Source organism: Mycoplasma sp. 125, assembly GCF_051549845.1.
Classification (GTDB): domain Bacteria; phylum Bacillota_I; class Bacilli_A; order Mycoplasmatales; family Metamycoplasmataceae; genus Metamycoplasma.
This window is the reverse complement of the sequence record NZ_CP196079.1, coordinates 115,343-576,715: the sequence shown is the minus strand read 5'-3', so window position 1 is coordinate 576,715 and position 461,373 is coordinate 115,343. Positions and strand designations below refer to the sequence as shown.

Annotated in this window: 361 protein-coding genes, 28 tRNA genes, 2 rRNA genes, 2 other RNA genes, 2 pseudogenes and 1 riboswitch (2 of these 396 only partly in view); of the genes and pseudogenes, 246 read left to right on the top strand and 149 right to left on the bottom strand. The window is 28.0% G+C overall.

Annotated elements, in window-relative coordinates:
* The 27 genes from ACSH4Z_RS02455 to ACSH4Z_RS02325 form a co-directional block, all read left to right on the top strand.
* On the top strand, nt 1-221 hold the end of the coding sequence (locus ACSH4Z_RS02455) for a DNA-processing protein DprA (RefSeq protein WP_438340402.1). The gene continues 529 nt to the left of window position 1, outside the view; only the last 221 of its 750 coding nucleotides appear in the window; its start codon lies off the left edge, out of view; its stop codon occupies nt 219-221.
* 109 nt (nt 222-330) lie between these two features.
* On the top strand, nt 331-1,047 hold the full coding sequence (gene deoD, locus ACSH4Z_RS02450; RefSeq protein WP_438340401.1) for a purine-nucleoside phosphorylase: 717 nt from the start codon (nt 331-333) through the stop codon (nt 1,045-1,047).
* Nucleotides 1,047-2,342 (top strand): thymidine phosphorylase, encoded by a 1,296-nt coding sequence (locus ACSH4Z_RS02445; protein WP_438340400.1) that lies wholly within the window; start codon nt 1,047-1,049, stop codon nt 2,340-2,342. Before deoD ends, ACSH4Z_RS02445 begins: the two co-directional genes overlap by 1 nt.
* Nucleotides 2,343-2,370: 28 nt before the next feature.
* Nucleotides 2,371-3,033, top strand: a complete 663-nt coding sequence (gene deoC / locus ACSH4Z_RS02440; protein WP_438340399.1) for a deoxyribose-phosphate aldolase — start codon at nt 2,371-2,373, stop codon at nt 3,031-3,033.
* Nucleotides 3,034-3,065: 32 nt separating this feature from the next.
* Complete coding sequence (gene upp, locus ACSH4Z_RS02435; RefSeq protein ID WP_438340398.1) at nt 3,066-3,692, top strand: uracil phosphoribosyltransferase; 627 nt, start codon at nt 3,066-3,068, stop codon at nt 3,690-3,692.
* A gap of 84 nt (nt 3,693-3,776) precedes the next feature.
* Complete coding sequence (locus ACSH4Z_RS02430; RefSeq protein ID WP_438340397.1) at nt 3,777-4,733, top strand: Cof-type HAD-IIB family hydrolase; 957 nt, start codon at nt 3,777-3,779, stop codon at nt 4,731-4,733.
* A gap of 1 nt (nt 4,734) precedes the next feature.
* Nucleotides 4,735-5,433 (top strand): ribonuclease HIII, encoded by a 699-nt coding sequence (locus ACSH4Z_RS02425; RefSeq protein WP_438340396.1) that lies wholly within the window; start codon nt 4,735-4,737, stop codon nt 5,431-5,433.
* 164 nt (nt 5,434-5,597) lie between these two features.
* Complete coding sequence (gene rpsF, locus ACSH4Z_RS02420) at nt 5,598-6,026, top strand: 30S ribosomal protein S6 (protein WP_438340395.1); 429 nt, start codon at nt 5,598-5,600, stop codon at nt 6,024-6,026.
* A 29-nt stretch (nt 6,027-6,055) separates the two neighbouring features.
* Entirely contained in the window at nt 6,056-6,520 is a 465-nt protein-coding gene (locus tag ACSH4Z_RS02415) for a single-stranded DNA-binding protein (protein ID WP_438340394.1), read from the top strand.
* 15 nt (nt 6,521-6,535) lie between these two features.
* Complete coding sequence (gene rpsR, locus ACSH4Z_RS02410) at nt 6,536-6,850, top strand: 30S ribosomal protein S18 (protein WP_438340393.1); 315 nt, start codon at nt 6,536-6,538, stop codon at nt 6,848-6,850.
* 128 nt (nt 6,851-6,978) lie between these two features.
* Entirely contained in the window at nt 6,979-8,193 is a 1,215-nt protein-coding gene (locus ACSH4Z_RS02405) for an AAA family ATPase (protein WP_438340392.1), read from the top strand.
* Nucleotides 8,186-9,124, top strand: a complete 939-nt coding sequence (gene pheS / locus ACSH4Z_RS02400) for a phenylalanine--tRNA ligase subunit alpha (RefSeq protein WP_438340391.1) — start codon at nt 8,186-8,188, stop codon at nt 9,122-9,124. Before ACSH4Z_RS02405 ends, pheS begins: the two co-directional genes overlap by 8 nt.
* Before the next feature lie 20 nt (nt 9,125-9,144).
* Nucleotides 9,145-11,322: a phenylalanine--tRNA ligase subunit beta gene (locus tag ACSH4Z_RS02395; protein WP_438340390.1), complete on the top strand. Its 2,178-nt coding sequence runs from the start codon at nt 9,145-9,147 to the stop codon at nt 11,320-11,322.
* A 96-nt stretch (nt 11,323-11,418) separates the two neighbouring features.
* Nucleotides 11,419-12,417, top strand: a complete 999-nt coding sequence (gene recA, locus ACSH4Z_RS02390; protein WP_438340389.1) for a recombinase RecA — start codon at nt 11,419-11,421, stop codon at nt 12,415-12,417.
* Nucleotides 12,418-12,492: 75 nt separating this feature from the next.
* Nucleotides 12,493-13,299, top strand: coding sequence for a TIGR00282 family metallophosphoesterase (locus ACSH4Z_RS02385; protein WP_438340388.1), 807 nt, complete (start codon nt 12,493-12,495; stop codon nt 13,297-13,299).
* Nucleotides 13,299-13,730 (top strand): transcription antitermination factor NusB, encoded by a 432-nt coding sequence (locus ACSH4Z_RS02380; RefSeq protein WP_438340387.1) that lies wholly within the window; start codon nt 13,299-13,301, stop codon nt 13,728-13,730. Before ACSH4Z_RS02385 ends, ACSH4Z_RS02380 begins: the two co-directional genes overlap by 1 nt.
* A 1-nt stretch (nt 13,731) precedes the next feature.
* Complete coding sequence (locus ACSH4Z_RS02375) at nt 13,732-14,478, top strand: TlyA family RNA methyltransferase (protein ID WP_438340386.1); 747 nt, start codon at nt 13,732-13,734, stop codon at nt 14,476-14,478.
* Entirely contained in the window at nt 14,471-15,646 is a 1,176-nt protein-coding gene (locus tag ACSH4Z_RS02370; protein ID WP_438340385.1) for an aminotransferase class V-fold PLP-dependent enzyme, read from the top strand. Before ACSH4Z_RS02375 ends, ACSH4Z_RS02370 begins: the two co-directional genes overlap by 8 nt.
* The gene (locus ACSH4Z_RS02365; protein WP_438340384.1) at nt 15,618-16,058 is read left to right on the top strand and encodes an iron-sulfur cluster assembly scaffold protein; all 441 of its coding nucleotides are present in this window, start codon (nt 15,618-15,620) and stop codon (nt 16,056-16,058) included. Before ACSH4Z_RS02370 ends, ACSH4Z_RS02365 begins: the two co-directional genes overlap by 29 nt.
* On the top strand, nt 16,051-17,298 hold the full coding sequence (locus ACSH4Z_RS02360) for a Y-family DNA polymerase (protein ID WP_438340383.1): 1,248 nt from the start codon (nt 16,051-16,053) through the stop codon (nt 17,296-17,298). The genes ACSH4Z_RS02365 and ACSH4Z_RS02360 overlap by 8 nt, the downstream gene beginning before the upstream one ends.
* Nucleotides 17,299-18,402 carry a nicotinate-nucleotide adenylyltransferase gene (locus ACSH4Z_RS02355; protein ID WP_438340382.1) on the top strand — a complete coding sequence of 368 codons (1,104 nt, stop codon included), beginning with the start codon at nt 17,299-17,301 and terminating at the stop codon, nt 18,400-18,402.
* Nucleotides 18,403-18,615: 213 nt separating this feature from the next.
* Nucleotides 18,616-20,415 carry a molecular chaperone DnaK gene (gene dnaK, locus ACSH4Z_RS02350; protein ID WP_438340381.1) on the top strand — a complete coding sequence of 600 codons (1,800 nt, stop codon included), beginning with the start codon at nt 18,616-18,618 and terminating at the stop codon, nt 20,413-20,415.
* A 152-nt stretch (nt 20,416-20,567) separates the two neighbouring features.
* The gene (locus tag ACSH4Z_RS02345; protein WP_438340380.1) at nt 20,568-22,367 is read left to right on the top strand and encodes an ABC transporter permease; all 1,800 of its coding nucleotides are present in this window, start codon (nt 20,568-20,570) and stop codon (nt 22,365-22,367) included.
* Between the two features lie 2 nt (nt 22,368-22,369).
* Nucleotides 22,370-23,074, top strand: coding sequence for an ABC transporter ATP-binding protein (locus ACSH4Z_RS02340; RefSeq protein WP_438340379.1), 705 nt, complete (start codon nt 22,370-22,372; stop codon nt 23,072-23,074).
* Nucleotides 23,052-24,029 (top strand): aromatic motif membrane protein, encoded by a 978-nt coding sequence (locus ACSH4Z_RS02335; RefSeq protein ID WP_438340378.1) that lies wholly within the window; start codon nt 23,052-23,054, stop codon nt 24,027-24,029. The genes ACSH4Z_RS02340 and ACSH4Z_RS02335 overlap by 23 nt, the downstream gene beginning before the upstream one ends.
* The gene (locus ACSH4Z_RS02330) at nt 24,016-24,846 is read left to right on the top strand and encodes an aromatic motif membrane protein (protein ID WP_438340377.1); all 831 of its coding nucleotides are present in this window, start codon (nt 24,016-24,018) and stop codon (nt 24,844-24,846) included. Before ACSH4Z_RS02335 ends, ACSH4Z_RS02330 begins: the two co-directional genes overlap by 14 nt.
* A gap of 4 nt (nt 24,847-24,850) precedes the next feature.
* Nucleotides 24,851-25,735 (top strand): aromatic motif membrane protein, encoded by an 885-nt coding sequence (locus ACSH4Z_RS02325; RefSeq protein WP_438340376.1) that lies wholly within the window; start codon nt 24,851-24,853, stop codon nt 25,733-25,735.
* Between the two features lie 56 nt (nt 25,736-25,791).
* Here the strand turns inward: ACSH4Z_RS02325 and pepF are convergent, their stop codons facing one another.
* Both pepF and ACSH4Z_RS02315 read right to left on the bottom strand, forming a co-directional pair.
* Nucleotides 25,792-27,624, bottom strand: a complete 1,833-nt coding sequence (pepF, locus tag ACSH4Z_RS02320; RefSeq protein ID WP_438340375.1) for an oligoendopeptidase F — start codon at nt 27,622-27,624, stop codon at nt 25,792-25,794.
* Between the two features lie 52 nt (nt 27,625-27,676).
* On the bottom strand, nt 27,677-28,198 hold the full coding sequence (locus tag ACSH4Z_RS02315) for an adenine phosphoribosyltransferase (RefSeq protein ID WP_438340374.1): 522 nt from the start codon (nt 28,196-28,198) through the stop codon (nt 27,677-27,679).
* 179 nt (nt 28,199-28,377) lie between these two features.
* Here ACSH4Z_RS02315 and ACSH4Z_RS02310 point away from each other — a divergent pair, with 179 nt between their 5' ends.
* The 3 genes from ACSH4Z_RS02310 to ACSH4Z_RS02300 all read left to right on the top strand — a co-directional run bounded on the left by ACSH4Z_RS02310 (nt 28,378) and on the right by ACSH4Z_RS02300 (nt 31,254).
* Entirely contained in the window at nt 28,378-29,148 is a 771-nt protein-coding gene (locus ACSH4Z_RS02310; protein ID WP_438340373.1) for a hypothetical protein, read from the top strand.
* 33 nt (nt 29,149-29,181) lie between these two features.
* Nucleotides 29,182-30,924, top strand: a complete 1,743-nt coding sequence (locus tag ACSH4Z_RS02305; protein ID WP_438340372.1) for an MATE family efflux transporter — start codon at nt 29,182-29,184, stop codon at nt 30,922-30,924.
* Between the two features lie 240 nt (nt 30,925-31,164).
* Nucleotides 31,165-31,254 (top strand) — tRNA-Ser (locus tag ACSH4Z_RS02300).
* 52 nt (nt 31,255-31,306) lie between these two features.
* Here ACSH4Z_RS02300 and ACSH4Z_RS02295 read toward each other — a convergent pair.
* On the bottom strand, nt 31,307-31,846 hold the full coding sequence (locus tag ACSH4Z_RS02295; RefSeq protein WP_438340371.1) for an isochorismatase family cysteine hydrolase: 540 nt from the start codon (nt 31,844-31,846) through the stop codon (nt 31,307-31,309).
* 207 nt (nt 31,847-32,053) lie between these two features.
* Between ACSH4Z_RS02295 and ACSH4Z_RS02290 the strand changes: the two genes are divergently transcribed.
* Together ACSH4Z_RS02290 and ACSH4Z_RS02285 are read left to right on the top strand one after the other, a co-directional pair.
* Nucleotides 32,054-33,769 carry an APC family permease gene (locus ACSH4Z_RS02290; protein WP_438340370.1) on the top strand — a complete coding sequence of 572 codons (1,716 nt, stop codon included), beginning with the start codon at nt 32,054-32,056 and terminating at the stop codon, nt 33,767-33,769.
* A 179-nt stretch (nt 33,770-33,948) separates the two neighbouring features.
* Nucleotides 33,949-36,807, top strand: coding sequence for a cation-translocating P-type ATPase (locus ACSH4Z_RS02285; RefSeq protein ID WP_438340369.1), 2,859 nt, complete (start codon nt 33,949-33,951; stop codon nt 36,805-36,807).
* Between the two features lie 55 nt (nt 36,808-36,862).
* Here ACSH4Z_RS02285 and ACSH4Z_RS02280 read toward each other — a convergent pair whose 3' ends face one another.
* Both ACSH4Z_RS02280 and ACSH4Z_RS02275 read right to left on the bottom strand, forming a co-directional pair.
* Nucleotides 36,863-37,807 carry an IS3 family transposase gene (locus ACSH4Z_RS02280; protein ID WP_438340913.1) on the bottom strand — a complete coding sequence of 315 codons (945 nt, stop codon included), beginning with the start codon at nt 37,805-37,807 and terminating at the stop codon, nt 36,863-36,865.
* 116 nt (nt 37,808-37,923) lie between these two features.
* Nucleotides 37,924-38,211 (bottom strand): annotated as a pseudogene (locus tag ACSH4Z_RS02275) (helix-turn-helix domain-containing protein); the annotation flags it as partial.
* A 246-nt stretch (nt 38,212-38,457) separates the two neighbouring features.
* Between ACSH4Z_RS02275 and ACSH4Z_RS02270 the strand changes: the two are divergent.
* On the top strand, nt 38,458-40,113 hold the full coding sequence (locus ACSH4Z_RS02270; RefSeq protein WP_438340368.1) for a hypothetical protein: 1,656 nt from the start codon (nt 38,458-38,460) through the stop codon (nt 40,111-40,113).
* A gap of 307 nt (nt 40,114-40,420) precedes the next feature.
* Nucleotides 40,421-40,765, top strand: a complete 345-nt coding sequence (locus tag ACSH4Z_RS02265; RefSeq protein WP_438340367.1) for a hypothetical protein — start codon at nt 40,421-40,423, stop codon at nt 40,763-40,765.
* Between the two features lie 113 nt (nt 40,766-40,878).
* Here ACSH4Z_RS02265 and ACSH4Z_RS02260 read toward each other — a convergent pair whose 3' ends face one another.
* Nucleotides 40,879-41,742 (bottom strand): diacylglycerol kinase family protein, encoded by an 864-nt coding sequence (locus tag ACSH4Z_RS02260; protein ID WP_438340366.1) that lies wholly within the window; start codon nt 41,740-41,742, stop codon nt 40,879-40,881.
* A 71-nt stretch (nt 41,743-41,813) separates the two neighbouring features.
* Between ACSH4Z_RS02260 and lepA the strand changes: the two genes are divergently transcribed.
* The 6 genes from lepA (at nt 41,814) to ACSH4Z_RS02230 (ending at nt 47,609) form a co-directional block, all read left to right on the top strand.
* Complete coding sequence (gene lepA, locus ACSH4Z_RS02255) at nt 41,814-43,610, top strand: translation elongation factor 4 (RefSeq protein ID WP_438340365.1); 1,797 nt, start codon at nt 41,814-41,816, stop codon at nt 43,608-43,610.
* A 23-nt stretch (nt 43,611-43,633) separates the two neighbouring features.
* Complete coding sequence (locus ACSH4Z_RS02250; protein WP_438340364.1) at nt 43,634-44,539, top strand: MSC_0882 family membrane protein; 906 nt, start codon at nt 43,634-43,636, stop codon at nt 44,537-44,539.
* Nucleotides 44,540-44,545: 6 nt separating this feature from the next.
* On the top strand, nt 44,546-44,770 hold the full coding sequence (locus ACSH4Z_RS02245; RefSeq protein WP_438340363.1) for a YneF family protein: 225 nt from the start codon (nt 44,546-44,548) through the stop codon (nt 44,768-44,770).
* 230 nt (nt 44,771-45,000) lie between these two features.
* Nucleotides 45,001-46,053: an alcohol dehydrogenase AdhP gene (gene adhP, locus ACSH4Z_RS02240; protein WP_438340362.1), complete on the top strand. Its 1,053-nt coding sequence runs from the start codon at nt 45,001-45,003 to the stop codon at nt 46,051-46,053.
* Between the two features lie 785 nt (nt 46,054-46,838).
* Complete coding sequence (locus ACSH4Z_RS02235) at nt 46,839-47,222, top strand: hypothetical protein (protein WP_438340361.1); 384 nt, start codon at nt 46,839-46,841, stop codon at nt 47,220-47,222.
* Between the two features lie 186 nt (nt 47,223-47,408).
* Nucleotides 47,409-47,609: a hypothetical protein gene (locus tag ACSH4Z_RS02230; RefSeq protein WP_438340360.1), complete on the top strand. Its 201-nt coding sequence runs from the start codon at nt 47,409-47,411 to the stop codon at nt 47,607-47,609.
* Between the two features lie 286 nt (nt 47,610-47,895).
* On the opposite strand, the gene ACSH4Z_RS02225 is transcribed toward ACSH4Z_RS02230, so the two are convergent.
* From ACSH4Z_RS02225 to ACSH4Z_RS02215, 3 genes are all read right to left on the bottom strand, one after another.
* A complete protein-coding gene (locus ACSH4Z_RS02225) occupies nt 47,896-52,605 on the bottom strand; it encodes a DUF4011 domain-containing protein (RefSeq protein WP_438340359.1) in 4,710 nt (1,569 codons plus the stop codon).
* Nucleotides 52,606-53,734: 1,129 nt separating this feature from the next.
* Nucleotides 53,735-53,920: a hypothetical protein gene (locus tag ACSH4Z_RS02220; protein ID WP_438340358.1), complete on the bottom strand. Its 186-nt coding sequence runs from the start codon at nt 53,918-53,920 to the stop codon at nt 53,735-53,737.
* Between the two features lie 32 nt (nt 53,921-53,952).
* On the bottom strand, nt 53,953-54,414 hold the full coding sequence (locus tag ACSH4Z_RS02215; RefSeq protein ID WP_438340357.1) for a hypothetical protein: 462 nt from the start codon (nt 54,412-54,414) through the stop codon (nt 53,953-53,955).
* Nucleotides 54,415-54,627: 213 nt separating this feature from the next.
* Here ACSH4Z_RS02215 and ACSH4Z_RS02210 point away from each other — a divergent pair.
* Nucleotides 54,628-54,714 (top strand) — tRNA-Leu (locus ACSH4Z_RS02210).
* 3 nt (nt 54,715-54,717) lie between these two features.
* A tRNA-Lys gene (locus ACSH4Z_RS02205) sits at nt 54,718-54,793 on the top strand.
* Between the two features lie 51 nt (nt 54,794-54,844).
* Here ACSH4Z_RS02205 and ACSH4Z_RS02200 read toward each other — a convergent pair.
* Together ACSH4Z_RS02200 and cypl are read right to left on the bottom strand one after the other, a co-directional pair.
* Nucleotides 54,845-56,185, bottom strand: a complete 1,341-nt coding sequence (locus ACSH4Z_RS02200; protein ID WP_438340356.1) for an ABC transporter permease subunit — start codon at nt 56,183-56,185, stop codon at nt 54,845-54,847.
* Between the two features lie 310 nt (nt 56,186-56,495).
* Entirely contained in the window at nt 56,496-57,629 is a 1,134-nt protein-coding gene (gene cypl, locus ACSH4Z_RS02195; RefSeq protein WP_438340355.1) for an ABC transporter thiamine pyrophosphate-binding lipoprotein p37/Cypl, read from the bottom strand.
* A 39-nt stretch (nt 57,630-57,668) separates the two neighbouring features.
* A riboswitch (TPP riboswitch) is annotated at nt 57,669-57,759 on the bottom strand.
* A 207-nt stretch (nt 57,760-57,966) separates the two neighbouring features.
* Here cypl and ACSH4Z_RS02190 point away from each other — a divergent pair.
* The 9 genes from ACSH4Z_RS02190 (at nt 57,967) to ACSH4Z_RS02150 (ending at nt 75,723) form a co-directional block, all read left to right on the top strand.
* Complete coding sequence (locus tag ACSH4Z_RS02190) at nt 57,967-58,302, top strand: hypothetical protein (protein ID WP_438340354.1); 336 nt, start codon at nt 57,967-57,969, stop codon at nt 58,300-58,302.
* Nucleotides 58,292-59,635, top strand: a complete 1,344-nt coding sequence (locus ACSH4Z_RS02185) for a hypothetical protein (RefSeq protein WP_438340353.1) — start codon at nt 58,292-58,294, stop codon at nt 59,633-59,635. The genes ACSH4Z_RS02190 and ACSH4Z_RS02185 overlap by 11 nt, the downstream gene beginning before the upstream one ends.
* Nucleotides 59,628-60,596 carry a lactate/malate family dehydrogenase gene (locus tag ACSH4Z_RS02180; RefSeq protein ID WP_438340352.1) on the top strand — a complete coding sequence of 323 codons (969 nt, stop codon included), beginning with the start codon at nt 59,628-59,630 and terminating at the stop codon, nt 60,594-60,596. The genes ACSH4Z_RS02185 and ACSH4Z_RS02180 overlap by 8 nt, the downstream gene beginning before the upstream one ends.
* Before the next feature lie 190 nt (nt 60,597-60,786).
* Entirely contained in the window at nt 60,787-61,530 is a 744-nt protein-coding gene (locus ACSH4Z_RS02175) for a phosphonate ABC transporter ATP-binding protein (RefSeq protein WP_438340351.1), read from the top strand.
* 208 nt (nt 61,531-61,738) lie between these two features.
* Nucleotides 61,739-64,531 (top strand): magnesium-translocating P-type ATPase, encoded by a 2,793-nt coding sequence (gene mgtA, locus ACSH4Z_RS02170; protein WP_438340350.1) that lies wholly within the window; start codon nt 61,739-61,741, stop codon nt 64,529-64,531.
* 124 nt (nt 64,532-64,655) lie between these two features.
* A complete protein-coding gene (locus ACSH4Z_RS02165) occupies nt 64,656-65,627 on the top strand; it encodes a ribose-phosphate pyrophosphokinase (protein WP_438340349.1) in 972 nt (323 codons plus the stop codon).
* Nucleotides 65,614-66,318, top strand: a complete 705-nt coding sequence (gene rsmG, locus ACSH4Z_RS02160) for a 16S rRNA (guanine(527)-N(7))-methyltransferase RsmG (protein ID WP_438340348.1) — start codon at nt 65,614-65,616, stop codon at nt 66,316-66,318. The genes ACSH4Z_RS02165 and rsmG overlap by 14 nt, the downstream gene beginning before the upstream one ends.
* A 124-nt stretch (nt 66,319-66,442) precedes the next feature.
* Nucleotides 66,443-74,809, top strand: a complete 8,367-nt coding sequence (locus tag ACSH4Z_RS02155; protein WP_438340347.1) for an ABC transporter permease — start codon at nt 66,443-66,445, stop codon at nt 74,807-74,809.
* On the top strand, nt 74,809-75,723 hold the full coding sequence (locus tag ACSH4Z_RS02150) for an ABC transporter ATP-binding protein (protein ID WP_438340346.1): 915 nt from the start codon (nt 74,809-74,811) through the stop codon (nt 75,721-75,723). Before ACSH4Z_RS02155 ends, ACSH4Z_RS02150 begins: the two co-directional genes overlap by 1 nt.
* A gap of 375 nt (nt 75,724-76,098) precedes the next feature.
* On the opposite strand, the gene ACSH4Z_RS02145 is transcribed toward ACSH4Z_RS02150, so the two are convergent.
* Nucleotides 76,099-76,860 carry a hypothetical protein gene (locus ACSH4Z_RS02145; RefSeq protein ID WP_438340345.1) on the bottom strand — a complete coding sequence of 254 codons (762 nt, stop codon included), beginning with the start codon at nt 76,858-76,860 and terminating at the stop codon, nt 76,099-76,101.
* Between the two features lie 209 nt (nt 76,861-77,069).
* Here ACSH4Z_RS02145 and ACSH4Z_RS02140 point away from each other — a divergent pair, with 209 nt between their 5' ends.
* The 27 genes from ACSH4Z_RS02140 to ACSH4Z_RS02010 all read left to right on the top strand — a co-directional run bounded on the left by ACSH4Z_RS02140 (nt 77,070) and on the right by ACSH4Z_RS02010 (nt 102,346).
* Nucleotides 77,070-79,223, top strand: a complete 2,154-nt coding sequence (locus ACSH4Z_RS02140) for a HinT-interacting membrane complex protein P80 (protein ID WP_438340344.1) — start codon at nt 77,070-77,072, stop codon at nt 79,221-79,223.
* Between the two features lie 26 nt (nt 79,224-79,249).
* Nucleotides 79,250-80,980 carry a HinT-interacting membrane complex lipoprotein P60 gene (locus ACSH4Z_RS02135; RefSeq protein ID WP_438340343.1) on the top strand — a complete coding sequence of 577 codons (1,731 nt, stop codon included), beginning with the start codon at nt 79,250-79,252 and terminating at the stop codon, nt 80,978-80,980.
* 13 nt (nt 80,981-80,993) lie between these two features.
* On the top strand, nt 80,994-81,317 hold the full coding sequence (gene hinT / locus ACSH4Z_RS02130) for a histidine triad protein HinT (protein ID WP_438340342.1): 324 nt from the start codon (nt 80,994-80,996) through the stop codon (nt 81,315-81,317).
* 29 nt (nt 81,318-81,346) lie between these two features.
* Nucleotides 81,347-82,813: a lysine--tRNA ligase gene (gene lysS, locus ACSH4Z_RS02125; RefSeq protein ID WP_438340341.1), complete on the top strand. Its 1,467-nt coding sequence runs from the start codon at nt 81,347-81,349 to the stop codon at nt 82,811-82,813.
* A gap of 83 nt (nt 82,814-82,896) precedes the next feature.
* Nucleotides 82,897-83,751 carry a DNA-binding protein WhiA gene (gene whiA / locus ACSH4Z_RS02120; protein WP_438340340.1) on the top strand — a complete coding sequence of 285 codons (855 nt, stop codon included), beginning with the start codon at nt 82,897-82,899 and terminating at the stop codon, nt 83,749-83,751.
* A gap of 249 nt (nt 83,752-84,000) precedes the next feature.
* Nucleotides 84,001-86,124, top strand: a complete 2,124-nt coding sequence (locus tag ACSH4Z_RS02115; protein WP_438340339.1) for a P68 family surface lipoprotein — start codon at nt 84,001-84,003, stop codon at nt 86,122-86,124.
* Between the two features lie 52 nt (nt 86,125-86,176).
* Nucleotides 86,177-87,145 (top strand): thermonuclease family protein, encoded by a 969-nt coding sequence (locus tag ACSH4Z_RS02110; RefSeq protein WP_438340338.1) that lies wholly within the window; start codon nt 86,177-86,179, stop codon nt 87,143-87,145.
* Nucleotides 87,146-89,101 carry an ATP-binding cassette domain-containing protein gene (locus ACSH4Z_RS02105; RefSeq protein WP_438340337.1) on the top strand — a complete coding sequence of 652 codons (1,956 nt, stop codon included), beginning with the start codon at nt 87,146-87,148 and terminating at the stop codon, nt 89,099-89,101.
* On the top strand, nt 89,101-90,111 hold the full coding sequence (locus tag ACSH4Z_RS02100; protein WP_438340336.1) for a carbohydrate ABC transporter permease: 1,011 nt from the start codon (nt 89,101-89,103) through the stop codon (nt 90,109-90,111). The genes ACSH4Z_RS02105 and ACSH4Z_RS02100 overlap by 1 nt, the downstream gene beginning before the upstream one ends.
* The gene (locus tag ACSH4Z_RS02095) at nt 90,053-91,087 is read left to right on the top strand and encodes a carbohydrate ABC transporter permease (protein WP_438340335.1); all 1,035 of its coding nucleotides are present in this window, start codon (nt 90,053-90,055) and stop codon (nt 91,085-91,087) included. Before ACSH4Z_RS02100 ends, ACSH4Z_RS02095 begins: the two co-directional genes overlap by 59 nt.
* A gap of 3 nt (nt 91,088-91,090) precedes the next feature.
* The gene (locus ACSH4Z_RS02090) at nt 91,091-91,282 is read left to right on the top strand and encodes a hypothetical protein (RefSeq protein ID WP_438340334.1); all 192 of its coding nucleotides are present in this window, start codon (nt 91,091-91,093) and stop codon (nt 91,280-91,282) included.
* A gap of 95 nt (nt 91,283-91,377) precedes the next feature.
* A complete protein-coding gene (secA, locus tag ACSH4Z_RS02085; protein ID WP_438340333.1) occupies nt 91,378-93,966 on the top strand; it encodes a preprotein translocase subunit SecA in 2,589 nt (862 codons plus the stop codon).
* Nucleotides 93,967-94,270: 304 nt separating this feature from the next.
* Nucleotides 94,271-95,050: a hypothetical protein gene (locus tag ACSH4Z_RS02080; protein WP_438340332.1), complete on the top strand. Its 780-nt coding sequence runs from the start codon at nt 94,271-94,273 to the stop codon at nt 95,048-95,050.
* A gap of 203 nt (nt 95,051-95,253) precedes the next feature.
* Nucleotides 95,254-96,051, top strand: a complete 798-nt coding sequence (locus tag ACSH4Z_RS02075; protein ID WP_438340331.1) for a tRNA1(Val) (adenine(37)-N6)-methyltransferase — start codon at nt 95,254-95,256, stop codon at nt 96,049-96,051.
* Nucleotides 96,044-97,609 (top strand): methionine--tRNA ligase, encoded by a 1,566-nt coding sequence (gene metG / locus ACSH4Z_RS02070; RefSeq protein WP_438340330.1) that lies wholly within the window; start codon nt 96,044-96,046, stop codon nt 97,607-97,609. The genes ACSH4Z_RS02075 and metG overlap by 8 nt, the downstream gene beginning before the upstream one ends.
* A 102-nt stretch (nt 97,610-97,711) precedes the next feature.
* Nucleotides 97,712-98,746 carry a hypothetical protein gene (locus ACSH4Z_RS02065; protein WP_438340329.1) on the top strand — a complete coding sequence of 345 codons (1,035 nt, stop codon included), beginning with the start codon at nt 97,712-97,714 and terminating at the stop codon, nt 98,744-98,746.
* Between the two features lie 111 nt (nt 98,747-98,857).
* Complete coding sequence (gene obgE / locus ACSH4Z_RS02060; RefSeq protein WP_438340328.1) at nt 98,858-100,129, top strand: GTPase ObgE; 1,272 nt, start codon at nt 98,858-98,860, stop codon at nt 100,127-100,129.
* Nucleotides 100,130-100,194: 65 nt separating this feature from the next.
* A tRNA-Pro gene (locus ACSH4Z_RS02055) sits at nt 100,195-100,271 on the top strand.
* Between the two features lie 5 nt (nt 100,272-100,276).
* Nucleotides 100,277-100,353 (top strand) — tRNA-Ala (locus ACSH4Z_RS02050).
* A 4-nt stretch (nt 100,354-100,357) separates the two neighbouring features.
* Nucleotides 100,358-100,434: transfer RNA gene (locus ACSH4Z_RS02045), tRNA-Met, on the top strand.
* A gap of 27 nt (nt 100,435-100,461) precedes the next feature.
* Nucleotides 100,462-100,537, top strand: a tRNA-Ile gene (locus ACSH4Z_RS02040).
* Nucleotide 100,538: 1 nt separating this feature from the next.
* A tRNA-Ser gene (locus ACSH4Z_RS02035) sits at nt 100,539-100,629 on the top strand.
* A gap of 6 nt (nt 100,630-100,635) precedes the next feature.
* A tRNA-Met gene (locus tag ACSH4Z_RS02030) sits at nt 100,636-100,711 on the top strand.
* 1 nt (nt 100,712) lies between these two features.
* Nucleotides 100,713-100,789, top strand: a tRNA-Asp gene (locus ACSH4Z_RS02025).
* A gap of 1 nt (nt 100,790) precedes the next feature.
* Nucleotides 100,791-100,866: transfer RNA gene (locus ACSH4Z_RS02020), tRNA-Phe, on the top strand.
* 181 nt (nt 100,867-101,047) lie between these two features.
* Nucleotides 101,048-101,851: a SemiSWEET family transporter gene (locus ACSH4Z_RS02015; protein WP_438340327.1), complete on the top strand. Its 804-nt coding sequence runs from the start codon at nt 101,048-101,050 to the stop codon at nt 101,849-101,851.
* A gap of 234 nt (nt 101,852-102,085) precedes the next feature.
* Nucleotides 102,086-102,346, top strand: a complete 261-nt coding sequence (locus ACSH4Z_RS02010) for a hypothetical protein (protein WP_438340326.1) — start codon at nt 102,086-102,088, stop codon at nt 102,344-102,346.
* Nucleotides 102,347-102,754: 408 nt separating this feature from the next.
* Here the strand turns inward: ACSH4Z_RS02010 and ACSH4Z_RS02005 are convergent, their stop codons facing one another.
* A complete protein-coding gene (locus ACSH4Z_RS02005; RefSeq protein ID WP_438340325.1) occupies nt 102,755-105,349 on the bottom strand; it encodes a hypothetical protein in 2,595 nt (864 codons plus the stop codon).
* Between the two features lie 875 nt (nt 105,350-106,224).
* Complete coding sequence (locus tag ACSH4Z_RS02000; RefSeq protein WP_438340324.1) at nt 106,225-106,572, bottom strand: YigZ family protein; 348 nt, start codon at nt 106,570-106,572, stop codon at nt 106,225-106,227.
* 35 nt (nt 106,573-106,607) lie between these two features.
* Here ACSH4Z_RS02000 and ACSH4Z_RS01995 point away from each other — a divergent pair, with 35 nt between their 5' ends.
* The 12 genes from ACSH4Z_RS01995 to ACSH4Z_RS01940 all read left to right on the top strand — a co-directional run bounded on the left by ACSH4Z_RS01995 (nt 106,608) and on the right by ACSH4Z_RS01940 (nt 121,456).
* Nucleotides 106,608-107,504, top strand: coding sequence for an RluA family pseudouridine synthase (locus ACSH4Z_RS01995; protein WP_438340323.1), 897 nt, complete (start codon nt 106,608-106,610; stop codon nt 107,502-107,504).
* A 67-nt stretch (nt 107,505-107,571) separates the two neighbouring features.
* Nucleotides 107,572-108,528, top strand: a complete 957-nt coding sequence (locus ACSH4Z_RS01990; RefSeq protein WP_438340322.1) for a hypothetical protein — start codon at nt 107,572-107,574, stop codon at nt 108,526-108,528.
* A 14-nt stretch (nt 108,529-108,542) separates the two neighbouring features.
* Complete coding sequence (locus ACSH4Z_RS01985; RefSeq protein ID WP_438340321.1) at nt 108,543-109,718, top strand: hypothetical protein; 1,176 nt, start codon at nt 108,543-108,545, stop codon at nt 109,716-109,718.
* A gap of 12 nt (nt 109,719-109,730) precedes the next feature.
* On the top strand, nt 109,731-110,309 hold the full coding sequence (locus ACSH4Z_RS01980) for a hypothetical protein (protein ID WP_438340320.1): 579 nt from the start codon (nt 109,731-109,733) through the stop codon (nt 110,307-110,309).
* 151 nt (nt 110,310-110,460) lie between these two features.
* Nucleotides 110,461-110,877: a 30S ribosomal protein S12 gene (rpsL, locus tag ACSH4Z_RS01975; protein WP_438340319.1), complete on the top strand. Its 417-nt coding sequence runs from the start codon at nt 110,461-110,463 to the stop codon at nt 110,875-110,877.
* Between the two features lie 28 nt (nt 110,878-110,905).
* The gene (gene rpsG, locus ACSH4Z_RS01970; RefSeq protein ID WP_438340318.1) at nt 110,906-111,376 is read left to right on the top strand and encodes a 30S ribosomal protein S7; all 471 of its coding nucleotides are present in this window, start codon (nt 110,906-110,908) and stop codon (nt 111,374-111,376) included.
* Between the two features lie 44 nt (nt 111,377-111,420).
* Nucleotides 111,421-113,514 (top strand): elongation factor G, encoded by a 2,094-nt coding sequence (gene fusA, locus ACSH4Z_RS01965; RefSeq protein WP_438340317.1) that lies wholly within the window; start codon nt 111,421-111,423, stop codon nt 113,512-113,514.
* 334 nt (nt 113,515-113,848) lie between these two features.
* Complete coding sequence (locus ACSH4Z_RS01960; RefSeq protein ID WP_438340316.1) at nt 113,849-116,203, top strand: putative immunoglobulin-blocking virulence protein; 2,355 nt, start codon at nt 113,849-113,851, stop codon at nt 116,201-116,203.
* A gap of 32 nt (nt 116,204-116,235) precedes the next feature.
* Nucleotides 116,236-119,031: an Ig-specific serine endopeptidase MIP gene (mip, locus tag ACSH4Z_RS01955; protein ID WP_438340315.1), complete on the top strand. Its 2,796-nt coding sequence runs from the start codon at nt 116,236-116,238 to the stop codon at nt 119,029-119,031.
* A 578-nt stretch (nt 119,032-119,609) separates the two neighbouring features.
* Complete coding sequence (locus ACSH4Z_RS01950; protein ID WP_438340314.1) at nt 119,610-120,419, top strand: putative cysteine peptidase; 810 nt, start codon at nt 119,610-119,612, stop codon at nt 120,417-120,419.
* Between the two features lie 45 nt (nt 120,420-120,464).
* Nucleotides 120,465-120,620, top strand: a complete 156-nt coding sequence (locus tag ACSH4Z_RS01945; RefSeq protein ID WP_438340313.1) for a hypothetical protein — start codon at nt 120,465-120,467, stop codon at nt 120,618-120,620.
* Nucleotides 120,620-121,456, top strand: coding sequence for a hypothetical protein (locus ACSH4Z_RS01940; RefSeq protein WP_438340312.1), 837 nt, complete (start codon nt 120,620-120,622; stop codon nt 121,454-121,456). Before ACSH4Z_RS01945 ends, ACSH4Z_RS01940 begins: the two co-directional genes overlap by 1 nt.
* Before the next feature lie 172 nt (nt 121,457-121,628).
* Here the strand turns inward: ACSH4Z_RS01940 and ACSH4Z_RS01935 are convergent, their stop codons facing one another.
* Together ACSH4Z_RS01935 and ACSH4Z_RS01930 are read right to left on the bottom strand one after the other, a co-directional pair.
* The gene (locus tag ACSH4Z_RS01935) at nt 121,629-122,999 is read right to left on the bottom strand and encodes an APC family permease (protein ID WP_438340311.1); all 1,371 of its coding nucleotides are present in this window, start codon (nt 122,997-122,999) and stop codon (nt 121,629-121,631) included.
* A 438-nt stretch (nt 123,000-123,437) separates the two neighbouring features.
* Nucleotides 123,438-123,755: a hypothetical protein gene (locus tag ACSH4Z_RS01930; RefSeq protein ID WP_438340310.1), complete on the bottom strand. Its 318-nt coding sequence runs from the start codon at nt 123,753-123,755 to the stop codon at nt 123,438-123,440.
* A 158-nt stretch (nt 123,756-123,913) separates the two neighbouring features.
* Here ACSH4Z_RS01930 and ACSH4Z_RS01925 point away from each other — a divergent pair, with 158 nt between their 5' ends.
* Entirely contained in the window at nt 123,914-124,105 is a 192-nt protein-coding gene (locus ACSH4Z_RS01925) for a hypothetical protein (RefSeq protein ID WP_438340309.1), read from the top strand.
* Between the two features lie 535 nt (nt 124,106-124,640).
* Here ACSH4Z_RS01925 and ACSH4Z_RS01920 read toward each other — a convergent pair.
* A complete protein-coding gene (locus tag ACSH4Z_RS01920) occupies nt 124,641-125,069 on the bottom strand; it encodes a hypothetical protein (RefSeq protein ID WP_438340308.1) in 429 nt (142 codons plus the stop codon).
* A 342-nt stretch (nt 125,070-125,411) separates the two neighbouring features.
* Here ACSH4Z_RS01920 and rplJ point away from each other — a divergent pair, with 342 nt between their 5' ends.
* The 11 genes from rplJ to rpmE all read left to right on the top strand — a co-directional run bounded on the left by rplJ (nt 125,412) and on the right by rpmE (nt 142,001).
* Nucleotides 125,412-125,903, top strand: coding sequence for a 50S ribosomal protein L10 (gene rplJ / locus ACSH4Z_RS01915; RefSeq protein WP_438340307.1), 492 nt, complete (start codon nt 125,412-125,414; stop codon nt 125,901-125,903).
* A gap of 44 nt (nt 125,904-125,947) precedes the next feature.
* The gene (rplL, locus tag ACSH4Z_RS01910) at nt 125,948-126,319 is read left to right on the top strand and encodes a 50S ribosomal protein L7/L12 (protein WP_438340306.1); all 372 of its coding nucleotides are present in this window, start codon (nt 125,948-125,950) and stop codon (nt 126,317-126,319) included.
* Between the two features lie 144 nt (nt 126,320-126,463).
* Nucleotides 126,464-130,057 (top strand): DNA-directed RNA polymerase subunit beta, encoded by a 3,594-nt coding sequence (gene rpoB / locus ACSH4Z_RS01905; protein WP_438340305.1) that lies wholly within the window; start codon nt 126,464-126,466, stop codon nt 130,055-130,057.
* Nucleotides 130,057-134,517 (top strand): DNA-directed RNA polymerase subunit beta', encoded by a 4,461-nt coding sequence (locus tag ACSH4Z_RS01900; RefSeq protein WP_438340304.1) that lies wholly within the window; start codon nt 130,057-130,059, stop codon nt 134,515-134,517. The genes rpoB and ACSH4Z_RS01900 overlap by 1 nt, the downstream gene beginning before the upstream one ends.
* 168 nt (nt 134,518-134,685) lie before the next feature.
* Nucleotides 134,686-134,988 carry a 50S ribosomal protein L21 gene (rplU, locus tag ACSH4Z_RS01895; protein WP_438340303.1) on the top strand — a complete coding sequence of 101 codons (303 nt, stop codon included), beginning with the start codon at nt 134,686-134,688 and terminating at the stop codon, nt 134,986-134,988.
* A gap of 3 nt (nt 134,989-134,991) precedes the next feature.
* Nucleotides 134,992-135,252 (top strand): 50S ribosomal protein L27, encoded by a 261-nt coding sequence (gene rpmA, locus ACSH4Z_RS01890; RefSeq protein WP_438340302.1) that lies wholly within the window; start codon nt 134,992-134,994, stop codon nt 135,250-135,252.
* A gap of 99 nt (nt 135,253-135,351) precedes the next feature.
* Nucleotides 135,352-135,840: an MSC_0623 family F1-like ATPase-associated protein gene (locus tag ACSH4Z_RS01885; protein ID WP_438340301.1), complete on the top strand. Its 489-nt coding sequence runs from the start codon at nt 135,352-135,354 to the stop codon at nt 135,838-135,840.
* On the top strand, nt 135,830-137,374 hold the full coding sequence (locus ACSH4Z_RS01880; RefSeq protein ID WP_438340300.1) for an MSC_0619 family F1-like ATPase alpha subunit: 1,545 nt from the start codon (nt 135,830-135,832) through the stop codon (nt 137,372-137,374). The genes ACSH4Z_RS01885 and ACSH4Z_RS01880 overlap by 11 nt, the downstream gene beginning before the upstream one ends.
* Entirely contained in the window at nt 137,374-138,750 is a 1,377-nt protein-coding gene (locus ACSH4Z_RS01875; protein WP_438340299.1) for an MSC_0618 family F1-like ATPase beta subunit, read from the top strand. Before ACSH4Z_RS01880 ends, ACSH4Z_RS01875 begins: the two co-directional genes overlap by 1 nt.
* A 586-nt stretch (nt 138,751-139,336) precedes the next feature.
* A complete protein-coding gene (locus ACSH4Z_RS01870; RefSeq protein ID WP_438340298.1) occupies nt 139,337-141,718 on the top strand; it encodes a phosphoketolase family protein in 2,382 nt (793 codons plus the stop codon).
* A gap of 73 nt (nt 141,719-141,791) precedes the next feature.
* Complete coding sequence (gene rpmE, locus ACSH4Z_RS01865; RefSeq protein WP_438340297.1) at nt 141,792-142,001, top strand: 50S ribosomal protein L31; 210 nt, start codon at nt 141,792-141,794, stop codon at nt 141,999-142,001.
* Nucleotides 142,002-142,063: 62 nt separating this feature from the next.
* On the opposite strand, the gene ACSH4Z_RS01860 is transcribed toward rpmE, so the two are convergent.
* The 3 genes from ACSH4Z_RS01860 to ileS all read right to left on the bottom strand — a co-directional run bounded on the left by ACSH4Z_RS01860 (nt 142,064) and on the right by ileS (nt 145,632).
* On the bottom strand, nt 142,064-142,303 hold the full coding sequence (locus ACSH4Z_RS01860) for a hypothetical protein (protein ID WP_438340296.1): 240 nt from the start codon (nt 142,301-142,303) through the stop codon (nt 142,064-142,066).
* Between the two features lie 82 nt (nt 142,304-142,385).
* The gene (locus ACSH4Z_RS01855) at nt 142,386-142,970 is read right to left on the bottom strand and encodes a signal peptidase II (protein WP_438340295.1); all 585 of its coding nucleotides are present in this window, start codon (nt 142,968-142,970) and stop codon (nt 142,386-142,388) included.
* Nucleotides 142,957-145,632 (bottom strand): isoleucine--tRNA ligase, encoded by a 2,676-nt coding sequence (gene ileS, locus ACSH4Z_RS01850; protein WP_438340294.1) that lies wholly within the window; start codon nt 145,630-145,632, stop codon nt 142,957-142,959. The genes ACSH4Z_RS01855 and ileS overlap by 14 nt, the downstream gene beginning before the upstream one ends.
* Before the next feature lie 149 nt (nt 145,633-145,781).
* On the opposite strand from ileS, the gene leuS reads away from it, so the two are divergent.
* From leuS to ACSH4Z_RS01830, 4 genes are all read left to right on the top strand, one after another.
* Nucleotides 145,782-148,187: a leucine--tRNA ligase gene (gene leuS, locus ACSH4Z_RS01845; RefSeq protein ID WP_438340293.1), complete on the top strand. Its 2,406-nt coding sequence runs from the start codon at nt 145,782-145,784 to the stop codon at nt 148,185-148,187.
* Between the two features lie 540 nt (nt 148,188-148,727).
* Nucleotides 148,728-149,984, top strand: coding sequence for a hypothetical protein (locus tag ACSH4Z_RS01840; RefSeq protein ID WP_438340292.1), 1,257 nt, complete (start codon nt 148,728-148,730; stop codon nt 149,982-149,984).
* A 942-nt stretch (nt 149,985-150,926) separates the two neighbouring features.
* Entirely contained in the window at nt 150,927-152,015 is a 1,089-nt protein-coding gene (locus tag ACSH4Z_RS01835) for a hypothetical protein (RefSeq protein WP_438340291.1), read from the top strand.
* A gap of 315 nt (nt 152,016-152,330) precedes the next feature.
* Complete coding sequence (locus ACSH4Z_RS01830; RefSeq protein ID WP_438340908.1) at nt 152,331-156,623, top strand: hypothetical protein; 4,293 nt, start codon at nt 152,331-152,333, stop codon at nt 156,621-156,623.
* 152 nt (nt 156,624-156,775) lie between these two features.
* Here ACSH4Z_RS01830 and ACSH4Z_RS01825 read toward each other — a convergent pair.
* Both ACSH4Z_RS01825 and ACSH4Z_RS01820 read right to left on the bottom strand, forming a co-directional pair.
* Nucleotides 156,776-156,850, bottom strand: a tRNA-Gln gene (locus ACSH4Z_RS01825).
* A 3-nt stretch (nt 156,851-156,853) separates the two neighbouring features.
* Nucleotides 156,854-156,937, bottom strand: a tRNA-Tyr gene (locus tag ACSH4Z_RS01820).
* A 261-nt stretch (nt 156,938-157,198) separates the two neighbouring features.
* Here ACSH4Z_RS01820 and rpsJ point away from each other — a divergent pair.
* From rpsJ to ACSH4Z_RS01660, 32 genes are all read left to right on the top strand, one after another.
* Entirely contained in the window at nt 157,199-157,507 is a 309-nt protein-coding gene (gene rpsJ / locus ACSH4Z_RS01815; protein WP_438340907.1) for a 30S ribosomal protein S10, read from the top strand.
* A gap of 72 nt (nt 157,508-157,579) precedes the next feature.
* On the top strand, nt 157,580-158,368 hold the full coding sequence (gene rplC, locus ACSH4Z_RS01810; RefSeq protein ID WP_438340906.1) for a 50S ribosomal protein L3: 789 nt from the start codon (nt 157,580-157,582) through the stop codon (nt 158,366-158,368).
* A 2-nt stretch (nt 158,369-158,370) separates the two neighbouring features.
* Nucleotides 158,371-159,297, top strand: a complete 927-nt coding sequence (gene rplD, locus ACSH4Z_RS01805; protein WP_438340905.1) for a 50S ribosomal protein L4 — start codon at nt 158,371-158,373, stop codon at nt 159,295-159,297.
* Nucleotides 159,297-159,761 carry a 50S ribosomal protein L23 gene (rplW, locus tag ACSH4Z_RS01800; RefSeq protein WP_438340904.1) on the top strand — a complete coding sequence of 155 codons (465 nt, stop codon included), beginning with the start codon at nt 159,297-159,299 and terminating at the stop codon, nt 159,759-159,761. The genes rplD and rplW overlap by 1 nt, the downstream gene beginning before the upstream one ends.
* Before the next feature lie 114 nt (nt 159,762-159,875).
* A complete protein-coding gene (gene rplB, locus ACSH4Z_RS01795; protein ID WP_438340903.1) occupies nt 159,876-160,724 on the top strand; it encodes a 50S ribosomal protein L2 in 849 nt (282 codons plus the stop codon).
* Nucleotides 160,724-161,005: a 30S ribosomal protein S19 gene (gene rpsS / locus ACSH4Z_RS01790; RefSeq protein WP_438340902.1), complete on the top strand. Its 282-nt coding sequence runs from the start codon at nt 160,724-160,726 to the stop codon at nt 161,003-161,005. The genes rplB and rpsS overlap by 1 nt, the downstream gene beginning before the upstream one ends.
* A 1-nt stretch (nt 161,006) precedes the next feature.
* Nucleotides 161,007-161,375, top strand: coding sequence for a 50S ribosomal protein L22 (rplV, locus tag ACSH4Z_RS01785; protein ID WP_438340901.1), 369 nt, complete (start codon nt 161,007-161,009; stop codon nt 161,373-161,375).
* A gap of 1 nt (nt 161,376) precedes the next feature.
* Nucleotides 161,377-162,120, top strand: a complete 744-nt coding sequence (rpsC, locus tag ACSH4Z_RS01780) for a 30S ribosomal protein S3 (RefSeq protein WP_438340900.1) — start codon at nt 161,377-161,379, stop codon at nt 162,118-162,120.
* Complete coding sequence (gene rplP / locus ACSH4Z_RS01775) at nt 162,098-162,535, top strand: 50S ribosomal protein L16 (protein ID WP_438340899.1); 438 nt, start codon at nt 162,098-162,100, stop codon at nt 162,533-162,535. Before rpsC ends, rplP begins: the two co-directional genes overlap by 23 nt.
* Before the next feature lie 2 nt (nt 162,536-162,537).
* Nucleotides 162,538-162,738, top strand: coding sequence for a 50S ribosomal protein L29 (gene rpmC / locus ACSH4Z_RS01770; RefSeq protein WP_438340898.1), 201 nt, complete (start codon nt 162,538-162,540; stop codon nt 162,736-162,738).
* Nucleotides 162,738-163,019 carry a 30S ribosomal protein S17 gene (gene rpsQ / locus ACSH4Z_RS01765; RefSeq protein ID WP_438340897.1) on the top strand — a complete coding sequence of 94 codons (282 nt, stop codon included), beginning with the start codon at nt 162,738-162,740 and terminating at the stop codon, nt 163,017-163,019. Before rpmC ends, rpsQ begins: the two co-directional genes overlap by 1 nt.
* Complete coding sequence (gene rplN, locus ACSH4Z_RS01760) at nt 163,012-163,380, top strand: 50S ribosomal protein L14 (protein WP_438340896.1); 369 nt, start codon at nt 163,012-163,014, stop codon at nt 163,378-163,380. Before rpsQ ends, rplN begins: the two co-directional genes overlap by 8 nt.
* Nucleotides 163,380-163,715: a 50S ribosomal protein L24 gene (gene rplX / locus ACSH4Z_RS01755; RefSeq protein ID WP_438340895.1), complete on the top strand. Its 336-nt coding sequence runs from the start codon at nt 163,380-163,382 to the stop codon at nt 163,713-163,715. The genes rplN and rplX overlap by 1 nt, the downstream gene beginning before the upstream one ends.
* 21 nt (nt 163,716-163,736) lie before the next feature.
* Nucleotides 163,737-164,291, top strand: a complete 555-nt coding sequence (gene rplE, locus ACSH4Z_RS01750; RefSeq protein WP_438340894.1) for a 50S ribosomal protein L5 — start codon at nt 163,737-163,739, stop codon at nt 164,289-164,291.
* Between the two features lie 11 nt (nt 164,292-164,302).
* Nucleotides 164,303-164,488 carry a type Z 30S ribosomal protein S14 gene (locus tag ACSH4Z_RS01745; RefSeq protein WP_004417000.1) on the top strand — a complete coding sequence of 62 codons (186 nt, stop codon included), beginning with the start codon at nt 164,303-164,305 and terminating at the stop codon, nt 164,486-164,488.
* Between the two features lie 2 nt (nt 164,489-164,490).
* On the top strand, nt 164,491-164,901 hold the full coding sequence (gene rpsH, locus ACSH4Z_RS01740; protein ID WP_438340893.1) for a 30S ribosomal protein S8: 411 nt from the start codon (nt 164,491-164,493) through the stop codon (nt 164,899-164,901).
* Nucleotides 164,902-164,929: 28 nt separating this feature from the next.
* The gene (gene rplF, locus ACSH4Z_RS01735; RefSeq protein WP_438340892.1) at nt 164,930-165,469 is read left to right on the top strand and encodes a 50S ribosomal protein L6; all 540 of its coding nucleotides are present in this window, start codon (nt 164,930-164,932) and stop codon (nt 165,467-165,469) included.
* A 21-nt stretch (nt 165,470-165,490) separates the two neighbouring features.
* Nucleotides 165,491-165,838, top strand: a complete 348-nt coding sequence (rplR, locus tag ACSH4Z_RS01730; RefSeq protein ID WP_438340891.1) for a 50S ribosomal protein L18 — start codon at nt 165,491-165,493, stop codon at nt 165,836-165,838.
* On the top strand, nt 165,838-166,473 hold the full coding sequence (gene rpsE, locus ACSH4Z_RS01725; RefSeq protein WP_438340890.1) for a 30S ribosomal protein S5: 636 nt from the start codon (nt 165,838-165,840) through the stop codon (nt 166,471-166,473). Before rplR ends, rpsE begins: the two co-directional genes overlap by 1 nt.
* Nucleotides 166,474-166,496: 23 nt before the next feature.
* Entirely contained in the window at nt 166,497-166,931 is a 435-nt protein-coding gene (rplO, locus tag ACSH4Z_RS01720; protein WP_438340889.1) for a 50S ribosomal protein L15, read from the top strand.
* Nucleotides 166,931-168,403 carry a preprotein translocase subunit SecY gene (secY, locus tag ACSH4Z_RS01715; protein WP_438340888.1) on the top strand — a complete coding sequence of 491 codons (1,473 nt, stop codon included), beginning with the start codon at nt 166,931-166,933 and terminating at the stop codon, nt 168,401-168,403. The genes rplO and secY overlap by 1 nt, the downstream gene beginning before the upstream one ends.
* Nucleotides 168,397-169,068, top strand: a complete 672-nt coding sequence (locus ACSH4Z_RS01710) for an adenylate kinase (RefSeq protein ID WP_438340887.1) — start codon at nt 168,397-168,399, stop codon at nt 169,066-169,068. The genes secY and ACSH4Z_RS01710 overlap by 7 nt, the downstream gene beginning before the upstream one ends.
* The gene (map, locus tag ACSH4Z_RS01705) at nt 169,062-169,814 is read left to right on the top strand and encodes a type I methionyl aminopeptidase (protein WP_438340886.1); all 753 of its coding nucleotides are present in this window, start codon (nt 169,062-169,064) and stop codon (nt 169,812-169,814) included. The genes ACSH4Z_RS01710 and map overlap by 7 nt, the downstream gene beginning before the upstream one ends.
* Nucleotides 169,814-170,050, top strand: a complete 237-nt coding sequence (infA, locus tag ACSH4Z_RS01700; protein WP_438340885.1) for a translation initiation factor IF-1 — start codon at nt 169,814-169,816, stop codon at nt 170,048-170,050. Before map ends, infA begins: the two co-directional genes overlap by 1 nt.
* 14 nt (nt 170,051-170,064) lie before the next feature.
* Complete coding sequence (rpmJ, locus tag ACSH4Z_RS01695) at nt 170,065-170,178, top strand: 50S ribosomal protein L36 (protein ID WP_438340884.1); 114 nt, start codon at nt 170,065-170,067, stop codon at nt 170,176-170,178.
* Between the two features lie 4 nt (nt 170,179-170,182).
* Complete coding sequence (gene rpsM, locus ACSH4Z_RS01690; RefSeq protein ID WP_438340883.1) at nt 170,183-170,551, top strand: 30S ribosomal protein S13; 369 nt, start codon at nt 170,183-170,185, stop codon at nt 170,549-170,551.
* Between the two features lie 2 nt (nt 170,552-170,553).
* A complete protein-coding gene (rpsK, locus tag ACSH4Z_RS01685; RefSeq protein WP_438340882.1) occupies nt 170,554-170,931 on the top strand; it encodes a 30S ribosomal protein S11 in 378 nt (125 codons plus the stop codon).
* A 33-nt stretch (nt 170,932-170,964) separates the two neighbouring features.
* Nucleotides 170,965-172,026, top strand: a complete 1,062-nt coding sequence (locus ACSH4Z_RS01680; protein WP_438340881.1) for a DNA-directed RNA polymerase subunit alpha — start codon at nt 170,965-170,967, stop codon at nt 172,024-172,026.
* Nucleotides 172,026-172,391 (top strand): 50S ribosomal protein L17, encoded by a 366-nt coding sequence (gene rplQ / locus ACSH4Z_RS01675; protein WP_438340880.1) that lies wholly within the window; start codon nt 172,026-172,028, stop codon nt 172,389-172,391. The genes ACSH4Z_RS01680 and rplQ overlap by 1 nt, the downstream gene beginning before the upstream one ends.
* A gap of 15 nt (nt 172,392-172,406) precedes the next feature.
* Complete coding sequence (gene rpmF, locus ACSH4Z_RS01670) at nt 172,407-172,604, top strand: 50S ribosomal protein L32 (RefSeq protein ID WP_438340879.1); 198 nt, start codon at nt 172,407-172,409, stop codon at nt 172,602-172,604.
* A gap of 362 nt (nt 172,605-172,966) precedes the next feature.
* Nucleotides 172,967-174,486 (top strand): 16S ribosomal RNA (locus ACSH4Z_RS01665).
* Between the two features lie 179 nt (nt 174,487-174,665).
* Nucleotides 174,666-177,569, top strand: a 23S ribosomal RNA gene (locus ACSH4Z_RS01660).
* The 16S and 23S rRNA genes sit together here, the layout of an rRNA operon.
* Nucleotides 177,570-178,129: 560 nt before the next feature.
* Here the strand turns inward: ACSH4Z_RS01660 and ACSH4Z_RS01655 are convergent.
* Nucleotides 178,130-178,678, bottom strand: a complete 549-nt coding sequence (locus tag ACSH4Z_RS01655; protein ID WP_438340878.1) for a deoxycytidylate deaminase — start codon at nt 178,676-178,678, stop codon at nt 178,130-178,132.
* A 364-nt stretch (nt 178,679-179,042) separates the two neighbouring features.
* Here ACSH4Z_RS01655 and ACSH4Z_RS01650 point away from each other — a divergent pair, with 364 nt between their 5' ends.
* From ACSH4Z_RS01650 to ACSH4Z_RS01585, 14 genes are all read left to right on the top strand, one after another.
* The gene (locus ACSH4Z_RS01650; RefSeq protein ID WP_438340877.1) at nt 179,043-179,195 is read left to right on the top strand and encodes a hypothetical protein; all 153 of its coding nucleotides are present in this window, start codon (nt 179,043-179,045) and stop codon (nt 179,193-179,195) included.
* Between the two features lie 392 nt (nt 179,196-179,587).
* On the top strand, nt 179,588-182,389 hold the full coding sequence (locus tag ACSH4Z_RS01645) for an OppA family ABC transporter substrate-binding lipoprotein (RefSeq protein ID WP_438340876.1): 2,802 nt from the start codon (nt 179,588-179,590) through the stop codon (nt 182,387-182,389).
* A gap of 8 nt (nt 182,390-182,397) precedes the next feature.
* Entirely contained in the window at nt 182,398-183,531 is a 1,134-nt protein-coding gene (locus ACSH4Z_RS01640; protein WP_438340875.1) for an ABC transporter permease, read from the top strand.
* Between the two features lie 25 nt (nt 183,532-183,556).
* Entirely contained in the window at nt 183,557-184,858 is a 1,302-nt protein-coding gene (locus ACSH4Z_RS01635; RefSeq protein ID WP_438340874.1) for an ABC transporter permease, read from the top strand.
* Between the two features lie 2 nt (nt 184,859-184,860).
* Nucleotides 184,861-185,991, top strand: coding sequence for an ABC transporter ATP-binding protein (locus ACSH4Z_RS01630; protein WP_438340873.1), 1,131 nt, complete (start codon nt 184,861-184,863; stop codon nt 185,989-185,991).
* Nucleotides 185,981-188,488 (top strand): ATP-binding cassette domain-containing protein, encoded by a 2,508-nt coding sequence (locus ACSH4Z_RS01625; RefSeq protein WP_438340872.1) that lies wholly within the window; start codon nt 185,981-185,983, stop codon nt 188,486-188,488. Before ACSH4Z_RS01630 ends, ACSH4Z_RS01625 begins: the two co-directional genes overlap by 11 nt.
* A 96-nt stretch (nt 188,489-188,584) precedes the next feature.
* Nucleotides 188,585-189,091, top strand: coding sequence for a hypothetical protein (locus ACSH4Z_RS01620; RefSeq protein ID WP_438340871.1), 507 nt, complete (start codon nt 188,585-188,587; stop codon nt 189,089-189,091).
* A 46-nt stretch (nt 189,092-189,137) separates the two neighbouring features.
* Complete coding sequence (gene tpiA / locus ACSH4Z_RS01615) at nt 189,138-189,866, top strand: triose-phosphate isomerase (RefSeq protein WP_438340870.1); 729 nt, start codon at nt 189,138-189,140, stop codon at nt 189,864-189,866.
* Between the two features lie 383 nt (nt 189,867-190,249).
* Nucleotides 190,250-194,005, top strand: a complete 3,756-nt coding sequence (locus ACSH4Z_RS01610) for a hypothetical protein (protein WP_438340869.1) — start codon at nt 190,250-190,252, stop codon at nt 194,003-194,005.
* A gap of 369 nt (nt 194,006-194,374) precedes the next feature.
* Nucleotides 194,375-197,989: a hypothetical protein gene (locus ACSH4Z_RS01605; protein WP_438340868.1), complete on the top strand. Its 3,615-nt coding sequence runs from the start codon at nt 194,375-194,377 to the stop codon at nt 197,987-197,989.
* A 180-nt stretch (nt 197,990-198,169) separates the two neighbouring features.
* Nucleotides 198,170-201,844, top strand: coding sequence for a hypothetical protein (locus tag ACSH4Z_RS01600; protein ID WP_438340867.1), 3,675 nt, complete (start codon nt 198,170-198,172; stop codon nt 201,842-201,844).
* A 495-nt stretch (nt 201,845-202,339) separates the two neighbouring features.
* Nucleotides 202,340-203,998 (top strand): DNA methyltransferase, encoded by a 1,659-nt coding sequence (locus ACSH4Z_RS01595; RefSeq protein ID WP_438340866.1) that lies wholly within the window; start codon nt 202,340-202,342, stop codon nt 203,996-203,998.
* A gap of 1 nt (nt 203,999) precedes the next feature.
* Nucleotides 204,000-205,895, top strand: coding sequence for a DNA methyltransferase (locus ACSH4Z_RS01590; RefSeq protein WP_438340865.1), 1,896 nt, complete (start codon nt 204,000-204,002; stop codon nt 205,893-205,895).
* Nucleotides 205,888-208,524, top strand: coding sequence for a DEAD/DEAH box helicase family protein (locus tag ACSH4Z_RS01585; RefSeq protein WP_438340864.1), 2,637 nt, complete (start codon nt 205,888-205,890; stop codon nt 208,522-208,524). The genes ACSH4Z_RS01590 and ACSH4Z_RS01585 overlap by 8 nt, the downstream gene beginning before the upstream one ends.
* A gap of 313 nt (nt 208,525-208,837) precedes the next feature.
* Here ACSH4Z_RS01585 and ACSH4Z_RS01580 read toward each other — a convergent pair whose 3' ends face one another.
* From ACSH4Z_RS01580 to truB, 3 genes are read right to left on the bottom strand one after another with little or no spacing between them, the layout of a single operon-like run.
* Nucleotides 208,838-209,686, bottom strand: coding sequence for an FAD synthase (locus ACSH4Z_RS01580; protein ID WP_438340863.1), 849 nt, complete (start codon nt 209,684-209,686; stop codon nt 208,838-208,840).
* Nucleotides 209,687-209,739: 53 nt separating this feature from the next.
* Complete coding sequence (locus ACSH4Z_RS01575; protein ID WP_438340862.1) at nt 209,740-210,546, bottom strand: YcsE-related riboflavin metabolism phosphatase; 807 nt, start codon at nt 210,544-210,546, stop codon at nt 209,740-209,742.
* A 9-nt stretch (nt 210,547-210,555) separates the two neighbouring features.
* Complete coding sequence (gene truB, locus ACSH4Z_RS01570; RefSeq protein ID WP_438340861.1) at nt 210,556-211,407, bottom strand: tRNA pseudouridine(55) synthase TruB; 852 nt, start codon at nt 211,405-211,407, stop codon at nt 210,556-210,558.
* Between the two features lie 348 nt (nt 211,408-211,755).
* Here truB and ACSH4Z_RS01565 point away from each other — a divergent pair.
* A tRNA-Thr gene (locus ACSH4Z_RS01565) sits at nt 211,756-211,831 on the top strand.
* Between the two features lie 5 nt (nt 211,832-211,836).
* Nucleotides 211,837-211,920: transfer RNA gene (locus ACSH4Z_RS01560), tRNA-Leu, on the top strand.
* 403 nt (nt 211,921-212,323) lie between these two features.
* On the opposite strand, the gene ACSH4Z_RS01555 is transcribed toward ACSH4Z_RS01560, so the two are convergent.
* The 4 genes from ACSH4Z_RS01555 to ACSH4Z_RS01540 form a co-directional block, all read right to left on the bottom strand.
* A tRNA-Val gene (locus tag ACSH4Z_RS01555) sits at nt 212,324-212,399 on the bottom strand.
* A 3-nt stretch (nt 212,400-212,402) separates the two neighbouring features.
* Nucleotides 212,403-212,478, bottom strand: a tRNA-Glu gene (locus tag ACSH4Z_RS01550).
* A 4-nt stretch (nt 212,479-212,482) separates the two neighbouring features.
* Nucleotides 212,483-212,557 (bottom strand) — tRNA-Asn (locus ACSH4Z_RS01545).
* A 108-nt stretch (nt 212,558-212,665) separates the two neighbouring features.
* Nucleotides 212,666-212,741 (bottom strand) — tRNA-Thr (locus ACSH4Z_RS01540).
* 171 nt (nt 212,742-212,912) lie between these two features.
* Between ACSH4Z_RS01540 and ACSH4Z_RS01535 the strand changes: the two genes are divergently transcribed.
* The 8 genes from ACSH4Z_RS01535 (at nt 212,913) to ACSH4Z_RS01500 (ending at nt 224,333) form a co-directional block, all read left to right on the top strand.
* Complete coding sequence (locus ACSH4Z_RS01535; protein WP_438340860.1) at nt 212,913-213,353, top strand: division/cell wall cluster transcriptional repressor MraZ; 441 nt, start codon at nt 212,913-212,915, stop codon at nt 213,351-213,353.
* Nucleotides 213,347-214,261, top strand: a complete 915-nt coding sequence (rsmH, locus tag ACSH4Z_RS01530) for a 16S rRNA (cytosine(1402)-N(4))-methyltransferase RsmH (protein ID WP_438340912.1) — start codon at nt 213,347-213,349, stop codon at nt 214,259-214,261. Before ACSH4Z_RS01535 ends, rsmH begins: the two co-directional genes overlap by 7 nt.
* A 3-nt stretch (nt 214,262-214,264) precedes the next feature.
* Nucleotides 214,265-215,326, top strand: a complete 1,062-nt coding sequence (locus ACSH4Z_RS01525; RefSeq protein ID WP_438340859.1) for a hypothetical protein — start codon at nt 214,265-214,267, stop codon at nt 215,324-215,326.
* 67 nt (nt 215,327-215,393) lie between these two features.
* Nucleotides 215,394-216,527: a cell division protein FtsZ gene (ftsZ, locus tag ACSH4Z_RS01520; protein ID WP_438340858.1), complete on the top strand. Its 1,134-nt coding sequence runs from the start codon at nt 215,394-215,396 to the stop codon at nt 216,525-216,527.
* Between the two features lie 267 nt (nt 216,528-216,794).
* Nucleotides 216,795-219,941 (top strand): hypothetical protein, encoded by a 3,147-nt coding sequence (locus ACSH4Z_RS01515; RefSeq protein ID WP_438340857.1) that lies wholly within the window; start codon nt 216,795-216,797, stop codon nt 219,939-219,941.
* A 711-nt stretch (nt 219,942-220,652) separates the two neighbouring features.
* Entirely contained in the window at nt 220,653-221,336 is a 684-nt protein-coding gene (locus ACSH4Z_RS01510) for a hypothetical protein (protein ID WP_438340856.1), read from the top strand.
* Between the two features lie 1,110 nt (nt 221,337-222,446).
* A complete protein-coding gene (ffh, locus tag ACSH4Z_RS01505) occupies nt 222,447-223,772 on the top strand; it encodes a signal recognition particle protein (RefSeq protein WP_438340855.1) in 1,326 nt (441 codons plus the stop codon).
* 348 nt (nt 223,773-224,120) lie between these two features.
* On the top strand, nt 224,121-224,333 hold the full coding sequence (locus ACSH4Z_RS01500; protein WP_438340854.1) for a type I restriction-modification system subunit M N-terminal domain-containing protein: 213 nt from the start codon (nt 224,121-224,123) through the stop codon (nt 224,331-224,333).
* 151 nt (nt 224,334-224,484) lie between these two features.
* Here ACSH4Z_RS01500 and ACSH4Z_RS01495 read toward each other — a convergent pair whose 3' ends face one another.
* The 9 genes from ACSH4Z_RS01495 to ACSH4Z_RS01455 form a co-directional block, all read right to left on the bottom strand.
* The gene (locus ACSH4Z_RS01495) at nt 224,485-226,629 is read right to left on the bottom strand and encodes an SGNH/GDSL hydrolase family protein (RefSeq protein ID WP_438340853.1); all 2,145 of its coding nucleotides are present in this window, start codon (nt 226,627-226,629) and stop codon (nt 224,485-224,487) included.
* A gap of 1 nt (nt 226,630) precedes the next feature.
* Entirely contained in the window at nt 226,631-227,473 is an 843-nt protein-coding gene (gene ylqF, locus ACSH4Z_RS01490) for a ribosome biogenesis GTPase YlqF (protein ID WP_438340852.1), read from the bottom strand.
* A 12-nt stretch (nt 227,474-227,485) separates the two neighbouring features.
* Entirely contained in the window at nt 227,486-228,013 is a 528-nt protein-coding gene (locus tag ACSH4Z_RS01485) for a tRNA (cytidine(34)-2'-O)-methyltransferase (protein WP_438340851.1), read from the bottom strand.
* A 161-nt stretch (nt 228,014-228,174) separates the two neighbouring features.
* Nucleotides 228,175-228,612, bottom strand: coding sequence for a peptide-methionine (R)-S-oxide reductase MsrB (gene msrB / locus ACSH4Z_RS01480; protein WP_438340850.1), 438 nt, complete (start codon nt 228,610-228,612; stop codon nt 228,175-228,177).
* Nucleotides 228,613-228,850: 238 nt separating this feature from the next.
* Complete coding sequence (gene rpsO / locus ACSH4Z_RS01475) at nt 228,851-229,117, bottom strand: 30S ribosomal protein S15 (protein ID WP_438340849.1); 267 nt, start codon at nt 229,115-229,117, stop codon at nt 228,851-228,853.
* A 140-nt stretch (nt 229,118-229,257) separates the two neighbouring features.
* Nucleotides 229,258-229,334, bottom strand: a tRNA-Ile gene (locus ACSH4Z_RS01470).
* A gap of 43 nt (nt 229,335-229,377) precedes the next feature.
* Nucleotides 229,378-229,776: a 30S ribosomal protein S9 gene (rpsI, locus tag ACSH4Z_RS01465; RefSeq protein ID WP_438340848.1), complete on the bottom strand. Its 399-nt coding sequence runs from the start codon at nt 229,774-229,776 to the stop codon at nt 229,378-229,380.
* Nucleotides 229,776-230,210, bottom strand: a complete 435-nt coding sequence (gene rplM / locus ACSH4Z_RS01460; RefSeq protein ID WP_438340847.1) for a 50S ribosomal protein L13 — start codon at nt 230,208-230,210, stop codon at nt 229,776-229,778. The genes rpsI and rplM overlap by 1 nt, the downstream gene beginning before the upstream one ends.
* A gap of 108 nt (nt 230,211-230,318) precedes the next feature.
* Entirely contained in the window at nt 230,319-230,981 is a 663-nt protein-coding gene (locus ACSH4Z_RS01455) for a 16S rRNA (uracil(1498)-N(3))-methyltransferase (RefSeq protein WP_438340846.1), read from the bottom strand.
* Nucleotides 230,982-231,347: 366 nt separating this feature from the next.
* Between ACSH4Z_RS01455 and ACSH4Z_RS01450 the strand changes: the two genes are divergently transcribed.
* The 6 genes from ACSH4Z_RS01450 (at nt 231,348) to ACSH4Z_RS01425 (ending at nt 240,196) form a co-directional block, all read left to right on the top strand.
* On the top strand, nt 231,348-231,926 hold the full coding sequence (locus ACSH4Z_RS01450) for a hypothetical protein (protein ID WP_438340845.1): 579 nt from the start codon (nt 231,348-231,350) through the stop codon (nt 231,924-231,926).
* A gap of 668 nt (nt 231,927-232,594) precedes the next feature.
* Complete coding sequence (locus ACSH4Z_RS01445) at nt 232,595-233,968, top strand: glycine--tRNA ligase (protein WP_438340844.1); 1,374 nt, start codon at nt 232,595-232,597, stop codon at nt 233,966-233,968.
* Between the two features lie 15 nt (nt 233,969-233,983).
* Nucleotides 233,984-235,918 carry a DNA primase gene (dnaG, locus tag ACSH4Z_RS01440; protein WP_438340843.1) on the top strand — a complete coding sequence of 645 codons (1,935 nt, stop codon included), beginning with the start codon at nt 233,984-233,986 and terminating at the stop codon, nt 235,916-235,918.
* Complete coding sequence (locus tag ACSH4Z_RS01435; protein ID WP_438340842.1) at nt 235,908-237,449, top strand: RNA polymerase sigma factor; 1,542 nt, start codon at nt 235,908-235,910, stop codon at nt 237,447-237,449. The genes dnaG and ACSH4Z_RS01435 overlap by 11 nt, the downstream gene beginning before the upstream one ends.
* A 14-nt stretch (nt 237,450-237,463) precedes the next feature.
* The gene (locus ACSH4Z_RS01430) at nt 237,464-238,309 is read left to right on the top strand and encodes a deoxyribonuclease IV (protein WP_438340841.1); all 846 of its coding nucleotides are present in this window, start codon (nt 237,464-237,466) and stop codon (nt 238,307-238,309) included.
* Nucleotides 238,310-239,623: 1,314 nt separating this feature from the next.
* Nucleotides 239,624-240,196: a hypothetical protein gene (locus ACSH4Z_RS01425; protein WP_438340840.1), complete on the top strand. Its 573-nt coding sequence runs from the start codon at nt 239,624-239,626 to the stop codon at nt 240,194-240,196.
* A gap of 286 nt (nt 240,197-240,482) precedes the next feature.
* On the opposite strand, the gene ACSH4Z_RS01420 is transcribed toward ACSH4Z_RS01425, so the two are convergent.
* The 6 genes from ACSH4Z_RS01420 to holA all read right to left on the bottom strand — a co-directional run bounded on the left by ACSH4Z_RS01420 (nt 240,483) and on the right by holA (nt 245,848).
* Complete coding sequence (locus ACSH4Z_RS01420) at nt 240,483-241,535, bottom strand: aminopeptidase P family protein (RefSeq protein WP_438340839.1); 1,053 nt, start codon at nt 241,533-241,535, stop codon at nt 240,483-240,485.
* A 19-nt stretch (nt 241,536-241,554) separates the two neighbouring features.
* Nucleotides 241,555-241,707 (bottom strand): 50S ribosomal protein L33, encoded by a 153-nt coding sequence (gene rpmG / locus ACSH4Z_RS01415; RefSeq protein WP_438340838.1) that lies wholly within the window; start codon nt 241,705-241,707, stop codon nt 241,555-241,557.
* A 214-nt stretch (nt 241,708-241,921) separates the two neighbouring features.
* On the bottom strand, nt 241,922-242,785 hold the full coding sequence (gene pgsA / locus ACSH4Z_RS01410; RefSeq protein WP_438340837.1) for a CDP-diacylglycerol--glycerol-3-phosphate 3-phosphatidyltransferase: 864 nt from the start codon (nt 242,783-242,785) through the stop codon (nt 241,922-241,924).
* A complete protein-coding gene (locus ACSH4Z_RS01405; protein ID WP_438340836.1) occupies nt 242,772-243,293 on the bottom strand; it encodes an MHJ_0274 family protein in 522 nt (173 codons plus the stop codon). Before ACSH4Z_RS01405 ends, pgsA begins: the two co-directional genes overlap by 14 nt.
* 63 nt (nt 243,294-243,356) lie before the next feature.
* On the bottom strand, nt 243,357-244,865 hold the full coding sequence (locus ACSH4Z_RS01400) for an alpha-amylase family glycosyl hydrolase (RefSeq protein WP_438340835.1): 1,509 nt from the start codon (nt 244,863-244,865) through the stop codon (nt 243,357-243,359).
* Complete coding sequence (gene holA / locus ACSH4Z_RS01395; protein ID WP_438340834.1) at nt 244,865-245,848, bottom strand: DNA polymerase III subunit delta; 984 nt, start codon at nt 245,846-245,848, stop codon at nt 244,865-244,867. The genes ACSH4Z_RS01400 and holA overlap by 1 nt, the downstream gene beginning before the upstream one ends.
* Before the next feature lie 92 nt (nt 245,849-245,940).
* Between holA and ACSH4Z_RS01390 the strand changes: the two genes are divergently transcribed.
* The 3 genes from ACSH4Z_RS01390 (at nt 245,941) to ACSH4Z_RS01380 (ending at nt 249,044) form a co-directional block, all read left to right on the top strand.
* Nucleotides 245,941-246,675 (top strand): YebC/PmpR family DNA-binding transcriptional regulator, encoded by a 735-nt coding sequence (locus tag ACSH4Z_RS01390; RefSeq protein ID WP_438340833.1) that lies wholly within the window; start codon nt 245,941-245,943, stop codon nt 246,673-246,675.
* A gap of 573 nt (nt 246,676-247,248) precedes the next feature.
* On the top strand, nt 247,249-247,764 hold the full coding sequence (locus tag ACSH4Z_RS01385) for an MAG0490 family ComEA-like DNA-binding protein (RefSeq protein WP_438340832.1): 516 nt from the start codon (nt 247,249-247,251) through the stop codon (nt 247,762-247,764).
* The gene (locus ACSH4Z_RS01380; protein ID WP_438340831.1) at nt 247,689-249,044 is read left to right on the top strand and encodes an MAG0480 family ComEC-like protein; all 1,356 of its coding nucleotides are present in this window, start codon (nt 247,689-247,691) and stop codon (nt 249,042-249,044) included. The genes ACSH4Z_RS01385 and ACSH4Z_RS01380 overlap by 76 nt, the downstream gene beginning before the upstream one ends.
* Here the strand turns inward: ACSH4Z_RS01380 and ligA are convergent.
* From ligA to ACSH4Z_RS01360, 4 genes are read right to left on the bottom strand one after another with little or no spacing between them, the layout of a single operon-like run.
* Nucleotides 249,030-251,036: an NAD-dependent DNA ligase LigA gene (ligA, locus tag ACSH4Z_RS01375; protein WP_438340830.1), complete on the bottom strand. Its 2,007-nt coding sequence runs from the start codon at nt 251,034-251,036 to the stop codon at nt 249,030-249,032. The two genes, ACSH4Z_RS01380 and ligA, sit on opposite strands and share 15 nt — an antisense overlap.
* Before the next feature lies 1 nt (nt 251,037).
* On the bottom strand, nt 251,038-251,988 hold the full coding sequence (locus tag ACSH4Z_RS01370; RefSeq protein WP_438340829.1) for an energy-coupling factor transporter transmembrane component T family protein: 951 nt from the start codon (nt 251,986-251,988) through the stop codon (nt 251,038-251,040).
* 15 nt (nt 251,989-252,003) lie between these two features.
* Complete coding sequence (locus ACSH4Z_RS01365) at nt 252,004-253,020, bottom strand: ATP-binding cassette domain-containing protein (protein WP_438340828.1); 1,017 nt, start codon at nt 253,018-253,020, stop codon at nt 252,004-252,006.
* Nucleotides 253,005-253,808 (bottom strand): energy-coupling factor transporter ATPase, encoded by an 804-nt coding sequence (locus ACSH4Z_RS01360; protein ID WP_438340827.1) that lies wholly within the window; start codon nt 253,806-253,808, stop codon nt 253,005-253,007. Before ACSH4Z_RS01360 ends, ACSH4Z_RS01365 begins: the two co-directional genes overlap by 16 nt.
* A gap of 283 nt (nt 253,809-254,091) precedes the next feature.
* Here ACSH4Z_RS01360 and ACSH4Z_RS01355 point away from each other — a divergent pair.
* From ACSH4Z_RS01355 to ACSH4Z_RS01345, 3 genes are all read left to right on the top strand, one after another.
* Nucleotides 254,092-254,165 (top strand) — tRNA-Gly (locus ACSH4Z_RS01355).
* 3 nt (nt 254,166-254,168) lie between these two features.
* A tRNA-Gly gene (locus ACSH4Z_RS01350) sits at nt 254,169-254,242 on the top strand.
* Between the two features lie 107 nt (nt 254,243-254,349).
* Nucleotides 254,350-254,949: an FMN-dependent NADH-azoreductase gene (locus ACSH4Z_RS01345; RefSeq protein WP_438340826.1), complete on the top strand. Its 600-nt coding sequence runs from the start codon at nt 254,350-254,352 to the stop codon at nt 254,947-254,949.
* A 267-nt stretch (nt 254,950-255,216) separates the two neighbouring features.
* Here ACSH4Z_RS01345 and ACSH4Z_RS01340 read toward each other — a convergent pair whose 3' ends face one another.
* From ACSH4Z_RS01340 to ACSH4Z_RS01330, 3 genes are read right to left on the bottom strand one after another with little or no spacing between them, the layout of a single operon-like run.
* Complete coding sequence (locus tag ACSH4Z_RS01340; protein WP_438340825.1) at nt 255,217-257,538, bottom strand: DEAD/DEAH box helicase family protein; 2,322 nt, start codon at nt 257,536-257,538, stop codon at nt 255,217-255,219.
* Nucleotides 257,525-258,820: a site-specific DNA-methyltransferase gene (locus tag ACSH4Z_RS01335; RefSeq protein WP_438340824.1), complete on the bottom strand. Its 1,296-nt coding sequence runs from the start codon at nt 258,818-258,820 to the stop codon at nt 257,525-257,527. The genes ACSH4Z_RS01340 and ACSH4Z_RS01335 overlap by 14 nt, the downstream gene beginning before the upstream one ends.
* Entirely contained in the window at nt 258,771-259,139 is a 369-nt protein-coding gene (locus ACSH4Z_RS01330) for a hypothetical protein (protein ID WP_438340823.1), read from the bottom strand. The genes ACSH4Z_RS01335 and ACSH4Z_RS01330 overlap by 50 nt, the downstream gene beginning before the upstream one ends.
* A 573-nt stretch (nt 259,140-259,712) precedes the next feature.
* Here ACSH4Z_RS01330 and ACSH4Z_RS01325 point away from each other — a divergent pair.
* The 4 genes from ACSH4Z_RS01325 to rplA all read left to right on the top strand — a co-directional run bounded on the left by ACSH4Z_RS01325 (nt 259,713) and on the right by rplA (nt 266,121).
* Nucleotides 259,713-262,682 (top strand): DEAD/DEAH box helicase, encoded by a 2,970-nt coding sequence (locus ACSH4Z_RS01325; protein WP_438340822.1) that lies wholly within the window; start codon nt 259,713-259,715, stop codon nt 262,680-262,682.
* A gap of 767 nt (nt 262,683-263,449) precedes the next feature.
* Nucleotides 263,450-264,691 (top strand): hypothetical protein, encoded by a 1,242-nt coding sequence (locus ACSH4Z_RS01320; protein ID WP_438340821.1) that lies wholly within the window; start codon nt 263,450-263,452, stop codon nt 264,689-264,691.
* A gap of 294 nt (nt 264,692-264,985) precedes the next feature.
* A complete protein-coding gene (rplK, locus tag ACSH4Z_RS01315) occupies nt 264,986-265,429 on the top strand; it encodes a 50S ribosomal protein L11 (protein WP_438340820.1) in 444 nt (147 codons plus the stop codon).
* Nucleotides 265,429-266,121 (top strand): 50S ribosomal protein L1, encoded by a 693-nt coding sequence (gene rplA / locus ACSH4Z_RS01310; protein ID WP_438340819.1) that lies wholly within the window; start codon nt 265,429-265,431, stop codon nt 266,119-266,121. Before rplK ends, rplA begins: the two co-directional genes overlap by 1 nt.
* Nucleotides 266,122-266,229: 108 nt before the next feature.
* Here the strand turns inward: rplA and eno are convergent, their stop codons facing one another.
* Nucleotides 266,230-267,606, bottom strand: coding sequence for a phosphopyruvate hydratase (gene eno / locus ACSH4Z_RS01305; protein ID WP_438340818.1), 1,377 nt, complete (start codon nt 267,604-267,606; stop codon nt 266,230-266,232).
* 150 nt (nt 267,607-267,756) lie between these two features.
* On the opposite strand from eno, the gene ACSH4Z_RS01300 reads away from it, so the two are divergent.
* Nucleotides 267,757-268,458 (top strand): hypothetical protein, encoded by a 702-nt coding sequence (locus tag ACSH4Z_RS01300; RefSeq protein ID WP_438340817.1) that lies wholly within the window; start codon nt 267,757-267,759, stop codon nt 268,456-268,458.
* 48 nt (nt 268,459-268,506) lie between these two features.
* The gene (gene tig, locus ACSH4Z_RS01295) at nt 268,507-269,940 is read left to right on the top strand and encodes a trigger factor (protein WP_438340816.1); all 1,434 of its coding nucleotides are present in this window, start codon (nt 268,507-268,509) and stop codon (nt 269,938-269,940) included.
* A gap of 415 nt (nt 269,941-270,355) precedes the next feature.
* Here the strand turns inward: tig and hpt are convergent, their stop codons facing one another.
* The 13 genes from hpt to ruvA all read right to left on the bottom strand — a co-directional run bounded on the left by hpt (nt 270,356) and on the right by ruvA (nt 283,880).
* A complete protein-coding gene (gene hpt, locus ACSH4Z_RS01290; RefSeq protein ID WP_438340815.1) occupies nt 270,356-270,910 on the bottom strand; it encodes a hypoxanthine phosphoribosyltransferase in 555 nt (184 codons plus the stop codon).
* The gene (locus tag ACSH4Z_RS01285) at nt 270,880-271,551 is read right to left on the bottom strand and encodes a deoxynucleoside kinase (protein ID WP_438340814.1); all 672 of its coding nucleotides are present in this window, start codon (nt 271,549-271,551) and stop codon (nt 270,880-270,882) included. The genes hpt and ACSH4Z_RS01285 overlap by 31 nt, the downstream gene beginning before the upstream one ends.
* A 158-nt stretch (nt 271,552-271,709) precedes the next feature.
* Nucleotides 271,710-272,582 (bottom strand): tetrahydrofolate dehydrogenase/cyclohydrolase catalytic domain-containing protein, encoded by an 873-nt coding sequence (locus ACSH4Z_RS01280; protein ID WP_438340813.1) that lies wholly within the window; start codon nt 272,580-272,582, stop codon nt 271,710-271,712.
* Between the two features lie 2 nt (nt 272,583-272,584).
* Nucleotides 272,585-272,761 (bottom strand): DUF2188 domain-containing protein, encoded by a 177-nt coding sequence (locus tag ACSH4Z_RS01275; RefSeq protein WP_438340812.1) that lies wholly within the window; start codon nt 272,759-272,761, stop codon nt 272,585-272,587.
* 624 nt (nt 272,762-273,385) lie between these two features.
* Nucleotides 273,386-273,779: a transfer-messenger RNA gene (gene ssrA, locus ACSH4Z_RS01270) on the bottom strand.
* Between the two features lies 1 nt (nt 273,780).
* On the bottom strand, nt 273,781-274,212 hold the full coding sequence (gene smpB / locus ACSH4Z_RS01265; protein WP_438340811.1) for an SsrA-binding protein SmpB: 432 nt from the start codon (nt 274,210-274,212) through the stop codon (nt 273,781-273,783).
* 31 nt (nt 274,213-274,243) lie between these two features.
* Nucleotides 274,244-276,388, bottom strand: coding sequence for a ribonuclease R family protein (locus ACSH4Z_RS01260; protein ID WP_438340810.1), 2,145 nt, complete (start codon nt 276,386-276,388; stop codon nt 274,244-274,246).
* Between the two features lie 12 nt (nt 276,389-276,400).
* Entirely contained in the window at nt 276,401-276,643 is a 243-nt protein-coding gene (gene secG / locus ACSH4Z_RS01255) for a preprotein translocase subunit SecG (protein WP_438340809.1), read from the bottom strand.
* 14 nt (nt 276,644-276,657) lie between these two features.
* A complete protein-coding gene (aspS, locus tag ACSH4Z_RS01250) occupies nt 276,658-278,331 on the bottom strand; it encodes an aspartate--tRNA ligase (protein WP_438340808.1) in 1,674 nt (557 codons plus the stop codon).
* 1 nt (nt 278,332) lies between these two features.
* Nucleotides 278,333-279,592, bottom strand: coding sequence for a histidine--tRNA ligase (gene hisS, locus ACSH4Z_RS01245; RefSeq protein ID WP_438340807.1), 1,260 nt, complete (start codon nt 279,590-279,592; stop codon nt 278,333-278,335).
* Between the two features lie 15 nt (nt 279,593-279,607).
* Nucleotides 279,608-282,250 carry a protein translocase subunit SecDF gene (gene secDF, locus ACSH4Z_RS01240; RefSeq protein ID WP_438340806.1) on the bottom strand — a complete coding sequence of 881 codons (2,643 nt, stop codon included), beginning with the start codon at nt 282,248-282,250 and terminating at the stop codon, nt 279,608-279,610.
* An 87-nt stretch (nt 282,251-282,337) separates the two neighbouring features.
* The gene (ruvB, locus tag ACSH4Z_RS01235; RefSeq protein ID WP_438340805.1) at nt 282,338-283,285 is read right to left on the bottom strand and encodes a Holliday junction branch migration DNA helicase RuvB; all 948 of its coding nucleotides are present in this window, start codon (nt 283,283-283,285) and stop codon (nt 282,338-282,340) included.
* The gene (gene ruvA / locus ACSH4Z_RS01230; RefSeq protein ID WP_438340804.1) at nt 283,269-283,880 is read right to left on the bottom strand and encodes a Holliday junction branch migration protein RuvA; all 612 of its coding nucleotides are present in this window, start codon (nt 283,878-283,880) and stop codon (nt 283,269-283,271) included. Before ruvA ends, ruvB begins: the two co-directional genes overlap by 17 nt.
* A 111-nt stretch (nt 283,881-283,991) precedes the next feature.
* Between ruvA and ACSH4Z_RS01225 the strand changes: the two genes are divergently transcribed.
* From ACSH4Z_RS01225 to ACSH4Z_RS01215, 3 genes are all read left to right on the top strand, one after another.
* Nucleotides 283,992-284,540, top strand: coding sequence for an inorganic diphosphatase (locus ACSH4Z_RS01225; RefSeq protein ID WP_438340803.1), 549 nt, complete (start codon nt 283,992-283,994; stop codon nt 284,538-284,540).
* A 140-nt stretch (nt 284,541-284,680) separates the two neighbouring features.
* Nucleotides 284,681-285,061: a hypothetical protein gene (locus ACSH4Z_RS01220; RefSeq protein ID WP_438340802.1), complete on the top strand. Its 381-nt coding sequence runs from the start codon at nt 284,681-284,683 to the stop codon at nt 285,059-285,061.
* A 183-nt stretch (nt 285,062-285,244) separates the two neighbouring features.
* Nucleotides 285,245-286,354, top strand: coding sequence for an MHO_1580 family protein (locus ACSH4Z_RS01215; RefSeq protein ID WP_438340801.1), 1,110 nt, complete (start codon nt 285,245-285,247; stop codon nt 286,352-286,354).
* Nucleotides 286,355-286,501: 147 nt separating this feature from the next.
* Here ACSH4Z_RS01215 and nadE read toward each other — a convergent pair whose 3' ends face one another.
* On the bottom strand, nt 286,502-287,269 hold the full coding sequence (nadE, locus tag ACSH4Z_RS01210; RefSeq protein ID WP_438340800.1) for an NAD(+) synthase: 768 nt from the start codon (nt 287,267-287,269) through the stop codon (nt 286,502-286,504).
* 141 nt (nt 287,270-287,410) lie between these two features.
* Here nadE and efp point away from each other — a divergent pair, with 141 nt between their 5' ends.
* Genes efp through ACSH4Z_RS01195 form a run of 3 tightly spaced genes read left to right on the top strand, consistent with a single transcriptional unit; the run spans nt 287,411 to nt 290,113 of the window.
* Nucleotides 287,411-287,968 (top strand): elongation factor P, encoded by a 558-nt coding sequence (gene efp, locus ACSH4Z_RS01205; protein WP_438340799.1) that lies wholly within the window; start codon nt 287,411-287,413, stop codon nt 287,966-287,968.
* The gene (locus ACSH4Z_RS01200; RefSeq protein ID WP_438340798.1) at nt 287,968-288,279 is read left to right on the top strand and encodes an MMB_0454 family protein; all 312 of its coding nucleotides are present in this window, start codon (nt 287,968-287,970) and stop codon (nt 288,277-288,279) included. Before efp ends, ACSH4Z_RS01200 begins: the two co-directional genes overlap by 1 nt.
* Nucleotides 288,272-290,113, top strand: a complete 1,842-nt coding sequence (locus tag ACSH4Z_RS01195; RefSeq protein ID WP_438340797.1) for a hypothetical protein — start codon at nt 288,272-288,274, stop codon at nt 290,111-290,113. The genes ACSH4Z_RS01200 and ACSH4Z_RS01195 overlap by 8 nt, the downstream gene beginning before the upstream one ends.
* A 16-nt stretch (nt 290,114-290,129) precedes the next feature.
* On the opposite strand, the gene ACSH4Z_RS01190 is transcribed toward ACSH4Z_RS01195, so the two are convergent.
* A complete protein-coding gene (locus ACSH4Z_RS01190) occupies nt 290,130-290,837 on the bottom strand; it encodes a pseudouridine synthase (RefSeq protein ID WP_438340796.1) in 708 nt (235 codons plus the stop codon).
* A 124-nt stretch (nt 290,838-290,961) separates the two neighbouring features.
* Here ACSH4Z_RS01190 and ACSH4Z_RS01185 point away from each other — a divergent pair, with 124 nt between their 5' ends.
* From ACSH4Z_RS01185 to ACSH4Z_RS01165, 5 genes are all read left to right on the top strand, one after another.
* Nucleotides 290,962-291,270: an MG284/MPN403 family protein gene (locus tag ACSH4Z_RS01185; protein WP_438340795.1), complete on the top strand. Its 309-nt coding sequence runs from the start codon at nt 290,962-290,964 to the stop codon at nt 291,268-291,270.
* Entirely contained in the window at nt 291,254-292,387 is a 1,134-nt protein-coding gene (locus ACSH4Z_RS01180; RefSeq protein WP_438340794.1) for an MHO_1580 family protein, read from the top strand. Before ACSH4Z_RS01185 ends, ACSH4Z_RS01180 begins: the two co-directional genes overlap by 17 nt.
* A complete protein-coding gene (locus ACSH4Z_RS01175) occupies nt 292,387-292,932 on the top strand; it encodes an MHO_1590 family protein (protein ID WP_438340793.1) in 546 nt (181 codons plus the stop codon). Before ACSH4Z_RS01180 ends, ACSH4Z_RS01175 begins: the two co-directional genes overlap by 1 nt.
* A gap of 8 nt (nt 292,933-292,940) precedes the next feature.
* Nucleotides 292,941-293,165, top strand: a complete 225-nt coding sequence (locus ACSH4Z_RS01170) for a phosphopantetheine-binding protein (protein ID WP_438340792.1) — start codon at nt 292,941-292,943, stop codon at nt 293,163-293,165.
* 36 nt (nt 293,166-293,201) lie between these two features.
* A tRNA-Trp gene (locus ACSH4Z_RS01165) sits at nt 293,202-293,276 on the top strand.
* Nucleotides 293,277-293,377: 101 nt separating this feature from the next.
* Here the strand turns inward: ACSH4Z_RS01165 and ACSH4Z_RS01160 are convergent.
* Nucleotides 293,378-293,452, bottom strand: a tRNA-Thr gene (locus ACSH4Z_RS01160).
* A 95-nt stretch (nt 293,453-293,547) separates the two neighbouring features.
* Between ACSH4Z_RS01160 and prfA the strand changes: the two genes are divergently transcribed.
* The 10 genes from prfA to ACSH4Z_RS01110 all read left to right on the top strand — a co-directional run bounded on the left by prfA (nt 293,548) and on the right by ACSH4Z_RS01110 (nt 303,183).
* Nucleotides 293,548-294,627: a peptide chain release factor 1 gene (prfA, locus tag ACSH4Z_RS01155; RefSeq protein ID WP_438340791.1), complete on the top strand. Its 1,080-nt coding sequence runs from the start codon at nt 293,548-293,550 to the stop codon at nt 294,625-294,627.
* Nucleotides 294,627-295,337, top strand: coding sequence for a peptide chain release factor N(5)-glutamine methyltransferase (locus ACSH4Z_RS01150; RefSeq protein ID WP_438340790.1), 711 nt, complete (start codon nt 294,627-294,629; stop codon nt 295,335-295,337). Before prfA ends, ACSH4Z_RS01150 begins: the two co-directional genes overlap by 1 nt.
* A 35-nt stretch (nt 295,338-295,372) precedes the next feature.
* A complete protein-coding gene (gene dnaJ, locus ACSH4Z_RS01145) occupies nt 295,373-296,479 on the top strand; it encodes a molecular chaperone DnaJ (RefSeq protein ID WP_438340789.1) in 1,107 nt (368 codons plus the stop codon).
* 90 nt (nt 296,480-296,569) lie between these two features.
* Complete coding sequence (gene topA / locus ACSH4Z_RS01140; protein WP_438340788.1) at nt 296,570-298,411, top strand: type I DNA topoisomerase; 1,842 nt, start codon at nt 296,570-296,572, stop codon at nt 298,409-298,411.
* Nucleotides 298,412-298,492: 81 nt separating this feature from the next.
* Entirely contained in the window at nt 298,493-299,602 is a 1,110-nt protein-coding gene (locus ACSH4Z_RS01135) for a hypothetical protein (RefSeq protein WP_438340787.1), read from the top strand.
* A gap of 3 nt (nt 299,603-299,605) precedes the next feature.
* Nucleotides 299,606-299,896: a hypothetical protein gene (locus ACSH4Z_RS01130; protein WP_438340786.1), complete on the top strand. Its 291-nt coding sequence runs from the start codon at nt 299,606-299,608 to the stop codon at nt 299,894-299,896.
* Entirely contained in the window at nt 299,896-300,564 is a 669-nt protein-coding gene (gene cmk / locus ACSH4Z_RS01125) for a (d)CMP kinase (RefSeq protein ID WP_438340785.1), read from the top strand. Before ACSH4Z_RS01130 ends, cmk begins: the two co-directional genes overlap by 1 nt.
* Nucleotides 300,564-301,880, top strand: coding sequence for a ribosome biogenesis GTPase Der (der, locus tag ACSH4Z_RS01120; protein WP_438340784.1), 1,317 nt, complete (start codon nt 300,564-300,566; stop codon nt 301,878-301,880). Before cmk ends, der begins: the two co-directional genes overlap by 1 nt.
* Nucleotides 301,881-301,882: 2 nt before the next feature.
* Nucleotides 301,883-302,857 (top strand): NAD(P)H-dependent glycerol-3-phosphate dehydrogenase, encoded by a 975-nt coding sequence (locus ACSH4Z_RS01115; RefSeq protein ID WP_438340783.1) that lies wholly within the window; start codon nt 301,883-301,885, stop codon nt 302,855-302,857.
* A 29-nt stretch (nt 302,858-302,886) separates the two neighbouring features.
* Nucleotides 302,887-303,183, top strand: coding sequence for an HU family DNA-binding protein (locus tag ACSH4Z_RS01110; protein ID WP_438340782.1), 297 nt, complete (start codon nt 302,887-302,889; stop codon nt 303,181-303,183).
* Here ACSH4Z_RS01110 and recU read toward each other — a convergent pair.
* The 5 genes from recU to ACSH4Z_RS01085 form a co-directional block, all read right to left on the bottom strand.
* Nucleotides 303,173-303,676 (bottom strand): Holliday junction resolvase RecU, encoded by a 504-nt coding sequence (gene recU / locus ACSH4Z_RS01105; protein WP_438340781.1) that lies wholly within the window; start codon nt 303,674-303,676, stop codon nt 303,173-303,175. The genes ACSH4Z_RS01110 and recU overlap by 11 nt on opposite strands.
* Nucleotides 303,677-303,727: 51 nt before the next feature.
* Nucleotides 303,728-305,854: a UU173 family protein gene (locus ACSH4Z_RS01100; protein ID WP_438340780.1), complete on the bottom strand. Its 2,127-nt coding sequence runs from the start codon at nt 305,852-305,854 to the stop codon at nt 303,728-303,730.
* Nucleotides 305,844-306,695: an MAGa7180 family putative nuclease gene (locus ACSH4Z_RS01095; protein ID WP_438340779.1), complete on the bottom strand. Its 852-nt coding sequence runs from the start codon at nt 306,693-306,695 to the stop codon at nt 305,844-305,846. The genes ACSH4Z_RS01100 and ACSH4Z_RS01095 overlap by 11 nt, the downstream gene beginning before the upstream one ends.
* A 192-nt stretch (nt 306,696-306,887) precedes the next feature.
* Nucleotides 306,888-307,406 (bottom strand): peptide-methionine (S)-S-oxide reductase MsrA, encoded by a 519-nt coding sequence (gene msrA, locus ACSH4Z_RS01090; RefSeq protein ID WP_438340778.1) that lies wholly within the window; start codon nt 307,404-307,406, stop codon nt 306,888-306,890.
* A 218-nt stretch (nt 307,407-307,624) separates the two neighbouring features.
* Nucleotides 307,625-308,692 (bottom strand): hypothetical protein, encoded by a 1,068-nt coding sequence (locus ACSH4Z_RS01085; protein WP_438340777.1) that lies wholly within the window; start codon nt 308,690-308,692, stop codon nt 307,625-307,627.
* A gap of 223 nt (nt 308,693-308,915) precedes the next feature.
* Here ACSH4Z_RS01085 and ACSH4Z_RS01080 point away from each other — a divergent pair, with 223 nt between their 5' ends.
* The 3 genes from ACSH4Z_RS01080 to ACSH4Z_RS01070 all read left to right on the top strand — a co-directional run bounded on the left by ACSH4Z_RS01080 (nt 308,916) and on the right by ACSH4Z_RS01070 (nt 312,026).
* Complete coding sequence (locus tag ACSH4Z_RS01080) at nt 308,916-309,761, top strand: Vmc-like lipoprotein signal peptide domain-containing protein (RefSeq protein ID WP_438340776.1); 846 nt, start codon at nt 308,916-308,918, stop codon at nt 309,759-309,761.
* Between the two features lie 140 nt (nt 309,762-309,901).
* A complete protein-coding gene (locus tag ACSH4Z_RS01075; protein ID WP_438340775.1) occupies nt 309,902-310,861 on the top strand; it encodes an ABC transporter permease subunit in 960 nt (319 codons plus the stop codon).
* Entirely contained in the window at nt 310,851-312,026 is a 1,176-nt protein-coding gene (locus ACSH4Z_RS01070; RefSeq protein ID WP_438340774.1) for an ABC transporter permease subunit, read from the top strand. The genes ACSH4Z_RS01075 and ACSH4Z_RS01070 overlap by 11 nt, the downstream gene beginning before the upstream one ends.
* A gap of 61 nt (nt 312,027-312,087) precedes the next feature.
* Here ACSH4Z_RS01070 and ACSH4Z_RS01065 read toward each other — a convergent pair whose 3' ends face one another.
* Both ACSH4Z_RS01065 and ACSH4Z_RS01060 read right to left on the bottom strand, forming a co-directional pair.
* A complete protein-coding gene (locus ACSH4Z_RS01065) occupies nt 312,088-313,098 on the bottom strand; it encodes an HxHSH motif-containing lipoprotein (RefSeq protein ID WP_438340773.1) in 1,011 nt (336 codons plus the stop codon).
* A gap of 3 nt (nt 313,099-313,101) precedes the next feature.
* A complete protein-coding gene (locus ACSH4Z_RS01060) occupies nt 313,102-314,967 on the bottom strand; it encodes an MAG3240 family lipoprotein (RefSeq protein ID WP_438340772.1) in 1,866 nt (621 codons plus the stop codon).
* A gap of 100 nt (nt 314,968-315,067) precedes the next feature.
* Here ACSH4Z_RS01060 and ACSH4Z_RS01055 point away from each other — a divergent pair, with 100 nt between their 5' ends.
* From ACSH4Z_RS01055 to ACSH4Z_RS01040, 4 genes are read left to right on the top strand one after another with little or no spacing between them, the layout of a single operon-like run.
* Entirely contained in the window at nt 315,068-316,018 is a 951-nt protein-coding gene (locus ACSH4Z_RS01055) for a hypothetical protein (protein ID WP_438340771.1), read from the top strand.
* A gap of 22 nt (nt 316,019-316,040) precedes the next feature.
* Nucleotides 316,041-318,389 (top strand): OppA family ABC transporter substrate-binding lipoprotein, encoded by a 2,349-nt coding sequence (locus ACSH4Z_RS01050; protein WP_438340770.1) that lies wholly within the window; start codon nt 316,041-316,043, stop codon nt 318,387-318,389.
* Between the two features lie 10 nt (nt 318,390-318,399).
* Nucleotides 318,400-318,873 carry a hypothetical protein gene (locus ACSH4Z_RS01045; RefSeq protein WP_438340769.1) on the top strand — a complete coding sequence of 158 codons (474 nt, stop codon included), beginning with the start codon at nt 318,400-318,402 and terminating at the stop codon, nt 318,871-318,873.
* A gap of 37 nt (nt 318,874-318,910) precedes the next feature.
* Nucleotides 318,911-319,492 carry a hypothetical protein gene (locus ACSH4Z_RS01040; RefSeq protein ID WP_438340768.1) on the top strand — a complete coding sequence of 194 codons (582 nt, stop codon included), beginning with the start codon at nt 318,911-318,913 and terminating at the stop codon, nt 319,490-319,492.
* Nucleotides 319,493-319,570: 78 nt separating this feature from the next.
* Here ACSH4Z_RS01040 and ACSH4Z_RS01035 read toward each other — a convergent pair whose 3' ends face one another.
* Together ACSH4Z_RS01035 and ACSH4Z_RS01030 are read right to left on the bottom strand one after the other, a co-directional pair.
* Nucleotides 319,571-320,623, bottom strand: a complete 1,053-nt coding sequence (locus tag ACSH4Z_RS01035) for a helix-turn-helix transcriptional regulator (RefSeq protein ID WP_438340767.1) — start codon at nt 320,621-320,623, stop codon at nt 319,571-319,573.
* 12 nt (nt 320,624-320,635) lie between these two features.
* The gene (locus ACSH4Z_RS01030) at nt 320,636-321,040 is read right to left on the bottom strand and encodes a cytidine deaminase (protein WP_438340766.1); all 405 of its coding nucleotides are present in this window, start codon (nt 321,038-321,040) and stop codon (nt 320,636-320,638) included.
* A 194-nt stretch (nt 321,041-321,234) separates the two neighbouring features.
* Between ACSH4Z_RS01030 and rpsP the strand changes: the two genes are divergently transcribed.
* From rpsP to rplS, 3 genes are read left to right on the top strand one after another with little or no spacing between them, the layout of a single operon-like run.
* Nucleotides 321,235-321,495, top strand: coding sequence for a 30S ribosomal protein S16 (rpsP, locus tag ACSH4Z_RS01025; protein ID WP_438340765.1), 261 nt, complete (start codon nt 321,235-321,237; stop codon nt 321,493-321,495).
* 2 nt (nt 321,496-321,497) lie between these two features.
* On the top strand, nt 321,498-322,175 hold the full coding sequence (trmD, locus tag ACSH4Z_RS01020; RefSeq protein ID WP_438340764.1) for a tRNA (guanosine(37)-N1)-methyltransferase TrmD: 678 nt from the start codon (nt 321,498-321,500) through the stop codon (nt 322,173-322,175).
* Nucleotides 322,165-322,515, top strand: coding sequence for a 50S ribosomal protein L19 (gene rplS, locus ACSH4Z_RS01015; protein ID WP_438340763.1), 351 nt, complete (start codon nt 322,165-322,167; stop codon nt 322,513-322,515). Before trmD ends, rplS begins: the two co-directional genes overlap by 11 nt.
* 696 nt (nt 322,516-323,211) lie before the next feature.
* Here rplS and tyrS read toward each other — a convergent pair.
* Nucleotides 323,212-324,444, bottom strand: coding sequence for a tyrosine--tRNA ligase (gene tyrS / locus ACSH4Z_RS01010; RefSeq protein WP_438340762.1), 1,233 nt, complete (start codon nt 324,442-324,444; stop codon nt 323,212-323,214).
* A 271-nt stretch (nt 324,445-324,715) separates the two neighbouring features.
* On the opposite strand from tyrS, the gene ACSH4Z_RS01005 reads away from it, so the two are divergent.
* The 8 genes from ACSH4Z_RS01005 to ACSH4Z_RS00970 all read left to right on the top strand — a co-directional run bounded on the left by ACSH4Z_RS01005 (nt 324,716) and on the right by ACSH4Z_RS00970 (nt 337,537).
* Nucleotides 324,716-325,594, top strand: coding sequence for a DegV family protein (locus tag ACSH4Z_RS01005; RefSeq protein WP_438340761.1), 879 nt, complete (start codon nt 324,716-324,718; stop codon nt 325,592-325,594).
* Nucleotides 325,595-325,734: 140 nt separating this feature from the next.
* Complete coding sequence (gene mip / locus ACSH4Z_RS01000) at nt 325,735-328,533, top strand: Ig-specific serine endopeptidase MIP (RefSeq protein WP_438340760.1); 2,799 nt, start codon at nt 325,735-325,737, stop codon at nt 328,531-328,533.
* Nucleotides 328,533-330,014: an MSC_0624 family F1-like ATPase-associated membrane protein gene (locus tag ACSH4Z_RS00995; RefSeq protein WP_438340759.1), complete on the top strand. Its 1,482-nt coding sequence runs from the start codon at nt 328,533-328,535 to the stop codon at nt 330,012-330,014. The genes mip (ACSH4Z_RS01000) and ACSH4Z_RS00995 overlap by 1 nt, the downstream gene beginning before the upstream one ends.
* On the top strand, nt 330,001-330,510 hold the full coding sequence (locus ACSH4Z_RS00990) for an MSC_0623 family F1-like ATPase-associated protein (RefSeq protein WP_438340758.1): 510 nt from the start codon (nt 330,001-330,003) through the stop codon (nt 330,508-330,510). Before ACSH4Z_RS00995 ends, ACSH4Z_RS00990 begins: the two co-directional genes overlap by 14 nt.
* Before the next feature lies 1 nt (nt 330,511).
* A complete protein-coding gene (locus tag ACSH4Z_RS00985; protein ID WP_438340757.1) occupies nt 330,512-331,420 on the top strand; it encodes an MSC_0622 family F1-like ATPase gamma subunit in 909 nt (302 codons plus the stop codon).
* On the top strand, nt 331,420-331,893 hold the full coding sequence (locus ACSH4Z_RS00980) for an MSC_0621 family F1-like ATPase epsilon subunit (protein ID WP_438340756.1): 474 nt from the start codon (nt 331,420-331,422) through the stop codon (nt 331,891-331,893). Before ACSH4Z_RS00985 ends, ACSH4Z_RS00980 begins: the two co-directional genes overlap by 1 nt.
* A complete protein-coding gene (locus ACSH4Z_RS00975; RefSeq protein ID WP_438340755.1) occupies nt 331,877-334,006 on the top strand; it encodes an MSC_0620 family F1-like ATPase-associated subunit in 2,130 nt (709 codons plus the stop codon). The genes ACSH4Z_RS00980 and ACSH4Z_RS00975 overlap by 17 nt, the downstream gene beginning before the upstream one ends.
* Before the next feature lie 270 nt (nt 334,007-334,276).
* A complete protein-coding gene (locus tag ACSH4Z_RS00970) occupies nt 334,277-337,537 on the top strand; it encodes a hypothetical protein (RefSeq protein WP_438340754.1) in 3,261 nt (1,086 codons plus the stop codon).
* Between the two features lie 129 nt (nt 337,538-337,666).
* Here the strand turns inward: ACSH4Z_RS00970 and ACSH4Z_RS00965 are convergent.
* Nucleotides 337,667-337,742 (bottom strand) — tRNA-Arg (locus ACSH4Z_RS00965).
* Nucleotides 337,743-338,200: 458 nt separating this feature from the next.
* On the opposite strand from ACSH4Z_RS00965, the gene ACSH4Z_RS00960 reads away from it, so the two are divergent.
* Nucleotides 338,201-339,895, top strand: a complete 1,695-nt coding sequence (locus ACSH4Z_RS00960) for a S41 family peptidase (protein ID WP_438340753.1) — start codon at nt 338,201-338,203, stop codon at nt 339,893-339,895.
* A gap of 62 nt (nt 339,896-339,957) precedes the next feature.
* Here ACSH4Z_RS00960 and uvrC read toward each other — a convergent pair whose 3' ends face one another.
* Nucleotides 339,958-341,652 carry an excinuclease ABC subunit UvrC gene (gene uvrC / locus ACSH4Z_RS00955; RefSeq protein ID WP_438340752.1) on the bottom strand — a complete coding sequence of 565 codons (1,695 nt, stop codon included), beginning with the start codon at nt 341,650-341,652 and terminating at the stop codon, nt 339,958-339,960.
* A 3-nt stretch (nt 341,653-341,655) separates the two neighbouring features.
* Nucleotides 341,656-342,570: a gamma-glutamylcyclotransferase family protein gene (locus ACSH4Z_RS00950; protein WP_438340751.1), complete on the bottom strand. Its 915-nt coding sequence runs from the start codon at nt 342,568-342,570 to the stop codon at nt 341,656-341,658.
* A 193-nt stretch (nt 342,571-342,763) separates the two neighbouring features.
* On the opposite strand from ACSH4Z_RS00950, the gene ACSH4Z_RS00945 reads away from it, so the two are divergent.
* The 6 genes from ACSH4Z_RS00945 to ACSH4Z_RS00920 all read left to right on the top strand — a co-directional run bounded on the left by ACSH4Z_RS00945 (nt 342,764) and on the right by ACSH4Z_RS00920 (nt 364,663).
* Nucleotides 342,764-353,635 carry a hypothetical protein gene (locus ACSH4Z_RS00945; RefSeq protein WP_438340750.1) on the top strand — a complete coding sequence of 3,624 codons (10,872 nt, stop codon included), beginning with the start codon at nt 342,764-342,766 and terminating at the stop codon, nt 353,633-353,635.
* Between the two features lie 230 nt (nt 353,636-353,865).
* Entirely contained in the window at nt 353,866-353,988 is a 123-nt protein-coding gene (locus ACSH4Z_RS00940) for a hypothetical protein (protein WP_438340749.1), read from the top strand.
* A gap of 162 nt (nt 353,989-354,150) precedes the next feature.
* A complete protein-coding gene (locus tag ACSH4Z_RS00935) occupies nt 354,151-354,390 on the top strand; it encodes a hypothetical protein (protein WP_438340748.1) in 240 nt (79 codons plus the stop codon).
* Between the two features lie 16 nt (nt 354,391-354,406).
* The gene (locus tag ACSH4Z_RS00930; RefSeq protein WP_438340911.1) at nt 354,407-354,799 is read left to right on the top strand and encodes a transposase; all 393 of its coding nucleotides are present in this window, start codon (nt 354,407-354,409) and stop codon (nt 354,797-354,799) included.
* A 75-nt stretch (nt 354,800-354,874) separates the two neighbouring features.
* The gene (locus tag ACSH4Z_RS00925) at nt 354,875-355,198 is read left to right on the top strand and encodes a hypothetical protein (protein WP_438340747.1); all 324 of its coding nucleotides are present in this window, start codon (nt 354,875-354,877) and stop codon (nt 355,196-355,198) included.
* A 201-nt stretch (nt 355,199-355,399) separates the two neighbouring features.
* Nucleotides 355,400-364,663 carry a hypothetical protein gene (locus ACSH4Z_RS00920; RefSeq protein ID WP_438340746.1) on the top strand — a complete coding sequence of 3,088 codons (9,264 nt, stop codon included), beginning with the start codon at nt 355,400-355,402 and terminating at the stop codon, nt 364,661-364,663.
* A 707-nt stretch (nt 364,664-365,370) separates the two neighbouring features.
* Here ACSH4Z_RS00920 and ACSH4Z_RS00915 read toward each other — a convergent pair.
* The 11 genes from ACSH4Z_RS00915 to ACSH4Z_RS00865 all read right to left on the bottom strand — a co-directional run bounded on the left by ACSH4Z_RS00915 (nt 365,371) and on the right by ACSH4Z_RS00865 (nt 378,118).
* Complete coding sequence (locus ACSH4Z_RS00915; protein WP_438340745.1) at nt 365,371-365,988, bottom strand: hypothetical protein; 618 nt, start codon at nt 365,986-365,988, stop codon at nt 365,371-365,373.
* A gap of 10 nt (nt 365,989-365,998) precedes the next feature.
* Nucleotides 365,999-366,094: signal recognition particle sRNA small type (gene ffs, locus ACSH4Z_RS00910), an RNA gene on the bottom strand.
* 127 nt (nt 366,095-366,221) lie between these two features.
* Nucleotides 366,222-366,824 carry a 30S ribosomal protein S4 gene (gene rpsD, locus ACSH4Z_RS00905; RefSeq protein WP_438340744.1) on the bottom strand — a complete coding sequence of 201 codons (603 nt, stop codon included), beginning with the start codon at nt 366,822-366,824 and terminating at the stop codon, nt 366,222-366,224.
* 207 nt (nt 366,825-367,031) lie between these two features.
* Entirely contained in the window at nt 367,032-368,585 is a 1,554-nt protein-coding gene (locus ACSH4Z_RS00900) for a hypothetical protein (protein ID WP_438340743.1), read from the bottom strand.
* Between the two features lie 12 nt (nt 368,586-368,597).
* Nucleotides 368,598-370,145, bottom strand: a complete 1,548-nt coding sequence (locus ACSH4Z_RS00895) for a hypothetical protein (RefSeq protein WP_438340742.1) — start codon at nt 370,143-370,145, stop codon at nt 368,598-368,600.
* A gap of 5 nt (nt 370,146-370,150) precedes the next feature.
* Nucleotides 370,151-371,065: an NAD(P)/FAD-dependent oxidoreductase gene (locus ACSH4Z_RS00890; RefSeq protein ID WP_438340741.1), complete on the bottom strand. Its 915-nt coding sequence runs from the start codon at nt 371,063-371,065 to the stop codon at nt 370,151-370,153.
* 35 nt (nt 371,066-371,100) lie between these two features.
* Nucleotides 371,101-372,057, bottom strand: coding sequence for a prolipoprotein diacylglyceryl transferase (gene lgt, locus ACSH4Z_RS00885; protein WP_438340740.1), 957 nt, complete (start codon nt 372,055-372,057; stop codon nt 371,101-371,103).
* A 67-nt stretch (nt 372,058-372,124) separates the two neighbouring features.
* The gene (gene uvrA, locus ACSH4Z_RS00880; protein ID WP_438340739.1) at nt 372,125-374,962 is read right to left on the bottom strand and encodes an excinuclease ABC subunit UvrA; all 2,838 of its coding nucleotides are present in this window, start codon (nt 374,960-374,962) and stop codon (nt 372,125-372,127) included.
* A 258-nt stretch (nt 374,963-375,220) separates the two neighbouring features.
* Nucleotides 375,221-376,474, bottom strand: coding sequence for a hypothetical protein (locus ACSH4Z_RS00875; RefSeq protein ID WP_438340738.1), 1,254 nt, complete (start codon nt 376,472-376,474; stop codon nt 375,221-375,223).
* 1 nt (nt 376,475) lies between these two features.
* Nucleotides 376,476-377,372, bottom strand: a complete 897-nt coding sequence (locus tag ACSH4Z_RS00870) for a Cof-type HAD-IIB family hydrolase (protein WP_438340737.1) — start codon at nt 377,370-377,372, stop codon at nt 376,476-376,478.
* Nucleotides 377,372-378,118 (bottom strand): hypothetical protein, encoded by a 747-nt coding sequence (locus ACSH4Z_RS00865; protein WP_438340736.1) that lies wholly within the window; start codon nt 378,116-378,118, stop codon nt 377,372-377,374. The genes ACSH4Z_RS00870 and ACSH4Z_RS00865 overlap by 1 nt, the downstream gene beginning before the upstream one ends.
* 123 nt (nt 378,119-378,241) lie before the next feature.
* Between ACSH4Z_RS00865 and ACSH4Z_RS00860 the strand changes: the two genes are divergently transcribed.
* Nucleotides 378,242-379,636, top strand: coding sequence for a DNA recombination protein RmuC (locus tag ACSH4Z_RS00860; protein WP_438340735.1), 1,395 nt, complete (start codon nt 378,242-378,244; stop codon nt 379,634-379,636).
* A gap of 53 nt (nt 379,637-379,689) precedes the next feature.
* Here ACSH4Z_RS00860 and tuf read toward each other — a convergent pair whose 3' ends face one another.
* The 3 genes from tuf to ACSH4Z_RS00845 all read right to left on the bottom strand — a co-directional run bounded on the left by tuf (nt 379,690) and on the right by ACSH4Z_RS00845 (nt 382,191).
* Nucleotides 379,690-380,883, bottom strand: coding sequence for an elongation factor Tu (gene tuf / locus ACSH4Z_RS00855; RefSeq protein ID WP_438340734.1), 1,194 nt, complete (start codon nt 380,881-380,883; stop codon nt 379,690-379,692).
* A gap of 318 nt (nt 380,884-381,201) precedes the next feature.
* Complete coding sequence (locus ACSH4Z_RS00850; RefSeq protein WP_438340733.1) at nt 381,202-381,774, bottom strand: diadenylate cyclase; 573 nt, start codon at nt 381,772-381,774, stop codon at nt 381,202-381,204.
* A gap of 18 nt (nt 381,775-381,792) precedes the next feature.
* Complete coding sequence (locus ACSH4Z_RS00845; protein ID WP_438340732.1) at nt 381,793-382,191, bottom strand: hypothetical protein; 399 nt, start codon at nt 382,189-382,191, stop codon at nt 381,793-381,795.
* 127 nt (nt 382,192-382,318) lie between these two features.
* Here ACSH4Z_RS00845 and ACSH4Z_RS00840 point away from each other — a divergent pair, with 127 nt between their 5' ends.
* The 8 genes and pseudogenes from ACSH4Z_RS00840 (at nt 382,319) to ACSH4Z_RS00805 (ending at nt 388,819) form a co-directional block, all read left to right on the top strand.
* Nucleotides 382,319-383,515: a phosphoglycerate kinase gene (locus tag ACSH4Z_RS00840; protein WP_438340731.1), complete on the top strand. Its 1,197-nt coding sequence runs from the start codon at nt 382,319-382,321 to the stop codon at nt 383,513-383,515.
* A 71-nt stretch (nt 383,516-383,586) separates the two neighbouring features.
* Entirely contained in the window at nt 383,587-384,567 is a 981-nt protein-coding gene (gene asnA / locus ACSH4Z_RS00835; RefSeq protein WP_438340730.1) for an aspartate--ammonia ligase, read from the top strand.
* A 224-nt stretch (nt 384,568-384,791) separates the two neighbouring features.
* Nucleotides 384,792-385,937, top strand: a complete 1,146-nt coding sequence (gene metK / locus ACSH4Z_RS00830; protein WP_438340729.1) for a methionine adenosyltransferase — start codon at nt 384,792-384,794, stop codon at nt 385,935-385,937.
* A 21-nt stretch (nt 385,938-385,958) separates the two neighbouring features.
* Nucleotides 385,959-386,032 (top strand) — tRNA-Trp (locus tag ACSH4Z_RS00825).
* 388 nt (nt 386,033-386,420) lie between these two features.
* Entirely contained in the window at nt 386,421-387,488 is a 1,068-nt protein-coding gene (locus ACSH4Z_RS00820) for an alanine/ornithine racemase family PLP-dependent enzyme (RefSeq protein WP_438340728.1), read from the top strand.
* Nucleotides 387,489-387,617: 129 nt separating this feature from the next.
* Complete coding sequence (locus ACSH4Z_RS00815) at nt 387,618-387,806, top strand: hypothetical protein (protein ID WP_438340727.1); 189 nt, start codon at nt 387,618-387,620, stop codon at nt 387,804-387,806.
* A pseudogene (locus tag ACSH4Z_RS00810) lies at nt 387,778-388,599 on the top strand (IS256 family transposase). The gene ACSH4Z_RS00815 and the pseudogene ACSH4Z_RS00810 overlap by 29 nt, the downstream one beginning before the upstream one ends.
* On the top strand, nt 388,586-388,819 hold the full coding sequence (locus ACSH4Z_RS00805) for a transposase (RefSeq protein WP_438340910.1): 234 nt from the start codon (nt 388,586-388,588) through the stop codon (nt 388,817-388,819). The pseudogene ACSH4Z_RS00810 and the gene ACSH4Z_RS00805 overlap by 14 nt, the downstream one beginning before the upstream one ends.
* Before the next feature lie 193 nt (nt 388,820-389,012).
* Here the strand turns inward: ACSH4Z_RS00805 and ACSH4Z_RS00800 are convergent, their stop codons facing one another.
* The 3 genes from ACSH4Z_RS00800 to ychF all read right to left on the bottom strand — a co-directional run bounded on the left by ACSH4Z_RS00800 (nt 389,013) and on the right by ychF (nt 392,702).
* Entirely contained in the window at nt 389,013-389,837 is an 825-nt protein-coding gene (locus ACSH4Z_RS00800) for a hypothetical protein (protein WP_438340726.1), read from the bottom strand.
* A complete protein-coding gene (locus ACSH4Z_RS00795; protein WP_438340725.1) occupies nt 389,837-391,315 on the bottom strand; it encodes a putative cysteine peptidase in 1,479 nt (492 codons plus the stop codon). The genes ACSH4Z_RS00800 and ACSH4Z_RS00795 overlap by 1 nt, the downstream gene beginning before the upstream one ends.
* Before the next feature lie 283 nt (nt 391,316-391,598).
* A complete protein-coding gene (gene ychF / locus ACSH4Z_RS00790) occupies nt 391,599-392,702 on the bottom strand; it encodes a redox-regulated ATPase YchF (protein WP_438340724.1) in 1,104 nt (367 codons plus the stop codon).
* Between the two features lie 110 nt (nt 392,703-392,812).
* Between ychF and ACSH4Z_RS00785 the strand changes: the two genes are divergently transcribed.
* Nucleotides 392,813-393,391: a thymidine kinase gene (locus ACSH4Z_RS00785; RefSeq protein ID WP_438340723.1), complete on the top strand. Its 579-nt coding sequence runs from the start codon at nt 392,813-392,815 to the stop codon at nt 393,389-393,391.
* Nucleotides 393,392-393,396: 5 nt separating this feature from the next.
* Here ACSH4Z_RS00785 and ACSH4Z_RS00780 read toward each other — a convergent pair.
* The 3 genes from ACSH4Z_RS00780 to ACSH4Z_RS00770 form a co-directional block, all read right to left on the bottom strand.
* Nucleotides 393,397-393,472: transfer RNA gene (locus ACSH4Z_RS00780), tRNA-His, on the bottom strand.
* 156 nt (nt 393,473-393,628) lie between these two features.
* The gene (locus ACSH4Z_RS00775) at nt 393,629-394,864 is read right to left on the bottom strand and encodes a hypothetical protein (RefSeq protein WP_438340722.1); all 1,236 of its coding nucleotides are present in this window, start codon (nt 394,862-394,864) and stop codon (nt 393,629-393,631) included.
* Nucleotides 394,865-395,314: 450 nt separating this feature from the next.
* A complete protein-coding gene (locus ACSH4Z_RS00770; RefSeq protein ID WP_438340721.1) occupies nt 395,315-396,490 on the bottom strand; it encodes an Mbov_0401 family ICE element transposase-like protein in 1,176 nt (391 codons plus the stop codon).
* A gap of 334 nt (nt 396,491-396,824) precedes the next feature.
* Here ACSH4Z_RS00770 and ACSH4Z_RS00765 point away from each other — a divergent pair, with 334 nt between their 5' ends.
* The gene (locus tag ACSH4Z_RS00765) at nt 396,825-397,262 is read left to right on the top strand and encodes a hypothetical protein (RefSeq protein WP_438340720.1); all 438 of its coding nucleotides are present in this window, start codon (nt 396,825-396,827) and stop codon (nt 397,260-397,262) included.
* A gap of 41 nt (nt 397,263-397,303) precedes the next feature.
* On the opposite strand, the gene ACSH4Z_RS00760 is transcribed toward ACSH4Z_RS00765, so the two are convergent.
* From ACSH4Z_RS00760 to ACSH4Z_RS00625, 28 genes are all read right to left on the bottom strand, one after another.
* On the bottom strand, nt 397,304-402,442 hold the full coding sequence (locus tag ACSH4Z_RS00760; protein WP_438340719.1) for an Mbov_0399 family ICE element protein: 5,139 nt from the start codon (nt 402,440-402,442) through the stop codon (nt 397,304-397,306).
* Nucleotides 402,443-402,457: 15 nt separating this feature from the next.
* A complete protein-coding gene (locus ACSH4Z_RS00755; protein ID WP_438340718.1) occupies nt 402,458-403,126 on the bottom strand; it encodes an Mbov_0398 family ICE element protein in 669 nt (222 codons plus the stop codon).
* On the bottom strand, nt 403,127-405,946 hold the full coding sequence (locus ACSH4Z_RS00750) for an Mbov_0397 family ICE element conjugal transfer ATPase (RefSeq protein ID WP_438340717.1): 2,820 nt from the start codon (nt 405,944-405,946) through the stop codon (nt 403,127-403,129).
* A 21-nt stretch (nt 405,947-405,967) separates the two neighbouring features.
* Nucleotides 405,968-407,605: an Mbov_0396 family ICE element transmembrane protein gene (locus tag ACSH4Z_RS00745; protein WP_438340716.1), complete on the bottom strand. Its 1,638-nt coding sequence runs from the start codon at nt 407,603-407,605 to the stop codon at nt 405,968-405,970.
* 42 nt (nt 407,606-407,647) lie between these two features.
* On the bottom strand, nt 407,648-407,986 hold the full coding sequence (locus tag ACSH4Z_RS00740) for an Mbov_0395 family pilin-like conjugal transfer protein (protein ID WP_438340456.1): 339 nt from the start codon (nt 407,984-407,986) through the stop codon (nt 407,648-407,650).
* Nucleotides 407,987-408,086: 100 nt separating this feature from the next.
* On the bottom strand, nt 408,087-408,770 hold the full coding sequence (locus ACSH4Z_RS00735; protein ID WP_438340715.1) for an Mbov_0392 family ICE element protein: 684 nt from the start codon (nt 408,768-408,770) through the stop codon (nt 408,087-408,089).
* 115 nt (nt 408,771-408,885) lie between these two features.
* Entirely contained in the window at nt 408,886-410,325 is a 1,440-nt protein-coding gene (locus ACSH4Z_RS00730) for a hypothetical protein (RefSeq protein ID WP_438340714.1), read from the bottom strand.
* Nucleotides 410,326-410,398: 73 nt separating this feature from the next.
* Complete coding sequence (locus ACSH4Z_RS00725; protein WP_438340453.1) at nt 410,399-410,608, bottom strand: hypothetical protein; 210 nt, start codon at nt 410,606-410,608, stop codon at nt 410,399-410,401.
* A 15-nt stretch (nt 410,609-410,623) separates the two neighbouring features.
* On the bottom strand, nt 410,624-410,899 hold the full coding sequence (locus tag ACSH4Z_RS00720) for a hypothetical protein (RefSeq protein WP_438340452.1): 276 nt from the start codon (nt 410,897-410,899) through the stop codon (nt 410,624-410,626).
* 30 nt (nt 410,900-410,929) lie between these two features.
* Nucleotides 410,930-411,406, bottom strand: coding sequence for a single-stranded DNA-binding protein (locus ACSH4Z_RS00715; protein ID WP_438340451.1), 477 nt, complete (start codon nt 411,404-411,406; stop codon nt 410,930-410,932).
* A 34-nt stretch (nt 411,407-411,440) separates the two neighbouring features.
* Nucleotides 411,441-412,094: a hypothetical protein gene (locus ACSH4Z_RS00710; RefSeq protein ID WP_438340450.1), complete on the bottom strand. Its 654-nt coding sequence runs from the start codon at nt 412,092-412,094 to the stop codon at nt 411,441-411,443.
* A 23-nt stretch (nt 412,095-412,117) separates the two neighbouring features.
* Entirely contained in the window at nt 412,118-414,304 is a 2,187-nt protein-coding gene (locus ACSH4Z_RS00705; RefSeq protein ID WP_438340449.1) for a type IV secretory system conjugative DNA transfer family protein, read from the bottom strand.
* A 4-nt stretch (nt 414,305-414,308) separates the two neighbouring features.
* Nucleotides 414,309-415,607, bottom strand: coding sequence for a relaxase MobL (gene mobL, locus ACSH4Z_RS00700; protein WP_438340713.1), 1,299 nt, complete (start codon nt 415,605-415,607; stop codon nt 414,309-414,311).
* Between the two features lie 11 nt (nt 415,608-415,618).
* A complete protein-coding gene (locus ACSH4Z_RS00695; protein ID WP_438340447.1) occupies nt 415,619-416,137 on the bottom strand; it encodes a hypothetical protein in 519 nt (172 codons plus the stop codon).
* Between the two features lie 269 nt (nt 416,138-416,406).
* Nucleotides 416,407-417,129, bottom strand: coding sequence for a hypothetical protein (locus tag ACSH4Z_RS00690; protein ID WP_438340446.1), 723 nt, complete (start codon nt 417,127-417,129; stop codon nt 416,407-416,409).
* Nucleotides 417,130-417,309: 180 nt separating this feature from the next.
* The gene (locus ACSH4Z_RS00685) at nt 417,310-417,852 is read right to left on the bottom strand and encodes a hypothetical protein (RefSeq protein WP_438340712.1); all 543 of its coding nucleotides are present in this window, start codon (nt 417,850-417,852) and stop codon (nt 417,310-417,312) included.
* A gap of 91 nt (nt 417,853-417,943) precedes the next feature.
* Nucleotides 417,944-419,482, bottom strand: a complete 1,539-nt coding sequence (locus ACSH4Z_RS00680) for a hypothetical protein (RefSeq protein ID WP_438340711.1) — start codon at nt 419,480-419,482, stop codon at nt 417,944-417,946.
* 70 nt (nt 419,483-419,552) lie between these two features.
* Nucleotides 419,553-421,829 (bottom strand): hypothetical protein, encoded by a 2,277-nt coding sequence (locus ACSH4Z_RS00675; RefSeq protein ID WP_438340710.1) that lies wholly within the window; start codon nt 421,827-421,829, stop codon nt 419,553-419,555.
* A 57-nt stretch (nt 421,830-421,886) separates the two neighbouring features.
* Nucleotides 421,887-424,826, bottom strand: a complete 2,940-nt coding sequence (locus ACSH4Z_RS00670; protein ID WP_438340709.1) for a hypothetical protein — start codon at nt 424,824-424,826, stop codon at nt 421,887-421,889.
* 280 nt (nt 424,827-425,106) lie between these two features.
* Nucleotides 425,107-425,478 (bottom strand): hypothetical protein, encoded by a 372-nt coding sequence (locus tag ACSH4Z_RS00665; RefSeq protein WP_438340708.1) that lies wholly within the window; start codon nt 425,476-425,478, stop codon nt 425,107-425,109.
* Between the two features lie 2 nt (nt 425,479-425,480).
* On the bottom strand, nt 425,481-426,947 hold the full coding sequence (gene atpD, locus ACSH4Z_RS00660) for a F0F1 ATP synthase subunit beta (RefSeq protein ID WP_438340707.1): 1,467 nt from the start codon (nt 426,945-426,947) through the stop codon (nt 425,481-425,483).
* Nucleotides 426,931-427,806, bottom strand: a complete 876-nt coding sequence (atpG, locus tag ACSH4Z_RS00655) for an ATP synthase F1 subunit gamma (protein ID WP_438340706.1) — start codon at nt 427,804-427,806, stop codon at nt 426,931-426,933. Before atpG ends, atpD begins: the two co-directional genes overlap by 17 nt.
* Complete coding sequence (gene atpA, locus ACSH4Z_RS00650) at nt 427,794-429,377, bottom strand: F0F1 ATP synthase subunit alpha (protein ID WP_438340705.1); 1,584 nt, start codon at nt 429,375-429,377, stop codon at nt 427,794-427,796. Before atpA ends, atpG begins: the two co-directional genes overlap by 13 nt.
* A 13-nt stretch (nt 429,378-429,390) precedes the next feature.
* On the bottom strand, nt 429,391-429,921 hold the full coding sequence (locus ACSH4Z_RS00645; protein WP_438340704.1) for a F0F1 ATP synthase subunit delta: 531 nt from the start codon (nt 429,919-429,921) through the stop codon (nt 429,391-429,393).
* A 2-nt stretch (nt 429,922-429,923) separates the two neighbouring features.
* Complete coding sequence (locus ACSH4Z_RS00640) at nt 429,924-430,454, bottom strand: F0F1 ATP synthase subunit B family protein (RefSeq protein ID WP_438340703.1); 531 nt, start codon at nt 430,452-430,454, stop codon at nt 429,924-429,926.
* 42 nt (nt 430,455-430,496) lie between these two features.
* Entirely contained in the window at nt 430,497-430,805 is a 309-nt protein-coding gene (gene atpE / locus ACSH4Z_RS00635) for an ATP synthase F0 subunit C (RefSeq protein ID WP_438340702.1), read from the bottom strand.
* Between the two features lie 28 nt (nt 430,806-430,833).
* Nucleotides 430,834-431,628 carry a F0F1 ATP synthase subunit A gene (locus ACSH4Z_RS00630; RefSeq protein WP_438340701.1) on the bottom strand — a complete coding sequence of 265 codons (795 nt, stop codon included), beginning with the start codon at nt 431,626-431,628 and terminating at the stop codon, nt 430,834-430,836.
* Nucleotides 431,621-432,073, bottom strand: coding sequence for a hypothetical protein (locus ACSH4Z_RS00625; RefSeq protein ID WP_438340700.1), 453 nt, complete (start codon nt 432,071-432,073; stop codon nt 431,621-431,623). The genes ACSH4Z_RS00630 and ACSH4Z_RS00625 overlap by 8 nt, the downstream gene beginning before the upstream one ends.
* A gap of 216 nt (nt 432,074-432,289) precedes the next feature.
* Between ACSH4Z_RS00625 and ACSH4Z_RS00620 the strand changes: the two genes are divergently transcribed.
* The gene (locus ACSH4Z_RS00620; protein ID WP_438340699.1) at nt 432,290-434,452 is read left to right on the top strand and encodes an ATP-dependent Clp protease ATP-binding subunit; all 2,163 of its coding nucleotides are present in this window, start codon (nt 432,290-432,292) and stop codon (nt 434,450-434,452) included.
* A 34-nt stretch (nt 434,453-434,486) separates the two neighbouring features.
* Here the strand turns inward: ACSH4Z_RS00620 and ACSH4Z_RS00615 are convergent.
* A tRNA-Lys gene (locus ACSH4Z_RS00615) sits at nt 434,487-434,562 on the bottom strand.
* A 304-nt stretch (nt 434,563-434,866) separates the two neighbouring features.
* On the opposite strand from ACSH4Z_RS00615, the gene ACSH4Z_RS00610 reads away from it, so the two are divergent.
* Complete coding sequence (locus tag ACSH4Z_RS00610; RefSeq protein ID WP_438340698.1) at nt 434,867-436,480, top strand: ABC-F family ATP-binding cassette domain-containing protein; 1,614 nt, start codon at nt 434,867-434,869, stop codon at nt 436,478-436,480.
* Nucleotides 436,481-436,522: 42 nt separating this feature from the next.
* On the opposite strand, the gene ACSH4Z_RS00605 is transcribed toward ACSH4Z_RS00610, so the two are convergent.
* A complete protein-coding gene (locus ACSH4Z_RS00605) occupies nt 436,523-437,776 on the bottom strand; it encodes a hemolysin family protein (protein ID WP_438340697.1) in 1,254 nt (417 codons plus the stop codon).
* 102 nt (nt 437,777-437,878) lie between these two features.
* On the opposite strand from ACSH4Z_RS00605, the gene def reads away from it, so the two are divergent.
* On the top strand, nt 437,879-438,436 hold the full coding sequence (gene def, locus ACSH4Z_RS00600; protein WP_438340696.1) for a peptide deformylase: 558 nt from the start codon (nt 437,879-437,881) through the stop codon (nt 438,434-438,436).
* 36 nt (nt 438,437-438,472) lie between these two features.
* On the opposite strand, the gene ACSH4Z_RS00595 is transcribed toward def, so the two are convergent.
* Genes ACSH4Z_RS00595 through ACSH4Z_RS00585 form a run of 3 tightly spaced genes read right to left on the bottom strand, consistent with a single transcriptional unit; the run spans nt 438,473 to nt 443,902 of the window.
* The gene (locus ACSH4Z_RS00595) at nt 438,473-439,615 is read right to left on the bottom strand and encodes a hypothetical protein (RefSeq protein WP_438340695.1); all 1,143 of its coding nucleotides are present in this window, start codon (nt 439,613-439,615) and stop codon (nt 438,473-438,475) included.
* Complete coding sequence (locus ACSH4Z_RS00590; RefSeq protein ID WP_438340694.1) at nt 439,615-443,538, bottom strand: AAA domain-containing protein; 3,924 nt, start codon at nt 443,536-443,538, stop codon at nt 439,615-439,617. The genes ACSH4Z_RS00595 and ACSH4Z_RS00590 overlap by 1 nt, the downstream gene beginning before the upstream one ends.
* A 1-nt stretch (nt 443,539) precedes the next feature.
* Nucleotides 443,540-443,902, bottom strand: coding sequence for a hypothetical protein (locus ACSH4Z_RS00585; protein ID WP_438340693.1), 363 nt, complete (start codon nt 443,900-443,902; stop codon nt 443,540-443,542).
* Nucleotides 443,903-444,154: 252 nt separating this feature from the next.
* Between ACSH4Z_RS00585 and trpS the strand changes: the two genes are divergently transcribed.
* Nucleotides 444,155-445,159 (top strand): tryptophan--tRNA ligase, encoded by a 1,005-nt coding sequence (trpS, locus tag ACSH4Z_RS00580; RefSeq protein WP_438340692.1) that lies wholly within the window; start codon nt 444,155-444,157, stop codon nt 445,157-445,159.
* On the top strand, nt 445,146-446,885 hold the full coding sequence (gene thrS / locus ACSH4Z_RS00575; RefSeq protein WP_438340691.1) for a threonine--tRNA ligase: 1,740 nt from the start codon (nt 445,146-445,148) through the stop codon (nt 446,883-446,885). The genes trpS and thrS overlap by 14 nt, the downstream gene beginning before the upstream one ends.
* A gap of 58 nt (nt 446,886-446,943) precedes the next feature.
* On the opposite strand, the gene ACSH4Z_RS00570 is transcribed toward thrS, so the two are convergent.
* The 3 genes from ACSH4Z_RS00570 to ACSH4Z_RS00560 all read right to left on the bottom strand — a co-directional run bounded on the left by ACSH4Z_RS00570 (nt 446,944) and on the right by ACSH4Z_RS00560 (nt 449,221).
* The gene (locus ACSH4Z_RS00570) at nt 446,944-447,681 is read right to left on the bottom strand and encodes a hypothetical protein (protein ID WP_438340690.1); all 738 of its coding nucleotides are present in this window, start codon (nt 447,679-447,681) and stop codon (nt 446,944-446,946) included.
* A gap of 179 nt (nt 447,682-447,860) precedes the next feature.
* Nucleotides 447,861-448,502, bottom strand: a complete 642-nt coding sequence (locus ACSH4Z_RS00565) for a hypothetical protein (RefSeq protein WP_438340689.1) — start codon at nt 448,500-448,502, stop codon at nt 447,861-447,863.
* A gap of 14 nt (nt 448,503-448,516) precedes the next feature.
* Nucleotides 448,517-449,221 carry a YgjP-like metallopeptidase domain-containing protein gene (locus tag ACSH4Z_RS00560; protein ID WP_438340688.1) on the bottom strand — a complete coding sequence of 235 codons (705 nt, stop codon included), beginning with the start codon at nt 449,219-449,221 and terminating at the stop codon, nt 448,517-448,519.
* A gap of 150 nt (nt 449,222-449,371) precedes the next feature.
* Between ACSH4Z_RS00560 and rpsT the strand changes: the two genes are divergently transcribed.
* The gene (rpsT, locus tag ACSH4Z_RS00555; protein WP_438340687.1) at nt 449,372-449,635 is read left to right on the top strand and encodes a 30S ribosomal protein S20; all 264 of its coding nucleotides are present in this window, start codon (nt 449,372-449,374) and stop codon (nt 449,633-449,635) included.
* Between the two features lie 42 nt (nt 449,636-449,677).
* On the opposite strand, the gene rsmI is transcribed toward rpsT, so the two are convergent.
* The 6 genes from rsmI to dnaX are packed head-to-tail and all read right to left on the bottom strand — an operon-like array spanning nt 449,678 to nt 454,786.
* Entirely contained in the window at nt 449,678-450,385 is a 708-nt protein-coding gene (gene rsmI, locus ACSH4Z_RS00550; RefSeq protein ID WP_438340686.1) for a 16S rRNA (cytidine(1402)-2'-O)-methyltransferase, read from the bottom strand.
* Nucleotides 450,375-451,253 carry a hypothetical protein gene (locus ACSH4Z_RS00545; protein ID WP_438340685.1) on the bottom strand — a complete coding sequence of 293 codons (879 nt, stop codon included), beginning with the start codon at nt 451,251-451,253 and terminating at the stop codon, nt 450,375-450,377. Before ACSH4Z_RS00545 ends, rsmI begins: the two co-directional genes overlap by 11 nt.
* A complete protein-coding gene (gene tmk, locus ACSH4Z_RS00540) occupies nt 451,253-451,894 on the bottom strand; it encodes a dTMP kinase (RefSeq protein WP_438340684.1) in 642 nt (213 codons plus the stop codon). The genes ACSH4Z_RS00545 and tmk overlap by 1 nt, the downstream gene beginning before the upstream one ends.
* A gap of 8 nt (nt 451,895-451,902) precedes the next feature.
* On the bottom strand, nt 451,903-452,493 hold the full coding sequence (locus ACSH4Z_RS00535; protein ID WP_438340683.1) for a toprim domain-containing protein: 591 nt from the start codon (nt 452,491-452,493) through the stop codon (nt 451,903-451,905).
* Nucleotides 452,493-452,786 (bottom strand): YbaB/EbfC family nucleoid-associated protein, encoded by a 294-nt coding sequence (locus ACSH4Z_RS00530; RefSeq protein WP_438340682.1) that lies wholly within the window; start codon nt 452,784-452,786, stop codon nt 452,493-452,495. Before ACSH4Z_RS00530 ends, ACSH4Z_RS00535 begins: the two co-directional genes overlap by 1 nt.
* Nucleotides 452,787-452,815: 29 nt before the next feature.
* Entirely contained in the window at nt 452,816-454,786 is a 1,971-nt protein-coding gene (gene dnaX / locus ACSH4Z_RS00525; protein WP_438340681.1) for a DNA polymerase III subunit gamma/tau, read from the bottom strand.
* A gap of 268 nt (nt 454,787-455,054) precedes the next feature.
* On the opposite strand from dnaX, the gene ACSH4Z_RS00520 reads away from it, so the two are divergent.
* Nucleotides 455,055-455,582: a hypothetical protein gene (locus ACSH4Z_RS00520; RefSeq protein ID WP_438340680.1), complete on the top strand. Its 528-nt coding sequence runs from the start codon at nt 455,055-455,057 to the stop codon at nt 455,580-455,582.
* Complete coding sequence (locus ACSH4Z_RS00515) at nt 455,569-455,997, top strand: bis(5'-nucleosyl)-tetraphosphatase (RefSeq protein WP_438340679.1); 429 nt, start codon at nt 455,569-455,571, stop codon at nt 455,995-455,997. Before ACSH4Z_RS00520 ends, ACSH4Z_RS00515 begins: the two co-directional genes overlap by 14 nt.
* Before the next feature lie 26 nt (nt 455,998-456,023).
* Here the strand turns inward: ACSH4Z_RS00515 and ACSH4Z_RS00510 are convergent, their stop codons facing one another.
* From ACSH4Z_RS00510 to ACSH4Z_RS00490, 5 genes are all read right to left on the bottom strand, one after another.
* Nucleotides 456,024-456,836 carry a hypothetical protein gene (locus ACSH4Z_RS00510; protein WP_438340678.1) on the bottom strand — a complete coding sequence of 271 codons (813 nt, stop codon included), beginning with the start codon at nt 456,834-456,836 and terminating at the stop codon, nt 456,024-456,026.
* 303 nt (nt 456,837-457,139) lie between these two features.
* Nucleotides 457,140-457,433: a hypothetical protein gene (locus ACSH4Z_RS00505; protein WP_438340677.1), complete on the bottom strand. Its 294-nt coding sequence runs from the start codon at nt 457,431-457,433 to the stop codon at nt 457,140-457,142.
* A 279-nt stretch (nt 457,434-457,712) separates the two neighbouring features.
* Nucleotides 457,713-457,895: a hypothetical protein gene (locus ACSH4Z_RS00500; RefSeq protein ID WP_438340676.1), complete on the bottom strand. Its 183-nt coding sequence runs from the start codon at nt 457,893-457,895 to the stop codon at nt 457,713-457,715.
* 377 nt (nt 457,896-458,272) lie between these two features.
* A complete protein-coding gene (locus ACSH4Z_RS00495) occupies nt 458,273-459,025 on the bottom strand; it encodes a hypothetical protein (protein ID WP_438340675.1) in 753 nt (250 codons plus the stop codon).
* A 200-nt stretch (nt 459,026-459,225) separates the two neighbouring features.
* Nucleotides 459,226-460,221 carry a hypothetical protein gene (locus ACSH4Z_RS00490; RefSeq protein ID WP_438340674.1) on the bottom strand — a complete coding sequence of 332 codons (996 nt, stop codon included), beginning with the start codon at nt 460,219-460,221 and terminating at the stop codon, nt 459,226-459,228.
* A gap of 974 nt (nt 460,222-461,195) precedes the next feature.
* Between ACSH4Z_RS00490 and ACSH4Z_RS00485 the strand changes: the two genes are divergently transcribed.
* Nucleotides 461,196-461,373, top strand: partial view of a hypothetical protein gene (locus ACSH4Z_RS00485; RefSeq protein ID WP_438340673.1) — the start only. The gene runs 662 nt beyond the window's last position; the window shows 178 of its 840 coding nt (coding positions 1-178); the start codon lies at nt 461,196-461,198; its stop codon lies off the right edge, out of view.

Sequence of the window (461,373 nt, the reverse complement as noted above, 5' to 3'; positions counted from 1 at the left end):
ATGCATTTTATAGTAGACAAAGAATTAACGCTTGTTTATGTCAAAAGATAATTTTGCTTTCTTCATTGGAAAAAAAATATAACGGAACAATTAATGAGTTTCTTGACCAAGGTAAAGATGTGCAATGCTTACTCTTTAGAGATCATTTAAGTGAAGATCAAAATATTGATTTAATTAATGAGGGGGCCACACTTATAAATGATAATAATCAAATTTGTTAGGACTTTTATATATCATAAAGATAATTAAAAACTAATTTTGTAATAAAATTTTTAATGTAATTAAAAATATGGAAATATATAAGAAAAAAATAAGAAAAAAGGAGATTTTATGACACCTCATATAAATGCTAAAGAAAATGCGTTTGCAAAGTTAGTTTTAATGCCTGGTGATCCCTTGAGAGCTAAGTATATAGCTGATAATTACTTAGAAAATGTTGAATTAGTTTCTAATGTAAGAAATGTCTTAATGTATACTGGTTTTTATCAAGGAAACAAAGTTTCTGTGTGCGCTTCCGGGATGGGTGTTCCATCAATCGGAATTTATGCATATGAACTATTTAAAGAATATGGTGTTGAAGCAATCGTTAGAATTGGTTCAGCAGGATCGTTTAAAGCAGAATTAAAAAATTATGAAATCGTTCTTGCATCATCTGCATATAGCGAAAGTACAGCTTTTAGAAGTTCAATTATTAAAGGAGATAAAAATAATATCGCAATACCAAGCCACGACTTGAATGAATTGATCTTAGATTATGCTAAAAAGTTGGGAATGGATGTTCATTTTGAAAGAATTTTAAGTGAAGATGCATTTTATACAGAAAAAACTATTAGCGAAAGAATTGAAACATCTGGTGGTGCGGTTTGTGCAGAAATGGAAGCATATGGTTTATTTACTGTTGCTGAAAGATTAAACAAAAAAGCTGCAACATTATTAACAATTTCTGATAATCTAGTTACAAATGAATTTACAACTAGTGAAGAAAGACAAAATTCATTTAATGGAATGATGAAAATTGCTCTTGCACTTGCTAAGGATTTTCAATAATGAGAATAATTGATATCATAAATAAGAAGGCTAATAGAGAAGAATTAACAAAGGAAGAATTAGAATTCTTTGTTGAAAACTATGTTAATGGAAATATTCCTGACTACCAAGCTTCAGCCCTTCTTATGGCAATTCGTTTAAATTCATTAAATGAAACAGAAACATCGTATCTAACTAATGCAATGATAAATTCGGGTGACACAATTGATTGGTCATATTTAAATACAACTATTGTTGACAAACACTCAACGGGCGGAGTTGGAGATAAGGTAAGTATTGTGTTATGTCCAATACTAGCGGCGCTTGGTCTTACAGTTGCTAAAATGTCTGGCCGTGGCCTAGGACACACTGGCGGAACATTGGATAAACTTGAATCAATTTCCGGATATACGATATCTCTAACGGACAATCAATTTAAGACTGTTGTTGAAAAACATCACATTGCAGTAGTAGGACAAAACGAGAGACTAGTTCCAGCAGATAAAAAGATTTATGCACTACGTGATGTTACAGGCACTGTGGAATCCATACCCTTAATTGCTTCATCAATTATGTCTAAAAAGCTAGCAACAGGTTCAAATTGTATACTTTTAGATGTTAAATGCGGTAATGGGGCATTTATGAAAAATATTGATCAAGCTGAAAAACTTGGTAAATTAATGATTGAAATAGGTAAAAAATTAAACAAGAAGATTGCAGTTGAAATTACAAATATGGAGAAACCTCTTGGCCGTGCTATTGGTAATAAAATTGAAATTCTCGAAGCAGTGGATACTTTAAAAGGTATGGGTCCTAAAGATTTTACCGAAATTATATATTCATCGGGTGCTACATTGCTTACTATTTCAAATAATGCTAAAGATGAGCAACATGCCAGAGCAATGATTAAAGAAGTTATCGCTAATGGTAAAGCATTGCAAAAATTCAATGAATGAATTAAAGCGCAAAACGGAAATGTTGATGAAGTTTATGAATCTAATTGATTTAATCCAACATATAAGTTTGAAATCATTTCACAAAATGAAGGATATCTAAAAATTAATTCAGCTATTGAATTTGGATTAGTGGCCATGAAACTTGGCGCTGGAAGAAGCAAAAAAGAGGATAATATTGATTTTGATGCTGGTGTTTATTTAAATAAAACAACAAATGATTTTGTTAAAAAAGGTGATGTTTTATTTACTTTATATTCATCTAAACCAATCGATGAAAAGCTATCTAATGATTTAATAGATAAAATTGAGTTTGGTTCAAAACCTTTTGAAACCAAAGAAGTTCTAACTAAATTAATGTAATTAAAAAACAAAAAATAGGAGAAAAAAAATGCTAAATAAGTTAATTGATCATACCTTCCTTGGTCAAGCAGGAACAACAAAAGATATAGATAAATTAATAGAAGAGGCTAAAAAATATGACTTTAAATCTGTTTGTATAGCGCCTTCTTATGTTAAATACGCAAAAGAACAATTAAAAAATACTGATGTCTTAATTTGCACAGTTATTGGTTTCCCATTAGGATATAACGTTGCAAGTGTTAAAGTTTTTGAAACAAAAATCGCTCTTGAACACGGTGCAGATGAAATTGATATGGTTATGAATGTTGGGCGTTTTAAAGACAAACAATATGAATATGTTCTTAATGAAATTAAAGCAATTAAAGAAGTTTGTGGTAATAAAGTTTTAAAAGTAATTATTGAAACAGCACTACTAACAAATGAAGAAATTGCTAAAGCAACTGAAATAGTATTACAATCAGGTGCTGATTTTATTAAAACGTCAACTGGTTTTTCATATAGAGGAGCAAGTTTTGAAGATATTAAAATTATGAAGGAAGTCGCTAAGGATAATTTATTAATTAAAGCATCTGGTGGAATCAAATCACAGGATGATGCATTAAAAATGGTTGAATTAGGCGCTAATAGACTAGGTACCTCAAAATCAGTTACAATTATCGAAGGTAAAGTAGATAATAGTTCAAATTACTAGTTAAAAATTTAACAAATAAGTAAGGACAAAATATGGTAAAAATTTTTCAACACCCTCTTATCAATGCTAAGTTGACAAAGATGAGAGACGAAAACACCACTCATAATGAGTTTAGGCAAAATCTTAATGAAATAGCATCTTTAATGGTTTATGAAATGTTAAGAGATTATCAAACTAAGCCGTTAGAGGTCAAAACACCAACAGGTTCAATTTTTCATGGCGAGCAATTGGATAAGGAGATTGTCATTATTCCTATATTGCGTGCTGGTCTTGGTATGGTTAATGGTATATTGGATTTAGTACCACAAGCTCGAGTTGGTCATATTGGAATGTATCGTATCGAGGAAACCACACAAGTAGTTGAGTATTTTTTTAAAATTCCTAATGTTGAGAAGGATAGCTATGTAATTATTGTTGACCCAATGTTGGCAACAGGTTCATCGGCTTGCGATGCTATTAGTAGATTAAAAAAACAAGGTTTTATAAACATTAAACTTATATGTTTGGTTGGTGTTGAACAAGGGATTAACAAGGTTAATATTGAGCATCCTGATGTAGATATTTATTTAGCTTCAAAAGACGAAGAATTAAATGAAAATAACTATATTCTTCCTGGTTTAGGAGATGCTGGTGACCGTATTTTTGGAACAAAGAAATAGAAAGAGAGACTATGTGTCTCATTTTCTATTTTCTACCTTATTTTTAAAGAAAATAAATATTTAAATTTTGAAGAAAGGAAAAAAATGGCTTTTAATAAAGAATCAAATAATAGAAGATTTTTATTTGCTCTTGATCTTGATGGTACATTGTTAGCAGATTCTGGTGCTGGAACTATTCACCCTAAAACAGAAGAAGCAATCAAGAGAGCTATTAAGGAAGGACATATTGTATCTATCATAACTGGTAGACCATGAAGAAGCACAATGCCGGTTTATCAAAAACTTGGATTAAACGCTATTGTGGGTAATTATAATGGAGCTCATATACATAATCCTGCAGATCCATTCTTTATACCAACAATAACATATCTTGATTTGAATGAGGTTTTATACATTTTAGGTGATCAAAAAGTTAAAAAAGAAATTTCAAATTATGCTATTGAAGGGCCGGACTGAGTTCAATTAATGCATAGAGATCCGAACCTAGAGAAGGTCTTTGGTTTTAATCAAGCTACAAAATTCCGCGAATCAATAAATTTGGAAAAATTACCCTTAAAACCAACAGGAATAGTTTTTGATTGTCAACCTACAACTGATGTTCTTGATTTGTTAACATATTTAAAAAGAAGATATGGAGATCTTGGCGAATTTTCATCTTGATCAAAAGGTGAAGGATTAAGCCCTGTTTTTGATATTACATCTATTGGAGTTGATAAAGGTAAGGTTATTTCTTTAATGATGAGATATTACAACATTGATATTGACGATACCATTGTAATGGGAGATTCATATAACGATCTGAGCATGTATGAAATCGGCAATGTGGGGGTTTGCCCTGCGAACGCTGAGCAAGCAATTAAGAAGGTTTCGACAGTTGTGATGCCTCAAACAAATAAAGAAGGAGCTGTTGGATACTTTATTGATGAATTCTTAGATAATCCAGATAAATATATTGAAATGGCTAAGAACCTAAAAAATGAATCAAAGAAGAATTTAAAAACTGTAAAAGCCGATAATTTTTATAATAAAGACGAAAAATAATATGATGACAAAAGATTCTGATTATATTGGCGTTGATGAAACGGGAGTAGGCGATTATTTTGCTCCTATTGTTTCAGTTGCTTGTTTTATTCCGGAAGAAAATATTCAATTAATTAAAAATCTTGGCGTTAAGGATAGTAAAAAACTTAGTGATTCTAAGATAATGGGGATTGCTGAATACATTATTAAAAATAATGTTGTTTTGTTTAAGGATACAACAATGAGCCAGAAGGGTTATAATAACTTGATTAAGTTTGGAATTAATAATAATGCAGTTAAAACTCTTATTCATATGAATTCAATTGATAGATTGCAGAATATTGTAAAAAATAATAAAAAAGTTGTTATTGACCAATATACAACATTGAATAAGTTCAATGAGCATATAGCAAACCTTTATAATAAGAATCTTATCAAGAAGAATATTTTTGAGAGAATTAGTTTGGTACAAGAAACAAAAGCTGAGGATAAATTTTTATCCGTGGCTTGCGCTTCCATTTTAGCAAGATATATTCTTCTTAAAAAGATGGAAGCTCAAAAAGCTAATTATGATGGCTTTGATTTTATACTTGGAGCAAGCGATTTGGTTATTAAACAAGGAGTTAGTTTTGTGAAGAAATTTGGGATTTCTGAGTTATATAACGTCGCAAAGTTTCAATTTAAAACAACAAAGAAAATTCTTGAAGAACTAGAAAAATAGCTGTGTTTTGTGTAACTTAACCATAAAATTTATATATTGAAAAAATCCCTATATTTTCTAGTAAAATAATTAGGTTAAAATATTTTAATTTTAAAAAATTATTAACAAAAGGGTGAGACTCCTTGGCCAATATAAAGGCCCAAAAGTCCAAAAGGAGAACTATAATGTCAAAATATGAAATTATGATTCTAGTTAACCCTACATCAACAGAAGAAAGTGTTAAAGATTTAGTATTCTCAGTATTAGATGAAAAAAACACAAAATTCGAAAGATTAGAGAGAACTGAATTAGCGTATCCAATTAACAAATTAACACGTGCAACATATTTCTTGATTTTAACAAGTGCACAACCTGAATTAATAAAAGAATTAACAAGAAAATTTAATATTGATAAGTCAATTATTAGATCATTAATTATTAATTTAAATTCAGAAAAAGGTTTGAAGCCAAGAAAACAAAGAAGATTTACAAAAAGAAATTTTGAAAATAGAAGATCATTTGATAAAAATGAAAACAAAGAAGCAACATCAAATGATAGAAGAAATGAACAAAGAAGACCATACATTAAAAAACAACAACCAGTGGCTAAATAGTTAATTTTATTTTATTGGAGGCAAAAGTTATGAACAAAGTTATTTTAGTCGGAAGACTAGCTTCAAAGCCATATAAGGGGATTACTGCTTCAAGCGTTGAATATTCAAGGTTTACAATCGTTGTAACTAGAACATATTCGACGCCTAACTCTGAACCTGTTGCGGATTTTATTCCATGCGTAGCGTGAAGAAGCAATGCATCATTTATTAACAAATTTTTAGATAAAGGGTCGTTGATGCTAGTTGAGGGAACTTTCCAATCAACAAGAACAACTGATCAAAATGGGCAATTAATTAATAATTATGTTGTTAGTGCTGATAAAATACAATCTCTTGAATCGCGAGAAGTTACTGAGGCTAGAAGAAAAAATAATTTTAAAGAGTTTAGCATTTCCAATGAAGAAAATAACAAGGTTCCAACTAGTGAACAAGCATCTACGGAACATACAAGTGATGTTGATGATGCCATAGATGGTTTGAGTTGAGACTTTTAAATAAAGGAGAAAAAAATGGCGAGAATTGTTCGTAAGAAATTATTCGTTCGTAAACGTCCATGTCAATTTTGTTCAAATAAATTACCTGTTGCTTATGTTGATTATAAAAATGAAGAACTATTATCAAAATTAGTAAATCTACAAGGAAGAATTATATCTTCAAGAATAACTGGAACATGTGCTAAACACCAAAGAGCGGTAGCGTTGGCAATCAAAAGAGCAAGATTAGTTGCTATTTTGCCTTATATTGGTCCAGTTAAAAAAGAATTTGTTAAGAAGGAAGCAACCCCAAAACCAGTGGTTGATACTACAACACAGGAAACAAAATAAATTTATTTTATAAATAAGTGCACACGAAAGTGTGCGCTTTTTTATTGGTAAAATTGAATGAGAGTTGCTTTTAAAACACCATCATAGAATATTCTTATAGTTTTTTAATTTCAATTATAATTAGTAATATGAAATTAAACCTATCTAATCAGTTGCGCCCTAATAATTTAGATGATTTTGTTTGTTCAAAAATTAAAAGAAACCTTTTCAATTCTATAATCAAAAATAAAGATCTTTCTTCATTTATTTTTTATGGTAAACCAGGTTGTGGTAAAACTACAATAGCTTCAATTCTTGCTAATCAAATGAATGTTAATTATGATTTTTTTAATGCTGCTATTGATAAGAAGGATGATTTACTTACAAAAATCAAAAATAATGACATTTTAATAATTGATGAGCTACATAGATTAAATAAAGATAAACAAGATATTTTGTTGCCTTACTTAGAAGACGGTTTTATTACCATTTATGCCACAACTACTGAAAATCCTTATTTTAAAATACAACCAGCATTGCGTTCAAGAACTCATATTATTGAAATGGATTTTCCAACGCAACAAGATATTAAAAAAAGACTACAACAGATATCTATACAAATGCAATTCGACTGATTAAAAAATGTTGAAATACAAGATTTTATTGCCACACAGGCTAACGGCGATTTTCGAGGAGCCATAAATATTGTTGATCTTATAAGTAAACTTAGCACAAGTGATAATATTACATTGGGAAAAATTAAAGAGTTGGTCCCCTCAATAAATTTTGCAAGTGATAATAATGCCGATAATCATTATGATTTGCTAAGTGCTTTTCATAAGTCATTGCGAGGTTCCGATCCTGATGCTGCTTTGTATTGAGGGCTATTAATTTTAAAAACTGGGGACACTAGCGATTTATTTCGTCGAATGTTATGCGCCGCTTATGAAGATGTTGGGTTAGCAAATCCAATGGTCGGCCCACAAACGCTAGCAGCAATTGAAAGTTTCGAGCGATTAGGATTACCAGAAGGTTATTTGCCGATTGGTTTTGCAATTCTTAATATTTCTTTGAGCCCCAAATCAAACTCAGGATATCTTGCTATACAACAAACTAAAAAAATATTGGAACGTAATTTAATTTATCAGCCTCCTTACTATCTTAAGGAATTTAATTTGTCTGCAAGTTTTAAAAAAGAGAAATATAAGTATCCTCATGATTATCCTTATCATTGAGTCCAGCAACAATATCTGCCCAATGAATTGATAAATTTAAAGACATATGAATATCAAGGCCAAGGTTGAGAAAAGAAAGTTAAACAATACTGAGAAATAGTTAAAAAAAAGGAGAACAATAATGTTTAATTTGGATAAAATCAATAATTTAGAAGACTTAAAAAATATTAAAAATCAATTTAATAATTCTCCTGAATTAAAACAATTAATGGAGCAATTAAAAACAGCCTCTAAGGAATTAAAACCAGAAATAGGTAAAAAAATTCAAGAATTAAAAAAACAAGCAGAAGACTTTTTTGATATAGCAAAGGATAAACTTAATAATTTAGAAATCCAAAAACAACTAGAAAAAGATTTTGTGGATTATGCCACTCCTGTTGAAAATGAAGGTTCAATTCATCCCGTTAATCTTGTTTCTCAAAAATTTAGAGAGTGGCTTTTATTTAATGGTTATATTGAGCTAAGTTATTCTGAAATTGAAAATGATAGATATAATTTCGAGAATTTAAACATTCCTGCATCACACCCAGCGCGAGAAATGCAGGATTCCTTATATTTAAATAATAATGAGCTTTTAAGAACACATAATACAGGAATAAGCGCTCGTGCACTTGAGAAATTTGCTAATAAGGAATTTTCACAGTTTGCCATTGGTAAGGTTTATAGAAATGATGAAGAAGATAAAACACATACTCACCAATTTACACAACTTGATTTAGTGAGCGTGGGTAATGTTTCCTTTGCGTCATTAATGTATACATTGAAAGAAATGCTTTCTTATGTACTTGAGGAAGACATAAAAATTAGGCTTCGTCCATCATATTTTCCATTTACAGAACCTAGTGTTGAGGTTGATATTTTTTTTAAAAATAGATGAATTGAGGTTTTGGGAGCAGGCATGTTAAATGATAAAGTTTTAAAATCTGCTGGTTATACTAATATGATGAACGGGTTTGCAGCTGGCATTGGAATTGAAAGAATTACAATGATTAAATATGGTATTGAAGACATTCGAGAGTTATATACCAATGATAAAAGATTTTTAAATCAATTTAAATAGAGGTTTAAGGAGTTAAGAATATGATTTTTTCATTTAAAACATTATGTAGATTAGCTAATTTACAAACTCATACTATCGAGGATGTTGTTGAAGCAATAAATTCAATTGGTTTTGAAGTGGAACAATATTATAAATTCAGTGATGTTGAAGGTATAAAAATATGTCATGTTACAAATACATACGAGAATCCTCAAGCCGATCGTTTAACAGTGTGCGAGGTTGAATATAGTGACGGACATAAAGCTATTATTCAAACAACTGCAACCAATATGAAAAAAGGTCAGTATGTTCTTTCCTTTGTTCCTGGTTCGAGAAGTAAAGAAATTATCTTTGCTCCAAGAAAAATGAAAGGCATTACTTCGGAAGGTATGTTTGTGAGTTTGGATGAATTAGGTTTTAATTCGAATGTAATTCCAGAGGAATTTGGCAATCAAATATTTCAATTAGATAAAATAGATTTAAATATCGACCCAATAACCTATTTTGATTTAGATGATTATATGATTGAAGTTTCAATTCTTTCTAACCGTGCTGATGCGCAATGTTATCTTGTTATGGCTAGAGAATTAGCGGCATTTTTTGATACCGAGATAAAATGACCAAAAAAGGCAAACCCTAACTTGATTTCTTCATTTGAGGTCAAAAAGTTAAATGATACTCATTCTTTTTCATTGGTTGAAGCGTCTAATAGTAATTTAAGATGTTCATTACAAGAACAAATGCTATTATGAAGACATAACATTAAAACATTTAATAATGCTGTAGACCTTACCAACTTAGTGCTTTTATTTGCCGGCGTCCCATGTCATATTTATAATAAAGAAGACCTACAATCAAATGTGTTTAATGTTGATTATTATAGCGGTAAGCTAAATATTTTAGGTAATAAAGAAGTTGAATTAAAAAATGCACTTTGTGTATTTAATAATGAAACGCCTATATCTATTGCTGCTACTATAGGTTTAGAACAATATCAATTTAAGAAAGAATCTCAAAAAGTTATATTTGAACTTGCTTCGTTTAATATTATGGGTGTTAGAAAAAATGCTAAGCAAATCAAATTAAATACAAATTCATCAATGCGTGCAAGTCGTGAGATATCGGATGGCTCTTTGATTTTGGCTTATAATTTTTTAGCTCAATATTTAACTGATTACTCGCATCAAATCAATGTTCCCAAAACCCACAAGAAGAGCATCTTAATAGATAAATCATATTTGAATAAATGCGCAGGGTTTTCAATTAATAAAACTAAAAAGTTTAATGAGGTAATGAAAAAAATATCTAAACTTGATTTTAAATTTAAAAATGATGAATCAGTTGTTGTTTTTCCAACTTATCGCTATGATTTAAATACTTTGCAAGATTTCGTTGAGGAGGTCTTTAGATTTTATGGTTATGATAATTTTCCACTAAAACAACCTAAAATAACAAGATTAAATTATGATATTAACAACGTTTATGAATACTATAGAACATTAGCAAATAAAAATTATTCAAATGTTAGAACATATACACTAATAAAACCTGAGGAAAATATTTTCGATCCTTTTAATATCAGAGAAATTTTGAATGCAGTGGATGCAAAAAATTATGATCACTCGCAGGTTCGTCTATCATTTATTCATAGTTTGAATGAGGTGGCTATTCATAATGAGAAACAAGGTTTTAAAAAAGGGTCTTATTTTGATATCGGAATGATCGGGCGCAAAATGAATATTTTGGGTCTTTGTTCAAATATTAAATCATTTGCTGAAATTAAACAAGATGTTATGTCATTGACTAATAAACAATTAGAGTTTAAAAAAACACATAGCACAATTTTTCATCCCAACGCATCATGTGTTATTTATCTAGGGTCAGAAATGATTGGATATATAGCTAAAATTCATCCCCAAATTATTAACTCAGATTATATTTTTGCAGAAATAATGCTTGATAAATTATTAAATGATTCTAATACTTTTATTAATTATCGACATGAACCTATAAAAACAAGGGATATTACTTTTGAACTAAATAAACACGAAACTGTTGAAAAAATCATTGAAAAAATTAAGTCAATAAAGGGCATTTATTCATACAAAATTATTGATACTTTTTATAAAAATAATGATACTAAAAATGTTACATTTTCCTTTTTAATTGAGGATTGAGCAATTAAAAAACTTGAGCAAGTTTTTGCTGTTTCTAAATAATTCAAATTTATATTTTTTTCATCTGTTTTCGCTATTTTTTCCTAAAATACCCTACTTTAAAAGCGAGTATTGCAAAATATTAGTGGAGGCAAAAATATGAACGAAACAAACATAAAAAAGGTTGTTAATATTGATCAAATTTTGAAGGAAATTGAAAAAGAATTCGGTAAGGAATCAATTATGTTATTGGGAGAAGAACCTAACATAATTCCAGAAACATTTAGTTCTGGTTCTTTAAACATTGATAATATTCTCGGAATTGGTGGATGGCCAAGAGGCAGAATTGTTGAGATATTTGGTCCTGAAAGCAGTGGAAAAACTACATTAGCATTACATGCAATTGCCGAAATTCATAAGAATGGCGGTATTGCTGCTTTTATTGATGCTGAACATTCTATTGACCCAATATATGCTAAAAACCTTGGCGTCGATATTAAAAATTTAATTCTAGCTCAACCAAATTCCGGTGAAGAGGCATTAGAAATAGCTGACAGATTAGCCAAAACCGGTGCAGTCGATTTGATTGTTATTGATTCAGTGGCCGCATTAGTTCCAGAAGTTGAACTAAATGGCGAAATGCGAGACCAAACAATTGGTGCTCAAGCTCGATTAATGTCGAAAGCATTAAGAAAAATTACCGGTACATTATCTAAAAATAAAACAACGATTATATTTCTTAATCAAATAAGGGAAAAAATTGGAGTATTGTTTGGCAATCCAGAAACTACAACTGGCGGTAAGGCGCTTAAGTTCTATTCCTCGATTAGGCTTGAGGTAAGAAAGTCACAAAATATAACTAGCAACGGTGATATAACGGGGAATCAAATTAAATGTAAGGTTGTTAAGAATAAATTAGCCCCACCATACAAAAGTGCACAAATTGAAATTGTATTTTCAAAAGGTGTATCAAGGGTTAATGAGATTATTCAATTAGCAGAGGAATTTATGATTATTTCTCGTAAAGGTTCATGATATAACTATAATGGCCAAAATATTGCCCAAGGTCAAATTAATTTATCGCTATTGTTACAAACAAATAATGAACTCTATAGTGAAATTTATAATCAGGTCATTGAAAAATTAAACAATGTCTAATGTTTATTAAAAATGTGTTTACTTATAAAGACTTGTTTAACCTAAAAAACGTTAAATTATATATAATTTAAAACTATGAAAAAAGAGAATATAAACATTTTATTTCTTGGTGATATATTTGGAAACCCAGGTATTGATTTTGTTATAAAGAATTTAGACAAAATTATTAAAGACGAGAATATAGACTTTGTAATAGCACAATCTGAAAATGTTTCTGGTAGAAAAGGCTTTATTCCTGAACATTACTTTCAATTAAAAAATGCGGGGGTGAATGCCTTTACATTGGGTAACCACGTTTGAGCTAAACATGAAATAATGGATATAATTGATAATAATGATTTAATTAGACCTGTTAACATAGATCAAGGCTATCCAGGGTCAGGTATTAGACTATTTGATGTTAAAGGGAATAAAATTGCTGTTATATCATTTATGGGGATAACTTTTAATCCCCTATTGCAACCTTGGAAACAAGAGGTTGCAAATAACTTTTTTGATAAGTTTGATGAGGTATACAGCTTATATAAAGCTGATTATTATATAGTTGATTTTCATGCTGAAACGACATCAGAGAAATCAGTTTTTGGTTTGTATGTTGATGGAAAAGCTGACGCACTTATCGGTACCCACACACATATTCAAACAAATGATGCTAAAATTCTCCCACATGGAACATATTATTTAACTGACGCCGGAATGTGCGGCCCAAGGGATTGCGCTATTGGTTCTAATTTTGAAGAAGTTTATCAAAAAATGAGATATGATGCAAGATTGCCATTTAAAGTATCAAACAATAAGTGTCAGTTTAATGGTGTAGTTTTTACGCTAACTAAAAATAAAGATAAAAAAATGATTAAATTAATAAATTTCTTGGAGAAGTAATGAAAGAAAAAAAACAAATAAGCATGAAAGGCAATTTTCTAGTTAAAAAGTATAATTATCGAAAAAACATCATTTTTTATCTTTATCAATCAGAACTATTTAGTGTGCATTTAGATACGAGCGTTATTGTTAATAATCCTCTAAATGAAATAAATCCTTGTGAAATACAAGCGTTGCAAATAATAGAGTCAAAATATGAAACCTTAAAAAAAATTATTGAGAAGTTTATACTAGAAACATGGGAGTGAGAGCGAATTAGCCCATTAATTAGAGCAATATTAATATTTGGTGTTTATGAACTAACTTACAATGATAGTAGCGTAGTGATATATGAATTGGTTAATATTACTAAGCTTTTTTCACCTGGCAATGATTATAAATTTGTTAATAAAATTCTCGATAAAATTTCTAAACAAATAATTAATAAATAGTATGAAAAAAACCTTGAAACAGTTAATAAAGGAAAAATTTTTATTGGATGAAAAAACCATCGATTCTTTAGCAATGCAAGGAAGGATAATTGTAAATAATGAAAAAGTTTTTTACCCAACATTAAGATTTAGTGATGATTGTGTTATTACCATTAAACAAAAAAAAGATAATTATGTTTCACGTGGCGCATACAAATTGAAAGAAGCAATTAAGGAATATGGTATTAACGTGGAGGATAAAGTTTGTTTAGATATTGGCTCTTCAACAGGTGGATTTGTTCAGGTATTATTAGAAAACAAAGCAAGAAAGGTTTATGCCCTTGATTCGGGCACAAACCAATTAGCTTTTTCTTTAAGAATAAATGATAAGGTCGTTGTATATGAAAAGACAAACCTTAAGGTAATAAATAATAATTTATTCGGTGAGGATATAAACTTAGTGACTTGCGATGTTTCTTTCATAAGTTTAAAATATGTTTTTGAGGTTTGCAATAGGACCTTTGGTAATGGTGTTTTATTAGTTGCTTTAATTAAACCTCAATTTGAAGCAAGCAGCAAATATGTTGAACCTGGTGGATATGTTCCTAAACAACATCATGAATATATAATTAATAAAGTGATTAATATAGCTAGGGAAAATAATTTTATATTACTAAAGCCCATTATTGAGAGCCCAATCCGTGGGGAGAAGTCAAAAAATATTGAATATCTTTCTTTTTTTGTTAAACAGGAGAAAAAAAATGACTAATGAACAAAGAGAAAAAATTTTTCCTATGTTTAAAAATAATCCTAATATTATTTATTTAGATAACGCTGCCTTAACATTTAAGCCTGATGTGGTGATAAAAAAAGGGATGGAATTTTATGAAAAGTATTCAATTTCAACTCGTACTGCTGATTCGAAACTAGGAATAAAATTAAACAGTGATCTACAAAGAATTAGACGTGATGTTGCTATGTTTATTAATGCTGATCCTGAAGAGATAATTTTTACTTCGGGTACAACTGAAAGTTTAAATTTGGTGGCGCAGATGCTTTCAAAGGTTGTAGAGAGTGGTGAAATATTATTTACTTATTTTAACCATTCTTCTGCAATTGTTCCCTTTCTTGAAAATTTTAGTATTAAAAATATAAGATTTAGATATTGTTTTGACGGTGAGGACATTATAAAATCTATTAATAAAAATACACGAATTATTGTTTTACCTCAATTAACAAATAATTTTCAAATAAATCTTGATATTAAGAAAATATACTCACTTTGTAGAGAAAATAACATTATTTTAATAAACGATGCAGCCCAAGCTATTGTACATAGTAATGTTGATTTTCGCTATTGCGATGTTATTGCATTTTCTGGCAATAAATTATATGGTCCAACTGGGACTGGAATATTAGCTATAAAAAATAATATTTTAAAAAATCTTCGGCCTTCAAAATGGGGTGGTGGCCAGGTGCAAAATATTTTAGAATCAAATAATTGAGTAATGAGAAATTCATCTTCTAAGTGAGAACCCGGCACACCAAATTTTGCTGGCATTATCCAATTAGGAAGGGCAATTGAGTTTTTTAAAAGTTTTAATGTTACAGAATTATTTAAATATGAGAAAGAAATTGCGATATATGCCTATGAGAAATTGCAAACTTTGCCTAATGTTTTAATTGATTCTAAAAAAGGCGATACGATAATTTTGTTTAATATTAGAGGCGTTCCGGCCCAGGATGTCGCATCATATCTAGGGAACAGAAATATTTATGTGAGATCTGGTGCTTTTTGCGCTTATAAATTTAAAGATACAAACAAATATTGTAGTTCATATGTAAGAATATCGTTAGCAATGTATAACAATAAAGGGGATATTGATAAATTAATTAAGGAATTAAAAAATGGGGGTAATTTTATTGAAATCATTTAGTACCCAAGAAAAACAACAAATAATATTTAATTCTTATTCTGAACCAAAGCACAGTTTATCTATTCCAAGAGGAAATGGTATAAAAGAACATTCAAGAGTTTGCGTTGATGATATAGAGCTAAATTTACTATTTGAAAATGATAAATTAATTGATGCAAAGTATTATGCAACCGGATGTGCTATCTTTATTTCAAGTGTGGAATTGATGATTGATCAAGTTTTAAATAAAGATAAGAGCGAAATTTTATGTATTCTGGAAGAGTACTTTAAATTAATTAACAGAGAAGAACAAATAGATATAAATATTGATTTAGGTAAATTGTTGGTATTTGAAAATGTTAAGGTTCATCTTAATCGTTTAGAATGTGCCTCAATAGTTTATCGCGCTTTTAAAAAAGGATTAAATGGCTAAGGTTATATTTCATATTGATATGGATGCATTCTTTGTAAGTTGCGAGAGATCAAAGAATGAAAATTTAAAAAACAAACCAGTGGTAATTGCTTTGAATTCAAGAAGAGCAATCATTTCTGCTATGTCTTATGAAGTAAAAAAACAAGGCTTTAAAAGTGGAGATCCCCTTTTTAAAGTAAGAGATAAGATTAAGGATTTAATTGTTATTTCACCTCATTATCAACTTTATTCTTTAATGTCTAAAAAAATTTTTAATTTTATAAAAACAAACTATTCTAATATGTTGGAAGTTTATTCAATTGATGAATGTTACTTAGATGTTACTAATAATATTAAAAAGAATGGCAATGCGATAGATTTTGCTAGAAAAATACAAAATGATATCCTTAATGTATTTGACATTCCCTGCTCAATAGGTATTTCTTATACAAAATTTTTAGCAAAAATGTCTACAAACAAGGCAAAACCATTTGGTATTTTGGAAACAAAAAAGGAAGATATTAAAAAACATTTTTATGATTTAGGTGTTGAAAAAATTTTTGGTATTGGTAAAGCTAATTCGAAAAAAATAATTAGCTATAACATTAAGACTTGAGCAGATTTAGTAAATTGTGATAATGATATTTTTTTAAGAAGCGTTTTTGGCAAAAATTATTTTAAACTTGTTGAAAATTTAAAGGGAATTAATACAGGGATTGATCATATATTTTATAGCGATGCTAAAAGTATAAGTAATAGCAAAACATTTATTACTGACGACTCTAGTGATAGACTTTTTTTGCTTAATGAATTAAAGAAAATTACTCAAAATGTATGTCTTAGAGCGAGTGACGCAAATTTAGAGGCTAAACAAGTTTCTGTTATGCTAAGACACCAAAATAAGATATGGATTTCAAAAAACAAAAGCATTTCAACTTGAACTAGCAACTTTGATTTGATATGAAAAAATGTTGAATTGATTTTTGATTCTTTGTGAGATGAAGAGCCACTTCGTGGTTTGGGGGTAAGTATTGGTAATTTAAGGACAATTTTTAATTCTGATTCTTCATTTGATATACTTTCTAGCGATTCAAAAAATATGGTTGAAAAAATAATTAATGAACAAAATTTTATAAATGGTAATAATTTATTAAAAACTTTATATCAATATAGCATGGAAAAAAATATCAATACAGACAATATAAAATTTCTAAGAAAGAATTCAAAGACAAAAAACAAGAGAATTAGTTTGGAGGATTAAATGAAAATAGGAATATATGGTGGTAGTTTTAATCCAATTCATAAAGGCCATATTAGCTTAGCAAAATTCGCAATAAATGAGCTTTCATTAGATAGGTTATATTTTGTACCCACTAATAAAAACCCCTTTAAGAATAGTAGTGAGTATGTTGCTAATAACCATCGCATTAATATGATCAATATGGTCTTGGAAGATAAAATGTTTTTGTCTGAGTTTGAAACCAATAGAAAAGGTAATTCATACACAATTGATACAATAAATTATTTTAGAAGCAAATTCCCTAATGATGAACTTTATTTATTTATTGGCACCGATAATGTACCCATGTTAAATAAATGAAAAAAAATTGATGAGATTGCTAATAAAGTAAAAATTTGTGCATTTAACCGCGGTAATAAGTTTTCAAAAGTTAATGTGAAGAAATTTAATGTAAGAATTTTGAACAATACTATTTATAATTTTTCTTCAACAAAATATAGAAAAGGTGATTTTTCGCAAGTAGAAGATAGAGTACAAAAATACATCGGTGAAAATTTTTTATATTTTGAGGAAATTGCTAAAAATCTAATCTTTGATATTAAAGATAAAGAAAAGCAATTTAGATATTTTCACTTAAAATGGACGGCAGAATTTGCTATAAAGCTTGCAAAATTAAATAATTATAAAATAAAAAATGCTTACCAAGCGGGTTATGCTCATGATATAACCAAGAATTGGAATGAACAAGATGCATATGATTTTTTGGAAAAATACGGATTTAGTCGAACAAATTTGGAGCCATATAAATTGCATCAAACCACAGCTTTTTTTTGGTTAAGAGATGTTTATAAATATAATAATCCGGAAGTCCTCTCAGCAATTAAAAAGCATACTTCATTAGATATAGAATTATCGTTGCTTGATAAGATTCTTTATGTTGCTGATAAGATAAGTCAGGGTCGTAGATGAGAAGGAATAGAAAAAATAAGACAACTAAGCTTTCAAAATTTTGATAAAGCATTTTCATATATTGTTTCAAGGTGTGCAAAATATGAATCTGATGTTAGAGGCCATTGCTTCAGCGAGGAGCAAAAAGAAATATATAAAAAATGAGGCGAAAATTAAAACCTCATTTTTTTATATATCCAAGGTTTTTAGAGATAACAAATCAATTAGCAATAATTCGCAAATCAATGAAATTTAATAATAAAAATAAAAATTAGCACTCATTTTATTAAAGTGCTAAAAAATATGGTACAATTATTTTATAAATTATTGAAAGATGATTTAAATATGTAAAAATCTTAATCTTAAATTTAAAAAAAGGAGATAAAGAATATGACAAAAGAAGTTATTTTAGGAATTGACCTTGGTACAACTAACTCTGTGGTTTCGATTGTTGAAAACGGAACTCCTAAGGTTTTAGAAAATCCAAATGGTAAGAGAACTACCCCATCTGTTGTTGCCTTTAAAAACGGCGAAACAATAATTGGTGAGAGTGCAAAAAGACAATTAGAGACAAATCCAGATAGTATTGCCTCAATTAAAAGATTAATGGGTGGTTCAAAAACTGTTAAAGCAAATCAAAAAGATTATAAACCTGAGGAAATTAGTGCCTTAATTCTTTCATATATGAAAGAGTATGCGCAAAAGAAAATTGGGAGTGCAGTTAAAAAAGCAGTTATTACAGTTCCAGCGTATTTTGATAATGCGCAACGTGAAGCAACTAAAAATGCCGGTATTATTGCAGGTCTAGATGTTGTTAGAATTATCAATGAACCAACTGCAGCAGCATTAGCATTTGGGTTAGATAAGTCAAAAGATGAAAATCACAAAATATTAGTATTTGACCTTGGGGGCGGTACTTTTGACGTTTCTATTCTTGAAATGGAAAATGGAACATTTGAAGTGTTATCAACCTCTGGCGATAATCATTTAGGTGGTGACGATTGAGACCACAAAATTGTTGATTGACTAATTAAAGAAATAAGCAATAAGTATAAATACGATGCTAGAAATGATAAGATGGCAATGGCTAGATTGAAAGAAGAAGCAGAAAGAGCAAAAATTTCACTTTCAGAATCATTGGTTGCAAACATTTCACTTCCATTTTTAGCTATGAATGAAAATGGTCCAATTAATGTTGAATTAGAGCTAAAAAGATCAGAATTTGAGGCAATGACTTCGGACTTATTAGAAAAAACTAAAAAGCCATTGCTTGATGCATTAAATGAAGCAAAATTAAATTGAAATGACATTACCGAAGTTTTATTGGTCGGTGGTTCAACAAGAATGCCAGCTGTTCAAAAAATAGTTTCTGATATTACTGGCAAAAAACCAAATAATTCAATTAATCCTGATGAGGTAGTTAGTGTTGGTGCTGCTATTCAGGGTGCAGTTCTTGCTGGCGATATTCAAGATGTTCTATTGCTTGATGTTACTCCGTTGACCCTAGGTATTGTTGTTGAGGGAGATATTGTCGCACCCTTAATCCCAAGAAATACTACTATTCCTGTAACAAGAAGTCAAATCTTTTCAACTGCCGCAGATAATCAAACCTCTGTATCGATTGTTGTTACACAAGGTGAAAGACAAATGGCACAAGATAATAAATTTTTAGGAAGATTTGATCTTAGCGGAATAAGCCCTGCACCAAGAGGAGTACCACAAATTGAAGTAAGTTTTTCAATTGATGTTAATGGTATTACCAAGGTTACAGCCAAAGATAAAAAGACAAATCAAGAACAAAGCATTACTATTCAAAATACATCTTCATTATCGAAGGAAGATGTTGAAAAAATGGTGCAAGAAGCCGAACTTAATAGAGAAGCTGATCAGAAAAAACGTCGCGAAATTGAATTGACTGTTAGAGCAGAACAATTAATTCATCAAATTGACAAAACTCTTGAATCAGAAGAAGCTAAAAAAATAGAGGAATCACAACTTTCTGAAATTAAAAAGGTTAAGGAAGATATCCAAAAAGAATTGAATGATAAAAATTATGATGAATTAGAAAAGAAAATAAATGATTTTGAACAAAAAATGTCTCAAGCTATGGAGTTCATAAAGAAGCAACAACAGCAACAACAACAAAATACGACCCCACAAACAGATGAGAATAATACTGAAATGAACTAATTTATAATATATTAAAAACCACTTATCAGTGGTTTTTATTTCACATTTTTGTTTAAAAAATTGCATTAAAAATATAATTATAATTATAAAAAATATGTATTATTGCTAATTTAATATATAATTATATATTATAAATTTGAAAGGTCTAAAAAATGAAAACTTCAGCATTTAAATATTCGAAATTTGCATTTAATACTGTTTTTAAGAAGAAAAGTTCGATTATCATTCCTGCTATAACTTTAATTTTTTCATTTATAGTTGGTTTTGTATTTAAATTTGTGATTAGCGAAAAATATTTGACGCTTGCTTCATATCTTTATATTTTTTCTGTTCTTATAGTAACTGTATTATTTGCATCTATTAAGGCGCTAAATATTTTTAAGGATTTCGAACAGGAAGGATTAGAGCTTGTTAGCATTGCTAAACCGGTCTCAAGAAAAGGGTTGGTTTTAGGTAAATTATTATCATTAATATACTTCGGTTTATTATGATCAACAGTTCTTTTTATTTCTTCATTATTGTCAACATACGCATTATATTCAGGAGCAAATCTGTTTTTATATTCGCTATTATTTTTTGTTATCTCCTTAGCATCTTACTTAATGATTGCTTTAATTACAGCGCTAATAGGATATAAGCTAAGCCAAAAAATTGCTATTACATTGCCTTTGGTGTTTTTTATTCCATTAGCTCTTGGTGGTTCTTTATTGTCAGCTAACGCAACAACAAATGTTAATAACGCCGCTTACTTTATTAATAAGAAATATCCATATCACTTTTCTGGCAATGAAGCAAATGTTGAACCATATTTTATAAACAATAATAAGGATGAGTTGTTAATTATTCCCAACGGATCTCAAAATAAGCAATTTTCAAACGAGCAAGTTTCATATCTTAGAGAGGTAATGAAACTTGCTAATAATTCATCGAGTGAGTGGCAATTTTATTCATGATTATCTATTCCATATCAATTACTAGATATTTTTAATACTAAAAACCAAAATGTTTTTGAGTCAATTAGCAAAACTAAATACTCAAATCAAGATAATTATATTTATTATAACAATCTAGATAGCATTTTATATAAATATAAGTTAGACGAAAATCCTAAATTGCCTAAATTTACGGTTACATCCAAAGAAGGTAATATTGAAAAGTATATTGTTCCAGGGTTGTTAAAATCTAATTCAGTTATACCTAATACTATTAATACTGATATTATTTATGCGAGAGAGGGAGCATCTAGCGTTAATATTTCATTCCCTGAAGATAACTCACAATTTTCTGCTGAAAACAATATTGTAGGGAGATTAAAATGACAATATGTTTATGAAGCATTAAATGATAAAATTTTTAACAATATAGCTAAAAGATTTGTTGATGATTTTATAAAGAATAAAACATCTGAAAATGTTATTGATTTGCATAATGAATTAACAAAAGGTATTTCTACTTTTATAAATAATTTAGAAAGTCCAATTAATCAATATTTGAATTCAAATGTTACAATATTCAACGAAAATGCTGTTAAAGAAAAGAAATTGCAATCAGAAATAGAGAGAAAAATATATTTAGGCGTTGCATTACTAAACTATATATATTTTAATTACCAAAATAATAAAATTTTTGAGGCAGTTATAAAAAATCCAAAAAGTTCAAGCGCATATGGCGATAATCAAATTGAATTAAAAATAGCTGGTTTCAATTATTACATCGGAGGATATGCAGGGTTTGAAAAGAGACTTTTTGTTAAGAATGAAAAAGTTTTAATTAGATACGAGTTAACAGCAAGCCCTACAAACTATCTTTTCCAATCTGCAGACAAAGTGTTTGCTATAAATCGTGAAAAACAAATTGTTAATAAAAATGTTTACTTTATTTTATGAGCAATTTTGATTGGTGTATTATTTGCTTCAGTTTTTGCTTTATACAAGAGAAAGGATTACAAGTAATTATGGAAAATATTCTAGAAATCATTAATCTAAAAAAAATCTTTCCAAAAACTGATCGCGGAATTAAATCAATTAATTTTGCTATAAAGCATGGTGCATTTCATGCCTTTATCGGAGAAAACGGTGCCGGTAAAACAACAACAATAAAAACAATTATTGGTGCATATGCAAATTATGAGGGTGATATTTTAATAAATAATATTAATATTAAAAAAGCAGAAGCACGTTCAATTATTGGATATGTTCCGGAAGTTGCTGAATTTCCGAAAGAATTAACCGTTTTTGATTATCTTTACAATCTTTCAATACTATCGAATATCAAAAAAACTGATGCTATTAATGAAATTAAAAACTACCTTAAATTTTTTAATATAGAACAGTTATTGTATGAAAGGCCTTATACATTTTCTTCTGGACAAAAAAAGAAGATTTTATTAATTCAAGCACTATTGCATAAGCCCAAACTATTAATTCTCGATGAACCAGCAGCTAATTTGGATCCGACAGCTAGATTTGAACTTTTTTCATTGTTAAAAGATATTAATGAAAATGAAAAAATTACAATTTTAATTAGTTCCCATGTTTTGGCTGAGATCGATAAATATGTTAACTCTGTAACCCTAATACATAATGGCAATATCTTATATACCGGAATTAAAAAAGAACCATTAGAAAAACTATTTTATGAAAAAGTTATATCTAACTAGCTTGGTTTTGCCGATATTACCGCTTTGTGCTATTAGCTGTGCTAACATAAATAATATTAAAGATACTTCTATCGATTTTCCTAAAAAACAAAGAAAAGAATATTATAGAAATGAGTCAATTAGTTTATTGCTTGATTTCTTTGCTAAAAATAATCTTAATGAAAAAAATATTTACATTTTTCAACAAGAAAATAAATCGGATTCTAAATTTAACGAATTAAAATATGCTTTTGTTTATGATCCTGTATTTATTCAAAATAGCGTTCATAAAAACCAAGATTATCGCCCTTTGGCGTTAACTTCAATGCAGGTTATTAAAAATACATTATCAAATGATTGATATTGAACTTTGAATAATTTATCTAAATTTAAGTACATTTTTAATCCTTATGGCGATAGATATAAAACTTTTGCCAAAGAGCAAGAATACTTTAATGAGGTTAGAAAAAAAATTAATTCTCTTTCTATTAGCGTGCAAGATAATACACCTAAAAAATTGATTAAAATGCCTTTTAAGGATATACCTGAACTTAAAAAATATAATGTCTTCACAGACAAGGAAATTGTTTATCTTTTATTTGATAATAACAAGGTAATTAAGATTTGGAAATTTATAGATAAGGGAATCCCTAAACTTTTGATAGTTCCAGATATTCTTATTTTTAAAAATGAAATGAATATTGAAGATCAACTAAAACAACTAGAAGAAAAAATTTTTGAGAAGCGTGTTAAAACTTTCAAATCGAATTTAGAATCAGCAAAAGAAGATGCCGAACTAGAAAATGAGCCATTTGATGAAAAAACTTTTATTAAGCCATACATTGATGAAAAATATATTGAATTTCACGCTATATATCAATATAATGATGATCTAGCTGATGTTTTAAATGAAATAAATAAAGAAGAACTTAAAATATTTAAATTTACTATGAGGTTTATCGATGAAAAAAATTAATAAGATTATTTTATCTACTTCATTTATTTCAGTCTTACCTTTATCATATGGGCTAGTTTCATGTATTAATAATGAGCCAAGCACTCAATTAAGAAATAATATCCCTAAAGGTTTTGAATATATTCCTAATATTGAAAATCCTGATGAAGAGAGAACCAACTTATTGATAAAGCAGTTAATAGACCTAAGATTTAAAGGCGATGAAGTAGCAAAAACAAATTTTCTTGAGTCTCAAAAAGATGAGAAGAAGCTTTTTGATGAGGCAAAAAAAATAACCAAAAAGTTTACCGATGAAAATAATGAGGAAAACATTAAAAAATTAAGGGATTTTTATTCTAAAAATTGACTATTTGTTATAAAAAACATTAAAAGATTTACATGAACTTTTTTGGATTGATGAAAATTTCCGGATTTTGGTCAAGTTAAGCATAGCGATGAATTTATAGCAGCTCTAAAAAACCACGCAGAAAAATTTGAACCAAATGATGCAAATTTTATTGATAACAACTGGGATCAATTGAGGGAAGGAGATGAATCTCCTGAATCCAAAGATGATATTTTTTATCTTAAGAAAAACAAGTTCTTATTAAGAATTTTGATTTCTAAAAATAAAAGTGATAAAAGTTTTTTGACTTTTGATAGAATGATTTATTTTCCTAAATCAATATCTTCGAAGATATCAATTAAGTTAGTTTCAGATGCTGTTCACAATGCGATTATTCATCATAACAAACGTGGATTTGATGCTTTTGAGAATGTTGTTGTTAAGAACTATAATTTTCCAGCACTTGGTTTATTAATATTGAAGGACATATAATATTATGAAGCGAAAAAAAATAATTCTTTCTGGCTTAGCTCTTGCTACATTATTTGCACCAATTGCTGTTATATCATGCCAAAATACGAGTCAGCAAAATAACAAATCTAAATTATCCTCAATAGCTGTTAATGATGAAAAAGAGAAAAAATGAGATGTTTTTTTGAAATATGAATATGTTAATTCACTTCTTGATTTAGCCTTTAAAAACAACGCTGATAAAAATGCCTATATACAAAAACAAAAAAGGATAAATGATAACTATTTAACTGAGATTAAAGATTATTTGCTTTATGCCAATAATGTTATTGCATTTTTTAAATCAAATGATAATTTTAATTCAAAGAATAAGGTCATTGCTTTGGAAAAATATCGCCCTGAATTAGCTAAACTTTTTAAAGATAATTGATTATGGTTTTTGTTTAATCTTGATCGATTTACGTTTGCTCTTTATGAAGCTTTTAATCAATTTAAAGGTATTACTGACATTTTAAGTAAAGAGCTTCAAAAAAACAGTTTGGATCTAGGATCATTTAATCGCCCTAAAACAAATGAAATGCTTCAATATGTTATTGAAGAAAGTTCACAAAATAATAAAGATTCCTATGATGTTTATTTATTAACTAAGCAAGGTATTATTCTTGAATTATCGATTACTAAAAAATCTGACGGAAATTCAGAAGTCTCAATTTTTACATATTCTCATATTTATCCGGCTTTGTTTCAAAATGAAGCTATTTTAAAGAAATTTGATCTTGCAAAATATGTAAGAGCCTTGAGATTATACAAAACAAGCGCCGATAAGGCTTATATAAAAACTTTATTCGATGAAGAATTTGGCGGCGAACCGCTTAGATTCACAATTGTCTATGTTGATGATTCAAAATAAAAATAAATATTTATTTTAAAAACTAAAACTCACAAAATTAATTGTGAGTTTTTTATCTATTTGTTTTTTGTAAAAATTTTGTTTCCTAATTTTATATACTCATTAACCTTGTCATCAAGAATTTCAAAAGCCATATTATAAATTTCTTTTGAATATACATCGACACCAGCGTCCCTTAAGACATTAACCGGTCAATCTTTATCCCCTGCTGATAGAAAGTTGTTAACATAATTTTCCAATGCGCTTTTTCCTTCGACTTTATATTTTTGAAAGAAGAAGTTTGCCACAATGTAACCGAGTGCATATTTATAAACATAAAAATATGAAAAGAAATGCGGCACCATAACGCTATGAATATTTATTGGATTGCCAATTTTTACTTCATTTTCACTTATTTGATATTTTTTTGATACATCAACATAAATTTTTTCAATAGCTTCATATGAATTAAGAGGTTCATTATTATCAATGCGATTATATAACTCATATTCAAAATTAGACCAATGTGTTTGTCTTAATACTGTGACGACAAAGTCATTAATGCTTTCATTAAGTAAAAAGAATTTTTCTTCATCTGTTTTTGCTTTTGAAATTAAATAATCATTTAGTAATAACTCATTAAATATTGAAGCTATTTCGGCTATGAATATAGTGTATTGGCTTCGATATACACTTTGGTTTTTATTTGAAAAATATGAATGCATTGAGTGTCCCATTTCATGGCATAAGGTGTTCACAGAGTTGAATGTATTATCTCAGTTCATTAAAATATAAAGCTTATTAATTCCATGCGTTGAACCAATTGAATATGCTCCCGATCTTTTTGAGGGAACATTTATATAATCTATTCATCTTTCTTTGATAGCTCTATCAACTATTTTTGGGTATTCATATGGCATTACTGAGGTTATGTCTTTTAATATTTTTTGGCCATCCTTAATTGAATATGAATTCTTGATTTTTATCAAATCAAGTGAAGTATCTCATAATTCCATTTTTTTATTGAATTTAGCTTCAAAGAATTTAGCATGCGCATTATGATATTTTTTAAATATATCTATATTTGAAATTACGCTTTCATAAATAATTTCAAGCAATTTTTTGTCAACATGGTCATTCATTAAAATTGAATCAAGCGTTGAAGGATATTTTCGATGTAGGGCATTAACCGATAACTCCTTGATATATTGATATAACATTTTGGCTAAAATTTGTTTATGTTTTAAATAACCATTCAAATAATTAAAATAGCTTTCTTTTCTTACTCGTTCATCAGCGTGTTTTCTAAATGATTGCATGCTTGCTCTTGTAATTTCATGTTTTTTGCCATGTCTATCGTGTGCATAGCCAAATGTAATTTCACTATCGGTTAAAACACCAAACAATTCAGTTACATCTGGATGACCCGAGATTGTATCGTTTAAATATGTTTCAATCTTATCATCCAATTTATGATCTAGTTCAAGCAATATTGCCTCAAGATCTTTTTTTACTTCCTTTAATTCTGGTTTATTTAGCCATTCCTTAATTTTTTGTTTATGTCGATCAATACGATTAATTTCTGAGCCCAATCTTTTTGCGTATTTGGCATTTGTTGCTTCAAAAGTTGCTATCATCTCATTGATTTTAGGATCAATAATGTTTATATTTAATTTATTCGATAGATAATTTTCAATTTTATTACTCAACAAAATGAATTCCTCATTTAGTTTTATTGAAGCAACAAAATTATCAAAATTATCATATTTTGAATCTTTTATTTCTATTTGTTTCTCAAACAAGGCAAAATATTCATCAAAAAGTTGCTGATATGTTTTATTGCCTAAAATATCTTCCAGGTCAAAGCGATATTCTGACTCAATTTCTTCATATTTACTATATTTTTTCATTAATACCTCCTCGATAAAATTAAATTATACAAAAAATAAGTTCTAGCAGAACTTACTTATTATTATCTTTATCTATAAAAATTAAGCTATCAATTTCACAGTTTAATCTTTTTCTTGCATTAAAACCGTCAAGTTCCATTAGCACAATAATTTTTAGGATTTCAACTCCTTGATCCTTTAACAATTTTGTTATTGCTTCTAAAGTTCCTCCGGTAGCTAGAACATCGTCAATAATAACTGCTTTTTGTCCCGGTTTTACTAATCCCTTTTGAATTTCAAGGATTGAGCGCCCATACTCTAAACCATAAGCACAACTAATAACTTCGCCAGGCAGTTTCCCCTTTTTTCTTACCATAATAAAAGGTTTAGATAATTTAGCGGCTACAGGAGTGCCAAAAAGGAATCCTCTAGCGTCTGGTCCGACGATAATGTCTGCATCTTTAGCTAATTCTGACATAGTATTAATTGTGTAATTTAGGGCATTACCGTTAGCCAAAAGAAGAGATATATCCTTAAATTTAACACCTGGTTCAGGAAAGTTTTCAACTGTTCTAATATATTTTTTTAATTCCATAGCCATAATATTATATTACAAATTTACTTATAAAATAAGTAGTTACAAAAATTAAAATTTGGAAGTAATTGTATTTTTTATAAAAACATTTTTAAAAAATATACTTAATTTTAAATCAAAAATATTGTCAAATGTTTCTTAGAACCTTCGATTCTGATAAAAGTGCTATAATTCTAATTATGAATAGTAAATATGTATATATTGATTTTGAAGCGATATCAAATCCTTTTGCAAGATTATTAGCAATTCCAGTTAATACTCCCTTTGCTTATACAGTGGGTGCTTTAAATCAAAATGGAAAATTCGAAACAAGAACATTTATTATTGATTTTTTAAAAATTAAATCAATAAAAGGCATTTGATCAACATTGAAGCAAAATATAATAAAACATATATACGATATTAATTCAAAAATTGATATTAATGAAATTACATTTATAGGACATAATCCAACATTAGAAAAGCAAATATTAATAAAATTGTTTCCAAAAAATTTGGTTAATCCATTATTAGATCCCTCGTGTCCTGTTTTATCTTTATCTAAACTCACAGGGCCAAAATTTAGTAAGGAATATTTCCCTAATATAAAGAAGGCCATTAATCAGTCTGACGTTATATCATTAAAAAAACGAACCGCAGGTCGAAACGGTGCAATTGCTGCTTTTGTAGGCTTTTGGTTGTATGTTAATTCAGTTTCACATTTAAGAGCCAATGATAAAAGAAAGAAATATATGCTCAATCTTAATAAAAATTTAGTTATTAAGGAACTTAGACATTATTCAGGTGATGATGTTAATAAAATGATATTTTTAGCTTCTGACCCAGAAAGAACAGATTTGTTAATAAAAAGATATTTATATAAAAAAGATTTTTTAAAGTTAATAAAAAATATTGATTTTGATGATAATTTGACACTAAAAGAAATTAAGGAGAAGATTTGAATTCTTTAATTTAAATTTTAAATATTTTAGAAAGGAGTAATTATGTCATCTAATGTTTTAAAGAAAGAAAAAAAGCATTATTTGAGAAGATTGCTGCCTCAATCTAAGCATGATTTAAAGCTCTATTTTTCAAAAACATGGCCAATAATTATTGGTGAAATTTTGTTTTGCTTAAATGGTTTTTTAGATAACTTTATGGTAAGTCACATCCCTTCGGGAATTGATGCCTTAACTTACGCCAATACTTACACTGGAATTATATATACAATATTTTTTGCTATACAAGGTATTGCAGGTATGTTTGTTGGCCAATATTATGGTAGAAAAGACTTTGATAAGGTTAAACAAATTATGAACCTTAGAATATGGATGTATTTATTTATAAGTATTTTGCTTGCTGTGGCTTCTTGAAGTCAGCCGACTGCATTGATACATCTTATTGGCGGTGCCAAGATTAAGGGTGCAGCTCTAAATGAAGCAAGAATGTATTTAATGCTTATTGCAATTTCGTGAGTTTTGACATCCTTTAACTTTAACACGAATATGCAACTCAATGAAACTGGTCATTCAAATCTAGCTTTTATTTCAGCATGTCTAACTCTTGCTACAAATGCTACAATAAATTCTATTTTATTGTATGCATTTAAGGGTCATGCTTATTATGCAGCTTTTGGTTCTATTGTTAGTGGCTTGGTATGTTTGTTGTCAGATTCCTTATTAACTTACTATAAGGATAGACCAATATTTATTAACATTTTCAAAATTCACTATATAACTAGGCCGATTGCAAAGCAAATATTAAAACGCATACCTGCTATGTTAATAACAATTGTTGCAATGGTTATTCTACCTATTAGAATGATCATTTGGGCTAGAGCCTTTCCGGATGATTTGGCAAACGGTTCCGGAATCGGGGAAAAGTGAATGGGAATTAACGCAGTTACAATTTTAGGTTTAGTTGAGAGTCTCTCATCAATAACATCGGCCATTACCTCTGCCTGTTCATCTAATGTTTCATATTTTGTCGCTGGTAACCTAGGTAAAAATAATTTTGAAGAAGCAAAAAAACACGGTTATGCTCTAAGGGGTTTTCATACTATTTCAGGTTTTTGTATGTCATTGATTATGTTAGGCGTTATTTTTGGTATTGCCTATTCACCCGCTACATCAAAAGGGACACAGGAATCCATTTCTCATAATATTGAGTTTTATTTAAGATCAAGTGACCCAAAGCTAATACAATCAGTGTTTGATGTTCAACTAAAATCTGGAGTAATTGATCCGCAAATAATTAATAAGGTAACTCAAATGCTTAAAGATGTTAGAAATGGACAATCAGATTTCGGCAATAGAGAGATTATTGAATTTCTTAGATTGCCCGTTGTTTTGGAATGAATAAGTCTAATGAAGGCTCAGGTTGCATCAACATTTACTAGAATATTTTTGCTTACATCATTAACATTTTTATTTATTAATCCTATTTGGTGTTGGTTCTATACAGCCGCTGCATTGCCAGGGGCTGGCGGAAGGAATATTGTAGGTTCATTAACTATGTTATCTGCGCATTGATTATCATTTATGTGATTAATAATCCTAACATTTGTAATCATTATACCGCTACGAAATAATCATACAAGTTCTTTGAGCCTAGAATTGTCATATTTTCTATATTTTTCAATTGATTTCGTTAGATGAGGGATATTTGAAATTGTAGCAGCTAAGGTTAACTGATTAAGAAATGTGACTGAAGAGAACCAACATAAGAAACCAAAAACAATTTCGTAAATTAGCATAATTAATATAATTATTCATTGCTATAAAAAAAATATTTGGCGGTTAGTATCAATACTAATCTAATTTAAATTATTTGCGCAGCTAAGAATTCGAGCACTTTTGACAATAATATTAGAATTTTTTTAGGTAAGCAAGTTACGAGAGTAATATGTTTGGTAAGAAGTATATAAAGATAAAATTAAAATAAAATGCTTAAATAGTTTTTTGTTTATAATTTATATTGTTAAAAAAGGGCAATTACCCAAGCGGCCGAAGGGGACAGTCTCGAAAATTGTTAGGAGTTAATAGCTCGCAAGGGTTCAAATCCCTTATTGCCCGCCATATTATTTTAAAAATGAAATATCCAAAAAAGTAGGCATCTCAAAGGCCTACTTTATTTAATTTTTATACCACTGTTTTTCATTAATTCAAGTGCAAAATCATGATATGTTTTTCTACTATGATTTTCATTTTCAAATGTATCAACAAGTTCTTTATAAATGATAATTTCCTTACCTAAACCCTTAAAATTAAGATATGTTTTCAAGGCAAGGGCAAATTGCAATATGCAAATATCAGTGCAACATCCTAGGATTTCAAATACATCATATTTATAAATTAAGTCAATTAAACCTGATTTAACAAAGGCAAAAAAAGCGTTGGTTGAGTTTTTTTTAATAACATCGGTTACATATGGTTTTAGTTCGTTTACTATTTCAGCTTCTCATGTTTCTTCTAAACAATGTAAAGGGTATGATTGCATTTCTACGTCATTTTCCTTGTGCGAGTCGCAAACAAATAATATTTTTTCATTTTTATTCTTAAATAAATACTTTTCAATCTTTGGGATTAGATTATTGATATGAATGCTTGCCATTTTTCCTTTGTTACAAAAACCGTTTAGCATATCAATTACAAAAATTATTTTATTCATTATACCCCTTAATATTAATTTTATAGAATCAGTGTATTAAGCACTTCTATTAAAAAGACCTTGCTATCGTGAATTATTTTAACATTTTTTAAAAAACAATATAATATTAATTTGGATACATCTTTTGTGGGACATAGAGACATATAAATGTTGGTGTATCTAAAGTTCGAATTTTATTTATTTTTTAATTTATATGAAAGGAAATATATGATGGCCGAAGAACAAATGGTTGTTACTTCTGACACAAAGAAAAAAATAAGTTTCTTTGCAGCAATCATGGTCGTACTTGGTGGTTCGATTGGTGTTGGTATCTTCTTAAGATCTAAAGCAGTTCTAGAATACTCTGCCGGAAATATCGCTCTATCATTAGCGACATGATTAATTGCCGGTTTTGCTGTTGTTACTTTAGCTCTTGCTCTAGTTGAAGTAGCGTCAGGTCGTAATGACAACTTAGGTATGATTGGTTGATCTAAGGCGTTTAACACGCTAGCCATATATAAGGCTAATAAGTTCTTTATGACTTACTTATATCTACCATTTACATACTTCTTTATGCCTTATTATGTAATACTTCAATTCCAAGACGCAGCTTCTGGATTTGGATTAACTCCAAACTTTGGTGGATCACATGCTGCTCCATGAATTTACTTCGTTATTGGACTAGTATTAACAATATGAATGCTATTTTCAGCTGGTTTAAGTGGTCGTGCTGGAAACATTCAAAACTTAATAATAACATCAGTTAAGTTTATCCCATTAGTAGCTATCGTAATTGTTGGATTTATCTTCCTAGGATTACGTGTAAAAGAAGGAAATGCAGATATCTGAACTCCTATTACTAAGGAAACATTATTTAACAAAGATTCTACAAACTTCTTAAAATTAACTCCAGTTTTAGGTATATTTGGATCAATTGCAGGTATCTTCTTTGCATTTGATGGTTTCTATGTTTCTGCTGGTATTCAATCAGAAATGAAGAATCCTGAAAAAACTCCTGCAGCTTTAGTTATTGGTCTATTATCAATGACTGGTATTTACATTGTTATTGCTGCAGCTATGTCACTTGGTGCTAAGTCAGGTGGTTTCTATGACTTTGGTGATTTATTAGCAGGAAAAGGTCATGGTTGAGCATTTGGTCTAATTAATGTATTTATCGCTATTGGTGTTATAGGTATTCTAAATGGATTCTCATTATGAGCAACTCGTTTCGTAGAAGACTTAATTAAAGAAGGGGAAATCTATGTTCCTGCTTCAGTATACAGATATATGAAAAACAGTAAAATGCCAATCGTTGGAACTCTATTCTGTTTATTATTATCTCTACCATTTATGGTTGTATTTACAGCAATTGGATCGTATGCATATATCGACATCACTGGTTATGGAACAGGATACGGATACGATATTGGTACATTATTGTCATTCTCAGACTTAATGGCTAACTGAATGGCTGTATTTGCATTTATGTTTATTGCATTAGCAGTTGTTGGTGCTCTTGAAAACAGAAAGAAAAACTTTATTGCTGTTCAAAAGAATAAACACACAGTATGAGCAGGTATTATTGCTGTTGTTATGGTTATAACAACATTAGTATTCTACATGTTAGATCCATTTGTTTCACTTGGATTGACACTTGCTAAATACTTCACAGCTCAAGGAACTGATAAGGCAAACTTTGTTTCTGACTTAGTTGGATATGGTGCAACATCAGCATTATTTGTTCTATATATGGTAATTTTCTTTGCTTCAACACCTATTGAAAAACAATTAGCTCTATGAAGAAGAGAAAAATTATCAAAAATTCTTGCTGGTCAATACTGTGAATGTGAAGCAGAATATTACTGCCCATGCAGATTAGAATTAGCTAAAGAAGCAAATGAATTAAATAATTTAGTTATTAATACATTTGAAACAGCTCGTTAATTCCGAAAAAAATAAAAACTAGCACTTATTTTAAAGTGCTGGTTTTTATATTTTTGTATTTTATTAAAACGGATTCATTATTTTTTTTACTCCCCTTAAAAACTATAAAAATAATGTAAAATTTTAAAAATATATCAATAAAATTATTTCCACTGTTTTGTAAAATAAAAAGGTAACTTATGAAAAAAGAAAAGATCGAAAAATACCCAGAAATTAATGATGATATGTTAGATACTAGGATAAAAGAAGGGTTAACTTCAGCTGAAGCTGCTCATCGCCAGGAAACATTTGGTTTAAATGAATTAAAGAAAACAAAGAAAATAAATCCCTTTTTTACATATTTAACTCAATTTAAAGATATCCTTGTAATTATTTTGTTGTTTGCCGCATTGTTATCATACATTTTTGCAATTATTAGCGCATCTAATAGGCAATGAAACTTTAATACAGAATTAGTTGTTGAATTTATTGAACCATCAATTATATTATTTGTAGTCCTAACAAATTCTCTTGTTGGCGCAATTCAGGAAATAAAAAGTGCAAAGGCTGTTGATGCATTAAGTAAATTAAATCCCTTGCAGGCCAAAGTTATCCGTGATGGTATATTAATTTCAATAGATTCAAAAGATGTTACGATTGGAGATGTTATATTGCTAGAAGCTGGCGATGTGGTGCCTGCTGATGGTTATTTATTATTTTCTTCGAATTTATCGTCAATTGAATCCTCACTGACGGGTGAAAGTGAACCGGCAATAAAAGATTATAATTTCAAGAGGAATTTAGATTTACCTTTAGCTGATCGTAAATTTATGTTATATTCATCTTCAATTATTGCTAGCGGAACTGGTTATTATGTCGTTAGTGCTATTGGACAACAAACCGAGCTTGGTAAAATTTCATCACTTGTAAGTAATCAAAAAGAGGCTATGAGTCCACTACAAATTAAAATTAACAAATTAGGAAAAATATTTGGATATGTAGGACTTGGATTATTTTTATGTAGCATGCTAGCACAAATTTTGTTTGCTGTCTCAAGCCCTTCTTTGTATAAGGAAATGACCTTTTGAAGTACAGTTATTGTTAATGGAGTTTCACTAGCCGTCGCCGCCATTCCTGAAGGTTTAATTGCATTTACTTCAATTATTTTGGCAATAGGAGTTCAAAGAATGGCTAAGAAACAAGCAATTGTCAAGGATTTGATGGCAGTTGAATCTCTTGGTAGCTGTGCAGTTATTTGTTCTGATAAAACAGGTACTTTAACTCAAAATAAAATGACAATTGTTGACATTTTTAGTTCAGATAATAAAAAACTCAGTGATACATCGATGAATGAAAAATATCTAAAAATTATTGAGTACGGTTCACTTTGTTCGGAGGCAAATTTATCACTAGATAATGGAGAATTTAAGGCTGTTGGCGATCCTACAGAGTCATCGTTTTTATATGAATTATATAAGCATTCAAAATTTATGACCAAGGCTAAACTTGAATCACAATACAAGCGTATTCATGTTTGACCATTTGATTCTGATCGTAAATTGATGACTACTATCAATAAGATTGGCGATAAATATATAGTTATCGTTAAAGGTGCACCTGATGTTTTAGTTAATAGAACATTAACAACTATTTATGAAAAAAATAGCATTTTTCATATTAATAATCAATGGTCAAATGAGTCATACCGAGTATTGGCGGTTGCATCTAAAGAAATAACTAAATCAACTTTAGAGGAATTGCTAGCTAAGAAGAATAGTGATCAACTTGATTTTCTAGAGAATAATTTACATTTTGAAGGTTTAGTTGCTATGATTGATCCTCCTAGAGAAGAAGCAAGAGACGCAATTTCAATTTGTCGTCAAGCCGGTATCAAACCAGTAATGATTACTGGTGATAATATAAATACAGCTATTTCAATTGCTAAAAAATTAAATATTTTTAATGAAGGCGATCTAGCGATAACTGGCATAGAGTTAGATAAAATTAGCGATCAAGAATTAAGCCAAAATATTGAGAAATACTCAGTTTATGCTCGCGTTAAGCCAGAAGATAAACTTAGAATTGTAAATGCTTGACAAAAAAGAAATCAAGTTGTAGCAATGACCGGCGATGGAGTCAATGATGCTCCTGCCTTAAAGGCATCTGATATTGGCTGCGCGATGGGTATTACTGGTACAGAAGCCTCAAAGCAAGCAGCCAATATGATACTAGCTGATGATAATTTTACAACAATTGTTTCAGCCGTAAAAAACGGTCGTTCAATATATCAAAAAATAAAAAATGTAATTCAGAATTTGCTAATTACTTCTGTTGCTGAAATTATATTAGTTTTTCTTGGATTGTTGATATTTAAGGCTGTATTTCATAATTGAGATGTTTTGAAGAATAAAGAAATATATATTTTATCAGCAACACAACTTTTATGAATTAACTTATTTACCCACGGTTTTCCGGCCATCGCTTTAGGACTACAAGATACAAAAGAAGATTATATGAATCGACGTCCTCTTTCAAAATATGAGTCAATATTTGCTAATAAAATGGGTATAAATATTTTATGGCAGGGCATCTTAATAGGTATTATATCAATGATTGGCTATTATTTGGGTGCTTTATGGGCTTATAATCAAGGTCTTGGGCCTGATCAAATAATTAGTGCCGCTTCAACTATTGCCTTTTTAATTCTCGGTATTACGTCAGCTTTTAACTCCGTTAATTTAATGTCTAAAAAACCAATAATTCTTTCAAATCCATTATATTATTGAAAGGTTTATGCATCTGTTATCTTCTCATTGTCATTTTTATTGCTTGTTGCCCTTGTTCAAAAAATAACAATAGCATTTAAGGGATATGAGGATATTTCATCATCACCGACATTGCTTGCTTATGGGCTTGGCCTTCCATTAATTATTATTCCTATTTATTTTGTTCATAAGGTCATATTATTGTTAATTGAAAAAAGAAGAAGTAAAAATAACTCTATTGTGAATTTCGAAATGATATTAACTCCAAAAGAAAGAAAACAAGCTAAAAAATAAGCTTAAATTATCAAAAAATGATATGTACCCAGAATCCTGGACACATATTTATTAACTAGGCAACACAAATGGATGTTTTCCTGTATTTTACAGGAGGCATCCATTTTGTTTTTGCCTGAATTCTTTTATTGTTATAATAATCCATATATTCATCTACAGCTTTTGAAAAAGATTGGAAAGATTCAAAGTCTTTTTCAAAACCATAATACATCTCATTTTTCATTCTGCCAAAGAAAGTCTCCATAATACAATTGTCATAACAGTTTCCCTTTCTAGACATTGATTGAATAATCCCTTTTTCTTTTAATCTGTTTCTATAATAAGCATGTTGATACTGTCACCCTTGATCAGAGTGAAATATTAAGCCTTCTACATTTGAGAACTTATCAAATGCATTGTCCAACATTCTCTTCACCTGTTCTAAGTTTGGATGTAATGCTAAGTTATATGACACAACTTCATTTGTATGCATATCTAATATAGGGGACAAGTAACATTTACCCCATGAGAAGTTAAATTGTGATACATCTGTAGTCCATTTCTGCAAAGGCGCAGTTGTACGAAAGTCTCTGTCTATTGCATTATCAACAATCTTTCCAACTTCTCCCATGTAAGAATGATACTTCTCTTTTGGTCGCTTTCCTAATAGAGATGCTTTATGCATAAGACGTTGAACTCTTTTATGATTAACCTGATAACCTCTTTTTAAAAGTTCCTGGTGAATACGCCTTACCCCATATCTTCCTTTATGTTCATTAAAGATATCTTTGATTTCATTTAATAATTCTTCGTTTCTTAATTCTACAACATCTACCTTATTTATCTCAAAGTAATAAGTTGATTTTGCCATTCGGGTAGCTTTAAGAAGATGTTTTAATTGATATCCTTTTTCACGGAGTTCTTTGATGAGTGCTGATTTTTCGCCTTGAGTAGTGCAGCTTTCATTTCTTCTCTCAAGGCGATCTCTTTTTTTATTACTTCGTTTTCTGCCTTGATATATTCATTTTCTGCTCTTAAACGAATTAATTCTTCGTATTCGGATTCTTCAAGTTTTATGCGATTGTTATAATTAATCTTTTTCATATCTGGATTCCTTGATTTATGCCCTTTCTTTTTATCGATAAGACCATTATATCCATAAATTTCATATTTGCGAACCCATTGATATAGAATTCCTTCACTTATTCCTGCATTAATCGCAATAGAACTAATCGAATTTCCTGCAAGCACTCGAGATACTAACTCATGCTTTTCTTTTGAAGACCAAGCTTTATTTTGTAATTTGTGCTTTAACGCCTCAGGTCCACGTGCATCTTCGATTCTGACCCATTTTCGAACTGTGTTTCTAAATAATTTTTTTGAAACACCATCAGGCGTGTCTGGGGATATACCTTGTCGATACATTTCAACACACTTTCTTTTAAATTCATAATCATAGCGCATAAAAATAACCCTCCTTACTGGTTTTTATTTGTCCAGTAAAGAGGGTACATATCAAAAGTCATTTTTTTGCGTACTATATATATAATTATCATATAAGATCCACCCGTAAATAAACTTATGGTTTAAAATCTTGACTAAAATTTATCTAGTTTAATTTAATATGTGGTGAAATATAATCCATTTTTTATTCATTGAGGAGTTATTTTTATGAGAAGAACTAAAAAAAATAAATTAGGAATATACCTTGCGATTGCATCAGGGCTGGTAGTTACTGCCGGAGCAACATTAACTTATGTTTCACTAGTTAATAAAAATCAAAATTTATTAAATAATAGGATTTCGATTATTAAACAAAAGGAACAAGAGATTGAAGTTGCAAAGAAAATACTAATAAAAGCACAGCATACATTAAATAACACTAAAATTAAACAAAAAGATTTAATTAAAAATCTTGATTTAACTAATCAAGAAATAGGTGAATTATCTAGCAGAGATTTTAGTCTTAATCAAACTATAAAACAATTTAAGAATGAAATTAGTAATTTAGATATAAAACTTGCAAATACCTCACTACAACTTGAAAGATCTAAGAAGTTATTAGATCAAACTACTCAAAATAGATTAAATGTAGCATCTGAATTAGAACAAATAAAGAAAAGAATTAAGCAAAAAGAAAACGATATATTCTTAAAACAGGAAGCCATAACAAAAAATGAACTAGCAAAGCAAGAATCTGATAAACAATTAGTTATAGCTAGCGAAAAATTAAAAAACATGAATGAACAACTTATAGAGGCAGTTAATGAGCACATTGCTGCTAGGGAAACGGCAGCAGAGTTTAGTCGTTATATAAGATTTGTTCTCAGACCTAAACATGAAAAAGTACACGAGCAATTTGCTGAAAAAGAAAAGGAATTGGAAAAAGTTCGAAAAGAATATGAATCATTAATGCATGATTTAGATCATATAAATGAAAGTAAACCCGAATTAGAGGAACGATTAACTTTATATAGTAAGGATGCTAACAGATACAAATCTGAGTATGATAAAATTAATAATCAATTAAACGAAGCGCTAAAAGGTGAAAATAAAGATGTTGAAGCAATAAAGGGTTTAGTTTCTGATGCACAAGATTATTACCATTATTTTATGAGTGAAAAGGAAAATAAGGATAATGTTGAACAGCAATTATCGAATCAAATTCCTGAACAAATTAGTGATTTAAATGAAAAAATTTCTTCTGTAGCTAAAAAATTAGAAGACACTGAAAAGCAAGTTCGTATTGCTTATGAAGCCTTTCGAGCTTCGTTTGATGAATATAATAATAAGATTGGTACTAAAAACATAAATAATCAAAAAAAGGTTAGTGAAACTTATAAAGAGCTAACAAAGGCTAGAGAAAATTACAATTATGCTTTAAATAACTTTCAAGCCGCAAACATTTTAGTAGAGCACAGAACCCAAAAATTTAATCAAGTAAAACAAGAATATATAGACCTATTTAAAGAAAAAGAAATATTAGAATCTAACAAAGCGAAACTTGAAGAAGTTCTAGAAATTGCAAATAAAAAAGAACAAATTATGAACTCAGAAAAACTTAATAAGATTGACAGTGAATATAAAGATTTAAATAAACAAAAAGAAATGTTAATACAAAAATATCAAAATGCTAAAAATGAATTAGCTTCGTTGTTTAAGCAAAAAGAGTCGTTTAAACAGCAAATTATAGATATTCAAGCAAGTGTTGAAAATACGGATAAGGCAATTTCATTTTTGGCGACGGACGTATTATCAAAAGCAAAAATATTAGAGCACAAAATTAAGGAATTAGAACAAATAAAAAATAAGCTATCAGTTATTTAAAAATCTATAATAATTAATGAAGTTTATCAAAATGAAAACAAAAAATGTTTTAACAAAAAATATCTTGTTATATTTCAGGATGTTTTTTTGTTTTCTAAAACATAAAAATTTTATGATAAACATAGGAAATAAATCAATAGAATACTTTCAATAAACAACTGCCTTCTTGATAGTAAAATCACTAGAAAAAGCTAAAAAGCGCCCTATTTTAGACGATATTCGTATATATATATATATATATAGTATTATTTATATGGAACATTTAATAATGTTATATTTATTTATATATTGAAAGGATATTAAAAATATGAAATTCTGTGGAAAATGTAATAAGCATTTTGATGAATATGTTAAGTTTTGTCCAATTTGCAGCGCAAATCTTTCTAACAATTCTAATAAGCAAGTAAAGAATAATACACAAAACAATATTTTTGCGATTCTTGGATTGGTTTTTGCGTTTTTTATGCCTTTATTAGGTTTGGCTTTTAGTATTGTTGGTCTTGTACAATCTAAGAATCTTGGAGGATCTGGTAAAGGATTGGCGATAGGTGGTATTGTTGTTTCATTAATATTACCAATTTTAATTTTTTCATTAATTTTTGGTCTCGCCTTGCACGCAGCTGCTGCTAGCCTGCCTTCTTATAATATTTAATGAAAATTTTAAAATATTTGGATATTTGTCCAAATATTTTTAATTATTGTTTTGCACCTTAAATTTGTTTCAGTTATAAAAAACTACTAAAAGTTTAAGCTGTAGCAAAAAAATTATTTTTTAAATTCTATAATAGATCCAGTTTCAAATATTTCGCCATCAATTTGCGAAAAATCATTGGTTATATTTTCGATTTTGATCTCATTGCCAAATATTTGTTCAACGTTTTTTATTGCAGTATGCATTCCTGAGTAGACTAGCATAAAAGCACCGAGAAGTTTTGTAATTGCTAAATCATGCACGACAATAACACATAATTTATCAGATAGTATATCAGCATTTGGAGCAATTTTCATTCCTCCGCCATAATAAGGCCCATTCATTACTGAAACAAGATTTATGTTATTAAAAAAATACTCTTTTTTATCAACAGTAATCTTTATGTTGTTTAATCTCTTATATTTTTTTAAACATTCAATTGTTGTTCAAAAAAAAGAACCCCTTGCACCTGACTTCTTTTTTTCATTAACAGTTTTAGCAATTAGAGCATCAATTCCAAAACCAGTTCCATTCAAGAAATATCTATATGTATTTCCTGACTTAATTATTGGCAATTTTTCAATAAACTCATTAATTTTGTAAAGATGTCGCGATTTTTTTTCTGGTTTATGGTGGATCTTAACATTTCGCACAAAATCATTTCCCGTACCCGCCTTATATGCATATATTTCTGGTTTAGCGCATGATTGTTTTAAAGTGTTAATAATATGTGTTAGGGTACCATCACCACCAATGATTATAATTTTATCCTCGTTAGTAAGGCGGTCTAGCAGGGAATTGTTATTATTGCTACTTGCTACATTGATAATTTTTAAGGAATCCTCGTTCATTATTTTGACGATTTTGGAAACAATATTGAATATTTTTGATTGATTTCTACCTGTTTTTGATAATGAGTTATATAAAACGTATAGCATGGAAGTATTATATAATAATATCATTAGAAAAAAGTATTAAAAATCCATTTTAAACTTATAATTATAAAAATATGACGAATCCTAAAATTAGAAACTTTGCAATAATTGCACATATTGACCATGGAAAAAGTACATTAGCAGATCGTATTTTGGAACAAACTAATACAATTACAATGCGTGAATCAAAACCTCAAATTCTAGATTCGATGGATCTGGAGCAGGAAAGAGGAATTACTATTAAATTAAATGCTGTTCAGATTAAATATAAGGATTATATTTTTCATTTGATCGATACGCCTGGTCATGTTGATTTTACCTATGAAGTAAGTAGGAGTCTAGCAGCCTGTGAGGGGGCTATTTTATTAGTTGATGCAACACAAGGTATTCAAGCACAAACATTAGCTAACGTTTATTTAGCCATTGAAAATAATCTTGAGATAATACCGGTTATAAACAAGATTGACTTAATTAGTTCAGAACCGGAAAGAGTTAAGAAAGAAATTGAAAGTATAATTGGCATTGATGCAAGTGATGCAATTTTAATTTCAGCTAAAACAGGAAAGAATATCGATAATGTTATTGAAGCAATTATTGAAAGAATACCTGCCCCCAAAGAAGCTGATCCCAACAAGCCTCTTAAAGGTTTGATATTTGATAGTTATTTTGATAATTATCGAGGGGTTGTTATCTATACGCGTATTTTTAATGGCGAAGTAAAACCAGGTGATACCATTTACTTTATGCAAACCAAAAAATCATATATGGTTACAGAATTAGGCGTTAAGAATCCTTATGAAGAAAAAAGAGATAAACTTTCTGCCGGTGAAGTTGGTTGGATCACTGCATCAATTAGGGATGTTAAGGATGTCGCTGTTGGTGACACTATAACTTTGTTAGATAATCCTGTCGATTATCCTCTTGCTGGATATAAAAAAATGAAGCCTGTTGTTTATACTGGATTCTTTCCCGTTGATAACAGGGATTATAACGCCTTAAAGGACGCTTTAGAAAAAATTAGTCTTTCTGATTCTTCAATAATATGAGAACCCGAAACCTCAAAGGCCCTTGGATTTGGCTTTAGAATTGGTTTTCTTGGTCTATTGCATATGGACGTTTTACAAGAAAGACTTGAAAGAGAATTTAATATTGATATATTAGCAACTGCCCCTTCTGTGGAATTTGTTGTTACTCTAACAAATGGTGAGGTTGAATATATTACCAATCCTTCATTATTTCCTGATCGTAGTTATATTAAAACTATTGAGGAACCATATATCCGAGCATCAATTATGTTAACTGAGGAATATATTGGGTCTATTATGGAACTTTGTCAATCAAAAAGAGGGAAGTATATTAATATTGAGTATTTAGATGAAAAAAGAAGACGTTTAATATATGAACTTCCACTAAATGAAACTATATTCGATTTTTTTGATCTAATGAAAAGCTACTCAAAAGGTTATGCTTCTTTTGATTATGAACATATTGGCTTAAGAGAAAGCGATCTTGTTAAGGTAGATATAATGTTGAATGGGGAAAAAATTGACGCTTTAGCGCTAATTGCTCATCGTGATTTCGCATACAATAAGAGTCGTGAATTAGCCGAAAAACTTAAGGAGGTAGTACCAAGAAAAAATTTTGAAATTCCGATTCAGGCGGCGATTGGTGGTAAAATTATCGCAAGAGAAACAATTAAGGCTTATCGTAAGGACGTAACTGCTAAACTTTATGGTGGAGATGTTACAAGACGCCAAAAATTGCTAAAGAAGCAAAAAGAGGGCAAAAAAAGAATGAAACAGATCGGTAGTGTTGAGGTGCCACAAGAAGCTTTTTTAGCAATCTTAAAAACAGATAACAATAAAAAATAGGTCATGAGAAAGGACTGCGCTTTATGGAATTAAAACCAATTATAACCAATAGTTCTCAAAGTAGCGATGTAGTTGCAAAATATTCTGAAATGTTAACTGTTAATAATATGTCAGGTGCAGAAATCAAGACAAAATCATTAAGTTCCAACATTAAAAAAACTCTCGACCCAGAAGGATTAATACCAAATGGAATATATAAGGTTTTCAGAGCTGAAAAATCATTAAAAAAGTTTAGCATATCAGCTTATTTATTTGTATTTTTTTTGGCATTAATATCTTGCTTATTATTTGCATTTGCGCCCTCATTATTTTCTAGTTATCTAAGCAAAGATATTAAATTAGTCCCATGAGGGTGATATGTTTCTCCAATCCTATTTGGATTAATATCGTTAGTCTTACTTATTTTGGATGTAATAGATTTGAATGCACTATCTAAGTCTGTTGATGATTATCGTGAAAAAATAAAACAAGGAATTAGTTTTGCTCCACCTTTTATTGCCTCATTGTATGAAAAACTTATGAGAAGACAAGTTAGAATTACATGATTTGTTGTTGCGATTTTATTTTATGTGGGTTTATTTACTCTTGCCTTTTGAGGCCTTAAGGATGCTCAGTGATGAATTCTGAACTTTAAGGATTGAATACACAAGGCTTTTTCTGACCCAAATTTAGTTATTTATATTCTTTGTGGAATAATGCTTGGGGTTTTACTTTTATTTATTATTGGAACAATCCAAAGAAAAAAAAGAATGGTTGATATTCAAGTTTTTTTTGGTAGTGACGTGATGAGCAATACAGAACTATCAAAAATAAGAGCAGAAGCACATAAGTTTTGAGCTAAAATTTTTTTTATAAGTGTGTTAGTGCTTTTAGTTATACCTATTATAATTTTATTAATTGTTAAAAGAATTATGAAGAGAGGAAGATAAAATATTATGCCTGTATGAGGAATCGTTTTATTAGTAATTTTACCTATCATATTTGGAATTGCTGGTGCTATTTTAGCTATTTTTATAACAAAGAAAAAATTTGAAAAGCAATTAAAAGAAAACCCACCAATCAATGAAAAGATGATTAGAGTTATGTTTCAACAAATGGGTCGCAAGGCTTCTGAAGCGCAAATTAGAAGCGTAATGCGTTCGATGAAACAAGCAAAATAGAGTGTGCCAAATAATGAGCACATTCTATTTTTATTATTTATTCATGCGTTATGAAATTTTTGTGTTTAATATGCATTATCGATATTTATTATTAAATATTTTTTTGAATGCTATGAGTATAGTTACTAACAACAAGCACAATATCAAACCGACATTTTTAAAATATGATAAGTTAGAATATTATTGATATAATTTAAGTTAAATGTAAATAACTTTGGAGGTATATTAGAATGACAAAAATGAAAGCATTTGTTGTGAGGGGGCCAAAGGATTGATCGATAACAGAAGTGGCTATTCCTAAACCCAAATATAAGGAAGTATTAATAAAAATGGAAACAAGTGGAATATGCCATACTGATTTGCATGCAGCTAATGCTGATTGATTAGTAGATCCAAAATATCCACTCATTCCTGGACATGAAGGGATCGGAATTGTTAGTGAACTTGGAGAAGGATGTACAAGACTTAAAGTTGGTGATCGTGTTGGTTTGGCTTGGCTTCATGACACATGCGGCCATTGTGAGTTTTGTTTAACCGGAAGAGAAACTCTATGTCCTAACCAAAATATGACTGCTTATACAAAAGATGGCACATTTGCTGAATATGCTATTGGTCATGAGGATTATGTAGCAATTATTCCTGAAAAATTTGATATTGTTTCTGGCGCGCCAATTATTTGTGCTGGTGTTACAACATATAAGGCTTTAAAGAGAACTAACATTAAACCTAATAATTATGTAGCGGTTATTGGTGTTGGAGGATTAGGTCAACTTGCGATTCAATATGCAAATGCAATGGGATATAAGGCTATTGGAATAGATATTAGCGATGATAAGGTTGACTTAGCATTGAAGAGTAAGGCGGTTGCTGCCTTTAATTCACGAAAAGATCCTGATTTTATAAGTAAAATTATGCAGTTAACAAACGGTGGAGTCCATGCTGTTATCAACACTTCAGTACATCCGACAGCAGCCGAACAAGGAATGGCAATATTACGGCGTGGTGGGCGCCAAGTTTTGGTGGGATTGCCGGCCAAGGATGCTATGGGAAAGGTTGATATTAATGTTTCTATTTTTTGAACTGTTCTGTTAGAAAAAGAATTGGTTGGTTCAATTGTAGGAACTAGACAAGATCTTAAAGAAGCAATTGAATATGCAGCTGAGGGAAAGGTAAAATCAGAAGTTACAAAAATTGTTAAACTTGAAGATGTTGAAGAAATTTTTGAAAAACTTGAAAAAGGCGAATTTCTCGGAAGAGCAGTTATTGATTTTAGAACAAAATAATTTTTTAAAAATATACCAAGTAGAATAATATAAGTCTCTAATACTACTCAATTAATATGAGTAGTATTTTTAAAAAATGAATATAAATGTTAAATTGTAACAAAAATGATCCATCTATTATATATAGTAAAATGTTATCGGTGATTTTATTATGTGCGAAATAGAATTAAACTATTTTCACTTAAATCCTTACATAAAAAAATTCGGACCCTGAATATTTTTACCTCATTAAACTATATAAATTTTATTCATTTTTTCTTCTATTATTTTCTTGATGTATTCGCTGGAAATTTAATATTCTGTATTTATGAATACAAAATGTTTTTTAGAGAAGTAATTAAGATTTTTAGCCAATATTTTTCCTAGTACTCCGTTATCTTATAAATATTCTTTATTTACATTTTTTAAAAATAAATCATTTTTTAGCTCGACCGATCTTCTTCATCTTTTGAACTCTACTTTGTGACTTAAGCTGGCGTTTTTTCTATTATTCTGTATGAATTCGTAATCTCTTAGAATTGCAAAGCATATATCAATTTTTAGTTGTATTAATAAAAGGAATTTGTATTTGGTTTTATAAAATAAATTTCATTTAATTTTTTGTGATTTTGTAAAAAAATTCATATTGATCAAAACCTTAGGAATAAAAAGTCATCAATCATATGTCTATCAATTAAACACTTGTCAAATTGTTGCATATTTTTAATTTGTTCTAGTCTATACTTGAAAAATATTTTTTGGTTTTATACCCATTATTTTTCAAATCATTCATATAGTTTAGAAAAATGCTTGTATCAGTCAGCCTTTTGTCAATAATTTTAATACCGTGCTCATTTAGAAAAGGAGCAATATTTTTTATAACAGTAGATTTTTTGCTTGCTCCCATTCCTGAAAATGTAATTCTTAATGTTGTTCTCCTTGAAGTTGCAAAATATAGATATAATGAAATTGAAAAATGGATAATGTTTATGATCAAAGTATCGAAATTTGGAAAGGCAACACCAGAGAAAAACGCAAAGCATATTATGTTTTTTAAACATCATACAATTTACGAATCTTTAAAATCTGACGCCATTATTGTTGAAGCGGCTACTGATATTGAATTTAATGTTGCTAACAGTATAGCAGACACTAATTTATATTTAAAATTTGAGCCAAATTCTAAATAATTTATATTGAATATTTTTCCTAATATATTGTTGGTAAATGGGTTTGAAAAGTAAAATATTACAAAGAAAATTAAAAAATATAACGCAAATAATAGTGACGAATATAATGAACTTCTTGGCTCACTTATTTTGAAATTTTTCTTGATTTTTTTATTAATTAATATCGATATCAATATTGCTATATAAATGAATTATAGAATTCCATCAATGACTAAGCCATTTGCAAATGAAAAGAATGCGTATAAAATTGCATTGAGTATTTCGGTTAAATATACCGTTGTTTTTTTCTTTGCAAATCAATATATTGAAATAACTCCTAAAAACCCCGATAAGGCAACAAAAATATTTGTTATCTTTTTTATAATGAGATCAGAGAGCTCCATATAAATGTTTTGGTGTCAATATTAAATATTGAAAAAATAAAAAGAACCAGTACGATTATGATAAAAAAAGAAATTTTAATTTTTCTTCTATTTTTAATAATTTGTTTCATTTATTTTAAAGGAGTAGGTGCTTAGATTGTTTAATATCTGTATATTGCGGTTAATAATTGTAGTTAAAAAATAATAATAAAAATACAAATACGCCTTAATTTAAGATGTATTTGTATTTTTTTTATACTTAAACTGGGAAATAATTTTGAATATTTATATTGAATTTATTTGATTAGTTATTAGTCGAGTTTATCATTGGCTTTGAATAATTCATCATCTAATTTTTGAATTTTTCTTTCTTTTGCCATTTTGTTTAAAATATCAAGAACGTAATTTTTTTGTTGTAGGTTTGAAACTTGTGTTTTAATTCTATTTGATAATTCTCTACAGAAATCATCTAAGCTAATTGTAATATAAGAATTTTCTAATATTGTTATAAATAGATCACGCAATTCATATGGATGGATATCAAAAATTGATCTTTTTGTTTCTTTTGAAAAGCTTTCCCTAAATTTAAAATTGAAATCAGGGAAAGAAGGAACTATGAATAGGTATTCATCTTTGCTACCCAGTCCATATGCTAATTTGCTTGCTAACATTTTAACACCATTTGTTAAACGATCTTCGCGTAGTAATTTTTTAACGATACCTTCATAAGTTTTATAAGGCAATGCACCTGCAACTGAAAATAGTTGAGCAATAATAAGACTTCTTTCTCCTTGATATGATTTTAAAAATTTTAAACTATTCATTTCAATAAATTTATCTAGATCAGGAAATGCTGGGAAAGTTGCTTGTTCATTTTCATGTTCATTTAGTTCTATTGTGAATGATTTTATCATTTCTTCGTTGTCTTCTGATTCGTCAGTCGAATTAGCGTTGTTATATAATTCTTGCAATTTATTTAAAATAATGTTAACTTGTGCATCGGGGTTTTTGAATCAGTCGGTTGATCAAATTCTGTGAATATTTCAACCTCTTGCTTCTAACACTTCCTGTCTTAATCTATCACGATCACGTGTTGTTTTTGAAGAGTGATAGGTTGATCCATCGCATTCTATTCCTAGAATATATTTGTTTGGATTATTTTTATGAACCACTGCTAAATCAATTCTAAATCCTGATGATCCGACTTGTGTTTTTAAAGTCAAACCTTGTTCAGTAAGTTTATCATAAACTTGTTGTTCGAAAAGTGATTCAACACCTCCGCTCGTTTCTTTTAAATCTTCTAAGGTGTTTATTCCGAATTCAGCGTTTTTAATGAATTTTTCAAGAAGTTTAACACCTCTTTGTTCACTTCTGAACCAATTAACTTCATGACTTTTGAATGATGATATAAGAATTAAACCTTTTTTGGCACGAGATATTGCAACATTAAGTCTTTTATATCCGGATTCGCTGTTATTTATTGCTCCAAAGTTTACACTAACTTCACCGTTTGCGTTCCTTTTATTATCTAGCAAGAATAATATGATATCTCTTTCATCACCTTGAACTGTTTCAATGTTTTTAACAAAAAATGCATCTTCTCTATCTTCATCAAAATAAAATTTTAAATGTGGATTATCATGAATAAATTTATCCATTTCTCTTTCAAATTGATTTAAGATTTCGGCGTTAAATACAACAACACCGATTGAATATTTGTTTTGATACTTTTCAATAATGTCTTTTATTGTTTTCCTTGCTTCTTCAAATAATGTGTTTGTTTCGTCAATATATTTATTTGGTTTTGCGTAAAGGAATCTTAATCCTTCGATATCATTAGGTTGTTTAGAGTTAGGGAATGTTATTAAGTCTTTATAAATTTCTTTATTTGATGTATAAATTAATTCTTCAAATTTTGAACGATAGTGTCATTTTAGTCTAATTGAGTTAAGGCTAGCTTCAGCTAAATTTAAAAGTGAATCATAGCCATCTGAAAAGTTATCTGTTGAATCCTCGACTTCAAGAAAACCTTCTTCATTTTCTGCTGATGAAAAGAAGTTTGATGGAGGCATTTGTTCTTTATCTCCAACGACTATAACTTGTTTAGCTCTAAATAATGAACTTATAGCACTTTCGGGTCTAATTTGAGATGCCTCGTCAAATATAACTGTATCGAATGTATATTCAACATCTTTAAAGAAGTTACTTACTGTTAGAGGAGAAAGCATTAAACAAGGTTTTGTATTTAAAATAAGTTCAAGCGCTTTTTCAAAAAACTTCTTAAAAGGCATAATGGCACGAGTTTTACTACTTTCTTTTTTAAGCAACATATACTGACTATTAGCAGCGGCGAAGAATAAACTAGATTTAATTCTTTTATCATTTTCTAAAATAATTTTATCTCTTGCCAAAGTATTAGCTTCTTTGTCTTTTTCTTTAAATACATTTACACATTGATTTAGTAAAACTGTATCTGCATTTGAAATTTCAGTTTGAATAATAGTTTCTGTTAGTTTTTCATAGAATTTTCTAAGATAAATGTTTTCAAAATTGCTATCTATATTGTTTGAAATAATGGCTTCAATAAAAGAACTTTGGCCTAAATCGGCAAGCCTATTTTTTGCGCTAATGAAACTTATGTAGCTAGTTATTGAATCCATATTTGTCAATAATGTTATTGTTTTAGATAGAAAATCATCTAGTGATACTGTTTTAAAATTTACAATATTATTGTCGAATAAGGAACCAAAAAATTCAATATTTTCACATAGTGTGTTTAAATTATTTATATTTGTCTTTATTGATTCTTTGTTTTGATTATAAGTTTTTACATACGCATTGAATATTGTTAGGATATCATTATTATTTTGTTTAATAAACTCAAGACTGGTTAAAACTTCATTAACTTTATCAATATTGAAGTTGTCTAAATTTAGATTTATTTTGTTTATTAGTTCATTAAATTTTGTGTCCAATTCTTTTATTTCAGCGAATTTTTTAGCTTCATCAAGGGTTCTTAATTTTCACAGATTTTCAGGTTCATATACATTTTGTTTTTTGAAATAACTTCTGTATTGTCTTCACGTTTTTGAAAAAACCCTAAAAGGGTTAAATTTGTTTTTGTTAAGTGTTGAATAAACTTCCATAGCATCATTAGTTTCAAAAAATTCTAAATTCTTTCAAATTTTAGATTGGGTTTCGTATTTAGCGGTTTTGTCATTGAACACACTAATAATTTCTTTTAAATTTATTATTTCTAAATCAATACCGCCATTTAAATAGTTTGAAATATCCTTGAAGTTATTATTTTCAATGAAGTTTGCAACAAATTTTATATTTAAAGTATGTTTAGAAAATTCATTATAAAAGTCGTTTGGTTGTGCAAAAATATTCAAGTTTTTGATTCAAGTAGCAATATTTTTTGAATGATCTTTTAAGAAAAATAGTTTTTCCTCAATCTCATCTTTTTCTTTAAATTTAATTGTATCCTTTAATAAACCGTACCATGGATGTTGTTTAAAATTAAAATCTATGTTCTTCAGTGAATGTTCAAATGACTGAATTGTATTCTTAATATTTTCAAAATCTTCACCATTAATAGACATTATATTATTAATACTGAATCTTATGTTTGGGAAGTCATTTAATGAAAAATATTTACCAATATATTCGTAAAGATTTTTGTATTGAGGTTCTCTTTTTCTTAATAAGATTTCTCCATATTTTTCTAAAAATTCTTTGCTTCTCTGATAGTTAGAAATCAATGTTTGAATATTGTTGTCATCGATTTCATATAATCTTGCCTCTTCAATTGATTTATTAATATCTCTTAATATTTCTTTTTTATCGACTTTTGTGTCGTGAATAGGCATCGCATACTTTTCCAATTTAATTTTTTTAAGGTTGTTGAAAACGACTTGAAGAGCAGCATTTTTTTCAGCAACAAAAAGAATCTTTTTACCTCTTGTTATAAGTTCGGTAATAATATTTGTAATTGTTTGGGATTTACCTGTTCCAGGAGGTCCTTGTAAGATGAAACTTTTTCCTTCAATGGCATTTTGAATGGCGATTTCTTGTGAAGAATCTGAGTTAAGAATTTTATATTGATTTTGAATATCAATCTTTTGGTTTATATTTGTTTCATTAATATTAGATATATCTGTTGCATCGTCAATTTCAGCGCTGATCATTCTTTTGAAAAATTCACTTTCAGATATTTTCTCAATATTTTGTTCAATATCTTTGTAGATGTATATATTACTAAAATCAAATGTAGATAAATAAATATCTTTTGTAATTTCTCATCTTTTATCGCTAATTTGGCCTAGAATTTTTTCAGCGTATTCATCAAACATTTCATTGGCATTATTATTTGAAGGTTCAAATGTAAAGTCGGCATTAAAACTATTTTTCATTTTACGTACTAATGTTTCATTTTGAATAAAATCATTTTCCGCTTTTCTTGTAATTCTTCAACCTGATGTATTGCTATCTTTTTTAATTTCTACTGGATAGAATAATAAAGGAGCGTAATTTGGCTCATATGAAGTTGTTGACTCGTATCACTTCACTAAACCAAATGTTATATAAGCAATATCAATTGAATATTCTTCTCTAAAAGTTCTTGCCTTTTTCTCAATTTTCTTAATTGTTTCTAAAAATACAGACTCACCAAATTCTGGATAAAGTTGATTTTTCTTGATAGTTGTTTGTTGCTCAATATCTTCTAAATTATGTGAATATAAAGCTTCATATCCGTATTGGCTTTCTGTATATTTTCTAACTTGGTCATAAATCGCCAATGGGAACACTTCTTTTTCAGTGTTATTGAACAATTCTAGTAATGAATAAAAGTCAGGATAAACTATTTTTAATTTATTGGGAATGGTCTTTTTTAAAGAGATACCAATATTTAAGGATTTGTTTCTTAAAGTTAAGTCAAGTAATTTCGTTTTTCAATGATTAATATTTTTTATTAGTTTTTCTTTTTTGATATTATCGATCATGTCTTTTAATCCCATTTCTATGTACATTTAATACTGTATTAAATTTAGATTGTTATTGCTGGTTTTATGTTTAAAATACTTTCAATAATGATTTTTTTATACAGCTTAAACTTTTAATGATTTTTATAATTTTATAACTAATTATAAAAATATACAAAAAGTGCTGATTTGCTTAAAAAAAACGGCACTTTTTTTACTTTTATGCGTTAAATTGCATGTTAATTCTTAATCAAATCGCAACATTTTTATAGTTTAAAAATGTTTATTAAACTTATGATATTAAATTTATTTTTTAAGCTTTATTCATATTTTGATTGGATGGTAAACAAAATTTTTTAAACCCACTTTTGCGGACAATAGAATAGAATTAAAAATCTACTTAAAGTATTCAGATAGGTTATTATCCACTTCTTTAATTACGTTTTTAAACATTGATTTTAAGTGGTTAATTTCTTGTTTTAAACAATGTATTTAATTCAAATTTTTCTAAATTTCTAATCAAGTAATTAAACTTATCCGTAAATATCGAAACTACTGACTTATGCGCTACGACTATCAAACTCAATTTATAATCCAAATCGTCTCAAATGTCAAGATTTTTACCTAATTAAAAATCTTTTGTGAGTTAAAGTTAGTATAAATCACTGCTTGCTTTGTAACGATTTTCTGGAGTTTTGAAAAAAATATTTACCGCTTGAGTTCATACAAAATAAAACTTTTATTTTCTTTGAAAAATTAACTCTATTGCCGTTAGTATCAACTGGAGCATAATATTCGTTTAGGTACTTAAATGCACCAAAATGACTTTTGTTTTTAAAATGATAATCAACATACCAACCAGGATCGCCTTCAGTTATTTTTCTAAAACAGTTTTTATCGCTATTTCTTTTTTAATTTTGGAGATATAAAATTAAAGTAATCTATTAATTGGTCTTCAATTTTAATAATTTCTGTTCAATGTTTTATATTGTTTATTTTAAAGCATATTAGGATAATTTGATTGAGCAGTTTTAAAAGACCTTTCAACAAAAGACTTAAATTGCAAAACACTAGAAGTTTGAACTTTAAAGCCTAAAGATCGCAAATACTCAGTAATAGGTGTGTATGAAGACTCTTTTTCAAAAAGTTGTTCTCTTATCGGTCTTTATAATCCGTGGAATTCCTTGTGTTCTAAAAAGTTTTCAATCAGATTCATATAACCAATATTGGTTTTCTCTTTAGACATATGGACTGCTAAAAGCCTACCAGTGGCAGGATCAATGGCGTGGTAAGTATGAAAAGTTTCACCCAATCCCATTGTGTCTGGCGTAGCATCGATCTCAACGATCATACCTGTAGAAAGATTTTTCCAGGTCTTTTTTATTACTGCATTTTTTCTATTGTTTTAAGATTCTCTAATCTGCTATTTATTGCATAATAAAATATTGTTTCTGGAATTGTGTTATTTAAAATATTTTTTGCGTTTCTTTTAGCTTCTTTTCTAGTCGCCTTGTGCAAGTGCTCTGTTTCATAACCCCTTTTTAAGGTGCGTCTGTAAAGCGTTTTAAAAGACATTATTGGACCCTTTGTTCTATAATAAATTGTTATAGTAACATTTCTAGTTCTATCTGTAGGTTGTTCAAAAACAAAAGAACTAAAATATCTGATTTTTTCAATTTTATAATCTACAAGATCATCACTAAACTTTTGTTTATATTTATTTCCCTTATTTTTGTGCGAGACATTAAATGTCCCGCTAAAATTTATAGATTTTTTAATTTTAGAAACTGTAAAACGGCTAACTTCGTGTTTTATGGCGATTTGGTTTATTTTTAATTTTTCCAAAAGTTATATCGGTATAAATATCTTTTCTTTTTTTCTCAAAATCTGTTAAATTTTGGATTTCTATTTTTTTATATTTCACATTACCTCTTATAATTATTTTAAACTATAGGATGTTGCAAAATAATTGAGAATCCACATAATTAATGGTAATAAAATTAATTTTTTTTATTTTTTAAAAAATATATTATAATATTTAAGCATTAATCAATTAATGCCCAGGTGGCGGAATGGTAGACGCTACGGACTTAAAATCCGTTGGCTGTAATGGCCGTGCTGGTTCAAGTCCAGTTCTGGGCACCAGAAGCGCCCTTAGCTCAGAAGGTAGAGCAAATGGCTTTTAACCATTGGGTCAGAGGTTCGAATCCTCTAGGGCGTACCATTTCAGGTGGCTGACATAAACAAATAAAAGACAGATTATCTGTCTTTTATTTTAATTTCTTTGTTTAATACTGAATCTTATGAAATATGAAGTGAAACTGATTAGCGCAATGATAATAAAACCTATTCACAAATAAGGTGAAACATCGGCTATATCTTTCGCTCTTGTTAGATTTGTTTTTTGGCCTAATAATGAAGAAGACAAAGAACCATAAATTATAAAATTTCTAGCTATTTTTTCTAGTTCTAGGCTTGCAAAGCTAATGAAATCTAGTCTAATTTTTGGGCGAATAAAATTTCTATATATCAAAAAATTAGAGAAGCCTAGTTTTTTTAATTCTTTTATTTTTTCTATACTAATGTTATTAATTGTCTGATATAAGTTTCTTGATATTGAAGATGCACTATGGATACCAAAAGCAAAAACAAATGATGCTGACAATTCTTCAAAAAGATTAGAAAGCATTAGAAATATAATAACAGCAGGTATTGCTCTTATTAATATATTTAAATACTTATAGAAGATACTCAAATGTTTTCCTACTATTGATTTAGACATTAATAGCATTCTAAAATATGAAATAAAATATGTTAAAATGAAGGTTAAGAATACAAGTGATGCAAATTGAATGATAATCCAAAAAATCCCATCTTCGCTAAAGCTAAAAATTATATCTTTTCAACTCCCCTTAAACATATTATTTAAAAAGCTAGTAGCTTCGGTCTCATAAAATTTTTCATGAGCTAAATCTTTTATAGCTATGCAAATTAGCACAAAGGTAAGTAAAATAAATAGTGAAATAAAAGTTTTTTTGATTATATTATTAGTTTGATATTTCTTAAAATTGATATTATCTTGTTTTCGAGATTCAAATAGGAATTTGTTAATATTTTCACTAATAATTTCCACTAAAAACAAGAAGGAAACTAGTATTAACAAAGGTATTATTAGTTCTGTATAATTTATTGGCTGAATTTGAGGATTTATTAAAATTCCTATTCCTAAAAAACCAATATTAGCTAGTATTGCTGACCAACGTAAATTTGTTTCAAATGCATAGATGAAGTAACTTATGAATTTTTTTCTAAGTTGAGGTCATATTTCTGTTCAAAAAGCCTTTTGTCTTGAGTGCTGTGATTTTACCAAATGATAAAAAATACTAAAATTAGCATTCTCAATTATTTGTGAAAAATACTCATGCAATCAAAGTCATGTAAATCAACAAAAAATTAATGCTATCGCTAGTTTTTTATCAAAAGAAATTTTAAATAAATATACAAAAAACAATTCTGGAAAAATTCTTAAAGCAATTACTATAACTTTAGATGGAATAGCTACATATTTGCTATTGGTTTTAATATTAGAAAAATATGAAGTGAGAAATGCGAGCATGAATCCAATAATTGTACTTAGGAAAATTATTTTTATACTATTTCATAAAAACAAAAAAGAAATATAAAAGAGATTTTGTTTATATATATTGCTAAAACTACTTGGAGAAAAAAAATCCCTTAAATTTTTAATAAAGAGATTAATACCTGATGGTGCAAAACTAAAATTAACAACATAGATTGAAGCTATAATTAATAAAATAATAAAAACAAAAAATGCTATTTTTCAAACTAGCCGATATGGTCCGTTTTTTAAAATAGTATTGCTTAATTTTAACTGTTCTTTAAAAAAGTTTCTTTTTAATCACATATTAACTAAATATTTTATTATAAGGTTGTATTACTTCCTTATCAACATCATTAATTATTTTGTAGCCATTAAATCCTACGGTAGGACCATAATCATCTTCGTTATTTCTTCATAAGTCTATTATTATATTTTTTAAATAGTTTATTTGTTCCGTATTGAAATCATCTTTATTAACCACTACAACATTATACTTTAGTGGATCAGTGGCCGTTAAAAATTCAATTTTAACATTCTCATCATCAGGGGTGTAGAACTTGCCCCTTTTATTATTGCGATAGGCAAACGAGGCCATTTCATCGAAAACAATATGATATTTTTTAAGTGAACCATTCCCTATATTTTTTGCTTCTCCTTGTGTATATTTTTCGATATTTTTTATTTTATCTTCAGCAAAAGAATTAAATTTATTGTTTTCTAGATTAAAATGCTTTTTGAATAATGCTTCTTGTAGAATATATTTTGAACCGCTGCTTTCCTTACCGGTCACAATACCAAAATTTCTAAAAGTATTTCAATCTTTATTGTCTCATGCTTTTTTAATTTGTTCTCTTTCTTCATTTGTGCCTTGAATCATTATAATGCCACGATAGTATTCAACTAATTCATTATTTTTTGCATAGAAATATTCGTATATATTTCCATTCCAACTATATTCTTCATCGGTTCATGCGGTATATGATTTTTTATTAAACAATTTTTGTAATTTAGCAGCAATAATTCTTAATTTGTCAGTGTTTGATCCATCTGAGTAGCTATCATTAAAATTTTTATCAAATTTAAATGCCCTAGTCATAGTTTGCAAGATAGGAATAATATTTTGATCATTGTTTCTGATAAATAAAGGAGTCGTAATGATAGCAATGTTGCTTGTTTTTTTTCTAACAATACCAGCTATATCATTATTTGCTGAAACGTATCTTACTTTAATTGTTGCATCCTTATTTATTTTCTTTTTAAATTCAGATAAAATTTTGCTAAAAAATAGATGTTTTTTATTACCAAAAAAAGGCTCATTTATAACAAATTTTAATGTTAACTTAGCATCCTGCTTTGCGCTGCACGCAATAGAAATAAAGGCAAATGTGGACATTAGAGTGCTTAGGCTTAGTATAAACGCTATTTTTTTACTTTTCATAAAACAAAAATCCCTTCAATTTAATTAAAAAGGGATGATGACCAAAAAATAAGAACTCACTACGCCAGTATTATCTGGATCAGCTAACGAGGGTATTTCTCAGCCTTAATGGGCACCCCTGTTCATAAATTTATGATTCAATTATAGTACTTTTTAGTTTGCAAAAAGGAAAAAATGTCTTTTTACTTATGTTGTAATTAATATTGGATTTATGAGTAAGTTTTATAGATATGCTATTTTGCTTTGAAAATATAAAATATACTTTGGATATCATAATTATTTTTTGTTATTTAGCATATAATTTATATGCTACTAAGTACATTTAAAAGGGAAAAAGATGAGTTATTCAGTCGGTCAAATAATAAAGGCAAAAGTTTACAAAATTTCAAGCAAATTTATAACTCTTATAACCAAAACCAACCATGTTGGTTATTTAGGCATTTCTGAAGTTAGTGATTATTATATAAGTAATTTGAATTCATTTTTTAAGATTAATGACATTAAAGAACTAATAATTATTGATATAGCAGCAAATGGTGAACTTATTTTTTCATTTAAGCAAATTCATCCAAAGGAATTAAGAAATCCTTTTAGTTTTAAACTTGATAAAAATGGCGCTAAGTTTGATAAATTGCTTGATTTTATAAATAAAGGAATACATTATGGCGATTAGAAGTAAGATAGAATTTTTATCTGACCAGGTTATTGACTCTAAATTATTTAGTGGTAAATATAAGGATATTATTAACGATATTAATGATAAAATAAAATCCAAAGAAATTGAAGGATATAAAAATTTTGGTTTTTTTGAAATTGATAGAAATATCCAAAGGAGTGATTATTCAAAGATAAAAAAAATTGTCAAATTTTTTAATGATGAAAAAATTCAAACCTTTGTTGTCATTGCTCCACAACATATATGTATTCAATCAAAGAGTATAATAGGCCTAGCGAATTCCCGCTTAAGAAACAATTGTGGAATTGAGATTATGTATGTTGATGAAAGTTATGAAGGAATAGATATCTTAAACCTAATTCAATATTTAGAAAATAGGTCATTTGCAATTAATGTTATATCAAAAAATGGAGAGGATATTGAGAGCTTAATTGTTTTTAGAGAATTGGTTACATTACTTAATATACAGGTTGGCAGAAATAATGCAACCAATTATATTTTTATAACAACTAATAACAACTATGGAAAATTATTCAATCTTGTTCAAACAAAAAATTATAATCATTTAGTTTTATTAGATAATACCCCTGAAAGATATTTAAACTATTCAGCAGCAGTTTTATTGCCTCTTGCTTGTGCTAATATTGACATTGATGATTATATTGAAGGTGCAAAAGAAGCAAATGAATATTTTAGTAACACAAATTTAGAAAATAATAGTGCATATCGTTACGCTCTAGTTAGATATATATTTAATAAACAAGATCGCAATCATGAAGAGAAAGACATTTTTGCAATTGAGAATATTGTTTCGGGATCTAAAATTTATAAATGTTTAAATGATTTATTTGCTATGTATCTGGTTTCGTCTTCATATCGAAGTTATAAAGGGATACAGGTTAACACATTTATTCATCCTTCTGATACTAAAACGTTTGTTAATTTGTTTTATAATAAGCAAAGAAGAATGTTTAATACTCATGTTTTGGTTCAAAATCCCATGTTTGACTTCAATATAGCTATTGTTAATGACAACGATGGCGATGAACTTAATTTTTTAATGAAGAAAACATTTAACAATGTAAATAAGGCATTATTGCAAGCAACTAAGGATTATTATCTAGGTATTCAAATACCTTTTATAGATATAGTTATTAGTGATTTAGAGGACAAAACATTGGGTTGAATTGTTTCCTTTATTCATCGTGCATCAATAATGAGTGCACATCTTATGAAGATAGATCCATTTGAAGAAACCGGATTAAAAACGTTTAATATCGTTATGGCTAAAAAAATTAACGAATTAATGGGGGGACAAAAAAATGACTAAAATAGGAATTATTGGCGTTGGGGCTGTTGGTTCGGCCTATTTATATGCTTCATTGAATAAATCGATTGAGGCTGATTATGTATTGGTTGATGCCTTTGTTGAATATGCAAAAGCACAAGCTAAAGATCTGAATGATGCTGCATGTTCGATGTTACAAAGTGGTTCAACATTTGTGGCTGGAACTTATCAAGATTTAGCAGATGCTGAGATCATTGTTATTACTGCATCGGTAAAACCGAAGGATGGAGTTTTAAAAGATCGACTTGAATTATTAACAGATAATGCTAAATTAATTGCTGAAATAGGAACAAAAATAAAGCAATCAGGTTTCAACGGTATTACTATTATTGCTTCAAACCCGGTTGATATTATGGCTTCAATATATCAACAAATCACAAAATTTGCTCCTGAAAGAGTTATATCATCTGGAACAATTCTTGAAACCGCTAGAATGAAAAAATTCCTGTCTGAAAAAATTAATGTTAAGGCAGGATCGATCACTGGATTCGTTATTGGAGAACACGGAGCAAGATGTTTAATTCCGTTTTCAAAAATAAGAATAGGACTTGGTTCATTAAAGGATTGATTAGCAAATAATACAATTTCTGAAGAATGATTACAAAAATTAAATCAAAAAGTTAAGGATGAAGCATTTGAAATTATTACTGGAAAAGGAATTACAAATTTTGGAATTGGTGAAAACCTAGCCGAAATTACGCAATCAATTTTAACTGATCGTCAAGCAATTTATTCATTAGGAGTTAAACTCCCACAAGAGTATGAAAATAGTGGTGTTTATTTTGGATTACCTGTAATTTTAGGAAGAAATGGTTATCGTCATTTACCAAAAATTAGATTAACAGATGATGAACAATCCATATTTGATTCATTTTCAAAGGAAATGAAGGAAACTGTTGTTGAAATTCTTAAAAATTTAGGTATAGAACCAGATTTTAAGTAATGATTAAAGCTATTGTTTAAACATGGAAATCTCTCTTTAATTGGGAGTTTTTTTATTTATGTCTTTTAAGTCTAATTTATTGAGAATTTATGATGGCAGGCCTATTTGTTAATATTAATATGATGTAAATTTATTTTTTGCGTAATTGCGTTACATTAATATGTTAAAAATTACAATATAATATTAAAATATGAAGAAAATTCAATTTGAGCATTACTATGCCGCATATCCAACATCAAAGATGAATATATTAAATGATATAAATTTGTTAATTAATCAAGGTGAAATGATTGCTATTATAGGAAGATCTGGTTCAGGAAAAACTACATTGTTTAATGCCATTCTAAAACAACTAAAAACTAGTCAAGGCAAACTTTTTATTAATGAATATGATATAGAGAACATTTCGAAACGACAATGAAAAAAAATAGTAAAGAGAGTTGGTTATCTTTCGCAAGAAACAAATCTTATTGAGTCGTTAAATGTGTATGAAAATATTTTGCATTTTTATTCAAAATATAAAAATGTGTTATTTTCCTTGTTAAAAATAATAACTAAATCACAAAAACAAGAAATTTATAATGTTCTCGACTCCTTAGGAATTTTAGATAAGATCTTTACAAAAATTTCTGATTTATCAGGTGGCCAAAAACAACGTGTTGAAATAGCAAAAATTTTGCTAAGAGACGTTGATATTATTTTAGCTGACGAACCAACTAGTTCACTGGATATTAAGACATCAAAGGATATAATGTCAATTTTAAAAAATATCAACATGAAATATAACACAACAGTTTTAGTTAATATTCATGATTTAAATGTCCTTAGAAATAATTTTTCTAAATATATTTTTATTAATAATGGTCAAATAGTTAAAAACGGAGACCTTTATAATCTTTCTGAAAAAGAATTAGAACAGTTATATGAAAGTTAGATATTAAGAGGCATGTTTATTACTTTTTTATTTTTTAAATTGTTGTTTAATGTAAAATTAAGTAAATATAAAATGGAAAGGTGACTTAATGGAAGTACAAAGTAGTGATCGAAGTAGTACAAATATTGTGTTTTCACTAAGCACATTTTGTTAATTATGTAGAATTACTGCTTCCTTAAACATATTTTAAATATAAAGGAGGTGAATAATGAAGAAAGCAAAGGTTAATAATATTGAAAGTCAAAATATTAAATTATCTAAGCAAGATTTAGCAAAAAATAATCCGATAAATAAGCGACTAGTTGAAGCATCTATTAGTGATGTAGAACTTTTATTTGAAAAATATAAATCTTCTAAAAATGGTATCAAGATTGAAAAACAAGTTGAGCAAAACCGCGATGAATATGGTGTAAATAAAATTTCCAAAAAAGGGGCTGACACTGCTGGAAAAAGATTAATCCGCTCTTTCTTTAATTTGTTTAATATTATTCTTTTTATACTTACAATTATTACTGCTGTAGTCGATATTATATTGCCAATAAGCAGTGGTAAGTATAATGAAGTTAATTATATAACTGTCATTATTATTCTGGTAATAGTTTTTGCCAGCAGTATTATTCACTTTATTCAAGAACAAAAATCTGCTTCTAGTGCCAATAAACTTATTGAAATTATTGAGACAACTTGTTTGGTTGAGCGTGATGGGGTTCTAAAGGAAATACCGATGGACGAAATAGTTGTTGGTGATATTGTCCATTTAGCAGCTGGTGATATTATTCCTGGTGATGTTAGAATTATTGCGGCAAAAGACTTATTTGTTTCGCAATCCTCGTTATCTGGCGAAAGCGATGCAATTGAAAAATATAGTATTATTGATGCACAAACTAATTATGATAATCTGACAGATAGACCCAATCTTGCTTTTATGGGTTCAAACATTATTTCTGGTTCAGCAAAAGCATTGGTGCTAGTAGTTGGAAATGATACTGTCATTGGTAAGGTGGCTTCAAAATTAAATGAAAAACAAGTCCCTACTAACTTTGAAAAGGGTATTAAAAAAATTTCTGTAATGTTAACCTGCATCATTGCTTTTGTTATTCCTATCATTTTTTTAATTGTTGGATTAACCCATCAAAAGATTGAAGGAAACAATGCATGATTTAATGCCTTATTATTTGGTATATCTATTGCTATCGGATTAATCCCTGAAATGTTGCCAATGATTGTAACTGCTTGTTTATCAAAAGGTTCAATCGCAATGGGGAAGGCAAAAACTATTGTTAAAAATATTAACTCTATCCAAAATTTTGGTGCTATGGATATTTTATGTACTGATAAGACTGGAACAATAACTCAAGATGAAATTATTCTTGAAAGGCACCTTGATGTTAATGGGAAAGAGGATTATCATGTTTTAAAGTATGCTTTTTTAAATTCTTATTATCAAACGGGATTAAAAAACCTACTAGATAAATCGATTATTAATCGTACCCTTGATTTAGCTGATGAACAAAAATCATTAGATAATCTTGAACTGCATTATTTGAAAATTGATGAGGTTCCTTTCGATTTCAATAGAAAGCGTATGTCAGTGCTTGTAAAGTCTCTTAAAAATAATAAGGTTACATTGATTACTAAAGGAGCTGTTGAAGAAATTATTAATGTATGTAGCACAATTTATTTAGATGGAAAAGTAATTCCTCTTGATAAAAAGGTAATCCGTAAAGTTTTGAATAAGGTTGAGGAATTTAGTGAAGAAGGAATGAGAGTTGTTGCTGTCGCTTCCAAAAAGTCTAATATTGATGCTGTCGGAAAGCTGAGTGTAAACGATGAAAAAGATATGACTTTAATAGGCTATCTAACATTTTTAGACCCACCGAAAGATTCTGCTGAAGATGCTATTAAGAAGTTACATAATTTGGGCGTAGAAGTAAAAATACTAACTGGTGATAATCCACTGGTTACAAAGGCAGTTTGTTCAAAAGTCGGCATTCCTTATGAAAAAATATTGCTAGGAAAAGATATTACTAAACTTAGTGATGTCGAGCTAGCAATCGAAGTCGAAAAGACACAAATTTTTGCTAAACTTAGCCCCGATCAAAAAGCTAGAATAATTACCATTTTGCGTAATAATGGTCACGTTGTTGGCTACATGGGTGATGGTATTAATGATGCACCAGCAATGAAGGTTGCTGACGTATCAATATCTGTAGATACAGCAGTTGATATTGCAAAAGAGTCAGCTAATATCATTCTTCTTGAAAAAGATTTAAATGTTTTGGCTACAGGGATAGTTGAGGGAAGAAAAACTCATGCCAATATTAATAAATATATAAAAATGACTGTGTCCTCAAACTTTGGAAACATTTTTAGCGTAGTTATAGCCTCAATTATGCTTCCATTTATTCCTTTAGCACCTGTGCAAATTATTTTTTTAAATTTAATTTATGATTTTTGTTGTGGAACAATTCCGTGAGATAATGTAGATAAAGAATTTATTCAATCTCCGCGGCAATGGGGACATAAGTCTATTTGGCGATTTATGCTATGATTTGGCCCTGCTAGTTCGATTGTTGATGTTATGTCGTTTTGTTTATTATTTTTTGTTATCATTCCACAAGCAATTAAACAAACAACATTTACCAAAATTAGTGATTATAGTAATTTATCTCTTGAACAACAAAAAGAATTTAGATTGATGTTTTGAGCTGGGTGATTAGTTATCTCAATGTGAACACAAACTTTTGTTATTCATCTATTAAGAACTGATAAAGTGCCACTAATTAAATCTAACGCTTCTACTCCGGTGATTATTTCAACCTTGACCGGAGTTGCATTGGTAACTGCTCTTCCTTATATTCCAAAGCTAAATACTTCCTTGCAACTAGCACCGCTACCCTCGATATTTTATGCTTGGCTTGCACTGTTGCTTTCGACCTATACATTTCTTGTGATAATAACCAAAATTATTTATCGTAAGATCTATAAGCATTTCTTATAATTAATAAGTCAACTTGGCTTATTTTTTTAATTTTGTAATAATCTAAGAAAAAGTTAAATATTAACACATTAATATATTAAAATTAATATTAAAAATTAGGGAAGGAAAATTTAAGCTAAAAAAAATGAAAAAATTAGATGAAAATGTAATTATTTTTGGGATGGATAATTCTGAAAAACTAGCTAATGAAATTGCTAAATATTTAGACACTGATGTTAAAAAGGTTAATAAAGTTGTTTTTGCTGACGGCGAGAATTTAGTTTATCCCGACGAAACTGTTCGAAATAAAACTGTTTTTGTTATCAACAATACAGGAAAACCAGTCAATGATAATTTAATGAGTCTTTTGATATTTATTGATGCACTGAAGCGTGCTAGCGCAAAAAGAATTATTTGTGTTACTACTTATTATGGTTATGCAAGACAAGATAGAAAAACAAGCGGCAGACATCCAATTTCAGCCAAACTTGTTGCTGATTTATTAGAAACTGCTGGTGCTGATAAAATTATTGTTGTTGATTTGCACAATGCATCAATTCAAGGCTTTTTTAATATTCCTGTTGATGATCTAAGAGGTCAATTTATTTTTGCTAAGGAATTAAGAAAAAGAAAAGATAAATTTGTTATTGTCTCTCCTGATCATGGCGGCGCAGTTAGAGCACGTCAATTATCAGAATGCCTAAATTCCGATGAACCAATTGCAATTATTGATAAAAGAAGAACTGGCCCAAATGTATCTGAAATTATGGGCGTTTTAGGTAATGTTAATGGTAAGAATGTAATCATCTATGATGATATTATTGATACTGGTGGAACTATTATACATGCCGCAGAAACACTAAAGGCACAAGGCGCTAACAAAGTTATTATCGCTGCAACACACGGGTTATTTTCAAGAGGTTTTGAAATGTTTGAAAGCAATCCTATCATTGATGAAGTTATAATAACTAATTCAGTAGATCACTCGCATTTATCACATTTTAAGAAGCTAAAAGAATTATCAATGGCCGAATTTCTTGGTTTAGTTATTGAGGCTAATACTAATAGCACATCAATAAGTGAAATTTATAAAGAATATAGTAATGGAAGAATTTAGAAGAATTATAACTCAATATCTTTGCATTGAAGATGAAGACATAATTGCTAAACTTTATTTATATTATCAGTTAATTGAAGAAGAAAATAGAAAGTATAATTTAACTGGTTTCTACGGTGAAAAATTAATTAAAGAGGGCATTATAGAATCAATTCTTATTTTTAAAAATATAAATAAAAATATTGCAAATCTATGTAATAAGGAGGTTCTTGACATTGGTTCAGGAGCAGGTTTTCCTATTATCCCTTATTTAATATATAGTCAAAATTTTAATCTTACAATTTATGAGCCGATGCAAAAAAGGGTAAATTTTTTATGGCTTGTAGTCAAAAAATGTAATTTAAAAAATGTAAGGATTCTTAAAATAAGATCAGAAGAATCATTAGAAAAGGAAAGATTTGATTTTATAAGCGCAAGAGCAGTTTCAGAATTAAAGAATCTTGTTGAAATATCTCATCATGTTGGAAAAATAGGCTCAATTTTTTGTTTTTTAAAATCAACTAATTTTCAAAAGGAAATTGATAATTCTAGAAATATTAAGAATATATTAAAAATTAAATTTAATACTTTATGTTTAAATAAATTTTTTACTATCGATAATGTCTTGGTTTATTATGAAAAAAAAATTCCTACCCCTAATTTTATCCCAAGAAAATGGTCGATAATTATTAAAGAAAATTCCAAAAAATAAATTTAACTTTTCTGCTCATTATGTACATGAGCAGAATTTTTTGTTGCATAATTAAAAAAATTTATTAAATAATAATTTAATAAACTATATAATTAACATTACAAAGTTTGGGAAGGGGTGAGAGATGAAGAGATTATTTAAAGAAGTTTTTAGGTCACTTGCTAAAAACAAAGTTACATTAATTTGTTTAACAATCTTAATTTTCTTAACAACATTTTTATTTACTTTGTTAAATGATGTTAAGACTTCATATTCACGAACAATAAATGCATATGATAAGGTTTCTAAATTGCATGATTTAACTGTTGATTTAGATATTAATCCTTCAGGAGTCATCCCTAGCCATGGATATAATCAAATTGATAAGGATAATCATAGCGTTATTACTTCGCCAATAAAATTCGAATCATCTAAAAATGGTTCGGATGTTTCTTATACGATTAATTTGCCGGGAAGCGAGCACAATTTTATTAATATAAAAGATACTATTGAAAATTGAAACACCAATCCTAAATATTATTTGAAGACTGAAGACTTTTTAAAATTATATTATGAACAACTTTCAGGTCAAGTTTCAAGTGTCAGATTCGAGATTAATAAAGAAAACCCTAATCCCCAAAAGATTAGAGAATTTACTTTTTCAGGTGAAAATAGAAAATTTAAAGTTTATCAAAAAGAGGGAAATAAATATTCTTTGGTAACTAAAGTAAACAGAGTTAATACCGATGACTTAATAAGATTTAAAACAAAAGTAAAATTAGGTGATATTTTAACTATATCATATGGTCCCAAAGGACCTTTTAATCAACAAACAATTAAAGATAGCGTTGTAGAATCCTCGCCTCTTTATATCAATACCGTAACTAAGCAAGCATCATTTTTGACCCAAGATTATGATGAATGAAAAGCAGAAGGTGTTTTATATGTTATTGAATCTAATAAAGTCCTTGAATTAATGGGATTTGAAAAAAAATCAAATGATCAAAAGTGATATTTTAATGAAGAAAAAGCTAAAAATGCAAAAATTAAAATTGCTGGCAACCAAAAAACAACACAATGAAATATTATTAATGATGATATCCTTGTTGATGATTTTAAACTCGGGACATTTGCAAATGTAAATAAAATAGTTTCTAATTCTCCTCTATATATCGAACTAGCTTCTAATAATACTTATAAAATTCCAGAAGGATGAATAAGAAGAGCTGAGCGAATGGTTTCATATAATTGATATCGTTACATTTTAAATTGAAATGAAAGCAATCAAGAAGATAAGTCCAATTGAAAAGGATCGTACTTTAAATTTATTGAGCAATTTAGCAAAAATCAACCTAAAGAATATGAGCAACATTTATATTTCTCTTATTGAGATAAGACCATAACCACTACCTACAGTATCGGAAATAAATATAAACAAACCTTTGTGCAAACGGTTCCAATTGATAAAAATGATATTGATGTTACCTTTAAACAGCCGTGAAGTGGAGGGAAAGAAAATACACGAATTCCTAAAAATAAACAAAACCTTGATGCCTTTAATTTATGAAATATTAAGCAAGTAGAATTTAATAAATTAGGATCGCAGCCATTAAGTGATGAAGAATTTCAAGATGTATCAAATGTTAGCAAGCTTAATGTAGCTCAAAATTTTATTCGTAATAATGCTTTAAGTTTTGCTCGTTCTTCAATACTGGAAGATATTAAAAAAACTGTTGGTAAAGATAATTTAGGTATTAGAAAAACCATCACTGTTGAAACAGTTAATGAAGGCAACGCAAAAAAGAATGTATTTCATTTTGTTAATATTGGTGATAAGGATAAAAAAATACTAGGATTTGAAAATAATGTCGGTAAGTTATATAACGAAAGTCTTAATCCATCTATTTTGCATTCAAGTATTTCAAATGAAAATGTTGATAAATTCTTATTAAAGCCAGATAAAAATAGCAATCTTATAACTAAAATTCCTGCTGTTTATACTAGGTCGTTAGTTGAAACTATTTTTCGTAATTTTACGCCAAATAATGAATATTTTAATGCGGATATAAGATTTGAAAAGTACTATGATTTTCTTGAAAACACAAAAATTCCAACCCTAGTTGATGGAAAAATATTGGTTTTAACTACTGCTACGCCAGAAATAAAGCGCCCCGGAGGATCTACTGTCGTTGGGGCAATTGCAATGCCTAGACCAAATAAATATATATTTTTAGTTCAAAGCAATATTGATGGTTTTACAGACGATATCGTGTGAAATAAGGTTTTAGTTAATGACAAGGAATATTTAAGCTTGGATGAAGTTTATAATTACCTTGTTCAACAAGATTATACTGTTCGTGGTGAAATAGGTGCAAATGGTTGAGCCGTTGTTAATCCTCAATTTAGAAACGCAATAAGTTTACCAATATCATTCGGATCAATTTCACCAGATTTAACTCTTGAAATTACACAAAAAAATACAATTAAAACCTTAGTTGATAGATTACGTTCAGTTCTTTTAGATACAGATTTTGGAAAATTATTTGATCGCCGTGATGTATATCGTATTTTCAAAGCTGTCACCGATTCTGTTGAAAGCAATGGGTTACATACATTGCTTGCCATCGGAAAAACTAACCGTTTTATTTTAGAAAAAACAATTTTAGATATTATTAAATTTTTAGTTAAACCTCTGCCGCAAGATAATAACCAAAATCTTGAATACATAAATATAAATGCAAATGCTTTCATTCATAATTTCTTTGCAAAGATATTTTTATATTTTAAAAAACAATATTTACTATCGGCTAAAACTAATGAAGAAAGGGAAAACTATCTTGTTTCACAAATAAATAATCTAAGCGGAATTTTAAATTTTTCTAATTTATACATTATTCCACAACTTAAGATTTCATTAAAAGATCTATTTGTTTATATAAGAGATAAAGAAAAAATTTTCGATATTTTAACCGAAATATTTTCATCAATTGATTTTGTTAAATTTTCAGCAATAATAAACGATTGATACGATCGCCATCCATATAAACCGTTTACTGCGGTAAATGATACATATTGAACAATGTCTCATGAACGGATGATTATTTCTTTATTAAGTTCATTGAATGAAGAAAAATTCAAAAAATCCATTAAGAACCTTTTTAATTTAGTAGATTTTAGCAAAATACTTGATCCAGAGCAAAAAAGCAGCTACTACCAAAAATGAGTTCAAGCATATAAAAATATAAATCAAGACTTAGATAAAAATACGAAGGATGAGGCTAAAAAATTCTTCAAAGCCTTAGACGCTAATAAAGATGGCTCATATAAGAATATTAACGAAGGACTATTTAGTATTTTTTCAAATATAAATATTGAACAATTCACTAATTCACTTAATAAATTAATTAAGATTAATAAATATCCAATTACAGCTAATAATAAAATTTATAACGATTACAATACTGAATATTTAAATCAATCTGATTATTTGGCAGCATTTATGTCCTCTCTAAACCTTGTTGGCGAAAATGAAATTTCAGCAAGCAAAATTATTCAAATTCAAAATGCGATTATTAAAATTTTTAACTTTTCAAACAAAACAGAAAGTTTGGTTAAAGAATTAAATATTTCTATTCCAACCAAAGAAGAAGGAAAAATTTCATTACTAGATTTGGCTATTTTGCCTAAATTAGCATTGCCAAATAATTTGTCTAGCAGTTTTTCTATTCCTTCGTCATATAATGTTCCTATTAATGAGTTTGATTTAGTTGATATCAAAAAGATTATTGCAAAGGTAAAACAAGCAATAAATTCTAAAACTTTATTAAAATTGACTAAATCTGAGTTTGATTTTGTTAAACAACAAGCACTTGTTAATGATATTGAGCTAAATAATCTATCAAAATTACTTGCTAAACTTGAAAAATATTTTAATTTTGTATCTCTTTTAAAACTTAAATCTCTTAAACCAAGGGATAATAAGTTCGACTTTATATTAGAAGACAAAAACCAAAAGCCCGAATCATATGCTGATTTAGCCTATTTATCAGCAATTATTGATTCAAATGCTAAAGATAAAAAATCACAAATAGAAATTCTAAAAACCTTGCATAATTTTCTTGCTAAATATCTAGGTTCATCATTTCTTGCAAATGGTGAGGAATCAATTATTAAAAATATGTTTGTTTTATATAGCATATGGATTAAGATGGCATATTTTTTGAATAGAATTGAGCGTATTGAGGATAAAATATCTATTGATCAAAATACTGGACAAAAGATTATTGAAAAGCAATATGCTAAAAAACTTTCTTATGCACAAATTAAACTTGTTCTAAACGAAATCTATAAACTAGCGCTAAATCCTGAATTTGTTAAGGCAATGCAAAACTTTGATAAAGTTATTAATCCAATTCCTAGTTTAGGAATATTAGGAAGCGATAATAAGTATCAAGCAACACTTTTAAAAATTCCTTATGCTCATGCACATACTAATTTAGCAAATCGTGAACTTATTTCTTTATTGAAAAAATCGCACGGTATTAATTTATTTAAATCTAATTTAATTAATGTTGGAATTGACACCAAAACTATTGATAAAATAATTGACCTTTTAATTAAGAATTCAAATGAACTTACTTATAACTTTGGTTACATTGCAACAGCCTCGCAAATTCCAACTTATTACAATAATTCATTAAAAATTTTTCTTGATTCATTCCTTGAAACTAATGACAAAACTCCTATAAAACCGTTAATTAAAGATGATTATGAACTAGATTTGGCATTCAAAAAGGTTATTGAAAATTCAAGACTTAATAATCATTTATCATTATTAAATATTCCTAATAATCTATTAAATCTTTTGACACTACTAAGTTTTCCTCAAATTCCTTTATATTATATTTTAAGTCCAAATCCAAACGAAGGTAATATTGCTTATATTGTTAAAAAAGTTTTAAATAATCTTAAGTCTTCGAATGTTAAGGATATATTTTATCAAATCGAAGCAATTACACAAAATTTTGAAAATTCTGCTTATTATGTTGAATCGAAAAACGATACTTCTATTGATTTAGACCTATCTAGATTTAATTATATTTTTAATCAAAAATTAAGAAATAGTAATGGTAAGGGACTTGATTTATTTGGTATTAACATTACCTCATCTTTAGAAAAATCAGTATATAAAATCATAGAACCTATTAAAATATCAAATTTAATTTCTTATTCAGATTCAGGCTCATATGTTGCTAAAATTAATTATTGTTATGCATCTAAAAACGGTAAAGAAGTCTATAAAGGTGATATAAGCAAATATCTATCGAACCCTTATGCTATGCAATTATTTATTTCTTCATTAGATGAAAAGTACAAGGTTAAAGTTAATACGCAGGAGTATTTAATCATTGGTATTGATTCAACTGTTGATTATTTATATCCTGTTATTAATGAAGAAAATATTCAAGTAGATACTAATACCCAAGCAATTATTTATGTCAATTCAAAGGGTTTTGACCGTATAAACTCAGCATATCCAACTTTTGCTGTTAAGACTTATGCATTAGTTAAAGCACCTGTTGATGAGAATGGAAAATATTTGCATAATAAATCGCCGAAGGAATTGCAGGAGCAATTTAATAATGATATTAATCTTATTAATCCTAATTCATTTAACAAAAAGGTTTATTTAAAAGATGAATTAGACAATATAAATCCTGAAAGAAAGATAAGAATTGTAACCATTAGAACTATTGTCAATTCAATCAAAAATGCCACATTCTATTTAATTTCTGTTTTAACTATCTTAGTTGCATTCATCATATACTTTATTATGAAGAGATATATTGAAGCGAGAAATAAAGTTGTTGGAATATTGCGTGCTCAGGGTTATAAAACCTCAAAAATAGCATTTGCATTTTGTGCTTTTGGTTGAATCCCTGCTTTTGTTGGTGGTTTACTTGGCTATATTGTTGGTTTTGCCTTACAGGGAACAGCAATGAATGTTTTATCTTCATACTGGACACTTGAAAATAATATAATTCCTATTCACACCTCCGCCATCCTTGGTACAATAATTGCACCGTTGTTATTCGTTAGTTTCTTAATTTTTATAATAACAGCAATTTCTGTTAGAAAAAAACCTATTGAGTTAATGAGTGGTCTTGTTGAGGTTAAGGTTGGAAATTTTGCTCAAAGAATTTCAGCAATGTTTAGAAAACTGCCAGTTAAAGCAAGATTTATCGCCTCTATGGCACTAAATAATTTCTGAAAAATGTTCTCGCTATTCTTAGCATTTTCAACCACATCGTTGATTTCTATGTTCTTTTTATCGTCAAACAACATTTTTAATAAGGCTATAACAAAAACATATAAAGATAGACTCTATAAATTTAAGCTTGATCTTGAAAGCCCGACAACTGAAGGTGGGCCTTATGTTACTTATAATAAATCTGATATAAATTCATTATTATATGTTCCTAATGATTTAGCTGGATCATCTTCATCAAATGGTAGTCAACTTGATTATGCTAATCCGAATTTCTTAAGACCAGGCAGTTCATTTAATACCGATGTCCCACATATTCCGTATGCACCAACAGTGTTGACTAAATCATCACTTGATATCTTGATTGATTTATCGGTTGAATTAAGCCCTTGAGATATTACTTATGCTAGTTTGCCTGAAACGCAAAGAGCTAGAGTCGCGCAAATATTTAAGCGTGTATCAAAAGAAATGCAAGCTACCCAATATTTAATTGATATTTCTAAGTTAAAAACCGGTAAGGATTATTTAAATGTTGAAGATAGTGACATATCAAATATTATTGCCGTTACTGATTTGGAAAAATTTCAAAAAGATCTTGCCAATAATAAGCCAGAAGATATAAAAAATCGTACGAGCTTCTTTTATTTCACTTCGTCGTCTTTATATCAAAACAATCAATCCAACGGAAGAATTAGCGAACAGTTTAAATTTATTGAATGAGATCCCATTAATGAAACATACTTTAAACCAAAATCTGTTTCAACATCGAGATATAGACAGGAATATCGTAATTTCTTGGTTAATGCCTACCGTCGTATTGAAGGTCTTGATTTCTTTGTATCATTTGGCGGTATTTATTGAAATGATGTAACTAATGAAAAATATACTTATGCTAAAACACTATATAATAATAAAGAAATAAAGATTTATGGATATTATGGTGATAGTAGATTCATTTCAATGCACAATGCTAATAATGAAGATTTACAACAAAAATTAGCTAACTATCAATATAATGAAAATACTACAATTCCATTGATTGTCAATACTGTTGCCCAAAAAAGATACAATCTTTCTATTGGTTCGAAAATTGAATTTGATTTATTAAACCATGTTGATCGCTTTAGTTATCGTGCGTTAAATCAAAAGCCGCCAAGAACTAAATATACCTTTGAAGTTATTGATATATCCGAAACATACATTAATAGTGAATTTATTACAAGAAAGGACATCTTAGATAAAATTTTGGGTTATGACACATTGACTACTCGTTTGCAAAACGCACGTAAGCAAGAACTAGAAAATGCTATATTCTTAAACCCACAAAATAAACAAAAAATTACTAGAGACTTTAGACGAAAATATGAAGCGTTTAATGGTATTTTATCTAGTGATACAACACCAGTCCAAACGATCGATACCTTAACTACTTATTCATCAACCGGTTTTTGAGGCGCGACCTCTTCGTTTGAAGTTGAAGGTGCAAGCGATCAAACTGTTTGGGAATTCTTTAAACGCATATTTATATCTAATAAAGATCTAAATTATATATCTGTTTATGAACATAATATTGATTCCTATAATGAAGCACACCCTGGAGCTAAATTAAGATATAAAGACGTATTATTTAGACTTCTTAATATAAATGAATCTCAATATGAAAAGATTGTAAAACAAGCTAATTCAAATGAAGAATTTAAAGGTTTAGCACGCAGTATTCTTACGAAATTTTATGGAATACAACCCGATACTATTTATGGTAAAAATATTATGTATGGCGCCTCATTTAACGTTAATAGTAAAGATATTGAAGCAGGTTTTATAGCTGATATTTCTGAAACTGTAAATGTTATTCTAATAGCTTTTATTGTTATGTCGCTATTGATTTCCATTATAATATTAATTGTTATCACTAATATTATGATTGCCTCAAATCAAAGAGCAATAGCTACGTTTTCAGTTTTAGGTTATACTAATCGTGAAAAGATTTCACTATTCTTTGCTAACTTTGTTCCGACTATAATATTTGCTTGTTTATTAATGATACCTGCAACATTACTATTGATTTCGGTATTTAATGCATTTATGATGGCTACATCTCAAATTGTCTTGCCACTTGTTTTACACTATTCAACAATTATTATCTCAGCAGCAATTTGCTTAACAGTGTTTATTCTGACCTCGATGGCTACTTGAAAGAGTTTAAATAAAATTAAGGCCATTGACACCTTGAAAGGAAAATAATGTGAAGAAGAAATAAAAAAGTTGAATCTAAAAATGAAGATTTAAATGTTTCCATGAATAATAAAAAAGAGACATCAATGGCTTCGAATGCTGATGGAATATCGGGTCATCCATTAGATAGTGCAACGCTAAAAAAATATAAATTAGCAAATAATAAACCTCGAAAAAAAGATGGATTAGAAAAGGAAAAGAATAGCGATGGCAATATTGTTGAAGTTTTTGATGTTAAGAAAACTTATTTATCAGGAAACGTTGCAACCGATGTTCTAAAAGGTGTATCTTTAACCATAAAAAAGGGCGAAATTGCAATATTGTATGGTAAATCAGGGTCAGGAAAATCGACACTTTTAAATATAATAAGTGCACTAGATAGACCAACCAGTGGTAAGGTTATTGTTAATAATATAAATTTGCCTTATCTAAATGAATCCAGACAAACGCTATTTAGACGCGATAATATTTCATTTATTTTTCAAAACTATAATTTATTGCAAAATCTAAATAGCTATGATAATGTTGAGACCGGCGCTTATTTGCAGAAGGACAAGTCAAAACATTTGGATATTAAGAAATTATTTAAGGATTTCGACCTTGAAGAATGTATGTTTAAATACCCTTCACAAATGTCGGGTGGTCAACAACAACGTGTTTCTATCCTAAGAGCAATAGCTAAAAATTCTGATATTCTTGTTGCTGATGAGCCAACCGGTGCTCTTGATGAGAAAACAGGATGAATTGTTTTAAAAATTCTTCAAGAAATCAACCGCGATTATGGAACTACGATAATTATTGTTTCACATGATGCTGATGTTGCACAAATTGCGGATAAAGTTATTTATCTTGAATTAGGACATATTAAGGATATAAAACATCAAGAACGAAAATGATTAATAAAAAAGGAAAAAGAAAATTAAAATGATTATAACTATATTATTTATTATATTTGGGTTAATACTATCAACTGCTATTATTACTCTATCAGCATTTTTGCTATCAAAGAAAATTAAAAAATCTTACATAGTATCCTCATATTGCATGTTATCATCTTGCTTACCAATATGGATCGCTTTATTTATCTCTGCATTCACATTGACGAAAATAGTATTACTTGTATTCATATGTATTACGCTAATATTAATAATTGTTTCAGCAATTGTATTTGGTATTGCTAGAATAAAAGTTGCTACTCAAACCAAAAAAAGAAGAATAGCCGAAAAAAGAGCGTAATTAGTTGAAGAAAAAAAGCCAGTAATAAACTGGTTTTTTATTTTAATTTAAGAAAATCTTAATTATTTATCATCGTTGTTAGAAACACTTTTTATAATGTCGATACATGAGCCAAAGTGATATGGAACTGCAATTTCTTTAGTGTTTTTTCAATCACTTCCAAAGATGTTTCTTAAATAATTTTGATATTCATTTATAACATGAAGTTTTAGCCCATCTTTTTCAAAAATACGAATGTTATAGTTAGTATTTGTTAATCATTTTGTTAGAAAAAAATGATTAATTATTGGTGATGTTATAACAAAACCTTCATACATATCATCGTTTAGATCATTTACTAAATCCTTATAGTTTATCGATTTTTTTAAAGCCTTTAGGAATTTAGAAATAATAATTTTGTTTTTAATTTTAGGAATATTTGAATAATTCATAGTGGCATAATATTGTATAAAGCTTTTACTTTTATTAGAAAATTTATACATCTTTTTTATTTTTTTAATTGTTGTGGGAATGATTAAATTAATATCAACAAAAGGGCAATCATTGTATATATTTTTACTATCTTCAACAAATTTATTTTGTAACGAATAATAGTCAGAGTGTTTGACCGAATCAATTACCTTGTGAGGATATAATTGTCTTAGTTTTTCATATGATTCAAAAGTCATCATTACTTCATAATGATCAGTTTCATTTCAATATTCCAGGTTATTAACCACTGCTAAAAGACTATTAAAATCAAGACTATATCAGAGCTCATGCTTACTACAAATATTAATAAATTCTTTCAAGATGTCAAGTTTATGGTTAAAAATTTTAGTCATATTTTAAAATTATAATTTAAATTTATTTTTACCTTAATTTATTTAATTTGCTAATTCTCTACTAAATATTGCTTAACCTGCCTGTGTTAACTTGGTTTTGTTGTTAGCAAAATATATGTAAAAAGTGGTAAAATTTTGTTATCTTATTTAATTAATTAAATATGAATATTTTTATTTGTACATTACTATATTCAGAATGAAAGGCAAATATGTCAGAAAAATTTAAAAAACAAATAACAACTGAACAAAAAGCTAAGAGAAAAAAGGTCATTTGAGGAACTTTTTGAGCAACCGCCATTTCAGCTGTTTTAGCAGCTGGTATTTCTATTCCACTTGTTCAAGCTTCGAAGGCCCTACCTGCTCCAACTCCGATATTGGATGAAAAAAGCTCAATTATTAAAATCATTCAACCAGATGGTTCTATTAAAACTTTAACATATGGCGAGCTAGACAAAAATCCTACTCTAACAAATAAAAACAAAAATATTTTTGATTCTATTGAAAAAAACATTGCCAAATATCTTTATGAGAAAGAGTATGAGGCTTCATTATGATATCAAGCAGTTTATAATGCCGACAAAGCAAAAACAGATGAAAAATCTTTTGCCCTAGATTCGATTGATAAAATTAAAGAAAAAGTGCAAAAAGAAATTGATGATTTAAAAAGACAGTATCAAAAGCAATATGGCCTTGAACAAAAATGAGAAGAAAAATTCTTAGAAGAGATTTCGAAGCCATCATGAGGATCGTCAAAAAATGAGAAACAAGCTTTGGAATACCGAGTTAATTTAGAAATCAACAAAAATGCTTATCGTAGATATAAAACCGAAGTTAATACTGATTGAACATACAATGAATTAAAAAATGGTATCCTAGCCAATAAAGATGTTTTTTATGAATACAATGGCAAAAAAGTTGAAATAGCTAAAAAAGGCCAAAAAATATTTTTGCCTTTTGCTCATGAAAACAAAAATTATGTATTGCCAGCAGAGGATTCAATTGAGTCACAAACAAATTCACAAGCTTCAATCAAAATTCCGATGTTTGTTACAACATCATTTGTTAAGGAATTTAGAAATCCTGAAAGATTTATCAAGCCATGAATCGACAGAAAACAAGCCATTTTATCAGAATTTTCATTATCTGCTCATCAAGATACAACCGGTGCTGAAAAACCATGGGTTGTAACAAAGGCTGAAATAATTAATCTTCTTAAGTTTTCAGCATATCCGCAAGATAATACGCACAATAAATTAAAACTTGCAATTGATGCATTAAATGATTTTAGAGGATTTAGCACATTAATAAAAAACGATAACATTACTTCAGATGATGAAAGACATGCAAAAAATGACCAGACATTAATTGAATATTTATCAGCCGATAAGGCAAATGCTTCAAAATTTGGATCAAAGGGTTTTGTTAATTTAAAACAAGCAATTTCTTCAAGTGAACCATCTTCATATTTTGGGCTACTATCAATTTTACTAGGTGACGCACAAATTGATAAAGGTATTTATAAATATACTCAAAAGGATAATTTGTTTAAGGATTTAAAGAAAAAGCTAATTGAGGTTTTAAAATCGCTTAGTGGTTATAATAATCTTGAAACAGAATTTAAGTCAAAACTTGAGAGTGCATTGAATGCAGATCCTACTTTAAAAGAAAAAAATGCTGATTACGTTGAGGAATATGCTAAGTATAATAATGAAGTTGAGAAAATAATTAATAACCTTGAAGATAAGGAATTTAACAAATTATTTGGTAATGCATTTAAAGATGTATTTGTGAATGGTAATAAGGACAATAAAATTAACGCTATTTACAAGGTCGGTGAAAATTTTGTTTCAGTATCTCCAAAAGGGATATTAATTCAAAATTTACACAAGTTTGATACAGTGGAAGCTGTTCAAAAATTAATTGTTAAAGATTTAGCAATTAAATCAAAAGCAAATTACAAAAATACATTTACTAGTGAATTATTTAATTTAAATACTATTTTTGCCGATATATTAGATACTACATACCAAATCAACGATCTTCTTTCACAAGATACATTCAAAGAATATTTAAAACAACAAAAATTTACTCCTATTGATTCGGATAAAGAAAAAAACTTTGATGATGCAGATATTAAAGGAGCTTTAAACTATATTTCAACACTAGAACAAACAAATAAGGCAACTATTGTAAATAAAAAATATGGTCAAATAAAAGATTTTATTAAGAAACAAATTAATGATAATCTTGTAGCTGACTTCGAATATGATACAAATACAAATAAATTTATAATTAAACCACATGATAATAAAGATATTATTTCTTATTTATTTGACATCATAGTTAAATATGTTTTAGAATAGAAAATTTTTATAAGGAAAGGAAAAAAATGAAAAAACTTTCAAAAGTATTGCTTAGTTTATCACCTCTAATATTTTCTGGTGTTCCATTACTAGTATCATGTGCAAATAATAAATCACAAAATAATGCTGAAACCCCGGGTTATCAATCAGGTTTTTTAAAACAGCAAACATCAAAGAATCAAATGATTTTATCAGTTATTGATACATATCTTGAAAAATTTTATGTTAATGATTTAAAAAATATTAATCAAAAAGACAAAATTGCTTCTGCGATTGAAAATAAAAATAATCAACTTCATAAAGATTTATATGACTTATTTAAATATTATGCCTCTGTTTCACTAAATACTGATGCTCAAAAGTTTTGAAATCTAAAACATGATTTTATTCGATTAAATATTGATACTAGCGCCTATAATCCAGCCCCTGAAAATATTCCTAGCGAAGATGAATTTATATTTTTAATGAAGAATTCTAAGTTCTTGCAGGAAAATCTTAGATTAGAGTTAGAAAAAATGCTAGTTTCTAAAATTTATCTATTAAAATCAAGAGATGAGTTTAAAAAACTATCCGTTAATCAAAATGGCCTAGATAAATATCAAGTAAGTCTCGAAGAGGAAATAAAGAAAGATTCAACTACATTGTTAAAAAAAGATATTTATGATGCTCTTGATTTTTCAAGTAATAATCTTTATTTAATTAAGTATCTTCTTGAAAACCCACTTATCCAAAGATGATCATTTACTGATACAAAAGATATGAATTTAAGAATTGGTAAGGCAAATATTTCAACCTTTAACGATTTTAACAATCTAGCATCATATAATCCTAAAAAAACTCAACAGTATGATTACAATCCGGTTGCCAAATATCCCGAATATATTTTAAAAACTGGTGATTCAGAAGGATTTGAACTTAAAACATTAAGAGCATTTAACGGAATTGTTGCTAATTCGGAAACAACAGGCGATTTATCAAACTCATTTTACACAGCCAAAAAATTTACTTCACCTGTTTTTGGTTTTGTAGATCCAAAAACTAAAAAAGTATTAGACCAGGACTATTTTAAATTAGCAAAAATTCTTGCTCAAGAAAAGAAGTTACCAAAAATTAAGGCCACAGCATCACTTAAATCTAAACAAGATAAGGAAGAAAATTTAAAAGTATTTAATGCTAAGGATATTGAATTTGAAGGCCTTACAAGACAAAATGATAATGAAAAAGTATTTACTAAAGAAATAACTTTAGAAAGCAAAAAATATACCCTTATGTTTGAATTAAAAGACTCGATAACTTTTAGTGGTCAAATTCTAAGAGCGCCAATGAGATTAAGTATTAAGGAACTTGGATCGAGACATTATTACGATTTTAGTGCTGAATTAGAATATAAGGATAAGAAATTTATAGACCAAACTAATGCAAATGATTATAACCTAGATAAGTATCCAACATTTATCGATGTTATTAATGATAAAAAAATTGATGCTTCATATGTAATTAAATTAGCACCATTATATTTATCTAAAAAAGTAAAAAATCTAAAAAATGAAATTGTTGATAAGAAAATTTTTACTTTTGAAAATACCCCATGAAATGATGCAACGCAACAAAGTATTATTGCTAACTATATTGTTGTCTCAAAAGGAAACACTTTGTTTAGAGAGGCTAATAAATACATAATAGACAATCTAGGATTTAAGTTAACAGAGCTAAACCCGATTGTTTTAGAATTATTTAAAGTGGAAGGATTAATTTAAAAAAAAGAAAATTATGGAAAAAGATACATTCCAGAGAATTATTGATAGAGAAATACCCGCAACAATTATTTATGAGGACGCTGATGTTATTGCTTTTCTAGATATTGATCCAGTAGAAAAAGGCCATTTCTTGGTTGTACCAAAAGAGTTTTCGCAAAACTTATATGATATCGAAGAGGAAGACTTGGTTAAATTGGTCAAAAAAGCTAGAAAATTAGCTTTATTACAAACAGATAAGCTTAATGCTTCTGGTTTCAAATTAGTTATAAATAATAATGAAGCTGCTGGACAAGCAATTTTTAGAACACATATTCACATCATTCCTTATTACGATTAGGATATTATTTTGAAAGATTATATAAATTTATGGAAAGAAAATATTCAGAACAAGAACAAATAAGAAGAAACAAAATTTCAATCTTAGCGCAAAAAAATATTAGAGCATTTAATTCAACTATTAGACCAACAATTTCATCGCAAGAAATAATGAAATTGTATGAAAGCAAAACAAGAGAAGCAATTGATGCTGAAAATAAATTTGTTGTTTTTAATGGTAGGGTTGTCGCTCAACGTGGTCCTTTTTTAGTATTACAGGACCGCAATGGTAAAATGCAAATTTATATTGATAAAAAAATATTAGATGAATTTTCTCAAGAAGTTTTAAAACAATTAGATCTAGGTGACATTATTAGTGTTGAGGGTTTTATCTCTAAAACCCATACTGAAGCATTAATGATCAAGGCCTCAAAACTTGTTTTATTAACAAAGTCATTAAAGCCATTACCTGATAAATACCATGGTTTAGTTGATGCAGAGGAAAGACGTAGACATCGTTATGTTGATACAATAGTTAATGAAGAATCAAAAAATACTTTTATCTTAAGAACCAAAATTATTAAAGGTGTACGTGAATTTTTTGATAATTTAGATTATCTCGAAGTTGACACTCCTGTATTGCAACCAATATTAGGTGGAGCTGCAGCCAGACCTTTTAAAACATTTTATAATGCTTTAAACCGTGAATTCTATTTAAGAATAGCCACAGAATTGCCATTAAAAAAATGTATTGTTGGTGGCCTGGAAAGAGTTTATGAAATTGGACGTATTTTCCGTAATGAAGGGGTTGATAGTACACACAATCCTGAATTTACCTCAATTGAATTTTATGAAGCATATTCAGATATGTGAGGAATGATGGAAAGAACGGAAGGCGTATTTAAACACTTAACCACAAAGTTAAATATTAAAAATGTTAAATTTAACGGCTATGAAATAGAATTTAAATACCCTTTTGCAAAGATTAATATGGTTGATGCCGTTTCGCAAAAAATAGGAATTAATGTCCGTAATTTAAGTGATGCTCAGGCCCTTGAATTAGCTAAACAACATGGAATCAAGACGCAAAAATATTATAAGTTAGGTCACGTTATTAACGAACTATTTGAGAAATATATCGAAGAAACATTAATACAACCTACATTTGTTTATGGCCATCCCATTGAGATTAGCCCCTTAGCATTTAAAGAATTAGATGATGACCGTTTTACTCAAAGAGCAGAATTATTTATTGGAACCAAAGAATTTGCTAATATGTTTACTGAGCTTTCAGATCCTATAGATCAGCTAGAAAGATTTGAGTCTCAACTTGAGGAAAGAGAAAACGGTAATGAAGAAGCAAACGAAATTGATTGAGATTTTGTTAACGCTTTAGAATATGGTCTTCCGCCAACAGGTGGCTGCGGAATTGGGATCGACCGTTTGGTAATGCTTCTAACTCAAAATGATTCAATTAGAGATATTCTCTTATTTCCACAATTAAAAGAAATAAAATAATTTTAAATAAAATATGTTCCACAATAAAGGACATATTTTATTTATTTAAAAATGTGTTAATATAATATAACTAAAATAAACTTATGGGAAATAAAACGTTTACTCAAACAATCAAAGAAGAAATTATAAATAGACCATTAAAAAAACAAGATAAATTAAACTTGTTAAGTGGTGTTTTTGCTACGTCAAAAATAGAAGAAAATGCTTTTAAATTAATCATTAATAATAAAATAATATTTGAATTTATTAAGCAGCTTTTAGTAGAACAATCAATTCCTTATTTTTTAGAAAGAAAAAATGAATTTGTTATTGAAATTGCAGATTTTTATAACGGAAAATTAAAATATGAACGTGAATATTTTTCTGGCATCTTTTTGGCATCGGGCTCAGTCTCAAATTTTGAGAGTTCTTCAAATCATCTTGAATTGAAGTTTTATAATTTTGATAATGCTTTACAATGTTTGACTATACTAAATAAATATAATCTTGAATTTAAATTATTAAAAAGAGAAAATAAATTTTTAATTTATTTAAAAAAAATTGAACATATTTGTGATTTTTTAAAAGCCATTGAAACGGTTAATTCATATTATCAACTTGAAGAATATAAAATTGAACGAGATTATTTTAATAATATAAATCGCATTACAAACTTTGATATATATAATCAACAACGAATTGCTAATGCTAATATCCAGTTTTTAGAAAACTATGATTTTGTGCAAAAAAATAACCTAACATTTCTTTTTACTAAGCAGGAATTAGCTTTTTTTAAAATTAAAAAAAATAATCTTGATAGTAGTCTATCTAACCTGGTGGAACTATTGGCTAATAAAAAAATTTATAAGTCAAGATCATCATTAAATCATTCGTTAATAAAATTAAGAACATTTGTGAAGAAATATAGTTCAAAAAATGTTAAACTAGCCAAAACCTAGAAAAAATAATATATTTTAAAATTAATTTGCATAAGTTTCTTAGCAATTTAAATGCTATTTTTAGGTCTAAAATCGAAAGAATTGATAAAAATCCGTCGCTTTTATTAAATTAATAAAATTTAAAAAGTAGTAAAATTTATATTGTGAATTACACAAATCAAAACTCACATTTCACAACTGAACAATAACGATTAGTTTTCTGATCGTTATTGTTTTTTGTTTTTAAGTAAAAAAATGAAAGGATAAATAATGAAAAGAAGTAATAAAATTTTATTCTCATTAAGTGGTTTATCACTTTTTGCAGTTCCTATGTTTTTGGCATCATGTGGTCCTTCACATTCTAGTGCTAGATATGACCAAGTTTATGATGGCAAATTAAAAATTGCTACTGGTTTTTCTGAAAATAATGTTCAAGGTATTGGATTAAAAACTATTGTTAGTGAATTTAACAAATGATTAAAATCTGGTTCAGCTGAAGAACAAGCTAAAAAGACTGAAAAAGGTTATTTACCTGTTGAAATCGTTTTTACACCAAATGGTTATTCAACAAATGCCTTAGAAACTAAATTAAGTGCAAAAGAAACAAAAGAATTTTGAAATATAATGATTAACTACCCAACTGCTGCATCTATATTGGCAAAGTTGGACATGAATTTGGCTTTACCAAATGATGTTTATGAAAATTTGAATATTGCCGAAGCATTTAAGCATGTTAATGATGAAATTGGTGGTAATCTAGAATCAAAAGAAAAATGAGTAGTTCCATTTTCAAGATCTTCTGAAATGCAATCAGTTAATAAAGTTCTTTTAGGTAAATTATTAAAAGAATTAAAAGAAGCTGGTGTAAAAATGGGCGAAGATGCTTCAACTACAAAAGTTAAAGAATATATTGATTATTATGGAAAGACATCGCAGAGTGATGCTAAATATGTAGACACTGAGTGAGCAAAGAGCAAAGCTACTGATATGGAAGCTGCTAAAAAAAGTATCTTAGAACTAAATTTAACACTAGATGACTCAATTTTTCAAGAATATGATAAGTTAATTAATTTTGCTATTGCTGCCAAAAAATTATATCCAAGTGATTTAAATAAACCTATTTTAGGCATTGACTCATTAGCATCAGCTGTTAATGTTATGAATGTTGCTATCACTAAAGGCAATGCAAGTGCACAATATATTAATCCTTCATCAGGTCATGATCTTACTGGTGGGTATGATTATGAATCATTTAAACAAAATGGTACATTCCAAAATGAATTATTTAAAAAAATAACAAAAACTATTTTTGATGGTATTAAATCTGGAGCAGTTTGAATTGGCGGTGGTGGATCTTTTGGTTCAAGCTTATTAACTAAACATAATATGGCAATAAGCATTGGTTCAACAGCCGGATACTCACATACATATATAAGTGGTGATACAGAAACAATAAATTATATTAAGGATCAAAAAAATAAAGTTGAAAAATTATATGAACTTGTAAATAAAGGCGATAAAGATGGCAATGATGTTGTATTAAAATTCAAATCAGGAAAACATATAAATAATATCTATGCAAATAAATTATCACAAGGTACTACTGTTGGCCAATATGATAAACAATTAGTATCTGATGAAGTCGGGATAAAATTAGCTGATGAATTTAAGAAAAATAATAAATATCGCTTATTAGCCGGAAGCGTTGAAAACAATAACCTAGTTTTATCAAGTACACTAAAAATTGCACTTAGTGCTGAAGAAATAAAGAAAGTAGTTCCATTAGGTACAACATTTGTTAATGATGGAAGTTCATATGTATTAGTTGATAATACTTTAATTTCACAATTAGTATTGAGCGCTGATAAATTATTGAATTTTAAAGATGCTGATTGAATTAGTACTCCATTGGTTAAAGATGCTTCTAAAGATAAAAAATCAGTATTTATTCAAGGACCTTCACTTGTTTTGATTCATGCTAATGAAAAAGAAGATAAGGCAACCCAATTATTTGTGCAATGATTGTTTAATACAAAATTAACATCAATAAGTTTTACAAATAAAGGCAAACCTACTGAATACAAAGATGTTAAGCCAATTGAAGCATTTAATTACTTTAGTAGCTATATTTCGCCAACTGCAGATTACATTAATCAAGATGTAAATAAAATTAAAGGTTTAAATAGAGCATCAAAAATTGCATTTGAAAACTTCAAAAAAATCCAAACAAACAGCAATGAATATCAACCAGCAGAAGACGTTTATTCAACATCTTCTGATAAACTAAGAGAATCAATTGGTTCCGCTGGTAGAGCTATTGTTAACAAGGTTTTAAATAAAAAACCAGTTAAATTTGAAGATTTTATTAATGAAATTCTTAAATTATTTGCATAATATCAAAATAAAAAAATACAAAATTTTTGTGTTTTTTAACAAAAGGGAAGAAATGAAAAAAATAAAATTATTTTTATTAGCACCAATTTTTACCTTTCCACTATTGTCCGTTTCTTGTCAAAATGAAAAAACAAAAGAATACTATGATAATTTAAAATTAAATGCTACTTTTTTATTTGAACCTAGCAATTATCACAGTGTTGGGAAAACATTAGATAATGTTATTGAAACTGAAATTATTGATGATGTGGAAAAAGGGACAACTAAAAAAATCGCTTTATCATTATGAGAAAACTTTGGGGCTGTTGAGGGGCAAGTAACTCAAGTATTTGATGGTGATACTATTGAAGTTACAATCAAAAAAAATCTGACCTCAAAAACAACCTTTGAGAATGGACAAAAAATTAAGATTAGAATTCCATTAATTGATACTTTAGAGCAAAATACTAAGGGTACAACAGAGCGTGAAAGAAAATTATCAAATCTTGATAGTGCTTATGTTGAGAATATTCTTCAAGGTAAAAATGTAAGACTAGTATCTGATAATTGGTCTAATAATTCATATAGTAGATACGTTGCATATGTATTCTTTGGCGATTCATTTGAAAAAAACTTTAGTATTGAAATGTTGGCTAATGGTTGGACATTACCAAGAATTGGCGCCTTAGATTTTAAAACATTTGTTAATGATTATGAAAAAACTGAAAAGAGCGCAGTATTATCTTATTTATTGCCTTATGCTGCAAGAGCTTTTAATGACGGATATTTCAACAATAAAGGATTTTATGTTAAAGAAGGTGTTAATATTTCTGTCGGCGGTCAAGACCTTAACCTTAAATTTAAATTGCCAGTTGATTTATCAAAAGAATATCAAGCCCATGGCTCTGATTTGATTAATGATGCATATCAATTTATGTATCCATTTAATATTGAGAAAAAAAATAAACAAAAATTTGTTAATCCACAAAATAATATTTTTGAATTTTTAGGAACTAAACAATCAAAGAAAGAAGTAAAATAAATGAAAAAGGAAAATAAAAAAATAACGCAAAGCCATATTCACGGTTTTTCACAAGAACGTTATCAGGCTAAAAAATTAGTTCCTGCGATCGAAGTCAAGGATTTAGTCATTGACTTTGGTGAATCACTAGCTGTTGATAATGCTTCTTTTGCGATTGAAAAAGGAGAGTTAGTTACATTACTAGGCCCTTCAGGTTCAGGTAAAACTACTACTCTGAATGCCATTTCTGGCTTATTGCGTCCTACAAGTGGAAAGTTATTTTTCTCTGGTGTAGATGTTACAAAGTTTTCACCTCAACAAAGAGAATTGGGGTTAGTGTTCCAAAATTACGCTTTATACCCTCATATGACTGTTTATGATAACATAGCATTTCCACTATTGAATGATAAACACTGAAAAGAAGAAATTATTGAAAAATCAAAATTAGCTCAACAAAAAATATTTGAACTAATATTTAAGTTCTATGGTATTTCTGAAGAACTTATTTCTGAAACAAGAACAAAACTATACCACACTATTGATAATCCGCGCGAAACAAGAAATTATTTAACTGAGTTAAAAACACAATATAACAATATTATTGATAATGAAGTAAATAACTATAATTTCATTGTTACTAAAAAAACGGCTATCTTATCTAATTTAACTAAAAAAGTTTTAAAAGATATTAAAGATGTTAGGGAAGAAACAAATAAGTTACTTAATGACTTAGAAATTGAACGCGCTGCAAGAATAAGTGAAATTAAAGAACAAATTGAAATTATGATGGTTAGAGATAAGTCAGGGTGTGGCGACTTATTTGAAAAGCAAAAGAGTATTATAGTTGAATTTTCTAATAAAAGAAAAGAAATTAAACAACATCTTAAAGAAAAGATTAAGAATCTTAAAAATGAGTATGTTAAAAGATATAATGAAAGCAGACTTGAATATACTCAAAAGGTCAATGAAGCAAAACAAATTTTGAGAGAAAAAATTGTTGTTCAAAAGATCGATCCTATCGGAATGCAAATTAAGCAAATTAAGGAACGTTTAAAACATACGAAGATTGAGACGGAAACAGTATACAAAGAAGCTATTCGCTCTTTAATTATTCCAATTTTAGAAAGCAATAATATAAAAACAAGAAATTTAAAGAAGTCATTAAATGAATTAATTGCTTTATTGCCGGATGATTTACAAAAAGAAATTAGAATTTTAGGCAAAGATGTTTTAACAATAGAAGAAGCAATTATTAGAGATGTTTTAGATGTTGCTCAAAGAGTTGAAATTACTAAAAATTTACGTAAGAGACCAACGCAGTTATCAGGTGGGCAACAACAACGTGTTGCTATTGCTAGAGCTATTGTTAAGAAACCAAAGATTCTTCTATTGGATGAACCATTATCAAACCTTGATGCTAAGCTACGTGTTTCTACAAGAAAATGGATACGTTCTATTCAACAAGAACTTGGAATTACAACAGTCTTTGTTACCCACGATCAAGAAGAAGCTATGTCTATTAGTGACAAAATTATTTGCATGTCTACTGCCAAAGTTCAACAAATTGGCGCTCCAATGGAACTTTATTTAACGCCTAAAAATGAATTTGTTGCTAAATTTCTGGGTGTTCCTGAAATGACTATTTTTGAAACACCAATTAAAGATGGATATGTATATTACGAAGGACAAAAATTAATTAAAGCCCCTGAAAATTACAAAAAAGCAACTATTGACTTAGGATTTCGCGGTGAATCGTTGGTTGAAGACGAAAACGGAATTATTACTGGTGATATTAAATTAGTTGAATATCTAGGAAAAGAAATCCAAGCCCAAATTTATATAAAATCAATTGATAAGATTGCTAATGTTTTCCTTTCAGCTAAAACAAAATATGAAATTGGTGAAAACGTTAGATTAAGTATTAAAAGAAAAGAATTGTACCATTTGTTTGATGTTGATACAAAGGAAAGAGTTTAATGAACACTTACTTTTGAAAAAAATATCGTATCAAAAAGACAGGGGAAGCTCTAAGTATATTAAATACTAAAACACCATTTTGAAAACCATTTTTATTGATGTTGCCTTCCTTAATTGCCTTGGCGTTTATGATTATTATTCCATTTATTCTTGTTATTATTGTATCATTCCGTGCCCCAACATCATTTAGAGGATTCGGATGATCAATAGCAAATTATTATCAAACAAAAGGAAAAGCAGGGGTTTTTAATGATCCTAAATTTGATGTAGCAGTTGTTAATTCATTGCTATATGCCGTTGTAGCTCTACCAATAGGGCTTTCAATATCAATATTAATAAGTTCTGCTATTACAACGGTAATTAGAAGATATGCACGTAGTTTTTGACAAACTGTTTTCTTCTTGCCATACATGACTGGTGCTGTAGCTGTTTCGCTAACATTCTCAGCTATTTTTGGTAAAACAAGTGAAGGTGCTATCTTTCCACTGTTGTATGGTTCAGGTAATAGATGAAATCCCTTTATAGTGATCTTGATCCGTGGGATTTGAGGAGGATTGGCCTTTCAAGTGTTAATTCTAACCACATCAATGTTATCAGTTAATCCTGACTTATATAAATCGTCAGCAATTGATGGCGCAAGTAGTGGGTCTCAATTCTTTAAAATTACCCTACCTTCAATTCAAAAAACAATTTCATTCTTATTTACGATAGGAATTATTAATGGTATTAAGGTCTTTCCGTTGGCCTTATATAATAACGATGCCTCAGCTTCTATTACAGAAAATGGTAGTACGTTATTGCTTTACATTTTTCAAGCAACAAAATCTGGAGAATTCGGAAGAACCGCTGCTGCTTCAGTGTTCTTATTTATACTAGGTACCTTAGTTTCATTTACATTGAAGAAATCAGTATCATCAATTTTTAAACTAAAAACTAAATTGGGAGAAAGAAATGTTATCAACAAGCTTAAAGCTGAGATACAAAAGAGAAAAATCAGCTTTAAAATCTAAACAAGAATTAATGTCCAAGCCTTATTCAACAACAAATGTATGAGGCAAAATATTCTCTTGATCATTTAAAATTGCTATATTAACATTCTTTAGTTTCTTAGTTGTTCTTCCGTTTTACTTTATGATTGAGCAATCGCTTGTTGATCCAAGGTTTTATGGCCAACCAGGTTCAAAGATTGCTTGATGACCATTTGATTATGAAAAATTCTTGTCAAATGGTAAAGAGTTTGGCAGCAATTTGGGAACTAGTTTTTACTTTAGTAATTTCCTACAATCACTACAGGAAGGTTATCTACAAGCACTAGTATTTACAGCTGGATTTACAGCTTTATCTGTTGTTGTCAGATTATTCTTTGCAACTACACTTGGTTATGCATTATCTCTTAGAAATTGAAGAGGAAAAAATGCATTTTTCGGAATGCTATTATCATTGTTAGTTATTCCTGAAATTACTTTATTGTCTTTACAATATACGTTAGTTTCTAAAGCCGGTTGAATCGGTACTAAAAATCCATTAATTATTATTTCAATGGTTGTCCCATTTGCTACATCAATTTTTAATGCATATATGTATAAAAACGCTTTTGAAGCTATTCCAAATTCAGTTAAGGAATCATCAATGCTTGACGGGGCAAGTGGAATTAAGTACTTCTTTAATGTAGCTTTGCCTATGGTTAAAGCCACAACATGAACAGTTATTATTTTGACTGCTCTTGCTTCATGGAATTCATATACATGACCTGCATTATTGTGAGATGCAGCACCTGGTAAAACTGCTGGTTATTATGCACCAATTAACTTATGATTATTTACAACCGGTAGAGTTGAAGTAGATGGTGGCGAAGCACAAATAATTTTATCGGTAAGAATGGCTGCTACAATTTTAGCTATTTTGCCTATGATGATTGTGTACTTTGTTTTAAGAAAGAGAATTATGGCTGCTATTTCTAGACAAGGAAATGCAACAAAAGGATAAACTATGGATTATAAAAATTACAGTATTATAAATGATCAACAAAAAACAAAAAAAGTTGGAAAAAGAGTTTTGAGTTTTGTAGGAATTTTAACAGTTGTTGTTGCTGGTTTAGTTATACTAGGATTCATAATCTATGGTTTAATTGTTGGTGTAACTAATATATTTACTCAAGACACATTAAGATTATTGAGTTAAAATAGAATATACAAAATCTAATTAAAACAGATCTTTATAATAGGTCTGTTTTAATTTGTCTATTTTTTGCTAAATTTAATATAAAATATTAAATTATGAAATTTTTTAAATTCAAATCAACTGAAATGCGTATTGCAGAGCAAACATTAAAAAAAATTAATCAATTAGAAGAAAGTATTGCCAAATTAAGCGATGAGGAACTGAAAAATAAAACAATTGAATTTCGTGAAAGAATTAGGTTAGGCGAGAGTCAGGATGATATTAGACCTGAAGTTTTTGCTGTTTCACGTGAAGCAACAAAAAGAATTTTAGGCAAAAGACCTTATGATGTGCAAATGATAGGTGGTATTATTCTTGACTTAGGTTCTGTTGCAGAAATGAAAACAGGTGAGGGAAAAACTATTACATCTATCGCCCCCGTTTATTTAAATGCTATTGGTGGCAATAGTGTTATTGTTTCAACAGTTAATGAGTATTTAGCAGAACGTGATGCTGAGGAAATGGGACAAGTTTTTAAATTTCTCGGTTTAAGTGTTGGTATTAATAAAGCACAAATGCATACTAATTTAAAAAGAGAAGCTTATGCATGTGATGTTGTTTATTCGGTTCATTCAGAATTAGGTTTTGACTATCTAAGAGATAATATGGTTATGTCAAAAGAAGAAAAAGTTCAAAGAGGACTTGATTATATTTTATTGGATGAGGTTGATTCTATTCTAATTGATGAAGCTAAAACACCATTGATTATATCCGGTGGTGATCATGAAGAAAGTACAATGTATACTATTGCAGATTTATTTGTAAGAACATTGAACCAAAATGATTACTTTATTGACGAAGAAACAAAATCTGTTTATCTTACTGATGAAGGAATTGAAAAAGCAAATAAATATTTTAATTTAAGAAATCTATATGATCTTGAAAATTCGGAGCTTGTTCATAGAATTCAAAATTCATTAAGAGCTCATAAAGTTATGAAGCTTGACGTTGAATATATTGTTAGAAATGATAAGATCGAACTCGTAGATTCGTTTACTGGTCGTATTATGGAAGGGCGCGCCTATTCCGAAGGTTTGCAGCAAGCAATTCAAGCGAAGGAAAGAGTTGAGATTGAATCAGAAACAAAGACACTTGCTACTATTACATATCAAAATTTCTTTAGATTATTTAAAAAAATTAGCGGTATGACTGGTACTGCCAAAACGGAAGAAAAGGAATTTATTGATATCTATAATATGCGTGTTAATGTTGTTCCAACAAATAAACCAGTTATTAGAAAAGATGAAAAAGATGAAATTTATGTTGATATGCATTCTAAATGAATGGCCGTTGTTAAAGAAGTAAAAAGAGCCTTTCAACGTAAACAACCTATTTTAATTGGAACAGCACAAGTTGAAGATTCTGAGGTTCTGCATGAATATTTGTTGCAAGAAGGCATACCACATACTGTTTTAAACGCAAAACAGGATGCTAGCGAAGCTGAAATTATTTCAAAGGCTGGCCAAGCAAGTGCTGTAACTATTGCTACTAATATGGCAGGACGTGGAACAGATATTAAGCCAACAAAAGAAGCTATTGAACATGGCGGTTTATACGTTCTAGGAACAGAAAAAGCCGAATCACGTCGTATTGATAATCAACTTAAGGGTCGTTCTGGCCGTCAAGGGGATATAGGTTATACTAAATTCTTTTTATCGTTAGATGACCAATTAATTTTGAGATTTTCTGTTCAAGATAGATGAAAGGAAATATTTAAGGAATATGGTTCAAATCCTATTCCTGGTGAATTAATTCGTTCAGCATTTTTGAAAGCGCAAAAGAAAATTGAAGGTTTTAACTATGATAGTCGTAAAAGTGTTTTAAATTTTGACGACGTTATTAGACAACAACGTGACCTAATATATGAACAACGCGACTTAATTTTGGAACGAGACGATTTGGGTTCAATTATATACAAGATGTTTAATGTGGCTGTTAAGCAAATTGTTAATAATCCTTATTTTGTTAAGAAAAATGACACAATGGATTTTGACAATTTTGCCGAATATCTAAATCGTAATTTTATGCTATTAACTCAGCATCAATTTGAACCAGGTGAAATTATAAAAATGGATCGTGAAGAGTTAAAAAATTATATAACAAATATCTGAAAAAAAGAATATGACCGTTTAAGACAAAACATAATTGAAAAATATGGTTTAACTTCATTAGTAAAATCAGAAAGAAATATTATCCTAAATGTTTTTGATTCAGGATGGCAAGACCATATTAATGTTATGGACAAATTGCGTCGTAGCACTCATTTAGTTCAGTATGCTCAAAAAAACCCATATCAAATTTACACTAAATTAGGTTCAAAAAAATTTAAGGAACTTACTGATAGAATAGCAATGGAATGTAGTATTAACTTATTGAATAACTATGAGGCGTTGCCTTCCTCAAATAGCCAAATTGATTTTCCTTGATTGGCAAATAATATTAATCCAAACAATATTCAAGAAAGCATTAATGCTGCAAATGAATTTATTAACTTTTTACTTGAATCAGAAAGAAAACGGCTAGTTTCTGAAGGAAAAAGTGCAGAAGAAATAGTTGAAATTCTTAATAATCAAAAGAATGAAGTTTTGCGCGAATTTAAACTAAAATTAGAGGGTTTTGATTCCACAACAAAAAGAACAAATTAAATTAATTTGTTCAAAAAAGTGGCTGTTTTGCTATTTTTTTATTTCTTAGTTTAATGGTTGAATAGCGAATTAAATAAAACTAATTTATGTTAGTGATATTTTCGCAATAAATATATTTTTATTAGATCAATGACGTAAATTAGATTAATGTTAAGTAGTAAAAAGTGCCTTCATAAATGCCTTGGCCTTATCTAAAATTTTGGTCATAATTAGAGCATTAATCATGAAATTTTGCCAAAACAAAAAAAAAAAAAAAAATACTATAAAATATGCTTTATAAACTCAATTAAACATAAGGAGAAAAATGAAAAAAAGCAAATTACTTTTTCTAGGATTTTTACCTGTTTTGGCAACACCAGTTATAGCTCTATCATGTGCAAATCCTGCTAAACCAGAAGAACCAAAAAAACCAATTGAACCAAAGAAGCCAGAAAAACCAGCTGAACCAAAGAAACCAGAAACTCCAAATGAAGATAAAAATCAACAGTTTGGCGATAATATTAAAATTGTTTATGAAGATTTAAAGAAACATCATTCAAAAAAAGTCCTTACAGATTTAATAAAACAAAATAAACCAATTAAGGATCTATTAATTAAAAATGCAATTAAACTAGACTCAGTTGATTCGATCAATACTAACAATAATCTTATAAATAATATAAAAAATGAAGCACCAAAAATTGAAATTGATTTTGGTGATCCAACTAATGAAGAAATTAAGAATGTAATTGAAAACTTCTATTACAAGAATTTATATAAAGAATACGACAAAACTAAAGATGATGGCAATCATGGATTTGATTTTCCATTAGATGATGCATCTTATGGTGATTTAGATATTTTTTCACAAAAAAATGAAAAAGAACATAATGAACCATGGTACGAAGATGATGAAGAAGCCGATAAAACATCTAACAATCCAATACCCCCTGTGGTAAAACAACCAGAAATGCAAAAAAATGCCAAAACTCAACAGAAAGAATCAACACCTAATTTTGACGAAATTATCAAGAATTTATTACAAGGTATTTCACCTTATGCCCCAAACATTGAAATATATGACATCCCCGATGAAAAAAAATAGAAATCCAAATTAAAAACCAGGTTCATTCTGGTTTTTAATTTGCTTAAGGAAAATATTTGTTTTTTTGATAACTAGTTTGTTGTTATTTATCATTATGTATAAGGCTTTTATAAATTATGAGGTTTTAAACATTTTATTAAAACGAAATGATTAATCTAACTTAATGTAGTATCAAAAAAAATATTAATTTATAATTAGTTATTATGAAAAAAATCGGTGTTTTTAAAAATAACTTAGGATATGGTAATGACCTCTTTGTTTATCAAGATAAGGAGATGTTTAATTATTCTGTTGATACAATTTTATTAGGTAATTTCGTTTCAATTAATCGCAATGTATCGAATATGCTCGAGGTTGGTACAAATAATGGAGCATTATCAATCTTTATGGCTGCTAGATCCAAGAAAATAAAAATTGACGCAGTTGAAATTCAACCTAAAGCAGTTTTGCTGGCTAAGCAAAATGTATGTTTAAATAATTTGGAAGGCCAAATAAAAATTTTTGAAGCTGATTTTAAAGAATATGCAAAAGATTATGCTTTTAAATGTGGGAATAATCTTGCTAAGAAATACTCTTCAATTGTTGCTAACCCACCCTACTACAATGAAAACTATAATCAAGTTAGAAAAACTGGTACATATGCGCAAAAACTGGCTACACATGAAATTAATTTAGATTTAGAAACACTTATTTCTTTATCTTCTAAAATAATTGAGCAAAAAGGGTATTTTAGTGTTGTGCTTCCAATTGCTAGATATATTGATTTAATATCATTATTGCGCAAATATAATTTTGAACCAAAAAGAGTACAACTAGTTTTCACTAGAATCAATTCTCAACCTAAATTTTGTTTAGTTGAATCACGATTTAACTCGGGTTGAGGCACGTATTTTGAACCAAATATTTATCTTCATAATGATGATAAAAACGACCATTCATATCGCCTAGAAACGCAAAAACTTTATATCCCAATGAAACAAAAAGGAGAAAAACATGAATAATTCAAAAAAAACATTTTATATAACTACTCCAATATATTATCCTAGCGGAAATTTACATATTGGTCATGTCTTAACAACGACACTGGCATGAGTTTTTGCAAATTATAAAAAAACTCAAGGATATGAAACTTTATTTGTGACCGGTATTGATGAACATGGTCAAAAAATTCAAAAAAAAGCTGAGGAATATAATTTGTCCCCTCAAGAATACGTTGATATTCAATCTCGGAAATTTATTGATTTATGAGATTTATTGAAAATTAACTATGATTTCTACAGTCGTACTACAAGTAAACAACATGAACAAGCAATTATTAAAATTTTCGAAAAAATGTACGAAAAGGGATTTATTTTTAAAGATAAGTATGTAGGTCTTTATTCAGTTAGCGATGAAGAATTTTTTACTAAAACACAAGCTATCTATAAAGATGGAAGATATTACCACCCGACATCAGGTCATGAGCTTCAAGAAATTAAAGAAGAAAGCTATTTCTTTGATATGAAAAAGTTGGAACCTTGAATAAATGAATTTTTTGATATAAATTCTAACTTTTTAACTAATAAAAATATTGCCAAGGAGCTAAAGAGTAATTTTCTTTCCAAAGGAATTGAAGATCTATCAATTACTCGGGTTTCCTTTGATTGGGGAATCAATGTACCTAAACAAAAAAATAATGATGAAAAGCAACATGTTATTTATGTTTGATTAGATGCATTATTCAGCTATTTAACTGCTTTGGGATATGAAACAAATAACGATGATAATTATCATAAATTTTGGCGTAATGGTAATGAACGTGTTCACGTTTTAGCGAAGGAAATTTCGCGTTTTCACTCAATTTACTGACCAATATTTTTAAAATCACTTGATATCAATCTACCGACAAAAGAAGTTGTTCATTCATGAATTATTACTACCGAGGGTAAAATGTCAAAATCAAAAGGAAACATTGTGGAACCAATTCCCTTAATTAACAAATACGGAGCTGAGGAAATTAAATATTTCTTTTGTTCGCAGGTTAATATCGATAATGACTTTTCTTTTAGTGAAGAACTTTTAATTAACGTCCTAAATGCAGATTTGGCAAATAATTTTGGTAATCTTGTTAATCGTACTATCAAAATGGTTAATCAAAACTTTGCAAACGGCACATACTTTGATAAGAATAATTTGCTTGAAATCGATCAAAAAATATTGGATTCATTAAGTGTTTATTATGAGGAATATAAAAAGGAATTTGATCAATTTCATGCTGATAAGGCAATTAAAAATGCTATTAATTTGTCTTCGAAATTAAATGAATATATAGATTTAACAAAACCATGATTGTTGAAGGAAGATTTAGATAGACTTAATTGCGTTTTAAATACCTTGCTTAACGGGATTTATAGCATAGCCTTAATGTTATCTGTTGTCATGCCTCAAAAGATGAAAAAAATATTTAGTTTTATTAAGATAGATTTGATTAATTACGAACAAATAACTAATTTTGCCAAATTTGATAATTTGTACCCTGAGGCTAACGAAATCTTATTTGCAAGAGTTATTAAGAAATAAGACCATTTTTCATTTATAATATAATTGAAATTATGGAATATCTATAAAAGCAAAAAAGATTCTTTTTTATCAAAATAAGGAATTTAACAATAAGGAGAACAAGTGAAAAAATCAAATAAATTGCTATTAGCATTGACATCTATTTCGTTACCAGTTATTACAGGAGCTGCGTTGGTTTCGTGTTCAAATCCATCTAACCCAGGGCCTAAAAAACCAGAAAAACCAGCTGAACCAAGCAATCCGCATAGTCCCGGCAAACCTGGCGATCAAGGCAACCCTGAAAATAAGCCAAAAGAAAAACAACCTGATAAGCATGAGACACCAGATCAAGGAGATAATACTACTCCTCCAATAGTGAATCCCCAAAAACCCGGCGAAGGAAAGCAAGAAGATCAGTCAAGTAAAAATCCTCAACAAGATAATCCAAAACATGACAATAAAAAAGAAGAAAAAAATCCCCAAACGCCTGAACAAAAACCTGAACAAAAACCCCTCCCAAATGATCCTATGGATAAACATGATGATAAACCGGAAAAGAATGATCAATCAAATATCAAAAAAGAAGATGATAATATACCAAATGATAAAAATGGCATTATAAAAAAATTTGAAGAGTTACTTGCCTATTATGAAAAAAAATGAAATGATGTTAATAAAAAGATTGATGATTTACAATCTAAACTTAATGGAGATGAAATAAATAAACTAACTAGAGAAAAAGTAGCTCAAGATAAAACAGAACTTTCCTTCTTGCTTAATTTAGCTAACGAAATAAATCTAAAAATTAATAGTAGATTTTCGGAACTTAAAGAAGAAAAAAGTATGCATAAAGATGTTGATGAAGAACTTCTTAGAAAAATAAAAGAACTTATAACGGAATTTTCAGAAAAAAAAGGCGATAAGTTAATTGAAGAATTTTCACAAAAAGCAAGAGCCAAAGCAGAAGAAACATGAACTAAGAACCTTGCAAAGCAGAAAGAATTATATGAAAAACTAACTAATCTTCTAGAAAAAATAACGGATTCAGAAGCAAAAGAAGATTGGAAGAAAAATATCGAAGATCTTTATAAAAAATTGTCACTAACAGATGAATTATTGCAACAATTAAATAAAACCATTGAATCACAAAAAAAGTAAATTAAATAATAGAAAAGCAGCCTTGTTAATTTTGAAAAAGGTTGCTTTTAATGTATTTAATAATTACTCATAATGGCTAAATTTATCTAAATTTTTGATAAAATAAAACACATGAAATTTATAGATGAAGTTGATATTTTGGTTATTGCCGGAAAAGGCGGTGATGGGATCATTAGTTTTCGTCGTGAGGCTAATGTTGATAAAGGCGGTCCGGACGGCGGCGATGGAGGAAATGGAGGTTCAATATATTTTCAGGGTGATCCTGGGCAAAATACATTATTGCCATTTTACTACCAAAAAAAGATTGTTGCTAATGATGGGGAAAACGGGAAACCTAAAAATGCTTTTGGCAGAGGCGCTGATGATTTAATTGTTAAGGTGCCATTGGGCACTATGGTTTATAATGATGGCAAGTTAGTTGCTGATATTGTTACAGAAGAAAAATATCTGATTGCTAAAGGCGGTAAAGGCGGTAAAGGCAATTTAAGATTTAAATCATCAAGAAATACTGCTCCAAGAATTTGTGAAAACGGAACATTAGGTGAAAGATTTAATTTGCATCTAACATTAAAGGTTTTAGCTGATGTAGGCTTTGTTGGAAAACCAAGCGCAGGGAAAAGCACAATCTTATCTCAAATTTCTAATGCTAAACCCAAAATAGCCGATTATGATTTTACAACACTTGTTCCACAATTGGGTTTAGTTAAATTTTATGAAAATACTTTTGTAGTGGCAGATTTGCCTGGATTGATAGAAAAAGCTTCGGAGGGCAAAGGCCTTGGGATTCAATTTTTAAAGCATATTGAGCGTTGTAGGGTTATATGCCACATTATTGATTTTGGTGATTCAAATAAAAACCCAATTTTGGATTATGAAATTATTAATAATGAACTAAGATCTTATAATCTTAGACTTGAAAAATTACCACAGATTGTTGTAGCTAACAAATCTGATCTCGAATCATATCAAACTCATTTAGAAAAATTTAAAAGTAAGTACCCTAATATTAAATTAATAGAAAATTCATCATTGTTTGACTCACATATAGAAGAAATAAAAAAAGTGTTATGAGAAACTCTACAAGAAGCCAAAATTAATATTGTTAATGAATTAAAAGAATCTGAAGAAGTTGTTGTTATTTCGTTAGATAAAAAGAAAATAGAAATTATCAAATTGTCTGATGATACTTATGAAATTGTTGGCAGTGATATTTATAAGGTTTATGAAAAAATTCCTGTTATTTCTATTGATAATTTATGAAGATTTAATTACAAATTAAAATCATTAGGTGTATTTGATTTAATTAAAAATTCCGATATTAAAGATGGTGATACTATTAAAATTAAGGATTATGAGTTTATTTGAAACAACGAAGATTTTTAAAAAAATTAATAACTAACATAAAAAATAATATATAATAATAAAGCATTTAGCAAAAATTTCTGTGTGGAGAAGTAGCTCAGCTTGGTAGAGCACTTGACTTGGGCTCAAGCGGTCGCAGGTTCGAATCCTGTCTTCTTCACCATTTATGGGGGGGTAGCTCACCTGGCCAGAGCGCCTGCCTTGCACGCAGGAGGTAGAGGGTTCGAGTCCCTTCCTCTCCACCATTATGGCACTGTAGCTCAGTTGGTTAGAGCATCCGGTTCATACCCGGAAGGTCAAGAGTTCGACTCTCTTCGGTGCTACCAAATGTAAAACCCAATAGTGAAATTTTAGGACCCATAGCTCAATGGTTAGAGCAACCGGCTCATAACCGGTCGGTTACAGGTTCGAGTCCTGTTGGGTCCACCATGGGCAATTACCCAAGAGGCTGAAGGGAGCAGTCTTGAAAACTGCCAGGGGCTTCACGGCCCGCGGGGGTTCAAATCCCTCATTGCCCGCCATAATATAGCGGAGTAGAGCAGGCGGCAGCTCGTTGGGCTCATAACCCAAAGGTCATTGGTTCGATTCCAATCTCCGCAACCACGGTCCAGTGGTAAAGTGGTTTAATACGCTTCCCTGTCACGGAAGAGATCGCGGGTTCAATTCCCGTCTGGACCGCCATGGCTCTGTAGCTCAGTTGGTAGAGCAACGGACTGAAGCTCCGTGTGTCGCTGGTTCGATTCCTGCCGGAGCCACCATTTCAGAAATGACTTAACACCAAATTGGTGTTTTTTTTCTTTTTGAACGTTCTAATTTTACATAGCAAAATTTAGATGGTTTTTATAATAATTTTTAATAATATGTTTTTGCTATAAAAAAATATTAAAAACTAGGCAATATTATGTTTATAAATTAGTATTAATGTATAATTTTTTAGTTATGACAGCATTAGAAATATCTATTCAGTTTTTTGGAGCATTAGGAGCGATAGCGACAATTCTTTTAGGTGTTCCTCAACTAGTTAGGGTTGTTAAAACCAAAAAAGCTGAAAACATAAATTATTATTCATTTTGAATTTTTTATATTGGAATTATTATTTGGTTAATTTATGGTGTATTTACAGGTGATGAAAACGGTTGATACATTTTTTTAGCAAACTTAATTTGTTCTTTTATATATGCTTTTACAATGTATTTTTTATATCACTATAATAAAGCAATTACCAAAAAACAAAAAAAATTTGCAACGGCAGCTATAGTTTTAGTAGAATTATTTGCAACTTCGATATTCGCTGTATTTATAGTATTAGTATTTCAAAAGATTAATACTGGTTATTTTTATCCAATTGTTGGGAATAGAATTGCGGTATTTGATAAAGTTACGTCGCTTATTATTGGTTTAATTACGCCTGCGGGAACAACCTTAGCTTTTATGCCTCAATTAATAAAAGGATTAAAAACAAGAAACTTTAAATCAATAAGTCCTTGAATGCTATTTATTTTTATTTTAAATAACTTATGATGAATTATTTTCTTTATTTTGAGTATTGTAGATAAAAATATCAAAGGTGAGGAAGCTGCCTTGAATGGTTTAATCGGGGCTCTTGTATGGCAAATTGTATCATTAATTGTTTATACAGTGCAATTTTCATTTGTTATATCATATGAAGTGAAAATGAAAAAGTGCGAGGTTTTGCATAAAAGAACTATGATGATACAAGATGATGCAATGGAACAAAAATAAGATTCTATATTTTTAGAGGCCTTGACTTGAAATATATCAAAGTCTCTTTTTTATTTATTTTATAAAAAACCTGTTTTAATTTAATAGTGGACAATACAAAAAAATTAAACAAAGCTTCAAAAACTATTTATTGTTTGTATGCTACTTCTAAAATATGTGCATGATGAACTGGCCAAAAAATAGTTTTTCATTTAAAAAACATATATAATTAATTTAAGATTGAAAGGAAAAAATATGGGTCATAAAATTGGTTGGGTAATATGTTTGATAATAAGCTTCCCAATACTTGTTGTTTCATCAATAATTGCTTCTATTACATTTAGTAATGAAGCATTATTATCAAATGCTACTACACCGCTCGGAAAACTAGTGTTTAAACTAAACGGCTTTTTGAAACTTGGTGATATAAGAATTATATCTTATGTTGGTATAGCGATAGCTGCGATATTTGGTATATTGTCACTAATATCATTAATAAGATTGATAAAAAAATAATGTGGTAGTGTAGAAAAATTGGAACTGTAGATAATTTTGTGTAAATTTATCTCTGGCTTATTTTTAGTAAGAGATTTGAGAATAGCAACCACACAAATCTAAATTTATTATACAAAAACAACCAAGCAACATTATGTTGTTTGGTTGTTTTAATTATTTATTTTTTTCAAAAATAATTTGTAATCGATTAAAAACAGGCCCTCAATTAGGAACAAACTTTATTTCATTTTCTAACTGATTTTGGGTTGTGAAATAAACTCTTATTAAAGAGCTATCAAAAAGAAATAAGCTTTTTAAAAAAATACACAAAATTATTTATGGTAACACTTTTTTGCTTTTTATTAGCTAAAAATTGTCAACAAAAAAGTCTAAAACCTCATAAGAGATTCAAGACTTTCTTATTTTGACCTAATTTTTGTTTATTTCTTTTCTTTTTTGAATCTTATGACGTTTAACTGCATATCAAGTCCCAACACTTGCGCCAGCTAATGCTAGTATTACCACAAGAGGCCCTACAATCGCTGCTACATTTATCTTTGATTTGCCTTCTTTTTTAGATTTTGTTTCTTGCTCAGTAATTGCTTTTTGAATCTTCAATTTAATAATTCTTAATTCTTTTATATTTTGGGCGTTTTCTATCAATTTTTCTAACTCTTTTTTTGTATTTGAATTTATTAGCTTGTTTAGTTCTTCTTTTGTAGAATTAAGTTCCATATTAAATTCTTGTGTTGCTTTAGCTGCAATATCTTTTATTTTATTAGTATTTTCTTTGTTGTTGCTTAATTCCCTACCTAGTTGTTTTTTTAATTCAGAACCTTCTAGTCTGTCAATAGCATCATTCGCCTCTTTTTTTATTTGGGCATTTTCTTGAAGTATTTTTTCTTGAGTTATTTCTTTTAATAGAATTTTTAGATTCTTTATATTATTTGCATTATTAATTTTTGTTTGATAATCCTTTTTATCTAACAATTTGTTAAACGTATCTAATATTTTTTGCTTTTCTATGTTATAAATTTCTTCAGCTTTTTCTGCTACATTAGTAAGTTTAACAACATCATTTTTTGCATTGGCGAACAACGTTTTAAATTCTTCAAATCTTTCTGAACCTTCAGTTTGATCAACAGCTTTTTGCGCTCTTTTTATTAATTTGTTTAAATCTTGTTCTTTTATTTGATTCAATAGCGCTTTATTTAATTTATTTAATTTTTGAATATTATCAGCTTCTTCTAGCGCTTGTTCGAATCCTGTTTTGTCATCTAAACTTTTTAGATTTTTTTCAACTTCATTTCTTTTTAATTTGTATTCAGCATTTATTTTTTCCGCTAACTTAGTTAGTTTGCTAATATCATCTTGCGCTTCACTATGTTGTTTTTTATATTCTTCATAATTCACTGAACCTTCAATTTTTTTCAGTGCTTTTGTAGCTTCTTCCCTTGCTTTTGTTAAATCTTCTACATTCTTAATTTTTTGTGCCTCTACTATTAATTTTTGTAGATCTTCAATGTTTTTTGCTTTTTTTAATTCTTCAAGTTTTTTAGTTCTTTGGTCTACTGAGTTGATGCTATTTATAAGCAATTTTGTTTTGTTGTTTTCATCAGAAAACAAATTAGTTGATTTATCATTAAGATCATTAAATTGTTCAATAGTAATCCTTTGGTTTTCTATTTGACTTGATAATTTAGTATTAAGTTCATCTTTTTCTTTTTTAATATCAATATTAATTTTAGTATGGTTACGGCCAAAATCTTTTCATTTTTTATCAAAAGCTTCTATTGCAACTTTTCTTTGTTCAATTTGTTGCTCATTTTTTTCTTTTATGGTACTAAATGTTATCATAAAATCATCATACATGCTAGAACCCTTTGTTTTTTCGATTAATATCATTACATCGTTTTGATATTCCTGTATTTTTTTAGCCATAATATCAGCATAAAGTTCCCTTAAAATTCCTACATTACGTGCTTTATTAATTTTTTCTTTAATATTAGGGTCTTTGTTTCTTAAATTATTAAATGCCATATCGACTTTTTGTTTTTCACTAAGATAAATATTGTTAGCGGAATTTTTAAGATTTTTCAAAAATTCCATTGTGCTAGAATTCGAAACTAGTTTAACTAATGGTTTAATTTTTTCATCGTATTCGATAGAACCGTATGATTTTTGTGCGGAAATTAATGCATCATACATTAACTTATCATGTGAAAATTCTGATTCAACTTCTTTTATGATTTCTTCAATAATACTATCATTCGCTTCTTTCTTAATTTTTTCGAGAATTGGCAATGAATCTTTTAAGGTATTTAAATAAGCAGGATCTGCAGAATTAATGCCACTTTGCACCTTGAATAGATCTTTTATCAAATTTTCAATATTTGAATTTTCTTTGTGTTTAATCAATAAATTAATGGCTTCAAAATGAGCAATAATAGTTTGGACTATATAAATATCACTAATTTTTGATGAAAATTTTCCGGAAGTTACATTTGATCTTAAATCATCTGCAACCTTATAAACACTATCAATGTTTAATTTTTTGTATTCATTAAGTAAGAAAACATTATAGTCAAAATTAACATCTGATCATAATCTAATAAAGGTTCCCCAATGTAAAAAATTATGGTCATAAAAAAAGTATTCATTGTTAAAATTATCAAAAACACCATCAGGAAAAATTTTAAATTCCATTAATTTTTCTTTATATGGAAGTATCTCTAATTTCTCACCTTGAAAATTAATTAATTTTTTTAGTACTCTATATGCAAATAACATTTTGTAATGAGTTTTAAAAGCTTCAGTCTCTCAGTAAATGTTATAACTTTCAACATCATTATAGTCATCATTTGTGGGTATTGATATTGCCTCAGTTGCATAAACGCTAACATTATTGCTAGAATTTTTTTCCTCTTTATCGATATTGTTGGCCATATTGTTTTGAGCACTAATTACTAATGGTGTTGCAGCTATCATAACTGCACTTAACAATGGGCTTAACTTAAACTTCATATTACTCCTTTTAATGAAAAAATTTACTATAAATCAATTTATTATTATGCTATTTTAGGTATAAAATATATCTTATTATTATATTAATAAATATGCCAGATTAATAGAACAAAAAAATAGTTTTATTTCAAGAAAAAATAGGCAAATTAGTGTTTATAGTTTCTTAATAATCGCTAAATCTAAATAAATAAAAAATTATATATAAATAATTCATAATTTTTGAACATTGGGTGAAAATAGCATTTTTTGAAACTATTGTTATTTTAGTTGAGTTCTAAGTTTTTTAACACAAAATAAAATTAAAATCTAAGGTTACAAAATAAATTAGAATTCAAAATTAAGAAAAATTTTATACTTTTTTTAAAAGGGGATTTTTTATCTTTCTCATTGTTTCTTGGATTTGCAATTTTGGTTTTTTCTATACTAGATTGTTAGTTATTTTTTAGGATCCTAAGTTGGAGTTTTGTTTTAATTTATTAAATAATTTTAATTCAAAGGATTGCCTTAAAAGGTTCAAAAGAATTAGAAAAAGTATATTTGGGTTTTTCTTAGTTTTTATAATTGCTTTTTACTTTCTTTCATGTTACATTGATTTGTTTTGTTTAATATCTTTAAGTTAGAATAGGTTATAACCATTGATAGTATGATAACTATAAAAAACCACTAATAAAACTAGTTATTATACAAGGATATAATTGATGTTAATTTTAAAAAGACATGTAGTTTCAACTAAATCTAAAAATAAATTCCTTAAATTTTTATTCCATTATTTTTGCTAAATTTCGATCTAGTGTAATGATAGAGCTTTTAAATATTAAAAATATTTAAAACATTAATTCTAAAAAACGAGACTTATATTTGAATTTGAATCTTATTTACTCATTAAAAAGTAGTTTGGCTGCTTGCAAGTAAGCTCTTAATAAATTACTTCTTCCTAATTCAATACCACCGAAATAACGAATAACAACTAATAATTTATTTTTTAAATTTTTACTATTTAAATAGCTATAAAGAGGAATCCCAGCCACACCTTTTGGTTCATGGTCATCAGTATATCCATTGATAATAACATCATTGTCTTTTATAATATAAGCATAAACAATGTGCTTTGCTTTTTTATGTTCTTTTCAAAGAGATTCAATATTTTTTCTTACATCTTCTTTTGAATTGATATTAAATAAAATGGGGATAAATTTTGATTTTTTGATTTCCAAAAACTTCATGCTATTATTATAACATTTGTTATAATTTAAAAATTATGTTGAAACTTGTTGCAAACTATTCTGAAAGAATTGATAAATATATAGCAAATAATTCTTCAATAACTAGAAATGATATTCAAGAATTAATTAAAGAGGGGGCTGTTTTTGTTAACGGAATTAAAATTAATAAAAACAAATTTGTTATTAAAAACAATGATGAAATAGAAATTGTTAGAGTCATCGATAAACAAATAAAGATTGAGGAACAAGAAATCAGCCTTGACATTGTATATGAAAATGAAGATTATTTGGTTATAAATAAACCTTCGGGTTTAGTAGTTCATCCGGCCCCCGGCCACAGGAATAATACTTTGGTCAACGGCTTAATGTACCACTTTAAAAATAATTTAAGTAATGTTAATGGGCTTTTAAGACTTGGCATAGTTCATAGGATAGATAAAGATACTAGCGGGCTATTGATTATTGCTAAAAATAATTCAACCCACAATTATTTTGCTTCTTTGCTTAAAGAACATAAGATTAACAGGACATATATTGCTATAGTTGATGGAAGAATAGCTAACAAAAAAATGCATATTAATTTGCCCATTGGAAGAGATATAAAAAATCGTCAAAAATTTGCTGTTAGCGATCAAAACTCGAAAAATGCATATACAATGATTGAATGTCTTGAATATTTGAAAATTGATAATAAAGATAAAACATTAGTAAAATGTAATTTAAAGACAGGACGAACTCATCAAATAAGAGTGCATTTAGGATATATTAAGCATCCAGTTTATGGGGACCCTGTTTATAATAAAAGAATTGATTCTTTTAATCAAAGGCTTCACGCTGCACAACTAGATTTTATTGATAATAAGGGAAGAAACATACATCTTGAGGCCCCTATTCCCGAACTAATGCAAAGAGAAATCGAGCAAGGTAGATAAAATTTAGTTATAATTCTAATATATTTTAAAATTAAGTAAACTCATTAAAACCAAAAAGGAGGTGTTTATGAAAAATATTGATATAAATAAATACAACTCAATTGATGAACTTTACAAACACAACAAAAAGGCAATTTTAGTAAAATCAATATTATTTACAGCATTTTTAGTTGTGATGTTTTTATCATTAATGGCCATATTTATTGAGTATGCAGTTAGAAAACAAGTCTATTTATTGAATTATAAAGAAGCATTTGCAAATGCAAATCCTAGTTATGAGATATCTACCATTAATGCTTCAGTTGAAGATTTGTTTATAAGAAAATTTGCATTTTCTATCGTTGTGGCATTATTCTCTGGAGCTGTATTGATTTGACATATCGTTTCTTTGACACTTTCACTAAAAGAAAAAGATTTCACAAAATATTCGCCTTGGTTACTGACCTTATATAGTATGACTGTTATGATTATATTTATTAATTTATTTTTCTCAGCCGGTGGTATTTTTAGAATTAAACCATGGGATATAAACCAAATTTTAAATCTTATTGTTACAATCATATTTTTAATAGGATATTTCACAATATATTGGCCGTTTTCAAGAATTGTAAAATTATTTAGAATTGTAAGAATCAACAATGAACAAGGTAGAATAAATGAAATTTTTGGGCAAAAGTTTTCACAAACTAACCAACAAACTTATTCTACACAACCTTCTATATTTGATAATAATGAACAAAAAAACAATGATGAGATTATTGAGGAAAAAAATAATAAATCATATAGCTCACAATTAGAAACATTAAGTGATGAAAAACTAATAATTATGGCGCAAAAATTAAATATATTTGGTGCTAGCGAATTAAAGCGTAAGCAATTAATTGAAAAAATCAGTGCCATATTTGAAAATAATAATAGTCATAACGAAAAAGCTAATATGAGTAACAATGAAAATAATAAAGAAGATGAATCTGATAATGCCAAAGAAATAAAAGATATTGAGAATAATAATGATTATGATTAATTTTAGGAGGTAAAATGAGTCAGCTGTTTTTACAAGGACAGAATTCAAAGGTTCCCAATAATTCTGAAAGTGTCGGTTCTAATCCTTTTCTAATTTATGGTTTAATATTGACACTTTTGGCAATAGTTAATTTATATTTAATAATTAAGTTTTTTATTAATTTTAAGCGTAGCATTAATAAAACAAAAGCAGTACTAGATGGTTTTTTATTTAAAAAATATATACAAGGGTTAAATATAAAAAGTACCGCGTTTTATAATATAGTTACAATTTTAGTTATTCTAGTTATCCAAATTATTTTTTCATCTGTATCATTGTCAAAAGTATATTCATATATGGGAACTGCAACCCAGAAATTTAATTCAGGTCTTGTTACAGAAATGAAGTATCTAGAATATAAAGACACCATTGCCTCATATATTCCTTTATTTATAACATTTATTTCTTTTGCTATTGTTCTTTTGATTTCGTTTGGTATCGCATTTGTTGTGATTTATTACATAAGTTTTAACTATCCTCAATATAAGCATAAAAATGAGGCAGTGTATAATGAAATTATTTCCCTTAAGGAATTAAAAAAACAAGAATTAGCCAAATATCCTGAAAAAATTAATATAGAGTTTGATAAGTTAAAATCTTCTAATCTTTTATTATCCAATGTGTTATTAAGATGAATGAAATTTTATAATAATATGGATCAAATAAAATTCGAGAAACAATATAACTTATTTTTAAATCAATTATTTAAAGTAGAGTATTTTGCAGAAGTCCAAAACGAAATTAAAAGTAATGCTCAAAAAATTTCTGATATTGCGGAATTTACTACACCAATTCACAATCAAGATTTATCAAAGATTGAGCAGGAAATTATTTGGATGGATAAAATGGACAAAAAAGCTAAAATTCTTAACGAAACTAAGGAATTAGCAGCAATGTCAAAAGCTGAATTTAATAAAAAATATGAGGAATATGTATACACGGCTCGTGCTAATGATCCTTTATATCAAAGCGCCACTAAAAATTCATGATTATTTTATCGTGATAATGAAGTTGAAGATTTATTCTTTAATCCACATTCGAATGTTTCATATTATTATGAAGATTCAAATATTATTTATGAAAAAGAACTTATTGATTTTATGCATGAATATAAACAATTTTTAATTTCAAAATTTTTAGCAACTAAATAATTTGCTTTTGCTATGGCTAAAAAAATAAAATTAGTACTAGGTTTTTTGCCGGTTATTACTATTGCACCCCTTGTTGCTTCATGTAGTCAAAATCTCGAAAAGTTAAAATATAATGTAATTAACTCACTTAAGAATGATATTATAAATTTATTAGCAAATGTTGATGCGTTATTTGGAAGTTCTAAGAATGAAGAAGTTATTAAATTAAAGGATGAAATTAGCAATCTTCTAAGGTCTCTAAAAGAAGAAAAGATAACTCATGAAAATAATATTGACGTTTTTATAAATAAAGCTAAACAAAAATTTAAAAACTTAGTGCAGAAATTTGTGGATATGTACAATAATAATACTCGCCTTGTTTCTGAATTTTTTGAAGAACTAAGTAATTTTTCACAATGAACACTAGATAATTTGATTAATGTTAAATACACTCCCTTGATTTTAAAAATTAAGAAATATTTGCAAGATCATGTATTTAGATATGATTGAAATATTAGTCAAATCACCAAAGAAATAAGCAAACTTAAGGCATTTGAACAACAAATAAAGAAAGAAAAAGAGCAAATTGATATTATTACCAAGAAATTTTAGTAGCCTAATTATATCTGGCTGCTTTTTTATTAATAAAAAAACATAAAAAAGTAAAAACACTGGTTTAGTTGTTGTATAATAATTTAGTATTTTTAAAATAAGAGTTAAAAATATCTGAAAATATGTAAAACAATGTTAAGAAAGGAAAAAAATGCCTACAGTTGCGCAATTAGTTAAACAAGGCCGTAAAGATAAGACAACTAAATCTAAAGCCCCTGCTTTATTAAAGATGTACAACTCTTTACAAAAAAAAGAAAAAGCAATTCCAGCCCCATTTAAACGTGGTGTATGTACTCGGGTTGCTACAATGACTCCTAAGAAACCTAACTCAGCTATTCGTAAATACGCCCGTGTTAGATTATCTAATGGACAAGAAGTTACTGCTTATATTCCTGGTGAAGGGCACAATTTACAAGAACACTCAGTTGTATTAATCCGTGGAGGTAAAGTTAAAGATTTACCTGGGGTTAGATATACTATCATCCGTGGTACTCAAGATGCCGCTGGGGTAAACAATAGAAAACAAGGTCGTTCTCTATATGGAACAAAAAAACCAAAAAGTAATTAATTAGAAAGTTAAATAGAAAGGAAAGAATATGTCAAGAAAGCATAAAGCACCTGTGAGAGATGTCTTAGCAGATCCAGTTTTTAACTCAAAAATTATTACCAAATTAATTAACACAATTATGCTAGATGGTAAAAAATCTGTTGCCGAGAATATTTTATACAGTGCCTTTGAAATTATTAAAAACAAAACTGGTAAAGAACCAATGGAAGTATTCAATTCTGCACTAGAAAATGTAAGTCCACAACTTGAAGTTCGTTCAAGAAGAGTTGGTGGTTCTAATTACCAAGTTCCATGTGAAGTTAGTGCTAAAAGAAAACAAACATTAGCACTAAGATGAATTATTCAATATGCCAGATTAAGAAATGACAAAACAATGGAAGAAAAGTTAGCACATGAAATTATTGATGCAGCAAATAAAATGGGTGGAGCTATCAAAAAGCGTGACGATACCCACAAGATGGCTGAATCAAACAAGGCATTTGCTCACTTTAGATGATAATTACCTATTTTTATTTAAATTATTTATTTTATTAGGAACAAAGTATGTCAAGAGAATATAAATTAGAAGATTATCGTAACATCGGAATTATGGCTCATATTGATGCAGGTAAAACTACAACTACAGAAAGAGTTTTATACCACACAGGAAAAATTCATAAAATCGGTGAAACACATGAAGGTGCTTCACAAATGGATTGAATGGTTCAAGAACAAGAACGTGGTATTACTATTACTTCCGCAGCTACAACTGCATATTGAAAGAATAAAAGATTAAATATTATTGACACACCTGGACACGTTGATTTTACTATTGAAGTTGAGCGTTCGTTGCGTGTTTTAGATGGTGCTGTCGCTGTTCTAGATGCTCAATCAGGTGTTGAACCTCAAACAGAAACTGTTTGGAGACAAGCAACCAACTATAAAGTTCCAAGAATTGTTTATGTTAACAAAATGGATAAAATGGGTGCTAATTTCAAAGCATCTGTTGAGTCGCTAAGAAAGCTATTAGGTGCTAATGCACATGCTATCCAACTTAATATTGGTGAAGAATCACAATTTAATGGAATTATTGATTTAGTAACCATGAAAGCCTATGAATTTGATGGTGGTGTCGACGAAAATATGAAGGAAATCGAAATTCCTGATTATCTAAGGGACGAAGCAAATTTAATGCGTGCTTCTCTTGCTGAATCACTAGCAGATTTTGATGAAGAAATTACTGAATTAATCCTAACGGAACAAGAAGTTTCGGCTGAATTAATGAAAAAAGCTATTAGAAAGGCTACTTTAACTTCAACATATTTCCCAGTTGTTTGCGGAACTTCGTTTAAGAATAAAGGTGTTAAGTTAATGCTTGATGCTATTGTTGAATATTTACCTTCACCATTGGATATTACCGCAATGAAGGCATACAAAGGTGAACAAGAAATTTCAATTCCTGCTTCTGATGATGAATTTTTCTCAGCATTAGCATTTAAAGTTATGAATGACCCATTTGTTGGTAATTTAACCTTCTTTAGAGTATATAGTGGGGTTATCTCAAAAGGCTCATATGTAATAAATTCAACAAAAGGTGAAAAAGAAAGATTTAGTAGAATTTTATTAATGCATGCTAATTCAAGAACTGATATTGATGAGGTTAGAACTGGTGATATAGGTGCTGCTGTTGGTTTAAAATATACAACAACCGGTGACACACTTATCGATGAAAAACATAAAGAAATCGTTTTGGAAAATATGAATTTTCCTGAGCCAGTTATTTCGCAAGCAATTGAACCTAAAACAAAAGATGCTTCTGAGAAACTTTCATTAGCTTTACAACGTTTAGGAGCAGAAGATCCTACATTTAAATACTATACAGATGAAGAAACTGGGCAAACTATTATTGCTGGTATGGGTGAACTTCATTTAGACATTATTGTTGATAGACTAAAACGTGAGTTTAAGGTTGAAGTAAGTGTTGGTGCTCCACAAGTATCATATCGTGAAACAATTACTAAGTCAGCAGAAGTTGAAGGTATTCATAAGAAGCAATCTGGTGGTAAGGGACAATATGGACACGTGTGAATTAAATACGAACCAAACCCTGATGGTGGATTTGAATTTATTGATAAAATTGTCGGTGGTAAAATCCCTAAAGAGTACATTAAATCGATCGAAAAAGGTCTTAAAGAAAAAATGGAAATTGGTATTCTTGCCGGTTATCCAATGATCGATATTAAGGCAACTCTATTTGATGGTTCCTACCATGAAGTCGATTCATCAGAACTTGCTTATAAAATTGCTGCTTCAAAATCATTGACCAAGGGCCGTGAACAATTGGGGACTGTTTTATTAGAACCAATTATGGATGTTGCTGTTGTTGTGCCAGAAGATTTCTTTGGTGATGTTATGGGGGATATCTCTCGTAGAAGAGGTCAAGTTAGAGATAACGAAACTCGAAACGATGGAGCGCATGTTATTAAAGCATACATTCCATTAAACGAAATGTTTGGATATGCAACTCAATTAAGATCAATGACAACTGGACGTGGTACATATCAAATGTGATTTGATCATTATGAAAAATTACCTCGCAATTTAGCTGACGAAATTATTAAGAAACGTGGCGGAAAAGTTTCGGTTGACGAAGATTAATTTAAATAAATTTTAAAAATAATAAAAAGGTCTAGGGCAAAATTGCCTAGGCATTTTTATTATACTTGTATATTCTTAGTATATTTGCAAATTAACAGGCCTATCTTATTTGCAATATAATATGATAGGAATTAAAAATAAAAAAACACCTTAAATTAAGTAGTAAAATCTCTTTTTATTATTTTAGACTAACTATTGTTAGTTTGGAGAAAATAGATAGTAGTTAACTTATGCTTATTTTTGTGTATTATTATATAAATTTTAGTATAATGTAGGTTAAATTAAAGGTTCATAAGATTTTTTTTATGAATTGAAATTATTTTAAGGAGAAAATATGAAGCTTTTAAAGAGTAAAAAGAATAAGATCGTTTTATTTACCTTAGGATCAACAATATTAGGTTCAGCAATTATAGGTAATGCTATTTTTGCTGCTAACCAAAAGAATAAAAATGGTATAGAATTTAACAATATTTATGGTGAAAACTCTGAAATATTTCACAAAGGTACACCCGATGTAACTAAAGCTGATGTGTCTATAACTGATAAGAATTTAAAAGAAATTCCAAAACCTCCTGTTGTTGTGCCTCCACAACCCAAACCCGAACCAGAACCTATCCCAGTTCCTCCCCAACCCAAACCCGAACCAAAACCTGAACCCAAACCACAACCAAAACCTGAACCAAAACCCGAACCGAAAACAAACCCAGTCCCCCTTCCACAACCCAAACCAAAACCTAAACCTATCCCAGTTCCGCCGAAACCTGTTCCGGTTCCGCCAAAACCAAAACCAACTCCCAAACCAGCGCCAAAGCCGGCCCCTGCCCCTAAACCTGCCCCTACACCTAGAAGCGAAAGAATTACTATTACAATTAATGGTGTTCAGGTTCTAGCTGAAGTAACACCACCTCCAACTAGACCATTAGACCCTCGCGATGTTGCTGCAGGAATTACTAATAAAAATCCTTATGTAAATGAAATTGTTGGAAATGTTAAAAGTGTTGAAGTAACAGAAGAGTTAAGAAAAGCAACTCTTAAACAACTTATTAATAATAATGCAGATGGACTACAAAACTATTTCCCAAGCCTTATCGATGATGTACTACTTGAAGAAACTGAATTATTTGACCCTGATAGATATATTGAATTAAATAGTCAAGTATGAACTCAATTAATTGATAAATTCAGACGTCTTTTAGATAGCCCTAATGTTGTTAATTTCTTAAAAGAGGATGCAAAAAAACAATATCCTAATAAACAATTTAAGAGTAAAAATGTTAAATATGCTTGATTAATTAAAAATTTAGATTATACAAAATTTACAAAATTAGGTAAAGGAGCAGAAGAATATCTAAAACAAGGTTATACTGCTTCTCCTAATAATGCATATATTAATGAAAATGGAGAAATCGACTCATATAGCTATTCACCAGCTCCTGGTTATAACGGCGAGATAGCTAGACGTGAAAGAGATAATCGTGACCGTCGTGCTTTTGGCATTGAGGGATATTTTGGTCGAAACCCAGAACAAATTCAAAATGGTGTATATCCAGGATGAAATAAAAAAGATGTTACCCAATCTGAACAATTTAAACAATTTAATGTCGGAAATAATGATGGTATAACCATAACTGAATTAACAAGACAAAAACCACAAGAAGGTAAGTTAAATAAAGGCTACATTGTGGAAATTGATGCTGCTAACTATGATGGTTATGAGAAAACTAAGAATTTAATTGAATCATTAAAGAATAAAGGTATTGAAATTACTTCATATCGTATAAAAAATATGGGTAAAAAAGATCCTAACCAAAAATTCAAAGATATTTTAAGAGCCTTACCTGATAACTTGCCGCAATTAGAACTTTTCTTTGATCATAGAGCAACTAATACATCAGCATTAGTCGAATTAGAAAAGAAAAACATTAAGGAACTAGCGTTATTTACCTTAGGTAATTCTCTACTTGATGATTGATCGATTAACCCATGAGCATTGCGTAATGTTGAGTGAATTAATACTATTGATTACAATGTTAGTTGAGATACAAGACCCGGAGCCGAAATTGCTTCAAGAATTACATTTAACACCTTAGCATTTGAAGAGTCTGATTTACTAAAAGATGAATCGGATCCGCAAAAGAAATATGAAAGAATTAACAATGGTTTAAGAATGGCTTATTACACTAGAAATAATGAAGGAATATTTCAAGGTGGGTTCGGCCCTGGTCTAAATCCAGATACCAATGAAGGTGGAAATAGTTATCCAACAAGAATTGATTTCTCAAGAGCCCCTTCTATCAGATCATTAAAAGGCTTAATTTTTTATGATTACATTAAATCATCAAATAAACCAAGAAAACTAAAAAATGCTAAATTCTTTAGTGATAAAGCCTGATACGAAATTAGTGGTGATGATTTAGATGGTGCACAATTTGACACCGTAATGTCACGCGGTGAACCTGGATTTCCTCCAACTAAAATTGAATTTAGTAATGGTAGTGTTACGCAAAATGTTAGATTGACAACTAAAGATAATTTGACCAGTTCAGCCTTAACAAATTTAAGCATCTTAATTAATTTATCAGGAATTTCGAGGGAAGTTCAAGTTCCACAGGGGGCAAGTTCATTGAAGAGTCAACTTGAATCTAATGGTTACAAAGTAAGTTTTGCTAGTGATGAAGCATTTAACTAATTTTAGAAAAGTATGTAAGGAATCTTAAAATTATGAAATTAACAAAAAGAAACAAGGCAATTATTACTTCGTTTTTTGGAATGCCGTTACTTTTTTCTCCAACATTTGCATTGATATCATGTCAGGATGACATAACATCACTAAAAGACAACATTAAAAAACAATTAACCGAATTAGAGACATCTTTAAGAGAATTAAAAGATACCCGCAGTGATGCTAAACAATCGAGCGCTTATGCTGAAGGGATAAAAGTTCAAAAAGAAATTAATGATATTCTAACTAATGAAAGCAGTGGCGTATTTGATTTGCGTAAGGCTAAAAATAAGGCAGATCAAGCCATTAATGCCATAAAAAGCGAAATTGCAAATATTAAGGAAAACATTAAGAAAAATCAGTCTAGTGAGACACCGGACACAAGCATAAAATATTCGGATAATGAATTTAATGATGATTTTAACAAATTAATTGTTAATGCAAATATTGAAGATAATTTTGAACTTATTTTTAACAACTTTTTAACAGGCAATACCAAGTCACAGCTATTTGCTAGTGAGCTACAAAAGAATGTTTCCAATATAAAAATTAATTTTAAGGATGTAAATCTAAATAATAAAATCAACATATCAATTGAAGGTATTATTTTAGAAGATGACGCTAATACTACCGGAAAAGCTAAATTTAATGTTGTTTTTAAAAATAAAGCAACATTAACAAGAAAAAATCATATATTTGAATTATCAGGTTTAAAAACTTCACCATTTAATAGTGATTCAAATGGTGATAAACCGAATAACAAAATTGATTCAAATCTAGAAGATAATGAAGTTTCAAAATATATTGGTTTAAGCCAAACAGAGCGTTTTAAATATGATAATGATAAATACGTCGGTTCGCTAAAGCAATATTTAGCTTTTTCTGCCGGTATTGATGATTGAACTAAATTAAGAGAAAATACTAAGGCAACTAGTGAACAAATTAAAAAATATGATGAAAAAGCAAAAACGTTAGGTCAAGATTCTTATGAAAATGCCGCATATAAAGGTTTTAGCTTGCCTTCATATAAAGCAAATGGTGAAGTCGATGGAATTGAACTATTTGAGTCTTCAGAATTAGGAAAACAACCTTCATGAGTTGATACACTAGGTAAAAATGATCCCTTTAAAACTAATGGCTTAGCAAGAAAAATTGTTAATCAAAAATATCTTGATATAGCCAAACAGACTTTTACAATTGCTTTAACAAGAGTTAATGATTTTAAAGATGAAATAGCAAAAATTAATTTAGCTATTAAACATTGGGAAGATCCTAATAATGAATCAGAATTTAGAAAATTAATTGACAAAAAGGTTGCTGAATTAAAAGAACAAAAAGAAGCTCTAAAAAAAGAATTAGATGACAAAATTGCTAAGAACACTGATGTTCATTTAACTGAAAGTCTTCAAAAAGAAAAAGAAACTGAACTAAAAAAATATGATGACGCTATTGCAGAATATCAAAAAAGAACTCGTAAAATCGAAATTCAAAAGCAACAAGCAGCTATTCTTGATTTAGAACTAAAAGCAAAATCAAAAAAACATGTAATTGGCGAAAATGGAACCACTTGAATTCTTGATTACCAACTTGATAGTAATGGTTATCCAACAAAATGATATTTAGGAACTAATTCTCACGTTGCAAGGGCATTAACTGATAATTTGACAAGTTTTTCAATAGCTAAGATTGACAATAAATTGCAGGTTGGGCAAAGTTTGCGTATTTCTGAATTAGATGATAATATTACTCGCTTTTCGTTTGAAAACCCTAGCGCAATTAGAAAGGTTTTTGATGGAACTGACTATTTAAAATCTCATCCATCTGATTTCTTATCTGAGCGTCAAAAGAAAAAATATGCTGATGTGGAAGAATTTGTTGATTTTGCTGTTTTAGAAATTGATTTTACTAAGATTAATAAATATTATGCAACTTCAAATGACCAAAATGTAACTAAAAGATATCCACAATTCGGTAGCAAAGATTTTGCACGAAATCTAGCAAAAGAAATTACTAATGATTATGCTAATCACGCTGATAAACAAGTTAAATTTAAACAAAAATCATACTTAAACGATTATTCAAAAATTGATTTTCCTCTAAAATCTAAATTACCTCAAGATATAGATTTCTTGTATGCTGTAGGGTGACCTTCATCACGTGAAGATTATTATTTGAAGAAATATATTGATGATGATCAAACTAAAAGAAAAAACAATAGTTTTAGCTTGTGAATTAATAGCGAATATGAATATTATGATGCAAAAATAACTAATGGCGAAGATGGTACACCTTCTTCATATTCAAAAGAAAAACTTGATCGAGGAAGTTTTCTTTCTTACCAAATTGGTTATCGTTCGTTTATTGATAAACCCGGTGTTTTAGATACATTTATAGCGGCTCCAAAAATTGGCGAAGATTTTTACTATGTTAATGGTAAAAGATATGTAAATATGGGCTTAGCTTATATTCCACGTAGATATGCACCGATTGGTGGTTCTTCTGGAACTTCTATTCGAAATCAAAATAATGAGCTAGTTTCAATATTTTATGCATCAAATACTTTGGCACGTGTCGGCCTATCGGTTGCTTTTAGATCTGAAGGTTATAACTATGATGGTTTATATGGAAAATATAATCTTCCAGAATATGATCTAATTTATGGCGGTGGTAAAGAACAAAAAAATTCATATCGTGAAGCGCTAAAAGAAATCTATTCAGCCTCGGATTTTAAAACCAACCTATTTAAAAACGGATTGAGTGAAATACCTTCTGAATTTAAATTTAATAATAATTAAGAATTAAGCAAGAATTATTTCTTGCTTTTTATTTTCCTTTTGATTTTTCCAGTTTTATTATACAAAAATAACAAATCTACCTAAATTTGAGGTATATTTGTTATTTTTTAACTATCTTTTAACATCGTTTTTAATATCATCATAAATTTAACAAATGTCTTTTTTGTATTAGAATCCTCTTTTTTGTATTTCATAATTTCTTTTTTGGCGAATTTATATCAACCCTCTTTCCAGGCTTTGAAAAAATATCGACCAAATTAGATTCTTTTGACATGACTATATTAAATTAAAATGTTGTTAAAAAAATAAGAAAATAAAAACAACCTATACTATAAATAGTATAAACAGATTATTTGGTTTGAAATTCTGTATTTTTTATGCCAAAACTGGGAAATACAAAAAAATAAATATGAAAATATATGTGTATTTTAAATATAAATTTAACACTATTTCTTAAAAATAATACAATAAAGATATGAAGAAACAAAAAAGGAGAATATGTGAAAAATAAATTATTTAGCGTTTTTTAGCTACGATAGCTAGCATTATGCCATTTACAATGGTTTTCATTAAAAATAATGCCATATGAGGATACAAAATATATTGAGGAAAAGAAAGAAAGACAATATAAAGAAAAATTATCTTCATACTGTTTATATGATTTTATAAAATTAACCGGAAGAAAAGACACAAAAGTAAAATTTGTAAGTAGAAATTATCTAGATCCGGAAACAAATAAATATTCATATATAGTAGGATATGAGAAAGGTGGTTTTTCAGTATTTGATCAAGAAAAAGAAAAAATAATAGAGGTTAATCCAAATTGGAGCATATCTAATTTAAGTTCAGAAATCATGTCTAATGATAATTTGGTATATTACAGAGAAACCATCGGAGATATATCAATATTAAATAAAAATGATCGAGATAAATTAATGATAGGGGATCATAGAAGACCAAAAAAGAAGACTAATAACGAGAGCATAAACAAAGATTGAAAAAATAAAAAAGATAGCAAAAAGAGTAAAGTAAATTTCAATAATTTCAAATACCTTAATTTATTAGAACTGCAAAATGCAAAAAAATCGGAATATTCTAATCTTGGAATAAGAGATGAGTTGAATGGCTTTTTATATGCCGATAACGAAATAAATCATTCTTGAATTTTTAAAACAGAACCAAGAAAAACATTTGGAGAAAACGACACTTTTAATTATATATATGAAGAATGAGGAGGAATATGTGCATATATTACTGTGAATCAAATGATGCTATACAATCATTATTTTTTAGGTTCTAATTATATGACGATAACAGAAAGCGATAAATATATAAACAAAAAAGAAGACTTTCATATTGATATAACTACATTAGGACCAGAAGAATAAAGTTCAAGACATAGAAAATCTCCATCAATAAAACTAAAAGAAGCAATGGAAAGTTATTTACCAGAAATTAAGAAACAATATCTATACGAAAATAAGTTTTCACCTGAATTGAAAAATATTTATATGATAGATATGTTAAAAAAACATGTAACTGGTGATGAAATGACAGAGTCACTTAAATTATGAGGATTTATAAAATAATGAAAAAAAATAAATGAATAAAAATAATAACTATCGTTCCATTTTTAAGTACTGTTTTATTATCTACAAGCTGTATAATTCACAAAAATGAGGATAATGAACAACATGAAGACATTATAAAACCAGGTGGGATTTATAAAGCTGAATACTCTCATAATCCGCTTTTATATTCAAAACTTCGCAATAAAGATAAAGGCGAGGTAATTAAAAGACCTTTTAGAAAAATAACTTTTAAAACAGAAAATAAATATCAAGAATTAATAGATTTTGTTAATGAAAATAAAGTTAAAAACTATTATATGCTTGCTATAAATGTGAAATTGGAAAATAATGACACGACCAATAAAAAAGGATACGAAAAAGAATTCAAAATTTGGCTTACAAAAGCTAAAGAAATTACATTTTTGTACTTTCCTCATTCTGTAAAATTGCTAATTCCAGATCAATTTAATAATACAAGTGATTATTTTACATCTCCTCTCAAAAAAAATGAAGAATTTATAATACCGATATCAAATTTAAGAACTATCAATGATGAAATGAAATTTAGAAATCCATTATATTTCGATACATGACAACCAGGAGAAGGAAAATGGTCCCTTTTAAAGATTTTAAGAAAAAATAAAATTAAGTATAGTGCAGATAAAACTTTGGATGTTATTGATGGATTCACAATATGAGTTAATCATTATCATGAAGAGGCCGAAGCATCTATTGTTTTTGAAAGATATTATCCTGAAATGGATAATAAAAGCGATGACGAATATATAAAAAAATACGAAATCGATGTAAAAAAATTAACTCATAAGAATAAACTTTTTACACTTGATTATTAATATTAAACCCAGCTGCAGTTCTGGGTTATATTTTTTATTTTGTTAATTCTTATTCAAATTGCAACATTTTTATAGTTTAAAAATGTTTATTAAACTTATGATTTTAAATTTATTTTTTAAGACCTAAAAATTCAAACCAGTAATCAGGAAAATTAGCAAATTGATAATATAGCTATATTTTGAGCTCATAAGTTTTTGAAATATTTTTCTTTTTACGTCGTTTTACTGCTGAATATATTCCTCAAATGACAAAGCCAATCAACATTACACCTAGATAACTAGGCGCTAAAAATATAGTTCCTTTTGTGTATTCATCACCTACAATCGGAGGAATAAAATTAACTACTAATATAAAAATTATTAAAATAATAGACAAAATAAATATTGTAGTTTCTCATCAAGTAAGCCTAAATGTTCTATGTTTGAATGCGATAACTAAAATCGAAATTATTACTAAAAGATACTGCATTAAGAAAACCACGTTACCAGCATTAAGGATAAAACTAAATTGATCTTTTATGCCTAATGCATATGGTATTGCTGTAAAAATAATCATTGATATAACACTAAAACCTGTTGCAAATAATAATGCGTTTCTATATTCGCCATGTTTGTTTTTCTTGCCTAGTTTTGAAGGTAGGAATCCATCATGAGCTAAAGGAGCAACAATTCTTGAATAGTATATGTTTGCCGAAAGAGTACTTGAAATTCTATTGAATAGTGTACCTATCATAAAAATTATAAGTCCAGCCAAACCTCATAACGATTGAAAGAATTTTGAAAATGAAGTGGATTCACCAATAAATCCTTTTTGCAGTCCTAACAGTAAGAGATATAAAGTAAAGTAAATTGCAAGTACAGCAGCAAAAATTAGTAATAATATCTTTTTAAAGCGTTTTGTTTCTACATTAGCGCTTATTCCTGCAAGACCTTCTGCACCACCAAATGCATAAATAAAATTCAATACATTTATAGTAATTATTGAGACTGAAACTTTGCTATTTGTCAAGATGTTATTAGCAAAATCAAGTGAACTAAAGGATAAATAAATACCTAAAGATACACCTAATATTATCGTTATTCATTTTACTGATGCAGAAAATAAAATAAATCATTTAGATGTCTTTATTCCAAACGTTGCAATTAATGTCAAAGAAAGAAAGAATACAAGAGAAACAATTTGATAGATTAATTGATGTGATTTATCAAATTCTGATAGCAATGTTGAAAAAAATAAAATGGTCGTGGCTGAAAAAAGCGGTATCTGTGAGAATTGATTCCAGCCATTAAAAAAGACTCAAAATTTATTTGCTGAAGCCTTTTTGGCATAAACATATGAACCGCCGGCCTCATTACCAAATGCTTGAGCTCCACGCGCAAATGCTAAAATAACACTAAAACTGATGAATGATGTTAGTGCAAAAACTAACATACCTCATATACCTTGAGCAATTATTCCTGTGATTGTTGTTATAAAACCAAAACCAACTATAAAATTAATACCATATAAGAAAAAACTTTTTTCACTAAATTTATTTTTCATTTTAAATACCTAATGCACCTAATTATATACATTATTTGTTAAATATAAAACGAAAAAGTGCATCTTCACTAAATTTTATTAGAATAATTTTATGTAAAAAAAATGCAAAAGCATTCCTAAAAAAACGCGAATTTTTAATTAAAATCAATAACAAAATAATCAATTTGCATTGATTTTTAATATCTAAGGATTTGAGAGTTGCATATATCTAATTGCTTTTTGTTTGCGTGGATACTAATCTAACATACAATTTCGTTCATTAAACTTTTAATTATTTTGAAAGAAATTTTGAGCTGCATTAACCGACATCAGAAATGGAAATTGCTTAATATTATGCCGAATAACGTTATTAATTTTGTCCATCATGGATCAGGTTTCATCATTGCTGTATCAGTCAAATAATTTTTTTTAGAATATAAGTTTATGTATATTCTCAACCTAACCCTTTTGAGATGATGCAAATGCATTTGTGTGAAAAATTTGTTTGATACTCTTTATCTTGTCCAACATATAGTTTTCAGATCTGTTATCTATTAATAAAGTGTTAATCTTAAAGTTAAATCTAGCAGCCAATTTTTCGATAGCTCTTTTTATTGCTCTAGCATTGAGTCTTGATATGATTGCATAAGATTTTTTTGTTAAGCGATTTATCAAAGTTAATATGACTTTCTTTGATTTTATATTTTTATAGATTATATCCATTTCATAGTCATTCAAAGTTAATCAATCATTAATTTCTTTAGGTTGTTCATGCATTATTTTGCCAGCAGTTTTTTCTTAGGTTTATGGCACTTAGATTTTGACCTAAATGACTTCCTATAGACTTATGAAGTAAGTAAAATATCATATGGGATAATAAAACTCATTTCTTTTTTGAATTTGTATAGTGTTGAGGATGCGTAATAAAAGCATCTTTGTTAGATATTTTTTTAAATAAAGAGTTGAAAAATGAGTTTTATTCTTGATCTAGACAAAATCGAAGAAGATGAAAATTTGATGGTTACTTTGTTTATGAAACATCAAGAAAAGATCTTAAACTTGAAGAAATTGTTTTAGTTTATCGCAAACAATATCAAATTGAAGAAAACCTCAAAACATTGAAATAATCACTAAAAACCTGACCGATATTTATCCGAACTGAAAAACATATTCGAGGGCATTTTTTACTAAATTTCATTACATTAATTGTTTTATTTTAAAATATTTGAAATTAATGAATTCTATTATCAACAAGGTTTTATTGAAAAATAACCAATACTAAGTTAATTGATTTTTTTAAAAAGACTGTAATAAGTTAACTAAGTTAAGAAACGCGAAAATAATTGAAGAAAGATTTATTAACCCCGCTATTAATAAGAGCAATGAAGAAACTATAATGAAATTTTAGAAATTGTAAAAAATTGTATATAAAAAAACAAAAAGTGTGTTTTGCTTGAAAATAATGGTCAATTTTACACTTTTTATTTTTTGCTCAAAAACTTAAGAAAATCTGAAAAATGAAAAAATGAAATTTTTTCACATTTGAGTTTTCCATTTTTTCCCTTAATACTTTGTGTATTAAGGTTTATTTTAATTTTTGTTTTATTCTAGATTTGCATCATTACCACTAACATGTATTACTTCTCTAATAATAGTGGCCTCTTATTGAGTGTTGATTTGCGGATTTTGTATTGTTTGATTGTTTTTTTGTAACAATCGTCCACATATACTACAATATTTTCCATTATTTATATAAATTTTTGCTTTATTAAAATTTGTTTGTTCAGTCATAGCAATAATTAAACCTATTAATCCTAAAAGTGGAAGAAATAACCCGATTATCATTAATATTCTAGCTGCTGATAAACGTGTTTTAACCATAGCTATAAAATAAAATACTAAACCTATAATATTTAATATCAACGCTGTTCCCAAAGGAAAAAAAGGTAAAATATCAAATATTTTTTCATTAGAATTAGATTTTATGTTAACCAAAGCTAAAAGCAAAAACATAACTAACGATATTGTTAAAAAAAGTGCACCTAAAATAGATATTATAAAAGATGCAATTGCTGCATTTTTACCTGTCATAATAAAATCCTTGTATTTTGTAAAAAAGTTTCCATTCCAATTTTTTTGTTTGCTACAAATAGATTGAAAAAATGGAAGAGTCAAACATCAAAAAATGCTTGAATTTTGTTTTGACTCCTATTTAAATAATCAAAAATAGAAAATGAGTCAAAATATATCGTATACTATAAAACACATTAAATAATGGAAAATTATGATAATGATATTAAATTTTTATTTTTTCTATGGTATAATGCTTTTGCAATATATGAAGACAGTAACGGCAAACGCTTAAGCTTAATAAGTTACCGAGTATGCTTGACTATTGATATTGCAAAAACATAATTTAAAATAGGAGGAGAAATGAGCGCATTAAGGGATGCTAAGGTCTTAGTGGTTGATGAAATTTCTAAAAACCTAAATCAGTCTAAGGCTTTATATGTTGCTATGTATAAAACTTTAGATGTTAGTTCGTTGCAAGCAATTCGTAGAGAATTGGCTAAGTATGGCGTTTTAATAAAAGTTTATAAAAATCGTTTAGTTAAACAAGCCTTATTATCGACAGAACACAAAACATTAAATGATTATCTTGTTGGCCAAAATATATTTATTTTTGCTAATGAAGATGACTTAATCACACTAAAAGCATTAGCTAAATTCAAAAAAGAATACCCTGCCTTACAATTGGTCGCTGGTATTTATGAAAACAAAGTTGTTGATGCAAAAAATCTTGAAGAAATTTCAAAACTTCCTTCATATGAAGAATCACTTATGATTCTTGGAAACTCATTGCTTGCACCAATTAGAAATCTTGCAATTGGTCTAAACGAGTTAGTTAAACAAAAGGAAATGTAAAACTTAATAATCAAAATATAAAATAAAATTTTAAGGAGAAAAATATGGCTAAATTAACAAAAGAAGAATTCGTTTCTGCATTGAAAGAAATGAATATTAAAGAAGTTATGGAACTTGTAGAAGGACTAAAAGAAGAATTTGGAATTGATCCTAGTGCTGTTGTTGCTGCCGCTGCTCCAGCTTCTGCTGAAGTTGTTGAAGAAAAAACAACATTTAATGTTACATTAAAATCAGACGGTGGAAATAAACTTGCTGTTATTAAGGCAGTTAAGGATTTACTAGGTTTAGGTTTAATGGATGCTAAGAAATTGGTTGAGTCAGCACCTGCCTTATTAAAAGAAAATGTTAAGAAGGAAGAAGCAGAAGAATTAAAGGCTAAATTAGCTGAAGTTAAGGCTGAAGTAGTTTTAGACTAATAAAGATAACATAAAAAACTGGCTTAAAAAGCCGTTTTTGTGTTTTTTATATAATATAAATAATGCGCATAAATGCGTATGTGTAAACTGTTGTAAATACTTTGAGTATATTTTAGTAAATTTAAACAAAAAATGAGGTTAGATATGAACAAAAAACCAGAATATGTTTTAAGAAAATTTGGACCGGTTACCGAACGTAGAGATTATTCAATTAGTCAAAAGAAATTCGATACTCCTGATTTCTTAAAAATGCAAAGAGACTCTGTTGAACAATTTTTAACCAAAGGTGTTGAAGAGGAATTGAGAAACATATATCCAATTGAATCACGCGGAAAAGTAAGGATTGAGTATATTGAAAATTCTGCTACTTTTGAATATCCTAATAAAACTGAATTTGAGTGTATTAAAGAGGCAAAACAAAAAGGTTCTTCATATCAAGGTAAGTTAAAGGCTAAATTAAAGCAAGTTAATGAAGAAACAGGTGAAGTTACACCTGCTGAAGTTGTTTTTGCTGAAATTCCTATTATGACATATGGAGGCTCATTTGTCATTAATGGTTCAGAAAAGGTTATTGTCTCTCAATTAATTCGTTCAACTGGTGCTTACTTTGGAGTTAATGTAAGAAATAAACAGGCTAATGACTTGTTTAATAAAGTTGAAATTATTCCTCAAGTCGGTTCATGAGTTGAAATATACCACAAAACTACTTCATCTAACCCGGACACCGTTAAGGTGCATATCGATAAAAATAAATCATTCCTATTATCTACCTTTTTGAAAGCACTTGGTTTTACTGAAAAAGGTATTAAGAAAATGTTTGGTGATATTCCAGAATTAAATGAAACTTTACGAAAAGATAAAACATTAGGTAATACTGATGAGGAAATTACAAGGGATGCCCAGGAAACAATATATCGCTTAATTAGAAAGGGTGATAGAATGACCGCCGAATCGGCCCGTAATTTAATTCCATCAACTATTTTTAATGAAAAAAGATACAGTTTAACTGAAACTGGTCGTTTTACTTTGAACCGTAAGTTAAATATCGCCGAAAGATTAGTAAACACCTATTTAGCTGAGCATATCATTAATATGGATGGCGAAGTTAAGTATGAAAAAGGTTTGTTAATTACTTGAGAAATAGCAAGAAAGATTGCGGAGGAATTTAGATTAGGCATTCTTCCTTTGTGAAAATTACCTGATGTTGATCCTTCAGTATATGGTAATCAATTGGATATGCCTGGAAATGAAAAACTTGCTTTGCGTTTATCTGTTCCGAGGGTATGAGTTTATCCGACAGAAAATGACATGATAAATGACATTAATAAAGTTCAAGTGCTAGGTAATGATCCTAATTCAACTGAAAACTTTTTACTAATTCCTGATTTAATTGCAACAATATCATACTATTTTAATTTATTGTTTAATATTGGTGTTGATGACGATCCTGACTCATTAGTAAATAAAAGAATTGTTACTATTGGTGAGCTTTTGCAAAATCAATTTAGAATTGGTCTAATTAAATTAGAAAAAAATACTCGTGAAAGAATTTCAACCAAGGAAACATCAAAGATTACGCCAAAGAATGTAACAAATAATAAACCAATATTTAACCAGTTTAAATCATTTTTCAATACATCAAAACTTTCACAATTTATGGACCAATGTAATCCGCTAGCCGAAATTTCGAACAAACGTCGTATTACCTCGCTGGGGCCAAGAGGTCTAAACCGTGATACCGCCCAATTTGAGGTTCGTGATGTTCACCCTACCCATTATGGAAGAATTTGCCCAATCGAAACTCCTGAAGGGCCGAATATTGGACTTATTCTTAATCTTGCATCATTCGCAGACATTGATAAATACGGATTTATTAAATCACCATATTTTAAGGTTGAAAACAAAAAGGTAGATTTTTCAAGTCCGCACTATTTAACAGCCATCGAAGAAGCTGGGTATACATTTGCGCAATCAACCGTCAATATTGAAAATGATATAATTGTTGATAAAATGGTAATGGTTCGTCGTGATAATGAATATCTTGAAGTCCCAGCTAATGAAGTTAATTTTGTTGGGGTTTCAAACCGTCAAATGACCTCGATTGCTGCTTCTGCTATTCCTTTTTTAGAAAACGATGACGCTAACCGGGCATTAATGGGTTCTAATATGCAACGTCAAGCTGTACCTGTATTATTCCCTGAAGCTCCATTAGTTGCAACTGGTGTTGAAGCTGATATTGCTAAATATTCCTCAACAAACATTATTGCTAAATATGATGGTGTGGTATCTTATGTTGATGCTAACGTTATTATCATTAAGAGAGATGAAAGTAATAAGAAAGATGAATACCATTTAAGAACTTTCGAGAGATCTAATCAAGGTACCTTAATTCATCAGGTTCCATTAGTTAAGGTAGGTCAAAGTGTTAAAACTGGAGATTTACTGGTTGATGGTCCATCAATGAAAAATGGTGAAATGGCATTAGGCAAGAATGTTTTGGTCGGTTTCACAACATGGCATGGTTTTAATTATGAGGATGCTGTTGTTTTATCAGAAAGACTAGTTAAGGATGATGTCTATACTTCGATTCACATTGAAGAACAAACTATTCAATTTAGACATTCAAAAGCCGGTGAAGATATTTTAACAACTGATATTCCTAATGTTTCAAACCACTCAAAGCGTTTCTTAGATGATAATGGTATCGTTAGAGTTGGTTCTGAAGTTTCTGCAGGTGATATTTTGGTTGGTAGAACATCGCCAAAAGGTGAAGAAAACCCAACTCCTGAGGAAAAACTGATGGGAGCTATCTTTGGACAAAAGACTGCTTCAAAAAAGGATACATCACTAAAAGTTAAACATGGTCATAATGGTACAGTTGTTGCTGTTGATGTTTTAAGTCGTGAATTTGGCGATGTTCTAGAAGACGGTATTGAAAAGATTGTTAAAGTCTCAATTGCCCAAAAGAGAAAAATTAAAGTTGGGGACAAGATGGCAGGTCGTCACGGTAATAAAGGCGTTGTTTCCGTTGTTTTACCAGTTGAGGAAATGCCTTATTTAGAAGATGGTACTCCACTGGATATTGTTCTTAACCCTCAAGGTGTTCCATCACGGATGAATATTGGACAAGTTCTAGAATTGCACCTTGGCTTAGCTGCGCAAAAATTAAATACAAAATTTGTTACTCCAACATTTGATGGAATTACTCATAATCAAATTAAAGAAATTCTTGAAGAAGCAAAAATTAATCCATCAGGTAAATCTGTTGTGTATGATGGTCGCACTGGTGAACCATTTGATCAACCAATATCGGTTGGGATAATGTACTATTTAAAACTATATCATATGGTTGATGATAAAATGCATGCTCGTTCAGTTGGACCATATTCATTAATTACGCAACAACCGCTTGGTGGTAAGTCGCAAAATGGTGGGCAAAGATTTGGGGAAATGGAAACATGAGCCATCGAATCATATGGTGCAGCAAATTTATTACAAGAACTATTAACATATAAGTCAGATAATATTAATGGACGTAATCAGCTTTATAACTCGCTTGCAAGAAAAACAAAGTTGCCAAAGCCAGGTATGCCTGAGTCGTTTAATGTTTTGGCATATGAACTAAGAGGTTTGTGCATCAAACTTGAAACTCATGATGATTCACGAGAAGAAAATGAGCTTGAATATGAAAGAATTGATACTAAATATCAACAAGATTGAGATGGGGGAGCAGAATAATGAAAAACAATGCAAAATTCGATTTATTAGATGAATCAAAAATTAGAAAAATTTCTTTATCATTAGCTACTCCTGAGGATGTTGAATCTTGATCGCATGGGGAAGTTACAAAACCAGAAACTATTAACTATAAATCATATAAACCTGAACGTGGTGGTTTGTTTGATGAAATTATTTTTGGACCAATGATAGATTATCGTTGTCCTACTTGTGGTTATAAATATAAGAAAATAAATGAAGGTTCATATTGTACAAGAACTGATTTGTGCCGTAAAGAAAATGTTCAAATCTTGCCTAAAATAGCACGTAGAAATCATATGGGGCATATTAAGTTAAATAGCCCTGTTGTTCATTTTTGGTTTTTTAAGGTTGACCATTCAATTATTTATAAATTATTAGGTTTAAGAATTTCGAGTCAAAATTCATCTGAAACAGTTAGAAGAGAGGAACTTGAAAATCTTATTTATTATAAAAATCATATTGTTGTAGAAGATGGTGGACTTAAATCATTACCTAAAAACTTAATAATCGAAATCAATGATGCTGCTGTTATATATAAAGAAGCATTGGATGAATTATTAACACGTTTTGATCCAAAAAATCCAGATCATAAAGAAGCTTATGATGAAATTTCAGAAACAATTGAGCAATTGGTTGAAAAAGCTACTTCAAAAATTGGTCAAGAATATGGAATTGACTTTTATGAATTAAATGATATCATCCAACATTACTCAGACGCAAAAATTATGACTGGGGCAAGAGCTATTGAGTATCTATTGAAGAATTTAGATCTAGTCGCTGAAAAAGCTTATGTAACAGAGCAAATTAATCAACTCAATTTACAAGAATCTAAAAATCCCGAAAAGTTTGCAACTACTACTAAACAAAATAGGGAAAAATTATATAAGAGATTGCAAGTTATTAACGCGTTTATTGAATCAAAACAATCGCCAACAAATATGCTAATTTACAATTTACCAGTTATTCCGGCTGATCTTAGACCATTAATTCAATTGGATGGTGGTAGACACTCAACAAGTGATATAAATGAGCTATATCGTAGAGTTATTATTAGAAATAATCGTTTACAAGAATGACAAGAAAAAGATGCTCCTGAACTCGTAACGCAAAACGAATTACGTATGGTTCAAGAAGCCGTCGATGCTTTAATTGATAATCAAAGAAGAACCCCTAACCCTGTTTTATCGAAGGACAATCGTCCATTTAAATCTATTTCAGATGCACTAACAGGTAAAAAAGGACGTTTTAGACAGAATTTACTTGGAAAACGTGTAGACTATTCTGGCCGTTCTGTTATTGTTGTTGGGCCAAATTTAAAGATGCATCAATGTGGTATTCCAAGAGAGATGGCTGCAAAATTATTTGAGCCATGAATTATTGCTCGTTTAATTGATCAACAGGTTGCAACAACTGTTAAAAATGCTAAGAAAATAATTGAAGATCAAAATCCAATTATTTGACCTCATGTCGCTGAAGCAATTAAAGGAAAACTAGTACTTCTTAACCGTGCTCCTACGCTTCACCGTTTGTCTATCCAAGCATTTGAACCGGTTTTAGTTAGAGGAAAGGCTATAAGATTACACCCTTTAGTATGTACCCCTTTTAATGCCGATTTTGATGGTGACCAAATGGCTGTTCATGTGCCTATTTCGGAACAATCATTATTGGAAAGTCGTGAATTGATGCTTGCCAATAAAAATATTCTAGGCCCTAAGGATGGAGAACCTATTATTAATCCTTCACAAGATATGATTTTGGGTTTATATTATTTAACAATTGAACAAAAAGATGCTAAGGGCGAAGGAAGAGTCTTTGATAATTATGATCACATGATAAGGAACCTTGAGGCTAAAAAAGTTTCTTTACATGCAAGGGTAGCATTACCTGCTGAAGAGGTAAAGAACTCCAAAATATTTAATAAAAATACAATTAATCAACAACTTTATGTTATTTCAACAGTTGGTAAATTTATTTTTAATAATGTGTTTCCAAAAGATTTTCCTTTTATCTTTGATAATAAAGTAATAAAGGCAATTAATTTAGAGGAATATAAGAATGAGTTTAATAAAACATATGTAGTTAAAGCTGGTATAAATATTCCTGAATATATTAAGACCTTACCATTGCTAGATGCCTTTAATAAAAAGAATATTGCCAAGATTATTCGTTACATGTTTGATAACTATGTTGCAACAATAAGCATAGCGGAAGTTGCTAGCGTTATTGATAAAATTAATGATTTGCAAGATTCAGATATTGTTTTAGAATTTCTAAAATTAAAAACCTACAAGGGCCAAAATCTTGAAAGAGAACATGCAGATTTATTGACTGAATTTGTTTTAGAAGAAAAACAAAAATTAAATTTAGAAAATGAAGAGAGATACCGCGGACAAATTCATATTCCATTAAGTGCTAAAGAGAAAGCTAAATTGTTAGACAAGGTTTGATTTAAATATACAAATATTGTTGCTTCTATTCTTGACGATATTAAACAACTTGGCTTTGATTATTCAACTACTTCAGGTATTTCTATTTCCTTCTCGGATATTTTAGAAACTGAAAAGAAGAAAGAATATATCGCTGAAGGTGATGAATATATTGCTAAATTAAAAAACTATTACAAATTAGGTTATATAACTGATGATGATAGATACTCGTTAACTATTAAAAAATGAGCTGAAATCAAAGATAAAATCCAACAAGAATTGCAAACAATCATTAAAGAAAATCCACAAAACCCAGTTATCACTATGATTAACTCAGGTGCTCGTGGAAACATTTCGAACTATGTTCAATTAGCTGGTATGCGTGGACTGATGGCTAACAATACAAAAACCACTAAAGCTGATGCTAAAAATGATAGGGTTGTTCGTTCGACCGTTGAAGTTCCCGTTAAGTCATCATTTATCGAGGGCCTAACCGCATTTGAATTCTATTCGTCAACCCATGGTGCTAGAAAAGGTCTTACTGATACTGCACTTAATACTGCTAAATCAGGTTATTTAACAAGAAGATTGGTTGATGTTGCTCAAAATATTGTGGTTAGAGAAGAAAATTGTGGTTCGGAATATGGATTTTTAGCTAGAAATATCATTGATACTAAAACAAAACAAATTATTGTATCTCTAAAAGAAAGAATAATTGGTCGATTTTCAAATAAGCCAATTTATGATAAAGAAGGTAATTTGATTTGTAGTCGAAACATCCTAATTACTAATAAGATAGCACAAAAAATTATTGACGCTGGTATTGAAGAAGTTGAAATTAGATCGATCCTTGGATGTAATACTCGTAATGGTGTATGTAAAATGTGTTTTGGTAAAGACTTAGCAACAAACCGTGTTGTTAATATTGGTGAAGCAGTAGGTATCATAGCTGCTCAATCAATTGGTGAACCTGGTACACAGCTAACTATGCGTACATTCCATACTGGTGGGGTTGCTGGTGTTGAAGATATTACTGGTGGTTTTACTAGATTAATTGAATTAATTGATGCTCATGAACAACCATGAGGTAGACCAGCAACAATTTCGCCATATCAAGGTATTGTAGTTGATATTGAAAAACTTGAAAAATCTGATAACGATTATGTTGTTTATATCGAAATTCTGAATAATAAAAATCAAATTGAAACTAGATCTATTTTAGTTAATACTAATAAGAAATTAAGAGTTTCTATTGGTGATGATGTTAAAGTCGGCCAAAAGCTTTCAGAAGGCCCAATTATTCTAAAAGAGTTATTAGCACTAACTGATGTTAGAACAGTCCAAAATTACTTACTAAAAGAAATTCAAAGAATTTATCGCATTCAAGGTATTGCTATTAGTGATAAATATATTGAAATTATTATTAGACAAATGATGTCTAAAATTGTTATTAGTGATCCCGGAGATTCAAAATTCTTTGCTGGTGCTATTGTTGATATCTTTGATTATCAAGAAGAAAATTCGTTATTATTATCTCAAAACAAAATTCCAGCATATGGAAGTGTTGTTATTAAAGGTGCTAAACAAGTTCCACTGTTGTCTGATTCGTTTTTGGCTGCCGCTTCATATCAAGAAACTTCGAAAATTCTTGTTAATGCTGCCATTTCTTCTAGAACAGATAATTTAAGTGGTCTAAAAGAAAATATTATTGTTGGAAAGAAAATCCCTTCAGGAACTGCATTATATTCATTTGAAGAACATTCTAAATACGATATTAAACCATCGATTAAATACTTTACAAATTTTGATGAAAATGAAGAACAAGACGATATTGAATTAGGCGATGAAAATATGATTGATTTAGATACTTTGACACAAGAATATGATGAAGAAGGTCTTAGTGATAAAGGCTTTGTTAATGACTTTGCTGATGATTTTTATGACAATGAAGATTTTGAGACTGATGATAATGAATCAGAAGAATTTGATGATAATAAAATAGATTACGAATAATTAATTAGAATAAGGACAAGGAATAATTTCCTTGTTTTTTTATTTTGCCGAAATATACGCAAATTTGTGGTAAAATAATCAAGTTACTTATAGAGTAACCATTCTAAACAGGTTTTTAAACTTTTTAAAAGTACCTCAAAGATGTGACAAAATATAAGGAGATTTTAAATGTTTGCAATTATCGAAACAGGTGGTAAACAATTAATCGTTAAAAAAGGCGATTCTATTTATATCGAAAAAATCGATGGAAATGCAGGGGACAAGGTTGTTTTTGATAAAGTTTTAGCAGTCGAAAATAAAATTGGAACTCCATATTTAGAAGCTGCTTCTGTTTTAGGTATCATTGAAAAACAAGGGAAAGCAAAGAAAATTGTTGTTTATAGACACAATGCTAAATCAACTCATAAACGTAAATTAGGTCACCGTCAACCTTATACAAAAGTTCAAATTGCAGAAATTAAGGAGAAATAAGACATGGCACATACGAAATCTGGTGGAACAACCTCGAATAGTAGAGACTCGGCTGGTAGAAGATTAGGAGTTAAGGCTACTGATGGACAATTTGTAACAGCCGGAAGCATTATTTATAGACAAAGAGGAACAAAAATCTTTCCTGGCAATAACGTAGGCAAAGGAAAAGATGATACATTATTTGCTTTAATAGATGGTATTGTAAAATTCGAAAATAGAATTAATAGAAAATTTGCTTCAGTATATCCTATTGTAGAAAAATAATGGCTTTGCTATTATTTTTTTATTATCAATTCCTAAATTATTAGGAAATTATGGTTATAATAATGTTGTTTTATTATTTAACTTATTTTAAGGAGAAAAATGCCTGAAAAAAAATCTATATTAATAGATGGAAATAAAGATAGAATTTTGTTCTGGTTTGAAGATCAAAAAAATCAAAATGAAATTAAATTAATTGATTTTAATAAACTTATTTCAACTATTTTATTTAAAGGTAATTTTAATACAAAGGATTCCCGTGTAATTGACTTTCTAGAGAGAATTAAGAAATCACTTATGGATTATCTACCTATAAAATTTGCCAATTTTATTGTTAACTTCGAAGAAAACGCTATATTTAGCATTTATAAAAAAGTTCCATTAATTTATGTGAATAATGAAGAATTTGAATGAAATAATGACTTCGAAAAATTATATAATGAGATTCTTAAGGACCTAATAAAAGATGGATATTATGTTGAATTCTTGCCTAACATTATTTTATATTTCTCAGACATAGCAGGAATTTTGAAGTTATATATTAAAAAAAGTTATTTTATGAATAATAAAGGAGAAGAAAATGGAAAATAGTAATGCTAAACCAAATAAAAATCCCAAGATAATTTCTATTTTTGGTTATATTGTTGAAGTATCAGGACAATTTCCTTATGAACAAGGACAACAATTTGTTTGCGAAAGAGATACAAATATTAAATTAATTCTTATTAGTGCTACAAATGATCACGCGTTTTTATTAGCTAATAATGAAAATAAAGAGTTAAAAATTAATGATACAATAATCGCTACCCAAAAGCGTGATGTATTTACTTCAAAACAACATTTTGGAAATGTAGTCGATATTTTTGGCGATGTTGTTTTACCTAAAAAGCTTGCTGTTGAAAAACAAAAAAATGATCCTGAAAGTGCCACATTTAAACTTGCTCATCAATTAATGAGTGTTCAAACATTAAATGAGCAACTATATACAGGATTCACATCAATAGATTTATTAATTCCTATCGGAAAAGGACAACGTGAATTAATTATTGGGGATAGACAAACCGGAAAAACTCACATAGCAATTAATGTTATCTTAAATCAAGCAAAAACCAATACCAAGTGTGTTTATGTTGCAATTGGACAAAAAAGAGAAAGCATATCTAAAATTTATAATACCTTAAAAGAACATGATGCTTTAAAAAATACTATTATTGTTGATGCGCCTGCTACTAGTGCATACGAGCAATATCTAGCTCCGTATGTAGGTATGGCACATGCTGAAAACATTTCATTAACTGATGATGTTGTTATTATATTTGATGACTTAACAAAGCATGCTAATATTATTCGAGAAATTGCTTTATTAACTGATAAGCCTGTTGGTAAGGAAGCAATGCCCGGTGACATATTTTTTGCTCATTCACAATTATTAGAACGTGCTGGTTCATTTAAAAATAGAAAAACAATTACTGCTTTGCCAATTTTACAAACTATTGATGGCGATATAACTTCATTAATTTCTTCTAATGTTATATCAATTACTGATGGTCAAATTGTAACTAGCGCTGACTTATTTTCTCAAGGTGTTTTACCGGCTATCAATATTAATTTATCAGTTTCAAGAACTGGTTCATCAGTACAAAATAGAATTATGTCAAAGGCAGCTTCAGAAGTAGGTAAAATCTTTAAACAATATAAGAGACATTTAAAGCTTGCTGCTCTTGATTATGAATTGAATAAAGAAACCGCAACATTATTGTACAAAGGAAAAATGATTGATAAGATGTTTATCCAAAAAGGATATACATTATATTCGAATAAATTTGTTTTATTGATGTCTAAACTAATTTCATGAACTATATTACATGGAATTAAGGATGAAGAAAAAGCGCTAAGATTTATCGATCTTTTAATTGAAACAAATCAGGAAGCTAAAAATGCTTATAATACTATGCAAACAAGTACAGATTATGATGATAAGATTATAAAAAACTTTTTTGCATATGCTTTAAAACAATATTCAGATTATTTAAATTTAGGATGAGATGTTGAATATGAACATGAGTTTGTTGAATTTAGTAAGGAATATTTAGAATTAGTTGCTAAAAAGTTAGGAGATAAATAATGGGAAAAATAGTTAAATTATGATCTGACATTATTGAAGTTAAATTTAATAAAAAAGAGTTGCCATTAGTTAATCAATTACTAACAGCGAATGACGGCAAAACTTATTTATTGGTAAAAAGAATTATTGATGAGGAAACAATTAGAGCTATTATTATCTATTCTTCAAAAGAAATTAACATCAATGATGAAATTATTAATACCAAACAAAGTTTTATGGTTCCAGTTGGTTCAGGTTCCAAAAATAATATCTATTCATTTGAGGGAAAACCGTTACTTGAAAAACGTGGAACAAAACCTATATATATTGAAATGAATTCAATTATTAATAACGATCGCTATCTAGAGAGTAATCTAGAAATAGTTGAAACAGGAATTAAGGCAATTGACTTCTTTATGCCAATTATTAAAGGATATAAATTGGGTATATTTGGTGGCGCCGGCGTTGGTAAAACTGTTTTAATGAAGGAAATTATTTTTAATGTTAATAAAAAATCAACAAAGACTTCAAATATTTTTATTGGTTCCGGAGAAAGATCACGTGAAGCTATTGAATTATTTGATGAGTTAGAATCATCAAATTTAATGAAGAATTCAGTAATGTATATTTCAAAAATGAATGAATCACCAGGAGCTAGAATGTCGATTGTACCAATTGGTATTACAGCTGCCGAATATTTAAGAGATTATGAAAAAGATGATGTCTTATTATTTATTGATAATATTTATCGTTTTATTCAGGCTGAAAATGAGGTTTCTGCTTCATTGGGTAAAAAACCTTCTGTAGGTGGTTATCAATCTACATTAGAATCAGATGTTGCTAATGTTGAAAATAGATTATTTAGAAACAAAAATGGGTCAATAACATCTTTCCAAACTATTTTCTTGCCAATGGATGATTTAAGTGATCCATCAGCTGTTGCAGTATTTAACCACCTTGATGGTAATCTTGTTTTATCGCGTAATCAAACCTCAAAAAATATTTTCCCTGCTTTTGACCCTCTAGCTTCTTCATCACATTCTGTTGATGAAAAAATTATTGGTAAAGCACACTTTGACGCTATCATAGAAACAAAAAGAATTTTAAAAGCATATAAAGACCTTGAAGATGTTATTTTGATTCTAGGATTTGATGAATTAGATGAACAAAGTAAGAATACAGTTAAAAAGGCTCTTCAATTGGAAAATTTCTTTACTCAAAACTTCTTCATGACTGAACACTTTACAAAATCTCCCGGTGTTTATGTTTCGTTGGAAGATACGATAAAATCTGTTCAAAGAATTTTAGATGGTAAATATTTAAAACAAAGTCCCGAAATTTTTGCTTATGTTGGTTCAAATCTAGATATTCCGACTGATGAGGAATTAGGATTATAAAATTACTTGCTTTTGTTGAACATAGATAAAAAATCCAGTCACATTTGTGCTTGGATTTTTTAATTAGTTGCTAATAGGAAATAGCTAAAAGAAAAAAAGAAGAAGAAATAAGAGGCTTGAGTTCTTTGTTTATTGATTATGTAAAAAAAGAAATTGTAATAGAGATACGCCAAATATTGTAGTTTCATATATTGAAACATCAAAAAATTAAATTATATTTATTTATCAGTTGTAATTCATCACAAAACAAATAAAATTCTCAATTAAAATTTATTTTCAGTAAATGATCTAGATTTAGTTATTAAACATATGTTAAAAAAATGGCTTTTTATAACTAAAAACTATTGTAGAAAATTATAATAAATTGATATAACAAAAAAGATTACAGTTGTCATTAAATCAAGAAACTCTACATACGCTTTTTTGGAGAAATTGACAATAAAATGTGTTTTTAAAAAAATGACTATGTTTATTGTAGGACATTTTTTGTTTTTATGTATGATTAGCCATTAACCCCTTTACTTCTTAATAAATTGATGTAAAATATTATTACTATATTTTTTGCAAAAATATATTATGGAGGAATATGAATAGTAATTTTGATAAAAAAGAATATTTTGAATTAATGGATAAGTGATTTAGAGCAGCTAATTATTTAAGTGTTGCTCAAATCTATTTAAGAAACAATCCATTATTAAAAAAAGAATTAACAAAAGATGATATTAAATTATATCCTATTGGTCACTGAGGAACAATTCCTGGACAAAATTTTATTTATACCCATTTAAACCGTGTTATTAATAAATATGATTTAAATATGTTTTATATAGAGGGTCCTGGACATGGTGGCCAAGTCATGATATCTAACTCATATTTGGATGGTTCTTATTCAGAAATTTATCCCCAAATTTCACAGGATGAAAAAGGGATACAACGAATGTGCAAGCGTTTTTCATTTCCTGGTGGAACAGCAAGTCACGCCGCTCCTGAAACACCTGGATCAATTCATGAAGGTGGAGAGTTAGGTTATTCATTATCGCATGCAACAGGAGCAATATTGGATAATCCTGGTGTGATTGCGGCTGCGGTTATAGGCGATGGTGAGGCCGAAACTGGGCCCCTTTGTGCTGGATGATTTTCAAATTCGTTTATTAATCCAGTGAATGATGGCGTTGTTCTTCCTATCGTTCATCTAAATGGTGGGAAAATTTCTAATCCAACTCTTTTAGCAAGAAAACCAAAAAAGGAAATTGAACAATATTTTTTAGGTTTAGGTTGAAAGCCATATTTCTTTGAATGAAGTGGCAATAAAACTAGTGTTGAAATTCATCAAGAAATGGCTAAAATCATGGATCAAGCTATTGAAGATATTCTAAATATTAAGGCTAAGGCAGAATTAGTCGGGCCAAATAATGCAACAAGACCATTATGGCCTATGCTAGTTGTTAGAACCCCGAAAGGTTGGACATGTCCAAAAGATTGAGATGGACAAGCAATTGAAGGCAGTTTTAGAGCACATCAAGTGCCCTTGCCTGTTAGTGCTTTTAATGTTACTCACATTAAAGAGTTAGAAAAGTGACTAAAATCATATAAACCTGAAGAACTTTTTGATGAAAACGGAACTATTCTAGCGGAAATTAAAAACCTGGCTCCAAAAGGTAAGCAAAGAATGGCAACAAATCCAATAACAAACGGAGGAATCAATTCACGCTATCTAGATTTATCTCCATGAGAAAAATTTGCTACTAATGTTGAATATCCTGGTAAAAATAAAGGGCAGGATATGGTTGAGCTGGGAAAATATATGGCTGATGTTGTAACAAAAAATCCTGATAATTTTAGGGTCTTTGGTCCTGATGAAACAAAATCAAATAGATTATTTGAACTTTTTAGAGTTACTAAGCGTCAATGATTAGAGGAATATTCGGACAAATATGATGAATTTGTTGGTCCTGTTGGTAGAATTATTGATTCACAATTAAGTGAGCACCAGGCTGAAGGCTTTTTAGAAGGTTATGTTTTGACTGGACGCCATGGTTTTTTTGCTTCATATGAATCCTTTTTACGGGTTATCGATTCAATGTTAACTCAGCATATGAAGTGATTAAAGAAGTCTTTAGAATTGAAATGAAGAAATGATTATCCATCTCTAAATATTATTGCAACTTCAACAGCATTTCAACAAGATCATAATGGTTATACGCACCAAGATCCTGGCCTTTTAGGCCATCTTGCCGACAAACGTCCTGAATTAATAAGAGAATATTTGCCTGCAGATTCTAATACACTTTTGGCTGTTATGGAAAAATCATTAACCGAAAGAAATGTTATTAATCTAATTGTTGCTTCTAAGCAACCGCGAGAACAATTTTTCAATATCGATGAAGCAAAAGAACTTGTTGAAAAAGGCTATAAGGTTATTGATTGAGCTTCAAATGTTAAGGAAACAGAAACGCCTGATATTGTCTTTGCATCATCTGGTGTTGAACCGAACCTAGAAACACTAGCAGCAATTTCTATTGTTCATAGTCATTTTCCTAAGCTTAAAATCAAGTATATTAATGTTGTTGATTTATTAAAATTAAGAAATCCTAAGATCGATCCACGTGGAATTAGTGACGAGGAATTTGATAAAGCATTTACAAGAGATAAACTAGTTGTGTTTTCTTTCCATGGATTTGAAGGTTTAATAAGAGATATATTCTTTGATCGAACAAATCACAATTTAATTATTCATGGTTATCGTGAAAATGGTGATATAACAACTAGTTTTGATATCAGACAATTAAGTGAAATGGATAGATATCACATTGCTAAAGATGCAATAGAGAAATTATATGGTTCTAAGGAACAAAATTTTATCGATTTAATGAATAAAAAAATACAAGAACATAATGAATATATTCATGAATTTGGCTACGATATGCCAGAAGTTGTTGAGTGAAAATGAAAAAATATTAATGAGTAAAAAATAACGCTTTTATGTTATAATTTTTGCTAGTTAATTAACTTCAATAAATAATATATAAGGAGCATATTCTATGAAAAAGGAAATTCATCCAAAATATTCTGAAATTCATGCAACATGTTCATCGTGTAGCACAGATTTTATTTTTGGTTCAACCGCTGAAAAAGTATCTTTAGATGTTTGCTCTAATTGTCATGCATTCTACACCGGAAATCGTACAGACGTTAAGGCACGTGGTCGTGTAGAAAGATTTAACAAGATATTAGAAAAATCAAAAAAATAAGTACTTATTTCAAAAAAAGAAGATTAATAATAAAAAACTAGGAAAGTTTCCTAGTTTTTTATTTATAAGCAGTAATGAAAGCCAACATTGAAGCCAATGTTATTATCAGTATCCTCCCATTTTGCATTGAAATCTTTGGTTTTAATTTCGCCCTTTGAAGAATTTACTGATCTTATTAGACCTACGGTAGAGCTTATTGCTGAGGTGATTATTGGAATTGATCCTAATATAGAAGTAATTAAGGCTGATATGGCAAATCCGCCAGCAATTTCATCACATTCTTTTTCACTTAATTTTTTCATTTTTCCTCCCTATAAATTTTTAATTTATAAACTTGGAAATATAACAAATATATGAAAAAAGAGCGAAAAAAATAAGGTTTAGTTAAACCTTATTTTCGTCTTTTGTTAGTTTGTTCTTTTTATAATGTTTTATTCAATGTATGGTTACAATCGATAAAACCACACTTATTGCTCCTAAAACTAATCAAATATCAGCAAAATTTAAAACACCTTGGTTTGCTCACGGAAAATTCATAATATCTCTTACGCCACCGAATATAAATCTATCAATCATATTACCCATAGATCCAGCACTTACTAAACCAAGAAAAATAGTTATGCATATTGAATGCTTTTCTCTAACAAAAGTTACGCCTCATAGTGAACCTAAAATAATGGCAAAACTAAATGTGTGCAAGACTGGCAAATTGCTTTCAAAAAAACCTAAAGTAGTGCCAGCGTGAAAAACTGATTTAAAGATTATAAATTTGTTGCCGATTTCATAGTCTAGATCTGGAGATAAAATGCTTTTATCTTTTCATCTAAAAATATATTCCTTTGTAAGTTGGTCTATTAATAAGAAAATAAATAATGCTCCCAAAAAAATTGCTATGTTAACAAGAATGAATTTTCAATTTGTTTTTCAATATTCTTTTGAAAAGTATTTTTCCTTTTTATTTTCTTGCATCAATAACCTCCTCGCATCTAAAGCAAATTTCATTTTTAAAACTAAATTGATCTTTTTCAAAGTGATTTCAACATCTTAGACATTTATATGATTCGCGTTTTTCAACCTTCATTTCGTTTCCGATGGTTAATTTAGCAATCATTAGTAATTTAGCTAGTGGTAATGATTTTATGAATTCTGATTTAGTTGTAATAGTTACAAATGCCTCGTTTTGTCTCTTAATTTCTTGCAATTTAATCTTTTCTTCAATTAATCTATAAACCTCGTCTTTTAGATCAAAAAATTCTTGTCATTTATCGCTTATCTTTGTTGAAAAAGTTTTATTTAGATTTCATTTTAATAAGTGTACAGATTCTTGCTTATTAGGTTCGTTATAATATTGATATACTTCCTCCATAGTTGTTGGAAGTATAGGAGCAAGTATTTGCAATAAAGTTTTAATGGTTTTGGCAAAAACGGTTTGAACTTGTCTTCTTTCATAGTTATCTTGTTTATTTAGATATAAAATATCTTTTGTAATTGTGATGTAGTAAGAACTTAAATCAATGATAAAATTATTTACTTCTTTAATAACATTTACAAATTTATAATTTTCGTAAAAGGATAGAATTTTAGCTTCCAAGTTATTTATTTTTTCAAACATTAATGCATGAATAGATTCAAGACTAACATAATTAAAATCAAAGTCAAATAGTGCTCCTAGCATAAATTTGATTGTATTTCTTAATTTACGATAAATTTCGACATTTTGTTCCAAAATCTTATTATCAATTGTAATATCGGCCGTGTATTCAGAGTTTGCAGCTCATAATCTTAAAATATCTGAACCATATTTTTTTACTATTTCTAGCGGGTCAACTGTATTTCCTAATGATTTAGACATCTTGCGCCCCTTGCCATCGAGGGTAAAACCATGCGATAGAAATGACTTAAAGGGACTTTTATTTCTTCAAGCAACCGAATTTATCATTGAGCTATTAAATCAACCACGATATTGGTCTGAACCTTCAAGATATAAGTCAAATGGTGCCTCAATAGCAGCTGGTTTAACGCCTAGTGAAGTTGATCCTGAATCAAATCAAACATCCATAATATCATTTTCCTTAGTGTATCCAAGTTTTTGATATTTTTCAGGTAATAATTCGTCCGCTGTTTTTTCATATCATATGTTTGAGCCATGTTTTTCTATAAGATTTATGACATAGTCAAATATTTCTTCTTCCAATATTGGATTTTTGTTTTTGTCATAAAAAACAATAATAGGAACACCTCAACTTCGTTGTCTTGAAATACATCAAGTATCGCGATTTTCAAGCATTAATTCAAGACGGTTTTTTGATCACTCGTTATATGTTTTAACATTATTTATTTCATTTAGAATTTTATCTTTAATCTTTTTAACGGATACAAATCACTGAGGAGTGGCGCGATACATAATTGGAAGATGGGTTCTTCAATCATGAGGATATGAGTGTTTTATCTTTTTGAATCCAAGCAACAAATTATTTTCCTCTAAGAAATTACCAATTAATGGATTAGCATCATCATAGAAAATGTTCTTAAATTGAAGTGCTTTTTCGTTTAATGTCCCATCATCATTGACGTGCATAATTTTTTCAAGGTTGTTTTTATTTCCAATAATAAAATCATCTTCGCCAAATAAAGGTGCCATATGGACTAATCCTGACCCATTTTCAAGTGTAACATGGTGTCCCTCAACGACTGGACAAATTAGTTTATTAATTGGACTTTCGTATTTTATTCCTAATAAGTCTTTACCTTTGAAACTACTTCCAATAATTTCATATTTTTCTCATTTACATTGTTGAGCAACTGATTCAACTAGGCCTTCGGCTAAAATGTAAGTAGTATTATTAACTTTTATTTTGATGTATTCAAATTCTGAATTGATAGCTACACCTGAATTTGCAATTAATGTTCACGGAGTAGTTGTTCATATAATTAGTTTTTCATCCTTACAAACAATATTATTGCCTTCTGTAATCTTAAAGGCAACAAATATTGATGGTGAAATATGGTCTGCGTATTCAACTTCAGCCTCTGCTAGGGCAGATTGTGAAGAAGGCGATCAATATATTGGTTTTAGGTCCTTGTATATCAAACCATCAAATAGCATTTTTTTAAAAAGTCTTAATTGTTGTGCTTCAAATCTTTTATCTAAAGTAACATAAATTTCTTTAAAATCAGTTAGCAATGAAAGCTTTTTAAATTGTTCCATTTGTTTTGCAACCTGACTTAGGGCATACTCTTCACATGCTCTTCTTAGTTCCACAACTGAAAAATCTTTTGCAGTCATTTTTCGCTCTACTAACATTTTGTGTTCAATAGGAAGCCCGTGAGTATCTCAGCCGGGTGTAAATGGAGCATAAAAGCCTTGCATATTTTTGAATCGTACAATTATGTCCTTAAGGATTTTATTTAACGCATGACCAACATGAATATTCCCATTCCCATATGGAGGTCCATCATGCAAAACAAATGTTTTATTCCCTTTGTTGGAAGCTAAAATTTTTTGATATAGTTGTTCATCTTCTCATTTTTTTTGGAAGATAATTTCCTTATCAGCAAGATTTGCTTTCATTGAGAATTCTGTTTGTGGCATTAATAATGTGTCTTTATAATCTTTACTTTCTTCAGCCATATTTTTTCCTTTATTGTTTTGTTGTATTACAGTTAAAAATAATATATTAAATTTTACAATAATTTATATAAAAACAGTGCTAATGTTTTTTGCAAGAAATTAAACAACATTATATTTGTAAAAAAAGATATTAATGTAAAATTAATAACATGTATAACCATAAACTAATAGAAAAAAAATGACAAGATTTTTGAGAACAAAATAGATCATTTAAGACAACAAAAAAAAGCAATAAAAAGGCCTATATTCTTGATATGTTCCCATATCCTTCGGGGTCTGGTTTACATGTTGGACATCTTGAAGGCTATACTGCAACAGATATAATTTCACGTTACAAAAGATTAAACGGATTTGATGTATTGCATCCAATTGGCTGAGATGCTTTTGGGTTACCTGCTGAGCAATATGCAATTAAGACTGGAAACCACCCAGCCCCCTTCACAATAAAAAATATTAATAACTTTCGTAGACAATTAAAACTAATGGGATTTTCATATGATTATGATAAAGAAATTAATACTACTGATCCCAAGTTTTATATTTGAACTCAATGAATTTTTAAGGAATTATATAAGCATGGACTTGCTTCAATTGAGGAAATTGACGTTAATTGATGCGAAGGATTGGGCACAGTATTGGCCAACGAAGAAATTATTGAAATTAACGGGCAAAAAGTTTCGGAGCGCGGTAATTTTCCTGTCGTCAAGAAGCCGATGAAGCAATGAGTCCTAAAGATCACTAAATATGCTGATAAACTCCTAGAGGGATTGGCTAGCCTTGATTGACCCGAAAGTTTAAAATTATTACAAAAAAATTGAATCGGAAAATCACAAGGTCATATTGTTAGATGAAATCTTAAAAATTCAAAGAAAAATATTGCAACCTTCACAACCAGATTAGATACTATCTATGGCGTTTCATCGATTATTATTAGTCCTGAGCATCCATTGCTTTTAGAAATTTGTACAGATGAATATAAGAAATTAATTATCGATTATATAAATATAACAAAAACAAAAAACGACCTTGAAAGAACGCAACTTAATAAAGACAAGACAGGCTTGTTCACTGGGGCATATGTTAGTCATCCCCTAACAAATGAAAATATTCCGGTTTGAGTTTCTGACTATGTTTTAATGAGTTATGGCGAAGGAGCAATAATGTCTGTTCCTGCTCATGATGCCAGGGATTATGAGTTTGCAAGAAAATATAATCTAACTATTAAACAAGTATTAGAAGCGGAGAAGTTACCGTTTGTTGACGATTCTAAACATATTAATTCTGATATCGCAAACGGCCTTAAAAAAGCACAAGCAACAGAAGTTATTTATCATAAATTAAATGCGATGGGCGTCGTTGATAATAAAACTAATTTTAAATTGAGAGATTGAGTATTTTCACGTCAACGATATTGGGGTGAACCGTTTCCGGTTTTATTTGATGAAAATAATAAAATTTATTTAGTTGATAATTTAGTAAAACTTCCTGAGGTTAATAATATTAAAGCATCAGGCTCAACAGAAGGACCACTTGCCAACATTAAGGATTGATTATATGTTGAAGTTGATAATAAGATATATCGACATGATACTAATGTAATGCCCCAATGAGCGGGGTCTAGTTGATATTTCCTGGCCTATATTTTAAAAAATGATGACGGAACATATTTGCCGCTTGATAGTCAAGAAGCAAAGGAAAGATTTAATCAATGGTTGCCAGTGGATTTATACATTGGCGGCCAAGAGCATGCCGTATTACACTTATTATATGCTAGATTTTGACATAGATTTTTATATGATTTAGGCATTGTCAATACCAAGGAACCATTTCAAAAGTTAATAAACCAAGGTTTAATTTTAGGACCAGATGGACAAAAAATGTCAAAATCTCTTGGCAATGTCATCAATCCTGATGGTTTAGTTGAATCACATGGTGCTGATGCCCTAAGGTTATATGAGATGTTTATGGGCCCCTTAACTGAGTCAAAGTCATGAAATACAGATTCTCTCAACGGAATTAGAAAATGACTCGATAGAATTTATCTTATTGTTGATAAATTAAGAAAAAACATTGATATAACTGATGAAAATCAGGAACTTGATAGTAATATTAATCAACTTATTTTGGATATTAGTGAAAATATTGAAAAATATAAGTTTAATATAGCAATAAGCAAGTTTATGGTCTTTATTAATTTTCTTGCGAATATTGAAAAAATTAATTCATTAGAAATTATTAAAAACTTTGCTATTTTATTTTCACCTTTCGCTCCTCATATAGCAGAAGAATTTTTGGAAATGATTGGTGAAAAATCGATATTTTACCAAAAATGGCCAATTGCCAAAACTAATTTAATTATTGAAAAAAATCCGCAAATTGGTGTACAAATTAACGGAAAGTTGCGTGGTCAGTTAGAAATTCGACCAATTTGGAATAATGATGAAATTGTTACGCAGGCAATGCAGCTTGATTCAATTAAGAAATGATTAAAAGACAAGCAAGTGATTAAAGTTATTTATATTGAAAATAAAATATTGAACATTCTAATTAAATAAAGAAATTTAGATAATAACCAAAAATAAGAATACATTAGGCAAAATAAAATAATTAGACTCAAGTCACAAATAATGATTTGAGTTTTTTATTATTTTATTTAGTGTATCAATTATTATAAATGCCTTTAGTGAAACAAAAAATGAGTATAATCAAGGCCGATAACATATATTATTAAATTATATATTTTTTAAAAATGAAATATCGGTTAAAAAATTCTTAAATATTAATATATAAACTATTTATTTTATGTTTAATTTAAGCTTAATTTGTGACTTTCATTTTTTTATTAATATGTATTAATGAATTATTTATGTTTTTATTTGCATTAGTTTATGACAGTATAAAACTTTAGTTTTTTTAAGCCTAAAATTAGAAATATTATACAAAAATTAAGTGATGGAAAAAAAAGTGTATAGTAAGTTAAATTAGCCATAAATTTTTAATTTAAAATATGATTTTTCTTTAAAAAAAGCGCTATTTTTTTTTTTTTTTTGGTTGGTCATATAATTATAAAAAATACTAAATTGAAAGGAAAAAAAATGAAAAAAAGCAAATTACTTTTTTTAGGATTTTTGCCTGTTTTGGCAACACCAATTATGGCTCTATCATGTGCAAATCCTGCTAAACCGGAAAAACCAGAAAAACCAGCTGAACCAAAGAAACCAGAAAACCCAGAAACAAAGAAGCCAGAAACTCCAAATAAAGAAAAAAATCAACAGTTTGGCGATAATATTAAAATTGTTTATGAAGATTTAAAAAAACATCATTCAAAAAAGGTCCTTACAGATTTGATAAAACAAAATAAACCAATTACGGATCTATTAATTAAAAATGCAATTAATCTAGACTCAGTTGATTCAATTAACACTAACAATAATCTTATAAATAATATAAAAAATGAAGCACCAAAAATTGAAATTGATCTTAGTGACCCAACTAATGAAGAAATTAAGAATGTAATTGATAATTTTTATTACAAGAATTTATATAAACATTATGATAGATCAAAAGAAGGCAAGCAAGGTTTTGATTTTTTATTAAACAATGATAAAGGAATAGTTTTGTTTCCAAATGAACCAGAACACAATGTTCCTTGAGATGAAGATGATGAACCTTTTATAATAACAAGTGATCAAAAAATAAATGCATTATTCGAAGTTTTTAGTGGTAAAAAATTGCCATTTACTCAGGAAGAAAAAGATACTTTATTAAGAGATTTAAAGAAGGATACAAAAAATCATAAAGAATTAGAAGATGAAATAAGTACTAAATTTAGTGATTTTGTTGAATCTGAAATTAAGAAGGTTAAAAATTTTTTTGAAGATGTTTTGGAAATTCAAATAGAAGAAATTGAGGATCAAATTTATGATTATTTTAATATGATAAATGGTCCAATTGGCGGCACAACAACTCTTTGAGATATTGAGCAACGAGCTAATTTAGTTAAAGACTATATCAAACAAGTTCAAACTTTAGAAAAAACATATTCACAATATAAAGATTTTGGAAATACATTTACTACCCCTGATGGAAAAGCAATAAAGGAATCTGATTTATCTAATATTGGTATTACTTATCCTAAGGAAGAACTTATTAAATATCGTGAACAAGCCTTTAAAGAATTGCGAGAAAAAATTCAATTTAAGATATATATAAAAAATCCAATTGATTCGTTTTATACTACCCCATATAATGCCGTTGAAAAAATGCACAATTTTATCAATAAGATAATTGATGAACAGCAAAAAAGGCTAAAAAAGCTAAAAGAAGATTCAAAAACTATTGATTTTAACTAAAAATCCATCCTAAAAAAGTAAATATTTAAAATAAAAAAATTTAATAAAGGTGTTAAACTCACCTTTTTTATTTTTTAAAATCGCAACTATAAACCTTTTTAATGAAGGCTATTTATTTGCTAAAAATAAATATATGTATGAATTTATAGACATAATTATTAATTTATTAGTTAAAATATTTCATATATTCAATGGTTATTAAAGAATTTTTAACCTTTTTATCAATATATATATATATATATATATATATATAATTATCATATAAGATCCACCCGTAAATAAACTTATGGTTTAAAATCTTGACTAAAATTTATCTAGTTTAATTTAATATGTGGTGAAATATAATCCATTTTTTATTCATTGAGGAGTTATTTTTATGAGAAGAACTAAAAAAATAAATTAGGAATATACCTTGCGATTGCATCAGGGCTGGTAGTTACTGCTGGAGCAACATTAACTTATGTTTCACTAGTTAATAAAAATCAAAATTTATTAAATAATAGGATTTCGATCATTAAACAGAAGGAACAAGAGATTGAAGTTGCAAAGAAAATACTAATAAAAGCACAGCATACATTAAATAACACTAAAATTAAACAAAAAGATTTAATTAAAAATCTTGATTTAACTAATCAAGAAATAGGTGAATTATCTAGCAGAGATTTTAGTCTTAATCAAACTATAAAACAATTTAAGAATGAAATTAGTAATTTAGATATAAAACTTGCAAATACCTCACTACAACTTGAAAGATCTAAGAAGTTATTAGACCAAACTACTCAAAATAGATTAAATGTAGCATCTGAATTAGAACAAATAAAGAAAAGAATTAAGCAAAAAGAAAACGATATATTCTTAAAACAGGAAGCCATAACAAAAAATGAACTAGCAAAGCAAGAATCTGATAAACAATTAGTTATAGCTAGCGAAAAATTAAAAAACATGAATGAACAACTTATAAAGGCAGTTAATGAGCACATTGCTGCTAAGGAAACGGCGGCAGAGTTTGGTCGTTATATAAGATTTGTTCTCAGACCTAAACATGAAAAAGTACACGAGCAATTTGCTGAAAAAGAAAAGGAATTGGAAGAAGTTCGAAAAGAATATGAATCATTAATGCAAGATTTAGATCATATAAATGAAAGGAAATCCGAATTAGAGGAACGATTACATTGATATAAAGAGGATACTAACAAACGAAAATCTGAGTATGATAAAATTAATAATCAATTAAACGAAGCGCTAAAAAAAGAGATTAAAAATGTTGAAGCAATAAAGAGTTTAGTTTCTGATGTACAAGATTATTACCATGATTTTATGAGTGAAAAGGAAAATAAGGATAATGTTGAACAGCAATTATCGAATCAAATTCCTGAACAAATTAGTGATTTAAATGAAAAAATTTCTTCTGTAGCTAAAAAATTAGAAGACACTGAAAAGCAAGTTCGTATTGCTTATGAAGCCTTTCGAGCTTCGTTTGATGAATATAATAATAAGATTGGTACTAAAAACATAAATAATAAAAAAAAGGTTGCTGAAACTTATAAGGAGCTAACAAAGGCTAGAGAAAATTACAATTATGCCTTAAATAACTTTCAAGCCGCAAACATTTTAGTAGAGCACAGAACCCAAAAATTTAATCAAGTAAAACAAGAATATATAGACCTATTTAAAGAAAAAGAAACATTAGAATCTAACAAAGCGAAACTTGAAGAAGTTCTAGAAATTGCAAATAAAAAAGAACAAATTATGAACTCAGAAAATCTTAATAAGATTGATAGTGAATATAAAGATTTAAATAAACAAAAAGAAATGTTAATACAAAAATATCAAAATGCTAAAAATGAATTAGCTTCGTTGTTTAAGCAAAAAGAGTCGTTTAAACAGCAAATTATAGATATTCAAGCAAGTGTTGAAAATACGGATAAAGCAATTTCATTTTTGGCGATGGATGTATTATCAAAAGCAAAAATATTAGAGCACAAAATTAAGGAATTAGAACAAATAAAAAATAAGCTATCAGTTATTTAAAAATCTATAATAATTAATGAAGTTTATCAAAATGAAAACAAAAAATGTTTTAACAAAAAATATCTTGTTATATTTCAAGATGTTTTTTTGTTTTCTAAAACATAAAAATTTTATGATAAACATAGGAATAAATCAATAGAATACTTTCAATAAACAACTGCTTTCTTGATAGTAAAATCACTAGAAAAAGCTAAAAAGCGCCCTGTTTTAGACGATATTCGTTCATATATATATATATATAATTTGAGATTATTAGTATGCTAAAAACTAATAAATAGAATCAATTAATAAAAATGTTTAGGGCGGTATTTAATAATGAGAAGAAGTAAGGGTACATTAGCGTTGTGTTTAGGATTGTCAACAGGGCTGGTGGTCGCAGGTATTTCCGCATTTATCTATGCACGTTATAATAAGAATAAATCAATTGCACAAAAAACAGAAGATATATCTAAATATAACATAATTATTTCGCAAAAACAAAAGCAGTTAAAAGAAGCTAAAAAAGCATTGCTATATATCAAAAAAGAACAAAAAAATTCTAAAAATAAGTTTGCAGAGATAATGAAAAATATCGAGAATCTTGAAGCAAAAAATAGTGAGTCTAGGATTAAGTTAGAAGAAATCAAAAATGAACAAATAAAGCTAGAAGCTGAATTTGTGAGTTTAATAAAAGCATATGATGAGGCTAAAAAGGAATTAGAAAAAGCAAAACAAGAACATAAAAAAATTCAATCAAATTTTGATTTTGCAAATAAGATTTTTACTGAAAAATCAGAAAAATTGTTATCAAAAACTAGTGAATTAGAAAAAGCTAAAAAAATATTGGCTGATGCTAAAACAGATATTGAATATGCCAAAAAATCAATTTCAAATATCGAAAGTGATATTAATAAAAAAAGTATGGAATTGAGCAACAAGCAACAAGCTAAAGATAAAATATCGCATGATCTTGAAGTAGCTAAACAAAAAGAAAAACAGGCATCAGAATTACTTAAACAAGCAGAACAAGATTTTGATCTAAAAAATAATGCCTTGCAAACATTAAAGAACGAGTTAGAAGGTTTAAAAAAACAACAAAATTCAGCAGAAGCTAGCTATAGCCAAGCTAAGAAAAAAATGGATTTTTTAAATGCGGAAGTTATAGAAAAAGAAAAACTCTTAGATCAAGCTAAAGAACAATTACAATTAAAAAGTGAAGATGTTAATTTAAAACAACAAGCTCTTGATATTGCAACCAGAGAATTAAATGAGGCAAGTGCCATAAAAGAAGAGGCTTCAAATAAATTAAAAAAGGTACAACAAGCATTACAACAAAGTAGTGATAATTTAGTACAAAAATCTCGCGAGGTAGATCTAGCATTAAGAGCTGTTGAAGAAGCCAAAAAAGAAAAAAATAATGCTCAAACTAAACTAAATAAAACCAAAGAAACACTAAAAGAAAAAGAAAATGATTTAAAAGCTAAAAATGAAGCTAAGCAACAAAAACTTGAAGAAAAACAAGATGCTGAATTACAAAAGAAAAAATTATCTGATGCTTATGATGATTCTGTTTTAAAAGAAGCCGAATTGCAAAGAGAACTAGAATCAAAAAAAGATGAATTGAAATTATTATCAGAACAACATACTGAATTAAGTAACAAAACTAAAGAAGTCGAACAAGAAATTCAAAATATATCAAATGAAATAATATCATTAACACAAAAGCTTAAAGATGCAAAAAAAGTTTTAGAAACAAAGCAACAAAAACTAAAAGAATTAGAAAATGCTTTGCTCAATGCGAATAGGGAATTAGAACAGGCTAGAAATAAAGAAACGGAAGCAATAAAAAACCAAAAAGAAGCTGATCAAAAATTGCAAAATGCGCAAAATGATTTGCAAACAAAGAATAGCGAAAAAGCGGTAGCTGAATCTGAATTACAAAAGGCTAAAGATAAAGAAAAAGAAACAAAAACTGAATTAGATAATAAGAAAAGCGAGTTAGCTTCGAAACAAGAAATTAAAAATAAGGCAAATGTTGAAAAGCAAGAAGCAGAAGGAAAACAATCTCAAATTGAACAGAAAATCTCAAGTCTTGAAGAAGATTTTGCCAAAAAGAGTAAGAAGGAACAAAATGCTGCAAGAGATTATCAGCAAGCCGAGGAAGCATTTCAACAAGCACAAAAAACATTATTAGAGGAACAAAGAAAAAGTGATGAACTTAGAGAAAAAACAGAAAAAGCAACAGAAGAAAAAGATAAAAATAATACTGAATTAAGACAATTAAGAAGTGAAAAAGAGAAAATAGATCAGCAACTTAAAAAAAATCAAGAAAACTTAGAAAGACAAAACCAGAAATTAAACGAAAAAATGGATAAATTGTCTAATTTAGAAGGTGAAGTTTCATCACTTAATAAACAAATAGATGTTACTAAATCGGTTATAGATACAAGTCGAGAAAGTTATCAAGAAATTGAAGCGCATGTAAAATTTATAGAAATAGTTGGCACAAATTTATATGATAGAAAACCTTTTGATCTAGAGGATTATCCTGAATTGAAGGATTTTTTAGAAGGAGGCCTTAGCGATGCAGACTTTGCTAATTGGGTACAACAATTTCATGAATACCATGATTATTTTGCTGATATTCATAACATGCAAGATAAGGTGATTAAAAAACAAAAAGAAATTGAAACAACTAAACAAGAACTTACACAAAATCGACAAGACATTGATAGAATAAACGAAGAAAATAAACAATTAAATCAAAAGCTTGCCAATTCTAAATTGGACGAAAAAATAATTGCCAAACAAAGCGAATTTGATGATGCAAATAAAAAATATGATGAATTTAATAAACAATATGTGGCAACATTTAAAACAATCGATGCAGCTAATAAGAAATTAAAGACTAAGGAAGAAGTTAAGAATAATTTAATGTCGCAAAAAGATCAAGCTAGCTCCGAAAAAGCGATGGCTGAACAAAAACTTGCGGAAGCTAAAAAGCAATTAGAAACTGCCAAGCAAGAAGTTGCAAATAAAGATAAACTATTGCAAAAAGCAAATCAAGATTTTTCACATACTGAAGAAGTAAAAAATAGCGCTGAAATGAAGTATAATCAAGCACAAACGGATTTGTTAAAAAAACAAAAACTCTTAGAAACCAAGGTTAGCGAAGTAGAAACTGCTTCGCAAAATGAAACTAGATTGCAACAAGAAAAAAATAAAGCTGATCAAAAATTAGAACAAGCTCAAAAAGATGTTCAAACCAAGAATACTGAATTGCAAACGAAGCAAGAACAGCTAAAAATAGCGCAACAAGAATTCGAAGCAGCAAAACTCGCAGAGCAAGAAGCACAAAAATCTTTAGATAATGCTAATGAAAAAAAGAACAATAAACTTGCCGAAGAAAAAAAATTGCAATCGCAAACACAAAGTAAATTAAAAGAAAAAACTAATAAAGAAGAAGAAATTAAAAATGCCGAATCTAATCTTAGCCAATTACAAAAACAAAAAGAAATAAATAATAGCAATTTAGAAGCCCAAACACAAAAAATAAATGAGTTAACTAGTGATCTAAATCGCTTAACAAATGAAGTAGAAAAAGTCAAACAAGAACTAGATGAAGCAAAAAATAGCAATGATCAAGCAATGGCTGAATATGAAGAAAAACTTGCAAATGAATCATTAAAAATAGAAGAATTAGACCAAAAGAAAAAGCTAAAACAAGAAGTTGAAAATCAAAATCAAAATGATCTCAGAAATAAAGAAGAAACTCAAAAAATATTAGAAGGCGCTAACAAGGAATTTATATCAAAACAAGAAATTAAGGATCAAAAAACAAAAGATTTAGAAGAGTCTAAAAAAATAGAAAAAAGCGTGCAACAAGCAGAAGCAAAGGCACAACAGGATTTAGATGTTTCATTAGAAAAGCAAGATAAGGCTTATGAATTGTTTGAATATGCTAAGATAGAATTAAATAATAAAAATAAAGAAGTACAATGAAAACAAGAAGCTTATAATAATCAAGAAAAAATATTTATTGATGCTAAAGAAAATAAAAATAATGCTAGCAAAAACTTAAAAAACGCAAAGCAAAAGGTTGCAGAGGATAGTAATAATTTAAACACTAAGGTTGTTGAAATTGAAGAAGTTAAAAAATTACTAAATGAATTAGAAGCAAATAAGAAACAAGTATTACAAAGACTTGAATTAGCAAATAAGAACGTAGTTGAAAAAACAAAATTATTTAGTTCTATTGAAAATGAAAAAAATCTAGTTCTACAACAAAAGCATGCTTCAGAATTTGCTAAATTAGGTCTCGAAAAGCAACTTAATAAATCTGAGAAAAATCTTGAATCTAATAAACAAAGTCTTTCAAATAAAAATGAAGAATTAAAGAAGAATAAGCATAAACTTCAAGAAATAATAAGCCAAGCTAATGATATTAGTGAGGAAATCAGTAATATCAATAATATCATTCAAAAAGAGTTGAAAAATAAAGAAAATGTAGGCCAAATTCTAAGTGCTACAAATAAAGAGTTTGCCAAGAAAAAGAAAGAAATTTCTGATTTAATAGATGAGATAAATAAATTAAAGCAAATATTATCTAATCTTAGTGAATCTAAATAAAAACAAATAATAAGAATTATAATATGTCGTTACAAAAAAAGCTTTTACCCATATAAAGAGGTTTGAGCTTTTTGTTTTGTTTAAACAAAAAAACTCAAGTTAAAATACTCGAGTTTACTAGTCATGTTTGATTAAATAATCAACTAATGATATGGCTGCCCTTGTTAGATTCGAACTAACGGATGGCGGTACCAAAAACCGCTGCCTTTCCACTTGGCTAAAGGGCAAAATGGTGGAGGGGGAGGGATTCGAACCCCCGAACCGTGAGGAAGTGGGTTACAGCCACCCGCGTTTGGCCGCTTCGCTACCCCTCCAATTTACATTAGCAAGTTAAATTATATTATAAAAAAAATTATTTGTTAAAAAATAAAAAATAAATTCATTATCTTGTTGCCCAGTTTCTAGTGTTTTATATGAAAAAAGTTTAAAAAAATTACAAAAAAAATGTTTTTGGTATAATAAATTAGCAGCTATGCAAAGAAGCATAAGGTTACGATATACCGAGCTTAGTTGTTCATCTTGGTTATCGAGAACTTATGCGGAGTGCTTCATATAATGAAGAAGGAGAACAAACAATGGCAAAATTAGAAATTAAAATCAAAGCCTTTGAAGCTAGTTTAGTAGATGATGCTGCTAAAAAGGTTATACTTCTAGCGAAAGCTGAGAAGGCTATGGTAAGTGGTCCAATTCCTCTACCTACAAGAAAAGAAATTGTTACCATTTTAAGATCTGTTCATGTTAACAAAAAATCTCGTGAACAATTCGAAAGCAGAACTCATAAACGTCTAATTGTTTTGTCAAATGTTAGCGAAACACTAATTGATAAAGCAAAAAGACTTGAATTGCCTGCTGGTGTTCAAATTAGCGTTAAATCTGTAGCATAATACAGATATTATTTTTTTTAAAATATATACGTATATGTGGCACCGATTTTTTAAAAAAATGAAAGGATAAAAATGAAAGGAATCTTAGGAAGAAAAGTTGGAATGACTCAACTATTCACTAGCGAAGGTAAGTTAATACCTGTAACTATTGTTGAAGTTAAACCAAATGTTGTTACCAAAATTTTAACCGAAGAAAAAAACGGTTATATTGCAACACAACTTAGTTTAGAAGATAAGAAAAAATCTCAAATTAAGAAACCTGAAGTAAATTATTTCAAGCAAGCAAATACAACACCTAAGCGATTCGTAAAAGAAATCCGTAATATGGCCGGATTTAACTTAGGTGAAACATTAGATGCCTCAATTTTTGAAGGCGGAGATGTGGTTGATGTTACGGCTATTTCAAAAGGAAAAGGTTTTGCCGGAACCATTAAGAGATGAAACCAACATATTGGTCCTAAATCACATGGTGGTGGTGGTGGTTCGCAACCTATAAGACAAACCGGTTCTATTGGTGATATATCTGGTAATAGAGTTTGAAAAGGTATGACAATGCCTGGTCACCTTGGAGCTGAACAAGTTACAATTCAAAATTTAGAAATTGTAAAAATTGAAGCAGAAAATAACTTATTAATTATTAAAGGCAGTGTTCCTGGAGCAAAAGGCGCTTTGTTGGTTATTAAAAATGCTAAGAAATCAGTTCAAAAGAAAGCTGAAATTAAATTAGTTAATTTAAAAGAAACATTAGCAAAGAATGAAATTTTTGAACAAGCTAAGAAATATAATCTTGAATTAAATATGGATATGTCATTAAACGAAATGAAGAAAGCTCTTGAAGAAGCTACAGAAGGGGATAAATAATTATGTCTACAATTGTTGATAAATACTATATCTCAGAAAAGTTTGATAAAGACCGAAACATATCATTTAATTTCAAAAAAGCAAAAGAAAAAGTTTCAGGAAATTTTGCTGAATTTATTGATGCCGTTAATGAATTCATTAATGTTAGCGAAAAATCTAAGAATAGTACTAGAGTATGATTTCACCGTAATGGAGCATATAGTGGTAGTGTTGATGTAGAAAAGGCTAGAATTATTGCTAACAGAGTTATTGAAGCTAAAGTTGAAAGCAAGGATGCTATCGAGTTTATTGAAAAAGAAAATTTAGTTGATAAACCAGCATCACCAGCTAAAAAAATGGAAGAAAGTGATTTTGAATTGCCAAAGAGTGTGTTTGGATTAGAAAAGATACATACTCAATCAGTTTTTGACGCTATTTTGGTAGAAAGAGGCTCAAAACGTCTGGCTACTCATAAGGTTAAATCACGTGGTGAAGTTAGTGGAACAGGCAAAAAACCATGACCACAAAAACATACAGGTAATGCTCGTGCTGGGTCATTAAGAAGTCCGATCTTTGTTGGTGGCGGTAGAGCATTTGGACCAACAACCGAAAGAAATTACAATCTTAAAATTAATAAAAAAGCTAGAAAAAATGCTTTATTCTCAGCATTAACAATGCTAGCAAATGCAAATTCTGTTTTAGTTAGAGAATACGAACTAGAAAGTATTTCAACTAGAGCCTTATTAGTTGAATTAAATAAGGATAATCTAATTGGATTAAACAATATTCTAATAGTTTCTTCAAATGAAACCATTTATAAGTCGGCTAAAAATTTACCAAATGTTAATGTAAACAAGGTTACATCATTGTCAATCGAATCATTAGTAGCTGCTGATGTTTTAGTGATTAGCAAGGAAGATGTTAAGTTCTTAGAAGGGATGGCAAAATAATGAATATTAATCATGTTATTAAATATCCAGTTTTAACTGAAAAATCAGAAATTGCTAGATCTAATCAAAATGTCTATACATTTGTGGTTGACAGAAGAACAAACAAAATTGAAGTTAAAAAAGCTGTTGAATTTATCTTTGATGTTAAAGTTGAAAAAGTTAATATCATTAATTATGATAAAAAACCAGCTAAATTAGGTAGATTTGCAGGGTTTAAAAATGCCGTTAAGAAGGCTGTTGTGTTTTTAGACAAAGATTCAAAGATTGTTTTATTTGCTGAAGAAGCTAAAGAAGCAAAGAAGGCAAAAGAAACTGAAATGAAGTCTGAAAATGTCGAAACAGTTAAACAAATATCAGAAGCCGAACTAAAAGCAGCAGAAAAAATTAAAAGAGCTGCAGAAGCAAAAACGCAAAAGTCTGAAGAAAAAGCAGAAGAAATTAAGCAAGAAACAGAATCAAAATAATTAATCTCGATAAAACAAAAACTATAAGATTAATTTTTAAAAATAATAATTTAGATTCTTAAAAGATAAATATTATACAAACAAATATTTTTAAGAAATGGAGAAAAGAAGACAATGGCTATTAAAAAATTTAAAGCTTATACAAATGGTCGTCGTAATATGTCTTCTCTTGACTATCAAGCAAATTTAACTGGACATAAACCAGAAAAATCATTGCTTGTGGCACTTCCAACACATTCCGGAAGAAATAATCAAGGTAAAATTACAACTCGTCACCACGGTGGCAGATTAAAAAGATTTTATCGTATTATTGACTTCAAAAGATATAACAAGGATGGAATTGAGGCTATTGTTAAAACAATCGAATATGATCCAAACAGATCAGCCAATATTTCTTTAATTGTTTATCGTGATGGAGAAAAGAGATATATTATCAGTCCAAAAAATATTAAGGTTGGACAAAAAGTTATTTCAGGAGAACATGTAGATATACAAATAGGAAATAACTTACCACTTGGAAATATTCCAGAAGGTACATTTGTTCACAATATCGAATTACAACCTAAACAAGGTGGAATTATTGCTCGTTCTGCTGGAAGTTCAGCGCAAATTTTAGGTAAGGATGAATCAGGAAAATACGTTATCTTAAGACTAAAATCTGGCGAAGTGAGAAAAGTTCTAGGTGTATGCCGCGCTACAATCGGTGAAGTTGGAAATGAAGAACACTCATTAGTTAATATCGGTAAAGCTGGTAGAAATAGATTGAGAGGAATTAGACCTACAGTTAGAGGTTCAGCCATGAACCCTAATGATCACCCACATGGTGGTGGTGAAGGTAAACAACCTATTGGTAGAAAATCACCAATGACTCCATGAGGTAAAAAAGCTCTGGGTGTTAAAACTAGAGCAACTAAAAAATCATCTAACCAATTTATTATTAGAAGAAGAAAGGAAAGTAAATAATGTCTCGTTCATTAAAGAAAGCGCCCTTTGTTGATGATCACTTAATGAAAAAAGTGGTTGCTATTATTGAAAATAAAGCACCAAAGCGTCCAATCAAAACCTGATCAAGACGTTCAACAATTTATCCTGAATTTATTGGTTTAACATTTCAAGTTCACAATGGTCATGCATTTCTTGATGTCTTTGTAACAAATGATATGGTCGGCCACAAATTAGGTGAATTCGCACCAACAAGAACATTTAATGGTCACGGTGCTGATAAGGCTAAAGGAAAGAAATAATATGGCACAAATAGTTAAGGCATCAGTTAAAATGCAAAGAATTAGTGCGAGAAAAGCTAGATTAGTAGCAGATTTAATTCGCTATAAATCAGCTACACAAGCATTAATCATTTTGCAAACAACATACAAAAAGGCTTCAGAAATTATTCTTAAACTTTTAAATTCAGCGATTGCTAATGCAACAAATAATTTTGGTTTAGATGCTACTAAATTAGTAGTTTCAAAAATTTTAGTAAATGAAGGTCCTACATTAAAAAGATTTCAACCTCACTCACGTGGCAGAGCATACCCAATTTTAAAAAGAACTAGTCACTTTTATGTTGAATTAATGGAATTAAATACAGACGAACTAAATAAGGAGGCAAAATAATATGGGTCAAAAAGTTAATCCAAATGGTTTTCGTTTTGGTATAACAAAACCGCATAATACTGTTTGATATTCAGACAAGCAAGATTTTGCTAAGTTCTTATTAGAAGATCAAAAAATTTATGATTTCTTTGATAAAAAGGTTCGTGAATATTTAATTGGCAATGTTCAAATTAAGAGAAACCAAAACAGTAATATTATTGTTTATGTATATACAGCTAAACCAGCTGCCTTATTAGGAACAAATGGTGATAATATTAAAGCTATAACATTAGCTCTTAAAAAAGAACTAAGAAATAAAAAAATTAATATTACTATTGATGTAATAGAACTAAAAAATCCCGACTTAAATGCAAGACTATTAGCAGAAGGCATTGCTGTTAAATTAGAAAATCGGGGAAGCTTCAGATTAGCACAAAAATTTGCTATCAAAAGTGCTATGAAAGCAGGAGCTAAGGGTATTAAAACCTCTGTATCTGGCCGTTTAAATGGTGTTGATATGGCTAGAACGGAAGGATATACCGAAGGTGAAATGAAATTGCATACTTTAAGACAAGATGTAGATTATGCTGTTGCTAAGGCTAAAACAACATATGGTATCTTGGGTATTAAGGTTTGAGTTTCATTAGGTGAAATTTTAGAAAACGGAAAAGCACAAGTTAGTGCTTTGGAATCAAATAAAACTGAAAGAAGACCGAGAGTTATTAGAAAGGGCGGTGAAAAACATGCTTCAACCAAAGAGAACTAAACATAGAAAAATGTTTCGTATCCGCCATGATAAAACTAAAGCACATCGTAATAACACAGTTTCATTTGGTGAGTTTGGTTTAAAATCAACCTCATCAGCATGAATCAGTGCAAGACAAATTGAAGCAGCTCGTATCGCTATTACTCGTCGTATGGGTCGTGAAGGTAAGGTTATTATCAAGATATTTCCACATATGTCAAAAACATCTAAACCTATTGGTGTTCGTATGGGATCTGGTAAAGGTAGTCCTGATCAATGATTTGCAGTTGTTAAAGAAGGAACAGTGATGTTTGAAGTTATGGGAAACCAAACTGATACTATGAAAGACGCTTTAAGATTAGGTGGTCACAAGTTGCCTGTTACCTGAAAAATTGTTTCTAGAGATGCTACATATCAATCGGAAGGAGAAAAATAATTATGTCATATACTGAATTAAAGAAAAAAACAGTTGAAGAACTAAAAACTTTATTAGCAGAATTAAGAGCAGAATTATTTTCTCTACACTTCAAAAATGCGACTCGTCAATTAGACCAAACCCACAAAATTAATTTAGTTAAAAAAGATATTGCTAGAACCTTGACTGCTATAAATGCCAAAAAGGAAGAAGGAGATAAATAATGGAACAAGTTAGAGAAAATCATCGTAAGAAGCTTGTTGGAACTGTAATTAGTACTAAGAATGAAAAAACTATTACTGTTATGGTTGAAACATATGCAAAACACCCATTATACTCAAAGCGTTTCAAAGTATCTAAGAAATTTGCTGTTCATGATGAAAAAAATGAAGCAAAAATTGGTGATGTTGTTGAAATACAAGAAACAAGACCACTTTCAAAAACTAAACACTTTAGATTAGTTGAGATTAAATCACACGCTATCGGAGGAAACGAAAATGCTTAGTGAATTTTCGAGATGTAATGTAGCTGATAATTCTGGTGCCAAAGAAGTAATGATTATTAAGAACCTTGGTGGTTCGGTTGTAAGAAGCACAAATATTGGTGACATTGTTGTTGTTACTGTTAAAAAGGCAATCCCTAATGGTGTGGTTAAAGAAGGTCAAGTTTTAAAAGCAGTTATTGTTAGAACAAAAAGAGGCATTGCAAGAGAAAATGGTTCATACATTAGATTTGATGATAATGCTGTGGTTTTAATTAAAGAAGATGGTACTATGAGAGGTACTCGGGTATTTGGTCCTGTAGCGAGAGAACTTCGTGAAAAAGGATATTTAAAAATAATTTCATTAGCTCCGGAGGTTTTATAATGTCTCAAGCTAAAATTAGAAAAAATGATATTGTTTTAGTTATTTCAGGAAAAGAAAAAGGTAGATTTGCATCAGTTTTATCAACAAATGCCAAGAAACAAACCGTTGTTCTAAAAGAAATTAACATGAAAACCAAACACCATAAACCTTCACAAGAAAATACTGAAGGAAAAATTGAAAAGAGAGAATTTCCTATTCATATTTCCAATGTAGCATACCTAGCAAAAAAAGGTGCGCAAGGCCAAAAGTCAATTGGAACAAAAATAGGATTTAAAGTTGATGCTAAGACCGGTAAAAAACAAAGAGTTATGAAAAAAGTTAATAAGGTTATATAAGTAAATAAGGAGAAATAGAAAATGGCTAAATTAGAATTAGAAAAAAAATATTTAGAGCAAGTTCGCCCTGAATTAGTTAAAGAATTTGGTTACTCATCAATTATGCAAGCTCCGCGTTTACAAAAAATTGTTATTAATATGACAGCCGGAAATGAAGTATCAAACTCAAAAGCTATTGAAGAGGTTATGGTGGAATTAAGCCAAATAACTGGACAAAAACCATATCAAACAGTGGCAAAAAAATCATTGGCATCTTGAAAATTGCGTGAAGGTATGCCAATGGGTGGAAAAGTAACATTAAGACGTGAAAGAATGTGATCATTTTTAACTAAATTAATTAATATTGCTTTACCTCGTGTACGTGACTTTAATGGTACAAGCTTAAAAAGTTTTGATGGTCGTGGTAACTACGCGATTGGTATTAAAGAAGAAATTATTTTCCCAGAAATTTCATTTGATAAAATTCGTAAGTTAAAAGGTATGGATATTATTCTTGTAACCAGTGCAAATTCAGATAAAGAAGCATTTGCATTATTAAAGAAACTTGGAATTCCATTTGCAAAAGGTACTAATTAAGGAGAATTTGTATGGCAAGAAAAGCGTTAATGATTAAAGCTGAACGTGAACCAAAATTTTCAGTTAGAAAATACACACGTTGTCAAATTTGTGGTCGTGTTCATGCAGTGTTACGTAAATATAAAATTTGTAGAATTTGTTTTAGAGAATTAGCACACGAAGGAAAGATTCCTGGCGTAAAGAAAGCGAGTTGATAATTATGGCTATTATTACAGACCCAATAGCAGATATGTTTGTTAGAATTAAAAATTCTATTTCAAGAAAGTATCATGAAGTTCTAGTTCCTCACTCAACTAAAAAAGAAAAAATCTTAGAAATTTTTACAAGAGAAGGTTATATTACTTCATATGAAATCATTACCTCACCAAAAGGTTTTAAAGAAATTAAAATTACTTTAAAATACAAAGGAATGAATCAAAATCTATCTGCAATTACAGATATTAAAAGAGTTTCTAAACCAGGTTTAAAAGTATATTCATCAGCTGACAAATTACCTCGTGTTTTAAGTGGATATGGTACAGCAATTATCTCAACATCAAAAGGTCTATTAACTGATAAAGAAGCAAGAAAAGCTAACTTAGGTGGCGAAGTTATTGCCTTTATTTGATAGAACTTACTTAGATTTAAGGATTTAAACTATGTCAAGAATTGGAAAAAGAGTTTTATCTATTCCTCAAGGTGTTGAAATAAATTTATCAAAAAACCATATTGTTATTAAAGGTAATTTAGGCCAATTAGAATATACATTTTCACCATTAATTTCTGTTATTATTGAAAATAATGAAATTAAAACTTTAAGAGCTAATGAAGAAAAAACTACAAAGCAATTGCATGGTACAACAAACGCTATTATTAGTAATATGTTAATCGGAGTTTCAAAAGGTTATAAAAAAGAAATCGAAATTAAGGGTGTTGGTTACAAAGCAACACTTAAGGGAAATGAAATCGAAATAATTGCCGGATATTCGCACAGTGTAGTTAAGGCAATTCCATCAAATCTAAAAATTGAGGTACCAAAACCAACTAATATTATAATTTCTGGTATTGATAAACAAGCTGTTGGAGAATTTGCTGCAAATATAAGAGATATTAGACGTCCAAGCCCATATTCAGGTAAGGGAATTATGTACAAAGATGAAGTTATTAGACGTAAGGAAGGAAAAACTGCTGCTAAGTAGTTAAAAAATAGGTAAAAAATTATGTTATCAAGAAATGAAAGACGTAAAGTTAAACATTTAAAAATTACTAATAAATTAGCAAAAGGTACTTCACAAAGACCACGTGTTGTTGTATTTAAATCATTACATAACTTTTATGCACAAGCAGTTAATGATGAAACACATACAACATTAGCTTCATTTTCAACTAGACAATTATCTGAAAAAGGGAATAATATTGAGGCAGTAAAAATGGTAGCAAAGCAATTTGCTCTAAAACTAAAAGAAGTAAATGTTTCTGAAATCGTTTTTGACCGTTCAGGCTATATTTATCATGGTAAATTAGCAGCATTTGCAGACACATTAAGAGAAGAAGGGATTAAGTTCTAATGGCTGAAGAATTAAAGAAAGAAAATACTGAAGTAGCTAAGGAAACTAAGGTAGTTTCACCTATTAAAAAATCAGAAATAAAAGAAAATAATAAAGCAACTACTGAACGAAAAGCTTTTGCTCCCAAGAAACAATTTAGTGCAACTCCTGCAGCTAAGATTTTTGAAGAAAAAGTTATTGATATTGCCAGAGTTACAACCGTTGTTAAGGGTGGAAGAAGATTTTCATTTTCAGCATATGTTGTTGTCGGCGATAAAAAAGGTAAAGTTGGATTTGGACACGGAAAAGCAAATGAAGTTCAAGATGCTATTAAAAAAGCAGTTAAAGATGCACAAAAAAATGTATTCAACGTTCCTATAGTTAACGGAACCATTCCACACGAAATAAAAGAAAAATTCCTAGCTTCAAAAGTACAACTACGTCCTGCTCCTAAAGGTGCTGGTATTATTGCTTCTAATACAGTGCGTGCTGTTGTAGAATTAGCTGGTTATACCGATATTTCTACAAAAACATATGGTTCAAGAACAAAACACAATATTGTTCATGCCACAGTTAATGCACTTAAGAAGATTAAAACAGTTGAAGAAATTGCTAAACTACGTGACATTGATGTAAAGCATTTATTAGCTAAATAATATAATATTAAGGAGTGTTATTTATGAAATTACATACATTAAAAGCAACACCTGGCGCTCGTAAAGAAAAACATCGTGTCGGACGTGGTCATGCTGCCGGTAAAGGGAAACAAGCTGGTAGAGGACAAAGTGGACAAACAAAAAGAAGTACAGTTAGACTAGGTTTTGAAGGTGGACAATTACCACTATTCAGAAGAATTCCTAAACGTGGTTTTAATAATGTAAATCACGTTGAATTCCAAATTGTTAATATTTCTTCACTAGAAGAAAAATATGCAAATAATGAAGTTGTTTCTTATGAAACATTGATAGCAAAAAACCTTATCAAGGGAGTATTGCCGGTTAAAATTTTAGGAAGAGGAACACTAACTAAAAAGTTGACTGTTTCAATTCCGTCTCTTTCACAATCAGCTAAAGAAGCTATTGAAAAAGCTGGAGGAAAAATCGAGGTTCAATAATGGCTAAAAGATCTAAAGTAGAAAAGGAAATATATAACAAAAGACTCGAGCGCAAATTAGCGATTGATAAATTTTTTGCTAAAAAAAGAAACTCGTGATCAGAATGATGAAAAAATCATGGTCTTTTTAAGAAGATCTTATTTACTCTTTTTGTTATTTCACTTTTCTTAATAGCTGGTACTATTACTTTACCAGGTGTTGAATTAGCACATCAAGACAGATTGAATCAAGGTGATTTCTTTGGTATCTTAAACTTGGTAGGTGGCGGTGGATTACGTAGATTCTCCATAGTCGCCTTGGGGATTGGACCTTTTATTTCTTCATCGCTAGTAATGATGATTTTGCAAACAAAAGCATTCCCGGCGGTTCATCGTTTAAGTCAATCAGGTCCATTGGGTAGAATAAAAATTAATTTTATAACTTATACTGTTACATTGTTCTTTGCAATATTTCAAGCAATATTGATTACAAGAGCATTAGTAAATCCACAGACTGATAATTTTGGTATAAGATTTTCTGATAGTTTAGTTAAGTCTCTTGGCGAAAAAGGAACCTTTGCTTATCAATGAGTGATTCTTCCTTTATTGTTAGTAGCCGGATCATTCTTTTCTTTATTTTTATCAGAACAAATAACAAATAAAGGTGTTGGGAATGGAACGAGCTTAATTATCTTTGTCGGAATTGCTAGCTCACTAGTTCCAACCTTCAGACATGCTTTTGAATACTATATGCCATCAGTAAAAAATAATAATTCGGTTGTTTTAAAGGAAACACTAAACTTTATTGTTTATTTACTGGCGTATTTATTAGTAATTTTTGTTGTAATATTATTTACTCTTGCTGAAAGAAAAATTCCAATTCAACAAGTTGGGGCAGGATTATCTAAAACGGAAAAAGAATTAAGTTATCTACCTATCAAAGCAAACCCAGCAGGAATTATGTCAGTAATTTTTTCAATGATGGTTCTTTCTGTTCCTACATTGATTGCAGGGTTATTTGATCCTAATACAAGTAGATATTATCAATGAGTTTATTCAAATCTTCAACTAACACAACCATTAGGATTCTTCTTATTTGTTATCATAACATTTGGATTAACTATTTTAATGGGAATACAACAATCTAAAATTGATAAGATTAGTGAGGATTTTGCAAAAAGCAGTACGTTTATTCCTGGAATTAGACCGGGTGAACAAACTGAAAATTATTTATTAAATACTGTGTTAAGATTATCATTCTTTTCTGCTGGGTATTTAATAATATTGGGGGCATTGCAATTTATTCAACAAATGTTTGGAATGCCTGCACCAATAGCGTTTGGTGGAACATCAATAATGATTCTAGTTTCAACAGCAACAGAAACCGTTCAACAAATTCAAGCAAGATATAAATCACAGGAACTTGCGCGAAGAAGACGAATGATTAAAGAATTAAAAGAAGTATATGGAGAAGACGAAGATTTAATATGATAGAAAGATGTCAAATTAAGAAGCCTAATTTGATTTTTATAGGTGCACCAGGTGCTGGCAAGGGTTCTCTTTCTAAGCTATTAGTTGAAAATTTTGGGTATTTTCAACTTTCAACTGGTGATATGTTTCGTCAAGAAATTAAAAATAAAACAGAATTAGGGCTAAAAATTAAAAACATATTAGAATCAGGAAAATATGTTGATGATAATATAACTAATCAGCTAGTTGAAAATAAACTAACTAGCTTAGTTAATGAGAAAATACCTTTTATTCTTGATGGTTTTCCAAGAACGATTGATCAAGCTGAGTTTTTAGATACACTTGAAAAAAAAGGGATTTATATTGACCAAGTTATTTTATTAAATATTACCGATGAACAAATTATTGAACGTTTATCGAAGCGTAGAATTTGTCCTTCATGTAAAACAATTTATCACCTAGAATCATTCCCACCAGCTAATGACAAATTCTGTAAACATTGTAAAACAGAAGTTGTCAAAAGAGCTGATGATGAAGAAGAAGTAGTATTAAAACGTCTTGCGATATATAACGATCAAACAAAATGTTTAATAGATTTTTATAAAAAAAAGAATATAGTTTCAGAAGTAAATAGCTATCAATCATTAAAAAAAGTGTTTGATGACGTTAAAGAGGCCTTGAAATGATAAAAATTAAGAATCAAATCGAAATTCAAAAAATTAAAAAGGCCTGCGCAATCTTGGCAGAAGTCAAAAAAATTCTTTGAGACTTTATAAGACCAGGCGTTTCTTTAAAAGAAATTGATAGCGTCGCTTTTAAAGAAATTAAGAAAAGAGGAGGAAAACCAGCTTTTTTAGATATGTATGGTTTTCCTGCAACTTGTTGTATTTCAGTTAATGAAGAATTAATTCATGGTATCCCTTCTGATTATGTTGTTAAGGATGGGGATATTGTAAAAATTGATACCGGGGTAGTATGGGAAGGATATTATTCTGATTCTGCCTTTACAAAAGGTGTTGGCAATATTACACAAAAAGATAAGGAATTAATTCAAGTTGCAAAAGACGCTTTTTATGCAGGATTTAATGCAATTAAAGTAGGTAAACGCTTTGGTGATATATCTGCTGCAATCGGAAATTATATTCGTCAAAAAGGCTATTATACACCTGATGAATTTTGCGGCCATGGTATAGGCAAAAGTTTGCATGAAGATCCGCTTATAAATAATGACGGTATTCCAAATACAGGTGATTTTATTAAAAACGGTATGGTTATCTGTATTGAACCAATGATTTTACAAAAGTCAAAAAAAACATTAATTAAAGAAGATAATTGAACTGTTATTGATCCATTAGGTTTTAATACTTCGCACTACGAGCAAACAGTATTAATTGATAATGGTGAAGCATATATATTATCAGGAGACAACATTTAATGGGAAAAAACAAGAAAGATAAAAAAGAAGAAGTTATTAAAATGACTGGTAAAGTTACCAAGATGCATTCAACAAAAAATTATGATGTTTTGTTAGAAAATAATCTTGAAATTAAGGCTTATATTTCAGGAAAAATGTCTCTACATAACATTAAACTTATTCCCGGTGATATGGTTGATGTTGAAATCAGTCCTTTTGATTGAACGTTAGGCAGAATAGTTTTTCGCCATAAATAAAACTAAGGAGAATTATGAAAGTTAGAGCATCGATTAAAAGCATTTGCAAAGACTGTAAAATAATTAAAAGACACGGCGTTAATAGAGTAATTTGCATTAACCCAAAACACAAACAAAGACAAGGATAAAAAAATGGCTAGAGTTTTAAATATAGAAATTCCAAATAATAAAAAAGTTCGTATTTCTCTAACATATATTTTTGGTATAGGTCCAACAATTGCTAAGCAAATCTTAGCTGCCGCAAATGTTGATGGAGAAAAAAGAGTTAAAGAATTAAGTGAAGAAGAATTAACACGCATTAGAGATGAAGCTAAACAATATACTACTGAAGGTGATTTAAAGAGAGAAATTAATCTAAATATTAAAAGATTAATGGAAATTAAATCATATCGTGGTATTAGACATAGAAAAGGATTGCCAGTAAGAGGCCAATCAACTAAGAAAAATGCAAGAACAAGAAAAGGCCCAAGAAAAACGATTGCTGGAAAGAAAGGTAAATAATAATGGCTAAGAAAAACAAAAAAGTTGTTACGCAAGGTATTGCGCATATTCACTCAACATACCAAAATACAATTGTTTCTTTTTCAGATTTAAAGGGAAATGTTTTTGCATGATCTTCTTCGGGGGCAATTGGATATAAAGGTACGAAGAAGAAAACTCCATATGCTGCTGGCCTAGCCGCAGCTGCTGCTGTTGAAAAAGCCAAAGAATTTGGTTTAAAGGAAGTGTCGATTATGGTTAAGGGTGTTGGTCCTGGAAAATCAACAGCTCGCAAGCAAATTGAAACAAGTGGTTTTACAATTAAGGATGTTAAGGATGTTACTCCTACTCCTCACAATGGTACTCGTCCTCCAAAGAAAATTCTTAAAAGAGAAAAATAATTTAGATTTACAAGGATAACATAGGGGGATATTATGGAAAAAATTCAAAAAATTACTTATAAAGAATTAGTCGCTGAAAAAGTAAATGATTTTAATACAACATTTGTAATCGAACCATTATCGCGTGGTTATGCAAATACAATGGGGACTACTTTAAGAAGAACTTTACTTTCTTCTATTACATCAGTTGCTCCATTTGCGATTAAAATCAATAATGTCGAACATGAATTTCAAACAATTAGTGGTTTACAAGAAGATGCGATAACATTAGTTAGAAATATAAGAAGCATCCGTTTTGTTTACAATGAAGAAATGTTTGAAAAAGATAACTTAGCAAAAATATCATTTAAGGCCAATAAGGAAGGCGAAATCTATGCTTATGATATTCCTGAGGTTAGTGGCCTAGAAATAGTAAATAAAGATCAATACATTGCTAATATAGCCAAAGGTGGCTCATTAGAATTTGAATTATTTTTAAGAAAAGGTCGCGGTTTTGTTGATTTTGAAGAAAATAAGAATGTAATTAGTCAATATGGTTCAAGATTAGAATCAAATATTAAAAATGGTCAATTTTTAGCAATGGATAGTGATTTTAGTCCTGTTAAAAAATGTGCAATCTCTTTTGAGGAATTAAATAGTTCATCTAAATTAGTTGAAGAAAGATTAAAAATTAAACTAGAAACCGATTGCACGATTACAGCAAAAGATGCGATGGAACAGGCTGCTAAGATTATTGTTGCTCATTTTCAAATCATTGGTAATATTGATGCTTTGGAATCGATAGAATTATTCGAAGAAAATAAAGATAAAAAAGATAAGGAAATTAAGTCATCTGTATCAATCAGTAAACTTGGCTTATCAGTAAGATCAGAAAATGCTTTAAAAAGAGCAAAATTCACCACTATTGAAGAAGTATTAAATTTAACTGATGAAGAATTGGCAAATATTAAAAACCTAGGTAAAAAATCAATTCAAGATATTATTGATAAAAGAAATGATTGAAAAAATAGAATTGGCAATGATGCTGATTTCGAAAGCGACACCACGATAGATTCACTAGAACAACTTAAAAAATCAGATGAGGGAGAAGAATAATGGCTAACCCAAAACAACTATTTCGTAGAAATACTGAATGATGAAACCATGTAGAAAGATCGTTAGTTACCGATTTATTGGTAAACGGTCAAGTTAAAACCACTCTTGAAAGAGCTAAAAGAATTAGATCAAATGCAGAAAAGATGATTACACTCGGAAAGAAAAATACCCTTTCAACCAGAAGACAAGCAGCTAAATTTTTAAGACTTATTCCTTCAAAAGTTGAAAACAAAGATTCGTTACAATATTTATTTGATGTTCTAGCATCAAAATACGCCCAAAGAAATGGCGGATATACAAGAATAATTAAAATTAATAACCGTGCTGGCGATAATGCTAAAATGGCAATTATTAAATTAGTATAAAATAGGAGATAAATTATGGCTATAGTTCCAAAAAGAAAAACCTCAAAGCAAAGAAAAAATTTAAGAAGAAGTCATCATGCATTAAGTCCTATTACGTTAGTAGAATGCAAGCATTGCAAACAATCAATTATTCCTCACCAAGCATGTAGATATTGTGGATTTTATAAGGAAGAAAAAGTTCTTAAAAATGTTATTAATGATAAAATTAAATAATTTTAGAAACACCAAGTTGTTGACTTGGTGTTTTATATTTAATAAGTTATACTTGACTTTTTTAGTAAAAGATATTATCTATATTGGATTATATTTTTTTATTAATAATTTCAAAAATAAAAAAATTTTATATATAATATATAAGCTTTCTATTTTTGCTTGATTAGTTTTTAATTAAACTAATTTAGTAATATCTAAAATTTTTTAAAAAAAATAAAAAAATATTATTAAAAAAAATAAAAAGCGTATAATAGTAATTGTAGCTTTTTTGCTAACAAATATTAAGATAGTTCTTTGAAAACTGGATACGAATACCATAACGTCAATTTTAATTTTTTAAAAATATAATAAAACCAATATCAAATTTTAAGAGTTTGATCCTGGCTCAGGATGAACGCTGGCTGTGTGCCTAATACATGCATGTCGAGCGAAGGTAGCAATACCTTAGCGGCGAATGGGTGAGTAACACGTGCTTAATCTACCCTTTAGATTGGAATACCCAATGGAAACATTGGCTAATGCCGGATACGCATGGAATCGCATGATTCCGTTGTGAAAGGGGCCTTAAAGCCCCGCTAGAGGATGAGGGTGCGGAACATTAGTTAGTTGGTAGGGTAATGGCCTACCAAGACTATGATGTTTAGCCGGGTCGAGAGACTGAACGGCCACATTGGGACTGAGATACGGCCCAAACTCCTACGGGAGGCAGCAGTAGGGAATATTCCACAATGAGCGAAAGCTTGATGGAGCGACACAGCGTGCACGATGAAGGTCTTCGGATTGTAAAGTGCTGTTATAGGGAAAGAATACTTGGTTGAGGAAATGCTTCCAAGCTGACGGTACCCTGTCAGAAAGCGATGGCTAACTATGTGCCAGCAGCCGCGGTAATACATAGGTCGCAAGCGTTATCCGGAATTATTGGGCGTAAAGCGTTCGTAGGCTGTTTATTAAGTCTGGAGTTAAATCCCAGGGCTCAACCCTGGCTCGCTTTGGATACTGATAAACTAGAGTTAGATAGAGGTAAGCGGAATTCCATGTGAAGCGGTGAAATGCGTAGATATATGGAAGAACACCAAAGGCGAAGGCAGCTTACTGGGTCTACACTGACGCTGAGGGACGAAAGCGTGGGGAGCAAACAGGATTAGATACCCTGGTAGTCCACGCCGTAAACGATGATCATTAGTCGGTGGATAGTTCACTGACGCAGCTAACGCAGTAAATGATCCGCCTGAGTAGTATGCTCGCAAGAGTGAAACTTAAAGGAATTGACGGGACCCGCACAAGCGGTGGAGCATGTGGTTTAATTTGAAGATACACGGAGAACCTTACCCACTCTTGACATCCTTCGCAATGCTATAGAGATATAGCGGAGGTTAACGGAGTGACAGATGGTGCATGGTTGTCGTCAGCTCGTGTCGTGAGATGTTTGGTCAAGTCCTGCAACGAGCGCAACCCCTATCTTTAGTTACTAACGAGTCATGTCGAGGACTCTAGAGATACTGCCTGGGTAACTGGGAGGAAGGTGGGGATGACGTCAAATCATCATGCCTCTTACGAGTGGGGCAACACACGTGCTACAATGGTCGGTACAAAGAGAAGCAATATGGCGACATGGAGCAAATCTCAAAAAGCCGATCTCAGTTCGGATTGGAGTCTGCAATTCGACTCCATGAAGTCGGAATCGCTAGTAATCGCAGATCAGCTATGCTGCGGTGAATACGTTCTCGGGTCTTGTACACACCGCCCGTCACACCATGGGAGCTGGTAATACCCAAAGTCGGTTAGCTAACCTCGGAGGCGACCGCCTAAGGTAGGACTGGTGACTGGGGTGAAGTCGTAACAAGGTATCCCTACGAGAACGTGGGGATGGATCACCTCCTTTCATACGGAGTACACACTGTTATGGAAAAAAAATTGTATCCAGTTTTGAGAGATCTATCTCTCATTTTGTTCTTTGAAAACTGAATATCGACATTGAAAATTAAATTTATTAATATTTCAAAGTTTAGATCAACCTATAGAATATATCATACAATAGACAAACAATAGGTCTTATACTACTATTAAACAAGATAAGAGTTTTTGGTGGATGCCTTGGGTCTGGAAGTCGATGAAGGACGTGATTACCTGCGATAAGCCTCGGTTAGCTGGAAATGAGCTGTGATCCGGGGATTTCCGAATGGGGAAACCTAATTAAGTTAATACTTAATTATCATATTGATGAATTCATAGTCAAATGAAGAGACACGCTGTGAATTGAAACATCTCAGTAGCAGCAGGAAGAGAAAATAAAGAATGATTCCCTAAGTAGTGGCGAGCGAAAGGGGAAAAGCCCAAACCAACATTCGTTGTTGGGGTTGTAGGACTACATTATAGAGTTACAAAATATGCACATAGCAGAATAAGTTGGAATGCTTGAACATAGAGGGTGAAATTCCCGTAAGCGAAATGTGTGTATCTCTTTGTAGTATCCTGAGTAGGGCGGGGCACGTGAAACCCTGTCTGAATCTGCCGGGACCACCCGGTAAGGCTAAATACTAACCAGACACCGATAGTGAACTAGTACCGTGAGGGAAAGGTGAAAAGAACCCCGGGAGGGGAGTGAAATAGATTCTGAAACCAATTACTTACAGTTAGTCAGAGCCCGTTAATGGGTGATGGCGTACATCTTGCAGAATGGACCGGCGAGTTATGTCAACATGCGAGGTTAAGTGGATTAAAGCGAAGCCGTAGAGAAATCGAGTCTTAATAGGGCGCTTAGTATGTTGATATAGACCCGAAACCAGGTGATCTACCCATGAGCAGGTTGAAACTTAGGTAACACTAAGTGGAGGACCGAACCGTAGTACGCTAAAAAGTGCCCGGATGACTTGTGGGTAGGGGTGAAATTCCAATCGAACTTGGAGATAGCTGGTTCTCTCCGAAATAGCTTTAGGGCTAGCGTGTAGTGTTAAGTGATGGGGGTAGAGCACTGAATATGGAATGGCGGCGCCTAGCTGTACTGACTATAATCAAACTCCGAATACTATCATGAATTGCTATGCAGTCGGTACATCGGTGATAACGTCGATGCACGCGAGGGGAACAACCCAGATCGTCAGCTAAGGTCCCAAAATTGTGTTAAGTGAGAAAGGTTGTGGAGTTTCTTAAACAGCTAGGATGTTGGCTTAGAAGCAGCCATCGTTTAAAGAGTGCGTAATAGCTCACTAGTCGAGAGACTCTGTGCCGATAATTCAACGGGACTAAAACACAATACCGAAGCTACGGGCATGAAAATGCGTTAGGAGAGCGTTGTAAGGGCATTGAAGCCAGACTGTGAAGACTGGTGGAGCGCTTACAAGTGAGAATGCCGGTATGAGTAACGATTCAGAGTGAGAATCTCTGACGCCTATTGGGGAAGGTTTCCTGGGCAAGGTTCGTCCACCCAGGGTTAGTCGGGTCCTAAGACGAGGCCGAAAGGCGTAGCCGATGGACAACAGGTTAATATTCCTGTACTTTCTATAAATGTGATGGAGTGACGGGGGAGGATAGTACTACCACTTATTGGATTGTGGGGTAAATAGTAACTGGGTTATGTAGGCAAATCCGCATAATAATTTTTTAACCGGGAGCTATGATGCATAGTGAAAGGGCAACTAAGTAGCGAATTGGATGATTTCATACCTCTTAAAAAAGCTTCTAACATATAGTTTATGGAAACCCGTACCGAGAACGGACACACGTCCCCAAGATGAGTATTCTAAGGCGAGCGAGAAAACCAATGTCAAGGAACTCTGCAAATTCATCCCGTAAGTTCGCAAGAAGGGATGCCCACCATAACAAGTGGGCCGCAGTGAATAGTAAGGGGAACTGTTTATCAAAAACACAGCTCTATGCTAAATCGTAAGATGATGTATATGGGGTGACTCCTGCCCAGTGCCCGAAGGTTAAGCAAAGGTGTTAGCATTAGCGAAGCATTGATGTGAAGCCCGGGTGAACGGCGGCCGTAACTATAACGGTCCTAAGGTAGCGAAATTCCTTGTCGGCTAAATACTGACCTGCACGAAAGGAGTAATTATCTCTTAACTGTCTCGACATTGGACTCGGTGAAATTATGGTTCCGGCGAAGACGCCGGAGACCCGCATCTAGACGAAAAGACCCCGTGGAGCTTTACTATAACTTCATATTGGAGTTTGATTTAACTTGTGTAGGATAGGTGGGAGACTATGATGCTTGGACGCTAGTTCAAGTGGAGTCGTCGTTGAAATACCACCCTTGTTACGTTGAACTTCTAACTTGTTACCATGATCTGGTAAGAGGACAGTGTGTGGTGGGTAGTTTGACTGGGGCGGTCGCCTCCTAAAGGGTAACGGAGGCGTTCAAAGTTACACTCAATACGGTCAGAAACCGTATCAAAGAGCATAAAGGTAGAAGTGTGATTGACTGTGAGACCTACAAGTCGAGCAGGTGCGAAAGCAGGACTTAGTGATCCGGCGGTTCTTCGTGGAAAGGCCGTCGCTCAACGGATAAAAGCTACCCCGGGGATAACAGGCTTATCTTTCCCAAGAGATCACATCGACGGGAAGGTTTGGCACCTCGATGTCGGCTCATCGCATCCTGGAGCTGGAGTCGGTTCCAAGGGTTGGGCTGTTCGCCCATTAAAGCGGTACGCGAGCTGGGTTCAAAACGTCGTGAGACAGTTTGGTTCCTATCTGATGTGGGCGTTGGAATATTGATGAGAGCTACTCTTAGTACGAGAGGACCGGAGTGGACGCACCGATGGTGTGCCAGTTGTTTCGCCAGAAGCATAGCTGGGTAGCCAAGTGCGGCAGGGATAACCGCTGAAAGCATCTAAGCGGGAAGCCCCCTCAGAGATGAGTATTCCCTATTAAATTCCTTATAGACTATGAGGTTGATAGGCTGGAGGTGTAAGTATAGCAATATATTCAGCTGACCAGTACTAATAAATTGATTGGTTTAATAGTGATTCTATAGAAGTTATCTAAAATAAAAAAAGTCGATATTCAGTTTTTAGGGAACAAAAAAGCTTGCCATAAATATAGGCAATTTTTTTATATTTTTAGTTGTTTAATTTTTCCCCAAAAAGTGGGAATTTTTTTTAATTTAATGATGGCTTTATTCTTTTTTTAACTTAAATTTTAGTGGTTTTTATAACTAAAACAAGTTTAAATTGATTTTTTTATGTTTGATTTAATAAAATATTCATCGATATTTAATAAATCTAGCGACTCTTTTTGGCTCCCAATCATGTGGAGAAACTATAACAAAATAATTAAAATTATCAAGACCTGCTTGATAATTTTTCTTATTTATTTCATAAGAAATTATTTGATTTTAAAGTAGATGAAAAAAATAAAACAATTTCTTATGAAATTTCTAAAGTAGAACTATTTTTTTCTAATTTTTTATTAGAAAATTGTTAATTCTTAGTCAAATTGCAACATTTTTATAGTTTAAAAATATTTATCAAATATATGATATTAAATTTATTTTTAAGACCTAAAAATTTAAATTAAATAAAAAATTATTTCTTTATTTTAAAATCAATATCAAAATCATTTTTTATTTTTATAAATTCAACACCAAAGGTGCTAAATATTTTTAGGCTAGCTTTAAAATCATCTGCTTCCGGTTTATATTCACTAGCATAATAAACTCTTGATATTTTTGATTGGACAATTAATTTTGCACAGTTATAGCATGGCGAATGTGTAACATAAATTGCTGAACCTGGTTCAATTTTAGAATTAGTTAGATTAGCATTAATTATAGCATTTGCTTCAGCATGAACAACATATGTATATTTTGAATGTAGCACATCATCAGAACAACTTGGTCGATTCCATGGAAAGGCTAGGTCATTATCAACCTCGGTGTTATTAAAACTAGTTGGCATTCCATTGTAACCTAATGAAATGACATAATTATTTGGGCTTACAATACAGGCCCCTACTTTTGTTGTTGGGTCCTTAGATCTAAATGCACTTAATTTGGCTAAGGACATAAAATATATATCTCATTTAATATTGTCTTTATGTTCGTTAAAAATAATATTTTTTGTCTTTGAATTCATAATAGTAAAATTTTATCACAATTTTAAAAAATCAGACTCCGCAGACCCTGATCTAAATTATTTAGTGAAATAAGCAAAAAAGCTCGGATAAGACATTAACTATGTTAATCCAATTCATTATGCTAAATAATTAGCCATAACAAGTTGAATTAAAAAAATTATATCAAAAATATCTAATATTGCTTTATTTTTTTATTTTATTTTTTATATTAATAAAACTGCTAAAACTAAGTCGATTTTTATAAATAAATTTAAAAAGTATTATATTTTTTTGCAAAAAAATTTTAAATGTTGTTAAAATAATTAATGTTAGGAAAAAATGATGGACATAAAAAAAATAAATGAAAATTATCAAATTTCTAGTATGTTCACAGCTATAATAGCTGCATTTTTTGCTATTGAAATTATTAATTTCAACAAGGGTATTATTAAGATGAATTCTATGAATTCGTGAAATAAAAATATTATTCTTGGAGGAATTTGTAATGCAACTTATACATTTAAATATCATAATTAATAAGATTAAAATTAAAAAGAATAATATAGATTTTTCATATTTCAACATTATTTACCGTCCTAAGATTATGGATTTTAGAGGTACATAATTACTCAATAAACATAAGAATTTTCTTAATAAAAAAGTATCTTTTAGCATTTTCTTAATAAAACCCAGATTTAAATAATTTCAATAAAAAAGTAATAAAAATCAATCAAAAATGTATTAAAAAAGTCACATTGAAAGACAAGAGAAAATGCGCCTCTTTAAGAGCAAAACCTAACAAAAGATTAAAAATAATTTATAATTATTTTGTAATTTTATATAAGTCATTTTATATAACTAGATAATAATTTTTTAAATACAATAACACCTTAATGACTTTTATGGAATTATAAAAAATGGAGATTAAAATGAAAAAAGCAAACAAAATATTATTAGCTTCTTTACCTTTACTTAGTGCTTCAGTGCCCCTGCTTTTAGCAAGCTGCAGCAACAACTTACAAAGCGGTAAAGTTCATAAATACGTGTTTGAATATAACTCACCTTATACAGGGCAAGCATTTGTATATGATGCTTCAAGATCGTATGGTGGATATGTAAGTGTCGCAACGACACAACAAACTTCAGCTGGTTTGGTTCGCATTGAAAATATCGGAGAACCAGTTTTAACTAACAAAGTCAAAAAGGATCAAAGTGGTAAAATAATTGGAACTGCTCAATATATCACAACTCCAACTTGAACAAAAAAGGCATTAGCAATGGCTTCTGCAGTTGTTATAACAGACAAAAATGGTTCTATAACAACATTTGATTCCGATGATGCCGATATCATGACAGAGCCTAATGGTGAAAAAGACGGAGTTAAATATTACACTTCTGCTTCAGTAGAATTAAAATCGAATAATCAAAAATCTATCAACAGTTTTAACTTTGATAATAAATTAAAATCAGCTACTAAAGTTCAATTTATTATTCGAAAAGGTGTTTTTTGGGTTGACGAAACGGGTAAAAAGACGAAATATGAAGTTAATGCAAAAGATTTTTATTACTCGTGATTAAGAACACTTTCTGTCAGTCAATCATTTAGAGATAAAAATGGTGGTTCTGAGGAACTTGATAAAGAAGCTGCCAAAGTTTTATCAGATGCTTCTTCATCAGCCTTTACTGATAAAGAGGAGTATTCAAATGATTATTTATTCAGTCTTTTCGGTATTGATCATAAGAAGTTTTCTGTAGAAAAAGAATTTATACAAAAAGTAGGATTAGATGATGCTGTAACATTTGAAAAAATTTCTAATCATGATGATCCAGAATTTACAGAGTTCTTTAATAAGTTAATATTGAGAGATTATACCTTTCAGCCAGCTCCTTCGCAATATATTGATGAAAAGAATCAAACAGAGCAATTGCCAGTATATAACTATAACGGTTTGCAAAATGGTGAAACCAAAAAATTTGAAGATAAGATTAAAAAATTAGATAAAAATTCTATAGTATATAAGGTTGGAGCCTATTGATATGGAGTAAGTTTAAAAAACACTTTATATAATGGCGCATATTATATATCACCTCAAAAAGGCCAAGAGTTAATTCTTAAGAAAAATAAGAATTACTATGATCAAAAATTTGTGAATAGCCCTGATACTATTGAACAAATAGTGTTTATATATAATCAAAACGTTGCGGCAGAAACATTTGCAGACAGAATTTTTAATAAGTACAAAGAAGGTAGCGTTTCACAAATTGCATTTAGTCAATTAAATAAAGCACAACAAGATGAAATTTTGAGAGATGGTAATAAATTTGGATTGCGTTACATTCAAGTTGTAAATACAAATAGACCATTTTATAGAAACGTTGCACAACCATTTGTTAGAGCACTTCCTCAAGGGCAAAAAACTAATTTCTATGAATTCAATGATGCTTTTGCTAAATTAGTTTATGGGGCAACAAGAGACGAGCTATCAAAAGGTTTAAATGATCCAAGTGAATTTATATCTGGTCGTGGATTAATTTTTAGAACTTTAATAAATGCTGCAATTAATTGAGATGAGTTTGCTTCGCAAGCAACCAGTTCTCAGTCATCGGCATGAATAGCAAAAGTTGCAGATGGTTCACCAATTGGCGGTAGTGACCAACAATCATCAAAATTCAGAACTCCAAATGATGTCAGAGACAGAATAAACTCTTTATTTGCTCTAAAGGCAGATAAGTCTGGAAAAATTGATTTTGGCACAATAGGCAAAGAAATAAGTCCTAGCGAAAATGAAGAAGTGTTATTTAAAAAGAATGGAACGAGATCGCAAAAACTTGAATCTGCCGGTTTTGAACAAATTAAAGAAGAACTAAAGAAATTAATTGATAATTTTTATAAAGAATTTCCTGAATATAAAGACCAAGATATTGAGTTTAAATATGCCTTTCCATTTATAAATATACCTAAGGGATATAAAACAGCATTTGAAAGTATTCAAGAAACATTTTCACAATTACATCCAAAATTAAAATTATCAATATATTACACTGATAATAAAGATGATCCTAGATTTGATAATTTTAGATCAAGAGGATCAAATGGATCAGAAACTGTTTCGTGATCATATGACTACGACTCAATCGGTTCGGGATATGACGGCCTTTCATTTAGCGCAAACCTAGTTCCGACATTAACTTGAATAGCAGCAAATGATTCGGATGATAAAAACAAATTAATAAAAGAAAATTATCCAAAAATTTATCAACTTGCAAAGGATATGGTTAAATATGCTAACGAGGATGGACCACATAAGTGAATTGGTTCAGTACCGTTTGCGGATCTTCATTTAGTTGAAAACAAATATAAGGGACAATACCTACCATATACTACCTCTGTTACCTTTGAAAAAAGAACTGAAAACGGAAAAGAACACTATTTTCTAAAAAGAGATAGCAATAATAAAGCAATCCCTTGAACATCACATGATGGCAAGCATGGAACAGATGCTTATGCATGAACAGCAGCATTTTGATTACAATATATTGCAAAACATACTAATGAACAAGCAATTGAGTTAATGGAACAATTTACATCATTCTTTAATATTGGATTCACATATGCAATTTTTAAACAAAAGAACGAATTTGGTAGAGCATTAGTAGAGAAAAAATTTGTCGTACCTGATTCCACAAATCCTGGTGTCGATCTATATGTAGATTGAAAGATTAAAAACTAATTTATACAATGTTTAGATATATACGTCAAAGAATATTATTTGCACTCCTGACATTGTTTATTATAACTTTTGTTGTATATACACTTGTCAGCGCTTTTGGGCAAAGTCCGGTTAAAGCAATAGTTGAAAAACTATTTCAAAATCCTAAAAATAAGCTCTCAATTGAGCAACTTACATATGACAATGAAATAGCTTTTGGGCTTAGATATGAAGATGGTACGCCCATTCCTATCATCGTAAGATATTTCCGCTATATCGGAAATATCTTTCGTGGTGATTTTGGATTTATTATTAATAAAGAAAATAATCCAAATCCTTCTGAATATACTAACATACAATTATTATTTTTTACCCCATTAAAATATTCGATTAGAATTACTCTTCCTGCATTTATTATTAGCTCAATTAGCGGTATAACTATTGGTGTTTTTGCCGGTTATAAAAGGGGAAAATTATTTGACTCTGGCGCTAATTTATTTGTTCTATTATTTGTAGCAATTCCTTCATTTGTTTTAGCTCCGATATTAATTACCATTTCACTAAAAATTGGTATTCCAACCGTAGTTCCGAGAGATGCTCTTGAACCAACATTTGGTAAATTATTTGTATCATATCTACCGCCTGTGTTAATTATTACCTTAACTTCAATGGCTGTATATGTTAGTTATACAAGAAATCAAGTAATCACTGTATTAACATCTAATTATGTTTTAATAGCGAAAACTAAAGGGTTGAAGGCTACTCAAATATTTTTTAAGTATGTATTAAGAAATATTTCGATTCCATTATTTAGCTTATTATTTGGCTCATTCCTTGGGCTATTGTCTGGTTCAATTATTATTGAAAGATACTGAGATGTTCCAGGAACAAGTACTGTTATTGCTAATTCATTTCCAACTGGAGAAATTAATATTATTATGTTTTCAACGATATTCTTTACTGGAATTGGATTAGCTGCTGAGATATTTGTAGATGTAATGTTTGCTGTATTAGATCCAAAAATTACATATTCTGCACAAAATAAGAAAAATTATTGGCTATTTTTTAAAGCATTTTTAGAAAGAAAGAAACTTGAAAAAGATCTATATGCAAAAAGGGCATTGAATCAACAAAACCATAATTCTATGTCTCAAAATCCATAATGAAAGGTAGGTTAGAACGTTAAATATGGAAGATAATTTACAATCTCAGATTAAAGAATTTAACAAAAAATACAAAATAAGTTCTGAACTATCTAGAAAGTTCGGTTTTGTTTCTGAAAGTGATAAGGTTCAAACCTCCTCAATAGCAGGGCGCCCTAAAAAAATGGCTATTGAAATTATAAAAAGATTCTTTTCAAACCCAATTGTTGTTGTTTCGCTAATTGTGTTTTTGTTTATATTACTGGCATCATTATTAATTCCATCAAGTCTAGTCACAAATTATACCCCCAACAAACCAATTAATGGTTATGATTTTATTAACTCGTTGCCGCCGGCATATTCACCTTTTGTAACTAAAGCTATAACACCCGACGATCAGATTTATAAATTCTATAATTATGTTGTTAGTCATGGAAAGGAATTAGGGCAAGAAGTTGAATGAAATAATTGATTTGCATTCTTTACAAATTCAACAACCATTGACACTAATGATCAAGGTCAATTATTTATTCACTATAATGCTTATCATTTATTTAAAGCGTGAGTTCTGAATGGTTTAATTAACTCAAGACCTAACGGAGTTTTACTAACTGATGAATATGTAACTAAGGTTTTAATACCGCAAGTTCCTACATTAAAAACTATTTTAGGAACCTCTTCAACTGGTTATGATATATGAGTTACAACGTGATATGCAACATGGAGAGGGATTGAAATTGCTATTATTACCACAATAATTCAAGCTGTGTTTGGCATCACTTTAGGTGCGGTCCTTGGTTTTTATGCGGGTAAATTAATTGATACAATCATTATGAGAATAATTAATATTTTTAATGCTCCACCAACAATTATTTGGATTCTTATATTTGTCGGAATCTTTGGGACAAACCAAATTTCCTTGATTTTAGCTATGTCTATTGCTGGATGGCCATTGTTTGTGGGTTTAACAAGGTTATACATAATAACCGTTAAAAACGAGGAATATATAACAGCCTCAAAAGCAATAGGTGCTTCTGCCTCAAGACAAATATTTGTTCACGCCTTGCCTGCAATTATTGGGAAAATTGCTAACTCGTTTGTTAAAAATGTCCCAAGTGTAATTTTATGAGTTGCATCATTGGCATTTCTTGGTTTCTTTAAATCTGGGAATGATACTAACTTAGGTCAGATCTTAATTGAATCGGCTTCAGAAGCTAGTGAAAACGTATGAGTAATCCTACTTCCGACATTAATATTATTATTACTATCATTATCGCTAAACTTTATGGCTCTTGGTATTCATGATGCCCTTGATCCTAGAGTAATAACTAAGGGAAAGAGAAAATAATTATGTCACAAATTAAAAAACAAACTACTCAAAAGCGATCATATTTATATTCTAGATTTCAATCGCAAGAAATAATGGAAGATGATAAATTGTTAGAAGTAAGAAATTTACATGTAAGTTTTCCAGCAGGCAGAAAAAAAACTATTCATATTGTTCGTGGTGTCGACTTGGATGTTAAGCGTGGGCAAATTGTAGGATTAGTTGGTGAATCAGGCTCTGGCAAATCAGTAACATCAAAAACGTTAATTAATGTTAATGAGAATGGAATTATAAGTGCTGATAAAATCCAAATTGGTGATTTGGAACTAAGCAACATTTTTAAAAAAGAAAAATATTGGCAAATTGTTCGAGGTCAAAAAATTGGATATATCCCTCAAGACCCCTTAACATCGCTAAACCCAACTCGCACCATTGGAAAACAATTATTAGATGCACTTAATAATAATACTGAGTGAAGTGCTAAAACATATACTGAAAAAAAATCCTATTTATTGGGTTTATTAAAAACATTTGGTTTAAGGGATGTAGAAAAGATTTTTAGTGCTTATCCTCATACACTGTCAGGTGGTATGAAACAAAGAATTGTTATTACTATGGTAGTTGCTCTTAAACCAGATTTAATTATTGCTGATGAGCCAACTACTGCTCTTGATCCTACTGTTCAGGCTAGTGTTCTCGCTTTATTTGAAGAAATTAGACAAAAAATGGGGATTTCCATTATTTTAATTAGCCATAACATTTCCGTTATTGCGAAATTCTGTGATTATATTTATGTTATGTATGCCGGAAGAATTGTTGAAAAAGGTTCGAAAGAAGAAATTTTTACACAACCCGCTCACCCATACACATGAGCTTTAATATCTGCTATTCCTGAATCAAAAGAGGAAAAATTGTATAACATTAAAGGAACACCACCAGATATGGCTAACCTTCCTGTTGGTGACCCTTTTGCTCCTCGTAATGATTATGCTCTTGAAATTGATTTTATCAAAGAACCTCCTTTAATCCCAATAACTGAAACACACTCAGCCGCTACTTGATTATTAAGTCCTGAAGCACCGAAGGTTGAACTCACAAAAGATCTACAAAATCGTTTAGAATTATTTAAAAAGGCATTTCAAAATGAAAAATAAAGAAGAAAGAAAAGTTATATTATCAATTGATAATCTTAAAAAATATTTTGTTAGTCAAGGTATCATTAATAAAGCTGTTGATGGTGTATCTTTTGATCTTCATGAAGGAGAAATTGTTGGTCTTATTGGCGAGTCTGGTTCAGGGAAGACAACTGTTGGTAGAACAATATTGAGACTTTATGATGACTATAATGGATTTGTGCGACTAGAAGATAAAATAATTTCAGGTAAGCATATTAGCCTATCGCTTAAAAAATATCTACGTAAAAACGTTCAAATGATTTTTCAAGATCCTCATGCTTCTTTAAATAGTCAACAAAATATTTATACAATCCTAAGAGAACCGTTATTAGTCAACGGTATAATGAAAACTAAAATAAATGATATTTTCAAAGATTGGTTAGAAGTCAAAAAAACATTTAAATATACATTTCAAATTCAAGCCATGAAGCTAGAACTTCAAAATTATCAAGAAATTAACCGCCTTGCTAATCCTTTCTTTTCAAAATGAAAAAAGGCATTCGCTGATTTTAAATTAGATGAGGAATTGAGCCGTGAAGATAACTTTTCGTTGTTTTATGCTTACCTAGAAGAAAAACAAAGAATGGAAAGTTTGATTATTAATAATATGTATTCAAACGCTTCGTCGTTGATAAATTTCTATTATGAAATGCAATCTAAATACCGTCGCGAAGAATTATCTAAGGAAGAATTAGCATATCGAAAAGCACAAGAAGAATTTAAGAAAATTAGTAAATTAAGTTGTTTATCTTGCGAACAATATGATGATATGAAGGAATTGGAATATCTTCTTGCTAAGAAAAAACAACTAATAAAAGAGCATAAACATCAAATTTATATTTCTAAAAATACGTTTAGTAACTTCTGTGTGGAAAATAAAAATGAAAGAGGCTTAGTGAATATTGCCCGACTAATGTCTACTGATTTAGATTTCTATTTGTATAATTTAAAAAATGAATATCTATTCAAAGCAAGAGTGATGACCTTGAATTCATTAAAAAAATGTCTAACATTTTTACATTATGAAGATATAAAACAATTGGTTAAAGAGCTTGAAAGTTATGTTTTGAACTTTTATAATACACATCTAGAAAAAATTGAGTATTCAAAGATAATGTTAGCGCAAATTAAGCAAACATTAAAAGAAAATTTTAAGTTTGATTTTTCTAAATATACCGAAATTTCCAATAGAAATGAGCAAAACTTTCGCGATGAATTAGAACAATTAAATTCACAAATATCTACTTTAAAGCAAAGAATAGCGCTAAAACAAATTCCGCAATATTCACATCAAGAATTGTCACAAGCGCATAAAAAACTTAAAGAGGCCAAAGAACTGTATTTGCAAGGTCGCTCTAACTTCTTAGTAAGTTATAAGAAAATTATTGATGACTTGTATCAACAAATCCAAATTGAAAAGGCAGAGTATCAACGTTTAGTGGCTGATCAAACTATTTGCAATGATTTATACAAAAAACATAAATTTGAATTCATTAAATATGTTAAAAATCTTTATGATACTAAAATTAATTCTCTAACCGAGAAATATAACGTATTAAAAGAATCACTAAAAGCAAAACCTAATGACCTAAATATTTTTAAAACAAATAAAGATATCAAAAGGATTCTTGAAAAAATTCAGGCTATCAAAAAAGATAAAGATACTGTTGTTAAAATGTATAACTCTGATATTGCCTTGAAAGAGGATACATTAAAATCATTTAATATCGAAAGAGATTATTTAAGAAAAGACATTAAGCGTATTTATCTATTACTTGGCATTGACTATAAATGAGTTGAATTAAATCTTAATAAGAAAAATAGTGAAAATGTTGACGTTCATCATACGAAATGGTCTAAAAGATTTAATCTTTATGATTATAAGTTTTCATTTCCATTTGCTAAATATTTAATTTCAGAATTATTGTATAAAATGATTATTTATCGTTCTCTTGAAGATGTTGGTTTATTAAAACAATTTGCATATCGCTATCCACATGAATTTAGTGGCGGACAATTACAACGTATTGTTATTGCTCGTGCATTGATTACTGAACCAAAAGTTATTGTTGCCGATGAACCAATTGCTTCTCTTGACATTTCTATTCAGGCGCAAGTTGTTAATTTATTAAAAGATTTATGTATTAGAAAAAATATTGGTTTAATATTTATTGCCCATGATTTGAGTATGATTGAATATGTTGCAGATAATGTGCAAATTATGCATTTAGGCAAGATTGTAGAAAGCGGTAAAACGGAAGCTATTTATAATAATCCTTTACACCCATATACAATTAATTTGTTTAAGGCAATTCCCAAAATATCAAATGCTAATGAAAAGTTTCAAAATGTTTCATTTAATATTGATTATATTTATGAGCAACAGTTTCCAAATATGCCAATTAATTATCAAGTTGATAAAGAACATTGAATATACGGAACAAAAGAACAAATTGCAAAATGAGTTAAAAAATAGTTTAACTAAACATTAGACGAATAATATTGTCTAATGTTTTTTTATCTGTTTTAATTATAATTAATTAAGTATAATTAGTAATTAAAGAGAACAGATATGAAGAAAAAAAATTATAGAAAAAGTCAATATAGAAAATCTGGAAGTTATTGATCACGAAGCTGAACACTAGGTAATATTATTTATTTTTTTATTTCAATTTTTTTAATGATTTTAATGATATTATTAACAGGTTTTTTAAAAAAGCAGAGTTCTGTAAAAATAACATGGTCTAATGCAATTAGTGTTGGTTGTGTAACTGTTATGGGTATTGGCTTATTGGTCTTAATTTCTCGTAGCGGATTTGGTAAAGGATTGGCCTCGCCGATATTAAGCTTTTATCATAATTATCGCATTAACATGCGTGCTAAGGCTAAATATTATTCTGGTATGAATCAATTTGAAAAAGATAAGATTTTAAATAGTGAAAGAAATGCTTATAATATCGAACAAGCAAAAAAAAGCAAGAACAAAAATATTTTAGGATCAACTAACTTGGCTTCATATCTCATTATCGGCATTTCGTCCCTTACACTAGTTATTGGTATGCTAGCAATACATTTATAAGAATTTTAATTAATAATAAATTAAAAAAACAAAAGAAGGAATTTTTATGAAATATTTAATCGGAAATTTTAAGATGAATAAAACTTTTTTAGATGTCGAATCTTATATCGATGCTCTTGATTACCTCATAGATGAAAATAAAGCCAAATTAAATAACATTAAGATTGGCATTGCCCCTTCATTTGATAGCACATATATAGCTTATAATAATCCTCAGCGTAGTTATTTATTTGGATTGCAAAATATATTCCATGAATTAAATGGTGCTTATACTGGTGAAGTATCGCTTAATGTGGCAATTGAAGCAAATGTTGATTTTGTAATTATCGGGCATAGTGAAAGAAGATTATTATTTAGCGAAACTGATGAATTAATCAACCAAAAAATATTGCATCTTAAAAAAACTAATATTAAAACTATATTATGTATCGGGGAATCGATAAACGAATTCGAAACTGGCCGTACGTTTGATGTTTTACAAAAGCAAATCCAAAGCGCCCTAAAAGGCATTAGTGATTATAATAATTTAATTATTTCATATGAGCCTGTTTATTGTATTGGTAATGGAATTATTCCAAAGGTTGAACATATCCAAAATGTTGTAAATTTTATTCACAATGAATTAGATAAAAATGTTCCTGTTTTATATGGTGGCTCTGTTTGCTTTAATAGTATAGAAAGATTGGAACAAGTAAAGAATTTGAGCGGATATCTTGTTGGAAAGGGTTCGCTAAATGCAAATGACTTTGTATCGCTAGCATTAAAAATTAAATAAAATAACGACTTTTAGCATATAAATTTTATTTTTTTTACTTAGAGCCATAAATTATGAAGCAAGACAATTTTAAGAAGCATAACTATTTATAAAATTAAAAAATGAAATTTAAAAAAATTAAAATTCAACTTATTTTAAGTTGTTTTTTAATTTTGTTGATGTATGAATCTCTTATAATATAAAGACATAAACTTATAAAAAATATGTTATTAAAATTGGTTACTATTAAAAATATTTAGGAAATATTATAATTTTTTTCTCGTGCTCTATACAATATAAGTGCATATATAAATTATTGTATTAATATAAAAAAACATTGATTTTAGTCATAAAAAGCATAATGTTATATATGTCTTGATGAAATATTTTATAAAGGAATAATTATGATGAAAAGAAAAAAACTAGTGTTGGCATTGTGTTTAACATTGTCAGCTAGCTTAGTTATTGCTGGAGCAACAGCAATAACTTATACGTCGATTAAAAAAAGCAATCAAATAAGGCTTCAAAGAGATTTATTGATTGCCGAAAAAACAAAACTTGTTAATCAAAAGCAAGCGCAATTAGAATCTGCAAAAGATAAGTTAACAAAAGCGCAAGATAAACAAAAAGAATTGAGTAAGAAAATTAGCGATATTGAAAGAAATATTAAAAATATTCAATCTTCAAATCAAGATATCCAAGATAAGATAGACCAAGCTAGTTTAAATTTAGTTAGCAAGGAAGCAGAACTTAGCACTTCTAATAGTGCTTTAGAGATGGCGAGGACTAAGTTAGAAGATGCTAAACAAGAGCAGAAAAAAATTCAATCTGATTTTAATAGCGCCAAAAAACTTTTTGATGAAAAATTAGAGAATTTTAATTTAAAAACAGCGCAATTAGAAGAAGCTAATAAGTTATTAAAAGAAGCAAAAACAAAGAAAGAATTAGCACAGAAGCAATTGGAAGATGCCAAAATTTTAAGTCAACAAAAATCAGGGGAATTAATTCAAAAGGAACAGTCCTTACCACAATTAATGCAAGCTATTCAAGATGCTACTGATGAGAAGAAAAATGCTTCGGATAAGGCAAGTAAGGTTTCTACTGAGTATGAATCAAAAAAGAAAGATCTAGATAGCATAACAAGCGAATTAGATCAATTAAAAACGCAGCAAAATCAACTTTCTGATGAATATATGTTGGCTAAGCAAAAATTAGATGGATTATCAGAAGCAGTTACAAATAATGAAAAACGCATTGAAGAAGCTGTTAAAAAAATCAAAGAAACTGACAATATGATTACTCTAAAAACAGAAGAAGTAAATAATTTATCTAATGATATAGAAAAAATTAGAGAACCTCACAACACTGTTTTAATGCAACTAGATGAAGCAAAAAAACACTTGTCGATAAGCGATGAAGATTTAAAACTAAAGACAGAATCATTTAATAATGCTAATCAAGCCTTGATTGAAGCACAACAAGAATTGCAAAATGCTAAACAAGAGATAGTTGATGCAAAACAAAATCTAGATCAAAAAACAATAGAATTAGCCCAAAACGAAGAAGAAAAAAATAAACTTGAAAAAGAAAAAGAAGTTCTTGAAAATAATCAAAGCGATTTACGCCAAAAATTTGATGATCTCCAAGTGCAAGAACAAGAGGCGCAAGTTAAATTTGAAGAAAAGAAAGATGAGTTAGAACAAGTTTTAAAAGAATATGCACAAGTGGCTCAACAATTTGAACAAGCACAACAAAAAGTTGCCGAAATAGAGCAACAAAGATTAGAAGCCTTGAAGAAAATAGAAGATGCTACAAATGCACCGCAAACTAAACCAGTTGAAATTCAAGAATTAAAAAATAAAATAACCGAAATACAGCGTTCATTAGAAGAAATTAAGAATAAACAAAAACAAGACCAAAAAATATCGGATGATACAAAGCAAAAATTTCCGCAATTAGATGCTAAATACCAGTCTAAACTGCAAGAAAAAACCGAGATTGAAGAACAATTGGCAGAAAAAAGAAATAATGAGAACGAAGCTAAAAGCGAACTAGATCAAAGAATTTTAGAATTAAGTCAAAAAGAAACTGCTAAGAGTGAAGCAATGCAGGCAAAGCAGGAAGCTGAGCAAAACAAAGATACATTAGCTCAGGAAATTCTAGTTTTAGAAGACGAATTAGTTAAATTAGAAGCTAAAATTACTAGTGCAAATACTGAATATGAAAAAGCCGAAAAAGAAGCCCAAGAGGCTAAAGTGGAATTTAATAAGGTAGAAAAAGAGAAAAATAGACTTTTTGAAAAAGTTATAGATTTAACAAAAAAATTAAATGCAAAAAAAATTGATTTTGCTGAATTTTCAAAAGCTGATAAAGAAGCTTTTAATTATCTTAAAAATACCTTTAATCCCGCAATGACTAAATTAAGCAACAAAGAGCGAGAAAGAAATAATAAAAAGACTAGTAAGGATAATTTAGAAAAACAAAAAGTCAAAACACAGGAATCTGTTAACACTAAAAAACAAGAACTAGAAAATGCTAAAGCACAAATAGCAGAGAAGGACGAGTTATTAAGACGTCTAGAAGCTGAATTAGAAAGCTATAATAACGCCAAAAGTGAGGCAAGTGCCAAGTATAATTCTGCTTTAAATACTTTGAAAGCTACGGAAGAGAAAGCTAGAGTTACTCTTGCTGAAACAAATACACTTCAAGCGGAAGTTGAGGCTCTATTAAAGTCTCAAAATGATGCTGATACAGCTATTGAACAAGCCAAAAATGAAATTGCTGCTAAAAATGAAGAAATAGAGCAAACTAATAAACTAATCAAGCAAGCTGAAAAAGATTTAGCTGACGCAAATGAAAATAAAGCAAAAGCGCAACAAACCTTGGATGAAGCTAATGTTAAGAAAACAGAAGCCGAAGCTGAAAAAGCCAAAATTGAACCAGAATTTAAATCAAAATCAGAAGAAAAGGCTCAAAAAGAGGAAGCATCTAGTGTAGCTGAAGACGCTTACCAACAAATTAAGCAACAAAAGGATAGCTATTTCGAAAGATTAGAAGAATTAACAACCGAGATTGCTCAAACAAAAAGTAATATAAACCTACAAAAAAATATTATTTCCAAAGCTAAAGAAGCGCTTGAAGCAGCAAAAACTAGAAATGAAGAATCCACAAAAAGAGAAACTAGCGCATTAACTGATTTAGCTCAAAAAACAAAGGAATTTGAGGAAAAACAATTAGCTAAAAATGAATCTGAAAAAAATAATCAAGACTTAGTTCAAAAGAAAAATGAAGCCCAGAAAACCTTTGATGAATCTGATCATAATTTCCAACAAAAAACAAGAAACTTGGAGCAAGCAACAAATGATTTAAAAACTGCGCAACAAGAAAATAAGGAAGCTAAAAAAGAAAAACAAGCTGCGGAGGCTGATTTAGAAATTGCTAAAACTGATCTTTCTAACAAAAGAATGCAAGCACAAGAAAATGCAAGTAGAGCCAAAATGAAATTAGACGAAAAGACTAAGGAAGTTGATTCAAAAATCGAAGCAGTAAATCAAGTTAAAAGCATTGAATCTAAGGCAAAGGAAGCTAAAGATATTGCTGACCAAAAACATAATGAAGCAATTCAAAAATTTAATGATGCTAATAGTAATTTAAGTAATACAAATAAACAAATAAAAGAAATAAAAGAGGCTATAGCAAAAGCTAGCGAAACAATTGCCAACGCACCCCAAGAAATTGAAAATATAAGTAAAAACATTTCCCAACAAGAAAAAAATATTCAAGAAAAGCAAAATGCTGTAAATGTTGCATTGCAAGAAAAACAAGCCGTTCAATTTCCTAAGGAAATGAAGGAAAAACTGCTAGATGATGCAAATAAAAAAATAGAGAAACAACAAAATGATGTTGAATCTAAAACAAATTTAATAACTGAAATAAATAAAGAATTAGAAGATATTAAAAATCAAAAAGCAGAAGCCGAATCAAAAATCAATAATTTTGGTACTAAAATTCAACAAGAACTAAAAAATAAAGAATTAGCACAAAAAGAATTAGATAAACTTACTAGTGAAGTTAGTCAAAAAATTCAGGATGTCGCAGAAAAAACCGAGAGTCTAGAAGCTGCTAAACAAGATTTACTAAAAGCCACCCAAACAAGATAAAAAATATTTTTAAGTAAAACAACCAATTTCATTTAGAAGTTTCTTGTTTTACTTTTTTATTTATCTTAATATATGACATGTTAAAACATGCAAAATAAGAAAAAATACAAAATAAAACAAAAAAATAGATAAGGTGATAATTAAATAATTTATTAGCACTAATCCTAAAAAAAGCGCAAGAAAAGCATAAAAAATGAGTATAAAGTACCATTTATTATCTGTTTTTTAGTATATGTCTTACTATATATATATATATATATATATATATATATTGTTTTGATTAAAAACCGATATTAGGCTAGTTTATTTTATATTAAATAATTTATATATATACATTAAAATAAAGCATTTTTTATAGGTGGTATTGTAATGAAAAAAAAGAAAATTACCTTAGCATTGTGTTTATCATTATCGTCTGCTTTAGTTGTGGCAGCTGGTTCTGTTTTTGTTTATAGTATAAGCAAAAAACAAGATAGCTCTAATTTGCAATCTTTAAATAAAAAGGTTATTGAGCAGAAGGAAAGAGAATTATCTCTTGCTAAAAACATGCTGTTAAAGCTAAAAAATAAGAAAAAAATATTAAACAAAAAAATTAATGAAATAAATAAAAATATCGAAAATTTTGAGGCTTTAAATGCAGAATCTCAGGATAAATTAAAGCAAATAGAAAATGAGACTATAAAAAAAGAAAAAGAAGTTTTAGAACATAGTCGGATTTTAGAAGAAATAAAAAAACAACTAGATAATCTAAAATCACAGCACGAAAAAACCATATCGGATTTTAAAAAAGCAGAACAAGTTTTTGAAGAAAAAGCTAAGAAATTAGCATTAAAAACTAAGGAATTAGAGCAAGCTAAAAAGGACTTAGAGCAAACTAAGAATCAAAACAAGTTACTTCAAGAAGAGTTAAACAGATTACAAGCTGATGTCCAAAGAAAAATGAATGATTTAGAGTCACAAAAGCATATAAAAGATAGCGCTAATCAAGTCATACAAACAGTAAAAGAAAATATAAAACAAGTTACTGAAGAACAAGATAAGGCCAACAAAAATCTTTCAGGAAAACAGCAAGAACTAGCAGCTTTAAAAGATGAGCTTGAAAAATTAAAGCAAAAACAAAAAGAAGCTCAATTAAATTATCAAGAAGTAGAAAATAAAATAGAATCTCTAAGCAAACAAATAAGCGATGCTGAAGCACTTATAGAGCAATTAACAAAAGAACTAGAAAAAAAGTCTAGTGAGGCAAGCATTAAACAAGAAGCAGTCGATGTTGCAACAAATGAATTGCAAGCTGCATTAGAAAAACAAAAAGAAGCGATACAAAAGTTAGAAGAAGCAAAGAAAAATTCACAACAAAGTGTAAATGAGTTAGAACAAAAAGCTAAGAATTTAGATATGGCTAAGAAATCATTGGATATTGCATTAGAAAATCAGCAAAAAGCCAAAGATGAATTTGAAAGTGCAAAAGCAAATGCTAAGTTAAAAGAATCTGATTTGACTCAAAAAAACAAAGAAAAACAAACAATTCAAGAAGAAATACAAGAAGCTAACCAAGAAAAAGATAGGCTGCAAAAGGAGGTTGATAGGCTAGCTGAAGAAGAAAATAAAGCAAGTGTTGAATTGGAAAATAAAAAAGATTCTTTAGAAGAAATCAATAAACAACATGCACAATTAAGCGAAAAAATACAGCAAGAAGAATTAAAAAATCAGCAAATTAATCAACAAGAAGCACAAAAGCAGCAACAATTAACTAACGCTATTAAAAATATACAAGACAAAGAAGCAGAAGGAAAGACAAACAATTCTGAATTAGCACAAGCTCAAGCAGAACTAGAAAAAGAAAAGCAAAACTTAATGGAAGTTAAAAAATTAAAGAGCAAAACTGAATCAGAATTAGAGCAGGCTTCAAAAAATGTTGATACTATAACACAGCAAAAATCAAAGCTTGAGGCCGAATTACAAAGTGCAAAAGAAAAAGCCAAAACCGCAAAAGATGATTTAGATAAGAAAACTGAAGAATTAAAATCGAAACAAAGCGCAAAAGAAGAGGCCAATAAAGTTAAGAAAGAAGCCGAATCTAAAAAATCCAATATTGATAAAAAATATCGTGAATGGCTCGATGAACATCAAAGATTACATTCTGAGGTAAACCGTAAAAAAGATGAACTAGATCAAATATCGGTTGAAATTGATGACTTAAAATTAAAAATTTCAGATGCTGATTATGATTATGAATATGAAAAAGATGTATTAGAGCAACAACTAAATGCAAAAGAAAATGAAAGAGATGAACTCGAAAAAACATTGCAAAAACTCAAAAAGCAAGAAGAAGGCGCTAAAAAGGCCTTAGATGATAATGAAAAAGCCAAAGAACAAGCGGCCCAAGAACTAGCCCAAAAAGAAAAATTATTTAAAAAAGCAGAAGAAGAGTGGAAGCAAGCTGAATCATCAAAAGAGCAGGCAGATAAAGCTTATAAACAAGCTAATGAAGAAATAAAAACTAAAGAAGCACAAGTTTCGCAAAAAGATTCGCAATTAAGTGAGTTTCAAAAAACTAAAGAAGAATTAACAAATAAAAACAATGAAGTTAATGCTTCATTTAAAAGTGCTACAAGTAAGGTTCAAGATGTCGAATCTAAAATACAAAAATTAAAAACGAATGATCAAAAAATACAGCAAAACATTGAACAAGAAACACAAAAGAAACAAAAAATTGAAGAAAAAATAGAAAGTCTCAATCAGCAAAAAACTAATTCGCAACAAGAACTAAAAAAACTAAAAGAATCACTTGCACAAAAAACAGAGGAAATGACTGAGGCAGAACGTGCTAAAAATGATGCTCAAACAACATTTGATGATGTAAAAAACAAAAAGCTAAATGTTGATAAACAATTATCTTCTATTTCAACTACAATTGCACAAAAAACTAGTGATTTAAATCAAAAATCAAATGAAATTTCCGAAGCAATGCAAGCATTGGAAGCAGCAAAAACTAAAAGTGAACAAGCTAAGGAAAAACATGATGATGCAAATGCAAAAGTGGAACAAAATAGAAGCAATGTGCAAACCAATCAACAAGAAGTAGATGCAGCAGAGCAAAAAAATCAACAAAACCTTATAACTGAAAGCAATATTCAAAATAAACTAAGTAATTTAGAAGAAGAAATTAAGCAAAAAAGAGAATCATTAGAACAAAAAACCAATGAATTAGATGATGTCAAACAAAAAATGGCAGCTGTAGCACAAAAGAAAAAAGATGCAGAAATGCTACTGCAAAAATTACTAGAAGATAAAAAACAAGCTGAAGAACTAAGAAAAGAAAAAGGAGAAAAATTAACTCAAGAAAATGATAAAGTTACCCAAAAAATAAAAGATGTTAAACAAAAAGATGATGAATTTAAGGAAGCTAAAGAAGCAAAGGATGCTATTGATAATAAATTGCTCGAACTAAAAAATGAACTAATGAATAGAATGAAAGAATTAAAAAAAGCTAATGATGAAATTCCTCTCTTAAATGAGTTAATCAAAAAAGCTAAGGAAGATATTTCAAAAGTTCAACATCAAATTGAAGAGCAAAATAAGAACATTAGTTTACAAAAAAAGAACATTGAAGCTAAAACAAATAATAAAAATCTTCTTTTGCAAGAAACACAAGCATCGCAGTTTTTAAAAGAAATTATTAAAAAGCAATTAGATGAGGAGTCTAAAAATATTGCTAACTATGAAAAACAACAAAAGGAAAAAGAAAATTCCTTATCGATATTAGCACAGAAATTAAAAGACCTTAATAATCAAAAAACAAAGAATGAAAAAAACATAGATCAAATGGTTAATTCGATTAAGCAATTATCAAAAATCAAGGATGAGACACACCAAGAGTTAAATAAAATTAATAAGGAAGTTAATAAGAAAAATCAAGAAATTTTGCAAATAACAAATAAGTTGGATGAATTAAAAAAAGATTTGAATAAATTAAAAAGATAGCAATTTTTTTTAAAACATGATAAAAGAGGCGGCATATAGCCTCTTTTTATCATTATTTCATAATGATACATAAACACTGGTAGCAAGTTTGCAAAAAAAAAAAAAAAATGTTAATATTTTCTTGAAAAATCTTGGGCATTTTACAAAAGCTAATTTTATCAAAGAGAGGTATAAGAAATTATGAATAAAAATGTAGAAGAAAACAAAGTAAAAAGAAAAAAACGTAATGTTATTTTATTAACATCAGCTTTATTGGCAGCATCAATTACAACCGGAGCTATTGCAGCCTTTTATCTTACAAACAAAAATAAGCATGATAAAAAAAGCCTTTTGGCTTTGGAAATAAAAGACCAGAAAATTACTGCAAACTCAGCGATCTTTCATTTAAAAAATATTGATAAAAATGATGACACTAATCGTTCTTTTTCAGTTTTATTTTATGCTAAAAAAACTCCTTATAATGTGCAAAGAAAGACTCATGTTATTAATCAAGAAGAAAAATCTATGTCATTTGGGATTAATAATGAAAAACCTTTATATCCAGATACTGATTATGAGTTTCAGATGATTTATAATGGTGAAACAGTTTTAATTCATCACTTTAAAACTTTGAAGCTAGAGGAAAAAGACAAGCAAGCAGAACTTGATAAAGCAAATAAAGATCTAGAAGAAGCTAAAAAAGCTAGAGAAAAGGCATTACAAGATCTAGAGCAAGCTAAGAAAAACGCTTTATTAAAAAATAATGATGTTATTTCCAAAACCAACGAGCTAAGTGAAGCAAATAAGAAACTAGAAGAAGCCAAAAAATCTAAAGATGAATTGGAAAAACAATTACAAAGTATTAAGGAAAAAATTAAGGAATTTGAAAAACAAAAAAAAGCAGCCGAACAAAATAAGCTACTAACAAATAATAATGTAATTTCCACCACTAAAGAAGTTGAGCGTTTAACCAAAGAACTTGAAGAAGCAAAAAAAGCCCTAGAAGAGGCAAAAAATAAAAAAGATAAGGCTAATTCAGATCATGATAGCGTTAATAAAGATGCTATTCTAAAATCTGATGATTTAGCTAAAAAAGCCAAAGAGTTAGATGAAGCAAAAAAAGCATTGCAAGATGCGATAAATGCCCAAAACAGTGCTAATTCTGAATTTGAACAACAAGAGGAAAATATCAATAAAAAAATTAAGGATCTTAATTCAAAAACGGATGAATATAATAGTGCATTAAGGGCTAAAAATGAATCTGAAAAAGAAATAAATCGTATGCAAAATGAAGTTGCAGAGATAAATAGAATTCTTAATACTCTTGATACTGACAAAACCCGAATCAATAATGAGTTAAACAACGCTAAGCAACAATTAGCTTTAGCAAATCAAAAACTTGCAGATATACAAAAAGAAGCAAATGATGCTAGACAAAAAGCTGAAGACCTTACCAACGAAAATATAAGACTAAATAACGAAGTACAACAAGCTAATGAATTAGAAAAAGAGAATATTAATGATATAGCTCGTATTTCTAAAGATTTGCAAGATGCAAATTCTGAATTGTCAAATGTAAAAGAAACTCAAAGCAATATTGCTGAACAAATAAAAAAATCCAATTTTGATTATAAGCAAAAACAACAAAATTTAAATCAAAAAACCAAGGAATTAGAAGAAGCTAAAAAATCATTAGCACAAGCCACATCTGAAAACCGAGAAATTGAGTCTCAGCTAGAAGAGGCAATAAGAAACACTAATCAAAAAAATGATGATTTAGTGCAGAAAAACAAAGCAAAAACCGACGCAGAAAATGATAGAAATAAATTTCAAAGGGAGCTAGATAGCGCATCAAAAAATGAGACTGATAAAGACCAATATGCTAATCAATTGAATAATGAGTATGAAATATTAAAGCAAGAACTAAAAAGGCTTCAAGGTCTAAAGGATAGCGCAGCAAGCGAAGTCGAAAGAAGAAATAGAGATCTTGAAAAAACAATTATAGATTTAGCACAAAAGCAAAAAGATATTGACCAAGCTAATAGGATGAAAGTAGAGCAAGAGGGCATTAAAGAAAATCATAATAAAAAACTTAATGAATTGAATCATGCTTATGAAAATTTAAAAACAAAAAATAGTTTGGAAAAAGAACTGGAAAAGATATTAAGAAACAAGAATTCATTGGCAGATAAAAAACAAAAGGCATATCAAGCTTATTTACAAAAAAAAGCTAACACACAACAAAAACTTGATGATTGAAATGATTCAAAAAGAGGCAGAGATGATTACTATACTAAGAAATATTATGAATCTTTATATAGAGAAGCCCAAAATGCGGAACAAGAAGCTGAAAGAAAATGGTCGAATGCTAAAGACGAATATGATAAGCAAGAGAATAATGAAAATGCTATTCATAATAAAATTGCTGAAATTAATAAAAATACAACTATTTTAACTAGTTCTCTCAAGAAATATGAAGACCAGATAAATCAGCAACAACATCTAATTGGGGAAGCTTCGCGAAAAATTTCAGAAATTGAAGTTGATATTACCAAGAAAACAAATGATAAAAGGATGCTAGAAGAATCTAAATCTAACAATGAGCAGCTAAAATCTCAATCTGTACAGAAACAAAATACAGCAATAAAGTCCGTAAAGGATAAGGAAGAAGAAATTAAACAAAAACTTAGTCGATTAGAAGTTGCGCGTGTTGAGGCAGAACAAGCGCGAAAAGCCAGAGAAGATGCAGAACATCGATTGCAATCAGCTAAACAAGAACATGATGATAAAAATAACCAACTTCAGAGCGCTCAAGAATTATTGCAAGAAGCTAAAAGCAAAGAGTCTTTCTTACAAGAAAAATTAAATGAATTAAAACAAAAGGTTAATAATGAGACAACTTCAGTATCTCAAAAGCAAGGTGCTGTTAATGACGCTAATAAGCAAATCCAAAAAACGCTAAAAAGCAAGACAGATTTGGAAAAGAAATTGCAAAGTGTGAATGAAGAAGCTAGCATGAAACAAGAAGATGTCAATAAAAAAACAAAGGCTTTAGATGGTGCAAATGCTAAGCATCAAGAGTCGCAAAAAAATCATCAAGCGTTAATTCAAAAACAAACCGATATTCATAATAAATTGCAAGAGGCACTTAATAATATAACTCTGGCTAATCAAAAGTACCAACAAGAACTTGAAAACACAAATAATAAAAGTAAAGAAGTTGCCGATAAAAATAATGAATTAAAAAATAATACTAAATTGATTGAACAAGCATCGCAAAATAAGGCGAAAACAGAGCAAGATCTTATAAATTTAAATACTAATTTAGAAGAAAAAAAGAAAGAATTGGAAGATAAAAATAATAGTTTAAGTGAATTAAATCAAGCAATACTTCATGCTAATAGCCTTAAGGACAATGCTAAAAATAAGGTTAATTTAGCTAATCAAGATGTAAAAAATAAAACTGATTTATTAGCTCAGAAGCAATTAGATTATGAAAATGCTAAGAAATCAAATAATGATTCTTTATTTGATAAGAACAATATTCAAGGCCAAATAAAAGATGTTGAAAAAGACTTTGAAAATAAAACTCATGATTTGCATCAAAAGCAAAAACAATTAGATAAAGCGATTTTAGATAATGAAGAAGCAATCCAAAAAAATAAGGAAGCAGATTCTATGATTAACACAACGAATAATAATCTTCAGAATGCTTTATTAGAGGATTTGAAATTAAATAAGAAGATTTCTCAATCAAATAAGGAAATTAAACAAAAAGAATCTATTTCAAATAGTAAAATTGAAGAACTTGACAGGGCTAAAAAAGAGGCTTCAAAAGCTAATGGATTGCTAGAATCTCTTAATATGAAACATTAATAATCATATATTTTTAATAAACATTTTAGGTTTTTAGTTTTCAAAATAAATAATCCACGGTGGTGTAGTAAATTTTGTGTAAATTTATTTCCTGCTTACTTTTTTAGTAAGAGATTTGAGAATAACAATCACACAAATCTAAATTTATTAGGCAAAAAAACAACCGAACAACATGACAAAATTGGATAAATTTTCTTCCAAATATGTTGTTTGGTTGTTTTAATTATTTAATCTTCTTTTTCAAAAATAATTTGTAATTGATTAAAAACAGATTCTCAATTAGGAACAACTGCTGTTGTATTTATGAATAGTAATAAAATACTTGCTAATGTCTATAAAATTTTGTTGTATTTCTTAACAATATCACCTTAACTTAGATAAATTTTTATATAATTCAAACAAAATTATAGTTTTTTGCTTCCCACAGCATAAGTGAACAAGATAAGAAATTTAATTATAGTTTTTGCAACAAAAAACCGCAAAGAAAGGACTAATATGGAACCAAAAATCACGTCATTAACTCAATGTTTATTAGATATACTTAAAGATAATAATAAGTATTATTCTTCTGAACAAAATAAGCTTTTATTAGGTAATATTTTTGCTGCAGTTAATAATCATGATAGCGATCTTTTGGAAATTCTTTATTCTAATGAATTAATATGCAAAAATTTCTTTGTTAAGGTTAAAGACATCTGAATTTTTAATGACAAAAAATTCATAGATTTTATCAACCTAAAAGACTTTATGCCTGATAGTTTTACTTCTTTTAAAAATCGCATTGGCCTAGTTGATAACAATGGGCACTTTCTTGACGAAAGCAACGATGTTGTACTTTCATTCCCCTTCAAAGATTGTGTTTTAGTTGGCAATCAAGACAAAGATGACCAGAAATGTAGTGAAGTTATGCTCAATGAAACTCTTGGGCTTGATGATATTAACAGACTTCTTGATCCTAAAGCCCTAGTTAATGCAAAACGCTATGGCTCACAAGGAATTGAACAAAACATATTATTTAATAAAAAAGATAATCTTATCATTAAAGGGAATAATCTTATAGCATTAAGCTCTATATTAAAGAGATATGAAGGAAAAGTTAAATGTATCTATATCGATCCACCTTACAACACTGGCAATGATTCATTTAATTACAATGATAAATTCAACAATTCAACATGACTTGTATTTATGAAGAACAGATTAGAGCTAGCCAAAAAATTATTAAGGGATGATGGAAGTATTTTTATAAGTATAGACGAAAATATGAAGTCATATTTAGATATTTTGATTAGAAGTTTGGGATTTGATTATTTTAAAGAGTTAATATGAGAAAGCGGAAAACCTTTTGGGTATAAAGCGACTAGCACTATATGGCCTCGTGTTCATGAAACAATCTACCATTTTTGCAAGGTGCGTAGTAAAATTTTTTATAAACCCACCTATACATTTGAATTATCAAGTTCAGGTTCTAAAATAATGACTTCAAGCATTATAAAAGCAAAGGAAAACGGGATTTATTCAATGGATTGGATCGTAGGAGCAAAACAAAGTGTAAGTTTTGGTGCAGGTCAAAAACCTGAAGAATTGATAAAAAAACTCCTTGATGCTACTACAAATGAGGGCGATATTATTCTAGATTTCTTTCTTGGTTCAGGAACAACCGCTGCTGTAGCACACAAAATGAATCGGCAATATATTGGTATTGAGCAAATGGACTATATCGAAGACATCACGCTAGCAAGGCTTAAAAAAGTTATTGATGGTGAACAAGGAGGAATATCTCAGTTAGTAGGCTGACAGGGAGGCGGTTCATTTGTGTACTGCGAATTAGCCCAAAATACACAAAAATGAGTGGATTTGGTAAAAAAAGCAACTAGCAAAGACATTGTTTGTGTTAAAGACCAAATACTAAATTCTAATGACATAATTCCTTATTTAAGTAAAGCAGAAATTGAATCTAGCTTAAGTACTTTTGATTCACTTAGTCTTGATGAGAAAAAAGCTCGTCTTATTTCAATAATTAACAAAAACAAATTGTATGTAAATTATTCTCAAATAGATGATGAGTCATATGGAATTAGTGAAGCTGACAAACAATTTAGCAAATCGTTTTATGAATTTAACAATATAAATAGATGTAATAGAAAGGAGTAATATGGAACCAAAAATCACATCATTAACTCAATGTTTATTAGATATACTTAAAGATAATAATAAGTATTATTCTTCTGAACAAAATAAGCTTTTATTAGGTAATATTTTTGCTGCAGTTAATAATCATGATAGCGATCTTATGGAGATTCTTTATTCAAATGAGTTAATACGCAAAAATTTCTTTGTTAAGGTTAAAGAAATCTGAATTTTTAATGACAAAAAATTCATAGATTTTATCAATCTAAAAGACTTTATGCCTGATAGTTTTACTTCTTTTAAAAATCGCATTGGCCTGGTTGATAACAATGGACACTTTCTTGACGAAAGCAACGATGTTGTACTTTCATTCCCTTACAAAGATTGTGTTTTAGTTGGCAATCAAGACAAAGATGACCAAAAACGCAGCGAAGTTATGCTTAATGAAACTCTTGGTCTTGACGATATTAACAGACTTCTTGATCCTAAAGTCTTAATTAATGCAAAACGCTATAGTTCACAAGGTGTAGAACAAAACATATCATTTAATGAAAAAGATAACCTTATTATTAAAGGGAATAATCTTATAGCATTAAGCTCTATATTAAAGAGATATGAGGGAAAAGTTAAATGTATCTATATCGATCCACCTTATAACAGAAACGATGATTCCTTTCAATACAATGATAAATTCAACCATTCAACCTGACTTGTGTTTATGAAGAATAGACTAGAGTTGGCCAAAAAATTATTAAGGGATGATGGTGTGATTTTTATATCATGCGATGAACATGAAAGATCATATTTAAAAGTTTTAAGTGATGGAGTATTTGGAAGAGATAATTTTATAGCCGATTTTATTCGCAAGACTAAAAGTACTACCAACGATGCTAAAACTGGTATAAATATTCAACACGACAATTGTTTATCCTATGCAAAGAATAAAGAAAATATTAATCTTATTGGTGGTGAGAAAAAATTATCAAAATATAAGAATACAGACAATGATCCTAAAGGTCCTTGAATAAGTGATAACCCAAGTGCCAAATCAGGTAACAAAGAAAATAATTACTTTGGTATTAGAAATCCATATACTGGTAAAGAAGATTATCCACCCGATGGTAGATATTGAATATTTTCGAAGAATACAATTGAAAAACATATTGCTTCAGGAAAAATTTGTTTTAAAAAAGAATACAATAAAAATCAAAGAGGTTTCATATATAAAACATGGTTATCTGATTTAAAAACTAAAGGTAATACATTTAATTCACTTTGGTTTGCCTCTAATGAATATATGAACCAAGTAGCTACGAAGGATGCGAAAGAATTAGGTTTTGTCGATGAATTTAAATACCCTAAACCAGAGTCCTTTATTTATTATCTTATTTTACATTCAACAGAAGTTGATGATATTGTTCTTGATTTCTTTCTTGGTTCAGGAACAACAGCTGCTGTAGCACATAAAATGCGACGTCAATATATTGGTATTGAACAAATGGATTATATAGAAAACATTACTGTTTCTAGATTAAATAAAGTAATCAATGGTGAACAAACTGGTGAATCAATATTGGCAGATTGAACTGGTGGTGGTTCATTTGTGTACTGCGAATTAGCCCAAAATACACAAAAATGAGTGGATTTGGTAAAAAAAGCAACTGAATACAACATTGTTGATGTTAAAAACCAAATACTAAATTCTAATGACATAATTCCTTATTTAAGTAAAGCAGAAATTGAATCTAGCTTAAGTACTTTTGATTCACTTAGTCTTGATGAGAAAAAAGCTCGTCTTATTTCAATAATTAACAAAAACAAATTGTATGTAAATTATTCTCAAATAGATGATGAGTCATATGGAATTAGTGAAGCTGACAAACAATTTAGTAAATCATTTTATGAGGTAGAGAATGAATAATAATTTAGCTGATAAATTAAAAAATATATTAGATTATTTTCCACCTAAAGACCTTGACACATTTATTGTAAATGGACTAAATCCTAAAATTAAATTGAGAGATTACCAAACTAGAGCAATTCAATCATTTATTTTGTATTATCTTGATGAAGGTAATACAAAATTACGTACTCAAGATAAAATACACAACCTATTCCAAATGGCAACAGGGAGTGGAAAGACAGTAATAATGGCTGCTTTAATTCTATTTTTATATCAACAAGGTTATAGAAACTTTATTTTCTTTGTATCACAAACCAATATTCTTGAAAAAACTAAAGAAAACTTTGCAAATCCAGCAAGTTCAAAATATTTATTTGCTTCGCCTTTAAAATGCTTCAATAAAACAATAAAAATCAATATTGTTGATAATTTTCAAGCTTCAAACATTGATAAAGACTCAATTAATATATGTTTTACAACCATTCAAAAATTACATAATGACATTATTAGTCCACGCGAAAATGCTATGAGTGAATATGATTTTAGCAATCATAAAGTAGTATTTATTAGCGATGAATCTCATCATCTAAATGCAAGCACAAAAGCCAAAAGTAAAGTACAAAAACCCGAGATATTTGAAGAACCTTCTTGGGAAAACACTGTAATTAGTTTATATAATAAACATCCCGAATCGCTTTTACTTGAATTTAGTGCAACTGCAGGTCTTAATAATGAAGATATTAATAAAAAATACGCTGATAAACTGATTTTTGACTATCCTCTCAAAACTTTTAGAGACGAAAAATGAACCAAAAACTTTCAAAACATAAGTTCTGAGACAACATATTGACAAAGATCGCTTATAGCATTAATTATTAGTGAATATCGTCATATGCTTTTTAATGATTTAGGCTTAGAAATAAAACCTGTGGTTTTATTTAAGTCAAAAACAATTGTAGAAAGTAAGAAGTTTTTTGAAGAATTTAAAGAAAAAATTCAAAAACTAAGTATTGAAGATATAATCGCTCTTGAAACTATTGATATTCCAATTATGAAGCAAAGTCTTAGTTACTTTAAAAATTTAGGACATCAAGACTATCAATTATTAGTTAATCTACTCAAAGAAAGTTTTCGTGAGCAAACACTAGTCATTATTAACTCATCCACTGAAAGTGCAATTGATGCACAAACGCAAGTGTTGCTCAATACGTTGGAAGATAAAGACAATGTCTTGCGAGGTATTTTTGTAGTTGATCAACTAAATGAGGGTTGAGATGTACTTAACCTTTTTGACATTGTTAGACTACATGATGAACGTCAAGAAAATACACGTGTAAAAACCAACAAGTATACAATTAAAGAAGCTCAATTAATTGGACGTGGAGCCCGTTATTGTCCTTTTGTGTATAACAATGATGAACAGAATCGAAACAAACGAAAATTCGATGCAGACTTAAGCAATAAATATCGTGTTCTAGAAACTCTTTATTACCACTGCAAAAACGATTCACGCTATATTAATGACCTTCAAAACACACTTAAGCAAACCGGTCTTATTGATGATGATAATGGTAAAGTAGTTGAAATTAAACTTAAAGAAGAATTTAAAAATTCAGAATTTTTTCAAAATGCTTTAGTTTGAACTAACAAAAGAGTTCCAAAACAAAATAGTATGCCAAGCGAGCAAGATAAAGTTAATTTTACTAAAACTATTGATTTTAAAATTAGACAAATTAAGGCTAATGAGGAAAAACTTTTTGATTTAGACACACAATCAGATAATGAAATAGAAGAACTTAAAATTGTTCAACAACTTAATCTTCAAGATGTTGAATATCACATTCTTGAGGGCTGTGCGCTTTATTTTGAAACACTGAAGTTTGATTTTCTAAAATCTAAGTTTTCTAATCTTAAATCACTTCAAGAATTTTTAACTTCATCTGATTATCTAGGTTCAAATGTTAAAATTATCTTTAAGTCTAATGACTCGAAAGCAAAAATAAGTGGAAGAGATATTTTTAGTGCAGTTATGGAAGCATTCAAACATATTGAAAAATATCTTTATTCACTCAAAGATGCAAGTGTAGGTGAAAAAGTTCTACGTCCTAAATATCTTAAAGATGTTATTGAAGATAAATTAATATATGTTGCTAATGTTGAGGATGAAGACGGAAATGGTAACCCTCAAAGTAAAGCAAGCGAAAAACTTAGAATGGATCTTAGTTCTAAAAAATGATATGTTTTTAATGAAAATTATGGAACAAGTGAAGAAAAAGAATTTGTCAAATGATTTAGTGATAACTATGCAAAGCGACTTGAAAACAAAAATATTGAATTCTATTTAGTTAGAAATGAACGTTTTAGTGATCTTGCACTTTATGATTTTGATAGTGGTGATCGTTTTGAACCTGATTTTCTTCTTTATTTCAAAACCAATAAAATAAGTTCGCAAGTATTTGTTGAACCTAAAGGTACACATCTAATCGAACATGATAATTGGAAAGCGAATTTATTGAGCTTGATAAACAGTGACATCAATCTTATGCCAAATAATGGTAATTGAAGAGTTATTGGTATGCCTTTTTTCAATAAATTAAAAACCACCGAATTTAGTCAAAAATTTGATAATTTTATTGAAAGTCTATAACACTCGTGCTTTAAAATGCTATCGTAGATAATTTTGTGTAGAGATCACTAAATAGCAAATATTTAACAGAAGATTTTTACACAAATTTATCTATAGTACCACCAAACAACATATTTGGAAGAAAAATTCTCCAATTTTGTCATGTTGTTTGGTTGTTTTTTGCATAATAAATTTAGATTTGTGTAATTGCTATTTTTAAATCATTTACTAAAAAAAGTAAGCCAGAGATAAAATTACACAAAATTTCTATACTACCTTCAAAATAAGTTTGAGACTGATTTATACAAAATTATCCACAGTATCCAAATTTAATTTATTTAGCAAATCATTTTTTGGCAATTTGTATATCGCTGTCTTGAATTTTATTTTCGTGATTAAGACTGATATATCTTATTAATGCTTCAAACTCGACAAATATTTCTTGATACTTGCTTGGAATTATATCAAGATCTAAAAGATAGGCAACATTATCAAAACCTTCATCATTTTTTATACCAATTTTAACTAAACCGTGATATTCTATATCATTAATTACAACGTTTGTAATATAAATTCCTGATTTAATTTTTTTGATATTTTCAGGATATTTAAAATGAAATTTATCAAAATTGGTAATAAAAGCATATTTTTCAATAAGTAGATTATTTATTGCCGAAATGTTGCCTTCATCAATTAATTCATTTATTAATGTTGAGGAAATTTTTCTTTTATTAATCTTTCGTTCGTTTGCTGTATAGACTTCAAAATTTTTTTTAAGGTAATTAACATCGCCACTTCTACGAAAGCCAAAATAAAAATCATTACCGCATACAACATATTTAACGTTATTATTTTTTAAATTATTGCAAAAGTCATAATGTGAAACATTCATTGTATCTTCATTAACATCAACTAAAAATACGAAATCGAATCCTAAATTAAATAATGTATATAGTCTTGTTTGGACTTGGAAGGCCTTGCTTTCATGTATTTTCGACTTTTTATATGGTTGGTTAAATAGCATAATTGCTAATTTGTAATTTGCCCCTGAATTTTTTAGGTCCTTTGCAATTTTGATTAATTCATAGTGTCCTAGATGAAGAGTTTCAAAACTGCCTAAAACCATAATTAGGTCATTATTTATTTCAAAAATTTGTTTAAAATTTCATTCAAAAATTTTCATATTAATAATTTTACTTTAATTAATAATTTTAAAAATAAATAAAAATTTTACGATTACTCGTAAAATCCTTTTTCTTTTAGTTTGAAATATGGTCCATCTTCAGTAACAGGTAAACATATTTCATTAGCAACATCTTTAGTGGTATCTTCTCCATTTCCCATAGCTATTCCTAAACCAACTAGTTTTAGCATCTCAATGTCATTTTCAGAATCACCAAATGCAACCATTTCACTTGGCTTAATATCCAGCAGTTTGCCCAATACTTCTAGACCCACGGCCTTGGTAATGCCTTTAGCTGAAAGAAATATTCCCCCAGGTCATGTTGCTAAAACTCACATATTCATATTATGGTGTTCGAATAAAATATTAAGTTGCTTAGATCAATATTCGGGATTATTTGTGCTAACAGTGATTAGATAGTTTTTATCATTTTTTGTTTCAAATTCTTTTTCTGATATAAATTTATCTTTATAAGGTAGATAGAATCAGTGATTTAGATTAAATAAATCATTATAATAGCCCCATTTATATCCTACAAATGAAAATGGTATCTTTCTTTCATTAGCAAATAATCTGAACTTTACAAAATCATTATAATCAATAGTTTGTTCAAATATGTATTCATTAGTTTTTAAATCTAAAATAAATGTTCCATTTGCACCAATAAAATAATCAACATATGGATTATGTATTTGTTTTCCGACTGTAAAAATATCACGTCCTGAACAAAGCACATTAATATAACCTGCATCTTTTAATTTGCGAAACATTTCTTTCATTCTTAGAGAAAGTTCATCTATGCCGAATGGTAGCAATGTACCGTCTATATCAAACACAACCATCTTGTACTTGTTATTCATTTTAACCTCTTAACTAGGCAATGAAAATATACGGTTGAATAAAACCTTGTCGAAGGTTATGAAACCGTTATTTATTTGTCCTCAACCAATTATTTGATTATTAAATGTAAAAAGGCCTTTTCCGTTAAGGTTTTTAAATCTATCGAAAAAAACCGATTTTGACTTTATTAATTTCACTTCAAAATGTGTAAGTGTATATAATTGTACTCTAAAAAGAGAGTTTATGTTATTGATTTGCTCAAAATCGAGACTTTCATTTAATTTGATATTCCCAATTTTCTCTCGCTTTAAAATATTTACAACAGCATCCGTTTCAAGATATGTTCCAATATCATGAATTAATGACCTTATGTATGTTCCTTTTGATACTTTTGTTCTAATGATGAATGATTGTTTTTGGTAGTTAAAATCTATTAACTCCAAGTTGTGTATTTTAATATTACATTCTGCTAATGAAAAATCTATGTTTTTTCTAGCTAAATCATAACTTCTTTGTCCATTTATTTTTTTGGCCGAAAAAACTGGAGGAATTTGTTTGGTTTGATTTTTAAAATGTTTTAGCGCATTTTCTAATTGCTCCTTGGTAATCATTTTTTTATTTTTTAAAAAAATAACTTCTTCACCTTCATCATAACTTTTAGAAGAGCAATGAAGTGAAGCTTCAACAAAATACTGTTTTGTATCATTAATAAGTCATGGCAAAACTTTTGTATCATCATCACTAGCAACTATTAAAAGACCTTGGGCTAACGGATCAAGAGTACCGCTATGACCAATCTTTTTAATATTATGTTCTTTTGCGAATTTTTTAATTGCAAAAAAACTTGATTCTCCTCTTTTTTTATTAATCTTAAAAAACATTTTTCCTCAATGTAATTTATTATATCATTTTTAAATTATTTAATCAATTGAAGGGGTTATTGATGAGATAACCGAATATCAAAAGCTTTATCTTCTTAGTTTTTAAATTAAGTGTTAGATTTATGTATTAACGAAGATTACCATATTTATCATGAGGCAAGTTTTACTTGATTTGCTAGTTAAAAAATATCTCTTTATTTTATAAAAAACACTAATTTACTAATTTATAAAAGTGTATAAAATAAAAATAGGTGTTTTGAATCATATTTCAAAAAATTAAAATATATGCTACTTTTTTTATTAAATAACAAAAAAATTATATATAATAATATAGCATTAAATAAGTAAGCCGTTTTAGCTCAGTTGGCAGAGCAACTGACTTGTAATCAGTAGGTCGTAGGTTCAAGTCCTATAAACGGCACCATATATGCGCGAGTGGTGAAATTGGCAGACACGTTAGTTTTAGGCACTAATGCTTCCGGCGTGAGGGTTCAAGTCCCTCCTCGCGCACCATATCATTAAATATGTTGTTTAGAAAGGTTATAAATGCCTTTCTTTTTTTATTTTAAATTTTATAATGAAAAAATAATTAATATAATTCAAATTGCGCGCTAAACTTAATATGTTATGAGGAAAGTGAAATTATTTGAAATGTTTTCAGGCATTGGCAGCCAATATAAAGCCCTTAAGAATTTAGATCATAAATTGAATTTTAAAGCAGTTAGTTTGGGTGCTTGTGATTTTTATATTGATGCAATTATTTCATATATGATAATTCATTGCGGTAATCGTAATTACTTTTTTATAGTTAAAAATCTTATTATGTTGGTTTATTTGTTATGCGCTTAAATTAGTGGATAACAAATAAAGCATAAAAAAAATGCCGTGAAGGCATTTTTTATTGGTGATTTACAAATGGTGGAGAATGAGGGGCTCGAACCCACGACCCTCGCCTTGTAAGGGCGATGCTCTCCCAACTGAGCTAATTCTCCAAATGGTGACCCTAGCGGGACTCGAACCCACGCATGTATGGATGAAAACCATATGTGTTAACCACTTCACCATAGGGCCATACTGGCGCCGACTATTGGGATTGAACCAACGACCAACTGGTTAACAGCCAGCTGCTCTACCGCTGAGCTAAGTCGGCACTCATATAAGTAAATGCTTAATTATTATAACCTAAAAAAATATTTCTTAATAAAAATTTTTAATTTATTTATATAAGCACCATCATATCTCGTATTATCGGCAATTATGGTGCTGGTTAGAGGTATCGAACCCCCGACCCACTGATTACGAATCAGTTGCTCTACCATCTGAGCTAAACCAGCATGTAAATTATTTTAGCAAATTTTAGTAAAAAAGTAATTTTCTAAATTATTAATTATTCATTTGTTAATTTTAAAAAATATAAACTTGTCGCTTTTTATTAAAAAAATACTTTTTTCAAAAAATAGTTTATAAAAATAGTAAAATTTGGTTGATAGTGGGAGGAAGTGGAAATGTATGGTAAATACGAGCGAAGCTTAGATGACAAGTTAAGAGTTGTCATTCCGCCTAAAATACTTAATGATTTAGGAAAAGAATTTTTTATCACAATTGGTTTTGACAAACAATTAGTTTTGAGAGATAAGGTTGAGTTTGAAAAACTAAAATCTAAACTTGAGGATAATAATTTGCTTAATAGAGATTTGAGAGAATTAAGTAGATTTATCTTTGCAAATACAGAATTAGTTGTGCCAGATAAGTCAAATCGTATTATTATTCCGAAACATTTAGCTTTTAAAACCACTATCAAAAAGGATGTTGTCTTCATCGGATCAGGAAACACCTGTGAACTTTTTGCAAAAGAAGTTTATGATGCAAAAGAAAGATATTTCGAAGATGAAATTGACATTAATAATCTAGCTCAGAAATTATTTGAACAAGGGGTTAAATTATAGAAAAACATATTCCTGTTTTGCTAAATGAAGTAGTTAACTCATTAGACATTAAGCCAAATGGGATTTATCTTGATTTAACTTTAGGAAGAGCTGGACATAGTGTTGAAATTTTAAAAAAAATAAAAGACCAAGGTAACGGGAGACTTATTTGCTTTGATAAAGATATTGAAGCAATACGTGATTCCGAACAAAAATTAAAATTAGTGAGTGACCTTTTTATATTAGTTAAGAGTGATTTTAGATTCTTGAAAGAAGAATTAGCGAAACTTAATATTGAAAAAGTTGATGGAATCTTAGTTGATCTAGGTGTATCTAGTCCACAACTAGATGATGCTAGAAGAGGTTTTTCATATTCACAGGATACAAAACTGGATATGAGAATGGATTTGGATGCAGAACTTAATGCACATATAATAGTGAATGAGTGAGAAGAAGATAAAATTGCACAAATTTTATACGATTATGGTGATGTAAAGCTAGCAAGAATAGTTGCGAAATCAATTGTTAAAAATAGACCAATTAGTACTTCTTTTGAATTAAATGAAATTATTAAAAAAGCATTACCAGCCAAAATTGTTAGACAAAAGAATCCATCGAAGGCTGTATTTCAAGCCTTAAGGATTGCGGTTAATGATGAATTAAATGCATTAGATGATTTGCTAAATCAGGTTATAGATTTATTAAATGTTAACGGCAAGTTAGCTATTATAACCTTTCATAGCAAGGAAGATGCAAAAGTCAAAAGATTCTTTCAAAATTTAAATTATGTAGATCCTAAATTAAAAAGATTGCCAGTTCAGACTGAATTAAAGTGAAAACAAAAAATTATTTTTCCTTCTCAAAGCGAATTTGAGAATAATAAAAGATCACGTAGCGCAAAAATGAGAGTGATAACAAAAATAGGTTAATTTATGAAGAAAAGTGTTATTATAGCATACAAATTTGAGGTCAGCAGTTTTTCTGTTGAGGTTATAGAGCAAAATTCTTTTGGAAATATTTTGATTTATAAAAGAAGCATTAGTAGCACAATTTTTAACCTATTTGAGTTAGATTCATTTATTTGCAAAACTAAAAAAGAAATTGAAGCAACCATATCTTTGACAATAAAAAATGTTGTTGTAATTATTCAAGATTCACCTTTTTTGAAAATTAATAAGAAAATAATTTCTAATAAAAGTAATCAAAAGCTAACTAATTATGAATTAGCTAAGAAACTATACTACTTAGAAAAATCAAATAGTAATTACTTATTTGATTACTCATATCTAAATAATGATAATAACAATCAATTAATAAGTCTTAATCTTTTAGAATGAAATGTTGCTAAAAACATTTTTAATCTATTTAAGAAAAATAACCTAAATATTTTAAAAATTTATGACTATGAATTTCTTAAAAATATTTATTTTAATCAACAAAGAGATTCTGGAATAGCTACCCAAATTTATTTAGATGATTACAGCTTGAAATTAAATGTTTTAAAAAATGATGTAGTTATAATTAAAAAAAATGTTAATTTAGGAATAGATTATTTAATTGAATTCATTGCTAAACAATTGAAAACTACCAAAAAAATAGCTTATACTAAATTTAATTTATGGCAATGTAACTTAAATCCTGGCAATAATTTATTATTTAAAAAAGTTCTGGGATATTATTTAAAAAAAATTAATGATTATGTTGAATCTTTTTTAAAAAATATAAAAGATATTAATATAAAAGTTAATTTTAATGTAAGTAATAGCAAATTCCTAGAAACCATAAAAACGTTTAAAAACTTTAAAATTTTAAGTTATTTATCAGACAAAGCTTATTGCGCAATTGATGTTATTAGTTATGAAATGATGGGAATTATTAATCTTGTTAACAAAAGACAAAATACTATTAAAGAAATGACTATAACCTCTGAATTATTTATTTTAGACGTAAATAAACGAGAGGAAAAAGGATATTCTTTTAATTACAAAAAATAAACTCAATTTTATTTATATAATTTAGTTAAATTAAAGATAAAGTAGAAAAAAAGTAAGGAGTACTGCCATGCCAGAATTTGAAAATTTCAATTCCGTTGCTAATATTAAAGTTATCGGTGTTGGTGGTGGTGGGAATAATAGTATTCAAAGTCTTCTTGATACAAAAATTGATGGATTAGAATTTGTTGTTGCAAATACAGATAGACAAATTCTAGATAAATTTGATAAATCACTAACACTACAATTAGGTGATAAAAAAGGTATCGGGGCTGGTGCTAATCCAGAAATTGGAAGACAAGCTGCCGAGCATTCAACACATGAAATAAAGGAAAAGATAAAAAATGCTAGCCTAGTAGTCATTACTGCTGGGATGGGTGGCGGCACCGGTACTGGAGCAGCCCCCGTGATTGCCAAATTAGCTAAAGAACAAAATTCTTTGGTAATAGCAATTGTAACTACACCCTTTTCATTTGAAGGAAAAAAGCGAAGTCAGATTGCACTCCAAGGGATTGAAGAATTAAAGAAAAATGTAGATTCTTATATTATTATTTCAAATGATAAATTAAAAGAATCTTTTGGCGAAATTTCTTTTAAGGATGCTTTTAAGGTTGCAGATAATATTGTTAAGCAATTTATTAGAACTGTTGTCGATATTATAGTTGTACCTGGTTTGATTAATTTGGACTTAGCCGACCTAGAAACGTTAATTAAAAACAGTGGTGAAACCATTGTAGGAATCGGACAATCAACTGGTGAAAATGCGGCGCAGAAAGCAATGCATAATGCGATAAGCAGTCCTATTTTAGAAAGTAATATAAAAGGTATCACTAAAGCAATAGTTTATTTTTCGTCATCAAGAAATAGCACTATCAATGATTTTGAAGCCGCAATTGATGTTTTAAAGAATGTTGCTGGCGAAAATATTGATGTTATATTTGGCGTTGGTTCTCCTGCTAATGAAGAAGCAGAAAAACTTGGTGAAATTTATGTATCTGTAATTGCTACAGGAATAAATAGAACCAACAATAAAGAAGAAAATGATTTTAAACTCACAAATAGTGAAATCGAAAATCATACAGATGATGATACACAAGAATATTTGACAATTTCAGGTTTTGATTCATCTAAATCTAAATCCCATTTGAATAATAAATATTCAAATGATGATGAAAGCAATGAAATTATTTACAATAAATTTTAAAGTAAGAAGATGTAAGAATTCCTGTTTTAAAAGTAAATTATTTTAGAGAGAGGCAGTTGCCTCTTTTTTATTACCCAGAGTTAGAAAGCATGAATATATTGAATAAATAAGCTAAAACATATACAAATTTTATCATTATTATAAATAATGATAGCCTTACAAAATAAGCAACTTTGCGAAAAAAAAAAAAAAAAATGTAACATATAACCTATAAAAATTGAAAAATATTTGAAAACGATAGCTTAAAAAAAGAAAGAGTATAAATTTATGGAAAACACCAGCGAAAACAAACAAAAAAAGAAAAGACGTGGCAACATTATTTTAGCTTTATCCCTTTCACTATCAATTGTTGCAACAGGCGCTTTGGTTGCTTATTATTTCTTAAATGCCAATAAAAATGGAGTTAATGGTGCAAATGATATTAAAGGTTTAAAAATAAAGGACCAGAAAATTGCTTCAAACTCAGCAGTGTTTAATTTAAAAAATATTGATGAAAATGATAATATGGATAGAACATTTTTAGTTTTATTTTATGCCAAAAAAACACCATATGAAATAGTTAGAAAGTCTCACACAGTCGGAAAAAATAGCGAAAATATGCATTTTGGGATAAATAATGAGAAACCGTTATCTCCTAATACTGATTATGAATTCCAGATGGTTTATAATAATAAAATTGTTTTTATTCATCAATTTAAAACCTTAAAAGCTGAGCAAAAATATTCACAAGATGAATTAGATAAAACAAACAGCGAACTAGAGAAAGCAAAGCAAAATGATTTATTAAAAAATAGGGATGTAATTTCTAAGACAGAAGAACTAAACAAGGCTAATGAAAAACTAAATAAAACCAGGAAAAATAAGGAAGCTTTGGAAAAACAACTTCAACTTATTAAAGAAAAAATAAAAACGCTTGAAAAATCAAAAAAAGATGCGGAGCAAAATAAACAAGAATTAGAAAATAGCGTTATTTATGCGAATAATGAGTTAGATAAACTAACCAAAGAATTAAATGAAGAAAATAGGAAACTAGAAAAAGCTAAAAATAAGGTTAAAAATGCTCAAGAAAGCGTTGAATCTTCAACTTCTAACGCTATTGATATAGATAATGATTTAGCAAAGAAAACTAAGGAATTAGAAGAAGCTAAAAAAGAATCAGAAAAAGCTAATAATACTATAATTGCTCTTAATAGTGATAAAAATAGAATAAATAATGAATTAAATAATGCTCAAAAACAACTAGATCAAGTAAATAAACAACTTAATGATGCAAAGCAGGAAGTAAGTGAGACAACTCAAAAACTGAATAGTCTTATTTCTACAAATATTGAACTAAACAATCAAGTTCAAGAAGCAAGTAGACTTGAAGAAGAAATTTCCATTGACGCAGGTCGTATTTTTAAAGAATTAGAGAAAGCAAATAATAATCTAGTAAAAGCAAAGGACAATCAAAAAAACATCTTAAAACAAATTGAAAATTCTAAACGCGAATATCAAGAAAAAGAGCAAAATTTTAATCAAATAAATAATGAATTGGAAGAATCAAAAAGATTATTGAAACAGGCTCAAGATACACAAAATAACTTACAAACACAATTAGATGAAATTAAAAAAAATAAAAAGCAAAAAAATGAAGAGATTAATAAACTAGGTAATGAAATAAAATTAGTTGATGGAGCCATTAAGAAAATAGAAAAATTGATTGCTGATATTAAAAATGACGAAATCGACAAAGATCGTTATGCTAATCAGTTAAACATTGAATATGAAATTTTGAAACAAAATTTAAAACTCGCAAATGATCTTAAGGATGGTGCTGCTGAAAGTTCTATAAATATCGAAAAAAGAATTAAGCAAAATTTAGAAGAAATAAAACAAAAAAAATTAGATATAGCTGAATTTACTAATCAAAAAAAATTATTAGAAAATAAACTAGTTGAACTAGGAAATAATCGTACATCTATGAGAATCAAGATCGGAGAAGTATCTGAATTGGTTGAAAAAAATAAGAAACTAATTGATTCATATAATAAAAATATAAGTGATTATCATAAAACATTAGATAGAATTGCTGAGGCCAATGGATCTGATACTGGTATTGGTGATGGAGGAGCTGCGGCGGAGGATAGAATTTGAGAGATAATTGATCGACTTCAATCCGAAAAGAGTAGTATTGAGAAAGATTATGAAAGAGCACAAAAAGAATTGGCGGAATGGGAAGAAAAAAAGAAAAAACTCGAAAAGAAAATTGTGCCAGTAGTAAAAGAATATTGAGATTTTGATGGAAAAATATTACAAGCAGAGAAAAGACTGTTGGAATTAACTAAAGAAAAAGACGAAAATATTGAAAGAAAAGCCCAATCTGAAAAGAAACTAAAAGAAGCTGATGCTAATGTAGCAATCAAAGAGAAGCAAAAGAATGATAAGTTTGAATTATTACAATTGGCAAGAGCAGAAGCCACTGAAGCTAAAAAACGTAGAAAAGATGCAGAAAACAATTTAAGATTAACTAAGGAAAAATGAATAACAAAAAATCAAGAGATTCAAGATGCTAATAATGCATTAAATAGCTCTAATGATATTTTAGCTGCATTGGAACAAAGCCTAAGGGATGCAAAAAAAATTGTGGATGAAAAGCAAAAAGAAGTAGCTAAAAATGAGAAAAGTAAAAGTAATGTTGAAGTGCAAAAGCAAAATTCTTTTATGAATAATAAGAGATTAATGAAGGCGCTTGAAAGTATTAACAATGATATTTCTTTAAAAACTGATGTGTTAAATCAAAAAAGTAACCAATTAAGTGATTTAAATAAAAGACGTGAACTGCTAGCTGCTAATAAAAATGCATCTGTGCAAAAAGCTAACAAGAATAATATAGAATTGCAAAAAGTTCAGCATGAATTAAATAGTGCTAATCATAAAGTTCAAAGTTTATTTGAAAATGTAGGCCAAAAAACTAAAGAAGTAGAGCGAATAATAAAAAAACTGCAAGATATTGAAAAAGCTATCAATAAAACAAATAATAATAATAATAATAATAATAATAATAATAATTTAACAAATAAAAAACAAAAAGAATATGAAAATGCTAAGCAAAAAAATGATGCTGCTTTACTGAAACTAAATAATGAAAAATATAAACTCAAAGAAGCACAAAAGGAATTAGAAAAAATAGCTATTGAAATTAATCTAAAACAGCAAAAATTAGAGAAAGCAAAAAATAAATTTAATGATATTTATAGTCTTAATCAAGAAATAATTAAAACAATAAACGATGCTGATTTAAGTATTAAAAATATTCTTAGTGAAAGTGATAATATAAAAAAACAAATTCTAAAAAATGAAAAAGAATTAAAATCAGATGAAGAAAATGTATCTGTTAAAGAAAAAGAACTTCAAAAAACAAAGAAGGAATAAAATAATGCATAAACATTTCATAAATTCACTAAGGGAATTCTGAAATGCTATTAGATTAATAAATTTTTCAGAAGTTAAGAAGTATCGTTTAGCTTAAAAAAATTAAATAAACTTTAACTTAAAGCTTGATTTTTTTTAAAAAAATAAAAAAGGTAGCAAAAGTAATCTTGCTTTCCTATGCCCTCCATTTAAGTCTAAAAATAAGGAACATAATTTAAATCTTTTTAATAAGGAAGTGTAAGAATTTTTTGTGTAAATTAATTTCTAGCCTACTTTCTATTAAGAGATTTGAGAATGGTAATTATACAAATTTAAATTTATTATATAAAAAATAACCAAACAACAAAATAATTGAAAAAATTTTTGTATCTGATGTTTGGTTATTTTTTTGTTATTTATCATTTGTGTCTACTTAGAAACTGAGTCTGATTAAAGAGATGCCTTAAATTGGAAACAACATTATCTCATTTTTTAAGTTAATTTTAATTGTAAAATTCTCATAAATATAATTATTTGACGAACAAGTTAATGATAATGATACCTTTATTTTTGCATATGTTTTTGATAATAGCAAATTCGTAGTAAAGCTAAAATAATATGTTATGGCATACAAAAAAACAAATTCTTGCTATTTTGCTACCAAATTTTGCAAAAAAAAAAAAAAAACTATAATTCTGTTTTGTATATAAAAATTTTATCTAAGGAGATATCATGAAGAAATCTAACAAAATTTTATTAACATTAGCAAGTATCTCAATACCTTTTATAACAGCTGCAACTGTTATTTCTTGCAGTTCAAATAATGATAATAAACCTAGTAATCCTAAAATAGAAGATCAAAAGAAACCAGAAGATCCTAAAAAGAAAGAAGAAGGCAAAGAACAAGAAAAGAAACCAGAAGATCCTAAAAAGAATGAAGAAGGCAAAGAACAAGAAAAGAAACCAGAAATTAATGGCAAAACTGAACCTGAAAATAAGGATCCAAAAGATGATGGCAAGAATAATGATTCAAAAAAAGAAAATAATAAAAATAATGAACATTTAGGAAAAACCCTTCCTGACGGCAAAACAGAAGATGAGGATGGCGAGGATACCCTTACATCTCCAGCCCTACCTAAACCAGAGCCAACACCAGAAGAAGATGATTTGATAAATAATCTTGATGAAGAAGAGGTTAAAGAAATTGAAAAAAATGAAGTCCTTGTATTTCAAGGTCTATTTAAAAAGAGTTTTGAAGACCTTCAAAAGCAAGTTTTAGAAGAAGATTTAAAAAAATTAATTACTGATCTTCCAGAACAAATTAAAAAAAATATTCCTAAATTTGATGACAAAATTAAATTAGGCGAATTAAAATTAACTCCTGAAAGTAAAGAATCTAAGGAAAAAAATAGTTAAGAAGGAATAATAACTATTTTTACAAAAAACTAGATGACTTAAAAGTACCAAAACTTTAAGTTTGCATTCTATTTAAGCTACCTATATCACGATGATAACTATCGGTTTTTTAAAAATAAGGATATGACTTGTTTTAAATAAACTTCTAAAGAGAAATTAGAAATATTTAATTCTTTTAACTTTGCAAGGAATATTTTAAAACAATCTAATTTATATCGGTTTTATTTAAATTTGCCGGGGGTTCTTAAATTTTTATAATAACGAGTTTGGGTTTGTTAAAAAATATATAAAAATCTAGATGCATTTGTGTCTAGATTTTTTGCTCTTAAGGAGATAAAATAAAGAAATTAGGAAGAGAGAAATAGTTAAATATTTGCGTTTCAGACCATAAAAAATGTGCAAAATAGATAAAACCATTAGGAATTTCTTTTTAAATTGCAAAGAAAATAACAAGCGGTCTAATTATTGACAAATCATAGAAGACATTTTAGCAAAGCATAATTCAGTAGTAATAAAAAGCGTGCTACTAAAGAAAAGCATCTTTAAGATGCTGCTATGAAAATGAAAGATAGATACTTCAATAACTTCGTTTGATATAATGAGAAAATGGTTTAATAAAAGCAAAAAATAAAACCATAAAATGGTTATTCAATAAAAATTTAAAATTTGAATATCTTAATTTTTACTAAACATTATTTTAATAAAATCGCTTATTATGAATTTGCTACACTTAAGAAATACGAAATAATTAATTAGTGTGCTTCTTTGCTTGTATGAGAGCAACGCGTGATTAATTATTATTTGGCATAAATTAGGTGGATTACCAATGAAGTTATTGGGCAATGCTAGATTGTGGCAAAATACAAATTTGAATAGTTACATTCAATTGTCCATTCAGTTTTTTGTGGCACAGTTTAAATTTTTAAAAACATTTGCTTTTAAAGGATATATAACAGCTGGAATGTTTTTTGTTATTTTCAAAATTAAATTTAGATGTAATAAATAGTAAAAAATAAAATATTATTGTAATTTAACTCGATAGTATAAGTAAAAATCTTGTATTAGTATTTTTATTTTGTCTATATCAACTTATTATAATATAATAAATACATGCTAGATTTTATACAAAAAAGAATACAAAAATCAATTGATAAAATTAATAAAAAATTGTCAATTAATGAAGAAGATATTTTAGAAATTTTAAGAGAAGTTAAGTTAGCTTTATTAGAAGCTGATGTTAATTTAGAAGTTGTTAAATCATTTATAAAACAAGTAAAAGAGAAGGCATTAAATAGCCAAATTATAGGTAAATTAAATCAGCAGCAAACTGTCTTAAAGATTTTTAAGGATGAATTAACCAAAATACTAGGTAGCAATTCTATTGAAATTAAACCAAAGGCAATACCAACAAAAATTATGATGGTAGGACTACAAGGTTCAGGTAAAACTACAACATCCGCTAAATTATCATTTTATCTTCGGAAAAAAGGGATATTCAAAAAACCACTATTAGTTGGTGATGATATATATCGCCCCGCTGCTAGAGATCAACTAGAACAGCTTGCAAAGCAAACTCAAACCGACTTTTTTACAAAGAAAGAAAATGATGCCTTATTGATTGCAAAGCAAGCGATTGAAGTAGCTGAACAATATAAAAATGACCTAGTTATTGTTGATACTGCAGGACGTTTGGCAATCGATGAAGAGTTAATGAATGAATTAGAACAAATTAAAAAAAATATTAAACCAGATTACATATTTTTAGTTATTGATTCAATGAGCGGTCAAGATGTTATTAATACAGCGAAGGCTTTTCATGAAAAATTAAATTTAAATGGAACCATCATAACTAAATTAGATTCAGATGCAAGAGGTGGTGCAGCGCTATCAATAACGCATCTTCTTCAAATTCCTATTGCCTTTATTGGGATTAGTGAAAAGATAGCTGGCCTAGAATTATTTTATCCAGATAGAATGGCAGATAGAATTTTGGGAATGGGTGATGTTCTTTCGCTTATTGAGAAAGCATCAGAAGAAGTTGATGAAAAAATGATGAAAAAAATAGGTTATAAAATGATCAGCGGAAAGTTTGATCTTAATGATCTAATGAATTCTCTTGCGCAAATTAAAAAACTCGGTAAGATGAAGGCAATTCTTAAATTAATTCCCGGAATGGCTGATAGAGTAAGCGATGAAAAAATAGAGGAAGCTGAAAACAAGTTTAAAATTTATACATATCTAATTAATTCAATGACTGAACAAGAAAAAAAGATGCCTAAATTATTAAAGAATTCGTCTCGAAAAGAAAGAATTCTTAAAGGTTCGGGTAGAAGTGCTCGTGAGTATAACATGTTATTAAATGATTTTGAGAGAATGTCTAAACAAATGAAGGAATTAGGTAATAATCCACAGATCAAAAATGGTATTTTAGGATAAAAAAAGATGGGCATATTAAAACATGGACAAAAATCCAGATACAAATGTGCTCAGATTTTTTTGTATATGTTTATAAATGCATAAATTATTAGTAAACAATTTAGTTGCGAATGCTTAACCTACTGCATTGGCAAAATTTAAAAAACTAAAAATAAAATGTAAAAGCCGGTTAGGCTTTTAATCCTGCCAAAAACGATGCCAAAATATTATCTTGTTTAAAAGATTTTAATATTAATAAATGCTTTGAAGCAGGTGTTAATTTGGCTACTGTGAGTTCTTATTTAGTTAAGATTTTTTAAAAGAAACAGTTGATATGTTACTAAATTAATTGATAAATAAAGCAATTAAATGCAAAATAACAAAAGAGAAGAAAGAAAAAAACTTTATAGTGCAATTTGAAGAGTTGCTGAAGATTTAAGAGGAAGCGTTGATGTTTGAGACTTTAAGCAATACATTTTAGTTACATTGTTTTATAGATACACATCTGAGAACATTACCAAATATTTTAATGATAATTGATGAAAAAGGTTTGATAAAGAGACCTTTTTCATCTTTTTATAAATATCTTAAGAAGCAGCAAAGATGATGAAAATCTTAATGAAATATTAACTACAGTTTTTGATGAAATAAAAGCTTCGACAATTGGTCATGACCCTGAGGAAGACTTTAAAGATTTACTTAAAATTATCTATGTTTCCTCATACCCCTTATCTTATATTTTATTTTTATTAACAATTTTCTTTATTATAAATAGATTTCTTAATAGTTTAATTGAGCTTACTAAGAAGATGTTTAAAGAAAATAAATTAGACAGTTTAAAAGTTTTTTTGCTATTAGTTTTTGAGTGTAGAATAAGTTTATATAAGGAAAGATTTCTAATATTATCAAGAAATTTCAAGAACACATTGTTTAAATATTTAGGGCTATTTTTACATATATTTAAAATATTGTTAATTGCATTTTTTAACACTTTATAATCTTTTGCATCAAGCTCTACGCGAAGTGAGCTTTTAATTGCATCAATAAAAAAGTTAGCAGTATGGTCTATATTCTCTTCATTTGTAATTTCTACTAACATTTTGTCGAATATAAACAATAAATTATATTTATTTTTTATAATAAAATGTTTTCATAATTCATCAAAATTTCTTAATTTAACATAAACATCAGAATAATTAATAAGAGATTCAACGAAAAAATCAGTAAATTCTGAAAACGAATTTAGGCTAGATAAATATTCTTTTACCTTATTAAATTTTTGATTATTTTTGATGTTAAATAAATATGTTAAAAAGCTAGTATTTAAGGAATCTTTTATTAAGGAATGGATTATATCTTTGAATTCTTTTTTTGAATCATTTATTAAACCGGAATTAAAAAGATATTTTAAAACATCATAAACCATATTTTGTTCATTTTTGAAAAAGTTGTTTAATTCTTGTTTTATTAGTTTGTAGTTAATAATTTTTTTTGATAATGCCTTTTTTTGCAAAATACATTCAATAATGTAAACTATGTCATCAACCTTATGATCCTTTAAGAGTATTAGAATAGCTTCTTTTGATCTTCGTTCATTTGTTAAAAAATTAAGAATTTTAGCAATGCTCTCATATTGTTCTGGAGCATAAATAAATTTCTGACTAATAATTTTTTTGATCATTTCGCTTATTGGCAACTTGCTATATCTTATGAATATTGAACAAAAGTCAGTTATACGATTTCTATTGTGTAAAAGATTATTAAAATATCTTTGTGATTTATTTTGTCTGAAGAGAATTTCATTTTTATTTTTTCCATAAATCATTTTAAATAAACTTAAATTTTCACTACATTGTGATATTGGATTATATGAATAGATGTTGTCTTCTCAATATTTGGTGTCGGAAATATATTCATTAGTAAAACTATGATTATTAAGATCATTTTTAAGCATTTTGAAATTTAGAAAAAGCTTAACATAAATATCCATTGCTATTTTTTTATAGCCGCGTTCAGTTGGATAAATTGAAAAAATATTTTCAAATAAATATTTTTTATTTTCTTCCCAATATTTTGTGTCGTTTATATTAATAAAATCAATTCGGCATTTTTTAGCAGATTCCGCAATTGTTTTGTTTAGATTAATTTGTAGGTAATCAAAAATTTCAAATTGGTCGCTTAATTGAGTGTTTAAAAAAGATGAAATAGTATTTCTTAAATTCAATAATAATGGTGAGTAGCTAGTGATTATTATTTTTGCTTTGTTATTAATTTTTCTGATGGTTGAAATTAGACTTATTATTTTATTTTCGATAACAATGCTTAAATTTTCAATATCTTTTTTGATTACGGAAATTTGTCTATCTCTAGCTTCACCATTTAATTTAGTCAAAAGAAATATTTTTTGAAATGGTAAATTGGAAAAAAAATCATTAAAGCCAATAGTTAAAGTAATTAAATTGGCTTCCGCAATTTTTTCATTGATATATTGGAAATCATTATTTCTAATATTTCAATCCTTCAAAAATGGTGAAAAAAAGTTATTAAATGGATTATTTGACGATCAATCTATTGACTGGATTAAGTCTAATTTGCTCCCCATTTTTTTAAGGACCTTTTTATTGTTGCTATAAAATGCTTCCAAAAATTCACATGAGGCATTACATATAGCAAAATTGTAAAAACTTTCAACTTGTAAATTAGACGTATCATTTAGAAAATTTGCTAACATCGATGGGAAGCATAAACCTTTGATTTCGCCATTTTTATCCATATAACCATTAGTCGGAAAACCAATCTTTGAATTATAACCTGCTGAAAATGCGTCGCCTAGGGCAACATATTTTATGATAATGGGTTTTTTCGTATTCTCATCCATTCTATTTTCCGCCTTCATATGAATCAAAAATAACATTATTTAAATTTTTGAAATGATTAATTAACATATTGATGCCTTTTTTAATGTCATAAACACCGTTTTTTAGTAATAAATTGTTTTGCATTGCATATTTAGAAATATTTGCAAAAATATCCTCTAAATCAAAAGTAGGATTTAAATTAATTTCTTTTAGTTTCTCAGGATAATATTTAGACATTAATTGATAAAGAGAAACAATTAATTCGTTTTGATCAATGGCCTCTTGTCTAATTGATCCAACAATGGCTAATTTTGCTCCAATTTCATTATTTTCGATTTTAGGCATCAATAAACCAGGAGTATCTAACAAAAGATAATTTTTGCAATTAATTCATTGTTCCGATCTCGTAATACCAGGTATCGACCCGACCTTAGTTGCTCTCGATTTTGACATCATATTAATAAATGTTGATTTACCGACATTTGGCACACCTAAAACAACACATTTAAGGCTTGGAGTAAGTTTTTGCTTTTGATCATTTTTGGCCTTAAATTTTAGGAACTCTTTATTTAGAGCAATATTAATTTTTGCATATGTATTTTGTGCTTTTAGGTTGGTAACAACTACTTGACCACGTTTTTTATAATCTTCAAGAAAAGGTTTGAGTTTTTCGAGATTAGTTTTATCTGCTTTATTAAAAACAAATAAAACTGGTTTGTTATTAATTATTTTGAAAATTTCATCATTAAAAGAACTTCGAGGTAATCTAGCATCCATTACAATAATAAATAAATCAAATAATTTTTGTTTTTCTTGCAATAGTCTAAATTGTTTGGCCATATGGCCAGGAAATCAATGGATCATATTATTTCCTTTCTATTCTTTTTTTAATATAAAATCCTTGCCTTTTTGGACTTCATAAATTGACAGATCATTAAAGTTTGTTTGTCGTAAAATTTCATATAAAACAATAGCTACTGAATTAGCTAAATTTAAACTGCGACAATTAGAATTCATAGGAATTCTTAAACAATTATCGATGTTAGTTTGCATAATTGTCTTTGGTATCCCTGTACTCTCTGTGCCAAACATAACTCATATTTCGCCTTCTTTCTGTGCCAGTTCATCATATTTAATATCGATATAATTTTTTAAACCATAACGTGTTATGTAAAAAATATTTTTGCTAGGATATTTTTTAATAAAATCATCATATGATTGATGAACTTCATGTTGAATTTCACTAAGAAAGTGCCCGGCTGCTTTTCTTTTTAATCAATGAGGGTGTAAGTCAAAAGCTATTGGTTTTATAATATGAAGCTTGGCTTTAGCAGCGAAACATGTACGGATTATATTTGCTGTATTAGCATTTATTTCAGGTTGATATAGAATAATATTAATCATAGTAAAAATTTTACTATATATAGCAAAAATTAGCAAATATAAAACTCACTAAACAAACATTTAATCCAATCTTTATGATATGTTGGTAAATAAAAAAAGTTTGGTTTAGAAATAAACAAACTTTTTATAAATCTATAAATATAAACTACGATATTAAAAAACTATTTAAATAATTTTTTATATTGACCATATCCTTTTTCATCAAGTTCTTCATAAGGGATAAAACTAAGAGATGCGGAATTAATGCAGTATCTTAATCCACCTTTATCTCTTGGGCCATCACTGAAGACATGACCTAGATGTGAATCGGCGTTTTTTGATTTTACTTCTGTTCTAATCATTCCATGTGAAGTATCTGTTAATTCAACCAATAGACTATTATCTATCGGCTTAGAAAATGCTGGTCAACCGCAACCAGAATTAAATTTATCATCTGATATAAATAATGCTGTACCATCAACAATATCAACATAGATGCCTTTTTCATAATGGTTATTATATTTATTCATATAAGGTCTCTCAGTAAATGCTTTTTGCGTTACATTATACTCAAGTTCACTTAGTTGTGCTAAACGTTTTTCTTTTTCTTGGGGATTCATAAACCCTCCTTATATTTTATAATTTTATATTGAGTAAGTATATAAAGATTTTATATGATTTTATGCATAATTTAAATTATTTTATAATTTGTAAATTAGGAATTTTCTAACTTAATATGAGTTTGATGAACTTAATATTAAATATGCTCATATTAATATTTTAAAAAAAACACCACAAATACATAGATCTGTGGTGTTTTAACACTATTTTTTACTTAAAAAGTAATATAGAAAAAATTTATTTTCTAATATTTAGTGATTTAATGGTTGATTGGTATAATGTATAATCTTCGTTTTTTAAGTGATTTAGCAATGCTTTACGGTGATTAACTTTTCTCATAAATCCACGCATTGAGTGCAAATCTTTTTTATTAATAGCAAAGTGTTTTTTTAATGATTCAATATCTTCAGTTAATATTGCTATTTGTACAGGCAAGTAACCTGTGTCTTTTTCATTTCTTCCAAATTGCTTTACCAATTCGCTTTTTCTAATTTTAGAAACCATCTTTTTCCTTTCATAACCTAGCAATAATCTTAATTACTACCAAGGAATAAATAACGAATACCTCAATATAGGGCATTCGCTTTTATTATATCATAAAAAAATAAAAACACGACTAGCGTGTTATGGTCAATTTCTTGAAATGGTGCGAACAAATGGACTTGAACCATCGACCTCACGATTATCAGTCGTGTGCTCTAACCAACTGAGCTATGCTCGCATAAAAACATGGGATAAACCCATATAAGTATATCACAAAAAAATTAACGTTTTGAAAATTGTCTTGCTCTTCTTGCTTTTCTCAATCCAAATTTCTTACGTTCCTTAACACGAGCGTCTCTTGTTAAGAATCCAGCATCTTTTAATTTGTTACGATATTCATTATTTGATGCTTCTAATAATGCTCTTGCAATACCTAATCTAATGGCTCCTGCTTGACCGGTTAAACCACCACCATTTACATTTGCAAAAACATCAAATTGATTTGTTGTTTCGGTAACACCAAATGGACTTAAGGCATCCATTAATAAAATTTCTGAATTTAAATATTGTTTCGCTTCTTTTCCATTAATTACAAAATTGCCTTTTCCAGGAATTAAGTAAACTCTAGCAATGGAAGATTTACGACGTCCTAGGCCATAGTATCTAATTTTATCTGCCATTATTTAACCTCTATTTGTGTTGGTTGTTGTGATACTTGCTTATGTTCTGCATTTGCATAAACATAAAGATTTTTAAATTGTTTGCGGCCTAATTTTGTATGAGGCAACATACCTCTAACTGCTTTTTCAACTAGAGCAATTGGTTTTTTAGCTCTTAAATCTGCAGCAGTAATTTGTTTTAAACCACCAGGATATCCAGTGTGGTGATAGTAAATTTTCTTTTCATCTTTTTTAGCTGTTAAAAGAACATCTTTTGCATTAATAACAACTACATTGTCGCCCATGTCAACATTTGGAGTAAATGTTGGTTTATTTTTTCCACGAAGGATTGAAGCAACAAGAGTTGAAAGTCTACCTAAAGGTACGTTGGCTGCATCGATGATGTATCATTTTTTATCAACTATTTCTTTTCTAATAATTGTTGTTTGACGCATACTTTCTCTTTCATGTTTTAAATATATTTAAAAATTAATGATCATTATTTATATACATAACTTAATATAAATAAATTTCACTAAACTATTATAGCAAAAAAAATTTCATTAGTTCATTTTTGCAATCATATATATTAATGCTGTTTCTGCTCGCAAAATTGTCTTGGTTAATGAAACAATTTCGACATTTTCTTTTTTTGCCAATTCTATTTCATTTAATGAAAATCCACCTTCTGGCCCGACAATTAGAAGAGTATCTCCTTTTCGTTTGGTTATCTTTTTATCTTTTTCATTTTCATAAGCTAAAATTTTGTTTTTAACATCTAGTTTAATAATCTCATCATAGGTCATAACTCTTTCAAATATTGGCATTGTATTTCGAAAAGATTGTTGTGATGCTTCAAGGATTATTTTTTTAAATCTCTTTATTTTGCTTTCTATTTGCATATTAGTTTTATCTGTGTATTCTGAAATAAAAGGAATAATTTTTGTTACTCCTAATTCAACACTTTTTTGTAAAGCAATTTCAAAATTATTTTGTTTTATAAGTGGGATTGCTACAATTAAATCATCTTCTAATTCATTATCTATATTTAACTTTTTCTTAATTATGGCCTTATTAGGAAACTCAAAATAACATAAGTAAAACTCATTATTAAAGTTTATTAAAAAATCTTGATTTTTAATCCGGATTACTTTTAAATGTTTTTGTGTATCTTCATCTAAAAAGAAATAATTTTCACTTTTAGAACTGCTAAAAAATTTATACATAATTATTAAATTATAAAATTTTTTATAAATATCTAATGCTTAATCCTTAAATCATAAATAAAAGTTTTAGAGATAGAAAGATAATAAGTTTTATTTTTTTAATAAACACTTAATAAACAATAATAATATAAGCACTTATTTTCTAAAAAAACATGTAATTAAATAATTAATCCAATTGCGGCCTTTATATGATCCAAATTATAAATGCAACATAAAAAATAAAAAAATATAACGGAAATTCGGAATATTTAACATAAATTAAATAACTGTATTTATATTTTTATTGTTATTTTTGTAAAAAAAATGAAAAAATCTAACTTTTTTATATTAAACTAATAGCAAATAAAAAACAATAAAGGAGAATATATGATTAAAAATAAATTCCTAAAAGCATCACTATTTTTGTTGCCGATATTGCCCACTGCAACATTAGTTGCATGTGCACCAACAAATAACAGCGAACATACAGTTCCAGACGCTGGGCCCAAAATTAATGAAAATAAAAAAACAAATCAAACATTAGATTTTACTAATTTTGGTGTTAAAAAATTTAATGGTCAAGTAAAAACCAGAACATTATTATTTGCGGCGGCAACAAGTGAAAATTTTCTAGATAAGGATGGTGTATTTTCATTCAGATTACACCACCGGCCAGTGGAAGGTGTTAAAGGCGAATGATTAGCCTTTGCCACAGAAGTTAAAGGAAGAAATGATAATACATTAGTAGATCCTTTGAATATAAAAATTGCATCGACGCAAGCCGATGAAGGAGCTGGTGTTGAATATCCTTTAAGATTTAAATTTGATAAGCCAGAAAACAAGTTAGGTACAGGAAAGTATTACACATTTGTTTTTTGAAAAAAAGATGGAACTGAAAGAATTGTTTTCAATCAAACACATATTGATAATAACAACGACATTTTTCCATCATTTCTACCAAACTAATAAATTAAGAAAAAAATTATAAAGAGCAATCAACATTATGGATTAGGATTACTTAAAAAATAGAAATATTTTTTTGTTCTTACTTGCGCCATTATGTTGTGCTCATTTTATTATTGTTACTTTTGATAAAAAACTTAAAATAAAAAGCCGAATGCTTTACATTTATGGATAAAAAATATGCCATTTGCACACGGTGGCTAAGCAAAAAAATCCCTTTATATCTTTTATTGCTTTTTATTGCTTGCGGGGTCTTTTTTTGATTTTTTGATTATTATGTTACGATGCTAGAAATTAAATTAATAATAATTTTGCAATATTTACATATTTTTATAAAAAACATTGTCTATATGTTTTTGCTTTTATACAAATTTTATTTAGGAATCAAAGCATTTTATAAATTTGGTATAACAAGTTTTATAAGCATTTTAGGAAATATTTTTTTAAAAAAATCAGTCTACAATAAAAGAGAAGTTAATAATATTGTCATTTATAAAAATATAAATTATATCAATAGCGAAATATTGGAATGAATAAAAGAAGAAATAAGCAAATCCAAAAAATAGCTGTGTCCAAAATTTAAATGCCAACTTAACTTAATTTATTATGTTTTATGATACAATTTTTATATTAATTTTATATAAATATATAAAAAATATAATGAGGTTACAATGCCAAATAATACTAAAAAAAATATTCATGATGTTATCGCTCATTTAAAAAATATGGGTTTTGTTTATCAAAATTCAGAAATATACGGTGGTGTTGTGAATACATGAGATTATGGTCCATTAGCAACTGCTATGATGACTCAAATTAAAAATATATGAATTAATGAATTTATAAGAAAAGAAAAAAATTATCAAATTGATTCTAAAATTATTATGAATAAGAATGTTTGAAAAGCTAGTGGTCATATTGATAATTTTTCTGATTTTCTAATTGAAAATAAAGTTAATAATAAAAGATACCGTGCTGACCATATTATTAAAGATCTATTTCCTGAAATTAATGTCGAAAAATGTACATTTGATGAATTAGAGAAAATCATTAAAAAAAATGTTAAAAAATATGATGGCGTAAGTGCAGAATGAGGAGAAATTAGACCATTTAATTTGATGTTTAAGACGCAAATGGGAGCAATTGATAACAGTTCTTCTGAAACCTTTTTAAGACCTGAAACCGCACAAGGTATATTTGTGAATTTTAAGAACTTGACTAGAACATCAAGAGCTAAATTGCCTTTTGGAATTGGCCAGATAGGTAAAAGTTTTCGCAATGAAATAACCCCCCGTGACTTTATTTTTAGAACAAGAGAATTTGAGCAAATGGAATTAGAATTTTTTTGTGAAGAAAAAGATAGCAATAATTTTTATCAGTATTGAATTGAAAAATGTAAAAAACTCGTTTTATTATTAGGTCTTAAGGAAGGAAATATACGTATAAGACCACATGAAGCAGAAGAATTAAGTCACTATTCAAAAGGAACAAGCGATATTGAATACTTATTTCCTTTTGGATGAGGTGAGTTATTAGGAATTGCTAATCGCGGCAATTATGATTTAAGTCAACATATGAAATTTTCTGGTGAATCTCTTGAATACTTAAAAGACGATGGGACCAAAATAATTCCATATGTTATTGAACCTTCAATTGGATTGGACAGATTGCTTTTTGCATTGATTATCGATGCTTATACAGTCGAAAAAATTGATGATAAAGAAGAAAGAGTGATTTTAAAATTAAGTAAAAAAATTTCACCCTATCAAGTTGCTATATTACCTTTAATGAAAAAGCAGTCATTGGAAGCCAAGGAAATTTATAACAATTTATTGGAAAATACTAATATTAGAATAGCATATGATGAAGCTGGTTCTATTGGTAGAAGATACCGTCGACAAGACGCAATTGGAACACCATTTTGTATAACTGTTGATTTTGATACAACCAAAAATAATACTGTAACTATTAGAAATAGAGACACAATGAAGCAAGATGTAATACCAATTAGTGAAATTGCAAGTTATTTATTAGAAAACAGATAATAAAAGGAATTAATTTTGCAGGAAAGTGTTTGAGAATATGTAATTTCTAAAAGTGATATTGTTAATATTATTGGGCAATATCTGACTTTAATGAAGCAAGGGAAGAATTATAAGGCTTGTTGTCCTTTTCATGGCGAAAAAACGCCATCTTTTGTTGTTAGCCCAGAGCAAGGAATATTTAAATGTTTTGGATGCGGAAAAGGCGGAGATGTAATTAAATTTATTCAATACAAGGAAAATTTAACATCCTTTGAGGCACTAAAATTTTTAGTCAATAAACAAAACCTAGATATTTCCAAATTCGGCAATTTTATGAATAATTCCGCTATCACAACTGAACATTCTAAAATTCTTGAAGTCAATAAGGTAGCACTTAATTTTTTTAGATATCAAATTACTTTTGAAAAAAGCGCCGAATTAATAAAGTATCTGCACAAAAGAAACCTAAATGATAATTTAATTAAAGAATTTCAAATTGGTTTTTCATCAAAAAACAAGTCAATTTATGAAACTCTTATCGAACATAAATTTGATTCGTTTGAAATATCCAATTCATCATTATTATCTTCTATTGAAAATAAAAATTTTTTTAATGATCGTCTAATGTTTCCGATATGCGATGAATTAGGCAATATTATTGCTTTTTCAGGTAGAGATATCACTGGATTACAAAACCCTAAATATTTAAATAGTTCTGAGACTATTGTTTTTCGAAAAAATGAAGTAATTTTTAATTATTTTCATGCAAAAGATGAAATAAATAATAAAAGAGAAGTTTACTTAGTAGAGGGGCAATTTGATTGCATAGCCATGTTTAAAGCTGGATTCAAAAATGCCGTAGCAATTATGGGTACTTCATTATCACCAGCCCATCTAAAACTATTAAATAATAAAACTATTACATTATTTTTTGATAATGACAGTGCAGGGCAAAATGCAACACTAAAGAATTTAAGGATGATATTGTACTATTCAAAAAAATACAATTTAAATGCTAAATTTGTTATAAATACATTAAATAAAGATGCAGATGAACTTTATAATCTAGATAATGGTTTAACTTTAAAAAAAATGTGTGAAAACAAGGTTGATATTGTCGAATATTTATTAATGCTGGCCAAGCAAAATATTTTAAACAATAAACAATCATTTGAGAGAAACGAAATATTTAAGCAGATATTTGAATATGTTTATTATATTGATAATTCATTAGTTTTAATGCTCAAAGAAAGATTTATTAGTGAAAACATTTTAACTGCCGATTTATTTGAAAACTACTATAAAAATTCTAATCCTCTTTTCTTATCAGATCCATTATTTAAAAATAAAATTAATGAAAAAAAACATAGCACAAATCACCCAAGTATTTATACAAATGAAAATTATGATAATAACTTTTTTATCAAAAATGATATTGCAAGCCTACAACCAGAAGTTTCGAAGCAAGGAAATTCACCAAGTATTAATAAAAAAAATAAAAAATTCATTAATGCTAGAACAATATTAAAACAAGAAATAAGTAGGCATTATATGCTATTAAAGGAAATTTTGTTGCTAGTATTAAATCAACCTTTTATTGCCAAACAATGAAAAAATGATGGATTTCATGATCTTAATTTAGATGATGATTCACAAAAGATATTAAGAAAATTAATTAGTTATATTATCAAAAAGAACAAGGAAGGTTTAGAACTAAGTCAATCCAATCTTGTTTCGGTAATTGAATCCGACCTTAATAAAGCAAAAATATCAAATAACATTGATTTAATAAATGAATATAAATCATATCTAGAACAGGCAATTCAGATAAAAAATTTAACTCTCACAAATAATGATTTGAAAAAAGATATCAAAAATCTATATGATCGTGTAGATGAATTTGTTGAGAATCGAAAGAAACCAAAAAAGCAGATTTTAATGTATACCAAAGGAGCACAGGATGACAAGTAATAATTTAGAAAAATCAATAGATTATGTTATTTCAGTAATTGAAAATGAGGTAGTTAAAAGGAAAAATAAAGATAAAAAATTTAAAACCCTATCTCAAGAGGAAGTTTTTGATATTCTTTATAAGAAAAAACTTTATGTTGATGATGAAGAAGCAGATTTACTATTGCTTAAATTGTTTGAAAAAAATCTTATTTCTAATAGTGTTGATGAAGGCGATAACGATGATGTTGAAAATTTTGTTCAAGATGCAGAATTTAACGAAAGTATGTTAAAAGATATTGATGACGAGGATGCTGAAAACGAAGATATTGACTATGACTTTGAATATGATGATAGCACCTTGGTACCAAATGATAGCATCAATTCTGCTGTAGAAGAAGATCAAACCTTTAGTGAAGATGATGAATATATTTCAAGCAAAATTAGTGAAACGTATGATGAAGAAGATGAAGAATATGACTATGATCTTAACGAATATGATGATTATAGTGAAGTTAATTGAAAAAGCAGAAGATCTAATGATGAATTTGATGCATCAAAACTATTAAAAAACTATGATAGTGAAGAAATAAAAATTGGTTCAGCTAGAAAAAATTCTGAGAATAGTAATTTGTCAAATAGATTAACTGAAACAAATGATATTGTTAAGTGATATATGAGATGAATAGGCAAGTATGGTAAGCTTTTAACACCAAAGGAAGAATTAGAAACAGCTGAAAAAATGGCTAAGGCTAGAGAGAATGGTGACAAATGAGCATATAAAAAAGCACGCGATTTGTTAATTAAAAGAAATTTAAGACTAGTTATCAATAATGCCAAAAAATATAAGAATAGAGGTTTGAGCTTTATTGATTTAATTTCAGAGGGTAATTCTGGAATCATGAAAGCAGCTGATAAATATTTACATACTAAGGGATATAAATTTTCTACATATGCTACTTGATGAATTAGACAAGCAATTACTAGAGCCGTTGCTGACCAAGCGAGAACTGTAAGGGTCCCTGTGCATATGGTTGAAACAATCAATAAAGTCTTGAAGATTGAGAGAGAATTACAACAAGAACAAGGTTATCCTCCTACAGATGAAGAAATTGCCAAGAAGTTTGGTGAACCTGAATTCACTGCTGATAAGGTAAGATATATAAGAAAAATAAACATTGACCCTATTTCACTTGATAAAAATATTGGAAAGGAAGAAAATTCAAGCTTTTCAGACTTTGTTAAGGATGAAAGTGTAATTAGTCCAACTAATTTTACAAGTCAAGAAGAATTGAGTGTCATTTTGAATGAAATGATTAATTCGTTAACAGATGAATCTGATCGATTATTAATAAGAAAAAGATATGGAATTTCTGACCCAAACGGAGAATCATATCGTCCTCATTCCCTAGATGAACTTGCTAAAGAACTAGGGGTAAGTAAAGAAAAAGTTCGTCAAATTGAAACGAAGGTTTTGCGTAAATTAAGACATCCGCAAAAACGTAAGCAATTAAAAGAGTTCTATGCTAATGAAAGTTATAATTTAGATTAAATCGAGGTGAAAAAATGATTAAGTTGGGCAGTCATGTCTCGTTTTCAAAACCGGACTATCTATTAGGCGCTGCACGTGAATCACATCATAATAATGCTAACTGCATGATGATTTATCTCGGGCCAAATCAATCCCCTTATCGCGTTGAAGAAAAATACTACAAGTATGATGAGTACAATAAATTTTATGCAGATAAAATTAAATCCGATGATATTATTGTTCATGCACCCTATATCATTAATCCTTCAAATCCGCTAAAAAATAAGTTTGCGATTGATTTTTTAATCTCTGAAATTAAAAGAATGAATTTTATAGGGGCTAAAATAATTGTTTTGCATCCTGGCGCACATACTACTTTTAGCAAAGAAGAAGCTAAAAGTAGCTTAATTTATTCATTAAAAACAGTTTTAGCAAAAACTAATGATGTAACAATCGCCTTAGAAACTATGGCTGGTAATGGAAGTAATTATTGTAATAATTTTGAAATATTAAAAGAAATAATTGAGAAAATTAAATCTGATAGAGTTGCCATATGCCTTGACACATGTCATATATGGGATTCTGGATATGATATTAGGGATTATGATAATTTTAAAAAATATTTAAAAGACAACGATTTTCTAAAGTATATAAAAATTATTCACTTAAATGATTCAAAAAATCCGCTAGGTTCTAAGAAGGACCGCCATGATAATATTGGAAAGGGGTATATTGGTTTAGAAACTTTAAAAAAATTTGTTTATGATCCTGATTTTGATAATATACCCATTATTTTAGAAACACCATATATTGGCGACTTAGCGCCTTATAAAGAGGAAATTGCTTTATTATTAGATAACACAGAGCCTAGTTTATTTTAAAATATCTTTAAGATCGCTTTTTGTAATTTGTCTATTATCTTTGACTAAATCTAAAATTTTTTCTATCCTATTTTAAACATCTAGTTTCAAATTTTTTCTTCATAGTTTTTTGCTAAAAAAGGTAATAATTGCACCATTGTTAGAAATATAGTGTTTGAGTTATTTCTTAAAAATAACATATTCTATAACTATGCGTCTAAAACTTGGCGCATAGTTTTTGTTAAACTCAATTTTATCTAAAGTATTGATAATTATCTCATTTCTCTTTTTGTGAGCATACATATTTTAATATTTTCTAATGTAAACCTTCGGACAAACTATTTGAAAGAGAAAATTTAAGATCTATTGTTATAAAATTTAGTTTTCATATCTTCGCTTAATGTACAATATCTATCTCTATGACAATAGCAATTAACAATTGTTTATCTTACCTTTTTAATATATCTAAAAATTTGTCTCAATCAAATCTTACAGAGGGGGAGATATTTTTTTATTAGGAAAACTAGAAAATGAAGTATCTCATCTAATAACATTAGTATTGAACTTCTAAATTCTTTATTATCAATAAATAAAGTAACATCTGTTCTTTGAAATGCGACAAATTTATTTATAGCTAGTTTTTAGTTGTTTAACAACAAAGTTGCATTATTATATTTCGTGGTTTTGACTAATAAAGATTAAAATATATTTATCAAATTTACCCCCTTTTTTATCTAAAGATATTTTCTAAACACTTAAAAGCCGAATGTTCTTCTTCAATCATAATAGATTTAAAATCATTTGATCTATGTGCCCTTATAATTTTTTGAATATCATCCAAAACCAACAACTCTCTTTTGTATTGCTTAGTCCAATGAAAACACCTTTAGAATTTAATTTATACTTCGCCATTATAGCAATGCGCCTCGCCTATTTCTTCTAATTTTTATCTTAAAAGAATTTCATTGAGATAAATATTAATTAAATTAGTAACATCAGAGCTAAAACCATTTACATTCTAATTAGTAGATAGAATTTCTGTCTATTCTTATTTCTTAGCATGTATCAATTTCTTGCTAACAAAATCATCATTTACGCGCTGAATGGATTTTTTTACTTTTTGTATTTAAAAAAGAAACTATTTATGTTTTTAATTTATTTTATTGTTCTGTAATACCAATTTTTATTTAATTCTGCTAGCTTCCATATTTACTCATTCATACCCTATGCGTTATTTAAAAACACAATTGATCATTAATTGATTTGATGAGAATTATCAAAAAAAAAAAAAAAAATGTAAAATACTTACATCAAAATAGTATTTAAAGGAGAAAAATGAAAAAAAGCAAATTACTTTTTATAGGATTTTTACCTGCTTTGGCAACACCAGTTATAGCTCTATCATGTGCAAATCCTGCTAAACCAGAAAAACCAGAAAAACCAGCTGAACCAAAGAAACCAGAAAACCCAGAAACAAAAACCCCTCAACAAGAAATGCCTGATAAGAGTAAATCCGATAAAACAACTCCCGATACCGGAGCAACTAAAGATGATTCAAATAATGAATCACAAGAAAAACAAGAAAAGAATGAAGAACATAAAAAAAATGAATCTTCAGACGTTCCATCTTCATTCGAATTGCTAGGATATGATAAAGAAAACATTAAATTAGAGGACTTTAATCGCCAGATTTTCGGACAGGCTGATGTACCAAAAGAATACCAAACACCGCCAACATTTGAATTATTGGGTTTTGGAAGCGCAACTATTGGTGAGGAAGAATTTAGCAGACAAACAAACGGTTTAAAGATAAAAGATACTGATTTCAAGAGTTATGGTATAAAATTTGAAAACGATAAATTAACTATTGAATTTGAAACAAATAAGATTCATATTTTAATAAAATAGCTACAATAACAATTGTTGTTAACGCCTTCGAAAAATCGTCGCAAAAATTTACATCACAGAAATTAACCCTAACTAACAAAAGAATAAATTCGTTTAATAATAAATTCACTTTTGATTTTTCTTTAAATAGTGAAATTAAATCAGATACCCATAAGATTCAGTCAATTCGTCTTGTAGAATTAATTATTGATGGTCAAAAGGTTGAACTTTAATAACTTTTAAGAAATCTCAATAAAAAAATTTTAAAAGCAAAGGTAACAAACCTTTGCTTTTAAAATTACTTCAATTATTCTTCGTAATTTTCAGGGCGGCTTAAGATCTTAGAACCATTTTTGGTAACAAGGATTGTATCTTCAATACGAGCCCCGCCCAAATCTTTTACATAAATCCCGGGTTCAACCGTGATAACCATTCCTTCTTCTAATACCACATTGCCCGTTCTTCTGCCAACTCCTGGTAGTTCGTGCACATCGATTCCTACACCATGGCCAGTTGAATGAGTAAAGAATTTACCATATCCTTTTGATTGTATATATTCTCGACAAATTTTATCAATCTCAGATGTTTCAATTCCTGGTTTTACAGCTTCGCGGCCAAGTTTTTGAGCTTCGCTAACAACATCAAGAATCGAAACTAATTCAGCTGACTTGGGTTTTCCAAAGAAAAATGTTCTTGTTATATCGCTAGCTCAACCATTGTATTGCGCTCCGAAATCAATTTTAACAATATCGCCATCAACCAATTTACGATTTGTTGGATGATGATGAGGTTCGGCAGCATTTGTACCAAATGCAACGATTGTTTCAAAGCTTTCTTTTTCAGCACCAAAAAGGCGCATTAAATATCCAAGTTTATTTGATACTTCTAATTCAGTCATGCCTTCAACTAAAATTTTCTTTAATTCCTCTAATGCTTGCAATGAAATTAAACAAGCTTCCTGGATGTAATCGGATTCTTCTTGGTCTTTTATTATTCTAAATTGTTTTCCTTTTACATTATGAAATTTTGCTTTTGGCATCATTTTTTTAAAATATTCAAATGTTTGAACATGTAAATAATCTGATTCAATACCAACATTAGAATATTTTTTCTTGTTTAGAAAATTCGATAGTGTTTCTTCTCCTGACTCCAATAAAATAACTTCAACATTCTTTGCAAATTTAGTTGCATATTCAATATATCTACCATCTACAAATAAAAAGGCTTTTTCTTTCTCAATTACAATAAAACCATCGCTTGTCTGAATACCAGCATATCATAATCTTGTTTGAGGCGCCTCTGAGATAATTGCATCTAGCTTCAATTCTTCGAAAATTTTGGTTATTTGTTGTTTTAGCATTTTAACTCCTAAACTCTATTTATTTTTTTTCTTTATGGTTTGTATGTTCATTACATTTTGGACAATATTTTGTTACTTCCATTTTTTCTGGATGCAACTTTTTATTCTTCTTTGTGATGTAGTTTTCCATTTTGCATGACTCACATCTTAATGTTAAACCTTCTCTTGGCATACTTTCTCCTTCTTTTTTAAAATATTTAATTTTTGAATACTTTAAATAACATTATGTATTTTAAAATAATTATAAATTATATTATAATTTGCTATTAATTTGCTTTTTTTAATATGTTAAGGATAACATAAAAAAATGATTAATTATTTTTTAAAAAAATATTTAATAACATAACTTTTTATTGCTATTGCTATTGCTAACTATTAACAAGCGATTAATTATGTGATATTTGTTCTGAATTATTTTTTTGCTCTATATCTTTATTTTCTATACTATCACTTTGGATTGGCTCAATAATAATATTATCTTTTGTTATATCAGGATTTTTGATATCGTCATTATTTTTTTTCGAAATGTCTTCAAGATATTGCTTGGTTATTCCCTTTAAATACTTAACTAAATATATAATGCCGCTAATCCATGACAAAATAAGGCCAACAATTAAAGGGATATTAACATAAAGAATATATTTATCATTTGAAACATATTTACCTAAATCATTATCAAAATTAGTAAATCATGGTGCACTAAATGCTATTGTAATAATTGCAAGTGAGACAATAATGGTTTTAATCTTACCTCACCAATTTGCTGCTACTTTAATGTCCTTCTTTACGGCATAAACTCTCGCACCATCAACCAAAATATCACGGATGATAAACAAAACAACAATTGGCAAGAACGAGTAGTTCATTATTGATATAAATAACAACATCATTATTGTCGCAATCTTATCTGCAATTGGATCAAAAATCTTACCAAATTGTGAAATAGTTTTTGTTTTTCGGGCTATATGTCCGTCAATAAAGTCAGTCACCATTGCTATAATAAATATTGAGACATTTAATCAATATATGATTGATAAAGTTATCGAGTATTTTTGATTACCAACAATTTTAATTCCATCATATCAAAATGTTCCATTGTGTTTAATAATTAAAAAGAAAGCGGACGACATTAAAAATATAAAAGGAATCATTAATATTATCCTCAACACTGTTAGTCAATTTGCAATACCAAATTTTTTTATGTGTGGGCTATTATTTTTGCTTTTTTTAATATCTTTAATCTTCTTCATAAAATTGACTCTCAATAGCATTAATTGTCTTTTCTTCTAATGCTATATTTTTTTTATCTTCTGGAATGCCAATATACTGAGTTTCAAAAAAATCTAATGTATCATTAATTTTTTTAGTTCACAAATTTGGTTGAGTTATTGTCAATTTTTCAGCGTGTTCTACAAATAGAGTATACTTTTCATCGTTTTGGAAAGAATATGCAAAATCCTCTCTATTAATTAATTTGGTTAGTATTTTTTTTACACCGTTTTTAATTTGCCCCATTTTAAATTGGGATTCATTTGCACCAAATTTCTCTAACTGTTTCATACTAAAATCAATGACATATTTATAAGTCATTATATATTCATAATATAACGCCAAAGTTTCAGCATTCTTTTTATATTCTAATTTTGCTGCTTTTCTTTTTGCTCTTTTATTTTTCGTAACTTTTCAAGCGATATAAGCAATTATAAGTACTAAAACAATTGCGAGCAAGACATACACAATAGTTTGTCCATTACCCATATTTTTCTCCTTAATTATATTTTAAAAATTATATATTAATATCATCCAAACTACAAAACAATGTTAATTGTTTTTTGTCTTATATAAAATCAAAGCTTCAAAAGGGTTGAGTTCTTTTGGAATTTCTGAGTAGAATTTATTAGCATATGAACTTGCTAAAATTTTATAACCATAAAGTGGAGTTATCTTCTGATGCTTTGATGTCAAATTTGTAATTAATACCATCCTCTGTTCGTTAAGTTTTTTGCTAAATTTAAATATACCATGACTTTGTTTAATATTTCATACACCCTTTATGAAATAAGAAGAAAATTTGGAATTTAAAGAGAGTTTATTCAAGAAATAAACAAAGTTTATTGTGCTATCTTTATTAATGATTTGTTCCTCGACATTGTTACTTTCTAAATTAATTGGGTAAAAAATATTAGTATTTTCATTACTTTTTATTTTTTGTCCATTTCAAGGCATTTGAATATAAGACGATCATTTATTGAAATAACAATTATATTTATGATATTCATTTAAACTTATATTTTTATATTGGAGAAATCTTTTTTCCTCATTATAATCTTCATTGTTAAATGTGAAACGTTGGTTGAATTTAGCGCGCAAGGCACCTATTTCATCGCCATAATAAAAACCTATTGAATGATTGCCACTATATAAAAATACAAAGAAACTTTTTGTTGATTCATTTAGGTAAGCCTTTTCATTAGCTCATTTAGAAAAGAAACGACCTGATAAATCAGAGCCGAATGATAATATCACATTTGAATGATTTTTAAAATTAGCTACAAATCTATATAAGGATTTAAAACTCATTTTATTCTTGAAATGTTTTTTTAATGCATCATTATTGCCAATAACAGACATTCAAGTTAAATACAAATAATCTAGGCATTTATTGTCGACCATTAGCATCTTTTTATATAGATTGAAGTTATTATTACTAGTTTTAAAAATTACATTAATATTGCTATTTTTACGCTTGATAATCTTATATAAATCATTAATAAATTTTAATTTTTCTTCCTCCTTTAAGCCTTCAAAAGCAAGAAATTCAAAATTATCAAGTATAACAGTTGATACATTAAGTTGCAAGTAGAAACCTAAAACTGATTCAAAATATTTAATAAAATCAGATAACTCATATAATGATGTTTTTTCAAATTCTTTATTAATTAAATATGTATCTAATTTCGTTAAGTATCTATTTGACTCATAATAATTCAAATTATATAAACTCATCATATTATTTCAGTTAACAAAAGCCTGTCTTACTTCTTTTAAATTTATAATTGGAGCTACTTCAATTTGATTATTTTTAAATGTTTCAACAAGCTTTGCAAAATCCTTAATTGAACCATACCTTTTTTTTATTAGTCCAAGATCAAATCTATTTTCATATAGTTTTAGAATATCTTCAAAGCATATAACATTAACACTTAAATTTTTGAAATACTCCAATTTGCTCATAACGCCTTTAAAATCACCAAAATTGCTTCCATTGGTATCAACAAAATTTTCAACTTTTAGCTCATATAAGATGATTTTTTTACCTAAATTAACCATTAATAAATCCTTAATCTCAATAATTTTATACTCAATAAATCAATAAGCGTATCTGGTAAAATATTGCCTTTTTTAAAATCTAGATCAATATTTGCTAAATCAATGATTAACTGATTTAATGTGTTAATGTCAATTCTATTAAAAAAGTCATAGTGAAGTTTGACACGATATATATGAATATTAAGCATTTTTGCTATTTCATCATTAGTTAATTTTATTGATTTTAATATTCCAATTGTTTTTGCATTAAGCAATATCGCTGATATTTGCGATATCACATAATTGTGCTCAATCCCGTAGCTAATCTGTTCGTTTATCTTTTTTATAATAGTTTTTGTGTCTTGACATTTTAACATCGCCTCGCTTAGGGCAAAATCGATATTATTAGATACTGCATAATTATTATCATTAATCATTTTTTCGCTTATATCTTTATTTATTAATAGCAATTTATCAATTTCTGATTCTATTATTTCTAGATTATGTGGTAGCATTGATAGCAAATCAATAAGGACCTTATCCTTGATTGTTCCACCTTTTGTTTTAATCATTTTATAAACAAAAGAAAATAATTCTTTATCGCTAATTTTTTCGATATTAATAGTAGTGCTATTATCATTTATAAATGCAAAAGCTCTTGATGCTAAAAAATATTTATCATACTTATTTATTTCCTGCGTAAAAATAAGAATTAGATTAGCATCGCTTAGTGATGCATTGATTATTTTTATAAACTCATCAATACACAAACCATTAGCATATTTATTTTTTATATTAAATATAAAGGGATTTTTAAATAAAATGATTTTTTTATTTAAAAAAAGAGAATTGTTATTTAATGCATCTGATAATTCTTCTAATGTAAAAAAATCATAAAATTTAACTATCTCGATATCACCTGCTTCAATAGTTTTTTCTTTGTTTATTATTTCATTAATTTTTTTATTTATCAAAAAATTTTCATTGCCTTTAATTAGGTACATACTAATTTATTATATTATAATAAGGACATTTTTTGGTATAATAAACTAATATTATTTACAATTTATTTATTTAAGATTGGAGCATTAAAGAAATGTCAGGACATTCAAAATGAGCAACTACCAAACATCATAAAGCTGCAATGGATTCAAAGAGAGCACAAATGTTTCAAAAATTTTCTAAAGAAATTATTGTAGCAGCAACAATTGGCGGCCCAGATCCAGATTCAAATCCAGCACTAAAATTAGCAATTGCTAAGGCAAAGGCAAAATCGATGCCCAAAGCAAATATTGAAAAAGCAATCTCAAAAGTTTCGGGTGGATCAAAGGAAGGCGCTAACTTTCAAGGATATCTATATTCAGGAACAGCCTTTGGCGGCATAAATTTTGTAGTAAGTTGTCTAAGCGACAACTTTAATCGTTTATCATCTAACATTAAACACTATTTTAATAAATATAATGGACAGCTAGGAAAACAAGGTACTGTTCCGTATGTTTTTGACCAAAAAGGATTAATTGAATTTCCAATTTCATTGGCTTCCGAAGAAGAAGTAATGACTACCGTTTTGGAAGCCGGCGCTGAAGATTTTAAGGTTGAAGATGACTTATATGTTATTATTACCCATCCATCAGATTTTCAAAAAGTCAAACAATCTCTTGATGAGATTCTAAAAATTGATAACTATTCAACTGCTGAAGTTACATATATTCCAAATAGCGAGGTTGAAATTGATGAAGAAAAAATGGGGCAACTTGAAAAATTCGTCGACTTACTTGAAGATGATGAAGATGTTCAGGAAGTTTGACATAATGCAACAACTATTGAATAAAAATTAGTTCTACTTAATAATTATTAATATTTAAAACCTTTTTCAGACCAAGAGAAAGGTTTTAAAAATGCACAAAATAAACTTGTAAAATTTTTTCAGACAGTTTAGCTCATATTAAGAATTTGACTTGACAAAATCTTAATATGAGCATTTTTTTATAATGCAATTCCTTCGTTATTATATTAATTTACAAACTCCTTAATTTTCTTGATAAATCGTTAAAAAATCATTTTTCAGACATCTTTTGTTGAAACTTAAAAAAATTTCGGATTTCAATATTGAAAAAAATATCCTATCTCTCTATTATCTAAGCTATTAATTATGTTTCTGTTTATTTCCAAAACTTTATTTTTAGAAAAATAAAAAACAAATTTTAGATTTTTATTTTAAATTCATTTTGAAAAAAAGAAATTCAAGGACATGATTTAAAAAGAAAAAAATATTCGAGATGTCAAAATTTATTCTCTTTAAATATTGCTTGTTTATTATGGGATTTGATTTATTTTCTTAATACTTTCTTTATTTTTTCCCATATTAGATAAAAACATTTGTGTATTATTAAAAATTTGATTTATGAAATTAAAAATAAACAAAAAGAAATTTATTCTAACTGCCTCATTTTTTATTATTTCATCAGTTGTACTTATTAGTGGCGTTGTAGTTAAAACAGAAATTATAGATAAATGACATCATAACAAATCTTCTTTTAAAAGTAATTATATAACTGTTTTTATTGAAGGCGCAGTGGAATATCCGGGTGAATATACTTTAAAGGATGGAGCAAATTATTTTGATTTAATAAGAGAAAGTATTTTAAAAATCGGTGCAGATTTACAAAAGATAAATAAATCACAGTTGTTAAAAAACAACGAAAGAGTTTTTATTCCCTTTACTAAAAATAAAAAATTAAAGATAACAGATATCAATGATTTGCAAATTTTAATAAATTTAGGAATTAAAACAAACATTGCAAAAAAAGTTTTTGAATACATTAAGGAAAGGAATGTTAAGAATTGAGATGATTTATTACAACTACCAGGCATTGGTGAAAAAACTTATCAAATATTAACAGAAAATATAGATATATAGATATTCTATTAATATCGTCCATCAGTTCTTTTTTAATATTTATACTAATATTGAGAATTGAAATTATTTTAATTTCACTAGCTTTAATAATGATTTGCATTTTTAATTTTTTTAATATTAAATTTTGAATTACATTTTTCATTTTTAGCTCAATTATTTTTTTAAGCTATGTAGTTTACCAGTCAATTTTTGCAAAAATTGACGGGATAAAATTAGATAATGATTTAAATATGATTAGAGAATATAAAGCCTATCTAATATTCAAATATAAGGATGCTTATTTTAAAGTTTTTAAGACCAAAAGCATTATAGATATTACTTTTATGAATAACTATGAGTATACATTTCATATCAAAGGAACACTTATTTTAAATAAGAATTTAAGCTCGTTTGAAGCTGCAAATAGGCTATTTTTTAATCTCACTAATTCAAATATTGAATTTATTAAAAAAAATGAAAAATTATCAATTTTTAACACAAAAAACCGCACAGTTATAGATTATCTTAATATCATCATTTTCAACAATTATAATCAAGCTAATAACATATATAAAAAGCTTAGCGATCTTAATATTATTCACTTTTTCACTATTAGCGGATTTCATTTTAATTTAATTTATCTATTTATATCCAAAATAATTAGAAGAATTAAAAATGGCTATTTTGTTGAAGATTTTATCGCTATTCCTCTATTGATTATTTATTTAATATCAATCGAATTTCACGTAAGTGCAACAAGGTCTTTAATCTTTTTAATATTAGCATATCTAAATAAAATTATTTTTAACAAAAAAATAAACAATATTGCGCTATTAGCAATAACGGGTTTAATAATGGTTTTTTACAATCCATTTATAATGTTTTCATACTCTTTCATTTTATCATTTTTGATTACACTATCCATATTTATTACAATTTTTGTTTTAACAAAACAAGGATATTTTGTCAAAACAATTGCGGTATTTTTAGTTGCCCATATTTATTCCACTTTAATAATTCACACTTTTAATAAAAACTATAATATTTTTTCTTTTTTTATTCAACTTCTGTTTATTCCAATTATTTCCTTAAACTACATTATTACACTTCTATTTTTTAGGATAAATATCATTATTGAAAATACCATCCTTTGATTTGATGCGTTCATTGACATAATTAGTGAATCAAACATAATCATAAAATTTGATACATCATGATTAATGTGCTTTATATTTAGTATAGCCTTATTAAAGGCTTATAAAATAAAACTCCATAGCCAACTAAGGTTAGGAGTTTGATAAATTTAGCATTAATTTTAAATCATCTTCATTAATTATTGTTATACCAAGTTTTTGTGCCTTAGATAGTTTGCTTCCTGCCTTTTCGCCAATTAATAGGTAGGCTATATTAGCAGAAATAGACGAAAGTACCTCGCCGCCGTTTTCCACAATAAGTTTTTCAAAATAACTTCTAGGTTTTGTAAGCTTGCCTGTTATAACAAAAGATTTATTATTTAGGATATTGGTTATTGCTTTTTGTTCATATGATGGATTTATACCATGTTCAATTAATTTTTTAATTAAACTTATGTTTTCTTCATTGGAGAATCATTCTATTAATTGTTTAGTAATCTTATCACCAAAATCATAAAAATCTTTAAACACTTCAAAATTAAAATTTAAGGCATTTTCTAGTTTTAGAATTTTTGAAGCAATAATATTCGCAGTTCTTTTTCCGACTAATGGGATTGATAAACCAAATATCAAATTTTCAAGTGGTTTAGTTTTAATATCCTCAATTGATTTTAAAATTTTGTTTATTGACAAATATCCAAATCTTTCCAATTTAATTAATTCATCACGATGTTTATGAAGATTAAAGATATCCAATATATTATTTATAAAACCATTTTTGTAAAAATATATGATATTTTTTTCACCAAGTGAATTAATATCAAGCGCCTCTTTTGAAGCAAAATGAATAAGTTTTCTAACTTTTATTTCTTGGCAATCTTGATTTAAACAATATTGTTCCAATCCTGTTTCATTAAATAACAAAACGTTATTACAATATGGGCATACCTTAAATGGCTCTAGCTTCTCTAAATTATGTTTATTAGCCAAACCTATAACGCATGGAATAATCTCACCAGATTTTTTTATGTATATTTCATCACCAATATTTATATCTAGATTTTTAATAAATTCATAATTATTAAGCGTTGCAAAACATACTTTTGTTCCTGACAACTCAACTTCTTGCAATAAAGCGTTATATGTAACTAAGCCAGTCCGACCAACAGTAATAAAAATATCTTTTAATATGGTGGAAACAACATCAGGCTCATATTTAAAAGCAATTGCTGAATGAGGGAATTTTGCTGTTTCACCTAATTTATCATAAAATTTGAGCTCATTAAGTTTTATGACTATGCCATCAGTTTCATAGTTAAATAATAACTTTTTAGTCTTGAATTCCTCAATAAATTGTTCTATTTCTTTAATAGAAGAAACAAGGATTGATTGCTCTATAACACAAAAACCCAACTTTTTTAAAAATTCAAATGATTCATACATAGTTTGAATATTATGTTTTTCCGGTGCAACAACATAATATAAGAATGATGAAAGATTTCTTTCTTTCACAATTTGTGGGTCCAATTGGCGTAAAGTACCAGCAGCAACATTGCGTGGATTAGCCATAGCCGTTTTATTTTCACTAAGCAATTTTTCGTTTATTTTCTTAAACTCATCAATAGGAAGAAAAATTTCACCTCTAACCTCAAGGGGCTTTTTATAATTAATTATTTTTGGAATATTATCTATTTGCAAAACATTATTGGTAACATCTTCGCCAATTAACCCATTACCCCTTGTCACTGCTTGTATTAACTTGCCTTGATTATATTTAATAGAAATTGAGAGCCCGTCAATTTTTGGTTCGATAAAAAAAGAAAAATGCGAGGTTACCTTTTTAATATTATCAATAAATTTTTGGATTTCTGCAATGGTATATGCCTTATTTAAAGAAAGCATTGATTTATCATGCTTAACCTTAGCAAAATTTTTAGATACATTAGCATTAATTTTATTGGTTGGCGACTGCTCTAATTCTTCTTTTAAAAAAAGATGTTTATATTGCAATTCCAATCTTTTTAATTGATTAAATTCAATATCATAAATTTCATCAGAAACTAACGGTTTATCAAAATCATAATAATATTTATCTCATTGGCTTATTTTTTGTTGTAATTCTAGTATTTTTTTTCTTGTTTCAAAATCTTTCTCATTCATATTAAACCTTTTGAAATGAAGCAATTCACCATGATGGTAAAGCAATATGGTCTATAGCACATATTACAACCAATGCAGTTAGAGTCATTAATATTAGCGTAGCAATCAAATCTCTTCAATTAGGAACTAATTGACGATAATAGGTTCTTTTTGCATATGGTTCATATCCTCTTGAAGTCATAGCATCAGCTAAATCATTAGCCTTATTAAAGGATGAAACAAAAAGTGGGACCATTAGGACAATGAAAGATTTTATTTTATCCTTAAAATTACCATTTTTAAAATCTACTCCCCGGCTTGACTGCGCCTTCATAATTCTTCCTGATTCTTCTAACAAGGTAGGAATAAATCTTAAGGCAATGGATATAATCATCGTAATTATTTCAGTTGGTACTCTAAATATTTTTAACGGATATAGCAAATCATTGATTGCCCTCGTTAATAAAACAGGTTTTGTTGTCACTGTCAAAATTGTTGTTATTAATACAACGCCATAAATTCTCAAAAGTATTGTAAAAGTTCGATGAATTGAGAATAATGACAATTGAAATATCGAATTAACATCGTTGTTAGGAGCAAAATATACTACATTAACTATTAATTTACCGCGATAAATCACAAAAGCGTCAGCATTTGTTTCTGTTGAAAGAGGAACATATTTATCAATTTCGTAATACATCACCGCGCCCTTAACAGTTAGCATATTAATGACCAGGAGAAAAATAGCAATATAGATAGGAAACTTAATTTTTTTAAAAATAGAAATTACTGATTTAGTAGAAATACCATATAAAACCATACTAATAATTACTAAAATTGATAATGTAATATAATGTTCAGAAATAAAAAACAAAATTATAAATAGTATGTTAGCTAAAAATTTCAGTCGGGGATCAAGTCTATGAATTGGCGTCTGTATATTGAGATATTTGCCAATAATTGTTTTATCCATATTTATAGCTCCTTTTTATTTTTTTCACTTAATTATGTTATTTATTTTATCAGCCAATTCTTCAATATTTGTTACTTTTCCAATATTAAAACCAGCATTATTTAGCCTTTCTACATATGACAATAATTTTGTGGGAATTAAATTATTATCTAATAATAGTTTATTATCACTTAGAATATCATAAGTATTACCGTCTTTAATAATCTTCCCATCCTTAACAAATAAGGTTCTATTTGTTCATTTAAGAGCATTATCTAAATCGTGTGTAACAATAATAATAGTTGTGCCTTGCTTATATAAATTATAAAACAGCTGGAGCATTTCTTCAACACCCTGCGGGTCCAAACCAGCAGTAGGTTCATCTAAAACAAGAAATCTTGGTTCCATAGCAAGAATACCTGCTAAAGCAACTCTTCTTTTTTGCCCTCCTGATAAATCAAAGGGGCTTCTTTTAAGATAATCAATTGGTAAACCGACCATCTCAATATATTTAGCCGCTAATTCCTTAGCTTTGTCTTTTTTAATACCCATTGAAACAGGCCCAAAAATAATGTCTTTTTCAATAGTAGATTCAAATAATTGATATTCAGCAAATTGAAATACAACTCCAACTTGCTTTCTTAATGCTTTAACATTTTTGATTTTTCTTTTACTTTTGGTAATATCAATATCAGTATATACTATTTCAACACGATCACTTTTTTTAGTTTTTTGAAACTTCTCTAAATTCTTTATATATTCATTTAATTTAGCTTGGTATGTTTCATCATTATCATCACTTTGTTTTTTTGGTTTAGATGGCTTTTTGGCTTTCTTAAACAAAGGGACATCACTAAAATGCAGTAAACCTTCATCGGGTAATATTAATGCATTAAGATGCTCTATTAATGTAGTTTTACCAGAGCCAGTTGGTCCAATAATTGAAATTGCTTCTGATTCATTAATTTCCACTGATACACCATCTAGCACCTTAATATATGTAGGAAGCTTTTTGTTATATTCCTTTGAAATATTGTCTACTTTAATTTGCATAATGTCTCCAATAATTTTTTATCGTCATATGTTGGCTCAATTCCGTGAATCATTTCACTAAGTTTGTATATAAAAGGTGAATCTATTTTTGCAATTTCAATTATTTGTTTGTTATTTAAAATTTCAATAGGTTTTCCTTGAGCTATCACATGGCCACCTGAAAAGACAATTAACTTATCAGCTAACAAAGCTTCATCCATATCATGAGTGATCGAAATTAAAGTTTTATTGGTGTTGGAATGCAGATCATGAATTATTTTGTAAATGTCATTGCGGCCTCTAGGGTCTAGCATTGAAGTTATTTCATCAAAAATAATAATTTTAGGATCTAATGCAAGAGTAGAAGCAATGGCTACTCTTTGCTTTTGACCTCCCGATAAATTCTGAGGTTCCCTATCTAAAAAATTGCCCATTCCTACTTCATTGGCATATTTTTTTACAATTACGTTCATTTCATCATATGACATTTTTTTATTTTCTAAGCCAAAAGCAATATCGTCTTCAACAGTAGCGCCTATAAATTGATTATCTGGATTTTGATAAACAATACCAATTTTTTTTCTAATTTCCGCCAAATTTTCAGAATTTATTTCTAGACCATCAATAATAATTTTCCCAGATGAAGCTTTGTAAATTGCGGCAAGTAGTTTTGAAAAAGTGCTCTTTCCTGAACCATTATGTCCCAAAATGGCAACATATTGCCCATCTTCAATTGTAAAATTAATATTATCTAAGGCATATTTTTTAGCACCAGGATATTTATAACAAAGTTTTTTAATTTCAATCATAGTGATAATTATAAATATAATATTAATTTTATTTTTCAAAAATGCTTAAATTGACATTTTATTGTAAACAATAAAATATATAAAAAAACTATATAAATCAACAACTATAAACATATTATTTAACTTCTTTTAATGCAAAAACCCAAGTGTCGTAGTTTCTTATAACTAATAGTTTTTTATAAATATTCTGCTTTTTTAAAATATAGTTTGGCTGAAAACAAACAAATTAAAAAATATTTTTAGATAAAACAAAAATTATGGTTTATAATATATAACGCTAATTGCGAGTGTAGTTTAATGGTAGAACTTTAGCCTTCCAAGCTAACTACGTGGGTTCGATTCCCATCACTTGCACCAGTTGCGGATGTAGTTCAATGGTAGAACATCAGGTTGCCAATCTGAATACGAGGGTCCGATTCCCTTCATCCGCACCATTTCAAAAAAACTTGGGAAACCAAGTTTTTTTGATTTAACTAAATTTATTCAAAATAAGGCAATTAAAACTTATATAATATTAAAAAATAAATAATAAAGGAGTTTTATGGCTAATGTATTAGTTTTATATTCTTCGCCCATATCAAAAGAGAAGTCTGTTTCAAGTGCTATTACTAAGAGCTTCGTTGAGGAATATAAAAAAATTAACAAAAATGATGAAATTGTGGAGTTAGATTTAAACGAACTTGAAATGGCAACACATCCAATGAACTCAAATAATTTTTCTGATTTTTTTAATGATGAATTATCAGGTAGATATATTGATATTTTAAAAAAAACCAACAAATTAATTATTTCAGCCCCAATGATAAATTTTAATGTTCCGGCAGTGTTAAAAAATTTTATCGACCGAATTTGTGTTGCTAATAAGACATTTTCTTATAAATACGCTAAAAAAGGTAGCTCAATAGGTTTGTTATCTAATTTAAAGGTACAAATAATTGCTTCTCAGGGAGCTCCATGTGATTGATATCCTTGAGCAAGTCACATTTCTTACCTAGAGGGCATCTGAAATTTCTTGGGTGCAGAGGTTAGTGAAACCCTTTTAATTGACGCAACAAAAGTAGAACCATTTAATTCTTATTCAATTGAGGAAATTATTAAAAATAAAATTAACAAAATTAAAGAAAGGGTTATGAACTTTTAATAATTTAAAATTTTAAAAACCAAGCTCTAAAATAATGAGAAAGCTTGGTTTTTTATTTTTATTTTAAGCCCAAATTTTTGGTAAAAAATTAGATCATCATTTTTTGCAAAATTAAGTTATTTTGAAAAATAATTCTCCAACACAGCTTATATTTATATTTTATCTAAATTATCAAAAACAAAAAATATCAATAATTTATTGCAAAATAATAATAAATTAGCTAAAACAAATATTTTTTATGAAACTTTTATTATTCCTTGTCTTCTGTTAATAATTGCGAAAATTGTACGCTTTATTTATAAAGAATTCCCCATTTTTATCTCAGTTATCGTTTTGTGACAAAAACATGTCATTTAGACTTTTTATTGTACTTGCGCCATTTGCATAGAGATTATTTCCTTTAATATCTACAAATATGATAGCGAGCGTAAGCTTAAATTCTAAGTTATTATTAATGTTATTAATATTATTAATATATTTTCTATACTCTTCAATTAATTTTTTTGTTTTGTCTTTATCAATATCATGTTTGTATGTTTTAATTTCCAAATAAATGTAATGATTTCGTTGTATAACAATAAAATCCGGATAACTATTACTTATGTCAAAATTATTATTGATATATTCAAAATTAATTCCACTATGTACTGGATTCTTTGCTCAAATTCTAATTTCAGGCCGCAGTGATACACATTTCTTAAACTCATTTACAAATGTTTTTTCAGCCTCTGATTTTAAATAAATATTTGCAAATTCTTTATTTATTTCTTGATAAGCAAATTTATTGTCTGTTTTTGGATCGCCATCATCTTTACTCTCTATTAAATAATCTGGTAAAAACTTAGAATTATTTATTACATATCTTATTTCTTGATTATCCAATTGTTTTTGCAAATGCTTTTTATAAAAGTCATTAAAGTTTTCGATTTCATATTTAATTATTAAAAATCAAAAGAATGTTTTATCCATTATTGATTTTAATTTTGTTTCATAGATGCTATTTATTTCTTTTTTAATATTTTCTGTAAATATTTTTTTATTATTCTTAATTGTTTTTATATTAAATAATTCCATATCAATTTTATTTTTTAGCTTTAATGTTATTTCTATTTTATTACCATAACTTTTTTGATTAGCAATTATAAAGTTATTATCACAAAACTCTTTTTTGCATACTTGGTATTTTGTTTCAAAGTTTTCAATAGAATAATTATTTAAATAATTACCAACTTGTTTTTCATAATCATCTAAATTAAAAACAGAATTAGATTTATTGATATTAACAAGAGAACCATACACAAATTTTTCTTTTTTAAACTGAGATTTTAAAATCAGCATTCTTTGAGCATTTATATCTCTATCAACATTGCTATAAATGTAGTATTTATTAGCAATTGAACTATTACTAAAATCATGTGAAGGATTGGGATTTCTTTTTATTCTTCCAATAGTTTGTGCGCTTAATGTTTTTGATGAAACATTTCTTAATTGAACCAGCATACATGCTCTCGGTATATTTCATCCTGTTGCGGGTCCTACTTTAAAAATTATCACATCAGTGTCCGAATTGTATTTAGATATATCTCTAAGTGAAAAATTATCTTTTTGTCTTAGATTTGACTCTTTATCATTTTGATCAAAATACTTTACTCATGATAAAGAATGTTTATCTAATTTTTTTATTATTAAATCAATGGTTTCATTGAATATTTTTTCTTTTTCAGGATCTTTACTACTGTTATCAACTTGAATTAACATGGCGGCATTAATGCCTACTAAACCTGGTTCGTTTTTATCATCATTATATTGTTTTTTTATGTCCTTGAATTTCAAACAGGCTTGTTCTAAAATAACATCATTATCAATATAGGAAATGTCTTCATTATCTTCGATACCTTCATTAAAAATTTTTTCACTTTTTAATAATCTGATTTTATCGTTAAATAGATCTTTTTCGCTTAGCTCAATAAGATCTAAACTCAAATCAGTTGGAGTTGCTGTCATTTTTATAACAAAATCAGCCCTTAATTGCATATTTTGTTCAAATGAAATTTCATCTTTTTTATTTTTTGAAGTGTCGGCGCCGATGTGAGCTTCATCACGAATATAAATTAATTTATAGTCATTTAGTTTTATTTCATCTAAAAAAGCCTCAATTGCATGTTGTTCTCTTAAAATTGAGTTAGCTTTAAATGATGCTCCGCCCATGATATAAACATTATTTGGTTTAGCAAAAAACTGATAATTTTTTTCTACTTTAGAATTTTTATTAATATTTGAAGGGCTTTCAATTCTTGTAATTTTTAAATCGTTATTTATTAAATATTGTTTATACTCATTGAAGTTTTCTTCCATTTGTTTTGGCAACTCAGCACTCGATAAAGTTGCAATAACAAAAACTAAATTTTGATTAAAATTAAATTTGTTTCATTCAATTAATTTATCAATATAGTTAATCATCATAAATGTTTTACCAGAGCCAGTTGGAGCCTTAAAATAAACGGAATTTTGTTTGTTTTCTTCTAAGCTATTTATGGTTTTATTAATTAAAGTATTAATAACTTTTTCTTGAGAATTAGTTAGATTCATTATCTTCTCTTTTCTCTGGTTTTAAAGATGATAAATCATTTAATAAATTAATATATTGCTGTTGATTGTTTTTATCTATTGAAGTTATTCCAAACTCTTTTAATACGTCAATTAATTTATTAGCTAAGTCTTCAATTTCAATATCTTTGTTTGCTGGACTTATATCATAGTATTTAATATTAAAGACATTTAAGTTTGCCTTATATGGTTCGTTTTTCTTTATTCAATCAAAAGTTTCATTTTTAGTACCAACCCCGTGGTTTATTCTATAAAGTCTTTCATAGTTTACATCTATACCGATGTTATTTTCGTTATTTGTAACAAGAGTGAAGCTTCTATTGCCACCGTCTTCGCGATTTAATTCTAAAACCGCATGAGCTGTGGTGCCAGATCCGGCAAAGAAGTCAAGGACACGAATATTTTTTTTATCACTATGAAGCCTAATCAAATATTTTATTAATTTTATAGGTTTAGGTGTTTCAAAAGCATTTTTATATAGGATATCTCTTATTTCATTTTTTGAATCCTGTGTATGTCCCACAATTTCATAGCCCAAAATTGTCTTAGATATAATATCTCTAACATCAGATAAATATCTTTTTAAACCTGGCCTTTTTGTGGCATCATCTGGCAGGTATATCTTATTTTCTCTTATCAATTCATAAATCTTTTTTTCTGAAAATAATCACCCAGAATTTTCCGGGCACTTATAAACTTTTTTATTTCAGACAATGTCAAATTTATTATTAGAATTTCTTGTTAAATCAGCTATTTTATATCTTCCTTTTTCATCACTAAATTTATACATTTTATTATTTTTTTCATTGCGTTCTAAACGATTAAATTTAGTTACTATTTGCTTATTTTTTAAATAACACAGAATATAATCGTGATTAACAGAAACGTAATGATTATTACTTTTTGGAGAATAATTTTTTTCCCAAATAAAATTACAAACAAAATTCTCTTCGCCAAAAATTTCATCCATCAAAACTTTTAAATAGCCTTGCTCAGCATCATCGATAGAAACAAAAATAACTCCATCATCTTTGAGAAGCTCTTTTGCTAATTGTAATCTTTCATTCATTAAATTAAGTCAACCATTTCTAGAATATTTATCACGATAAATGAATTTTTTTGCCTTAACATCTTCATTATTATCTGCAATACTATTACCATCTTTTTTAGTTGATTCAGTATTATAAGGAGGATCAATATAAATTACATCATATTTATCAAGCGAAGGCAGCTCTCTCTCTCTCTCTCTCTCTCTCTCTCTCAATCACTATCAAATTCTTTAAAGCATCATAGTTTTCGCCGATGATTAATGTATTATCTTTGCTTTTGTTTTCGTCTAAAACAAAGCTAAGTTTTTCATCTTTTTCTAATAGCGCAACTGTTTGTCAATCACTTTCGGGCGCCACATCAAATCTAAACCCCGTTTTAATTCTTTGTGCAACAAATTGAAAAACATATTGTAGTTGTTTTTCGTCTTCTTGAAATTTTTCTAAAATTTTTATTGCCAGTCTTTTTTGATCTGTATTCAACTCTTTAGAAGAAATATCATCAATTTTCTGAATGTAATTTTTTAATAAACTCATTAATATCTCCTTATAGCTTATGATATTTAATTAATTTTACTAAATAAGAGAAATCAAAATAGATTAAAAGACAGTTTTTATTGAACAATTTAATCAATAGTTCTTTTTTATACAATCTTGTTTTCATAAATTAATAATATTTCTCTTATTAGATCTAATTTATTATAAAAATACATGCAACGGAAGTTAAATAATGTTTTCTTATATATATTTTTTATTTATATTTATATTTGCAAAATCTATATAAAGATTTTAAAATTTCAATATGAAATGTTTTTATGCAAAAACGCACTTTTTCTTATATCATGATTTAATTTAAATTAAGACATTATTCTACAGGTATCTTATTTAATAAATTATAAGAGCTATAAATATCAATACATCAAAAAAACAAAATAAATTGACATTTAATAAATACTGCTTCATAACTACTTTTTTAAATAAAACATTTTTATCAACTATAATGTATTTAATAATATTAAATTATTTAAATAACGAGAAACATTATGATTAGATGAGTCATATTTACAATATTAAAATTAAACTTGTATATGATTACATTGTGGAGATATAATGAACCCTATAAGCATTAAAGACAATATTCTTGAGCATTGAATAATGATTGAAAAACTTAGCGAAGGTAATTGAAATAAAAAAGATTATTGCGAGATTAAACTAGATAAACAAAACGATAATTATTATGACTATTTTAATACGATTTTAAAACAAGAAACTAAGCAAAAAAAGGAAAAATATTTAGTTTTTATTTTTAACACATTTAATTCAAAAGAACTAATTGATCTTCTAAACAAAAAACATAATACTAAAATTAATGATGATGAATTAGAATCAATAGGAAATAATAAATTCAGTTTTGCTATACGTTTTAATAATAATCTTGAAATAGAAAAACAATCCACTTTCTATACTTGAAGTGCATATATTAGAGAGACCAAGAGTGATTTAGAATTTAATTCTATGTCTAAATTTAAAGAAAAAGAACATGAACTTTCAGATGATATTGAAAATATATTTAAAAAGAAAGAAACCGAAGATTTAAAAGCATTTTTTAATAAAGCATTTCAAAAATTAATACAAAATTACAATATTGATGTTAATCTTTCCAGATATAAAATAGTAAATGATGATGAAGATGATGCCTTATTGCATTCATTTTTTATTGATGACTTAGTAGAAGCTAAAGGAATATCAACACAAAATCTAGACAAATATTTATCATCATCAAAAGAAGAAAATAGCAATGAATTAATAAAAATAAATTTAGATAATAAACAAGCTGATGGTATTAAACAAATCAAAGAAATTTTAGATCCTAAGAATTATCCATGTTCAAGATTTCCAAGCAATGTAGAATATGCGCTTTCATTAATGCAACAAATTGCAGTAAATCTATCGACAAGTAAAAACTATGAAAATATTAAAATGAAAAGTGTAAATGGACCTCCAGGAACAGGAAAAACAACCCTACTAAAGGATATATTTGCTGAGCTAATTACTCAACAATCTCTCGAAATATGCAAGCTAGATTCAAAGATAATTAAGGATGTTTTTTATAAAGAAATTAAAATTTTGCCTACACAAATTGCAAATAAGAGCATTTTAATAGCAAGTTCAAATAATGGAGCTGTGCAAAATATAGTAAACGAATTGCCTCTATTGGAAAATGTTGACAAAGATCTAGCAAATGAGATAAAGAATGCTGATTATTTTTACAAAACTGCTAATGCAATAACTGAAGAAAAAGATAATAATGAAGGTATTTCCAATAAGCATAAAATCTCAAAAGAAAAATGAGGTCTTTTTTCATTGGAAGGCGGCAAAAAGAAGAATATTATAGAAATAATAAAAGCTGTCGAAAATATCATAAAAGAAATATACCAGCAAGAAAATAACAATTCAAATGTATATCAAGATTTTTTAAATTTATATAATGACATTAAAAAAGCACAAAATGATATACAAATGCACATAAACCTTTTAGCTAAAATAGAATTAGAAATACAAGCTTTAATTGACGATTTCATGAAGGATAAACCTAGCGATAAATTTGAAAATAGAAATCTTAATATAGAATCAATTAAAAACGCAATTAATGAAAGCCAAAAAGAGATAATAAATTTAATAAATAATAACCATAATGAATTAAAAAATATAAACAAATCTATCGAAAATTTAAAACTGCAAAAACCAAGCTGAATAAGTAAATTATTTAAAACAAAGAAATACAAAGAATTTAATGAAAAATTAAACTCCTATTTAAATCAACGCGTTAAAATATGCGACTCACTATTATCTCTCGAATCTAAAAATAATAACATAGGCAAAAAAATCGATAGTATCAACAGAATGCTAGATCAAAAAAATAAAATCCAAGATTTTTTTATCAATAAGAAAATTAATAAATTTAATGCAATTAATGACAACAATGTATTTCAAAAAAGTAACCCATGATTTAACAAGAATTTTAGAATCAAACAATCAAAATTGTTTATTTTGGCGCTAAAAGTCAGAAGACAATTTTTATATGAAAATAGGGAGGCTTTAAAAAGCGCCGTTAAAATATGAAATAATAAAATCAAAGGAAAAACTATTGATAAATGCGAGTGTTTAGTGGAAGCATGAAATTGAATTAATATGGCTGTACCCGCAATTAGTTCAACCTTTGCAAGCATAAGGACAATGTACAAGAATTTTCCAAAAGAATCAATGGGATTTTTGTTTATAGATGAGGCGGGCCAAGCGGTTCCACAAGCAGCGGTAGGTGCAATTTTTAGAACGAAGAATATTATTGCTGTTGGTGATCCATCGCAAATTGAACCAGTTTCAGTATTAGACCAAAATACCTTAAAATGAATAAAAGAAAAATATAAATTGCCTTATGGTCTTAATAGCTCAGTGCAAGAAATTGTTGATAATCATAGCAAATATGGATTTTATAAGAAAAACGGAGATTGGATTGGCATACCTCTTTGAGTACATAGAAGATGTCTAAGTCCAATGTTTGATATTTCAAACGAAATTTCCTATGAAGGAAATATGGTCCAAGGAAAAGAAAACGGTAAACAAAAAAGCTACAATGGATTTTGACTTCATGTTAAGGGAAAAGCCATAAACAAACATTATGTAAAAGAACAATGTCAAGTTTTAAAAAAATATTTATTTAAAATAAAAAACCGTGATGCAAATTTAAAAGATGTCTTTATTATTTCTCCTTTTAAAGCAATAGTAAATGAACTTAAGAGAAATCTCAATGATTTAATTAATAAAAGTAATATAGGAACAGTACATACTTTCCAAGGAAAAGAAGCTAAAATTGTTTTTTTAGTGCTAGGTTGCGATAAAGATAGTATAAATTCTGCTCAATGAGCTGTTGGCAGCAATAATCCAAATATTATGAACGTAGCAGTAACACGTGCAAAAGAGGAGTTTTATATAATTGGTGACAAGGAAGTATATGAATCACTCAATAGTGATGTAATTAAAACTTGCTGAAAACACCTAGAAATTGTAAATGAGCAATAAAAAATTATATGAATATTGAGTTTATTTATATATGTTTTAAATGCCGAATCAAGTTATTTAAGAACCGATATTTTTCCTAGGTTTTAATATTAAGGATATTGTAAAAAAGAATCTAGTTATTTTTAGTTTTAATAAAGAGCCCAAAAGGAATGATTTACAAATATACAAAAGATAGTCAAACACCTCTAAAATAAAAGTCCAACTAATCAATTTAGTTTTAGCAATGTTGAAGCACTAATTAAAAAATTTAAATTAAATGTAATAGAAGCAACAAAGGAAAAGCTAAAAATTTTTACAAAAAATAATAACCAAAAAGTAGAAAAACCTTTAACAGACTTGATAGAAAATAAAAACGATTTGTATACAAGCAAGTGTATGGTGATGAATTAATTGATAATTTGCTTAAAAAATTCATATGATGATTTAAAAAAATGCAATTAAAAAATTAAATAAAAAATCATAAATCTATTTTAATTTAAGGTGGATTTATGATTTTTAAATCTTAAAATTGGGAAAATAAAAATGAATTAAATAATATAATTTTGATTTATATTAGAGACATTTTTGCAATAAATATATTTTTATTAGATCAAGGTCGTAAATTAGAATAATACTAAGTAGTAAAAAGTGCCTTTATAAATGCCTTGGCTTTGTCTAAAATTTTGGTCATAATTAGAGCATCAATCATGAAATTTTGCCAAAACAAAAAAAAAAAAAAAATACTATAAAATTTGCTTTATTAAACTTAATTAAATATAAGGAGAAAAATGAAAAAAAGTAAATTACTTTTTCTAGGATTTTTACCTGTTTTGGCAACACCAGTTATAGCTCTATCATGTGCAAATCCTGCTAAACCGGAAAAACCAGATAAACCAGAAAAACCAGCTGAACCAATGAAACCAAAAAACCCAGAAACAAAAACCCCTCAACAAAAAACACCAGATAAACAAGGCGATACTGATCAATCAATGCAAGGCGATTCAGAGAATGATAAGCCAATTAAACCAGAAATTGAAACACCTGAATCAATTCAATTTAACAAAGACAAACAAGCAGTAATGCTTTTCGCTGAAAAAATTTCTAAGGTTGATATTTCAAAAGATAACTTTATTGATGAACTTAAAAAAGAAGGGGCTGCGGCATTTGAAAAACTTGGTAAAAGTGATTATTATTTCAAAAATGTTTTAACAAAAGCATTTTCATTATTAATTAATCTTGACGATATCATTAAAAAAGATAAAAATCCAAATGTAATTATTCAATTATTAGGTGAAATTGATAACATTTTTACAAAAAGCTTATTCAAGGGACAAATCGATCCTCAACTTAAAAAAGAATTTAACAAAAATGTTAATTTAGGTGTTGAATTGAATAAACTTAATGTTAATTCGGATAAAAAATCAATAGAAGAATTTCAAAAATTACTTGAAGATGAAAAAAAATTAAATGAACTTCTGAAAAAATTTGATATTCAAGAATTTAATTACAAAGATGAAAAACTTAAAGATGCGCTTGAAAAAACTAAACTTTTACAGATAAATAATATTCCACCACAAGCAAAAATTCAATTATTAGGAGAAATTAGTAAGCTATTAACAAAGACAGCAAGTGATTTACTTTTCCCTAATGGTGAAAATTTAAAATTCGAAGAAAAAACACAACAAGAAAAACAAATCGAAGAAGTTAAAACTATTGTTTCTATGGTTAAAAATCTAAAAATAGAAGCAAATGAATCTAGTTTTTCAAACCTTAAGAAAATGCTTGAAGAATACAAAGAAAATTACAAGAAAGATAATGATAAACTTTCTAAATATGGCCTTGAGGGAAACTCATATAATGAAAAATCAATTGACGAAGCAATAAAAACAATTGATGAACTAATCAAACTTTCAAAAATGAATAATTTACCAGATGGCAATAATAAAAAAGATCCAAACCTAAAAATTCAATTGCTGGATCATTTAGTTAGATTATTAATGCCAAGTAGTGCTGACTTTTTACAAAACTAAAGCCTTAGTAATTTTGTAAAGGTTATTATAAAGGTATCCGAATGTGGATACTTTTTTTTATAAATTTAGTTAGAAAAGCATAAAAATTTCTAAAAATTACTAATATAGAATTCTTATTATGTCCACATTATGACGATATTATTTATTTTGATTAAATTTTAAGATAAATATAACGAGTTTATTTTTATAAAATAAGTTATTTGCTATAATTTCTAGGTGCAATGTAAAATTGCCTAAAATGTGGAAGAATTTATTAATTCGTTTGAACCACAATTATCGAAAGGATTTTTAAAAATGGCAAAGGAAATAGTAAAAAAAGCTAAATTACAATTTTTAGCTGGACAAGCCAAACCGGGCCCTGCATTAGCAGGTGTTGGTATTAACATGCCTGAATTTACTAAGGCTTTTAACGACCAAACAAGAGACAGAGGTTCGGAACCAGTTCCTGTATTAATTACAGTTTATAAGGATAAATCATTTATTTTTAAATTATTTACTTCACCAACATCATATAAATTGATTCAAGCTTCAAAAATTAAAAAAGGTAGTGGAGTTCCAAACAAAGAAAAAGTTGGTTCAATTACTTTGGAACAATTAAAAGAAATAGCGGAATATAAAATGCCAGATATGAATGCAATAACTCTAGAAGGCGCTATGCATCAGGTTGCTGGAACTGCTAAAAATATGGGTATTACAGTTGAAGGTTATGAAGAATGACTAAAAGGAAGTGCTAACTAATGGCTAAGAGAGTTACAAAGAACGCTAAAGTTTTAAAAACATTAGTTAACAAAAAAGATATTTACCCTTTAGCAGATGCAATTGAATTAGCTAAGAAAGCTTCATTTGCAAAATTTGACGAATCATTAGATATTGCTATTAAATTAAATTTAGACACAAGAAAATCAGACCAACAACTACGTGGAGCTGTAGTGCTACCAAATGGTACTGGTAAAAGCATTAAAGTTTTAGTGGCTACTGATGAAGTTTCAGCGCAAAAGGCGGCATTAGAGGCTGGAGCAGACTTCGTTTATTCATCTTCAGAACTACCAGAAATTTTAAATCAAGATAAATATGAATTTGATGTGATTGTTGCCGATCCAAAAATGATGCTTGTTTTAGGAAAATATGGTAAAAAGCTTGGTCCAAAAGGTTTAATGCCAAACCCAAAGACAGGAACAGTTACAACAAATCCAGTTAAAGCTGTTGAAGAATTGAAAAAAGGTAAAGCAAATTACCGTGCTGATAAGGGTGGAATTATCCATGCCTCGGTTGGTAAAAAATCAATGCCTACTGAATTGTTGGCTCAAAATGCTGAAACCATAATTCAAACAGTTAAGAGATTAAAACCACAAACTGTTAAGGGAACATATGTTTTAAACATTGTAGTTTCTACTTCAATGGGTGCTGCTGTTAAAGTGAAAATCGATTAATTTGTTTTAAAAAACTTGGCCAAAAAGCCAAGTTTTTTAAAACAAAAATAATAAAATTAGACCAAACCCATAACAATTGGGGATTAGGTCTAATTTTATTTTGATATATTATTTTAAATTATAAAATGTTTCTCTTCCTTTAAACTTAGCTCTATTACCTAGCTCATCTTCGATTTTTATTAATCTGTTATACTTAGCGATTCTATCAGTTCTTGACATTGAACCAGTTTTTATTTCTCCAGTGCTAAATGCTACTGATAAATCAGCAATAAATGTATCTTCTGTTTCGCCAGAACGGTGTGAGATCACAGGAACTAAATTAGCTTCTTGAGACATCTTGATTGCTTTAATTGTCTCTGTTAATGAACCAATTTGGTTAATCTTAATTAATGAAGCATTAATTGCTTTTTTAGTAATAGCTTCCTTTATATATTGAGGATTTGTTACAATTAAGTCGTCCCCTACTAACTGAACCTTTTCGCCATACTTCTCATTCATTGCAATAAAACCGTCCCAATCATCTTCATGGTGTGAATCTTCAATTGAAATGATAGGGTATTTATTAATCAATTTACCAAAGTAATTCACAAGTTCTTTAGTTGTAAATTCGTATTTATTTTTAGCATATTTTTCAAAACCAGCTCTTTTATCTAATAATGCCTTCTTAAATTTCTTAAATACATACTTCTTCGTCTCTGAATCATATAGTTCCGAACATGCAGCATCCAAGCAAATTGCAATCGAATTTACGCCTTCTGTTGCGGGATTAAAACCAGCATCCTTAATTGCTTTAACAAGAAAATCAAGTGCTTCCTCATGGGTATGTAAATTAGGTGCAAAACCACCCTCATCACCTACTTGTGTTCCGTGTCCTGCCTTCTTAAGTAATTTAGCTAATGTATGAAATACTTTATTTGCCATTTGCAGAGAGTGTTTAAATGATTTAGCCCCTACCGGCATAATCATGAATTCTTGAAAATCAATGGTATTTGAAGCGTGTTCACCACCGTTAATAACATTTAACATCGGCACCGGCAAAGTAAATGAACTTGCGCTAATTTGTTTTAAAGAAGCCAGATATTCATATAATGGCTTTTTAGCTTCGATTGCAGCTGCTTTTGCGCATGCTAGAGATACAGCTAAAATTGCATTGGCACCAAATTTTGATTTTGTTGGAGTACCATCAGCATCAATCATAATATTATCAATCAACTCTTGATTTTTTACATCATGCCCAATTAATAAACTAGCTATTTCATTATTTATATGATCGCAAGCACTTTGAACACCCTTTCCACCAAATCAATTATCTTCATATTTTGTTCCTTTATCACGTAGTTCTAAAGCTTCCTTTGATCCAGTTGATGCGCCCGATGGCACTAGAGCTTCAGCGAAAGCTTTTTTAGTGGTTATCTCAACCTTAACTGTTGGATTCCCTCTACTATCTAAAACTTCATATGCATATATTTTCTTAATTTTAGACATTCCTATTCTCCTTAAAAATTCTTTAAAAATAAAATTAATTTTCGTCATCTAATAACGTTAATTTTTTTATATATAAATTATAGAATTATTTATTAATTTAGAAGCAACATTATTTATTTTAATAATGTTAATAGTGTAAAATTTTATATTATGGATTTAATAGAAAAAGAATTTAATGATTTCATTGATAAAATAACAGAAATAAGATATGACGACCCGCTCAAAGCAATTTATCTCTTAGATAACTCGAGAAATAAATTTGTTATTGATGCAATGCAAAAAGAAATTGACGCTTTCAGAAATACTATATTATTTCAGATTAAAAAAAACAATTTAAAAACAAAAACCAATTTAGATACTTTATCACTAATTAATTCATTAAAAAACAAAAAAATGGATTATATTTTTATGCTTAACTATAATGAATTAAAAAATCGAGATATAAATGAATATCTATCTGAATTTCAATTCTTTTTTAATGGAGATGGTTTTGACAATGGAGGATTTCAAACGCTAATATATGATTTATTGCAAACAAAGAATGTTGATTACAATTACAAAGTTAATAATATAATAATTAATCCTAAAATAGATGGTTCATTTTTAAAAAATGAGGCAATTGCTAAACTGGAAAAAGAAATATTAACAATTTACAGCAATGATGTAGCAAAAAGCAAAATCGCCAGACAAGTATTCAGTGCATATTTATTCAAAAATTGAATTAATATTTTAAAAAATAAAACTATTAGCGAATATGAAGAAATAATCAACGTTACTAAGGTTTTATTTGGCGAAAGTGATGAAAATTCACTATCAGATAATGAAAAATCATTATATTCATTATTTAAATAAATAATGTTATAATAATAACAATATTTTTTATTCAAGGAGAACAAAAAAATGTCAAGAAAATTCAATGAGGAAAATACCGAATTAATTATCGATTATACCATTAATGGCGAGGAGTGAACCAAGGCCTATGAAAAAGCCCAAAAATCATTAGCTAATGATGTTACAATTCCTGGATTTCGAAAAGGTAAAGCCCCTTTAAAAGAAGCTCTAAAAAGAGTTGATCCATTTAAAATTTTTAATAAAGTAATTCATGATAAATTTGATGATGTTTATAAAAATCATATAATTACTCAAATTAAAGACGAAGATAAAATTATTAATGATTATCACCCTAGTTTTGATGTTAGTGATTATTCTGACCAAGGTGCCACATATGTATTTAGATTCCCTCTATTTCCTAATGTAAATTTAGGTGAATATAAGAAACTTAATACTAAGTTAAACATTGCAAACATTGATAAAAAGATGATTGAAGGTACCAAAGAAACAATTTTAAAAAATTACGCTGTTTCCATTGAATCTAATGAACCAATAAAAATGGGTGATAGTGTAAATTTTGATTTTACTGGTTACATTAATGGTGAAAAATTTGAAGGCGGAGAAGCTGAAAAATTTGACATAGTAATAGGATCAAATCAATTCATTCCTGGCTTCGAAGAACAAATGGTCAATCTAAATCGTGGTGAATCAAAAGATATAAATCTTAAATTCCCTGAAACATATCATGCAAAAGAATTGGCTGGAAAAGATGTAGTCTTTAAAGTAAAAATTAATTCAGTTAAAACAAATAATTACCCAGAGGTAAATGATCAATTCTTAAAAGAAGCAAAAATAAATCCATTAGTAAACACTATCGAACAATTTAATGAATATGTTGAATTTGAAGCAACAAAAGCAGTTTTACAAGTAGCTTCGCAAACCTACACAGATGAAGCAATCAACGAAATCATCAAGAACTCTTCAATAACAATTTCTAACATAATTATTAATGAAGAAGCTGAAAAATATTATAAAAGTTTTATTCAACAACTAAAACAAAAAGGGATTAGCGAAAGAGATTATTTTGAATTCACAAAAACCAATAAAGAGGATGTTCTAAAAACATATCAAGATGAAGCCTTTAAAAATCTTTTTAAATCATTTGTTTTAGGAAAAATTGTAGATGAGGAAAATCTACAAATCACTGATGAAGAATATGAAAATAAGGTTAATGAAATAGCTAAATCATATAATTTAAAACCAGAACAAATAAAAACCTTTGTATCAAAGAAATCATTGGAACAAAATGAACTACCACATAAAATTTTTACTTTACTAGTTAAATTTAGCGATTCTGAAAATTATGAAAAATATAGAAAATTAGAAGAAAATATAAAACAATATGAAAAGAATGTTGAACAAGCTATTGTTAAAATGGTACAATCAAAACCTAAGGACAATGATAAAGAATCAACAACTAAGGCTGACAAGGCTGAAAAATAGATAAACGCAAAAATAAAAATGCAAGATTAAATTCTTGCATTTTATAATTTCTTTTAATTATTCGGCAATAAGTGTATGCTTTGTGTATCAAGCAACAACTCTTTGTGGCAGATAAAGAAAGTATAAAAACCAAATGTTACAATACCTAATAGTCATTATTTAATAAATGAACCAAATAATTTGTCCACCTGTTCCATCAAATTTCAATCTTCTAGCACCTATAATGGTGTGGTTTGCAATAAATTTTTGTCTTGCACAATAAACTCATGGTATAGCAATTCCTAATGTAAAAACAAGTTATAAAATAATTCCTCAACGGAATAAAAAACTGTAAAAAATCAATGTTTTAATGCTGAAACCTCATATATTGAAGAAGGCTCATTTTTGTTTGTTTTTTTCCTTTATTTAATCACAATTAAATAATGCTTTTTTTAATTGTGCCTATATAAGGAAGCTGTCTCATTTTTTCTTCTCAATCAAAACCAAAACCAACAACAAAGTCTTCTTTTTGAATAATGAAACCATAATTATCAGGCTCAAATTCCACAATTCTACCACTAGGTTTATTTAATAAAGTAAGGACCTTAAGACTCTTAGGATTTCTAGATTTCAAAATTGACACAACCTTAGTCATAGTTTTTGCTGTATCGACAATATCTTCAACTATTAACACATCACGACCCTCGATATTATTAACAAGATCAAGAATTATCTTAACATTTCCTGATGGTTTGTCTTTCCCATCATATGAACTAGTTATCATAAAATCCGTAATAAAATCTATGTTAATTGTTTTTATCAATTGAGCATAAAACGGTAAGCATCCTTTTAATAAACCGACAAGAATTAAGTTATTTGAATTTTTATATGTTTCATTAACTCAATTGCTTAGTTCAATTATTTTTGATTCCAATTGTTCTTGGTTGAAAAGAACTTTTTCTATTCGTGGATCAATTGTCTTAACTGCCATTGTTTTTCCTCTTCATCAATAATTTTTACTACTTGCTTATATACCTCATCCTCAGATAAATTGTTTGTATCGATAATTTTGTAATTAAGTTGAAAATCATCAGCAAGTTCTCTAAAAATTTTATAATAATTTTCATGCAAGTTCTTGAAATAATCGTAATTAAGATCTCAATTATCTATTTCAATAGCTCTCCCTCGCTCAAAAATTCTTTTCTTAAAAGTATCAAAACTTATATCAAGAAATATTACTAAGTCCGGTAATTCGCTTTTTGTAATTAACTTAGAAAATAAGGCTTTGAAGCCATCAAAATATTTAGGTTCCTTTTTACTAAGAATTAACTTAGCAAAAATATAATGTTCAATAGAAAATCTATCCAAAAACAAATGCCGATCTATATCGGGTTTATCTTGCAATTTATTATAAATTTCCATAAATTTTGCTGAATGGTTTTCAATAATAAAACTTTGAAAACTAATAGTTAAATTTTGTTTCTTCTCATATAATCACTTTAAAAAAGTATTGAATACCTCATCATTTTCTTCAAATTCATTCAGTAGTAAAGAATTTTTATAATGATTAGCTAATTTGGAAGAAAGCGAACTTTTTCCCGCAGCAATCATTCCACTTATTCCTATTATCATAAAGACCCCCTAAATAAGAAAACTAAAAATATTTAAATTATTTTACTAAATGTTGTAATCAAAAAATAGTAAAAAAATAAAAAATAGCAATTTGTGTAATATGCTATTTTTTTATAAAAAAACAGTTAATAATTATATTAAAAAACATATAAAGTTAATTATAAATCTATCAATATTTTTGATAAAAAATTTGAATCGTTTTGCATATCATATGCCTTAACCAAATTAAGCATTAAGGCAATGATAGTCATGGGTCCAACACCGCCAGGTACTGGAGTTAAATATGATATTTTGTTATTTATCTTAGAAATATCAATATCACCGACAATTAAACCATTTATTCGATGTATTCCTACATCAATAAGGACAACATTATCCTTTAATTTTATTCCGTCCAGGCAGCCACGGCAGCCAGTTGCTACAACAACTAAATCATTCAATAATAAATCGTCCTTCGGAGTATTAATATCATATCTTCTTACATGAGACCCATTTTGCTCAAAATAATCAGCAAGCGGCTTTCCAACTATCTTGCTTTGACCGACAACGGCAATATTCATATTATTAAAATTAATTTGGTATTTTTTTAATAATATAACAACACCAAGAGCTGTAGCAGGGAGAAATGAATTAAAATTAGTTAGAAAATTTGCTTCTTGGTTCCATTGTGTCAAACCATCAATGTCCTTAGTTATATTAATGCAATTAAGTAAATCTTGTAGATTTTTGACTTTATCCGTTTGCAAAGGAAGCTGAACTAAAAAACCGGTTGTTTCTTTGTTCAGAATATCAATACTATGCTTTATTTCTTCTTCTGATACGTTTCTATTTAATTTTATTAATTTTGTTTTAAACCCAAGGAAATGAGCAATATTTAATTTATGCTTTATATATATATTAGATTCCTCAAGATCACCAACCTGTAATATACCTAAAATTGGCATTTTATCTTCTGCCATGTTTTCAAATTGCTTTTTTATTTTAGTTTGTATTTCTTCCTTAGTTTTTTTACCATCTAAAATATTGTACATTTTTATACTTTTCTAAATGCACCAGTCTTACTTTGCACATTAATTGATGTTGTATCCTTCAATGATTTTGCATAATCCATAGCTTCTTTTTGCGTTTTAAAAACTCTCAAAGCTCTTTGTCCTTTTGGGTTTTTTACTGCCCATCCATCAGGATGATTTACGACTAATCTCACTGCCATTATTTTTCCCCTTTTATTTTAAAATTTACAATAAAAATACTTTATATATTATAAAATCATACATTATTTTTTAATTAAAAATAAGCTATTTTATTTAAAAAAAATAAAAAAACTTTTTTTGTTATTAATATATTTTTTTATCAAAAAACCGGATTAAATTATTTTCTAAACTTTACATCAAAAAATAGCAATAAAATAGGTTTTTACGATAATTGTAAAATTTAACTTAACAATTCGGCGAGATTACAATTGTTATTTTGAAATAAAGCCACCACAAATCAATAATTTCATAAATTTATTTATTTGCTAAATATCTTAAATATTTTAAAATTTGCTATCTCCCAAAATTTTAAAAGGCCATTTCTTTCGATATCTTTTGAGTTTTTTGTAAATTGAAAAAATAAATTTTAAGGAGTTTTTTTAATAATGGCGACTCTTTAGCTTTCTGCATCTATCATTTTACTTGACGTTGGTATATCGGTGATTCCTCTTATTTAGTTATTAATATTGCTATTTGTCTAATAAAAATTTTTACTATAATTTTTATCTAATTATTTTTATAATTGATTCTTAACATAAACAAAAAAACATGATGCCAAGGCATCATGCTAGTGTATTTACATTTGGTGGAGATGCGGGGAATTGAACCCCGGTCCATACATTGTAATATTTCAATATCTACAGTTTATTCTATTTTTATGCTAAACCAGTTTTAATTAAAATAGAAAAAAAATTAAAAGGGTGTCAGTTTATTTGAGTCATTCAGCCCTTAACTGAAACAGTACTGAATCAAGCCCAACACAACAAAATTCTTAAATGCGGGCCACATTATAAGATTTTGACCAGATTTTAATTAAGCAAATACTGGATTTAATTGACGATTCATAACGTTTGTCATGAAGTAGTCTTTTTCTTTTTTGTTTTCTAAGTTTGCATTTAAAAAAGCCTAGAAGTATTATGGTTTACAAGACCACTGCAATTGAAATACGTAAATATTTGTCGAAGCCATTACATCCCCGTTAATATATTTTTCTAAGGTTTCTTTTTAGCTCTTCTTGTTTAATTTTTTCACGTTTATCGTATTTTTTTAATCTTTTAGCCAAAGCAATTTCAACTTTTATATAATTGTTCACTCAATAAATCGAAAGGGGAACCATTATTAAGCCTAATCTATCAATTAAATTACTTATTCTCAAAATTTCTTTTTTATGCATCAATAATTTTCTTGATCTATCCAATTCGCCCTTAACTAGCATATATTGAGAAATATACAAGTTATTAATCCAAACTTCATTTTTGTTGCTAATAGAGCAAAAAGCATTATCCATTTTTGCATTTTGTGCCCTCAAACTTTTTACCTCTCAACCAAGTAATGAAATTCCTGCTTCATAAGTACTATGAATCTCATAATCAAATTTAGCAAATTTATTTTTTATAATTAACTTTGGCATAAATAATATTATAAGATCAAAAAAAGAAATATTAACACAAAGACGCATTAATATTTCCCTTTTCTCTTTCAATCCCAATAATTTTTATTTTATAATTATGGCCAACCTTGAATAAAAGGCGGTCGCCTTTAGCTTCATAATTGGAAATTTTTATAACATTATCATCCAAATCTTCAAATCTTATTAAAACACTTGTTTGATATTCGTTAATATTAAAAAATACTCCAAATTTTTCAATAGAAACGGCCGTAGAAACAAATGTCTTATTGATTAGTGATTCAAAATATTCAGCTTTTCTAATATCAACAATGTCTCTTTCAACAGTCATTGCCGTTCTTTCACTTTCAGAATTCATAAGCGCAATTTGCTCAATTTTACTAGATTCCTCCGAAAACTGTTCATCGCTAATTTTTTTACGAGCAAACAAATATTTCTTAATTAAACGATGCAATAATAGATCAGGATATCTTCTTATTGGTGAGGTAAAATGTGAATAATATTTAGAAGCAAGACCAAAATGACCGATATTTTTAGATGAATATACTGCTTTTTGCATTGTTCTAAGAAAAGCATTTTTTATATAATCATCCAATCCCTTTTCTTTTAATTTATTTACCATTTTTGAAAAACTTAAGGGGTTTCCATCAAAAGGTACCAATATATTATTTAAATGTGCAAATTTAATAAGCTCTTGAAGCTCAAAAAGCTTATCATCAGATGGTTTATCATGAACACGATATATTGAAGGAATATGGTTTTCAAACATCATTTCCGCTATTGTTTCATTTGCTCTAACCATAAAATCTTCAATCATATTTTCACTTTCGCCATCCTCTCTTATTTTGATGTCTACTACTTTATTATTTTCTATAATTAACTTTGGTTCCTTAATTTCAAAATTAACATAACCTTCTTTGATCTTATATTGTCGAATAATTTTTGATATTCTTTGCGAATCATCCATTAATTTTTTTAATTCTAATGATACATTTATCTTTTTATTAAAATAATCATTCACTTCATTATAAGTTAGGCGATAATTAGAATTAATTACACTTTCATAAATATCTTTTTTAACATTATTACCTTCTTTATCTATTTCTAACTCAAGTGTAATAGTACATCTATCGACATTAGGGTTTAATGAACAAATTCCATTAGATAATTCATAAGGTAACATAGGTATAACCTCACCTGGCAAATAAATTGATGTACCCCGAAGCAATGCCTCACTATCAATTTTGCTTCCTTCTTTTACATAATAAGAAACATCCGCAATATGAATATAAAGTTTTGTATTACCATTAGGTAACACAAAACATGATATCGCATCATCAAAATCCTTTGTATCTAGACCATCAATAGTAACAGTTAATAAACTGCGTAAATCTTTTCGTTGTTTAATTTCATGATCACTAACAGATGTAGGCATATTGGAAGCTTCTAGAAGAACACTATCATTGAATTTCTGGCTAACTTCATTTTCTGCGAGAATTTTAGCAAATGGAAATTCAAAAGAATTAATATTTGTAATAATTCTATTAAACTTAATAGCAATATTTTTTTCATTTGGTTCTAAAACAAAAACCTCAGCAACATCATCTCTATTTATATTTTTAGGTATATTCATTAAATTAAAAATCTCAAACTTTCCTTTATCTCGATCATTTGATGCTTCGAAATAAATCTTCCCATTATGCGATCTTAAGAAATTTCCTATCAAAATATTTTTTTTATGTTTTAGTAGTTTTGTAATTTTTGCCTTATATAACAATTCATTTTTATCGTTATAATAATAGAAAATTTTGGCCTCTATTAAATCACCATCAAGTAGATTTCTTGTTTCAAATGGAAATAAAATTGCAGATTTTTTCTTTAATTCATCATTAGCATCAATAAAATCAATAAAACCTAATCTTTTATTAGTTATTGCAACAATATCTTCGACCATTGTAAGATAAAAAATAGGAATATAGGAACCATCCCTCTTGTATTCGATTTTTTCGTTTTCTTCCAATTTTTTAAGTATTAATGATAAATCAGTATTTAATGATGGATGTATGTTTAATTTCTTTACAATTTCCAAAAAACTTAAACCTTGTGGATGAGATTGAATGAATTTTAATATCTCAACTGAGTCTAATTTTTTAACATTTTTAAAAAATTTATTGTTCATTATATGTAAGTTTTAACCTTGCTGTCAAACAACGCGCAAAATAATTGCAAATATAAACATTAAAATGCCTAAGGAAATCATCGACCATTTAAGAACTTTTTTAATTCCGCGTTCTTTTGAAATTTTAAATAGGTCAAGATCATTGCTACCAACAAGTGCACCGCTAAAACTATTAGAATCTGGGGCCATCATAAACGATATTCCTATAATACCTAAGGATATTATTAAAAGAATTACAACTAATGCTCATACCATAATATTATTTTCTCCTAACTTTTAATTTCTATCCCATACTCAGCAAGTTGATCTTTTGTTAATTCTGATGGCGCTGAAGTAAGCAAATCTACACCTTTTGCGTTTTTTGGAAAAGCAATAACATCCCTTATGGATAATGATTTAGTTAAAATCATTAAAACTCTTTCAATACCAAATGCAATGCCACAATGCGGTGGTAGGCCGTATTCAAATGATTTTAAGAAGAAGCCAAATCTTGATTGTTGTTCTTTTCTTGATATTTTTAAAATATCAAAAATCATTTTTTGAATATTGAGATCATGAATTCTAATCGATCCAGAACCTAGCTCAAAACCGTTTAAAACTAAATCATATGATTTAGCTCTAACCTTATTAAACTCATCATTTTTCAGATAATGAACAGTAGATTCATCAAATTGAGTAAACGGATGATGTGCAGGAGCATAAGAATTAGTTTCCTTATCAAATTCAAACATTGGCCAATTAACTATTCACAAAAAGTTTAATTTATTAGGATCTGCTAACTTATATAGCTCATTCAATAGTGTTCTTATTGCACCCAATGCTTTTAAAACATTTTCTTCATCGTTACCGGCCGATATTAAAGCGATCGGGTTTGATAAATGAGTTGACTCTTTTTTTGTTGCAAGGTGTTTGCTAACTTCACATGATGGACAAGTTAAATCTAACGTTTCAAAAAACTCACCACCATTCTTATAAAAAATTTCATTAATTATATCAATATGCTCATTAACATCCCGGTCAAATATTATGCCCTTTACATATTTCATTCCGAATTTATCACTCAATTCCTCTGAATAATCTTGAATTAAATATGGATATCTTGTGTCGGGTTTATCGTTTCCATAATGTTTCATTGAGTATTCAAAATCCATTCGTGGAAATTTTGTTTCAATATTATAGCCTAATTTTCCCAGAACTTCTGCTCACATTTCCTCACATAATGCAAAGATTTCTTCCTCCGAGCCAAAAGACATTTCAATATCTAATTGAGTAAATTCTGGTTGTCTATCCTTTCTTAAATCCTCGTCTCTAAAAACTCTTGCTAGTTGAAAATATTTTTCAACACCTCCAGCCATCAATAATTGTTTAAATAATTGGGGTGATTGAGGTAGTGCAAAAAACCTTCCTTTTTTTCTTGTTGGCACCAGGTAATCTCTTGCGCCTTCTGGAGTTGATTTAGCTAAAATAGGTGTTTCAACCTCAATAAAACCTTTCTTATCGAAAAAATTTCTAATATAAAGCGATAATTTATGTCTAATTTTAAGATTGTTCAATACTTTTTTATTTCGAATATCCAAAAATCTATATTCTAGACGTAAATCCTCATTTGCAGAATTATTCTTATCATCTTCAATATCAAAAGGGATTTGTTTAGATGAATTAAGAATTTGATATTCATTAACTAAAACTTCAATTTCACCTGTTTTTAAGTTTGCATTAGCATCAAGGCGCTTCTTAACGATACCATTAACCTTAATGCAACTTTCCTTGGTTAAAAGTGGGTCAGAAATATTAACAAACACCAATTGAATGATACCGCTAGAATCTCTCAAATCAACAAACATTTGATTCTTAAATTTTCTCTTAGTTGCCACTCAACCAAACAGTTCCACACTATTACCTATATTATTTATATCTAAATCTGCACAATATATTTTTTTCATTTTATATTACATCCTTTATTATCTCTTGAAATTGTTTGATGTCATGGTATTTATGAATAATTTCAATATCTTTAATTTTTATTTTTATTTCTTGATGTTTTGAATTTAATTCCTTAAATATGAGCATTCTAGGTTTTAATTGATAATTTAATTTAAAAAGTTGTTTAACTGAGCATTTTTCATTAATGAATTCAATGTTGTACTCTTTTCTTAAATCATAAGCGATTTTTAATATTTCATCTTTTTCGTGATCATTTATATAACCTATAAGAATATCTAAATCTTCTTTTATCTCTTCGTATTTGTCAATGTTATAAGCAATTATGTTAGATATTCTATCAACGCCGAAAGCAAACCCGATCGATCCGATCATGGGGCCGCCGAAAGATTCAACCATTCCATCATATCTGCCACCAGCAAGAATTGTTGATTTCGAACCAAGAGCCTTCGAGTCTGAAACAAATTCAAAGACAATATCTGTATAATAGTCCAATCCTCGCACTAAATATGGATTAACCTTGTATCTAATATTAAATTTATCTAGCAAAATTAACAACTCATTAAATTCCTGCTTTTCATTATAACTTAAGAAATCAAGTAATTTAGGAGCATTCATTACAAATTCTTTTTTATTTTCCTCTTTATCATCAAGAATTCTAAGGGGATTTTTTTCTAATCTAATTTTTGAAATTTCACTTAGTTGATCTCTGTATTTTAAAAAGTAATCCTTTAAGTATGCAATATATTTATTTCTGCTTTCAATGCTACCAAGATTATTAATTTCTAAAATAGAATCATTTATTTTTAAATCATTTAAGAAATCATTAGCAAATTTAATTGCCTCAAAATTAGAGAGAACTGATTTTTTTTCGATTAATTCAATTCCACCTTGAATAAATTGTCTATATCTACCCTTCTGTGGTCGCTCATATCTAAACATAGGACCAAAGTAAAATAATTTTGCCTTTGTAAAATTATTTATCTTATTTTCGATATATGCTCTAATAACTGATGCTGTGCCTTCAGGCCTTAAGCTAATAGTTCTATTGCCGTTATCGCGAAAAACATACATTTCTTTTGTTACAATATCACTAGTTTCACCAGCTGCTCTTATAAAAAGATTATAGTCTTCAATGATTGGTGTTTCAATAAATTGGAAATTATATTTTTTGCTTATTCCCTCAAAAGTCTTACGAATAAAATTTAGTATTTTAGCCTCTTTATTATAAATATCCTGTGTGCCTTTTAATCTTTTGAACATATATTCCTCACTAAATTACATCGAAAAATCATTAATACCAATAAAGGTTTGCTCTTGGATTTTTTCTGTTTTTCAAAAATCATTTTCAATTCTTTTGTGTTTATTTTTATATCTTAAATTAATTAAATGTTCTAATAGTCTTGGAATAATAAACATGTTTAAATATCAAGTAAATAACAATGCTAATTGAAGTGAAAATATTGCATTAAACGATACACTCACAAGCAAGAATGGAGCTGATGATAATAATACAAATCCCAAAATAACATTAAATGTTTGAATAGTAAAGGTATCACTTATTAATATTTTGATAATATTATGAACCTGGGTTGGATTATAAATAAAGTTCTTGGTATTAGTATCTTTTAAAATTTCATCTTTTATGATTGATGAATTGATTACCGAATCAACAATATTGATAAACGAAACAAATAATAAACCGTCAAACACAAAATTATCAATTTTAGTTCTAAAGATAATGAATATCCCTAACACTAAACCAATCAAAAGAATTTGTTTTACTATAAAAATAACTGCTGATTGCATTGAATATCTAACTGTGATATATATGAATATGCAAATATTGGTTAATAGCATTAATAGAGAGATTCAGGCAGTTGAATACCCGATGCTGTTATTTCCTAAAGCATTAGAGCTAGTTACTAAAGTAACATCTGCATAATTCTTTGAATTAAATAACTTTAGCAATTCGTTGTTTATTAAATTGCTCATATCCATATTTGAATAAATTAATAGCGAATTTAATCCGTTTTCACTTGCTTTTACTTTCTCGATTAAAACACCTTCATTATGAGAAATAATAAAATTTTGCAATTCATTTAATATAGTAGTTTGTCCACTAATATCAACGCCATTTTTGAAATTTAAACCAACACTATAAATAAACTTAAATTTTAAATTAGAATCAACATTAAAACCTAATAATGCTGACTTTTGTATTCCAGAAAAGGAACCAAATATTAATATTGACACCATAAGAATAGCGATAATAGGAATAATAAGTAGTCTTGCTTTAAAGAAATTATTAATCTTTAAAGTAAATTTATGTATTTTTTTATTTGCACTTAAAAGCAAATACTTCTTATTATCAAACGATTCGGTTTGAATTATAAGTCTAAACAATATGGTATTTAAACCAATAACAATAAAAGAAATTAACAAAGCGCCAATGCCCATTAACGCACCAATAGTTGAAGAATGATTAATATTTAAATAGAAAGCCAAAATGGCCCCAATGCCTATAACAGCTACTACATCAAGTCCAGATATCAATGACCTTTTTGTCGCCTTATTTATAGCTTTGTTAGTATTCGAACCTTCCTTAATTTCCTTTGCAAAGATGTGCAATTTTCTAATTAATAAACTAAATGCAATAAATAGTAACATAATTGCTGTTAGTCCAATTATTGAATTTATAACTACACCAAAAGCAGTTATGATTGATAAAAATACAAATATCAAGAATGCCAACGTAACACTAGCAGTTACACCAAGTAGTCTGTACTTTATTAATAAAAATAGTGACATAACGGCTCACATAACAACTATAGCAATGATATATGAATCAAATTGTCTATATGATTTAGTAATAAAATAAGCAGTTTGTTTTTCTAATTTAAATGGTGTATATGAGAAATTAATTAAAGAAGTTAATTGTTTATTTGAATAACCATTAGAAATGTTATTAATTAAGTAAAATATTGAATCACGTTTTTTTGATGAAATCAACGAGATAGGAGATATTGCAGAAATTAAATATCTTTGGGCATTAATTGAATATTTTAAGCTTGGTTTTAATGTCTTTAATACTTTTCCGTCCTTATCGCGTGTAACATCATCACCTGCTTTATTATTGGCATATGCATAATTAACAGGATTATTTTTTGCTCTATCTCAATTTTCTCTATCATTTTGAATGGCATTTTGAATGAATTCATCCAAATTTAACCAAAAGTATACTTTTGAGCTAGGGTCATCTTGACCTTGTCCTTGTTGTTGAAAACCTCTTATAAAATAATCATATGCAAGGTGTGTAAATTGATCTCATGCATAACTATTCAATTTAATTTGAATTCTATCTGCATAACCCTCAGGTATTTTATCACTTGCGGGATTTGGATCTAAATCCATGTTAAAATTTTGAGACCCTTCATCAATGAGCTCTTTCAACCCATGGAATGAACTTTCATTACCTTGATATCTACCTTTATAAAATAATGGATTACCATTATGATCGGTAATTGTTAAATTAGGTTTTTTAATTAATGAGTCTAAAAGCTGTTTTTGGGATTTATCATCAGTTGCTGACAAATCTTTTACTTCAATAAGATTATTAGACAATAAATTAACATCATAGTTAGAAGTTAATTTATCACCTTTTTCTTGAAGGTACTGCTTTACAATATCTGCAATTTTATTTGGTTGTAATTCGTTTTTAGAACTTGTTTGGTTGCTATTTTTTTGAATTTTTAAAACTGTTTTAGTTCCGATAATTTCATTATTAGTACGATTAAATTTATTCAATGTTGGTGTTAAATAAAAAATAGAACCAAAAATAAATGCTAACAACATCCCAATAAATATAAAAATACTAAAAACTCATTTTATTGCAGGGCTAATTTTATTTTTTTTATTCATAGGTACAATTATATAATAATTGTTATATTTTGAATATATTTTAATAGTTATAAAGTTTTAAATATAAAAAACATAAAAACTTATTAGTTATTTATTAATTGATTTTAGATATTCAATTCCGTCGCTGGTTATTCTTCGACCCCTAACAGTTTTTTCAACGAACTTTTTTACTAAAAGAATAGGCTCTAAATCATTAATTATTGTTACCTTATCATCTTTTAAAATTGAACTTATAGTATCTAAAGAAGCACTTTTATTTTTAAATACATTTTTTAAAATGCTCAAATATTCAACCTGAAAAATATTTAATCCCCCGGGATATATATCTAGATACTCAAATGATTCCTTTACCAAACTTGCTTCTATTTGATTTAAGTTTCGAAATAATGCAAAGTCATAAACTCTTTTTAATAAGTTGTTAGCAATCCTTGGAGTAGATCGACAGTTTCTTGCTATTTCCTCAATTGCATCTGGTGCGATTATAATGTTATTTCTATTGGCTGAATTACTGATTATCTCTTTAATTTCTTCGTTACTATAAGGCAATAATTTTCCGATATATCCAAATCTATCTTTTAGTGGATTTGATACTAAATTAAATTTTGTAGTAGCTCCTATTAATGAGAACTTATTTAAATTTAATCTCATTATTTTCATATCACCTTCAACACCAACAGGCAAATCAATAACATAATCTTCAATGGCAGAGTATAATAATTCCTCAATATTCTTATTTATACCATGAATTTCATCAATAAACAGAATATCATTTTCACGCAACGAAGAAAACAAAGTTAATATATCACTTTTCTTTTGAATCAGGGGCCCTTGCACATAAATGATGTTACTTTTAGTCTCATTAGCAATTATTTGAGCTAAGGTAGTTTTACCTAATCCTGGTGGCCCGTAAAATAATAAATGGTCAATAGGTCTTTTTTGTTTTAGTGCTGAGTTTATCATCACTTTTAAAGTAGATGTAATCTTATTTTGCCCAATAAAATTATCAAAACTTTTTATTCTAAATTCTTGCTTCATTTTGTTTTTGACTAATTATTTTAATTGCATTTTCAACAGATTCTTCAATATTGCTCGTTAATTCCATATTATCAAGAGCAAGTCTGATCTGATTATTTTTGAATCCTAACATTTTCATTGTTTCTTCAAATTCTTTTAAAACTGTGTTGTTTTTTGAAACTTTATTGAATTTTTGCATTTCTTCATCACTCATCTTTGAAATAAATTTAATATATTTATCCTTTAAGGTTAATAAAATTGCATTAGCAATCTTTGGCGATACATAAGGTACCTTTATTAACTCTTCTTTATTAGAGTTTGCAATATAATTAATAATATTTTCTCAACCTGAATTTAATATTGAAATAGCAGTTTTGGGACCTAATCCTTGCAATGAAATTAAATCCTCAAAAACTACCATTTCTTTAAAATTGTCAAATCCATATGTCACCCTAGAATATTCATTGTTTATTTCAGATATAAATATTTTTCTCACCTCCCCTGCTTTAAATCTACTCATTTGTGGCGCATAAATAAGTTCACCTCTGCCATTGTGGTCTAAAATAAAATAATTTGTATTTGTGTGTACAATTTTTCCGTATAAATAAATTGTCATTTTTTTCTTCCTCCTGAATTCAAATATAAGTGCGAAATTTTAAAAATCATCGACTTTAAGAAAAAATAGGGAAATTTTTTAGAAAAAATAAAAATTGATAAAATTTTATTTATGAAAAATGTAATAGTAAATATAGAAATTCCTAAAAATTCAAATATTAAATATGAGTATGATCGAAAAACCAAAAAAATAAAAGTTGATAGAATTTTGCGTGAGGGTTTTAGATATCCAGCAAACTATGGTTACCTTTCAGAAGCACTTGATTGAGATGGCGATGAACTAGATGTCTTAGTTTATTCACCTGAAATTTTTATGCCCGGTGTCTCAGTTGAAGCTAGAATTATTGGAGCAATGAAAATGATTGATTCAGGTGAAACTGATACTAAATTAATCGCCGTTCATGCTGATGATTATCGTCTTGATCACATTAAATCATTAGATGACTTGGATAAAATGTGACTACATTCAGTAGAAATATTCTTTAAAAACTATAAATTCTTCAAAGGCCCAAATATTACCAGTATAACTGGATTTGAAGATGCAAAATGAGCACAAAATGAATATAATGAATGTGTCGAATTAATGCAAAAATACGGCTCTCTTACTAAAGAGGAATTCATTAAAAAAATGAAAGAATTACACCCAGATAAATATCTATAAAATGTAGCATTGCTAAAAATGCTACATTTTTTTTGAAACTTTAAAATTTTTTTATATTTATAAATATAAAATGTTTTTTCAGTTTCATAGATTCCTATAATTCCTAAAAAAAATATTAAAATAATGGTGAAAGGTAAAAAATGAGACAAAGATTTAAAAATATCCTTATTATAAGACCAATATTATTAAAACTATTAAAGGATTTTGTGGGTTTAAAAAATGAAAATGGCAGTTTTAGATTAGAATTAGACATTACTAGACTTGAACTGGAATTATCCAAAAAAATTGCAAATTTTGAAGAACTTAGATTGCAAAGATTAGAAATTACGAGCGGATCAAAACAATTAGTTATAAAACTAATTAAAAGTCTAAGTCAATTGGACCGTTCAATATTACTAACAATTTTATTCAAAGACGATCTAAGCAACATAACTTGAAAAACCTTCAATATATCAAAATCCACATTCTATCGAAGATTAAAATTTATCGAAAGTTTATTATATTGATGTTTATTCGATTAATAAAATAGTCAAATAAAGCTTATTTGCAAAGATAGCAAATATAGCTTTTATTTATTTTGGCAAAAAATGAGAACAAAATATTTTTTTATGTAATAAAAGGTTTCAAAAGTTTCATTTATTAGCATAAAGTAAAAAATAATGGTGTACTTATTATGCCCATAAGAGAGGCATAGAGAGGATTTAATGCTACCAATTTATAATTATTCAAACATTGAACACCAAAAAGAAGTTGTTGAATATAAAGAGAAAATTAGTGCAACTGTCGGAACATACAATGTCGAAGATAGATGAAATTTAGTCATCGGACTTACAAAAAATCAAAAATGTGAAATATTAATTTTAAGAAACCTAAAAGAGAATACATGAATTATTGAATTCACGATTCCTAAATCAGCATATGAGAATTCAAGAATTAAAATTTTGCAATTAAATAATAAGGATCTTGAAGTGCAAGATCTAGAGAAATTAGAAAATGAACGGATAAAATTTCGCATTTCAAAATATGTAGACAAAAGCGAAATAAAATTCGAAGATTTAAAGGAACTAAAGGTCAGTTTTTATAACAGGTGAAGAGCTAATTTTTATAACAAGCTTTCTTTTGTTATTAATTTCAAAATAGAAAATAATGTTGTTGATTTTAATAATATTAATGTTAAAGAAAAAGATTTGAAGTTTGAGCTAATTGAATCTATAAAAATTACCTTCGATGGCGAGACTGGGGAATATACAAACATTTTTGAAAATAATGTTGCTTATGCTAATAACCTAATTTACAATATGAAGTTTTTTAACCTAAAACAAAATAATTTTTTAGAAAAAGCAATGCAACAAACGATTGAATTAAAGAGTCCAGATCAATATTACATTCCTAAAAGGCAATATCAGTTAGAATTTTTAAATAGTATCTCTATTGAAGAAGGCAATAGATTTATTACTGCTGAATTAATACCAAGAAAAACCGAAATAAACAAGTTCAAGTACACAATAGATTACTATATAAATAATAAAAATAGTTGAAATAGTAAAAAGAAAGAATTTATTAGTTCCAAAACAGACGGACTTATAGGCTATCATATTTCGCCAACATTTAAAGGTAATGTTAAATTAGAATTTCAACTAAATCAAAACATCATAAATAATGTTAGCAAAATTAAATATTATGACCATTTTGACAAAAAACTTTTTGATTCTAACGAGGGATTAATCAAGCTTTTTTGTCAAGTTGTAAAGACAACTGATGAATATCAAAATTTATATTATTCAAATTGAAAAAAACACATAAAAACTTCATAAATTTTTAAAATTTAGGTTCGAATTAATAAAGGCCTAAATTTTAATTTAACATTATGCCTATATATTAACTAAATTTAAAAAAAATTTATATATAACATTCATTAATTAAAAATTAATAATTTCAATGTAGTTATAAAAAAATAAATTTTATTTAAACTTTGGGCCTCTTGGAATTAACTTTCTTTTATGGCTTGTTTTTTTATGAAAATACTCAATTTTAGTTGAAATATCACTACTTATTAAAGTATTATCCATAATATATTTTTCGAAATCATCATATGAAAAACCAAGTTCATCTTCATCATATTGATCATTAAGCAAATTAGCAGAAGGTCTCTTATCCAAAATTTCTGTTGGTGCATTTAATAGTTTAGCCATTTCATAAATATCAGATTTAAATATATTTGCAAATGGTAATAAATCGCAACCACCATCACCTCATTTGGTAAAATATCCTAAATAATATTCATCAAAATTGTCTGTACCCAATACCAATGAGTTATTTTGTTGTGCTTTGGTATATAAAACATTCATAAAATATCGTGATTTAGTATTAGCTTTTATTCAATCCTCCTTTAAATTAAACTTATCAGAAAAATCGTTAAATTCTTTTGTTAAATCAATCGTTTCAATCTTATTTTCAACAACTAAATTTAACTTCTTGATGTGCATTTCATTAATATCATCTACCTTTGTTTTTAAATAATAAAAATGAGCATCTTTTTTAAAAACTTGATAACTAATAATTGCCAAGGTTGAACTATCAATGCCGCCAGAAATCCCAAGGACAACCCCGCTAGCATTAGCTTTTTTCACCTTATTTCTTATCCAATTTTGAATTTTTTTAATCATTATCAAGTATTTATTGTTTAAGTTTTTTTTATCATTATAATTATTTAATTCATTTTTTTTCATAGTAATTATTCTATTATTAAAATTTAGATTTTATAAATGTTTTTAAATTAATATTAATTTATTAATTTATAATTTAGATATTTTTATTATAACAATATAAAGCAAATATAATTAATAAACAATATTTTAAGGAGTTAAATTATGATAAATGTTAATGACCTAAAACCGGGTGTAACCTTTAAATTAGACGGTAATATTTATGTTGTTTTAGAAGCACAACACTCAAAACAAGGAAGAGGCCAAGCCAATGTTAAAGCAAAGGCAAAAGATCTAAGAACCGGATCAATAACTGTAAAATCTTTTACTGGTGGTGAAAAAGTAGAAAAAGCAATGATCGATAAGGTCTCAATGGACTATCTATACAATGCAGGAGATAACATTGTGCTAATGGACCAAGAAACATTCGAACAAATAGAAATACCTGTATCAACAATAAAATGAGAAGTCAATTTTTTAAAAGAAGGTATGAAAGTTATTGTTAGAAAATATGAATCAGAAGTTTTGGATATTGAATTACCAGCTAATGTTGGATTAGTAGTAACAGAAGCGCCAGATGCAGTTAAAGGAAACACAGCTCAAGCCGCCCAAAAGAAAGTTACTTTGGAAACCGGTTATGTAGTCGAAACTCCTCTATTCATCAAAGAAGGAGAAACAATTTTGGTTTCAACTGAAACTGGTAAATATGTAGGAAGAGCATAATGAGCAATTTTATCTCAGTCAACACAAGAATGAATTTTGACTTCAAGGTTGAAGAACATGTTATTTATCAAGCAATAAATCAATTCTTTGAGTCTCAAGACTCAATAATTCTTACAAAAAAACCTATTATTAATATAAAAAATAGCACAAATAATATTGAGATTTTTATTTCTTACAAGTTAAAAAAAGAAGCTATATTATCATTCGAAACTAAGAACGCAATATTCATGCTTGAACAAAGAATTTATTCATTAATCAATGTTAGACCAAACAATATTAACATTGTTTTTGAAGGAATTGAAAATGTTTAAAAATAGAAGAATTAATAATTTAGCTATTGATAATATCAAAATTAATTCATTAGCCCAGATAGCAAATACTAAAAATCCAAATGTAGCAATTAATATTAGCGCTGCAAAGATTTTTCATGCACTCTTTGCTTTTCATTATAAATTTGATATAAATAATCCCCAGTGAATATCTAGAGATAGATTCATTCTTTCGTGTCCGGATGTAAATACCACCTATTACACAATTTTATATTTAATGAATCTTATTACGAAGGAAGAAATTGAAAGCATTAATAAACCAAGTTGCAAATATCATAACTATTTAAAACGCAATAACAAACTTGGTATTGACTTTTCATCAGGCAAACATGGTTGTGGTATTGCAGAGGCTGTTGGTATTGCGGTTGCTGAGGCCTTTTTATCAAGTAATTTTTCTGAAATAAATCACTTTACATATGTTTTCGCTTCAAGCAAAGATCTAGAAACAAGCATTGCGACTGAAGCTCTACAATATGCAGGATCAATCAAACTAAATAAACTAATTGTGCTATATGATTCAAACACATTATTAAATAACTTTAATTCTAAAAAGAATAGTAATGACATTAGAAAAACATATGAATCATATGGATTTAATTATATTATTTTAAAGGATGCTAATTATAAATCTATTGCAAACGCAATATCGAAAGCTAAGAAGGCAAAAAAACCAACACTTATCGAAATAAAAAGTTCAATTGTTGAATTAGCAGTTAATAATTTTAACAACTACTACAATAATAAATATTATTTAACAGTAGATGAAATTGAGGAATTCAAAGAAACAACTAACTTCAAGCGTGGTGACTTTTTTGAGAAATATCAAGAAGTGGTAGATGAGTATAAGAAAGTTATTAATTATAATAACGATTTATTTAATAAATGAACTGCTTCAGATAAATTAATTGAATTCTTGGGAGAAGATCTAAAAGAAAATGTAAATGATAACTTTATATCAAATTCAGGCGATATCTACTCTAATATGGTTGTTATCTTAAATAATATATTTGATAAATACAAAAACGCTTTCCTACTTTCTTCTTCGCTAGATCCAATAACAAGAATTAAATCAACTAACGGAGTTTTTGATTTTAACAACAAAGATGGCCGTTCTTTACTATTGGGATTAAAAAACGAGGCAATGAGTTTAATTGCAAATGGTATATTTGGACACTCAAATTTTAAACCAATAATAATTGATTCCTTATCAAATACAGACAAGTTAATTCAAGGAATCAAAAAATCTGTTAGTGATAACCTAAAGGTATTATATATTCTAAAAAATGACTTAAATTCTGTTGAAAACTCTAATATTTATTACCAAAACGAGGAACAAATAGGTATTTTATTGCAAATTCCTAATATAAAAATTTTATATCCTGGCGATCTTAATGAATTGATGGGCTCTATTGAATATTACCTTAATAAATTTAATGGTCCCGTAATCATTATAGCCAATTTTCATAGCAATTGAAATTGTGAAAAAACTTCAAAATACAAATTTCTATCAGGGTCTTATCATGTACTAAAAAATGATTCAAAATATAGCCTTTTAGCCAAAGGCAACGATCTCCAGGTTGCATTCAAAATTGCCAATAAGCATAACTTGAATTTAATTTCAATATCAAATGATGAAAATATTGCAAAATTAAATTATGATAAAAAAACGGCTATAACATTCACAAAAGATATTTCTGAAGGTTGAATGAAATATGCTAAATATAACCTCAACATAAATAACTCAAACAACAAAATTAAATCAGATTTTAATTATATTGAAAAAAATATAAAATTAATCATTAATAACAAAAGCTAGGTTCTTATATATCTACCTAGCTTTTTTTAATTTTTTTAAACCATTCCAACTCAGAGGCCGTAATATGCCTATGTTCTCCAACTCTTAAACCATCATCTGTAATAACTCCATATCTTTTTCTATGTAATTTTTTAACAAAATTATTAACTAATAAAAAGAGATTTTTCACATGATGATTTCTACCTTCTTTAAGAACTATAGAGTAGGTTAAATCTTTAATATGTTTTATTGTTTGTTTAGAAAAAACACCATTAAGTTTTACAAAATTAGAGTTTAAAAAATTTAAATCTTTTTCACTCATTGGCTTTTCCAATGTTGCAATGTATTCTCTTTCTATATTAGATGAAGGATGGGCCAAAATATTAGCAAAATTGCCATCGTTAGAAATAATTATTACTCCTGTTGTATTAAAATCAAGCCTTCCAATTGAATAGCAATATTTATCCATTCCCATTCACTCATAAATAGTTTTTCTACCCTGCGGATCTCTTAAAGTGCAAATGGTGTTTCGAGGTTTATTAAGTAATATATAAAATTTTTTATCACTTCTTTCGATGATCTCGCCATCTATTTTAATAACAGCCTCAGCATCAACTCTCTGACCAATTTTTGCAACTTGACCATCAACTAATACTCTTTTTTGCATAATCATTTTTTCGGCCTCGCGTCGCGAACAAAAACCAAAATCCGAGATCATTTTTTGCAATTTAACCTTGTTTTCCATAATTAACAAACCCTTCAAATAACACGTTAAAAAAAATATATTTATATTATAAATATTTTGCGTTCATAGTTTCTTTTTTATTTATCTTTTTGATTTATCTAATTTAATTAAAGCAGGAGGAAAAATGTTGGAAAACAAAATTAAAAATCTTAAAAGTATGAGTTTGCAAAGAAAACGAGCTTTTATAATTGATTTTTGCCTAAATCAAAAACTTAAAAGAATACAAAACAACATGAAAGATACTAAGAATGTAGGATTGTTAGATTTTTTCATAAGTTCGCTAAGTGAGGACTATAAAAAAATCTTCATTAATGATTTTATTACAGTAGATGGTGATTCGTCGTGATATCTTGAAAACTGATCTAAAAATGCTTATTATAAGAAATTAAATTATTTAGTAGACCTATTTATAGATTATGTTTATTGCTTTTAATGAAACCCCCAAACTTCATTCATTAGAAAATAAGCAAGAACAGTGAATGGAAGAATATATCATAAATGCAAAACAAAGAAAATATTTAGAAAACTGAAATAGTTTCAATGAATTAACCACAATTAAAATCAGACGCATTATAAGAAGCGATAAATTCATTATTACATTTGAGCATAAAAATCCATTAAAAGAAATAGAAGCCATAAGAGTTAATGGACTAATTAATAATAAAATAATAGAATTCAAGCCAAAATATGAATATAATAGTGGTCATTTTATACTAACTTATAATAGTGATAATGATTCTAAAAATAAATTGGAATTTAATGACATAGCAAATATCAATTTTGAAATTGAATATAAGGTGAGAAATTTATGATATCAAGCAAAAGCATTTACCTATTGAATTAAAAACAATCCAAGATCTAAAAATATAAATCTAAATAATACGAAGGCCATAAATGTATTAAGTGAGATTGAAATAAAATCACTACCAGACCGCATTAATAAGAACATAATTAACCATAAATTCAAAACAAAATATTTGAATTTATTCTTTAATACTAACAATTTAAAACAAGGAATTCATAACATCAAACTATTATCACTAAAAATTGCCAAAAGCGATCAAGAGACTAATGAAGAATACATTCTAGATAATAGTGATATTTATGATTTAACATTTTCATCTGCAAACATTTATGACTACGCAAAAAATAAGTATGATACTAAGCTTAGCTATCATAATTTTAATAATGCTGACTTAGTTATAGATACATATTCTTATTATGATAAATTTTCAGATACTGTTATGGTAAATAATCAAAACCTTAATGCAAAATTAGGGATTCTAATACCATTAAAATACAAGGGAACATATGGTTATGAAATTAACCTTGATATAGGCAAAAATTTAAAGTCCTTTAAAATGAGTTATTCACAAGAAATTGAAAAACCTTTTTTTGATATCAACAATGGATTAATAAGAATGAATACAAGATCAATTAAAGGTTGACTTACAGATGAAAAATGGCACAAAATTAAATATGATAATTTTGCGGACGTAATCAAAATGGCAAACTCTTTGCAATCAATAGAACAAATAGGAGGTAAATAATGAGTGAAAAAAGTAAAAAATTATTATTATGAACATCATTAACCATAGCGATTGGTGGTTGTGCTGGGTTGGCGACAGCATTTGTAGTATTACAACAAAAAAACAAAGAAAAAGAAAGTAGCCAAGTCGATACTATTCAAAAAGAAAAATTAAACGACAAAACTAATAAACTATCAATTAAAAAAAGCCAACAACAAAAAGATTTAAAAAATAAAGAGAATGAATTGGAACAAAATGACCATAAAGAAGATTCATACATAGAACCACAAGAAAAGAAAAATATTAATTGAAATGATGTTTTTCCTAATATAAAGAGCAGTGACTATTATGACAAATTAAACTATAGAAACGGGCAGGCTTGAATTGATGAAGACATGATAGTTTATATCATAAAAGACATCATAAATAGAATGCTTGTAACTGAAGGCGAAGTTGAATATGCTTACAAACAAATTGATGACCAAAATTTGTTAATAACTTTTAAATGGAGCAGTGAAAAAGAAAAAAGTGTTGTAACATACAAGATAAATACAAATAAGTTATAATAATATTTATGAATTTTAAAGAATTAGTATTTAACGAACTTAAAAAACATACAAAAAAAATTTTTAATAACGAAACATTAATTAAGGATCTTGATATCGATAGTTTAGATCTGGTTCTATTAGTTTCAGATATTGAAGTAAAACTAAAAATAGAAATAAAAGACGAAGAACTAATAAAATTAAAAACCATTGGTGATATTATTTACATAATAGAGCAAAAATATACAAAATAGAAAAAAAATGTATAATATTCTATGAGCGTTTCTTATACGGGTATAGTTCAATGGTAGAACAACGGGCTTCAACCCCGTGTGTTGTGAGTTCGAGTCTTGCTACCCGTGCCATATCATTAATAAATGTTTTAATAGAACAACTAAGGTTGTTCTATTTTTCTACAAAAAGAAAAATAAAAGCCAATTGAATTGGCTTTTGGCAATTAAACATATGGTGCCGTCAACTGGAATTGAACCAGCGACCCCTTCCTTACCATGGAAGTGCTCTGCCCCTGAGCTATGACGGCAATATTTAATACGCTAATAATTATATAAAAAAATGCATATTATTTTTAATAAATTTGACGCAAATTATAGTAATTTAAAATATACTTTTATTACTATGGAAAAAACAATGTATGAATCTCTATGCTCAATAAAGAAGCAATTCCTGGAATTAGAACAAAAACTAAACGATCCTGAAATCTATAACAACATCAAACAATACACAAAAATATCTAAAGAAAAAGCAAGCATTGAAGATATCTATGTATCATTCAAAAAATACCAAGATATTGAAGAACTATACTTATTATCAAAAGATATTATTAACAATGAAAAAGATGCTGAATTGATTGAATTAGCAAGAAATGATATTAATAGACAAATAGAACAGATGCATGAACTCGAAGAAACAATAAAAGAATTACTATTGCCAGTTGATGAAAACGATGAAAGAGATGTTATTGTGGAAATTCGCGGGGCTGCTGGTGGCGATGAGGCCAATATTTTTTCAGGCGATTTATTTAGAATGTACCAAAAATTTTGTGAAGAAATGGGATTTAAAATAAAAATTATTGATTACACATACGGTTCAGCAGGTGGATATAGTCAGATAGTTTTTAGTATAAAGGGTGAAAAAGTGTTTTCAAAAATGAAATTTGAAAGAGGAGTTCATCGAGTCCAAAGAGTACCATTAACTGAAACACAGGGAAGAGTTCATACTTCAACAGCGACAGTTACGGTTTTACCTGAAGTAGATGATAACGTTCATATCGAAATTAAGCCTGATGAAATCGAGATTGATGTGTTTAGATCTTCAGGAGCAGGAGGCCAGTCAGTTAACACAACAGACTCTGCAGTTAGAATTACACACAAACCATCTGGAATAGTAGTTACATCACAGGACGAAAGAAGTCAAATCCAAAATAAAGAAACTGCTTTAAAAGTATTAAAAAGTAGACTTTATGAACTAGAAGTTCAAAAGCGCGAAGAAGAAGAAAGTGGACTTCGAAAACTTGCGGGTACTGGGGAAAGAAGTGAAAAAATTAGAACTTACAACTATCCACAAGATCGGGTTACAGATCATAGAATCGGGTTTTCAACTTCCTTAAAAATAGTTATGGAAGGTGATTTGAAAAAAATTATTGAGGCGTTAATTGCCGATGAAAAAGCTCACAAAATAAAAGAAGCAGGTTTATAATGATTAAAAAAGAGGTATTGCTACAAGAAAAAAGAAGATATGAGCTACCTCTTTTTGTTTCAAAAAAGGAAGAAAAATTATTAAAAAAGGACTATCCGGTACAAAAAATTATCGGATATCAAACAATGCAAAATATCCATATCGATATTAGATATAATGTATTAATTCCACGATACGAAACAGAAGAGGTTATCATCGAATCATATAATTACATTAGCAAATATTCTGATGTCCTAGATTTATGCTGCGGTTCAGGTTTTATTGGTCTTGCTATTTGCAAAAATATAGGATGTAATGTAACATTATCAGATATTTCAAGACAAGCAATCAAACAAACTAAATTAAATGCAAAAATTAATAATCTATCAAAATACAATATTATAAGAAGTAATTTATTTAAAAAAATAAACAAAAAATTTGATTTAATTATCTCCAACCCACCCTATTTAAATAAGAAACATTTATTTTCTTCTTCTTTAAAATGAGAACCAAAGCAAGCGCTATTTGCCAAGGATAATGGATTATTTTTTTATAAAAAAATTACAAAAGAGGCACCGAATTTCTTAAAAAATAATGGTTACTTAATTCTTGAAATTGATGATTATGCTAAAGAATGAATTGAAAAGGAATATTCTAATGTTACATTTAAAAAAGATATTAATAAAAATTTTAGAATTGCAATTCTAAAATATGATGACCTTAAAAAATAGCACTCTAATTAAAAATGTGCTAAAATTTTATTATTATGATGAATAAAAGAGACTATTATGAAGTTTTAGGCATAAATAAAAGTGCGACTGAAAAGGAAATCAAAGCTGCCTACCGTAAATTGGCAATGCAATATCATCCAGACAAAAACAAAAATGCTGATGCTGAAGAAAAATTTAAAGAAATATCAGAAGCATATGAAATTTTATCAGACACAAATAAAAGAGCAAAATATGATAAATTTGGTCATAACGCCTTTGATGCTAATGGATATCAATTCGGGGATTCGGAGGATATTTTCCGTAGTTTTTTTGAGGGTTTTGGCGGAGGTTTTTCTGGTGCCGATATCTTTGGGGATATTTTTGGATCATTTTCAAATTTTGATGAATCAAACCATCAAAGAGGTCAAGATCTACAACTAATATTAAACATTGATTTTGAAGATGCACTATATGGAAAAACAATTGATCTTAACCTGGATAAATATGAGGTTTGCGGTCATTGTAAGGGCAGCGGTGCAGACACCCTTTCTGATGTAATTTTATGTAATAATTGCCATGGTTCTGGAAAAATACAACAAAGAGTTGCAATATTTACTACCATAAAGCCATGTCCAGTATGTTTAGGATTGGGCAAGAAAATAAATAAGATATGCCATCAATGCCACGGCAAAAAAACAGTAAATTCAAAGACTATTCAAAAGATAAATATTCCGGTGGGGATTGAGGATGGGGATACAATTAGAATTGTTGGTTTTGGAAAACCTTCATCAAACGGAAATAATATTGGAGATTTATATATAGTATTCGCTATTAAACCTAGCAAAAAATACAAAAAAATAAATAATGATCTTTACATTGAAATGCCTTTATCAATTAAGAGCTTATTACTCGAAGAGGAAATTAATGTTCCAACACCATACGGAACAAAAAAAATTAAGTTAGACCATAGCATTAAAATAAATGAACCATTTAAAATCAAAAATTGCGGATACCCATATAAAAATTCTAGTTCCAAGGGCGATTTATTCATTAAATTTGATTTATATGTTCCTAAATTAAGCAAGAGCGATAATTCTCAAATTAAGGAAATATTTAAAAATACAAGTGATACAAAACGAGAAGAATGATTAAAAAAATTCTAATCGTTTTTTTAATTCGTTTTTTAAAATAAAATTGTGCTATTATTTTTGATAACATTTTAAAATATTTTACTCAGAAGAGAGGCTTAGCTTATGTCAGAAAAAATAATGATTGTCGAATCACCAAATAAAATTAAAACAATTCAAAAAATTGTTGGTGATCAAATTAAAGTTATTGCTAGTTCAGGGCATATTTTAAAAATGGCAACATCGGGCACAAATAATCTTGGAATAGATTTCGAAAATTGAGAACCAGAGATGATTCCTGATCCAATGAAAAAGTCAACCATTTCAGATTTAAAAAAAGCAACTAAAAATGCTAGCGAAGTTCTAATTGCAACTGACCCCGATCGCGAAGGCGAAGCAATAGCAAGTAATCTAATTTCAACCTTAAAATTAAAAGATAAATACAAAAGAATAAGATATAATGAAATTACAGATGAAGCAATAAAATTAGCAGTTGAAAATCCTTCTGAAATAGACGAAAACCTTGTAAGAGCACAAAAGTCAAGAAGGATGCTAGATAGAATTATAGGCTTTAGACTATCACAATTAATGATGCAAAAAGTAAAAAATGCTCCTACTAACCCTTCGGCAGGAAGAGTGCAATCCATTGCTTTAAAACTAGTTTGTGATCGTGAGCGCGAAATTGAAACATTTGATCCAATAATTTATTCAAAAATTGAAGCAATTATAGATAATGATGTCAACATTCCTTTGTACTTAAAAAAAGACAAAAAATATGAAGATAATACTTGGTTAACCAATGAACAAGGTGAAAAAATACTTTTTGAATTATTAAATAGCAACTATGAACTAATTGTTGATGACATCAATGTTTCTAAACGCAAGGAATCAGCTTATACACCTTTTAAACAATCAGTTTTATACAAGGAAGCAAAACACAATTCCCAGGCAGTGCAATCATCAGCCCAAAAACTTTTTGAAAACGGGTTAATTTCATACCCCAGAACTGATTCAACTAGATTAAGTGAAACATTTGTTAAAAAAGCTCGTAAATACATAACTGAACAATATGGTAGCCAATATGTAGCTAAAGAAATAAAAGGTTTTTCTGGCGCTCAAGATGCTCACGAAGCAATTAGACCCACATACATTGAATTAACACCAGAATTAGCATTACAAAAGTATAATCTTAACAATATCGATTTTGAAATATATAAGATGATTTATGATAAAACAATAATGTCACTAATGAGCTGTCCTGAAAAAGAAATTGTAAGATTTAATTTACATAACGGGAACAATAATTTTAGAATGTCGTATAGTAGAATACTTTTTGACGGTTATTATATTTATTCAGGCAAAGAGTCATTAATTAATATTCCAAATATTAAAATTGGCGATATCATCAAGGCAAAAGATTTTATTAAAGAGGACAAAAAAACATTACCGCCTGCACGTTATAGTGAAGGTTCATTAATTAAAAAACTTGATGATATTAAAGTTGGAAGGCCTTCAACATTTGCTTCAACAATAAAAGTATTAAAACAAAGAATATTTGTTGAACCAATTGACGGACATCTAGTACCCACAGAATTCGGAAAGGTTGTTCTTGAAAAACTTTTAACAAGTTTCCCAAGAACTATCAATGAAGAATATACAGCTAAGGTTGAGGAAAAATTAGACTTAATTTCAGAAGGAAAAGAAGAATACAAAACTTTAATGAAAAAATTCTGAGATAGTTTCAATGAACGCTATGAAGATATAAAGGATCAATTAAATGTTACCATTTTGGAGCCAGCCAAACCTAATGAAAGCTGCCCTTTATGCAATGCAGAACTCGTTTATCGCTATACAAAACTAACTAAACAAAAATTTATTGGTTGCTCTGCTTTCCCTAAATGCAATTTTATTAAGAACATTGATAATCCTGTAAAAAAATTCTACAGAAGAAAAAAAGCAAAAAAATAATAAAATACATAAGTTCGTAAAATACTATGTATTTTATTTTTATTTTATTTAAAAAAAATATTAATATGTAAAATATTAATCATGAAAAATAGGCAAAAGAAAGCTAGGGGAAAATCAGACTTTTGAACACTTTTTGTAATACCAACTGTCACTCTATCTGCAGTAGCGGGTGCTATATATTATATTGTTAAAAATAGTCAAACAATCCAAAAAGAATTTTGGTCAATTGATAAATTCAATAATAAAGCCAAGGAAATTCTCTTAGAAAAAAATATCATAGGATCGTTGCAAGCTAAGAATTTGTATGAAGATTTTAAAAATCAACAAAAACTTGCAGAAATCCGAACTAAAGATTTTGATAACACTTATAAAGATATTATTAAAATGAACAAGAGCAAACTTACTTTTGAACAAAGAAAAATCCTCAATAATCGGCCAAAACCATTTGACGCGGATAAATTTTTAAAAAACAAAATTAATATTATCCTCGATTTTGAAAAATCAAAGTTTTTAGATTTTCATTTTACAGATGTTGAAAGAATTCAGAATAACCCTTTTGACCTTAGAATTCATTATGAAGTTTTTTTAAATTATGAATATGCAAGTGGAGTTTTTGAAACAAATAAAATAAAATCCACCCCTGAATCAAAATACTATTATAAATCAAGCCAAGTTGTAACTTTTTTATCAAATACCTTAAAAACACATCAAGGCACAGAATTTTCAAAAGAATGACCAAAAATTAAAAAAGAAGCCGAAAAGATTGTAAGCAAATATGATGAGATAAACAAAAAAATTAAAGAAAAAATTCTGAAATATGAAGAAAAACGAAAAGACATTAATGAAAAAGAATCAAAAACTCCTTTGGAAATGCAGGAATTAGAAGATTTAAAAATTAAAATTAATAACTTAAAACAGGAAGTAGATAAAATCTTCAAGGCCAATAATTTTCAAGAAGAAATTTTTTCATGATTTGTTAAGGCGATAAATGAAACTAACGCTGCACAAGATATATATCCAAAGAAAACTTTTAAAATTGTTCCGTTTAAAGAAAAAGATAATGACCAATATGTTTTATGAAATCCGAAAAAAGGTGTTAATGAATTGACCATCAAATATCAGTTTGTTAATATTAATAACAAAAAAATTAAAAGCAATAATGAAATAAAAATTTTCACCTTGGATGTTTAAAATATGAGTAAGGATAAGGAAAATTATAAGAATTTAAAGGCCATCATCAAAAGCGATCATCAAGTCGCAATAAAACTAATTAAAGTAGCGCAAAAATACAACCTTGACATCGACCAAAACGATTTGCTTAATAAATTAAATAATAATCAATCTGATGATATCACACTATTAATCAAAAATTTAATCTATTTGCTAAAAAAACAACCAATCCAAGAAAAATTTAAACCTATCAAACTAAAAACTGATAAACAACTAGAAAAACTCATAAAAGACTTTAGGAAGGAAAATAAGTAATGAAAAATAAAATTAATATCGCAATAGATGGACCTAGCGGCGTAGGCAAAACTGTTATGGCCAGAATGCTGGCTAGTGAGTTAAATTACATTTTTATAAGTAGCGGAAATTTATATCGTGCTATTGCATATAATGCTATATTAAATGGCATTGATTCTAATAACGAATCAGAAATTAATAAAGCATGAAATTTTGAGGACTTATTCATAACAAAAGATGAAAAAATTTTTCTAAGAGGAGAAGATATTACTCTAAAAATTCGTGAGGATAGAGTTTCTTTGTATGCATCAGAAATTGCCAAATATCAATCTGTACGTTTAAAAGTTAACACATTCATTCAAAAAAAAGGCGCACAAGAAAAGGGAATAATTGTCGATGGAAGAGATGCTACTTACCGTATTCTTCCAGATGCAGAAGCAAAATTCTTCTTATGAGCCACACCAGAAGTTAGAGCTCATCGTCGTTTAAAGCAAAATAATTTACTTGGTATAGAGTCCCAATATGATGAGATTTTAGAATCAATTAAAATAAGAGATGAAAATGATACAAACCGTGATATAGATCCATTAATAGAAAGTGAAGGCAGTATAAGGATTGACTCAACAAATATGAGTGTGGATGAAAACTTTTTAGTAATGCTAAAAGAGGTCAAGAAGAGGTTAAACTAATGAAAAATACAATAGCGTTAATAGGAAAGCCTAATGTCGGAAAATCAACTCTTTTTAACAAAATAATTGATAAAAGAAAATCAATTGTTTATGATACTCCTGGAGTTACTAGAGATAGAATTTATCATAGCGCAAAATGGTCTGGATATGATTTTAATATTATTGATACCGGAGGAATAACACAAGAAAACGAAGACTTTAAAGAGCAAATTAAAAAACAAGCAGAAGTAGCAATCAATGAATCTGAAATTATCGTTTTCATAGTTGATGGTAGAGAACCGATCACATCAGAAGATTTTTTTGTCGCTAGTTTATTAAGAAAATCAAACAAAAAAGTTTTGCTTGTTTTAAATAAGCTAGAATCAAATATAAAAACATTTTTTGATAATCAAATATATAAATTGGGGTTTCAAAGCATTTTTCCAATAAGCGCTATTCATGGCGATGGAGTTGGCGATTTGCTAGATGAAATAGTTAAAAATCTAAATTTTAATGATGATAAACAAACAAATCATTTTAAACTTACCATATTAGGCTCGCCTAATGTCGGAAAATCCACGCTACTTAACACCCTTACCAATGAGGAACGTTCTATTGTATCGAATATTGCTGGAACAACTAGAGATTCTGTCTCTTCAATAATAAAAATTGAAAATGAGGAATTTGAAATTATTGATACAGCAGGTATTAAAAGAAAAAGTAAATTATCCAATAGCATCGAGCACTATGCATTAATGCGAGCCACAGATTCAATACAGGAAGCTGATTTATGTTTATTAATGTTGGATGCCACAGAAGAAGTTAGTCATTTTAGCCAAAATATTATTGGGATTGCCTATGATTTAAAAAAACCATTAATTATTATTGTAAATAAATGAGATTTAATTGAAAAAGATACCAATACAATGGATATTTACAAAAAAAACCTTTCTAAGAAATTAAAATTTGTAGATTGAGCACCTATTGTTTTTATATCCGCTAAGAACAGAGTCAGAATAAGCAAACTAAAAGATGAAATAATTAAAATTAAAAACAATATTTCTAGAAAAATAGTTACCAATCAATTGAATTCAGTAATGATGACTGCACAAATGATAAAACCTGCTTCACCCATTAAGGGTAAAAGATTATCAATAACCTTTGCAAGACAAATTGATGGAAAAATTCCAACTTTTTTATTATTTGTAAATGATGAAAAATGTGCGCACTTTACGTATTTAAGATATATAGAAAACCAAATAAGGCAAAATTTTGATTTCAGTGGAACACCTATTACCCTTATACTAAAAAATAAAAATAAAAAAGAGGACAAATAATTATGAAAAAAAGAATAGCTATTCTTGGTAGCGGGGCAATGGGTACTGCATGTGGAAATGTTTTAGCTGAAAACGGACATGACGTTATATTTTATGGCATCAATGATAATGAATTGCAGGACCTTGAAAAGGGCTTTAATAAAAAATATTTTGATAATAAATTAATTACCAATTTCAAAACAACAAAAATCCTTGAAAAGGCAATAGAAAATGTTGAATTTATCATCATAGCAATACCTTCAAGATTTATTCCACCTGTTTTTGAAGAATTAATAAAATTAATCAAAAACGACGTAACAATTATTAATGTAATAAAAGGTTTTTGGCCTAATACAAACAGTTTTGTACATAACAAAATGGCTGAAATGGCAAAAGATAACATAAACATCAAAGGCATAACTTCATTAATCGGTCCTTCCTTTGCTATTGATATAATAAATAAACACATAACAATTGTCAATGTCGTTTCAAAGGATATAAATAAAGCTAATGAAGTTAAAACGATATTCACAAATGACTGATTTGCGGTTTCGGCTATTGATGATGTTATTGGTGCTGAAATAGGCTCAATATATAAAAATATACTAGCAATAGCATCGGGCATAATCGCATCATTAGGATATTCGACCAATACACAGGCAGCGCTATTAACTATGGGATTAAAAGAAATGGTAAAATATGGAAAATTTTTAGGCGCTAAAACCGAAACAATATATGATTTATGTGGCTTGGGCGACTTAATTCTTACAGGATTATCAGAAAAATCAAGAAACTACCAATATGGTTTAAACTTCCTAAAAAATAAAATAGATGATAGCCAAACAACCGTCGAAGGGTTATATGCCCTAAAATATATTTATCATCAAAATATATCTAAAAATAAACTAAATTTACCATTAATAGAAGGAATTTACAAAATAGTATATAATAAAGAAAATCCCCAAATTATTATTAATAGCTTAATTAAAAGGGTTTAAACTATTTATTAAATTAAGGAGTCTGAATAATGACAAAGAGAGAATTAATTAAAAAAACATCGGAAGAAACGGGCTTTCAACAAGCAATGGTTGAATCAATTTTTGATCAAGTTGTCGATATCATTATTGAAGAGTTAGCTAATTCAAGACAAATAACTATTTCAGGTTTCGGCGTTTTTTCCTCCAAATATGTAGCTGCAAAAACCCAACAGCATAACATTACAAAAGAGGAAATTGAAGTTCCTTCAAAAATGGACCCAAGATTTAAGTTTTCAGATGTTTTAAAATCAAAAGTTGATGAAATATATCAAAAAATTAAAAAGTAATATTCTCAACTATGTTCAATATTCCAGGAAAAGATAATGATAATTTTTTTCCTCAACACAAGGCTTCTTCATAGTGAAGGGCTTTTTTTGTTTTAAATTTTTCCTGCAAAATATGATGTTCAATTAACAAAAATAAATTTTTAGGCTTAAAATAAATTATTCAAAAAGCAATACCATTATGCTTTTTAATAAGATCAAGGTATTCAATTTGATGCTGTTTAATATTATTAAAAGGTAAAACATCCGATTCAGTACTTTTGGCCTCAAATGCCAAAAACCTTCCTTTATATATTCCATAATAATCAACAGAGCTTTTGCTGCTGATTATTGCATTATCTAGTTTCAACTTTTTATCATGCAATTGAACAGATTTAAAAGTAATATCAAGATTCTTCTTATGGATAATACAAATGCTATTCTTAAAATAAAACTCTCTCGTTTGATTGATGATTGTTTCTAATAACATACCGCGATTTTTGAAATTAGCTTTCATGTTAGAATTACAACAAAAAAACAATAAAATTTTTCCTTGTTTTTTCTCTAATTATTTATTGTATTTATAAAAATTCTCAAAATATTCGTCCTTATTTTTTAACAAATACTTAACTAGCTCTGCAGCCATTAACATTGCCATAACATCATTATGACAATAAATTTTTAGATCTTTAATTTTTCGGTTTCATTCATTATCCTTAATAAGATTTAGGGCTCTTGTCGTAGCAATTGTTAGCGCCTCCGAACCATTTTTAACATTAAGTTTTGAATATGGAGTGATATTATATTTTAAATGTTTATTTAAATTATTATTTGTTACAAAATATTCAATCTTTTTTATTGAATATGATCCATTAATATATCCTAGATTTATCATTCTATCTACAACAAAAATTTTCTGTTTTCGTCCAGAAAAAAAATTGCATATGTCAACAAGACGGTTTACAATAAAATCAATTTTTTTTGCATATTCATTAAATTGAATCTCGTCTAATTTATTTTGCAAACAATAAATATGAAGCGACTCTTTTATTTCAAGTAATCTGCTCTTCTCATAATTTATATTGTAAATAATATAATATGAAATTTCTTGGTCATATAAATCATCGATAATTTTTTTATATGTATTGATATCAAAAGTTAAAGGATCATAAACATAATCATTACTTTCATAAATTTCATCATTCTGCGTCTTTACAATTGATGTTTGAGATATTACTTGATTTCATGCTGGCAAATAATCGAGCATTGGAGTAGGTAATGTTACACCTTCAAAATCAAACCAAGCAATCTTGGCATTCTTATCCGTTATTACATTATACTCATAAATGCTTTGTATTTCTGGATTTATAGAAATAAGATTATTATCATAAAATTCACTAACAGTTCTTTTTGTTAGCAAATCAACATCATTATTTAAACCGGAAATTAGCTTTAATATTTTTTTGCTTCCAAATTTATATTTAGGGAACTGTTTTTCAACTAATTTATAAAAGAAAATATTCGAATTAAAATTGTCAATGAAATCATCCTTAGTTAAAGTTCAATCCATTTGTAGTGAATCTCTATTATTAATCAAATAAATAAACTCTTTAAATGAACACGTATAATCACTTATATTTTTTGTGTGCTCTTCAATATTTGCCAATCTTTTCTCATTAAAATCGTATCCAGCGGAAATCAATTCACCTTTAACATGGTCAATGATTGATAAATTATTTGTTTTTTTTGATCTTACTGGTTTTGTATATGCAAAATTAGGATCACAAATATATTTAGCTTCAACTTCATCCTCGGATAATAAGACTTTATCATTAGGTTTAATATCTACGCCGCCTTTATTTGGAGAACAATATTTTGACAGATTGAACTTTAGGATATTTTTTCTTACATTCTTTTTCTTTTGATATCTAGGTTTTAACAAAAATATCTCATTAATATCACTATTTAGTGATTTGGTGATGATATTATAATTTCAATATGCCTTTAATAGATTTTTTCTATTCGTTTTTTGCGAATAAATTAAATCACCAAAATGTTTTAATTTTGTATCATAGAAAGCAACTTTTGCATAACAAGATTGATATTCAAAGGCCGGGTTTATAATCAAGCGAAAATTTTCATTTATTGATTTAATTGTATCAGCTAATACATCATCCTGCTTTTGCTTCAATGATATATATTTGATTTCTTCGTCCTTTATATGATATCTTTCTTTATAAAAATCAACTAAAAAATCAATTGCCTGATCATAAACGGTATCTAAGCCTGAGGAAAGAATATTAACTGTTGTAAAAATGGAAAAAAGAAAATTTAAATTTTTATATACATCTTCATCAACTGTGTTATTAATTAATTCATGATTATTACGAACTGTTTCCTTTAAAAAATCTATTTTTTCCAGGGTGTCGAGTTCTTGAATATAGTCTTGCTTTTCCTTATCTAAATATTTAGATGCAAACTCGTTTGAAATATTGTCTATTTTATCAAAATAAAAGTTAATAAGTTCATGGTTGACACTAGAATCATTATCGTCCTCTAAATCAAAATTAAAATTACCTGCAAAAATTTCATGGCTTGAATCTAAATTGCCATCAATGCTATTAAATACTAACCATGGGTGTGTAGTATTAGCAACTAAAAAATCGCTAAATGAATATCTTACCTTATTTTTCATACTCTGCCACAGCCTTGCCTTCATTAACTCACTCTAGATATAATTTTTTTCATTCATCATAATTCTTACATTCTAAATATTTTACAATATCAACATCTATACTATTATTTCAAGTGGGACTAATACCTAATTTTGTGTATTTATCATATCATTTTTTGCATGCTGCCATATCATCCAAGACTTGTTCTTCATTTACCTCAAAAGGTCAACCCTTAACAACTCGATTATTTATGTCAACTAAATTAGGGTCTTTGTAATCTTCTTCTTCTAAAAAACAAGCAATAATTGCAAAATGTTTGGCCCCCATCAAATACGAATATAATTGTGCTTGTTTTAAATAAGCAACATTAATCATACCTTGTTTCCAAGATTCAAGTTTTTTACTTCCGACGGTTTTTATCTCAATAATCATCTTCTTTTCAGCAATATAGCCATCTGGTAATCCGCCAAAGAAAACATTATTTTTGAAATAATCATAGTTAAACTTTTCGGCAGGGAACCGTTGAATAGGTAAATTGAATGATTTTTCAATTTTTTCAAGAATTTTAGGTTCTAGAATAACTCCGGCATTTACATATTTCGGATCCAATACTGGAAATCTAAAATTAGCTATTCTCGCAAATGCAGCAAAAGGGCTATTAAACTGAGTTAGTTTTAAAATATCTCCAAGAGCTGAACCAGTTATTTTTCTAAAACCGCCAAATTCACCGGGTTTTTTTGATAATAAGTTTTTATGGTATTCAGCAGTTAATTTAACTGTTTTTGTTTCATGATCAACTACATATTGATTGCCGTTATAATGCAAGCGGTTGGGAATAATTATTTTCTTTTCTTCATTCATTTATTTACCTCACTTATACTTAAAAAAAATAAAAATAAATACATTTAAGTTATTATTTATTAATTTTACTAAGTATTATGTTAACTATATTTGAATTTTTTTAAAAAAATAAACGAAATAATATGGATTTAACTAAAAACATAGCTTTTCTTGCTATGTTTTTTTCTCGTTACCTATCTTAATATAATGATATTATTTTAATAAATTAATAATTTTTTTCTCACTCTCATTTAATTCAGGTTCAATATCAAGTCTTACATGACAATAACCAGATGGATTTCTTTGCAAATAATCTTGATGATATTCTTCTGCGATTACAAAATTTGTGAGAGGTAAAAGTTCTACATAAAATTCACTATAATTTCCCTTTAAAATATTAAATAACTTTTCTAATTTAGTAAAATCACTTTCATTATCATAGTATACACCGGTTCGATATTGGATACCAATATCACCTCCCTGCTTATTTAAGGATCCTGGATTAATAATTCTAAATAAGTGTAAAACAAGTTCCTCTAAAGAAATTTTCTCATTATCATAAATGACCCTCACTGTCTCAGCATGTAAGGTTGATTTAATTTGATAATATGAGGTTACATCAGTATTACCGTTTGCATAACCAGTTTTAGTTTCTATAACACCTTTTAAACGCGAAAAATAGGCTTGCACACCCCAAAAGCATCCGCCAGCTAGATAGATAGTTTTTTTCATAATTTTCCTCCTTATTTAATTAATTTTAAGTTAATATAGTACTTAAAAACCAAGCTAAATATATCTTAATTTCTATTAGGTATTCATAATTTAAATTATTATTAGTTTATTTTAAATATAATACATTAAAAATAAAAAAAGATATCAGCCTTTATTTTATGTTTTTTTATTTTGTTATAAATCAACTTATTTTTAGTAGTTTTTAAAATATTTAACATCTAAAATTTTATTTTTTTATATTTTTTAGCAATGCTCTTATAAATTTCAAGAATATTTTCATAAAAATTAGCATTATTCTTATCAAGCAAAGAAATTTGCTTAATTCCTTCTAAAATATCATCAATCATTCTTAAATTTCTAGCCTTATTGTATCCTCTTCAAATATCATATTTTTTTCTAAATTCTTCATAATACTCTTCTCTTGATAATCAAGGATTAAAGCAAATCATAATTTCTCTAAATAGTGAAAATAAAATCAATATTTCGGAATTATACATATCAGTTATAATAATATATTTTTTAGGACCAAATGAAAAGGTTATCGATCTTGTCATCGTTTTTTCAATATAGGGCAGTTTTATTAACTCAATATTTCTATCTTTAAGAAGCAAAGAAACTTTACTAATTTTTTCATCAAAAGAATCAATTTCATTAAACAGTGTATCAATTAATCTAACAATAACAAATTTTGGTAAATATTCCTTAAATCTTGATCTTGAAGCAATGTCTTTTCCTTTAAAATTTTCTCTAATGAACAATTCACAAAAACGAATAAAAGGGATTCTATTATGTTTTGTAATTTTGCAATGATTAATATACAAATGTTTTGAAATATACTTTGAATATTCCTCGATGTTCAATGTTCCATAATATTTTTCAAGAAATTCAATTATTTCTTCTTCACTTGGCGACTGGCTAAGCCTATTATCACCTAAGATATTAGTAAGATAACGATTTTTTTCAAGTATCTCCCAGCCTAGTTTTTTAATTATTTCTGTTTTGTCTAACGGGCCAACATTAAGATTATTTCTAAAAAAATATCATTTATTTGTTAAATAGCCAATTTTTAGGTCTAGCATTTTTTCTAAATCTTGAATTAAATTAAGACTAACATCATCTCTTAAATCGTTTAACAAGTTAAATATTTTTCTTCGATCGGCTTTAATCTTTTTACAAACATCATTTGTCTTAATATTGGCAATTGTGAAAATATTTCTTAAAAATTCTCCAAAGGTTGTACATGAATTTATTCGATTCTCTAACATCAATAAATCTTTTTTACTCATATAACATCTTAACCTTTCAGCAACAAGTTTATAATACCAATTGGAAACAATTTTATAATTAATTTTAGTTAATTACTTTGTTAATTTAAATTTTATTTAATTTTTCACATTATTTTAATAAAAATCGCATAAATAAGACAAAAATGCAAAAAAAATAAAAATATAGTTAAACTATTTTTGTTATAATTTATTAAAGTAATTTAATTTTAAATGAGGTAAATATATGAAAAAAAACATAAAGTTATTTTTATCACTATCACCTTTAATAGCAGTTTTAAGCACTCCATTAGTAGTTGCATCATGTAGTAATAAAAATGGCGATTCAACTGCGGAAATCAACCAAATTATTTCAAAAAAAGACCAAATTCAAAAAATTATTAAATATGAGGAAGATTTAAATGAAAAAGAGAATGCTCAAAAAATACTAGAAGAGATAAATAAACTTAAAAAAGATGAAAAAGACGAAAAAAAGGTTAAATCATTATTAGAAAAAATAAAACTAGCAATATCAAGTTTCAATAAAAGAAACACACAAGAAAAATCAGGATTAATTGTTCAAAAAATAGCCGAAAATCAAGAAGAAGTTATTGCTTCTGATGTAGTTAAGGAATTAAAATCAGCAAAAAAATGAGAAGATGTTAAAAAAGTTTTTTCAAAATATTCAATTATTTTTATCGAAAATGAATTAAGAGAAAAAGAAGAATTAAGTATCTCCGCTTCAACTCATTCGCATGATGATGAGGGTGAAATCCACCTAGATATTAAATTCAAGGTTTTAAATACTACAATTAGATTTACATTAATTGGTTTCAAAAAAATCGAACCTGTAAAAACGATTTCAAATTGAAAATTTACAACAAAATTAAAAAATAAAATTGAAGAAAAAGAAGCACAAACTAATTTCTTGAATAAACTAAAAGCAGAACAGGGAAAAGGCTTTAAAAATTTATTAGAAGAATTACAAAAAACACTACCAATCGAAAAAGTTGATAAGAATAAAAATGATATTGAATTTAGTATCAATTTTGATGATTCAAAAACTAAATTTGTAGATAACTTCTTAATTTAAATATAAATTTCTATAACACCGCAGACAAAAAAATAGTTCAAACAGAATCAATTCAAATAGAAAACATCGATGACCATCACGAAGAATAACGCATTCAAAATACGCCAATGATAGATAGAGTTAAAAATAGGGGGTAAATTATGACAACTAAAATTAAGATAAACTTGTTCAAAAATATTGCTTTCTATTTTTTTATTTTCTTTATTTCAATTGTTATTATATTCTTTGCAATAAATGTTTTAATTGAACCTCAAATTAAAAAAAATATAGCTATTTATTCACAAATTTCACATAACTATGGAGCTAGATTTAAGACCTTTTTAACAAATTTATTTACATTTAATCCCGGAAAAATATACTCTCATGAATTAGCAAGTGTTGAAAATAACATTTTATTTCTCTACCTACGGCAATTTCGTTGGACCTTTTTAATAAGTCTATCAGTATTTATTATTAGCTTTATTGTCGGCAACATATTAGGAGTGTTTTCTGCTTATAAATTTAATAAATCATATGATGTTATAACCTCTATTATTATTTCTTTTTTAGGTTCCTTACCAATCTTAATTATTTGCATTCTTGCTTTATCAAGTGCAGACATATTTGGCTATCCCTCGCAGTTTTTAAATAGTAAACTTAGCTTTGCTTCGCTAATAGTTCCTATACTAATTTCTTCACTCCCAACAGTAGCTATCTTCTTTTCTAAATCAAGAAAAAAAACGTTTGAAATTCTTAAATCAGATTATTATCTATTTGCAAAAACATATGGAATGAAAAAGCGTGATTTACTAAAAAAAGTTGTTTTAAAAGAATTGTTAATTGGTGAACTCAACTTATTTTTTGTTCTCTATGTTTTATTATTCACAATAACAATTTTAGTTGAAAGAATTTTTTCAATCCCAGGCCAAAGTTTATTAATTTCATTTGCTTTCAGAAAAGGTGAAGTAGATATTATTATGTTTTACTTTATCTTTAATTTTATTTTACTAAGTTTTCTTTTATTAATCAATAAAATCGCTATAATAAAGTTGAGCCCGAAAAACGAATTCACTTCTTTACTTCTTTTTAAAAAATATAAACGAGGTAAAAATGCACAATAATCTATTTAACTTTGCAAGAGAAAAAAAATCGAATTCGAATCCTTATGTTATCCATACAAATTCCGCAAAACAATACTGAAAAAGATTTTTTGCCAATAAATTTAATCTTATTTGTTTTATATGCTTTGCTATTTTAATATTAGCTTTATTAATTGCCACATTTTTAATTAAAAACTCTCCTACTCACTCAATCAATGAAAATACAACACTAGTTAATGACCTGCCATCAAATATTTCTCAAAAAATAACAAAAAACTTTAATCGTGGTGTTGAATTAGATTTTATAAGAAACATCGCAAAACTGGAAGCAAAATCAGCGGCTAGTGAACATAGAAACTTAATATTTTGAATTGAATTTGACTCAGCGAGAGATATTGGTGGAGAGCAAACTATTTATACAGATATTGTTACTTTAACATACAATCCTTACAATCTAATCAAAGCAGTAAATCTCTTACAATTATCTAAAGATATGCCCATAAAAATTCCTAATGGTTTATTTCTAGGAACAAACAACCAAGGAATTGATATATACGCCAGAACGATAACATCTATTTGGTCAACTATTTTAATAATTCTTGCTGCAATTATTATTAATATTTTTATCGGTTTTAATTTTGCGGTTATTATAAATATTTATAAACAAAATATAATTGTACGATTTATTGATAGAGTAATCAACTCTATTAGCGTTATCCCAGAAATTATTTGAGTTTTTCTATTATCTATTTTTATCGGAACAAGTTTATATGGGTTGTTTATATCATTATCAATAATTTGCTGAATTTCATATTTCAAATTTGCAAAAGAAGAAATCAATTCCTTGCTAACACAAGAATTTATCGTTGCTTCTAGGGCTGTTGGTGCATCAAATTGAAGAATTGCCTATAATCATATTTTCAAAAGAATTTTTGCAAACTTTCTAATAATATTAGTTGAAAGATTTTCTATTAATATCTTAATTGCTTCTTCATTAGCATTCCTAGATTTTATTAATGATTCAAATAGCATAAATATAGGTTTCATTTTAAAAGAAGCAATTAGTTTGGTATCCAATAATCCTGGATATCTCTTAACCGCATCAATATTTATAATTGCTTTTTCAATAAATTTAAAGCTACTATCATCAGGTTTAGCTAATACATTTAACCCAAAAACAAAATAAAATAGGCCAAGCATACTTCGCAAAGAAATTCAACTTAGGCCTATTTTTTTAAATAATTCAATTAATTAAGATTTAATTTATCAGATATACCTTCCTTTTTGGCAACATCAATCAATATTTTCTTAATACTTTCCATAATTTGTTTAGCTTTGGCTTGATATTCATCATTAATTAGATTATTAGATTTGTTAAAATCCATATTTTCACTAAATAGTTTAATTAAAAAATTATAATCTGATTCATAGTTTTTTTGGCCAATGTTGTCAATAACATTTTCTTTTAAAACTTTAAAATCTTTTTTTAATTCACCTATTATTTTTTGATCCTTTACACTCTTTTTTAACAATAAATGCCATAACCCCATTTCAAAGGTAAGATTAACAATGGCATGTGAATGAGTATGAGAATTCTTGTCACTCTCGATATTTATCTTGTCAAGATCTTCTATTTTCGAAACTTTTTTTTCATTAAATACATTCTTTCTTAAAAAATCTCAGGCATCGATAATGGACTTTTGCAGCTCACCAAGATTAATATCCTTTCCACTCAATCTCTTATCAATAATTTCGATAAATTTAATAAACTGTTGATTATCAAAAACTAAATTAACATCGTTCAAAACGGCATCAACATCTTGAAAAATTAGTTGATATTTATCTAAAAGTTTAGCTAAACTTGTTTTTTGTTTACCTGCTTCTTCTAATCATTTAACAAAAAAATCATTAATTTTTTTTGAATTCTCAGGTTTTCCTTGGTCGATAATTAATGCAGCAACCTTGTTTCTAAAAGCATCTATTCTTCTTATAATTCTAATATATCGCTTACGATAATTTCGATACGTCTGTTTAACTTCTAAAAATAATTTCAAGAGTTCATTATCGTATATTTTTTTTATTTCAAGTGTTGGTTTATTTTCAAGTTTTATCTCAACAATGTTACTCTTATTTTCTATCGATTCATTTAATGATACATTTTCTGAATCATTTGGATATCTTATACATGAGATTGAAATAGCAGGCAATCCAAATAAAGATAATCCCAAAAAACTAGTCAAAATTTTTTTGATCCTCATTAGTTATACCAACCTTTCAAAATTAATAAGTGTAAATATATCATTAGATTTTTGAACATCATAGCCCTTAAAATAATTTCAATAAACAGAAGCCTTTGCTATAACTTTATCATTTTTTGATTTATACTTAAAATCAGACGGATTATTAAATGAAATAAAATTTAATTCAATATATAATTGACCTAATTTATTTTTTTCTGGTATTAAATTAAGTTCAATTCTCTTTATACCATCTAATGTTTTGCCTTGTTTATTTTCTAGAGCATAAGCTAATAAATAGTTATTAATATATGCTTCAAGCACCTTGACTTGATATGAATTATTATCTAAAAGCGAAACATCAAAATTTTGTCTACTATCGTTATTTCAATAATTAAACAATTTATCCATCTTATTTGATGCTTCATTAAGCCCTTCCATAAACGCTGAATCCTTGTTACTGTTAACAAAATCCGAAAGTTTTATGCCAGCTTTTATCCCATTATTACTTGGTTTAAATGAATAAATATCCTCAGGTAAAATATTTGCGTTATTTTTATTTTTAGTAATCAACCCCTTTAACCTGTGTCCATGATCATCAAAGTTAGAACTTAACCAGGAATATTTCTTTTTTGTGCCATCTTTCTTAGTAACCTGAACAATTGCTCTAAAAACCTGATTAGTGTCGAAATAATCAGTAAATTCAAAATCAACTATTTTATATTCAAGATCTTCTTTTTTTCTATATTCTGGAATCTTTATTACAAAGATCTCATCTTTTAGATTTCAAAATAAATTCATCAAACCTTTGGCATTTCAATAATCTTTTGAACCTGATGACTTTATGAAGTGATTAATATTATCAATAATTGTTAGATATCTCTTTCCATCCATGAATAAAAGGGGATTTTCGACGTAATCAGTAAATAATGGATATTCTTCTTTTATTCCTTTAGTTCCGACCCCAAATTTTCCATTTGTGGCATAATTTCTGAAGCCATTTAAATAATACTTTTTATTCTTATTTTTAGATTTTATTAATTCTTGACCGTTCCAATCCTTAATACTACTTATCTCAAAGGAAATATAATCTGTAGCTCCAGAGTATGAATGTTTTATTTCGCTATTGCTTCAATCAATATCGATTGATGCCACATCAACGTTAAACTTATTTAAATAAAGTTTTAATAGTTTTACAAATGTTGATCTCATCTCATTATGTTCATTTGACAAAAAAGATTTTGCTTGTATATATTGAGGTTGAATTCAATTTGAAAACAATACCCTATGCTTTTTAGCATTAATAAGATATTTACGATTCATTATAGAATAATTCAAATCAATATCTTGGTTCAATCTAAAAATTACTGTCTGTATGTCCTCGAAATAGGGGTCCCTATTTCTATTAAAATCTTTCCCAAATATCAATGATAGAGTTGTAAATCATTCGTCATTAAAAGAACCTGCTGAGTCAACATCATCAAACGAATATTCATTCAAAAAGCTATTAATATCACTCTTTTCATCTGAATCGAATATACGAATATTATTATTGCCAGTAGTAAACTGCTTTCAATTATTTCTATATGGAAAATCCGGTTTATATTCAACCCATTCATTTTTATTAAGTAGGTACATTTTTTTATTTTCTATCTTTACTGCATCAAAATTATGGCGGCCATTCTTATCGAATCAATAAAATATATGTTCATCTTTTTCTATTGAAGCTATTTGACTAAGAGTTAATCTATTCAAAAATACTCTCGATACCTTATCAATATCTAAATATACTTCTTTTTTAATATTTTGACTACAACTTAAAACCGCAAAAGGAATTGCCACAATAGGAGAAATTAATAACAAATTTAATAGCTTTTTTCTTATTTTCATAATCAAATTTTATCACTTTTTTTTATATTATAGTTATAAAAATATTGTATAATTATTACAAAATTACGAATTAATAAACATTGTGAAAGGAGGTAAATATATGATAATAAATAACGTGGGGACTGCATTTGAAAATAATATAGAATTAACCATATTTATAAATATACTAGTTTATATCCCAATATTAATGATTTTACCACTCATATTATTAGGTCTCCTTTCGTTTATAAAGCCATCTGAAAAAGCAAAAAAAGGTAATGCAATTATTTATATGTATGCTTTTTCAACTGGAATGTTTTTAATGATAGGGGCATTCGGTTTTTTGCGAGAAGGATATAAAATTGCTATCGATTTTACACATGATGGCCCAAATAAGTTTGGTTCAGAAATAAACAGGACACTAGTAACTGCCGGTATTCTCGGGATAAGTGCATTAATAGGCTTTAGTGTTGTTATTGCAGGAAGGTATTTATTTATTAGAAAATCTAAAATAGATCCTCATAAAAGTCATGAAGAACATAACCACTCAGATCACCTAATTTCATTCAAAGATATTGATAACCCCAAAGCAGCTTGATTAGCAATTGTTATGTTATTAAGTCACAGAATAATTGATGGTTTTTTTATTGGATATTCAATATTTAAAATAATATTTACTCAAAATACTTTTTCAAGTTCACTTACTCTACTAATAACATTTACCATCCATATCCTTATTGAAGTCACAATCATATACTTCCGTCAAATTAAATATGGAGAAAAAAAAGGAAAGGCAGTTTTATATAATTTCATAACTTTTTTACTTATAATCCCCTTCATTTTTTTAGGAGCATTTACTGGGCGATTCATAAACGATGATTTAAAATGAATACAATCCTCATTATTGATTTTTGGAGGCGCAATTATCATATTTACCGCTATCTTTGAACTAGTCCCTGAATTTATTCATATAAGAAACAAAGATACTAAAACTTTATATCGAACATTAATAATTTTTGCTGCTTCTATTGTCACAACAATAATGCTTTTAAGTTTTCATAGTCATGTTTAAACAAACTAAGGGAGGAAATAAAATGAACAAAAAAATGATTTTATTAACACCGTTAATCAGTTTAATGCCCATAATTACAATATCATGTGTAAAAAATAATTTCAACACCAATAAATATCGTTTCATTGAAAAAAATAATTATGGTAATGATTATGCTAGCTTTAGCTACCTTGATGATAACTATACTAGTAAAAATATTCACAAAATTAACCTAGCAACAGCAGCAAAACTAATACGAATAAAATCAAGCCAACAGCCCTTAATTGATTTTAGAGACAATATTGTTTTAGCTCCCTCAGAACTTCATTATAAATTAGAATGGGCCAACAAAATTAATATCACAACACCAATAGGCACTAATGAATATAGTAATGATAATACTGATATTGTAGATTATGAAAATGAATCAAACAAACCAGAAAATGGTATTTTTAAGCCTGAAAAGGATAAGGGTAATGGTTTTAACTCACCCTTCCTATTTGTTCCTTCGAGTGATATCAAATCAATAAATAACCCAAACTTTGCTAAAGATTTGAATAACACAAATAAAGTTATAATAGACATCAAAAATAGAGATAATGTTTGGATTAATTACCTAGGCAATATTATAAATACCAATAACCATATTAACCACAAATCATTTAAACTGGGGCTATTATCAAAATTGTTACGAAACAAAGAATATCGCCACTCTTTTGCTGCAAAGCATAAGATTGATCTTTCAAAATATAACAATAAAAAACTACAAAAAAATGATGGTTTCGATTTATATAACTACCTAATTCAAAATGATATTGATGTTGATGCACTACTTAATTTTGATAATAATAAAATTACTATTAAAACAAGGGGCGGATCATTTAAAAATCTAAAACAAATATTTGATAATATCCTTATTATTCAAAATTATCTAGATGCAATTCCTTATGAAATAATAGAATCAAGTTACAAAGATCCCCTAAAAAATCTTGATTGATTTTTTAATTATGGTGAAACCTACCAAAACAGATTTTATGCAAGTAATTATTTTATTTCGCATATGAATGCCAATGAAACTACCTTAAAAATAAATAAAAACTATCAAAAAAATGAAGATGATAATCTTAAAGAAATAATCATTCAATACAACTCGTTGCCCTTATCGCAATCTACGTTTTCACTCCAATCATTAAATGCTTTTAAGCAAAATATTATTTCAAAAATAGAATATGAAGACCTTAATTTAGATGAAAAAAACTATATTCTTGAAAACTATAAGAAATATAATTTTTCATATCAAAAAAATTATAATAGATATTCAATTAACAACAATATTATCATTAACCAAAATCCTGATATAAAAACGAAATATATGAATAAAAACTTTATGAAACTATATTATGGATTAAAAGATAATAACTCACTAGAACTTAGCAAAAATAATTTGACATTTCAATCATTATTTAACAACCTAATAAACCAGTATAGCCTAATTGAGGATGACAAAAATCTATGATTAAGTCAAGCACCAGAAAATCTTGATATTTTAGCTTCTAATGAAGCTATTGGAATAAGTGAACTAAAGGATGCATATAATCAAATATCGAAACCTATTATTTTTGGAGCGAATAATAAAAAATTAAGTGATACATTCCAATACCAAAATAAAAATAGACTAAATGATCCATTAATTGTTTTTGTTGAAGACAAGATTAAATCAACATGATTTAAATTTATTGAAACTAACCTAAGAAATATAATTGATAATTTTTATAAAACATCTAATTCAAATGAGAATATTTATGTAAATATTCCTATAATGATCACCAAGGATAATCAATTTATTAACAAAAGGATACTGCTGATTAAAAAGATTTTTAATTCTATCGACCGCCGGCTAAACATAGATATAACTAAAATTGATAACTTTGAAAAATATCAAGAATTTTTTGAGAGAAATAAATCAATATACAAAAAATCTACATTTAAACTATTCCAAGGAACAACACCAGAATATTTATACAAACAATTAACAAATTTTGAAAATAATTTAAATAAATTAATTGACCTTATATCTAAAAATAAGAAAGATTATTTAACTAGTTTTGAACAGATTATTTCATTGCATAATTTTTTAGTGAATAATAATATAAATCTCAAAAATAGTTTGAGCAAAACACAAGAAACATTATTTATCACTTATCTAAGTAATTTAGAAGTAGAAAACCAATTAAAACTTATTAATGAAATTAATAATCTAATTAGTTATTCAATAAATCTTATAAATCAAATTAACATCAATAGCTTTTCTAAAATTATTTATCAAAATAACATCATTAAACCACTTGGTTGAAATAACTTAAATTATTTACAAGATATAAAAATTAAATAAGGAGAAAAAAATGATTAAAAATAAGAAGAAAATATTCTTATCAATAATTGCTACTAGTTCTATCCTCACACTGCCAATTGTTACATTATCATGTAATTTTGATAAAAAAAATCCAAATAAACCAAAAGTACAATTATTAACCGACTCACAAATTCAAGAAATAAAAGACAAATTTGAATTCACATTAAAACCTGAGGGCAAAAAATTAAATGAAGAAGGAAAATTATATGCCTTATGAGATAAGTTTACAAAATCAAAATATAATACTAAAATAAATACTTTTCAAATCATTAATTGAGATGCTGAATTTAAAAAAAACTTTTCATTTAAATATCATAAATTAAATGGTTTAGGTTCAGCACATATATATGAATTCAAACTGGCATTTGATGGACAAACACCAATAATTAAATACACTATAAAATGTGTCGATAGAAATTATCAAGAAGAAGCCAATGGAATAGTCAAATTGCAAACTGATTAATTTAAAACATTAAAAAATGGAGTGGTATAATATAGATATGAAAAAGATAAAAAAATTTCTAATATTTAGTTCATTTAGTGGAATCGTATTTCCGCTAATAGCTGTTTCGTGTGGAGGACCGACAAATAGCCAAAACAATCAGCTTTTGCCTGACAAAAGTCAAAATAATGCAACAGGCAAAATAAACCCTTTAAAACGTCCTAAAGCAAAACTTCTAACGACTTCACAATTAGGCGAAATAAAAAACTCGTTTTCATATACCCTAACAAATGAAGGTAAAAAGTTACCTCGTGAAGAATTAATGAAAATATTGCAAAAAATTAGAGCTGATTCCTATCCAATTGATAAGGGAATTACATCAAAAGTTGCTAATGACCCTTCAAGAACGTTCGAAAATGTTAAAGCAAATGAAAATTTTAAAAAATATTTATCTTTTACATCAACATTAGGAAACTTAAAATATCTTTCTGGTCATGTTATAGAGATGGAATTTGTACTTGAAGGTCTTGAAAAGAAGCAACCTGCTATCAGATATTCTGTAAAATGCCTAGATATAATTGTTAATGGGAAAATGAACACTGAGGCCACTGAGTATATTTATTTGGATTTAGACAATTAAATAAAAATAGGATCTATTAAGTCAGATCCTATTTTTATTTCTTAATTATTTCATTTAATGAATATTTTACAAGAAATATTAACTAAAAGAAACTTTTTCGTATTTATAAAAAACTTTCTTAGTTATATCGCAAACCTCACCCTTGCGATCATCATGTTGCACTGCACTACACTTGTCAAAAGCCAATAGAGCATCATCAATACCCTCATATTTAAAATTATATTCAGACTTAATTTTATAATATGCCTCAATATAAATATCATCAATTTCATTTTCGTTTTTATTAACAAAAAAACAATGTGTTAATTCATGCAAAATATAGTTAAAAATAAATGCTTCACAATTGAAAATATCCGAAACAAATATAAGTCTTCTAGCTCCTTTTTGAAAAGTAATGGCCGCAATATCGCTATTCTCGATAAAAGGCATTGTAATCAAAATAATTCCTTTAGTCAATAAATAATTTTGTATTTCATCAATTTTATTTTTAAAGTTTAAATTTTTAGCGCATATTAATTTAACAACTCTTTTATACACAACTTCAAAATTATTTTTTCTAAAAACACCAATTTTTTTAGTACTAATTGTTTCCAAAACCGATAACTCACAAAATCTAATTCAAACCTTACTATTAGGGTTGGCATAAATACTTTCATCTGCTAGTGCATTTTCACGCAAATATTGGGTATAATTATCTAAATTAGCAACGCCATAAAACCTATTCATAATCATCAATTTTTTGCTAATAGGCATATCTTTTGTTAATTTAATATTACTTACCAGTGGCAAACTTGGATTCTTAATGATAAAGTCCTCTCCATATTGCACCAAAAGTTTTTCAGCATCTTGTAGATTAGATTTTTCCTTATTAGCATATATTGAATAAACCTCAGATAGCGTACCTAATTCCAAATTAAAAACATTTTCCAAGCCTTCAATAATTGCAATACTTAAATTAACATTCGTTTTGCTATTAATGATTATATAGACATATTGAGCACTAAGCCCCAAACGTTGTGCCAATTCTTTTTGTGATATTGAAAATTTTTCTAAATAATAAGAAATTTCTTCTCCAAAATTATTTCCATGCAAATCAAGATGTTTTAAATCGCAAACATGTTCAGTTTCCATAAAATCCCCATTTTATTTTGCAGCGTGGATAATGTCTTCATTTTTTACTGCGCTAGGTATTAATTGATTCATCGAAAATTGTCTTTCCTCAGTTAGATCAGTAGAATGCAATACTACCTTGGAATCTTTATCTAAAAATTGAGACATTACTTGTAGACAGGCACCGCATGGGAATAATATTTTATTCAAATTGCTAATTATATGTATTTCCTTAAATGTCCCTACTTCTGCGCCATATGCTACCGAACCAAAAAGTGCAGATCTTTCAGCGCAAAGTCCACTAGGATACGCAGCATTTTCACAATTGACTCCATAATATTCATTGCCCAACTTATCAATAGCTAAAGCTGCCACTTTAACCTTTGAATATGGTGCAAATGAATAGTTTAATTTTTCTTTTAATAATTCTTTGTTCATAATAATAATTATACTATTTATAGTTTATAAAACTATAAAACTAAATAATACAAATCATCTTTGCTTATATCAAATGTAAAAATCAAATTAAAGTGTTAAGCATTTTTACTTAACATTTATTTTTTTATGTTAAAATTTTTTTATTAAAATTTAAATATACTAAAAATATATAAAAACTTCAAGGAGGAATACTTATGGTTAAATTAAGACTAAAAAGAACCGGAAAAAAATTCCATGCTACATATAAAGTTGTTGCTTCTGATGCTAGAGCACCACGTGATGGAAAATTTATTGATGAATTAGGATACTATGATCCTCATACAAAAAATTTATATCTAAATGAAGAATTAACAACTGTATACTTAAACAACGGAGCAAAGCCTACTGAAACAGTTAGAACTCTTTTAAAGAAGAACGATTTCTACAAAAAATACATCGAATCAAAAAACAAATAGTTATGAAAATAAACATTCTCACAATATTCCCAGAACATTTTGAAGCATTTAAAACCTATAGTGTTATAGGCAAAGCAATACGTCTTGGGCACCTAGAATTAAATATTATTGATTTTAGAAAATTTTCAAAAGAAAAAAGAAATAAGGTTGATGATTCTATATACGGCGGGGGTGATGGAATGCTTCTACAAGTCGAGCCTATCGATCTCGCCCTTGAAACACTACCCAATAGTTATAAAATCCTAATTAGTCCACAAGGACAAAAATTCAACCAAATGAAAGCACACGAACTTGCTAAGCATAATGAAATAACACTCGTGTGTGGCCATTATGAAGGTTTTGATGAACGCGTTTTAAATTTTGTGGATGAAGAATTATCAATTGGAGATTATATTCTAACAGGCGGAGAAACTGCAGCTATGGTCGTTTGCGAAGCTGTTGCTAGATTAGTTCCCGGAGTTTTGCGCAAGGGGAGCCATCAAAACGAAAGTTTTGAAAACGAAGGACTACTTGACTATCCCCAATACACTAGACCAGCAGAATATAAAGGACTAAAGGTTCCTGAAATATTACTTTCTGGTAATCATAAACTAATAAAAGAATGACGTGAGAAACATGCTTATTTAAAAACACTAAAAAATCGTAAAGATATTATCGAAAGGATAAAAAATGAGAAGTAGCTTATTAGAACTTGTAGAAAAAGACCAAATTAGAACAGATCTTCCCGAAATAAGAGAAGGGTACATAGTTAGAGTTCACGTTAGAATTAAAGAAGGCGATAAAGAAAGAATTCAAGTATTTGAAGGGCTAGTTATTGCTGCATATGGTGAAGGTATCAATAAATCTATCACTGTTAGAAAAGATTCATATGGTATTGGCGTTGAACGTGTATTTAAAATTAACTCTCCTTTAATTTCTGCTATTCAAGTAACTAGAAAAAATAAGGTTAGAAGAGCTAAACTTTACTACATGAGAGGTCTTAAAGGAAAAAGCGCAAGATTGAAAGAAATTAAAAAATAGTTATTCTTGTATCTTAAAAAAGCATGTTTCACCTAACATGCTTTTTTATAACAAAAAATAATTTTTTCAGCAATCACCCTAAAAATAATTAATCTTGCTGTCTTAATAAATTAATTGCAAAACATCGTATCCACAGTTTTTCAATAGCTAAAATAATTTTCTTAATATCAATATTTTCAAAATAAGGAGCTTTATTACCAAAAGTATTAAAAAAGTAGCAATTTAAAATAAGTATCAATACTTCTATTTTGCTTCTAAGGATTGCTATTTAACTTGTGCAATACATATTCTTAATATAAAAATTATTACAAAAGCAATTACTAAATTTTTGCTAGGCATTCTATTTTTTGCAAACCATAATATAAGTTTGGAAAATTATTGCCTAGCATACATCAGTTATCTTCATATTTAAATTATAAAAAATTATTCACAGCTAAAATCAGCATATACTCTTGGCTTTGTTAACAACAAAAAAATAAGGTTCGAGATTTCTTTGTATTTTTCAAAATTATCTAGTCTTTTATCTCCAAAATATCTTATGTTATAATCATCCTCTATTTTATTTCTGCAAGATCTTTAATAGTAATTTCCATGTTTTGCAAATATCAATTGTACTTTTGCTATTCTGCCTAAAACAAATCAAATAAATTAAATTTTATTTTGTTAATTAAATTTAAGGGTAGAATATTTTTTCTTCTAATTTGCATTTATTAAAATAAAAAACTCTTTTTTTCCTTTTTTAAGGACTGCATACTTATTATCATATCTATCAAAATTAATTACAATATTTTCATTTTCAACAATCTCGTTATCAAGCATAAAGGATTTTTTAGCTATAAATTCTCGAGTTTCCCTATTTGAAGAAGTGATTTTATTTTCCTTTATAAAATCAATAAATTTAGTACCGTGTTTAACACTAAAAGTTTTAAGGGATTCTTTAATTATTTCAATATCGCTAATTAATAATTCCTCTTTACTATTTGCAAATAAAATTTCACTTATTTTTTTTGCCTGATTTGCATATTGTATTCCATGAATATCCTTAACCACTTCAAATGCTAAAATTCTTTGCGCTACTCTTTTAAATTTAGCTTGCTCATGCTCTCTCATAATATTCTGAATTTCATCTAATTTAAGAAAAGTTAATGTCTTTAAATATTCATCCACTTTGGAATCTGATTGATTTAATAAAAATTGATATAGAGAATAAGGAGTTGTCATATTTTTATCTAACCACAAGGAGCCGCCACCAGTTGACTTACCAAATTTATTTCCATTTTCATCAGTTAATAAATTAATTGTTAAAGCAATCGCACAAGCAGCGTCTCCATAAATTTTTCTAATAAACTCAAGACCAGTTGTAATATTACCCCATTGATCTGAACCGCCAGCCTGAATCTTCACATCATACTTTTCAAACATGTTCTTAAAGTCTCAACCTTGAATAAGCTGATAACTAAATTCAGTAAATGTTAATCCATTATCCAATCGAGTTGCAATACTTTCTTTTTCTAATAAATAATTTACATTTATCATTTTTCCTATTTGTGAAAGAAAATCAAATAACGTCATATTTTTATAAAATTCGATATTATCAATCACTGATAAACCAAAATTTTCTAGTTGTTTTTTTATTGATTCCTTATTGTTGATAAGGGTTTTTTGATCAAGGAAGCTTCTTTCACTCTTTCTAAAACTTGGATCACCGATCATCCCAGTAATCCCCCCTAGAATTGCATAAGCCTTATAGCCTTGTTTCTTAAATCTTAATAAGGTAGCAATTTGCAAATAATTTCCTAAATGAAGACTTTTGGCGGTAGGGTCAAAACCAATATAAATTCCTGAATCATGAGAAATTTGAGAAAACTTTTCTTCGTTAGAAATATTATTTAGTATTTTTCTGTTTTTAAGCTCTTCTAAAAAATTCATAATGTAAATAACTCCTTAAGTTAAGACCAACTAGTTTGGTTATGATTATTTTAAAACTCTATTGTTTAATATTTTTAAAATTATAGCTAACTTTTAATTTTTAAAACTTTTTATACTAATTAAAAAACGAAAAAGTACTAATGGCAAACATAAATATAAATATAAAAAATTTAATAAATCAACTTATTTTGTGGGTTTTTATAATTTTTTTTTAAATTATTTATATATAATACTAAATTATTTTGCTACAACCATTTTTTAGGAGGAATGTATGAAAATAAAAATTATTGTTGATTCTTCATCTGGATTAACGGAAAAGCAGGCCAATGAGCTTGGTTGAGGATTTATACCATTGCAATGCGAAATAGACGGTAAAACATATCAAATTGGAAGAGACATTGTTGTTGATGATTATGCTAAAATGTGAAGAGAAAATAAAAAAATTAATGCCACCACTGCAGCTTCTTCGCCAGCGATTAATGATATCGAGATAAACAAATACTTAAATGAGTATGATTTAATTTTAGTTTATCCTATCTCTAAATTTTTATCATCACAAACATCATTTCTTAAAACACAATTTCAAGATAACAACAAAGTATATATTGTTGAATCAAAAAGAATTTCCTTCTTGATTCTAAAAGATTTATTTAAATTTGAATCTCAAATTAATTCAGGTGTTTCTTTTAAAGATGCTATAAAACATTTTGAAATAAATAATGAAAGATTAATCTTAATTCCACAATTTAACGACGCTCTTGTCAAAGGTGGAAGGCTTTCAAAAGGTGCTGCTGCAATAGCTAAATTATTAAAAATAGTTCCACTAATCGCTTTTGACAATGGTGTATTAGAAAAGGATTCAATTGGGCGCGTATTTACTAAATCACTTGAAAAAACTGTTACAGATATGTGAAATAAAAACAAAGACACTCCTGATGGAAAAGTGCTTTTTGTTCTTCACTCAGATAATGAAATGATTGAGGAGCTTTTGACAAAATTTAAAAACATCATAAATGATCAGATTCCAATTTATACATACAAGTTACCAGCCGATGTTTCTATTCATACAGGAATTGGGGCCGTAGCAGTTTCGATAGTTTCTATAGATAATGAAACCCAAAAAAAATTCGACTCATTACTAAAAAAATAATTAGGTTTAAACAACGAGTAAAAAACTCGTTTTTTAAATAAAAGTAGTATATAATTCCTAATAATTGAATACAAGTTTAATTTATAAATTAAAACCTTAAACTATAAATTATAAAAATATAGCATTTGAAAGGAAAGATTATGAATACAAAGAAAAAACGCACTTTGCTAAATATTTTAATATCATCATCGGTATTAAGTTTTCTGCCTACTCTAGGCTTAATTTCATGTGAAAATGAGCAAGATAAAGAAAAGCGTTTAGTTAAAGAAGCCCTTACTAAATTAGAAGGTTTATTAAAAAATGTTGAAAATGAAAATAAAACAAATTTCAAAAGCAAGGCCTATATCGAATCAAAAAATGAAATTAAAAAAATTAATGAATTGCTTGAAGATAATAACATTAGTAACATTGAACTAAAAAAAGCAAAAACTAAATTATCTCAACTAAACAATCAAATTTCTAGTGAACTAGAAAATATTCGCAAAATTAACGAAGAAAACGATGGTAAACCAAAAATTGATAGCACTCTTAAATATTCTGATGAACAATTTTTAGCTGATTTTAATAGATTAACTAGTTCCCAAGATATTGAGACTAATTTTGTTTTATCTTTTGAAAATCTCTTCCCTTATCATGAAAAAAAACAAATCTTTCCTAGTCAACTTCAAAAACAATATGCATCACTGGTTATAAAAGCCAAAGATGATGCGATAAACAAAAAAATTGAATTTAGTGTCTTTAATATTGATTTGGCAGATAAGGCCAACACCACTGGCGAAGCTGAAATTAGACTTGTATTTAGAAACAAAGCAACTAACACGCAAAAAAATTACAAATTTAAACTATCAGGTTTAAACAAAAATAATTTCAATGTTGATAGTGAAGGTAATAGACCTAATGGAAGAGTTTCTGATGAAAAAATTGAAGAAAGTGAAATTCAAAAATATCAAAAATTAAGTCAATATGATCGTTATAAAAAAGATAACAATGAATATGTAGAAAGACTGAAAGATAATTATAAGAAAAACGGTATTAATAATTTAAAAGATTTCAGAGCTTTCCTAAATATAAGCGATGCAAAGAAAAAAGAATTTGATCAAAAAGCGCAAGAATTAAAATTAGATACCTATGAAAATTCCGCCTACAAAGGTTTCAGTGTCCCTACATACAAACAAGATGGCACATTAGATGGATTGGAATTAAATGGTGTTGAGGTTGGTAAGCAACCTAGTTTAATTGATTCATTAGGAAAACCAGATATCTTTAAAACCATCGGTGTCGCAAGAACAATCATTAACGAACAGTATCTAAAAATAGCTAAACAAACATTTTCGATTTCAATAAGTAATTACAAAACTTATGAAAAAGAAATTTCTGAATCTAATGATTTAATTAAATTCTGAAAAGATGAAAAAAATGAAGAAACCTTCAAGAAAAAAATTCAAGAAAAAATTGCTCAGCTAAAAGAAGATAAAAAACAAGTTGAAGCAGATTGAGATAAAAAAATAAAAGAAAATACTGATGAACATCTTGTGGAAAGTCTTAACAAGCAAAAAACACAAAGTCTTAAAGAATATGATGATAGAATAACTCATTTTGAAAAACATACAAGACCGGCAGAAATTAAGGAATTAGAGCAAAAAATTAATGAATATAAAAAACGTGCTGAATCAAAGAAGGAAAATAATGTTGAATCTGGTACTATGTGAATTCTAGACTTTCAACCAGATAACACAGGAAAATATCCAACTAAATGATATTTTGGAACAAATGCCCACGTTGCAAGGGCTATAACTAAGGATTTAAGTGGATTTTCATTAACAAGAATTAATAAAGACATTCATAGCGGAGCAAAACTAAGAATATCAGATATGGATGACAATATCACAACTTTTGGAACTCAAAATAAAGATGCAATTAGAACCATTTTTAATGCAACTGACTACCTAAGCACTCATCCAACTGATTTTTTATCAGAACGTCAAAAGAAAATTTATGAAGGTGTTGAAGAATTTGCTGATTTTGCTGTTATTGAAATTGACTTTGAAAAAATTAAAGATTTTTCAGCATCCTCTAATTCAACAACCTTAACTGAAGTTTTAAAGGCTAAAAAAGATTTCAATCTAGCTAAAGAAGTTACAAATGATTATGCCAATGATAAAAAATCTCATATCAAATTTAGAAGCAAATCATATCTTGTGGATTATCAAGCAATAGATTATCCGTTAAGTGGAAAGATTCCACCTAGTCTTGATCATTTATTTGCCGTTGGATGGCCAAGCGCCCGTGAAGATTTCTATTTAAAAGCATACATCGATGATGATCAAAGAGAAAGGGCAAAGTTTGGTTATTCATTTAGTTTATGATTTAATGCTAATTATGACTTTTATGATGCAAAATTAACCAATTCTGAAAACGGGCCATCTTCATTCCCTAGCGATGTGCTAAATAGAGGAAATTATTTATCATATCAAATTGGTTATCGTTCATTCGCTGACAAACCTGGGGTTCTAGATTCTTTTATTAGTGCGCCAATCAATGGTGATAAATTATTTGAATATGAAAATAAGAAATATATCAGCATGAGCCTTAACTATCTACCAAGAAGATGAGCACCAGCTGGCGGATCATCTGGTTCATCAATTAGAAACCAAAATAATGAATTAGTTGCTATTCACCATACAACCAATCAATTCGCAAGAACTGGGCTTGCTCTTGCGTTTAGATCAGAAGGTTTTAATTATCAAGGTTTATTCGGGACATATAATCTTCCAGAATATGACTTAATTTATGGTGGTGGCAAGGATCAAACAAAATCATATAGACAAGCTCTAAAAAATCTTTATCCAAATCTACAAAAAACTAACCTATTTGCAAACGGATTAGGTGATGAGAATATTCCAGAGCAATTTAAATTTAAGAAAGGAACCACAAGATAATGCAAAATTCCACAGTCAAAGAAAATCGCATATATGATGACTTTGAGTCATTATTCAATAATAAACGAAAAAATCTGTTAGTATCAATCTTGAAAATTACTATCATTTCCTTGTTTATTTTTTTATCAGGATTAATCTTATTTTTTGCCCCCATAACAATTTTTTCAACAAAACTTTTCGCTCCTTTTACAAATACCCCTGAATACTTCCTAAACTTTTCAAGTTTATCATTGGAACGTATTAATTACCTCGCTATATTCAGAATTTCACTATTAATTAGTATCTTTTTATACACAATTAGCAAAAACTTTTCTAATATCTTCACCCATAAAGAATCGGCTAAAAAATATATACCTTGATTTGTCATATATTCAACCCTATCAATTATTTCTGTAATATTGTTATTTACGATGTTTAATGAAAAAACACTAAGTTACTACTATTTATCATTCTTATCAGTTATATTATTAATTGTCGATGTTGCCTATGCAATTTATACATACAAATTAAAGAAAAAAACAAATCCTTTATTTTATAAAAACAAAAAAACTCTTATTATTTCAATTATTTCTCGATCAATTTTAGTCATAGGATTTATGGCTACGATATCAGCATGAATATTCACCATCGAAAAAGATGAGCAAAAATTTGATTTTCTAGATAATAACCCTGTACATCAATTCTTTATAAGTTTATTTTCACAAAAAAGTGGAATTAATCTATTTTACTTAATTCTAATTTTTGTCACATTAGGAGTGCTAATATTTGGGATTAATATCGAAAGAATTTTATGAACTGCATCAAAACAACAAAAAAATAATGAATCTAGAGAAAGACTACTTCTTTATATTGGTTTTGCCTTTACTACTGTAATTTGATTTATTCGTGCACTATTTTATAAAACAAGTTCAAATGTCATTGATGCTGAAAAACCATCAAGAAATTATATTTATCTTATTGGCTTAATATTTATTGTCCTATTTTTTATTAGTTATGTCCTAGTAAGTTTTCTAAAACCACTAAAAATTAAAGGAGTTTTATTAAATACAATTTTTACCGGCTTTATTTTTACACTAATTTGAATAATAACCGCAATTGTAAGTTTAAAAAATCAAGAAATTATTGTCACAAATATTACTCTTTTATTTTCTTCAATATTCAGCATTATAATATTAATGCTTTATAAATACAAAACTTCAAATGAACCTATATATGTTTCAATAATATTGAAGAGCTTAGTTTTATTAGTAATATTTACCCTAATAATTAACGGTTTAAATGCATTACTACTTTCAAATAATAACCAATCATTCTATAATATTCCTTCAAAACTTTCGCTGGACCAAATTTTTGTAATCACTACTTTAAGTTTTGCTGTTTTATTTAACATATCAACTGTTATAAATCTAATTTGAACTCTAACAGTAATTACAAAGAAAAATAATGTCATAAACCAAGGAGTTTCAAATGAAGTTAAGTAGGAAAGAACAAAATATTTTAAAAGCTGTACAAAATGATTTAGAAGTATTTAATTATGATTTCATGCAACTAAAGAAACAACCTAACTTTATCTCCTTTGATAAATTAATGTCAACAATTCAATTAAAAGCTCAAACAAAATCAAAGGATATAGATGTTAAAAAATTGTTTAATTATCTAAAACAGGCTCAAAATAAAAAATATGAAATTATTTTGGATGAATTTGTTTTATCCTATAAATTGGACGAAAGATTGAATAATTACTACCTAGTACCATTTATAAAGCAATTTCCATCAACAAATATTGAATCAATTAATCTAAGAACTGAAACTAACCTATTTAAATCAAAAATAGCACTTTACTTCAATGAAGAGATAAAGCAATTATTAAATAAGAATTTCTTTGTTGAAATTATTGAAAATATTATTGTTAAAACAGATAATGAATCTAATTTATTAAACATATTTTACAACGAAAAAAGTATTATAGGATGATAGTATGCATTTAAAAAAATGAGAAGAAAAATTACAAAACCTTGAAGGAATATTGACAAAGGTAAATAATTCCAAAAATATTCTTTTGATTGAGATAATGAAGCTTACGAGAAAGCTAAAATTCAATATTTCTAATGCATTGCTAAATATCAACTTAATCAATGCTATTAAGGAAAAATACACAATAAAAAATAAGTTAATTAATGATTCTGAAAATAATAATAAAACTATTCAAAAACTACGTAATATATTTAAAAAACGATCAGTACTTTGGATTTATTTGACCGAGAACCAAAAATACTCAACAGATTCATATAGTAGATATGAAAAAAAGCTACTTACAAATGTAAATCCTAAACACGATGATTTTATAACAATTGGCCAAAGAGCTAGTGAATTTTGTAATCAAAACAAGTTTGACGTAATAAAATCCTTTAGTGAAGAAGAAAAACAGGCTACCAATCTTGCTTGAAGAGTTAGTCAATTAGTTAAGACCTTATATATAGATAATAACTATTCAAAAGTTAATTTTGTTCTTAATACCAACAAAAATTATAACGGGCACTTTACAGTTCTTCCTATCGATGAATTCAACATTAATAAACTAGTAAATGAAGTTGATAAACAAAATTCAGTTGGTGATATTTCTGGTTATAAAATTTATCCCGGTATTGAGGATTTTGTTGAAAATGAAATAAACATCATTTTAGAAAATGCTATATATTCATTGTTAATTGAGTCATTTTTCTACAATGCCAAAAATGACCTTGTTACAACCAATAAAATTATTAATCAAATTGAAGAAGATATTGCAAAGGTTAAGAAAAAAATAATTCGTACTAAACGCGAAAAGGAAATTGAAGAAATTGTTTTATTAACAAAAGCAAACGAAGGTTTTGGGGGTATTAAATAATGATTAATAATAATTCATTTAAAATTAATATTCACTTCATTGGTAATAAACATCTATCAATCAGAAATGCCATATTATTTATCAATATTGATGAAGAGGATGAGTGGGGTCTTGCTAATTCGAATTCAATGATGGCATTTGAAAACACAGTTATTAAAATTAGAGACCTTGATCAAGAAAAAGAATTATTTTTATTCTTAATTAACGCAAATATAATCATCAAAGAAAACGAAATTAACATTAATTCATTTAGTAAGTTAGAATTATACAAACAAAACAATAAGATAAAATTTGATAATTTGCAAATCAAAGAAATAACAACTAAAATTAATTACTATGAATCATTGCAAAAAATTGGACTAAGTCTTGACCAATTTCTTGAAGAAAAACATTTAAAGCAAAGGCTATATATGCTAAAAATGGAGCAAAAACTAAAATTAGTCAAGGAGGAAAATTATGAAATTAAAAAATAAATTATTCTCTTTAGGTTTAATCAGTGTGATCCCGCTTCCCTCGTTAGCTCTTATTTCTGCCTACAATCGTCAAGACGAAACAAAAGAACTCAAACAGGATGCGCCTCAAAAACCCGCTGATCCAAACAAGCAAAAACCAAAAGCTCCAGAAAAACCTAGCCTAGCTCTCGACTTTGATACCTTTGCCAAATTTACAAAAGATAATGTGGAAAAAAATGTTGAAAAAATAATTGACTTTACCATTAAATATCTTGATAATGAAAAAGGGAAATTGTTGAAAGATTTAGACAAGGATTTTAAACCTAATTTAGAAAAACTCATCTACATCCAAGTCCTACAACAGTATCTTGAAAAAAACAAAGATGCATTAAAAACTAAGCATATGAATAACCTTGGTTTCACAATTGTTTTTCCATATGTAATGTCAACTAATAAAAATTACATTCCATCTGTAGTTGAATACGAAGGGCAAAAATTTGATAACATAAAGGTCGGAAAAACTAAAGAAACTAACTATGAAGAACAAATTAAGCCAAATGGAAAAATTACAAAAGATAAAGAACAACTTAATACAATTACCAAACAAAGACTTGATAAATTAATAAAGGATTACTTTGGTGCGTTGCAAAAGCAACTTCCAAACATGCTTTTTGACAAGGTAGACATTCCTAAAATAGGAGAACAAATTAATATTAAATTCGGCACCTTCAAAGAAAAAGAAAATACAATTAATGGTTTTAGTTTTACTCAGCCCAAAGACTTTGCATCATGAGAAGATTACATTGTTTCGAAATTGCATAAGAAATTTGTTAAATTTGATCTTGAACAGAATAAAAAATTCATTCTTGATGAACAAAAAAATAAAAAAGAAGATGAACCAATAAGAAAACCGCCAATAATTCCTGGGGATAAACAACAAAAAGAAATTGATACCCAAGAGCAAATTCAAGCTCTTCCTTCGCTAATACCTAATGTTTCTTCAATTTACACATCTAAAACAGCAAACAATCTAAAAACGTTTTTTGATAGTTCAAAAGCAGAAGAAAAAGAAAAGATATTCTTTTTTGATAATGCCATTAACACTAGATTTAAATATAGCGTAATTAATCTAAAAAGTGAAGGTGGAAATTCATTATCAGCAACAGTGAGAATTAGTGATAGAGTAGATCCTAAAAAGAGTCGTGATTATGTAATTAAAATAAATATTGATACTTCTCCGGAACAAGAATCACTTAATTACGCATATGAAGAAATAATTAAAGAAAATAAACAACTATTTAGCAAAATATTTACCGCTTTGGGAATTGATGACAAAATAAACTATAATGATTTAAGAAATGATACGCTACGTAGCGTTTTATATAATATGGTTGGCACAGGGGTTTTAATCACTAATAAAGAATCGTATGTAAATGCTGCTAACGATATAATCACAAAAGCTGCTGAAAATCTCTTAAAAAACGAAAATAACAAATCTGTTATCGAAGCCGACATTAAAAACTCAAATTATCTATTATTAACTAGTTTATTTTCTTCAACAATCAATGGTGTAGATTATTTTAGTAGTCTTGCTAACTCTCTTAAAGCTGTTTTAATACAATTTGAAGAAATAATTAAGATAAATAAAGACATTATTAAGAAAAACTTTGCTCAAAATGGATTTGATTTAAATTTAATAAATCAATATTATGACCTTATAAATAAACAAATATCTCGTTTAATTTCTTCAACTGGTTCAAGAACTATTAATATTTTTAGCTGATATGATAATTACACTAAGCAAGTCAAAAACATTATTGAAAGATTTGATATTCTTGCTGCTTTAATCGATAATAAAAAGCCAGATAAAAAAGAGGACAAAGAAAAATTTACAAATTCATATCTAAAAGCGGAAATTCAAATTAAAGATAATAATCTAGAAGGAAAGAAAGCTTTAAACCAAGCTGGTTATGCAATATTTGCAATTAGTGCATTATTAACAATAATTGCAATTACCTTTATTGCTATAAAAAGCAAAAAACTCGGTACTATAAAATTAAAAAAACTTTCAATTTCAGTAATCGGCATAATCTTGTTTGTTCTTGTTCTTTCTATTGTAATGTCAATAATCTAATTCAAAATAGAGTTTTTAATAAGAAATTGTTACACAATTATTAAAACTCTATTTTTTTTTTTTTTTTTTTTAAAAAAAAAGCAAAAACTAACTAGGCTAAATTTTCAAAAAAGCTAGTAAATTTCACATTTCAATAGCAAAATAAGTTCAAATTTGATGCCCAATTTATAACCCTGCCCAATGTTCATAACCCGAAATTCAAAAAAAAAAAAAAAACATTATTATATTAGTAAAAAAATTAAATACCAAAACATAAGAAAAGGTTTAAATATGACTGAAAACAAACATGAAATTAAAACAAAAAAGAAAAAAACACCTAGAGTTTTACTAGGAGCAGAACTAGCGATAGCAGCAACATTAGCAACTGGCGCCATAATAACAGCATACCTAGTTAGCAATAACCAAAATAAGTTAGAAATAAACAAACAAAAAATAACTAGTAACTCAGCTTCATTTATACTAAAAAACTATAAAAATTATGAAAACACCGAATTTACAGCAAGAATCTTTCCCGAAAATAATCCAAAAGCTTTTCTTGAAAAGAAATACATTATAAACAAAAATAATGAAACCATTTCTTGGGGTGAGAAAAGAAACGAAGCTCCTTTAGAATCTAGCACTGATTATGAATTTCAAATAATTTTTAAAAATAAACCTATTTTAAGTCATAAATTCAAGACATTAAACAATATAACTGAACTTAATAAGAAAGCAATAGAACAAGAAAGAACAAATAAACTATTAAAAGAAGCGCAAAAAATTAAAGAAGATTTAGAAAGAAAACTCTTAGATTCACTTACAAAAAACCAGGAATTAAAAAAACAGAATGAAAATCTAAAAAAAGATAAAAACTCACCCAAAACAAATTCTTCTATTGATTCAAAAAAACTAAGTGCAATAATCAAAGAACTTCAAATGGCAATTATTGAATTAAAGCAAGCTAACCATAACCAAAAAAATGCAACACAAAAATCATATGAGGCTAACCAAAATTTAGTCCAAAAACAAAATGAAATTTCTTTAATAAACAAAGAGCTTGAAGAAGCAAAAAATAAAAAAGAACTAATAAATAACCAAAAACAAAATGCTGATAAAAATTTAGAAAGAATTAACAACATAATTAGCCAAAAAGAATCTGAAATTCAGGCACAAACTAATGTTAGAAATCAACTAGAAGCACAAAAAAATGACAATCAAGAGAAAATCAATAAACTACAAGAAAAGATCAAACAAACAGATCATCTTTTAACACAAAAACAAAGTGAAATTTCAACTAAAAACAATGAATTAATAGAGGCAAATAAAGAACTAGCGCAAGCTCAGGAAGCACAAAAAGCAACAAAGCAAAGCCTAGAAAACACAAACAGACAAATAAAAGAACTAGAAACTAAAAAAGAAGAGGCTGATACAAACCTTTTAAATATCAACAATAATTTACAAGAGGAATCAATCAAAATTTTGCAATTAGCAAATGATTTACAAAGTGCGATTGATGAATTAAAAAAAGCAAATGAGTCTCAAAAGAGTGCAATAGAAAAAGCAAAGCAAGCTAAGCAAAAACTTTCGCAGAATCAAAATGATATTGCTCTAAAAAATAAGGAATTGCAACAACAAAATAATCTAAAGAGTTCACTACAACAAGAAAAAGCAAAGCTAGAACAAGGCCTACAAAAATACACGGAAGAAATAAAAGAAAAAACTGCTTCCAAAACTACCAAATCACAAGAAAAAAACAAAGCTTCAAGTGCATTAGATACAAGTAAACAAAAAATCACAGAAACTGAGAATAAATTAGATGAAACTAACAACTCAATTAAAGATAAATCAGTTGCTGTATCTAAAAAAGAAAAAGAATTAGAAATAGAAGAAACTAATTTATCAAATCTACAACGTTTAGAACAATATAATATGCAAGTGCTGCAAGAAAAGAACACCGAATTAGATGGAATTAGTCAAATTTTAGCGCAAACAATACATACATATGAAGAGGCTTATAATCAACATAAATCAATAGAACAAGAAAGTTTGAATGCAAAAAATAATATTGAAAGAATAAAAAAAGAAAAAAAGAATGAATTAGAAACTATTAAAGAAATACAGGATGAATTTAACCAGGAAAAGAAAGAGCTTGACGACGAAACTGAAAGAAGATGAAAAAAAATAAAAGATATCGAAAACGCCCCCGACACCAAAACAAGTGAGGAAAGGGAAAAAAGAGATGAAGAGTGAAGAAGTGCAATAATATCATGATATGTTTGAAATAATTTTTCACTTAAATCTCGGTTAGAGAGACTCAAAAAACAATATGATCGAGAGCTAATGGATTGGGATTCTGACAAAATTATGTCTGAACTTAAGGCTGCTGAGCAAAAATATAACGATGCCCAAAAGGTATTAGAAGAAAAAACAAAAATACTTGCCGAAAAAACTAAAGAAAAAGATAATGTTCAACAAGAATACAACAATGCTGAACGTGAAAAAAATAACGCAACGCGTGAACTTGAGCAAACAAAATCTTCTATTCAAGCAAAAAATAACGAGATAGATAGGATAAAAAGAGAGTTAAATGCTGCGAAGCAAGAACTTCAGGATGCTAATGTTACAAAACAATCAAATATAGCAGAATTACAAGAAGCTAAAAAAGAATATGAAAGTAATATAAAAAACTTAAATGCAAAAACAATAGGTGAACAAAACTCCATTAATGCATTGCGGAATGTAGAAACAAATAAAAGTTTAATAAATCAGAAAATAAATGAAGTTATAGCAAAAATAAGTCAAATAGATATAGAAATTGATAAAATCAACCAATCATTAACACCACTAAATATTTCAAACCAAGCATTGCAAACAGCAAATAACGGGGCCGAAAGTAAATTAAATCAAGCCAATCAAGATGTAACACAAAAAACTAGTGATCTTGAATTAGCTAATACTAAATTAAAAGAAGCGAACGCGAAAATTCAGGAAATTAAAACAAATAAAAGCAAAATAACATTGACTAAACAAAAAAATAATGCCGATTTAAAAGAAGCTTTGAAAAATAAAAATAATCTTGAAACTCAACTTCAAACTGCGATACAAACAATAGACAAAAAACAAAAAGAACTAAACAATAAGAACCAAGCATTAGAATTTGCAAGATTAGAGCAACAAAAAATTCAAAATAATAAAGATAATACAATATCATTATTAGATATTGCACAACAAAATCTAGATAACACAATTGAGCAATTAAAAAATAAAGATAACGAGTTGCAAAAAACCAAACAGCAACTTAGCGAATCTCAAAATATCTTAAAGGAAACAACACAAGATATAAGTGAACAAGAAGAAAAACTAGAAACTATAAATAAAGATATTACAAACCTAAACCAAACTTTAGTAAGTAAAACAAAGGAAAAAGAAGAAGCAAATTTAGCAAATACAAATGCTAAAAAAGAATTAGAAAAAACAAGTCAAGAATTAGTTGAAAAATCAAAGAAACTTGAACAACTAATCAATAAACCACAAACCTATACTAATAACTAAAAAACAAAAATATCAAAAAACATCAGACTCAAATTTAAATAAAAAGATTTGGGTCTTTTCTTATTTTGTATTAAAAACAATTAAATTAAGTTTTATTAATAATTTAGTATAAAAAAAGAATAAAAAAAATGGCGATCGTAGCAGGATTCGAACCTGCGACCACATGCTTAGAAGGCACGTACTCTATCCCCTGAGCTACACGACCGTTGCATATAATATTTTAGCACTAAAATAAATTTAAGAACGCTTTTTATAAAATTTATTTTTGAATTAATTATCACAATACATATAAAATGAATTTTGATATCAAAATATGAGCTTTTTATATAGGCTATTATCCTATAATAAAAGATGCAAAATTTTGATAAAATTGTAGTTAAACAATTAAATAAAATCATAAATCTATCTTAATTTAAGTTGAGTTTGTATTTTTAAATCATAAAATTGGGAAAATAAATATTTAATTTCAAATATCAAAAAATTTTGTTTTTGTATAGAGCAACACAAACTTATAAATTTTTCAAAATCAATAAGTTTTTATAAAGAAACTAATTAAATTAATCTATTTCACATCTTTGCATAAGTAAATCAATAATTTTGATAATGAACCTTAATAAAAGCGTAAAATTTCAATATTATAGGGAATTAAGAGGGAATTAAAATATGAAGAAAAAGTTCTTATTTCTATTAGGTACACCATTACCACTAATATCATTGAGTGCTGTTTCATGTTATAGTGATTTTGATTATTTAGACAATGGTCCTTCTAAAATTTTTAATATCAAGAAAACAAAATTTATAAATTTATCATCAAAAGATTATTCAATAAAAAATAAAAATCTAAACTTATATTTTCTTGACAATAAAATTCATCAACCATATGTTGCTATTGAGGAAATGCTAGGTGTTTTAAATGGCTTCGTTGATACTTCGCTAATTAGAAAAAAACCGACTTATGACATCAATGCAACACAACTAGTTTCAAATAATCAATTAATGTATATTGACGCAGATCGTGATATTATTAGTGTTAGCAACGAAGCATTTTTTAATTTTGTTAAGCAAAGCAATTTGACTAATTACTCACGCTTCATAAGTTATGAAGGCTCAAAAATTGAAAATATTAATGATTTAAACGGACCTATCAAATTTGATTTAAGAAGTTATCACATCGATATTTTTAAAGAGGGGAGAAGAACTTTTATTCCTTTAAGTATTTTTAATACCTTATTTTGTAGTCAAAACTATTACAATCTCTACTATAATGGCGATGCGGTTTATGGTAAATTTTTTTCACTAATGGAAGATGAAAATGACGCTTACTCATATCAACAAGGTTCATGGTCGGCGGATAAAGAAACGACACAGGATCGAATTTATAACCTTGATAATCTCTTATTTACCCTTGATAATTTTTATGGACTTAAATCATATAAAAATATATCAAACTTTCAACAGTATATCGGCGATATAAAAAAAGAATTATTAAGCAATAATCCCGATATATATAACAAGGCATATGCAAAATTATTCTTTAACAAATTAAATGACTTGCATACTAGAATTAATATGTTAAATATATTCACAAACAATAGTAAAAAAATCAATGATTATGCATCTAAATTATATGGAACTGAACGAAGTGAATATGCCAAAGTTAATGAATACCTTGAGCAAAAAAGAGCCATACTTGAGCAAAAAATTAAACAAGATGGCTTTATTATAAATGGTAACTTAGCATATATTATTATCGACAATTTTGAAACAGCATCTAATAATGAAATTTATGCAAAAAATATCAAAAGTGACACATTTGAATTTTTAAGAAATACATTGCAAAAAATATTAAAACAAAAAAATATTAAAAATGTTGTGATTGATATTTCTAGAAATGGTGGTGGAAATATTGGAGCAATGTATCGTGCTGTTGGTTTATTAACAAATAAGGACATTGTTGTGCATAGTAAATCACTACTTTCTGGTATTATAGAAACACAAAAATATAAAATCGATGCTAACAAGGATGGCAATTATTATGATAATGATGCATTTGAAAACTTTAATTACTATATATTAACTAGCAAAAATACTTTTAGTGCTGCTAACACATTTTCAGGAATCATAAAGGAACTAAAAGTAGCCAAAATTATAGGTCAAAAATCTGGAGGAGGGACCGCGCCTGTATTGCCCTTGGTTTTGAATGATGGAACATCAATATCAACTAGTTCACCATTAAATTATTTATATAAACATCACGGATCAGAAATAAATCTAGAAGATGGTGTAAAACCAGACATTGAAATTCCATATAACAACTTTTATGATATAGACTATCTAACTAAAATTTTGCCTAAATAAATCTAAATTTAAATTGAATTTTTTTCTTTAAACAATAAAGTAGGAATTTAAAATTCCTACTTTTAGATTTTTATTTTCTTAATTTCACTAACGATTTTTGTACTAATAATTTTAGATAATTCTAAAATATCTGCGTCAATTATTGCCTGATATGAGCCAAACTTTTCCAATAATTTTTGTTCTATCTTAGGCCCAACACCTTTTATTTTTGTTAAGAGACTATCTGTAATTATTTTATTGTGTCTTTTATTATAAACGGCCTTAGCACTCTTATCGACATCATATTGAATTTGCGATAAAAAATTAAACACCTTAGCATCTGAAATTTTAATTTCTACGCCACTATCATTAATTAATCTCGCAAACTCGTGGTGATTATTTTTTACAAGTCCGAAAATAGGCACATTTTTATGAAATTTTTTCAAGGCCTTAATTGCAGCATTAATTTGAATCTCACCGCCATCAACAAAAATCAAATTAATATCTTCATCAATTGAATGATCACAAAAAAATTTACTAATATTTTGATACATATAATGGTAATCAGAATTAGCATCTTCATTTTTGCAAAGTATATAAGAACGATTAAATTTCTTAACATTAATTCCATCAACAAAAATCATCCCTCTACCAACGACTTCTTTAGTTGCTGATTGAAATGAATTATCGAATATTGCAAACCTTGAACAATCAATATTTAATATATTTTTTAAAGATTGGAGAATATCATTGCTTTTTGTCTTATCTTTTATTTTCTTTATTTTATTGCTTAAATCATTCTTAGCATTAGCATTAGCTAAATCAAGTAATTTAGAATTTATACTATAATTCTTTTTAATAATCGAATTTCTAATTTCTTTATTAAAAGGCTGATTCTTATATTTATCATCAATAATTATTTGATCAGGAATAAGATTGTTTTTATAAAAATTTTCTATAAATTCAAATACCAATTCTTCTTCATTTTTTTCAAAACAAAATTGAAAGTCTTGGCGATTATTTAACAATGAATAACGATATTGTAAAATAGAAGCAAACAAAATATTATCATATAAATATACGCCCCATACATCAATAGATTTTTTTGTCTTTAATCTAATGTTTTGGATATTATTCTTTTCGTTTATAAAATCAAGAATTTTTTTAAGTTCTTCCGCCCTTCTAAAATCAAGTTGTAAGGAGGCGCTTCTAATTTTACTAATTAATTCTTGTTTAAATTCTTTATTAAATTTTATTATTTCCTTTGCTTTTGCGAATCTTTTATCTACCTCTACCGGAGTCATTTTTTTAATAATTAATCCTTCTTGCGTTTTTAATAAATGGACTAAATATTTAATTAATAGACGTGTTTTTTCACCATCTACAACCGGACCATAATAAATAATATCATCACGTTTTTTATATTCATTTTTAAGTTGTATATCAATACTATTGGCTTTTTTTATAATACAAATATAAGGATAATTATTATGAGAGGGGAGCATTACATTATATTTAGGTTTATATCTATTAATACTAGCTCGTTCAAACATCAAGGCTTCCGATTCCTTATCAAAAACGGTTGTATCAAAAGAAGCAATATGTTTTAACATTGCACTAGTTTTAAATGAATTATGAACATTTTTGTCAAAATATTGTGACATCCGTGATTTTAGGTTTTTGGCTTTGCCTACATAAATAACATTGCCATCTTTATCTTTTCAAAAATAAACACCAGGTTTTGTTGAAACGTCTTTAATTAATTCTTTATCAATCATTAGTTATTTCATATTTTCTTCAAGAGTATGAATAATAATATCTAATCTTCTAAATGGATCGATATCAAAATCATTAAGAGTTATTTCATAGGCAATATCTTCAAATACACCAAACTTAGGTTTTTCGATTGTTTTATCTAACTTCAAATTAATGTACTTAATTGGCTTTTTATCTAATAAGAAATCAATATTAAATTTATAAAGTGGTTTAATATCTTTAATAATTTCTACCCCTTCAATTTTATTTTCTATAGCATGATAATAAAAAATACTATTTAATGAATTTTTTCTACCAAACGAAATTAATAAAGCATATTTTTTATCATGAATTTTAATACCTAAAACTGCATAAGGGTCAACCAAATAATTCTTAAATTTTTGGTCATCCAATATCAATGCAACATACGGATGCGAAAGATGAATTATTTTTTCAAATTCTTCATCGGAAATTTCATATAAAATAGCATTATCAACCAACGGAAATAATTCTGTTTGTTGTTCTAACGTGATAAAAGCTTTTAAATTTTGCTCATTTTCATTAGGCGAAGTTGAAAATCCCATGTCATCGGTTGCTAGATAATATTTACCAAATTCTAATTTAGTATACACATATACGTTTTCGATAATTTCGTTTGTATCAGTGGCAATAACATTGGCCTGAAATCTTTGATATTGAGGAAACATTTCTCATCTATCAATCATAAATAATTCATCCTTTGTTATTTCAAAAAGAGTGCCTTTAACTTGATGGGCAATATCTTTTTTTAATAAAAAATATGCAGTTTCATCAACACACTTAGCATAGCCATTTAATAAAGCGGGTCTTCTTACGCAATCAGGCGACAATAAATTTTTATAGAACAATTCATCTTGAATAGTTCCATATGAAAATAAATAAATTTTGTTGTCTTTTTCCATTTTTACTCCTTAAACATAAACAAATTTTAGGTAGATATTATTAATTATATTTAATATTATTTTTTTAAGCCCATTTTAGCTTGTAATATTTAAAAATTTCCTAATTTTGAGCCTCTTTCTTTTTTTTTTTTTTTTATCTAAAATATTAAATTAATGTAAAAAACTATACAAAAAATATTTTATTGAGGTGTTTATGAAAAAAACAAATAGAAGAAAAAAAGTTGTAGCCGGAATAATAACCGGTGTTTCAATTGGGGCAACAATTGGAACGGGCTATGTTCTTTTAAATGAAACAATAAAATGAAATCACACAATGGCAAAATTGCAAGTATTAATAAAAAAGATGAATGAGTGGAAGAAACAAAATGAAATTGATAAAAAAACATATACTCACGATCTTTATGCAACCTTTGAAAAAGAACTAAATGAGCTAGAACAATTATTAAATATAAAAGACATCAAAAAAGTAGATGAAATATTAACTAAATTACAATCATCTAAAATTAATTTCAAGAATTATAAAAGTCAATATGATAATCTTGAATTACTTAATGGTGAAGCAATTTCTGAAAAATCGTCATTTAGTGATCTTCTTACAAACTATGAATCTAAGTACAATAATAAACCTTTTGCTACCAAATATATAACTATTTACAATCAGGAAAAAACAAATTTGGAAAATCAATACAATAATGCAACCAATGAAGATGGACTTGCAAAAGTAAAAGCCAAAGCTATTGAATTAAAAAACAATCTCCAAGTGTTGTTTAACCTAACAGATGAAATTTTAAATGCAAAAAACATTGATTCAAAATTTCCTTCTGATATCAAAAATAAAGGTATATTTGAAAAAGCAATCAAAGAAGCTGAAAAAATTCTTAATAATGCAAATGCAACCCTAGAGGAAAGACAAAAAGCACTAAATTCTTTACATGAAAAAATTTCAGAATTCCAAAAAACTCTATCATTAGAAAAACAAAACCTAATAAAGCAAATTAATGACTTAGTAAAAGATGCCGAAAATTATAAGAACACAACCCTCGATTATGACAAATATAAAAATTTAGCCAAAAAATTAGACGCTGAAATAACCAACATAAAAAATAAAATGAGCAAAGATAATGAAATTGCTACACTGAGAGAAATTCTAGAAAAGGCTAAACCACTAAAAAGTGATGCACAACAAATTAAAGAAGCTATTGATGGTTTAACCCAAGAATTACCTTCTTCACAAAAATTATTAAAAGAAATCGAATCAGCTAGTGATCTATTTAGTTCTCAAAAAATTGAAGACGAATTAAAAAATGCAATAAATGTAGGTAATGAAGCTCTAAAAAAACTTGACAAAAATAGTATTACAGAAGCTTTAGCTAATCTAAACAACAAATCAGAACAAGCAAGTGATTTAATTACAAAACAAAAAGACAAATTAATTAGTGAAATAACTGGCTTAATTGAAAAAGGACATCAACAATTAGATAAAATTAAATCTTCTGATGAATATGAAAATAATAGAGATCAAATTAGCGATGCCATTGAAAAAGCACAGCGAAACAATAATACTAATACTTTGTTAGGCGATCTAGTTACAAATAAAAATATACTTGATAGTTTATTAACAAAAACTAAAAAGCAAGTTGCAAGAGATAATCTGACCAGAGAAATTGCCATCGCAAAACAAAATCTTAAATATACCAAAGAAAACAATATTATTAGTTCAACTAATGAATTTGAAAAATTCATACAAGATGCTGAAAAAACGCTAGAAACATTAGATAATGAACAAAAATCCGTAGATGAAATTGAAGTTGAATATAACAACGGTGCTAAAACTTTAAAAGATAGCTACCTTCAAAAATCTAAGGAAGCATCTATAAACACACTAGTTGAAGCTAAAAAACTTAACACTGAACTAGAACAAGAAAAATTTAAGGACAACGGAACTTATCATGTTTCTAAAAAGGATCTACAATCAAGAATAGATTCGGCCGAAGCAACAAATAGCAATGCTAACTCAAATAGTTACAATGTTCTTGAAAAACTTAACGAGCTAAATAAAGCAATTAAAGAGGCTAAAAGATTCCGTGATGCTGATGAAAATGAACGCAAGAAAATAATTGAAGAAATTATCGAATTAAAAAAAGACATTATTAGCAAAAAGAATGAACTAATTGGTGCTCAAAATGGGCTAAAAAATGAAAATTCCGAAAAATATAAGACATTAATCAAGGAATTAGACAAAGTTTTAGAAGATTATAATACTAACATTGAGCCAAATGTTAGCGATTTTGGCGTCGCGAGATTAGATGATGTTAAAGTTAATCTAAAAAAAATAGTTGATAAAATACCTAAAGAAAAAGAAGAAATCAATAAAAAATTTAGCGAATTAAATACTAAATTGGATGAATTAGTTAAAAAAGCAAATGACTTTGTATCGCAAATGCCAACTGATGAATATAATCCTGAAAAACAAGATCTAAAAGATTTAATAACCAAAACGCAAGATCCAACCAATAGGGATGCTATTGATGAATTAAAACAATTAGTTGAAGATTTTAAGGATAAAAATCGAAAAGCGGAAACAAAAATTATCCAAATTAATTCTAATAAAGACGAAGAAATCGAAAAAATTAATAACAAGATTGCTGAAATAACCGATTTTGCTAATGCAAATAAAGATGAATATCCTCAAATAACAACCCCATTATTAGAATCGCTAAAATTAGTCAAAGACAATAATTATCCAAGCTATAACAATACTATCCAAGAATTACAACAAAAATTATCTAATATCACAAGCGCACTAGATAATGCAAAACAGTTGCTTTCAAATACACAAAATAAAGAACAGCTTTCATTATCAACCAACCAACTTGAGGCTATAAAAGATAGCATCAAAAGTAATGATGACGAAATGATGCAACTAAAGCACAACTTAGATGTTGAAATTCAAAAAGCACGTGAAATAATCGCAAAAGAACAAACGGATAAATATACTCAAGAAAAACAAACTATTGATAATCTAAAGCAAAGCGCAGAACAACAAATTATTGATTTTGAACAAAAATTAACAGAAGCAAAAAGTAGATTTAACCAGGCTAAAGAAAGTGCTAATAGCGTTCTGGAACAAGCAAAAAGTGATCCTAATAGCGCTAACTATGCTGACATCATTACTAAAATCAAAGAAAAGATTAGTCAAAATGATGTTATTGATGAAAACGGTCCTTTAAAAAATATTGATGCTGCAACAGCTGAACTTAATGGTTTAGCAAGTTTTTATAATGCAGAAAAAGAAAAAGCTGATGCTATTACACAAACTGCTCTTGACAAACTAAATCAAGAAATCGAAAATGCTGAACAAATTAAAAACACAATGGAGCAAGAACCAGATTTAGATACACAAAAAGCAGTGTTAGAAAAAGCAATTGAAGTTGCTAGAACTTCACATATGCAAAGTCCGAAGTTAACTAATAACGCTATAAAACAAGCTCAAGATACACTAAAGCAAGCAGAGGATGTAGCAAATGACGCCATCGATAAAGCAAATAAGCGAAAAGATGGTATCAGAACAAATATTGCTCAAAAAGAAGTTGAAATTCAAAATTATATTAACAATGTTTTAATGAAACCTGAATACGAAGCTATTAAAAATGATCTAGATGCCTTTTTAAAATCTTATGAGGCAAATGATAAAAATCTTCTAGGGCAAAAAACTAGACAGCAACTAGATGATTTAGTAACACAAATGAATATGCATCTTGATTCTGCTAAACAAAAGAAAGACGAAAAAGATGCAGAAATAAGAGCTAAAAATAAGCAAGCTCTAGCAGAAGCAAAAGAAGCATTAACAAATGTTTCAAATTCAATAACAAGCAAAGATCCAAAAATGATTGATTTAAGAAACGAACTTAACCAAGCAATCAGCGAATCAGAAGCAATCATTACAAATGAAGAATCAGATAAATACGTTAGTCAAAAAGAAAAACTAGAAAACCTAAGTAAAAAAGCAGAAACCACAAAAACAGAATTTGCTAAGGAATTACAAAACACCAAGGAAGCTCATGCGCAAAAAATTCTTGACGTAAGAAATAAAATCTCACAACTTCAAGCAGATGAAAATGCAGCTAATTTAAATAATGTTATTCAAGAACTGCAACAAGCAATTACAGATAATCAAACAATCGATGATAATCTACCACTATCAGAAATTAATAATAAAAAAGATCAATTACAAAAAGCAATAGAAACTGCAGAAAACAAAAAAAATGCTGAGGCACAAAAAACTAACGAGCATTTAGCACAACTACAAAAAGCAATAACAGATGTTAGTGCTACAAAAGACTCAATGACTTCTGAGCCATTATTAAGTAGTGCCCAAACTAACTTAGAGCAAGCAATCGCAATAGCACAAACAGCAAAAAATCAAACTCCAAAATTAGCAAATAACGAAATCGATGAAGCTAAAAAAACATTACTACAAGCAGAAAATATTGCCAAACAAGAAATTAAAAAGATAAATGATCAAAAAGACCAAATTAAAAATCAAATTAATCAAAAAGAAACAGAAATTCGTGATTATATAAATACCGATTTAGCAGGAAATGATTTTAAAAATATAAAAAGCGAATTAGAAAAACACTTAAATGATTATGTAAATAATGAAAAAAATAGCTTATCAAATAAAACAAAACAACAACTTACCGATTTACTATCTAAATTAGATTCACAACTACAAGACATTAAGAATAAAAAACAACAAAAAGACTTAGAAATTAGAGAACAAAATAAGCAAAAGCTAACAAAAATAAAAGAAACCCTTAAAAGTGTTGGTAATAGCATCACAAGTCATGATCCTGAAATGACAAAACTAAAACAAGACATTAATACAGCTGTCACTGAGACTGAGGGCATAATTAGCAAAAACGAATTTAATAAATATATATCGCAAATTTCAAAAATCGAAAGTTTAAAAACTGAAGCAAATAAAAAGATAAGTGACTTTACTAAAAAATTAAATGCCGAAAGAGAAGCATATAGACACAAGCTACAAGAAGCCAATAATAAAGTATCTGAATTACAAAATGATGCAAACTCAGCAAATCTAAATACTGTAATTCAAAATTTGCAAAACACAATAAATCAAAATAACAATGCCCCAGACAGAGACCCAATTTCATCATTTACTACTAAAAAGAATAATTTAGACCAAGCAATAAAAACAGCTGAAAGAGAAAAAGCTGTTGCAAATCAGAAAACTGAAGCAAATTTAGCAAAATTAGGAAATACAATTGATACATCGAAAACTACGCTAAATTCAATAAATTCTGAACCTTTATTATCGGATGCTAAAAATAAATTAAGTGAAGCAATAAAAACAGCTGAGGGTATAATAAAAAATCACACACCTAAAAAACTAGCTGATAAAGATATAGAAAATGCAAATAAAACCTTATTAGAAGCAAAAACAGCAGCAGAACAAGCTATAACAGATATAAATAGCCAAAAAGACTCAATCAAGACGCAAATAAACCAAAAAGCCAAGGAAATTGAGGATTACAAAAATAACCTAAATGGAAATCAATACGATGAAATTAAAAATAAATTAAAAACAGAATTAGATAATTTCAATAGCAATAATAAGAATAATCTTGGTTCTAAAACAAAAGCTGAATTAGATGAAATATTAAAAGATCTAAATAAAAAATTATCCGATGCTAAGGTAGACAAAGCTAAAAAAGATAATGACATAAATGCTCTTAATAAACAACAATTAACAACTGCAAAAGATAATTTAAAGACATTTGTCAATTCAATAACAAGTAATGATAAAAAAATGTTAGACCTTAAGAAAAAAATAAACGATGCAATTAAGGAGGCTGAAAGTACAATTTCCCAAGATCAAACAGATAAATTTGTTGAACAAAAGAAGAAACTTGATGATTTAAAAGAAAAATCTGAAAAAGAAAAAACATCATTTGATGCCAGAGCAAAACAAGCAAAAGATGACTATGACCAAAAACTAAGAGAAGCTCAAGAAAAATTAAATAATCTAAGAAGCGACCCAAATGTAGCAAACCTAACTGATGTAATTAATACTTTGCAACAACAAATTAACAATAATCAAAACGCTAATATTAATGATGCAATTCAGGATATTGACAACAAAAAAGAAGCGTTGCAAAATGCGATACAGGCAGCAGATCAAGCCAAAAATGCAGCAGATCAAAAGACACAAGCAGCTTTAAATAAATTAAATGATGCAATAACTGCCGCAAATAAAACAAAAGATATGATGGCAAATGAATCTGCACTAAATAGTGCTAAGGATACATTAAGTGAAGCTATAAGAGTTGCTCAACAAGCAAAAGATAATAATCAAAAATTAGCCGATACTCAAATAGAAAGTGCAATTCAAACATTAACTCAGGCTGATAATGTGGCAAAAGAAGCTCTCAAAAATATAAATACTGAAAAAACAACTTTAAGAGACCAAATTTCTCAAAAAATAGATGAAGTTTCAAACTTTTTAGATACATTAAAAAAACATAATGAATATAAAGAAATCAAAGATAAATTAGATGCAACTCATAATAAATACAAAGAAAAAAATGTGCTAAATTCAAAACCTAAAAATGAACTTGAAAATATATTAAAGGAATTAAATGATGCACTAACTGAAGCACAACAAAATAAAAATAAAAAAGATAATGATATCAAAGAAGCTAATAAACAATCACTTGCACAAGCAAGAGATACATTGCAAAATATTTCAAATTCAATTACTAGTCATGATAATGAAATGACAACACTTAAAGCAAAACTTGATGAAGCATTAAAAGAAACAAAAACAATTCTTGATAATAATCAAGCAAGTAATTATGTTACTCAAAAACAAAAATTAGAAGATCTAAAAACCGAAGCCGAACAAAAGAAGAAGCAATTTGAAGCTAAATTACAACACGCAAAAACTGAACATAATAAAAAAGCTAAAGAAGCAGAAGCTAAAATAAACCAATTAAATCAAGACAAGAACTCTGCAAACTTAACTAATGTAATTAAAAAATTACAATCAGTTATTGATAACAATAAAAGCATTAATGATAATGACAGCATTGTAAATATAGACAATAAAACAAAAACATTGCAAAATGCTATTCAAAATGCCGAAACAGAAAAAACCACTGCAAATCAAAAAACCAATAACGAACTTGCTGAGTTTGAAAAAACAATCCAAAATGCTGATGCAACTAAAACCGCGATGGATAATGAGCCAGCATTAGATAGTCAAAAGCAAACCTTGCAACAAGCAATTAATACAGCTAATGGTATTAAAAACGCAAGTAAAAATGCAACTGATGCTCAAATAAAAGAAGCTAATAAGGCACTTGCTAATGCTGAAAAAGTTGCAAAAGATGCACTTGATAATATCAATGTTCAAAAATCAAAATTGATAAGTGAAATTCAGACAAACGCTAATAATGTTCAACAATATATAACCCAAAATTTATCTAATAATAGTGATTATAATCAAATTAAGACTGAATTAGAACGAGTTTTAAATGCTTATAATAAGAATGATAAAGCAAATATTAATTCTAAAACAAAACGCGATTTAGAACAACTTAAGTCAAAACTTCATGATGCACTTGAAAAAGCCAAAAGTGATAAAACTCAAAAAGATACCCAGATTGTAGCAAGAAATAGACAAAATCTAATAAATGCTAAAAATCAAATAAATGGCGTTGTAACGCGCATTATTACTCATGACCCTGAAATGGTTGCACTTAAAAAACGCTTAAATGAAGCTATTAAAGAGGCAGAAAGAATTATTAATACTAATGATCAAAGTAAATATATTCAGCAAAAACAAGTAATTGATAACTTAAAAAATGAAGCAAACCGCGCAATAAATGATTTTAATAATAGACTTCATGCTGTGCAAGCTCAACATGACCAAAAACTCGGAGATGCACAAGCAAAATTAAATTCATTAAAACAAGATCCAAACCAAGCAAATTTAGCTACCATAATTAGTAAATTGCAACAAAAAATTAATACAAATAAATCCAAAGCAAATATTGACCCAATTAAAAGCATTTCAGATAAGACTAAAGCCTTAGAACAGGCAACAACAAACGCCGAAACACAAAGAGTAGCCGCAAATAAGAAAACTGATGCTGAAATTGCTAAATTAGAAGCGAGTCTTACCAAAGCAAATGCTACAAAAACCGAGATGGCTAAGGAACCAGCATTAAAAAGTTCAACAGAGGCACTTACAAATGCGATTAGTTCAACACAACCAGCAGCTAATAAAACTACTAAACTAACTGATGCTCAAATTATCGATGCTAATAAAAAATTGACGGCGGCTGAGGATGTTGCCAAAAAAGCTCTTGTTGATATCAATAAACAAAAAGAAAAACTAAGAGTGCAAGTTCAACAAAAAGCAAATGCAATTAACACTTATATAACTTCAAACCTAAATAAAAAAGAATACAGCACAATTAAGAAAGAACTACAAGATATTCTTAATACATACAATTCGCAAAATAAACCTCATCTAGCAGCAAAGACAAAAGCTCAATTAGAAGAAATATCTAGAAATCTAGAAAATGAATTAAATAAAGCTAAACAAAAGAAAACAAAACAAGATAGCGATACAAGCATTGCTAATAAGAAAAAGGAGATTAATAAATTAATTGACCAAATTCCTTATCCTCAACCAAATTCAAATGAAGCAACCCAAGCTAAAAATGCTCTAAAAAGTGCTGTTAATAAATTAAATGATATGCAAAGCTTAAACCAAAAACAAACTGAAATAACTAATTTTAGTCGCCATATGCAAACAAAGAAAGATCAATTAAATGCAAATGGCGGAAATCTGAAATATTCACAAAATAACGCACAAGCAGTTCAAAAAATAAAACAAAAGCTAAATTCAGCACAAAATATAGACCAAGCTAACAACGCGTTGCCTGATGGTTGAGCAAATAAGATTGGGACATACAAAAATGTAATTAATAGTTCATTTGATAACGGGGCAGATAAAAATAATTTAATAACAAGATTAAACCAAACTGTTCCTACAACAATAACTGGTAATAACATTTATAATGAAAATAACCTAAAAGATGAAATAATACAAAACTATAAACGTCTTTCAAAAGTCAAAATTGGCACTTTAAGCAATATTCCTCAAAATGAAAAAAATAATATAACGAGAAATATCGATAACATACAAGTTCCTAGCGATCATAAAAATTTATCTAAAACCATCGATGACATTAAGTCGCTTGTGACAAATGCTACAAGACAAAACTTCAACTTATTTATTGATAAATTAGCATATCCAGAAGATTCATCGCAATTAAGAACTGATTCATTAAAAACAAAAGCAATAATTAAACAAGCACTAACATCTAATATTGATTATTCAAATAAGGTCACTGTGGAAGCGACTCTTAATACACTAAAAACAAATATTGATGCATTAAAAAATGAAATAAACAATATTAAACCAGAGACAAAGAAAAATGAATTCTTAACAGAATTTTCTAAGACTGATCACAATAATATTTCAACACTATTACAAAATGTTAGAAAATATAAACAGAATTATGAAGACAAAAGGCGTTCAGCTCAAGAAGTTATTTCGCAAATTACTGATCAAAATGAAAAGAAAAAACTGCAAGATAGACTAAATAACTCAACAAATAGTATTAAAAACCTTGATACTATTAAAACTGATGCAGAAAAGCAAAAGGAAAAAGAGATAAAACAAAAAGCTGAAATTCAAGCTAAAAAACAAGAATTAATCGAACAAATTAAAAAATTACCTAATTCTCCTGATAAAAAGAATCTTTTAGATAAGGTAGAATTATCAAAAACTGAACCAGAATTTTCGGCTATCAAATCAGAAATTAAAATTATTTCTAGAAAAATAGAATTAAGAAAAGAGGTTGACAAATTAGCACTATTTGATTTATCTAATAATAGAGGCGGATTACCTAGTGAATTTAGACCCGAAGCTAGCGAAGCGACAAAATATAATCTAAAAGATCTTTATAAGCTTATAAATAATGCCTCATCAGATAGTGAATTAAATACAATAAGTGAGAAAATAAATCAACAAAGAAATGCGGAGTTAGAGGATTTAAGAAAAACGAGGTTAGGTTCAAACGGTGATTCAGATTACGGTAATAGTGTCATGAAGTTAGCATTAAATCAGTCATTATCTATAGCCGTAAATAACAAGGCAAAGGATGCTTCTGGAACATTAACTGAACAGTACAGAAAAGAATATTATGCTTTGGATTCAGAAATCAAATCTGCTGATACAATAGAAAAATATAAAGCCGCAAAAATTAAAGCTGAAAAATTTATAGCAAAATATGAGTCTAAAGATACCAAAAAATGATTGCCATTCTTTAAACAAAGGGTTGACTCGCATTACAAAAAACACCCAGCTGATGCAGGTCCATATAATGTAACAATTCCTCTAGGTTCGTGATCGCATATAATATCTGAGTTTGAAAAACAAGATACTGATAGAGCGGGAGCTATAAAGGCTGAAAATCAAGCATTGTATGAAGTTTACTACAAATATAGAAGAAATGCTAAATTAAATTATGAGTTTCTAAAATTAATAGCTAGAGTAAAAGATGCTGGAATAGTTGACGATTCGACCCGATATAGTCTAGAGCAATTAAAAAATAATTTTGAAGGTTTTATAAATGCAGAAGATAAGAGCAAAATTATTTTAGAATCAAATAAACAATTATTCGGTACATACAATGTTTCTGAATGATGAAAAAGAACGTCACAAATTAGTTTCTTAAACTGATGAGCAAAAAAAATAGCCAATGCTCCAGAAAGCTTGATTAGCCAAGAGGAAAAATATGAATTGCTAGATAAAATAGCTTTAAATACAGACTCAACAGATAAAGCATTTTTAGAAGAATGAAAAAAATTCAAAGATAGATTCTACAGTAGTAGTCTAATTGGCCCTGGTGAATTAGATAACGATGGCTATCCAAAAAATGCTAAACCTTATATTTGAAGATAAAAAATATCAAAGTAATGTAGAAATTTTTATGTATATTCTCTTGTATAAATATTTTAAATCTTAAACTTTTACTGGTTTTTATAACTAAAAATAAAATAAGGGGAAAATGCTGATTTATTAAAAAAATCAGCATTTTTTACTTTTTTTGACCTCAAATATATAATAATTTAGTTATAAATAAACTAAAGAAAAATAAGGTAGAAATTATACTAAAAGTCCAAAGAGTTCAAATGCCTAAGAATGTCAAAATCATTAGAAAAGATGATAATAAATATGTATATTATGTTGCAGGAACCGAATATAAAAAAATAAAAAATATAATATCAACAAGAGAGTTAATATTGGTAAAATAGATTTAAAAAATGACAATTTTTTAGTATCAAATGATAAGTATTTTTAATTTTCCCGGCGCAAAAATAACAATAATATAAGATGATAAAAAATATCATCCGTTGTTCCTATCGGGCAATATTTGGCAATAACTAAATTTTTTAAAGATTTATATAGATGAACATTTGGAAAATATTTTTAACACAAAAAGCGAATTAATAAAGGCATTGGCATCTTATTATATTGATGAAGAATTTACGGTTTCACAATTATTTAAAAAGTGGGCATATAAAAATTTTTCTGGTTTATTTTTAATTCCTTCAAACTCAATGATATCAATGCTTTTGCATAAAGATATAACAACAGAAAAAATACTTGAATTTAATTATAGATGATCAAAACAATTAAGAACATATTTAGAATAATTCGGATGACGCATATTTATCTGTCGATTCAACGAACTTTAATATAAGCTCAAAAAACATGAAACATGCTGAATATGAAAAGCCAAAGGTTGATGAAGGACTTCCACAAATAAACTTATCATATTGTTTAGATCCAAAGACTGAATTACCTTTTTTTTATGATTTATATCCCAAATCAGTTATTGATGTAAGTTACTACAAAAAATGATTGATAAAGTTTTTAAATTTGCGTTATAAATCTGCAACTTTAGCATTGAATCGTGGTTATTTTTCAAAAGACAATATTCAAAATATTGCTTCTGAAAACAATGACTTTATAATTATGGCAAAAACTTATAACAAAAGATTAAGTAATTTATTAAATATCGATGAAGATTTCATTAAATCAAACATGAAAAAATCAATTTAAACTTGTTTTAGTTATAAAAACAACTAAAAGTTTAAGTTAAAAATAAAAGTCACATCAAAAAATGATGTAACTTTTATGATCGGTGCAGATCAACAATACTATTTTCACATAAACAATAAAAGATATAAAGCTTTTGAATTAAATGAAAATGACATTCAAATGTATGAGAAAATAGCATATAGTAAAAAACTTCCTCTTGAAATATCGGTGGTTAAAAAAATGTGAAACACCAAGAAATTGGATATTACTACAATCAAATGTTATCTAAAAAAAACAGAAATTTTAGAATCTTTTGTTAAAACTGGCCTTATTTCACAAAGAGAAATAGATTTAATGCGATCAATTAATGAAGATTTAGAAAAAATAAGAAGAGATATAAATAAAATTGTAATTTTATAAATTATCCTATTCCTAGTAGAGCTATTTTTTTTATATTTTTTTATTAGAAATTATGCAAAATGTATACTTAAACAAGTTCAAAATATTGGTCTCATTTTTCATGCTAATTAATGAATTTTGACCCTCTTTTCTTTTTTTTTTTTATCTAAAATATTAAATTAATGTAAAAAACTATACAAAAAATATTTTATTGAGGTGTTTATGAAAAAAACAAATAGAAGAAAAAAAGTTGTAGCCGGAATAATAACCGGTGTTTCAATTGGGGCAACAATTGGAACAGGCTATGTTCTTTTAAATGAAACAATAAAATGAAATCACACAATGGCAAAATTGCAAGCATTAATAAAAAAGATGAATGAGTGGAAGAAACAAAATGAAATTGATAAAAAAACATATACTCACGATCTTTATGCAACCTTTGAAAAAGAACTAAATGAGCTAGAACAATTATTAAATATAAAAGACATCAAAAAAGTAGATGAAATATTAACTAAATTACAATCATCTAAAATTAATTTCAAGAATTATAAAAGTCAATATGATAATCTTGAATTACTTAATGGTGAAGCAATTTCTGAAAAATCGTCATTTAGTGATCTTCTTGCAAACTATGAATCTAAGTACAATAATAAACCTTTTGCTACCAAATATATAACTATTTACAATCAAGAAAAAACAAATTTGGAAAATCAATACAATAATGCAACCAATGAAGATGGACTTGCAAAAGTAAAAGCCAAAGCTATTGAATTAAAAAACAATCTCCAAGTGTTGTTTAACCTGACAGATGAAATTTTAAATGCAAAAAACATTGATTCAAAATTTCCTTCTGATATCAAAAATAAAGGTATATTTGAAAAAGCAATCAAAGAAGCTGAAAAAATTCTTAATAATCCAAATGCAACCCTAGAGGAAAGACAAAAAGCACTAAATTCTTTACATGAAAAAATTTCAGAATTCCAAAAAACTCTATCATTAGAAAAACAAAACCTAATAAAGCAAATTAATGACTTAGTAAAAGATGCCGAAAATTATAAGAACACAACCCTCGATTATGACAAATATAAAAATTTAGCCAAAAAATTAGACGCTGAAATAACCAACATAAAAAACAAGATGAGCAAAGATAATGAAATTGCTACACTAAGAGAAATTCTAGAAAAGGCTAAACCACTAAAAAGTGATGCACAACAAATTAAAGAAGCTATTGATGGTTTAACTCAAGAATTACCTTCTTCACAAAAATTATTAAAAGAAATCGAATCAGCTAGTGATTTATTTAGTTCTCAAAAAATTGAGGACGAATTAAAAAATGCAATAAATGTAGGTAATGAAGCTCTAAAAAAACTTGACAAAAATAGTATTACAGAAGCTTTAGCTAATCTAAACAACAAATCAGAACAAGCAAGTGATTTAATTACAAAACAAAAAGACAAATTAATTAGTGAAATAACTGGCTTAATTGAAAAAGGACATCAACAATTAGATAAAATTAAATCTTCTGATGAATATGAAAATAATAGAGATCAAATTAGCGATGCCATTGAAAAAGCACAGCGAAGCAATAATACTAATACTTTGTTAGGCGATCTAGTTACAAATAAAAATATGCTTGATAGTTTATTAACAAAAACTAAAAAGCAAGTTGCAAGAGATAATCTGACCAGAGAAATTGCCATCGCAAAACAAAATCTTAAATATACCAAAGAAAACAATATTATTAGTTCAACTAATGAATTTGAAAAATTCATACAAGATGCTGAAAAAACGCTAGAAACATTAGATAATGAACAAAAATCCGTAGATGAAATTGAAGTTGAATATAACAACGGTGCTAAAACTTTAAAAGATAGCTACCTTAAAAAATCTAAGGAAGCATCTATAAGCACACTAGTTGAAGCTAAAAAACTTAACACTGAACTAGAACAAGAAAAATTTAAGGACAAGGGAACTTATCATGTTTCTAAAAAGGATCTACAATCAAGAATAAATTCGGCCGAAGAAACAAATAACAATGCTAACTCAAATAGTTACAATGTTCTTGAAAAACTTAACGAACTAAATAAAGCAATTAAAGAGGCTAAAAGATTCCGTGATGCTGATGAAAATGAACGCAAGAAAATAATTGAAGAAATTATCGAATTAAAAAAAGACATTATTAGCAAAAAGAATGAACTAATTGGTGCTCAAAATGGGCTAAAAAATGAAAATTCCGAAAAATATAAGACATTAATCAAGGAATTAGACAAAGTTTTAGAAGATTATAATACTAACATTGAGCCAAATGTTAGTGATTTTGGTGTTGCGAGATTAGATGATGTTAAAGTTAATCTAAAAAAAATAGTTGATAAAATACCTAAAGAAAAAGAAGAAATCAATAAAAAATTTAGCGAATTAAATACCAAATTGGATGAATTAGTTAAAAAAGCAAATGACTTTGTATCGCAAATGCCAACCGATGAATATGATCCTGAAAAACAAGATCTAAAAGATTTAATAACCAAAACGCAAGATCCAACCAATAGGGATGCTATTGATGAATTAAAACAATTAGTTGAAGATTTTAAGGATAAAAATCGAAAAGCGGAAACAAAAATTATCCAAATTAATTCTAATAAAGATGAAGAAATCGAAAAAATTAATAACAAGATTGCTGAAATAACCGATTTTGCTAATGCAAATAAAGATGAATATCCTCAAATAACAACCCCATTATTAGAATCGCTAAAATTAGTCAAAGACAATAATTATCCAAGTTATAACAATACTATCCAAGAATTACAACAAAAATTATCTAATATCACAAGCGCACTAGATAATGCAAAACAACTTCTTTCAAATACACAAAATAAAGAACAGCTTTCATTATCAACCAACCAACTTGAGGCTATAAAAGATAGCATCAAAAGTAATGATGACGAAATGATGCAACTAAAGCACAACTTAGATGTTGAAATTCAAAAAGCACGTGAAATAATCGCAAAAGAACAAACGGATAAATATACTCAAGAAAAACAAACTATTGATAATCTAAAGCAAAGCGCAGAACAACAAATTATTGATTTTGAACAAAAATTAACAGAAGCAAAAAGTAGATTTAACCAGGCTAAAGAAAGTGCTAATAGCGTTCTAGAACAAGCAAAAAGTGATCCTAATAGCGCTAACTATGCTGACATCATTACTAAAATCAAAGAAAAGATTAGTCAAAATGATGTTATTGATGAAAACGGTCCTTTAAAAAATATTGATGCTGCAACAGCTGAACTTAATGGTTTAGCAAGTTTTTATAATGCAGAAAAAGAAAAAGCTGATGCTATTACACAAGCTGCTCTTGACAAACTAAATCAAGAAATCGAAAATGCTGAACAAATTAAAAACACAATGGAGCAAGAACCAGATTTAGATACACAAAAAACAGTGTTAGAAAAAGCAATTGAAGTTGCTAGAACTTCACATACGCAAAGTCCGAAGTTAACTAATAACGCTATAAAACAAGCTCAAGATACACTAAAGCAAGCAGAGGATGTAGCAAATGATGCCATCAATAAAGCAAATAAACAAAAAGATGGTATCAGAACAAATATTGCTCAAAAAGAAGTTGAAATTCAAAATTATATTAACAATGTTTTAATGAAACCTGAATACGAAGCTATTAAAAATGATCTAGATACCTTTTTAAAATCTTATGAGGCAAATGATAAAAATCTTCTAGGGCAAAAAACTAGACAGCAACTAGATGATTTAGTAACGCAAATGAATATGCATCTTGATTCTGCTAAACAAAAGAAAGACGAAAAAGATGCAGAAATAAGAGCTAAAAATAAGCAAGCTCTAGCAGAAGCAAAAGAAGCATTAACAAATGTTTCAAATTCAATAACAAGCAAAGATCCAAAAATGACTGCTTTAAGAGACGAACTTAACCAAGCAATCAGCGAATCAGAAGCAATCATTACAAATGAAGAATCAGATAAATACGTTAGTCAAAAAGAAAAACTAGAAAACCTAAGTAAAAAAGCAGAAACCACAAAAACAGAATTTGCTAAGGAATTACAAAAAACCAAAGAAGCTCATGCGCAAAAAATTCTTGAAGTAAGAGAAAAAATCTCACAGCTTCAAGCAGATGAAAATGCTGCTAACTTAAATGATGTCATTCAAAAACTTCAGCAAGCAATCACAAATAATCAAATAACTGATGACAACCAACCACTTGCAGATATAAATCACAAAAAGGACACATTGCAAAAAGCAATAGAAACAGCAGAAAATGAAAAAATTATAGCTAACAAAGAAACCGAGGCAGCACTAGATAATTTAGGTAAAACCATAAATGAAGCCAATTCTCTTGCAAGTTCAATGCAATCAGAACCATTGCTAAATGATGCAAAAAATAAATTAGAACAAACAATAAAAGAAGCAACAGCTAAGAAAAATCACAGTCCTAAAAAACTAACTAATGCCGAAATCAATAATGCTAACAAAAAACTAAGTCAAGCAAAGCAAGAAGCAGAAAATACAATAAATAGTATAAATAAGCAAAAGAGTGAAATAATAACCCAGATTAATCAAAAAGCAAAGGATATCAAAGATTATGCGGACGCTTTAACTAAGAGCGAATATAAGGACATAAAGGATAAACTTGTCAAAGCTGTAAGCGATTTTGAAACACAAAACAAAAAAGAGCTAAACAACAAAACCAAGCAACAACTAGATGAAATTTTGAATGATTTAAGTTCAAAATTAACCGAAGCCAAAGCAGAACAAGCTAAAAAAGATGGTGACATTAAGGAATTTAATAAACAACAATTATTAAATTCAAAGGATGCATTAAATAATTTTTCAAGTACAATAACAAGTAACGATTCTGAAATGATCAAATTAAAGGAAGATATTAAAAAGGCTATAGATGAAACAGATAAAATTATAAAAAGTAGTCAATCAGAAAAGTATGAGGAACAAAAGAAAAAACTTGATAATCTAAAAATAACGGCTGAACAACAAAAGAAACAATTTGATGCAAGAATTCAAGAAGCAAAATCAGAACACGATAAAAAAATAAAGGAAGCTAATGATAAACTAACTGATCTAAGAAATGATGTAAACTCTAATAACTTAACAGAAGTTATTACCAAACTTCAAGAAGAAATCAGCAATAACCAAAGCTCTAGCATTACTGATTCAATTCAAAGCATTAATAGCAAAAAGGAAGCATTACAACATGCTATCCAAATAGCTGAAGCAGAGAAAGCTGAGGTAGACAAAAAAATTAACAAGGATCTTGAAGATTTCGAAAAAACATTAGAAAAAGCCAATGCAACAAAAAACGCGATGAATAATGAGCCTGAATTAAATAATCAAAAACAAACGCTTGAGCAAGCGATAAATAATGCAAATAACATTAAAAATGCGCATAAAAAAGCTCTAGATTCTCAAATAAAAGAAGCTAATAAAATCCTTGCAGAAGCTGAAAAGGTTGCAAAAGCTGCCCTTGATAGTATCAATAACCAAAAATCTAAATTAATAAAGCAGATTCAAATCAAGGCTGACGAAATTGAACAATATAAAAATCAAAATTTATCTAACGATAGTGCTTATAGACAAATCAAAAACGAACTAGAAACAATCCTAAATAACTACAACAATAACGATAAGACAAATATTAATTCTAAAACTAAACACGACCTAGAACAGATCAAATCTAAACTTGATGCAGCCCTAGAAAAGGCAAAAAGAGATAAAGCGCAAAAAGATGCAGAAATTACTGAGACAAATAAGCGACAACTTACAAAAGCTAAAAACGATCTGCGGGAAGTTGTAAAACGTATCATAACACATGACCCAGAAATGACTAAGTTAAAAGAAAAACTTAACTCTGCCATTTCTGAGGCCGAAAATGTACTCAACAGAGAAGAACACGAAAAATTTATTGAACAAAAAAATAAATTAAATAATTTAAAAAATGAAGCAAACAGTGCAATAACTAATTTTAATAACAGACTTCATACTGAGCAAGACCTGCATAAGAAAAAGCTTAGAGATGCACAAGCAAAATTAGATTCATTAAAGAAAGATCCAAACCACGCAAATTTAGCTATCATAATTAATCAATTGCAACAAAAAATTAATACAAATAAATCCATAAAAAATACCGACCCAATTGAAAGCATTTCAGATAAGGCTAGTGCCTTAGAACAAGCAACAACAAACGCTGAAACGCAAAGAGTAGCTGCAAATCAAAAAACCGATGCCGAGATTGCAAAATTAGAAATGACACTTGAAAAAGCAAATGCTACAAAAGCAGAAATGGCTAAAGAACCGGCATTAAGTGATTCAACAACTGCACTTACAAATGCAATTAGCTCAGCAGAACCAGCAGCTAATAAAACTGCTAAACTAACTGATGCCCAAATTACCGATGCTAATAGAGGATTAACGGCAGCTGAGGATGTCGCCAAAAAAGCGCTTGATGCTATTAATAAACAAAAAGAAACACTAAGAGCGCAAACTCAACAAAAAGCAGATGCAATTAAAGATTATATAAATTCAATCTTAAATAAAAATGAATACAAAAAAATTAAGCAAGAATTGCAAAATATTCTTGATACATACAATTCGCAAAATAAACCTCATCTTACAACAAAAACAAAAGCACAATTAGAGGAAATATCTAAGAATTTAGAAGATGAATTAAATAAGGCTAAATCAAACAAAACAAAACATGATAAAGATACAAGCATTGCTAATAAGAAAAAGGAAATTAATAAATTAATTGATAAAATTCCTTATCCAGATCCTAAATCTCGTGAAGCAACCCAAGCCAAAACCGCATTAAAAAATAGTGTTAAACAATTAAATAATATCCAAAGTTTAAATCAAAAACAAAATGAGATAACTGAGTTTAGCAGTCAGATGCAAAAAAAGAAAGATCAGTTAGGCATTAATGGCGAAAATCTAAAATATTCACAAAATAATGCACAAGCAGTTCAAAAAATAAAACAAAAGCTAAATTCAGCACAAAATATAAATCAAGCTAATAACGCCCTACCAGATGGTTGACCTAATAAGATTGAAACATACAAAAATGTAATTAATTCTTCGTTTGATAATGGCGCTGATAAAAACAATTTAATAACAAGATTAAACCAAACTGTTCCTACAACAATAACTGATAGTGGTGTATATAATGAAAATAACTTAAAAAATGAAATAATACTAAACTATAAACGTATTTCAAACGGAAAAATTGGCACTTTAAGCAATATTTCTGAAAATGAAAAAAATAATATAACGAGAAATATCGATAACATACAAGTTCCTAATGATCATACAAATTTATCTAAAACCATCAATGACATTAAGGAACTTGTTACAAATGCTACAAGACAAAACTTCAACTTATTTATTGATAAATTAGCATATCCAGAGAATGCAACGCAATTAAGAATTGATTCATTAAATACAAAAGAAAAAATTAAGCAGGCTCTAACATCTAAAATTGATTATTCAAACAAAAATTCTGTAGAAACCACTCTAAATATGCTAAAAACAAATATTGATGCATTAAAAAAAGAAATAGATAAAATTAAACCAGAAGCAAAGAAAAGTGAATTCTTAACAGAATTTTCTAAGACTGATCATACTAAAATTTCAACACTATTACAAAAGGTTAGAAAATATAAACAGGATTATAAAGACAAAAAGCGTTCAGCTCAAGAAGTTATTTCGCAAATTACTGATCAAAATGAAAAGAAAAAACTGCAAGAAAAATTAGATAACCCAACAAATAGTATTGAAAACCTTAAAACTATTAAAGCTGAAGCAGAAAAGCAAAAAGAAAAAGAAGTTATGCAAAAGTCTAAGGAACTTCAAAAAGCTAAGGAAGATGCAAAGAAAATCATTGATCAAATTAATTATCCTGGTGGAAGCAAATCACACGCCATAGAAACTCTAAAACATCAAATTGATCAAGCACAATCAATTGATGAAATTAATAGATTAAATGAAAATAATAAGAAGATAAAAGATGCTGTTAAGAGGGCGCTTGACGCTATTGATAAATTAACAGATAATAATGAAAAAGAAAGATTAAAAAAAGAGCTTGATAGTACTATAAGCATCGATGGTCAAAATAGTGGTATTAAACATATTACCGGTAAGGCTATCATGAAACACCGTGAAGCACTAGAAAAGAAAAAAGGTAATATTCAAAAAGAAATAGAAAAGCAAAAGGATTCGGCAGATAAAAAAGATTTAATAAACCAACTAAAACACATCGATAGTGAATCAGACCTTGATATGGTTAAACAACAACTTAACTTAATTAAGGAAAAAGATAAACTAAAAGATGAAGTTTCAAAACTTGAACTATTTGACCTATCTGGCCACCCAAATGGAAATGGTCAAACTGGTAGAGGAGGTTTAAATAGTTCGGAATTATCAATGCTAAACAAGAGAATTACTGACGCAACTACTAAGCAACAACTAGATGCTATAAAAAATGATATAGATCGTCAAAAAGCCGCAGAACTTAATGACTTGAAATTGCAACATGCAAACGGGGGAACTATAATAAATAGCGATTATACTGAAACCTTCCAGGATTTTAGTGAAATGAAGAAAGCCTTATTCTCAATTATTGTAAAAATAAAAGTAATTAAAGGAATAGGAAATCATGCCGCTGAAAATGAATTCAGAAATAAAGGAATGGCGTTGCAAAATAAAATACTTCACCAAACAAAAACCGTAGAGGAATATAGAAGAGTTAAACAAGAAGTAGAAGATTTTGCTAAACGTTGAGAAGATGATAGTAAAACCAAGAATTGAACATTCTTCTTTATTGAAAGAGTTGAAAAACATTCTACACAAAGTCCGCCTGAAGCTGGCCCATTCCCAGTAAATGTTGCGAGCGAACATATTAATCATATTAAAACAATATTTACAAATCAAGGGACAACACGTGAACAAGCCATAGAAGCAGAAAATAATTATCTAAAACATGTATTCTTTAATGCCAGAAGATTAAAAAAGCTTGATTATGACTATCTACAATTTATTAAAGACTTAAAATTAAATCCATTCTTGGATGAAAATGAAAAATCAAAACTTGATGCGCAATTTAAAAGATTTAAAGAAGCTCCTGATATAAGAAGCAAAGAAATAGTAGCTCTTAATATTGATTCTAGCTTGATTGGAAAAAGAACTAATACAAGGGATTTCTGAAGGGGAAGTTCACAAATTGATTTTGTTGAATATTGAGTTTCGATGGTTGCTGAAGCATCAGAAAATATAATTAGTCAAGAAAACAAATATATATGAATTGATAAAATTACCCTAAATATTGATGAAAGAAAAGAAGTTGCTAAAAAACTATGAGATGAGTTTAAAACAAAATATAAGGATACGCTACTAAAAGGCGTTCTATTAGATAAAGACGGATTTCCTCAAAGACATGCACCGTTCTTTGAATAAAATATTTTATTGCAACATTAATTAATGATTTTCATAAATTAATAACTTAAACTTTTAACATTTTTTATAACTAAAATAAGGGGAAAATGCTGATTTATTAAAAAAATCAGCATTTTTTACTTTTTTTGACCTCAAATATATAATAATTTAGTTATAAATACACTAAAGAAAAATGAGGTAAAAATGGTACTAAAAGGCCAAAGAGTTCAAATGCCTAAAAATGTCAAAATGATTAGAAAAGGTGATAATAAATATGTATATTATTAGAAGATGATAAAAAAATATCATTCGTTGCTTATACCGGGCAATATTTGGCAATAACTAAAATTTTTAAAGATTTATATAGATGAACAATTCCCGTGTTTCCCACATTAAGTATAAAAAAAATAAATATTCCATTTTTATGGAGTTTATTAAGTTAAAATAAAAGAATTTTTTCAGTAGTGTAGAAAATTTTGTGTAAATTAATCACTAGCCTACCTTTTAGTAAGAGATTTGAGTATAGCAATTACACAAATCTAAATTTATTATGCAAAAACAACCAAACAACATGACAAAATTTGATAAATTTTCTTCCAAATATGTTGTTGGGATATTTTAATTATTTAATCTTCTTTTTCAAAAATAATTTGTAACTGATTAAAAACAGGCCCTCAATTAGGGATAAGGTACCAAAAATAATAAATTAAAAAGTCCTTTTGGACTTTTTAATTTATTGATTCCAAGTCATAAATGGCTTTTTCAATATTAATCCCAATAATATTATGGACATAATGATAAACTGATGATTCTTTGTTTAAAAAAGCATCATTTGCGGTTTTTATTTTAATGAAATAATTTTCATGAAGCTGAATATTTGCATTAACGTCACATTTATATACTGTTTCTAATAGATATTTAAATTCTTTCTCAGCAATTTCTTGGTCGCAAAAAACATAAAATGGTCAAAAATTATTTTCTTTATATTTAAACGTAATTAATGTTCCACCTTTTCCATCATTGTTTATTATTTCACGAATTTTTTTTAACTGCTTTAATTTAAAATAAGAAATTTTTTTATTGGCAGTGATATTTTTAATAAAAACAGCATCTTTATTAAACTGACTATAAAACAATTCATAAGAACAAATGAAATATAAACTTTCCTCAAAGTAGAAATTATATTGAGTTTCTTCATTGCTTATGTATGATTCATAATCAATAGAATTATAAAACGGAGATTTTGCAATTTTTTTATAAATAACAAAATCACCTAAATCAAGAATTGGTAATATATCATAATCTTCTTGATTTTTTATAGGACTTAATAAACGTGTGCAAATCATTTCTTTCTCCTTAAAATAAAAACCACAAGACACTGCACTTCTCGATATGGCTGCTATATCTCTATCCTGACCAATTTACAAGGTTACCGTTCTCATGGCTTTATTATTATACTATATTTGCAAGCATTTTATTATATTAAATTAATCCAAAAAAACACTTCGAATAAACTACATTATTTGCAACATTAACAAATGTACCAAAATGAATTATAAAATGCGCCGAAGCGCAAATTTTAACGTCTGTTGTAATATTCAACAATTAATGATTCATCAATTTCTTTTGCAAATTCATTTCTTTCTGGCATTCTTGTATATGTAAACTTATTCCCATCACGAGTTAATCATGCAGCGGTTGTCATAACTTCAAGAGCGTCTTTAACATTTGCATTATTTTCTAATGAAGATTTAAGTTCGATTACAGAACCTGGTTTAATAATCATTGAAGGTATGTTTGCCTTATGTCCATCAACAACTACGTGATTATGGTTTACAAATTGTCTAGCCTGAGCTCTAGTACGAGCAAATCCTGCTCTAAATACTAGATTGTCTAGTCTAGATTCGACTAGTTGCAATAAATTAATACCTGTAACACCATCTTTTCTAGCGGCAATAGTAAATAGATTTTTGAATTGTCTTTCATTTAAACCATACATAAATCTAACTTTTTGCTTTTCATACATATGCAATTGGTAATCAGAAGGTTTTGATCTTTTGGCACCATGTTGACCAGGTGCAGTCATTCTCTTCTTACCCTTTGTGAATTCTTTATTATTTTCTAGAAGCGATGTTCCATATCTTCTAGATTTTTTAAAAATTGATCCTAAGAATCTTGACATATTTTTTTCCTTTCAATATGCAAAGACAATTAAATAATTCTTAATTTATATTTTTTTCTCTAATGATTTCGGTTAAACAGCTTCCTTACTATCAAATTTATAAAACAAAGAAAAAACTTTTAAATAATATTATTTATGCTGTTGTCAATGCTTTACAATTATACCTTATTTTTATTGTCAATAACTAATTATTTTCGCAAGAAATATTTATTCAGCCAAATTAATCAATGGTTTATCATATTTAATTGTAAATTTATACATAAACTTCTTGATTTTTTTTGCAATATTACCTCTAGTATTATTTTTTTCTTGAATCACAAAAATTAATTTTTCGTATTTAGCGTCATATTTAATAGCCATTCATTCTCTTTGCTCAAAATTAAACTTTGCGACATACTTTGTATCACTATCCTTAAAATTTTTTCTAACATCTTCAATTGTGCTAACTTTTAATTGGGCAATTGAATCCTGCATATATAATTTGGTCTCAAAGTCAACAACATTTGATGGATGACAATCATAAACAAATTCACTAATAATCAATTTATTTGATAGGTCCAAATTTTGGTCACATATATCATCATATCTCATTTCTTGAGTTTGATAATAATTTAACATATCGACTAAAATATTAAAAAATAAAAATGCATCATACTTGATTTTTTTATCATTACTAAAATAAACCTGATAATCTTCATTAAAAAACATAAAATCAGGTTTTTCTATATTTTTTGAATCAAATTTTCAACTAAAACCAAGGTTAATTTTATATTTATTAGCTATGTTTGTAATATTCTCCTTCTTGCAAAGATTTGATGTAGCAATACTTTTTAAATTTTTAAAGTCATTGTTTGTATTTGTGTAATTATTAGTAAAGGATAAATAATTTATCACAAGGTCAGAGATATCAACCAAATCATATTGAATAAAATATTTTTGTTTATTATTTCTTCTATATAAATAGACCTTTTCATAGTCAAACGAAAATTTAAAAATATAATCGACATTTTTAAGTAATGCAAGTTTAAAAATTGAAAATTTCAAATAATTAGGCTTATCAAGCTTAAATGTATCTTTTAAAACTGTATAAGCAATATCATTTTTTCCAAGAATTTTCTTAACAAATGAATCTTGTAGTGCACTGGAAATTACACCTATTTTGAGAATATGATTAGCGTTTTTAGTAAAGTTTTTACTTAAAAGAAAATCAGTGTATTCCTTTAATATTTTTCTAAAATTTAAATTACGCATTTGCGTATTACTATCCTTAACTAAGTCTATTGATACTTTTGTATATTCGTCTAGAATATATTCAATTATTTTATGATTTAATGGTTCATTATTCTTACCATATAACGAAATGGCAAAATTATTATTATCATATTTATGAAGATATATGATGACCACAAAAGCTTCGCTAACACTGTTTGTAAATGAACAAAATGCTCTGCTAACAGGTTCATTTTTCTCATAACCATATGAGTCTATATGATCACCATTGATTTTATCAATTAATTCATTTTCAAAAAAAGCTAAAAATTTATGGCTGCCATCATTTGCAATTAAAATTGATTTTTTATCCTTGCTAACATTAGATAAAACATTCTTAATAGCAAATCCTAATAATTTAATAGTAACCTCATTAAAGTTATCATATCCTGCCTTAATTTTAGCAATAATGTGATTGTTTCTACTAACGAAATTACTATTTATTTTATTGTTTGTAGATTCATAGAAATTAGGAAATAATTTCAGCTTCATATTTTTTATCCTTTATTTTATAAGTTCTTCTAGCTTAACAAGAAATTCATCTATTGCTTGTTTTGGTGATATATCCCTTCTTATTTTTTCAATAAGGTTATTCTCAACTAATATTTTAATATATTCCCTAAATTTAGATTCTTTTATATCGATGAGATCACTAAAGGGGATCAGGTCATTATCAAAGATATTTTTTAAAACTAAATCATTCGCAGTATTTGAATAGTTGTGTTTTTTTATCTCATTTTTAAAATTTTTTGTAGGAAAAATATAATCAAGTTGATAGCTCAAATATTCAATTGGCGTTAAATAAAGAGGCCTCCCATCAATAATTTGCTCATGCCTATTATTTTGATTATACATTCAATCTAAAAAAAGATTTATGACCTCATTTTTCGCGCCTACAGCCGATTTGATTGCAGAGAGAAATAAACCTTGGATAAAAAATGAGCCTTTTTTATCTTCTTTAGTTTTACGATGAGGCACATCTAAAATCAAAAAATCATCCTGATGATTTAAGAAATATTTTAGATTATACTTATATGCTCTAGTTGTTATGAACGTAAAAAGTTGGTCTTGTAGCCCTTCAATAGTTATTTTTTTTGTAACATCAATATCAATTTTTTTTGATTTTAGGGCAGTATAGAAGTTCATAAGAGTTTCTCTAAATTCCTCATACTCATTTCTATTTATTTTAAAAATATTGGCATAATCTATTTTAAAATCTTGATTGTATTTAAGAAAATAATTATTAAAGTCAGATCCAGCTTTTTTAAATAAAGTCTCAAAAATATAATTTTCGATATGCTTAACAAATAAAATACTTGTATTATCCTCATTAATTTCCATTTTTTTTATAAGATCAACAAACTCATTAAACATATCATCATAGCAAAGTATTTTATTACTTAAATAATTAATTAATTCCTCATTTTTTTTATCTGCACTAGTTGGTATAAAACTTCTTATTATATTAATAATTTTAAAATTTTTAAATCTAGCTAAAAAAGACTCTGATGATTCTTTGATTTTGTCATAAATTGAATAAAAATAATTAATTAATAATCTTTTATTGACAATAAGCATCTCTGAACTAATGCCAACAGGTAGGCTAAAAATTTCATTTTGATTATCAAAACCAAGACGATTATTATAATCTAAAATCTTTTTCTCAATATTGCTCTTTTTTGCAATATCGGTTAGTTCAACTAATCGGTTATTATAATGAATAGTCGAAACAATAGAAGGGTAGGAAAGAATTAAGGAAGGTGTTCTACTATCTTTGATATTTAGCTCTAAAATAACTTTATTATTAATGTTTTTTTTGTCAAATGAGTTGCGAATTCTAATCTTGTGATTGGCATATTTTGAATCAAGGGTATCATTGAATTTATTAACTAACTCTACAATAGTGGCAAATGCTTTCTTTTCATGGGTTTCTACAAACGGAACCATTAAATTAACATTATCATCTTCGCTGACTTGACAAGAATTACAAAAAGCCACGCTAAGTGGCGAAAAAATCGTAGGAATAATTTTAAAAATTGTTTTCTTTGACATACTTATTATTTGATAATACGTGAGGAAATAACTCTTGCCGCAATAGTGCCGTCATTAGTTGCAGTTGTAATTTGTCTGATATCCTTAGCTACAACATCACCGACAGCAAAGATATTTTTGGATTGTGTCTCCATATTTTTATCAACTATTATAAAACCACGCTCATCTAACATTTCTTTGTTAGAAATAAACGATGTCGCAGCCTTAAAACCAATATAAGGAAAAACCGCCTTAATATTCATTTCTTGAATATTTCCATCAATTTTGACAATAATACTTTCTAATTTATCTTCACCTTGAAGTTTTAATATTTCAGAGTTATAATGAATATAAATATTTGCATGCTTTTTTGCATCGTTAATAATTTTTGCTTCAGCTCTAACTATGTCTCTTACAAAAATGTGCACCTCTGATGCGGTTGCTGCTAAAAAAGTCGATTCTTCAAATGCTGAGTTTCCACCACCAATAATTGCACATGGTTCATTTTTATATAAGGCGCCATCACATACAGCACAATAAGAAACTCCACGTTCCCTAAATTTTTCAATATTTTCAATTGATATTGGTACTAAATTAGTCATTCCACTAGCAATAACAACAACTTGTGCATAATACTCATCACCGTTTTCTAAAATAACTAATTTTTCATTATCGCTAATGTTCCTAATTTCTACAACTTTTCCATAAATATATTTGGCTCCATTTTTTCTTGCTTGATTTAACATACTTGTTGCTAATTCAAAACCACTTATAAAATCAAAACCAGGATAGTTTTCAATCTTAGATTGTTGAGCGATTTTACCGCCGGGAACAGATGATTCAATAAAAGCTACATTATACTCATTTCTAGATAAATATAAAGCTGCTGTTAAGCCAGCTGGACCTGCACCAATAATTAAAACATCAAATACTTTTTTCATTTTTCTCCTTTTTTAAAAAAATAAACATTAGTTTTTTAGGCTAACGTTATTTTTTGATCCTCTGCTTCTTTACGACTTAATAGATCTCTTCTTAATAGACCTTTGTTGTCATTTTTAGGTTCATAAACAATAAAGTAGAATATTTTATGAGTTCATTCTTTCTTATATTTATACACCTTATAAACATTAAAGTTTAGCTTAATTACAAATTCAAATAGAATTAATAAAACCGTACCAACGACCATATATAAAGCTGAAATTACCTTATAGATACCATAATTATCTTGACGTAATGGTTCCATTCCGAAACGTAGAATTCCATAAAAAATAATATATAATGCCCCAGTGGTTCCAGGTCTTAATCAGTTGTAATTGTTTAAAATTCAAACAAGCAAGATATAAGCAAATAAGTTAGCAATTGATTCATATAAGAATAATGGAAGACGATAGTGTCCATTAATAAACATATGGTCTCTAATCAACTTAGGTAATATCTTAAATGCAAACGATGTTTCAGACATAATTTGTCCATAAACTTCATGATTAGCAAAGTTTCCTCAACGACCGATAGCTTGGCCAATGAAAACGGCAGGTAAAATAATAGAAAATGCTTTTCTTAAATTTATCCTCTTTGGATTTTTTGAAAATACAATGTATAATACACAACAAATTGTAGCAGTAATAACCCCACCATGAATAGATAAACCTCCTTGCCATACATAAAATATTGTATATCAAGGCCCATTTGGTCATCCTCTATGTTCAATTAGTTGTTGAACGACAAAGATAAATCTCGCACCAACAATAGCGGTAGGCAAAGCAATAAAAATTAGAATTGCTAATTGCTCAAAGGAATATTTTTCTCTTCTTCAGAAATAAGCAACTGTCAGTATTGCACATATCATACCTAACATTAAAGTTAAAGAATATACGTGAAAAGGGCCAACTTGAAGACTAACGCCTGCATAATCCTTCATACTTTCTCCCTTCATAATAAAAAATAATAAAGAATTACTTATATATAATTTATATAAAATTATATTTTAATTTAATAAATTTTTATGATGATTTTAATATCTTACTTAAATACTGACCAGTATATGAGTAGCTAACATCAGCAACTTGTTCAGGTGTTCCAGTTGCAACGATATTGCCTCCATACTTACCTCCATCAGGGCCCAAATCAATAATATAGTCGGCACTCTTAATTACATCGAGGTTATGTTCAATAACTATAACTGTATCGCCATTATCGACAATTCTATTCAAAACATTCAATAAATTTTGTACGTCATAAGAATGAAGACCAGTTGTTGGTTCATCTAAAACATATAACGATTTACCAGTAGGTTTCTTTTGCAAATAAGTTGCTAATTTAACTCGTTGTGCTTCGCCACCAGATAATGTTGTTGCATTTTGTCCAAGTTTTATGTATCCTAAACCCACATCAATTAATGTTTGCAATTGGTCTCTAATTTTAGATTTTTGAATAAAGAATGTATATGCTTTTTCGATAGTCATATTTAGCACATCATTTATTGACTTTCCATGATATTTTACTTCAAGAGTTTCATAATTATATCTTTGACCATCGCAGTGATCGCATGTCACATATACATCGGGTAAAAAATGCATTTCAATTTTAATAACTCCATCACCCTCACATTTATCACATCTACCTCCGGGTATATTAAATGAAAATCTTGATTTAGTAAATCCTCTAATTTTTGATTCTTCTAAATTAGCAAATATTTCTCTAATATCATCAAATACACCAGTATATGTAGCAGGATTAGATCTTGGTGTTCTCCCAATTGCACTTTGATCAATTTTAATTAACTTATCGACTTCTAAAAATCCATTAATTTTTTCGTTTTTAACAAGGCTATAATAAGCCTTTCTATTCATCGCGTTTTCCAATTCCTTAACCAATTCTTGATTAATTAAGGAAGATTTACCAGACCCAGAAACACCAGTAATTGCAATAAATTTACCTAACGGAAATTTTAACGTTATATTTTTTAGATTATTAGCAGTAGCTTTTTTTAATGTTAATACTTTACCATTACCAGAACGCCTTGATTTTGGCACCTTAATTTCAAGTTTTTTTGCAAGATATTGGCCAGTAATGCTCTCATTTGTACTCATTATTTTTTGAATATTGCCACTAGCAACAATTTCTCCACCGTGTTCACCGGCTTTTGGACCAATATCAACTATAAAATCAGCATGTCTTATTGTATCTTCGTCATGTTCAACAACAATCAAGGAATTACCTAAATTAACCATTTTTCGCAATGAATTCAGTAATTTTTCATTATCTTTTTGGTGCAAACCAATTGAGGGTTCATCCAAAACATATAAAACGCCTGTTAAATTAGCACCAATCTGTGTTGCTAACCTAATTCTTTGAGCTTCACCGCCAGAAAGCGTTTCTGCTTTTCTATTTAGGGTTAAATATTGTAATCCAACATTGATAAGAAAATCTATTCTATGATTTATTTCTTGCAAAATAAGATTAGTTATTTCTTTTTCGAGCTCAGTCATTATTATATTATTAATAAATTCTTTAAGTTCTTCAATGGACATATTGCATAATTCATATATATCCAAACCATTAATTTTAGTAGCAAGGGCAAATTTATTCAATCTTTTTCCGTAGCATTCATCACATTGAGTATCAGACAAATAACGAGAATAATACATTCGCATTTCATTTGATGAAGTATCAAGGTATTTACGCTCAATTTTTTCGCAAACACCTTCAATCCTTTTGTTACGTTCATATTTAATTCCATTTTCAGAAATAATAGTATAGGAAATTTCCTCCATCGAGCCATATTTTAAAATATTTATATGTTCCTTAGATAAATCACCTATTGGCACGTCTTTTGGAATTCCATAGTAGCCTAACATTCTATCAAATTCCTGCCACTCAAGATTGCGAGAATTAATGATATTTTTATAAATTAATATTGCACCTTCATTTATTGACATTGTTTTATCTGCACATATTAAATCTCATGATGCTTTTTGCAAGACACCAAGTCCCTTGCATTTATAACACATTCCATTTGGTGAGTTAAATGAAAAAAGTCGTGGTTCAATTTTTGGCATATTAAAATCGCCGTATTTACAGCTATGTGTTGTTGAATATGTGTTTGTTTGTCCTCCAACAACCTCAATAGTCACCAATCCGTTAGAATAAGATAAAGCAATCTCGACAGCCTCAGCAACACGCGACATTGTTTCTTTATCATTTGATAAACTAAAGCGGTCAATGATTAAGTCGATGTTTCACCTTTTATTCTTATCCAAAATTGGGTCTTTTTCTAGTTCCAAAATAGTACCATTAGCTTTTATTCTGAGAAAACCGTCCTTTTTTAGTTTTGCTAACGTGGTAGCAAAAGATCCCTTTTGATTATTAATTATTGGAGATAATATAAATATTTTAGAACCCTCATTTTGCGACAAAACATAATTAATAATATCTCGGCTTTTTTGCGCTGTAATTTCAATTTTATGATTTGGACAATAAGGTTTTGCTATTCTTGCGTATAACAATCTCAAAAAATCATAAATTTCCGTTACTGTGCCAACAATACTACGAGGATTATTGTGGACCGTTTTTTGCTCAATAGAAATGGCAGGACTCAATCCTTCAATACTATCCACATCAGGTTTTTTTGTTCCACCTAAAAATTGTTTAGCATAATTTGATAAGCTATCAACATACCTTCTTCTCCCCTCTTCATAGATGGTGTTGAATGCTAGCGAACTCTTTCCAGACCCTGAAAGCCCGGTGAAAACGACAAATTTATTTCTTGGTATTTCAAGATTAACATTTTTTAAATTATTTTCTCTTGCATTTTTAATAATAATATTATTATGTTTCATAATATAGAATTATATTAATAAAATAGTGTTTTTAAATAGTAAATAAAAAATTAAAAAATGAATATCTATAATAAAATACGATATTCATGATTGATTGTTTGATTTCTAATTATTTAATAATGAATGTTTACCATTTTAAATTAAGAATATTTATTATCATATTTAAAAAAATAGACCATTTTTAGCTTAATTAAGCCCATTTTTTTATATTTCTATAATACAAGCAAATAATGAAAATAATATATTATAAGAACTAACCTAATTTATTTCATCTTCATCTACTGTTTCTTGTTCTTGCTCTCTTGTTTTTTCTCTTCCTGACTTCTTTTCTCTATATATTTCAAGCACAGTTCTTATAAATGACTCATCTTCAAAGTCCGTAATGTTCATTGCGGGCACACCAGGAACAAAAGTTCCTTGTTTAACCTGAGCAACAAATTCCTTCAATGTTTGAACGATTTCTGCTTCATCAATTCCCATATCAATTAAAGGCTCAACAAAACTTTCTATAAATGCGTATCTCAAATCATCGCGAGTTTGAATTTTTGAAGTATCAAAAGGCAAGTCTAAATCACCATTCTTAACTTTTTCAATCATTTCTTTCTCAGATTTTGCATATTTTTCAGGATTACTTAGAATTTCTTGAATTTTCTTTACATCATTATGTTCAGATTCTGATAATTCTTTCGAACCAAAAAAATTACCTATTGAACCCATATTAAGCAACTCATGGTCATTTAAACTAGGGGCAATGTATTCGAAGTATGACTGATATATTTTATCTTTACTTCTTCATTCAAAAATTGATGAAATTTCTTTAGATATGGTTGAAAGTTCTAATCTTGAAAGAAGACCAAAATCAAAAAATTCTGTCGTAGCTGAAACTTCCCCAAAAGAAGGAACAAGAGAATTATGGAAAGCATATACGTAATTATTATCATATAAAGATTTTGCTAGTTGCATACCAAAAACGCTTGTGTTTTTACTATTTTCGACCCTATTTGTTTTATTAAATTTTAATGAATGCTTTAATACCGCATCTGTGTTTTGCTTTAGCATAGCGCTAAATCTTTCGGCCAATGATACACCAGCGTATTTAATGCCCTTCTTAAGAGTAAATTCAAACGAAACAACCGAAAAATCAGATAATATTGCTGTAAAATAATTTGATTTCTTATCAAGATATTCTATTTTTTTGAATAAAAAGTCATCAACATTGACAATCAAGCCTTTTTGAGCTCTTGTTTCAAAAGTTATTTCTCTAAGTTCTTTCTCATCAAATTCACTTGTATCAAAGATTGGATAATATGGATTCTTATTATATCCATAGAAAGATAGAATTAATCTACCCAATTCCTCAAATGTTAAATTATCAGATATAATTAGTTCTAACGGCTGATCTTCGCCCAAAAAGTCAACTAGTTTAACATTAGTTTCATTAAAAAAAGGAGATAATTTATTAATATTATTAACCTTTAAAATATAATTTTGTCCAATTCTTGTTACCTTCATTTTACTTCTCCTTTATAAATTCATGAAACATATATTTTCTTGTAATATTCTTTAATCGATATAAATAGTCCAAAATAGCTTCCCCTAACCCATTTTGTGCTACATCACTTGTAAAAAGTTTAGCAGTTTTTAATACTTCATTAGATGAATTATCCATTGCATATGAATAATCAGTAAGTTTTAACATCGGGGTATCATTATTACTATCTCCGATAGTCATTACTTCTTTTAGCATTACTTCTTCATTGCTATAAATATTTTCAACCATTCATCTAACGGCACTTCCTTTATTAACTCCTAACGAATTAATTTCTATATTGCAATGGGTCACAATAATTTCCATTTTATCTTTTAGGTGTTTGATACTATCATATATTTTTTCATATAGTGTTGTTGATGGCTGATCGTCAATGGCATACAACTCAATTTTAATAGGTTTTATAAACTCACCTTTTCACAATTTAGGTATCATTTTCTTATTTTTGTCACTAACAAAATGATAATTTATAACCTCGTCAATTATAATTTTTTCATCTTTTAGATAAAAATAATTTTTGTCATCTCAAAAAATAACTTGTAAATTTAACTCATTTGCAATTTTAATTACTTCTTCTAAATAAGAGAATTCAATATTTCAACTCTTAATAATCTCTGCTTTTTTCACGTCATATATTTCAGCACCAGATGAACAAAGAAGATATCTCACATTTAGTCTTTTAGCTAAATTTAACATACGCTCTTGCACCGGATTTCCGGTGCATATGTTAAAATCAGCACCATTATCAATAGCAAACCTAATATCATATTCGGTATCTGGTCTTAAATCAAAATTTCGATACAGCGTACCATCTACATCGCTAAAAATAACAGGTTTTTTGTTATTAATTATTGCATACATTATTTAGCTCTTCCTTTCTTAGCTTTAAAAGCTATTTTCTTGCGCTTAACCAATATTGCTATTATTATATATAAAAATAATGCACTAAAGCTAATTGTGGGGACAACATATCCAACAATTTTCCACTTTTTATTGCTATCATTATTTTTATCATATTCTCTATTATAAAACCAATGGCCATATAGAACAATCTTGTTGCTACTAATATTTTTTAATTCCTCAATTTTTTTGGCTTCTTTTAAATATTTTTTCTTTGTTAACCAAGTTCAAACTAATATGGCTGCTTCAGGCAAGGGGAGTTTTTGACTTCTCAAAATTACTATCAATTTTTCATCATCATTTTTTGTTTTATTATAGTTATCAACAAGATCAATAAAATCCTTAGAAATATATTTTTTAGCAGTTATATTATTATCCAATGCTTGTGACTCTTTTGATGTTAAATCAGAACTTTTACCATTTATTTCTATTTTATCCAAGGCGTTTAACCCTTTTTCACTACCCCACTCAAAGAATGATTCATAAGTATAATCCTTATAAGAAATATTTTCATCTTTTACTTTTTTAGCCAAAAGAAAATCATCTCAATTAAGCTTTTCATATTTTTGTTTAATAGCACTAAATTCAAGACTTTTATCTTCTTCAACTTGATTTTTATTTTTACATGAAACAACTAATGGTGCAGTTGCAAAAACAGGTAATGTAACTAATGATGATAGAAATATTTTTTTTTGCATTTTCTTCATAATTACAATAAATTTTATAATAATTAAGGCTATTTTTTGAATATTTGAAATAACCAAAAAAATATTACATTATTTATGTTTAAATTATTAATAGCATTATTCTAAAAATAAGGAGGTAAAAATATGAATAATCTTTTAATTGCCTTGATTGTAATTAGTGCATTAGCACTAATAGGAATAGTTTCCATATTATCTTATTTAATCACACAAAGATTAAGAGCTGAAAAGGCAAAAACAAAAACTGAGGAAATTATAAAAAATGAAATCCAAAACCATCTAAATGAAATTAATAACCATATTGAAATAAAATTAGATAAGTTAGAACTAAATCAAAAAGTTTTTTTAGCTGAAATCATGGGTGATAAAATAAATAATTTAAAAAATGAATTAAACAAAACAATAAATGAATTTGGAAAGTCTTATAATGAAATAATCAACAATAATTTGGTTCGAATAGCTAGTGTTATAAAAGAAAGTAATAAGGCTCAAAATGAAGATCTAAATAAATTATCAAATGTTTTAAGAGAAAATGTTAATACAAGACTTGAAGATATAACTAAAAGAAATCGTGAGTGATTTGAAGAAATTAAAACAAAAATAGATAAACACTTTGAAGATAAATTAACAAAACAAATCAATGAACATTTTAATAATATCAAGAGCTCGATGGATGAAATGAACAAAGGCATGACTGAATTTAGCACTATTCAAAAAAGTGTTATTGATCTTAACAAAGCTTTTTCAAACAATAAAACTGTAGGAAATTTTGGTGAATTCTCATTAAGACAAATTTTAGAAAACCATTTTCCGTCACTTAAAAATAATCTCTGATTTGAACAATATAAAATTGATCCAAAAAGTGATGAAAAAGTAGATTTTGTTATTAGGTCAAAAAATATTATTGATGGCAAAGAACAAGAAATCATTATCCCGATTGATAGTAAATTTCCTTTAGATACATGAAATAAATATATTGATAAGGAAAATGAAGTAGATAAAAAGGATGCTCTTAAAAAATTAAGAGATAAACTTAAAGAAATGGCTAAAAGTATTAGAGATAAATATATCAAGCCATATCATAATACTGCACCTTTTGCCATATTATTTCTGCCATCTGAAAGCATACACCTAACATTAATTCAAGACAATAACTTTATACCTGCAATATTCAATGATTATAAAATATTAATAATAGGCCCAAGTTTTATGATGGCTTTTATATATAGTTACTCTGTTCAAAACCAAAATTATAGAGTTGCAAAAGATATTGAAAAAATTAAAGATTTATTTATCGAAATTCAAAATAAATACAATGCTGTTAATAACAATATTATTGATGGTTTAGATTCTATTGGACAAGCATCTAAAAAGATTGGAAAAGCATATAAATATACAAACGAAGTCATTAATAAAATTAGCAAAAACTCTAATGAATTAGGCATTCCTGCCCCCGTTATAAAGGAAACCACTGAAAAGAAGAAAAATAAAATAAATGCCCTAATTTCTGATGACATTTAAAAAAATAAAAAAATATGTTGCACATATTGTGCAACATATTTTTCAAACTAAAATTATTTTGTAATCTTTGTTACAGTTCCGGCACCAACAGTTCTACCACCTTCACGGATTGAGAATCTTGTTCCTTCTTCAACAGCAATAGGTGCAATTAAAGTAACTTTTAATTCAACTGTATCCCCTGGCATAACCATTTCACGTTGTCCGATGAATGCAATTCCACCTGTAACGTCTGTTGTACGGAAGTAGAATTGTGGTTTATAGTTTTGGAAGAAAGGTGTGTGACGTCCACCTTCTTCTTTTTTAAGAACATAAACTGTAGCTTCAAATTCTGTGTGAGGAACGATTGTTTTAGGTTTTGCTAAAACTTGTCCACGTTCAATTTCTGATCTATCAATACCACGTAGTAATAAACCAGCATTATCCCCAGCTTGAGCTTCTTTTAGGTTCTTTCTAAACATTTCGATACCGGTAACAACTGTTTTCTTAGTTGGCTTTAATCCAACAATTTCAACTTCTTCGTTAAGTGATAAAACACCACGTTCAACTCTACCAGTTGCAACTGTTCCACGTCCTGTAATTGTGAAAACGTCTTCAATAGCCATTAAGAATGGTTTTTCTGTTTCACGTTTTGGTTCTTCAATGTATGTATCAACAGCATCCATTAAGTCCATAATTTGTTGCTCATAAGCGGCGTCGCCTTGTAATGCTTTAAGAGCTGAACCAGCAATAACAGGTGTATTGTCTCCATCGAAACCATATTCGTTTAGCAATCCACGGATATCCATTTCAACTAAACCAATCATTTCTTCTCTTTCATCATCACTAAACATATCAATTTTGTTTAGGAAAACAACAATTTTAGGAACACCAACTTGTTTTGCCAATAAAATGTGTTCACGTGTTTGAGGCATAGGACCATCAGTAGCAGCAACTACTAATATTGCACCATCCATTTGAGCGGCACCTGTAATCATATTTTTAACATAGTCAGCGTGACCCGGACAGTCAACGTGTGCATAGTGACGCTTTTCTGTTTGGTATTCGATGTGTGAGGTGTTAATTGTAATACCACGTGCTTTTTCTTCTGGGGCATTATCGATTGAAGCGTAATCTCTAGCTTCTGATAAACCTTTTTTAGATAAAACTGTTGCTATCGCAGCTGTTAATGTTGTTTTACCATGGTCAACGTGACCGATTGTTCCAACGTTAACGTGAGCTTTTGAACGGTCAAAATCTACTTTTGCCATTTTCTTTCCTTTCGAGTTAACTATATAAATTTTTAATTTTTTTATAGATATTAAAATCTTTAAGATTAAACGCGTTTAACCACCTAAGCATAGCCTTTCATCTATGTCCTGTCCAAATTAAGGCGCTTAACATTGATTTTTAAAGTAAATAAGTAATGAAATAATTTTAACAAAAATAAAAATTTTTAAAATTTTTTTAAAACTTTTATTATAAAAACTTTAAAAAAGTAATATAAATTTTTCAATTTAATTTAAGTTGTTTTTTCATTTTTAATTATCAAAAAATCACAAAATATAATAATACTAAATTAATAGTTATTAATTAGAATCCCTTAAAATTCTACCTAAAACTATTTGCAATTGTTCTAAAGGAACAGACTGTAGTACGCCATTTTCAGCAAGCGTTATACCACCGTTTTCTTCGCTCACAATTAATGTTGAAGCATCACTCATTTCAGAAATTCCCATTCCGGCGCGATGTCTTGCACCATATTTATTATCAATTGACTTCTTAGTTATTTTATAAAATGTAGCAACATAGTAAATTTTATTATTTCTTATAATAACCGCGCCATCATGTAAGGGGCTATGTTTATTAAAAATAGAAATTAAGATCGAGGAAGAAATATTCGCATCCAAAATAATTCCATCTGTTCTTAGTGGGTCTAAATTATCATTATTTTCAATTGTTATAATTGCACCAGTTTTTGTTGCCGAAAGCTTCTCTAACGCTTCTCTCAATTGATAAATTATTCTAATTTTAGTTGAGCTTCCAAGGCTCTTTTTAATAGACTTATTTTTCTTCTTGGCATTTACAATGTTAATAATATAATTAACTGATAAAACAACCGAAATAAAGATTACAAAAAATAAAATAATATATTCAACCATTAAAAACCTCATCTAATTTTATGAATTACCATTTGCTAATTTAATAATTATTATCAAGACAATGATTTGAATAATTATTACAAAAATAATTGCCAAAATTCTTCTTAGTTTACTAATTGGTTTTGCTTGTGTTGCCTGTGGAGAATCAGATCATCTATCGAACTCAATATATGTTTGATACTTCATTTGCAATTGTGTTTGTCTATTCTGGGCTTGCTTAATTATTTCCTTATTTCTTTCATCCATAATATTCATAAATCTCATCTTTTGAAAATAATTAAAAATTTCCATCTCAGAATAATCCTTAAAAAATTTAGCATTCTTCTTATATGACTGAAATTCAGTAATGATTCTTGAGATATTATCGCTCTCAGGATCATAATTCAGGGTTCTTGTATCTTTTTGTTTTTGAGCCATCTTTCTCCTAACAATCAATAAATCATCATTTTAATATGTTTGATTATTAATTAAGATTATTTTATTATAATTACACATATATTAATAAAAATTTTATATTAAATTACTAAAAAATATAGGAGATAAAATGAAAAAAACAATCAAGGATATTGAACTTAAAGGAAAAAAAGTAATTCTAAGAGTTGATTTTAATGTCCCTGTTTCTAACGGAATGGTTATGGACACAAAAAGAATCGATGCAGCATTGCCAACAATCAAGTACATTTTAGACCATGGCGCATCACTAATTATGCTTTCACATTTAGGAAGAATAAAAGCTCCTGAAGACAAATTAAATAAATCGTTAAAGGTTGTTGTAGAAAAGTTTTCTGAAATTCTAGGCAAAAAAGTGGACTTTATTCCTGAAACTAGAGGTGAAGAAGTTAAAAAGGCAGCTTCAAACCTAAAACCAGGAGAAATTATTTTCTTAGAAAACACTCGTTTTGAGGATTTAAATGATAAGGCTGAGTCGGGAAACAATGAAGAATTAGCAAAATATTGAGCTAGCCTAGGAGATGTTTATGTTAATGATGCCTTTGGTGCTTCACATCGTGCTCATGCTTCAACGGCAGGTATTGCAAAATTCATCAAGGAATCAGCACTTGGTTTATTAATGAACAATGAAGTTTTACACTTATCTAAAATATTAGATGGATTCGAAAGACCATATGTTGCTATTATTGGAGGAGCAAAAGTTAGTGACAAAATCAAGGTACTTGAAAAATTATTCAATGTTGCTGATAAAGTTCTAGTTGTTGGTGGAATGGCATATACCTTCCAAAAAGCGTTGGGTCACAAAGTGGGAACATCAATTTGTGAAGATGACAAAGTAGAAATGGCAAAACAATATTTAATTGAATATAAGGACAAAATTGTTTTACCAATTGACAATGCTTACACTGATGAATTCGCTGATAAAACTCCTTTATTTACAACAAAAGATAATATCAACATTCCTGATGGATATATGGGATTAGATATTGGCCCACAATCAGTTGAGCTATTTAACGAAATTATCGCTTCCGCAAAAACAATATTTTGAAACGGACCTGCGGGAGTAACTGAATTCAAAAACTTTGAAAATGGAACAAAAGGTATTGCTATAGCTATTGCAAATAATGAAAGAGCTTACTCTGTTGTCGGTGGCGGTGATTCAGTAACTGCTATTAACAAACTAGGATACCAATCAAAATTCAGTTTTATTTCAACCGGTGGCGGAGCTTCTATCGAATTCATTCAAGGTAATAAAATGCCCGGTTTTGAAGCAATTCAAGATAAAGAGTAATAGTTTAATATAAATTAAAAGAGAGTTCATTTTTCAATGGACTTTTTTGTTTAATTTGTTAAAATTCTTTTATGAAAAAAACATGTTTAACATTAAAAGAAACTCAGTTTGCGATTGAAAAACTAAAAGACGTTTTTTCACATAAATTAAGAAAAGCCTTAAATCTTACAAGAGTATCAGCACCTATGTTTCTAAGAAGTAGTAGTGGCTTAAATGATGGTCTCTCAGGAGAAAAACCAGTTATATTTAGACCTAAAAATATTAATGAAGATATCGAAATTGTTCACTCACTAGCAAAATGAAAAAGAGATGCCCTGGCAAGATATAATTTTAACGTTTATGAAGGTATCTATACTGATATGAACGCAATAAGACAACAAGAAAATATTGATAAAACCCATTCTTTTTATGTCGACCAATGAGATTGAGAATTAGTTATAAATAAAAAGGATCGTAATATTAATTTTCTTAAAAAGGTTGTTAAAAAAATATATAAATGCCTTAAAGAAACAGAAAAAACCATTAATAAAATTTATCAAATTTTCGCAACAAAACTTCCAGAAAAAATTTTCTTTATTAGTTCAAATGAACTATATAATCTTTATCCAAATATTTCGCCTGAGGAGAGAGAATACGAGATAGCAAAAGAACACAAAGCTATTTTTATTTACCAAATTGGTTATCTATTAAATGATAATAAGCCACATTCAAAAAGAGCTAAGGACTATGATGATTGGATGCTTAATGGTGATTTAATTGTCTATGATCCAATCAACGATATCGCTTTGGAACTAAGCAGTATGGGAATTAGAGTGGATGGTGATTCACTAAGAAAACAATATCAACTAAGTGATTATGAAATAGCAAAAATAAGTCCATATCATAAGGCTATTTTAGAAAACAAATTACCTTTAACTATCGGTGGAGGACTAGGGCAATCAAGAATTGCAATGTTTTTATTAGAAAAAAGACATATTGGTGAAGTTCAAGCTAGCATTTGAAATGATGAGACTAAAAAAACGATCAATGAAAATGGCATAATTCTCTTATAAAATGATATACTTTTACCATAATTAAAATACATAAAGAGTTGTTAGCTTGACGGCGATGAAACATGCCAACCTGTTCGTATAGAATAAGGTGGATAGTCAGAGATTTTTATAAAAAATCTAACATGTATCATTTGTAAGTTTATTTAGTCAAAAAACAACCTATAAAATAGAGTTGTTTTTTTATGTTTTTAATTATAGCTATAGAAATTTAAAGGAGAAATACAATGAAGAGATTACTAACAAGTGAATCTGTTGGTGCGGGACATCCAGATAAAATTTGTGACCAAATTTCAGATGCAATTGTCGATGCTTTATTAAAGCAAGATAAATATTCAAGAGTAGCATGTGACGTTATAGCAAATGATGACCTCATATATATTGGCGGCCAAATTTCAACAAAAGGTTATATTGATACTATTAAGGAAGCATGAAAAATACTTAAAAATTTAGGCTATAAGGAAAACGATTTTAAAATAATTAACGCAATTACTGAACAAAGTCCTGATATTGCCCAAGGAGTAAACAAGGACAACAATAAAGAATTAGGTGCTGGCGATCAAGGGATTTTGTTTGGTTATGCCACTTGTGAAAATGAGTATTATATGCCATGGCCTATTGTGCTAGCTCATGAATTAGTAAAGCGTGCCGAAAATTTAAGAAGACATAAAAAATTTCCATATGCAAAGTCAGATATGAAAAGCCAAGTCACAGTTGAATATGATGATAAAAAAAATACATATACTATTAAAAAAGTTTTAATGTCAATTCAACATGAGGAAAATTTTAATTATGATAAATTTAAAACCTTTATAAAAACAAATATCGTTGACTATGTTTTAAAAGAACATAATTTCAATTTAGATTATGAATTATTAATAAATCCCACCGGTAGATTTGTAATAGGGGGCCCAACCGGAGATACTGGTTTGACTGGTAGAAAAATAATTGTCGACACTTATGGTGGTTTTGCAAGACATGGTGGTGGGGCGTTTTCAGGTAAGGACGCAACCAAGATAGACCGTTCTGCAGCATATATGGCAAGATATATAACCAAAAATTTTGTTGCTGCTGGCATTGCAAAAAAAATGGAAATCCAATTATCTTATGCCATAGGATTACCTAGACCACAATCAATTTATATTGAAACTTTTGGTACTTCTAAATATACAGAACAGGAAATAATTAATGCCGTTTATAAATTATTTGATTTAAGTGTTGAAGGAATTATAAACACACTAAATTTATTAAACCCAATTTTTCTGCCAACCGCAACTTTTGGTCATTTTGGTAGAAATGACCTTAATTTAAGTTGAGAAAAAATTGACAAAATAAATGAAATAAAAGATTTCTTTAAAAATATAAAAAGATAAATTATAATTTTATATGTGTCTAGGGGATTAGTTTAATGGTAGAACAATGGACTCCAAACCCATTTGTGCGGGTTCGATTCCTGCATCCCCTGCCATATCATAAAATTGTTAAAAAAACAAGATACATTACAAATGTATCTTGTTTTTTTAAAAAAGTAAAGCATTTCATATTAATAGATTTTAATAGGAAATGTAAAACGGCTAACTTCATGTTTTATGGCGATTAGGTTTATTTTTAATTTTTTAATTAGTTATATCGGTATAAATATCTTTTTTTCTCAAAATCTGTTAAATTCTAGATTTCTATTTTTTATATTTCACATTACCTCCTATAATGATTTTAAACTATAGGATGTTGCAAAATGATTGAGAATTTACAAATTACGAACAAAAATATGCCTTATTAAGAAATGGCAAAAAAGAATTTATAATTATTAAAAATAGCAAATAATATAGGAATTAAATTAAAATAAAGGAATAAAAATGGGATACCCAAAAATTATTATTAATGAAACTAAATTCAAAACTAACGTTAGAAGAGCAATCGAAATTTGTAAGGTTAAAAATATTGAAGTTTTAGCAGTAACTAAAGGTTTTTGTGGAAATAGAAGAATGGCGGAATTATATGCTGAGGCCGGCATAAAAAACTTTGGAGATTCACGGCTAGATAATTTTGAAATATATAAAGATATACCAGGTCACAAACAACTTTTAAGAATACCAATGATTTCTGAAATACCAAAAATGATTGAATTATGTGATTCATCTTTAAATGGCGATTTAGATGTTATTAAAAAAATTAGTGATTATTGTTTAAAAAACAATAAAAAGCCGCATGAAATTGTTTTAATGGTGGACTTAGGTGATAGAAGAGAAGGCGTTTTGCCAGAAGATGCTTTAAAATCAGCTAAATTAATCAATGAAATGAAAGGTGTTAAATTAATTGGTTTAGGATGCAATTTTGGGTGTTATGGTGCTAGAATACCATCTGATGAAACAATGAAACAATTCGTTGAAATCCAACATCAAATTGAGAGTGAACTTAATATCAAATTAACTCATATGTCAGGCGGAAATTCATTAAGTTTACATATGGTGTGAGAAAATCGTATGCCAAAAGAAATCAATGTTTTAAGAATGGGTTTTGCAATGATTTTTGGTACTGAAGATATGTATCGTCAAACAATTGATGGAATGTATCGTGATGCATTTAGATGCGAAGTTGAAGTTGTTGAAGTTGATTATAAAAGCTCAATGCCAATTGGTGCTTGTGGAATTGATGCGTTTGGACATGTTCCTTATTTTGAAGACATTGGTGATATAAAAAGAATTATTTTGGCAATCGGTAAATTGGATACAATGTTTGATGCCATGATCCCATATGATGAAAAGCTAAAAATTTTAGGTGGATCTTCAGATCATATGATTATCAACGCTCAAGATTCAAATATTGAATATAAAGCCGGTGACATCGTTACTTTTGGTCTTGACTGAGGGAGTTTATTATATCTATTCAATTCTTCATATGTAATTAAAGAATTTGAAAAATAGTTTAATTTTTGTAAAAAAATAACCAAACTTATTGAAAAAGAGATTTTTTGGAACTGTAGATAATTTTGTGTAAAAATCTCCTAATAGCAAATATTTAAAATTAAAATATTTATATAAAAGATTTTTAATATGCCAAAAAAAGAAATTAAAATGCTAAGCGTAAAAGAATTATATGATAAATATAAACCAGCAACTCAGGAAAAGGTTTGCAAAATTATTAAGCAAAATACCAAAGATCTTATTCAAATAATGCCAGAAGAAGAAATGAAAAAACACCTTGTTACGATAGATATGAGCATGAAAAACGATAAAAGATAGCTATCGAAATGGTAGTTATTCTAAAAATCTAAGATCAAATTTAGGTGAAATTGAACTTCAAATTCCGAGAGATAGAAACTCTGAATTTAAACCAACAATAGTTCCAAAATACCAGTATGATATTTCTAAAATTGAAAGCCAAATTATCGGTCTTTATTCAAAAGGAATTTCAACGAGAGATATCTCTCAAACTCTTAAGGAAATGTGCGGAGTTGAAGTTGGTGCTGCTTTTGTTAGCAGAGTAATTGATAAGATAATTCCACACATAACGGAGTGAAAAAATCGACCTTTAGAAAAAACTTATGCCATGTTTTTTATTGGTGAATAAGATTTAAAGTTAAAGAAGAAAATAAACTTGTTAAAAGTCAGTTTACATAGTTATGAGATACTCTTTGGAATGATATAAGGATGTTTTGGGGGGTTCTTAATCGGAGAATCTGAAAGTGCAAAATATTGAATTCAAGTACTAAATGACCTTAAATTAAGGGGCATTCATGAGATATATCTCATGGCGGGTGATAATTTAGTGGGAATTAGCGAAGCAATCAAAGCTGTTTATCCTAAAACACAAATTCAAAAGTGCATAGTTCATCAAATAAGAAATTCGGCAAAACATGTTAACTATAAAGATTTAAAAGAATTTACCCAAGATATGAAAAATATTTATAAATCCAGCAACCTGGATGAGGCTTCAAGATTTCTTGAAATTTTTGAACAAAAATGAGATTCTAAATATCATTATGCAGTCAAAAGTTGAAGAAATAATTTCGATGAATTAGTTACTTTTTTTTAATTTTCCAGCGGAAATTAGAAAACTAATTTATACAACAAATGTTATTGAAAATTTAAATAGAAATATTAGAAAAATTTCTAAAAATAAAACTTCATTTCCTACTGATGACTCTTTAATAAAAATAATTTATTTTGCAATTCAAAATCAAGTTGAAAAATGAGAGAAATCCGTTTCTGACTGAGGGGTTGTTTATAACCAATTGCAAATAATTTTCGAATAATAATAATAATAATAATAATAATAATAATAATTTAAAATAACCAAATAACATTTAGGAGATTAAATTCTTCGATTTTGTTATGTTATTTGGTTATTTTTACATAATAAATTTAGATTTATGTAAGCTATTCTCAAATCTCTTACTCAAAAAGTAAGCAGGAGATAAATTTACACAAAATTTACTACACTACCTATTAATAATGCAAATTATAAATATTTATCTCTTTTTTGCTACCATCCTTTGCTTCCAATTCTTCATATTCCTTTATTTTGGAATAATCACTAGGTATGTATCTATTTATAAAAATTTTTAAAGTTGCATCTTTTTTATCGTTATCTATTCCAATTATTATAATATCTGCAATGTCCAATTCCTTATCATTATATTTAACCTTATGTTTATTAATAGCCGAAAGAAAAGATCTTGTTTGTAAAAAACTAGGATAAGGTGAATGAATTGTTTTTTTTCAATTTGTTATGTCTTTATAAGTGTCTTCTGAGCTTGTTTTAAAAATTTTAAAATCTTCTAAATCCTGAAATGGTGTAGCATATCATTGCTCAAATTCAAACCCATAAGGTAGAAATTGATTAATCATTTTTTTAGGAAGATAAAATAGCACTATATCCTTTAAATTTGATATTTTTTCTTCAAATTCTTCTCTAAAATCTCCTTTATTATCTTTTGATGTATTTATAAGTTTAATTTTCAATGGGATAACATAAAAACCCTCTTTCTTAATGCTATTTATATATTTTTTAACTTCCTCTATTTTATTAGAGGTTTTAAATTCATATTTTTTAAAAGGATTTTTAATTAAAATGTTATCGCCCTTAAAGGCATCCTTATAAAGAGTTACATCTTCTAAATAATTTCTATGAGGCATTGATGGTCCGATTGGCATATTAAGACGATCTAAATGCGTTATCACCGAATATATGCTAAAGCCAAGCAATGGAGCACCAATCACAACAGTTGGCACCAGCGCGCCTATTAATGCAATTTTTGTTTTCTTTTTCATTATTTTATTAACTCGCAATCCTTTAATCTTTCTGTAATTTCACTTCCAGTAACAAAATTAGCACCATCCCAAAAATATTTTCCTAGTTCACCTTGATCTTTATTTTCTAAATATTCAAGCCATTTAATGTTGTTTGTATCAATAATAACTTGATTTCATTGGTCATATCAATTAAAATTAACTAGTGCTCTTCCATCTTCATAAACTCCATAAGCTACATAAATATGCGAAGATTCGCCATTCAATTCATATCCACCATTCTTAAATTCTCTTGTATCCGAAACTAGAAATGCTGGTATTTTTTTATCCTTAATAAAATTTACAATATTATTGCTTCTGTTATATCAATAACTAAATGTATAATCAACATATTTTTTGTTTAATAGATTTTTAATAATTTCTTTCCTATTTCAGTATGTTGTACCCTTCTTGAATTTAAATTTTTCTAAAAGATCTTTCATATAAACATCATTTAATTTTGGAGAAAAATAATTTTCTTTTAAATATTTAACTTTTTCATTATTAGTTAAATTGGAAAAATATGTTCTGAGCTGATGAGTTTTTTCATACTCATAATCATAAACAAGGTCACCATTTATAATTTCCCATGGCATTGAGTCATAATCATATATTATTCCTGCATCAAAGGATTCTATTTTATCTATATATTTTTCTTCTTCTTGAAATCCTAAATATCTAGGATTTAAAAAATAATTATTATAAAGTATCATCTGATTTATGGCAATATAGCCGCATATTCCACCTCAGTCTTCTTCGTTTGTGTAATATTTAGCATCATTAATTCCAAAAACCTTATTGTTGTTTGATTTAAAAAATCATGAATACCTAATTTCATCATCAGCATATAAAAAACCGTTGTATTCATTTCTTATACCATTTTTCTTGAAATCTGTTAAACTAGAATTTTTTACGGTGTTTAAATTCCAAATATTAAAATTGCTAAAATTAACATTTTTAAAATTTTTTTCAATTTTTTTAGATTGATCTTTTCAATCATCGGTCACATTTTTGGTTTTCTTAATAGGCCTATGAACGTCACCGGGAAATGGTTTATCCCTATCGCGAATATTTGTATAATCAAATGATGTTTCGCTATTTCTTAATATTATTGTATCCTTATTAGGAAACATTAGCATCATTTCTGGCGTAAAAATATAATAAGGATTAACTTCTACTATTTTTTCTCTACCATGATCAAAGATTGAATAACCACCATTTTCATAGCCGACTATATAGTTATATTTATCAATATTAAAAAAATTACCTGATATAAATTTAATTTTGGTATCTTGTCGCCCTGTTAGTCTTATAAAATCGCACAAACAATAAGCACCAACTTTTTCCTTATATTTTATTTCTAATGCTTCATCTGTATTGTTACTATTTTTAGTATAAGAGATAACCAATATTGGACTAACCACTAGCGGCAATCCTAGTAAAAAACTTATCTTTTTCATATATCCCCCTTAACTTAATTTTAAAACTTTAAATTTTTTCAACAATAAATGAGGCGTTTTTTACAAAAAAATACATATTTAATATCAAAAAATAAACCCAAAACCCTAACTAGTTTTAGGCCTATTGGTTCTATTATTAACCTTTATTTTTTATAAAATATTCATTAATAAAATACTTCATTCTTACAATTTAATATTTTAAAAATTAAAACATTAAATAAAAATTAATATTTTATCCCTGTCATTAATAAACAAATACATTATAAAAATTTCTTTTGTAATTTTATTTAGCTATCTTAAAATAACAAACATCTCCATCCTTCATTAGATAATTTCGGCCTTCTAGCATCATTTTACCTGCTTCTTTCGCTTGTTTTTCACCACCACAAGTAATATAGTCATCGCATTTAATAACCTCAGCTTTAACAAATTTCTTTTCAAAATCAGTATGAATAATCCCGGCACATTCAGCTGCGTTCATTCCTTTTTTAAACACTCAAGCTCTTGTTTCAACTTCTCCAACAGTGAAATAGGTAGCTTGATCTAATAAATAAAAACTCTTAGATATAAGTTCGGCAAGTCCAGATTTATCGATATTATATTCATTTAAAAACATTGTTTTTTCTTCATTTAAAAAGCTAGATACTTCATATTCAATTTTTATACAAATTGGAATTATATATTCATTATTTTTTTCTAATTCTTGTTTTAATCTTAAAAAATGTTTTGCTTCTGATAGATTTTTGTATGAATTTGCATCAAGATTAGCAACATAAATAGTAGGCTTAATTGTAAGAAATTGATAATTTTTAATAATTGCCAATTCCTCAGATGAAAAGTCAATATCCTTTAGCATTTTTTCATCAGATAAATAATCTTTAATTCTAACCAAAAGTTCATATTCTTTTTTTAATTCCTTATCATTTGAGTTAATTGCCTTTTTGCCAATGCGTCCTAGAACATTTTCAACCATCTGCAAATCTGCTAAAATTAGTTCTAAATTAATTATTTTTAGGTCGGCCAATGGATCAATATGATTTCTCACATGAACTATATCATCATTTTCAAAACATCTAATTACGTGTACTATTGCATCCACTTCACGGATGTTAGATAAAAACTTATTACCTAATCCTTCACCCTTCGAGGCCCCTTCGACAAGTCCGGCAATATCAACAAATTGAAATGTTGCTGGAACAATTTTTCTAGCATTAACAAGAGATGCTAAACTATATAATCTTGAATCTTCTAAATTAACTATTGCAATATTAGGTTCAATAGTAGTAAATGCGTAATTAGCTGACTCTGCTTCATTTAATGTTAAGGCTGAAAAAAGTGTGCTTTTTCCAACGTTTGGTAATCCCACAATCCCTGCTTTTAATGACATAAAAACCTCCAATAAAGAAAAAAATTTATACTAATAATTTTAATGTAATATAAGAAAATAATTTATTATTATAACAATAAATAACTCACAGAATTTAAGGTAGGTTTATTATGTATAAAAGATTCTCAAAAGGTATGATTGAGATTATCACAGGTCCCATGTTTAGTGGGAAAACCGAGGAACTACTAAGAAGATTAAGAACATTATCATATGCTAAATTTAATAGTTTAGTAATTAAGCCTGAATATGACAATCGTTTTTCTGATAGCGAAATAGTAAGTCGCTGTGGATTAAAAGAAAGAACTTTTTCAATTAAACAAATTGAAGATATTTATGAATTGCTTGACAAAGCTAAATATGATGCAATTTTAATTGATGAGGCTCATTTTTTTGGAAATAATTTAATTTCAGTGGCCGATGATTTGGCAAACAAGGGATATTTAATAATAATTGCTGGACTTGACCAAGATTATCGACGTCAACCTTTTGGACCGATGCCTAATTTAATGGCTATTGCTGAAACAATTACTAAATTGCATGCTATTTGCGTAATATGTCAAAATGTTGCAACTACTTCATATAGAAAAATAAAAAATAAGAGTTTAAATTTATTAGGTAATTACAATGAATATGAAGCTAGATGTCGTAAGTGTCATTTATTAGGTGAAAATGTTCAAAAAATAAAATAAAAAAATGGGGCGTTCGAAGGGGATCGAACCCTCGTATGCCGGAGCCACAACCCGGAGCGTTAACCACTTCGCCACGAACGCCATTTTCTAAATTGCTTTATTATTTTAACATAAATAAACGTTTTTTTACAAATTTTAGGTTTATTATCTACAATGTAAAGTAAATTTTATAAGTTTGAGTTTTTAGTAGTTGCAATCAAAAAAACACACATTTATTTTGCGTGTTTTTTTGATAAATTAAGCTTTTGTATCTAATTGAAAAAGTTCAATTTCATAAATAGTAGAATGACCTTTAAACTTAAATGGAAGAACAATTTTACCGTCTGCTTTCTTTTCTAAGCAAAGTGCTTTTCTACTATTTTTCTTATTAAAATTATTTGCAAAAAGTATTTCTTTTTTATGTCAAAGATCAACAAATTCCTTTGAGAAAATTCCTGATCCAAGGTTTTTTGCTTTGTTTTTCTTGTTAGGTCTCTTTTCGGAGAACATAAAATTATTTTTTTGATCAAAAGTAACATAGCCAAAGTAGTGATGTTCTCTTTCGTTTGATAACCTACTGTTTCCTTTTAATATAGTAATAATTGTATTTTTAACATCTTCAGTAATTGAACCAGTTGATACAATTGAATTATTATTTATTTTATCAACTATTTTTTGTTGTTCCTCAGTTAGATTTTCCTTGACATTTGCATCCGGTTGTTTTTTCTTGGCATCTGTATTTTTATTTAAGTTGTTTTTTGCTTGCTCAAGTAAATTAGACAATTTTTTGGTAGCATTTTCTATTTTTTCGGAATCTGAACTATCTTGTTTAACAACTTCCTGTTGTTTTTTTAATTCATCGTCTAATTGCTTTTTAATATCATCATGTTTTTGGTTAGTAAGAGTTTTTGAATAATCTTCCACTTCTTTAGCTATTTTATTGAATGAAGCTAGTGCTTGTAGCTTAGAATCTTTTTCTTGTTGTGCATCATCAATATCCCTTTTTGCATTTTTGGCTTTAAGTGTAGCTTCAATTAATACTGATGAAATAGAATCAATTTGCTCCTTAGTGCTTTTATCATTAATAGCGTTTTCATTTTCTTGAATGACTTTATCCAATTCATCCTTTATTGCTTTATATCTAGAATCTGACTCCAATTCCTTGCTTATTTTTTTAGCGGCATTAAGATTATTATCAAATTCAACTCTTGCCTCGATTTCATCATCGATTGGTTCAGCCATTTTTTTTGCTTTTTCTGATGCATCTTTTAACTTTTTAGTTGCTGCTTCAAATTGTTCAGCAGTACTATTATCATTAATATTTTTAACTATTTCATTAACTTCCTTTTCAAGCATGGACTTTATTTCCGCATACTTAGGACCACTCAAATATGTTAATTGATCATCGATGATATCTTTTTGCTTTTTATATTCTTGTTTTGTTTTTTCTAAAATATTATTTGTATTATCACTACCGTGTTGTTCATCTATCATTTGTTTGGATTCTTTAGCAGTATCAATAGCATTGGCTATTTTATGTTCTTGTAAATTTAAAGGTGCATATTAGCGCCAGCTATAATTATTTTACTATATTTTCAATTAGTTTTTAAAAAATTAAAATTTTGACATTAACATTTTTTTCTTTTACGTGTGAAATTAAATGCGTGTGAATCGCGAGCGCGCACACATACTTTAAAGTACAGGGGGAGAGGCGCACAAAAAACCTTAAACAGGTGTGCTTTTTCTCCCCCTTGCATTAATAAATATATTAATGCACTGTTATTTTTTATAGAAAAAAATTGTTTAAAAAAATATATTTTTTATTAATTTTTGTTAAAAATTATTTACAAACAACTATTTTTTAAGTAATTATTATATATATTTGCATATATATAATTTTCAAACACTATAAACTGGATAACAAAAAGGACTAAAAAATAAATATTAAATTATGGTGCATTTATAACCAATTTTAAAGTTATTTAAATTATTCAAAATTTTTAGTAAACATACATCAAAACTATATATTGTTCATACGTTTTTAATTGGCTTTTTTATTAAATGTGATATAAAAGCTTCTGCATTGTTATTAATAAAAAAGTCAATATTTTTATCATCAATTTCTGTTAGCCCATAAAAATTATTATTTATATATTTGCACAAAGAAAATAACAAGTTGGAACGATTTAAACCTAAATATTTTTTGATTATACTCTTATTGCTATAAATAAAATTAATTAGTTCATCATATTTTTTATTGTGCATAAAATTATTAAAAATAAGTTTTAAATCTAGATTTTCTTTAGACTTTAATTGTTCTAAACCATACTTTAATTCAGCAGAATTATTAAAAATTGCATTAATTTTTTGAAATAGATGAAATCTACATAATATGTATTTAGCCTTTATTTTCTTTGCTAAATTTGAAATTCATTTTGCTCCATCACCAAGCAGAATTAGCTTGCAATTTTTATCATAATATTTTTTAATAACTATATTTATTTGCTCGATTAAATATGCAAAACTTATCTGTTTTTTGGTTGTTGAAAAGATAAAAAAATGATTCTTATTTATTATATTTTTGTTTTTATCAAGCATAAAAAAATTTATGATTCTTGTTCTAAATTTACTTACTTTATTTTTATTTTGTTTAGTATTAAAATATGTATCATCTACACTAATATAGATTGTATTATTAGAAGAATTATCCAAACCCTTAATTAATCTATTTTGTTCAATTTTTTTATTAATATTAATTGTCTTCACATAGCGGCAAATCAAGGTTTTTGAGATATTGTATCTCATAGAAATAACACGCAAATTCGCTCCATCTAGATACCATTTTTTGCTTTTTTCTAATAAAGAAATATCAACTCTTCTTTTGAAATTATCATTCAAAAATACGTTCTTATTAAATATATAAGTATGTAAAACTTTATTATCATCATAGTATTTATATTTGGTAATTTTTATGCATAAAATCCCGAATTCTAGTTTAATTTTTCTAGTTATATATGAATGTATTAATAGCCCTTTTTGCTTACGGTCATCAGAATTTCTAAACGCTTCGTCTTCTTTTTCTATTTTTTCTTTTAGCATTTCTAATATATAGTTATCCATAAAATAATAATATTTTAAATGAAACAAAAAATATAAAAAATTCTCATAAATTAAAAAAACAATTCGCTAAAAATTTTTAATATATTCATAAAAAAGATATATAATATTAACATATTGTGAGCAGAGAGGCGCAACTCCCGCGGTCGGCTGGCAAAACGAAGGAAAAAGAAAAAGTGCGCAAAAACTAGCAACAGCTAGTTTTTTATATATAATTTGGAACTGTATGAGTATATATAAAGGAACAATTTGAAAAATAAGAGATAAACAGAAATCACTTTTTCCAATTGGTAGAAATATAGTTCTAAAAAAACATAATTAAATTTAAGGAGACAAAATGACAACACAACAATTATTTAAAGAAGAATTAGAAGAAACACTAAAAAATAAATTAGTAAATATGGATTGAGAAAAATTTGAAAATGTTGTTTTTAACAACGAAGAAAGATTTGAAAAACTATGAGACGAAGAAAATGAATTTTATAACTATTTTTTAAAAGAAAATTTAGATTTAGAAGATTTAATTACAATATCTAAAGATTATTTCGAAGCCGAAGGAAAACCTTACGCAATTATAGATTACGTTGATGATGAGCTTATTTTTGAAGGTTATGAAAACTTGAGACACGGGGATTATTTGAAAAGAAAAAGAGAATTAAACATACTTGATTCTTCGCAGAAACAAAAAATTTGCAATGAATGTAATTTTGATAATTTCGATAAGAAATCTGAAAAAGAAAATAATTATGATGACGATTTAGAGCTTGAATTATAAAATATAAAAACAAGGGTTAAACCTTGTTTTTTTATGTTAAATTATTTTATTTTTTTCTTGCCATATCTTACATAAATTGCTCAACCAGCAAATACTAACAACCCAATAAGAACCAATGATAACGGAATAATTCAAGCTAATCAAATTTTTTTAAATCTAAGCGAAGGAACCTTAAGTTTATCGAGGGGTTTAAGAGTATTTTCACCACTTTTTTTAATTAAAATCTCACCCTTTTCATTAATAATAATTTCATCCTTTGGATTTAAAATGATATTATCACTTGGATTATTTTTATTTCCATTTCTTGGTCTTAAAATGATATCTTTATCAGGCTTGTTTGTACCATTATCTTTTGGTACAACTATAATTTCCTTATCAGGTCCAATAAGGATTTTATCTTTTGGATTTAATATTGTTTCATCATCCTTATTTTTGGGGTCGCTATTTTTTGGTTTTTTAATAATGTCTTTATCAGGACTGATAATAATTTTATCTTTTGGTCCAATAATTTCTTCACCCGCCAAATTTTTTCCATAAATTTTAAAACCTGTTTTACTATTTTGCGCAATTTCTGATTTATTGCCTTTTTTTGCAATAAGTAAAATTTCTATATCATTTATTGTTGAAATAGTATTTCCATCTTTAACTTTTTCATTATAAATAAAACTTTTTAGTATTCACTCATTCTTGCTATCTTCATAATCATAAATTTGATTTTTAAGTCCGCCGTTTATATACACATTCATACTAATAATATAATCTTCTTTATTTTTTAAATTTAAAGCTTTAACTTGTTCATTATTATTAATATGATTATTAATTACTTCTTTAATTTTTGCAATTTTTTGGACTTCGCTTAGTTTTTTGTTGCGATAAATAGCTAAATCACTTATTTTAATTTTGCTTAATGGAAAAGGTTTATTGGCACTTGGATGTATGTTTTTTATTTGTATATTAAACGAACCATCTAAATCAAGATTATTAGCATTAATTATTAAATTTAGTGGTCTTTTATAAAATAAGATTTCCAATATGGCTTCACTCAATTGTGGTTCAACTAAAAAGTCGCCAAGTTCGATACTATAATTAGTACTTTTTAAATTTGTTCTAATTTGATTATTTAAATTAGCGATTATTTCCGCTTTTATTTTATCTAATATTTTTTTCTTATCATAATAAGAATTAATGTTATCTACATCAACATTAATTGTAAAGTTAGTTCATCTATACTCATTTAGATTATATAGCGCTTTTTTAATAGCTTTAAAGGCTTTTTTATTAGTTATTCGATAATTTTGCCCCACTACTTCGACGTTAAGCAATTTTGGGGCATTTTTAGCCCTAAATGCACTAAAAATTTTATCAGGGGCAATATTATTAATAACATAATCTTTAGCATATTGCAAATTATTTATAAATGATAATTGACTTTTTACATAATCTATAATTTCTTCTCTAATTACATCTGGTTTTGAAGCATTTAGTTTTAAATCAGCAATATTCAATTTACTTATATCAAAAGGTTTATCAGCACTCTTATTTATATTCTTAACAATCAAGGTTGACTCTCCCTTTGCTATCGCTAAGTATTTGGCGCTTGGTCTTATTTTGACAACTAATTCATTTCGACTAAATAACAATTTTAATTGGTCATTTTCAATACCACTAATAAATAATCTTTGGTCTTCTCTATTATTGGTATAGTAAAAAATTTCCTTTGTGCTAGCCCTAAATGTTTTATTAATTTGTTCAATTATTTTTTTCTTAAATTCTTCTAATAATTTGTTTTCTTTTTCAGGTGTCAAATTATCAACATCATAATCAATCTCCATTTTCTTAAATTTAATATCATCAAAGTTAAATTTTGAAAGATTAATAACTGGAAATAAAATTTTTGTATAAGAATGATATGGCAATCTTGGTCTTACAATAACTTTATAAGGAAAATATGTGCTACTTTCATCATATGTTTTATTATGAGCTAAATCCCTTGCAAGTTCTTTGAGATTTTCTATTTCATAATGAGTTCCTAGTACTAATTTTGCATTATATTTTGCAATTTGTTGCTTAATCATTTCTGTAATTTTTTCTTCAATAACGGCTTCTTTTTCTTCATTATATAAATAAATTTTTTGCGCATTAAAACCAGCAAAAATTTCAAACTCGTCATTATAACCAAATTTAAATGTTCCCACAAATTCAGGGTTATTTATGTAATATTTATTTTTATATTTATCTTTTAATTTAACACTTATTTTTAAAGTTCCATTATTATAAAATAATAATGGAGTGCCTAGTTCTAAATAGCTATATTGTTTTGGATTATTAACAATATTTTTAAAGCCATTTGTTTTTATTTCGTTATCTACTTTTTGTATAAATTCTGTTCCACTATGTGATTCTGCTGCTAAGATTTTAAGTTTAATCGTGTTTCAATCTAAAACGATTAAATCCTTATTATTAATTCCATTATCTTTTTGTATTTGGCCTTGACTATTATCTTGTGAGTTTTTAGAAGAATCCTTAAATTTAAATTCATAATTTCAAATTTGATTATTTAAATTAAATCTACTATCAGCAACCGACTTAAATAAGCGTAATTTTATACCTTGTGTTGCTTCATCAAATTCATAATTAATCAAGCCAACATAATTAGAAAGCTCAAAATTGCCTAACTCCTTAATTATATTTTGTATATTTGACTTATATTTTTCTTTAAATGCTTTTTTTAGTTCTTCAAAATTAGCATACTTATAATCTCAAATTGAAAAATCAAATCTAGGTTTTATATCAATTGTTGGCTCTTGATTTGTAGCTAAAAAAGTTATATAAGTTTTTCAATATTCAACAATTTCTTCATAACTTAAAGTTTTAGCACTATCTTTATCAACCTTGTGATTTTTAGTTATATAGTTTAAGAAAAATAAACCCTGCGTTGTATTTCATAATTTATTTACAAAAGTTAAGTCCCCTTTTATTTCACTAAACAATTTATTATTGACACTTTCGTCATCTCTACCATCTATTAAAATTAGTTTATACGAGCTAACTTGTTGCTTTGCTGCAGAAGTAAATAGATATAATCCAGGCGTAGAAAAATAAGAAAATCCAGAAGTTTTAGTATCTAAAAAATTTGGTATTCATTTCTTTTGCGAATCATCCAATTTATAAACGATATATTGAGTAGTTTCTCCCAATAATTCTTTAATAGCTCCCTTGGAAACAACCGAAGCTTCGGCAATTGTTCCTTTATCATATGAAGCAATCACACCATTTGTTGTATGTAACAAATTTTGTGTTAATGGTGGTAGCATTGTATTTTGATAATAATTTCACATCTTATCTTTTGGATAATCTGCTTCATTTATCTGATATTTTTGTTTAAAATCTTTATATAAATAATTATCAAAATAATCTTTGGTTATATTAAAACCAAGTTTTGAAAAATCAATTCATACCAACTCTTTTTTTGTACCAGTTTTTTTATCTATCAGGGGATCATATTTTGGATTTGGAATATAATTGCCGTTTTTATCTAATTTTTTATTTCCATCTTTATCTTCAAGATATTGCGTAATACGATCTTTTTGGCTTCTTATCTTGTCTGGATTTCAAGCATATCATTTATAATCCTGACTTTGTGCTTTCGAATCAATAATAATTTTATAAATATAAGTATTTTTTGGCTCCTTATCAATATTTATATTATTAAAAACTTTGACCTTGATAATATACTCATTCTTTTTTAATTCTTCTTTTTCTTTAGCGCCACCTTCATTAATGTCAATGGTTGAATTATCATTGGCATTAGCTCTTTGGTCATAGAGTGTATATTTGAATTTTTGTTCTAAAACATCAATCTTAATGTTATTAATTTCTAGTGCTTCATTTTCCTTTTTAAGAGCATTAAAACTAACATCAACTGGGGCATGATAAATTCAGGTTCCTAGATTAATTGTTTTTTTATCTTTTGATATGCCTTTTTTACCATCGTTAACTAATACACCTTGATCTGTAATTAAACCTGAGGGATTATTTGGACTTTGTGCACTAAAACTAACATACTTACTTGGAATTATTTCTAATCTTTTTGGCAACTCTAGCAATTGTGCTTTGTCTGAATTATTTCAACTAATCTCAATGTTTTTATATAAATATTGCTCTTGCTTTGTAGTGTTGTTTTCAATCAAAATATTAAAAGCCTTAGAATTATTTTTTGATATTTCTCAACGAATAGAAAACCCGTCATATAAGTTTGGATTAAATGTCTTACTAAATCACTCATTTAATATTTCTTGGTTTGTTTTAAAATTTTGCAACTTTTGCGATGGTATAGCATTTATTGCTTCTGCATTATAATCTTTTTTTAAAATTAATTTATTATCACTAGTTTTTTGACTTTTAAAAGCATCCATAAATTTTTGTTTAAAATAATTGTATGCTTTATCATTACTATCTTCATAATCATAAACAATAGTAGCAGTAATAGTACCTTTTTTAGCAATTCAATACATTTCCTTTGATTTTATGTTTTCATTAATTCTTTTGTAATATATTTCATCAATTGTTTCAGAAACGCTAAAACCACTAATTCTTATTTCTTTTATATAAAATTTTTTCACATCGTGAAACTGTTTATTTAGTGTATATCTCAGATATGCATCTATCCAATCATGAAATCAACGCTCATTATTATATAAATTTGTTAGATGCCCAATTGCCCTAAATTTATCAGGATTTTTTTTAAAATTTCTATTAGTTATTTTATGGTCTTCGTGATGGCCACGTGAAACAATTTCTTGTTCAATTCAATCACTGTCATATACTAATTTTGCTTTTATTGCGTTTCATAGCTCCTCAGGGCTGGTGTTGTTTTGATTTGCTATTTGCTTTACTATATCAAAAAAATTAGAATGTTCTCTATCTGGCAAAAAAGGCACATCGTTTATAACGATATTGCCTTTTGTTTTTGTCTCTATTTTTGACAATTCTAATGGCACTTCTTCGAATCGATGGTACTTAATTGGCTGATATTTCATCTTTTGAAATTCTTTTCAATTAATCAAAGAATTAGATTCCTTATTTTTAATTACATCTTTAATAGCTTGAATTCCTCAACCTACAAATCCTATTCCTAGTAAAGCACTAAAAGTTATTAAGAATTTATGTCTTTTTTTCATTCTTTCTCCTTTAAATTATTGTTTAGATTTGAAAAATATATCTTCAATATATTCTTCGTTATTCTCTTCAATTTTTTCTTGGCTTTCCTTTAATTTCAAAACATTTGCATCAATTTTGGCACTAAAATCATTTTTAATTAGGGCAAATAATTTTGGTTCTAACTCAATTTCTTCAGTTGTAAGGCTTTTGTATATATCTCTATCTTGTGCTAATAAGACTTTTCCAAGCAACACATTTAAAAGTAAATTGACTTTATATTCAATAATGTTAAGTTTACTTTCTTGGATTAATGCACGTTTTTCTAACTTATTATAAAAAGGGCTAAGCGAGGCAAAGATCGCTTTGGAAAATGCATACCTTATTTCATTTCTAAAATTTTTTATTGATTTAATTGCTTCTGATTCTAAAATGCCCTTACGCACTAAATTATTAATTTCTTTTTGTTTAGCTTTCCCCCGAATATCTAAATCATTTTCTCATTTTTTAAAATTTAAAATATCTTCTAAATTTGTAAATCGAAAATAACCCCTTACTTCTCCATTTTTATTAGTTTTTGGTCTGCCCCCTTTTTTATTGCGTAAATCCGTGCTTAAATAGTCATAATCAATTAAATTATTTCAATCATTATCTGCATTTTTATAAAAATCTATTAATTTTGCTACTTGTTCTTTATTTTTTGGCATCTACTCTTCACTCCATCTTTTACCATCTCCTTTTTTAAATATTTGCATTGCTTCAAAATCATTGTAGTAAGTTTCCAAAATAAATCTTGTTGCATTATCAACATTAAAAATCAATTCCCCAATTCCGGCTGTGGCTAAAAACATTTTTTCGTTTTTAGTTAAACCACCCCGCGAACGATACATCTCATCTACTAAGTCAATATCTTTTTGGTTAAGTTTAAAAATCCCTGTATAAGCAAGGTTATCAAATAGCGCTTGCGATAAACCACTTACATTTAAGTTTTGTCTAAAATCACTTAAATTTTGTGTTGTTAAAATTAATGAACCGTTGTATTTTCTTATAGTTTTTACAGTATCAAATAAAAATCTCAGTGAGGCCATATTTTGTGGGTCAATAAATTTATGAGCTTCATCAACGACTAAAACAATCTTTTTATTTTTGTCTTTATTAAAGAAATAATTGTTAGTAATTCGATTCTGAACAAAACTCAAAATTAAATAAAGTGCTGCTTGCGTTGAGCTTGTTTGGTTCTTAACATCTAAGTTATAAGTATCAAGAATATTTAAGTCATTATTTAAATTAATGTTAGTGTGGCCATTATATAATGATTCATATAAACCATTATTCATAAAGTCATATAAAATTAGTAATTTAAGTTCATTAAGTTTATCTCTTAGCAAACTTTCTTCCAAGATATTAGCAAATTTAAAACCTTCAATAAATTCACAAAATTCAGTCATTGTTGGATAATCACTATTTTTTAGTTTTGATAAATCATTTTGTGTTTCATAAAAGCCTCTTTGTTTATAAAACGCGCTTAATACAATAGTTAACACTCGCAAATGTTGTTCGCCTAAATCACGATATAATAACGTAAAGAATTCTTTGATCTTTTTAATATTTTGATTAATAATAATCGTATTTTTTAATTCTAGTGCTACATCATCAACAAACATCATATCTAGTTGTAAAGGATTAATTTTTGTTTTATCCCCACGACCTAGTTCAATAATGTTTCCATTTAATTTATGAGCTAAATCGCCATATTCCCGCTGCGGGTCAAAAACAATTACTTCGTTATTATTCATAACTTGGTTCCAAATAAATTTTTCTGTTAGTGCTGATTTGCCTACCCCTGATAGTCCTAATAACGCCATTGAAAAACTGGTTCTATCTTTTGTTTTTTTAAAAATATCAAAGATAACAGGGCTACCGGAATTGATATTAAATCCTAATAAAAAGTCATTTTTATCATTTAAATCATTATTAATCCACATTCAGCCAGGAGCAATATTGCTTGAAATAATTTCTAAGTTGTTTTTTAGATAATCATTTCTAATAAAATTAGTTGAAGCGTAAGCTTCTTTTTGAATAAATAAATTTGGATTAATATTAGCACTTGTGGCATTAAAGTTTTGTTTATTAATTTGTTGTTGCTCTTTTAAATCACCCAAATCATTGGCCTTATTAATTAATGTTATTGACATATTAAAGACATTCATATGTTGGACATTTATTTGCTCGATTAAATTATTAATAACTTCTAGTGTTGCATTCTTTTTAGATTGTTTAAATTTAGATTTTTCACTTGATGAGTTTGCTTCAATAATTAATGAAGTTTTATCTAATAATTTTTGTTTTTGAGTTTCATTAAGGGGGTCTAAATTCATCACAAACGTCGCTTGGCTATCAGCCATTAGTTTAGTTCAGCCTTCACTTAATACTAAACTATTAAACTCATTAAAGCTTTGGAATGATAAATAGTAGTCATCTATCTTTACATAACTTTTTTTAAACTCAATTTGTTTTGGCTTTAACAAATTAGCTAAATTATTTTGTGTTGGTGCTAATAAATTATCACTATTGTTTTGTTTTTTAAATAACAAAAACTTTATCGTATCTTTAAATTGCTTTCATTTTGATAATTTTTTAGTTCGAATTTCATTATCATTAATTTTATGTAACATTTTGTTTTTTTCGTTTTTATCTAAAAAGCTAATGTAATCTGCTTCATCAATATTTTTTCCAGTTGAAATTGTTAATAAGTTTAATAATTCAAAATTTTTAAGTAAGGAAATTTTTAACTTTGTATTATAAAACATATTTATAATATCTTTTTGTCTATCTACTAATGTTTTTTTATCATTAGCATAAATAACCAAATAATAATAATCTGTATTTTTTACGTTGTTTAAATCTAAAAAATCATTTAGATTATGACTATAATATCCCTTAATTGTTTTATTATTTTCAATGCTTTTAGAATTTAGTATATTTTGCTTTATTAATTCAATATTTTTATCTAACAACATTGGTTCTGTTTTTTTAATAAAAGTAATTTTAAAATCAATATTATTTAAAATATGTGTTATTTGACTAAAATATGTTTCCCTATCTTCAATATCATCAGTAAAAATATCATAGCCCCTTATTTTAAAAGCTGATATATAAGTGCTTACTAATGAACCCTTAACTCTTACAATATCTTCACTTTCTAATGCTTCATAAGGAATTAAATAGCTAGTATCAGCATTCTTAGTATCTGACTTGTATTTTTTGACTTGTATTTTATATTTTAAGATTCTAATTAATAAAAAGTAATAGCGACAATTATGCTGCGCACTTTTAAACATAATTCAGAAAGTTGATAAGAAACAGCAAATTGTAATTAGTAGCCTATAACCAACATTTAATTTATTAGTAGCAAATCCAAGAGCAAAACAAAAACCTAAAATTAGAAAAAAAATCCCTAAATCTAGTAAAGTAAAATTCTTAAATATAGTTAGCTTATTTGTGCTTAATTTTTTATTTTGTAGCATTTTTTTCTCCTATATTTATTTCTATTTAGTATGTCTTGCTAAAAAATCAATAGTATCTCATTCAAGACTTTTAGCTATTTTCTTAGCTTCGACAACGTATTTGTGTCTATCATTTTCTAAATTGTTTAGTTCTTTCATTTTTACTTTAATTTGCTCATTAATCATTGCGTCATTTTTATTAGCACTGCTTAATTGTTCTATTTCTGCTCTTTTATCGCTTATTGCTTTATTCATTGTTTCCACTCTTGCATTGGTTGCTTTTCTATAATTATCTGGACTAGATGTTGCATACTCCATTCAACTTTGTTGTTGTTTAGTTTGGTCCCCTTCAAAACTTGCTTGTTTTTTAAGCGCTTTAAGGTTTTGATTTTGTGCTTGAGCATTTCCTTTATTTTCCCCAGCATTAGCAAAATTATTTGCTGCTTCTGTACTCATTCCACTTTTGCGGGCACGCATTTTATTAATACCTTGTCCAGCTTTGTTTATTCCAGCTCTACCTAATCCTTTTGCTAGACCACTGATGCCACCTTTGGCTGCCCCACCTAATATTGTTTTGGCTGCCCCACCAGCAAGACCACCTACGGCCACACCGGCCCCAAATTTGACTAAACCATTAGCAAATTTAAATCCATTTTTTAAGGCACCAAAAGCATCTTTAGCATCTCCATCTTCAACAGTTTCGCCAACAAATCCAATAATAATTTTAGATAATGATTTTATTGCAGCTGCTGCCCCTAAATAAACTATTAGTTGAAGTAATATTTTCGTCCCAAAATCAACATTATTAAGCCCTGTTTTAAAATATTTTCCAATTGCAATGATAAATATTAAATAAAATTGTAAGGACGCAATTTGTGTTAGCATTCCCAAATTCTTTTGAATATAAATCTCTTTCCATTTATGAATATTTTTTCCCCCGTCAGCGATTGAATGCGCTGCCACAAAAGGACTAATGATAAATAAAAATAATAAATGGAATGACTTAACAACAACGCTAATTGCTATTCCTCCAATAATAAATAGTGAGCCTCAACCTACGATCATATTAACTACGAACTTAACACCTAATTCAATCGGGCTAGAAACTGCTCAGTTAAATCATTCCCCAAAATTTGGACCATAGAAGTTTCCATTACTTTCTAAATGACCTTTAATTGAAGGAAATTCAGCATTAAGCTCTTCGTACATCTTTTGAATAACACTTAAATTATTTTTACTATCATCTAATGTCAGTGCTCTATTGATTAAATCAAAACCAACTGTCATTAATAAATTAAAGAAAAATAAAATAAGTGGTATGAGTACAATTATTGCTATTGCAGGCAAGACAGCTCGTACGGAACTTTTAATAGATATTTGTCCTTCTTTGCTTTCTTTCCCGCTAAATTGATATTTAATTATTACAATTAAAAAAGCTATTACTAACAAGGCAATGCTTATGATTACTGCCCCTAAAAATGCTGCAGGTACAGCATTAACTCCTAATTTAGTTGGGTCCGACGTTCCAAAGGCTATTATTTGAAAGAATTCAAATCCAAAAAATTTAATTGCATTAAAAATGCCATTCAAGATTAAAAAAGGTAAGGAAATAAATACAGCTCATAAAGCTGAAAATATTAGATATAAAATCGGCGAAAATAAGGCGACTGCAAAAGCCATTTATTCCTCCTTTTATTTTTTTTATAAAAGCTTATTTTTTTCCTAACTTCATCCAATAACGGCTGCTGCAATTCCTAAACCAATTCCAAAGACTGCAAAGATTGCTATTGCGATACCACAACCGATTCATCCCCATCTAATTTTTGTTCTTGCTTTTTTAATTTCTTCTTCATCTTTTACATTCTGTAATTTAATTCCTTGATAAATAGTATTAACTAGTGCTCCAATAAAAGCGATAAATAATAAAATTCCACAAACTACCGAGCCCCAAGTTCCTACTAATTGCATTAAATCTTTTCCCTTGGTTTTAATAGTTTCTAAAACTCTGCCGCTTTCATCTATATCTCTAATAGCTGTTGCTATTTTGCTTAATTTATTCATTGTGTATTCTCCTTTTATTTATAATGTTTTTATTTGCACATATAAATGCTTTTTTAGTTGTTTTTTACTTTTTGTTTAGCTTTTTTAGTTTGAGCTCTTTCTACATTTCCAATTCTTGCTCATCTTCGAGCTCTTCTTCTTGTTCTTTTGACTCTATTTCATTACTATAGCCTTGCCTTAATTCATTATCTTTTTTTAAATCTAATAATTCTTCTAACTTAAATTCTTCAAGATGTTCACGATATAAACTTAATACATCATTATAATCTAAAACGTTAGCTTCTCCATATACATCAATTTGCACATAATCATAATTATTTTTGGATTTTGTTGCTAATAAATATTCAGCAACATCATAAATATAAGGACTATTAATTCCATTATGCATTAAGCTCTCGTTTAATATTTCTTTAAAAGCAGAAATTTCCATAATGTTTTCATCTGCTTCAAATTCCTCAAGACTGTATCCTAAACTATCTGATTGTTGTCCTAATAACTCTTTATTATTAAGTAGTGTTAATAGTTTCTTATACTCATTTAAGTTATCTAAATTTCTCTCACCATTAATCAATCTTTGAAAAATTTGGCTATTAAATTGATTGTCATTATCCATTAGTTCATTAATTTCACTTATTACTTTTTTATAAGCTTCTTTTTCTTTGCTGTTGCTAAAACTATTTAAGTAGCTATTAAAAATTTTTATGATTTTTTTATCTTCACGATATTCTCCATTAATATCGCTTTCATTAGCAATAATTAAACCTAAATCATCATATTTAAACATATTTTTTATCTTTCTTTCGTTGTGTGTTTAAAAATACAAAAATAGATGTCTCTATTTTGAGGCATCCTTTTTTGTATTTGTGGATAGTTTTTAGTTAAATAAGTTTTATTGCATTTTATTCTTGCTTAGCTTCTTTATCTTTTTTACTCTCAATAAGGCCGTCATATTTTAAATCTAAGCCATAGTTATTATGCGCTAATCATTTTTCTAAGCGACCATAAGCTTCTTGTTGTGTTGCTGGTTTATACAATTCCCCAATTTGTATTTGGCCTGCATCATCTCACTTATTAAATAAATATTTTGAATAAATGTGTCGTCAACGAATTAAATCATCTTCTCAATAAGGTATTTTTTCTTCATATTGCATTCAGCGCAGCGGAAAAACAAATTCATTTATTAATTTAAGAACTTTATTAAAAACTCAAGCCGGGTCGTAATGTCTATCGCCATCTGGTTGATCAAAAAATCAATTTTTAGTCTTTCCATTTTCATCTAGTTCTAAAAATCAGTAATTATATGGTGAAATAAATTCTATTGTTTGTGCATATAAAAAAGAGATTTTTTGTTGAGTTTCAGCACTAAGCTGTTGCTTAAAACTTTCATCAGGGTTTTTAACATCTTGTTTTAGCGCTGCTAATAGTTCTAAATATACTCTTAGAAATCTTAAGGTTGTTTCTGCTAATTCTTTGCGTTTATTAATTGGATTTAAAATTTTATTTCAACCTCAAATTTTTTCATTTAATTTTTCTATTGCTTTTTTAGTGTCTTCACTTAAATTTTTAAAATCTTTATCATTATTTTTAATTCTACTTTTGCTAAATAAACGATAATTAGTATTATATTCTCATCAGGATATATTATTTTTTCATTTTGCCTCTCTAAAAGCAATTTCTGGCATTGTTTGACCATTTATTTCTGTTCCATATAAATTTTCTTGACTTTCCTTTGTTTGCTTTGCTAAATCAGAATTATGGTAAGTATCATAAATCTCTGCTCCAATAAAAACTCTTTCTAAATCACGATGAAATGTTGTTATCGCATTTTCGTATGCTTTTTCTACTTCGTCCCTTAAGCTTTTTAAGCGCGTATCAAATTCATCAGATGTTATTTTTTGGCCGTTATCATTAGTTAGTGATGCTAAATTCATCGCATAAGCAAATAACTCATCTGGACTATTACCTTCTGATAAACGTGTTGAGTATTCCATCGCGTTTTGTTTTTCTCATTGTGCCCGTCTTGCTTCATCAGCAATATTCATTTGTTTCTCAATTTTTTCAATATCTTGCGTCAGTGTATTGCTATTACCTTGTTGTTCTTCTGTTTTTGGTAGTGGCAATGGTTTTATATTTAATCCATTAGTATTTGGAGCTGGTTTTGTTTCTCCTGGATTATTTGGTTTTGGTTTTGGACCTAAACCTGGTGTTGGTTTGTTTGGTCTTGGCATTTTATTAATATCTTCAAATGCCCAACAGCTAATTGATAATATTGGTAATGGTGCAATTAATGTTGTTCCTAGACCTAATAAACTAAATTTTAAGGCTTTAGATTTTTTCATTTTAACATCTCCAAAATTGTTTAAAAAAATATTAAAATATTTTTTTTATTATAAATATAATTATAACATGTCTCTAAAAAACCTTTAATCATTTTAGTTGTATTAGCACACAAAACTCGTTACTTTTCACTTCATGAAATAAATTTTGCGTGTTTATTTCTTCTAGTGCATCCTTGTAATATTTAAAAGTTTTTATAATTTCTAATGGTTCATCATTTTCTTTTACTTTTACCAACGCAAAATTCTTATCTTTAAAATTTGTTTTTATTCTTGTATTAGACATAATGCTTATTTTTCCTTAATTTATTCATTTCATAATAATTTCATCATTATCTGTTTCAAAATAATCTAACTTCTTAGTGTAAATGCGCTCTAAATACTTCAAAACTAAATAAAGAAACTTTCTAACTGCATAAAGTGAAATTCCTAATAAATGTCCAATTGCCTTGTCTTTGGTTTTATAAATTTGCGCCCCTAACTTTATTGCTATATAAAATAATTTTTCTATTGTTGATTGATATTTACTATTTATTTCATTAGTTGCAATAAATTCTTTAATTAAATCATTATTCATCTAGATAGCAACCTTTTTAACATTTTAGTTTTATAAATCTCATTCTAAGGAATTATCATCTTCTTGTTCTTCTTGCGGTGGCGTTGGTCTACTAAAACTATATTTAGACACATATTCGTTATTATCTTCTATTTTTGTTTGTGCTTCATTTTCGGGTTTAATTAATATGCCTTTTTCAATTAGTTTTCTTGGTTCTAAGCATTTAATTTTTTCAACCTTTATTACATTAGCATTTTCTTTAATGCCCTCTTTATTAGTTTTTTTATAGCTATGATATTCACCTTCAATTAGTACCATAATACCTTTATTTAAATATTTATTAACATATTCTGCCTTTTTATCTCAGGCCATACAAGGCACATAGTCAACTTGTGCTTGTTGATTATTAGTTTTGGAATGAACTAATCTTGGAATTGCGATTGTAAATGCACTAAATTCGTGTCCTTCCTTTGTTTGGTTTTGTTGTGGTTTATTTGTTATTCTTCCAGCAATCATTACTCTATTCATAAAAACATCTCCTTAATTTTTTGTTTTCTTTTTCTTATTTAATTAATGTATTAAATTCAAATAACTTATCGTAATTTATTAAATTATCTACAACTCTATCTAGCGCATTCCCAATTAAACATTTTTCATTATTTATAAATCAAGGGTCATATAGTTTACTTTCTATCTGAAATGTTTCTTTTAAAAGTGCAAAAGCATTTAGCTCGTCTTCTATTCCTAGCATTCGTTCTAAAAAGTAACAATTTAAAATTGCAACAAAATAAATTGGTCTTTTCTTATTTGCTAAAAAATCTATATAACTTTGTACTCTTATTAATGCTCTTAGATTAGTTAAATTATCGTTTGTTTCATTGAGTGCAAATGAAATTTTTTTATTAAGGTTATATTTATTAATTGTAATATTCACAATTTTTTTAGTATTTCTTAAATACTGCTTATAAATACTGATATTTTGATTATTATCTTTGATTATTTTAAACATTTGATTTAGTATTAGTTTTAAATAACCATTATCTTTATGTTTAAATTTTGTTAAACAAAACATTTTTTCAAATTGTGCATCAATTATGGTCATTCGTCCCTTAATATAATCATAAATTTTATTTATATAATATTTTTTAAAGTCTTCAATTTCACTAATACGCTTTAAGCTAAATTTTGATAAATAGCTTATAAGGCTTTTTTTCACTTCGTATTCTCCTTTTTTAATAATTATTCATTTGAAATATCATTACTATTTTCGCTATATGTTTTAATGCTAAAATAAAAGGGTTTAATTTTGGTTATTAAAAATTCCTTTAATTGTTTTTGTTCTATTAAAGTTAATGGGATTCCCATTTCAATTTTTTTTGAAAAATGCTTAAACATTCTCTGCTCAGTTAAATCTACAAACTTTCTAACAGACATTCAGTTGAATTCACAAAACTTAATTAAATCATTTATGCTAATAGAAATATTTTCTTGCTTAGCAAAATCATTTATAGCATCATCCCTTTCTTTTTCTAGTGCTTTAATGTCAGCTTCAAGTTTCATTGTTTCTTTAATTAGATCATCAACATTATCAGGGGCAATATTATTATTTAAATCAAATTTATTAAAATCAATACACTTAATTTCTACTTCTTTTAAATGGTTTAGTAAATGGTCAGTACCCTTATTAAGACTATATTTTAAATATTTATATGCAAATTCAATTTCTAATAGTAAAGCCTTCTCTTGCTTTTGCAAAATTAGCACTTGGTTTTTTGGAAGCCTTTGCAACTCTGCGGTATCAATTCCAAATTTTTCCTGGCTTGAAATAGTCTTAGATGTATTATTTTGACTTGTTGTAGTTGAAGTCTTATTAATTTCTTCTTTGCCGACAAGGTAACTTATTTCTTCTAATGTTTGTTTATTATTAATTCCTCCTAAAAAAATTCAAGAATTAAATACGTCCTTAATTGTTTTGGCTGCATTCTCGTATTTATTTTCTAGTTGATTTATTGATTGAAGCACACACGCAAAAAAAATTCCTCTACCTCGTGATGCAGATAATTTAGTTTGTATAGCAGGAATTGGCGGTAAATTACCAAATTCATCTAATAAAAACAATAAATCTCTATCTAATTTTTTGCTATCTTTACTTTCTGCAAAATGTATCGCCTCTTGATACAACTGTGAAATAAAACTTAAAATAACATTATTTCTTGTTTCATCTTGTTCTGGTATTTTAATTAATACACAAAATGGTTTATTTTTATGTTGTGTAAATAACTCATTAATTCTTATCTCATTAGTTGAAATTAAATCGTTAAGTTTAGATTCTTTGATATAAGGGCTAATAGCTTGCACAGCAAATCCCATATAACCCGCTAATTGCTTTGAAGGGGTTTCGATATAGAAACTAAGCGAAGCCTTAACGTTGCGAGCTGGCTTTATTAAATTTCCCCTGTTAAATAGTTTATTAAATCAAGCCCCTTTAACAAAAGTATTTTGATTTAATAATAAAAAAAGATTATTAAGATTAAAGTCCGCACTTGTAAAATTTTCTTTAAAGTAATATCCCATTAAAAGCAAGGCGCATAACAAGTTGTATAAAATTTCAACTCCGCCTATTTGTCAGCTTCCATCCGGACCACTTAAATTTCATTTATATAAGTTGTAAACTAATAAATCTATTTCTTTAAAAGCACTATCAAAATCGGGAATATTTGGATCTCTAAAACAAATGTCTCATATTGAGCCCAAAATATTAAAACCCATTGAATTCTTAATATTAATTAAGTCTAAAACTTTGACATCGTAGCCATGATTTTCTAATGGTTTAGCAAAAATTTGTGTTAATTCTCCTTTTAGATCAGTAATAACCATATTTGGCTTTTTGTCTTTATTTAACGACATATTGTAATAAATGCTTGGAATAATAATTTTTTGTGATTTACCAGCACCAGTTCCGCCAAGAATAAGTGTTTGGTTTTCTGTTAAAATGTAACCTTTTTTTAAATTAGCTTTAATAATTCAACCCGGTTTATCATTATGTCCCTCTTCAAAGGGTTTGTTAACTACATAATTTTTTAAATCATGTTTATCCCCAAGATTTTTTGGTTCATTATACATTCAGATATTAGTATTTTTGTTAACTCGTAATCTAAATTTACGTCTCAATAATGGCAAGAATATAAAAATACATAATCACAATAAATTAAGACCAACATAACAGCAAATAGTAATTCATCAATGCGATTTAAAAGCCTTTCACATAAAAACTAAAACATTGTTCTTAAAAGCAAAACCTAAATTTTTATAATTATCATATAAAAAATAAGCAATAAATAGTCCTAGAAATAAACCTGCGTTAAGAAATATAAAACTAGTAATTGCAATCTTTTTATTTATACGCTTGATTTGTTTATTAGTCATTTAATTACTTTTCCATTTCTTGGTCTAAATCCATATGCAGATATTTATAATAAATTTTTAATCCTTCTATTTTTCTACTAAATTCTCTCTTTGCATCTTCAAATTTTTGCTTAGCAATTTCTCATTTAGAATTGTAATTATAAAAATTTTGTTCTTGCGTCCGCTTGAAAAAATTGATATTTGGAATATTTGGTAAATACAAAACTTTTTGTGTTTTAGCTTCAACTAAATTTTTAATTCGTGAAAGAACTATATTAGCTAGATTAACTTTTAATTCTCTTTGTTCCTTTTGAATTAAATTACTAACTTGCTTTGTTTCCGTTTGTTTGTTAAAAGTTTGCTCTAAAAATAAAGAATGATTATTAAACTTAGAATATTCATTCGATAATGATTTATCATTCTTAATTATTTCCATTACTAAATTATCTAGTTTTTGCTTAGTTGTAGCATCCAAGCGACCATAGTTCCATACATTTGCACTTTTGCTTTGAAGAATATCATTAACTAATTTATCTGTTTTATCAATTTTTATCTCAGGGTTTTTAAAACTAGTTCTTAAATTCATTTTTAAGGAACGTATTTCCCCCACGGTTTCATAATATTTTTTATAGCGTTCTTTTTCATTAATTTTATTAGTTAATATTGAACTAAATAGCATATACTCACTCAATGGTATCAAACCTTTTTGCTTATAAACTAGTTCGTTAGAATATTTATTTTTAAATTGAGGTTCTCTTTCTCAAAACGCTAAATGTATATGTGGATTTTTTGTATTAGCGTGCATAGCATAAATAACATTTAAATTTTTTATATTTAAATTATTTCTAATAAAAAAGCTATTTAAATTTTCTTCTAACAATTCGCTAATTTCGTTTATATCAAATAGTCTTTTTTCTATGCCCAATTGCCCAAATGATAATTGTGTATCCCAAATGTATTGCTTATCATTTAATTCTGCTAACATTTTTTTGCCAAATTTTAAATCAATATTTTTAAATTTTAAATCATTAGAATCTAAAGAATATAAACCGCTATTTGTTTCTTTAATTTCATTTAATTTATTTCATTCTTTAGTATGTTTATTAAATCAAAAAATTGCTTCTTGGTTAGTTTCAAATTTTGGAATTTCACCAATAAAGTTATAACAAGCTTGAGCTCTAGTTATATAGTCGATATATTTACCACTTTTAAAATAATTGATGGCTTTTTTACCAAAAGCTCGCACTTTTTCATTTTTAGAATTTATGTCTATACCACGAACAAAACCAGATTTATTATTTTGTTTAAAAATTATTTTTTTCATTTTTTAATTATTTAAATAGTTTCATTAAGAAAATCATTAAACATTGTTTTATCTTCAACAGTTTCTATTTTATTTTTTGTTTCATTTAATTCATTTTTTAAATAATTTGGAACATTAAGAGTATTTAATTCATTTTTAATATCTAATGTCTCAATTTCTTCATATTTTAATTTTGTTGCCTCTTCTGATAAACATTCTTTTTCATTATTAACGAAGTTTTTATCATAAGTATATTTTTTGTTTGCGCTTAAAAAAACATTAGAAACAATAATATCAAAGTGATATGTAATTCTTTTTTCATCATCTTCGAATTTTTCATTGCGTTTAGAAATTTTTCCTATTACCAAAAGGTTTGGTTTATTTTTTATGTCTAAAGCATTTATGAAATCAGCATTTTCTTCAAATGCAAAGAGTTCAAAAAACTCACCATTTACTAATAGTGTAAAAATCAAAAAATTAACTTTTTGCGCTGTTGTTTTATTCAAATTTGTTTTTGAAATTAAAATACCCCTTAGTTTTACTTCATTCATTTTTCTGTTTTTCCTTTTTATATTTTTTAGCATTTTTTCAAATATTTATTTATTTATTTATTTATTTGAATATATATTTAATAATTCCCTTTACTATTTCTTTATGGCATATTTTTGCCCTATTATTATTACAACCTTAAATTTATATGTTTAAGTAACCTAATTTTTGAAAAAAAACATCATAATTTTTGCATTTTATAATAACGAAAATAAGCTTGTTTCAAGTTAAACTATTTAATAATTCCCTATTAATCAAAAAAGCTTATTTTTTATATCTTAAAATATCTAGTTGTTACAAAACTGCTTTTTTCTTTTAAATACATTTTTTTTATTTTTATAGCTTCATAAAAATATAATTTTAAATATTTGCATATCAAAAATAAAGCCTTTTTAATTTTAGCCTTTGTCAAATTTAAAAAATTATTAGTTATAACAAATTCTTTTTGGTATTTTTTTTTATTAGTAAGATTCTTTATTTTTTTAGCAGCGATTAAGGCGCTAAAATTACCAGCAAAAAACAGCATTCAATCAGCTTCTGTTTCTATCTTATAAAAAACTTCAACATTTTTTTTATTCGAACTTATTAAAGCATTTTGATTTAATGAATAAAACTTTCCTTTCAAATAAATTAAGTTTAATTTTTTTAATTCTTTTAGTGCGTGTCTAAGCCGCTCTTCTGTAATTCCATATCCCCTCAAATCGCTTAATTTAAAACTGCTAATTTTTTTTCTTTTTTTTAATAATAAAATTAATATATAAACTAAACTTGCATTTTGTTTTTTTTGTAAGATTTGCATAGTTGATAATTTAATGCTTAATTTTATTTTTCTCGTCAAATCTAAAAAAGCTGAAAAACTGAGTTTTAAATATTTTTTACTATTACAAATATTTTCGAAAACAAATCTTCTATTATCGTTTTCTATTTCCTTTTTAGTTCAATTTCCTTGAATTTTTTCCTGTTCATTTAATAAATAATTTGAAATTCTGCTCATATATACCTTCTATCTTTTATTAATTAACTTTTTTAAAATAGTGATATAATTATGAAAGAGTATTGATTCGTCCTTAGTGGACGATTTTTATTTAACTTTTCTATCCACTACAAAAAAGTAGCCATTTAGCTGGCTACTAATTTTTAGATTTTAAATTTTGGGGATTTGTTAAAAATATTTTTAAGGCACCTTAAAGTTTATAACAACTATTTTATTTGCTGCTTGCTTGAATTGCTCAACACTAGACTTGTCAGAAATTTCTTTTTTAGCAGTATTAATAGATGATTCAAGTTTAATTTTAGCTTCCTTATACTTATCATCTAGCAACGAGGATAATAACTTATTTGCTTCATCCAATTTAGTGTTATATAAGGATTTAACAGCTTCTAATGAATTATTATTTTTTACATCTATAGTATTTTTCTTAATTTCACTAACTTGACTAACTAACTTTAATAACGCATCATTAAAATTGGAATTTGTTGACTTATCAGAATTTAGCACCTTTTTAGCGTTATCGATAGCTTTTTTAATTTCTAACTTTTGTGAATCATTAAGTTTCTTATTAGATTTTAATTCTTGCTCAAAGGTTTCGATTTGCTGAGATAGCTCTTTTTTAGGTTTAGCATGTAACACGATCCCTACTGATAAACCGGTTGCAAGCACGACAGCTGTACCACTAATAGAACCTAACGAAATTAGTAATTTACTCGATTTTTTCATTTTAATTTTCTCCCACATTTTTAGCGCAAAAATTATTATTAGTGCAATTCATTTATTGTACAGGTTTTACCTAATTTATAACATAACTAAATTAGTTATTTGTCATTTTCTTTAATTCATCGCTAGTAAATAGTTCTATTTCATATATCTTGTCGCTGCCTTTAAACTTAAAAGGTAGAACAACTTTGCCATCCTCCTTTAATTCAAGACATAACGCTTTTCTTCTGCTATTTGAACCGGCATATAAGACATCTTTTCTATTTATTAAATCCATAAATTCTTTAGCAAATAAATTTCCAAGATCTTTCTTTTTTCCTTTTGAATTTTCAGAAAATTGCAAGATTGGTTCTTGTCCTTTTGTTGGCCTCTTGTAGCTTAAATAGCCAAAGAAGTATCTCACATGTTCATTTCTATCATGACTTTTAGGAGATTTGTATATTTCAATAATAGCTTTTTTAACATCCTCACTAATGGCGCTATTATTTAAAATTGTTTTATTTTTTATTTTTTCAACTAATGCCTTTTGCTCGGCTGTTAAAGTTTCTTCTGTAGTATCTGCTTTTTGTGCGTCTCTTTTGATTTGTTCAAAGAATTTTTTAAGGCTTTTAGTAATATCTTTAACTTTGCGAGAAGTTGTATTTTCCTGATCTACAATACTTTTTTGCTTATTTAACTCAGCCTCTAATTTATTTTTAAGACCATCTTGTTCAGGCTTTTTTAATGTCTTAATAAACTCTTTAATTTCATTTTCTAATTTATAAAAATCGTCTTTTGCTGCTTTTTTAGTATCATCAGTTTTTGATTTATTATCAATTTTTTTCTTCTCTGCCTTAGCTTGATTAATTGCGTCATTAATTTCATTTGTGGCAGCAAGAAATTCATCCTTAGAACTTGATTCAGTTATCGTTTTTTTATTTTTATTAACTTTTTCTTCTAACGTCTTCTTAATAGTTGCGTATTCAGGTTTTGCTTCTAATGTTTTAATTAGTTCATTAGCTTTAGAAATAACTTTGTCATATTCTTCTTTAGCATTTTCTAAATTTTTATTAGAATTATTTAAATTATGAACATCAATTGATTGTTTTTCACTATTAGCAGTTTCAATAGCACTTATCAATGATTTAGTAGCATTTTCATACTGTTCTTTTGTACTTTTATCGCTAATTTCTTTTTTTGCTAAATTAATAGATGATTCCAATTTTGTTTTTATTTCTTTATATTCATCATTTGAAAGCATAGTTAGTAATTCGTTGGCTTCATTCAATTTAGATTCATATATTTTTTTAGCTTCGCTTAATAATAAATCAGGTTTTGAATCAAAGCTTTTTTTCCTAATCTCACTAACCTGACTAACGAGTTTTGATAATGCTTCTCTAAAATTAATATTTGATGATTTGTCAGAATTTAACACTTTCTTAGCATCATCAATTACCTTTTTAATCTCGGTTTTTTGCGATTCGTTAAGCTTACTATTAGATTCTAATTCTAATTCAAAAGCTTGAATTTGTTGTGCTAATTCTTTTTTTGGTTTTGCTTTCATAACTAAACCAACCGATAAACCGGTAGCAAGTAAAACTACTGCGCCTGTAATAGAACCTAACGTGATTCATAATTTACTTGACTTTTTCATTTTTTTATAATCTCCCTAAATTTAAAAATAAATTTTACTAATCAAATTTATTAAATCATTTAAACTGTTATTATTCTACAATGCTAGGATTTGTTTTAAGCATATTCTTTAATTCTTCACTTTTGAATAACACTATTTCATAATTTTTTTCATGTCCCTTAAATTTAAAGGGCAATACGACAGTTCCGTCTTCTTTTAATTGAAGCGATAAAGCTTTTCTGCCGTTGCTTGCTTTTGATGAAGTTGGAAAAACAATTTCTTTCTTTAATACTAAGTTAACGAATTCGCTAGCAAATATTCCATGGCCAAGATTTTTCGCCTTAATCTTGCCTTTTGGTCTTTTTTCTGAGAATTTAAAATCATGAGTTTTTTTATCAAAACTTATATATCCAAAGTAATAATTTACCTTTTCTTCATTAACTCTAGATTTATTTTTAAATATTTCAATAATTGAATTTTTTACATCCTCGGTAACGGCAGCTTCATTTATAATTGTTTTATCCTTAATCTTATCAACTATTTTTTGTTGTTCTGGATTTAAATTTTCTGATGCCTGTTCGCTTCTTTGAGATTCTCTCTTAATTTGTTCAAAGAAAGTCATAAGTTTCTTTGTAATTGTTTGAATTTTTCTGGCTGTTAAATTTTCTTTATTAATGTCACCTTTGCTTTTTTCTAATTCAGCTTCAAGTTTCATCATAAGTTGAGTATGCTCAGGCTTTGTTAATGATTTTTGAATAAATTCAGTAATTTCAGTTTCAAGTTTTTTAAATTCAGCTTTTGCTTCATCAATTTTTTGTTTTAAAATTTCTTTTTTATCTATTTCCTTTTTTTCATTATTAGCAGATTCAACAGCAGTTTCTAATTCTTTGGTTGTATTTTTATATTCTTCATCAGTAGTTTTATCATTAATCTTTGTTTTAATTTGGTTTAATAAATCATCTAATTTTTTCTTGACATTTTCGTATTTAGCATCCTTAAGAGAACTTGATAATTCCTCAGCCTCCTTTAATTTTTCTCCATAATCTTTTTTAGCATCAACCTTTGGTGTGGTTTGCTTATCAAGTTCTATTTTTGCTTTTCTTGCATTGTCAAAAGCTTCTTCTAGTTTTTTTATTGCTTCTTTAAAATCATCAATGGTACTGCTATCACTAACACTATTAACAATCGCTTGAACTTCTTCCTGTAATTTATCTTTTATATCTTTATATTTGTCACCAGCCAATTCGACATCATATATATCAAGAAAATCATTAGATAATTTATTATAAAAAATCTGTTGTTGTTCTTCTAATTGGTGTTGTATTCTATCATCAATTGTTTTTTTATCATTCTTAGTTTTTTCTATTAATTCAGTTATTAACTTTGTAGCACTATCATATTGTTGTTTAGTACTCTTGTTTGTAACTTGATCTTTTAATTTCTTAAATGATTCATCAAATTTTTGTTTAATATCTTTGTATAAATCACCATCAAGTTCTTTTGATAATTTATCTCCTTCACTAATTTTTTCTTCATATTTATTTTTAGCTTCCAATAAATTCTTTTCTTCCAAATCAATTTGCTCTTTTAATTTCGAAGCTTCATTTATTGCTATTTGTAATTTAATTTTGGCTTCATCATAATCATGTTTTTTACTTTTATTATTTAAATTATTAGTTATTTCTTTGATGGATAGATCCAATCTTGCTTTAACATCATAATACTTATTAGCTAAAAGTTTGTTTGATAGTTCTTTTGCTTCTTTAACTTTGTCATTAAAATCGTTTTTAGTATTTTCGAGAGTATCAATTTCTTGTTTAGCTTGTATAGCTTCTTTTATCGCTACTTCTAGTTTTTGTTTTGCTTCGTCATAGTCGCTTTTTAAGCTGCCATCATTTATATTTTTTGTTGACTCATAGATAAATAAATCAAGTCTAGATTTAATGGCTTCATACCTTGGATATGATAATAGTATTTGTAATTGTTTAGCTTCTTGTAACTTGTTATTATACGATTTTTTTGCAAACCTCTTTAACTTGTCAGTATCCATTTCTTCAGTATTTGGATTTTGTTTAATTTCTTCAACAGAATTAACTAATTGCGCAATGGCATTTTCAAAATTTAAGTTTTGTGAAGAAGCACCAGAAAGAAAAGCCTTGGCAGCTTCTATTGCCTGCTTAATTTTTATCTTCTGGTTTTCGTTAAACGAAATATTATTTTTTAATTCTTTTTCATATTGATCAATCTTTTGAATTAAAACATTTCTAGGCATAGATTGTTGTACAGTATAGATTGATATTCCCGCGGCTGCGACAATAGTTCCAACATTGGCTCCGCATAATGCAATTAATAATTTACTAGACTTCATTACGTACTCCTTATTTATAAAAATAATTACTAATTATATATTTAAAACTCATTGAACTTATTTATAGTTGCTAGGTTTCTCATTGCTTGTAAATAACTCAATTTCATATAACTTGGTATGATCTTTAAACTTAAATGGCAATACTATTTTTCCATCACTTTTTAATTCAAGAGCTAACGCCTTTCGAGCACTTTTACCTGTTTTATTAGTTGGAAAAATTATTTCCTTTTCATGGACAAGTTTGATAAATTTCTCATCGAAAAATCCGATACCAAGATTCTTATGTTTTATTTTGCTTTTATTCTTTTTAGTAGGCTTTTTCGACGAGAACTCAAAACTATTATTTTTAAATTCAATGTATCCGAAATAATAATGAAAATTTTCACCAGATACTTTGCTATTGTCTTTAAGTACTTCTAAAATATGTTTTTTAACTTCTTCTGTAATTTTATCTATCTTTAATAATGTTTTACTATTTAACTTATTAACTATATCTTTTTGTTCTTGCGTTAATCCATCATCAGGTTCTTCGGCCTTGTTTGCTTCCGACTTAGCTTGTTCAAATATTTTTGTAAGTTTTTCCGTTGCTTTTTTGATTTTATTAGGTGTTGATTCACTATTAACTATTAGTTTTTGCTTATTTAATTCATTTTCTAAATTAGTTTTAATGCTCATTTGACTAGATTTTGTTAATGTTTTTAAAAAATCTTCGACCTTTACTACCAAGGCCATAAATTCTGCTTCAGCATCCTTTTTTTCTTTTTCAGTATTTAATTTCTTATCAATTTTTTTCTTTTCTGACTTAGCTATTTTGATGGCTTTATCTACCTCACCAATTGCATTACCAATTTCTTCTCTAGTATTATTCACATTTACTGAATCTTTCTTTTCTTTAACCACCTTTTCTAAATCGTCTTTAATATTTTTATATTCATTGTTACTACCGAGCTCAGTAGCAATTCTTTCTGCTTCTGCAACTTTTTCGTGCAATTTTTCTATTAATTTTAATCTAGCTCCGATTTCTAGTATTTCGTCATAAGCGTTAGCAATTAACTCTTCTAATTTCTTAGTTGCTTCATCATACTCTGTTTTTGTATGTTTTCCACTACCTAATTTAGTTTTTATTTCTTCCACTTTTGAATGCAATTTGTTTTTGACTGAACTATATCTGCTATCTGAAAAATTATCATTTTCAAACTTTTCTGCCTCTGCAACTTTGGCATCATAAGCTGCTTTTGACACTTCAGTTTCCAAAATTGTTTCTTTGGCTTTTTTGGCTTTATTAATTGCTTCTTCTAATTTATTAATAGCATCATTATATTGATCTTTTGTTGATAAACCTTGTGATGCATCTTGAACCTCTTTATCAAATGTAGATTTAACTTCAACAAATTTAGATTCTATTAATTGTTTAGATAATTCATCAGCTTCACTTTTTTTAGATTCAAATGCTTTTTTGGCTTTTTCTAATTCAGAATCTTCGCTATCATCAATCATTTTCTTTTGCTTATTAGCTTCAGTAATAGCATCTTCTAATTTCTTAGTTGCTTCATCATACTCTGTTTTTGTATGTTTTCCACTACCTAATTTAGTTTTTATTTCTTCCACTTCCAAATGTAGCTTGTTTTTGACTGAACTATATCTACTATCTGAAAAATTATCATGTTCAAACTTTTCGACCTCTTTAACTTTGGCATCATAAGCTGCTTTTGACACTTCAGTTTCCAAAATTGTTTCTTTAGCTTTTTTGGCTTTTTTAATTGCCTCTTCTAATTTATTAATAGCATCATTATATTGATCTTTTGTTGATAAGCTTTGCGATGCTTCTTGAACCTCTTTATCAAATGCAGATTTAACTTCAACAAATTTAGATTCTATTAATTGTTTAGATAATTCATCAGCTTCACTTTTTTTAGATTCAAACGCTTTTTTGGCTTTTTCTAATTCAGAATCTTTGCTATCATCAATCATTTTCTTTTGCTTATTAGCTTCAGTAATAGCATCTTCCAATTTTCTAGTTGCTTCATCATACTCTGTTTTTGTATGTTTTCCACTACCTAATTTAGTTTTTATTTCTTCCACTTTTGAATGCAATTTGTTTTTGACTGAACTATATCTACTATCTAAAAAATTATCATTTTCAAACTTTTCGACCTCTTTAACTTTGGCATCATAAGCTGCTTTTGACACTTCAGTTTCCAAAATTGTTTCTTTGGCTTTTTTGGCTTTTTTAATTGCCTCTTCTAATTTATTAATAGCATCATTATATTGATCTTTTGTTGATAAACCTTGTGATGCATCTTGAACCTCTTTATCAAATGTAGATTTAACTTCAACAAATTTAGATTCTATTAATTGTTTAGATAATTCATCAGCTTCACTTTTTTTAGATTCAAACGCTTTTTTGGCTTTTTCTAATTCAGAATCTTCGCTATCATCAATCATTTTCTTTTGCTTATTAGCTTCAGTAATAGCATCTTCTAAATCCTTTGCAGCTCGGTCATATTGATCCTTTGTAGTTTTACCATTAATTAAATTGGTGTTTCTTTGAATAGTTCCATCTATTTTTTTCTTAACTTCTTCATATTTTGAATCAACTAATATAGAAGACAATTTCATAGCTTGCTGCAACTTTGTATTATATCTATTTTTAGAATTTTCCTTTTCTTTAATATCTGGGACTGGTTCAAAATTTTGTATGATTGCTTCATATGAACTAACTAATTGCGAAATAGCATTTTCAAAATTAGTATCATCCACGTTTTGCCCAATAAGAACCTTATTAGCTTCTTCGATAGCTTGTTTAATAGCAACCTTTTGTTCTTCACTAAGCTTTTTATTAGTTACCAATTCTTCTTGAATTTCTTTAATCTTTTTAATCAGAGCGTTTCTTGGTTTTTGTTTAATAGTTGTAGAAATAGAAATTCCTACTGATGCAATAATAGCACCCACATTAAGGGTACATAATGTTATTAATAATTTACTAGATTTTCGCATTCTTTAATACCTTTATGAAAGTTTAAGTTGTAATTTAATTATATATATTATATATTGTAGTACAGAGTGAAAATAATCATTATTTTCTAACTTGTTTTGGAATTTTTTTTAAAGAAAATTTAGGGTTTTCTTTAGGTTTAATGTAAAAATCTAATTTATAGTTATTTTTATAGTTTTTTATATTAGCTAATATATTTTAAATATCTACTAGCAGTTAAACTAACGCCAATAACTTATTTGAGTCCTTAAAAAAATAAATAAAATACAGATTTCTCTGTATTTATAGTTTTTTATTTTGTTCTGCCAATTTCTTTTTTAAAACAACTTCTTCAATAATAGTATATTTCTTTTCATTTGTTTTTTTAAACTTGATTTCTGTGTCAATTGGTTTAACGTCAATATTATTGACAATCAACGAAAGCAAATTATCTCTAAATTCAACAATCCCACGATCGATGTAAAAAATCCGGTTATTATTATCTTGATCTTTAATAATTATTTGTGAGGGAACTAATGCCGCTAAAAATGGAACAGCATCTTTCATTAGACCAATTTGCCCCTCAGTAGTGGTAAATGTTACGATACTACCTTTACCTTGATAATATACACAATTTGGTGTTGTTATAACTATTTCAATGAATTTATCATTCATAACTATTTGTCAAATACATATCCAAGGTTTTTAGCTTTTTCAATAACATCTTCAATAGTACCAACATATAAAAATGCTTCTTCTGGTAGATCATCATATTTTCCACTTAAAATTTCTTTAAATGATCTAATGGTATCTTGTAATTTAATGTATCTACCCTTTATACCACTAAATTTTTCAGCAACAAAAAATGGTTGGGACAGGAAACTTCTTATTCTACGTGCTCTAGCAACAACCTTCTTGTCTTCCTCTGATAATTCATGCATACCCAATATTGCAATAATATCTTGTAATTCCTTAAATCTTTGCAAAATATTTTGTACTTCTCTCGCAGTATTGTAATGATCTAAACCAACGATATTAGGATCCATCATACGTGAATTAGAACCCAATGGGTCAATAGCAGGATAAATACCTAATGCTGCAATATCACGATCTAAAACAGTTTTCGCATCTAGATGAGTAAATGTGGTCGCAGGAGCAGGGTCAGTAAGGTCATCAGCAGGAACATAAACTGCTTGAACAGATGTTATTGATCCCTTATTTGTAGAAGTAATTCTTTCTTGCAATTGCCCCATTTCGACTGCTAATGTTGGTTGATACCCAACGGCAGAAGGCATTCTACCTAGCAATGCCGAAACTTCTGAACCTGCTTGGGTAAATCTAAAGATATTATCAATGAATAAAAGCACATCTTGGCCCATTTGATCACGGAAATACTCGGCCATAGTTAGTGCAGTAAATGGTGCTCTCATTCTAGCGCCTGGAGGCTCATTCATTTGTCCAAATACTAATGCAGTTTTATCTAAAACACCACTTGCCTTCATTTCATGGTATAAGTCATTACCCTCTCTTGTTCTTTCACCAACACCGGCAAATACTGATAAACCACCATGTTGTTTTGCAATATTATTAATCAATTCTTGTATTAAAACAGTTTTGCCGACACCAGCCCCACCAAAAAGACCAATTTTTCCACCTTTAATGTATGGTATTAATAGGTCAATAACCTTAATACCAGTTTCAAATATTTCTAAAGTGGATTTTTGTTCTTCAAAACTAGGTGCGCTTCTATGGATAGGCATTTGTTGCTCAAAATCGCCTCCTAGCAAGTCAATAGGTTGACCTAAAACATTAAACATTCTTGAAAGAATTTCCTTACCAACGGGTGCAGTAATTGGTCTTTTAAGGTCCAAGACCTTCATGCCACGTCTTAAACCAATAGTTAAACTCATGGCTATTGTTCTTACAGTGTCATTACCAATATGTTGAGCAACCTCAAGAATTTGTTTGTTGTTAGGGTTTTTTTCATCAATAACTTCCAAGGCGTTAAGCATTTTAGGTGCAGTGCCTTCCTTAAATCTGACATCAATAACAGCACCAAGAATTTGGGTAATAACACCATAATTTAATTCATTATTTTTTTTATTAGTCATTTTCTTTATCCTTTCTTTAAGATCCGACACCATTAACAATTTCAGTCAATTCTTGTGTTATCTTTGATTGACGCGAACTATTATATTCAATTTTTAATTCATCAATAAGGTCCTCGGCATTATCAGAAGCCTGTTCCATTGCTGTTCTTCTTTGACTAGTTTCTGCCAATTTTGCATTAGTTAAAGCATGAAAAATAGATGCTTCAAAGAATATTCTAAATGAGTTAATTAAAATGGTTTCAGGGTTGGGCTCAAAAACAATCTCCCTGATCCCTTTATCTTGGTGAAAACTTTGGTTATTTTTTTCGATTTTGCCAATCGTGTTTGCTGAAATTGGAAAAATTTCTTGAACGACAGGATCGGCCTTTAATGGGTTTTCATAATTGGTATAAATTAATTTAACTGAATTTAAAAGTGATATTTCTAAAACATCATAAATCTTATTTGAAATCACTTGAGCTATTTCATATGTTGGATTATCACCGATTTGTGTTAAGGTTTGGATAATGTGATATTTTTTATTTTTTTCAATTAGGCTTAACAATTTAGAGCCAATAACAATCAAAATATCTTCACCTGTAACAACTTCATTTATCATTTTATACATTTCGGAATTGAATGATCCACATAGACCTAAATCACTCCCAAAAATAATATATAAATTACGACGATTGCTAAATTTTCATGCATGCTTATTTAATAATTTATCAATATCCTGCGTTGAATTTTTTACAAGATTAATAAAAATAGCTTCAACGTTTTTAAAGTAAGATTTAACCTCACTAATTTTGTTTTTAATTTTTGAAAACTTAGCAGTGGCTACAAGTTCCATAGCCTTCGTTATTTTTTTGGTAGAATTAATTGAATTAATACGTTGCTTTATTTTTTGCAAGCTTTCCATGGTAATTCAGGAATAGGCATAAAGTTTTCGGGATTATATAGGGGAATAGTCTTTATAAACAAGTCATTAAATAAAATGATTTGATTATAAATTTCTTCAATTAATTCATTAGTTCAATCATTAGATTCATCGATCTTTCTCATGATTTTTATTGCTTTAGGTTCTGTTGCAAAATAAGTTAGAATTTCTTGACGATATTTAATAATGTTGTTTTTAGGGATTACATTAATTAAGCGATACTTAGCAAGGAATAATAAGATAATTTGTTGACCAGGAGAATATGGTGAAAATTGTGACTGTTTCAACAACTCATAGACCTTAGCACCATGTTCCAAAATAATTCTTGTATTTTGGTCTAAATCAGAACCAAATTGTGCAAATGCTTGCATTTCATTATATTGAGCTAATTCTAGCTTTAAACTTGACACCACCTTTTTAGTCATTTTGGTTTGCGCGGCTGAACCAACTCTACTTACAGAATAACCAATATCAATTGCAGGTCTTTGTCCAGAATTAAATAAAGATTCTTTGGTAAAAATCTGACCATCAGTAATTGAAATAACATTAGTTGGAATATATGCTGAAATATCTTCAGCTTGTGTTTCGATAATTGGCAAGGCAGTTATTGAACCGCCACCATAATCGTTATTTAGTTTTGCAGATCTTTCTAGTAATTGCGAATGTAGATAAAAGACATCACCAGGATATGCTTCACGGCCGGGAGGTCTTCTCAATAATAAAGATAATGTTCGATAGGCAACGGCATGTTTTGATAAGTCGTCATAAACTATTAAAACACTTTTACCTCTTGCCATCCATTCCTCAGCAATAGTTACACCAGTATAGGGTGCTATATATTGCAATGGCGCACTTTCAGAAGCTGATGCTGCAATGATAGTTGTATATTTCATTGCATCATTCTTTTCAAGCTGATCAACAATTTGGGTAATTGTTGAATTTTTTTGTCCGATAGCCACATAGATACAATAAACATCTTTGCCTTTTTGGTTTAATATCGCATCAATGGCAATGGCTGTTTTTCCTGTTTGTCTATCACCAATAATTAGTTCACGTTGTCCCTTTCCGATAGGAATCAAAGCATCGATTGCCAAAATACCAGTATGTAAGGGTTCTGAAACTTCCTTACGTGTCATAACACCAGGCGCAATTTTGAAAATTGGTCTCTTTATTTCGCTATTAATTTTACCCTTACCATCAATTGGTAATGCTAGGGCATTAATAACACGGCCCAATAAAGCGTCACCCACTTGAACCGAGATAACGTTGTGTGTTCTCTTGACATGTGAATTTTCCACAATATTACGATCATCGCCAGTAACAACAACACCAACCAACTCTTCTTCAAGATTTAAGGCCATACCAACAATACCACAATCAAATATTACTAATTCACCATATTCAACATTAGTTAAACCACTAACTAGAGCAATACCGTCACCAACAGTAATAACTCTACCTACTTCATCATAACTAACAGTTTCGTTGAAATCTTTAATTTGATTTTTAATGATAGCTGATAAATCACTGGGTTTTAAAGCCATATCTTTCCTTTCATTATTCTAATGATTTTATCTTGTTTAATTTTCCCAAAACAGAGTTATCAATCAAGTACTCATCTACTTTTATTCTTATTCCACCGATTAAATCAGGGTCTATATGATTAGTTAAAGTAACTTTTGCATTTAGATCAGATGAAATCTTTTTTTCAAGGTTTTTCATCTTATCAGTACTTAATGGTTTAACTGAATATACATAACCATACTTAATATTTAATTTTTCATTTGCTAATTCAATAAAGCGATGAAATATAATATCCATATATTTAACAATATGTTTTCTGGTTGCTAATTTAATAATATTTAATATATATGGATGGTATGAATCAAAAGCCTCACTAATTAACATAAACTTTTTTTCTTCCGTTATATCAAAAGAATTTAAGATTTTTAAATAATCTTTATTTTGTTTCAAAACTTTAATAATGTCAGCAGTCTGATTAGTAATTTCCTGAAGTTGATCAGACCCATTAGCTAAATCATATAAAGCAAATGATCAATTATTAATTACTTCATTTAATTCAGTCATATCTATTTCTTAATAACCTCATTAATCATTTTGACATTATCAGCATCTTTTATTTCACGGCCAATAATTTTTTTAGCAATTTCAACAGCATTTTCCATAATAATTTTCTTTTGCTCTTTACTGAATTCAACACGCTTTTTATTAATCAAAATTTCTGCTTGTTCTAACATCATTTCAGCTTTTTTCTTCGCAATAGCTGAACCACTATTTACAATTCTTTCACTTTCAGCTTTTGCATTATTGATAATAGTTCTTGCCTGATTAGTAGCCTCAATTATTTTTAAATCATGTTCTTCTTGTATTTTTAGTGCTTCATCTTTTGCTTTGATTGAAGCATCAATATTACTTTGAATTAATTCTTGACGCTTTTTAACCATTTTCTTAATTGGTTTGTATACCAAAAAAGTAATAATAATGGTTATTAGCATTAACACAATTAAAGAAAAAACAAATAGAGGCCAATTAAATGTTAAGCCAGAGAAGGTTTTTTCTAATTCTTCACTAACCCCCCCTTTACCTTCAGGGGCTTTCATAAGATAAGTTAATACTCTCATATAAATCAAAAAATAATTTAACTATACAAAGATTAATAATAAAGCAATAACTAAACAATAAATTGATGCAGTTTCAACAATAGCTAAACCTAAAATTAATAAAGTACGAACTTTAGATAAAGCTTCTGGGTTTCTACCAACAGCTTCACAGGCTTTAGCAACGGCCATACCTTGACCAATCGAAACAAATCCAGCTCCAAAGATTGCTAACCCGGCACCTAACATTGTTAAACCGTATGCAAAGGGGTAATTTTGACCGCTAGCATCACCGGCTTTACTTGGGTCAAATCTATTAATAACATCTGAAATTTTATCTAATTTATCAATCATTTTTTTCTCCTATATTTTTAAAAATATTTTAATTACTTTCTTGAATTAATTGTTTATTAGCGATAATTTTACTTTTTCAATCTCTAATTTTTTTCTTATGTTTTTCCTTAACGTCTTCCTCAGCTGCTTGCGCCCAATATGACATTGTCAACACTACAAAAACAAATGCTTGAATAATACCATCAAATAAATCAAAATAAAGATTAAATGCTGGCAATACCACAACACCAAATGGATTGAATGTCGAAGCTTCAGCACTAACATCAAGACCAATAATTTTTGCTCATATATTGTTTAAGAAAATTGTTGCCAATGAAACAAGAACAACTCCCCCAATGATATTTCCATATACCCGGAAAGTCATAGATACAATTGGTGAGAAATTTGAAGCAAATTCTAATGGATTTAGCAATTTAATAATATGCTTAATTTTGTTATAAGCTATCCCAACACCAGCCGTTCCTAATCAAGACACCACTGTGGCAGCTAAAACCGCAGATAAACTCGAACCAACCGGAGCAAAACCAACTAATGATAATATGTTCCCAAAGAACATAAACACAAATAATGATATTAAGTATGGATTTGCTTTATCAAACTTCGATTCATGTGTATCACTAAAGAAATTATCTCCGCCGATAATAGCTGTTTCAACTAAGATTAAAGCAGCATTAGGTGCCTTGTCAACTTTTTGTCGTTTTACTGCTACATAAATTAAAACTGACAAAATAAGAACAATAAAAACTAAGGATATTAATGAAAATATTTGATTACTATTAATTTCTGTCGAACCAAATCAATTAATTTTTAGTAATTTATCCATTTAGCTCCTTTCTTTTATTAACCATAGTAACAACGGCCCACACTATTGAAAAAATGGACAATAGAATATAAGGTGCTGTCATTGTGATTGTATTAAATGGAAAAAAAGCAGCATTTAAACCGGGATAGTCTTTGTGAAGGTAAGTATTAATATAAATAAAAATAGCAAATATTGCTCCATTAAAAATATTCAACGCAAAAAATATAAGAACAGAAATAAGCATCCTTATTTTATAATGTTTTTTACCTTGAACATTAATACTATTTTTCACAATTTTTAGGATCACATATACTGATAATAAAAATAATAAAAAACTAACTATACCCACTAAATACCCTAACAATAACGAGTAGTCAAAAAATGACATTGATGAAAATATTAACAACAACGCAACATTTAATGTAGTATAAGTTATTCAAATTTTTTTTCCATGTGTTTTATTCATGCTCAAGTGGTTATTTTTATATTTTAATAACCTAATGTAAAATTATATTACTTTTGAATTTTTTGTTTTTATAAATATATTCACAAAATAATGCCAAAAAATATACATCCTTAAAACCTAAAATTAAATATGAAAAAATAGTTTTTTAGCACTTTAAGTAGTAGAGTGCTAAATTATGTTATAATTAATATATATTTAAATTAAGGAGGTCGAAATATGCATGCATCATGAACACCTGCAGAGGATAACAAAGAAGATAAAGACCCATTATTAAAATATGGCCGCAATCTTACTGAACTGGCTTTGGAAGGAAAACTAGAACCAGTTATAAATCGCGACGAAGAAATAAGATCATTAGTAAGAATCTTATCTCGCAAGACAAAAAATAACCCAGTTTTAATTGGGGAACCAGGCGTTGGAAAAACAGCAATTGTTGAAGGATTAGCTAAAAAAATCATTGATAACCAAGTGCCTGAGAATTTAAAAAATAAAAAAGTATACGAGCTTAACATTTCATCTATTGTTGCAGGAACACAATTTCGAGGTCAATTTGAGGAAAGAATTGAAGCTATTTTAAAAAGAATTAAAGATTCTAATGGCGAAATTATTCTTTTTATTGATGAAATTCATATGATCGTCGGAGCTGGTGGAACAGGTGATAGTAGTATGGATATAGGTAACATGTTAAAACCAATGATGGCAAGAGGACAATTACACCTAATTGGCGCTACCACTCTCGACGAATACAGAAAACACATTGAAAAAGATTCTGCTCTTGAGAGAAGAATGCAAAAGATTTTTATTAATGAACCAACTATTGAGGACACCATTACCATTTTAAGGGGAATCAAAGAACGACTCGAAACTTTTCATGAGGTAAAAATCAAGGATGAGGCCCTAGTAGCCGCAGCAAACCTATCGGCCAGATATATCCAAGATCGTTTTCTACCTGATAAGGCAATAGACCTAGTAGATGAAGCCTCAGCATCTATTAAAACAGAAATGAAATATATTCCCGAGCCAATTGAAAAACTAAATTATGAAATAACTAAACTGGAGATCGAAAAGGCAGCAATAAAAAACTCTGTTGGTAAAGAAAATAACAACAATAATGACCGCATAAAACAAATAAATGAACATCTAACCAAAATCAAGGCAGAGCATAAAAAGCTGTCTAGTCAATGAGAAGAAGAAAAAAATTTAATTGCTAAACTATCCTCACTAAAAGACAATATTGAAGATTTAAAAAGACAGCTAAACACATTACAAAATGAGGGCAAATACCTTGAAGCTTCAAAAGTTATGTATGTTTTATTACCAGAACTTGATGATTCAAAAAAAGAAGTTGAAAACAAACTAACCAATTTGCCAAATCGTTTAATAAGAGAAACAATTGATGAGGAAGAAATTGCTGAGGTTGTAAGCAAATGAACTAAAATACCGGTAACAAAATTGCTTGAAAAGCAAAAAAATAAACTTCTTAAATTAAGTGAAAATCTTGCATTAAGAGTTAAGGGTCAAATAAATGCTATCAACCTAGTTTCAGAAGCTATCAAAAGAGCTAAAGCCAATATTAATGATCCTAATCGACCTATTGGTTCATTTCTATTTCTAGGGCCAACAGGTGTAGGAAAAACAGAACTTGCTAAAGCATTAGCACTCAATCTATTTGACAATGAAAACAATATTATTCGTTTAGATATGTCTGAATATATGGAAAAACATAGCATATCAAAACTAATCGGTTCGCCCCCAGGATATATTGGCTATGATGATAATGGTGGTCAATTAACAGAAAAAGTAAGACAAAACCCTTATTCAATAGTTTTATTTGATGAAATCGAAAAAGCCCATGCTGATGTTCTAAATATTCTTTTGCAAATATTGGATGACGGGATACTAAGCGACAATAAAGGTCGAAAAATAAATTTTCGAAACACAATAATTATAATGACCTCAAACATTGGGTCAGAGCAAATTATGACAAAAATGCCTAGCAAGGATGAAATTATAAAAATCTTGTTAACTAAGTTTAAGCCGGAATTTATTAACCGTATTGATGAAATTGTTCCATTCAATAAATTGAGTAACTCAGTCACAAAAGAAATTGTTGATTTAGAATTAAAAAAACTAGCCAACCGTATTTCGATAAATATTAAATCTGAGTTGCAATACGATCAAGGAGTTATCGACTATATTGCAGATAAGTCATATAACACAGCTTTTGGTGCTAGAGTTATTAGAAGATTTATTCAAAACAATATTGAAAATAAACTTGCAGATTTTATATTACGCAACTCAATAGAAGAAGATTCGATTATTTATCTATCAATTGCAAACAATGAAATTAAAATAGAAATAGATCATGAGGGGAATTAAAAAAATACAAGGCAATTAGCCTTGTATTTTTATATGGTACATCCTGTGGGGATCGAACCCACGACCCAGGGATTAAGAGTCCCTTGCTCTACCTGCTGAGCTAAGGATGCATTTAAAATAATACCTAATAAATTATAAACAAATATCTTTGATGATATTAAAAAAAATAATTATTTATTGCAAATAAATGTAAGACTTTTCAGGAATGCAATAAATTAAACCAATTTTATTAATATTTCGCAGGGCATAAAATACTATGAAATAATTAAAAAAGTCTATTAAAAGATTAAGTTTTAATATAAAAAGCAATATAAATCATGTTTATATAATCCGAGGCCTTCAATATAATATAAAAACCTACAAAATTTAGTAAAATTTTTTAGTTATATACTGATATATTTTAAGGAGTTTACTATGCTAGATGTTTGTGGAATAAGCAAAATCTTTCCAGATAAAAAATTATTTACCAATATCAATCTGAAATTCTTGCCTGGAAATGTGTATGGAATAATTGGGGCTAATGGTGTAGGAAAATCTACTTTTCTAAAAATTTTAAGTGGCGTGATCGAGGCAACTGAGGGTCAAATTATTAAAGAAAAAAATGCTCGTATGAGTGTTTTGAGCCAAAACCAGGATGAATTTAATGATTTTAATGTTACCGATGTTGTAATCATGGGCAATAAGGAACTTTATCAAATAAATATTGAAAAGAATAAAATTTATGAAAACCCTGAGGCTACAATGGAAGATTATGAAAAGGCAAGCCACTTAGAACAACTTTTTGGAGAAATGGGAGGATGAAACGCTGAAAATGATGCCCAAACTCTTCTTTCAAATTTAGGTATTGAACCTGAAAAATGAAATATGCAAATGTCTAATCTTAAAGCAAACGAGAAAGTTAAAGTTTTATTAGCAAAAGCCCTATTTGGAAATCCAGACATCTTGATCATGGATGAACCAACTAATAGATTAGATTTAAAGACTATAAAGTGATTAGAAAACTTCTTAATGGATTATCCAAATATTGTCATTGTTGTTAGTCATGATAGCGACTTTTTAGATGCAATATGTACCCATATCATTGATATCGACTATTCAGAAGCGAAGTTATTTGTTGGTAATTATTCATTTTGAAAGCAATCGAGTCAATTATTAGTTGAAATGCAACAAAAAACCAATCTAAAAAAAGAAGAGCAAGCACAAAAGTTGCGTGAATTCATTGCCAGATTTTCTGCCAATGCTTCAAAATCCAAACAAGCAACAAGCCGGAAAAAATTATTAGAAAAAATTGTAATTGATGAACTAAAACCTTCATCAAGAAAGTATCCATATATTAAATTTGAACTAAATAGATTGCCCGGAAAACAAATTTTAAATGTTCATAATTTAACATATAAAAATGAAAATGGAGACACACTATTTGAAAATGTAACTTTTTCCTTAAAACCTGGTGATAAAATGGTTATTGTAGGCAATGATGATATTGCTAAAACCAGATTCCTTGAAATATTAATGAATAGAAGAAAGCCAACTTCCGGAACTGTTGAATGAGGTATAACTATTTCTCCTAACTATTTTCCCTCAAATAATCAAGAATATTTTAATGAATCAGAAAGTATTATTGATTGATTAAGTAAATGACCATTAAATAACACTACACAAGAAACAAAAGATAACAGTGATGCTAGAATGAGAGCATTTCTGGGAAGAATGTTATTTTCTAATGATAGTGTTTTTAAAAACGTCCAAGTAACAAGTGGGGGAGAAAAGGTTAGGTTAATGATGTCTAAATTGATGCTAGAAGAAAGCAACTTTTTAATTTTTGATCAACCTCTTGATCACTTAGATTCGGAGTCAATTGATAGCTTAATTGAAGGTGTTAAATCATATAAGAGCTCATGCATTTTTACAACCTATAATCGTGCTATGATTAAAGAATGCGCGAATGTTATTCTTGAAATAAAACCAAAATCAAGTTTCTTATTTTATGGAAATCTCGATGAATATGAAGAAGCTATGGGATATTAATTAATAAAATCCGGAAATTAGTTTCCGGATTTTTAAATTTAGCTAATTGCTTCAATCTATCTCGAAATAATCATATTTTTTTTCTCTTGACTTCTTTTCTAATACCAAAAATGTTATTTTGTCTTCAAGTTCAAATTTGGTATTTTTTCTTAATGAATGACCTTTTTTTGACTCAATCCAACTTGAAAGTGTTTGATTCTTTTCCTTATCAGTTAATTGATAATCGAGATATTCATAAAGCTCCAATTGTTTTCATAGAACCTTCATTAGAACAGAACCCTTAGCTTCGCATCTTTCAAGACTAATTTCGTAGATTTGTTCATCATTGTCATATTCATCATATATTTCGCCAACAACTTCTTCAAGAATATCCTCGATAGTAATAATACCTATTGGTTTATCATCACTGTTAGTTTCGGTAACGAAGGCCATTTGTGCGCGCGATTGTCTCAACTTTTCAAGTGCTGATGATAAGATTGAGTTAGCAGAAACTTTAGGAACAGTTTTAATATAATTTAAAATATTTCCTTTTTTAAGAAAAAATATATCCTTAAGCAACAATATGCCAATTAAATTACCATCTTTTTCAACTGGTATTCGTGAATAATTAGTTTCTCTAAACATTTTTAGTGCTTCTTGCATAGTAGCCTTAGAACTGATAAAATCCACATTTTTCATTTTAATATAATGCTGTGAAACCTTAGTTGAATCAAGATCTAAGACATTTTGGGCCATTGCAGATTCTTTAAATTCCAAAACACCCTCATCATGTGCAATATTTAATAAGTTTTTAACATCTTCCTCAGTATTGGTAATATAAATCTTCTTTCCAATTTTAGAAATAGGATATGTTATGGGAATAAATATTCAATATAACATTTCAATAAACCAATAAAATGATTTAACGGTTTTTTCTGGATAGCGCTTTGCAACCAATTTTGGCAATATTTCAGCAAATAAAACAATAATTGGTGTCATTACAATTGTTGAAATAATTGATGCCAAGCCTGCCTTAGGAGCTCCAAAGGCTTGTGTTAAAAGATAAACTAATAATGTTGAAGAACCAATATTTACCAGATTATTAGCAATCAGAATGGTTCCGAGTGTTCTATTAAAGAAATTGTGCTGTTTTAGAATTATTTTATATCTTTTTTGATTCTTTTCAATCATTGTCTCGATTTTGGCCTTGGTTAAAGAAGTATATGCCGTTTCAGTTGCGGAAAAAATTCCAGAACAAACGAGCAATATGGCTAGTAAAATTATTAATAAAGCGTAATGTCAAGGTTCGAGGTCCATCTAAATGTCTCCATAAAAAAATTTAAAATATAACTATAATTAGTATTATATAATAGCAAAAATAATTATTATTTATATTTAAATATTTTATAATGTTATATTATGTTTAAATTTGAAGATGTTAGTATAGTGCAATTACCTAAAAAAATATTACGAGAAAAATCAAAAGATGTAGAAATTCCCTTATCACAAGAAAATATTGATTTGATTGAAAAAATGATTTTTCATGTCAGCGATAGTCAAAAACAAAATACAAAATTTAGACCAGCTGTCGGTGTCGCAGCTATTCAATATGGAATACCAAAAAACATATTTTATATTCTGATAGTTGATAATAATAACAATGTGATTTTTAATGATGCCATAATAAACCCAAAACTTATTGGTCACTCAGAGCATAAAATTGCCTTATCAGAAGGTGAAGGATGCCTAAGTGTTAGCGAAGATTGACCAAATCAGGAAGGCTTAGTCCCTAGATATGCAAGAGTTATTTTTGATGGATATTCATATATGGAAAAGAAATACAAAAGATTTGAAGCAAGTGGCTATAGCGCAATCGTATTTCAGCATGAATTTGACCATTTACAAGGTGGATTATTTATAGATAGAATAAATAAAAAGAGCCCATGAGCAAAAGACAAAGATTTGCAAGTTTTGTAATAGAAAAATAGGTTAGATAATAACCTATTTTTCTTATTAACCTTTTTCAAAAAATAATGGAACATCAAACTCTATTTCCTTTTGGTTATTGCCATAGTTAGGTTCGATATAAATGCCATATTGAGAATGATATCTGCCTAGTTTCTCTTTATTTGTAGATAAGGTAATAATTCTACCCTTAAATTTTATTCGTGTTGATGTTTTTCAATCTTCATTATCAAAACCCTCAATTTTTATTGGAGATGTAAATAAAATAGGGGAATAAAAATTATTAGTTTCTGTTACAAAGTTAGATACAACCGTCATTTGTTCAATGCCGTTATTTATCTTATGTGGTTCACCAAAAGCTCAAGAATAATCAATTAATTTTGATGAGTCATTTTTAATAGAAGAAAATTTATCATTAAAGTCTTGTATAAATTTTCTAAATTCCGCTTTATATCTATTAATTTTTTCATTAGAAAATTTATCTTTTACATCAATAGGTAAAAGCAACTTATAAGCGACCTTATTCCTAATTGATTCAATAAATTTACTATCAAATTGGTCTTGTTTTTTCTTTATTGTTTCTTCATTGAATTGTTTTGTTTTTAATGTTGTATAAATAGGAAAATTTCTAATAACAAATTCAGTATTTGTCCCTTCTTGATGTTTAAAAACAAGATCAACAAATAATGTATTTTTAGATAATGTATCAATTACAAAATTTTCAAATTCAATTTTCCATTTAACATTAGAATTTTTATTTTCAAAAATTGCATATTCACTTATTTCTTTTTGAACATTTTTTTTAAACAAAAGACTAATATTATCGGAATCACTATTATTAATAATTTTAGCCATGACACTTTCTGGAGTGCCATCAATTTTTATATCGTTGTTTATTTTTATATTAACATCTTTGTTTTTATTATTATTTAAATTAAATGAGTATTTTTTAACACTATTAAACCAGTAAATGAGTGCTTTTTTAGGCTTTGTAAGTTGTATACTGACTGTTGCAATAATAACAGAAGAAAGCAAACCACCTGAAAGTGATCAAAATAATATTTTTCTTATCTTCTTTGCTTTCGTTAGACGTTGAGCAACTTTTTTATGTTTTAATTGGTCTTCAAAGCTAACATCCTTGTCAATCGAATCAACCCAATCAAATTCCAAATCTTTGTTATCTTTTTTCATTAATCCCCAAATTCAAATTCCGTTGTTTTTTCGTCAGTATCAACTAAACCAAACTCATCAATTATATTATCCGGTGTATTCTCTATCTTTTTAAAATCAACCTGTTTTTCCTGATCTGCTCTAACATTAGTTTCTTTTAATTCTTCAAATTCAAAATCATTTTCTTCAACACTAGATAATCCTAATAATTCAATATTATTAAACTCATCTGTTTTATTGTTTATCTTGTTGGAATTTATTTTAAAATCATTAATTTCAGTTTTTGAGATAGTTTCATCATTTTCTTGATCAATTATATAGGTATCATCTTCCAAAAAATCAGATGATAAATTATTTAATGAAACTTCGCTATCTTCGAATTCTTCATGTGTATTTTCATTTAAATTCATAATAACATCGGAAGAATAATCTTCATTATCCTGAGCAACTTCCAAATCATCTTGCTTAAATTGTTCTACCTTAAAATCATCAGTAAGAGAGTCAATATCATCTGTCTCATCTGGATGAATTTCCAAATAATTATTTTGTTCTTCGAATTCATCAATTTCAACCGCTATTTGATTATGATTATCCATTTCTGCGACATAAAAATCATCGACGTCATCAATATGATCATTGTTTTTTGCCGTTTCATCACCTGTTTTTATATTATTTTCTTTCAAGCTAACAATATTATTATCTTTTAGTTTAGTTTCTATATTCATATCTTCTTCTCCAGATTGAGGAATAAAATTAACTTCTTTATATTCTTTTAATTCATACATATTATTTTTTTGTAATTCTATAATAGCTTGATTTTCTACTTGTTGTTGTGATATCAATGCTTCTAAATATGCAAATATCTTATTTTTAATAATTGGCCATTCAATTTCAGAAATAGTAATAATTGGATATTCCTTAGATTCAAGAAACTTAATATTGTCTCTAAAAATAAGATATTTACGATAATCATTCTTATATAAAAAATTATCTAAAATAAATCCTTGAATAAGCTTGTTGTTAAGCTTATTAATTAAAACAATATCGATGGTTTTAGTTCCAACAGAGTAATCTGTCTGAAATTGAAGGTTTTTGTCATTAATAAAATTGCGAAGTTCATCTAGTACATCAACCTTAAATTTAATATCTTCGGGTAATGAAATAATTTTAGTAGCCAAAAAATCTTCAACCTCATCTAAATAATTTTTTTGCTCATCAATTGATAAGTCAAGAAATTTTAATCATTCCTTAAATACTATCATGTCAGCTGTTGATCGATCTGTAATTTCAATATCATCGGCATAAATCGATTTAACAACAAAGACCTTTTCTTTAGCGCGTGATATTGCCACATTAAGAGCATTTTTCCCGCCTTTTCTTGCAACGTATGTGTTATATAAAGCAGTATTTTTATCATACACAACTGACATAATAACCAAATCAGCTTCATCGCCTTGGATATTTTCAATATTTTTCAAAACAACTTTTTCACTATTTAGAGCATCTTCTAATTCTGGATCATTTCCGAATATTCTATTAAATAGATATTCTTGTTGTTTAACATTAAAAACTAAAATGATTATTTTGTTATATTTTTCAAGATTTTGCTTGCATAATTCAATAACCTTTTCACCCTCAGCAACATTCATGCTATTATCCCAAGTTCCATCAACTTGAAAAACCTCAATTGCTTTTTCATTAGAAACTGATAGTTCATAGTTATCAATAACATCAAGTTTTGATTCATAAAAATGCTTTGATGAAAAAGTCATCAATGTCGCCTTTTTAGAACGGTAATTTTTATCTAATAGCAGTGAATAAACACCTCTTGCCCTAGCATAATCTAGCAACGATTCGATATTGCCAAAGTCATCTTCTTCATCAAAACTATATGTCGCAGAGAATCATCTTGTGGGTTGCATTTGTTGGCTATCACCGGCAAGAATTTTTCGCTTTGCTAAATATAAAATTGGAATGCCCTTTTCAATAAACATTTGCGATGATTCATCAAGAATAGCAAAATCAAATTCCTGTTTAGATCACATCGACAAATCAAGTTCAGGAGTAGTGATAATTATTGGAAATAATATTTTAATCATCTCCTTATGTTTGTGAAAAAACTTGTAAGGCTTTAAATGGCCAGTTCTTATAGCCATAGCAAAGGAAGTATATTGCATTTTCTGCTCATCACTAAAATTGGTCATCCGATCAAATGTTTTTTCAAGAAGCATCTTAACAATATTTTTATCATCATTTAAATAATTGGTTTTTTTGTTGAGAATTTTTTTATATTGTTTTTCAAAATTAGTAATTTCTTCAAATGAAACAAGATTTACATATTTAAGCGCCTCATCAATATCAATAGTCATTAAACTTTGATCATTCAATATTATTTCCGCCATGTTTTTAATTATTTTAGGAATAATACTAAAAATAGTGCATTTCTTATTAAAATTTTTTTCATATAGTTTTTTTATAATTAACTTCTTATCACTAAATTCGCAACATTGATTATATTTAAGATTATGATCCATTTTTTTAAGGTTTTCATATGTTTGCACACTAAAATTACCATTCATTACCGCGCTATAAAAATTAATGATATTATCTATATTTTTAGTTTGCTTAATTAAATTTACATTATCAACATAACTTTCATCTTCATCACTAAAAACACTAAGACCTTCTTCAACATTTGAATTTTCATAATTTTCTAACAAATGAATAAATTCACGCAATGGCTTGTAAAAATTCTCAGGTCTCAGATTTTTATCATTTAATGCAAATAAGCAAAAAATAGAAAGCTTTTTTAGCCTGCTACGTAAAACGTCTAATGCCGCTTTCTTTTGGCTTACAACTAAAGCGGTGTAGCCTCTTGTCATAATATTAGTTATTAAATTAGAAATAGTTTGTGATTTCCCTGTCCCAGGGGGACCTCAAATAATTGTATCCTGATATAGTGACGAGATTGTTGCAACATCCTGAGAAAAATTAGTTTCTTGAATTTTAAAAAGCTTAAACTTGTTATCAAAAATTACTCTATTAACCTTTTCACGATATAAATTCTTATTAAAATTTGGATTTAAAATCTCATCGAACTCATCATTTTCAATAATTTTTTTCATTTGATTTCACAAATATCCCGACGAAACATTATAAAAACCAAGAACTATTCCGGGATAAAATTCTATTGAGCTATTTTCAATATTTTCAATTGTTAAATTTTTAATACCTTCTTTCAAAGTTAAGGGCATATTGAAGAGTGGTTTTCAAGCATTTTTAAAACTTTCAAATACTTCACGAATTGATAGGTTATTAAAATCAAATGAGTCAACATTGAGTGAAAAGCCTTCTTGATTCAAAAACGTGACTAGCTTGCTATTTACTCTTATGTCAGAACTAGAACTTAAGGTAACCAATGAATTTTTAACTTCAACCAATATCTCTTTAAAAAATAATGGAGCATAAATTGTTTTATTTTCTGTTTTTATTGATATATAGAAAAAGCCTATATGCAAGGGCCAAATATTGGTTTCAATATTGATATTTTGCGCTTTATTTAAAATTTTCTTTCACTTAACAACTGATTTTTGAAACTCCGTTTCCTGACTAGCAACAATAATGGCTTTTGCTTTTTCAAAATTTGTACCAAGCATCTTAAATAAATTTTCTGGTATTCGTTTATTATAGTCTTCAAAAATAGCAATTACTTCATTCTTATTTTTAGCTTCATAAACCTTTGTTGCAATCATCCGATTTGCAATATCAGAAATCGTGCAATTTATATTAAAATTATTGTATATATGATCAAAGGTTTCTTCACCGAAATTTTTTAACACATCAAAATATTTTTCGTTATCAATTGAACTGTACAATGAAGAATCAAAGGTATCAATATTTAGCAGATTAGCCATTAACATTTGATATTTGGTATTGTTATTCATTTTAATTTACCTCATTAATTAAGTGCTCTATGTGTTTGGCTACATTACCGACTACAAAAGAAATAGTTTTACTTTGAATTGCAACTCCGGTTATACCATCAAGATTTTTTAATTGCGGTATAGCAATCTTGGTCTTATCAAAAAAATTAATTTTTAAAATTTTTTGTGTAGCTGATACCGATTTAATATTTTCTTTTCCACCTAATAGCGAAACAAACACATCAAAATTAAAACTTAATTTAGTTTCCTTTGAGAGATAATTCTTGGGTTTGGTTTGTCTAAATCTTTTCTTTCAATAAATTAAAATAAATCCAAAAGTAACTATGATTAAAAAGATATATAAAAATTTGTTTTTTGGGTTCATATTAACACCTTTTTCACTTAAAAATTTCTACTTTTAAATTATATTTTAATTTAAAATTAATATCAAAAAAACATTTAATTAATAGTAATTTTCAACAAAGATATCAAATAAAATTTATTAATTATTTTTTCAACTTAATTTAAGCATAAAAAAGTTATAATGTTGGATTATTAAATAATAAATTATTTAATATGATATTTTTAAAAAAGTTATAAAATTTATACAAGAATTTATTAAAAAAGAAGGCACAAAATGGACAAAAAAAGAGTTTTAAGTGGAATTACGGCTACAGGAAAATTAACCATAGCAAACTATATTGGAGCAATAAAAAATATGGTTAAATTGCAAGAAAATTATGATAGCTATATATTTATCGCTGATCTCCATGCTCTAACCCTCCCTATTGAACCACATATCCTTGAAGAAAATCGTAAAAATATATACGCTTTATTTATTGCCTGTGGAATTGATCCTGAAAAATCGACCCTTTTTTTTCAATCAGATGTTATGGAACACGGTTTAATGAACTGGTTAATTTTAACAAATACAACTATTGGTGAATTATCGAGAATGACTCAATTTAAAGATAAATCTCAAAAAGTAAAAAGTTCAAATGGTATGGAAACAATTCCGACAGGACTTTTAATGTATCCAACATTGATGGTTGCTGATATTCTCTTATATGATGCTGATTTAGTGCCTGTCGGAATTGATCAGAAGCAGCATGTTGAATTAACAAGAAATATAGCTCAAAGACTAAATAATAAATTCAATATTAAATTCAAGGTTCCTGAGCCATATATACCGGAAGTTGGGGCAAAAATTATGTCACTAGTTGACCCAACTAAAAAAATGTCAAAATCAGATGCAAATGAAAAATCAGCAATTTATTTATTGGACGATCCTGAATTAGGATATAAAAAAATAATGAAAGCAGTTACTGATTCTGAAGGAAAAATTTACATCTCAGACGATAAGCCGGGCATTAAAAATTTATTATCAATTTATTCTTCACTTAAAGATATAGACTTAACGGAAGCTGAACAACATTTCAAAGAAAAAAATTATGGTGAATTAAAGCAAGAAGTGGGCACCTTAGTTAAAGATTTTTTAACTAAAATTCAATCAAAATACAATGAAGTAATAAAAGATATCGAAAAAAAAGCAAAAAAGGGAGCACAAAAGGCTTCAAAAACTGCTTCAATTACTCTTAAAAAATTTATGAAAGGACTAGGTTTAAATAATGAAATCAAATAATAAATTAAATCACTCAACTAGTCATCTATTAGCTGCAGCAATTTTAAAAATGTATCCAAATACAAAACTGGCAATTGGTCCTGCTATCGAGGAGGGTTTTTACTATGACTTTGAATTTGAAAATCCAATTTTTGAATCAGACTTACCTCGAATTGAAAAAAAAATGAAAAAACTAGCTGAACAAGGTTATGAAATGAAAAAAGTCGAAAAAGACTTTTTCTCTTTTGAGAATCAACCCTACAAGCAAGAATTATATGATAAATTCGTAAATGAAAAAAAAGAAATAACCTTCTTTCAATTCAAACACCCAAAAACTAATGAAATTTTATTCACAGATCTTTGCGCTGGTGGGCATATCGAAAATACTAAAGAAATTAAGCATTTTAAATTGTTATCAATTGCAGGGGCCTATTGAAAGGGTGATTCTAATAACAAAATGCTAACAAGAATCTATGGTACTTCGTGAGAAACTAAACAAGAACTTGATGATTACATAGAAATTCTAAAAGAAAGAAGGGAAAGAGACCACCGCAAAATAGGCAAGGATCTAAACCTTTTTATGTTTAGCCAACTGTCGGGCCAAGGTTTCCCAATTTGACTTGAAGATGGAATGAAAATTCACAATTCAATCCAAAGATATGTTTTAAAGTTAGATAAAAAATTTGGTTTCACCGAGGTTTTAACTCCTCATTTTGGAGAAAAAAAATTATATGAAATGAGTGGTCACTGATCACATTATCAAGACGTTATGTTTAGTCCTATATTGATGGATAATGAAACTCTTGTGGCACGCCCTATGACTTGTCCGCATCATATAATCTTATTTAATTCAACAAGACGTTCATATCGCGATTTACCTATACGATATTCTGAACAATCTAGGTTGTACCGCTATGAAAAATCAGGTGCCCTTTCTGGATTAGAAAGAGTTAGATCTATGGATTTAACCGAAGGACATATTTTTGTTAGACCAGACCAAATTAAATCTGAATTTAAACACCTTTATAAAATGATTCTACAGGCACTCAAAGATTTTAAAATTGAAATAGACCATGTTTCACTTTCTTTAAGGGACCCAAATGATGAAGAAAAATTCTTTAAGGATGATCAAATGTGAAACAAAGCCGAAAATGACCTTCGTGAAGTATTAAGAGAATTAAACATTGAATACAAGGAATTTATAGGTGAAGCAGCTTTTTATGGTCCAAAGGTCGATTTTCAAGTCAGAACTGCGTTAAATAGAATAATAACAATGTCAACACTTCAACTTGATTTCTTGCTCCCTCATAGATTTAACATGAAGTTTGTTAATGATAATGAAGAATTTGAAACACCTGTTTTAATTCATCGTGGCTTAATTGGAACTTATGAAAGATTTATCGCTACATTATTGGAACAAACCAAAGGTATTCTGCCGTTTTGATTAAGTCCAAGACAAGTTACAATAATGCCAATTGTAAGTGATTTAAATGATTATTGTCAATCTCTATTTGAGGAATTTTTGGATTTAGATTTTAATGTTAATGTTGACTTAAGAAACGAAAGAATAAATAAAAAAATTCGCGATGCACAAATTCAAAAATCTAAATTTATAGTTATTATCGGACGCCAAGAGGTTGAAAATAACAAATTAGCTGTAAGAGAATATGGCAGCGAAAAAACCGAAATATATTCAAAAGAAGAATTTATAACCAAATTATCAATGCTGAAACGCGAATTAAAATAATTTAAAAAGTTAGGTAATCCTAACTTTTTTAAAAATTTTTACTTTTTATATATCTAATTTAGATTATAGCCTTTACACGTAATACAATTAAAATAATGTTAACAATAATTAATAATGTTAATATTGTGAATAAAGCAAGGAAAGCTCTTTTTTCACGTCATAAACCAAGTTTTTTATTGTGAGGCATTGCTTTGCATGATGAACATGAGCTCATTGCTTCTTCAGCAAAACCTGTAATAATGTATTCATGAGTCATTGATGAATTGCCTTCGTTTTCTAAATGAAATGAAACAACTAATGTATTGCCTAACTGTTTAACCTTTTCAATAATTGTTATGTATTTTGAAAATGATTTAACATCAAGAGCCGAAACTTGTGAAGCCTTTCTTGTTTCAATATTTTCAACATAAAAAGTTGTTTGTGATGCTTCTGCTTCTAAATCGATCATAGGGGTAGTTTTCATCTTTTTAACTGGCATTGGTTTATCCACCAAATCCTCCTTTTCAATATATTCAATAGCCTTTTCATTTTCAACTTTAACTTCTAATATTTTTTCAATTATGTTACGAGCTTTCTTTATATCAACACTTCCACGGTAGGCCCCGTCTTGATGAAATCACACACGAGTATCATTTTTTGATTTTTCACTAACTCTAATAAATTCTGAAACAGCATCAACAAATTCAGTAAAATTACCTGAAATTTTTTGATTTGCTTTTTTGAAATTAAATGACACTTTTTTATCATCACCAATCTTTTCAGAAATGTAATATCTTTCTAGTTTACTTTTGGTCATTATTTCCTTTCTATTGTTTTATATTTTATATAATATTATGCTTTAATTATAGACAAAAAAAATAATTTAATTCATTTATATAAACAATTTTTATTTTTTTAAGATACTAAATACTAAAAAAGCAATCATTTTCAATAAACAAGCAATGTTTTAGCAATACTTCTTATAAGAACATCAAACTAAAATTCAAGACGTTTATTATTTAATAATTCAACAATTTTTTCAACATTTTCAGGAGTTATTATAGGCTTTAATTGGCGCTTTGCATCATTCATAAAACTTGATAAATCTTTGAGTTTAGAGAAGCCTAAATATCCTGGATAATTATTAATATCAATTTTATCGATGTCTTCAAATATTAAAATGCCAATCACTGGAAGATTATTAGGAAGTAAAGGAAGTAAATTATCAATATTTTTATTCAAATCCCAAAATAAGTTATTAATACAATATTTGGCTTTGGGCGTAGTCAAAAACCATTCACGATTATTATAATCACCTTCAACTAGCATAGCATTATCTTTTATATTTTTAATAACAAAAAGACCATAGCTATTTATGATTAGGGGACCACTAATAAAGGAGTCAAATTTTTCAGGTCTATATTTACCTTCCTTTATATATTTCGTGTTAGGTATAAACCTACTTATTTTCTTAATTTCGGTGTTTAGATCAACTTTATTAATTTCACTTTCTTCATTTTGCATTTCACTTCTTTTTTTGTTTTTGAAATGTCTTATAATAAAAATTAAGTCAATGATTAATATTATTGCTAACATTGTGTAAATAACAATCAACAACACCACAGCTTGTTTTTCCATTTATAAATTTCTCCTTAGACTAAAATGTGTCTTTTTTGTTTTTTATCAAGTTCACGAAAATTGGGGATAAATGATTCTAACAAATCCCGAAATGCTTTTGAGTGATTTGGATGAATTATATGGCAGATCTCATGATAGGCAACATATCTTATTATTTCTTCACTAAAATGAATTAATTTATTGCATATGCTTATCCTATGCGTCCTTATATTTATTGAAGCTCAGGATGTATTTTTTTTCATAACAATAAATTTTAGATTGCATTCCTCACCAACAATTTTTTTATATGCTTCATCAGCATAAAACTTAAATACGATAATTAGTTTTTTATTCAATTGATCATTTACATAAGTTTCAGCTAATAAAGGAGTTATTTTTTTAGAGATTTTTATTGACTCAAATTTTTCATCATCAAAAATGATAAGGTTTTCTCTTATTTTAAAATTAACTTTTTTGCCTAAGTAATAAAATGTTTTCTTATTATTATCAACACCAAGAAAATATTGATTATCAATATTGATTTTTTGAGTTATTTTTAATATTGTTTCATCCACAAACCTTCAACATTCCTTAGAACATAATTTTATAATTGAACCTTGCAAAACATAATAATTATTTTCTTGCAATAGCAAAAAGGAATTATCGTAAGTATAATAAAGTTTTATTAAATATTTTTCTTTATTTATTATTCTATAAACAGTCATATTAGGGCTTTTCATATAAAAATATTTTAATAAATTAAAATAAATAATGTGTAATTATTAAAAAAAGTAACAAAAAACAAAAATAGTAACTAAATACAAAAAAATATTGCGTTTTTATGTAAAATTAGTATGCTAATTATTTTTTTTAGCAAGAAAGGCAAAAAAATGGCAAACATTAAATCAAAACAAAAAGCAATATTATCTAACGAAAAAGCTAACGCACGTAACTCAGCTATTAAATCAACTGTAAAGACTGCTATCAAAAAAGCTAAATTAGCAGCAACATCACAAGATGAAAAAGCAGCTGAATTAGTTGCTAAAGCACACCATGAAATTGATAAAGCTGTTTCAAAGGGTGTTTTACACCAAAATAATGGTGCAAGAAAAGCTAGCCGTTTAGATGCATTTATTGCTAAATCAAAGAATTAATTCTTAATAAATAATTTTTTAAAAACCGGAAAATTCCGGTTTTTATTTTTTTGCATATTTATTAATCTTAATATGCTTTTCTTTTTTGATATTAAAGACAATTACATATTCGCCCTTAATTGACTCATTTTCTAATAATTTAATAATTTCATTTGGAGTCCCGCGATAATCTTTTTCAAAAAGTTTGGTTAACTCTTTGCATAAGTAAATATCAACTTTTTTAGAAAAAACTTCATCAAAATCTTTTAATGTACTTATTAGCTTATATGGCGATATATACGCCACATAAACACCCTCATTAATTTTTTTTAACTGATTAATTCTCTCGCCACTTTTATCTTTCAAAAAACCAATAAAGTTAAATGTAGATCCAAAGTTAGATTTTATGAATGCATGAGTAAATGCAGTAACTCCCCCTATAACATCAACAAAAATTCCATTTTTATTCGCTTCACTAATTAAATTAAAACCAGGATCAGAAATGCAAGGCATACCAGCATCAGAAATTAAAGCAACTTTTTTCCCAGATAATATATAGGAAATAACACGGGGAGCCAATTCTTTCTCATTAAACTTATGATAAGAAATCAATTTTTTGCCTGTTATTTTAAAATTATTTAATAACTTCTTACTTACTCTTATATCTTCGCACAAGATAATTTCGACTTCATTTAGAATTCTAATAGCGCGCAAGGTTATATCTTTTAAGTTTCCAATAGGGGTTCCAACGATATAAATTTTAAACTCCATAGAACTCCTCTAATTTCAACAATAAAATAGCTTTTTGTAGATTAAAGTTTGCTGCATTTTTTAGATTTACTTTAGTTTCTTGAAGAACACATAATATTTTATAAATAGGAACATAATCAAATGATGTTGGTTGTATTTTATAATCATTCAAGATTAGTAAATCATTAAATCCTTTTTTTACTTTATATATATCCATAAATGCCATGATCATAAAATTTATGATTACTTCCTTATTATCATAGTTAAAATGACTAATAATTTTAACTAATAATTTTTGTGGCTCTTTATTGGAATTAACTATTGACTTGCTTAATTCTGTAAAAATAGGAATAATGTCTTCATTATATTCACTATTTGTATGAACAAAAAAATTCTTAAATGGCTTAAATTCATTAATATCTCTTGTATTTAAGGTATTATTTAATTCAATAATGAATGCACGTGATTTAATTGTACTTATAACCCGAGAAATATAATTACAAGACATTAAAACAATGGTGTTTTGGGGTGGATTTTCTAAAAACTTTAAGAGACTATTAAGTGATTGCTGTGTACCATTTTCAACAGTGTCAATTATTAGTATTTTTTTCTTATTTTTAGATAACAACGATGTTTCAGTTGTTTCATTCATAACATCAAGAATATTTTCTTTGCCAATTGTATTTTTTCTTCCATCCACATAAAAGTAAATATCGCCTAGTTTAATGTCGCTAATTTTTTCAAAACATTCACCATTAACATTATTAATAAAATATAAAAAATATTCATCAAAACTTTTAATATTTTTTGATGAAAATAAATAAACTTGCCCTAATTTTTGCTCTAAGAGAGAGTTATCAATTATTTTTTTAAAAACAAAATCAATCATTATAAAATATTTTCTTTTTTAAGAATTTCTAAAACTTTCTCATATAAATCAATAATAGAACAATTTGCATCAATAACACGGTATCTAGAGCGGTTTTTTGCAATAACCTTATTATAAGCCTCTCGCAAAGAAAAATAATATGATACATCGGAAGTCTCGAATCTATCCATTCCTTCACGCATCTTAGTAATTCTTTCAACCGATACAGAGGGTTCAAGATCAAAAAATATTATTAAATCAGGTTCAGTTTTATTTGTTGCTATTTGGTTAATTATTTCTACTTTTTCCAAGCCAGCATCACCTAAAACTCCTTGATAAACATATGATGATGTTGTATAACGATCTGTAATTACATGTTTTTCTTCCTGCAAGGCAGGCCATATACCTTTTTCAAGATTTAAGCGTCTACTTGTCGCAAAAAGCAAAGCATCAACCATCGAGCTAAATGAATTTTCATTATCAAGAATTAATTGTCGAATGTGTTCAGCCTCTTTTGAAAAAGCAGATCCTGGTTCTCTAGTAAATACAAAATTATCAATTAATCCATCCTTAATAAGATCATTCTTTAGCATTTGAATAATAGTTGTTTTTCCAGATCCGTCCATGCCTTCAAAAGCAATAAATTTACCTGTTCGACCCATAAATACTCCTACACCTTTTTCTTGTTTAATATTGACTGTTTTAATGAAATCGGATCGGCGGCATCGATTGACATTCCAAAAGGAATACCAACAGATAGCTGATACAGATCCTTATTTTTTAATTCATCTCGTATCTTTTTCTCAAGAAATTTCATTGTTATTTGGCCATTTATATCAGTATTTAAAGCTAAAATAATTTCATCATTTTTTGATGCTACACTTAATAAATGGTTGATTTTTTTAGTTGTTTCATTACTAATTTGTTTAGTATTGATATATTCATTAAAAACAAAATATTTGCCTTTTTCAATGTCCAACTGCTCAATTTTTTCAATATCATTGTTATCTTGGACTACAAAAAGTTTTTTACCTCTTTTTTTATCTAAACAAATATCACAAATATCCTTAGTAGTATATGCTAAGCATTGTGTACACTTCTTGGTTTGCTTTTGTAAGTCTATAATATCCAAAAACAATGTACTTGTGTATTCTGGATTAACCTCAAGAAAATAAGTCACAATTTTGCCTGCCTGCTTTTTTGAAATACCAGGTATCATTTTTAGAGCTTCAACGATTTTATCTCTAAGTTGTAAATTCATTAAAATGGTAACCCGCTATTTGAATACTTTGCCCCAATTTCATCATATGCAGCTTCAATTTTTTCAAGAGCCTCATTAACTGCAAGCATAACTAAATCCTGTATTAATTCAGGATCCTCAGGATCTATTAATGCTTCATTTATAATAATCTCTGTAATTTTTCTTTGGCCACTCATTGTAACCTTGATTCCTTGCTTTTCAACAACAAACTTTTGTTGAGCAACAGCTTGCTCATCCTTTTCCATTTCTCCTTGAATTCTCTTTGCATTCTTTAACATTTCATTAATGTTCATAATAATTCTCCTTACTTTTTTTAATTTCCTTATGTCTTCACAATATCGCCAAATAATTTCTTAGCAAATTCTACATTGGGATTTTGTTTATTTTTATACTTATCTAAATTTGGCAAATTAATAATTTTAATTTCTTCGCCTTTTTTGCTTGCTCAATTTTCTTTACAATATTTTATAGCATTATCAAGCTGGTTACGCGTTATTGCAACAACATTTGTGTATCTACCAAAAATGCTATTAACAGCCTCAATAAAATCAGGACTAGTTCTTTTTAAATTTAGTTGATGAACCCTTGCAATGTCTTCACTTTTTAAAACAATGAGGTCATCAATACTATAAAATATTTTAAAATCTGTCAACAAAGTAATCAAATATCCAAGTTCCTTCTTAATTCTTCTTTCAATCATATTGTAATACATAGTATCAATATCTGTCTTAGCCTTAGAATCGTAATTATAAATCTTCATTCGCACGTATTGGTAAATAAAAACAAGCGAATTAACCTCATCTTGGTCTAACTCTGCCTTAAGGATTTCGACAGTCTTAGAAGGGGCAAGATCATTATACTCAGCACTAATAATATCATTTAATAAATCTGAATTCTCATATTCCTTGGCCGTTTCTACAATAAGAATTTCTGATGTTTTTTCAAGCAATTGATCAACATTTATTTCTTCAATTCCAACATCTTTGAGCTCTTTTTTGATTGATTGTGTACTAATTTCATTAGGAGATTCAAATTGATTAGAAATGCTTTTAAGATCAAAAATTGAATTAAATTGTTTATGATTATCATTATTAGCAATTTCGTCATCAACCAGTTGGAAATCATTATTCAAATTATCTTGATGAACTTTTTCTTTATTATTAAATGAAAAATTATTATCTTCAATATTTTTTTTGATAATTCCATCATTTAAATTATTTTTCTTATAAGAAGACATCTTTAATAAATAAAGATCAATAAGTTCTTTGGGAATATCAGAATTTTTTGAATCTCTTATTGCGCTTTGAATTAATTCTATATATTTAAATAAAGCTTCATCATCAATATCAAGTTCACTAAGTTGCTGTTTATTAGCAAACTCTAATAATGATTCGTCATGAGTTTTTTTCATAATTATATAGTCTTTAAATGCCTTAAATATTTGTAGAACAATTTTTTCAATGCTAGCGCCATTTTCAACCAAATAATTAAACTTGTCAATTAAAGGCTTATGCTCGTTGGCACATATACATTTTATTAAGTATCAGATATTTTGAAAATCTACTATTCCAAAGAGCCTTTCTATTGCTTCTTTAGTTATTTCTTCATTTGCACAATAAATAGCAACTTGATCAGCAATACTTAACGTGTCTCTAAAACTGCCATTACCCAAATCAACAATTAACTTAATGGCATCATCCTTTGCTACTATATTTTCTCTCTTAAAGATATTAACAAGCTGATTAAATAATACTTTTTTATCAATCTTTTTAAAGTTAAACCTTTGAACACGACTTAATATTGTTAGCGGGATCTTCTGAGGATCAGTAGTTGCTAAAATAAATATAGCGTGTTTTGGCGGTTCCTCGAGAGTTTTTAGAAGAGCATTAAAAGCTGCTTTTGATAACATATGGACTTCATCAATAATATAAATTTTATATTTACCATTTGTAGGCAAATGTTTGATTTTCTCTTTAAGTTCTCGAATATCTTCAATTCCAGTATTTGAAGCAGCATCGATTTCAATAATATCAATATTATTATCAATCGATTTAATGCATTCTAAACATGGACTTTCTGAGCTACGGTGGATACAATTAATAGCATTTGCAAAAATCTTTGCTGTCGAAGTTTTACCATTACCATGCGGACCACAAAATAGATAGGCATGGCCAATTTTGTTTTCATGAATAATATTTTTTAGTGTCTCTACTATGTGTTGTTGTCCACAAATTTCCTCAAATGTCTTTGGACGATATTGACGATATAGAGCTAAATATTTTTTTGTGATCACAGAACTCTCCCTAAACATAAATAATATATTTTATACCAATGTTTTAAATTTAAAAAACATAATAACCTTTAGTTAAAGGTCTATCAAAAAAGCAAAGGTATTCTATGCTATTATTGTATTAAATTATATAAGCAAAAATTATCAAAACTTCTTTTTTTAAAAAAATCATGTTAACATAAAACAAACTATTATTATTGAAATTAAAAAACATTTACTAAGTTCTAACTAATAGTAAAAAGTATTTATTTTAATATATATAATAATAAATATGAATAAAATTGATAACCTAATCAAGTCACAAATCAAGCGCAATTTCTACACATTCTTTGTATTAGTAATAGTAGCTCTATTGGCATCCGTTATACAAATAATTGCTTCAGCATTATTAAAAAAAGACATCAATAAAAATTTATTAATTGGAATATTAGCTATAATTACACTAACAAATATTATTATGTTGTTAACTAGCCTTAGCTATATGCCAATATTTAAGGAAAGAAAAAATCTTAATCATAATAAATTATTAAAAACCGTTTTTGGTCTAGTTATTGCTTTAATTGCTTTTATTTTAATTTTTTTTCTGCTAATATTTCTAATCAATGGGACTCACCAGGCTATAATAAATGCTTACTTACAAAAAAATCTACATAGTAAGGAAAAGAATATTAATTTATTCATGAATTTAAAAATAATCAAGTTAATTTTTGATTCTCTTCTAATTTTAAATATAATTACAATATTGGGAATAAATATTACAATTAAAAAAAGAGGTGGCATCTTAAATGAAATACGTTAAATCATGCGGCGCAGTAGTGTTAAATAATATTGAATCTAAATTATATGTTTTGCTTGTTCAACAAACAGCCGGCCATTGGACATTTCCTAAGGGACATATGGAAAAAAATGAGACAGAGATCGAAACAACACTAAGAGAAGTTAAAGAAGAAACAAATGTTGATATTGAAATCATTGATGGCTTTAAAGAAAAAACAACATATTCTCCATTCAAAAACACAACTAAAGATGTTATATTTTTTTTGGCAAAACCAAAAAATTTTGATATAAAAAATAAGCCGGGAGAAATAGAAATAGTTGAGTGAGTTGGAATTGAAGAAGCTATGGTGAATCGCATTACTCATGACTCAAACCGGGAAGTGCTCCAAAAAGCTGTAAATTACTACATCACCAATTGTTGAAAATATAATAAATAAAATCTGGATTTAATCCAGATTTTTTATTATTTCTTTCCGCCGGGGATGTCATATATATCAATGATAGGTGCGTGACCTTGAATTCCGCCTGAAAATAAATTGTAAAGATCACCTCATTTTGTATCTTCATTTATGATGGTTTCTTTTTTAGAGGATGTTGATTCACTTTTTTGTTCTTGTTTTTGTTTAGATTCTGTTTTTGGTTTAGTTTGCATTTGACTAGGTTCATCATCCTCATCTCACGGAACATTTAACTCAGGCTCATCTTTCGGCACTTCAGTATCGTATAAATTATCATTATGGATAGTTATATCCTTATTATTGTGTGAATTATCTATTGAAAATCCAAATCTTTGTCCTTTTCCTTCTTTCATCTTATCGTATTTGTTATACAAGTATTTATTAAAAAACGTGTCAATAATTCTTTTAATTTCATCATTAGAAGGATCGTTGTAATCGATTTCAATTTTTGGAGCTTCATTTTTTATATTATTTATAAGATTATTGTTGGTGTTAATTAAATCAACTGAGTCTAGTTTAATTGCATTCTTAATTAATAGATCTTTAATTGGTTTATTTTGTTTTATTAAGTCTGTAAGAACTTCTTTTGAATGATGTTTCTTTAAATCTTCATAAACAATTTTAATATTATCGCCAAACTGTTGATTTTTATCTTCATTTGGAGTTTCTGGTTTCTTTGTTTCTGGGTTTTCTGGTTTCTTTGGTTCAGCTGGTTTTTCTGGGTTTTCTGGTTTAGCAGGATTTGCACATGATAGAGCTATAACTGGTGTTGCCAAAACAGGTAAAAATCCTAGAAAAAGTAATTTGCTTTTTTTCATTTTTCTCCTTACATTTAATTAAGTTTAATAAAGCATATTTTATAGTATTTTTTTTTTTTTTTTGTTTTGGCAAAATTTCGCGATTAATACTCTAATTATGACCAAAATTTTAGACAAAGCCAAGGCATTTATGAAGGCACTTTTTACTACCTAGTATTATTCTAATTTACGTCATTGATCTAATAAAAACATATTTACTGCGAAAATATCACTAACATAAATTTGTTTTATTTAATTAATTATTCAATCATTAAACTTAAGGAATAAAAAATGGCAAAACAGCCATTTTTTGAACAAATTAATTTAATCTATTCTTTTTGTTGTGGAATCAAAACCCTCTAATTTTAGTATAAATTCACGCAAAACTTCATTCTTTTGATTATTAAGAATTTCAATTATTTCTTCTGCGATTTTTCCTTCAGAAACTAGCCGTTTTCTTTCTGATTCAAGTAAAAAGTTAATAAATTCATTTGCGGCATTAATGCTTTCTTGAATATTGTTTGGATTAATATTATTTGCCAATCAAGGAAAATCAATTTGGCTATTTGAGGAAGGTAACGCCTCATAGTTATTCAATAAGTTAATACTACATTCCATTGCTATTCTATCAGTAAATTCCTTAATTTTTTTTGATCATACTAAACTGGAACGAGCTCACGATTATAATAAGCTGCTTATCATATATTTGCAAACAGTTCTAACATTCTTTATAAATAAGAAACTAAAAATCGTATCCTATATTTAGACACAAATTTTTATATAAATTTACTTTTTTCAACGCTTACTGAATTTTTTAATCATAATTTATTCAGTTTATAAGCATTTTTTATAGTTTTTCCTTACAAAGTATCCTTACTTACTAAAAAATAAAATTATCTAGTTCATTTTCTCATCCGACACCTTTTTTTGTGGAGTGTCTAAGATTATATTTTTTGGTAATAAATTTCCAATCAATAAATTTTTAATATGTTTATTTTTATGTCTAATATCATTTAGAGTATCCTTTGGCAGAATATTTTTAATAGTTTCATAAACTGATTGTAAATCTTTTTTGTTCACTAGTTTTAGAATTTATAGATGCTAGATTTTTAGTGGTTTGGTTTGTTTTATAAGTAAGGGCTGCAAATTACTACTATTAATGTTGGTTAAAGTTTTGAAAAGTAATTTTCTTTTTTTATTATTCTCCTCTTGTTCTATTTGAACAATGGGGCTTTTTGTATATAATTTTCAATTTTTATTCACAAAATATCTAGGTTTTTAAATATGCATCGCATTTTTTGTTCTTAACTTCAACAAGATATTTTAGCTTAAAAACGGCATTTTTTAACAATGCTTAATAAGTTTTATTCGCATTTTAATATTAATTTTTATCCCTTTTGATAATAAAAAACCAGACTTATATCTGGTTTAGAATAAAAAATTAATTATTATAAAATTTAATTTATTTGAAATGTAAGGCCATCTTTATCACTTTGGATACCATAGCTTCCTAAACTACCGCTAAGTAGATTTGCAAAAAAATCGGCCAATTTACTTGCATCTTGTGTTGTTTGTAAAACTTTTGGCTTAGATGGTTCATCATCTTCATCCCATGGTTGATTATGGTCCGGTTCATAAAATTCTCATGGAATATTTTCCTCTGGCAGATCTAACGGATACACATCAAAATCAAAGGTTCCACCTTCATCGAGAGGAAAATCAAACCCTTGTTTGCCTTCTTTTGATCTATCATAATGTTTATATAAATTCTTGTAATAAAAATTATCAATTACATTCTTAATTTCTTCATTAGTTGGGTCACTAAAATCAATTTCAATTTTTGGTGCTTCGTTTTTTATATTATTTATAAGATTATTGTTAGTATTGATTGAATCAACTGAGTCTAGTTTAATTGCATTTTTAATTAATAGATCCTTAATTGGTTTATTTTGTTTTATCAAATCTGTAAGGACCTTTTTTGAATGATGTTTTTTTAAATCTTCATAAACAATTTTAATATTATCGCCAAACTGTTGATTTTTTTCTTTATTTGGAGTTTCTGGCTTCTTTGTTTCTGGGTTTTCTGGTTTCTTTGGTTCAGCTGGTTTTTCTGGTTTTTCCGGTTTAGCAGGATTTGCACATGATAGAGCTATAACTGGTGTTGCCAAAACAGGTAAAAATCCTAGAAAAAGTAATTTACTTTTTTTCATTTTGCTCCTTATATTTAATCAAGTTTATAAAGCATATTTTATAGTATTTTTTTTTTTTTTTTTGTTTTGGCAAAATTTGTGTCTAATAAGGCAAAAAATAGGTTAGCAAATCATCCTAAATATCACAAAAGCACAAGAAGTTAAACCTAAAATAACTCCTCGTGCTTTATTAGATTGATTATAAATTTCAATATTTTATTTTAGTTTTTTATCGATCTTGGTTCAAATATAAAGTTTGGACCCTTACCTTCTATTCCTTTTAAGAATAAATCGGCAAGCTCTGCAAAATCTGTAAAAACCATAGGTTGTTTTTTGGCTTCTGTTTCCTTTAACTCTGGCGACTTCATTTGTGATTTTGAATCTTGTTTAGAATTATCTTTGCCTTCCTCATCATCAGAAATCCAGGGAACATTATGATCAGGCAATTCTTGTCATGGTCTCCCTTCTGATTTGGAAACAATTAAATCCTTATTATTATCATCAATAGAAAAGTCAAAATTTTGATTCTTTCCATCATCTTTTTTAGGGTCATAAGTTTTTTTATCAAAACTTTTTTCGCTTTTTGTTTTAATATTCATATTTTCAGCATTTGTAAAACTTAATTCACCTGGTTCATCATCTTCATCTCAAGGTTCGTTATAGTCTGGTTCATTATTTTGCATTGAAATAACACCTAAATCTGTATAACCATCATCAAGAAAATCAAATCCGTGTTTGCCATCATCCTTAGTTCTGTCGTATTCTTTATATAAATTCTTGTAATAAAAATTATCAATTACATTCTTAATTTCTTCATTAGTTGGGTCACTAAAATCAATTTCAATTTTTGGTGCTTCATTTTTTATATTATTTATAAGATTATTGTTAGTGTTAATTGAATCAACTGAGTCTAGTTTAATTGCATTCTTAATTAATAGATCTTTAATTGGTTTATTTTGTTTTATTAAGTCTGTAAGAACTTCTTTTGAATGATGTTTCTTTAAATCTTCATAAACAATTTTAATATTATCGCCAAACTGTTGATTTTTATCCTTACTTGGAGTTTCTGGTTTCTTTGGTTCTGGGTTTTCTGGTTTCTTTGGTTCAGCTGGTTTTTCTGGTTTTTCCGGTTTAGCAGGATTTGCACATGATAGAGCTATAACTGGTGTTGCCAAAACAGGTAAAAATCCTAGAAAAAGTAATTTGCTTTTTTTCATTTTTCTCCTTAAAATTTTATGAATTCAGGCTATTCCCAAACATTTTTTAATTATGTCTAGAAGAATTGGCGCAAGTCATAATTATAATTTATTTTTTTTTTTTTTTTGTTTTTGGTTAAAAAAGATAATTTAAACTGGTTTGAGAATAAACTATATCTAAACCTATTACTTCAATTTCAATTAAAATTAAGAAGAAAAAATAAAGATAGATATTTAAAAACCATAATATTAAGACACAATTGATAACATAATATTTTTTTATAATTTAATTCTTTCTTCGTCATTAAGGTTTTTAAAATAATCATTTTCTTAATTGATTAATTTCTATCATGTTTATCGGTCTTCGCGATTTACTTAAAGACCATCCACAAGAAATGTTTATTTAAGACACTATAGCAAAGTTTAACATTACCTTTAGATTCTTTTTTCATTTTTTCCTATATGAATTTCTAAAACTTGCTAAATTATTAATTTTTAGTCTATAAATAATTTCTTATTTGTTTCATTAGTTCATCTAATTTAGCGAGATTTGAATAAGTTTAGTTAATAATTAATTCGCTAGAATAACAAAACAAAAATTAGTATAGTTTTGTACATTATTTTAGCTCAAAGAGATATTTTGAGACAATTAAGCAAGCTAGGATTGCTAAATAGACAAAAATATATTTAGTTGTTTTTCAAGGTATTTAAACTGAGCACAAATACAAAAAACACAAAAGTAAACATAATCAATGATCCATCTTTTATTTTTGGAAGTAATTTAAAAATTAAATAATTTAAACTAAAAAAACCTATGCTAATTAAGTTTATGCTTTTTGCAACAACCGTGCATTGTTATCAATTTAATGTAAGCAAAAAAGCTTTATATTATTGCTAATTGCTTTTTTAGTTACTATTAACCCTATTTACCTAGGAAAATAGTGATAATGTAATATAATATTTTTATTAATAAAACCTAATACTAAGGAGAAAATATGCGAAAAATAAGTTGATTTTTCTTAGGTCTTTTACCAACAATAGCAACCGCAGCGGTTGCATTTTCATGTGTAAATACAAAAACACATAATATACCAAACCCAAAACCTAGCCCTGATAAAATATCTGATACTCCTAAGAAAAAACCTAAAGTTAAAGAACAAAAAAATGATTTAC